Source organism: Cocleimonas flava (genome assembly GCF_004339015.1).
Classification (GTDB): domain Bacteria; phylum Pseudomonadota; class Gammaproteobacteria; order Thiotrichales; family Thiotrichaceae; genus Cocleimonas; species Cocleimonas flava.
In genome coordinates, this window is record NZ_SMFQ01000003.1 from 519,042 (window position 1) to 980,414 (window position 461,373).

Genomic DNA, 461,373 nt, shown 5'->3' on the forward strand with positions numbered 1-461,373 from the left:
ATTCATTGAAAGAACGACATAGTCTATGGACACTGAAAGACAACACTCGACATCGAATAACGTTACAGAACTCGTTAACAGAGCCCGCAAAGCTCAACTTATCTATGAGCAGTATACTCAGGAACAAGTTGACGAAGTTGTTACAGCCTTGGGCTGGAGCATTATGAATCCAGAAAATAATAAGACGCTGGCGATGATGTCAGTTGCTGATACTGGGCTTGGAAATGTCGAAGATAAAATCATTAAAAATCATCGTAAAACACTCGGGCTATTACGTGATTTACAAGGCGTTAAAACAGTCGGTGTCGTCTCTGAAAATATCGAAAAGGGTATTGTTAAAATAGCTCGCCCTGTGGGCGCAGTAGGAGCCATTGTGCCCTCAACAAATCCTGCTGCGACACCTGCCAATAAAACCATTAATGCACTAAAGTGTCGAAATGCGATGATACTTGCGCCTTCTCCCAAAGGTGCCAGTAGCTGTGCCAAATTAGTTGAATTCATGCATGCTGAACTGGAACGTATCGGCGCACCAAAAGATTTGGTTCAGCACTTACCCTTTCCAATCAACAAAGCAGATACTCAACAACTAATGAAAGAAGTTGATCTGGTGGTTGCTACCGGATCACAAAACAATATGCGCGATGCTTATGCCAGTGGTACCCCAGCCTTTGGTGTTGGTGCGGGAAATGTCGTTTCCATAGTCGATGAAACAGCCGACCTGGATTCAGCCGCGCAAAAAATTGTCGCATCGAAAGCATTTGATAATGCCACCAGTTGTTCATCTGAAAATCAACTCGTTATCGTAGATGCTGTTTACGACCAAATGATTGAAGCATTAGCCAAACAACATGCCATCATGCTGAGTGACAGTGAACGAGATAAAGTATGCGAAAAATTATGGCAAAACGGCTATTTGAATCAGGCAGTAATCGCCAAAAAAGCCAACGAAATAGCCCAGATGTGTGAGCTCGATTCACCTAATCAAGAAAATGCAAAAGTACTGTGCGTCGCTGCAACCGGAATTGGAAAAGATCACCCTCTATCAGGGGAAAAACTTTCCCCCGTTCTAACGGTTTACCGTGCCAGTGATTTTAACGACGCCAAAAACATTACCAATCACATTCTGGATTTTCAGGGTAAAGGGCATTCAATTAGCATTCATTCGAACAATGATGAACGTATATTAGACCTTGGTCTAAACATGCCAGCCTGTCGAATTATCGTTAATCAGGCACATTGTTTTGCCACCGGCGGAAGTTTTGACAATGGCATGCCCTTTTCTCTCTCGATGGGTTGCGGCACATGGGGCAATAACAATATGTCAGACAATATGAATTATAAATACTATTTAAATACGACGCGTATTGTCCGGACTATTCCTGTTAATCAACCGTCTCTTGATAGTGTATTCGGTGATTACTGGAAGGCGCATAACATCTCACCTTTGGCTGCAAAGTAGAGGTTTAATTTATGCCAACCAGATTACAGACCGTTAAAAAAATCATTGACCAAGGTGCGAAACAACATCCTGATAGACCTTTTCTTATCGCTACTGAAGGAGTAGATGAATACCTGACCTGGTCACAGTTACAAACTCACGCCCAGGAAATTGATGCCCTTCTGGATGATGAAGGCATCGAATTGGGTGAGACCGTAGCTTTCCTACTTGATAATGGTTACTGGACGACGATTTTATTCCTGGGGGTAATGTATAGCGGCCGCGTCATTCTTGCACTAAATGCACTAAGTGGCCCAGATGCATTGGCCTATGTAACTGAACATTCTGACGCGAAGTTAATTTTCACCAATGAAAAGTTTACGAGCAAGTTTAGTGATGTTTTTTTACAAATACCCGATTCAACCAAAATTATAGATACCGATGAAACCACAGGCCCTGCTGTCGAATTTCCTGAGATAAATACTTCCAAAACTGAAAATAAAATCTGCCCTGATAGCATAGCCATTTTGATGTATACATCAGGCACGACAGGCAAGCCCAAAGGCGTCTTGCTCTCACACAAAAATGTTATTGCAGGTGGGCGTAATACCGCCGTTGCACATCAATTGACGGCTGAAGATATCAGTCTCTGTGTTTTACCCTTGTACCACATCAATGCACAAATGGTTTCTGTGATGGGGACCTTAGTCAGCGACAGCAAATTAGTGATTTCAGATAAATTCAGTACTCGACGATTCTGGCAAGACATTCACCATCATCGGTGTACCTGGTTCAGTATAGTGCCGACCATTATCTCCTATCTTATTGATCATGATGGAGAAGGCACCAGCGATAAAATGATGCTGGATATAAAACGTCAGGTACGCTTTGGGCGATCCGCATCAGCTGCGCTTTCACCGTCCAAACACCAGCAATTCGAAAAGCGTTTTGGCATTCATATCATCGAAACCATGGGACTCACCGAAACAGCCGCACAGATTTTATCAAACCCTATGCCTCCTAAGAGCATTAAATACGGCTCACCGGGCACTGCGTTTGGTAATCAGGCAAAAATAATCAAAGACGATGGTAGTGAAGCACCTACTGGCACCATCGGGGAACTGATGATTAAAGGTGATAATGTGATGCAGGGTTATTACAAAAACCCCGAAGTCACCAAAGAAACAATCACTGAAGATGGATGGCTACACACTGGGGATCTTGCCTATGAAGATGAAGATGGTTTTTTCTTCATCACAGGACGTCTCAAAGAGCTCATCATTAAAGGAGGCGAGAATATAGCGCCTCGGGAAATTGATGATATTTTATATGGTCATCCTGCTGTGCTGGAAGCCGCCGCATTCGGTATCGAAGACGAACACTATGGTCAGGAAGTAATGGCATCTGTGGCGTTATGTCCGGGCATGACAGTGAATCAGGAAGAGCTTTTAGAACTTTGTATAGAAAAACTGGGAAAATACAAATCCCCCAAACAGATCACGATTATGGATGAATTACCCAAGGGGCCTTCTGGAAAAATTCAACGATTAAAGTTAAGTGCATAGCGGTGTCTAATTTCAGGAATTATTCGTATTAAAAAATAAAATGGCACCCCCCTACTTCTAGGCCTTTTTTTTGATTAAAATACTAAAAATAAACCATTCAAAGAACACAAAGCATCTAAACCGGCTAACTAATAAGCGATAAAAATCCCATGAATCCTGACTTTATAGCACTTGCACAACAATCACCTAAACGCATTGTCCTTCCTGAAAGTAGTGACGATCGTATTCTTCAGGCAGCTGTAGCAGCTGACCAAAAAGGTATCGCCAAGATCACTTTACTCGGTGACCCTGCGGTAATAAACACTCAACTAGAAAAATTGAACTTGAGTTTAGGGAATATATCTATCGTTCATCCCGAGACCAGTAACAATAATTACGCTACGAATCTGTTTAAGCTACGTGAAAAGAAAGGCATGACTCAGGCACAAGCCGATAAAATAAGCCTTCAGCCTTTGTATTTTGGAGACTTAATGGTGCAAGCTGGCGATGCCGACGCCTGTGTTGCTGGTGTGATAAATTCAACCGGAAATGTAATTCGTGCAGCACTGCATGTTTTGGGTACTGAAACACCAACCACACGTTTATCCAGCTTTTTTATTATGTTGTTAGAAGCGCCATTAGAAAGCCCGGTATTATTTGCCGATTGCGCGATTAATATAGACCCGGACGCAGAAATACTGGCAGACATCGCCATTCAAAGCGCTAAGAATGCAAAAAAATTACTTGGCATGGACCCTAAAATTGCAATGCTGTCTTTCTCAACAAATGGCAGTGCAAAACATATCTCAGTGGATAAAGTCCGAGAAGCGACCGATCTAGTCAAAGAACAGGCTCCAGAGCTGTATATCATTGGAGAAATTCAGCTAGATGCTGCTATGTCTAAACGAGTATTGGCAACGAAATGGCCCGATTCTGATTTTCAGGCACCTGCCAATATTTTTGTCTTCCCGTCTTTAGAAGCGGGCAATATCGGCTATAAAATTGCAGAACGCTTTGGCAACGCCACAGCGGTTGGACCTATCCTCCAAGGCTTGGCAAAACCAGTGAATGATTTATCTCGTGGAGCCGATGTAGAAGCGATCATTAATACGATTGCGGTAACCTGTTTGCAGTGCGAATAAATAACCTAAACGCACTTAGGCTAAATCAAACACGTAAGTACATTTAATCGTTAACTACTCATAAAAACACATCGAAGATTCCATGCAGAGCCTTCGATGTGTTTTTAGACCTTAGAAAAATGAACAAAGCCACCCCCCTACTTTGGGGCACTTTTTTTATACGTAATAAAAAGAAAGCTATCAAATCACGACTTTTCTCAGCAGAAATAAAAGCAGACTAATTACTCCTGAAACGATGCTACTAATAACACTTAGCAATAATTCAGTTGTTCTTTTTAAAACCTTGACCGTTCTTAACGCCCCTTTTCCAAAGAGTTTCATCATCCCTTTGGTTTGACTGCCATATTTCAGTGTGACTTTTTCCAAATGACGCAGATCATCGGTAGTCTCAACGTATTTAAGTAAATGCAGCGTATCTACTGCGGAACTGGATTTACGAATCGTATTTACCTGTACCGCAACTTTTTTAAGTGGCTGGATCGCATCTGGATGATAAGCGCGTTTGGCAGCGCGTTGTATATTATTTAAATTGTTATCTTGTTTGACTAAACGGGTAAACGCAGGCCAATCGAATATCTTTCTGCCAAGTTTCAGCAGTTGCTTCTGAAAGCCTTTACTAATTCTTTGTGTTTTAACAGCCAGCTTCATCATGGAAGCACCCGTTTTAGCGGGAGCAGCAGTCCCCATAGAACCAATAGTTAAAGCGGTTAAACCAATTCCGGTACCCGACAAAATAACAATCAGCTCATTCACGTCTTTTCCTGCCAGATACTTATTTGTTTCTTTCTTCAAATCCCTGACGTCACCCACGACTGTAAAATCTGCACTGACAGCTCCAGCAATGCCTGCAATATTAGAACCATCACCCTTAAGGAACCCATCAATGAAGTTTGAGGTGTTATTAACGATGCGTTTAACCTGAGTGTCTTGCTCTACTAATTGTTGTTCATACTTAGAAAAAGCTAGTGGATAATTATGTTTTTTAGCAATTTCAAGGTACATGCGTACATCATCAAAGTCTGAACGAATAAATGCCGCGTCAATTTCAGATTCTATTGCTTCCTGACTTACCGATTTTTTTAATTGCTTAGAAATATCGACTAAAACGTCTTGATAATTCCAGTATTGAGTGACTTGATACAAACTAAATGCGAATGCACTGAGAGATAGAATAAATAAACCAAGTCTAAATTTTGTTTTAAAGGTGTGCCACTTAAGCATCTTTTTCTAGCGCTATCCATTTCCCTTTGATTAAACCTTCGATAGGCTGGTAACGCGTTTTATAATTCATTTTACGGCAATCTTTTATCCAGAAACCAGGATAAACATATTCAAGCTGTTGCTGTTTAGCATATTCAATTTGCCATAACACGGCGTAAACACCTAAACCGCGCTTATTCCCTTCTTCAGGATCGAAAAACGTATACACCGCAGATAAACCCGATTTAACGACATCTGTAACGGCCACACCAATAAGATTTTTATTGCCCGACTCATCTTCAGAGTAAAACTCATAAAAATCGATATCACACCAATCAGCCAACAGGAATTTTTCAACCCCTTCGTAATCCTGACTTTCGTGACGACTTTCCAGATAGCGTTGGTATAGCGCTAAGTATTCCTCGCGAAATCCAGCCGTGTTTATTTCAACACTAAGATCGCTGTTTAACTTCCAGTTACGTCTCTGACTTTTACTTCTAGTAAAGTCAGCGACTGGTATTCTGGTTGTTACACACTCTTCGCAAGTATGACAATACGGACGGTAGACTTGTTCGCCACTGCGTCTAAAGCCATTTTGAATTAAGTAATCGTAGACATGCGGTGTCATTTCGTAATCGGGGTCGACTACTGCGTTTCTTGCAATAAGACCTGGTAGATATGAACAAGGGTGCATACCTGTAGGAAATATTTTGAGTGGTTGATCAAGTTTCATTGTGAAAGATTATTAACCCATCTAAAGAAAAACATTATAAATGACTTTAATTGCAAGCCCCCTGAGTACATGCTGCATTCTTCAATGCTGTCGCATCAAGTATCTGAATACTACCCTTTTCCTCCTTAATGAAACCTTTACGTTTCCAGTCGGAAAAGAATCGACTCACCGTTTCGATAGTTAATCCTAACAGAGAACCAATTTCACTTCGAGACAAGTGTAGCTTAGACCATTCAGAAGCGGGTGCGCTATCTAAAGCATCAACAGAAAAGGACAAATTTTGATCAGAAAGACTCAAGCGCATAATAAAACTGGCTAATTTTTCAGAAGCTTTTTTAGCGCCAAGCTCTAACAACATATCTTCGGACTGACGAATATTTTTGATTAAACGCGCAACCATGGATTGATCAATTTCAGGCGTAGATTTTCGCAACACAGCTAATTCAGCCATGGGCAAGCGACATACTTCGCAATCTGTGAGCGCTATCGCAGTATTGTTATAACTTTCATTGGCAAAACCATCAAAGCCAAACAAATCACCGGCAACAAGAATACGCACGATTTGTGTACGTCCATCCGGCAAACTCTTAGTGACTTTGATCAAGCCTTTTCTCAACGTGTATGCGCTCTCCGAGCTATCATCAAATTGGCGAAACAATGTTTCTCCAGATTCGAACGTCAAAACAGAAGTATGAAAGTCCTGAATGGTGGCTTCTAAAGACTCTTCCGGTAACTCAGAGAAGATACTTTGGTGACGAACTGGACACGTATAACAATGACCTTTGCATTTAACATGTGACACTAATTATTACCTTATTTATATCACCACAGACAAACTTAAATCTGTTAGACAGTGAGTTGATTTTTTGATTATTGGTTTCATTTTACTGAAAAAAATATAATTTCGATATATTATTGCTATTCTCAAACGATGGGGCTCGTTTGACAAATATCCAGACAATATAATTATAAGGGCTAAGCCGATGAAATTAGGGGCAAAATTTTTAGCATTAGTTGCGTGCTATTTCCTTACAACCAGTAATGGTTTTTCTCAAGGTAGTTCGACTGTACACGATATTAAGCGTGTCGCATTCTCTTTAAATTTAGTCGATGCCGCACTTGAACGTCTAAAACACAGAGTTAGATACGACGGACGTTATGTTGCAATACCTTTTCCCTGGGGTGATGTGCCTAAAAATATTGGCGTGTGTACCGATGTCGTGGTTCGTGCATATAGAAAGTTAGGTATCGATTTACAAGAACGCGTTTTTCACGATATGCGTCAAAGCTTCTCTCAATATCCTAACTTACCAAAATGGAATCGAGTACAAGCCGATCCGAATATCGATCACCGCAGAGTGCTTAACTTACGTGTTTTCTTTGCGCGTAACGGCTCGGCATTACCGATTACAAATAGAGCTAACGATTACTTACCCGGCGATTTAGTCACATGGGACATTATGCCTGGTATGCCGCATATCGGTATCGTCACCAATAAAGTGAGCTACGATAAAAAAAGACCCTTAATTGTTCACAACATAGGTAAAGGTCCAAAACTCGAAGATGTGCTGTTTACTATGAAGATTACCGGTCACTATCGCTACCAGCCTGATTTATAAGTTTTTTTCCCTCTTATCAATTTAACTGAACATCTGTTCAGCTTTGGTTAATTGATTAAATGATATATAGACTCTATACCAATAAATAACTAAATTCCGGGGTCATTATGAGGATAACGTTGCGTAAGCATCCTCTTATAAAATCATTACTTTTCATTTTTATAATGGGAATGTGTAGCCTTACATCAATTTCGGCTCAGGCTGAAGTTATTAGTATTCCGATCAAAAGGACTATTCCTACTCAACCCATCACAAAGCTAGAGGTTATAGCGATGGTTAAAACTATTTTAAATGGTCGTGTGCTTTCTATTAAGAAGCAATCCAGTTACACCAACCCTGATTGTCATCATGTGAAATTTCTTGAAGATCAGGGTGAATTCCAGATGATTAAACTCGGTTGTTACGTAGAAACCATTGCACAGACAGAAAAATAAATATTAAGCCTATAAAAATAATTATGTGCTGTAATTTACTGTGTATAATGACCCTCAAAGTTATTTTTTTTCGTTGCTAATTACTTGATAATTAGACAAAAGAATAACTATCAGAAGATCATAAAATACAGAAACAAATGGGGTTATTATGAGAGTACTGGTTGTCGAAGATGATGCAGATATTCGTGAACAACTCATCGACACATTGCAAGGGGAAGGCTATGTGGTTGATGCAGCAGCGGAAGGTTCTCAAGGTTTATATTACGCACTAGAATACCCAATTGATATCGCGATCGTAGACTTGGGTCTTCCTGAAGTTAGTGGATTGGATATCATCAAACAATTACGTGATGCCGGAAAAGATTATCCGGTAATTATTCTTACCGCACGTACACGCTGGCAAAACCGCGTTGAAGGCTTAGAGGCCGGCGCCGATGATTATGTCGATAAGCCATTTCATCACGAAGAATTATTAGCACGCATGCGCGCCCTACTTCGCCGCACTGGCAGATGGTCTCAGGCTGAATTTTCTTGCGGTCCAATTCGTTTAAATACTTCTGAGCAACGCGTTTTAGTTCATGATGAAGAAATTTCTCTGACTGCTTATGAATACAAAGTCATAGAGCACCTGATGATGCATGCAGGTGAAGTCATCTCAAAAACTGATTTAACAGAAAGCATGTATGATGACGAATCAGACAGAGACAGTAATGTTATTGAAGTATTTATTCGTCGCTTAAGAATGAAACTTGACCCTGATGGATCAATCAATCCAATCGAGACATTACGTGGTCGCGGCTACCGCTTCACACTCACTCGCAACAATAACTAATACACAACAAGACAGACTTACATGAGTTCTCTTCGTAGCCGGCAATTCCTAAGTGCCCTAGCCATTATATTCCTGGGCATTCTGCTTTTAGGAAGTGTTTTATATTATGTCACACAACATAAGATGCTTAAGGACGAAGAGTCTTCATTAAGTGAAGCTGGCCTTGAATTAATGGGCTTCATGGATTTCCATGACGGTAAATTCGTTATTGATAACAGCTCTAAAAACGATTTCCTTGCTTTCTTGACTAGAAATAATTTCAGCAAATTAAGCTCGGAAAAGTTTGCCTATATACAACACACTGAGACCGGAAATATTGTCTGGCACAGCCAATACCCTTTCAATGACATCAGCGCAGGCCGTTTCGCCAAAGATAAACGAAAAGTTTTCACCACTTTCTTATTGAATATGCCTGCAGAAGTTGAAGGGGTTGATATTCTCAACCCAGAAGATACGCAAGGCAGAAACGTCTCCAAGCTTGACGGCGCAGAAAACTACATTGTTTATGCACGTGGATTCAATTACAAACCAAACGGGGCCTATCAGCTTATTTTAGCCAAATCTGCTGAAACCTTACAAAAAGGTCACGATGAGATTATTCGTAATATTTTATTGCTCTTCCTTATAACTACTATTCTGGTTTTAATCTCGCAGCTTGTCAGTAGCTATCTGGTAATCACACCAATTAGAAAGTTTGAACAAGAGATCAACAAGATTGAGTCTGGTGAACAGCAACTTATCAGCAAAGAATACCCTACTGAGCTTTCGGCAGTAAAAAGTGCGGTAAACGCATTAATAAACGCAGAAAAAGGCCAGAAACAACGCTACCGCGACGCACTTGATGATCTTGCCCACAGCCTTAAAACACCACTCTCAGTTCTTCAAAGCTCCGCAGAGAAAAGTCACAATGACACTATTCGTACCCAGGTTGAACGCATGGATGACATTATTGCCTATCAACTTAGGCGTGCAGTTGTTAATGAGCACGGTGGTACCATCATCAAACAACAAGCTGTCAGACCAGTGCTCTACCGATTAAAAGAGTCTTTAATCAAGGTATACCGAGACAAACCTTTTGAATTTGTTATCAATGTAGATGATTTCTCAAAATGCCGCATGGAAGAAGACGACATGATGGAGGTTTTTGGCAACCTCGCGAATAACGCCTGCCGCTTCTGTGAAAAAATTGTTGAGATAACGGGCACACAGAACGGTGACACATTGATTATTGATATCGATGATGATGGCCTTGGCTTTCCCGACAAAAACCCTTCTGAGCTATTACAGCGCGGAATTCGAGCAGATAGCCAATCAGAAGGACAAGGCATTGGCTTAGCTGTAAGTACTGAAATAGTCGAAGCCATTGGCGGTAAGATAGAATTACTGATATCGCCCTATGTAGGCGCCAGAGTCAGATTACATTTACCCATGTAAAGCAAATGCAGTATATTCAATGCTGCATCAGATCAGTCCTGAATCTATCATTCCTTCAACTTTATTATCACTCTAATCTAATCGTGATTAGAGTTTCATAAGTCCACCTTAAAGCTATTACTAACGATATTGAGTAGGTCTGTTATTGTCAGACTTTAATTCATAACCCTTACTCATAGTCTTTAATTTATAGTTCTTAATTCATAGTTCTTAATTCATAGTTCTTAATTCATAGTTCTTAATTGCTATATCTAAATTTCAGCTGTAGCCGACTTCTATATAAGTACAATGCCTTAAAATCAGAGCATATTTATATTAGAAGATGAAACACTAGAACGCAAAGACATGCGCACAGCATCAAAAAATACATGAGGAAAGTAAAAAAAGTGCCCGTAAGTGGGGAGGTGTGTTTTTGCTAATAGATGTAAAACATTGATAACTGCCAGAATGACAGTTAGTAAATAAAGCCTTGAATGGCGTCCCCACGGGGACTCGAACCCCGGTTACCGCCGTGAAAGGGCGGTGTCCTAGGCCACTAGACGATGGGGACCTTGGATCTATTCAATTTGTAATTCTGTAACATTCCTAAAAAGAACCCTACAAAATAGTGTAAAAAATGGCGTCCCCACGGGGACTCGAACCCCGGTTACCGCCGTGAAAGGGCGGTGTCCTAACCACTAGACGATGGGGACACATATTTTCATGTGCTTAATCTAAAATAGACAAGAGCTAATTCAGATTAAAGACGCTACTTTTTTACATTTGGATCTAACACATCTTCGTGTAAATCCTGCAATGACCTTTTCTTATTAAGTTCAGAATCATCACGGGGCGAGAACATAACAGAAGTTGCCAGACCAGTAAATAAAAAAACGAAACCAGTTGGTACAGCCATCAAAAATCTCATTGCCCATTTATCATTCCCCTGAAACATAAAGGTAAAACCTACTATGAGTCCGACGACGGCTAATACTAAACCGATGATAAATACTACTTGGCCAATGCGTGCAAGTGTTTTCATGATCTAAGTTACTCTCATCTCAATCGACTCTTACTATACATCGAAACTATTACTCTTATGAGCGACCATTACAAATAAATATAATGGTGGAGCTAGGCGGGATCGAACCGCCGACCTCTGCAATGCCATTGCAGCGCTCTCCCAGCTGAGCTATAGCCCCACTGCCAAAAGAGCGCGAATTGTGAGGCAAATATTAAAAGCTGTCAAGCATATTATGTTGATTATTTTCGACAATTTTAGAGTTTTTATTACTATTGTTTTTTATACCTTTAGTCAGCGTGTATTAAGCCAATGCCATGTACTCTTGAGAACAATAAAAATCGTAATCTCAGATATTTGTCTCTTGGGCATGAGAACTTACTGCTAGAATGCTAATCATTATTATTCACTAAAGGGGATTTAAGTGAATAGAAAAATAATGAAGCATAGTTTGCTAATTAACATGGATTGCTAAAACAATAATAATGAATTACCTATCAAAGAAACTGAAACCTAAAAAACTTCAGAGAGCAGGAATAATCGGGCTATTATTTATTCTACAATGCACTATTTTTACGCATTATAGTTACGCTGGTCCCAATACACGTTCACCTTTAGGGGTGAATAGTAATGAGGTCATGGATGATGACGCCAGTATTCCGTTTATAGACGTCTTTAAAACATCCATTCCCTTTGAAGAAGCACGCCCCTGGCTCACAAAAGGAAAAGTAGAATACGACGAACATGGCTGGCCAAAAAATCTAAATGGCGGTAAGGCAGGCACTCGCTTCTTATATAAACTACCTAAAGAAACCGTACCAGAAGGAAATTATACCGTCCTATATGATGGAGAAGGCATTCTTAGTTACAGTGACGATGCCAAACTCGTTAGCCGTGAACCCGGAAAAGACATTATTTCTATTCATGCGGGTAAAGACAAAGAATTCCGCGTTAAGTTAATCATCGAAAATAGTAACGCAAAAAACTATCTACGAAATATTCGTGTACTTATGCCGGGCGGCGTATGTTCGAACAATCCATTCAAACACGTGAAAGATAAACGCTACTGTAAAGGCTCTCGTTACCTTGCATTCGAAAACTATCATGAAAGCTTAATCTTTAACCCTGCATACCTTGATTATATGAAGGACTTTAAAGTTGTGCGCTTTATGAATATGTCTGGTATTACACGTAATCCAATTAGCTCATGGGATGAACGTCCTAAGTTAAAAGATGCGACCTGGGCTGGTAAACAAGGTGTGCGTGGTGCTCCTTTAGAAATCATGGTGGCACTGGCAAATCGACTTAATGCAGATCCATGGTTTACACTGCCACACAAGGCCGATAATAATTTCGTTAGACAATATGCGAAATACGTAAAAGATAACTTAAAACCAGGCCTCAAAGCCTATGTTGAATATACCAACGAAGCCTGGAACTCTATTTTCACCCAAGCACATTACGTAAAAGATATGGGTGAACGCATGCAACTTGATGAAGATAGAGATAAAGCGGGTTATAAATACTTCTCGTTACGCTCAGTACAGATTTTCGATATGTGGGAACAAACCTTCGGTGGAACAGATCGTATTGTTCGCGTTATGGGTAGCTGGACTGGTTGGACTCGACTTTCTGAAATGCTGTTATCTTACAGAAATGCCTATAAAAAGACGGATGCTATAGCAATAGCGCCCTATTTCTTCCCTAGCTTTAAAAGTGCTCAAAAAGCGCGATCGGTCAGTCAATTATTCAAGTTAATGTATGACCCAAAAGAAAAGTACTCCATTCCAAAAGTACTAGGATACATTCATAAAAATGCAGAGACAGCCAAGAAATTTGGCGTCGATCTAATCGCCTATGAAGGTGGTCAACATCTTGTGGACTGGAAGAGCCGTAATGTAACGTCGCACCCAACCAAATTGATGATTGAAGCCAATAAAGACTGGCGTATGGCAAAGGCATACAGTGTCTTTATGCAGGGCTGGAGAGATAACGGTGGAAAATTATTCGTCAATTTCTCTGCACCTAGAACTTATCAGTGGTTTGGCAGCTGGGGAACAAAAGAATACATTACACAACCGATTAATAAAGCACCTAAGCATCGCGCACTCATGCAATACGCCCGCAAGAACCCTTGTTGGTGGAGAGGTTGTACAAGCCAAACGGTTGCAAGGCTGGATAAACCCGCTAATAACCCAGTTGGCGATGTGTATGCACTAGTACCATCCAAGAAAAAGAAAAACGTACCGGGGAAAACACTGGCTAACCCAGCGATGGTAGCAAAAGCTAAAGCACAAGCGAAACCAGCAGCAAAACCAAAAGTGGTTGCTAAAGCAACTCCGCCTAAAGCAAATACAAATACACCAGCTATTGCCAAAGCTGCAGTAAAAACAGTTACCACTGCAGCTAAAACAGCCGCATCTGTCAGTAACCCAGCAACAAAAACAACTGCGACCGCTGCGGTGGCTGCCAGTGTAGCAAAACCGATTTGGGAGACAGCTACAGCTGCTGCCAAACCAGCGCAAAAAATAGTTACGCCTAAAGCACAAAAGCCAACACCAAAGCTGGCAACAGCAAAACAAGATCATGATGCTGTTGTGCATCGTGTAAAGGGACGTGGGCGTTTTTGGAGCAATAAAGCCGCCCTGCACTTAAGAAACATAGTCGATGGACGTATTAATGGCGGAAGCGATCTCTCCGGCGTATGGCAGACTCATTGGGATAATCAATATCTACATGTTCGTGTAGATGCGCTTGATGATAAATTCATGCGTGATTCACAAGCACCCTGGGGAGATGATTCCATTGAAATATTCGTCGATGCCGATGGCAGCCGCAATAATAAATTTGATGGAAAAAATGATTTCCACTTTATCTATCGCTGGAAAGACAGAAACGTAAACCTAAGCAAGAGTTCGCCCAGAAAAAGAACGCTAGGCATCAAGCAAACCATGACTAGAACAGACAAAGGTTACACGCTAGAAACGTCTATTCCCTGGACAACCTTGGGTGTACGCCCTGTAGCAGGTAGAAACATCGGTATTGATGTACAAATCAATGATGATGACAGTGGCAATGGTCGTGATGGTAAGCTCGCATGGCACGCTACAAACGATCAGGCATGGAAAAACCCACAAACATTTGGCAAGTTGGTATTAGGCATATAAAATGCCTAATACTTAAAAAGTACCAATCACTTTAACTTCCACTCAAGGCTAAATGCAGAAACTCATCAAGGGCGTATTCCTCCTTGCAATTGTTCTATTAACACTTGCAGCCGGAGCTTATCTTAATCAGCGCTACCAAAATTATAAGAACTTCAATATGCCCGCCGCAAAACCACCTTCTGCGGAGCAATTAAAATCAGTTCTTAATGCAAAACGCACTGCAAACGATCTGGATAACAAAACCCAGAAACAACAAGATGTATTTTTGGGAATCAATACAGCAGATGTTAGAGAAGATACTTCCAGCGTTCAGTTTTTAAATTTATTTAAACCCGCAATCCCTTTTGCAGAAACGGTGCCTTGGGGCAGCAGCAAAGACGTAGAGTATGATAAAAATGGTTACCCGACTGACTTAAAAGGCGGTAAAGCTGGTACTAAATTTTTAAATAGATTACCTGCCGATACTATTGAAGATGGCTTTTATACCGTCTTATATGACGGAGAAGGAGAAATATTTTACGGCAATGATGCGCGTTTAGTCGTACACCGCCCCGGCAAAGACGTCATAGAAATCAAAGCTGGCGCTGATAAAACACTCAATGCATCGCTATTCATTAAAAAAACAACCAAAGACAACTATATTAAAAAAATACGCATTCTACCCGAAGGTGGCATTTGTGATGGCTATCCACATATAAAAGTAAAAATAGAGTCTGATTGCAAAAAAGGCGAATTCCTCTCTTTTGAAGAAAATCACGATAAAATATTATTTAACCCTGATTACTTAAACTTCATGAAAGACTTTCAAGTAGTCCGCTTCATGAATATGTCAGGAATGACACGTAATCCCGTTGAAAAATGGAGTACCAGAAACACATTAGAAAAGGCTACATGGGGTGGTCGTGCTGGACTTTATTCTCGCGGTGCGCCTGTTGAAATCATGGTTGCTTTAGCCAATCAAATCAATGCTCATCCCTGGTTTTCAATGCCTTATAAAGCTGATGATGACTACGTTCGTAAGTTTGGCGAATATGTAAAAGCCAACCTAAATCCAAATTTAAAAGCTTATATCGAATATAGCAATGAAGTATGGAACCCAATCTTCATCCATCACGATTATGCTATTGAGAAAGGACTTGAAGAAAAACTGGATACCAGCAAATCACCCGCCGGTTACAAATGGTACTCCAAGAGAAGCGTTGAAGTATTTAAAATATGGGAAGATGCTTTTGGTGGTTCACAACAATTGGTACGTGTTTTAGGAAGCTGGGCAAGTAATCAAAACATGTCGAGCCAGATTCTTGCTTATAAAGACGCCTATAAACACACTGACGCGATTGCAATCGGCCCTTATGTCTCTGCTCACCCAAAAGTATTGCGCAAAGCCAATAACGTGGATGACGTATTTAAAGCAATGATGAACAAAACCTCTAAATGGGGTATGAAAACCATTGTTTCCTATATACAGAAACAACAAAAAGTAGCCTCTTCTTTTGGCGTGGATTTGATCGCTTATGAGGGCGGACAGCACCTGGTTGATTGGGACACACGCAAAGTAGATCAGCACCCTAACCCATTACTTTATGCCGCCAATCGCGACCCACGTATGGGCATTGTTTACGATGAATTAATGAGAGAATGGAAGCAGGCAGGAGGAAAGCTATTTGTTGCCTTTAGTGCGCCTAGAATATACAGCTGGTATGGTAGCTGGGGAGTGAAAGAACACATCAGACAAGCACGTGCTGATGCCCCTAAGTATGATTCTTTATTACGTTATCTGGATAGCAACCTTCATCCAGAAGAAAACCAAAATACCACTATTCAAAATGTGATTGACGCAGAACAAACCGAACTGCCTGTTCCGTATGCAAAAAAGCCAGAGTTAATCTGGAATATGCAACAGAGTATGACCATTCCATCAAAATTATCAGGTGTATCTGCCAGCAACCTGAGCGCTAAATGGCAATCAAACTGGGATACAAAACACTTGTATTTTAGCTTCTCAGTCACTGACAATGATATTCAAAAAGGCGACGAAATAATATTAACGCTTGATAACAATGTTGCTAATGAAGAGGTTCAGGCTCCTTCCAAACAGTCTAAATCAAACAAGAAAACTGCCGAAGGTGATAAATCTGACGCCGTTTCAAAGTCAGAGTCAAACTCTGAGTCAGAGCCTGTTCCAGAGGAAGAAAAAGCAAAAACATTTACATTCACACCATTTGATTCATTAGGTTCTCAAACGCACCTCATACGAACGGATACTGGCTATCAATTAAATGCGGCAATACCCTGGAGTGAAGTCTTTGGCAAGTCATCAAAAAAACATGCAAGCAATGGCACCAAAATAGGCGTTAATATTAAAATAGTCGATGTTGACGAGGATATTAAAGGCAGTAAGTCATTACACTGGGCTGATACCAGCAAAGCATTGCCAAATTTAGTATTAAAAAACACTCCTGTTTCTCAATAGAATATATTTAAGTTTTTTAATTGTGCATTTTTACACAGAATATAAGCCACATTTTAGTATCAATATTACTCATATTAAATCTTGCAAATATAAGATAATTTGATAGGTATCTCCCTTTCAAGTCGTTTCTCTATATGAAAACAATCAAAATGCTCGATATTATCCGTCATCCATATAAACAGTACTTATCAAGCTGCTAAAGTTTTACTTGTCACTATTCATGAGATGAATAGTAAAAATTTAAATAAGTTACTTGTTTAATAATGCAGTTCTAATACTCTTACCCACCACGTTGCTGCACAGCAACATATAGCGGAAAGTCATTACTTACGCCTTCCCGGGCCAATATGACTTAATTTATTTTTTTTAACTCTGTATAAACATACAGTTAAAAGGAGGAGAACACATGTCACAGTATCAAGATGATATACAGGCTGCATCAGCACTAAAAGAAACCAACGGATCTTCATGGGATGCCATAAATCCAGAATCAGTAGCGCGTATGCGTGCTCAAAACAGATTCAAGAATGGTCTAGACATCGCTCAATACACAGCAGATATTATGCGCGCTGATATGGAAGCGTACGACAAAGATTCATCTTTATACACTCAGTCATTGGGTTGTTGGCATGGATTTATTGGTCAGCAAAAAATGATTTCTATTAAGAAGCATTTTGAAGGCAAAACTGACCGTCGTTACCTATACCTTTCTGGTTGGATGGTAGCTGCACTACGTTCTGAGTTTGGTCCATTACCTGATCAGTCAATGCACGAAAAAACGTCTGTTGCCGCTTTAATCAAAGAATTATATACATTCCTACGTCAAGCAGACGCTCGTGAATTAGGTGGCCTTTTCCGTGAACTAGACGCTGCACGTGATGCAGACGACATGGCAAAAGCTTCTGAAATACAAGACCAGATTGATAACCACGTAACACACGTAGTGCCAATAATTGCAGATATCGATGCTGGTTTCGGTAACGCTGAAGCAACTTACCTAATGGCTAAGCAGATGATCGAAGCAGGTGCATGTTGTATCCAGATCGAAAATCAGGTTTCTGATGAGAAGCAATGTGGTCACCAGGACGGTAAAGTAACTGTTCCACACGAAGACTTCCTAGCGAAGATCCGTGCTGTACGTTACGCATTCCTTGAGCTTGGTATCGACAACGGTGTTATCGTTGCACGTACTGACTCACTAGGTGCTGGCCTAACTAAGCAAATCGCTGTATCTAACGAGCCAGGCGATCTAGGCGACCAATACAATGCATTCCTTGATTGTGAAGAAATATCTCCAGAAGATATGAAAAACGGCGATGTTGTAATCAACCAGGGTGGCAAGCTTGTACGTCCTAAGCGTTTACCATCTAACCTATTCCAGTTTAAAGCTGGCACAGGTGAAGCACGTTGTGTACTTGACTGTATTACTTCATTAAACAACGGCGCAGACATGATCTGGATCGAAACTGAGAAGCCACACGTTGCTCAAATCGGCGGCATGGTTAATGCAGTACGTGAAGTTATCCCGAATGCGAAGCTTGTTTACAACAACAGCCCATCATTCAACTGGACATTAAACTTCCGTCAGCAAGTATTCGATGCGATGGCTGAAGCTGGACAAGATGTATCTGCATACAACCGCGACGAACTAATGGATGTTAAATACGATGGAACTGAGTTAGCAAATACTGCTGATGAAAAGATCCGCACATTCCAGGCTGACGGCGCACGTGAAGCAGGTATCTTCCATCACCTAATCACACTACCGACTTACCACACTGCAGCATTGTCTACTGACAATCTTGCGAAAGAGTACTTCGGCGAGCAAGGTATGCTTGGATACGTACTAGGTGTTCAGCGTAAAGAAATCCGTGAAGGTATCGCATGTGTTAAGCATCAGAACATGTCTGGTTCAGATATGGGTGATGATCACAAAGAATACTTCTCTGGCGATGCAGCACTGAAAGCTGCTGGTGAAGATAACACCATGAACCAGTTCTCATAATTGAGAATTGCTAATTATCTATTTATAGATGATTAAATTGTTTAACAACACGGCACACCATTTGGTGTGCCGTGTTGTTTCCGGGATTTAACTATTGAAAGTAATAGATTGTAAACCTTACAATCGAACCATTAATTAAAAAGGAGTAATACCCATGCCATTTTTGACCGCTGATTTATGTGATGAGTTTTGTGGAGATAATTGTGATGACGTTCAAGTTGTAGGCTCTTGCTTAAACAACTATGGCGGACGTCCACGTATCCATGGTGAAGTTGTTACTTTGAAACTGTTTGAAGATAACCAGCTCGTTCGTGATCAGGTTAATTCAAGCGGAGTAGATGCAAATGGTAACGGCAAAGTATTAGTGATCGATGCAGGCGCATCGATGCGACGTGCAGTATTAGGCGACATGCTCGCAGCTAAAGCAGCTGAAAATGGCTGGAACGGTGTAATTATTAATGGTTGTGTCCGTGATTCAGTTGAAATGTCGACGATGGAATTAGGCGTTAAAGCACTAGGAACTCATCCTTTAAAAACCGTTAAAAATGGCGTTGGACAAACCAATGTTAAAGTGAGTTTTTTAGGACTACACATCAATGCGGGTGATTTTATCTACGCCGATGAAGATGGCATCATTGTTTCACCAAAAGCATTAGTTTAGATAGCTTTGTAAATAAGCTGGCAAGATTAATATTTTGACAATTAATTCGTAAAAAAGGGTGTCATTTAATAATTATAATGACACCCCCCTACTTTGAGGCCTTTTTTCTGTAGCTTTATTTCTGTGGCTTTATTTCTGTGACCTTTTTTACAGTCGCCTTTTACAAAAGAAGCGGGTATTAAGTAACAACCTTTTCAAAAGTCGCTTGCCTGGCATTACGTTTACTCAGCATCACAGTCAGAACGACAAATATCGCACCAGCAATATTCGCTGCCCAATTTAATGGCCAGAACGCACCAATAATACCAATCACCAACAAAGGCACATGCCATAATTGAAGCGGCCCTTCGGCGTAATACTGCATCAAGGCATTCAACGCATATATTCCGAACAGCGCGAAGAAACCTAATTGCAACACCTCTTGCAGATTCCCACTAATCAACGGCGTATAGGCAAACATCAACGGAACGATGTACAGACCTTTGGCAATTTTCCACGCTTGAAACCCTGTAGCCATGGGCGGTGATTTAGCTATTCCTGCTGCAGTAAATGCGGCCAAACACACAGGCGGTGTCACATTACTGTCTTGACTTAACCAAAAGATAATCAAATGGGCAATCAACAAATAAGTGGTCAATTGCTCTGTATCGATTAATGCTGGTCGAAGCGTCACAGCAATTTCGAAAGGAATCGATGACATCAAAGCCTGAGCATTTTCTAAGCTCATCCCTTCGGTTATTTTGGCGACATGCGGACTATCCACCAGCAAGAATAACGCGCTATGTGCAGGATTCGTTATCCCCTCCACTAACTGCGCCACAATCAATTTGTCCGCCATAATACCCGCCAGCGCAGGCGCACATAAAATCGCCAGAATGATATAAGCGGCAGTAACAGGCAAGCCCATTCCCAAAAACAGTGACGCTAAGCCAATCAGTACAATCGCTAAAACCACAGAACCTTGTGACCATTGAGCAATCATCAATGAGAAACCATTGCCTATCCCACTGGTGACTATTGCATTATTCATAATGCCGATAGCGACAAGCAACACACCTGTTAAAATCGATGCACGAATACCCATCATGAATGCTTCCGCAACTCTTTTTGGATTCATCACCTGCGGCTTGAAATCATCTCGATTAAGTACTTTTGCAGCAAGAAAATTTAACCAGGATACGATCACCAATGACGCAATTGCCCATGATGCGGCGTAACTTGGCGTAACACCACTCATCAATAACCAGATCATGACGCCTAATGGAATGACAAACGTAGAACCACCTGAAATGATCTTTCCCTTATCGATGCTTAAATCCTGATCACTACCCACATCGTATTTCATGGCTTCGATACGAACGATAAAAGCAACCGACAAAAAATACAGTATCGCAGGGACTACAGAAACAGCCACAATGGTCGAATATGGAATTGACGTATAACTTGCCATTACAAATGCACCTGCACCCATAATTGGCGGCATCAACTGCCCTCCTGTTGAAGCGGCAGCCTCAACACCACCGGCAAAGCGTCCGCGAAATCCATTTGATTTCATTAGTGGGATAGTAATAACTCCGGTAGAGGCCGTATTAGCAATTGCCGAACCACTGATCGTACCGGTGAGCGCAGAAGATAAAACTGCGACAAAAGCAGCGCCACCTTTAATTCGACCGGCGACCATTTTCGACATTTCAATAACAAAATCACTAGCGCCTGATACCACCAGAAATCCACCAAAAATCATGAATAACGTGATATTAGTTGATGAGATGCTCGCCAGTATTCCAAACATACCCTCATCGTTATAGAGCGTACGAAACATAACATCATTCAAAGGCAAACTGGCTGTTCTGAAGACACCTGGCAGGTGTTCACCTAAAGCCAGAATATACGCCAGCGATGTAATAATCAGAATCGGAATGACCCAACCAGATACACGTCTGGATAAATCCACCGCGGCAAACAGCAAAACACCACCGGCAAACCAGTCAACAGCATTGAATTGCCATGACTGCCCCGTAACAGCTAAGGTGTCTTCATAAATTCTGGATTCAGAACCAGCTACCCATAAAGCAGCAAATGCCACCAGTAAGCCGTAACACACATCAAGATGAATTGCCCAACGCTTGCCAGAGTGAGTACCAAATGCGCTATAAACCGTAGCTGCGAGAAACGCAAAACCAGCAAAATGAATCGCGTTTTGCCATAAGCCAGGCTCATTAAGCACCAGATTAGTCAATATATGCCAAACACCGAAAACGACTGAAAACGCCGCAATAATCCATTGCAGAGAAGATTTCTTTTCAGCATTCAATAAGAGCCATGAATCACGAAGATGAGACTCACTAGTTTGTTCAGACATTGCGGTACCTCTACCAATAATGTTTACATTTAGATCAAAACCTAACGTTCTTAACAAAGACCAACTGATCTTAGTTAACATCTTCTACGGGACTGAATCGTGACGTACTTGTGCTAAGCAGAAAGCTTCATGCACAGAAATACAAATACTTACAACGAAGTAGTCATAGATAGAGAGAAAGGATTTATTTAGAAAAAACACCCCCAAAGTCGGGGGGTGTCTATTTTATAGCGGTGTTATAACGGTGTTATAGCGGTTATTTTGCTATAAGACGATCCGGAACAGTCAAACCGATTTCTTTGTAGTACTTAACTGCACCCGGGTGAAGTGGTACAGGTAAACCTGCCATTGCCGCGTCTTTATTCATCGCTTTAGTCGCTTTATGAATCGCTTGTAAGAATGGCAGGTTTTCATACAGTGCTTTGGTTAGCAAGTAAACGTGATTCTCATCAACGCTTGCATTAACCGCCAGGAAGTTAGGCTGTGCGATCGTGGTTACATCAGCATCTTGTCCTGGGTAAGTACCTGCTTTGATTGTGAACGGAGTCCATAATTCACGTCCGCCATCCATCTTTTTCATTTCTTCAGGGGTTGTATTTAGCAGTGTGAATTTGCCCGTATTTGCTGCCATCAGCTTAGTGATTGCACCCGTTGGTGTTCCAGAAGGGATACCAACACCAGATACTTGACCATTCGCTAATGCATCTGCTGTTGGGCCGTAACCTGAATAAACCAGCGTGTAGTCTTTCTCGATATCAACACCAAGACCCTGCATCAATACTTTGTTAGAACCAAGTGTTCCTGAATTTTGCTTACCAAAACCCATCGACTTGCCTTTTAATGCAACCATATCAGCCATAGTGCCGGTTTTTGCATCATCTTTACTTACGATGAACTGCTCAACATTTTGCCAAAGCATGGTAACCGAACGCATATTGGTTTGTTTTGCCGTTACCGGACCTGTGCCCGTTGCTGCATAAGAACCGTAAAGTCCCTGAAGGATTGCGAAATCTGCAGTGCCAGCACCTAATGCCTGTACGTTAGCACCAGAACCTGCCGAGTTAACTGCTGTAAGGCTGAAACCTTCTTTAGGTAATAATTTAACTTTAGATAATGTAGAAATAGCCGTTCCAACCGGGTGATATGTTCCACCTGTTGACGCTGTATTTAGAACGTAATCTTTAGTGTCTGCAGTTGCTGAACTCACACTTATTGTAAGCAACGAGGTAACCGCGATTGATAATAATCGTTTTTTCATGCTTTCCTCCTAAGGAATATAATATCCACCGGTGTGTTGTAAACTTTGTGTTCACCGATTTGCCATAGGCTATCAAAATACATCGATAGACCGTTAGGCGGATTTCCGCTTAACAAAACGGTTACAAAATCCGTATACTGTTTTAATGAGGAAATTCGTCTAAATGAAACAAAAGAACATTCTAATATTGATAGGATTTTTCGTTCTATCAGCATTAACTGCTTCCCTTCATTACTGGTTGAAAAACGCCTATCAAGATCAACTCATCAACAATCAACAGATTGGCGTAGACACTTATCGTAACGCGCTTGAAGCTGCACTAGCCCGCTTCGATTACTTACCACATGTACTCAGTCAAAATAACGATCTGTTTGAGCTCGCATTCAACCAACCAGAACTCGCGAATAAATCTTTGTTGGCATTTAAAGAGTCCTCCAAAGTAGATGCGATTTATATTATGCAACGTGATGGCGAAACCATTGCGTCGAGCAACTGGGATCAGAAAGATAGCTTTGTAGGAAAAAATTATGGCTACCGTCCCTATTTCAAACAGGCATTAAATCAACAAAAAGGTCAATTTTTTGGTGTTGGCGCCACAACCAATATTCCAGGCTATTTTGTATCCGCCCCTTATCGAGAAAAAGGCAATGTAAAGGCAGTTATTGTTGCCAAAGTTTTACTTTCATCGATTGTAGATAACTGGAACACCCGTACGCAAGACGGTGAAACTGTATTTGTCGCCGATGAGAACAACGTCATTATTCTCACGAGTAAAGAGGACTGGCTATATAACACCTTAAGCCCGTTAAACAGCGAGCAAAACATCGCCATAAAAGAACAGAAACAATTTGGTAATAACCCACTCCCCTTACTCGACATTACAAGTAATCCCCAGAAACCTCATTTCATCAGGATTCGACAACAGCAATATATTCAGTCAATTGCCTCACCCAATGTGATGAACTGGAAAATTCATTATTTAATACCCAGTAGCCAGATTTCTGAAAAGCTCTTTGCTTTCTGGTCTCGCGTAATAATTCTACTGCTTCTTGGTTTGGCAGCTATTTTGATCATTAGAGGGATTAACAATAGAACGGCATTGCGTAGATCACAGGGCGAATCATCTGCGTTACGCAAACTCAATCTGACACTAGAACGGGAAATCGAAGAACGTAAACAGATAGAACAAAAGCTTAGAAAAGCCCAAGTAGAACTCCGAAGAACCAGTAAGCTCGCCGCTATGGGCCAATTATCGGCATCCATCACGCACGAAATAGGACAGCCATTGGCGGCCATGCGCACCTATATTGCTAATTTGACCATGGACCAACAACAAGCCACGGAGAGTAATTTTGATCCTTCTCGATCCATATCTACCCTTAGCAAGCTCGATCAATTAGTCAATCGGCTCACTACGATTACCCAACAGTTACGCTATTTCGCACGCAGTGGCGACAAAGAAACCTTGTCGGTGGATTTGCGTAAAGCCATTAATGGCGCCATCACCACGACACAACCTTCCATTGAAGAAGCCGGTATTCGTCTTGACGTGCTAAAAGGCAAAGACCCTGTAATGGTTCAGGCAGGCAGAGTGAGATTAGAGCAAGTCATCGTCAATCTTTTGAAAAACTCCATGGAAGCGATTCTGGAGACTTCAACAACTGGCGACGCTAAAAATGATCAAGAATGGATCACACTCTCACTAGAAAGTACTGAAAAAAATGCGATTATAAAAATTCAAGATTCTGGCCCGGGAGTGAGCGAAGAAATTCGCAAGGAACTGTTCGAACCGTTTTTCACAACAAAGCCTTCAGGAGTTGGCATGGGATTAGGACTGGCAATCTCTTTGAATATCATTCACGAATTGAACGGCACTTTACATGTTGAAAACAGGACGACAGGAGGCGCTTGTTTTATAATTACACTACCCATACAGAATAGTAATGATAATGAAGCAATCGAGAGCCTGAGAGACGATAGGGACAACAATGACAATGAGTAATGACACGCCATCCCCAAAGAAAGAATCGGTAAATGATTCTACTAAAGAGGTAAAAAACCAGTTATTCATTATCGAAGATGACTATGCCTTACGTGATGCCTTAGAAGATTATTATTCCCGCGTAGGTTATCAGGTATCCGTTTTCGATAATGGCGTCTCCTTTCTTGAAAACTACCCAACGCCATTCTCCGGGGTCATTATCTGTGACTTACGCATGCCCAAAATGACTGGTTTGGAAGTGCTCAAATCGCTTCGAGACAATAGGCTATTACCACCATTTATTCTGATGACGGCGTACGGTGATATTCCCTCAGCGGTTGAAGCGATGAATTTAGGCGCTTATGACTTTGTTGAAAAACCTTTCGACCCGAAGATGCTCGAACTGAAAATACTGGAGGCTTTCAACCATAAAAAAATGGTTTCAGAAACCGTCACTTTAGATGAAAAGAAACGCCTCAGAGAATACGTAGCGAACTTTGAAAAATCACTGTTGATTCAGGCGTTGCAAGAAAGTAATGGCAATATTGGTAAGGTCTGCGAGTTATTAAATGTGCCTCGCAGAACCTTAAATGAAAAACTGGTTAAATATGATCTGAACCGGAATGAATTTATTAATTAGGCGTTTTAACCAAACACGCTTTGTTCATTCTGATCAGTGATTGATATTTTTAGAGAAAACATGAATCACAACAACCCCTGAAATTATCAAGCCCATACCCAGAATACTCGGTAAGTCAGGAATTTCTTTGTATTTCCACGCGCCAACAATCGTTACCAACACAATACCCACACCCGACCAGATTGCGTAAGTAATCCCTAATGGGATGAATTTTAGTACCAGCGTCATAAAATAGAATGACACCAGATAAGCCACGATCATCACAATGGTCGGTACAATTTTAGTAAATTCTTCAGTAGCTTTTAAACTTGATGTTGCAATGACTTCAGCAATGACTGCCAACGCCAGAAATAAATAGGTAAATTCTTTCATGTAGTTTCTCTTTTAGTTATACATATTTTTTTAGTTATACACATTCTTTTAGTTATAAACATTCTTGTATGAATCAGTAGGTTTTACAAATAACACAAAGCCACCCCCCTACTTTGGGGCCTTTTTTTATTGGGTTCGAAAGTCGTAAGTCGCCGGATTGTAAATTGATGGATTAAACTTAATTAAGCTTAATTAACCCTAAATAACTTCAGTGCATTTTCACGTTTAATTTTAATCGCCACATCATCAGGAAGTTGCGCCAACCAACTGCGATGAAATCCCCAGAACCTTCCCAATTGTTCCCAGCCGGTATCAGGCTCGCTCCAACCATCTAGTTGATCTACTGGCCAGACGGTATCTGATCCGACCAGAAAGCGATCGGCGTATTTAATCATAAGTGCCTTCCACGCGGGTAATAGTTTTCCAGTTTCATCGGTATGCTGATTGCTCACATACCGCCACGGATCACGGGCCCCCATACCGCTCCATACATTGGGACATTTATTCATAACCTGATCAACGTGTTCTGGCGTTAATACAGCACCTGCATGCGCCCAGATGATTTTGCTCTTTGGGTGCTTTTCGCAAATCGCCAACATGTAATTTGGTTTCGAAAATTCCGTATGAATCATAATCGGCACATCGTATTCAACCACAAGTTTAAGCAAACCACTTAACACATTAGATGAATCCAGTTTTCGTGCAAAACCGCCACCCAAAATATGAAGCTCTCCTATGCCATGATAATCACCAGAAGCGAGTGCTTTTCGTGCCTCAACCAATACTTTCTCATTACGTTGCCAGCGATACCAGTCTTGCGAATCTCGATAAGGACTATAAATAGCGATGACTTTTTCAGGCGCTAGCTTTTGTAACAATAGTGCATTTTTAGCGGGTTTACCGATGACCACAGCATGAGAAATATTATGCTGATTTAAAGACTGTACGGCCTGTTCCGGTGACGTGACTTCTTTTTGGCTCCATTTGTAATGCATGTGCATATCAAAAACAGAATCTTTATATTGGCTCTTATCCGTATCCTGTTGCGCAGCGTTAACAGCAGCTACCATCAGTAAGTTGCTAATAAAAAATACAATAAGAAACTGACTTAATTTCATGGCTAACTCGCGTGACTTTCACATTCAGCCGTAATTTTAGCACTAATCAAACCCGCATCACCCTCCATCCCTGGTATTTCAATGCGGTCGATGTTTACCGTAATATCTTCTTTATTCTGGACTTCACCACCTTTGGTGATCAAATCATGAGAGACCGCAGTGATAGCCATTTCTTTGGCAATATCCAAAGCCCTGGTGGCAGATTCGACATGAATCACTTCATCTGGTGCATGAATCTGAAACCCCTGCTTCTCGTGCAAAGTGACTTCTATGATGCAGCTGGATTTCACATGGCCAACAGCCGCACCAATCGCATTAGCCACTGCACTATATCTGGGGATTAATACTGGCTGACCTAGACGCTCGCCCACGTTTGGATAGAAGATTTCAGCAGGTCCCCCAACAGCAACCAGAGGAATGCGAGATTCAAATGTAATGTTTAAATCTTTGATCAGTGGATTGCCAGAAGCGACTGCATTGACCAACAAATCATTCTCAGAAAATGACAGAGCAGCCAGTTGATCGATCATCAAACGCGTACTCTTTGTTACCACGGCGTCATGTATTTTTTGTGCCAGAGCCTGAATTTTTTCTGCGGTATTGTTATTGCTCACATACCCCGTAGCACGACCTAATAATTCACACGCTGAAAAAGCGGCTTTGGTATTCCATTGTGATTGCATTCCCAATACGTGCGCAGCATCACTGGGAGTAAAGCCAGACATTCTTACCACCCCCCTACTTATAAGCCTTTTTAAGGTACTGCGATCTTTAGCCGAAACAATCGCTTCACGAAATAGAATCGGTTTCTCGGTATTTAATACGCTTAATAGCTCTTGTTCACGCTCGCTAAAATCAGATGACTCAATGGATGATTGCAACAACAAGTACTGTAGTGCCGAATGCATACCGCTATTCGCAGTGAGTGCAGTGGCCAATTCTTCTTCGATATGTGGAAAACGCATCGCCAACATCGATAACGGCAATGCACGATTAGGTAATAATTGAATATGTTGTAATCCATCGATTTCAACTTCACTGTCTCCACCCAGACCTAAAGTTTTCATATCGATCGCCTTTACCAATGTGCGGTAACCACCAACGTCTGCACCCGCTTCATTCAATGCTGGCCAACCATCAACAACCGTTGCTACGTCAGTTGTGGTTCCCCCCATATCAGAAATCAGGAAATCCTTTTCACCAGTTAAGTATCGTGCGCCAATAACACTCGCAGCAGGACCTGACAAGATCGTTTCTATCGGCGTATACATCACTGAATCTGCGCGGGCAATTGAACCATCACCCTTCACAATCATAATCGGCGCATCAATACCCAGTGTGTGCAAAGCCTCACGAACGGCAGATTCTAGCTGTACGATTAACGATACAATCTGCGCATTAAACCCAGCCGTCAAGGCACGCTTTGGACCATTCAAAGAATCAGATAGATCACAAGATGCTGTCACTGGCGCACTGGTGATTGATTTGATTAATTCTGCAGCTTCACGTTCGTGAGCTTGATTACGCACCGAATAATGACCTGCGACAGCGTAGGCATCTGCTTTTCCTTTATCACTGGCTAAAACTTCGCGGATGGCATCAGTATCGAGTGCTTGTTGTTCTTTACCGGTATACACATGGCCACCATCAATGCGGATTATTTTCGCATCAGGAATCGCCTTGGCAATTTCAGTACGTTCTACCATTGCGTCGTTAAAGCCCAACAAGAACACAACAAGCGATGAGCCTTGCCCTTCCACTAATGCATTCGTCGCCAAGGTCGTAGAAAGTGACACTAGCGCGATTTCAGAAACATCAAATTTTCTATTTTTTTCTTTTTGAGTCCTAATATCTGACGCGCCGAGTGCTTGTTGTAAGGCATCGATCACACCCAAAGATAAATTGCCATGTGTGGTGAGTGATTTCGCACTGGCTAAAATCTCACGTTTTGCTGCATCAACGACTACCGCATCGGTGTAGGTTCCGCCGGTATCAATTCCTATTGTAAAGTGTTCTTTCATAAACTAATTATTGCCTGATATTTCAATTGTCACTGTTCTCTACTGACCGCTATTTAATCTTATCCCGACATCTTATAAATGCTTTAGGACTATTTTTTATAGATGCTTAAAAGATGATTACAGGTACAAATTTTCATTTTTCATCATTAAAATGAAATTTCTCTGGTTTTTTTCATTTGTTGTTCTACAATCGCTTTAACGTTAGCTATTAAACCGATTTAAACTCTTTAACGAAGGACACAGCCATGCACACTTATCGACTCACATTCGATTGCCCAGATTCAATTGGTATCGTCAATCAAGTTAGTACTTTGATTACCGAACACAAAGGCTGGATATCAGACGCATCTCAACATTCTGATGATGAAACAAAATGGTTTTTCTCGCGTATCGAAATCCTCGCCGATTCAATCGATGTAGATCTGGAAGGACTTCGGGAATTACTCACGCCCCTCGCTGAATCACTAAACTTTAACTGGAAACTAGAAGATAGCACTGTTCCAAAAAAAGTCATTATGATGGCGAGTAAAGCCACTCATTGTTTATCAGATTTACTAGATCGTTGGCATAGCGGCGAACTTAACTGTGAGATTCCTTGTGTTATTTCAAATCATGATGATATGCGCGGTTTGGTCGAGCACTATGGTATTCCCTATCACAAAGTAGTGATCGAAAAAGACAATAAGCAACCGGGTTTTGATGAAGTAGAAAGACTCATTAAAGAGTATCAGGGCGATACAATCGTACTCGCACGCTATATGCAAATTCTACCGCCGACCTTATGTGCTTTATATCCTCACAAAGTGATCAACATTCATCACAGTTTCCTACCATCATTTATTGGTGCTAAGCCTTATCATCAGGCATCGATTCGTGGCGTGAAATTGATTGGAGCAACCTGTCATTACGTCACTGAAGATCTGGACCAAGGTCCAATTATCGAACAGGATGTATCGCGTGTTAATCACCGTAATAAAGTCGAAGATTTAGTCCGTTTAGGTAAAGACACGGAAAAATTGGTTCTAGCCCGTGGCCTGAGAGCGCATCTTGAAGATCGTATTCTGGTTCATGGAAATAAGACCATCGTATTCTAAAAAAATATACGCATAGATTAATAAGTTAACATCACATCAACCCCTTTTGGGAGCAACACCATGAGTAAAGCATTACCTTCTTCAGCACAAGTCGTCATTGTCGGCGGCGGCGTTATCGGTTGTAGTCTTGCCTATCACCTAACAAAATTAGGTATCACCGATGTGATGTTACTCGAACGCAAAACACTAACCTGTGGCACAACCTGGCACGCAGCTGGTCTTGTACCTACACTGCGCGCTAATTACAGCATGTCGATGCTGGCGAAATATAGTGCAGAACTTTACGGCAAGCTGGAAGAAGAAACCGGACAGGCAACAGGCTATGTTCGCAATGGTTCATTAACCATTGCAACCAATAAGGAACGCCTTGCCGAGCTCAAGCGTGGTGCTTCGATGGCGAAAGTTGCAGGTTTTCCATGCGATGTTATCGACCCTGATCAAGCTAAAGAAATCTGGCCATTATTAAATATCGAAGACGTTGTCGGCGCGATTCATTTACCCGATGATGGCATGGCGAGTCCGGTTGACCTGACCAATGCATTAGCACGTGGTGCGAAGAATGGTGGCGCTCAAATTTTTGAGAATACAAAAGTCATCGACATGATTGTTAAAGATGGTAAAGCCGCAGGTGTTGTAACCGAACACGGCGATATTGAAGCTGAAATCGTGGTCAACTGTGCCGGCATGTGGGCGCGTGAATTCGGTAAAAAAGCTGGCGTGAACGTTCCGTTACACGCGGCAGAACATTTCTATGTCGTTACTGAAAAAATGCCTAATCTGCAAGACCATTTGCCAACAATGCGCGATATGGATGGCTACTGTTACTACAAACCTGAAGGTGGTCAATTACTAGTAGGCATGTTTGAGCCTGGCGCTAAACCATGGGGCATGAACGGCATCTCGGAAGATTTTAGTTTTGACCAGATTCCGGATGACTTTGATCATTTAGAGCCTTATCTCGAAGCAGCGATGCACCGTATTCCAGAACTACAGGAAACCGGTTTACAACTCTTCTTCAATGGTCCTGAATCATTCACGCCAGATGACCGTTACCAGTTAGGTGAATCACCAGAATGTCGCAATTACTTTGTCGCTGCAGGTTTCAACTCCGTTGGTATTCAATCTGCTGGCGGTGCGGGTAAAGTGTTGGCAGAGTGGATTCAGAAAGACCACCCACCCCAAGATTTATGGCCAGTGGATATCCGCCGAAACAATCCATTTCAGGGGACTCAGCGCTACCTGTTTGAGCGCACTACCGAAACGCTTGGGTTGTTGTATGAAACACACTTCCCATTTAAACAATTCAGAACAGCGCGTGGTGTAAGACGCTCAGTCCTACACGCTCAATTAGAAAAACTAGGTGCTGTATTTGGTTGTGAAAACGGTTGGGAACGCCCTAACTGGTTTGCTGACGAAGGTCAGGAACGCAAGTACGAATACTCTTTTGGCAGACAAAACTGGTTCGATAACAATAAACGTGAACACGAAAACGTACGTAATGGCGTAGGTGTGATTGATCAAAGTTCATTCTCTAAATATCAGGTTGAAGGACCGGATGTGGTCAAGTTTATGAATCGTATCTGTTCGAATAATATCGATGTAGCCGTGGGCAAAATGGTTTACACCCAATGGTTGAATGATCGTGGTGGTATCGAAGCAGATGTGACACTTACCCGTACCAGTGAAGATGCCTATCTGATAGTTTCGGGCGTTGCGTGTCAAACACGTGATATGGCTTGGTTACACCGTAATAAACAAGACGATGAATATGTTGTGATCAACGACATGACATCTGCTTATGCCGTAATAACCGTGATGGGGCCAAAGTCGCGCGACACACTCAGCAAACTTACAGAAGCTGATATGTCACACGAAGCTTTCCCTTTCGCAAACTCTAAAGAAATTGATATGCAATACGCGCTGGTTCGTGCCTCACGTATTACCTATGTCGGCGAATTAGGTTGGGAGCTTTACGTACCAACAGAATTCGCGCCAAGTGTGTTTGATGCAATCATGGATGCAGGTGAAGAGTTTGCCATCAAACCTTATGGTTATCACACCATGAACTCACTGCGTATGGAAAAATGCTACCGTCACTGGGGTCATGACATCACTGACGAAGACACGGCATTAGAAGCAGGCTTGAGTTTTGCTTCTGACTTCAACAAAGAAGGTGGATTCATTGGTAAGGAAGCCCTACTCGCGCAAAAAGAGAAAGGTTTACTCACCAAACGCTTTGTTGCCTTCCTGTTTGAAGACGACCAACCCATGTGTTATCACGAAGAACCTATTTACGCGAATGGCAAAATTGCCGGCCGTGTGACATCCGGTATGTTTGGTCATACAATGGGGGCGACAATCGCAATGGGTTATGTAGAATATGACGGTGGTATTGATAAAGCATGGCTAGAAGCGAGTGAGTTTGAAATTGAAGTAGAATGTGTTCGTTACAAAGTAAAACCTTCATTTTCTTCATTCTACGACCCAAAAATGGAAAAGATTAAGTGTTAATCATTAGCAAAAAGGCACCCCCCACCTTTGGGGCCTTTTTTAGCTCACTTTTTTGATAAAAGCACAATAAACTATTTCGCAGTCATTGATAGAGAGAGCACCAACTGAATGTCTAAAACCTTTACAGACAGATTAAACGAGACAGAAGCTGCTAATGCTGAAGCTAACCAGGGCAATTTACGCCTTGGTCAGCAAATCCGTGACCTGCGTAAATCCAAAGGCATGACGATTAGTTATCTCGCCCACCAGATTAATAAATCGGTGGGTTATCTCAGCCAAGTTGAACGCGGCGTTTCATCATTACCGATTCCTGTATTACAGGCGATTAGCGATACACTGGAAGTTCAGATCACCTGGTTTTTCCACACCGACACACCGCAAAAAGAAGATGAAGTCGACTATATTGTGCGACGTAACACGCGCCGTCATCTTGAGTTTTCAGGTACAGGCGTTAGCGAAGAATTACTCTCACCACGACTCAGTGGTGAAATCATGATGTTACAAACCACTCTGGAACCAGGCACTGTAAGCGACCCAGAGCCACGCCAACGCAAAGGTGGTGAAGATGCCGGCGTGGTACTTTCCGGCACCTTAGAACTCACCATAGACAGCAAGCAATTCACTCTGGAAGAAGGTGATAGCTTTTCCATCTACGATGACAAACAACATTTCTACAAAAACCCGTCAAAGACAGAAAAAACCGTCATCATCTGGGTGCTCACTTCACAGAACTACTAAATCATCTAGTCATAAACACGCATAAGCTTGCTATCTAATCCGTAGATAATTACCACTATAGTGAGTTTGATGATTTCGTTAACTATGCTATTTTCTTTGAAGGTTCTGCATTCTGCAATTCTCTCACACTAAAGATAAATACTATGACGTCACTCAATCATTTCTCTTTACTCAAACTCTCAGTAAAAGCACTGTTAGTTCTGACTTTATCTAGTATCGCAATAAGCCCTTCAGTATTTGCTGATAACACTGCTACAACAACGAACAAGACAACGGATACAACTGCTGACAATAATGCGGACCAAACCTTAGTCGGGCAGATTATCGGCGCATCTGATGTTGAATTTCCGGATTGGTTTAAAGAGAGCTTTTTAGATTTCAGGGAAGATGCTGAAGAAGCGGCAGAAGAAGGCAAACACATGCTGGTTTTTGCCGATTTAAAAGGCTGCCCTTACTGTGCAAAAATGCTGGAAGATAATTTTAAGACCGCAGAAAAAGATGGCGGCAATCTGGAATTCATCAAAGAAAACTTCGATAGCATCCACATCAATATCAAAGGCAGTCGAGAGATAGCCTTCAATGAGCAAATGGAAGTGACTGAAAGCGAACTCGCTAAAGCCCTTAAAGTCCTCTATACACCTACCTTGTTATTCATGAATGCCGATAATAAAGTCGTAGCAAGATTGAACGGCTACCGCACGCCACGCGAATTTAAAACTGTTTTGAATTACGTCAAAGATAAAGCGTATGAAACAACCGATCTTGCCAGTTACCGTAGCGAAAACCTCAACGATGTGGTGTATGAATTGCTCCCTAACAAACACTTTACTGACATCACCGACTTTCAAAAAGCCAGCGAAAAAGACAAGCCCATTGCTATTCTCTTTGAGGATAACACCTGTGGCGAATGTGAAGCTTTCCATAAAGATATTCTCACTAACCCAGATATAGATAACTTAATGAAAGCCTATAATTTTGCGCGTTTAGACGCCCTATCAGATAAAGAAATTATCGATATAGACGGCAATAAAACCACCGCCAAAGACTGGATTAAGAAGCTTGGTATCAGCTATCGTCCTGCTTTGGTGTTATATGCCGAAGGTGAAGAAAAAGCCCGCGTTACAGGCTTATTAAAAACATTCCATATGACTGAATTACTCACCTATGTTGCCGACAAAGAATATGAGACCTATGCCACCTGGCTAGAATTTGGCAAAGTCTACCAGGAGAACATACTCAAATCCGGTAAAGACATCGATATCTGGAAGTAACGCTCAGCCGTTTTAAAACTATGCATTAGACAAATATGTAACAATCTATCTTCATTTTATAGATACATTCATTGACACGTATTCAATGCGCTTTAATCAATAATAACAATCACTTCCATTACGCTTCTATAGCGTTTTTATTACTCTCTTTATCGCACTTTTATTCTGCAAACCACTCATCCGAAAAAGTAGTATTTAATGGCCATAAAACTTAGTATGGCGTTAATGCGGCAAAATGTTTGCTAGCAAATATATATATTAATAATTATAAAAGCAGATAAACCATAAACTAACGTGATACTGACCTCTAAACCAACCAAAGAAGAAACCGCATCTTTCAATCAAAGTGTATTAGAAGAAAAAGTTAATTCGACCCGGGTTATCGTGATACTTGGGGCATTGCTGTTTATTGTTTATACAATAATGGACAAATTCGGCTTGCCCGAAGAAACGTTAGAAACGATTTTTCTTGCGCGTGGAACACTTCTGGTGGTTCTTGCTTATATCTATTACCTGACTTACCAAAACATATTCCAAAAATATTACATACCCATTGTGATGGCTGGTTATTTTGCCTGTGGCATCGCCATCTCAATTGGTGTCTATGTTTCTCAAGCAGGTGAATATTCATACGATTTGTACTTTGCAGCGCTGATAATTCTGGTGGCTACCTCTTTTTCTTGGAGTTATCTACCTATAAAAGTTTCAATATTCATCAGTGCGCTTTTTATCATCACATACATCTGTATGAGAGTGTTTGCCCACAAAGACATAGAAGGTGCGCGCTTATTAACATTAATGTCTCAAGTATTTTATCTATTATCAATCGGGGTAGTCGCAGCGACCGCACAATACATTAGAGATACCTTAATCTATAAAAATATCCGATTACAAAAAAACTTAATCAAAGAAGCCGAAGAACAAACAAAAGAAGCCGAAAAACAAGAAATGCTGGCAAACCTCGATGCACTGACAGGTATACCGAATAGACGCTATATCACAGAGTGTTTAGAACTGGCGTTAAAAGATGCGCAACACACAAACACACTATTGGTTCTGATATTTTTGGACCTCAACGGATTTAAAGAAATCAATGATACCTATGGGCATGACTCGGGAGATCGAGTGCTGGAAGTCACCGCCAAACGCCTCAAACATACGATTCGAGAAGACGATTATCTGGCACGTATCGGCGGAGATGAATTTCTCATTGGATTTAAAACCGATCAATTCTCAGCCAAGTTTATCGACAGCCTCTGTGCAAAACTAAAAAAGAATATTTCAGATCCTATTGCATTTAACAAACACAAATTAAAGGTAGGCGTGAGTATAGGCTGCGCCTCATACCCGGGAGATGGGGATACCATTGATGAATTAATAAAAATTTCAGACAAACACATGTATCTGGATAAACAGGAAGGAAGACGAAGCAAAACAATGTGAACTGATGCATCGGAAAATTTAAACATCGGAAATTTTAAACATCGGAAATTTTAAACAAAGACAATTACAGAACGACTAAATAACTACGAATAAGCAAATACTCAAAATAAAAGGATAATTCTGAGAATGGCTGTTTATATGACTTTTTAATAAATATAAGAAACCACTAAAAACTAAAAAACGTGAACATAAACACTTTCAAATCAAAATACAAATCCATATCTTTTGGAGATAATCTGGCGGATGAAAAGGTCAATTCTACCCGAGTGATCGTGATACTCGGGAGTCTCCTTTATATATTGTATTCAGTAATGGATTATTTTGGGTTTACGAAAGATGTCTTAATGCAGCTCTATATCCCACGCGTAGCCAACCTTGCCTTATACGCCTTTATCTATTACCTGACCTACAAACGAGAATTCTTCCTCAAGCATTACAACAATATCCTCATGTCCGGTTATGTCGTATCCGGCATAGCGATCTGTTTTGCCATCTTCATAGCCAGAGATGGAGATTACTCACATGGTATGTATTTCGCGGCACTCATGGTTCTTGTCTATAATTCCTTTACCTGGAGTTATCTACCCATGCACTATTCAGTTATTCTGGGTGCATTGCTTCTCGTCAGTTACGCAATGATAAAAATATACATCCACCAGGATGCATCGGGTACACACTTTTTGTTATTCATTGGTCAGGTTTTTTATCTGATATCTCTCATCACCGTCGCTGCAACATCAAAAATAATCAGAGATAACCTGATCAAGAAAAACCTGTTACTTCAGAAAAAACTGACAAAAATTGCCAAGGCAAAAACTCAGGAAGCAGAAAGACACGCAAAGCTCGCAAACCTAGATGTACTCACAGGATTACCTAATCGTCGCTCCATGAGAAGCCGTATGCGCCAGGCATTGGCAGAAGCAAAACAATCGAATACCAAGCTCACCCTGATCTTCATAGACTTGAATGGATTTAAAATAATTAACGATAACTTCGGACACGACTCTGGAGATAGAGTCCTGGAAATCACCGCAAAACGTTTATTGCAAACCACACGAAAAGAAGACTATGTCGCACGCTTAGGTGGCGATGAGTTTTTAATCGGGCTTAAAACCAATTGTTTTAGCGATCAATTCGTCAAAACACTCTGCGAAAAAGTAAAAAATAGCGTATCAGCACCGATTGCATTCAAAGGTCAAAAACTACAAGTAGACGCCAGCATCGGCATCGCACAATACCCTGAAGATGGCGATAGCATCGAACAACTCATTAAAGTTGCCGACCAACGCATGTACATCAATAAGCAAAACTGCAAGATAAAAAGAACAAGTGCGATAAGTGAATTACTCAGCTAAACATAAGCTGATATCACTTTCACGACTAATTAAAAGCCACCCCCTACCTTTAAGGCACTTTTTTAAATGCTTAGCTTAAGTCGTAATCAACCAGATACCTACGCCAATCATCAAAGTACCCGCAATACGATTCATAATGCGCACATTACTGCGCTCTCGTAATAGATGCGCCAGCGATTGTCCACCGATTGCATACAAGGTCAGCGAGAAAAATTCGATAGTTAAAATGATCAATAACAACACCGACAACTGTGGCAACAACGGCAAAGACTGATCAATAAAAGGCGGCAACAACGCCACGAAAAACGCCCACCCCTTAGGGTTAGCAATAGCCGTTACAAAGCCCTGAGTCGCCAGTGACAAACGCGAAACCTGTACGCCTTCCTCAGACACTTCCTGAATCGCCAAACGCCCACGAGAACGCCACATCTGAATCCCGATATAACCCAAATACAAACCACCCGCCCACTTAAAAACGGTAAAGAAATCCGGGTACTTCAGCATAATCGCAGCCACTCCGATCATGGATAACACCACCACCGAACCAACCCCAATCAACTCGCCCGCCATCATCCAGAATGTCTTGCGCACACCAATCGTCATGCCCAATGTCATCGACAACGTCATACACATACCCGGCGTCGTAGAAACAAACAAAAACGTGGGAATAAACACTGCCAACATCGCGGCATTAATAATTAGAAAAGTCATGGAGCGGAGATTAGGATAGAAATGCAGAGGATTCAATTTATTGTTGTAAGGAAAAGTAAAATAAAGGCACCCCCCTACTTATGGGCAGTTTTTCTGGTTTTAAAAATAGCTGGCAGTCTATAATAATTGAGTTAGATGGAATCTGTACTAACAGGTAAAATACAGAATCTGTTTAATAAACTGTTAGGTATCTGTTACGCAAAGTCAGTAATATCTTAGTTTCAAAATTATATTTATGAATCAACATAGTGTTCAAAAAGCTTACCTAAAAAACTTTGAAGTAAACGGAAGAATATGTGTTTATGATAAAGACCTAGGTAAATATTTTAAAAGATCAGCTAATCATTGTGCCTCTGAAACAGATTATCAATCAGAGGAATTTGAGAGTTTTCAAAATAAAAAAATAGAAAGCCCCGGAATATTAAAACTAAGAGCATTAGCTGAAGACATTCCTCTTAAAGAAGGTGATTTAGAGGTGATACTAAAGTGGACAGCTCTTCATGGCTTAAGAAGTAAGCTCTTCCGAAAAAGCTCAGGTGTTGACTATCAAGCTGAGTTTAAGGAAAGACTTGAAATTGATTCATTATTTGCAAATTATTTTCAGTACGCTTTTGTCTACAAGAGTCCTAAAGATAAATACTTCATTACTTCGGATCATCCTGTCATAGACTTTACAGTCCAAAATAAAATTAGCAGAATTTTAGTTTGGTCACCAACTCTTGCCTTTGGTTTCTCTTCCATTGATGATTTTCCTATACACGAAGTAGAAACTACAGAAATAATAAACTCTATGATTTACAGTTCATGCAATAATGAAATTTTTACTAATCAAAGTACTTTACCCATTGAAACATATGAAGCTCATATTAAAAAGTGGGAACTGGAATATGAATTTAAAGATAGAAAGTTTAGTGTGAAATATTAGATATATACCAAACAAATTGCTTCATCGGAAAAACTACTCGCTGAGTAAGGCGTTAGACTAATTCAGAGATTTAACAATGGGATATAATTTATACATCACTAGGAAAGAGAATCATTGGGATGAATCAGGCAGCAAGATTTCAAAGAAAGAATGGTTAGAATATGTCTCGAAAGATTCAGAACTTATTATCGATAGTAAATCTAAAGACTATGTAATATTAAAGAATTCAGGCGACTCAGCACCTTGGTTGTTTTGGAGTGAAACTGGTGTCATTGACAGTAAAAACCCACCGCATTTCTTTATTGAAAAAATGATTTCCATAGCAACTGATATGGATGCAAAGGTTCAGGGAGATGATCTAGAAATTTATACCTCTATTCCAAATGGTTACAAGTTAATCACAGATGCGCAGCCACCAGTTATGATTGAATATCATAGAAAGGCTATGAACGGCAAAGTTGAATATACTGAGATACTAACTTCAAATAATAAACCTACAGCAACCCTGCAAAATAAAGAAAAGGCTTCAGTAAATACATTTTCACTACTGTTATTATTACTTGTTGTATTGGCTGTGGGTTATTTTGTTATAAGTCGATTAATTAAATGAGTCAAAAGTCTAACGAGTACATGCATTCAACCAACAAAAGCAAGGTTACTGCGTCACCCTACTATTTCATTCATCTGATGTAGGCGTCACGAATCAAACCGAGGTTAAACAGTTGTTTTCATTAAATAGATCCATGATGTATTCCTTTGTTGACTCAATCTGGTTTGCTTTTATGGTTTTTAATCCGATTATGTCTCTGGTTATACTTTTTAATACTGTAAAAATCACAACAACATTTAATAAACTGATGCTGTTATCTACCCAGGTGGGTTCTGGTTAATCGTTATAGCCGTATTAGTGATGTCATTATTATCTGTTTATTTTGTTTATCTGAGTAAAACTATAACGACTAAACTTGGTATATTGTTTTTTTCAACGATTGCGCCATTATTTATGCTGTGCTTTGGCTTATATCAAATGTATGAAAATATAGGTTGGGGTTTTGTTACTTAAACTGTCTGCTGCAAAAAACATTAAATTTTTCATCTAATATAAATATGTATAACAATTTTTTGCAACGGTAAACCACTAACTAGAATCGTATACATTATGAATATCGAGATATGGATAACATTCGTCGCCTCATCCGTTATATTACTAATCATACCTGGGCCTACGATTCTCACAGTAATAAGTTATTCTATTTCTCACGGGTATAAGGCCAAGATACCATTAATTTTAGCGGTAGCACTTGGCGATTCCACAGCACTTGCTCTTTCTTTACTCGGTTTGGGGGCTCTGTTAACTGAATCTGCTTTTTGGTTTCAGACCGTAAAATGGGCTGGTGGACTGTATTTAATATATTTAGGGTTTAAACTCTTTATGTCTGGAGTTAGCCCACTAACTATAAGTAAAGGCAAAAAAGAAATCACAAGCTCGCAATTGTTTGTAAATACTTATTTGGTTACAGCTTTAAACCCTAAGGGCATTATTTTCTTCGTCGCATTTTTACCCCAGTTTATAAATACGAATACTGAGGTGACCACCCAACTTTGGATACTTGCAATTACATTTGTTGCATTGGCCATACTCAATGCCACTTTATACGCAGTATTTGCTGGTAAAGCTCAAAAGCTTTTGTCGTCGCCAAAAACACAACGTATATTTAATATCTGTGGTGGGTCTCTGCTTACTACCGCTGGTTTATGGGCATTATCAGTCAAACAGTCACAATAAAGCTTACACGCATTTAAGGCTTTATCTTTTTGGAATTGCAAGCTTTGCGCTACACTTCTCACTTAAGCATAATTGATAGTCAAATTTCTCAAATAGAATATCAACATTAAGCACTTAGGCTGTTTTTATTCACCCCATACTTTTTTTAGCAAAGTTAGCCAATTCTCGCCCATGATCTTTCGAACCTGTCTCTCTGAGAAGCCTTTTGTTAATAATGCCTCTGTGAGGTTTGGAAATTCGCCAACTGTGCGTATTCCTTTAGGGTTTATAATTTCTCCGAAACGTGTAAGGCGTCGTGCATAGCCTTTATCATGAGTCAGATATTCGAAGAAACTCTGATCCTGATCCTGTGTAAAATCAGTACCGATACCGATATTATCTTCACCTACAATATTGTATATATAATCTATTGCTTCTACATAGTCCTCAATAGTCGAGGAAATACCATTCTTGAGGAAAGGAGTAAACATGGTTACGCCAACAAATCCTCCATGATCTGCAATAAACTTTAGTTCTTGATCAGATTTATTACGTGGATGTTCTTTTAAACCATTTGGTAAACAATGCGAATATGCGACAGGTTGCTTTGATTCAAGAATAACTTCTTCTGAAGTCTTTGAGCCAACATGTGATAAATCACATAGCACACCAACACGATTCATTTCGGCAACGATTTCTCGACCGAAATCAGACAAGCCTCCATCTCTCTCATAACAGCCTGTTCCAACCAAATTTTGAGTGTTGTAACACATCTGCACAATACCAACTCCAAGGTCTTTGAATATTTGCACATAACCTATTTGATCTTCATAAGCATAGGTATTCTGGAATCCCATGATGACACCAGTTTTTCCCTCACGCTTTGCACGATGAATATCTTCAGTGGTGTGTACTTTTATCATCAAATCACTGTTTGTTTCTATTAATTGATTCATTTCAACAACATTATTAATCGTATTTTGAAAATTTTCCCAAAACGAAACTGTACAGTTAGCTGCCGTTAACCCCCCTTTTGCCATATCTTCAAAAAGTTTTCGGCTCCATTTTGCACATAGCAGGCCATCTATTACAATTGAGTCTTTGTGTAAATCCACTGGTTTCATACATCTTTTCCTTTTGGTTCTTAATCCGTTCATGAGAAGGATCTTTGTTCTGTAATAACTTGATACAATTAACAATTGCAGCACGATATAAAATATAAATATTCTTTTCTTAGTAACTCACTCCTGTCTCAATATCTAAGGGAGTTATCTATCAGTCAGTTAAATAATTTGATATTAGGATTGGCTCATGGCTTATATTGGATAACAAAATAGACGGTTTGCTATGAAAATAGAGCATTAGGTAACCAAAGAACTATGGAGGGAAATACTGTTAATAATGCTACTGCCATCAATAGAATCAACCAGTAAGGTAAAGACGCTTTAGCAGCTTGTGCAACATTAACTTCATCTTTAGTAATAGCACTTAGTACGAATAGATTAAGACCTACTGGTGGAGTAATCATCCCTACTTCCATTAATAACGTAACGATTATTCCAAACCAAACTGGGTCAAACCCCAAGCTTGTAACCATTGGGAATGTTATGGGAAGTGTCATTAGTAATAGTGAGATTCCATCAAAGAAGCAACCTAGAATGAGGTAAACAAGAACCACCATCACTAATACGCCATAACGATTAAATCCTAGTTCATTGATAATTTCGACAGCTTCTCGTGGTAATCCTAATAGGCTTACGGCTTGCGAAAGAATAGAGGTTCCGACTAAAATGAGAGCAATTGTCCCAAACATAAAAGATGCACGGTTAAATGCTTGCCACAACTTTTTTGTAGTTAGGTCTCCCCAAAAAAAACCAATCACGATTGCAGCAGCTACACCTAATGCCGCTGCTTCTGTCGGTGTTGCGATACCCATATAAATGGTACCCAGCACGAAAAATATTAATATTGGAAGTGGCCATACTTGCATAAGACCTAATCCAACCTCTTTCCAACTAAATGGTTCTGTTGCTGGAGGGGCAATCTGGTTTCCTAAACGCGCCCTGATAAATATCCAGGTAGAAAAACCAATAGCTATAATTACCCCAGGAATCAAACCTGCCATAAATAATTTGCCGATAGAGACACTTTGCGTTGCTCCATAAATTAGAAGAGCAAGGCTTGGGGGAATTAATAATCCAAGAGTACCTCCTGCAGCCAATGTTCCCACCACCATACTAGGTGAATAGCCACGTTCTTTAAGCTCGGGGTAACTAACAGAACCAATTGCGGCTGCTGTCGCAGTACTTGAACCACTAACTGCTCCAAAGAGAGTACAGACAGCAATATTAGTATGTAATAACTGACCTGGAACCCGGCGAAACAAAGGTGTTAAACCATTATAGACTCTGGCTGATACACCACTAGCTAGTAAAATATCACCGAGGATTATAAATAGAGGAACTGCACTTAAAGTGAACTCTGTGAGTAGATTCCATGAAGAATTAATCGCTAAGGATGACGCTCCATTGGCCTGAAAGTGAAGTAGTATAAAACCAGTTAGACCTAAAGCTGCTGCTAGAATAGCGCCACTGCTTAGGAGAACTGCTAAACTTGAACTTAAAATAAACCAACTCATTGTTTTATTTCCTTCATAGTGTTGTTAAATAAATGTTTGAAGAGTTTATTTATTTCAACAATGACACAGAGAATCATCGATAAAGGCATTAAAGCCATCCAAGGCCAAAGTAATATGCCGCTAACATCAGTTCTAGAGTTTATTTGTTTCGAAAACCCCATATATTTCCAAGCTTGGTAAGTAAACACGACTGCAAATGTTATAAAGACCAGCATTCCAAAATAGGCACATATTTTTTGAAGAAAAGAGGGCATTCTTTTTATGAGTAGATCAAGACTGATATGCCCTGATTCATTTAATATATGTGGAAATGTTGTAAAGGCCATTGTTAAAAAGAGAAGGCCTGCAAGTTCATCCGAAAATGAAATGGGTTGTCCTAAAACATATCGTAACAAAGTACTTACAAGTACTAATAAGGCCATAACAGCACCTGAAAATACTCCAATCTTAAAGAAGCTCTTCGCGGTGAAATCTATAGCTCTGGAAAGTTTTAACATTAAACTTCTCCTTTAATAATTTTTATTACAGGACGTATTAATCATTATCGTCATGACATAAATAAAATAATCGTAATTATTGGCTCTGATATAAAATATCAAAGCCAATAAAGCCCTCATCTATTTCGTCAAACTAGACACTGTTTTGTAATACCCCAATCCTTCTTGGCCAGACTTTTCAGCCATTTCCTTCCATGCCTTACTGGATGCTTCAACAAAACTTTTTATATCGTTTTCACCAAACTTTGGAAGTATTGTTATGCCAAGAGTAATACGTTCTTCTCGCGCTTTATTTTCTCGTTCATCATCAACAGCTAATTTTTGAGTCTCATTCCACACTTGGTTTCCCGCTTCAGAAAGAGCATTTTGTTGTTTTTCATTTAGAGAATCCCAAGTTTTTTTACTTACACCGAACATCCAAGGAGATGCAGCCCATGGATGAAGATAAGCTTCATACTTTGTGACTTCTTGAAGTGATACCGTTTTAGCAACTGTTGATAGATAATATGCACAATCTACAACACCAGTTTGAAGAGCTAGATACATATCGTTTTGAGGGATTACTTGGGCTGATATACCTAAATTTTTGAATGTATCAACTAGATGTCCGGACCATACTCTTACCTTTTTGTTCTTGAGGTCTTTAAGAGTATTTATTGGTTCTTTGCAATGCATTCCCACATCAAATACAGGTGCGACAACTCCACCTACTGTTTTGATATCCCATTTTGCATAAGCTTTTTGATAGATATCACGTAACGTCGGAAGCACTTTTAAATGCTGACTACTCTCTGTGATTGCACCTTGCGCATAAACAGAAGCTAGGGCTGGAGCATCACGTTTATAATATTCTCCATACATTAAACCTATATCCACAATACCGGCTTGAAGCGTACGAAGCATATCGGCCTCTTTAAGACCTAGTGAACCTGCATGATAGACATCTACTTTAAGAGTGCCTCCTGACTTTTCTTTAACCAGTTCAGAGAAATGCTCTATATGTGCTGCTTCAGGACGCGACTGAGCTAATCCACTATGAAACTTTAAAGTTTTTATTTCTTCTGCTTTGGCACTAAATAAGCTCCCTAAACTACATGCGGTTATTATTGCTACTACGATTGATTTTTTAAACATATTCGTTCTCCAGTATCATTGACTTAAGGATTTCTAATGGTTTTTAAAAAACTGTCACTCTCATTTATGGTTTGAGTGCAGATGTTCTCCTCGATACGTGCCTTTTATATTGGCATATACATAGTGCTCATGACCTTCCTTTAGAGTGCTCATGAGGTCATTTTTTATAGCTGGTTTTTCATGATTTTTTAAACATAGAAACTTAACAATTGTTAAGTAATACCCTCCTTCCTGATTAGGAATGATGAAAGAATTTGTTTCCAGGTATCTAAAAGTTCTGCGTAATATTCGGGGTCATCACGTAATACTGACTGCAAGGCCATTCCACGTAATAAGCATAAAGTCATATTTAGCAAAGTTTCTACACGAGCTGGGGAGGTTTCAGTAACCTCATATAAACGATTCCAAATATCATCAAGTCTTTGATGAAGTGTTTTAATCAAAGGGATCAATCTATCTGTAAGGTCTGGGTCAGTACGTGAAGCAGTGATTAACTCTAATGACGCGAAGAAGAAACGACCATGAAAAAATTTATCTAATGTGGCATGTAGAAAGTTGTTTACATCGCCTCCTGACTTTTTAAGTTCTATCGATAAAACTTCAATCTCATCTATAAATTCCAAGAAAAGATATTCTGTAGCAGCCGTGATTAAACCCATTTTGTTGCGATAATGATGAACTTGTGCTCCTCGTGAAACGCCAGCTCTTTTGACTACTTCAACTGTTGTGGTATGCATATAACCGCATTCAATGAGGCAGTCTATAGTTGCCTCTAATAATAGAGTCTGGGTTTCAGAGCTACGTTGAACTTGTGTTCTTTTAATATCATTCATCTTTTTATCCATGGTTACTTAATTATGATTATTAAAAATAAAACATACAGTCCAGTATGTTTGTTTTATTTTTAATGTCAAGTCAGAATATAATTAAAAAAAAATAATTACATCAATGATGTTTTTCAGAGAGTTTTTTTGGTTGTATAGAGAATTTCGTAAAAGATATTTTCTCTTGAGATAAAATAAATAGCATGAGCACACCAAAAATCAGTAGCCAAATTACGTGGGTTTACACAGACAACCTAGAATAGACTTGCAAATTATACGCCGTAGATATCGGACTTGAACTCGAAATAGATGAAGGTTTAGCACGAATATTTACAGTGACATCCTCCGCTAGAATTGGCGTTTGTACCGCCTTCGACGACAATCGAGTGGCGAACCTAAGAGCAGTCTTATTACATTTGTCAGCGTTGATATTGCTGACTGGTACGAACGTCTATTAGATCGTGGCGTGACAATTATTGATGCTCCGCATGTACTCGAAGCTTTCAATATTTACACGCTATTTGTTGCTGATCCAAATGGTTATATGATTGAATTCCAGAAGTTTTTAGATTGACGAATACCTTGGTTTATAAACAACTATTTTTATCGAACAACCAAACTTTTTAAGCCAGAAAGTACTACTAGTACAATGACATATTGAAAGGAGAAAAATTATTAACTTTAAACGGGTTTTAACGCTTTTAATTATATTAAGTTGTTATCACACTCAAGCATTTGCCGAGCAGATGATAAAAATACGAGTGTCTGAATTCCCTCCTAATTATTATAAAGACGCTAACGGAGACTGGACTGGCTTAGGCGTCGAATTGGCCTCGGCTATCGTAAAAAAAGCGGGATATGAGCCTGCATTCATTAACGAGCCTTGGGCACGCGCGCTTGAATCCATGAAAGAAGGTAGTCTTCAATATATGACTAACTTGAAAAAAGCGGATGAACGATCAGTATTTATCAACTGGATTGGTCCTGTTCGAAATGGTGAAGTGAGACTTATTGTAAAGAAGTCTAATGAGCATCTTCCGATAAAGTCATTGAACGATTTCATTACTATTTCTAACAATAAAAAAAGCAAGTTCGGCTATCTGGGAAATATGGAATATACAGAAGAATTTAAAAAACGTTTTGCGAGTGACCATGAATTTAAAGATTCATTTGAACCTATACAATCAGCCGAATTGAATTTTAAAAAAGTCATGGCGGGAAGAATAATCGGTTTCTTTGAGACCACCATCTCAGCCGAATACCGCATTAAGAATGATCCTGATTATAAAGAACTCGCAACACATCCGTTTGTACTGAGAAGAACGCCGGTATATCACGGAGTGAGTAAAAAAGGTGTTGATAAAGAAACTCTGGGTAAACTCCAAGAAGCTTTTGATACATTACAAAAAGACGGAAGCATTGAGAAAATAGTACAGAAATATCAGTGATCCAATAAATAATCGTCCAGAATAAAGGTTGTTTGAGCGAAGCGACCTGCCTTCATACCCATTATTTTTCCCTTAGGTTTAGAAACTATGATGTTGTGAAGTAAACGGTATTTATTTGCTTACATTTCTTGATGCTGTATCTATATGTATGAATATGGACAAGACAGTAACTCGTAGCTTTGAATATGAAACAATAATCCAATATCACTCTCTATTTACCTCCTCTATTTACAACCGCAATTTACAGCTCTTTATCATCGCTATCCCACCCATCTCATTTCTACCTTTCATATTCATTCCCCCCTTCAGTAATAAATAGTAAAAACAGTATCAACTAAAAAGAAAACACCCCATAACGTTCAGACTTAAAAATTGACCACTTATCATTATCAATGAACCAATACAGCCCCACCTATCACGTACTTTTAAATCTTAATGCTTTATATAAATTATTCAGATTGAGTTAATACGTCAAATGTTAATATAAGAATAAAAAAAGAAGAAAAACCTAGGAGAAGAAAATGACTGATCTTGCAATGTCACCCGCAGAACAAAAGTCTCATGGTAAAAAAGTAGGAGAAATCCTGGTTCGTGATTACGGTAAAAAGAAATACTATTCATGTGCGCACATCAAGAAAGCTTCGTTAGAAGTTAAACAAGGTTTTGATTGGCATAGTTGGGCAATGAGTTTATTTGCGTCGCCTTCCGGCTTTAGTAGTTATCATGACTCGATTGGTGAAGATTTTGATTATTCTGAGATGAAATCTGAAATGACGGCTGCGATGACGAATGGAGCATCTAAAAAGTGGTTTGATGCGAGTATGTCTTGGTTGGATTGGCCGAATGTTGATTTGCAGACAGTTTTTGATTTTTACGATTAATTAAAATACCAAACGCACCCCCCTACTTATGGGCGTTTTTTTATTACGCGTTTTTATCACTCCTTTGGGTATCGTTTATATCGTTAGGAATTTGCTGAACTAATTCGGCCCTTAACTATTTAGTTGCTAAGGACTAATCCGATTAATTTTATCGCTGCTTAGCTTTATGCTTATTGTCAGCGCTGCTATTCAAAGTGGATGACGCTTAATCTATCTAATGCGCCAACTGATTGATCTCCAATTATGCCTTCAGTTATTTCTTACTAATATGAGATCGCTATAGCTGTTGTATCTAATTTTTAACTAATGCTTTTCTGAGGTCATATTTAAGACCACATTTATAGCACCAATGTCACCTTCACTATTAGCCGCATTGCTTTGTACCAACGCTGTACTTTTTGCTGGCGAAAATGCAAAACAACTAATGATAAGGGCTATATAAAATACTCCGCGAACGCCGCGACTGCTGGCTAGTGTAGTGAATTGATTAACGAGCTTCATTGTCTTCTCCCAGTTTACCAGGCTCAAATATAATCGAGGCTACCTTCACGTTCTGTGAAATCCATCACGTTTCATTGAATCTCTTTGTATTTATTGCCTTGTATTTCGGTGCGATTCAATAAACTCGCTAATATTTACTATTCGTAAAACATAAAGCCACCCCCCACCTTTGGGGCCCTTTTTTCACCGCATTGTTCCGCATTGTGTATTTCTGTAATTATTTATCACTTTAGATATCTCTCTAACTGCCGTTAAAACGCCATCTGGCACATCTATTCAGTTTGTTTTTACTTATTTATTCAGTTTTTTTAGCTCTTTTTTAAACATCTAAGTTACAGCTAAGTTACAGCTAAGTTTCATTCTTTATTCTTCTACTCACGTTAAAACTAAAAATAGCGTTTTGCTAATTATTTAACGGTTTTTTAATAGTGAAACTTATTCTTAATAGTGAGAAATAGAGGGATAAACACAATGAAACATTTTAGTAAAACCATAATCTCAACGCTTATTGGTACGGGTCTTCTTGGTTCTGCAATTATTGCTCAAGCGGGCAGTAATGATAAAAAAGAAACGGAAGTCATCTCGTTTACTGAGTCATCAATCACCATTGATAAAGCGCTGGAAATAGCACTCACAACGGTTCCAGGAAAAGCGAAAGCAGTCGAGTTTGATAATGAACACGGCAAATCAGTCTGGGAAGTTGAAGTGGTTGATTCGAACAAACTAATACACGAATTAGAAATAGATGCGGCTTCTGGCAAGGTGCTGAAGCAGAAACTTGATTACAAAGATTAAGTCTTAAATCTACAGTCTAATCAAAAATAAAGAACAGTCACCAGCATTTTGCTGGTGGCTATTTATAAGGAGTATACAATGCAAACTCAAACATTTTATCAACAGATGTCACAGCGAAAACCTTCGTTTGCCAAGATTGCCATGTTGTCTGTTATCGCTAGTGTGGTTCTTTTGAGCGGCTTTATGTTTAGCCTAATTTTAATGGCTGTTTCAGCTATCATCTTTCCTTTTGTGGCATTTAAACTGTGGCGCTTACAACGACAACATCAGAAGGATATAAGCTTAGGTCAGGCGGCTGTGATTAAAAATGGCGAGATCATTGATGCCGAATACACGGTTGTGGATGAGCCTTTGAAATAACGCGATTGATAAAACCGTTTTTGTTAATATGCTATGACTATTCCTTAGCGATTTTCATTAGAGATCTTCGTTAGAGATTTTCAATAGATATACTCATTACAGATTAGAGTTTTTATAACAATGACAAATACGGCAAATCAAATATGCGCATTCTACTGGTAGAAGATGACGAATCTATCGGCAATGCGATTAAGCAGGCACTTAATGATGCATCCTACGCGGTCAACTGGGTAAAGGATGGCATTACTGCCTTGTCTAGCCTTAACACCGAAGAATATTCGCTGGTATTGCTGGATTTGGGTTTACCCGGTAAAAATGGTTTAGAGGTCTTGCATGAGTTACGCAAAACGAAAAGCCTGCCTGTGATCGTGATAACGGCGAGAGATGCCGTTGAAGACCGTATTCAGGGACTGGATTTAGGCGCAGATGATTATCTGGTCAAACCTTTCTCGATTGATGAATTACACGCCCGTATGCGTGCCGTGGTCCGACGCAATCATGGTGTTGCCACCCCTATTCTTTCTAATTCTCTGTTAGAACTTGATCCTGCCACACGCGAAGTCAGCCGAGATGGCGAATCGTTTCCCTTATCTGCACGCGAGTATGCCTTGCTACAAACGCTGATGCTTAGACCTGGCACTATTTTCTCACGCGATAATCTGGAAGAAAGCATTTACGGCTGGAATGAAGAAGTCGCGAGTAATGCGATCGAGTTTATCATTCACGCATTGCGTAAAAAACTGGGCAAAGATGCAATTAAAAATATCAGGGGCATGGGCTGGATGGTCAGCAAATGATGCAACAAAAATCACTGCAACGAGAGTTGTATCGCTGGATCATTCTCAGCGCGTTGGTTTTAGTAGTGTTCGGTGGTGCAATCGCTGGGGCATTGGCTTTTCAGCAAGCCAGAGAATTACAAGACAATACACTGATTGAAATTTCATTATTGGTACGTAACGGTCAATTAGATTTTTCTGATTTCAATGAAGATGAACAACACGCCAGAAGAAAAAAGAAACTCAGCGAGAAGATTCATGATCGCAATGAAGATTTCCGAGACGAACATAATATCGAAGATGAAACCACCATCATCATCCACGAATTAGGCATCAGCGATAATTTAAAAGGCATCCCGCCAGATATAAGCGACGGTTTAAAAACCATCACCTTGGGCGATGACAAATGGCGCGTACTGGTGATGAGCCAGTTTTACAGCGATCGCCGCTTTATCATCGCGCAACCTACCGAGTTAAGAAACAATATTGCATGGAGCAGTAGCATCAGCACTTTTTTGCCGATTCTGTTACTGGTAAGTATTCTATTATTGATGATTCATATCATCATTCGTCGTCAGTTTAAATCACTGAATCTATTGGTGAAAAACATCGATCGGCAAGATGGTACACAGCTAAAGGAACTCTCTGAAAAGAATATTCCTCTAGAAATTATCCCCTTTGTGAGCTCTATTAATGCGCTGATCTCCAGAGTAAAACAGGTGATGCACAAGCAACACCGATTCATCGCCGATGCTGCGCATGAATTACGCACCCCAATTACAGCATTGTCATTACAGGCAGAAAACGTCACGCATGCCAACGATGATGCCGAGCGAAATGAACGACAAAAACAACTGAAACAAGGCTTTGATCGTTTGGGCAATCTGGTGGCGCAATTACTCGATCTGGCACGTTTGCAAAGCAGTGACGAGGTTGAGGCACAAACCGTTAGTTTTAATGATGTGGTGAAAAGTGCGATTGCCGATCTCTTTCCATTAGCGGAATCTGCCGAGATTGATTTGGGCATGTTACATCAGGATAAGGCGATCAACGTCAAAGACCAAAACGGTCGATTAGGCCAATTAGTGCATAATGCGATTGGCAATGCGATTCACTACACACCCGCATCAGGAAAAGTGGATATCAGCCTGTTTAAACAGGGAAATAAAGCGATATTACTGGTGGAAGATACCGGCATCGGCATCCCTGAAGATGAACTGCAGCAAGTGATGGAACCGTTCTATCGTGTATTAGAAAGTGGTAAACCTGGTAATGGTCTGGGCTTGGCAATCAGCCACGAAATTGCAGAACACTTAAACGGTAAGATTCACCTATCGAACCAAAAAGAAGGCGGCTTATGCTTTCGTTATGAGCAAGACCTGGTTAGTGACTAAATGTATGCTTGAGTGCATTAATAAGTGCATATTTAAGTAAACAATAAAGTAAATAGTTAAGTACATGATAGATAAGATCATTTCTACAATCGTGATAACACAAAATCATAGATCGTTTCAAAACCGAAGCCACCCCCCTACTTAGGGGGCTTTTTTTTGCCTTTAAAAAACACAACGCAGGGTAATTTTTTAAAGATTATCCGAACTAATATGCCCATTAAACCTACATACCATCAAGCTATTGATGCACGTTGTAGGATCTTAAGACGCTAACCATTAACGAATAAATGTCGCTTCCTATCTAACGTACTGAGAAACAAACAAAAAACGTATCGTAACTAACGTATCTTAATGTATAGGTAAAAAATGCGAATATTTTCTAGTGTATTGTTTTCAGCGCTCGTACCGACTTTTTTGATTCTGCTATTACCCTCACTGGTAAATAGTCAAGGGATAAATCTTAGGCAGTCATTAGCACTTTTTCTACCGATTTACGTGGCTTCATTTGCTGGATTATTAATTATAGGTTTACCTATTTATTACGCTTTAAAACAATACAAATTGCTATCGACGTTTAATCTCGCGCTTTCTGGTGCGTTGGCTGGAGTTATCTACTTTTTGTTTTTAACCTGGTTATTACTCACTGTGCTAACAGAAGGTCATTTTGTATTAGAACCCCTCACGATGCTTTGGGGTTGTGTACTAGGTTTAATAACCGCAGCTGCTTTTGGTAATTTTTTAGGGCTTAACAACAGGGATTATTAGTTCAAATGAGTATTTTAGAATCACAGATAGCAGCAACGCTTCTACCGGGCATGTCCATTCCAAAAGAACTGTCCCAATTATTTAGCTGGATTGAAGAGAATACATTTTATTTTGACAGAGATGCTGACACAGCACGCATAGGCTTGCTCTGCCCGAAAGAAATGCTAAATCAATACATCAGCGACTTCGATGAAGATGGCGATGAAATTGAAGCACGAAACGGTGGAACGGACATAAGCTTTCATGCCGAAGGTAATGTTAATCTGCATCATTGGTTTGGTCATGACAAACCCGAAGTATTAGATAGGCTTTGTGTGTTTGCCAGAACGGGTGGCGATGGTTCGATGGCTGCATTCTGGTTAGATGATGAAGGCAATCAGAAAATTGTACATTTAGGTTCAGGGTCTGGTTCGGTCTTGGTTTGTCAGCTAGCAGATAAAGCGATCGATTTTATGCGCTTACTTGCAATTGGTTATGATGAGATATGCTGGAACGAGAATTTCAATTTAACCCCTGAGCAATCGTTCGAGCTTAATATGACCTGGGTAAAACCTAATCGCAACTATCAAAACTGGTTAACGCAAACGTTTGATGTATCTATTCCTGAGCGCGCGAATGAAATCGTAAAACACCCAGCAGAAATGGGCGATACTGAAACCAAAGATCCTTTTTGCTTATGGGTTGAGAAACACTCAGCATAAAATTTAAGTCATCGAATAACACCTCAAAACAAATCTAGATTCCAGATACAGCTTCGTTAAGCTGTATCTTAAAACGGCTACGACCTATACTCGAGCTTCATTCTTACTCGTGAAGCTCCGTCTACGCTATGATCACCCCAACACTTTTAGGTACTGCTGTTATTCCCAATAACGGCGGCGAACTGCGATTAACCCAGCGCGGCAATGATTTTTCAATTCATTTGAAAGGACTCCGTGGCGAATTGATGAATAGTCGTGTGCACTCTTCTGAATTAGCCTTGGCCGAATTAGGTTGTGCCCATCTTCAAGGCGTACAAAACACGACCGTATTAGTTGGTGGTTTAGGCATGGGGTTTACGCTGGCAGCCGCCCTTAAAGCTACCACCAAGAGTTCTACAATAGAGGTTGCAGAATTGGTGCCAGAGGTTGCGGAATGGAATAAAGGCCCGTTAGGAGAATGTGCTGGCAGACCCATAGATGATAAACGCACAGTGGTGCGATTAGGCGATGTCGCAGCGCTATTCAAAACCAACAAACCTAGCTATGACGCTATTTTACTCGATGTTGATAATGGCCCAGAAGGTTTTACACATGCCGATAACAATAATTTGTATTCGTTAAATAGCTTACTCGCGATCAAACAAACACTTCGCCCTAAAGGTGTGTTAGCTATATGGTCGGCATGGCATGACCCTACATTCACCCAGCAATTGAAGAAAGCCCGTTTTAAAGAGGATGTCAAAACGGTCAGGGTTTGGCAATCAGCCACGAAATTGCAGAACACTTAAACGGCAAGATTCACCTATCGAATCGAAAAGAAGGTGGCTTATGCGTTCGTTATGAACAATTATTATTAGCAGACTAATTAGAAAGATAAACCTAATTATTTAAAGGCTTAAAGAGAACCTTTGCGCTTTTAATAAAAGATTAATAACGGATCATATAACTTCCAAAGTGATTGAAGAGCTTAGGTAAACCAATCTTTTTCTACAGTTCATGCAGTAATTCTGCGTTACTTGAGATTACAATGATATATTGGAACTCGACAATGCGTTTGGATCTTTCTGAAAAGGAATTAAACTTTTAGTTCTGTCTGTATTTTTACTATCCCAATGTGTTACAAAATCTTCAAAGTCACTCGCTATCAAAGGTTTAGAATAATAAAAACCTTGACCGTAATCACATCCTGCTCCAAAAAGTATATCGCTTTGTTCTTTAGTTTCAATTCCTTCTGCAATCACTTTGCACCTGAGTTTGTGCGCCATAATTATAATTGCCTTAACCAGTGCCATATCATCCGAATCAACTGTCAGGTTCCGTACAAATGATTGGTCTATTTTCAAGAAATTAAAATCATAACTTTTTAAATAGGATAGAGAGGAATAACCCGTACCAAAATCATCGATCGCGACGTCTATACCACTATTCTTTAATTGATTAAGATTATTTATTACGGTAGAACTTGGCTTCATTAATATGCCTTCGGTTATTTCCATCACCAAATTTTTTCCTGATAGTCCGTATGAGTCTAAATAGCTATTCCAGATATCGATTTTCATACCATTTTTATGATATTGCAAAGGCGATGTATTTATACTCATTTGGAATTCATTATCGAGAATTTTCATGACTCTGGCTGTTTGTGAAACTGCCTCTTTAAACGTCCATTCTCCTATTTCATTGATTAAACCTGCTTCCTCTGCAAGAGGTATAAATTCTTCAGGTGAAATGAAACCTCTGCTTGGATGATTCCAACGAATTAGTGCTTCTGCTTTGCAAATTTTGTTTTTTGATAAATCAATAATTGGCTGATACAAAAGAATGAATTGCTCTTTTTTCACAGTTAAACGAAGATCTCTAATGGTGTCGTTTTTAAGAGCGGTATTGTGCTTCATAGAAGAGTCGTAAAAAGTGATAGACTTACTGCCATTATTCTTTGAGAAATCCATGGTCTGATCGGCATTATTGATAAGTTCGGTACTAGTTGTTGCATCTTCTGGATAACATGTAATTCCGATACTTGTGCTAGTAACAATTTCATGTTCATTAATATGAAAGGGTAAACTTAAACAGTTGTTGATGCATTTAGTTGTAACAGAAATTTTCTTTTTATCAGATACCCCCGGGAGAATAATCATAAACTCATCTCCTGCAACTCGTGTAATTTCGTTTGTACTTTCTAAGCAGCTTTTAAGTCGTTTTGAAACCTCAATTATAAGCAGATCACCGATAGAGTGCCCCATGGAGATATTTACTTGTTTAATGTTATCCAGGTCCAGATAAATTAGTGTGAATGGTTCATCTATTGATTTGGATTGTTCTATTTGTTGTTCGAGTAATTTGTTAAATTTTCGTCTATTACCCAACCCTGTTAAGTGATCTACTTCTATTTCTCTTGTTAGAAGTCGTCGACTTGTTTTTAGGAGTTCTTCGCTTGTTTTTAGCTGACGTTGTGTTTTTCTGAGACTATAAGTCCATGCCAGTACTAATAATAAAAGACCAGCAAGCACTGTACCAATTATAACTACCTTGTTCATAGCAATATGAGGTTGCATTCCCATTCTGAACCAATAGTTTGAAATAATCTCCCTATCCACCTCCGATATCGAAGCAAGCACTTTTTTTATAATACCTACCAGCATCATATTGCTCTTTACGATGCCAATGCTATAGGTGCTCGAATACTCTGTTTGACCTGAGAAGGATAAATCATGAAAGTGATATTTATTTATCAAGTAACCTGCAGCTACCGCATTACCCACATAAGCATCTACAAGCCCTGAATGAGCCATACTGAGTGCATCATGTGAATTTTTAACATCAATTATTTCTATCTCGGGATATTTTCGGCTTAATTCATTTGATACAAATGATCCCTTTGTAGCAGCTATTTTTTTACCTTTCAGGTTATCTAATGTCCTTAGATAACCTTTAGCCACACTATCGTTTATTATTACTGTTGGATTGCTGACATAAGGTTCTGTAAATTCTAAAAAACTTCGCCGTGTTTCTGTATTAACTATTGATGCAATCATATCCAGCTGACCCGCCTTAGCCATCTCCATGGTTTCCCCCCAGGAGGCATCTTTAGCCATATCAAATTTAATTTTCAGCCTATATTCAATCATCCGCATAAAATCTGCAGAAAAACCAATGAATTCGTTATCTGAATTAACCGAACCAAAAGGAGGAAAATGTCTAGAAATACCTAATCTGATAGCAGAATGCTGAGATAACCATTGCTTTTCGTGATCCGTTAGTTCTAATTCATAATTATCACTATAAAGTATGTCATCAATACTATTTTTTGATTGATCTGCATCTAATGAGAAATAATGCGGAAGCTTATCTGTAAAGACCATTGCTATAAATATACAAGATAAGGAAAAAATAGCAGGGATAATTACTTTGTTTATTTTTAAATTCATTAAATCATATCGTTATATCAATATAACTATTATATTGCTAGCAAACCTTATAGAAGCTTAATGACTTTCCAAATATGCATATGAGCAATTGGCGTAGTAACTGTAAAATTAATTATTCGTTCCTGACTATCATCTGTCATCCTTCATATTGATTGAATTGCGCATCACTTAAAATCAACAAGTAATATAGAGATTGTTAAGACTACGACCTATACTCGTGCTTCATTCTTACTCGTGAAGCTCCGTCGACGCTATGATCACCCCAACACTTTTAGGTACTGCTGTTATTCCCAATAACGGCGGCGAACTGCGATTAACCCAGCGCGGCAATGATTTTTCAATTCATTTGAAAGGACTCCGTGGCGAATTGATGAATAGTCGTGTGCACTCTTCTGAATTAGCCTTGGCCGAATTAGGTTGTGCCCATCTTCAAGGCGTACAAAACACGACCGTATTAGTTGGTGGTTTAGGCATGGGATTTACGCTGGCGGCCGCCCTTAAAGCTACCACCAAGAGTTCTACAATAGAGGTTGCAGAATTGGTACCAGAAGTTGTGAAATGGAATAAAGGCCCGTTAGGAGAATGTGCTGGCAGACCCTTAGATGATAAACGCACAGTGGTGCGATTAGGCGATGTCGCAACGCTATTCAAAACCAACAAACCTAGCTATGACGCTATTTTACTCGATGTGGATAATGGCCCAGAAGGTTTTACACATGCCGATAACAATAGCTTGTATTCGTTAAATAGCTTACTCGCGATCAAACAAACACTTCGCCCTAAAGGTGTGTTAGCTATATGGTCGGCATGGCATGACCCTAAATTCACTCAGCAATTGAAGAAAGCCCGTTTTAAAGTGGAAGTCAAAACGGTTAGGGCCCATAAAGGTAAAGGCAGTCGCCATACTATTTACCTCGCCCGTTAGATCACAAGCAAATTAGTCAGCTACAACTACTACCACGAAACAGGAACACTTAGATTGTTTAAAAATAGGAAAAGATCTATTTAGAATTTATGTTCGCTTTTTGTATTCTTATGTTTTATAGTAGAACACATAACAAACAAAAAGCATAAGGAGCTAACAATGAATCAACTCATAAACAAAGTAATATCTGTATTAACAAAGAAACCTTCAAATGCATTTCTATTATTTTTAAGTGGCTTTCTTTTCGCTCAGGTAATGATTGTAAATGTACTTTATAGCCGACACCCACAAGGTGGTTGGGCAACTGATTTAGGTATGTTTTCAACACCGTCTATTCTGATGACATTCTTAGCGGCTTTATCGTTATGTCTGTTTGTTTTATGGCGCTCAGTTTCATCTGAAGATTAATCTTACTTCCCCCGGTAAGTCCCCCAGAATCTTCTACGAATAAAACACTAAAGTAGCACCAAGCCTTGGGTGACCTGCTTTTTTATTGTTAACTAGCCCTTCAGTAAAATGTCAGGTCACCCCCCTACTTTTAGGGGGTTTTCATATTTTATTGCTCATTTCCAATAGTTAAAGCAGCTATAGTTTTTCTTCTTCAATCAGCTGTACTTCAACACGCTGTGTTTCTAAAGTCACCGAAGGTCCAAACTGATTGAAAATTGCTACGTCAGCCGCATCACGACCATAACCGATTGCAATATAGCCTCCTGTGATTTCTGACTGTGTCGCATCGAAGGTGTACCAACGACCGCCGACATAGGCTTCAAACCAGGCATGTAGATCCATCGGTTCTAATTCGTATAAATAACCCACTACCAATCGTGTCGGGATACTCAAACTCCTACACAGTGCAATACCCAGATGAGAAAGATCACGACAAACACCTGATTGTCTCTCATTAACTTCTATAGCAGATATCGCTATATCACTGGTTCCCGGTAGATAACTAATATTATTACGTAACCATGTTTCAATGGCTTTTACTTGATCGTAACCCATTGCATGACCTTCAGTGATCGAAGCAGCCATGTCGTTAAATCGATCCGACTCGCAATAGCGACTGGGTAAAAGATAGCTAAGTACAGATTCGGGGAGTTTGTCTATTTCGACAAAAGGTGCGCCGGGTGCTTGATCGACCAAATCATTAATCAAAACATCAGAGGAGGTAAAGATTTCAAAGGGTCCTACAGGTGCAACCAATCGCTGACAAAGATTGCCATAGTTATCAGTAAATTCATAAACTGGGACTTGAGGACGAATTCTGTACTCTTCTCTCGCTACCCATTGATTAGCGCCACTGCGTTGTCGCAGCATTAAAATGAACGTTGTTGGTATTTCGACTTCGAATGACATGTCACAAATAGTGCGTAACCACATAGGGTTTATCCTTATTTAAGGTTTAGGGTATAGAACTTGGAACTTGGAATTTGGAATTTGGAACTTGGAACTTACATACTATAACACTGATGCATAGACAGTCAGATTACCTAATTGTTTCAGATAGAAGCCTAGTTATTTGATGCGCATAAATTTGACACCCCCCTACTTACAGGGCTTTTTTATCTGCCTTTGATCGATACATTATTTGTTAAAGTATCACTCAATAGCTTGTTTCAGACTCATGAATCCATATAAGGCAAAAACAGTTGATGCATATTCACACGTGCTTTTAACTTCGCCGCGAGCAAATAAAGTCCCGCCAGTTTACGATGCAAGAATAATGCATCCGCTGGTGGTGTGTGCCAATAATCCTGTTGCGTACTCAATGCCATGCCCGACTCACGAATACGCTTTGCCAGATTAGAAGTACCAAAGTCGTATTCACCATTAAATGTTAAGGGTTCGCAAGCCGTTTCAAATAAATCCAGAACGGCTTCGCGTTGTGGTTGTTGAATAAATTCCTGAAAGAAACCAATATCTGTGGCTGCTTGTTCCATAGCATCACGGTTTTCTTCGATCGCTCCTTGCATTAAGGAACGGTAAGCTGAAGAAATCTTGCTGGAGTATTCACGTGTTGCACCAAAATCCAGCAGAATGAGTTTTTCACTCTCAATATCGTATTGGTAGTTAGCAAAGTTAGGATCTGTCTGAACCAGTTTAAATTCGAAAATTTCTTTAAACAACAAGGACATCAACAAACTAACAACACGATTGCGTTGTTCCTGATTAATTTTCTGCCCCAACGTTTCTACCTGATCACCGCCGACAAACGACATCGCGAGTATATTTTCTGTGCTGTAATCGGGATAATATTCGGGAAGCTCATAGTCTGGCTCATTGGCTAATAATTCAGTATACGTCTGTATCCACTTACCCTCGAGCGCGTAATCAGCTTCCAGCTGTAACTGAATTTTTGCTTCATCTAATAACGGTTTGAAATCAACCTCTTTAGGGATCAAGCCAGAGACTCGCAATAAGGTGGCGACATTATCAACATCACTGGAAATACTTTCACGTACACCGGGGTACTGGATTTTTAATGCCAGATGACGGCCATCTTTGGTATAGGCAGAATGCACCTGTCCGATTGATGCAGCGGCAATCGGTTCAAAAGAGAATTGTTTAAACGATTTATTCCAGCCTTCTCCCCAATTATCGTGCAGAATTTTGGTAAGCTGACTAAACGGCATCGGCTTCGCATCTGAACGCAATCGAGATAAAATCTGGGTGAGTTCTTCAGGCAGTAAATCACCGGTATCCATCGACAATAACTGACCCACTTTCATTGCGGCACCACGTAATTGTGCTAATTGATCGGCAACCCGCTTTGCATTGGCAGGCGTCAATAACATATCACGCGTATTGGGGCGATTCCCCTTGGCAAGTTGTCGGGCGCCTTCAGCCAACATTCCACCAGCTACTCCCGTTGCTAAAGACCCTAGTCTGGCAAAGCGTGACAACCTATGTGTAGGAACACTTGCTGATTTGTTTTTACCTGAATCTGCCATGAGTATATTTATTGCCCTGTTTTTGTTTACTAGGAGTTAGAAAACTTTTGATTAAAAACTGTTAATTAGAAACTGTTAACGAAAATACGATAAGAGAAATATCGAAATCCTTGATTAATTTAATTATACAATATTTGTACAATATACCTACATAAGTTATATTTCACAAGAAAGACTTATCGAATGAGATGACCCATTATGACGAAAACTTCAAAAACAATGTATCTACTCGGTTACGCTGGCGTGATCCCTTTCTTGTTATTAGCGGTGTTAGTTGCACGAGATCAACCATCTTTTTTTGACTCCACCATAGCGCTGGCTGTATGGCTGGGTATTTATGCGGCGGTTATACTCAGTTTTTTAGGTGCAATCAGTTGGGGTGTCGCGCTAGCAAATCAGGCACAATTGAACACGAAGCAATCTAATCAACTTTTGTACTATGGTGTTGTGCCATCGCTATTGGCATGGCTCTCATTACTCTTGCCGATTAATCTGGCATTGGCAGTGATGGCCGGTTTAATCGTTTTAGCTTACCTGGTTGATTTATTGTTATTAGCGCCGTGTTTACCTGCAACGATTTCTTCGCAATACATACGCCTACGATTTCATTTGAGCATCACTGTGGCAACGTTGTTATTACTGTCTTCGATATTTGCCTGATAGACTCATGCTTTACCCAGCGATACCTTGACATGCCCAGACATGCCCAGACATGCCTAGACATACTCTGATAAAAACTGAGTAAAAACAGACTAAAAGCTTTGTAAGCTCTATAATCCCCCGACTTATTTTTCGAAACTCTTTATCAATCAATATGCGAACATTTTTAGCCCCAATGGAAGGTGTGGTAGACCATGAAATACGCGATTTATTAACGCGTATCGGTGGCTATGATCGTTGTGTGACAGAATTTATTCGGGTGACGCGACAAACACTGAAGGAAAGTCTTTTCCTACGCAGTGCTCCTGAGTTAAAAAATGGTGGAAAAACACCAGCCGGCACTCCTGTCTACTTGCAATTACTCGGTGGAGATCCTGATGCAATGGCGCGCAATGCTGTTCGTGCTCAAAATCTTGATCCACTCGGGATCGATATCAACTTTGGTTGCCCTTCTAAAACCGTGAATAAACGCGACGGCGGTTCAGCGCTATTACGCGAGCCAGATCGTATCTATCATATTGTGGCTGCGGTGCGTGATGCGGTTGATCCTAAAATACCGGTCACCGCTAAAATCCGTTTAGGTTTTAGTGATCATGATTCACTGCATACCATTTCTGAAAACATCATCAAAGCCGGCGCTAACGAACTGTGCATTCATGCGCGTACCCGTCAGGATCGTTATGTCCCGCCCGCCTATTGGTCTGCGGTTAAAGGTGTTTCTGCGATGAGTCCAATACCGGTTATCATTAATGGCGAGATATGGACCATTGATGATGCAAAAAAAGCACGTGAAGAAAGCGGTTGCGAAGACATTATGCTGGGGCGCAGTGCGCTAACTCGCCCTGATCTTGCACTGAGTATCAAAGCCGAGAATGATGGCGTACCTCATCAATTAATGACGTGGCCGGAAGTATTGGAAATGATGCTGATCTATTTACAAGCATCCACTAAAAACCAACACCCTAAATTTATCGCAAACCGAACCAAGCAATGGTTGGTGTTTTTACAAAGACAATACAGTGGTGCTGCTGAGTTATTCCATGCGGTTAAACGTTTGCAAACCGAAGATGAGATTTATGCCGCGATAGCAGCCCATCAAAAACAACTAGCATCACATTCACACATGGAAGAAAAAACAGAGCAAACAACTGCATTGGTCTAATTTACCTTACAGAGTACAATTCACGTATGTCATTATCTCTTAAAAATTTACTCATTCTGTTCGTGGTTATTACTGTTAGCGCATGCTCCCAGCAATCTACGCATTCAAGTAGATACACCGCGACTAATGCTTCCTCTCCATCATATCCCTCAGTTAGCTATCACGCCAAAGGTAAAGCCTCGTATTATGCGGACAAATATCATGGCAGGAAAACAGCCAATGGTGAGAGATTCAATCAAAGAGCAAAAACCGCTGCACATAAAAAGTTACCATTTGGAACATGGCTTAGAGTCACTAACGTAAACAATGGGAAAACAGTCATCGTTAGAGTTAACGACCGTGGTCCATTTGTGAAAGGACGGATTATCGACCTATCGAAATCGGCTTTTTCAGCAATAGCAAATCCAAGAGAGGGAGTTGTTGATGTGGTCGTGGATGTTATTGATCATTGATTAAGTGAGAGATTAAGTGAGAGATAGAGAGTGAGTCAGAGATTGAGTTTTTTATCAGTCTCAATGAGTTATAACAGCCAAAAGATAACAACTATCATCGATTGAAATAACTAAAACCCACCCCCCACCTTTGGGGCACTTTTTTAATTAGTTAAAATAAATCCAATTCAACGGTTTATTATTTCAATGAAAACGACTATAAACATTAAATAAGCAAATACCCCTTTTAAAAGTTTCCGAGGAACACTTATGACAGTCCATGTCGCGACCCATCCTTTAATCCAACATAAACTCGGCTTACTCAGAGCTGTAGATATCAGTACAAAATCTTTTCGCGAACTTTCAAGCGAAATCAGCATGTTACTCACTTACGAAGCCACTGCAAATTTGAAGCTGGAACCAACCACGATTGAATGTTGGGACGGTGAAGTTGAGATTCAGCAAATCAAAGGCAAGAAAATTACCATCGTACCTATTTTACGTGCAGGACTCGGCATGTTAGATGGCGTCATCGAATTACTACCAAACGCGCGTATCAGCGTCGTTGGGTTATATCGCGATGAAGAAACTTTAGAGCCTGTGACTTACTTTGAAAAAATGGCACCTAAGATCGAAGACCGTATCTCACTGATTGTTGATCCGATGCTGGCAACCGGCGGCTCTTTTAACGCTGCGGTTGATATGGTTAAAAAATCAGGTTGTACCCATATCATGGGACTCTTCCTTGTTGCATCTCCTGAAGGAATTGAAGCGGTTAAAGAGCAACACCCGGATGTCGATATCTATGTGGCTGCGGTTGATGATCATTTAAATGAAAATGGTTACATCATTCCTGGCCTGGGCGATGCGGGCGACAAATTGTTTGGAACCAAATAGCACAGATGTAGCAATAGTTGGAAGGAAAGCCGACTGAATGAATCTTTAGGAGAAATAATATATGCAACACAGCTCAGATTTAGAAAAACAATCGATGCTACATACCGCCATCCTCGGCGCACAAATGTTATTTGTGGCGTTTGGTGCGTTAGTTTTAGTCCCCATATTAACCGGCTTAGACCCAAATGTAGCCTTGTTCACAGCGGGTATCGGTACGCTGGTTTTTCAGGTAGTAACGAAGCGTCAAGTACCGGTTTTTCTCGCATCTTCATTTGCCTTTATCGCACCCATTATTTACGGCGTTCAAACCTGGGGAATACCTGCAACCATGTCAGGCTTATTTGCGGCTGGTATGCTGTATATGGTTTTAAGTGCAATGATCAAGTGGCGAGGTCGTGGCATTGTTGATCGTTACTTACCACCGATTGTAGTAGGACCTGTGATCATCGTAATTGGTCTAACATTAGCGCCTGTGGGCATTAATATGGCGCTGGGTAAAACCGGCGATGGTTCTGCCGTTTTAGTGGCGCACAATACTGCGTTAATTATCTCGATGGTGACGCTATTAGCGACAATGTTAACCACCGTTTTCGCCAAAGGCTTGTTCAAGCTGATCCCTATTTTAATGGGTATCGTTGTTGGCTATATCATATCGATGTTCTACGGTTTGGTTAATTTTGACGGCGTAGCTAATGCCGCGTGGTTTGCACTACCCAAATTTACAACGCCTGAATTCAACCTTGAAGCGATATTGTTTATCTTGCCGATTGCGATAGCCCCGGCGATTGAACATATCGGAGATATCTCTGCTATAAGTGGTGTCACAGGCAAAGACTTTATGAAAAAGCCTGGTTTACATCGCACTTTGTTAGGTGATGGTTTGGCGACATCAACCGCAGCATTATTTGGTGGTCCACCAAATACAACTTACTCAGAAGTAACAGGTGCGGTTGCGCTCACAAAATCATTTAACCCAGTGATTATGACGTGGGCAGCGGTATTCGCGATTTTCTTATCGTTCTCTGGCAAAACAGGCGCGCTATTAGCAACCATTCCAACACCGGTAATGGGCGGCATCATGACGCTTATGTTTGGTGCTATCGCAGCAGTTGGTATGAATACTTTAGTGCGCGCACGTTTAGATTTATCTCAATCACGCAATATGATCATTATCGCGCTGGTTTTGGTATTCGGACTAGGCGGCATGCAGTTTGGTCTAGGTGAATTCACACTGAAAGGTATTGGGCTTTCTGCGGTATTAGCGATTGTGTTGAATATCATTTTACCTAAAGAAAAAGGTGAAGCGGTTTAATACTTAATTAATACCTAATTCATCGTAAAAAAGGCCGGATTTTTCCGGCCTTTTTTGTGTCTGCTTTTTCATTTTATTCTAAGGCAGTTATCAGAAGGTCTGGTTTCTTTGGGGACTTTAAAACATACGCTATTATCATTTTCCAAATAAACTGCTGAAGTTTCATTATCATAAAATGGGTTATTTATAACGCTTGGACTTACCGGGAGATTCTTAGTATTCGCCGTTGCATTAAACAATTGTATTTTAGCATCCAGATAGAAAAGCGAGGCGGCATACTTACTATAATCAGGAAAAGCGACATTATTTAAAATATCCCCAATATAGTTTTTGAGGAAAGACTTTTTAACGTTTACAGGCTTATCATTTTCTACAAAACTAGTGAATTTTTTTGCGCTTCCTTTAGATAACTCGATGATTTTTTTGTATCTTAGGTAAGCTACATTGATTTGCATATTAGGCTTATACAAAAATTTCCTGCTTAATATTCCACCGAGTTCACTGTTTGTCTGACTGTTATCAGTAGAGCTATTTCTTTGGAAAACTTTTGAGAATTTATAGGCCATAGCAAATTCATAATTGAGAGGTTTTTCCAAACTTTTTTCTTCTTCATTCAACACAGGAATTGTCTGATGAAAATCAAGCTTTTGTTTGTGAATGATTACTGACAATAAATCTAAACTATTACTAATAGATCGAGCCCCTATTGCTTTTAAAACGATGCTATCTGCTTGTTGTAGTAAATGACGCAACTGTTTTATCTCATGTAACAAAGCAGTTATTGCCTCTTCTTCCCTGTTTTTTTCTGCATATTCCAACGCTATTAGATGGCTTAAATTACTCCCAGCGAAAAGGTATGAGTAGGATGGGAAAGGTGTCAACATATTGGGTACAGCCAGTGTATGAAAATCATCTTTAGCAAGAAATTCTCTGTAACGCTCTAACAAAATTGATTCAGATGTTTTTATCTGTTCTGCATTATAGTTTTGCGCCAATAACCTATCCACATAACCGCAGTTGTCTTGTATTTTAAAGTCTTTACAAGACTTCAACTTAAACTCTTTTAATCGTTTTGCTTTGGGATATTCACGAATTTTGTATGTTTGTTCTTCAAAACTTTTATCAGCAATTCTCTCTTCTTCAGCTCTAAGAGATTCTAATTGTTGTTTTCCCACTATCATTGGATCGTCATCAACACCCGCGTAGATACCTAACAAATAAACATAAGCATCACTTTCAGTGTTTTCACCCACACTTTGATACATCTGAGAGGCTTCTGGGGCTATCTTGTCATCTACTGTAAAATAATAAACGACTAGTACTACAGGTATTGTGATCAAGGTAACGAGCTTAAGTACTAGTTTCATATTATTTTTAGTTAGTTTTATATAGTGTTAATTTTAAGAGTAATGAATACGAATAACAAACCGATTAGATTAGCGGGTAATCGATCAAGTATTTAAGTACAAAGTCACCCCCCTACTTACAGGCACTTTTTTTAATTTGATCTATGTCATAGCAACTTAAAGCCTGCATTGGTACAGATATTGTTCGATGCTAGACTCCCGCTTTTTAGCGCTTCCAATGTTATCCAATGAAAAAACCTGAATTACTCGCGCCTGCTGGCACTTTAAAAAGTATGCATTATGCATTTGCGTATGGCGCTGATGCGATCTATGCGGGGCAACCGCGTTACAGTCTTCGCGTTCGCAATAATGAATTCTTAAATGAAAAACTCGCTCAGGGAATCAACGAAGCGCATGCGCTGGATAAGAAGTTTTATCTAACGGTTAATTCATCACCACATAACAGCAAAATCAAAACCTTCATCAAAGACCTTGATCCAGTAGCAGCAATGAAACCCGATGCGTTTATTATGGCGGATCCTGGCTTGATTATGATGGCACGTGAAGCGTGGCCAGATATGCCGATTCATTTATCGGTACAGGCGAATACCGTCAATTATGCCACGGTTAAATTCTGGAAAACCATGGGTGTTGAGCGTGTGATTTTATCACGTGAACTATCACTGGATGAAATCGCAGAAATCCGTCAGGAATGTCCTGATATGGAATTGGAAGTGTTTGTGCATGGCGCATTGTGTATTGCGTATTCGGGGCGCTGTTTACTATCGGGCTACTTCAACCATCGCGACCCGAATCAGGGAACCTGCACCAACTCCTGTCGCTGGAAATACGATACCAAACCCGCTGTTGAAACGGAGGAAGGTATTTTCAGTCCTGAAGATGTAAATACTGATTTGGCTAAGCCTGTAATCCTGTCAGAAGATATTCTGAATAATCCCGGTATCGGCGATCAACAACGTCACCCACTGGCTGATGAGGTTTACTTCCTCGAAGAGAAAGAACGGCCCGGTGAATTGTTGCCGATTATGGAAGACGAGCACGGCACCTATATCATGAATTCCAAAGACTTACGTGCGGTAGAACACGTGCAGCGCTTGTGTGAAATTGGCGTCGATTGTTTGAAAATCGAAGGCCGTACCAAGTCTCATTATTACGCCGCGCGCACTGCACAGACCTATCGTAAAGCGATTGACGATGCGGTCGCAGGACGAGAATTTGATACCGATTTACTCGGCACTTTAGAAAACTTATCCAACCGTGGCTATACCGATGGTTTCTACCAGCGTCATCACACGCACGAGTACCAAAGCTACATGGCTAATGCGTCTCAAAGCAATCGCGCACAATTTGTCGGTGAAGCGATTCAGGTCGATCACGAAAATGGCTTTATGGATGTGGAAGTAAAAAACCGCTTTGGCATTAATGACCGCTTGGAGTTCGTGATGCCAAACGGTAAGAATATTGAAGTCACTCTGGATCACATGGAAACACTCAAAGGTGAAACGATTGATGTCGCACCAGGCAGTGGCCATACCGTAAGGATACCTATTAAAGAGCTTGGCATCGAAGGTGACCGTGTATTGATATCACGCTATTTGAAATAGATACTTTTTAAGTCACCCCCCTACTTTTAAGTAGTTTTTTAAGTGTAGAAACGAATGGAACACCATGCTTTTTTAAGGTTTCTACATTAAATGTATAGATTTTTGTAATATTAAAATCATTAATTTATTTATATAAGGACACTCTAATGGACGTAAAACAACTTTTTGATGCCGAACCAAAATCACCACTTTATGTTGCGATAAATAAAGTACTGGTGAAAAACGATCCGAATCTTATGCGCATGATGAAACAAGCGAGCGCGAAAATGTGCTTGGCAACATCGTTGACACCAGGTTTCAGTGGCTTTGATTTAATGAAACAAGTGGGTAGTTGTCCGATGGGAATGCGCTGGGGAGCTAGTTCAGACATGAGCGATGAGCTTTCTCATATCTGGATTGATCAAATCACTTACTGGGATTCCTGGCAAGCTCATGAAGACTTCCACGAAACGTTTGAAGATGTAGTCGTTGATACCTGCGCACGATGTGGTGATGTATTGCTTGAGGGGCCTGAAGAGCCTGTTTATCGCGTGGTGAAAAGTGATCTACCTTCATTAATTTCAATGACCCAGTGGTTGCGAAAAAGTGCAGAAGGCAAAGCAGATGGTTACGCGGTTGATTCGGGTAACTCAGTTACAGTAATGGCGACGCATAAGATTAAACCCGGTGCTGAAGCAGAATTTGAAGAAGGTGAAATTGCCACCATGGAAGGGTTGAAAGCAACTAGCGGTATGGTTGGTTATCAAATACTTAAGCGTATTGGCATATCAACATTAGGCAGTGGTCATGCGACTGTAGAATCTATTATGGAAGATATGAAAAACAGTTCCGGGAGCAAACTCAAACGTACCGCAGAAGTATGGGAAGGTTATACCATTCCGGCTGAATATCTAGTGATGGTTGAATGGGACTCTTTGGGTGCTGCACAAGCTGGGATGCCACATGTAAATGTTAAGCCAGAATTATTATTCCAGCATGGCCCAAAAGTTTTAAACAACTGTTTGCACATGCCTACGGTAAGAATGTCTGATTCGATGTTCAGAGAACAAAGTAATCGAGAAATTTTAAACGGTAATAAATAAAAGTTTATTTCAATAGCAGTCTGTTTAATATAGTTTGCTATTGATACACCCCCCTACTTTAACGCTGTTTTTCGTTCTCAGTATTATTGAGAGATGTCAGCTTTGAATGCGTCAATTCATGATACTTTCATTCCATGAAATTTAGAAACGCTCAAAGCCTGTTTTTGTTAATGCTATTAACACTCCAATCAGGTTGTTCGCTGATTAAAACAAATCAGGAGATCAAGGAAATTGACAGCGCTGTAACAATTACAGGGAAAATCCAAAACGCTAAAAAACCTGATACGCCAATTGTTATAGGTTTATTTAAAAAAGGGAAAGAAAAAGCGAGAGTAAAAGAGCAAGGCAAGAAAAATAAATATACCCTTTTACAATCTACAGTCGTTTATGGAAATTCTGCTTTTGAATTTTTGACTGAAGAAGATAGTTATTATGTCGCTGCTTTTGCAGATATTAATCAGGACTTCATTTTACAGAAAAATGAATCGGCGGGCTGGTATGGTAAACCGTCTGCCTTGAAAGTGATTAGCGGCAAACAGATACCTCCGATACAAATCACATTAAAACCACCCGCAGAAGTTAGCATCGATATGCCTTCTATTTATGATGCTAACTATCAACAGCTAATAACGCTAAAGAATAATAAGACACTAGGTAGAATCCTTAAAATAACTGACCCATCACTTTCTCATTCCGTTGGTCAATTAGGTTTATGGCATCCACTGGAATTTGTGAAACAACAAAAACACGGGGTATTTTTCCTGCAGGATTACGACCCTAAAAAAATCCCAATCATATTCTTTCATGGCATTGGAGGTTCGGGTGCTGACCTTAAATCACTAATAGCCAGTGTCGATACAAACAAGTTTCAACCGTGGGTGCTGCAATACCCTTCTGGGTTACGTCTGGATTTAATCGCCTCTCACTCTTCAGGAGAGATTAACAAGCTGCGTTCAAAATACCATTTTGATCAATACGTGGTTATTGCACACAGTATGGGTGGTTTGTTGGCTCGTAGTATTATTGAACGCCAATTATCTCAAAAAAGAGAGGTTGATATCCCTTTGTTTATTTCTATCTCTACACCCTGGAATGGTCATAAAGCAGCCACATGGGGCATTGAAGGCGCGCCTGTAGTGATTCCGGTATGGTTTGATATTGCGCCCGGAAGTCCTTACTTAAAACGCTTGCAACAGCAGATTGCGAAAACACCCGTCAAACATCATTTACTCTTTAGTTATAAAGGTAACTTGAGCTTAATCAACAGTGAAAATAACGATGGTACGGTGACACTCAGCAGTGAGTTATTGCCCGTTGTGCAATCTCACGCCGAAGAAGTGTATGGGTTTGATGTTGACCATGTTGGCATTCTTGAGCATCAAGAAATGCTGGATAAGGTAAATCAACGACTATCTGAAATCGTCTTTTAAGAGATACATTAAATGCTCCAGTATTTCGACAACTAATACTGAGATACTGAAGCCAATTTATAACAGTAAACTTTGAAAGTTGTTTTGAAAACAGTGTTTCTCGTTATTATTCACCCACGCAAATACCTTTTTTACGGATCGCATTCAGCGTTGCCGCGATTATTATTCCAACGACAATAGTCACTAATACGAGCAACCCACTCGCTATCCATAGATAGATGTCTTTTTGGGTATTCTCATAAACAACAAAACTGCTGATGGTGATGGCGGCAAGTGGAAAAGAGTAAGCCCACCATGAAAGAAAAAACGGTAAACGAATAAATCGATTCGTTTGCGACAATAGCAGTAACGTTAAAAACAACGCCGCAAAATAAAGAAAATGAGCGAAATTATCCATGCCGCCATTGAGTCGCATATACGCCAAAAAACCCACCGCTGGTGGAGCAATCAATATAAAAAGTGTGGGCAGTAAATGCTTATCCATTGGGTCATGGAACAAAATGCGGTTGAAGAAAATAGTCATCAACACGATCCAGAACATCATTCCAATACTAAAGAAAAACCATGACACATCGGTATAGCCAAGCGTCACACCAGCTATTGGCACTAACACATTACCTACCGCCGGAATAAACCACGCCGGATTTATATGATTCACTTTGAAGTGTTCGTGATGCATCCAGGCGCTCACGATATAAAGGGTAAACCCTAGGTGCAATATGGCTCCGATAATCCACAAGGGACGTGAAATAGCTTCATTGATGTTCAAATACGTTATTGAAAGCAGGATAAAACTAATCGAAATACTGGGGAAAAAACTTAATTTAACAGGATGCTTGAGTTCCTTTTTAACGCTGGAAGTGTATTTGACTATTTTCGTTACATATAGAACAAACAACAAGACAAATACTACTGTAGCAATACCCACTAAAACAGGCGTGATAGCCATTTGAAGATTGTATGCGTGCTGAGCTTTCTCCCATGCTATGGTTAAGCCACAAAGACCCATTACGACAGAGAAAAAAGAAACCGGAAAGTTTTCTAAACGGTTTTTTTCTGCGATGTGGTTTTCAACACTGTTGTTTTCTGCGTTGTTGTTTTCTGCATAGTTGTGCTGTGATTTTTCCATAATCCATATCCTATATAGATTGTTTACATATTAGTTAGGATATTGGGACAGTAAGATGAAGTCGTCATTGATAAAACACAAAACTGACTTCGCCTTAGAATGAATTATGGTAAATATTTACACCAATACTTTCGATATTGCATGTGCAAATTCGAGATGTTTTTTTTTGATTATGATTGAAATTAACTACAGTTAATCAAAATACTTACCTTCAATAAGTACTTTGATGAACGGCAAAGCGCAGGATTTATTATTAACTGCCTACGTGTTCTACTTTGAATTTACCGTCGATATGTTCGTTGAAAAACTTATTGATCGTATCTGACGCGGCAAAAGATTTAAAAACATTTTCAGGAACGTTCACGTAGGGTGTATCAATCTCACTGCCCTGAAAATCTATAAACATCGTATTTACTTCTCTGCTGTAACCTATTCTATTTATTCTTGAGGTTTTAACAGTAACCCATTCAACCATATTTTTTCCTTTATTTCCCTAGCGACACTGAACAAATTGTTATTTATAACAATATATTAGCGCAACATTAAAATACATTATAGTTTTTTATTAAATTGTTTTTTAATGGACTCGTAAAATTAAGTCTTATGGTAAGTAAGCACTACCTAAAGAAAGGTTCATGTTAATTTTACAGAAAATTGGCCTCTCTTCTCCGCAACTTGAAAGCCGTCTACCAAACTACCACCTTTAACCTTTATAAAATGGTAATTTGTCACATTTTTGAAAAATTATTTGTTTCTCGCTTTTACTTAAATAAAATTAGTTACACCATAAAAACACGTATTCATCTATTCGCCTTTTCAATGATAAGTAGTTTTACAATTAGAATTAACGAAAAAACCGGAGGTTGGATTTTCCCAATTTCCATCTTTTAAATAATGTTAGATAAAACTTTACTTACAGATCGGATAATATGAGCCATCACTCGATTATATTCTAGTAATAGATAGACAAAACATGAGGAATGTCATGCCGAGAACAGCCTATAAACAATCAATCCTGATTCATAATGCCCGAGCAACCACTTTATTTGTTTTAATGATGACTTGCGCGTTCCTCATGCATGGTTGTTCATCCAGCGCGCATCAAAAGAATTATCACAACAATGGAAAGCTCATCCAGAACGTCAGTGCTGATTTTCGCGTGGGAGGTTTTTTCGGAACAACGTATGTCGTAAAAATAAAAGACAATGTACTTTCATACCGAACTTATAAACAAGGGGTTACCAGCGAATGGCAAAAACAAACGTTAAGCGCAGAGGATATCGAAAAGCTGGAAAGTAAATTTATTGAGTTAGATGTAGTCAACTGGGACAAGCAATACATTAACCCTAATATAATGGATGGGACAAACTGGTTTATTCAATATAGTTCTAAAAGAATAAAAATAAAATCGAGAGGCAAGAATAAATATCCGGATAGCTACAAAAGCATCATGACTTACCTATCGAAGGAGTTACTAAAAGGAAAGCCTTTTGCTTAAGTGCCCAATCGTTAATCGTCAACGATGGTGATTACAGGATATTGCCCCCCCCCCTACTTTAAGGCCTTTAAAAAAGTCCCTGTAAGTAGGGGGGGTGCCATGAATAGATTTAGTAATGAATAGTGTTGGTTAAAAAGGCACAGGGAATTGCTTAATCACATCATCAATTCCTGCCAACACCTCTTCAGATAGCGTCAGGTTATAAGCGTCGATATCTTCCTTGAGCTGCTCCATCGAGGTCGCGCCAATAATAGAAGATGTCACTCCATTAAACTGATACACCCATGCTAGAGACATTTGCGTTAATGACAGGTTATGACTGCTCGCTACTTTATACAATGCTTCAATTGCCGCGTGTGACTGGCTGGTGTCACGGAAAATGCCGTTACGCTGTTCGATCGTCCAGCGACAATTAGGCGGCAAGGCACCATTGCGGTATTTACCCGACAATGCGCCACCTGCCAACGGTGACCACGGAAGATAAGCCACATCATTCAATACACAGGTTTCAATTAAGTGTGGAGAATCCATTAAATGAAGAATGTTGAATTCATTTTGAATCGATACCATTTTAGGGAGATCATGCTTTTCAGCCAAACGTAAATATTCATTCACTCCCCAAGGCGTATCATCAGATAAACCACAATGACGAATTTTTCCTGCTTTTACGCAGTCACCCAAAGCCGTTAAAATTTCCAGATGCTCCTCGCGCTCCTGAGCTACATCGATCTCTGCATAGTTGACATCTTGTGGCCAGTGGCGATTAAAATGTGGGAATGGGCGATTTGGCCAATGCAACTGATACAGATCGATATAATCAGTTTGTAGACGTTTCAGCGAGCCATCCAATGCTTCTTTTAGCCCTTTGCCTGTGATCTTGCTACCATCACGAATCCACGAGATTCCCGGGCCACAGACTTTAGAAGCCAGTACAATATCTTCACGTTTATCTTTATTTGCGGCCAACCAGTTACCGATGTAAGTCTCGGTCAAACCCTGCGTCTCAGCCTTTGGTGGAACAGCATAAACCTCAGCAGTGTCGATAAAATTAATCCCTTGATCCAGAGCATAATCAATCTGCTCAAAAGCTTCTGCTTCTGTATTCTGACTTCCCCAGGTCATCGATCCGAGACAAACCTCGGAAACCTGTAAATCACTGCTGCCTAATTTTACTTTTTTCATATTATTTCTTTTGCACTCTCGCTTTGGGTGATTATTTATTAATAAATATTTGGATATGTATTTTGTCTACATTGTTTATTAATGTGTTTTATGTTGACGCTTTGTTCCTAGCTAAGTTACTAATTAAGTTACTGAGAAAGCACAGTAGATAGTAGATTCAGTTGTGATTTCAAACCTATATCTGGCATTTTCATATCTTTAATTCTAAGTAACATCAATATCATCTATGTAACATCTATCTAATAGTAGAATAGAATTCTACCCACAACCAAGTAACACATACAAATTGTGTTTTTTTGTCTTATGCAGATTTATTTTGTTTCCACCCCCCTACTTATAGGCACTTTTTTTTACTAAATTTTTAAAAGATGACTTAAGTCAAAATACGGGATGTTGCATTCGCTATTATATGCCTACCAAACATGTCTCTTTTGGTGATTGTGTTGGCTGGCAGCTAGATATTATTTCCTCCTCCTTAAGACCATCTAGTGCGCCAGCCATTTTTTTACGCTTTCATTTCGAATTCTCCACCTTTCTTTGCTAAATCACGGCTGTTCTTCAAAAAAACACTGATTTCTTCCCAATAGTTTCGAATAAATCCAGCAGAACTGATCTAGTTTCGTGTTAGAATCGCTTTTTTTAAAATACCCCCTTTGCACTCATTATGCCTGATTCTAAAACGCCCTTAACTTATCGTGATTCTGGTGTCGACATTGATACCGGTAATGCCTTAATTGATCGTATAAAACCACACACAAAACGCACAACACGCCCTGAAGTAATGGGTGGTCTTGGTGGTTTCGGTGGTTTAATGTCATTACCTACAGGCTATAAAGAACCGATTTTAGTATCGGGAACAGACGGTGTAGGCACAAAATTGAAACTTGCTATCGAAGCAGGTATCTACGACACCATCGGTATTGATCTAGTTGCGATGTGTGTGAATGACATTATCGTCACAGGTGCTGAGCCCTTATTCTTCCTCGACTACTATGCAACCGCAAAGTTAGACAATGACATCGCAGAAGATGTTATTAAAGGTATTGCAGAGGGCTGTGTTCAATCTGGCGCTGCGTTAATCGGAGGCGAAACCGCGGAAATGCCTGGCATGTATGCCAAAGGTGATTTTGACCTTGCCGGATTTAGTGTCGGAGTCGTTGAAAAATCAGAAATTCTAGACCCTGCAAATATCGAAAATGGCAATGTACTGATTGGACTTGCATCTACAGGACCACATTCAAATGGCTACTCACTGATTCGTAAAGTGCTAGAAGTTAGCGGAGCATCTCTATCTGATGCGTTTGATGGCGGAACCTTGGGCGAAGCATTAATTGCGCCAACCAAGATCTACGTTAAACCATTATTAGAGGCACTGAAAAAACACAAAATCAATGCCCTTGCGCATATCACAGGTGGTGGTCTTACTGAGAACCTACCGCGTGTTATGGCAGAAAACAGCAAAGGCGTGATTGATTTGAATAGCTGGGAAAAACCAGCCGTTTTTGACTGGCTGCAACAGCAGGGCAATATCGAAGAGCAGGAAATGCTACGCACCTTTAACTGCGGTATTGGCATGGTTGCAGTGGTTGATAAAGACGATGCTGCAAGTATTCAGCAACACTTTACAGATGCTGGCATCAATAACTGGGTAATCGGTTCTATCGAAAGCTCTACTGAGACTGAGCCACATATCGAATATGTCTAAGCCTGATTCCAACGATTTTAAAATCGTTGTTTTAATTTCCGGAAGTGGCAGTAATCTACAAGCGATTCTCGACAATATCGAATCTGGAAATATCGATGCAAAAATAACAGCGGTTATCAGTAATCGCGCAAATGCGTATGGTCTGGAACGCGCTGAAAAATACGGCATTGATGCCAAAGTGCTCGATCATACACACTACGAGTCAAGAGAAGAATTCGACTTAGAACTGCAAACACTGATTGATTCGTACACGCCAGACTTAATAGTGCTGGCTGGATTCATGCGTATTCTCAGCGATGGTTTTGTTGAGCACTACAACGGTAAACTAATCAACATCCACCCTTCTCTATTACCTTTATACAAAGGTCTTGATACGCATCAACGAGCATTGACAGACAAACAATCTGATCACGGTGCGAGTGTGCATTTTGTCATTCCAGAACTGGATGCTGGCAAAGTAATCATTCAAGGTATCGTCGATATTAAAGAAGATGATGATGCAGAATCTCTGGCTCAACGCGTACATCAAATCGAACATAAGATTTATCCGCATGCCGTGAAAATTTTGGCTGAAGGTCGTTTAGCCTATAACAATGGCGATGTTTTATATGACGGGAAACCGATGCTAGATTCCCTGAAGAAAAGACTGACAGACAGCTAGAGCTGGGTAAATAAACCACTAGGCCTTAGATATACCTTAAGATTTATCGTCTGTATCCTTGTCCATTTTTTGCTCATTGTCTTTGTCGATATCTTTGACGTTATCGTTATCATCTTTATCAATAACAGTATCATTACTCCGCTTTGATTCTTTTTGTTCTTCTTTTAATTGCTTGAGGAGCTTTAAACCTTTTTTTCGATGCGCGTGAATCAAGGCTAGTTCGTTTGATATTTTTTCTTTGTTACCGCGCCCTTCTGCGAATTTTAATTCGAGCTTTTTCTCACGTTTACGTAATTTATCCAGCACGTGCTTTAAGCACTTAATTTTGGATTTACGTTTTCGATTTTCGACGCCAAGGTATTCATCAGCTTTATCAATTAATTCACTAATCTTCATGCTTACCCTCCTTTGCTCCCTGCTCTGTTGTTTTACGTGCGGCAATTGCCTCGGCGGTCTCCTTTTCATCAAGCATCAGACTCTTTTCAATCTCATGCAATGTTGTATTCTGACTCTTAAACAGAATTGTGCCGATCTCTATCAGCTTGTTGGCAATGTTATTAGTATAGCTATGATCGTTCATGAGTGAGGTCGCCATCACTCCAGTGATATGTTTTTCGCGGATTAGTTGATTCATATCAGTAAAAAACTGCTTATCGGCTTCTAATACACCCACTTTCATTGCCTCAAGTGTGGCTAAAGCGGTTCTATGTTCATCAGGATCGTTCTGCAAATCAGACAATCCCCTTAAAATAGAACCCAGCCGAAAACGTATTTGGTTATATTCTGCACGAATATATGGGTTGGGATTGTTAATATAATGTGACAGATTTTTATGCAGATGCTGGATACTTTTGATGCTTTCCAGCATGGCTCTTCCCGCAGAACGTAATTCAAATACTTCATTACTTTGTTCTTGCGTCATATTCTCATTCGCCTTGCCAATAAAGTTAACGATCTCTGCATAGAGACCTTTTATTTTATTGGTATATTCTTCTTTGATATTGACCGGAATCGGTTTTCTGTGTGACTGAATAATCTCTTCTACCGGTATGTATGACTTAATATCCCTCTCTCTAAAACTCAAACCGTGACAGACAATGCCAAAATAGTATTTATAGAGGTTAAAGGTTTCTTTACGCACGGCTTCTAACGCCATCTCAGGCAGCTCCAAAGCCGCATCATTCAAATACAGAGGTTCAGCTATTTCATGTTCTTTTTCTGGTAATAGTTTGGTAATGAACAATCCCAGCTTATTAATAAATGGCAACATCAAGGCGATGCCAAGTAAATTAAATAAGGTATGAAATACCGCTAACTTCAAGGTGTAGTTATCACTGGCTATACCCAATTTAATCGATAACCAATCTACTGCTGTAATCAGTTGAGCGATTAAGGTAATGGCAACCAACCCGGTGACGACATTAAAAACCAGATGCGCTATCGCCAAACGTTTACCATTGATATTCGCACTGATCGAACCGATGATCGCTGTTACAGTCGTCCCGACATTGCTTCCAATAGCAAGCGCCAAGGCGTTTTCATAGGTAATTTGCTGACTAGCCAGCGCAGTGATAATCAACACCAAAGTCGCATGGCTTGATTGCATGATTACGGTGGCGATGATTCCGATTAGGGTATAGATTAATAAGCCTTTTAATCCTGATAAGGCATAAGCGGTCAAATCAATATGCTCACGAAAGGTTTCAAACCCTTCCTTCATATAATGAATACCGAGGAATAAAAAGCCTAAACCCGCCAGGATATAGCCAATACCTTTTAACTCTTTTGGTTTTTGTAAAACCAGAATAATGCCAAATACCAACATTGGCATCGCATAGGCGGATATATTAACTTTTAAGCCCAAACCAGCAACCAACCAGGCGCCTGTTGTGGTACCCAGATTGGCACCAAAAATAATGCCAATACCCGACGCTAGCGTGATCAAACCTGCAGACAAGAAAGAAATGGTGATGACCGAAACCAATGAGCTAGATTGCATGAGCGTGGTCGTCACCACACCAAAACTCATACTCTTCCATAAACCATTGGTGGTTTTATTCAGGATTTTTTCTAATAACCCTCCGGTGAAAGCTTTGAAGCCCTCTTCCAGAGAAAGCATGCCAAACAAAAATATGGCCACGCCCGCAGTAATCTCTTTCAGGTTAGGACTAACCCAAAACCCGTATGACAATATAGCGAAAATACTTAAAAGCAGTATATTCCTAAACATAGAAGTGATTATTCATTACGTTTTCTATTATTTTTCTTACCCTTCTTATTCTTAAATCAAACAACTCTTACTTAAATCACATAACCCTGCATCAAGCCTTTCAAAGGCTTTTCAGCTTACAAGACTCAGATTACAAGACTAGGATTTCAAGACTAGGGAAGCATCGCGCCTCTAATGGTGTAAAAAATCAATGCAGACAGTAATGCTGATGCGGGTACGGTAATCACCCATGCAGCCGCAATTTTCAACAGCGCAGATCTCTTTACGAGTTCTTGGCGATAGACCTTCTTCAAGCTTTTGGTTTCGCGTTTCGTAAACTGAGCATCAGTTTTGTTATTTTTCAGCTCTTTCAACATGATACGTTTGCCCGCAACATTGGCTTTCTGGAAGTCTTCAAGAAACACTTCAACCACATGCTGCTCTGAACCTTCATGATGATCAATGATTTCATCGACCATACGCTCGTATGACTTTTTCAGGTACTCACGTAAAAAACCAACACCAAAAATACCACCGACTGCAATATGCGTAGAACTTACGGGCAATCCTAATTGTGAGGCAATGATGACGGTTATCGAAGCTGCCATGGCAACACTAAATGCACGTAATTTATTCAATTCGGTGATTTCACTGCCTACAGTACGAATTAGTTTTGGCCCAAACAATGCCAAGCCCAGGACGATACCTAATGCACCTACCATCATTACCCAGAATGGAATTGATGCTTTACTATGAATGCCACCCTGTGTGATTGAATCATTGATCGCTGCTAATGGACCCACTGCGTTAGCAACGTCATTCGCACCGTGTGCGAAACTCAGCATGGCTGCGGCAAAAATAAGCGGTATGGTAAACAGGCTATTGATAGAGTCTTTCTCGTTTTCGAGCTTATCAGCCGCCTTAATAATTAGAGGCTTTATAATAAAATAGATCGCTAGTGCGATGAAAAAGCCCATGACAAAAGCCATTAGGAAATCTACTTTCCAGAGTTTTTTCAGACCTTTCATAATTAAATAGGTAGAAAAACTCCACGCCATTAATGACAACAACAACGGAACGATCTTTTTCGCCGCTAGAATTTTGTCATCTTTATAGGTAATGGTATGTTTTATAAAGTACAAAAATCCTGCGGCTATCAAACCTCCCAGCACCGGAGATATGACCCAACTAGAAGCGATAGCAGCCATCTTGTCCCAGTTAACAATTCCCCAACCACCGGCAGCTATACCAGCCCCCATTACCCCACCAACAATGGAGTGAGTTGTCGATACCGGAGCGCCCACCGAGGTCGCAAAGTTTAGCCACACAGCACCAGCCAGTAATGCCGCCATCATCAGCCAGATAAAGACATTGCTGTCCTGAATAATATCGGGGTTTATAATACCTTTTTTGATGGTACTGACCACATCGCCACCGGCTATCAATGCCCCTGCAGCTTCAAATACACCTGCAATCAAAATGGCCCCAACCAGTGTCAAAGCTTTCGAACCAACCGCTGGGCCTACATTATTAGCAACATCATTCGCGCCAATATTTAAAGCCATATAACCACCGATCATCGCTGCCACGATTAACATGATTCGATGCGGAACATCAGGAATATTAAAATGGGTATAGAGCATAATACCAATCATAAATACCAACACGATAGCCATGCGCAGCGATTCACTTTTACTGAAGCCCGTGTTTTCTTCAATTTTATTTATGCTCGACAAATCCATACAGTTATTCCTGTCATTGATGCTTTTGGCATCAACTTCTGATTACCATTAAGGGGAAATAAATCACGCTTTTAGAAAAGCGAAATTCTCATAGACTTAGTAATACACACCCATTCTTCTTCCTTTGACTAAATATGTCGAATGAATGTCTACTGATTACATTTATAGATCATGTTAAGGCTTATGTAAAAGCAATTCTCATCATTTATGACCTATATCAACAGTGATAGTATTTGACATCTAAATAACTATTTTTATAGCAAAATTTGTCTACTTATTTACCGACATATTTTATGTATTTTGTCTGTATAAAAAAGATAGAAAGTTATGAGGTATGGATTTCATAAAGAGACTTTAAATAAGAGACGAGAACGAGTAGATAAAAGCCTTTTACAAAAAAAAAGGAGCCACTAATTGTGACTCCTTTTTTATACAACATAATTAAATGAGGAAATGCGTTATTCAGGAACACCCTGCCATAACATCTCATAACCTAATTCATGAGTGTCATCACAGAAGGTTGCTAACTCGTCAAACTTCTCTTTGAACAGTTTGTCAGCATGTGATTTTTCATGTTGCTCAAACGATTTCCAATAAGTAATGATGGCAACTTCACCAGTCTTCACTTTCTCTGCTTTTTCTTTTTCGGCTGATGACTCAGCACCTACCGAACCTTCTTCTGAGATAAACCCAGCGTATTTAAAAACCTGACCACCGATAAAACCGCCTTTATCATCGCCATAGTTATTTTTAACTACATTGCACATTTCGCCGAGAGTTAACTCAACATCCTCAATACTAACGCCCTCTTTCAGGTCTACGACATTAAATAGCATGACGCAGCCAAAAGGTATTTCAATCGGGTGAAACATAGTTTTCTCCTGTTAATCTAATGAGTTATTGTTACTTATAAGATGGGGTAAAAATGATTAATTTCAATCTACTGCTTAGGGAATTTGTAGAAACTATCGTTCAGGTATTCAGTGATCTCTTCCATGTCTTCGTCAAACAGAGACGTACCTAAATTGGCATCACACATTCTCACCATTGACCCCAGACCTTTAAAATCTTTGATACGACGATCTTTGCGCGTGTAGAATTTTTCGTCGTGATTACCTCGATGACAATTAAGGCAATTCTCATCGTGTAAGGCTTTACCCGACATTTCCTCATCAGCAAATGCAGATACACTGAAAGCTGATGACAATAAGAGGCTACTTAAAGCTAATGATAAAAACTTCATAAATACTCCTTAAGGCAATAAATGGGTCTAATTAGTAGTAATGCTATTTACAGACCATACCAACTATTTATTATTTTTGTATATCCCAAAATAGTCATACTTTATAAGGTAAATGTATGAACTTATTCAGATTGCCTCAGACACGAGTTTTCACGATAAGTGCGACATATTTTTGCGCCCGTGCTCTACCAGTAAATCCACACAATCGTGCAGATAGCTCTTCATAAACTTACTTTTTACATACGCCACTGTGGTCGTGGAATACGGAAAAAACTCGGATAAATCTCGCATAATAAGATCACTATCATTCTGCTCCGAATACGCCATGCGTGAGATAATTCCCGCACCAAAGCCTAACCGCACGTAACTTTTGATCACGTCAGTATCCGTAGCCGCGAATGTCACATCCATCTCCAGCCCTTTTTCTTTAAAAGTCTCATGAATTTTAGTGCGACCTGTAAATCCAAACACATAGGTAAGCAGAGGAAATTCTGCAATACGCTCAAGCGTGAGCTTACCTTTTTCAAGCGGATGACCTGGCGGTACAATCAATGCATGGTTCCAGTCATAACATTTCTTTTTCACCAGATCCGCGTGTTCTGCTAATTCTTCGGTACAAACAGCGATATCGGCTTCACGCTTATGCAGCATATCGACCAATTGTGTTGGCTTCCCCTGAAGAAAGTGAATTTTGACTTTCGGGTATTTTTCACGGAACTGATTCAGCACTTCAGGCAAAAAGTATTTCGCCTGCATGTGGGTTGTTGCCAGACGTAATTCACCGACACGGGCATCACGATGGTCGTCTGCTACCGCTCTTATATTATCCATCGCCAATTCGAGTTGATCGACTTCTTTACAGATATCGAGACACAACGGGGTGGGTTCTACCAACCGTTTTCCTTTACGGATAAACAATGGCATGCCTAATTCATCTTCCAGCAAACTCAGCTGTCGACTAACCGCAGATTGCACCACATAAGTCTGCTTAGCCGCTTCGCTAATATTTAAACCGTTATTTAATAAAATTTTGAGTAATTGTAATTGTGTAATTTTCATATATCTAATTATGACATAAGGATAACGAATTATATCACTTTTATTGTTGTTTATTTTAAGAGATATTAGCTTCCACAAAATGCTGGGCAGTTAACACAGCAATTAAATCATTTATGAAAAAGCGAATTAAAGCGAGCAAATAATCATGACATTACTAAACCAACAACAAATACAGAAAGTGTCTTCAGCAGTCGAAGGCCTTAATGCGAATCAGCTTGCATGGGTGAGTGGTTATTTCTCTGGCTTATCTGCAAATGCCGATACGGGCTTACAGCATCAGATCACCGATTTATCTACTTCACAAACCAGCGCACAAACTAGCCCACAACTGCATACCGCAGAAAAAGTGACGGTATTGTACGGCAGCCAAACAGGTAACAGCAAAAAAATTGCAGAGTCAGTAAGTGCCGAACTTAAAACCAAAGGCGCTGATGTTACTTTAAAGAACCTGCTGGACTACAGACCGCAACAATTAAAGAAAGAACAGAAGGTTGTTCTTGTGATCAGTACTCATGGTAATGGCGAAGCACCTGATGAAGCTTTGGCTTTTTACAACTTCATCTATAGTGACCGCGCACCTAAATTAGACAACCTGGAATTTGCAGTGCTTGGTTTGGGTGATTCTAGCTACGACGACTTCTGCCAGACAGGTGTTGATGTTGATGCTAAATTTGAAGAACTTGGCGCAAAACGCTTTCATGACCGTGTCGATCTAGACCTTGATTTCGAAGTGGGTGCAAAAAGCTGGCAACAGGAAATCGTTTCTAAATTAGATGCGCTTAACGATCAAAAAACAGAATCGAATGACGCTCAGCATGTCGTTATCGACATCAATAGCAAACAAGCGATTAACACTGCTGAAACACAAAGCTGGAGCGAAGCAAATCCGTATCACGCTGAGATTTTAGCAATTACAAATCTGACCACAGATGATTCTGAGCAAGATGCTTACCACATCGAAATCTCAACAGAAGCTGAAGGTCTACGCTACGAACCAGGCGATATCATTGCGATTCTGCCAGAAAACAATACTGAACTGGTTGATGCAATCATCAAACAATTAGATGCAAGTGAAACCGAGTTGGTGACTGTTTCAGGCGATACAAGCTCATTACGCAATGCCCTAACGCATAAATTAGAAATCGCGAATCTTACGGCTAAAGTTGTAAAATCTTATGCTGAGTTAGTAAGCAACGAACCACTAAACGCGCTTACTGCAGATAAAGAACAATTAAAGCAATACCTTCACGGTTCTGACCTGCTCGACTTATTACAAGATTACCCGGGAGAGATTGCGACGGCAGACTTGTTATATATTTTACGTCCGCTGTTCTCTCGTCAGTATTCAATTGCCAGCAGTGAGCAAGTGCATACCGAAGAAGCACATATTTTAATCAAGCCTGTCTACTATGATCACAACGATAGAAAACACCTTGGTGTCTCTTCTAACTGGTTAATCGACAAACAAGCGGGAGATACAATCCCGGTTCACATCAAGCCTAATAGCGGATTTTCATTACCTGAAAGCAATGAAGACAAGATCATCATGATCGGTGCAGGCACCGGTGTTGCACCTTACAGAAGCTTTTTGTACGAACGTGAAGCACGTGAAGCGAAAGGCAATAGCTGGTTGTTCTTTGGTGAGCAACGCTTCCAGAGTGACTTCCTATACCAAACGGATTGGCAGCACTTCCTGAAGAATGGCACATTAGAAAAAATGAATGTTGCCTTCTCACGCGATCAACAAGAGAAAATTTATATTCAGGACAAACTACTAGAAGAATCAGCACAAGTGTTTGAATGGATTGAGCAAGGCGCGACGCTGTATGTCTGTGGTGATATTGACAGACTGGCACAAGGTGTTCATGACACGCTTCACAAAATCATTAGTAAACACTCAGGTTTAGATGACGACGGTGTAAGCAACTATATCGATCAGTTAAAGATCAATAAAAAGTACCAGCGCGACGTTTACTAACAGATAAAAAATGTAATAGGCACCCCCCTACTTACAGGGGGTTTTTTATTAAAAGCTAAAAACAACGAACAAACAGGAACAGGATTAATCATATTGAAAAAATTTTAGCGCCATCATAACCGTTAGCACCATTAACCACTCATTGATTGAGTGATCAGCAAACATAAGCTGAAATGTTAATACTGATATCGCTGAAATACTCCGTATGATTTAACACAAAACAATGAAAAACGTATTAGACCCAAGCAAAGAAATCATCAAACACCAGGGCGTGTTAATCAATGACAGCACCCCAGTGGAAGTTGCGAAAGATAAAGGTAACTACCTTCGTGGAACCTTAGTCGATACCTTTGCCGATCAAATAACAGGATCGATTCCCGCAGAAGACACTTACCTACTCAAGTTTCATGGAACCTATCAACAAGACGATAGAGACCAGCGAATCGTGCGTCAGGAAAAGAAATTAGAACCTGCTTACTCATTCATGATTCGCGTCAGAATTCCTGGTGGCGATTTAACTTCGGATGCATGGCTTGCACTCGATGCGATCAGTGACGAGTACGGCAATAAAGATTTCAAATTGACTACGCGTCAAGCGGTGCAATTTCATGGAATCATCAAGTTTGATTTAAAGCAGACAATCAAAGCGATGGATAAAGCACTACTCGACAGCATTGCTGGCTGTGGTGATGTCAATCGAAACGTCATGTGTGATCCTGACCCTACGCAATCAAAGATTCATGCACAGGTCTTCCCATGGGCGAAAAAAATCAGCGAACATCTGTTGCCTAAATCTCGTGCTTACCATGAAATCTGGTTAGATGAAGGTAATGGCGAAGGCAAAAAACAGGTTAATGCACCTGAACCTGAAGAAACCGTTGAACCGCTTTACGGAAAACTCTATCTGCCGAAAAAATTCAAAATTGGGATTGCGATTCCACCAAATAACGACAGTGATATCTACACCAATGATGTGGGCATCGTCGCTATCGTTAAAGATGAAGTGCTACAAGGTTTCAATATTGCCGTAGGTGGTGGCCTGGCAATGACGTTTGGTCGCACAGAAACTTACCCACGACTTGCGACCGATATTGCCTATGTAAAACCAGAGCAATTACTGGAAGTCGTGACCACAATCGTAGAAATTCAACGTGACTATGGTGATCGAACAGACCGCAGTCAGGCGCGTTTAAAATACACCATCGACCGCATGGGTTTAGACACATTCCAAACCATGTTGATCGAACGTCTTGGTTACGAGCTTGATGCACCTAAGCCGGTTGAATTCAAAACGTCAGCGGATAACTTTGGCTGGCATAAAGCGACCAATGACAAATGGCATCTACTATGTTTTGTTGAACATGGTCGCGTACAAAACGTCGAAGGCTCTCAACAAAAACAAGCCTTAAAAGAGATCGCTGAACTCGGTGTGTGTAAATTCAGACTCACGGGTAATCAACACGTATTGCTCGTCGATGTTGATGAAAACGATAAAGACAAAATTGAAGCGATCTTCAGCAAATATGGTTTATCCGCTGATGCCAGTCACCTTAGTGGACTGCGACGTAATGCGATTGCCTGTGTTGCACTAAACACCTGTCCGTTAGCAATGGCAGAAGCAGAAAGATACTTACCTAGTTTAATCACTAAAATAGAACCCATTCTAGAAAAGAATGGTTTGATTAATGATGAGATAAAATTCCGCATGACAGGCTGCCCGAATGGCTGTGGTCGTTCTGTAATGGGTGAGATCGGATTTATTGGTAAATCATTGGGTCGATATAATGTGTATCTTGGCTCAAGCCATCAGGGTGATCGACTCAGCAAACTGTATAAAGAGAATCTGGATGAGAAACAAATCCTCGAAGAGATGGATCTATTACTCACCGACTATGCTAACAATAGAAATAAGGACGAACACTTTGGTGATTATGTCATCAGAGCAGAATACGTCAAAGCAACGACACAAGGTCTAGATTTCCACGATTAATTCTTCTTCTCCTTGAGGATGATACTTAGTTAAATCTAAGATTGCGCTTATCCGTTATTACACATCATGTAATAACGGATAAGCCTTTATTACTATATTGAAGACCACCCCCCTACTTTTAGGGTGTTTTTTAGTAACATCTCCATCTCTTTTATTTCTAATACCTTGAGAAGACTCTAAAGACATAAGCCATTATCATACTTACCCACTTTTCTAATCATCTCAGCTTTACTCGGTTCTACACGACGACCCGATAACTCCGATGAAATCGTTCTGACCACCAGTTGATCCAATCGTGTCACCACATAACATGCCACATTCGGTTCTTGGTGTTTGTTACCCACACCCGAATCATCCGTTAAGAATTGATAGCGACCGTTACTGATTAAGGCAATATGTCGCATCAGATATTCTGCTTCATCCTTAACGCCACTGGCACCCAGTGGATAAATACGTATCCCTTTTTGATGAGCAATTTTAGCGGCATTAAAGGCTTTGTTTACACCGTTGATATGCGCGGGAGCATCTGCAATCAAGAACATCAATCTCGCGCGATTTCCTTTACCCCAATCTGCTCTTACACCCTTTTCAACGGCCGCATCTAAAGCTTCCGGGTAATCACCACCGCCATTTGCATTTTGCTTCTTAAGTAGTGTTTCCATTGCAGATAATGAGTTCTGGAATTTATAATGACGTACCACATATTGATCACCCACATCACGATAAACAATTAAACCATAGCGAATGCTAGTTTCTGGATGTAACCGTTTAACACGATTAATAATGCTTTTAAGCTCAGATTTAATATAGCTCAACTCATCCTGCATACTGCCTGTGGTATCAATAACAAACATCAGATCAAGTCCTTTAGGCAGTGTATTTTGCTGTCCTGTTAGAGTGATTTTTTGTACACCTGTTTTTCTAGTATTGATGACGGTTGTTTTAAGCGCTCGATTACGTTGTGAATCATTTGATAACAAGGTTACTGTTAATTTTGATGAATCGAGTTGAGGGATTTCATAACCAGGGTATAAATAGAAGTGGCCATCGCTACGCGTATAGTAAGTTTGTCCCGCAATTTTTAAATGCACATTACTCAATCCTCTACCTGTGGTATCCACCACCTGTAAATGAATCACACCCTTATCAATAACCGAAGGGTATTGAGCAAGATTACCATTTCCATTTTGTTTATCTTTAACTCTCTTTGCGTAGCGTTTGAACTCTTTAAAATTTAAATTATCATCAATTTCACCCGCCGTAAGAAGACCTGACTGAGGTATATGCGAGGGACGACTGGGCTTCTTTGTTAAGCCAGACGAACTCGAAGAAGAAGATGGTTTTGCAGCTACCCTGACCGATGGAGCAGATAAAGATTTTGCAGAAGAAGGGGAAGACGCTACAGGAGCGGGAGCCGGCCTAGGTGATGGTGCAGGCTCCAAAACAGGTTTAGAAACGTCACTCCCTTTATTTTTTGTTGCGGAAGATGTAGAAGTTGTAGAAACACTTGTACATGAAGAAAGTAAAACAGAGAAAAACACGAGTAGAAAAAAACGTAACAGCATTACAGCTCCCCTTAATTTGTATAGTTATTCATGAGTATAAAAAAGTTATATTCTGAATATCATTAAAAAACAACCATTCATTGAGTTGTCTATGATGACTGTCAATATCAAGAAACGGCATCAGCTTTTCTCTTCCGGTAATAAAATAAATAATTAGAAATGAATCGATCCAAAGTCACCCCCCTACTTACAGGCCTTTTTTTATTTCGTTCCTTCCTTTTTTTTATTCATTCTTTCCTCCCCAGCACTATTATCAAGGCATATACCCTTATCTAAAAGTTAGATACTTAAATCTAATTATATCGTTTTAACTGATGATAAATATAAATGATAATAGCATTCATACACTGAATACCGTTATTAATAAGCACTTTTCAGTACAAACATAATCATTAATTTTTAGGAGACATCATGTCAATCAACATAGAACAATTGAATGCCGAAGTGACAGGCAAATCACCACAGGAAATTATCAAAGCAGTGTTAGCAGCTGATTCAAACGCGTTTGTGACTACAAATTTCAGCCCGTATGAAACCGTCATTTTACACATGCTCACACAAGTTAAACCTGACATTCCTGTGGTATGGATTGACTCTGGTTTAAACAAGCCAGAAACCTATGAATTTGCAGAAACCGCAATCGAAGAACTAAACCTGAATGTATCTGTATATACACCAACTGTAACGGCAGTACGTTTAGAATCTGTATTCGGCGGCATTCCAACTATTGATGATGAGCGTCACGCAGAATTCACCAAGCAATTCAAGTTAGAGCCCTTCCAGCGCGCGATGAATTCACAAACAGATAAAGTCTGGTTTACCGCAGTACGCCGTGAACAAACAGCAGTCCGCGCAGACATGGAATACGTTGATAATGGCCCATTTGGTTTAACCAAGATAGCGCCTTTACTCGATTGGACTTTAGAGCAGATGGACGCGTACATCGAAAAGTACAACCTACCTAACGAAACAAACTACTTCGACCCGACCAAAGCAGAAGGCGATCGCGAATGTGGTTTACACACTTTAAAGGTAGAAGACCAGCCAATCGAAAACGCGGCGTAGTCAAAAAAACATACGCCACAGTAGAGACAAATCCCCCCTTGGCAATCACTATTTGCCAAGGGATATCAGCAAAATCCGGAAGGGCAATATGCAAGAAATCATCTTTGTAAAAAAGAAACTGGCAACCGGCGAATGGTGCGCTAAATGTATCGATGTATCTAATCGTTTAGAAAAAGATGGAACATTACAATATATAAATCGCATCGTGGTTGCGGACGTGAACGATGCGCAATCAGAAGGCATTCAATTAGCCTTAAAACATAATATGGACCGTGCGCCATTTTTTATCGTGACAGATTCAAATACCACCCAGATATTCGATGTGTATTTCAAATTCAAACGTCACATGCAACGATTTGCCACAGCGGCTTAATTAATCTCAAGCGTTGCTTTGATTGTTAAATAAAACAACCCACAAGCAAGATCAGGATATCTGGTTATTTGCATCGGAATGCTGTCTACTAACTGTTACTTTCTGTTTTGTAATCCAAAGGTGTAACAACAATGGCGACCCATCATGCAAAATCCGGCGAACTCGTAGACCTCAAAACCTGGGCGAATGATTTAAAAAAAGAACAATCCAAAGCCATTACAAAAACCAAAGGACTGGAGCTTGCTCGCATTGTGATTGAAGCGGGCGCAGATATGCATCACTCAGATTATTGTAGTGTAGCAGGTGCAACGGTATTTCAATGTATTGAAGGGCACGTGATATTGAAATTGCCTGATGAAGAAATCTCCATCCAACAAGGTCAATTAGTGTACCTGGATGCGGGTGTAAAACACGCCTTGAGTGGCGTACAGAAATCAGTTGTTTTACTCACTATCGTTTTATAAAGAACAGGCTTATTGCTATTCTCAATACGCTTATCAAGATAGATGAGTATTATACTAACTGGCCCGCCGTTGTTACTGAGGGCATTACTTAAAATTACTACTTAGTTACTTGTTACTATTTTCAGGTGTTTACTTGTCTTAGAACAAACAGTCTAAGACTGCTTAAACAATATTAAGCAGCTTTAGGTGTTCTAGGCATCTGTGGCGCTTCTGTAACAGCTTCTTTAGCTTTTAGTGTAGTTACATTATCAGGGATAAGCTTAGAAATTTCTTCTGCTTTCCAAGGGTATGCGTTTACGCCAATTTCCAATAACGCTCTTGAAATACCTAAATCAGCTAATTGCTTATCAGATAACAAGCGTAATTCCTGTGCTGTACGTGCATAACCAGAAAGTCTCATGCCTTCATTGATGCCACCGACTAAACTACTTAATCCGTTTACTATTTTTCCTACTATCATTGTGTTTACCTCTTAAATTGTTTTCAAATTATTTTAATATTCGAATGCGCAAACCATTTTGCGTTTCGATGTGTCAATTTTAGAGTTTTAAGAGAACTTCACAAGCGAGTTAATATTGCCTGATTGTATAGTTTTAGTAACCAATAGTGATTATTAAAAAGTTGTAATTATTTGTTTTTATTATTTTATTCCAATACGCTTTTTTGAAGTGGCGTATTTTCGAAGTGCGCGTACTTTAGTAAATTTTCGCCTTCACCGCCAGTAAAATTTCACAAAAAAAATCGCAGCATGTAACATCAATTTTCGACATTACACCCTGCGATTATTTCCTCCGTTTTTAACAACAATTAACTACAATTAACTATAATCAACGTTAATTAACTGTAATTGACCGTAAGAACAGAACATCAGTTAATCAACCGACTTCTTAAATCGTGCGAGCACCTCCTCGGCTCTCTTCTTGTTAATCTCTTGTGAACCTGGCTCACCGCGAATATGCGATTCGATATTCTGCATCGCCAGCATTTTGTCATCGAAATTTTCATGCTTCAGCTTAATCCGATCCAGTGACTCCTGCATTCGCGAAAACGTGTGGCTGTGTTTATTCGCATGTACCGAAATCTTGCCGACACTCTTTTGCGTCTCCTCAACCGCTCTCGCCATGTTCAACTCATTCCGGTATTTCGACAACGTAAACGCCGTGCGCTTTAACGCCTGTAGCAGATTCGTCTCATAATCCTGTAGCTGATCATGTTGCTGTTGCTGCGTTTTCACCCAGGTTTCAAGCTGCGCCAATTCCTCAGCCAGTAACAATGCCGAAGTCTCATCACCCTGCTCTAGCGTATCGCGAATCTCCTGTTCCTTATTTGCGACTCGCTGTTTCTGCGCATCGAGTTTGCGTTTAATGCTGAGCTTTTCCGCCACCACATTCGACAAATGTAATTTAGACTCCTTAAGGCTCGCCTCGCATTCGTAAATCTCCTGCGACAAGATTCGAAGTGATTGCGCATCAACCGCATTTTCCAACACTTCCCGAGTACCACCGCGAGCGGCAGTCGATAATTTCTGTATAAATTCAAACATAATCAACCCTCCTATTCCGCGTATTCTTTAAGAATTTTATTGGTCTTCGCTTCACTGATTTTGCGATTAATACTCTGCGCCTCGTGTTCATCACGCATGGTTTTAGACATAATGATTGTCGAACTAATCAAAAATAGTGAGTTCAATGCGAGGTAACCGCGCATTAACAGACTGCCTTCCATAAAGAAGATGAAACCCAGCATCGCTGCGATAGATATGCCGAAGGTCAACCTTACGAAAAGTAACCAGCCTGTAGAATTAGATTGAAGTGATTGTAATGTAGCAGTACTCATGGTCTTTCCTCTTTTGCTTTAAAAAGCATTTCGTTTTGTTTGTTAATAACTGTTTTATACTCTTTGTTTTAAACGTTGTTTTTAACGTTGTTTTGAACTTAGTTTTAACGTTGTTATTAATGCAAAGTTACAAGTCCGAATGTGTATGTCCCTGTAACTGGAAACGAAGATTAGAGAAAGGTATTACAATCAACAATTATTCTAATAAAAAGTGTGATAAGCGCACCTATGAGTATTAATTAGTGATACTTAAACTCGATTTGAGGAAATATGAGTGTGGCAATGAATAGAACTGACTAAGTCTATAAAGATAAAGTCACCCCCCTACTTTAAGGCACTTTTTTCTAATTTATAAAAATTCAGAGCTAGGTTAAAAATCGACATATTTCAGTAAATGAATGAGAATAATTTCTCACAATAGTCTTGAAAGGTACTTGCTTATTCTTAATAGATAATCTTTACGTCCAAAACAAGTCATTCCGTATAGTATGATATTTAATGCCTGACTATTTTAAACATCCAGCTATAGCGTCATTAGCACTCATAAATTGAGCTAATCTGTATAGTAAGATATTATTTGGGTCTGTATAATAAGCTGTTATGTTTCAAAAAACTAAAAAGTACCAAAAAATACAGGCGTGTCATGTAAATGACAATTTAAATTTATGAGTTCTATATCCAAATCACTAAGATTTTCAGAAATAACAACTTATTGGGCTTATATATTTTCAGGCGTCTCTGTAATTAACATTGCATGTTTAGCTAGTATCACCAGTGATGGCTCTTGGGGTCTACCTCTTTCCTTTTGGTTATTGCCTGTTATAGGCTTTTTATATTTTATTTTTTGGTTGCTAAGTATTGCCAATTTTTCAAAGTATCATAGTGAGTTAAGTAAATTTAAAAAGTATTATATTTTATTAATAATTCATATTCCGCTGATACTTTACGGTATATTTATCGTTATAAGTTATATATAAACATAACAAGTTACATCATCGGAAAAAAGACTCGCTCACGCTCGCATTTTTCCGCTGTGTAAGGCGTTATGCAGTAAAGAGAAACCGATCTTATCTACGAAAGAACTGTTTTTCCGGCTAAATTATAGGTCTTGAAACAACTTTATCAAACAGGTGAAATTAAGTGGGTCAACAAGGAATTTGCAAACTTTGTGGTAATGTAGAACATCTCAGAAAGTCACACGCCATACCCAGCTCATTTATTAAAGAAACTCTAAATAGCAGTGGCTGGGCTTATACTTTTCGAATGGAAAATAAAGGGTCACCCGAAAAAACTGGAAATGACATTAAAGACTACCTTCTTTGCGAAAGTTGTGAACAGTTTTTAAGCAAAACATACGAGCATCCATTTATAACACTTTTAAAAAATGACAGTGTAGACAGAGGAAAAGCTTCTCTTAAAAAAACATTACACGGACACACATTTCATTTTGGGAGTAAAAAGCTATCTAGCATTCATGCTATTAACTTTATAATATCTATATTTTGGCGATGTTCATTGCTTGATATAGATCTTTTTAAAAATTTCACACTTCCTGATTCCTGTCTTGAATGGATGAAGGAGATTGTAATAGAAAACAAGAAACCTGAGTCTAGACTTATTGGAATAGAGATTAATACTTTGACTGACTCAACCGAAAGATATTCTAGTGAGGCTTTAAATCAAATAATCGTCGCTCCATTTATGTTTGAAGATCATCCCAGACCGATTATTGGAATAATATTTGGAGGGTATTTATTTAAAATTATAATTCCCAACAATAGAATAAATGATAGGCATTCGTTATTACAACAAAACACAAAAACCTACCTTGCTAAAAATCAAGAATTGTTGGAAATACCTAATATTAACGATACATTAATTATAAATTAAAGCATTACAATATAAGAAAAATCACAGTTATTTCATTGCTTGATGTAAGGCATAACAAGTGACTGTTGTTGGAAAACCATACGCTGCGCTTCTGTTTTCCACAAAGTCAGACGTTATATTTCTTGATGAAAAAATTTGAAGATTATTTTTTCCAACAATCGTCACATGTAAAGGAAGAAATGGATTCATGAAAAAGAAGTGTATGGTCTATAAGTATAGTGATGAAAATATTGGACTTATTGATTATAGAATGTTGCCGCCTAAAATTGTTTCGCCACATGATGAGCCATCTATGGAGCTTATTCAAAGAGACGTTGATGAGATAAAGGTTTCAAAAAATGAAGAGTTATCTTTTTTTACGCCCAGTATCGTTTCTATACAGTTAAATGTTGCAAAACCTGCATTACTTCGCTGTGGAGTATTATCTAAAGAATTGAAAGCTCTTGCAGAGAAACAGAAAAAAAGTCTGGAAACAAAAGAACATGAGCAACTTATAAAAGACTCTTTGGTTTTGTATGAGTATTTAGAATGCGCTCAAACTGCAATAATGTTTAGTTTTACTGCAATTGAAACTTTCTTTAATCTGAGTATTCCTGAAGACTACGAATACAAAAGAACTAGTAAACTTAAAACAGAAATATTTAACAAATCTCAAATTGAACGATCTATCTCCTGGAAAGAGAAGTTAACTAAGATTATCCCAGAAATATATAATATTTCGGATTTTAGTTTGGAGCCATTCTGGGGGCATCTTCATCAGCTAATACAAATTAGAAATGATATTGTTCATCAGAAAAGCTCTGAAGATACAGAAATAGTTCAAAAGCTTATCAAGCTTAAAGTACCAATTGTTTGTTTTTCTGCAATCGAGCTAATAGAACACATTTATATTAAGGCTTCTGAAAACGAATCAATTCCAGAGTGCTGTGAGAGATTCCCTATTGTTAGTGCTGATAATATTTGGTTAATAAAAAAAACTAGCTATTTAAAGCCAGTTAATGATGACTTAACATAACAAGTAACTGTGGTTTCAAGTTATTTCATAGAAAAAATATTTACTCACCCTCACCTTTTCCGCTGAACAAGGCGCTACAGATCATCTTTATATACATGTCCTGTTATGTCTGTAGATAAACAGTCATCTGACTTCTTTCTTATTATCAATAGACAAGAAAGAAAATTTTGAGTCTAAAAATATAAAATGATTAGTATAAAAAACTGCTAGCTGAAATTGAACTTTGTGAATCAAATACTGATACTGTAGTTACTTTCTTAGCTAATCAATGCGGTAAACAACGATAGAAACGAACAACCATTACACCTTGCACTAAACAGTACTTCCCCCATTTAAATAAACGCTTTATTTCCAATAATTAATTTCTGTTAGTAGCATCCAGTTACTATACTCTTATGTTTTTGAATGTGCGTATTTAGTAACCGTCAACACGCGTTTCATAGAGTAAGCACATAAGCTTCAGTTAAACCTTGCGCCAAGCGCAGTATCGGAATTCCATCATGAGCCCCAAAAAACGTCGCGTTCTGCAAGCTATCTTGTATGAAGTCTTTGCTATTGCCTTTGTTGGCCCGATTCTGAGTCTCATTTTCGATAAATCCCCGGCTTCAACCTTTGGTCTCGCCTTTGTTTTATCCAGCGTTGCACTTGCCTGGAACTATGTATTCAATGCATTATTTGAGCGCTGGGAGTCTCGTCAAACGGTTAAAGGGCGATCATTTATGAGACGTTTGATTCATGGTACTGGCTTCGAAGGTGGTCTGGTTATTATGCTGGTTCCGGTTATGGCTTATTGGTTGGATATTTCAGCGCTCAGTGCGTTTGTGGCGAACCTTGGTTTATTCGTGTTCTTCTTTATCTATGCCATTGTTTTCACCTGGGCTTTCGATCGCGTTTTTGGACTGCCTGCATCTGCAGAAAAGCATGGTGACACTAAGCTTTAAATCCATAATTGGGTTTTATTGTTATATTGGCACCCCCCTACCTTGAGGCGTTTTTTTGGTAGACTCAGTTAACCCTGAAATAAAACCAAAGGAGCACCACAATGAGTCATACCACGGTCAACTGCATTACGCCTTTTCTGCCTGCTAAAGACTTTGATTTATCGTTGCGTTTTTATAAAGATCTGGGTTTTATTGAAGTCGCTAAGATTGATAATGCAGTAAGGCTAGAGATGAACGGTAATAGCTTCTGGCTTCAGGATTATTATATTGAAGAATGGGCGAATAACACCATGCTGTGCCTTTATCTGGATGATTTAGCTGCTTGGTGGAAAGACGTGAAAGCGATAAATATTGCGGAAAACTACGAGGGCAAAGCCAAGGTCTTTGCAGAACCACATGGACAGGAAGGCGGTCAAATGATGCAGATTGGCGACCCTGCTGGCGTGTTGTGGCATATCAGGGAAGGCAACTAGGTTTTTAAATCAGGTTTTTAAATCAGGTTTTTACAACGCATTTTCAAACCAAGCCATAGGACATAAAGTCACAGCAAAAACACTTTATGCTGGACTCATAAACGCTCAGCTTTTAGCATTAGCTTCTATCTCACACATTCAATATAAATGAGTTTTCAAATTTAGAAATATTATAAGGACATCGATATGGTTACCTCTATCATTCTATTAAAAGTAAAAAGAAAAAAAGTAAACGAAGTGGCTGAGCAGTTGGCAGATATTCCGGGCGTTTCTGAAGTGTATTCTGTAACCGGTAAGTATGATCTTGTGGTGATGATTCGCGTAAAAACCAATGACGATCTTGCGGAGCTTGTAACAGGCAATCTTGTGAACGTGGATGGAGTTAAAAAGACCGATACCATGCTGTCGTTTAAAGCCTTCTCAAAGCATGATCTGGATTCTATGTTCTCTATGTAAACCAACCCGACTTAGTGAACCTAGTGAAGAACTTAGTGAAGGACTTATTTAAGAGCATGGCGAAGCATATAGCAGTACTCATAGCCTTCTTGTTGTTTAGCCCTGGTCTGTTTGCGACACCCACATCCGCGACAGTAACAGCAGCAGACTTGCTCACCATTGGCTTTAAACATGCTGGAGGCATTGATTATTCTACAAAGTGTCTTCTGGAAAATGTATCAAAAGCATTCCCTGGTTTTATCGTAGAACCCGCTGTTTTTGATGATACCTACAGAAAGGATGCGAAAGGTTTTCATGTGCGCTTAGCGTCGAATCCTGACCCTGTATTTTCACTTAGTTGTGTTGATGTGGATGAAGGCAAAGAATCTGGTTCTACCTACGCTGGGGCAGAGAATAAATCCGGCGAATATGTTTTTTTAGTGCGCACGCGTAATAGTTTGGTTAAAGGGCCTGCTAACGCCATCGTGGGTAAAACAACCTTTGCTGAAATGAGAGATGTCCCCTGGGGTACAGGGGTTGATAGAGGCTGTTCCTTTGGTCAAAATGGAATGAAGAACACCATGGTTTGTTTAGGTGGAAATTTCAGAGCGTTATTCGTGTCACCCGATGATTATAAGAAACCACTAAGACGCGCTCGACCAAAAATCATCGATAAAGCCGTTTTGTCTGAGCTGACGTATTGGCCAGATTTTAAAGATAACTAAATAACGAGCGTTGCCAACACGAAAGGATCTAGAATTCTATGGATTACATTAAAGGAATAGCGCTTGCGATCGTCTTTATCGTATATACAGTAACCCCTACTTTATTATTTATCATCCTATCGGTTCAATTTAAAAAATACTTACCTACACGTAGTTTTGTGTTGTTAGTCATGTCGACATTGCTGATTACTTTTTTATCTGCGCTTAAAGTTGGCAGTTTAATCTTCCCGATGATAAACAGAAACAATATGGGTTTGATTGCAGAATATGTACAGATTTCATCAATTGCCGGGACGGTCAGTAGCTTTTTACTGTTGATTATTATCGCTATTTTGTTGTTTCAACTGAAAGGACTGATTGCCAGTAATCAAAAATCAGGCGACTGAAATGAGCAATAATTTTGATCCATGTGTCATTGAAAAATCTCCCATTAATGGAAATTTCACACTCTGGCTTTCTGAACAAGAAGGCATTGTCGAGTGGCTAGAACAAAAGCACCAACACTCTCAAGGTAATATTTGGCACGGTATAATACGTGCGTTTTATGAAACTCGAGAATTAAGCCTAAGCGATTATTACATCGAACCAGAAGGTGATGTCTTTGTCGCTTATACAAAGACAGAATCAATAGCAAATAGCATGGCTACAGTGATTTTAGAATTACTTGAGAAAAAATCACTAATGCTTGAAATGGCGGATTATGCTGAGAAACACGGTTATTTTTGATTTTTGATAGGGCTAAACCTGATTCATATTGTATTCAAATTGTTAAAGCCACCCCCCTACTTATGAGCACTTTTTTATAGTGTGCTTTTTAGATTAAAACTGATTAATCAGAATTAAGTCATTAATCAGAATTAAGCCTAAGACTCCTCGCTTTCTGCCTTGGCGTTTTGGTTTTCAATCTTCTGATCCAGAATGATTTTGATGCTGACCAGTATTGGCACCGCCATAAAGATCCCCAACACTCCCCAGATCCACCCCCAAAATAGAATAAACAGGAAAACGATCACCGGATTGACGGTTAGCATTTTGCCAACAAAAAACGGTTGAATAAATTGACCTTCCAGCAAGTTCAAACCTAATAAAGCCAAGGGCGGCATGAGAATATTAAACGGCGTATTGAAGGTCGATAAAGACACAACCGCGACGATGCTGATGTTAATCAGCGGGCCAACGTAGGGAATATAATTAAGTAAAGCAGCACTCGCGCCCCACACCAATGGATTTGGCATACCTAGCCACCACATCACAGCAGCGACGATTAAACCGAGGACAATATTGATCGCGGTAATTAAGAATAAATAACGACTGATGGTTTGTTGTGTATCGCTGATGGCTTTGATGATATTGGTTTCATACTCCAGCCGCTTCCAGTAACGTCCCAGTTGCCTGACCAGGGAATGGCCGAACGCCAGTATAAAAAACAGTAACACGATGAAAATCAGGAAGCCCCCAATAAACGATTGGGTGCTATCCAGCATCTTGGCAACAATACCTGGTTTTGTTTGTACCGTTTGCCCTGAACTTGAATCACCCGTTGCCATTTCGGTTAAGTCATCTATTTTTTTCGTGGCTTCTTTGACGTTATCGACAGAGCTTTTAAACACTTTTAAACGTCTATCTATATTGCGTATTTCTTTGGGTAATTTTTCCAGCCATTCACCTGCAGGAGTAGACAGACTATTAAACGAAAGTACGATTAGCGAGGATGATATCAACAACACCAGAAAACTCGCCATAGCGCGCGGAATACGAAGTTTCATTAAAAACAGTACAACGGGTGTCAGCATAAAGGAGATTAAAATCGCCAGAAACACGGGGATTAACAGGCTTTGACCGACGTGCAAGACAAACAAAACACCGATAATAAAAAGCCCCCAGAGAGGGATTTTTATCGATTCTGATAGTGCTTTGAAGTCTTTCGTTTGCATGCGTATTACAACCCGTTATTTTTAATGGCTTACAATTGGATTAAAGACTTAGCGACCAGAGATGTAACTTTAGAGGTTGCCAGTGCAGATGTTTTTTCAGCGCCTGCAAGCAAGCCTGCAAAAAATGAAATACCAACGCTTTGTATTGGATTCTCTTTTACTGGTGCTAAATAATCGATAGTAGCTGCATTATGGCGTAGTTGTTGTTTCGCTTCAGCAACTGAAAGCGGTGTTTTGGTGCTTAATGTTTTTTGTGACGATTCGCCATCTGTTGACGTGTTTGGAGAAGATTTGTAGTGAATTGATGCATTTTGAGTGGCTACATCAATCGTTGAAGAAAGATCAGACTTTGAAATATCTAACTTTGTACTATCTATGCCTGTTGATTTAGACGATACGCTAGCCATACTAATCCTCCTATAAACAATAAACAAACCAGACTGGTAACCAGGTACGCTACAGCAGGAACCGAAACCATCAATGATGCGTGATATACAGACGCAAGCAACAGGCATATAGCGATGAGTGACATAATCGCCACAACCAGTATCATAAAAGCGATACTGGTTGTTTTGATGATTTTTTGTCGAAGCAAACGTCCTTCCGCTTCAGCCAGTTCAAATAGACTTATGGTGGTTTCGGTTAGTGCTTTCATGGAGTTAACCTGCTAGTTACGTTAGTTGCTTGTAATAAAATATTAAGTAAAGATTATTTATTTGAAGACACTTTCGACAATACATAACCCACACCAAATGCAACCAGAATGCTCGCAACCGGATTTTGCTTAATGCGGCCACTCACGGCTTCAACGCCCTCTGTGCCTTTCTCATACACTTCTTTCAAACCTTCTTCAGTCGTGTTTTGCAGACCTTCGAGCTTGCTTGCCATTTCGCTTTTAATATCGTCCTTTTTCTCTGAACCCTTCGCTTTTAACAATTCAACAAGATCGTTGTATTTATCCTGAAGTTCTTTTAACTCTTCGTTGATCTCTTTATTGCTAATTGCTTTTTTAGTCGCAGCCATGACTTACTCCTGTTATTAATGATTGAATGAAATTTTGATTAGGCTGACCGTTTAAGTAATCAGCAGAATCTAATTTACAGAAAACAGGAGCGGAATGAACTCGGACAAATCCACAAATGATGTAAGGCTTGTCTTACATTGAGTGATTCTTAGGTGATTTCGTTATAACATTTAGAATAAGTCACCCCCCTACTTTCAGGCACTTTTTATCTAGATGTTAGCTTTGAAGTATTGCTGATTAAACAATTGGACTATTTATGATCTTAAGAATTTTAATTGCACTGATAATCAGCATTGTCGCTTATGTGACTTATTACAATAACGCGATCAGTACCGATTACAACGAAGACATCGCTTGCTTTGATCTCAATGACAGCCACATCAACACATTAAGAAATAGCGCCGTGACTTTTGATACTACGGAAGGTGGCGCGCCGATGCTGTCGTTTGAACTAAAGGATCTGCTCTTTCCGGGGAAGATCAGCGCGAATGAGTCTCTTGATACCACTAACAGAGCCATCATCAAGGGCATTGCTTTTCAAATTTTCCTTAATGCTGCGACCTTAAAGTCAGGAAACTATTCTTTCACCAATCCTTTATTTGATGATGATAATCACAATAGCAGGATTTCATCGATTCCCAAGCTATTAGAGCTGTATGACAACAAAACAATAGGGTTTTATTTTAACGAGAATCACGCCACGCTTTTAAAGTCGAGTAAGGCGAGCTTCTCCTACGGTGTTATCGGAATAAACGCGAAAAGACCGTTCGGTGATTCGACCGCGTTTGAATACGATATCGCTGATATTGTCGGTGAAAAATACCCTGTGAATAACGACAACACAGGAAATATGTCAGCGGAGATGCTGGATAGAATAATGCGTCTGTATTACGAACTGGTCCCTGCGTTACAGGTATTACTGATCAATGGAGAGATTGAAACGGGTAAGTATTGTAGAGAGAACTCTAACTCTGAATGGATAAAATTCTGATCAAAACAAGAGGTATCATCTTTAAAAATAAAAATGACACCCCCCTACTTATGGGCACTTTTTAGTAGAAGCTAATCATTTAAGAATCTACCAGTAGCCAAGAAGTTTCCACCAAAGGCCGCCAACGACTCCCCATATAATCAAGTTAACAACACTCATAATCAGCCCCATGACCCACCAATTTTCCATTGAGACATAACCTGAACCAAATATGATGGGTGAAGTACCTGTCGCGTAATGCGTCAAAGACATCATTAATGAAGATGCGCCTGCAAGCAATAAGCCCAAGTACAACGGTGGCGCGCCTAGCGCTAAACCAGCCACATAAAACGCAGCGAACATCGCAGTAATATGCGCAGTGGTACTGGCGAAGAAGTAATGAGCATAGAAATAAATCACAACCAGGATAATGGTAGAGGCTATCCAGTCAAAACCAAGTTCTTTGATATTGCTTTCAACCACGGTAGAAAACCATGCAACCAAGCCTAATTTGTTGAGGAATGTCGCCATCATCACTAACGCAGAGAACCAGATTACCGTATCCCACGCTTGTTTTTCTTTCAGCACATCTTCCCAGCTTAAAACACCGGTAATCAATAACACAGATAATCCCAGAAAGGCCACTGCGGTGGTATTCACTTTATAATCTGGGCCTAATATCATCGCGGGAACACCCGCCCACAGAATCAGTAAAAGGGCAAACACGCTGATCATGATTTTCTCACCGTAAGACATGACACCCATTTCGGTTAATTTAGACTTTGCGTAGGTTCTGGCGTCTGGGGTGCTTTTGATTTCTGGCGGATACACCGCATAAACAATCAGCGGGACTAAGGCAATACAGACTAAACCCGGCAACAATGCAGCCAGTGCCCATGTTCCCCAGGTGATACTGATATCCGCACCTGTTGCATCTGCAATCAGTTTCACAATTAACGGATTGGGCGCTGTTGCGGTGATAAACATCGCTGATGTAATCGGGTTTATATGGTAATTCACTAACGCCAGATAGTGACCAATTTTTCGTGAAGTTCCCTCTTCTGGCGAAGACCCGAAACTGGTCGCAATGGATTTCATAATGGGATGAATAATTCCACCACCACGCGCAGTATTACTGGGCGTAACGGGTGCGATAATTAATTCGGACAATGCCAAGGCATAACCGATGCCAATCGTCTTGCGGCCAAATAAGGAGATGAAGTAATAGCCGATGCGATTCCCCAGACCTGTTTTAGCCAAACCACGAGAGATGATAATCGCAATACCGATCAACCAGATCAATGAGTTAGAAAAGCCACTTAATGCATCTTTGATCGCGCCAGATGGATTGTCATTGGTGACGCCGGTTATCGCAACCAGAGTAATGGCTAAAATGGCAATTGCGCCAATCGGCATAACCTTGCCAATAATCGCCACGATAGTGCCGACAAACAATGCGAGTAAATGCCAGGCATTGTCAGAGACATTTTCTGGAGCAGGAACAACAAACCAAAGCAGTAGAATTATTGCGAGAGAAATCAATCCTGGAATAATTCGAAGATCAGTACTTTTCATGTGAGTACCCTTTTTTATAGGAATTTTTGTTCTTCGAAAACCGAAGAATTTCTAAGCGAATCTTACCCCACTTAAATAGGTGATCTCAGTGTCATTAGTTGATGAATATCATGTATTTGCGATTAAAAAGACATTGGCTGATGAAGCGCGGGTTTCAGTGATAATTACGGTTTTAAATTAATGATTAATTCACTCAATACGCTTAAGCCACCCCCCTACTTATAAGCACTTTTTTAAGTCGACTTTTTTTAGGGCGGCTTTATTTTGAGCTACTTTATTTAGAATTTAGAAAGCTACTATTACTTGATGCTGTGCTTTATGAATAATTCTCTTCTACTCGGTAAGAATTGTTCACTACAGATACACTGCAAAAATATTGTACATTCACCCTATCAATCGATGCCTTGTTAAAGTTTACATAGAGAGGCTAGTTCTTTCTTGATAGCTTCTTTCTTGATAGGTTTTTTCTTGATAGGCTGATGCATCATAAAAACATTCGGAGAAGTACATGTCGGCTATTGAAATTCGTGACGCAAGCATTGAGGATTCTGCATTGATACTGAGGTTTGTCACCGAACTCGCTATCTATGAAAAAGCAGAGCATGAAGTGATTGCCACACAGGATGATATTGAGGAATCTTTATTCGGTCCGGAAACAAAAACCAAAGCGGTTATCTGCCAGTTAAATGGCGAAGCTGTTGGTTTTGCCGTCTACTTTTTTAATTATTCTACCTGGCTGGGTAAACACGGTTTGTATCTGGAAGATTTATACGTCTCTCCTGAAGCCAGAGGTTCAGGTGCGGGTAAGGCATTACTGAAGCACCTTGCAAAAATTGCGGTTTCTAAAAACTGCGAACGCGTTGAGTGGAGCGTACTCGACTGGAATGAGCCTGCCATTCAATTCTATCAATCGATTGGCGCACAGCCAAAAGATGAGTGGATTGGTTATCGATTGTCTGGCAAAACGCTGGAAGAGTTTGCTAACGGTTAAGTATGGCGCGTTAAGCCTTTGGTGATAGCGAATAGAGTTACAAACTAACAATAAGGAATCAATCATGACTAAAAAAATAGCTTTCTTCGATACCAAACCCTACGACAAGAAATCGTTCGACGAGGCAAATAAAGACTTCGGATTTGATATTACCTATTTTGATGCGCATCTGAATGCTCACACGGCACCGTTAAGCGCAGAACATGATGCGGTGTGTGCCTTTGTTAATGACGTTATTGATAGTGATGTCATCGAAACTATCGCCAATAATAAAATACAGATACTGGGAATGCGTTGTGCAGGCTATAACAACGTCGATTTTAAAGCGGCATACGAAAAACTGCATGTGGTTCGCGTGCCTGCCTATTCTCCCTATGCGGTGGCTGAACACACTACAGCGCTAATTTTGTCGCTAAACCGCAAAACCTATAAAGCGTATCACCGCACTCGCGATGGTAATTTTTCTATCAACGGCCTACTTGGTTTTGATATGCACGGCAAAACAGCGGGAATTATCGGTTTGGGTCAAATCGGAAAATGTCTGGTATCGATATTAAAAGGCTTCGGCATGCAGGTGCTAGCGTATGATCTGTATCCCGATGAAGCTTACGCAAAAGAAGTGGGCATTGAATATGCCTCTTTAGAAGAAATCTATAAACGCTCCGATATTATCTCGCTGCATTGTCCCTTATCTAAAGAAACGGAACACATGATAGACGCGGATGCGATCGACATCATGAAAGACAATGTGATGATCATCAACACCAGTCGCGGTAAGCTCATCGACACTGAGGCGTTAGTCAGAGGTCTTAAAGCAGGGAAAATTGGTGCCGCGGGTCTTGATGTTTATGAAGAAGAAAACGAATACTTCTTTGAAGACAAATCACTGGATTTGATTAAAGACGACACCCTAGCCCGATTGCTGACTTTTCCTAATGTATTGATCACTTCTCATCAGGCGTTTTTCACCAAAGAAGCGCTGCATAATATTGCCCAAATAACCTTGAACAACTTTAAACAATTCTTTGAAAATGGCGATTTAAACAATGAGGTTTGTTACGACCACGAAACGATCAAAGAAAAATAACCAGAAGCGAATGAATAGCCGACAAATTTTGATAAGCCAAACATCTGGTAATAATCTACATTTAAAATAAAGTAAAATTCTTGATTCTGTTATTCGTAAATTTCAGTATTATCTGCGCCAGTACAGCACATTTTAAACAACACTTTGGGTTGGAATTAAACAATTCGATACCCAATAATTATTAGATCACTGTTAGGAAAGCAACATGCAAACGATAAATATACTCGAAGAAGTTAAACAGGCATGGGGCTGGGTCGGCATTGATCCCATAGAGCTCGTCACCGAAAATGAATTTGGTAATTTAATCATCAAGGACGCGAAAGATCAGTTCTGGAGATTATGCCCTGAAGATGTGTACTGCGAAATCGTGGCAAATTCAATCGCAGCTTATAATGAGCTCATTCAAGACGAAGAGTTTCTGGATGACTGGTTCATGACCACAATGGTCGAAGAAGCCAAAAAATCACTTGGGGAATTAAAACCTGATCGTAAATATCATCTGGTGATTCCTGGAGTACTGGGTGGTGAATACACGGGTAAAAATATCAAAACAGTACCCTTTATTGAATTAATCCGCTTTTCTGGTGACCTGGGAAAGCAAATAAAAGACTTACCCGATGGTGCAGAAATCGAATTGAAAACCACGCCGTAAGTCATTAGAACAAACGTAGCTTTGGATTGTTTAATATGACAATCAACTCAACATAATCAAATATAAAAGCGGACAAATAATAATATGACTAAAAAAGTAGTAAAGTTTGAATACGAGAAAGAAACCAAAAACAGCATTCGTTACAAAGAGGTTCCTGAAGAAGGAACGCCTCCTATAGTGGGTTCTTTATATGTTCAGAAGTGGTTTGCTGGTAGTAGTAAAAATATTGAAATCACCATCGATAAAAAAGACTAAGTCTGGCAATTTGCCTTGAAAGCAATGCTTGAACTCAACCTGCAAGAAACAAACCAGATATTCCTTGGTGAAAGAGTAACGATTACGTTAAAAGAACATGGTTCTGTGGGCATTAAATCTAAAGCGATCACTAATGACGAATCTATCATTAGTTATGTAACGTCTAATTTTGAATATTCTAATGCTACGATTCCCATGCAACCCGGCGGTGACGGCGGGCATAGAACCTATGTATTTAAAGCAAATAAATCAGGGAACACCACGATTACAACACAACGAATTTTTCGTGGCAGATTAGAGCATGAGCACAATATAGACATTATTGTGACTGCCTAAACTGATGTTTCTAGCTCTTTATTGAGCTAATAAAATTTTCTCAACCGCTTTTAAATCGTCTTCGGTATCTACCCCATGTCCTGGCACTTGCTCAGCCACTTCGACATGAATACGAGCACCATGCCACATGGCACGTAACTGTTCTAATTTTTCCAGATTTTCTATCTGACAAGGTTCCATAGAGGCAAAGCTTTTGAGATAGCTGGCGCGATAGGCATAAATGCCGATATGACGTTGCGCAAACTGGCTGATTTCTATGCCAGCATCGCGCTGCATCGGGATGGGCGAACGACTAAAATATAAAGCCAAACCTTGCTTATCTGTGACGACTTTAACGACATTAGGGTCATTGTATTCGGCTTCTGTATGAATCGGCGTAGACAGCGTTGCAATGGCTGATTCAGTATTGTTTGAGAGATTCGTCGCAACCTGCTTGAGACTGGTAATTGGCGTGAGTGGCTCGTCGCCTTGCAGATTTACCACGATAGTATCATCAGCCCATTGTTTCAGCGCAACCACTTCCGCCAAACGATCACTGCCTGTTTCGTGATCTTTTGATGTCATGCACACTTCTGCACCAAAACTTTCGCAAGCGTCTTTGATGCGCTCGTCATCCGTTGCGACGATAATCGCTTCAAATCCAACTTCGGCAGCAGCCTCTTGCGCACGTTCGTAAACGTGTTGAATCATCGGCTTACCAGCTAAATCTCGAAGTGGCTTGCCGGGAAGACGAGTAGACGCATAACGCGCTGGAATTACTAAAACTTTGGCTGTCATTGGCTTTTGCTTCCTTATTTCCTTTCGACTTCTTCAGCGGTTAGCGCACGTGCTTCTTCTTCCAGCATCACGGGAATTCCATCTTTAATCGGATAGGCCAGTCGCGCCGATCGTGAGATTAACTCGTTATTTTTCTTATCGTAAATCAGCGGACCTTTAGTCACTGGGCAAACGAGTATATCGAGTAATTTTTTATCCATTAGATTGTTCCATTTATTTAACTTAAATCAAAAGCCACCTCCCTACTTTGGAGGCTTTTTTTGAGTTTCATATATTTTGTAAACACTTGACCGATAATAAAGCCCTTAGCTATTAACAAAACCTTTAGCCGACAAAAGCCCAAGTAACCTATCATCAAAATCTTGAGGCAATACCGCACTAATCGGTAGGTACCAATAATGCGTTTGATCACCTACTAGATTTTTGCATTTTACCGCATCTTTCTCGGTCATTATAACCTTGGAATCATCAGCAAATAATAGATCATTTTTGGTAAATGCATGATGATCCGGAAAGCTATGCTGATTTACCACTAAACCTGCATTTTCGACTGTAGAGTAAAAACGCTGTGGATTACCAATGCCAGTCACGGCTTCTACTTTTAGCTGCGAAAACTCAGTTAAAGGTCGCTGTTCTGCAGTGGCTAGATTAACCAGTGTATTACCTGATAATGACATCGTATAGGCTTGATTTAAAATTATATTCTGCGTTTTATTTTCGCCGTTTAACACCAGTAAATCACAGTTATCTAAGCGACTGAGCTTCTCCCTTAAAGGACCTGCCGGAATGCAATATTCGTTTCCAAAACCACGTTCACCATCAACCACAGCGATTTGGATATCGCGCGGCATTTTGTAATGTTGCATACCGTCATCAGAAACAATGACATCACAATCTGAGTCTGCCTGTATACGCTGAATAGATTCCAGTCGATTGACACCTGCATAAACAGGAACTGATGTACGCGTTGCCATTAACACCGCCTCATCACCAACTAGTTCTGCATCGCTATCAGCTGTTACCTTTTGTGGCCAGCTCTGTGCTTTGCCGCCATAACCGCGGGTAATGATCGCGGGTTTGTAACCAGCTTCTTTTAATAGCTGGACGATATGCACTGTGACGGGGGTTTTGCCAGTGCCGCCAACGGTGATATTGCCGACGACAATAATCGGCAGTTTGATATCTGATGGATTCTGCTCAAGCGTTTTGAGCTGTTTTTTTCTTTGATAGGCATTGGCGGCGCAATACAAAGCGCTTAATGGCATCAACAAAAACCGACCTTTGCCATTTTTGTACCAAACACGTTCTAACCATTGTTGTAATTTAGTGGTTTGGTTTTGTCTTGTGTCTGGGCTTTGCTGTGACATTGCTATACGTTTGTAAAATTCGTAATGCGTTTATTTCAAAAACTGCAGCTGATGCAAATTCGCGTAAGCACCCTTTTTCGCCAATAATTCATCATGCGTGCCCGTTTCGATGATTCTGCCTGATTCCATCATCATAATTTTATCGGCTTTTTCGATGGTCGATAAACGATGTGCAATCATAAAGGTAGTGCGATTTTCTAACAGCGTTTCTAATGCCGCCTGAATATGACGCTCTGATTTAGTGTCTAAGGCTGAAGTTGCTTCATCGAGAATCAGTATCGGCGCATCGGATAAAATCGCTCTGGCAATCGCTACACGCTGTTTTTGACCGCCTGATAGCAAGGTGCCGTTTTCGCCTACTTCGGTGTCAAATCCAAGTGGCAGTTTTTCGATAAACTCTAATGCAAACGCTGCTTCTGCTGCCGCTCTGATTTGCTCATCGCTAGCGGTTCTCATGTGGCCATAGGCAATGTTATTGCGAATGGTATCGTTGAACATGGTGACGTCCTGCCCCACATACGCAAATTGGCTACGAAGATTTCTTAACTTGAAATCACTCAGCGCATGACCGTCTAAAGTGATCTTGCCTTGTTCTTCTTCAGGGAGGTCATAGAATCGTGGCAGTAAATTAACCAAGGTTGTTTTGCCGCTACCAGATTGGCCCACCAGCGCAATTTTATCACCAGGGTTTACTGAGAACGTAATGTCCTTTAGGACCTGTTCAGAACCTTCGTTATACGAAAAATTTACGTGGCTGAATTCAAAATTACCTTCTGTTTTCTCTACATCCAAAGTACCTGAATCTTTCTCTGTGGTTTCATCAAGCAACGAGAAAATACTTTCGCCCGCTGCAATACCACCCTGTAATATCGCATTTACTTGCGTCAGTCTTTTAACAGGATCAAACAGTGCGATCATTGCTGACAGGAATGCCATAAAGCGTCCCGGTGTAAATGACTCCAATAGATCCCCGTGAGTCGCTGTATAAAGTACAACTGCAAGCGCGATCGCCATAATAAATTGCACGATAGGCATGCTGGTTTTTTCAGTGACGATACGCTTCATGTATGAGCGATGATTACGCTCATTGACGGTTTCAAAACGTTTTGATTCGTATTCCTGCCCATCGTAAATGCGTATTTCACGATTCGCATTAATCACTTCATGACCGATTTGCGTGACTTCACTCACCTGCTCCTGAATTTGACCACTCAATCGTCTAAAACGCTTGGAGATATAAGCGATCAAAGCAGCAATGATTGGGCCAACAAAAAAGATGATTAAGGTTAGCTTCCAACTGTAATAGAGCATTACACCGATGGAGCCAATCACCACGACAGTATCCTGAACCAGTGTTGTTAAACCTTTGGTTGCAGCAATAGAGACTTGCTCAACATGATAGATAAGTCGTGTAACTAATTGACCTGAATTGTTTTTATCGTAAAAAGAAACGGGTAAACGCAGCAATCTTGAAAATAATTCGGATCGGATTTCTTTAACCACCGAACGTCCTATCCACTCCATCGAGTAGCTGGACATGAAACCAGAAATACCACGCAGTAGAAATATCAGGAGCAATGCAAACGGTGCCCATTCGATAATTTCAGGATCTTTATCCATGAAGGTTCCATCTAACAGCGGTTGCATATACACCGCAAATAATGGAATGGTTAAACCACCGATGATCAATCCTACGATGGCTACAATCAAATATTTCCAGTGTTTTACCGCATAAATAGCAAGGCGCTTATAGATGGCATAACCGCTTTCTTCTGGGCTTAGTGGAGTTAATATGGATGTTTTAGACAAAGTACACCTAGAGGCTTAATAACAGCGTGGACTTTAACGCAGAATAGCTACTTGAACAATCTATAGCTGTTGTTAGTTATTGTTAAATGTTGTTTGATTTCAACTAGCCACAAACAATTACACCCCCCTACTTATAAGCACTTTTTTCGGGAAAGTGCCTGTAAGTAGGGGGGTGTATTTGTTTCTATTGAATAATCAGTAAACGGTAAATTATTTTTTTCGAGTTGATTTTGATGTTGCCATCGAGAAGTTAGTCATCCCCAGACGACCTGCAATATCCATTGCAGTCACTACAGCCTGATAATTAGTACTGGCGTCAGCGCTGATAACCAATGGCGGTGTTTGTTCGCCACGTTCATTAAGTGCTTGTGTCATCGCTCTGAAAAGCGTTTCTGGTTTATTGTTTAGCACTTCTCTACCATCAACAAAAAACTTGCCATTGCCATCAATAATGACTTCCATGGGTTGTTTTTTAGGCGACGGAACTGCATTGGTTGTAGTCGGCAGATTGATATTGATTTTTGCATCTTTATCAAAGGTTGTCGTCACCATAAAGAAGATCAGTAACAGGAACACCACATCGATTAATGGCGTTAAGTTTACCTCAACCTCATCACTCATGTTTTTGCGGAAATTCATGCTACCCTACCTGCACTAACAGCTTGTGCTGCTGGTCTTTGTCTTTTCGCTGCCGGTTTAGCTGACATATCCGTTGCACGTCTGTTAGGTATGCTGACAACTTCAAGTAGTTTAATTGCCTGTTGTTCCATTTCGATTGCGTAATCGTTTATCTTTCCGCGGAAATAACGATGAAAAATCAATGCAGGAACCGCAATAGTGATACCAAATGCTGTTGTAACCAACGCTTGTGAGATACCACCCGCCAGGTCCGCAGGATTTCCTACACCACCTTGACGAAGCATTTCGTTGAACACCACAATCATACCAACAACGGTACCAAGTAATCCCAGTAAAGGAGCGATTGCAGCAATAGTGCCCAGTGTTGTCATGTACTTATCCATTTTATGAATAGCGTGACGACCGGCTTCTTCTATATTCTCTTTCATCACATGTCTTGGCTGACCAAGGCTTTGTAAACCTGTTGCCAACACGCGACCCAGTAATGAACCATGTTCGATTTGATCAATATGACCTTGTGTCATCTTTCCTGATTTAGCAAGTTTCTGTGCTTTCTCAGCAAGACCGTCCGGAATCACTTTGTCCTTTTTAAGTGTCATGAATAGAGCGAGTATGACGGCGATAGCCACTAATGAACTCAGAACAAGAGGAATCATTAACCACCCCCCTGCTTGTACAAATGTATCCATGTTAAATATTCCCCTTAACGATTAAATTTTGTTTTTGTTAGTTTTTCTGATTTAAACACACAGGGACAATAACTGACATAACCTAAACTGAAGCTTAACAAAATACGAATTCATGACTTAGGTCATTACTTTAAATAGATAAAATTAATAATATAGTGTCATTCAAAACACACACACATTGAGGAGTGCTTGAAATGAAAGAATTATTATTTAGCCCAATGGGATTTTGGACGGTTTTCACACTTGCGTTTATTATTATTTTAATGAGCTACTTTGTTTATAAAGTGATGCGTTTATCTGAGAAGAAATAGCAGAAATTTAAACTGCCGAGATGAATCGACTCAGTGATAACAACACTGAGTCTGAGGTTTCATAAAAGCTGCTTAAGAAAGATGATCAGAACTACACGTTACATGCGCGATCTTTTCTAATTCAGCGAGATTCTTGATGGTTATCATACGGCGATTGGTTTCTAAAATACCGCTTTCGGACATGCGCGTAATAATTCTGCTAAGCGTTTCTACTGCCATACCAAGGTAGTTAGATAAATCCTGTCGTGGCATCGGCAAGGTAAATTCTTTGCTTGAGAAACCACGTGACTGATAGTGAGCCGCTACTTTTAATAGGAAAACGGCGAAACGTTCATCCGTTTGTTGCTGCCCTAGTGACAATAGCAGGTTCTGGTTGTGAGTAATTTCTTTACCCACTTGATGAAACATCACCTTGCGCATCCCGGGAAGACGATCACACAAGCCATCAAACTCTTCCAGACTGATTCTGCACAGCAATGTATCTTCTAATGCTGTTGCATTACATTTATGTTCGCCAGTATCAAAAGCATCGAAACCAAGCAAATCGCCGGGTAAGTGAAATTCGACAACTTGTTCTAATCCGTCTTTATTCGCAATTGAGGTTTTAACCGCACCCGATTTGACTGCGTAAATGCCATTTGCTTTGTCATTGGATCTAAAAACCAAACTTTTCTTTTTGATTTTTACTGACTTATCAATCGAAGTTTCTAATTCTTCAATTTCCGAGTCGCTTAATCCATTCGGTATACATATTTGACTTAAGCTGCACGCTTCGCACTTAATCGTCTTTTCGGCGATAATATTTATAGGTGGTTTCATAGCAGAAAGATTATGAGTTTTTTGACTTTTTAGCAAGATTTACCTGCTAAAAAGTCTTAAGCATTCTCATTAAAAACGCCTAATTAGCGGCTTCTAACAAGAACTATGGGTAAAAACCGTTAGATAACTTTAGAAAAACGTTGCTGCTTAATTTGTTCTTTCAAGTAAACATCAAACACCATACAAATATTACGGATCAAAAGTCGTCCACGTGGTGTCACATCAACTCTACGGGCATCCATAGTGATTAAATCATCGGCTTCAAACTTGATTAACTCTTCTAATTCTGCGGCAAAGTAATCATTAAAGACAATATCAAATTGTTCTTCTATTTGTTTGAAATCTAATGAAAAATGACAACTTAACTGTTGGATGACACGGTGTCTGATAATGTCGTCGTCATTCATACTCAAGCCACGAATAATAGGTAACTCATTTTTATCGATACGTTGGTAATATTTTTCCAGCGCTTTTTCATTCTGGCTATAACTATAGTAAACGCTACTGATTGCACTTACGCCCATTGCAACTAAATCACATTCAGCATGGGTGGTATAACCCTGAAAGTTTCTGTGTAACTGCCCTTGTTCCTGGGCAATTGATAACTCATCTTCAGGTTTTGCAAAGTGATCCATACCTATATAGTTATAACCATCGTTAACCAATGTTTCGATGCTATGTTGTAGTATTTCCAGTTTATCTTCGGCTTTTGGCAGTTGTGCTTCATTTATACGACGCTGGGGTTTAAACAAATGCGGCATGTGTGCATAGTTAAATAATGAAATCCTGTCTGGAGAAACCTCGATAATATGTTTTAAGGTATTGGCAAATCCTTCAACCGTTTGTAATGGCAAACCGTAAATCAAATCAATACTGATCGATTTGGCGTTATTTGCCCTACATGCATCGATGATTCCTTTGGTTTGATGAAATGGCTGGATTCTATTAACGGCCTTTTGTACTTCATCATCTATGTCTTGAACACCTAAACTAAAACGATTGAAACCAACTTCACGTAATACTTTAATAGTTTCTGCACTGACACTGCGCGGATCTATCTCAATAGAATAATCGCCCGAATCGTCATCCAGTAAATTGAAAGACTTACGGGTATAAGCCATTAAGTCCTTTATTTGTTGATGATTCAAAAATGTAGGCGTACCACCGCCCCAGTGAAGTTGCTCAACAATGCGATCGGTATCATATAGCTTTGCTTGCATATCGATTTCTCGATACAAATACTCAAGATAGGTATCCGCTTTAGAGTAATCTTTCGTGGCTATCTTGTTACAGGCACAATAAAAGCAAATCGTGTCACAGAAAGGGATATGAAAATACAACGACAGCGGCGCATTATCCTGTTTGTTGTTACTCAGATCAGCATGCACTCTAAAATCATCTTCAGTAAATGAAGGTGTAAAGGCTACCGCAGTTGGATATGACGTATAACGTGGACCTGCCGTGTCATAATTTTTAATTTTCTCAATATCAAATTCGATTTTCATAAAGGTTACTCTAAGTGGTCTTTTACAATATGCGCAAAATAATAACGTGAATCATTCTTATTCGAATTGATTTGCATCATGTTTAAGTAAACAACGCATTAGCCGTTAAATTGTCGATAAAGCGACAAAAATAAAACCTAAGAGCTTCACAATGATTAACTTACTTTTAGCTTTTTATCAGCCTGCTTTAAGGTCACAAGACTCATGTAGTTTTTAGCGGTTAATACGATACAAGCACCCACGACAAATAATCCCCCGATCACTAAACTAGCGGATTCATCATTTTGCAATTTAGTAAACAATACTGACCCCAAACCAACCGTTATAAGCATTAAGCCTACTGACATTAAACCTTTTACGATTAATTCTATATCGCACTCTGTGTCGCCTTTTTTTACATCGTGTTTTTCGTTGTGTTTGTCGTTATCTTTGCTGATATTTTTGTTGCTATCTATCTTGCTATCAATGTTGCTATAAATGTTGCGTTGTTTCATTTTAATAGTTTGCTCAAAACCTATTCATCATTAAAGAATGATACTAAGGCTGTGCTATATATCTCTTGATCTAGCTCATGCCACGCAAAATATTAATCTGTAAATAAGCACTAATCTGACAATAGGATTAAAAAAATTAACCTAACGTCACAGTTTTCGATACTTTTATTGCAGAAGTTATTACACTGGTATTAACAACACTTTGTCATGCTAAACTCGTTTGCATAATTATAAATATCACAATAAAAATCTAAAACAGGAAAACAGTATGTCCCTAGGAACTAAAGCATGAAAAATGCCCTGAAAGTTACCGGATTATTTACCTTTTTAGCGGTTGCCTTTTTAAATGCCTTTGTCGATTTAGGGCACAAAATAATTATTCAAAATACCATTTTCAAAAACTATGATGGTTCTGAATTAATTGTTTTAACATCTATTGTTAATGCGCTGATTTTATTGCCATTTATCCTGTTATTTACTCCCACAGGTTACATCTCAGACAAGTACGCGAAAAACAGTGTAATGCGTGTTAGCGCCTGGGTTGCGCTAGGAATAACATTACTTATTACCTTTAGTTATTATCAAGGCTGGTTTTGGGTGGCATTTGCCATGACATTTTTGCTCGCCATGCAAAGTGCGTTTTACTCGCCATCTAAATACGGCTATGTAAAAGGATTAGTCGGCGACCGACGTCTGGCGCAAGCGAATGGACTGCTTCAGGCTGTCACAACCACAGGGATTTTATTAGGAACATTTTTCTTCTCCATTTTATTCGAAAAAATTATCGTCGGTTTCGAAATAACGGATAAAGATTCGCTAATTGCCATGATGGCACCACTGGGCTGGGTATTAGTGGGATTAACTACCATTGAATTAGTCTTAGCTTATCGCTTGCCGCAAACCAATAAAACCAATCATAAAATGAAGTTTCGCTGGGATGATTATATCCGCGGTAGAACTCAGGTAAGGAATATTCGCCTTGTTAGACGTCAACCTTATATCTGGTTATCGATTCTTGGGCTTTCAATTTTCTGGGCAATTTCACAAGTTGTTTTAGCCACTTACCCGGCATACGCGAAAGAATTTTTAGGTATTACCAATACCGCCATGGTGCAAGGACTCATGGCATTTGCTGGTATTGGCGTGATGATTGGTTCATTGATTGCTGGCAGAGTCTCACGTGATCATATAGAAACCGGTTTAGTGCCTGTTGGCGCGATTGGAATCACGATTTCTCTGATACTGGTTAGAGCCTTTGACTCCAGCTTGCTGCAAGCCCTGAATTTTATGTTCCTTGGGGTAATGGGTGGTTTTATCGTTGTACCACTAAACGCACTACTTCAATATCACGCGCAAAATAATCAGTTAGGCAGAGTTTTAGCGACGAATAACCTTATCCAGTTTAGTGTGATGCTGTTATTCCTTGCGATAACAACGGTGCTTAGTTATTACAAGTTTGGCAGTACCGGCATACTTTGGGGATTAGCGCTGATTGCATTTATTGGTACGTTATATGCTGTCTTTAAAATACCTGAATCCCTACTGCGCTTTATTGTTGCCAGAATATTTGCTGCCCGTTACCGTATGAAAGTCTTGGGCTTTGAAAATCTGCCTCACTCTGGTGGTATGTTGCTACTCGGTAATCACATTAGTTTTGTCGATTGGGCATTGGTGCAAATCGCCAGCCCGCGCCAACTGAAATTTGTCATTGAACGCGGATATTATGAACGCTGGTATTTAAATGGCGTGCTTAAGATGTTCGGTGCAATCCCGATTAACAGTGGCGATAGCGCAGAATCGCTGGATATGATCAATAAATTACTTAAAGACGGGAAATCAGTTTGTCTATTCCCTGAAGGAACCATAAGTCGTACTGGACAACTTTCCGAATTCAAACGTGGCTATCAACGCGCTATAGAAGGAACTAACGCAAAAATTGTACCGTTCTATCTGCATGGATTATGGGGCAGCCGCTTTTCACGTTCTAGTGGATTTTTAAAAGACTCACGCCAGTCAGGCTTTAAACGTGATGTGATCGTCGCATTTGGCAAACCATTGCCGGCAGAAACAACACCTGACCAGTTAAAGCGTCGTGTCTTCGATTTATCATTCGCATCTTGGCAAAAGTATTCAAAAACACTCGACCCTATTCCGGTGTCATGGTTGAAAACCGCCAAGCGTATGAGTTTTCAAATGGCTGCAACCGACATCACCGGAGAGCCGGTCAGCCATCATAAATTCATTACTGGTGTGTTTGCCTTCTCTAGTCTTATCAAAAAGAACAGCCCAGAGAAAAACATAGGTATTCTGGTACCAGCCAGCGTCGGCGGAGCCATTACCAATATGGCGGTTATGGCAGCAGGAAAAACAGCGGTTAACCTCAACTTCACTTCGAGCCCTGAAGCGATTCAGGGATCAATAAAAAGTGCGGATATTAAAACCGTTTACACATCGAAGAAATTCATTCTAAAACTAGAGCAACGTGGCATAAAAATCAAAGAGATACTGCCAGAAACGAAACTGATCTATTTAGAAGAATTCAAAGAAAAGCTATCAAAAGCGCGAATGTTATTTACTTTGCTTTCGGTGATGTTATTACCCACTCGAATACTGCAATGGGTGTTTATCAAACCAATCAAGCTTGAAGACACTGCGGCGATCTTGTTTTCTAGCGGCAGTGAAGGCAACCCTAAAGGCGTTGAGCTTAGCCACTTGAATCTAGCCGCTAACTCACGTCAAATCGCCGATACGCTGAATACACGTGAAGACGATGTCGTTATGTCAACGCTGCCCACATTCCACGCCTTTGGCTTGTTAGCCACAACCTTTATGCCCTTATCCGAGGGCATACCGATTATATGTCACCCTGATCCCACGGATGTTGTCACGATTGCGAAAGGTGTCGCCAGACATCAGGCAACCGTGTTGTTTGGTACGTCGACATTTTTACGCTTGTACACGATGAATAAAAAGGTGCATCCGCTGATGCTTAGATCATTACGCTTAGTGATTGCTGGCGCTGAACGTTTGAACCCAGACACCCGCGATGCCTTTACCCTTAAATTCAATAAGCAATTATTGGAAGGTTACGGCACCACTGAAACATCGCCCGTTGCTGCGGTTAATATTCCTGATGAACTGGATACCAATTACTGGAAGCCTCAACTGGGCAACAAACTAGGTACGGTTGGAATGCCATTACCAGGAACAAGTTTGCGCATCGTTGACCCGCATACGCTGGAAGAACTGGCTACCGGCGAGGATGGTTTAATCCTGATTGGTGGTCCGCAAGTGATGAAAGGCTATCTCAACCAACCCGACAAAACCGCTGAAGTTATCGTCGAAATGGACAAGTATCGCTGGTACAAAAGTGGAGATAAGGGCCATTTGGATTCTGATGGCTTCTTGACCATTGTCGATCGTTATTCCAGGTTTGCAAAACTAGGTGGAGAGATGGTCAGCCTTTCTGCCGTAGAAGAAAAAATCAGAGGTGCTCTGGGCGATCCAGAACTTGAATTAGTCGCGGTGAATTTACCCGATGATAAAAAAGGGGAAAAAGTAACGCTATTAATCGTCAATGAAATGTCCGCCAGAGAGATCAAGAAAGCGTTGATTGATGCCGAGATGAATCCGCTGATGATTCCTTCTGCTTTTATCAATGTGAATGCGGTTCCGACTCTGGGTAGCGGCAAAACTGATTTCGCAACCTCCAAAAAAGTGGCTTTGGGAGAGTTATAACAACAAGGAGTGCAATCAAACAAGCAAATAGCATGATTCAATATTGTTTTGATAATTGATTGTCACCCCCCTACTTACAGGCACTTTTTTAGAAAGTGCCTAAATTTTAACCATTTTTAATAACATACAAGAATATGGTGTAAAAGATTGCTAGGCTTAAAGTGAATTTTTCAACAACAAGGATGATGTATGGAAAAAATCAGCACGATGCTAGCAAACATGCGCAACTTAAAATCAGCAACGATGTCCGCTCACGAATCACGAGACATTTACTTTAAAACATTATTTGCTGATCCTTACGGCTTAAAAAATAAAAAATATGATTGGGGCGGTGAAAACACTTTTGTTTACTTTTCCTTACTAGTTTACGGAATTGGTATTGCCACACTTCTGGCACTGGAAGCCAATGGAGTTCTCCCCGAAATAAACCCTAATATTTATTTCGCGTTTATATTTGCAGTATTCATCGAATTATTGGGGAAAGTGGTTTTTTCATGGAGCATCCATCGCTTCAAAATAAAAATTAACTACATTAGAAAGCTGGCGATAAGGCCCTGGCGTAAATTAAAGATATATGTCATTACCCTGTTCTTTGTTATTGAGGGTAAAGACGCTGTCCATATTATTTGTATGTTGTTTTTTATGGACCAACTGAAAACCATCTTTACAGAATGGAATGTCATCAGACGAAGAGTTCCCATATTAGCGTATGCATTTGTAGCATGGGACCGTATTGAAGACAGGCCCTATACACTTCGCTATGACATGCTTGAAGATATTCTGAGATTCATTGTTTACTTACCCTTCATCATTATCTTTGGTAAGGCATCAATCATCATTATGATTCCGAACTTGATTAACGAGTTTGGCGATGGATTGGCAGAACCTGTGGGGATTCGCTTTGGTCGTCATAAATACCGCACGCGATCATTGTGGTACAACGGTAAATTCTGGAATGGCGATTTCCAACGCAGCCTTGAAGGCAGTGCCATGGTGTACATAATTTCAGTGGTGGTATTGCTGATGTATAGCGACCTATTCACCAGCACCCAGTTGATTATTTCGTTGATATTCTTACCGATTATTATGACGGTAGCAGAAGCCTTTAGTCCGCATACCAATGATGGACCAATGCTGGCATTAACCGGATGTTCCTTCCTCTGGGTGACGATGAATTTCACCTAGGTCATATAAAAGTATTGTTTAAGTTTTGCTTAAGCCACCCCCCTACTTTAAGGCATATTTTTTTAAATTAGAGGGGTGACTTACTTAGCTATATAGAAAAAATAGTTAAATAGAAAAATAGCTAATTAGAAAAATTAACCCCTATCGGCTCCAAAAACCTCGGTTAGTGAGTCGATAGGAATTTGTCTTGATCTCACCCTCATTCGCAGGGAAGCTAATTAGAATTGCGCCATGATCGACTGTATTCATTAAAGTCACCCCCCTACTTTGGTAACGTTTTTCTATCTCGGCTTTAGGATGTCCAAAGCGACTTCGATACCCTGCCGTAATCAAAGCAATATCAGGTGATACCGCTTCAATAAAGGCAATCGAAGATGATGTTTTACTACCATGGTGCGGCACTGTCATAACATCTGCATGCAGTTTTTGCGGAGCAGTTTCGAGTAAATTATTTTCAGCTAACTGTTGGATATCACCCGTTATCAGCAATGTATGATAAGCATTCGACACTCTTAATACACAGGATCGGTTATTGTCATTCTCTGGGTACACAGCCGGTGGCGAGAGTATCTCAAAGTCGACATTATCCCATCTCCATTTCTTGCCCATTTCACAGGCATCTATCTTTACCTTATCCAAAACCGTGGGATCACTACTCACGACAGAGCTAACGGGTATATTGTCATAGATGTATTTAGCACCACCTCGGTGATCGATATCCTCATGAGATATCAATAAGGTATCAACCTTTGTAATACCTTTAGCCCGTAAATAAGGAATAACCACCAGCTTGCCTATATCAAAGTTGTTACTCGCACGAGCACCCGTATCGTAAACCAGCGTATGTGATTTTGTTTGAATGACTGAAGCCATGCCTTGCCCCACATCGAGCATTGTATAACTGAACTCACCATCGCTTGTTTTTGCCGGGGAGAATAAAACAGCAGGAATGATTAATACCGCACCCAACCAACGCGCGGGGAAACCTTTGGGTAGAAAGATAAAGAGAAGCCCCATGAATGATAAAGTCAAATAAACAGTGGGAATTTCAGAAGGATGGAAATTTGAGAGGATTGTGCCATCGACTAGCTCCAATCCCTTAAACAGGTAATCGATCGCTACGGCAGCTATTTTGAATAGAGTATCGGACAAGACCCCAGATATTGGCATTAATATCAGAGCAACCAGACTTAAAGGCACAACCACCAAAGACACCCACGGAATAGCAAATAAATTCGCAACCGGAGAGGTTAAAGAAGCGGTACCGAAAAACAAAATGGTTAACGGCAGCATGGCTAACGAAATCAACAACTGTAATTTCACCATCATCCAGCGAGGCTTTTGCTGCTGGCGTTTGATGAAAAACAGAATAATTGCCACCGCCATAAAAGATAGCCAGAAACTAATCGTCATCGCCGCCAGTGGATCCAGCAATAACACCAAAATCAATGCAACCGCTAATACAGTCGAGGAATCGTAATTCTTCCGACTATTTAAACCCCACACACCTATCACGACCATCAATAAGGCACGCTGAGTAGGCAATGTAAAACCAGCTAACATCGCATATATCAACGCAAACACCACACCAACAATTGAGCCAGCTATGCGCACAGGGACCCACTCATTCAAACGTGGAAATAATCTCCACAGCAACATAATCGGTAAAAAGGCAAAGCTCGCGAGTAAAGCGATATGCAAACCTGAGATGGCAATCAAATGACTGGTGCCAGATTGTTGCAATAATTCCCACTGTCTATCATCCAGCTTGGTTCTGACTGCAACTGTGAGAGCACTCAGCACAGCCGCAGAGGTTTTGTTTTCGACATTGCTTTGAATCGTTTCATGGATATTTTGGCGCAAGCGATTAATCGAATACCAGGCAGATGGAGCGATTCGTTTATTGAGTGTTAGTGATTTACGTACATAACCTGTGGCTCTGATCCGTTCGGTGAATAACCACTTCTCATAATCAAAACCACCGGGATTGAGAAAGCCGTTTGGCTGTTTTAAGCGAACAACAAATTGCCACTTTTCACCCGCATTTAGTAATTGATGATGCCTAAACCAGCCTAGTCTGACATTTCCTTTAAAATCTAACGGCGTATTGATATTTTTTTGAACGATAGTCTGCGATGTTGCTTCTGAATCATTGAGCCGTGTTGTGTTATTGATCAGTTCTGCGTTTTCTACCTTGAAAATAAATCGTACACCTTCATCCGTAGAATTCGGAATATCGTGAATTTTACCCTCGAGTAAAATCTCCTGACCTTGCAGTTGGCTGGGTAAACGATTATTGATTTGAGTGTGTGCTGCATAAGCAGCGATGCTGAAACCAAACAGGAAAACGATGACCGATTTCAGGGCAGTTATCAAAGAATGTGTATATTTATTCTGATTAAATGATTTATAACCCTTGAAGTACGGTAATAAAAGTACAATGATTAGAGCTAAGCTCATAGGTAACAATACATATAAAAATGTAGATATAGAAACAAGACTATTTGGTATGGTCTGAAAGAACTGGAGCGTTACCGTGCCCAGTAAAAATAGAATTGAATAAATCCGCATGAAAGTCTTATTTGTATTATTCGTCTGATTATTATGATTTAGATTTCGTATTTAGATAAAATATTAACATATGCCACGTAAGTTCCTGAAACGCTATTCTCCTAGCCCGAAAACAATTCGGGATAATAAGGCATTATCTTATTTAGGTGAGGATATTCATCGCCCTAGTTTGTGGCATATGAACCGAAACTCGGTATCGAAAGCATTTGCCATCGGTTTATTCTGTACCTGGATACCCTTTCCCCTACAAACCATTATCGCTGCATTGCTTGCCATTTTCTATCGTGCGCATTTACCGATATCCGTGGCATTAGTCTTTATAACCAATCCAATTACAATTCCGCCGATGTTCTACTTCGCCTATAAATTAGGTAGCGTCATGCTGGGCGTAGAACTAGAATCAGTCCCCATGGACTTGAGCTGGGAATGGTTTTCATCGACATTACATCAAATCTGGCAACCTTTATTATTTGGCTGTTTGATCTTGGCCATCGTTTCATCGGCAGTGGGATATTTTACAATCAACACTATTTGGCGCAAAAATATTAAACACCGCTGGAAATGTCGTGTAGACGAACGCGAAGCAGCGCGCGCCAAACAATCAATGCTGAGCGAAATCAAAAAAGCGATGAAAGATAGCTAGTGGCTATTAACGCTAGCGAACTATTATCTCAGTAATATCCGCAAGCCTTTTCGGTCGTTTATGACTCTCAACATCCCTGCAAAAGGCATATCAATCAACTGCTGACTGGCTAATGGCATGCCTAGAATAATACCCAAAATGGCACGGGTTACGCCCAAATGCGTCACCAATAAAACATGTTCGCCTTCATAGGCTGTCAGGATTTTCCCGAATGCGTCGTTTACCCGAGGTGTAAAAAACTCCAATAACTCTGCATTTTCTGGGCGGTTATTGACCGGATCGTCGAAGAAATTCCAATAATCCTCTTCTGATTCATGGAATATTTCAGTCGCGGTTCGTCCTTCCCATTTTCCGTAACCAGCTTCTCTAAAATTCTCTACCACTTCAACAGGGATTTTTTTACTTGTACCTAATTGTTGTGCAAATTCATAACAACGTAACATGGGGGAGCTTATTATCGCAGACCAGTCCGCTGGATTAGCCTCGACACTGTGTTGCATCTGTTGCCAACCTGTTTTACTTAAATGATGGTCTGTGCCACCGCCGCGATACATTGTCCCGCCTTCAGGTTCACCATGTCGGAGGATGTCAATTATGGTTGTGGTTTGATTAGTCATTGTACGTTTATCTCTATTTATCTCTGTCCATCGTTATCTATTTCAGTATCTGTCTCAAGTTTTGCATTAGCGGGGAGCTGCACATCAAGCGCGTCACTTAAAGAATCCCATCTAAAATAAGGCCCTGGATCGGTTTTACGACCCGGTGCAATATGTTCGTGACCAGTGATATTTTCTTTGGATAATGACGGATAGCGTTTCAGCAAAGCAGTTAGCGTTTGTTCCAGTGTCTGATATTGAACCTCGGTAAATGGTTCAAAATCCGTACCTTCCATCTCAATACCAATCGAGAAATCATTACACACACTTCGACCTAAATAGCTGGATTCTCCCGCATGCCAGGCACGTTTTTCAAAAGGTACGTATTGAACAACTTCGCCTTCACGTCTAATCAATAGATGACTAGAAACCCGTAAATGGTCGATTTCTTTATAGAAGGGATGCTCATCCCTATCGAGTGTATTGGTGAATAGCTGATCGATTCCGTCACCACCAAATTCATTGGGAGGAAGGCTGATATTGTGAATAACGATTAAAGAAATATCATCAATGTCTGGACGCTCATCGTGATTTGGCGACGGGCATACCCTCGCACTTTCTAAAAAACCTTTATTAATCGTGCTGTTTGGTTCTGGGCGTTTTGTTTCAATTTTTGGCATATTGGTATTATGCCAGAACAAAGCGGATACGGTAAAAGGTCACCCCCCTACTTTAAGGCACTTTTTCTTTATATTTAGGTTAACTGATTCGTACGAAATTAAATCTAAACCTTTTTAACCATAGTTCTATCAATAGACCATTTCAGAACAATCGGTGAGATCAGTGTCGTTATTATCACCATAATGACAACAGCACTAAAAACATCATCACCAATAACACCCAGCCCTTTTCCGATACTGGCAAATATCAAACCTACTTCGCCACGTGGAATCATACCGATACCAATCACAAATCGATTCACACCTTTACCAGCAGCTAGACCAGATAGGAGCTTTCCAATGATTGCTACGACTGTAAACATAACGGCCAGCCAGATTGTTTGCGTTTCGAGAAAGGTTTTTAGATTAACCTGCATTCCCATCAAAACAAAAAACACAGGAGCAAACAGACTTTCAATCGGATTAATCAGTTCCTGAGTGGTCGGCGAATAATCAAAATTTCCATTTTCATCACAATGTTGACTTCTTTTTTTACTATCACCAAAGTGTTCATCATTTACAATTAAGCCAGCTGCAAACGCACCTACAATTGATGCCAAACCAATAAAGCTAGTAAACGCTGCCATTAGAAAAGCAAGGGCTAGTGGGAATAACAGTTTTACCTGAAATTTACTGAATACCTGATAAAACTTACTCACCAGCCACCCAACAGTTTTTTCACCAAAGAGTAATACCAAGGCGATGAAACCAATCGATAATAAGAGAATTTGTGAGACATCGGCTATTTGAACACTACCGGTAGAGACAATTCCGATGACTATTGCGAGGATAATCAGACCTAAAATATCATCGATTACCGCGGCACCTAAAATGACACGAGCTTCTTTGCTTTTAAATCTGTCTAAATCTTTTAAAACACGCGCGGTAATACCGACACTGGTTGCGCTTAATGTAGCCCCGATAAATAAATGGGTGGGTGTTGATACTTCTGGCAGAAACCAGCTACTGGCAATATACCCCAGTGAAAATGGTGCGACCACACCAATAATGGAAACAAACAAAGAGCGTTTGCCGACCTTGATCATATCGGTGACTGAGTTCTCTAAGCCAATCATAAACAGTAGCATAATTACACCAAGGTTGGAGAACAACCAAAGCGTCATGGTCATCAGCAATGTATCCATTGCATGAGGACCTACAATAAAGGAAATTAATTCTTGAGAGATTCCGCCTTCGGCTAATTCATTGGCGTTAAAGACATGCATTGCGGCATCATTGATACTGGAACCCGTTCGCCACACTTCTTCTAGCAATCTCTGCGCATCATCAAGATGCATAATCACAGTCGCTAATGGGTTACCTAACCAATAGGCAATATTACCCAGCAACACCCCGATCAATAATTCACCAAGCACTGAAGCCTGATTGAAACGCAATGCAAGACCACGACCAATAGAAGCCATGCCGATAATAACGGCGAGCTCTAGCAATATAAATGAGAAGGGTTCCATACTCTCATTATCAACTAATACAGATTATTTATAGTTGATATTAATCAGACTCGATATTGATAGTTACATTCAATTTAGCCCTGCTTTTACTCTATTTTAATATTAGCTTTTATATTTAACACCATAAAACAAAGCGTATAACACAGGTACTAAAATCAAAGTCAGCACCGTCGCAAAACTTAAACCGAACATAATGGTTACCGCCATTGGCTGAAAGAACACATCAGAAAGCAACGGTATCATTCCCAATACGGTGGTAATCATCGCCATCGTTACAGGTCGTAAACGACTCACAGATGCATTGGATATGGCATGCAGCATTTCATCGCCTTCTTCTTCATTGAGGCGTTTGATTTCTTCTACCAACACTATCCCGTTTTTAATCAGCATCCCGGTCAAACTCAAAATTGCCAGTAACGCCATAAAGCTGAATGGTGCGCCAGTCACCAGTAAACCCCAGGTCACCCCAATCATCGCCAACGGCACAGTTATCCACACCGCCAATGTTTGCTTAATCGAGTTAAACATAAAGATCGTGATAACCAGCATCACTAAAGCACCCAAGGGAACAAATGCAAATACCGCTTTGTTGGCTTTTTGCTGGGCTTCAAACTCACCCCCCCACTTTAAGCTGTATCCTACCGGCAATTCTATTTCTTCAACCAGAGGGCGTAGTTTTGCCAATAACGGCACAGGCATACTGCCCGTAGCGGGGTTAGGATCTGCCAGTACGGTTAAGGTACGTTTTCTATCACGACGTTTAATTAAGGGGTCTTCCCATACTACATCGATACCGTTGATAGTTTGCTCGATATTGACATAAGCCTGCTTTGCAGGACTGAATATCTCTATATTTTTTAACTCATCAAAACTACTGCGTTCTGATTCTGGCGGACGTAACTTAATCGGCAATATCTCAGAGCCATCCCTAAAAACACCAATCGTAGTGCCAGACACATTCAGCGCAATAGCATCATCGAGGTCTTTTTTACTAATGCCTAAACGCCTTGCTGCATTGTCATTAAATATCGGGCGAACCAGCTTAGTACGTTCTCTCCAGTCCTGCTTTACATTGATCGCATCTTCCTCAGCGAGAAATATTTTCTCTGCCTCAGCTCCCAGTTTTCTTAGGATTTTTGGGTCTGGGCCAATAAAGCGCGCTTCAATTTTTGCTTTGGTACTAGGCCCAATAGCCATACGATCGTATTTAGTGAACGCTTGCGGATAGTTAGCATCGGTGTAGGTTTTAATTTCACTCATTAATGTTCCAACCCGCTCGAAACTGTCCGCACGCACTAATAATTGAGCATAACTTGGGTAATTAAATTCTGGGCTGTATGTCAGCATAAAACGATCTGCACCGCGCCCGATAGTCGCTGTTACTTGCTCAACACCCTGTTGTTTCTTGATATAGTTTTCTAAACCACGGATGTCTTTTTCAGTCGCGCGAATATCACTCCCTTCCGGCAACCAGTAATCCAGTATGAAGACAGGCAAAGAGCTCGCAGGGAAAAATGCCTGCTTCACGTTGCCGAAATTCATCATCGAAAAGACAAACAAGCCGATAATTCCAAACAAAGTTAACCAGCGAAAACGCAAGAAAACATGCAATAACCAGCGATAGGTTCCGTAGAAAACACCTTTATAAGGGTCTGCCGCCATATTATGTTGTTCAACAATCTCTTCTTTGAACATCAAATAACACAGGAAAGGGGTAATCGTGATAGCCATTATCCAACTCAAAAACAGCGAGATAAACAGTACCCAGAATAAACTGCCAGTAAACTCACCACTGGCATCCGGTGACAACCCGATCGGCGCGAAAGCAGCAATCGCTATGATTGTTGCGCCCAATAACGGCCAGACAGTATTTTTAACGATACGATTAGCCGCTTCAATTCGCGTTAATCCACGTTTTAAACCGATCATGATTCCTTCGGTAATGACGATGGCATTATCTACCAACATTCCCAGTGCAATGATCAAAGCTCCTAAAGAAATACGATGCAGCTCTATGCCTTGAATTTTCATGATGATAAAGGTGCCGAGAATCGTCAGTAACAACACAATACTCATCAAAATACCTGGGCGTAGTCCCATTGCCACAAGCAGTACCGCTATTACAATGCCTATTGCTTGTGCCAAACTCACCACAAAATTTTGTACCGAAGCATCAACCTGACCCGGCTGATCGTAAATAACGCCAATCTCTATACCTATCGGCCGTGCAAATTCTAATTCTTTTAGTCGTTCTTTTATCGCCTTGCCCACTTCGACTACGTTAACGCCTGATGCGAATGAAACCGCCAGCGTTAAGGCATTTTCTCCATTGAAGTGATAAATATGACTGGCAGGATCGATAAACTGTTTACTGATGGTGGCGATATCAGACAGATATACCAATTGATCACCATTGCGCCCTACGGTTAGGTTTTTCAATGCCTCTATGGATGAGACCGTACCGGTCGAGCTGATGCGCACATATTCTGTGCCGATTTTTATTTTTCCGGCATTACTCACAAGATTCTGCGTTTGCAACAAACCTTGTAAGGAGCTGACATTTAGCCCTAATGCAGTCATGCGCGAACGATTAATCTCGATAACCAGTTCTTCACTTCTGGTACCACCGACTTGCACTTTACCGACACCATCGACCACCACTAATTCTCGTTTCAGGTAATCGACATAGTCTTTTAAATCACTGTAGTCATAGTCTTTACCGGTGATAGCCATGAAATAGCCAAACACGTCACCGAATTCTGTATTCACTATAGGCGTAGCAGAACCCACGGGTAAGCCTGCCTGCATATCTGAAATTTTACTGCGCATTTCATCCCAGATCTGGGCGAGGTCGTCCTTACGGTAGGTACTTTTCATTTCCACCATAATTTGCGACATGCCATTGCTTGATGTCGATGTCACATTATCCAGATAAGACAAGGTTTGCAGTGTCGTTTCCAGTGGTAAGGTGATTTCTTCTTCAACTTCTGTGGCTGAAGCACCCGGATAATAGGTGACTATCATCGCCTGTTTGATGGTGAAGTTAGGGTCTTCCAGACGCCCTAAACCCTGAAATGAGATAATGCCGCCGGCAACCAGCAACACGATAATCATCCAGCTGACTGTTTTTTGGCGTATAGAACGTTCCGCGATATTCATAACTTTGTATCCTGATAGTCCGTTCTATAAACCGCGTTCTTTAGTTAAAGGACGAATCTTCTGACCCTCTGCAAGATAACTCACACCGGCAGCCACCACTTTATCCCCAGCGCTTAACCCATCTATGATACGGATATTATCTTTAACGATACCCTTCACTGTCACATTGGTTTTAGTAACTCGCATATCTTCAGTGACTTTCCATACCCACTGCTTGTCATTTTCATCGAACACCGCTTCAACAGGAATTAATAGACCTTTGTTATCTGTGGCTAACTCTAGTTCGGCGAAATCCAATTCGATATCAACACTCATTCCGGGAAGTACATTGTAGTTTTCAGGATTTTTTAGACTGAATAAAACGGGATAAGAACGCGTCGCCTGATCTGGGACAGAATCATGTTCTTTGTAGCACGCTTTGATCTCATTATTATTATCAGAGGCTAGTTTTACTTTGCCGCACATAGACTTGTATTTATCAGATTTTCTTAAGCTTTTAATCAAAGTCTCCGGAATATCAAACTGTACATCCAGTTGAGTGGTGTTTTGCAGTTGAACAATCGTTTGCTGTGGCTGAATAAACTGAAAGTTTTCAATATCGACATGAGAGATCGCACCAGTAAACGGGGCGCGTAATTTGGTATAGGTTAAATCCGTCTTGGCTTGCTTAACCGCGACTTCTGCGGCTTTTAGTTCTGCGGTAACGGCATCCACTTCTGCCTGAGAGGCATAACGCTTCTTGAATAATGTGGTGGTCTGTTTGTACTTGGTTTTCGCCAGATTCAATTTGGCAATACGATCATCATAAGCATTCTGATAATCAGTACTGTCTATTTGCGCTAGAAGTTGGCCTTTTTTGACTTGAGAGCCAGACTTCACCATGACTTTCTCTAATTGACCGGGCACTCTAAATGCCAGATCAGATTTTTTATTTGCTTCTATTAACGCCGGGAACGAACGCAGACTTGTGCCCTGCAAACCCATTACTTCGCTGATTATGGCTGGTCGGACAATTTCCTCTTTAGCCATTTTCTCTGAGTTCTCGGTGCTTTCAGTGCCTCCTGAAGCTTCATCAGCCATTGCATTTCCTGCACCTTTGCAGGCAGTTAATGTACTCAATAACAGCAAGATAAAGAGAAGCGCAGAAGACTTCCCTGAATTAGCAGTGATGTTCATTACATAGTTCTCGGATATAGATAGTGGGGACGTATTATATACATACATTCTTGTATGTATAGTTTATTTCTGATAAACTGCGAAAAATTTTTAGGGCTCTGTGATTAATAATCTGTGAATAATAAATAATGGCTAGAAAAACCAAAGAAGACGCGCAAAAAACCTTTCAGGCTTTGCTTGAAGCAGCACAGCGCCTTTTTATAAAACAAGGTATCGCCAACACCACACTGAATCAGATAGCCAAAGAAGCCGGTATGACTCGTGGGGCTTTGTATTGGCATTTTGAAAATAAAGATGCGTTGATAATGGCTTTGTGGGAAGAAGGCGCAGGTAGCTTTAACCATGAAACCACCCATGCTTTAGAAAACCTCAGTGAAAATGAAAACCCTGCCGATACATTCAGGCTGTTAATGCATGGCGTTATCGGTGCTGTGCTGACTGATCCAAAGCTCAGTCAATCGCTAAAAATAATCATGAACTGTGTTGAAATCACTGATGAAGAAACGCCATTGCGCGCCTACTTACAAGAAAAATATACATCGTATTTCACCAGCATGGCGATAGCGATTGACCACCTTAAAAGTCAATCCATGCTAAAAGTAGAATTGTCTGCGAATACCATTGCCGCAGGCTTACTCTCGTATTTATATGGGATGGTCAATTCTCACCTGCAACCTTCCAGACTGATCAATCTTGAAAACGATGGTATTGCCTTGATTGATCTCTATTTAAATAGTTTTATCAAAGACTAGCGCTTCAGGATTTCTAATTAATTATTCTCTTCAAAATTAAGCAATGTTCTAACAACGGCGCTCTAATAACCGCGCTTTAACAACGATGCTTTAACAATAATGCATTAAATAAGCATCAATAACACGATAACAACAAACCCACCCCCCTACTTATAAGCACTTTTTTTATTTAGATAAATTTTTTATTCAATCAAAAAAAATTAACCTCATAGCTATTCAACAAGGTTTATACTTAATCTTTACGTATACGTAAAAGGGACACTCTAAACGGTGACTTATACATTTTATCTGAGCTGATCTTTACCCATCTCTCATATCATTAACAAACCCAAACTAATACTGTGATGAACTTATCTAAATTCGGCAAAAAATTTACCCAACCTACTGGCATTACCCAGTTAATGGAAGACCTTGGCAACGCCAACAATAGCGGCAATCCGGATATTGTTATGCTGGGTGGTGGCAACCCTGCATTGATACCAGAATCCAATGATCTGTTTGTGAAAGAACTGCAGGCACTCATCTCCAGCTCGAAAGTCGATTCAATGCTGGGTTTATACGATGGACCACTGGGTTTTGATGAATTTAGAGAAGCCTTGGCAGATATGCTTAATGACCATTATGGCTGGGGTCTCGATGCGAACAATATTGCCTTGAGCAATGGCAGTCAGAGTAACTTTTTCAGCCTGTTTAATTTACTTGCTGGTGAAATGACTGACGGCAGTAACAATAAGATTCTGTTTCCGTTAGCTCCCGAATATGTAGGCTATGCCGATCAGGGTTTAAGCGATGATATGTTCGTTTCGATAAAGCCTAAAATCAATATTCTTGAAAATGATTCGGCAAGTGATGCCAGCCACAGCAAGCAAAAACAGTTTAAATACGAAATCGATTTTGATGTTCTGGAAGAAACGCTAGCTGAAACGCATCGAAATATTGGTGCTATATGTGTGTCCCGGCCGACAAATCCTACTGGTAATGTGATTACCAATGACGAGCTTTCCAGACTCGACGCACTTGCACAACAATATCAAATTCCATTGATCATTGATAATGCTTACGGGCATCCATTCCCCGGGGCGATATACATCGATGCAAAACTCACCTGGAACCCGAATACGATTCTGTGTATGTCATTATCTAAACTTGGATTACCGGGTTTAAGAACAGGCATAGTGATTGCCAATCATGACATTATCAACGCGCTTAGCCGCATCAACGGCGTTATGATTCTTGCGCCAAACAGCGTTGGCCCAACGTTAATGACCCGCATGATTAAAGACAAAGAGTTGTTAAACCTTTGTCGCAATGTGATCAAGCCTTTTTATGAAGACAAAGCCGCAACAGCGGTTCGTGTATTCGATGAAGTGTTTGCAGATCAGCCTGTATATCTGCATAAACTCGAAGGTGCATTTTTCATGTGGCTTTGGTTTAAAGATATGGATATCACCGGACAGGAACTCTACACACGCTTGAAACGCGAAGACGTTTACATCATTCCCGGGCATAACTTCTTCATCGGCATTGAAGATGACTGGGAGCATAAACATCAATGTATTCGAATCAATTACGCCAAAGATGAAGCAACTTTGAGAAAAGGTCTGGAAGCAATCCATCGCATCATCACCTCGTAATAGCCGGAGGTGATCCTATAAAGAAGGTCTTGGATCACCTCTAAAGTCACCCCCCCACTTATAAGGCATTTTTTGAACAGTATTCATAATGGTGTAATATTGTTCACTTACACTGCTTCGTCTAAATTTGTATCTAGGACGTTTTAAATAACAAAAAAATCAAGGGCACAATAGAATCACCAATCCACTCTAGTTGTAACCTTAGAATAAATCTATTGGAATCATACATACATGTCAGAACAGTTAGTTAGCGCGCGAATTACACCAACACAACATCTTAATATATTATCTCAGCTGGAAGTTTCCCGATTACTGGATGCATCGAATACCGGTATTTACCGCTTGTTTCGCCAATGTGCATTGGCGGTATTAACGCATGGAAATTACACCGACGATGCAAAAGAACTGCTGGAACGCCACAAAGCCTTCGAGATTCGCATCATTCAGCAAGACCGAGGCATCAAGCTTGAAGTAAAGGGAGCGCCCGCCGAAGCCTTTGTTGATGGCAGAATGATTCAGGGCATCAATGAACACCTGTTCGCGGTGATGCGCGATATTCTCTACACGCATGACGAAATACTCGATAATCCGAAATTTGATCTGGAAGACAGTGATGGCATTACCAATGCGGTATTCCATATTATGCGCAACTCAGGCAACCTTCGCCCACGTTCCAGACCGCAACTTGTGGTGTGCTGGGGTGGACATTCGATCTCTCGGATGGAATATGATTACACCAAGGAAATCGGTTACCAGTTAGGTTTACGTGGCATGGACATTTGTACTGGTTGTGGACCCGGTGCAATGAAAGGTCCCATGAAAGGGGCGGCTTACGGTCATGCCAAACAACGTATCAAAGACGGCCAATACCTCGGTATTACTGAGCCCGGTATTATCGCTGCTGAATCACCTAACCCGATTGTTAATGATTTGGTTATTCTGCCTGATATCGAAAAGCGCCTTGAAGCGTTTGTACGCACTGGGCATGCGATTGTGGTATTCCCTGGCGGCGCAGGAACTACCGAAGAAATTCTCTATATTCTTGGTATTTTATTGCATCCCGATAATGAAACCATGCCTTTCCCATTAATCTTTTCAGCGCCCGAAGGCTCTCGTGATTACTTCCAGAAAATAGATGATTTTATTGGTGCCACGCTGGGTAAAAAAGCTCAGGAACAATATGAAATTATTATTGATAACCCTGAAAAAGTCGCAAAGAAAATCAAGAAAGGGACGAAAAGAGTTCGAGATTTCCGTCGTCAACATAGCGATGCGTATTACTATAACTGGCGTTTAAAAATTGACACCGAATTCCAGCAGACGTTTATTCCAACGCATGAAAATATGGCGAATCTTGAATTAAGCAAAGACCTGGAAACTCATGTACTCGCGGCTAATTTACGCCGAGCTTTTTCCGGGATCGTAGCAGGTAATGTAAAAGATGAAGGCATACGTGCCATTGAAAAACACGGTCTATTCCAGTTGAGTGGAGATCCTGAGATCATGCAAAAAATGGATGATTTACTGAAATCATTTATCAAAAATGATCGAATGAAATTACCAAGTGATGTGGCTTATACGCCGTGTTATCAGATTGTAAAGTAAGGCAATATTAATTGATTATAAAGTAGGAGGGTGTAAGCCACCCCCCTACTTTAGTCGACTTTTTTGTCGTGTTTTTCGTTTAATGTCTTCAGCGACTTTCTATATCAATGAACGTCTACTGGTTCACCGTCACCAATCACATCACCAATATTAATAAATGAATACGCAGAAATAGTTGCGTAACCACCCCAACCTACAGTGCCACTGTTACTTGGTGACGTATATGCACCTACATCGTATGAACTATTATTAGCACCATTTACCACTTTTAAAACTAAACGAGCAGTGATACGTCCAGTCTCAGGATCATAAGTCATCTTGGTTCTACCCGTTGCAACTTTCCCTTCAATCACTTCAGTTTGGTCAGCATTAATTGTTGCCGTACCACCAAAAAGTAAACCTTCATATTGATAGACACTAAAATCTACACTAAAACTCCCATCAGTCAGAATATCAGTATCTTCAAATTGTGCTATGGCAATCACTCTAGCTTGGTCATCGGGGAGTCCTATGGTTCTAACTTTTGCAGTAAAGTTGCCTTCCAATGCTGAAGCCGTAAAGCATAACGATAAGGCGATAACAGAACTCATGAGCATGATAAATTTTTTCATTAATTTTCCTTTGATGGTTTGTTTATAAAAATTATAATAATGGCTTACAAAATAAGAGCTTAGTAACTGCTTTTATTAAAACCATCCACAACCCATCACATTAATTAATAAAACACATTACCATTTTTTAGGCTTTCTCTGGTTTTAGCTACATAATGAACAAAACTGACGAAAGACGGCGAGTGCCCCTAAATGAATATGGGTGATGATGAATGATGAATGATGATGACGATGACAATGACGATGAGTAAATATGCGCGACGACGATTGATGACGAGCACAGTATTTTGCGTATGAATCTTCATTTAACCGCTAGCTTCATGGTTAAGATCGGTTTAATTGCTTATAATCATCGCTTGTAGAGTAGCTCACACTTTTGCAATGATAAATCTATGGAAAGGATTATGCGGTTAGCAGTTGTTATATCACTTATATTATTAGCAACGCTATTTACTACGCTACCCCGTTCTGTTCTATCTGCCCCCGAAGCCACCGTAACAAAGCATTCTCATAACGGTCGCGTCCATAGCCATATACTGCCTAAAACCGGGCTAAAACATTTTCACCGCCATTCGCATAATGGACGCAGTCATATTCACCCTTATTCTGCTGAAATTGGTTTTAAACATACGCACAACAGTCCACAAACGAAACCTGACCCTAACAGTGTAAAACATCAACACGGCAATAGATGGCACAGCCACCCTTTGCCAAGTTCTGGGTTAAACCATCCACATCGACACAAACATGGAGGTAGAACGCATTCTCATCCTCTACCTGCCACTGGGATTGATCATTATCATCGCGTAAGTCCTTCTAATATTACCACTGCTTCGTCATCTCCTTTATTTGCGCCTGTGACAACACCTTTTGAACAAGGCGATGATTATTCAGATAGTTCGGCTTTTAAACCCACTCAGAAACCTGAGATCAATATAAAGGAAATAGTTGAACAGCTATCTATAAGCAAAAAAAACAATTCAGTTAAAAAAATCACTAAAGCAAAAGCTAAAACCAGCCCTAAAAGACAAGTAAAGAAAAAAACCAAGAGAAAAGCCAAGAAACAGGCCAAAACCAAGCAACGCATCAAACAATCGACTAAACAGAAAAAGAGCCCCTCTAAAGCTGTATCCAGCTATAAAGCTAAACAAGTAGACGAAGAAGACAAAGAAGAAGTCAAAGAAGAAGCACAGCAGATGATTGAAATACCTGCAATACCTGCTGCAATAGAAGAAGAAAAAATGATTGAAACGCCCACCGAAGATCAACAATTGAGTGCAACAAGACAGTTTGAAATTGGCTTACGCTATGAACATGGAACAGGCATAGAAAAAAACCTGAAACAGGCGGTAAAATGGTATCGCAGAGCCGCTGAACAAGGGCATGCCAAGGCGCAATTTAATTTAGCATCAATGTATGAAAGTGGCGAGGGTGTAGAAAAAGACTTAAAGCTCGCTCTCAAATGGTATAAGAAGGCTGCTGAACAAGGCAAAAATAAGTAACATAAGAAAATCACGATTACGCTTCAAAACAAGACTACTTATCACTACTTTTTAAACGATAAAAACTATCTAACAGGATTCACCATGAAATCATTTTTACTCGCTGTTTGTTTGAGCTGTTCTTCATTACTGCTATTTAGCTCAACGGCTATAGCAAGCACAGAAGAGAATGCCAATACTGAAATCACTAAATTATTAGAACAAGCCATACATGAAAATGTTAAGCAGATGAAAGCTGAAAACATCGAAGGCACAATGGCAACTATTCACACAAAATCCAATCTGTATGCGAGTAGCAAAAGTCTGATTTCTCGCCTATTCGATATCTATGAACTCGATTATGAAATCATTGATATCAAATTCATTGCCCATCAGGATGAACTGGCTTATGTTCGAGTAAAACAACTTACCAAAAAAGTAACAGGACCTGCATTCAAGAATAATGAACTCGACATGGTGCAAATATTCAAACAGGAAGACGGTAAATGGAAAATCTGGTCTCAAGCGAATATGAGTGTCGTGTTTCTAGACCAATAACTGACGAATAAAGAATTATTAAAAGATAAACTAACGTCACCCCCCTACTTTGAGGCGTTTTTTTCGCGCTCAAAGTAGGAAGTTAGATCACACTATCCTTTGGCTTTTTCCAAATACAAAGGGTGCGTCGCGATGAAATGCTTTAACACTTCTTTAAGTTTAGCCGCTTGCTCATCATGGCCTTTACGTTTTGCTTCTTCGATATCATCTTTAATAATTCTTCGAAGCTTAGGAATGCCGTCTTTCCCATGAATAATATAATCAGCAAGCTCAGAGGCGACCGCGTCTGGCACATGTTCGTGCATGGCAACCGCTGCAATTTCTTCCTCAGTACAATCACACATACCGATAATATCTTGTAGATTTAGCATCTTTAACTCTCCCTGGTTATTTCGTTTGCTTATGTATTTACTGAATCATTTATTCATAATAATTAAACAAATCACCTAAATTACGTTCGCTAACATTTCTTCTCCTTATTAAACAATACTCCTTTCTACGGAGTGTTATGTGAGAATTGAAAACAAACAACGAAAAATCAAAGTAACTATTGATACAGATCAATCAAATTTCCGAACACTAAACAATAAAGATGAACCTATACTCAGAATAGTAAAAATAAACCATGGCAATTCAATCAATGAAAACCACTCAATGAAAACAACACAATCCGCTGATCAAATTATCTATTTCTTGAAGCAATGCGCTGATGCAATAAAAATTCAGACGAATAACCCAACCGTACTTAAAGGCGCTGAAATCTTTAGTCAGCGAATAAAATCCCCCACAGAAAAGCAGTTTAACCCTCATTTATTGCCCGTTATAGCTCAGATCGAACACCTATCATCGACACCTTTTACCTTTAACTTTCAGCAAATTGTCACAGACATGGTCTGGAGGCCCTCTCCCCGTACCGATGAAAAAGGGGAACAAATGGCACTGGGTATTTTCAATGAAGTGTTAGATTTAGGTGATATCGTTGTTGGTTTATTAGTGGTGGATAAACATCAGAGTTATCCGCTGCACCAACATCGACCACAGGAATTGTATCTGGTGTTATCAGGAACTGGCGATTGGCGATACGGTGGTTCAGAGGAATTCAACACCTTAGTACCGGGTGATGTGATATATAACCACCCCAATGATCTGCATGGGGTAAACGCTTTAGATGAACCCATTTTGGCTTTATATGTATTATGGAAATAGCCACAAGGTTTTAGCATTCAAACCTTGAAGATAAAGCACGTCGTTTCTTGCATTGTTTCTTGCATTGCTTGTTGTCATACGTCTTATTTGGACTCTACACATTTAACAATATGAACAGTGTGTTAGTTTGTGTTTGGGCTGTATTTCTCTTAGGGTCTTATTTGAAAATAAACATATAAACCTCACCATGCTTAATCAACAATAAATCAACATTTATACAATACAGGGAGTATTAAATAATGAGCGCTAAGCAGCCAAAAGCTGACCTTGCCAAACCCATAGAAAAACAATTTGAAAAACTCACAGAACCGTTTAACCGGTTTGTAAATAACCAGATTTCTGGGGCGCTCTTACTTATTCTAGCGACACTCTCCGCACTGATAGTGGTCAATAGCCCATGGCATGATTACTACTTCGCGCTGGAAAACATTGAATTTGGTGTCGTGTTTAACGACTACGAAATTCGAAAATCATTACACCACTGGGTCAATGACGGTTTGATGGTGTTATTTTTCTTCTTGCTGGGTTTGGAAATCAAACGAGAATTTCTGGCCGGTGAGCTACAATCTTTTACCCAATCAAGCACTGTTATTATGGCGGCATTGGGTGGCATGATTTTTCCCGCGTTAATTTTTGCGGCGTTTAATTATGACACTGAAAGTGCCGCGGGCTGGGGAATCCCGATGGCGACAGACGCGGCCTTTGCACTGGGTGCTTTGGTGTTGCTAGGGTCACGCATTCCTAGTGGCTTGAAGGTGTTTTTAGTCGCTCTAGCGATTGTTGATGATATAGGAGCAATCATTGTGATTGCGGTGTTCTATACCGATCAGCTTAATTTACAGATGCTAATGATCGCTGCGGGTTTGTTTGCTCTATTGCTGGTGATGAACCGCTTAGGGATACGCAAACCTTTGCCTTATTTGCTGATCAGTATTCTACTGTGGTATGTAACCTTGCTATCTGGAGTACATGCAACGGTTGCTGGGGTACTCGCGGCATTTGCCATACCTGCACGTCCACGACGTCATCCGCGTAACTTAGCGAAGAAACTACGAACCGCGGCTAAGCAAATGGATCAGATTGAAGAAAATCCTGAAACAGAGATGCTTGCCGAAGCCAGCAATCACAAAATTGTTGAAGACGTTGAAGAACGAGCCAAAGAAACGAAAACACCCCTAAGAAGCTGGGAAACAACCCTAGAAAGACCGGTAAGCTTGTTCGTGATTCCGATATTCGCATTTCTAAATGCGGGCATCGTTATTTCCTTAGATACCATCAATGCCATTATCCCTGCGACTATCAGCTGGGGCATTATTGCTGGCCTGGTACTCGGTAAACCCATCGGCATCGTTTTAATGAGTTGGATTGTGTTAAAACTGAAATGGGGAGAATTACCCGAAAATGTAACACTTAAACACATTATTGGTGTCGGATTACTTGCCGGCATGGGCTTCACGATGTCGATTTTTATCGCGTCTCTGAGTTTCCCTGGTCACCCTGAAATGCTCACCCAAGCGAAACTGAGCATAATGCTGGCGACGGCTTTAGCTGGCTTACTGGGCGTAATCTGGCTATGGGTTTTGTCATCCAGAGAAAAGTAGCGGCTGATTAGCTACTTATAGGCTAGCATTATTAGATCGAATAAAAAAGCCGGCATTGATTGAAATTTAGATAATCCAATCAATACCGGCTGTTATTTTAGTTAACCATTTTCTATCTTCTAACTAACTTTATTCACGCTACTTCTTTGACAAAGTCATGACGTATTAACCAGGAATCATTAGAAAATAATGATTGCCACCCCCCTACTTTGGGGCAGTTTTTTTGGCTTATCTATTTCACTGCAATCAATTTCACTGCAATCAATTTCAGTGCAATCAATTTAGTGCAATCAACGCACTGTCGTTAACCTTGATCACCCGCACGTACCGCTCGTATTAACTCTTGCGGCAAATCAACAACGTCACAAGGGCCACGGAATTCTTCAGGTACATCACCCGGGCATTCACCACAGGCTTCATTACCCGGCACGGCGAAATCAATTTTGCGCGGATATGGTAAATCAAGATTATTCATAATAGCGACAAATTCATCCTGAGTTTTATTATTACCCAGACGTGGATTACGATTCTTTTCCTGGCCGATGGTGGTTATCTGTCGTCCTTCATAATCATGCGCAGGATAAACAAGGGTCTCGTCTGGCAAAGTAAAAAACTTCTGCGTAATGCTTTCATATAATTTAACGGGGTCACCCGATTGGAAATCCGTTCTACCGCAGGCTTCAATTAACAAAGCATCACCGGTAAACACTACTTTCTGCATACCATTATCTAATAAATAGGCGTGATGCTTTCCCGTGTGACCGGGTGTAAATAAGGGCTCTAATTTAATATTACCCACCATAAATGGTGTGCCTTCAGATACGCCTAAATCGGCACAGGGTAATTGCTCCATAGCGGGAACTACAATCTGACTGCCAGCAAATTCCTTTAATTTTTTCGCACCAGTAAGGTGGTCTGCATGAACATGGGTTTCCAAAGTATAGGTTAGACCTAAACCCAGTTCTTTTAGGGCTAGTAGATCACGTTCCACAGTATCAATCACGGGATCTATTAATACCGATTGCCCCGTTTCTTCACAGGCGATTAGGTAGGTATAAGTACTAGAGTCTTTTTCATAAAGCTGTTTAAAAATCATGGTTCACCTCTTACTGTTTGTTTCATTTGATCAGCATAGCTTTTTATCAGCAAAATTAATTCCACTGCAATCTGATCTAATCACATTTCAGATAAAAATTAGATGACTTATATCTTCTCATTCAAAATTAAATCCAGCTCTTTTTTCCAGTGTTTAATATCTTCAATATCATAGTCAGAAAGCCCCATTGCTTTTTGCTCTGAAACGATGGCTTTAGCCTGTTTATCGATAGCTTCGGTCTGTTCGGATGTTTTAGCGATTAGGGCTAATTTATGCAGTGTTTGTAATAAATGAATGGTTACTGCCAGATCCCTCTTACCGTGATGACGTATCTGGTTAAACGATGCTTCAACAATGCCATTAAAGGTAAATGGTTTTAATTGCATGAGTAGATGCCCACTGTCATCAACATATTGCTCATTGGGAAATTGTCTCCCCATTAACAAGCCAATATTACTGCCCAATCTATCGATACAGCTAATAGCAGTAAAGGGATCATTAATACCCGGCGACAATGCCCTAAGTGCAACTTCAACCAATTGCCTAATAGCAAATTCAGGGTCTTGTTCGGGCGTTGCTTTATCCCCAATAATCAATTGTGCATTAATCTGTTTCGTTATGTCATTCTCATCAGGCTTTTCCTCTTTATGAAGAAAGTAAGCAATTAACGATGCTTCTATAATAAATTCACCCGGCTTTATCAAAAAATGCACAGCCACGTTATTATCGCGACAGCATTCCAGTAACGCATTGACATCAAACGCCTGAAGATAACCCGACTTTTGCGCATACACTGGATTTCCTTGCTGTTCAAAGTGTTGCTGAATATTTGAGGGCTTTTTTAATTTAAGCGGTTGTTGGTCTGGCTCTGTTTCATCAGGAAACAGCGTTTTGAGTTGTGCCACCAGTTCTTTATCAACATCGCCAATGACACTATCCGCCTGAATGGATACCGCTATGTGATGAATAAAGAAAACCAGCAAAAGCAGATTGATGAATATCAGCACCAGCAACACGATCATCGAAATAAATGGGGTGGTTTTTTCCAGATCCATCGAACTAGTAAATTGCAATTGTAAAATACAATATAAAAAAGTTCCGATGAAACAGCCCAACACCAACTGGTTGAACCTATCCAACATAAAGTTGCGGAGTAAACGGGGACCGAATTGCTGTGAAGCGAGCGTTAGCGATGCAATGGTAATGGAGAAAGAAACGCCTGCGACACCTAGGATGGAAGTTGCAGAAACACTCAAAAGTGAACGTATATTTTGTGAGTTGTTGAAGAACAGAAAGAGATCAGGGTATTCAATATGACGCGCTAACAGGGTTTTATCGAGATAAAAATTAAGAAAGGCCAAACCTGCACCTAACAACAGCGAACACAGTGGAATCATCCAAAAATTAGCGCTGATGATTCCCAGAAAATGCAGTATTCGTGTTTTCATAGATTCAGTTATTGTATAACAACCTCAGAATGGTTTTTCTAACTTAATACTACGTTAAATAAACGATATGAGCCTGATTAAAACAGGCCCATATCACAGTATAATTTACATCTTGTTCAATGAATGACTCATCATTGTTTCGCTAACTTTTTTAGCTAACAAGATGTAGATTCACCACTTATTTTAGACGGTATCTAACACCCATTGTAAGGCTCTTATCTAGATCATCATTGCCGTTATCAGCAATTCTGTCGTCCGTATCGGTTAATTTTGCTTCAACACTAAAGTCTAACTTATTGGTCAAACTATAAAGGAAAGTAGAACCGATTGTGTTGGTCGTCAGTTCTGGTCCTATATCAGACTCATTGTGGTCCAGGGTCCATTTGTTTTCCCAATCAATTTTATCAGTTAGCTCATGTGTGAGTGACATCGCGTTATTGAAGTTAAAGCTATCATCGCCATCTTTAAGTGTTGCTGTTGCAATAGCTTCGTTTGAAAACTGAGTGCGATTGCTTAGCGGTTTGTGGTACTCAGCACCTATTTCAAGCGCAGGCTTGCCATCTTCTCCGTCATAATCAGAAAGAACAGCACCGACACCTGCTCGAACTAACCAACCACTCTTACGGGTTGAAATACGCTCGTTCACAAGCACATCATAAGATTTTAAGATAGCTCTGGCGTTTAAACCTGTAGCGCCATTTGTCATCCCACTCGCTTTAAGAGCCGTTTCTATATCCTGTACCCAGTATTGCTCGTAATCTTCAAAGCCGTATTTAGAACGATATTCCGCTTCACGTTCGATAATTTGTGCTACTTGTTGATAGGTTGCATTGGTTGGATCGGCTTTAATAAAGCCATTTTCTTTTAATTCCTGAATGATACGAATTGATCGTGCCATTGGCGTCACATTGATAACGCGTCCGTAACCCACACCAGCTGTCGCTTTAGTAAATGGGTCTTCCTGACCTTTCTTTAAGCCGACCTCACCTTTACCGTACCAGAATGCTTCACTTTTATCGGGGTTGAAGTAATTATCAACGGTTACTGACCCAAGCGCCTGATAGGTACTTTCTCTATCATCACCATCGCTTGATCCGCGAGAAACTGTACCTGTTCCTAAAAAGTCTAGTTTGGTATTTCTGTTTTTTGAACTGAAAACTTTTTCGTAATCGATCGATAAGTCCAGATCGTAACTGGTTTGATCCTGGTTACCACTATCCAGATTTAAATTACCTGAGAAATAAGCATCTTCATACGCTGAGGTTGCTTTTTCGTAATCTGTAATAAGAGGTTCAGCCCACAAAGGTGTCGAACCTATTGATACGATTGCCGTTGAGATAGCGACTTTTAATAGTGATTGCTTTGTCATGTTATTTTCCTTTTATTGATAATGAAAGATGATTAATTAAAACTTACTAATTTGTTGATTCAGTTATGATGGATTTGTCTCTAAGGAAACTTTACCCAGAGGAACAACGCTCAAACTTCATCTTGCAATCTATCTTCTAAAAATTATCAATCGCTGACTGTCAGCAGAATCACATTTGCATGTAGTCTTTGACTGACAGAAAAGTAATAAGCAGCATTTGTAGGATACGTCCTACAGCAAATGTTCAATTGTCCTATTGTGTATAATCACGAAACGGAATATCTTATGATTAGGGAATACACCCCCCTACTTTGGGTCGTTTTTTTAGAACGTTTATATAGCGTAGCTATGTTTAATTACTGAATTAAATCAACGAACTACAATATTATTACTTTTGATTAACCCTGAGGTGTAGGTATACAACGTGGTAAAAATTGCAATCGTAGATGATCATGAAATCGTAAGACGTGGCTTCAATGAAATGTTACAAGATGAAGTAGACTTTAATGTGGTTTACGAAGCTTCTTCTGGCGAAGAAATTATCAATTATCTAAAAGATAATGACTGCGATGTTGTGTTACTGGATATCTCGCTTCCGAATAAAAGTGGTGTAGATGTATTAAGACACCTACGTCAACGCTATGAGAAGTTAGGTGTTCTGATTCTCAGCGGACACCCTGAAGAGCAATACGCTTTACCCATGATCAAAAATGGCGCAAATGGTTATTTATGTAAGGACTGCGAACAGGAAGATTTAATCAAAGCAATAAGAACCGTTTCCCTGGGACGTCGTTATCTCTCTTCCAAAACAGCAGAATTACTTGCTGGAGAAGTCTTTAATGAAAACGACTCTGAACCACATAAAAACTTGTCAGAACGTGAACTACAGGTATTTATGCGGATCAGTGAAGGTGCGAGTGTCTCTGACATTGCTAATATTCTCGATCTGAGCGTTAAAACCGTCAGTACCTATCGTTCGCGTTTATTAGAAAAAATGGGCGTTAACAGTAATGCAGAATTAGCAATATATGCAGTTAACCACGGCTTAATTGAAAAAGAACTAGACCTATAATAATTAAAAAAACTCATGAATAAATTGGCAACACTATGGCTTTAAACACAGAAAAATTATCCATTGTCCTTGTCGAGGACAATCCATTACTCAGAGATATTGTCTTGGAAAACCTGGACAGTATTGAACAGGTAAATGTAGTCGCAACAGCTGACCGGCAAATTCAGGCACTTAATGAGATTGAAGAACATAAACCCAATCTGGTTATTGCTGATCTTGAATTAAACGAAGGTAACGGACTTGGTGTATTAAATGAAATCAATCGTCACCCGGAACTTTATGGCACACCAGAAAAACTAGTTCTCACAAACCATACTTCCAAGCATTTAAAGAAAAAGTGTTTAGAACAGGATATTCAAGGTTTCTACGATAAATCCTATCAGTTATTTGAAATGATGGACTGGATAGAGGAAGCAGCTAAAAAGTAACTTAACTAACTGTTAATTTACTTTTAACGACAGTTCCTTCACCTGGCGATGACTCAATATGCATGGTTCCTTTAAACATCGCAGCACGTGCCCTTATACCAGCTAATCCATGAGTTCCTTTCTTGGTTTCAGCCTGATCAAAACCTTCGCCATTATCCTTGATGGTTAAATGGTAAAAATCACCTTCGACACTGAGTTCTATGAATACCTCGGTCGCTTTCGCGTATTTCCAGATATTATTTAATGATTCCTGACATATCCGATACAGAGCGAGTTCTCTGTCTTTATCGATCTCTGTCAGTGTGTCATCTATATCGACATGGTATTCCGCTGGCGGATGATTAGGATCATTTTCTGTCATCGCTATAATAGCTTCTGTTAAGCCCATTTCCCGAAGCAAAGGAGGCACTAAACTGGTAGTGATATGACGTTTGAGCGCAATACTTTTATCAATCGAATCAATCAATCGTTTAAATCGTGTATCGAATTTTTCTTTTTGATCTTCATTGATAGAACGACTGATCCAGGTACTGTCCATTCTAGCAGCAGTCAACAAAGCACCTAATTCATCATGGAGTTCTCGGGCAAGACGTTGCTTTTCGTTTTCACTGGTTGTGGTCACATGTGATGCAAGATCAACCAGATCTGTAGTCCTCTGGTTAACTGTTTTTTCTAATTCTTTATTGCGCAGTGCGATGTCATCAGCATGACTTTTCAACATTTTCTGTTGCCGTTCGGTTAACGCAAAAGATAAAAACAACAAACCAAATGAAATTAAAATAAGCAGTATTAGTAGCCACTTTATTAGATTCAAGGAGTTCAAATTGTCTTCAGTATTCTTGGCATTACTCTCTTTTATTGTTTGTCTAATTTCAGAAATTCGGTCGCGTAAACTATCCATGAGTTTTTTAGTAACATCGAATTCGGAAAGTCTGGTTTTCTGATCAAGTGCTTTTTGATTGACTAAATCAGATATCTGGATGATGGTTTGTTTAACTTCAGATTCTAAGGCGTCTATCTCTTGCGGACTTAGATAATCTGGCCAATGCTTTTCTACCGAATCAAAAGTATTGGACAGATTCTTGATACCTTCATTATAAGGCTCAAGAAATTCGAGGTCATCAGATAACAAATAGCCTCTTGCACCCGTTTGAATATTCAACATATTAATCAAAAGTCTGTCACTGTAATCCAGATGCAGTGCATTGAGCCGTGTCGAGTTTATTGAGGCTTTTGAGTCATATACAAACTTCAGAAAGAAAACGAATAGAATAATGATAATGGCACTAAAAATACTGAATAAAATATGCAGGCGATTACGACTAAGTTCTTGTAAAAAATTCTTTTTCATCTTATCCATTTATAAAATTATTCTAGGAAATATATCTGTTTGCGGGATAAAGACTACAAACCCTTCTGATATAGCTGACATATTTTATCATTCGCAACCCTCATACTTAATCTCAAGCGTATCAGGAAATACGACTTAGTTTACACGTTGTTCGATTGTCAGTCTTTACGATGCTGTTGAACTTATCAGTTAACAAGATAAAGGAGTTAGTTATGATTAATCTAGCCGTTATATTTTTAATAGTAGCAATTATCGCAGGTCTACTTGGACTTAGTGGAATCGCAGGAACTGCGACAAACATTGCATGGATTCTTTTTGTAGTTGGTTTAATTGTGTCATTGATTATGTTTGTTACCGGTCGAAAACCACATTAATCAACTCAATTAGAATAACCCCGAAAAAGAAAAAGCGACTTTTATAGTCGCTTTTTCTTTTGTTGATTTTTATTTTTTTATTAAAACATTTCAAAATAAACGTTTATTTATCGGAATCATTTTTATCTGAGAAATAATGCTCCATGGCTAAACCGATAACTGCGATTATGGTAAAAATAATTCCCAGAGTTTTAAATATCGATTGCATGCTGCCACCTTCCAGAAAGAAGAATCCAAGCAACCCGAAAGCCACAGCAAGTACGGCGTATGTTATTGAATAATATTTCATAGTATTTGTAATTTGATTATCGTTAAATTCCCAGTCTGTCCTAGCATAGCTAAGTCATTGTTAATAAGGTGTTAAAAGCACTTACATTTTCTATTTAAATGTTTGAATTCATTAACAAACATCTATATTTCCTGATGTAGTTCCTAATGTAATTCCTAATGAAAGTCCTAATGTATCTTCATAATAAAACTTCAATACATCTTCAGTTATCAGCGCATGCGGTAAGAGATGTAAGTCTTGTCTTACACAATATGCCTAAGTGATAGACACACTGCTTGATGTCAGACATCACTTACAAATCCCCCATTAAAAACCCTACAGGGTTAACAGAGTTCACTGAATTCCTTAGTGCGTCTTCGGATGTAATATTTCACTCAACGTTGATTTTGTTATCGATTCACTTATTGATTCAGATGCAAGTACAGAACACTATCAATGTTTTTAAAACATAAAGGACCTACTGAGTAAAGCCAATACATCTACCTCAGTTTTTCTAAATTTGAAATTATTAAACTAAAAGGAGTTTTGATATGGACACCAAACATGCATACATCAAAAAAATGAAAGCTCAACTGGATGAGCTTGAAGCGAATATTGGCAGATACCAAGCCAAGGCAGATCAGGCGTCAGCAGATGCGGAAATCGAATATAAAGCCAAGGTTGAAGAGTTAAAAGAGCAACGTACTGAAGCTAAAGAATGGCTTGATAAAGTCGCTGATGCCTCTGACGATGCATGGGACTCACTCAAAGATGGTTTTACTGATGCTTATGATCGTATGAAGAAAGTATTCTCTTAAACATAACATCAAAAGCATAAAAGTAGTCATCTATACCCTGGCATTCATTCATGTCTGCCAAGGTATATCTAAATAAATAGTAGTGCATATATAACTAGAAGGTAAATACCATGTTAGTAAATTTCAGTTACATCAATGGACAAAAAATATCCATGTTTGAAAAGGACGCTAAAGGCATGCTAGAAGTGATGGAAATGAGCGGGAAAATTCCAGGCGCAATGAACCCTGAAGATATTCCTACAGCTATCAAATTAATTGAAGAAGCTAGTAGCATTTCGCAGCAACAGCCTGAAACGGCCAATGATGCAAAAGCCAAGGATGATTCGGTCTCTTTCAAAAACAGAGCTTTTCCACTGCTTGAACTACTCAATATGGCCGTGGAGAAGAATCAATCAATTATCTGGGAATATGAATAGTTTACGTCCCTAACGTTATTTACCTTTTACTTTTTTTTATAACTTATACGTACCTTTTTAAACGTACTAACAAACTTCTTTTAAGGAGCAATTAAAAATGAATATTTTTGAAGCGTTAAGAAAAGACCATGACGTACAACGAAAAATAGCTGATGCAATCATTGAAACGCACGGCGACACATCAAAAAGAGATGAGATTTTTCCGATTTGAAGACAGAACTTAAAGCTCATGCTGTCGCTGAAGAAAGGCACTTTTATATCCCGCTCATGGAACATGATTTAACACAAGAAAAGTCACGCCACAGCGTCGCAGAGCATCATGAGATTGATGAGATGATTGAGAAACTGGAAGAAACTGATTACAGCTCGTCTGCCTGGCTAGTAGAAGCCAAAAAGCTACAACATAGAATTCATCATCATTTAGATGAGGAAGAACAAGAAGTCTTTCAGATGGGTGGGAGAGTCCTCTCCGACAAAGAAAAAACGGATTTAGCTTCTGAATATGATAAAGAAATGACGAATCAAAAGAAAAAAGACTGGTAACCACTTCTTTCTTCTAAAAAATTTAACGTATTTTAAGGTCAAATCACTCATTTAATTAAATGATAAGGAGTAGAAAATGGGAATCGAAGTAGGAGGAATATTTGGTTTAATCGTATTGATTTTAGATATTCTGGCAATAATAAAAGTGATGAATAGCGGAACCAGCACCGGTGGTAAATTACTATGGACGCTAATTATCGTATTTTTACCAGTGTTAGGACTGATTATCTGGTTCTTTGCAGGACCAAAATCATAGAAAACGGTAATACGATTAATTTAGACGAAAAAAAGATCAATTAATAATAATTGATCTTTTTTTATAATTGGTGGGCCCGGGAGGACTCGAACCTCCGACCAATAGATTATGAGTCTACTGCTCTAACCAACTGAGCTACAGGCCCCAGTGGATTCAGGATTTTACTGATAACTTCTATAAAAATCTATATAAAAAATCAGTTTAAATGAATCCAATGAATAACAGGCTTTCACCTGCAAGATATAGCTTAAGATGCACCTATATCTTTATCCATTTCCAGGAAGCTGCGTAGCATATCTGATCGGCTAGGATGACGCAATTTTCTTAGTGCCTTAGCTTCAATTTGTCTAATACGTTCACGTGTCACATCGAACTGCTTGCCCACTTCTTCTAAGGTGTGGTCAGTATTCATATCGATACCGAAACGCATACGAAGTACTTTAGCTTCACGCGGTGTCAAACTACTGAGAACATCACGTGTACTCTCACCTAAACCAGTCGATGTTGCAGACTCTATTGGAGATTGCACATTGCCATCTTCAATAAAATCACCTAATGATGAATCTTCATCATCACCGATAGGAGTTTCCATTGAAATAGGTTCTTTAGCTATTTTCATAACTTTACGAACTTTATCTTCTGGCATTTCCATCTCAACCGCTAATTCTTCAGGTGTACCTTCTCGGCCTTTTTCCTGTAGAAGTTTACGAGAGATACGGTTTAGTTTGTTGATAGTTTCTATCATGTGCACTGGTATACGGATCGTTCTAGCCTGATCCGCAATCGAACGCGTAATAGCCTGACGTATCCACCATGTTGCATAAGTCGAGAATTTGTAACCGCGACGATATTCAAACTTGTCTACAGCTTTCATCAAACCGATATTTCCTTCCTGAATCAAATCGAGGAATTGTAAACCACGGTTGGTGTATTTTTTTGCGATAGAAATAACCAAACGCAAGTTAGCTTCGACCATTTCTTTCTTTGCACGGCGAGCTTTCGCTTCACCTACTGACACAATGCGATTGATGTCTTTTATTTGTGTCACACTTAAGCGAGTTTCTTTCTCAATCTTTTGTAATTGTATTTGATTGAAAATAATATCTTCTTTAAATGGCTCTAGACTTTCCTGAAACTTAGGTTTGCTTTCAATATATTTATCAAGCCAATTAGTATCAGTTTCATTTTTAGGGAAGCTACTAATAAAGTCTTTCTTCGGCATTGCTGCTTTTTGCACACAAAGCTTCATTATCTGACGTTCATATCCACGAATTCGCTCGATAATCGCATGCAGTTGGCTGCCAATTTCATCAATGACTGGCTGAGTTAATTTAAACTCAAGCATCTTACGCGCTTGTTCCTGACGAACTCTTTCGTACTCTTCGTAGTCATCGTTCTCACTTGCCTGACAAGCTTGTACATAAAGCTCATTTAACTCAGCGAATTTCACTTGAGCAATTTCAGGATCAGGACCTGTATCTTCTAATTCTACTTCTTCTTCATCCTCATCATCGACATCACCATCTTCTGCTGCCTCTGCAGCTTCAGCTGCTTTTTTCTCTGCAGCTTCTTTTGATTCTGGAGTGACAATAGGTGCTGGCTCTGGAATAACGTGACGTTCTGCATCAGGGTCAACAAAATCTGAAATCAAATCAGTAAGACGCTTCTCTTCTGTTTCTACTTTGTTGTAGAAATTTAATAAGTATTCAGTTGAAGCCGGGAATTCAGATAAAGCCGTAAGTACTTCGTACAGACCTTCTTCTATACGAATCGCGATTTCAATTTCGCCTTCACGCGTTAATAGTTCTACGGTTCCCATCTCACGCATATACATACGTACAGGGTCAGTCGTTCTACCAAAGTCATTATCAACGTTTGTTAGTGCTGCAGCGGCTTCTTCAGCGGCATCATCATCAGCTTCAGTCGCTTCTTCGGTTAAAACAAGACTGTCTTCATCAGGAGCTTTTTCATAGACTTTGATACCCATGTCGCCGATTGTCGTTACAATCTCTTCGATTTGCTCTGGGTCTACTATCGAATCTGGAAGGTGATCATTTACTTCTGCATAAGTTAAGTAGCCCTGCTCTTTACCTTTAAGGATAAGCAGTTTCAAACCTGACTGACTTTGCACTGCTACCGACTGGCTTGTACTTGCCTCGTCAGTCTTTGTGCTACTATCAGCCGTCTGTTGTTCTTTATTAAGTTCTTCTTTACTCATATATTTTTTATCGCGCCTTTAACGCTCTTCCTAATGTAACAATAAAAACATCTATGATGTTTATAATGCAGATACTGAACACTTTACATATAAAAAAATCAGTCAAACAGTATACCACAGTCTTACCACTCTACAATGTATCCATATTGAGAGAGTATTGATATTTATGACAACTACTTGATATTCATCCACCAACTGATAATCATCTTAAATGAAATATTGTGACGAAAATCGAAAACTAAAGAGAGGCTTAGCTATTTTTCAGATAAACAAGCAATGATTGCTTCTCTGACTCACTCAAACCCTCTGTGCGTTCTTTATGGAGCAAACTTTCAATTTTTCTCTCTTTGGCCCTTTTCCGAATTTGTAGCAAACAATCCTTAAATTCATCACTGAGTATAGCCATATCATCAGATTCAGGCTGCCATTTCATTAATTGAATTAGCGGGGCTTCAAATTCGGTATTTTTCCATCTATCCAGGAGTGCCACAGGCTTAATATCGGGACTCTCTTGAATTGCTTCAATGAGTGTAGTCAATAAATCTGATCCTGGCAGTTTTGATAATGCAATTTCTTCAATATTTTCAATTAACTTGACTAATGTCGGCTCTGAAAGTAATAAACTAATCGCATATCTTATTGGCGTCTGACTAACGCTTCGGTTATTAAGACGAGAGCGGCCAGACTTTGGTTCACCCATAGACTGATCTTTCGGTGAATTATTTGACGAGATTTCTCGCTGAAACAACACTTTTTTATCAACGTTTGTCATATCGGATAAACGTTGCACTAATTGATCTTTAATTAATGTATCCGGCATTTTCGTTAAGAGTTTAGCCGCTTCTTTTAAAAAACGTGTTTTGCCTTCATCCGAGGTAATATTAAAACGTGAATGCAAATTCTCAACGAAATAAGCGGTAAGTGAATCCGCTTGTTGATAATTTTCTTCAAATGCATCCTTACCAATTTTTCTGATTTGCGTATCAGGGTCTTCACCATCAGGTAAGAACAAAAATTTAATCTCTTTGCCATCTTGCATAACGGGCATCGCGTTTTCTAAGGCTCGCCAGGCTGCTTCTTTACCGGCGCGATCACCATCAAAGCAGAATATGATTTCTGGAACAGCTCTAAACAACTGTTTGATATGTTCTTCCGTAGTTGCTGTCCCTAATGTAGCAACGGCATAAGAAACACCAAATTGTGCTAAGGCAATAACATCCATATAGCCTTCAACAACAATGATCCGATCCAGTTTTTGTGTATTAATTCTGGCTTCGTACAAGCCATATAACTCTCTACCTTTATGGAAAACGGTGGTTTCTGGTGAGTTTATATATTTAGGTAAATCATCACCTAACACTCGTCCACCGAACCCGATCACCTGACCTTTACGATTCCTGATAGGAAACATAATACGATCACGGTATCTATCGTAAATTTTTCCGTCATCTTTTTTGATGACTAAACCAGAGTCTACAAGCTGTTGTTCTGCATACGATCCTTTAAAGTGATTAAGCAGATGATCCCAACCACTTAAAGAGTAACCAATATTAAAACGCTTACTGATTTCACCGCTTAGCTCTCTGCCTTTTAGATATTCAATAGCAGCGGGTGAGCCTTTAAGTTGTAACTGGTAATACTGATTAGCATCATCCAGAAGTGTGTACAGGTCTTTACTTCTCTGACGTTGGGCTTCACTTGGTGCTCCCTTCCCTCCTTTTTCTCGGGGTACTGTAACCCCCATAGAATCTGCTAACGACTCTATGGCTTCAACGAAATCTAAATGCTCATATTCCATCAAGAATGAAATCGCAGAGCCATGCACCCCACAACCAAAGCAGTGATAAAACTGCTTATTAGGGCTTACGGTAAAAGAAGGTGTTTTTTCATTATGAAAAGGACAACACGCAGTGAATTCGCGCCCCTTTTTTTTGAGTGGCACTCTCGCATTGATTACATCAACAATATCTGCCCGCGTCAGAAGATCGTCAATAAATTCACGAGGAATACGTCCAGATGCCATAATCAGGTTTCTTGATAACCTCCCACAACAAATCCGGGAAGTTGAATATTTAAGTCCCCCCCCTACTTATAGGGGGTTTTTTTAGGATACAGAATGAGTTTAGCCAAGTTTCTTATAAAAAAGCTAAAAATAAACAGTTAACAGGTAAAGGTCTTATCTAGATAAACTGGTATAGCCCATCAAGTATTCATCGATAGAGACCGCACACTGACGCCCTTCACGAATTGCCCAAACTACCAAAGACTGACCACGACGCATATCACCAGCAGCAAACACTTTTTCTAGTGACGTATAATAAGCGTTCTCGCCTTCAGTTGTTCCTTTGACATTACCACGTGGGTCAAGCTCTAGCTCGAGCTCTTGCAACATTCCTTCATGCACAGGGTGAACAAAACCCATCGCTAAAGTAGCAACATCAGCTTTCAATTCAAACTCAGAACCAGCTACTTCTGACATTAGCCAAGCACCGTTCTCGTCTTTATCCCACGATACTTTGACACATTTTATTGCTTTAAGATTTCCATCTTCATCACCAACAAATTCTTTTGTGGCAACCGAGAATAATCTTTCACAGCCTTCTTCTTGCGAAGATGATGTGCGCATTTTATTTGGCCAGTCTGGCCATACCAGACCCTTGTCTTCTTTTTCTGGCGGTTTCGGCATAATTTCTAATTGAGTTACAGATGCCGCATGATGGCGAATTGATGTTCCAATACAATCTGATCCTGTATCACCACCGCCAATAACAACAACATGTTTGCCTTTTGAAGAGATTACCTGATCTTCTCCATGAACGCCCTGCACCCACTTAGTGTTTGCTTTAAGATAGTCCATTGCGAAATGAACACCTTTTAAATCACGCCCGGGAATTGGAAGATCACGAGGCTTTTCTGAACCACCAGTGAGTGCTATCGCATCAAACTCAGCCAGTAATTTCTTTGCTGGAATATCTACACCGATATTCGTATCGGTTTTGAATTCAACACCTTCGGCAGCCATCTGCTTCATGCGTCGATCAATGATTTTTTTATCAAGTTTGAAATCAGGTATACCAAAACGCATCAAACCACCAATGCGTGATTCCTTTTCAAACAAAACTACATCATGGCCAGCACGTGCTAATTGTTGCGCCGCAGCCATCCCAGCAGGGCCAGAACCGACGACAGCAACTTTCAGGCCTGTTTTATTTTTGGCAATTTCTGGAACAACCCAACCGTTTTCAAAGCCTTTATCGATAATGGCAGCTTCAATCGTTTTTATCGTAACCGAGTTATCATTGATGTTTAACGTACAGGATTCCTGACAAGGTGCCGGACAGATTTTACCGGTGATTTCCGGGAAGTTATTGGTAGAGTGCAATGTTTCAAGGGCATCTTTCCATTCTCCGTGATAGACCTGATCATTCCAGTCTGGAATCAGATTATTAACCGGGCAACCACCCTCTGGACCATCGTGACAAAATGGTATGCCACAATCCATACAACGTGCACCCTGAGTTTGTAGCTCTTCATCATCTAGCGGAATAACAAACTCGTGAAAGTTAACAATGCGTTCTTCTACGGGTTGATATGCTCTATCTTGACGATCAAACTCTTTAAATCCTGTGACTTTTCCCATTTTTTCAACTACCTATCTAACGTTATTTCTACTATTTATCGAAATGAATTTTAAACAATAAGCAAAAATTCATTTCTCAATACCCACTCACAATAAGCTTTTTACCTTCTTAAGCTGCTACCTTCTTTGATCTTTGACCTACAAGGGCTTTGCGATAATCAACGGGCATTACTTTGATAAATTTGGGTAAGTTTTCTTCCCAATTATCCAAAATACTTTGAGCCAGTTTAGAGCCTGTGTATTTTTGATGGTTTTCAACCATTTGCTTCAAGCGTGTTTCGTCTGCTTGTAATAAGTCTGCGATATCAACATTGCCGCTATCTGGGCTTAAGTTTTCTAGTTCCACCATTTCGGTGTTACATCTTCTAGAGAATTCATTCTTCTCATCAAAAACATAGGCAATACCACCAGACATACCCGCAGCGAAGTTACGCCCTGTTTTGCCTAAACAAACCACAACGCCACCAGTCATGTATTCACAACCATGATCCCCGATACCTTCTACAACGGCCTGGGCACCTGAATTACGTACACAGAAACGCTCTCCACCAGAACCATTAAAATAAGCCTCACCAGAAATAGCACCATAAAGTACGGTGTTACCAACAATGATATTGTCTTGATGATTGTCTATTTTGCAATCTGCCGGAGGGTAAATAATGATCTTTCCACCTGATAATCCCTTGCCAACATAATCATTACCTTCACCAGATAACTTAATGGTAACGCCTTTGGTTACCCAAGCGCCGAATGACTGCCCTGCTGTGCCCGACACATTAATGCTAATTGTGTCTTCAGGTAATCCCTCGTGACCATAATTTTCTGCGACACGGCCTGACAACATTGTTCCGAATGTACGGTTATGGTTATGGATATCAATATCGATAACAACTTTTTCGCCATTTTCTAAAGCAGGTTTAGCTTGAGCAATTAGCTCATTATCCAGTGCTTTTTCGATACCATGATCTTGACCCATCGTATGATGTTCATCTGCATGTGAATCAGCAACTGGCTTAGTGAGGATTTTGCTGTAATCCAGACCTTTAGCTTTCCAGTGATCAATAGCAGATTTCATGCGTAACTTATCAGATTGGCCGACCATTTCTGAGATTGTTCTGAAGCCTAGTTTCGCCATAAGCTGACGCATCTCTTCAGCAACAAAGAAGAAGTAGTTAATGACGTGCTCAGGCTTACCCGTAAACTTCTTACGTAATTCAGGATCTTGTGTTGCAACACCTACTGGACAAGTATTTAGATGACATTTGCGCATCATGATACAACCTTCAGCAATCAATGGAGCCGTTGCAAAACCAAACTCATCGGCACCTAAAAGTGCAGCGATAACAACATCTCGTCCTGTACGTAAACCACCATCAGCCTGCACACACACACGACTACGTAGTTTATTAAGTACCAAAGTTTGATGCGTTTCAGCTAAACCAATTTCCCAAGGTGATCCTGCATGACGCAGTGAAGTCAAAGGCGAAGCCCCTGTACCACCATCATATCCAGAAATTGTCACGTGATCGGCGTGAGACTTGGTAACACCAGCCGCAACCGTACCGACACCTACTTCAGATACTAGCTTTACAGAAATACGAGCTTTCGGATTCACATTTTTCAAATCGTGGATTAACTGAGCCAAATCTTCGATTGAGTAAATATCGTGATGTGGTGGTGGAGAGATCAAACCTACACCGGGTGTAGAGTGACGTACTCGACCTATTTGCTCATTTACTTTATGACCAGGCAGCTGCCCACCTTCACCAGGTTTCGCCCCCTGCGCCATTTTGATTTGCAAATCATCTGCGTTTACCAGATATTCAGTAGTTACACCAAAACGTCCAGATGCAATTTGTTTGATTGCTGAACGCTGAGGGTTCATCGATCCATCTTCTAATGGATTGAATCTCGATGCTTCTTCACCGCCTTCACCCGTATTTGATTTACCACCAATCTGATTCATGGCAACCGCTAAGGTTGAATGTGCCTCGTGAGAGATACTGCCGAAAGACATAGCGCCTGTAGCAAAGCGTTTAACAATCTCTTTAGCTGGCTCTACTTCATCTATTGATATTGGATTTTCCTCAAAATTGAAATCCATTAATCCTCGAAGCGTTAATAAGCCTTCAGATTGCTCATCAATCGTTTTTGAAAATTCCGCAAAACTCTTAGCGTCGTTACCACGCACAGCATGTTGTAACTTAGAGATAGTAACAGGCGTCCAGATATGTTTTTCACCACGCACTCGATAGGCATAGTCGCCACCGACGTCCAGATGTTTTTCATATAATTTCTTGTCGCCATAACCACGCGAATGACAACGTCTGGCTTCTCTTGAAATTTCTTTTAAACCAACACCTTCAACAGTGGTAGATGTACCCGTAAAGTATTCTTCAATAAACTCTGTTGATAATCCAACAGCATCGAATATTTGAGCTCCACAATACGATTGATAAGTACAAATACCCATCTTCGACATAACTTTCTTTAAGCCTTTACCAACGGCTTTTATGTAGTTTTGTTGTGCAGTTACTTTATCCATGTTTGGATCAAACTTTCTGTAATTATCATCAACAGTTTGTAATGCAAGCCATGGATTAATCGCTTCTGCACCATAACCTGCTAGCGTTGCAAAGTGATGTATCTCTAATGCCGCACCGGTTTCAATAACAAGACCCGTATTTGTACGTAAACCATTCTTAATTAAATGATGATGCACGGCTGAGGTAGCTAGCAATGAAGGTATAGCCATTCTTTCAGCAGACATACTTCTGTCTGAAAGGATCAAAATATTGTAATGACCACCTTCAACAGCTTCTTTCGCTTGATCACATAACGATTTAAGTGCTTCTCTCATGCCACCGCCTCTTAGCGCGGAGTCATAAGTCATATCCAGTGTTTTAGTACGGAAATCATCACCAGCATGATCATTGATTTTACGTACAGTCGATAACTGTTCATTAGTCATGATTGGCTGATTAATTTCAAGGCGCATACTGGAGCCACGGTTATTGTGACCCAGTAAGTTTGGACGAGGACCAATCAGGCTCACCAAAGACATCACGATCTCTTCACGAATCGGATCAATCGGTGGATTGGTTACTTGAGCAAAATTCTGTTTGAAGTAATTCGACAAGTGACGAGCGCGATGAGACAACACAGCAACAGGACTATCAACACCCATTGAACCCGTTGCTTCCATGCCGTCCTTCACCATTGGTTCCAAAAGGAATTTAATATATTCCTGCGTATAACCAAAAGCCTGTTGTTGCTTCAGCAACTCCCCAGGATCCAAGTCTTCAGGGATATCGTTATCGCCAAAAATCTCACAAACTTTAATCTGGTTTTCATCCAGCCATTGGCTGTAAGGATGAGAAGTTGCAAGATCTGTCTTTAACTCATCATCAGAAATAACTCTGCCCTGTTCCATATCAATCAGGAACATTTTGCCAGGCTCTAAACGCCACTTCTTAATGATTTTATTTTCAGGAATATCCAACACACCCATTTCAGATGCCATCACAACCAGATCATCATCTGTGATTAAATAACGAGCAGGACGTAATCCGTTACGATCAAGCATGGCGCCAATTTGACGACCATCACTAAATGCAACCGCAGCTGGGCCATCCCATGGTTCCATCAATGCAGCGTTGTATTCATAATAGGCAACGCGATCCTTATCCATGTGATCATTGCCGTTCCAAGCCTCAGGAATAAGCATAGTCATGGCTTCGGTTAATGAATACCCACCGGCAACCATCAGCTCTAACGCATTATCAAGACAGGCTGTATCTGATTGACCTTCTGGAATAACTGGCCAGATTTTTTCTAAATCATCACCCAATAATGTTGATTTCATTGAAGACTGACGTGCTGCCATCCAGTTTACATTACCGCGATTAGTATTGATTTCACCATTATGTGCAATCATTCTAAACGGATGAGCCAGGTTCCAGGTAGGGAATGTATTTGTTGAGAAACGTTGATGCACAAGGGCCATCGCAGATTTTACGCTAGGCTCAACAAGGTCCTTATAATACTCACCGACTTGTTCTGCAAGTAACATACCTTTATATACGATGGTTCTTGATGACATGGAACAGATATAGAAGAATCGACTTCCATCGACTTCGTCTGAATCCACTCTGGCAGTTAAAATTTTGTGGATGACAAACAGCTTACGCTCGAATTCATCCTGATCTTTAATATCGTCACCCCAGGCAACAAACACCTGAAATACTGCTGGCTCAGTTGGCTTTACTGATTCGCCAAGACCACTAGAGTCAACCGGCACCTGACGCCAACCAATAAAACGTTGACCAATTTCTTCTATAACACTTTGTACAAGACCTTTAAGCTCTGCACGTTGACGCCCGTCTTTAGGCATAAACAGCATACCAACACCGTACTTTCCAGACTCGGGTAAATTAAATTCTGTGGCATCGCCCTGAAAAAACTCATCAGGAATTTGCATTAATAACCCAGCACCATCACCTGCTTTTGAATCAGCACCAACAGCACCACGATGAGTAACTCTTTCTAGAATGGTAAGACCTTGCTCGACGATACTATGGCTTTTTTCACCTTTAATATGTGCAACAAAACCTACACCACAAGCATCATGCTCATTGTTTGGGTCATACAAACCTTGTTTTCCGGGAAGGGTATTCATGCTTTCTTTTATTATTGGATTAGATAAAGCATCAGCCTTAAGGTCTGAGTTCGATTTCTTAGCTTTTGAAGCTGGTGTAGCAATAGTGCGCATAAATTTCCTCGGCAGATCCATCTAGAAAAGTCTATTAATTCTGATAGCGTTTAATTAATGACTCACCCAAATAAGCCCTTGAAATTAGGGATTTGGGTTAAAAAGGGGCAAGCAGTATACCAGCTTTTTGTAAGCTTCATATACCTTCAAAGGCATAAAATCCTATTAGACATTTAATAGAGATTATTACGTTGCGGTTTGATTGTACTATTATGAAAGCAAATAATAAAAGTAATTTATTATATCTAACCTCAATAACCATAGGGTAATTGCATGTTTCCTTCTAAACAGATTCAATCACTTTATGGTTCTTTCTTTTTAGTTTTTTGACCAAATCACGACCCACAATCGTTAAAAACTTATTATAGATTTTTATATTTTTTTGCTCGAGTTTATACAAATCCTCATGGGTCCAATAGGCCACTATCACAGCATCTTTGGCAAACACATCTGCAGACGCTGTTTGCTTACTCATAAAACTCATTTCACCGATGAAGTCACCACTCGCAATAGAAGCAATCTCTTTATTAGAAGAAATCACAGAGGTATTGCCACTTAGCAACAAGAATAGCTCATTGGTATCCTGACCTTCAGACATTATTTTATCCCCTGCTTTATAGGCATGATAGGGATTGGTCATAATGATTTTTTTAAATTCGCGCGTAGTTAAGGTAGTAAACGCTTCTTTGTAAATGCCTTTAATCTCATCTGGTAACATCACAGTACTTTTATTGAATAAGATCATTCCAGCATGATATGAATTAATCAGGAAATAAGCCGCATTCCAGCCAGCCATAGAAGTTAGACCCAAACTTACTCCCGCCAGGATATATAGAAGAGCTGCGATGATTAAAAACACCCTTAACCATAAAATATTACTAAACACATAGGCAGCAAAGCTAAATACAGCTGCAATACTGTATAGATACTCACCTGAATCAGGCGCAAAAAACAAATCCATATTTATAAGCCCATCTAATACTTCAAAATGTTATCTATTAATAGTAGAAAACCAATTAATAATCTTAATTATCTATAGCCACCCCCCACCTTTGAGGGCTTTTTTTGTTTGTGTGACCGAGAAATTACTATGTTAAAGTTAGCCCCAATGAATAGACCTCAAACACATTTAGGTAGCTACCAACAAGCCATTAGGCTTTTTTGGAAAGAGCTATACACAACTGGCGGCAAGACATTATATAGCCAACAACACTTTGGACCAACTAAACCAGACTGGATAAACATAGAACATGTTTTTCCCATGGCATGGGTCGTAAAAGCGTTGAAATGCAAAGACCGCAGAGACTGCCGTAGCAATTCTACCAAGTTTAATTACATTGAATCGGACATGCACAACCTGTTCCCCAGTCGACGGGATTTGAATATGCTCCGGGCAAGCCATCGCTTTGGCTCGATCAATCACACAAAACCAGCAAAAGCAGACAATATTGATCGCGCGATTAAAGGCGAAATCAGGCTAATCGGCTCCTATGACTTCAAGATAGACAATAAGAAAAGAATGGTAGAGCCAGCACCCGCAAGCCAGGGGGAAATTGCCCGTGCGATGTTTCACATGTCAGCAACCTACAAACTGAAATTATTTTCCAAACAAGCTCAAACACTCGCTTACTGGAACAAGGTTGACCAACCCAGCAAGGAAGAAAAACGCCGCAATGATATTATTGAAAGCTTGCAGGGTACTCGAAACCATTTCATTGATTACCCAGGCGAAATTGAAGACCTGATATAAAGATGCTTATCCGCGTAATATTGCATTCACACCCCCCTACTTTCAGGCACTTTTTTACTATTTAAAAACACATATCAATTTTTCATCTGACTTATTCGTAGTTTTATCTTCAAAGTTAGAAAAAACTGCAAGAGTTCGGTATTATGCGCAACAAATTTACTGGACCAATCAAGGTCAAATTAGGACCCAAGCAAGGTCGAACCAAGGTTACATTATGAGAAAAGGAATCATCCTAGCCGGAGGCAGCGGCACACGCCTTCACCCACTCACTCAAGTTGTCAGTAAACAGCTCATGCCTGTTTATGATAAGCCTATGATTTATTACCCGCTGACGGTATTAATGTTATCAGGTATCCGTGATATTTTAATAATCACAACGCCACACGACAGCGAACAATTCCAAAAGCAATTGAGTGATGGTTCACAATGGGGTTTGAATATCCAGTATGCCGTTCAACCTGAGCCAGAAGGATTGGCACAAGCATTTATCATTGGTAAAGAGTTTGTTGGCAATGACCCTGTCACCTTAATCCTTGGTGATAATATTTATTACGGCGAAGGATTATCAGAAAGATTACTTACACTGGCAAAAAAAGATCAGGGAGCCACCGTTTTCGGTTATTACGTCCGTGACCCTGAACGTTATGGCGTAGTTGATTTTGATAAAGATGGGCTGGCACTCAGCATTGAAGAAAAACCAGAAAAGCCGAAATCAAATTATGCGGTAACCGGTTTATATTTTTATGATAATGATGTCCTCGACATAGCAGCAAATATAAAGCCATCTCCACGCGGAGAACTTGAGATAACAGACGTTAATCGCGTCTATCTTGAACAAGGCAGATTAACCGTGGAAATGCTTAAACGCGGCACAGCCTGGTTAGACACAGGCACTCATGCTTCTTTGTTAGATGCGGCAAATTACATTCGAGTGATTGAAGAACGTCAGGGGCTAAAAATTGCCTGCCCTGAAGAAGTTTCATGGTTTATGAACTATATCACCACAGAAGAGCTACTCAGCCTCGCTAAACCATTACAGAAAAGTGGATACGGCCAATATTTAATTGATATCGTGAATGCAGGTTTGCACCAGCAGTGATACAAGCAGTGGAAAACAACGAGAAAAGTATGAAAGACAGCAATCTATTGCAGTGCAGAATTTGTGACAATGATGATCACAATACTATCTATAAAGTTCGGGAAATGATGCTGGGTCTTCGAGACACTCACAATTACTTCGAATGCGCTGATTGCGGTTGTCTGCAGATAGTAGAAGTTCCTGAAAATATTCAAGATTACTACCCCAACGAAGACTATTACTCATACGACGAAGTCAAAGCCACTAGCGGCTTTAAAGGTAAACTTATTCGCAGTAGAGATCGATTTGCTGCAACTGGCAAAGGAATCTTGGGCAACATCATGCAGCAGTACCAGCCGCATGACAAACTACCTTCATTAAGACACGCGAATGTCACACTTGATTCAAAGATACTTGATGTAGGCTGTGGTGCTGGACACCTGCTACATTCAATGAAAGAAGCTGGTTTTAAAAACCTACTTGGCATCGACCCATTTAACAAAAAAGACATCCAATACGATAATGGTTTAACAATTGCCAAGAACTCTATTCACGATCTTCCTGCCAGCAACGAAAGTGATAAAAAGTACGGCACTGAAAACGGTTGGGACCTAATCATGTTCAACCATTCCTACGAACATGTTTATGATCAGTTTGAAGTACTAGAAAAAACGTATGACTTACTCAAGCCAGGTGGAATATGCATGCTACGTATTCCTACCGTTACTTCATGGGCATGGCGTCATTACGCGGAAGACTGGGTTCAACTGGACGCACCAAGACACTTATTCCTTCATTCACTTAGAAGCATCCATATCCTTGCAGAGAAAACCGGCTTTGAACTGGATGAAGTCATTTACGACTCATTTGCTTTCCAGAGCTGGGGTAGTGAGCAATATAAAAAAGACATCGCATTGCACGATGAAAATTCCTATGCGATTAATCCCGAAAAATCCATTTTTAGCAAAGAAGATATAAAGGGATTCGAAGAACACAGCAAGGTTCTAAATCAATCAAAAGCGGGCGATCAGGCTGCTTTTTATCTGAAAAAGATATAATTCGTGAGTAAAAACAAAAAGCCAAAAGTACTGGCGATCGCATCCCCCGGTGGGCACTGGATTCAGCTGAATAAAATCTGCAATCCGTTGGAGGATCGATTTGATTTAACCTATGTTACGCCCGGTTCTGAATACGCATCTGCAGTAAAAAACTCACGCAAAGTATTAAACGTGACCGATGCCAGCGCGGACAGTAAAATTAAATTAATCCCGCTTGCCTTCCAATTGCTCTGGATATTCATCAAGGAACGCCCTACTGCGATTATCTCTACAGGTGCAGCGCCCGGCGCGATTGCATTTTTACTCGCTAAATTTTTACCTATCAAAACCATTTGGGTCGATAGTATCGCCAATGTTAGTCAAATTTCGCGTTCTGGTCGTATGGTCATGAAACATGCTGACAAAGTGATTACCCAGTGGGAACCATTGAGTGATGGTGAAAAAGTCGTCTATAAAGGCTCAATACTATGATTTTTGTAGCTGTAGGCACTCAATTCTCATTCAATCGACTCATCGAATACATGGACGATTGGGCCGCAGAGCATGATGAAAGCGTCATTGCACAAATCAGTGACGGAAGCTACACACCCAAAAATATGGAGTGGGAACGCTTTCTCAATGGTGAACAATACAATAAGAACATCAAAGAAGCCTCGGTGTTTGTTTCACACGCCGGAATGGGCAACATTATCAGTGCACGTGAACAACAAACACCCATTATTGTGATGAATCGACAATTTAAATTGGGCGAACATCGAAATGATCACCAGGCCGATGGGCTAAAGTGGATGGGTAAATTAGATGGTGTTTATACCGCGAGTACTCAAGAAGAATTAAACCAACATCTAAGTCACATAGAGAAGCTTCAACTTAAAAATACCATTAGTACAGTAGGCAATCAAAACCTGACCGATTATATCGCTGATTTTATCAACGACGATTTAACAAAGTAGCATTACAGTCATGAGTGCTCTTAAAAAGCTATTCAGCAAAGTATTAAATAACCCGCTGCTCAAACAGAGTTTATGGTCATTGATTGCAAGATTTGTTGGCGTTGCTTTAAATTTTCTAGTCGTAATGATTATCACCAACCAACTACCAAAGTCATCTGCTGGTGATATTTTACTGTTAATGACATTTATTACAGGTATTGCGCTAATCAGCCGGCTTGGCATCGATCAATTATTAATGAAAGAAGTTGCCAGTGCTCACCAGGAAGATCTTGATTTTCATGAAGGGTTCTTTAAAGCCAGTTTGAAAGCAGTTTTGTTTTTATCATTTATTTTCATGGCTTTATGGGCGCTATCTAGTCATTACATTCAGGCTAACTTCTTTTTTGATCATATTGCTAATAGCAACATTAACGAGAAGCTACCAAACGTTAGTATCACTGAATTAGTCGTAGCCAGCCTAGGCATCTTGTTTTTTAATCTTGTCATTTTAAACAGCACTTATTTGAAAGCGATTAAAAAAACGGTGATGGGTGTACTCGGCCAAAATGCACTCACAGCGATCACTTTTTTAGTATTGATTGGATTATTCTGGAATTACTTTTCAAAAGATCAGTATGTGTTTTATATCTATACCGCGTCCCTATTGTTGGCGGGAGTTATTGCAATTATCTATACGTATCGATCATTTGCCAATAAAACCGCAATAACTACATCAACCACAGAAACACCTGACAAGCTGCTGGAAACAGTCTCTAAAACAACTACACCCCCCCACTTATACGCACTTATTTCAAAGTCGCTACCGTTAGCACCCGTATCGATTATTTCTTTTCTGATGATATTTACTGATACCATCATGGTTGGCTGGTTTTTAGCCAACGAACAAGTCGCTGAATACAGTGTTGCTTCGAAAATTTCTTATATTGTTTTATTTTTCTTACAGGCGATGGAAGCAACCATTTACCCCAGATTATTAAATATATTTAGCCATAACAAAGATAAATTACATTCATTTTTCTGGCAATCAACCGCTTTGGTCATTACTGTCGTTCTGTCTGTCACTGTTTTCATGTATTTATTATCAGATTGGATTTTAATAGCCTTCGGTAAAGAATATGATGTGGCGAAATCCGCATTAGGACTTTTATTAATCGCACAGCTTTTCAGAGCAGCAACCATCACCTTTTCGTTTATGTTTATTATCCGTGAAAAAGTAAGATATCTAAATTACATACTTGTCACTGCTTTTGTAGTGAATGTTGTGTGTAATATTATTTTTATCCAGAGCCATGGTATTGAAGGCGCTGCTTTTGCAACACTGGTAGCGAATGCCACATTACTGATTTTGATAATCGCACTATTCGCAGCACATAAACTATTAACACTTCCTAAAGAAGCCACTCAGCCATGATCATTAGACTTCTTGCCATTTTGTTCGTAATTTCCATATTCATTCCTGTAGAATTCCATATTTTAGCTGGCAGCCTGCGATTAGAAGCTTATCGCCTAGTCCTAGCAGTGGTGTTAATTTATGGTTTTATCAATATCAACCAGATATTGAAACAGGCCAATTTGGTCGATATTTTACTGTTTTTCTTTGTGATATTGGCAACCGCCAGCCTTATCTACAACCACGGATTGAAAGATGGCATCGAATCGGCAGGTATTCTCATTATAGAAATACTCGGGTCTTTTTATCTAGCCCGGCTGTTTATCACTACCCCAAAAAGTTATTACGAAATCAATATGTGGTTTGCTACTATTTTGGCGATATTACTCGTATTCTCCTTGTATGAGGCCTTTGCCAAACATCGTATTTTGCACGAGTGGGCCAAGGTAATAACCGGCAATGATTCTTTAGATTACCGTTTGTATACTCATTACTATATCCGAATGGGCATTATGCGAACCACCAACCTGTTCGCTCACCCTATTTTGTATGGCACAATCGGAGCGATATTCTTCCCCTTTATCGTGCTTTTAGTTGCTTATAAATTCAAACTCGGCAATGCCATTAAAGCGGTTGCCATATTTATCGGGATGGTAACCACACTCTCTTCAGCACCTCTTCTTTCAGTGGCATTCCAAGCAATGACTGCAGTACTTACGCGTTTCTGGCATGGCGGCAAACGCTTTTGGTTTGGCTTTGGTTTTCTTGCTATCTCTGGGATGATATTGATCAACGCACTGTCTAATCGTGGTTTCTTTGCGATCCTTATTTCATACCTGACCTTTAACCCGGTTACAGGCTACTATCGCTTACTCCAGTGGCAGTACACGATGGATGATATTAAAGAACATCCATTATTTGGTATTGGCCTGCATGACTGGACTCGTCCAGAATGGATGAATAACAGTATCGATAGCTTCTGGTTATTAATGACACTTCAGCATGGCATTATTGCCAGCTTCATTTTACTGTTCTTGTGTCTATACGCCGTGTTCCACATGCTCAACAGATTACATAAATTCCATCCTGCTACTCGCTGGATGATTCGCTCATGGATATTGGCATTCATGTCACTTATTCTTATCGGTTTTACCGTCGATTATTTTGGTAAGATACAACCATTATTCTTCTTTATTCTAGGCTCAATTGGCTGGGCAAGTAATCATCAGCAAATGAACCAGATCATTAAAAGAATGACACAAAGATTAAGAGCAAAAAAACGAAGCACACAGGGACACTCATGAGAGCCAGATTTATCAACCAGAATATGTTTATGGTACTTGTGAGAATCCGTAACTCACTACTTTATGCAAGAACCTGGTATTACCGAACTGTCTACGGAATGGATATTGCCAAAGATGTGCGACTATCATTCAAGTCACGAATAGATAAAACCAATCCGAAAGGTTTAACCATCGGCGAAAAAACCATGGTTACCTTTGATGCGATTGTGCTTTCTCACGACTATGCCTCGAGAAGACATGCGGCAAGAACAGTAATCGGGACGCATTGTTTTATAGGCTGCGGATCTATTATCCTACCCAACGTCACTGTTGGTAATCACGTCATTGTGGCGGCTGGCAGCGTTGTAACGACCGATGTTCCGGATAATTGTATTGTTGCAGGAAACCCAGCCAAAGTTATAAAAACAGGTATAGATACAATTGCTTACGGAATGTTATCTGAAGAATATTTAGCAACACAAGATGCCATAGCAGAGAAAACAAATGAGCAAGATTGATATAATTTTAGTCTCGTACAATACTGCTGAATACACAAAACGCGCTATAGCATCAGTCTACGAAGAAACCAAAAAGACTTCTTTTCGAATTATCATGGTCGATAACGACTCGAAAGATAATTCGGTAGAATTAATCGCTTCAGAATTTCCTGAAGTTGAAATCATCCAGACCGGCGCCAATCTTGGTTTTGCTGGTGGCGTCAATGTTGGTACAAAAGCGAGTAATAGTGAATATATCCTGTTACTCAATCCCGATACCGTGATTCTGGAAGGCGCAATCGACAAGCTTTTTGAATATGCCCTGAGTACACCAAAAGCTGGCGTTTGGGGTGGCATTACACTGAATAACGATTTAAGCCTTAACCCTAATAACGCACGTGCTAGATTATCTTTTAAAACACTGTTATTCAGCGCCTTGGGATTAAGCAAAGCCTTTAACAAAAGCTGCTTTTTCAACCATGACAATTACGGTTGCTGGGACAGAAAAAGTGAACGCGAAGTCGATGTAGTAACAGGCTGTTTCTTTTTGACACCCCGCCACTTATGGGAAGATTTACAAGGGCTCGATGAAACCTTTTTTATGTACGCAGAAGAAGCAGATTACTGCATAAGAGCAATCAAAAAAGGCTATCAACCACGTGTTACCCCTGATGCTAAAATCATTCATCATGGTGGTGTCAGCGAAACGAATTTATCGGGCAAAATGCTAAAACTGTTAAAAGGCAAAGCTGAACTGATCAACAAGCACGCTAAATCCTGGGAAAAGCCGATTCATAAAGGTTTATTGCAGTTACATGTTCTAAACAAACTACTCTCATTGAAACTTTTATCTCTATTCAAAAAAGATAAATTAGAAACTCTTAAAGAGTGGCAAACCGTTTACAAACAGCGCAATGAATGGCTTAAAGGGTATCGTTAATGGCCACAGTAATTGTACCAGCACACAATGAAGCCAGTGTCATTGAAGACTGTCTGAACAGCATTATCAACCAATCAGGTATCGATAATATAATCGTCGCTTGCAATGGTTGCACAGACAATACGGTTGAGATTGTTACAACTAAATTCCCCAGCGTCACTTGCCTCGACATTGTAAAACCTTCAAAAACCAATGCGCTAAATGTCGCTGAAGAAAAAGCCAAAGCATTAGGTATAAGTTACCCTGTTTTTTATATCGATGCCGATACTCAACTAAGCGAGCATGCCATCCAGCATATTTCACAAGTGATGGATACAGGTGACGTTTTACTCTCGGCACCTACACCTATCATTAACACTGATAAGTCATCATTTTTAGTGAAGACCTACTATAAAGTCTGGACCAACCTGCCCTATATCAAAGAAGGTGTAATCGCGACTTGCAGCTTTATTGTGAGTGAAGAAGGAAGACAACGATTTGATAAATTTGCTGATGTTATTGGTGATGATGGTTATATCCGTTGTCACTTCAAAAACAAGGAAATAGCAAATATCAAAGGTGCTGAAATTTATATTACTGCTCCTAAAGATATTTTCTCTTTAATTAAGATAAAAACCAGAGCCCGATTAGGCAATATGGAATTAATCGCTAAAGACAAATGCCCTGTTCGCGAAGAAAAACATTATGGCAATGTCATGAAAGAAAGATTATTTAGTAAGAACTTTTTCTCCACTTCCATCTACATAGCAATAGCTCTGATTATTCGAGTACGTGCAAATGCTCAATTTAAAAAGCTCAGCACGTATACATGGGAAAAAGACACGTCTTCACGATAAAACACATTTATTCGTTTTTTATCTAGTTAAACAGCTTAGTTTCTATGATAAATAGCAGAAATAAGTAAATAATATCTATATAATTACTAGCTGAATATTTACCAGCTGACTCAATAGCTTGCAACGGAAAGGAAACCTAATCTGTGGATGATAAACATATTAGTTCAGAACTTATCTATCGTACCGTAGATATTCTGATTATTCTTTTCACACTATTTCTCGGTTCACCCTATACAAATTTTTATAATTTAGAAGGCTATATCATCGCAGGATTAAGTGCGATTGTTATATTTGGCCTTGTCGGTCGATTTACCGATATCTACACCTCCTGGAGTGGTAGACCTCTTAAAGACGAAGCCCTGCGAATTACCATGGCGTGGCTGATCACCTTCCTTTCACTAGTCTTTATTGCCTTTGTTACTAAAACGACCGAACAGTTCTCACGCGTTGTACTCGTAGCCTGGTTAATCGCAACCCCGGTTTTATTAATTCTGGCACGATTCTTACTGCGTCAGATTTTTGCTCACTTACGCAGAATGGGAGTCAATAACCGCAGAGTTGTTATTGTAGGCATGACTCAAAATGGTTTGCACTTCGCCAGAGATCTCGAGAACAGACCAGAATTTGGTTATCACGTCGCTGGTTTTTATGACGATAGAAAAGATCGCGTCCATAAAGAAGTACTCAACCATTATGCACACCTTGGTAGCTTCGATGATCTAATCATTGCCGCTAGAAACGGCGAATGGGATCAAATTTATATTGCCCTGCCGGTTGAAGCACGTAAACGTATGTTGAAATTGCTCAATGACCTTTCGGACAGCGCAACACCCATTAGACTACTTCCGGATTATTTCACGACTAATCTGTTACACAGTAAATTTATCGAAATCGCAGACAACCCGGTTCTCTGTATTTATGATTCGCCTTTCTCTGCTGATCACGCATTTATCAAACGAATCGAAGATATCCTATTAGGCAGTATCATTCTAACCATGATATCTCCCATTCTATTGGGTATCGCATTAGCGGTGAAATTAACATCAAAAGGCCCTGTGCTGTTTAAACAATCGCGCTACGGTCAAAATGGCGACAAAATACGAGTATGGAAGTTTAGAACAATGACCGTTTGTGAAGATGGTGATGATGTTAAGCAAGCGACTCGCGGTGATTCGAGATACACCAAGATTGGTGAATTCTTGCGTAAAACCTCTTTAGACGAGCTTCCACAGTTTTTTAACGTCCTCCAGGGAACAATGTCTATTGTCGGCCCACGCCCTCATGCTGTTGCACATAATGAGCAATACAGATCAATTATTCCAGGTTATATGCTTCGCCACATGATCAAACCAGGAATTACCGGCTGGGCTCAAATAAATGGCTGGCGTGGAGAGACCAATACGGTTTATAAAATGCGCAAACGTGTAGAGTTTGATCTTGAATATATGCGCGAATGGAGCCTATGGCTCGATCTTAAGATTATATTCTTAACCATATTCCGCGCTTTCACAGATAAAAACGCGTACTAATCCAACCTCGTTTAAGACTACATTTTGCAATTAGATCAAATCACTTTTACGCGTTTTGTCGCGGCCCTTACCGTTGTTTTCTTCCATTACGGTCAGACTGTATTCCCGGCAAACGTACCTTTCCTGTTTGAGAATGTAACGGCTGGCCCAATTGCAGTGGGTTATTTTTACGTTCTCTCTGGCTTCATTATGTCTATTGCTTATTATCAAGTAGACGTATCTAATCGGGCTGAATTTAAAAAGTTAAAATACTGGGTAGCCCGATTTGCACGTATATACCCTGTCTATTTAATCGCGCTGCTGATCATTGTTGCCGCTAAATATAAAACACTGGGTGAAGACTGGGACGTTTTCCTCGCACATATTTTTCTCGTTCAATCTTGGATTCCGGGATATCCTATTACCCTCAACACACCTGGTTGGTCTTTATCTGTTGAAGCATTCTTTTACCTTTGTTTTCCTTTTTTAATTTTGTGGGTTTATAAAAAAGGGATAAAACAACTGGCTGTGTTCAGCATTGTCTTATGGGTTGTGACTCAATTAATACTAACCCATCAATTGAACTCTGACGCCTATATACCAAAGAATCAGCTTCACGACTTTATATACTACAATCCGGCAATGCACTTAAGCTCTTTCTTACTCGGCATGTTGTGCGGCATATACCTAAAACACACTAAGGATAAACAGACGAGCAACAACGGTTTCCTCCTTTTCGCTTCATTCATGCTTATCTTTATTTTAATTTGGGCAAGACCTCATCTTGAAAACCTATTCGGTTTAAAACTAGCCTTTACCAATGGACTACTTGCACCTGTTTTTCTACTCTTTATTATTACTCTAGCCAGACACAAGGGAGGAATATCGAGAGTCTTCAGCAATCCAAAACTTGTTTTATTAGGTGAAGCGAGTTATTCCTTATACATATTACAAAAACCAGCACATGGGATTTATGATAAAGTCATTGTTCCCCGTGTCCCATTGAATGAAACCATTCACTTTTATATCTTTTTGGTTTTACTCATTATTTTATCCATCTTGTCTTATAAGTATTTTGAAACACCGATGAGACAATTAATACGCAGAAAACTGCAATAAGCCTTTTTCAACCGGTAAACGATTATTTATTGTTCCTAAAATGGCTACTTGCTAGAATGTGCGCCGCCTCGTATCTACTTCATCCAGATTTATATTAACTTCATCTGTGCTTCTTTGAACCAAATGGAAGCATTTAAGATACTAAGCCAAGTACTAACTCCCTACTTAAAAAAAGTAACTGAACACTATGACTTCAAACAACGGCCAGCAACTTCCAATGAATCCACGTTCATCAAGAAGTAATGCATCTGATAGCGACCTAATTCCTTATCCTCGTGACTTCTATCCAGAGGAATTACTGGAAGATTCAGGCGGGCTTGATTTAAAAGAATTCATTAATGTACTTAAGAACCACAAGAAATTAATTCTCTCGATCGCATTTGTAACCATGTTAATTGCACTTTTACTAACATTGTTAATGCAGCCAGTTTACCGTGCTTATTCAACGATCAAAGTTGAAAGATATGCTGCGAATCCAAATGTGCAAATTCTAAATGCAGAAGCATCCAGAAGTGATAGAGACTTCTTTGAAACACAGATTCAATTAATTCAGACAAAAACACTCGCAAGCAGAGTTATTTCTGAACTTGGTTTAGATAAAAAGCCTGAATCAACTGGCTTAGTATCAAGTATTAAAAATCTGTTTTCCGGCGACAAAGCAGCAGATGCTAAAGATACGACAGCTATGGAAGAAATCTTTTTGAAGAACCTGACTGTTACACCCGTTAGTAATTCTCAACTTCTTTCAATTAGCTATGATTCTTCTAACCCACAATTGGCGGCTGATATTAATAATGCAATTGCCAAAACTTTTGTAAGACAAAATCTGGAACGTAGATTTGAAACCGCATCATCCTACAAAACTTATGTTGCGAATAATATTGAAGTTACAAAGAAGAGTCTGGAAGAAGCAGAACAGCGCTTGAATGATTACGCTAGAGAAAACGATATTGTTCAAAACGTCGATGGGGAATCAACCAGTAGCCTCACCCTTAAAAAACAAATTGATGAATTAGTGAATGCCGAGAAAGAGCGTATTGATGCGGAAGCTGCTTATGAGTTATACAAGAGTAATCCAGATTCAGCTCCTTCATTTGCGATCAATGATCCTTACATCCTTTCACTCAAGAAAGCCGCAGCGCGTTTAGAAACGCAATACCAAGGCTTAACAAGAAAGAAAACAAGAAGCGCTAACAGACTTAGAAAACAGATTGATGATTTAAAAGAACAGATTGCCTCTGAAAATAAATCTATACAATCGTCTTTCGAATCTCGTTATATGGAAGCGCAGCAAAAAGAGAAAATGGTGAGAAACCAGCTTGATAAATTAAAAGCGGGTGCACTTAACCTTCAATCAAAAAGCACTAAATACAATAGATTACTCCGTGAAGTTGAAATCAACCAGCTGGCTTACAATAAACAACTAGAACAGTTAATGGCTGTTAATGTCGCAAGCAATGTAGGCACTAACAATATTTCGATCATCGACAGTGCCTCTGTACCCACTAAGAAATTCAAACCGAGCCTAAAAACCAACCTTGGTTTTGGTCTACTTTTAGGCTTATTACTGGGAATGGGCTTTGCATTCTTACGTGAATTTGTAGATGACAGTGTTAAAAACAGTGAGTTACTAGAGCAAGCAACCGGCCTACCAGTTTTATCTCAGCTACCAGAAACCAAAAACCTGGGGCCTAAGAAATTGGCATTACAAACGGCATTGGAACCGCGTTCTGCGCTAGCTGAAGCAATTCGATCATTACGCACCAGCCTTCGCTTTTCAACCAGACACGGCGCACCTCAAAGTACGTTTATTACTAGCTCAAGTGCAGGCGAAGGAAAAAGCACCGTTGCTTTAAACCTTGCTACAGCCTATGCGCAAGCGGGTAGTAGCGTGTTATTAATTGATGCAGATTTAAGAAACCCGAGCATTCATCAGTTGCTTGAATTAAATAATGTAGAAGGCTTAACCAATTACCTAGCAACCACAGAAACTAAAAGTGGTGATGTTACACAGGCATGTATGATCAAGAATCTTAACGTGATTACCTCTGGCCCTATTCCTCCTGATCCAGTAGAACTTTTATCTGGCAGTAAAATGGCTGAGCTGATTGAAAACGCAAGTGACATCTACGACCATATTATTATTGATGGACCACCTGTTTTAGGATTAGCAGATTCTCAGGTATTGGGCAATTTAGCTGAAGCAACTATAGTTACCGTAGAAGCGAGCAAGACACGTAAAACCGCATTGCTAGATAGTATGAAGCGTTTGGATCGTGCTAATGCAAATATGATTGGCACTGTATTAAACAGAAACAGTCGTTCTGCGAACCCTGACTACAATCAGGAATACTATTCGTATACTAGACAGGCACCACAGACAAAGAAAGCATAAAATAGTTAAAGCAGGTAGTGTGCAAATTTTGAAAGCCACCCCCCTACTTTGGGCGATATTTTCAGGTATTTAAGCCAGTTAACCGGCTTAAATACCTGATAGCAAATAAGCACTTTTATAATCAAATTCCCATTTCATTTTTTACTTCGGTAAAAGCAGTTATCGCCTTATCAATATCCGCTCGGCTATGACCCGCTGATATTTGCGTTCTAATTCTAGCCTTACCCTCTGGAACCACCGGAAATGAAAAGGCAATGACATAAACACCCTTATCTAACATCTTTTTAGCGAAGCTAGATGCGATTTTAGCGTCATACAACATGATAGGTACAATCGGATGATCACCCTCTAAAATATCAAACCCCTGCTCCGTTAAAGCATCTCTGTAGTAACGCGTATTCTCCCGTAGGGTCTTACGTAACTCATTAGAGTTCTCAGCAATATCGATCGCTTTTAAAGCTCCCGCAACCACAGAAGGTGCGACAGTATTTGAAAACAAATAAGGACGAGAACGCTGCCTTAATAACTCAACTATTTCAGTGCGTCCACTGGTGTATCCTCCACTAGCACCGCCTAAAGCTTTGCCGAGAGTTCCTGTCAATAAATCGATTCGACCCAAGACTCCGCAATATTCGTGACTGCCTTTTCCGCCTTCTCCAACAAAACCAGTCGCATGACAATCATCCACATGAACCAAGGCCCCATATTTATCGGCAAGATCACAAATCGCTTTTAGATTCGCAACATAACCATCCATTGAAAATACACCATCTGTGGTGATTAACTTTATTCTTGATCCGTCTGCATCAGCCTGCTGTAAACACTTTTCCAACTCTTGCATATTATTATTGCTGTAACGATAACGCTTCGCTTTACATAAACGCACGCCATCAATGATGCTGGCATGATTTAAAGCATCAGAAATAACGGCATCCTGATCATCCAAAATCGTTTCGAATAAACCACCGTTCGCGTCAAAACAGGATGGATAAAGAATCGTATCTTCTGTTTCTAGAAAAGCAGATAACTGATTTTCTAATTGCTTGTGAATGGTTTGAGTACCACAAATAAAGCGCACAGATGCCATACCATAGCCATACTTTTCCAAACCTACCTTAGCTGCCGCATTTACCTCAGGGTGTTGTGCCAAACCCAGATAGTTATTAGCGCATAAGTTTAAGACTTCTCTGCCATCGCTGAGTGAAATTGTGGCGCTTTGCGCGCTGGCGATAATTCGCTCTTCTTTATAAAGACCTGCATCTTTGATCGCATCTAACTTTTGCGTAAAATGTTGTTTTATATCTGTATTCATTAGTGATTTTCCCAATCTAAAATTACTTTACCCGACTCTCCCGAGAGCATTGCATCAAAACCTTGTTGAAAATCTGTATAAGGTAAACGGTGAGTGATAATAGGGTTTAAGTCCAAACCTGTTTCTATCATCATCGACATCTTATACCAGGTGTCATACATCTCACGACCGTATATACCTTTAATGGTCAACATATTGAAGACAACTTTATTCCAGTCGATTTGAGTTTGTTCGGAAGGAATACCCAGCATCGATATTTTTCCGCCATGATTCATATTAGCAATCATGTCGTTTAAGGCTTGAGGATTTCCAGACATCTCCAAACCAACATCAAACCCTTCTTTCATGTTGAGTTCTTTTTGCACATCAGAGAGGTTTTCTTTAGCAGCGTTAACTACACGGGTAGCTCCTAACTTACTGGCCAAGTCCAAACGGTAAGGGTTAACATCTGTAATCACAATGTTTCGCGCGCCTGCATGTTTACAAATCGCTGCCGCCATCGAACCGATTGGCCCCGCACCCGTGATTAACACGTCTTCTCCAAGCAAATCCCACTGCAAAGCTGTGTGAGTTGCATTACCGAAAGGATCAAAGATTGCGGCAATATCTTTATCAATACTGTCATTGTGTACCCAAACGTTCGACATCGGTAACGCAATGTATTCAGCAAAAGCACCAGTTCTATTCACACCAATTCCTGAGGTGTGATTACAATAGTGTCGGTTGCCTGCCATACAGTTTCTACAACGACCACAAACGATATGGCCTTCTCCGGATACGATCTGACCTTTATGGAAATCAATCACGTTAGAGCCGATATCGACAATTTCACCAACGAATTCATGACCCACTACCAGAGGAACAGGAATCGTTTTCTGCGCCCAGTCATCCCAGTTATATATATGGATATCCGTACCACAAATAGCGGTTCGCTGAACTTTCACCAGCACATCGTTTATACCAATTTCAGGCATTGGAACATCTTCCATCCAGATCCCTATCTCTGGCTTTGATTTTACTAACGCTTTCACAACAATATTCCTTATAGTGTATTTATATCCACTATAGTAAACTTAAGAGAATAGAGAAATCTACTTATTTATTTAATATAGTGGATTTATATCTACTATATAATTACTAGAGATACCTGAAAATATACTCTTCCGCATATAAAACATTAGTTTATGGAAATTTAAATTGAGCAACGAAACACTGTCATCACTATCTACACGAATCAAACAGCAGAGAAAGAAACAGCTCTGGACATTAGAGCACCTTGCAAATCTCTCAGGCGTTAGTCGATCCATGCTTAGTCAGATCGAACGCGGTAAAGCGAACCCTACTCTTGCGGTCACCTGTAAGATTGCAGAAGCGTTTAATATATCTATTGCCGAGTTGATAGAAGAGCCATGGACACAGCCGTTAATAGAAGTCGTAAAAGGAGATAATAAAAATTCTATTTTAAGGGATGATCAGTCAGCCTTTATCCAGGTATTGACCCCCATCCATTCGGCCGAGAATATTGAGTTTTATTTGGTAAAACTTCCTGTGAATGGCGAATTAAACAGCCACCCCCATATGCGAGGGACTCGGGAAATGATCACCGTCCAGAGCGGCGATATCACGGTTATTTCAGGTTCTGATTCAAAGCATTTAACCACTGGAGATAGTGCGTATTATCAGGCTGACCAGGACCATAGAATTATTAACAATTGGGATCAGGAAGCGGTCATTTACATGATTACAAGTTTTGACAATGCTTCAAATACGAACTAATCCCAATAGTTATGAAGCCTTATGGGAATAGAGTTTTAGAAGCCGAAGCAGACCGTTGAGATTATTTTTTAGAGGCTTTTAGGTAGCGTGTAATCTCTTCCTTAGCGTCACTCATTACTGAATCTCGATCGAGACTATCGAGTATATTTTGAACGATCAGTTTAGGTCCAGAATCACCCCAGGATTTACCTTTGGCTAGATAATCTTCAGCAACTCTACCGACGACCAGAGTGCTATACCAGGCAACCGCACCTTGCGCCAAACCAGTGACTACGGTTGAAAAACCTACAGTGCCTATCTTCAATGCAGACGAGGCAAAATGAATTGCCCAGAAAGTCGCATATAAAACCAGCATTTGAGCGGCGATGGTTTTAATCAGCTCGCCTGCTTCTGATTTACTCATCGGCAAACCGTATATTCTGGAAAGATGAATCACCATACTTACATCAATCGCAGCCGCCGCTAATAGATCGGCAATAGGTATAGGGTTTAAAGCAACCGCAACACCTTTACCTACGCAATACATGCGAATGGTTTCTTCACCCAACTCTTTTCGGGTTGCGAGAATCTTCTCCCCCAGTTGTTCACTGAGGTTTCCGGCAAACAAGGAAGCGTTTAGCGCAGATAAGGTCTTACCTTCCGCTTCTAAAATTTCCCATAAGCGCGATTTTAGATTAAGGATATCGACAGGTCTTTGTCTAACCGTTTCTTTTTCATTACCTTCATCATCAACGTAGATGACTGTTTGTCTACTCGGCGATGCGGCAGTGAAAACGATATTCGCAGGCGCGATAATACCCTTAACACGTTTGCGAATAATGGTGCGTAATTCGAAGATTTCTTCTTCGTTGTACTGATCTGCTTTGTTCACGACCAGAATAATCGGGCGATTAGTATCAGCAACGGTCTTTAATGCCGCTAATTCAACTTCGGTTAAATCGCTATCGACCACAAACAATAATAAATCAGAACGATTCGCTACTTCATGAGCTAATTGCTCTCTTTCTTCGCCGTCTATTTCATTAATGCCAGGCGTATCAATCAGGTAGATACCGCCAGCATCCACTTCCTGCCATTCTTCACTACTTTCTGTTTTAGTTTCGCCGTGTAAAACACTGACACTAAATGCCTGTTTACCTAAAAGAGCGTTCAATACAGACGATTTACCCACACTCACCCGACCGAAAACAGCTATGTGCAAATGCCCTTTTTCGAGCTTTTCCAGCATTTTACTCAGCTGCTGATACTCATCACTCAGCACATCACGTACAGAGTCAGGCACACGCGTATCTTCAAGTAACTGGCTTAAACTTTCCTTCGCCATATCGACATTGGAGTCACCCGAATCAGAGCCTTTGCCAGGTAATTCTGAAAGTGCGGTTTCTGAGTCGCTATTTTGACTGTTTTTGCTTGTCGAAAACCAGCTTGGCAAATAACTTCGCGCGCGATTCCAGATCTTCACTCAACATCTCCTTAAAGGTAATGGCTGCAGGAGCGGGTTTTAATTGACCTCGCTGTTGCAAAGTTTTATTTACAGCACGCCCTAAGGCATCAAATATCAACCCATAAGCTACTGCATGAGTCAGCCCGCCGGTTACGGTGCCTATTCCAGGGAAGGCCTTCATACCGTTGCCGGCTACAGCCAGTATTAACGGTACGCTTTTTTTCATTTGACCTGTACTAAAGTCCAGTAAATTATCGATATCTAATTGTTTAACGGGCACATCGTATAAAGCACACAAACCTTTAACGAGCTGTGTTCCAAGTACACCCTGTATCACTAAATCCGATCCTGGGCTGACTGAGGCCAATGCTCCCAGTACGGCTTTGCGGGTAGAGCTTTTAATGATTTCTTCTGCTTTTTTCTGGCGGAAATCATCCTTAGCCACATCTAATTTTTGTTTAACCAATACAAACACACTGGCATCACGTAAGGTTTCTAATGCGCCACTCTGTTTGTCGATTTCATCCTGTAGTGCTTGTGCCAATGCAGAGACATCAGCCTTGCGCTCTCTGACGACTTTCTCCTCACGACCATCCGGGTATATTTTGACAACTTCTTCTTCACCACCAGATTGTACAAACACGTGTTGAATTGATGCTTCCGTGCCTGTATTTAAATTGGTATCGAATCGATCGCTAATCAATTGCTTTTCTTCATCGGTGAAACGATCACTTTTATTCAAGGCAACAATCATTGGCTTACCGAAACTCTTGAGTTGCTGGATATCGTCAAATTGACTGCGGGACAAATCAGAATCCGTCACATACACCACAATCTGCGCTCTGATTGCCTCATCTCTAACGGCTGCATCTAATTCGCCACTGGCTTCATTGCGACCAGGAAGGTCAGTTAACACCAATTCATCTCCCGACGTACTTTTCCAGGTGTATTGCTTAATATCCTGAGTTGATCCACCACGCACATTGATATCAATATTCAATGAAGCAGAAGTAGCCTCGGGTAGTAGCGCTTTGACAATGGATGATTTACCCGTGCTGACATCACCAAATAAGGCAACATAGATTCTGCCAGTCTCTTTACGCGCCTGTAATTGCTCAATCTCACGCCGCATTTCAGCGGTTTCCATACCTACCGTATCGGCGTGATCTAATTCTTTTAAGATATTTTCTTCGGTGACTTCTTCAATTTTATAATCAGGGTTTTGCTGACTGGGTTTTAATAATTTATAAATCAACCATAAACTGAATAAAATCACTGCAGCAATAAGTGCTACGTAGGTGTAAAACAGTGGTTCAGGCAAGTCTTGCAAACGCTCCCAAACATCAAGCGCACTGCGAGTCGCAGAAAATAGAAACAACAATAAAAGCAGTGTCACTAAAACAACTGCAACAGCGAGTATTCGCTTGAATTTAAATCCAGATTTTTTCATTGATTATGGCTGTGATTATCCTGATGTTTTAGAAGTCTTTATTAGCTTAGTGCAAGGGTGTAACCGTTCAATTTATTACATAAAGGATTATCACTCAAAAAGTGTGATTCGTCATTGGTATAAAATTGATATAAACAGGATTAACGGTGATTAAACCATTAAATATAAATACCTTAAGCCACCCCCCTACTTTGGGGGCTTTTTTAACTGGTTTCAAGCATGCAAACCACATTGCTAAAATCACATTTAGCCAAATCACTCTTGTGTATTACAAAGGAAATTTCACCCGCATCCCAAAAGCAGAAGCCACAATTATTGTCAGAATAGACCTTTAATAAAATCACCCAGTCTTCCAGTTTGCCTTTTTTTATTAATGCCGCATGTTCTTGAGGTGACTCATTCTGGGTAAACACATAAGTATTAATTGCATGATGACTATCAGCATAATAGCAGTCATTCCAGCTTTGATAGATCCCTTTTACCCCGAGCTTTTTCGATAACTCGTCCTGTATCTTATGATATTCATCGACTTCTTTACTGGCGTAAAAGTTCTCTAATGTGGTTTCTTTGAACAAAGGATCGTTTCGATAAAAATGCGGTAACGAAATCATAGTCGTTTCGGTAGCTTCGAATGGCGCATAAATGCCGCCATCATCACCAATATAATCATCATCAATGTCTAAGTCTTTGGCTGACTGTAGTTTTGTCGTATCCGAATAAATCACCTTACAAACAAAGCTTTCCTGATCTTCCAGAAAGAAATAGAGCATTCCAGTACGTGGCAAATATGCCTGGTAATCGACTAAATCAGCGCAGTTAAGCTGTGCGATAAATTGCCAACCACACATTCTTTCATAATAACTCGATTCAAATTCTGGATATGCCATGCCTTCAGGCAGGTCAGGTTTTCCACCAAAACGTGTATTGCCAAGAATACTGTAATCATCCGCTTCAGTGGTTTGCAGGCAGACCGCTTTTAAAGCCACATCTTGCAGTGCCTGCTGATGTTTCTCGAACACCGTATTGGTTATTGCTGACTGTAGTTGTTGCAATAATTGCTTATCGTTACTGGCTAAAAACAGCGAATCGTTGGTATCAACAGTGCCTTTTCCATCTGCGCCTTTATAATCGTAATCGAGCAGTCGTTGCTTTTCAGGTAATTCTAAAACGATGTTTTCAATACTGTTTAAGCCTTCTGGTAGATGCGTAAAGCAGTTGTATTCAATTTCAATTTTATTAAGTTGTGGTTGAAGCGCTAAGGCTTTGGGTAACGTGGTTAATCGATTCCTGGAAAACGAAATCTGTTTCAAACCAGGTAAACTTATCTCATCAGGTAAATGTGTTAGGTGGTTATGGTTGAGATAAAGATGTTCTAGAGCCGGTAGCTGCATCAATGATTCTGGAATACTTTCGAGTAAATTATTAGTCAATTGCAACCTGTTTAAGTTTGAAAGCTCACCGATACTATCTGGCAATTTCTTTATACAAGTATTTGAAATACTTAAAGACGCTAATTGTTTAAAATTAGCGATAGACTTTGGAATCTCATTTAAAGGACTGTATGAGTTTTCTTGATCAGCGTAATTATAATTACCCAAAATGGTGAGTGTTTTTAGTTGAGTAAACGCCAGAACCTCTTTGGGTAGTTCCACAAAATCTGGTTTTTCAATATACAAATAGCGCACGTCATCAGGATTGGCTTGTAAAGATTCAGCATAGGAAAAAGTATAATTAGTCCAGTCCAGTTGTTCAGCATCGATTTTACAATAGACCCTTACCTGAAAAAGGGGCGTATTCGCATACGGTGGTTTTAAGTAACCATTTAAACCCAACCACCCTTCTTTTAACTCTAGTCTTCCAAAAAAATCCAGACTGTATTCAAACCCTCTACAATAAAGATGCAGAAAGAGGGGCGCGTTAGATTTACCCTCCTCAAACTCAAAAACTCCGGTCGGGATATTATTTTCAAACACCTGTTTCAATTCAATATCAAACCCAAAGTAATCGATATGTTCATTAAGCAATTGGCTTTCTACAGCACGTTGAAAGTGTTTATCATTTTTGCCGGGCAGATGAATTTTGACACCGAAGGTATGTGAGAAATCACTGATTTGAAAAACGCTATTCTCGCTATCCAGTTTGAAAGCAAACTCCCCAACCTCAAACACTTCATTTCCATCGTCGGGAATGCAAAATTCGGGTATATCCATAACATCCAGTACACTCATATTGTTGATATTATCAATATTTAGCGAAGTGGTTTTTTCTTCATAATCAGCAATCTGTTGCTCTAGTTCTGCGCAGTGATCCGAATAATGACCTTTGTAGTGGATATCCTTGAGTATATTTAAAAATAACGGCTCGTAGGTGTCTCTTACCGACAACTCACAATCAGCGGTTAAATCCAGAATGTATTGATCATCAATGCATACAGTGGCAAAAAGGTGGAAAAAACGTAATTCTTCTTCCTGATGTTGAATGCTTGAAATAGCTTTTTGCAGATAACAGGTCTTGCCTTCTACTTCGATTTTTTCGATAGTCGACTCAACAATGTTATAGCGTTTTAGTTTGTAATAAGCCTGAATCAATGCTTCGACTGTATCTGTATCTAAAGAAACATCAGTGCTTTTAAACGCTTCTAAACCCTCTATTTCTGACAACTTCGAAAATTCATCCAGCGTGATAATCATTTGTGGTAGCTGTAATTCAAACGACTCATCCGGGTTAGTCAAAATCACATCGCCAAATGATATTTTATTTTCTGAAAAGAGTTCGTCATAAGACACATCAAATGACAGCGTTTCAATTCTTTTCATGGGATCTCAGCACCTACTATCTAATAACAAAAATATGGAAAAAATATGACAACAAAAACAATCGTGCAGATTGCTTGAATTAATTGCTTTATGCTTGTTTTACTAGCCTACACTAATCGTATTCGATTGAAAATTAATGGAATTGAGGTCACCCCCCTACTTTTAGGCACTTTTTTAAGCGAATCATAGTAGGCGTTTCAACAAAACTTTTCTATACTATTGATTCCACTTGATTCGACTTGATTACATTGCAGTTACCTCTCTGCTCCGTTTAACTTAAAAGGAAATCGTATGACACTTTTTGCAAAGCAAGCTACCAATCTCTTCAAAACAAATCTCTCCATCAAAACAATTGCCATGACCAGTCTGGCTCTCATTTTTACTTCAGCGACAACTATGGCTCAAGCGGATACCACAAAAATCGGTATGATTACGACGCTTTCTGGTGGTGGATCAAGTCTTGGTAAAGATGTCAGAGATGGTTTTCAGTTAGCGCTAAAAATGTCAGACAATAAAGATATTGAGCTTCTCATCGAAGATGATGGCCGTAAACCAGCGAAAGCAGTACAGATCGCAGACAAGTTTATTCAAAAAGATAAAGTCGATATTCTTACCGGTATTATCTTCTCTAATCTGGCGATGGCTGTTATACCTTCAGCGGTTAAGAAAGGCGTTTTTTATGTTAGCCCAAATGCGGGACCTTCGGCATTAGCAGGTAAAGGCTGTCATGAAAACTCATTCAATGTGGCATGGCAGAATGATAATTTACACGAAGCCATGGGTAATTACGCTAACAGCGCAGACCTTAAAAAGACCTTCATTCTGGCGCCAAACTACCCAGCGGGTAAAGACGCATTAACAGGCTACAAACGCTTCTATAAAGGCGAAGTTGCAGGTGAAATCTACACAAAACTCGGTCAAAAAGACTATGCGGTTGAGATTTCTAAAATTAAAGCATCGGGCGCTGATTCTGTATTCTTCTTCCTTCCGGGTGGCATGGGTATCGCATTCATGAAACAGTATTCACAATCTGGTTCAAAAATCCCGGTTATGGGACCTGCGTTCTCATTCGACCAGGGTATTCTGGGTGCAGTTGGCGATGCGGCACTTGGCGTTAAAAACTCATCACAATGGAATAAGGATATCGATAACGAAGCGAATAAAACCTTTGTTGCAGCGTATCAGAAAGAATACAACAAACTTCCATCTCTTTACTCAAGTCAGGGTTACGATGCGGCTAATCTGATTTTATCTGCATTGAAGAAGTCTCCAGTGAGTGATAAAGATGCATTCCGCAAAGCGCTTAAAGCAGCTGACTTTGCATCGCCACGTGGTGATTTCAAATTTGGAAATAACAACTTCCCAATTCAGGACATTTACGTTCGTGAAGTGGTTAAAGAAGGTGATGTTTTGACCAATAAAATCATCAGCAAAGGCCTTGAAAATCATCAGGATGCTTACGCTAAAGATTGTGCGATGTAATTCATTTGATCATTGATTGCTAATCATTGCTCATTCATTGTTCATTAAAATAGTTACATCATATAAGTCACCTCCCTACTTTGGGGCACTTTTTTCTCATTAACGAAATTTGTTACTGAAAAAAGTGCTTATAAGTAGGGGGGTGACTTTTTGTTTCTTTTACTATCCCTAAACGCCCGAATAAATAGATATGACAGCTGCCCTCTTTCTTGAGCAACTCCTTAACGGCTTGCAACTCGGTATGACATTGTTCCTGATGTCAGCTGGTTTGACGCTGGTATTTGGCGTAATGGGTTTGATCAACCTCGCCCACGGCTCACTGTATATGATTGGCGCTTTCTGTTGCGCCACTATCACAAATATGACGGGCTCTTTCTTACTTGGCTTGCTGGCAGGATTTGTCGGTGCAGCGATTGCAGGTTTGATTATCGAGGTTGTTGTGATTCGTAAACTCTACGATCGCGATCATCTCGATCAAGTGCTTGCCACCTTCGCGCTAATTTTGATCATATCTGAAGGCACTAGCTGGATATTTGGCTCATCACCGTTGTATCTCAGCATTCCAAGCTGGTTATCGGGTTCTATACCGCTCTCTTTCGGGGAGGATAGCAATAGTTCCTACCCTATTTACCGCCTGGTTATCATTGCGATTGGCTTGATTATTGCTTACTCACTATATTTATTAATTACCAAAACACGTCTCGGTATGCGTATTCGTGCTGGCGAATCCGATCGTGAGATGATCGCCGCATTAGGCGTAAACATTCGTGTGATTTACTCGCTTATTTTTGCATTAGGTGCAGCACTTGCGGGCTTGGCTGGCTCACTTGTCAGCACACTCTATTCAGTAGAAGTTGGGATGGGCGAACCTGTGTTAATACTTGCCTTGGTGGTGATTGTTATTGGCGGTATCGGTTCGGTCAAAGGTGCTTTGGTCGCTTCTATTCTAGTTGGTTTGGTCGATACATTAGGTCGCGTTTTCTTACCTAATATTCTGGCATTGTTTATCGATAATAGTCAGGTTGCAACGCTGAGTGCATCACTTGCATCGGTGTTGGTTTATATTTTAATGGCTGTGATTCTGGCTATCCGTCCACAAGGATTATTCCCAGCCAATGCTTAATTCTACTCATCAAAAAGGCTTTAAAGAAAAGGCTCTCAACCTGATTATCCTTGGCTTAATTTTTGTTACCGCCTTAGTCACCTATTGGTTAGATCAAGGCTATTACGTCAATTTAGTCTCTCGCGTGGTTATTTTTGCCATTGCCGGTGTTGGTCTTAATCTCGCATTGGGATATGGCGGCATGGTAAGTCTTGGGCATGCCGCATTTTTCGGTATTGGCGGATATATAGCCGGCATTTCAGCCATGCACTTTAGTGAAAGCACCTCATTTATTGCAGGCTTAGACAGCACTAATCAGATGCTTACGATCTGGCTATTTGTCATTATTATTTGTGCCCTTCTCGCCTTGTTTATCGGTTTGATTTCGCTGCGTACTAGCGGTGTCTATTTCATTATGATCACCCTCGCCTTTGCACAAATGGTGTATTACTTTGCGATTTCATGGCCCGATTATGGCGGAGAAGATGGTTTATTAATTTCTAGCAGAAATCAGTTTCTGGGGAACGATACTGATAATGAATTGGTGTTCTTCCTGATCTGTTTTACTGTATTGCTGTTAACTGTATTTCTGAGTTCGCGCATCATACGCTCGCGATTTGGTACGGCATTGCAAGTTGCCAGAATGAATGATGTACGTTTAGCCACAGTTGGCATCAGACCTTATCCAATCAAACTGACAGCTTTTGTGATTTCAGCCGTGATCACTGGCATCGCTGGCGCGTTATTTGCCGATTTAAACCGCTTTGTCAGCCCTGATATGCTCAGTTGGCAGATGTCGGGCGAGATTATTATCTTTATATTACTGGGTGGCGTAGGTCGCTTATCTGGCCCCATTTTAGGTGCTACATTGTTTGTATTGCTCGAAACCTTTATCGGCGGTTATACCGAACACTGGAAGTTATTCCTTGGTCTGGTGTTACTCATTGTGGTGCTATATGCCAATGGCGGTTTGATGAAAATGGTTGTGGGAGAAAAGCAACATGACTAATTCCACCGTTGATACATCAAATAGTACTACATTGGGCAGTACTGTCCTTAAAATAGAAAACCTCACCAAGCGTTATGGGGCTTTAACCGTTAGTGATTCCATTAATTGCGACCTTAAACAAGGCGAAATCCATACTTTAATCGGTCCCAATGGTGCGGGAAAATCTACCCTGGTTGGACAAATCGCAGGATGGATAAAACCAGATTCTGGTTCTATCACGCTTAACGGTACTGATATCACCAATATGAACGTGGCTAAACGCAGCCGCTTAGGTTTAGGCCGCAGTTTTCAGGTATCCTGCCTCGCCATGGAACTAAGCGCGCAACGCAATGTGATGCTCGCGGTTCAGGCACGTCAGGGTTCTAGCTATCGTTTCTGGAAACCGGCAGCCAGTGACCAAAGCCTGATAGACGAAGCCGACAAGATTCTGGATCGATTACACATCAGCGAGTTTAAAGACACGCTGGCTTCACAACTATCCCACGGTAAACGCCGCGAATTAGAAGTTGCCTGCGCCCTCGCCTTACAACCCAAAGTATTATTACTGGATGAGCCAATGGCGGGTTTGGACCCTGCCAGTACACAAGGTTTGATCAACTTTCTGCAAAACCTCAAAGCAGAAATACCTATTTTACTTATCGAACACGATATGGACGCCGTGTTCCAGCTTTCTGATCGCATCTCTGTATTGGTTTATGGCAAACTGATTTTCTCTGGTTCACCCGATCAAATCAAAGCTTCACCAGAAGTAAGAAAAGCCTATCTGGGGGATGACTAATGTCTTTGCTCAGAGTCGAACACATAGCCGTCTTCTATGGCAAATCGCAGGCATTGTTTGATGTCAGTCTTGAGATCAATCCCGGCGAAGTTGTAGCTCTAATGGGGCGTAACGGCGTGGGTAAATCAACCACAATACGCGCTATTTGTAACCTCACCCCCCCACTTACAGGCACTATTTCATTAAACGGTAAAAATCTGGCGAAGTTGCCAACGCATGTCGTTGCACGAAAAGGAATCGGGCTCGTCCCAGAAGGACGCCGTTGTTTTGCGAATTTAACGGTCGAAGAAAACCTGTTAGCGACAGAAAGAAAGGGCCAATGGGATATGCAGAAAATTCATCAGCTGTTCCCTCGATTAGAAGAACGCAGCAAACAATCTGCCGCGACTTTATCGGGCGGCGAACAACAAATGCTAGCGATTGGCCGCGCTTTATTAACCAATCCAAAGTTATTGATTTTAGATGAAGCCACTGAAGGACTTGCCCCTGTAGTCAGGCAAGAAATCTGGGCTGCTATTCATAGACTGAGAGAAAACGGGCAATCGATATTACTCGTCGATAAAACTCTTAAGGAATTACTCCCTGTATGCGATCAATGCTTTATATTGGAGAAAGGCCAATCTGTCTGGAATGGTGCACCACAAGCGTTGACGGATGATATTAGTAGTCGGTATTTGGGAGTTAGTACTTAAGAGTTATTAGTACGTAGAAAGAATCACTTGAAAATTTGAATTTAGAATAATAAAAAGGGTGAATAGATAGTCTCTATTCACCCTTTTTTAATCGTCAAAAGCTTGGTCCTATTTAAAAACCTTCAAGTACCACTTTACCAACCGCTTGATTCGTTTCGATATGAGCATGCGCGCGCTTCAAATTTTCTGCATTTATTGTGCCGTAGTTCTCGCCTAAGGTTGTTTTGATCACACCGTCATCAATCAACTGAGAAATCTGATTCAACAAATCATGCTGTTTTTGCATATCCCATGTATTGAACATTGAACGGGTGTACATCAATTCCCAGTGCAAAGATAAAGATTTAACTTTAAGCAACGTTACATCAAGCCCGTTTTCTGGATCATCGATAAGTGCTAATTTGCCTTGTGGTGCTAACGCTTCTACCAACTGTGGAAAATGCTGTTCTGTATGATTAAGGCTGATAACATGCGTCACATTAACAATACCAAGATCATTTAATTGGGCAACTAAAGGCTGGTGATGATTGATTACATGATCAGCTCCCAGATCACGAACCCATTGCTCGCTTTCTGGACGTGATGCCGTACCGATCACTATTGCATTGGTTAGCTTTTTTGCAAGTTGCGTTAAAATAGAACCCACGCCGCCTGCAGCGCCCATAATCAGGATAGTTGGTTTAGGTGAACCTGCCTCAGCATCTGCATCTGTTTGACCCGGCGTAAAATCTAAACGGGCAAATAACAATTCATACGCCGTAATAGCGGTTAAAGGCATTGCCGCTGCTTCTTCATTCGACAGTGATGATGGTTTTGTACCGACGATGCGCTCATCAACCAATTGAAATTCAGAATTTGAACCCTGGCGCGTAATATCGCCCGCATACCAAACTTGATCACCAACCTTAAATAACTCTGTATCTTCACCGACAGCGACGACTTCTCCTACTGCATCCCAACCGAGAATTTTATGTTGATCACCTTCTGCTTCTGCTCGCATTCTTACTTTAGTATCAACAGGGTTTACTGAAACCGCTGCTACTTTTACTAAAATATCTCGACCAGTTGCTACTGGAGTTTCTATCTCGATATCCATTAATGAGTCTGCTTGATCAATAGGTAACGACTTTAAATATCCGACTGCTTTCATTTTTTATTCCTTTGCTATGCTGTTTCGTTTTGCTTTGCTTTGTTAGTTTAGGTTTGCTCATGTCATTTACCTGTTTTAACGAACACAGGGAAATGACAACTCTGTAATTTATTTGAGAAGTATAGTATTGATATTTTATTGTTTTTCATAAAGAGTGTTAACAGAGAAACATAATCAACATATTTTTGATAATCTATGTTTGATATATGTTTTCTAGGCAGATCATTCATATACTTCTTGCTGTAAGAAATTTTATTGTAATAGATTGTTGCTGTATTAGATTGTGATGATAAAACGGACCAAAGCCATGAAAAAAAAAGATCCAACTGTTAACCCTATTCTGAATCCGGAAAGCAAGAAACACTCAGAAACAGACTTCAATCATTTTGAAGTGCTATTAGCAAATCGTAACTCAGGTATCGCGTTAGAAACCTTACGCCATGATGTTACCCCTATCGGCATGCATTATTTACTCAGTCATTTTGATATCCCTTATGTTCAGGATGAAAAACAATGGTCTTTAGAAATTGGCGGATTGGTCAATAATCCGATGACCCTAGATATGGATTACCTCAAGTCACTCCCACAAATCACTCAGCAAGTAACACTGGAATGCGCAGGTAATGGTCGAGCCTTATTTAAGCCACATTGGCCAAGCATGCCATGGACGTATGAAGCTGTTGGCACAGCAGAGTGGAAAGGCACACGCCTGATTGATGTTTTAAAAACCGCAGATGTTAAAACCGAAGCAATACAATGGGTATTTAGTGGCGCCGATGAAGGCGTTGACTCTGGCGTACAGCATGATTTTTCGCGTGCACTGAGTATCGAAATGGCAAATAACCCAGACATAATGCTGGCATGGGAAATTAACGGCCAATCATTGCCGCCACAACACGGTTTTCCATTACGATTAGTAGTGCCAGGCTGGTACGGAATGGCAAGCGTGAAATGGCTAAACCGCATCGAAGCCATAGACTATGAATTCCAAGGTTATCAGCAAGTTGGAACCTATGTTTATCGTAAAGATAAGGATGATAAAGGCACACCAGTATCAGTAATTCGTGTGAAATCATTGATGGTGCCGCCAGGCAAGCCAGACTGGTATACCCGTAAACGTTTATTAGAAGCTGGTGAAACAATACTGCAAGGACGCGCCTGGTCTGGCTTTGGCACACCAATCACCAAAGTCGAAATTGGAATAAATGATGATTGGTTTGAAGCAGAAGTCTTCCCTGCTAATGAAAAGTACGCCTGGAGCCGCTGGCAATTTAACTGGCAAGCAGAAGCGGGATACCATCAACTCAAGTGCCGAGCCACAGATGCCAATGGCGACACTCAACCACTTGAGCCACCTTGGGATAATTCAGGGTTTGGTAATAATTGTGTTCAGATCACTGAAGTCTGGGTTGAAGATGATTTAAGCAATGTTTAAATCTATTGTTGCTGGGGATTAAAGAACGTCGTTTATTCTGGAATCTACGATGGACTTTTCTGGCTCTTGGTGAAGTTTTGATAGTAGCTTTTGAGTCTTAAGGACAGTAGTTGTTGATCGACCATTGTACATCGACGATTCCTTACGGAATCTACGATGGACTTTCTTGGCTCTTGGTGAGCCTAAGAAAGCCACCTCCCCACTTACGGGCACTTTTTTGCTTGTTTACAAAGTAAACTAACGATTAACCAGAAGTAATTCATAAACTTACATATATTCGTGCAAGCCACTTAAGGAAAGGTTAAAATCGCCTGAACTATTCAAAAGGGGTCTGTCAAAGAAGTAGCAAGCGTATCACGCTTGAGCGCTTTTACAGTTCGAATATAAGGCAAAAAACTCTAGGCAGTTTTGATTTATTTGCCAGAAAATCATAGGAATAAAGAATAAATATGAAGTTATCTATCAAGCTGCTTAGCAGTACACTTTTGGCATCGCTCGTTTTGTCATTATCAACCGCCACACAAGCTGCTCCTGGTAACCGCCTTGGTTATAACACCAGTGGATTACATCATTTAGCTTCATCAAACCCTTTTACCGATATTTTCAAAATATCACGCGGCTGGATAACATCGTGTGAATTTAACTGGCAACAAAATCGCCCTATTGACCCTGGTTGTACAAAGAAGACATCTTTTAATACCAAAGAATCTGACCAGGTTCCTGTTGACAGAAATGGTTGGCCAACGCGTTTGCCTGCACGTGCCGAACGCCCAATTTACACATCGATCAATGCAATCTGGGATATGCCAGACAACTTCCCTGTCGGCAAACATTTCGTGACCTACGAAGGTGATGCAGACATTAAAGTACATGGCGATGTAGAAGTAACACGTCAGATTCCAGGCCGCATCGACTTTAATTTACGTTCGGCTAAACGTAATCTACGTTTACATATTACCCGTATCAACCCGCGCAATTACATTCGCAACATCAAAGTAATTCCGCAGAAGTATGCGAGCATTTATACCCGTCAGACCTTCAACCCGGAATACTTAAAGACTTCACGTAACTTTAATTCTATTCGCTTCATGCCTTGGCAGAATACTAAATTAACCAAGCTGGCAGAGTGGCATCAACGCGCTACTCCACAGTCTGCATTTTACAATCACAATGCTGGTATGCCTGTTGAAACGATGGTCGATCTAGCGAACCAAAGTCAGGCTGATCCATGGTTTTCAATGCCACATTTAGCGTCGGATGATTTCTATCGCAAGTTCGCACAAACCGTTAAAGCTCGCTTAAACGGTAGACACAAAGTGTATGTTGAGAACTCTAATGAAATCTGGAACTCAATGTACCCAGCTACTCACGATGCAACTCGCAAAGCCCTTAAGTTGTGGCCACGCGGTAAACTAGACATCAAAAACGTTGGTACTCGTCGTTTGTTCTTAGCGCTTAACTACAACGCTAAACGTAGCCGTGAAATGTGCCGTATCTTCAAGCAGGTATTAGGCAATCGCGCTGTTTGTGTTGTATCTGCTTATGGATCTGCACCAAAAATGGCTGAAGAATTAATGACCTGCCCATTAGCGGGTGGAGATTGTTACAAATCTTTTGATGCTTATGCAGTAGCACCCTATTTTGGTGATTACATTGCACGTATTGAGAACCGTCCTTTAGTGAAACGTTGGGCAGCTTCTGGCAGCAATGGCGTTAACCAACTGTTTAGAGAGATCATGAATGGCGGACTTGCAAAAGATAATTACCCAGGCGGCGCAATTGAAAATGCTATTCAGGACCGTGTGGTTAAAAATGTGGCAATTACCAAAAAGTACGGTGTGCAATTACTCGCTTATGAAGGCGGACAGCATTTACTTCGTGTTGATGGCCAGCATCGCATTAAAGATCCACGTGTCTTTAGCCTGTTCGCGAATGCGAATAAGAACCCACAAATGGGTAACGCATATACCAAGTACTTAAGAGCCTGGAATCGCGCGGGTGGCGGCATGTTAATGCACTTTAATGGCATTGCTGCAATTGATGATCGTAATTACTTCCCAATGCTAGAAAAAGCGGGAACAACGTCACCGAAATATAACGCCATGATCAATTATATTCGTGGACGTTAAGATCGCCTAACAACGCACAGTATTTCAAAATGTCATTTAGCATGGGTGATTCAGGTGATCCTTGCCCAATCGGTGTTTTTGATTCAGGACTTGGTGGACTTTCCGTACTTCGGGAAATCCACCAACTTCTTCCCCATGAAAATCTCATCTATGTTGGTGATTCAGCGCACGCGCCCTATGGCGACAACAGTGCTGAATACGTCCGCAACCGATCACTCATCGTTTCTGAATTCCTCTTGGACCAAGGTGTAAAAGCCATTGTCGTTGCCTGCAATACAGCAACTGCCGAGGCGATTGATCTTTTAAGAGTGACTCTAGATGTTCCTGTGATTGGCCTGGAACCAGCCATTAAACCCGCTAGCAAATTGAGTAAGAATGGCATTATTGGTGTTCTTGCAACTCAACGGACGATAAACAGTGAGCGACTTCTGGGTTTAACAGAACAATATGCGGCAGATAAACGCGTATTAGCTCAGGCATGTCCCGGATTGGTAGAGCAAGTAGAAGCATGTGAACTTGAATCTGAAAAGACAAAAGACTTATTGAAGCACTACATCACCCCCCTACTTACAGAGGGTGTTGATGCATTAATTCTTGGCTGCACACATTACCCTTTCTTGATCGACGCCATTCGAGATATTACTAACGGCATCGGCGCAGGCATAAATAAAGACAAAAATATTGAAATCTTAGAAACAGGCAAGCCAGTTGCCGTGCAATTACAGCGCGTGTTGGAACAGCATGATCTACAAAGAATCGTGCATGGAAACACTTATTCCGCAGACGAAAAACAAAACCATTTGAGTAACATCAGCTTTTATAACAGCAGTAAAGACCCAGTCACCCTTAATAGTATGAAACAGCTATGGCAACGAAGTTTGCAGAAATCAATCAATCCCATAGCCATAAAAGCCCTTCCTGCGCTAGAATACGGCCATGACTGATAATTCACACCAACTTGACGATATAAACCCACACACGGGCGAGCCTTACAAAATTCGCCCGAATAAGACCCAGCTAAAACGCGAGATGAAGGTCTTGCATGATCTTGGGCGCGAACTTGTAGAGCTTGCACAAAATAAACTGGATGAAGTAACCCTGTCTGAGCGTATGTATGATGCGGTGGTTTCTGCCAAAAAGATGAAAAAAGCGGCTTTACAACGGCAATTTCGTTTCATCTCAAGCATTATGGACGAAGAAGACGTTGATACGATTCAACTAGAGCTAAAGCAATTAGCACTTCCGCAACAAAAAGAGGTTGAGGCATTACATCAGCTTGAAAACTGGCGAGACCAATTAATTGCGGGTGACAATGCTCTGATTGAACAGCTAGTGACTGAAATCGAAGCAGATAGGCAACACATCCGACAATTAGTCAGAAACGCCAATAAAGAAACACAACAGAATAAACCACCGAAATCTTCACGCTTACTATTCCAATACTTAAAAGAACTTCAAGAGAACGCTGAATAGTTTTGTATTAAGGAAAATTGCCCTGAAATTAAAGTAAATCCAAAGTATCAATAAGCTCTTATCCAGCGTAAACACTGTACATCGACGATTCCTTACGGAATCTGCGATGGAGTTTGGCTAACTTAGCGTTTCGTTTGTTGAAACGGATAATTCGATAATTTGGCTTTCCATTTCTGGCTCTTGGTGATCCTTAAAAAGCCACCCCCCTACTTATAAGCCTTTTTTTATTTCTTATCTAAACGCTTAATCGTTAAATAACCCAAATGCCTATTTTCAGGAATCTTCTTCTGCTTATCTGCAAGTGTTAGTAAATTGCATGAAAAGCGTTAAAATGGTTCACTAATATATATTGACCACATTACAATGAAAAATAAGCATTAGGCAATGTATGACTAAACAACTTTAAGTCTCTAATTATCCTAAATAAATCCATTTTTACCATTCAGGTTTTTACTAATAATAGTTATGAAAGAAAAACACACCTTAACGCAGTTTCACAATTTTCATTTTCAAATGCTTGTTTGAATCTATTTCTATAGAACGTTAATAGACAGATATTGAATAGTTGAGACCACCATTGAATTTTAGAGAAGACATAAATGGATTAAGAGCTATCGCTGTAATGGTAGTAATGCTTTTCCATTTCGAACCCGCATGGGCTCCTGGTGGATTTGCGGGTGTCGATATTTTCTTTGTTATTTCAGGCTTTTTGATGACTGGAATAATTTTTAAGGGCATTGCAAACGATAGTTTTTCAATCTTAAGGTTTTATGCTGCCAGAGCCAATAGAATCATACCTCCGTTATTTGCGCTCTGTGCCACACTGTTAATCATAGGCTGGTTTGTATTAACCCCTGCGGATTACAGAAACCTCGGGATTAACTCAGCCGCAAGTTCGGTGTTTATTTCAAATATCATCTACTGGCTTGAATCGAGTTACTTTGCTCCTGGTGTTGAAAATAATCTGTTACTACACACATGGTCTTTATCCGTGGAATGGCAGTTCTATCTCATATATCCGGTTTTTCTGCTCTTTTTAAGTAAATTTCTATCGATTAATAACATCAAAAAATTACTGATAGTAATCACACTACTGGGCTTCAGCTATAATTTATACGCCAGTGTATACAGCCCGAGCGCTGCTTACTACTTATTGGGATCACGATTTTGGGAGATGACCATTGGTGGTCTGGCTTTCTTATACCCCATTGCTTTTACAAGAAAAAAGAGCATCGAAGCAATCGGTTTATTGCTTATTTTGGCGTCGTTCATCTTTGTTACCAAGAATGATTTATGGCCGGGTTATATGTCGTTACTGCCTGTTGTTGGTGCTTACTTAATTATCATCAGTCATACCGAAAATTCACCTTTTACGACAAATCGACTCTCACTTTTTATCGGTAAGATTTCTTATTCAATTTATCTGTGGCACTGGATTGTGCATGTATTCTTATTCAAAAATGAATACGACAATCTTTACAGTAAAGTTTTTGGCATTTTAGTGTCTATTGTACTTGGTTATATTTCGTATTCCTTGTTTGAAAAGAAAAGGTATAAATTAGAAAATATTACTTTCAAAAACTTAATAACCTTCAAACCTCTGATTTTATCATTCGCTATTTTCGGGCTTTCTGCGGGTATTTACCTTTTCAATGGCATGTTGAATTACACCTACTTAAGTCATCCGGAAGCATCCGATTACATTTCCAAATACGAAAACTATATGGAGCGTAAAGACGTTAAAGAAAACTACGGCGTATTGAATATCGATAACAGATATGAGTCTTCGACATCGACATCGACATCTACTTCATCAAATATAGATTCCAACCTTAAACAAAATGATGGTGTGTTTCTGTGGGGAGATTCTCATGCAGATGCCCTCGCCTATGGTCTAGAGAAAATATTTAAAGCGAATAACGTTAAATTTCAGGCAACTACAGCTCAGTCTTGCGGTGCGGGTTTAGGCATTGGTGCAAATATAAAGAAAAAGGGCACGGATGACTATAAGCAATGCGTTGAAAGCAATACCTTTGCAGTCGACTTTATAAAAACACATAAACCTTCTGTAGTGATATTTGCCCAACATAAAGACCATGATCTGAACAACTTTGATCAAATAGTCGATGAAATAGCAAATAAAAATATTAGCTACATCATCGTCGGGCCAGTACCACAATGGAGAGGCACTTTACCCTCCAGAATTGCATACACTTCGTTAGATCCTAAAGATAAGTACCTGGGCAGTATTCGACCCTGGATTCTTCCTCTGGATCAAAAAATGCAACAGAAATACCAACAGAATAAGAATATTCGTTACCTATCTCTGATAGATAGGCTTTGTACGAAAGACGATAAATGTCTGGCTAAAGTAGATGATAAGAATAGCCCTCTGGTGTGGGACTATGGACATCTCAGTCTGGAAGGCTCTTATTATGTGGGGCAAAACATTATTTACCCCGAAATAAGTAATCTTATCAATCAGTCTGCAATGACAAGCCAGATCGAGCAATAACTATAACGTTTAAATAACGCCTGCTGCCTGCTCATCAGCAAAATAAGATGATCGCACCATTGGACCACTGGCAACATGCGAGAATCCCATCTCGTAACCTACCACTTCTAGTTCTTTAAATTCATCTGGGGTTACGAATCTTTCCACCGGCAAATGATCAAGACTGGGTTGTAGGTATTGACCAAGGGTTAACATTTCACAATCGTGATCGCGTAAGTCCTGCATAACTGCCTTGACTTCGTCAATCTCTTCACCAAGTCCTAGCATTAAACCGGATTTAGTCGGAACTCCCGGGTGCATTGCTTTGAATTTCTTAATTAAATCCAGTGACCATTGATAATCAGAACCAGGACGTGATTGCTTATACAAGCGAGGCACTGTTTCTAAATTATGATTGAATACGTTAGGCGGAGATTTAGTCATGATTTCAAGAGCGATATCCATACGGCCTCTAAAATCAGGCGTTAGGATTTCTATTTGAATGTCTGGGTTACTCTCACGAACTGCATTTATGCAATCGACAAAATGTTGTGCTCCACCATCACGTAAGTCATCACGATCTACAGAGGTAATAACAACATATCGCAGTGCCATTGCTTTGATGGTTTCTGCAAGACTTGCTGGTTCATCTACATTTAACGGTTCTGGACGACCATGACCAACATCACAAAACGGACAACGTCGCGTACAGATATCACCCATAATCATGAAAGTAGCAGTACCTTTTGTGAAACACTCACCTAAATTTGGGCATGCAGCTTCTTCACACACAGTCACTAATTTCTGTTCACGCAATACTTCTTTTAATCGCCTGACTTCAGGCGTAGTTGGCGCTTTGGCACGTATCCATGAAGGTTTACGTTTGATTTCTGTACTTGGTATGACTTTTATCGGGATTCGCGCTACTTTTTCTGCACCACGTAGTTTCACACCCTGTTCTGCTTTCTTCACACTCATATTCGTCCTAAACTCTTCTTGGCCTTTAGCTACTTATATCGCCACAAGCTCATTTTAGTCTTACACTTATTACAAATCGTAACTGTGCTATTCATTAAGTAATAGAGGATTATATCGCCATGTCTAAACAATACCAAGACTCCAATCAAGAAACGCTGAATACCCCATCTCAATCCATCAGCAATTTATTTCAAATCAGCTTCTACGTTCCAGTCAAAGATTGCGAAGCGGTCAAACAAGCCATGTTTGATGCTGGTGCGGGTATTGTTGGAAATTATCAGGAATGCGCGTGGCAAACGTTAGGGAAAGGTCAATTTAAACCATTGCCAGGAAGTAAACCCCATATCGGTGAGGTTAATACGCTTGAAAGCCTAGAAGAATTCAAGGTCGAAATGGTTTGTGCCGATGAATACCTGGAACCGGTCGTTCAGGCATTAAAAAGCAGCCACCCCTACGAGGTGCCTGCTTTTTCTGTGATAAAGCTTGAAGCGTTTTAACGAATTCTTCGAACGACTCTAACTGCACTGCTATTTGATGCATTCAAACCATCAACACGAATACAATCCGCATGATTTTTATGATTTGGGTTATGCGCTTTTCTATGAACCTTAGCTGCGCGCTTTACTTTAGTCGTATTCAATACAGCTTGAGCTTGACGGTAAAAGTTAGCGTCGACTGTTTGTAAGCGATTTGCTTGTAAACCGCGAGTCGCTTTTTTGATAAAAATAGCACTATTATTCATGGCATCAACGCGAATACAATCTGCATGGTTCTTGTGATTAGGATTGTGAGCGTGGTGTTTCTTATGCATTCTATGTTTTTTGTGCATGCGCTTTTTGTGCATTTTTGGCTTAACGCGCATCTTTGCACCAGGCGTCCAATTCTTGCCTTTGTAGTTCTTAGTCGCCTTCGACTCAGGGCAATTAGTACGGTAGTAATACCCTTTTCCACGTTGCGCTATATAGTTGTCATGAGCTGCCCAACCTCGAAATTGACCACCGTAAGCACGTACATTTTTAGCAGCGGCTCCGCACATATTCATTTCGTCAGTATCTGGCCATGCGTAAGCTGGCAGTGTCAAAACACTTCCAAAACTGAGGATTAGTAATAAAACCAATCGTTTGATTGATACAATTTTCATTGAGATAGTCTCCATACTATTTTATAACTTGCTTTAAACTTCCAAAAACATCCATTTTAGGAAGTGTTTAAACCTTGATAGTGTTTAGTGGCGAAGTTGCCATTAAATAGTTCATAAACACGCTTCAGTGATTAAAATATCAAGGTACGCCTGTAATATTATTGATATCATAGCTCACAAATTTATTAACTTATTTACTAAAACACTGTTTTGATTAATATTTAAACAGCCTATATCTATTTATAAATTATAGAAATAAGCCCCGTTTTAAGTAATAACCAGGTATCCAATTATGTCTAAACAAGATGTTCAAGAGACTACGCATTTCGGTTACGAACAAGTACCAGTAACCGATAAAGCGAGCAAAGTAGCAGACGTATTCCATTCTGTTGCAGATAAGTACGACATAATGAATGATTTAATGTCGGCTGGCGTACACCGTTTATGGAAGCGATATACGATAGAAACATCAGGCGCTAAAAAAGGCGACACTATTCTTGATTTAGCAGGTGGCACTGGGGATTTAGCGGCAAAATTTGCCCGTATAGTCGGCCCTAATGGTCTAGTCACACTCTCGGATATTAACGGCTCGATGCTTGAAAATGGCCGTCAGCGATTAACCAATATGGGTATTGCAGGCAATATCGAATACGTACAGGCGAATGCCGAATGCCTACCATTTGCAGACAATAAATACGACCTGATTACCATCGCTTTTGGCTTACGAAATGTAACGGATAAAGATGCGGCCTTAAAATCTATGTATCGCGTTTTGAAACCGGGTGGAAAGTTAATGATTCTCGAGTTTTCAAAACCTGTCGTACCTGGTCTGAGTACTATTTACGATCAGTATTCTTTTAAATTATTACCACTCATTGGTAAAGTCGTAGCGAATGATGAAGACAGTTATCGCTACCTTGCAGAATCCATCCGAATGCACCCCGATCAGGAAACATTGAAAGGCATGATGGACGAAGCAGGCTTTGAACGTACCTCGTATCACAATATGACAGGCGGAGTTGTTGCGTTACATACAGGATATAAATTTTAAGTTATCTGTAGTCATCGCTATTACAATTATCTCTTATTAAAGAATACGCTCAATGAAACTTCCCATACCCTTTCTATCAGCCATCGAGACAGCCATAAATACCTGGATGAAACTTGATGGCGAGTCTTTGGAAAAACTGAAGCCCTTAGAAGGAAAAATCATTCGTTTTCACATAACGGGGCTCGAGCTGAATTTATACTTTCTTCCTGCTGTTGCTGGCATAAGCGTTCTTGGTAATTACCCCAAAGAAAATGAAGGCGGAATGGTCGATGCCACGATTCATGGATCACCAATGGCATTGATTCGTTTGAGCACTGCCGAGAACTCTGGGGAAACATTACTCAAGAGCGATGTTGAGATAGACGGAGATATGCGTGTTGCAGAAAAATTCAGCGCTGTTCTCAGAGAGATAGATATCGATTGGGAAGAACACTTATCCAGATTAGTCGGAGATATTGTTGCACATCAGGCAGGACAGTTTATTCGCGGGGCAAGTCGCTGGTTGAATGAAACCAATGATGCAATGAAAATGAATACCGCAGAATATATTAATGAAGAAGCTAAGCTCTCTCCTGCTGATGCAGAAGTAAAATATTATATGGATCAGGTAGATGATTTAAGAATGGGCGTTGATAGACTCGATGCGAGAATTTCAAACCTCACTTCAAATCTTAAAAAATCTGACAACGCTTCAATAAGCAATAACAAAAAAGCATAAAACACCCATGAATCTTTTCTCTCAGCTTTATCGGCTCTTCGTCATTAATCGCGTCCTGATTCGTCACAACCTCGATGAATTGATTTACGCCATTCCTGCTTTCCGTCCTTTGCGATTTATTTATCACATATCTCCGTGGAACTGGAAAAAAGAAGAACGTGCTCCCCGTGGTGAACGCATCAGAAAAGCATTGGAAGATCTTGGACCCGTATTCGTAAAATTTGGACAAGTGCTCTCAACGAGACGGGATATGTTACCCGACGATTTAGCAGATGAACTCGCCAAGTTGCAGGATAACGTGCCGCCTTTCTCAGGCAAATTAGCCCGTGAAATTATTGAAAAGTCTTTAGGCAAGTCAGTTAACGAACTCTTTCAAGACTTCGATGAAACACCCCTCGCGTCGGCATCTATCGCACAGGTGCATACCGCTACCTTACAGGATGGTAAAGAAGCAATCGTCAAAGTCGTTCGACCTGGCATAGAAAAAACCATTCGTCACGATATCGACTTAATGCTTTTCATCGCAAAAATGGTGAATCGTTTTAGCGCTGTCGGTAAACGTTTACGACCTGTAGAAGTGGTACAGGATTATGAAAAAGTTATATTTGATGAGCTAGATTTAGGCCGAGAAGCCGCCAATGCCAGTCAATTAAGACGTAATCATTCTGGCACAAAAGATCTGTATGTACCCGATGTATACTGGGATTACTGCGCTGAAAATGTAATGGTCATGGAGCGCATCTATGGCGTTCCAGCTGGCGACATCAAACAACTACATGCTAACGGTGTAGACATGAAGGTTCTCGGCGAACGCGCTGTTGATATCTTTTTCACCCAGGCATTAACACATAACTTCTTTCACGCTGATATGCACCCCGGGAATATTTTTATCGATATCAGTAACCCTAAAGACCCCACTTTTATCGGTGTGGACTTTGGCATCATGGGTTCTTTAGAGGCTCAAGACCAACGCTATCTCGCGGAAAATTTACACGCCTTTTTTAACCGCGATTATAAACGTGTCGCCGAAGTCCATATAGAATCTGGATGGGTACCGTCTCATACCAAAGCCAGTGAGTTTGAGGCAGCGATACGTACCGTCTGCGAGCCTATCTTTCAGTTACCTATCAAAGATATTTCATACGGCAAACTATTGCTGAGGCTGTTCCAGACTGCGCGACGCTTTAATATGGAAGTGCAACCACAACTGGTGTTACTGCAAAAAACACTGCTAAATATCGAAGGCATGGGTCGTGAACTCTACCCAGATCTGGATTTATGGGTAACCGCCAAACCTTTCATACAGCGTTGGATGGATGAACAATCCGGCATCAGATCATTATTCAATGGTGCTAAGGAAAACTTACCCAAATTCGTCGAACAGTTGCCACACATGCCGGTGATGATTAATGAAGTGATCCGCCAAATTCATGAAAAAAATAGCAATTCAGAATCTGAATCACGACAGATTCAAGCACTGCGTGAAGAGATTAAACAAGCCAATCAAAGAACCACTTATACCGTCACTGGTGGTGTGTTAATTATTAGTGCCGTTCTTTCTAGCTCTCCATTGCTTCTGGTGTCTTCTTACACCTCTCCCATATCCTTAGGCCTTGGTTCATTGGGAATTGCGTTGTTAGCATTTGGATTAATGAAGAAATAAAAGTCCTCTTTTTTCTTAGGCACCCCCCTACTTATAGGGCTTTTTTTTAATTGCTAATGTTGTCTATGTCTATAGGCTTTCTAAACGGCTAAGGACTTTATTTGGCTAATGGTTTCATCATTCGCTATTAGCTTATCTTCATTTAATCATCTTTATCAATAAGCCCAGATTAAACCTGTAATTCATTTTATTTATTAAAAATAAATTACTATTAAAAAATAATTAACACAATTTAGCGCTATATAAAGTAAAGTTACTCAAGGTTTACTTAATCAATATTGAAGTTGTATAGAAATAAAAATAACAAAAAACATACAAGTAATAAGAGGGAAGTCAATGAGTAGCAGTCTTAATGATTCTAACTTATTATTAACTAATCGCGCTAAGCAGTTAGAAAATATAGAGTTTTTCAAAGGAATGAACATGTCAGAGCTAACAGAGCTAGCTGGCATGATGAAAGAAATTAAGTATAAGAAAAATACCATCGTCATTAATCAAGGAGACTTGAGTCGTAGTTTATTCGTCATTGTTTATGGGCGTTTAAAAGTATTTGCGACCGATGAAGAAGGCAATCAAACTATATTTACCTTTTTAAATAATGGTGATTTCTTTGGCGAACTGAGCCTGCTGGATGACGCTCCGCGCTCGGCTACGGTATATACCCTTGAAGACAGCACAGTACTTAATTTAGACCATGTTAGGTTTAAAGACTTTATTGATACGCACCCTACCGCTTGCTGGCCGCTATTTAAATCACTAACAAGCCGCATACGAACAATGGATCAAACCATCTGTTCGCTCACCTCCAGAGATATTTACGGTCGGTTGATTGAAACCTTATACAAACAGGCCGAAGAAAACGCAGACGGGGTGCTTATTACGCAAAAGCTGACCCATCAGGATTTTGCTGAAATGATAGGCTCATCTCGTGAAATGATCAGTAGAATTTTTAAAGACCTCAAGAAAGGCGGCTATATTTCCGTAGAAAGAAAACAAGTGAGTATTCTTAAGCGTTTACCGTCGCAGTGGTGAAAAATACGGCTTTCGATTAAATCAAAAACAGACTTTTACAGCCTTATAAACCGCTCACGACACAACGTAACACGCCATAATTCCATTCGCCGTCAAGCTCTTCAAACAAGGGCTTTAATGCGCCCTCTTCCTTGGTATTCAAGAATTCTGCCGTACGTTCGATAGTCGCGATATCCTCATCATCGAGTTCCAAAACATCCCAGGACTTTAGCATTCCCGCTTCAATCACATCCGCCAAGTGCGAATAAATAGTGGATGAGCTCAAATCACGTTTTTCAGATATTTCTTGAACACTCATGCCATCGTTATGAAGCGTGAGCGTTTCATTGATGGTATCTGAAAAATTATTTCTGAACATTTTTGGCAACGGGTTATCTTTGATCACCTGCATGAACTGCTTGCCGTAACGTTCTAATTTCATTTCGCCCACACCACTAATAAACTTAAACGCATTAGCGTCTTGTGGACGTTGACGAGCCATCTCAATAAGACTGGCATCACTGAAAATCACATAAGGTGGGACCCCTTGCTCATCTGCCAGAGAACTTCTAAGTACTCGCATTGCTTCGAACAAAGGTTCGTCCATGCTACGTAAGTCGGCTTTTGCTTTGCCTTTTTTAGTGGTGACTTTCTCAGCCTTCTTAACTTTACGTGCGAATAACTCTATTTCCCCGCGTAATAATGGTCGTGCGGCCTCGGTGAGTTCGAGCGCACCAAACTTCTCCATATTGATTGTGAGATAACCTTGTGCAATTAATTGACGATATAAGCTGCGCCATTCAATTTGCTTCAGATGCGCACCAATGCCCCAGGTGGTTACTTTATCGTGTTGATTTTGTGCAATACGATCATCAGTTTTACCCATAAGAATATCGGTGACATAGGAAACACCAAAACGTTGTCCCGTTCGGTAAACCGTTGACAGTGCTTTTTGTGCATCTTCCGTCGCATCCCAGGTTTCAGGTGGGTTTAAACAGTTATCGCAATTCCCACAGGGCTCCAGTAATTCTTCATCAAAGTATCCGAGAATGGTTTGCCGACGACAACTTGCTAGCTCACACAGTCCTAACATGGAATCGAGTTTTTGCTGGGTTATTCGCTTATAGTCATCGTTTCCAACGCTATCTTGCATCATTTGGCGCAAGGTAATCACATCTTGCAAACCATAACTCATCCAGGCATTCGCTGGAGCGCCATCACGTCCTGCACGACCGGTTTCCTGATAATACGCTTCGATATTTTTAGGCAAGCTTAGGTGGGCGACAAACCGCACATTAGGTTTATCAATTCCCATACCAAAGGCAATCGTTGCTACGATAATAATGCCTTCTTCCCGTAAAAACCGTTGTTGATTATGCGCGCGAATATTTGCACCTAAGCCGGCATGATAAGGTAAAGCGGTAACGCCTTGTTTAGTTAGCCATTCAGCGGTAGATTCTACTTTTTTACGAGATAAACAATAGACGATTCCAGCATCATTCGGATGATTTTCCTTGATGAACTTCCATAATTTATCGCGCCCGTTTTGCGCTTCTGAAATGTTGTAATTAATATTCGGTCGGTCAAAGCTATTGGTGTAGACCCCTGCTTCACTTAAATTCAGTTGTTGTATGATTTCGTGGCGGGTACGTTTGTCGGCGGTAGCCGTTAATGCAATTCGCGGCACATTAGGAAAGCGTTCTGGCAACACCGAAAGGCGTTGGTATTCAGGGCGAAAATCATGCCCCCATTGCGATACACAGTGCGCTTCATCAATCGCAAATAACGAAATTTTACACCGCTCTAGCATTTGCAAGGTATGTTCACCCAACAACCGCTCAGGTGCTACATAGAGCATATCTAATTCATCATTAAACAACGCTTGCTGTACATCTCGGGCTTCTTCTGAACTCAGGGTAGAATTCAAATAAGCCGCGCGAATACCTAACTGATTCAGGGTATCAACTTGATCCTGCATCAATGCTATTAAAGGCGAAACGATTACACCGACGCCTTCGCGTGTTAACGAAGGGATTTGATAACATAAGGACTTACCGCCACCGGTTGGCATCAAAACAAACGCATCACCACCATCAATCAACTGCTGCACAATCTGTTGCTGATTGTGTCGGAATTCACTGTAACCGAATGTTTTTTGAAGGATAGATTGTGCGTTTTCTAGGGTATTTGTCATTATCAATTGAAGCTTAGTATTTGATTAACATTAAAACACACCCCCCCACTTTGGGGCACTTTTTTATTAGTTTCTGTTGCTCAAATATAGATTATATTTAATTGGCGATAGACACCAAATTATCCTGAAATAAGCTTATTTTACATTAACTTAATGAGCCTGAACTTTGAGTGGCGCTTGAAGCGGCGCATTCGGTACCAGTTGAATTCGTTCTTGTTGACTCACTTCACGCCAAACGGTGTCTTTTGAAATCACCCCTAAAATATCGCCAGTATTGAATGCTGATACGTTATTTAAAATAGGATCTAGTAAATCAGGTCCATATTGATTTTGTAATTCTTCTGAATAACCTAATAAATCAAGTACCGTGGGGAATAATGAGAACTGGTCAGTTCGATTATAATTAGTCGCTGCAGATTCCACAAAATTTGATAACAATGGCTTTTTATCCGTCATCACCATCAATGGAACGAGTCCTTCAGTAGCAGGTGCATTCTCGCCAGAAGTACAGTGCGTAGTACTGGATGGTTCAAAATATTGCCCATGATCTGACGTATAGATAATTGCTGTATCGCTTAAATCAACTTCGTCAAATAGCTTTTCAAAAAACTTATCCACGGTCCAGTAAATGGAGTTTTTATAAGTATTAATAACAGGCTCCATCGAACCATCTGCGTAGAGTTCCATTAGTCCATCCAGACCACTGTTTTCTTCACCTGTAGGCACCGGCAGATAGATTTCTGCTGATTTCGGATAATTATCATCGTAAGGAAAATGCGCCCCATTTTTATTGGCATAGATGAAAGTAGGTTTATCACTTTGTAATTCTTCTTCCATAATTTCTAGCAAGCGATAATCCAGATCCGGACCTTCAACATTTTTAACTTTGTAGAACTTATCGATTAATTTAGCTTCTTCGGAGGTCATATAGTTTTGAAAATCATTAGGTTTAGTCACCGTTTTTTCAGATGCTTGAGAATCTATATAGACGGTTCGAAAACCTGCTTTTTTCGCGTATTGCCAAATAGTAGGACTGGTTCTGACAGATTCAATCAGGTTATCTCTGGTTGCCCCTAAACGTAAAATCGCATTTGATCTGGCAGAACAATTACTCCCCGAAACTGCCGTCCCAAAATTGGCGATTTTATCTTGATTCTGCATAAAGCTATCTAACAACTTACCTTTACTGGTATAGACATAATCGGGATTAATGCTTTCATCAACCAGATAGACAAGGTGTTTAACTTTTGCGGCGTATTTTGGCTTATCTTCAACCATTTTTCTTTTCGGAATTTCCTGCACTGATAATTTATATCCCACCGCAGTAGCAATAGAAATTGGTGATAACTGTTGCGGCAAACCTGCTACTGCCCGATCAGATTTTATGAAAATCAGAGCAACAAACATAAGCAATGGCACAATTGGCAACCAGGCAAATGCGGTTAATAGCGTTCTGGCTCTTCCTGTCAATTTAGGCGGTGGGTAAGCGATTACGACGAACCCAATGAATGCAACTATTCCGGCTTTGATAACCGCATGATGAAAGTGTTCAAACGCCCTGCCTGTTTCATGTCTGGCCTGCCAAAGCTCCAAAACATCAAGCACTTCTAATTCAGAACCGCCTGCAGCGTAAAAACCATAAGAAACAGCCGTTGTAGCAGCAATGACCAGCGCCCAGAATAATCTGATTAGCGTGTTTTGCTGAAAAGTCACCAAAAGGAGAATTAAAAGCGAAAACAACCACAAAAAAGCAAACACAATAATTGTGGTGGTGTTATTCGTTTCAATTAAGTATTCAAGTCTAAAATTGAACCCTTGATTGGTAAAAAGCACAAACACTAGCAACGTGGCTACTTTTAACCAGAAACGTGCACTGTAAAAAATGGAATTAGATAAGCTCATATTCGTTTATAATTTTTAATATTGGGGTTTTATGTATACAACTGAATAATTCTAGTTTGCTATTGTTTTTTAACACTATTAAACACGATAGAGTGAGCATTTCTTCGGTTAAAGCAGAATTTTATCTTAAGTCGAATTTTACAGAATTTATTCAGGATCGAATATAAAGTATTAAACAGCATCCTTTATTCCGTTTTGACATACTTCTTATCTGGCCATTATTTACACAACAAGGCTTTTAAGTCACACTGTATTTTGTAAAATTATAATAAAACCGATATGAATCATATCTCCTATCAGCAACAAGAAAGTCATACAAAAATAGAATCGAGCCTTATTGTAAAATTGGCACTATTTCTATCTCTGTTCTTCATTTTTTCTATCCCATGGGGAAATGCCGTCTGGGATGGACTGACTCGTATTTTTGGTATCATTGCTTTTGGTGCTGCTGGACTCTCTTTGCTGAGCCACGGGACACATACCCGTTACAATATTTTCCACTTTTTTGTCGCACTCTTCGGGGTTTGGCTATTATTCAGCCTTATGTGGACGCCCGACCTGCCACGTGGCGAATTTCTTGTCACAAGTACCGTCCAATTATTGATGATCGCCTTTCTCATGACATTAATTCTTGATACAAAATACAAGATGTTATTGATGTATGAAAGCTATGTTTTTGGTAATTTAGTGGGTTCGGGTATAATCATCTACAATTACCTAAACGGAATAGAATCAATATATTACCAGCGTTATGCAATACCTGTGTTAGATATTGATGGCCAATCAATCATGCTAACGTTGGCTATACCTATGGCAGCATATATCACTACACAATCCAAAAGTAAGATACTAAAAGTTATTAATATTGTGGCGATTCCAACGATTATCTTTGCAGTATTTTTAACAGGTACACGAACCGCTGCCATCATTGCGATAATCGGCGTCGCTTACTGGTTGTTTACTTACCGAAATACGTCCATGAGAATCAAGATCACTTTCTTCATTCTATTCATGGTTTCACTGGTTATGGTGTTTACTTTCGCCCCTGAAAAGTCATTGAATAGAATTTATAGCTCTGGTGAGTCTATTTCCAGCGGTACCTTAAATAATAGAACGGTTATCTGGAGAGCATCGATTGAGCAATGGAAACAAGCGCCAATAATTGGTAATGGTGTTGGAAGCCTTCAATATGTTCTCAGCACCAAACATGTTGAATACGACAGTGCCCACAACAGTTTTATTCACATTCTCACAGAAAATGGAATTATAGGTTTGTCGATATATCTGCTGATCATTATTAGTATCATTTTCTATTCCTTACATGCCCCCCTGCCAGAAAAAGCCTTTATTATTGCCACCCTCATGATGATTTTAGTCAGCCAAATAACCCAGCACACCCATTTCAGTAAGGAAACCTGGTTTGTTTTTACGATGCTGGCAATACATGGCTACCTAGAAAGTAAACGAGCCAAGGAGTAATGTTATTTCGCCATAGCGGTATCTATATACTCGCAAAATTAATCCCCGGCTTAATGGCTTTTGCTGCATTAAGTCTCTATACACATTTGCTCACACCGAGTGAATACGGGGTTTATACGCTGATATTTACTGGCACAGTGTTTATCCATAACGTTGTATTTAACTGGCTTAGCTCAGGGACTTTGCGTTATTGGTCTAATCAAGAATATAGCGACTCACAATTCATCAATACCCTTTCTACCAGTTTATTGAGAATTTCGTCTGTCGTTTTAGTTTTCGCTTTAATTGCTGCTGCCTTCTTCTGGGGTAAAACTGAATCTCTTTGGGTAATAGCCTCGTTTTCATTATTAATAGCACTTGCATTATTTACCATTACGCAAAACCTGTTCAGCGCTAAAATAGAACCCGCTAGTTATGCGTTTTTAACCATCGTCTATTCCATTTGTTCGCTGACCTTGGGCGGTTTATTTTCGTATATGGGTTATGGTGCAACGGGAGTTATTTTTGGCATTGCGTTGGGAACATCAATCCCTGCACTCTTTGTTTTCAAAAGGTTGTGGCTACCCTATAAAAAAGCTGATTTTAACAAAGGCTTATTCAAGCGTTTATTAACCTATGGCATACCTTTAGCAGCCGCTGCTTTAGTAGAAGAAATCACCAAAGTATCTGATCGTTTTATGTTGGCAGGTATTCAAGGTAAAGATCAGGCTGGGCTTTACGCAGTGGGTTATGACTTATCCGGTAATTCCATTTTGATGATTATGTCAGCAATTAATATTGCCGCTTACCCTGTCATTATTAAACTTCTGGATAACGAGGGCGTGAAAGCCGCTACCGATTATTTTAGACATTATGTGATCTTGTTATTAGGGGTATCCATTCCCGCGGTCATTGGGCTTAACCTTGTCGGGCCTAATCTGGTGCATTTATTGATAGATCTCGATTATCAAGAATCTGTAATTTTTCTGTTACCCTGGATAACTAGCGCAATTTTTCTTCTGGGATTGCAGGTTTTCTACTTTGATTTAGCCTTTCAGCTTGGGCATAAAACCATAGCGAGTGTGAAGATAGCTGTCGCTATCGCCATAATCAATATTGGTTTAAATTACTGGCTTATTCCTATTATGGGCATTCATGGGGCGGCGATTGCGACGATCTCATCATTTGCCGTGGGCAGCCTTCTTAGCGCTTACTTTGGTCGAAAGTACTTTTCATTACCCTTCCCTGCTATCGAAACGTTTAAAATCGTTATAGCAACATTAGTTATGTGTTTATGCTTATATTGGCTGAGAGATAAAAATGGCTGGGGATGGCTATTACTTCAATTATCCATTGGAGCAGCCAGTTATTTTGTAATGATGCTGTTATTTAATATCTTAGATATTAGATCAATGATAAAGGACAGATTGGCTCGCTAACTAGCTTGAGAGATTGAATCGTTGATTGAATGATTATGTAGTTGAGTAGTTGAGTAACTGAGAAATAAAAACCAAATAACAGGCATCATGTCTGTTAAGGACTTTTGTGCAATCGGCTCATTAACCACAAATATACCGCACTAGATATTCCTTCAGAACCATAGATCATAGCCATCACCATTATTTGATAACGAACCGCAATCAATGGATCTACTCCTGATAATATCTGCCCTGTCATCATACCAGGCAAGGACACAATACCTACAGCAAACAAAGCATTTGTGGCTGGAATCATCGCATTTGCGTAAGCCAGATTTCTCGCTTCGATTTTACTTGTGCCACGATTAGTCTCTTCATAAAATCGATCCGCAGCCAGACTGATGCTATTGATACAATTAGAGAAAATCATTCCACCTAAAGGAATTAAATACTGTGGTTTATACCAAGGCGTAAATTCCAGAACCACTTGAGTGACTAATGCCAAGGTCGTCGCACCACCCGCCAGTAAAGCGATCAATACATAACCGTACTGTTTAATACGTTGTTCTTTGACTGTCCGTAATGCAATCCACGCCGAAAGACCAATCATTCCCACTAGAATTAACAGTATTACCCAATAACTCTCTGCACTAAATATATACCCGAGAAGATAGCCAACAATAATCAATTGGCCGAGCATTCTTAAGGATGCATAAATTCCTTCTTTATAATTTAATGACCACGAAAACTGGATGAATAGAACAAGAATGACGGGAATTAAGACCAGCAACAAAGAAGCGATTGGAATGGTAGATATTGTCATTGATCATATCCAGAACTAAAAAAACGCCCTATAAGTAGGGGGGTGGGTTACATTTAGCGTCGAGTTAACCTAAACAATACTCAATGGCTTGATGCAAGAATTCTCTACCAGTATATATCAAGTTAGCATTATCGACTCTTTATCACTATTTTTACCCTACTCTTCATCTTTAAGTATAATTCAGGATAACCCTTTGCAATATTACCTTGTCTAAAGATAGCTATTTATAGACTACCTCGAGACCCTATTATTTATTAAAGATAAGTAGATGCCTTTTTTCCCATTTAAATACTTTAGCGAGAACCCACTAGGCAAAGATTATGTCGTGGGCGACCTTCATGGAATGTTCTCTCTTTTAGAGTCGCAGCTAGAAAAACTGAATTTCAATCCAGAAACAGATCGCGTTTTTTCTGTGGGAGACCTAATAGATAGAGGGCCGGAATCTTTTCGTGTAATAGAGTTTTTAGATAAACCATGGTTTTTTTCTATCAAGGGAAACCATGAGATGATGTTATTAGAATCACAACATAAAAAAACCACCTATCGCAGCTGGGTAGAAAACAACGGTGGCGATTGGTGGCAAGATATCGACATTGATACTCAATTTGAAATTCGCGACCGTATTAAAGAACTCCCAATTGCCATCGAAATAGCCACTAACATTGGAAAAATAGGTATCGTACATGCGGATATCCCCGTAGGCGTATCATGGCAAAAACTGGTTCACGATATTCATGTAGATAACGAAATCATAGATTACTTGATGTGGTCACGTAACCGTTATAAATATATCCAACTAACCGGCGAAACAGAACGTGTAGAAGGTATAGATCTTGTCGTGATGGGACATACGCCAATACCAAAACCAATGAAGATAAGTAATTTGTATTATATTGATACCGGTGCTTCATACATAAAAGAACAAGATTTAGGACATTTAACGCTTTTGCAAATACACCCTGAACTCAAGGTCTTCGAATATCCCGAATCACTCGACTGAAATCTACCGCCTAAAACTATTTACACGAGTTAAGTGTTTAATTTTTATCAACACTAACGAAGTAGTAGCAAATAAAACGCATTCAAACGTATAATCGGCTCGTGAAATTTTCTACCTCTCTTAAAACTATTCTCTGCACTGGATTTTTTGCCTTATTTTCGGCATCCAACGCTAAAACAATAAATGCAGAAGAATTTGCGTCTTGTGTAGTGCCGCAACAAACAGCATCAAGTTCTAAAACGTTAAACTCATTACAAAAATTAATTACAGATAAGCCTGTTAAGGATGCAATCTATCTTGAAGCTGATTCAGGCAGCATCAAAAAACAAGGTATTTCGACACTGAATGGCGACATTATCATTCAACAAAATACAACTGTATTTAACGCAGATCAAGCGCAACTCAACCGTGATAACGAACAGATAAATGCGCGAGGAAATGTTGTACTTACTGATACTAATTATGAGCTTAAAAGCCCTGATATCGAGTACAACCTTAAAAGTAAAACAGGCACAATTAAAGATGCAACATACTCGGTTGGCGACAGTGGGCTAAGAGGTAAAAGCACAGAAATCAAGAAAATAGATGATAAACGCCTGCAGTTACAAGACGCTACCTTTACTAGCTGCCCAGCAAATATGGATAGCTGGCATTTGGCATCATCAGACATTATTCTGAATAATGAAACTCAAATTGGTAATGCAAAAAACGTTACATTCAACGTCGGAAAAGTACCTGTTTTTTATTTTCCGTGGCTCAGGTTTCCGATGAATGATCAGAGACTATCCGGTTTTCTTACCCCTAGTGTAAAACTGCAATCGAACGAAGGTATATCACTCCCCTATTACTTAAATTTAGCACCCAATTATGACGCCACATTTAGATTAACAACAATCAACAATACCGGTGTGCAAATTGATAATGAATTTCGTTATCTGACTCAAAAAAGCAAAGGTACACTCGAATACGATTTCATCCCTGAAGACCAGTCGTACGAAGATCAAATGCGCTATTATTTCAAGGTAGATCATCAAACGAAATTCAACAAACAAACACGCTTAAACCTCAAAGCAGAAGGCGTATCCGACGCTGACTTTTTCGATGACTTTTCATCATCACTAGAAACCAGTACACGACCTGCTTTGCAAAGGCGCTTAGAATTTGTAACAAAAGACACGCCATGGAATGCAAGTATTGCCGTTGAAGATTATCAAGTACTGGATAGTGACGATGACCCGTATTCCAAATTACCCGAACTAAAGCTAGGCTATGCCCCTAAAAGTGGGCCAAATGAGCTAAAAGTAGGTTTAGACTCAGAACTAGTCTACTTCGACAAAGCTGATGAAACAAACGGTGCAAGAGCAGATATTAAATTCACCGCATCTAAAAAATGGGGAGATGATGCCTGGTACTTTAAACCTAAGCTAAGTCTCGAACATACAATCTATTCACTAGATATTTCCACCTCAGACGAAGACACTTATACCGATTCAAGTATTGACCGAACATTACCGACCGTTACCCTCGATGCAGGGCTATTCTTCGACCGACAGCTTAAAAACAATAAATATACGCAAACTTTAGAACCTCGCCTTTTTTATACTTATACTCCCTATAAGGATCAGAGCGACATTCCTATTTTTGATACCGCCCTCACTAATTTTTCTGAGAGTAATCAATTATTTCTAGAAAACCGGTTTACCGGTAAAGACCGCATTGCTGATAACAATAAGCTGACGTTTGCCGTTACCTCAAGAATCCAGAACCGGGAATTGGGTAGAGAACTATTTAAAACAAGTATTGGCCAGGTGTTTAACTTTACAGATAGAAAAGTTACCCTTCCCGGGGGAACTATTTCTACTGGCACACGCTCTGATCTAGTATTGGAATTAAGTGGCAGATTAAATGATAATTTCAGGTTATCTACGACTGCCAGTGTGAATAACGAAGATAGCAGCGATTCAAGTTATTATCTTCGTTTAAACTATCAGGATGACAAAAAGCGTATTGCCAACATCAGTTTACGCAAATTAGATACCGAACTGAAACAATTAAGTTTTTCAGGTGCATTACCTATTAACGACAAATGGTCGATGGTTGCTAGTACTGACCAAGACCTGAAAAATAATAGAAATCTGGAATCACTTGTAGGCATTGAATATCAAGATTGCTGCTGGAAAACCAGACTAGTAGTGAAACGTTATCTGACATCAGATAATATAACCTATGACAATCCAGTCTACCTTGAATTCGAACTCAAAGGATTAGGAAATATTGGTAGAAGTGCAACAAGCCAAATTAAGGAAAATATATACGGATATGACGATTATTAACAACTTTTTAAGATCATCAAATAAATTTTTACTAGCTCTTGGCTGTGTTTTATTTGCCAATACTGGTATCGCTGCTGACAAAACGCTGGATAGCATTGCAGCGATCGTTAACAACGACGTTATTATGATCAGCGAAGTTAAAGCGGAAGCTATAAAAGCAAAGCGTTCAAACAAACAAAATGTATCTGAGCAAACATTAATCAAAGAAGCGATGGAAAAGCTTATTTTGGATAAAATTCAGGTACAGAGAGCTAAAGCAGTCGGTATTAAAATTGATGACACAGCTGTTGACCAAGCTATGCAGTCATTAGCAGAACAAAACAAACTAGACCTGCAAAAGTTTAGAATTGCTTTGATTAATGAAGGATATAACTACAAAGATTTCCGTGAAAATATTCGCGATCGTCTTTATATGAATACCTTAAGAAAAAGACAACAAGTTAGTAATAAAAGTATTTCTGAATCTGAAGTAGATGATTTGATACAGGCTGAAAGCTTTTCTTTAAACAAAGGCGTTCAGTATCGCTTCATTGATATCTTCATCCCGAATAAAAATGGCCAAGGTGTTCAGCAATTTAATACTAATTACAATCGCGCCCAGCAATTAAGAAAACTGCTGTTAGGAAAATCCACTATTCCTAAAGCTACTCTAAGTAAAATGGGTGCAACAAGTCAGGAGCTTGGCTGGAAAGAATCAAGTACTTTAAGCCCTGCTTATATGCGTAGCTTAAGCCTTATTGGTGAAGGAGAATTATCGCAAGTGGTTAGAGATGAAAGAGGATTTCATATTCTCAAACTGATTGAACAACGCGGTGGCAAGAGAACAGAGACAAAACAAGCTAGAGTGCGCCATATACTAGTTTCTGCTGACACTCCAAATGGAAGAATCAAAGCCATTCAAATACGTAATCGTATTCTTGCTGGAGAGAACTTTAACAAACTCGCTAAAGAAAACTCTGCTGACAAAGGCAGCGCAGAAAAAGGCGGTGAAATGCCAATATCAAATCCGGCTATATTTGTTCCTCCTTTTGCCAAAGCCGTCAACTCTTTGCCTTTGAATACACTTAGCCAACCCGTTCAAACTAAATTTGGCTGGCATATTATTGAAGTATTAGAGCGTAAAGTCAGTGACCAGACGAGAGATGCGTTGAAGACACAAGCTCAAACGCTTATTAGCGATAAAAAACAGGAAGAAGGCTTTAAGAATTGGTTGAAAAGCTTACGTGATCAGGCATTTGTCGAATATCGTTTAAACCTATAGTTTTTACGAAGTTATAATTTACAGCCATAACTATGCTTTTATTCATAACTTTATAAATACAAATTAACACAGCAAACTAATGTCATGAATATTCCTCGTTTAGCTATCACCTCTGGAGAACCCAGTGGAATTGGTCCAGATCTAATTATTCAGCTCGCTGATACTTTATTTCCTGCAGAATTAATTGTTATTGCAGATAAGAAAATGATGCAGCAACGATCTGACCAGCTAGGTATACCTGTATCTTTTTCAGACTATGACGCTTCTTTGCCAAGAGCAGAAAATAACAAAGGGGTTATCAAGATAATTGACACCCCCTGTACCGAACCCGTTTCTGCTGGCATTCTAAACAAAGAAAATGCTTCGTATGTTCTAGATACCTTAACAATCGCAACGAAAGGATGCCTATCTGGCGAATTTGATGCGATGGTCACTCCCCCTTTACACAAAGGTATCATCAACGAGTCTGGTGTTGCATTTACCGGTCATACGGAATTTTTGGCAGAACTAACACAAGCAGAACTTCCGGTGATGATGCTAGCTGCAGATGATTTACGAGTTGCGTTAGCTACCACGCATTTGCCTTTAAAAGACGTTAGTGCAGCTATCACTAAAGAGTCTTTAACAAAGGTCATTTCCATCTTAAACCATGACCTTATTCATAAGTTTGGCATTAAAAACCCTCATATTTTAATCTGCGGCTTGAATCCACACGCAGGTGAAGACGGTCATTTAGGCATGGAAGAAATTGATACGATTCAACCGGTCATCAAATCATTTAAAGATCAGGGAATGAATCTATCAGGTCCATTACCAGCGGATACGTTATTTACACCAAAGTATCTCGATACAGCAGATGCGGTGTTAGCGATGTTTCATGATCAGGGTTTACCGGTTTTAAAACATGTCGGTTTTGGCCACGCCATCAATATCACCCTGGGTTTACCGATAATAAGAACTTCGGTTGATCACGGTACCGCTTTAGATCTTGCAGGCACGGGAAAAGCATCCTCAGGGAGCATGGTGGCTGCAATTAATTCAGCAATTTTGCTGTCTAATGAAACTTTATCTTAAATCACCCATCAAACAAATCTTACATCTAAAAGTAAATTTCAGAGGCTAATAATAAAAAATGAACACAAGTAACCATTCAATTCGACCACCAATGCTATTCGGCTTAATAATAAGCCTTGGCATGCTTGCTGTAGCATTATTCTTCCAGTACTACATGGAATTAGAACCTTGCCCTTTATGTATCGTATCGCGAGTTATCGTTATCGTTTTAGCTGCAGTATTCTTTTTTGCATTGCTACAAGGCCCAACATCATGGGGTCGAAGAATATATGGCCTATTACTGACTTTAGTTAGCCTTGCTGGCCTTGGTGTATCAGCAAGACATACGTGGTTACAACACCTACCACCCGAAAAAGTACCAGAGTGTGGGCCAGGTTTAGAATTCTGGATGAATAACTTGCCTGCTACAGACGTAATCCAGAAGGTCTTTCATGGTTCCGGTGAATGTGCCGAAGTTTCATGGACAATGTTCGGCTTAAGTATTCCCGAATTAAGTTTAATCGTTTTTGGTTTATTCTTAATCTACAGCCTAAAACTGTTATTTAAAGGCAGATAAATACATTGTTTGTTTTCAAGCAAAACTAAGTATTTTTATAAAAAAGTACTTAAAAATTAAGTCTAGTTTAAATGGTTATTTGAAAAAGCGATTAACTACCCCATAATAACGACATTAACCACACAATCATTAGAGAGAACACAATGGAAGAAATAGATGTAATGGATCGAATCAAAGAGGCTGTTGAAGGAAACGAAGTTATTGTTTTCATGAAAGGCACACCTCAGCTACCTCAATGTGGGTTCTCTAGCAGAACTGCTCAGGCATTAATGGGTTGCGGCGAAGAATTCGCTTATGTAAATGTTTTAACTGATCCAGAAATTTTTCAAAATCTACCACGCTATGCTGATTGGCCAACATTCCCACAAGTTTATATCAAAGGTGAATTAATCGGTGGTTGTGACATCACACTTGAGATGTTTGAAAAGGGTGAATTACAGACCATGATCAAAGAAGCAAAAGCAGGTGCAAAAGAAGCTTAAGCGACTGATCTGTTCAAGATCTACATAAGTAATAAATAAAAAAGGGAACATATCGTTCCCTTTTTTATTGTCTTAAAACTAATTAAGTTTCCAAAATCTTAGATAGTATCTGCGACATCATTGCCTAAGATCTTCATAACCGTTTCATCCTTTATCGAATAATAAACTCGGTTTGCATCCTTTCTGGATGAAACAATACCTTTATCTCTCAATAAGCATAAATGTTGTGATACATTACTTTGGGTAGTACCTACCGTTTTTAAAATATCCTGAACGCTCACTTCCCCTGCACCTAAAACGCATAAGATATTAAGCCGTAATGGATGAGATATGGCTTTTAAAGAACGAGATGCATCTTCTAAATTACTACCAGCAAGTATGCCACGTAGAAACTTGCATGATTCATTTTCAGGACTATGCCCAGTCCCACTATTTTTGTATATTGTCATGATACTAAGTCCGCTATATTAGTATAATCTGATATTTTAATACGCACTAAATCTCTTGTCTACTTATTTCACTATAACTAAAATTTATTCATTTTAATAATTAATGACTTACTGCGTTCTAAGAACTACTCTCAGTTGCCTAAACAGGTCTTTAGAAACACTATCAGGGGTCACTATTACTGTGTAACTTTTCTTTTTGTTATCAGCGAAATTCAAAATAAGTAGATAATTAGAAACAAAGCTCTCTGCCTGTAAATCGACTGTCTTTTCTTCTTCTAAAGCATTTTTTATAAACCAGTTATTTCGAGAATCTTGATACATCATCAACACTGAATATTTAGACTTCAGCCATATATGAAGATGTAAAAAGTATAAACAAGAAATTATTATTGCCAGAAAAAGAAAAAAAGAAAGCAATAAAGACACTTTTACTATGCTTATTACTACAATGATTGCGATTAAATGAGGAAGAATAATCAATAGCCATTTTTGTAAAGAAGCATGTACTAGCAAGGAGATATTCCCATTAGATGTTTTATTAATCATAGATACCCTTATTATTCTAATTTATTAATACTAAGCATTCATCTATAATCCAGTAAACTCTCGCTAGATAGTATATCATCCGCCCCTACTCGAAACATGCCTCTCTTGGAGAAACCAATATGAGTCAATCAGGCCAACGTGCTTCAGAATACTCTTTAACAGAAAAAGATAACATCCTGATGGATGGATACCGGAAGAGTATCAAAGACGGCCAAATCAGAGTAGACCCAGATCAAGAAGAAGTTATCCACGAACTTCAAAATATCTATGATCAATTAATCAAAACACCCGCTCCGATAAAACCCAAAAAAACACTGGCTAGATTTTTCTCAAAATCTAAAAATGATCCAGTGCTCCATAAAATCAAAGGTTTATACCTTTGGGGTGGTGTAGGAAGAGGAAAAACTCATTTAGTGGATTTTTTCTACGACCAGCTTCCTATCGAAAATAAAATGCGCTTACATTTTCATCGCTTTATGCAGATCGTTCATGATGAAATGGGCACCCTAGACAGTATTCCTGATCCACTAGAGCAAGTCGCAAAAAGCTTTGCCAGAAGAACCAGAGTCCTCTGCCTTGATGAACTTCATGTTATTGATATAACTGATGCAATGATTCTAGGACGCTTCTTTCAATATCTATTTGATGAAGGCTTAATTTTAATCACTACCTCTAATTTCCATCCTGATAATCTATACAAAAACGGATTACAAAGAGATCGTTTCTTGCCAGCTATAGAGCTACTCAAAGAAAACACTAAAATGGTAGAAATGGGTGGTGACTATGACTACCGATCCAATGCCTTCAAAGAAATCGGTATCTACTACTTTATTAATGATCAAGGCTCAGAAGAAATTCTTGAAAAGCATTTTCATCAACTCTCGGGCATTGAATTATACGAAGACAAGAAAGACATCATCATCAATGGTCGACTTATTCCTGTGAAGAAATTCAGTCCCGATGTTGTATGGTTCGACTTCAACGACTTATGTAATGCGCCACGCTCAACAGAAGATTACACAGAGATTGCTTCGTACTTCAAAAGCATCCTGATCTCTAATATTCCCGTAATGGGATATGACTTGGATGATGCAGCAAGACGCTTCATCAATATGATCGATACTTTTTACGATATGAGAATTAATATCGTCGTTTCAGCAGAGAAAGAACCAGAAGCGTTGTATACCGCTGATAAATTAAAATTTGAGTTTGTCAGAGCCGTGAGCAGAATCAACGAAATGCAAACCGACAAATATATTACGAGTAGCAAACTTACAGATGATAAGAAGCTATAAGTAAAAAATACTCATATAAAATCATGAGTAATAAGCTATAAATATAAAGCCATAAGTAAAGAACTATAATATGGATTCAATTGCTAAATTCATAAAAGTTAAACATTTGTTCTATACTAGGTCGATTATTTGATACACCCGATTATTTAAACCAAAGGAAAAAAAATGTCTTGGGATGATCCGCGGCCAATGTCGCCACACTTACAGGTATATAAACTACCTATTACAGCTAAGTTATCTATCTTACATCGAGGCACTGGTGGAGCACTATTTTTAGGCTTAATCCTAATGATTGCTGTACTAGTCTCTGCTGCATCTGGGCCTGAAAGCTGGGCTAGCATGCATTCTTTTTTATCTGGCTTCTTTGGTCAATTGATAATCTTTGGATTTACCTTTGCCCTCTATTATCACGCCTGTAACGGTGTTCGCCATTTATTCTGGGATATCGGAAAAGGACTTGATTTAGAAAATGCTCGTAAATCAGGTATTGCCGTTCTTATTGCAAGTGTTGTACTAACCCTTCTCACTTGGCTTATAGCCGCAATTGTATAGAGGATATATAAATGAAAGATTTAAGATCACCTCTAGCAAAAGTTAAAGGCCTTGGCGCTGACGGACATGGTTCTACAGAACACTTTTGGGTACAGCGTCTAACAGCTTTAGGACTTGTGCCTTTAGTAATCTGGCTTTGCATTAGCCTGGCATTTCTACCAGAAGCAACCTATGAAACGGTTATTGCATGGTTACGATCTCCATTTAATGCAATTATGATGATCACTCTAGTCATCGTTTCACTGCAACATGCGCATCTTGGTATACAGGTAATCATCGAAGATTACGTATCAGATCATGCTAAGCGTCTTGCAGGCATCCTGGTTGTTAAATTTTTAAGCTATTTCTTAATGATCGTCGGCGTTTACTCGATCATTAAAATCACCTTGGGGGGTGTATAAGTGTCAACTCCAGATAACAAAGATATCTCAAATTATAAAGTAATTAACCACGAATACGATGTTGTTATCGTAGGCGCTGGTGGTGCAGGTTTGCGTGCAACTTTAGGTATGGCAGCAGCAGGTTTAAGCACCGCATGTATCACAAAAGTATTCCCTACTAGAAGTCACACAACTGCCGCTCAGGGTGGTATGTCAGCGGCACTAGCCAATATGGGCGAAGATAGCTGGCAATGGCACATGTATGACACAGTTAAAGGTTCTGACTGGTTAGGTGACCAGGACGCAATCGAATATATGTGTCGCGAAGCGGTCCCAGCAGTTATTGAGCTTGAGCACTACGGCGTTCCATTCTCACGTACTGCAGAAGGTAAAATCTACCAACGTCCATTCGGTGGTATGACAACTCACTTCGGCGAAGGCGTTGCAGAACGTACTTGTGCTGCAGCTGACCGTACAGGTCACGCTATTCTTCACACCCTTTACCAACAGTCTTTGAAGCACAAAGCTGAATTCTTTATCGAGTACTTTGCAACTGACTTGATTATGGAAGATGGCGTTTGTAAAGGTGTAATGGCATGGGATTTAACTACCGGTGAATTACATTGTTTCCGTGGTCATCAGGTTGTTTTAGCAACCGGTGGCTATGGTCGTGCATTCTTTTCTGCAACATCTGCGCATACTTGTACAGGCGATGGCGGCGGCATGGTATTACGTGCTGGCTTACCACTTCAGGATATGGAATTCGTTCAGTTCCACCCAACAGGCGTTTATGGCGCTGGTGTATTAATTACTGAAGGTGTTCGTGGTGAAGGTGGATACCTAACCAACTCTGAAGATGAACGTTTCATGGAGCGCTACGCGCCAAATGCAAAAGATTTAGCATCTCGTGACGTGGTATCACGTTCAATGACGATGGAAATCAATGCAGGACGAGGCGTAGGCCCTAATAAGGATCATATCTTCCTTAACCTTCAACATTTAGGTCCTGAAGTAATTGATGAGCGTCTTCCAGGTATTGCAGAAAGTGCGCGTATCTTTGCAGGCGTTGATGTGACTAAAGACCCTATTCCAGTACTTCCAACTGTTCACTACAACATGGGCGGAATTCCAACGAATTATCACGGTGAAGTAGTTACCCTAGAAGGCGATGATCCAGATAAGGTTGTTCCTGGTCTAATGGCTATCGGTGAAGCTGCTTGTGTATCTGTTCACGGTGCGAACCGTTTGGGCTCTAACTCACTATTAGATATTATCGTATTTGGTCGTGCAGCAGCTTTACGCGCCAAAGAACTTGTTGAAAAAGATAAGCCTCATCAGCCATTAGCTGAAGGTGTTCTCGAAAACATTCTGGCTCGTTTCGATAAAACGCGTAATGCTTCAGGTTCAACTTCAACAGCAAGCATCCGTGGCGAAATGCAGCGCACTATGCAGCAGTATGCAGCTGTTTTCCGTACTGGCGAGACGATGGAAGAAGGAACCAAGAAGATGAAGCAAATCTTCGATTCTTTCGCTGATGTTGGCATCAACGACCGTGGCTTAAAGTGGAATACTGATTTACTCGAAACACTCGAATTAGAAAACCTCTTAACACAAGCGATGGTCACTATCGAAGGTGCATTAAATCGTAAAGAAAGTCGCGGCGGTCATGCACGTGAAGACTTCCCTGATCGTAATGACGACGAGTGGATGAAGCATACATTGGCCTGGGTAGATGAGGCTGGCAAAGTCAAGTTCGATTACAGACCTGTGCATATGTACACACTTAGCGATGACATCGATGTTATTCCACCAAAGAAACGCGTTTACTAGGATACTTACCCATGGCTGAATTTAAATTACCTGCTAATTCTATTGTTATGACTGGTAAAACAGTTAAAGCGCCTGCAGGTGCAACTAACATAAAGAAATTTATTGTTTATAGATACGATCCAGATACAGGCGAAAATCCACATACAGACACTTATGAAGTCGATATGGACAATTGTGGCCCAATGGTTCTTGATGGTTTATTAAAAATCAAAGACGAAATGGACTCAACCGTTGCACTACGTCGCTCTTGTCGTGAAGGTATCTGTGGTTCTTGTTCAATGAATATCGATGGCAGAAACACCTTAGCGTGTACAAAAGCTATCGACGATATTGAAGGTGATGTGAAGATCTACCCTCTTCCACATCAACCTGTGATCAAAGATCTTGTTTCTGACTTGACTAACTTCTACGCGCAATACGCATCGGTTAAACCTTGGATGAGTACTGACGCAGCGGTTCCACCTGATAGAGAAAGATTACAATCTAAAGAAGACCGTGAAAAGCTAGATGGTCTCTACGAATGTATTCTATGTGCCTGTTGTTCAACCAGTTGCCCAAGTTACTGGTGGAATAGTGACCGTTACCTAGGTCCTGCTGCGCTACTTAACTCTTATCGCTGGATTGCTGATTCACGTGATGAGAACACCGGTGAGCGTCTGGATGAGTTAGAAGACACATTCAAACTCTACCGTTGTCACACAATCATGAGTTGTACTGACTCTTGCCCGAAAGGCTTGAATCCTGCTAAGTCAATTGCAGAAATCAAACGCCTAATGGTTAAGCGTAAGTCTTAGACTTATTAAGTCTAAAGTCGACTGATGAAAGATACACCCGAGTATTCAAAGCTACGCTGGCATTGCCGGCGTGGCGTTAAAGAACTCGATGTGGTTTTCTGTGAATTTCTCGAAAACCACTATCCAACCGCGGACGAAGAAACCCAACAGGGATTCAAAGAACTACTGGATATAGAAGACCCTATTCTGTTATCACTCCTGATGAATTATCACACCACAGATAACGAATTGCACAATCGTATAATGGTCAAACTCAGGGATTTATTCTAATTCCGCCTAAGTAGGGTCAAAGTAGCACCACAGCACCATAGAGAACACATCAACAAAAAAGTGCCCGTAAGTAGGGGGGTGGCTTATCTATTTCTCCATGCTGTTAATGTTATCTTTATATATAGTTATATCCCATAATATTCCTTATATTCTCACCCTACCTTTAAAAAACACGTTATAGATCAATACCCATAGTAACGAGTCATGTGACAATGAATGACACAAACTAATGGAAGGATTTCTAATGCGAGTTTCTTACATTGTTATTCCCTTATTGATCGGCGCAGGCATATACGGCTGGTACTGGAAGCAAACCCACCCTGATATTATTCCCGTTTCAGTTGTTTCTGTTGATAAAGGTGACGTCGAAGCAACCGTGGCCAATACTCGTGCAGGTACTATAAAAGCCTGCCGCAGAGCCAAATTATCCCCTTCATCTGGCGGCCAGATTAGCGAATTACCTTACGCCGAAGGTGATTTTGTTAAAAAAGACACAATGCTTTTAAAAATCTGGAGTCTGGATTTACAAGCTGAAGTTGAACACATTAAAAAGAATATCATCGCCAGTGAAGATACAGCTGAAGCCACCTGTTTACAGGCAGACATGGCACAACGCACGGCAGATCGTGAGTTACGCTTATTGCGCTCCAGATCAATCTCGCAGGAAGAATACGACCTAAAATACACTGAATATCTAGTCAATAAAGCTTCTTGTAAGGCAGCTAAAGCCAATATCGATTCTGTTAAAGCCAGCCTGCTTGTCGCTCAGGAACAATTAAAACGCACTGTTTTATATGCGCCCTTTGACGGCGTTATTGCAAAAATTAACGGTGAGCTAAATGAATATGTAACACCCTCCCCGATTGGTATTCAAACACCGCCGGTGATTGATCTCATAGAGCCGGGTTGCTTTCTGGTCAGTGTACCTGTCGATGAGGTAGATGCACCCAAAATCAAAATTGGCATGCCAGCCCGAATTTCCTTAGATGCATGGCGCGGCCAAATATTTAAGGCAAATGTTTCTCGCATTGGCTCTTATGTGACCGATACCGAGAAACAGGCACGAACGGTTGAAATCGAATTAAGCTTTCAAGATAAAACCCAGCTTGATGATTTATTAGTCGGTTATAGCGCTGATGCAGACATCATTCTACAAACCAACAAAGATGTGTTACGCATCCCTAGTGAGACATTAGTTGATGATTCCCACGTATTACTGTTTAACCCAGAGAGCAAGCTTTTAGAAAAAATTACCGTAAAAAAAGGTCTCAGTAACTGGAGCTTTACAGAAATAACAGAAGGCTTAAAAACGGGAGATCAATTAGTCACATCTGTCGGCACAACTGGCGTTAAAGAAGGTGTTCTGGTCAAAGTTGTAAACGAAAAGACAGCGAAAAATAGCAATAAGATAGATAGTAAAAATGATTAAACTCCAGGATATCTGCCGTTTTTTTAAGGTCGGAGATGAAACGGTACATGCGCTAGATAAAGTCACGCTGGATATCTCGCGTGGCGATTATATAAGCATTATGGGCGCATCCGGATCGGGCAAATCAACCCTACTTAATATGCTAGGCCTGTTAGACATGCCAAACTCTGGCAGTTATCAATTTGAAGGTAAGGAACTCACGACCTTATCCGAAGAAAAAAGAGCGACTTTTAGACGTGAAAACGTAGGTTTTATCTTTCAATCTTTTCATCTGATTCCTCGCCTGACTGCAGCAGGTAACCTCGAACTCCCTCTAATGCTGATGGGTATGGCGCCGAAAGAACGCCACACTAAAGTAAAAGATGCATTAGCAAATATTGGACTAGCTGATCGTGCCAATCATTTACCTAAACAGTTATCCGGCGGGCAACAACAACGCGTAGCAATTGCGCGCGCCATGATACTCAAACCCCCTTTATTATTAGCCGATGAACCAACTGGCAATCTTGATACCCACTCCGGCAATGATGTTGTCAAAATACTGGAAGAATTAAACGCCTCTGGCATTACCTTAATCGTAGTCACGCATGACTTGGAATTGGGGGAACGTGCTACCCGCAAAATCAAAATGCTGGATGGAAAGATCATAGAAGATGTGACATCTGAAAAACCAATATGAGAATTCTGGATACATTAGGCTTTGGTAAAATCGCATTAACAGCGAACCCAACGCGAACACTGTTGATATTACTCGCAATGTCTATTGGCGTAGCGTCCGTAATCATTTTGACTTCCTTAGGTGAAGGTGCACGTAAATATGTCTCAGCCCAATTTGAAACCCTAGGCTCAGAGTTACTTTTCATTCTTCCGGGCAAAAGAGAAACAACCGGCGGTCTACCTCCCCTATTAGGAACGTCTCCCAAAGATTTAACTATTGAAGATGCGTTATCACTAAAGCGCAGCCGTGCTATTGCCTATGTCGCTCCGGTGATTTTAGGCGCTGCGCCTGTATCCTTCGCATCCAGAGAACGAGAAGTCGTTATTTTCGGTAGCAGTAGCGATCTCAAAGCTGCGCTTGATTTACCGATGGCTGCAGGACATTTCTTACCCGATGATGATCCAAGAAATGCGGCATCAATCTGTGTTATTGGAAACAAACTTAAAAAGGAGCTATTTGATAATAAAAAAGCCATAGGTGAATGGTTAAGGATTGGAGAACGACGTTTTCGGGTGATTGGCGAACTCAGTGCAAAAGGCCAATCTGTTGGCATGGATTTAAGTGATACTGCCATCATCCCTGTAGCAAGTGCTGAAATTCTTTTTAATAAAGCCTCACTCAGCCGTATGATTGTTAAAGCACGCGGCAAAGAATCACTGGATAAAGCCGAAGCAGATATTTTAAGAACGATCAAACAACGCCACGATGGTGATGAGGACATCACCATTTTACGACAGGATTCCTTATTACAAACGTTTGATGGGGTATTGCAAACACTGACCTGGGCGCTGGCAGGTATTGCAGCTATCAGCCTGATTGTTGCCGGAATACTGATTATGAATGTCATGCTGGTTTCAGTAAGCCAGAGAAAATCCGAGATTGGCTTACTGAAAGCGCTGGGAGCCCCCACGCGTCAAGTGCTTACCCTATTTCTGAGTGAGGCTTTGATGCTATCCATAGCCGGAGGAATTATTGGCGTATTTATTGGCCTTGCCGGCGCAAAAATGATTGCCTACTTTATTCCAAACTTTCCCGTGCAAACACCATTATGGGCAATTGCTGCTTCACTCATTGTTACCATTATTACGGGGCTGATATTTGGCAGCATACCCGCCAGCAAAGCGGCAAAACTGAACCCCGTATTAGCCCTTTCGGATAAATAGTTAATAGAATGCGTATCACAGACTACTCACTACTCGCATTATCTAGTCTCAAATACAGCCGTTTGCGTACGTATTTGACGGCTCTTGGTATTGCCGTTGGTATTGCTGCTGTCGTCCTGTTAACTGCATTAGGTGGCGGCGCACAACATTATATGATGGGTCAATTCAGTCAGTTTGGGGCAAATATAATTTCGGTAGCACCCGGTAAAACCACCACAGCAGGTATTTCCGGCGCCATTTTAAGCAATGTTCGCCCATTAACCATTGAAGATGCAGAAAGCTTGCATCGACTCCCTAATATCATTACTTCAGTTCCAGCAATACAGGGAAACTTACCGATAGAACGAGGCAATCGAACACGCTGGACGAGCGTCTTAGGTATTAATCACGAAGTCCCTGACACATGGGCTATGGAGGTCGGGCAAGGACGCTTTCTACCCAATGAACCCGCCGAACAAGCGCGTAATTTTGTGGTGATTGGCGACACCATAAGAAGAGAACTGTTTCCTTACACCAAACCACTGGGTGAATTTCTCCGCATAGGAGGAGAACGCTACAGAGTTATTGGCGTGATGAAAAAGAAAGGTCAGGTGTTAGGTTTGGATATGGACGATATCGTTTACATACCCGTTTACAGAGCGCTTTCATTGTATAACCGCGATAGCCTAATGGAGATCGACCTACGCTATACCGAAGGATACGATGAAGAACAAATCATCAATAATATAAAACAACGGCTGATTGAAAGACACGGTAGCGAAGATTTCACCATCACCTCGCAAGACGACATTATCGGCACACTCGGCTCTATATTAGGGATTTTAACCGCAGTGGTCGCGGGGCTTGGTAGCATTTCATTGTTTGTGGGTGGTGTCGGCATTTTTACCATAATGAGTATTGCGGTAAACGAACGAATTAAAGAGATTGGTTTACTCCGGGCACTTGGCGCTTCCCGCAGGCAGGTGACTTTACTGTTTCTGTTTGAAGCCGCAGTCCTATCCGGTCTAGGTGGGATTTTCGGTATGCTGTCGGGTTTTGGCATTGCGTGGTTACTGCACTATGTGATTCCCGCCCTACCCGTTAATATTCAATGGGATTATGTCATCATGGCAGAAATAATTGCGATAGTAACGGGAATGATCGCTGGTCTGGTTCCGGCGACACGAGCTGCAAAAATGGAACCCGTTGACGCCTTACGCAGTGAGTAATAGTTTAAAAAACCCCTCATAAGTAGGGGGGTGCCTTTATAAACGTCTATTAACTCTAATTTAAAAAGAACCGAGTAATTTACGATTTTTTCATCGCGACAAATCTGGGCATTGCTTCAATCTTAGCAAGCCATGCTTTAATATTTGCATAAGACTCTAAACTGATATCCCCTTCAGGCGCATGAGCGACATAGGTATAGCAAGCGATATCCGCAATTGTGATTTCATCTCCGATTAAAAAATCATGTTGGCTTAGGGTGTTGTTGATCATTCCCAACAACGCATGGGTCTTTTTCTCTACAGCCTCAAAATCGATTTCAACCTTATACAAATTACTAAATCTTGCGGCAGCCGGGCCAGAAGCTAACTCGCCTGCGGCGATAGATAACCAGCGTTGTGTTCTTGCAGCTTGCTCTGCGGACTCGGGCAACCATGCATGACCATCCTTGTATTTTTTAACCAGATAAACCAGTATCGCGTTCGAATCAGCTAACTTAACACCATTATCATCAATGACTGGAACCTGACCAAATGGACTTGTTTCTAAATAATCATCTGGGCGATTACTACCATCGCGATTTAATTCGATAATCTCATAAGGTAAATCCAGCAGAGACGTCATTAACTGCACTCGATGACAATGCCCTGATGCCTCAAAACGATAGAATTTAATGGGATTATTGCTTTCTGGAAAATGGCTATTCATATTGATTACCTGTCAATTAGATTCTTAACTATAGCTTACGGTAAATAAATTGTCAGACACCCCCCTACTTATAGGCACTTTTTTTAAAAAAAGTGCCTATAAGTAGGGGGGTGTCATTTTAATTAGTCTTTAAGCTGCCTTAGCTTCGTATTAACTATTTTTAGCTAAATAACTATCAACATCAGCATTTAAACGCTGTTTTTCAGCAACAGAAATAAACGCCGCATCAAAACTATTCTTCGCCAATTGCGCCAGGTTTTCTTTATCGTTATTGATCAAATCGCTAATCGCTTCGTAATTCGCATTTAAATAGCCACCAAAATAAGCAGGGTCGTCAGAGTTAATCGTAACTTTTAATCCAGCTGCTAACATATTGGGTAATGGGTGATTTTTCATATCATCCACTACACATAGTTTTGTGTTTGATAATGGGCAAACCGTTAATGGCATTTGCTCATCAGATAAACGTTTGAGTAATGCAGGGTCTCTCATTGAGGTATTTCCGTGATCGATACGCTCAACTTTCAATAGATCTAACGCTTCGTAAATATATTCAGCTGGCCCCTCTTCGCCTGCGTGTGCCACGATATGAAAACCTTCTTCTCTTGCCTTGGCAAACACACCTTGGAACTTAGAAGGCGGATGACCCATTTCAGATGAATCCAGACCGACTCCGATAATTTTATCTTTATGCGCTAATGCAGATTCCAAGGTTTTAAACGCATCATCTTCATCCAGATGACGCAGGAAGCACATAATAATGCCAAAGGTAATGCCAAATTTATCCTGACCTGCTTGCAATGCCGAGTGGATACCATTCAAAGCCGTTTCGAATGCAACACCGCGATCTACATGCCCTTGCGGATCAAAGAAAATTTCTACATGGCGCACATTCTCTGCATTCACTTTCTCAAGGTATGCCCAGGTTAAATCATAGAAATCCTGCTCGGTCTGAAGCACGTTCATCCCCTGATAATAAATATCCAGAAAGTCCTGTAACTGATTAAAATCATAAGCTTTATGTAAAGCTTCAACAGACTCATAAGGCAAAGTAATACCATTTCGCTCAGCAAGCTTAAACATCAACTCTGGCTCGAATGTACCTTCAATATGTAAATGGAGTTCGGCTTTAGGCAAGCCAGCAATAAATGATTTCATAGTTATTAGTTATTTAAGTTGAATAAAAAAGAGCGGTAATAATACCGCTCTTAAAAAAATGTATCGAATAATTGTTTTAGAACGTTTAGATTTTCATTCAAATCAAGGCGCCTTCGCACGCAGAATGTGAGCGTACATTAGTACGTGACCATTCGAGTACGAAAGCAACGCCGAGTTGATTGAAAAGATGAATGTTCTAATTAATTATTTGGGGATTGTGCCGTCTACTCCTTCCACATACCAATCCAGTTTCGACAAATCACCATCAGAAATAGTTTCGCCTTCTTTTACAACGATCTCGCCTTTCTGGTTTTTGATTGGGCCCTGGAATGGGTGGAAGCTACCATCAATAATTGAGGCTTTTACTTTATCAGCCATTTCGCGAACATCCTCTGGCACTGCATCTCCGTAAGGAGCCATGACTACCATCCCTGCTTTAAGACCGTCCCAGGTATCATCTGATTCCCAGCTTCCGTCCATGACTGCTTTTACGCGTTCGATATAATAAGGAGCCCAATCATCAATGATTGCTGTCAGTTGTGCCTTAGGTGCAAATTTCTTCATATCTGAAGCTTGACCGAAACCATAAACACCGCGTTTTTCAGCAACTTGTAGTGGTGCTGGAGAATCGGTGTGCTGCGTGATGATATCTGCGCCTTGGTCGATCAATGCTTTGGCAGCATCACCTTCTTTTCCGGGATCAAACCATGAGTTTACCCAAACAACTTTCACGGTGACATCTGGATTGACTTTACGTGCAGCAATCGTCATTGCATCAATACCACGAATAACTTCTGGAATCGGGAATGAAGCAACATAACCGATGATATTCGACTTTGTCATTTTACCTGCGATCGTGCCTAATATTGCACGTCCTTCGTAAAAGCGTCCTGAATAAGTACCTACGTTTGCTGAGCGCTTATAACCAGTGGCATGTTCAAATTTAACCTTGGGATATTTCTTCGCTACTTTAAGTGTTGGGTTCATATAACCAAACGAGGTAGTGAAGATCACTTCGTTGCCATCTGCTGCCATCTGGCGAATAACACGTTCTGCATCGGCGCCTTCTGGAACACTCTCAACATAGCTGGTTTTTACATCTAATTCCTTTTCAAGCGCTAAACGCCCTTGATCGTGCTGGTATGACCAGCCATGGTCTCCAATGGGACCGACATAAACGAAACCTACTTTAGTCTCTGCGTTAGCAATACCAGCGGCTGATAAGCAGGTGGCAATTGCAACAGATGTAAGAATTTTTTTAATCATTTTAACTCCTTCAGGGTTTGGGTGAATCAAATATTAGCAGATATTTATCGACTTGCATGAAAAGGTTTGCCTAAACTTGCAGGGGCATTTAGTTTAATTTTTGAACGGTCTCGGGAAATAATAACCAGTACTAAAATAGTGGCGAGATACGGTAGCATCGACATCACTTGCGAAGGCACAGCAATACCTAGTGCTTGAGCGTGTAGTTGTAAAATAGAGATTCCACCAAACAGGTAGGCACCCATTAATACGCGCCTGACTTTCCAGCTTGCGAATACCACTAGGGCTAGCGCTATCCAACCGCGACCCGCTGTCATTTGCTCTACCCACAGCGGAGAATAAGCCAAAGATAAGTAGGCTCCACCGACACCTGCCATCGCACCGCCAAATATTACCGCGAGAAAACGAATTTTAAGCACTGAATAGCCCATCGCATGCGCTGCATCGTGGGAGTCTCCTACGGCTCTGAGAATCAATCCTGCACGGGTTTTATTCATAAACCACATGACGGCAAACACCATAAAGATAGACAGATAAACCAGCCCATCCTGACTGAAGAAGATTTCACCGATCACTGGAATATCAGAGATTACCGGGATATGAAGTTGTGGAATGCCATCATAAGCCACACCAATCATGCCTTGTCCAACTAGCGCACTTAGTCCTATGCCGAATATTGTTAGCGCCAATCCTGTAGGTACCTGGCTGGCATGAAACACCAGCACTAGCACACCAAAAATTGCAGCCATCGACGCACCGGCTACCATACTGGCAAAAATAGCCACGGTGGCACTGCCAGAAAAATGCACCGCAGCAAAACCGACAATTGCACCCATGACCATCATGCCTTCGACACCAAGATTCAACACCCCGGATTTCTCTGTCACTAATTCGCCTAACGCGGCAAATAATAACGGCGTTGCTGCGGTGATAATTGTCAGTATTGCTGCAACTAAAATCTCCATTATTTTACCTCGCTTGTAGATTTTATTGATGACTTAACTGCTGGTGCAAACGTCGACTCAGACTTTTTTGAGGTTCGAATCTTATATTGAATCAACACATCACAGGCCAATAAGAAAAAGAGTAATAGGCCTTGAAAAACACCGGTCACCGCTACAGGCAAATTGAGTTTCATCTGTGCGGTTTCTCCACCCAGATAAGAAAGCGCAAGCAACAAAGCCGCGAATAGCACCCCCAGAGGATGTAATCGTCCAACGTAAGCGACGATAATCGCGGCAAAACCATAACCCGGGGAAATATTGGGCAATAACTGCCCTATCGGTCCAGAGACTTCGATAGCGCCCGCCAACCCCGCAGCACCACCACTAATTAATAGGGTCGTCCAGATTATTTTGGAATGACTAAAACCCGCGTGCTCGCCGGCTGCTGGCGCATCACCCATCACCTTTATTTGATAACCGAGCAAGGTTCGAGAAAGTAATATCCAGCCGATGCCTACGAAAAATAATGCGATTACAGCGCCAAGATGTAAACGGGTGCCATCGTACAAAATAGGTAACAACGCGGAGTCACTGAATAAGCGTGATTCGGGGAAATTAAAACCATCCGGATCCTTTAAAGGTCCATGAATCAAAAGGTTTAATAACAAAGCAGCTACATAACTTAGCATCAAACTCGTGAGGATTTCATTCGCATTAAATCGAGTCTTTAGAAAAGCCACGATTCCAGCCCATAACATCCCCCCTATTATGCCCATAATCAATATTAAAGGAATGATGTAAAACCCTGTTTTCTCATAGAAAAACAATGCAGTTGAACCACCGAATATGCCACCGAGTATCAACTGCCCTTCAGCACCGATATTCCACACTCCGGCACGAAACCCCAGTGATAAAGCGACCCCGATAAGTATTAAAGGTGTGGCTTTTACCATCAGCTCGGTTAAACCATATATGCTCGAAATAGGCTCGACGAAAAATGCGTGTAACGCTGCTGAAGGTGACACCCCCATAATCAGAAACAACACAACACTGGCTAATAAAGTTAGCAATAGTGCAAGTATTGGTGACAAAAAAACCATCGCTTTCGATGGCGCTTGTCGTTTAATCAATCTAGGTAGCATTTTGATTACTCTTGTTTGTAATATCGTTATTGGCATTATCTCTAACGTCGTCTGTGACACTGTCATCCAGTGAAACACCTGCCATTAACAAGCCCATTTTCTCAACCGTGATCTCTTCAATAGGGTAAAAGCTGGAAAGCACTCCGCCACAGATTGCCCCCATGCGATCTGATATCTCCATCAATTCATCAAGGTCTTGCGAGATAACCAGAACTGCTGCACCTTTCGAAGCCATTTTACGAATCGCTTCACGTATCGTCTGTGCAGCACCTGCATCAACTCCCCAGGTGGGTTGTGAAACAATCAAAATATTGGGATTTTGGTCGAACTCTCTACCCATAATGAATTTTTGTAAATTACCCCCGGAAAGACTCGCCGCAGGGACTTCGGCATTAGGGGTTTTCACTGAGAAATCTTTAATCACTTTATTGGCATATTGCTCGGTTTTGCCATAATCAATAAAGCCATGATTGATGAAGTCGAGACGTTCATAAGACGTTAAAAAGGCATTGTCGATTAAATTCATATCCGGCATCGCACCGTGACCGAGACGCTTTTCAGGCACACTTGCCATTCCCATTAAACGTCGCTTATTCGGCCCCAGATGTCCAACTTGCTCGCCTTCTATAATGATACTGCCAGATTCAGTTAAATGCTCGCCATTGAGTGCGGTCAATAATTCATCCTGTCCATTACCTGCAACACCTGCAATACCTACTACCTCACCCGAGTGGACTAACAGGTTAATATCCTTTAACGATATACCCAGTGGATCTTTCGCTACCATATTCAGGTTTTTAGCTTTTAAACGGATATCACCAAGGATTGGTTTTTCCGGGTGTTGAAATGCCTGCATCTCTTCGCCCATCATCATTGCAGCAAGTGAGCCGGTACTTTCTTTATCAACCGATACTGTCGCGACTTTTTTACCCAGCCTTAAAATGGTGGCGTCATGACAAAGTGCTTTGATTTCATCGAGCTTATGACTGATATAGAGTATTGCCAGCCCTTCTTCACCCAGACGTCTTAAGGTAACAAATAATTTTTCCACTTCCTGCGGGGTCAATACCGAGGTTGGTTCATCCATTATCAGCAGCTTGGGTTCTTGCAATAAACAACGAATGATTTCAATACGCTGGCGTTCACCTACGGACAAGGTATAAACGTGGCGATCCGGATCAAGAGGCAAACCATAACGCTGAGATACTTCTGTGATCTGCTCTGCCAGTTCTCTCATGCTGCTCGCATGATCCATTCCCAGTGATATATTTTCGACGACGGTTAATGAATCAAATAGTGAAAAATGTTGAAACACCATTGCAATGCCCAATTCTCTGGCATGGGCGGGTGCCTTGATATTGACTGCTTTTCCATTAAATTTAATTTCTCCAGCATCTGGCTTCAAAATACCGTAAATCATTTTTACCAGCGTGGATTTACCTGCACCATTTTCACCGAGTAAAGCGTGCACTTCGCCAGGTCTGATTTTCAGATCGACATTGTCAGTAGCGAGTACACCTGGAAATGCTTTACGCATTCCTGTGAGTTCTAGCAAATACTCAGATGGTTGAGCCATGTGTTTCCCTATCCAGATTAATCTAAAATTGTACCGTTAAAAAACAAATGAATTTCATACATTTGCAATAAATCTAATAATGTTTCCTTAAATGATTAAAAAATGCCCTCAAAGTGGGGAGGTGCCTTTAATCGTTTTAAATATATGTTTCTTTATTACACTTTTAATACACTTTAAATAGACGCGTATTAAACCCTTATCGATTGTACCCACCCCCCTACTTTAGAGGCTTTTTTTCATGAATGAATAAAAGTCATTGTTCTAGTACTTTTCACCCATGATACTTTTCACCCATAATACTTCTTACCCATAATATAGGTTTCTTTAACACAACGATCATCGCCCAACATCAATAATGAAAACAGACGCTCTTCAAACGTAGTGCATTGTTCTATTTTAAATTTCAGCAACGGCGTTGCCTGATAATCCATCACCACAAAATCAGCTTCCTTACCCTGTTCAAAGTTCCCAATGTTATCGTCTAAATCCAGTGTTTTAGCGCCACCGAGTGTTGCCATGTACAAAGACTGGAATGCAGATAAGCTTTGGTCTTGAAGTTGTTGAATTTTATAGGCTTCGTTAATCGTTTGCAGGATTGAGAAACTGTCCCCACCGGCAACATCGGTACCCAAACCTACTTTCACTTTGTGCTGTTGTGCTTTATGCAGATTAAACAAGCCACTACCGATAAAAAGATTAGAACGCGGGCAATACGATATAGACGAGTCCGTTTCAGCAAGTCGTTGCCATTCGCCATCGTCCAGGTGAATACCATGCGCAAAAACAGAGCGTTTACCCAGCAAATCATAATGATCGTAAACATCCAGATAGTTTTTCCTCTCTGGAAATAAGTCATGCACCCATTCGCACTCTTTTTTATTCTCAGAAAGATGTGTTTGAAAATGCACATCCGGAAATTCTTTTAATAAGCGCCCTGCCGCTTCCAACTGTTCTGGGGTGCTGGTCGGTGCAAAACGCGGCGTTACGGCATAACGTAAACGATCTTTATTGTGCCATTTCTCAATAAGTTGTTTGCTTTCGCTATAAGATGTTTCGGGGGTATCCAGTAAATAATCTGGCGCATGTCGGTCCATCATCACTTTGCCGCAAATCATGCGTAAATTTCGTTGCTGTGCTTCTGTAAAAAACGCATCGACGGATTGTGGGTGCACCGTGCCGAAAACTAAGGCGGTAGTGGTTCCATTAGACAGTAATTGATCGAGGAAAAAACGGGCTATTTCTGCGGCATATTCCGGATCAGAGAAATTCGATTCAGCAGGAAAAGTATAGGTTTCGAGCCACTCAAGCAATTGTTCGCCGTAAGATGCGATAATTTCACACTGTGGGAAATGAATGTGTGTATCAATAAAACCGGGAGTGATCAGGCAATTAGGGTGCTTCGTAATCTGAGCATCAGCGGGTAATGCTTTGAGTAGCGCTTCCGCTTCACCACATGACTGAACCTGACCATTACTATCAATGACCAGTAAACCATCTTTAAAATACTGCCAGCTATTCTCTTTTGTTTCGGTTGAAGACTGATATTGAGGATCACTTAAGAAATGCAATATTTCGCCGCGATGAGCAGTTACTGAATCTATAGATGAAGCTATAATTGCCATTAATCCCTGCTCTCTATGCTAACTATCTTGTTTATATCATCTTCAAGTCGAGCATAATCTAACTGCTGCTTTTCTTTTAACAACAGACATTCTGCCATGATCGAAACAGCAATCTCCATTGGTTTTTTAGTCTTTAAGTCGGGCAACCCCATGGGGCACGTCAACTGTTGCAGCTCATCCTGATTAAAGCCTTTCTTTAATAGACGCTGTCTAAATTTTAGCCCTTTGGTACTCGAACCTATGACACCACAATAGACTGCATCACCACGGGTTAGAATTGCTTCGCAGAGTTGCTGGTCAAGCGCATGGTCGTGTGTCATCACCAGAAAGTAACTTTTTTTAGGACAGGATTCGACTGCCAGTTCGGGTTGTTTTAAATGGATTATTTGAACATTTCTCGCATCAATATCACTGAGCAGTTCTGGTCTGGAATCGAACAGGTTTACCTTACAATCTACCTCAGCCAATATCTTGACCAATGCCTGACCGATATGCCCTGCGCCAAAAATATTGAGCACAAAATCACTTGCGGGAAATACCTCAAAAAAGACCGAAACCACGCCACCACAGCATTGCTTTAAATCTTTTCCCAGATTAAAACGTTCGGTATGTTGCTGTAATTTATTGGATTTCAATAACTCACGTGCAATGTCGATAGATTGAAACTCCAGTGCACCGCCACCAATGGTATCGAAAGTGGCATCTTCAGAAACCACCATTTTTGTGCCCGTATCGCGTGGACTGGAACCGCGAACACCCATCACCGTGAGCAACACGAATCCTTGCGCTTCAGATTCTAGCTTCGCCATTGCCTGAACCCAGTTCAAGACTTTGCTCCGCTATTTGTATCAGTATCATCAACAATATCAGTTATGGCGCTAATGGCATTCATAATATTTTCAGGAGTTGCAGGCGCATCCAAGGGTGGATTAATTTTGTAATCAGCGACACTGGCTATCGCATCGCGAATCGCAAAAAACACCGAGAATCCCAACAGCAATGGTGGTTCACCGACAGCTTTTGAACGCAATATGGTGTCCTCATGATTCGGGTTATGAAAAAGTTTTACTCTAAGGTCATCTGGACAATCGTTAACAGCAGGAATTTTATAGGTGGAAGGTGCATGCGTCATTAGCTTGCCCTTCGGGTTCCACCACAAATCTTCTGTCGTAAGCCAACCCATTCCCTGAATAAAAGCGCCTTCTACCTGACCGATATCTATTGCTGTATTAATTGGATTACCGGCATCGTGTAATAAATCTGCTCGGAGTAACTTCATCTCGCCGGTCAAGGTATCAACAATCACTTCTGAAACGGCTGCACCGTAGGCAAAATAGAAAAAAGGTCGACCTTGTAACTTATCCTTGTCCCAATTCAGTTTGGGTGTTTTATAAAAACCGTCTGACCAGAGTTGTATTCGGTTTTCATAAGCTTCTACAACAAGTTCTGTGAAGGGTATCGATTGTTTATCAAGACTGACCGTATCATTTTCAAATAACACATCTTGAATGTCACCCCCCCACTTATGGGCGATATATTCTGCAAAACGTTGTTTAATCTGTGCAGCAGCATTCTCGGCGGCTTTACCATTTAAATCAGTTCCGGAAGATGCCGCAGTTGCGGATGTATTAACGACTTTACTGGTATCTGTGGCTGTCGCTCGTACCCGACTTAGATCAACACCCAGCACTAATGCAACAACCTGCGCAACTTTGGTATTCAGCCCTTGCCCCATTTCAGTGCCGCCATGATTCACCAGAATAGAGCCATCGGTGTAGATATGGACCAATGCACCAGCCTGATTGAAATGCACCACATTGAATGAAATCCCGAATTTTACGGGGGTCAGTGCTAAACCTTTTTTTAGAATTGGGCTCGTTTCGTTGTAAGCCTTAATCTCAGCGCGACGCGCTACGTAATCGCTGGTTTCTTCTAACTCGGCAACCAGCTCATGAATAACATTGTCTTCGACCGTTTGACCATAAGGCGTAACATTGCGCTCAGCGTTGCCGTAAAAATTAGCTTTACGGATTTCCAGAGCGTCTTTACCTAAGTCACGTGCAATATTATCAATAATATTTTCAATCACGATGGCTCCCTGTGGACCACCAAAGCCTCGAAATGCGGTATTTGACTGGGTATTGGTTTTGCCACACATCGCGTGTATTTCAACATCACTCAGATAGTAAGCATTATCAAAATGGCATACCGCACGGGTTGCTACCGGTGGTGATAGGTCAGTTGAAAACCCCGAACGCAAAACCATTTCGACTTTGGCTGCAAGAATTCGTCCATCTTCATCAAAGCCAACATCGTATTCATAGTAGAAACAATGACGTTTTCCCGTAGCCATAAAGTCATCATCACGATCGAGACGAATTTTTACTGAGCATTTCAGGTAATCAGCACATATCGCGGCGACACAGGCAAACAAGCCCGATTGAGACTCTTTACCACCAAAGCCACCGCCCATACGGCGTGTTTCGATAAGCACCTGATTAAAATCACGCTTAGTCGAATGCGCAACCAAATGCTGCATTTCAGTAGGATGCTGAGTGGAACAATACACCAGCATGCCATTATCTTCTTTAGGGATGGCGTAGGAGATCTGGCCTTCCAGATAAAACTGTTCCTGCCCGCCTACATAGAATGTTCCTTTGCTTCGATGTGGGGAATCTTTGAGTTTCTTTTCGGGTTCGCCACGTACTAACTGCATTGGCGGAACCACAAACGAACCCTGGAGCTTAGCTTCCTGTGGCGTCATGATTGCAGGTAAATCTTCGTATTCGACTTTTGCTAATACGCTTGCGCGACGAGCCGCCATATAGTTTTTGGCAACAACCACGAACATTGGCTGACCTACAAACTGTACTAAACCATCGGCAAGAATAGGATCATCCTGAACTATCGGACCACATTCGTTTTCGCCCGAAATATCTTTGGCAGTTAATACTGCGACCACATCCTCGGCGGCTTCAACAGCGGATAAGTCCATGGATTTGATTAATGCATGTGGGCGCTCGCTTAAACCCAGAGCCGCATACAAGGTTCCGTTGACCTCAGCAATATCATCCACATACACCGCTTCACCAGACACATGTAAATGCGCGGATTCGTGAGGATGAGATTTTTTGGGTGACTGCCTCATGAATTCACGCTCGTATTGGCAAACACATTGAGACTTTCGTTGGGCAATGGATTCACCAAACGCGTTTCGAGATAAAAACGGTAGAGTAGATTTGTCGCCGATTGCACCCGGTTTTTATCACTCGCGCGCATATCAGTCATTGGCGCATAGTCTTGCTGCATCAACTTCATCGCAGTGCGAACATTCGATTCATTCCACTCCTGCCCGACCAAACTCTGTTCTGTCTGTTTGGCTCTCTTGGATGTTGCAGCCATGCCACCGTAGGTTATTCGACAACTCTCGACGGTATTGCCTTTCAAGCTAAGCGCAAACGCGGCGAATACTGCGGAGATATCAGAATCATGACGTTTAGAAAGTTTATAGCAGCGGAATTGTTGTCCTGTGACAGGCAAAGGCAGATAAATAGCTTCTACAATTTCATCTCGCTGCATATCTTTTTTCATATAATCGAGATAAAAATCCTCGAGCAACAACTTTCTTGAACCCGAAGTGCTACACAATTCAACTTCAGCGCCCAAGCTGATTAGTGCTGGCATGGAATCACCAATGGGTGAGCCATTGGCGACATTGCCCCCCAGGGTTCCGACATTACGTATCGGCTGTGAAGCAAAACGCTCCCACATCTGATCCATTTCTGGATAATATTCTGACACCGCTTTATACGTATCGGTTAACGACACTCCAGCGCCTATTCTCAACGACTCATCTTTCACTGAAAGTTGTTTTAGTTCAGTAACTTCTCCGATATAGATGATCGGGTTCAGTTCTCTAAATTGTTTATTCACCCAAAGACCGACATCCGTGCCACCAGCGAGAATGGTTGCATCGGGATATTGAGCACGTAGCTCAGTTAATTCATGGATAGTTTTAGGTGCAAAAAATTGAGAATCTTTATAGTTATGGCTGAGTGCGGCGTCACGTTTTAAATTACGTAGCTGATTGCATAAATCATCAGATTTAAATTCAACCAGAGGCAACTCAAACATTTGTTGTGCTGCATCAAGTATGGGACGATAGCCCGTACACCGGCATAAATTTCCAGTTAAGGCGCTTCTGACTTCTGACTGTTCGGGTTTGCTGCCTATGGCTTGATGTTTATTGTAAACATTCCACAATGACATAATAAAACCGGGCGTACAAAAACCGCATTGCGATCCATGTTGATCGACCATTGCTTGCTGAACCGGATGCAAACTCCCATCACTTTGACGCAAATACTCAACGGTGAAAACAGCTTTAGCATCAAGTGTAGGAACAAACTGAATACAGGCATTAACCGTTTTCAACTCAAGTTCATCATTGACAAGTTCGCCAATGACAACCGTACATGCACCACAATCACCCTCTGCACAGCCTTCTTTCGAGCCTGTGAGTCCTTGATCTGTACGTAAAAAATCTAATAGGGTTTTGTCAGCTCGAATATCCTCAAGCTGAGTCAATTTATTATTGAGAACAAACTGAATCACTTAAAACAAAACTCCATCAAATGCATATTGTTTACGTTAAAAATTTATACCATCTCAACTGATAGTATTCATAGTAAAGGATAGCAGAGATTAATTTTTTGTAGACTGAATTATCTATAATAATCATGCATACAAAGCTCAGAAGAAAACGTGAATCTAACGCTTATTTAAAGGTGTACAGATCCAACCGTACTTCATTTTCCCAATAAGTAATTGAGCAAGATTCATGCCAGTTACACCATCCTCATTTTGCCTTAATTTAGCAAGCTTATTGATAACCAGACTCTAGAGAGGTCCAGCTAACAACAATACATTACCCCAGAATAGTGCAAACACATATATGTATACACCCAGAACAGTGCATGAATTAGCAATTAGAATTTATCTCGATTTGAACAAACACCTCAGCCAGAGCCCTACTATAGTCCTACTAAAGCCCTCCTATACAAATATTGTGCACCCGCAGCATTTGGCATAGTACTTGCTGACTTTATTTATTGATTGGTCAACAACTTTTCCAATTTTATTTTTTTACTCAAGTTTTTACTCAATGATTCATATCGTCATCTATCAGGAGAATATGCAATGCCTTTAAATCTCTCATCACAAAAACTATCTACAACACTTAAATCTAGTTTAACTAAAGTAGCCGCCATAGCCAGTATATGTCTGGCCTCTACATTTTCCACTCATGCGGCTGATTGGAGTTCCACCAATGTACAACTGCTAAATGGCAGTGGTTATGAGCTTGGCGATAAAAATCGTACAATTTTTACGTTTGAAAATGCACTCGGCTGGAAATATGGCGATAGCTTTTTATTCATCGACGTGACTGAACCTTTTAGCGAAGGAACGAGTTATTACAGTGAGTTTTCACCTCGATTTTCTCTTGGGAAAATAACGGGTAAAGATATGTCCTTTGGCATTGTCAAAGACGTGATGGTATCTACGACACTGGAAATGGGACAAGGCACGCGTGGTTACTTAGTAGGTGTAGGTTTACCTCTAGATATTTCGGGCTTTGCATTTGCTAATGTGAATTTATATGCACGCCAAAGTGACCGCGATTTTGCTGCTGATGACACTGATCTAGGTGGACAGGTCACACTGACCTGGAATCGTCCGTTTACATTAGGTTCTACAAAGTGGAATTTTGAAGGATTTCTCGATTATGCGTTTGCTGAAAAAGGAGGCAGTGCGCCGAAAGAAGACAATATCGTTGCAGCACCACGCTTAATGCTGAATCTCGGAAAATCTTTACAAGTGGGTATCGAGCAACAAATATGGAGAAATAAATTCGGCGTTAAAAATGTGGACGAAGATGTCACACAAGCAATGGTAAAATTCACGTTCTAAGTCTGTCATATCAAAGTAAACAGTATCTGCTTATTATTTATAACTAGAAACTAATGTCGTTATAAATTCCTCTTTCAAAGGGGAATTTATAACTAAAGCAAATCATAATTAGATCAAAAAGAATGAAAAACAAAGAATGCAGATTATAAGTCACCCCCCACCTTTGGGGCACTTTTTTACTAAAGCTTCAACACAACCTTAGTATCCAGCTCCGTTTCAACACAATTATCATCATCAGCTATATGATCAACGACGATAAAATCACTGTCTTCTTGAAGTGGTATTAAATAATGATGCCATGCGCCTTTACGATAATTCACGCCTTGCCTGCCATTACTGATAAATAATTCGAGCTTATCGATATCCAGTTTTTCAGCGGGCGGAGCAACCAGTATCAGAAACGGAATATTGCCCAAGGGATGAAACAACTGACTACCAAATGGATGATATTCCATCATCGTGGCTTCAAACGGTAATTTAACGGCCTTTGATTTGACCAGACTAATACAAGTGTTACCGCCGTTATCATTAACATCTATATCTGCAAGATCGTAATAACGGGTGGCCATATCATAATTCATGGAAAACGTTTTACTGGCGCTCTCAATATCGACGACATCTCCAAATGCTGAAAATGCTTGTGCGGTTAACGGTTTAGCGGTTAATTCGATCATATTTTTTGACTTCCTATTTCTCGCAGTTACCTATTCATTGCAGTTGCCAATGGTTCCATAAAGCCTAAAGCGACTGACACCACCATCTGGATAGATATTCAGACGTACATGACTAACTGCACCTATATCATTAATCTGATCTATAAAATTATGCTCCATATCCATCTCTAGTTTTTGCTCAGTGAGAATTTCAGGCCAATTCTGGCTTTGCTCAATAAGTTCATCAGTGTTCATTGATGCATCAGTTAAACAAACTGCCTGTATGGAACAACGATCAGGATAGTTACCTTTGAAAAAGGCAGTATCAACAACCACTTTTTTAAGATGACCAGCATGACCTAATGCAATAATAACCCAGTCATGACCAGGTCCACGTCGACGCGACGTTTCCCAACCATCACCCATATTTTTACCTTTCCCAGGAAAGATAATATTATTCATAATGCCGAAGTGTTCGTCGCTACAGGCAATGGCTCTCCCACCATTTAGAGCCGCTGCTAAATCCATAACTTCACTAGGAATTACATCATCCCAGTTGCATTGTGGTCGTCCATACACTCTTAAACGTGCAACACCACCATCTGGATAGATATGTAACTTCACGTGGCTAACCACTTGTTTGCATTCTACTTTACACGCTTTAACGTCATTTTCATTGACTGGCGTTTTAGCAAGCAACGTCGTCCATTCAGTTTTTTCACTTGGGACACCTTCACAGTAACAATAATCTATTGAAACATCTGTCGGCTGATTGCCTCTAAAGTGAGAAGTATCGATAACAACACCATCGATATAACCGGGACGAGCTAGCCTAACGATACAATAGTCATGTCCTGGGGTTCTTTTTCTGCGTGATTCCCAGCCATCCATCCACTTGCCGTGATCATCGAACTTATCTTCAATAAATACAGGCTCTTTATCGTGTAATAAACGTTCTTTGGCAGCAAAAAAGTCATCCGTCGCATAAAGCGCGATCGCACCTAGATTAGCTGATGCAAGATTGATGAAGTCCTGTTTAAATTGTTTAATCATTTTTTTATGAATTCCAGAGATAAAGTAAAGTGTCTTTTGCTTTAAATGTAGCTTGTTTTTACTTAGTCTGTTCTAAAATAGCAGTTAAGCATTAACACTAAAATTTTCTTGCCAATGATTGGCGATATCTATTCGACGGGTTACCCAGACTTGTTCCTTACTTTGAATATAATCCAAAAAGCGAGCTAGCGCTGCAGCACGACCGGGACGTCCAACCAATCGACAATGCAGACCTATTGATAGCATTTTAGGTTGGGTTTCGCCCTCATCGTAAAGAAAATCGAAACTGTCTTTTAGATAACTGTAAAACTGGTCACCACTATTAAACCCTTGAGGCGTAGCAAAACGCATATCGTTAGAATCCAGCGTGTATGGAACGACAAGCTGTTCTTTTGAATATTGCTTATCCCAATAGGGTAAGTCATCGGCATAACTATCTGCGTGATAGACAAAATCAAATTCATCGGCGACCAGCTTGGCTGTATTTGGGCTAGCACGCCCCAGATAAAAGCCTAATGGTTTGGAGCCAGTAACCGCTTCATGAATTTGTATCGCTTTATGTAAATGCTCTCGCTCTAGTTCAATAGGAAGATGCTGGTAATCAATCCAGCGATAGCCATGACTGGCGATTTCCCAATCTGCTTTTAACATCGCTTCTACAGCTTCAGGATTACGTTCCAAAGCCATTGCAACCCCAAAAACGGTAACGGGTAAATCTCGATCGGTAAACATTCGATGTAAACGCCAAAAACCTACACGCGAACCATATTCGTATATAGATTCCATATTGGCATGCCGCATGCCTTGATAGGCCTCAGCACCGACAATTTCAGACAAAAAACGCTCAGAGGCATCATCACCATGCAGTATGCAATTCTCCCCGCCTTCTTCATAATTGATGACAAATTGAACGGCAATACGCGCCTTTTTTGGCCATTGGGGATGTGGTGGATTCGCTCCATAGCCAATCATGTCACGAGGATATTTCATGCTATTTCTCCAAAGACCGATACCAGAGACTAACCTTTTCGCGTTCCTCATCGGTCATTTGAGTGAGATTACCTAAGGGCATGATTTTTTGCATCACCTGAGTATTAACCTTATCCGCATTATTTTCAACATCAATGGGTTTATCGTAAGCCAACCCAGCGGGTGGTGCCGCAAAACCGGGCTGTGTCGGTTTAGCACTATGACAACTTGCACAACGCTGGGTGATTATCGGCATAATTTGCGCAGTTGTTACTTTATTCGCATCTTCAACTGCGGCTTGTTTAGCAGGCATTGTCGCCATCACAATCATAATAAATCCGAATAATGCCGTGGGTAACATCCATACCGCTTTATGCAAATGACGAATATTGTAGTAATGACGAACCAGAACACCCACCGCTGACACAGTAATGAGCACTAGCCAGTTATACTGATTACCATAAGTACTCGGGAAGTGATTGCTGATCATGATGAATAACACTGGCAAAGTTAGGTAATTATTATGTCGTGAACGTAATAAACCATTCGCGCCAAAACTCGGGTCTGGTATACGCCCTTCAGATAGCGCTTTCACCAGTTCTTTTTGAGAAGGAATGATCACAAAAAACACATTGGCTGCCATGATTGTGCCAATGGCTGCACCGACATGAATATAAGATGCTCTCGGGCTTAATATCAGGCTTAAAATAAATGCTAACACTCCAAGAAAAACAAAGATTAACGCACCTAATAATTTCGGGTTTTCTTTTAAAGATGATTTACACAGCTGATCATAAATTACCCAACTCACCACCAGACTTCCAATACCAATCAAAATAGAAAGGAAAGGTGATATATCAAGCACGGAAGGATCAATCATCATCGCTTGCGCATTGTAATAGTAAACAATACACATCAAGGTGATGCCACTGACCCAGGTCATATAGGCTTCCCATTTAAACCAATGCAATACCTCCGGGAGCTTATCAGGTCCATTTTCAAATTTTTTCAGGTGATAAAAACCACCTCCGTGAACGGCCCATAAGTTACCATCAATGCCTTTTTCTTGTAGCGCCTGTCGATTTAAATGATTTTCCAGCCAGTTAAAATAAAACGATGCACCTATCCATGCCACACCGACAATAAAGTGTATCCAGCGTACTAAAAGATTGAGCCATTCTGCGATATGAGCTTCCATGGATTAACTTCCTCTATATGTTGAATAGCCAAAAGGAGAGAGTAATAACGGAATGTGGTAATGCTCTCCGTCACCCGTTATATCGAAAACAATTTCAGCATAGGGATAAAAAGCGTCTATCTTCTGTTTTTGAAAATAGGCTTCTGTCACAAACAAGACTTTGTATCTGCCAGCATCCAGCTTGATTTCATCCGCCAATAAATTAGACACACGTCCATCACTATTCGTTATTCCTGCGCCCAGTAACTGCCATTCATCATTGACTAATTGAGATAAGGTTAAATCAATTCCCTCTGCGGGCTTCCCAACCGCCGTATCTAAAACATGGGTAGTTATTTGGCTCATGCTTTTTCCTCTAGTAATTTAAGTAATCTAATCTGGGTTATTTTGCGTTGTTCTTCAGCTGCATTTTCAAGTTCTTGTTTTCTATTATTGGGTAAGCGTTTTAGTAAAAGTTCCAGCATTTCTTCCGCACTTTTACCGGTGGCACACACTATAAAAATGAAGCCGAATTTTTCTTTGTAATCCTGGTTTCCCTGAGTCAATAACTCCAATGTATTCTCATTGGCTGTATTAACGCCAGACTGCTCATGCCCTGCCAGCTTTTCTGTATTGCGATATTTTTCTCTAAGCGTAGACACATCACCGATTTCAGGATGCCCTTCAAAAGCTTCCAGATAATCTTCTTCAGTAGAGAGTTCCCAATGTTGATCGGCTGTTGCTAACAAGGATTGAGAATCTGAAAAAGGACGACTCTGTTCCATTCGCATGCACCACTTCTGACTGGTATTGCATTGCATAAATAGATCAAGAGCCTGTTCTTTAGAAAGCTGATTAATGAAACTACACCCCCCTACTTTCAGGCCTTTTTTTGTTGATGAACTCATTGTGCCAACACCTTTGCCGCTTTAGTATGTTCTGCCATCAATTCAGCAAGATCAAGATCAACAACCTCACCATCTTTAACTTTCCATTCACCCGCAACCATAACGCGATCTGCTGCGTGAGCGCCACACAATAACAATGCAGCCAGTGGATCACCCGCACCAGAAAAACGGATTTCATCCAATTTAAAGAATGCTAGATCAGCTTGCTTGCCGACGGCTATTTCACCAATATCATCACGTCCCAGACATTGTGCAGAACCTTTCGTAACCCAGCGTAATGCATCAAAATGAGTCACCCCTGCAGAACCATAATGCAGACGTTGTAATAGCATCGCTTGTCGCACTTCTTGAATCAGATTAGAACAATCACTGGATGCTGAACCATCAACACCTAAACCCACCGGACATCCTGCTTTTTCTAAATCCAGGGTACGACATTGTCCCGAGCCCAATACCATATTAGAGCTTGGGCAGTGGGTCACGCCCACCTTTGCTTTTCCTAAACGAGTGATTTCTTCATCGTTAAAATGGATCCCATGTGCTAGCCACACATCATCCGACATCCAGCCAACACGTTCGAGATAATCAACAGGTCGCACGCCAAAAATTTTCATACAGAAATCATTTTCATCATGGGTTTCTGCAAGATGTGTATGTAAACGTACCTTTTTCTCACGCGCTAATATTGCACTTTGTTTCATTAAATCTTCGGTCACACTAAACGGTGAGCACGGTGCTAGTGCAACCTGCATCATCGAGCCTTCACTGGCATCGTGGTATTGGCCAATAACCCGATCGCAGTCAGCAAGAATCGCATCTTCCGTTTGAATAGTATTACGGGGAGGCAAGCCACCCTCATCTTCACCTAGGCTCATAGAGCCTCGTGTCAAGGTTGCTCGAATACCCACCGTGTTAATTGCATCAACTTGAACATCCAGCGCTTCTCTAGCCGCTTCAGGAAAAATGTAATGATGATCCGCCGCTGTGGTACAACCCGATAACAATAATTCAACACTGGCAAGTCGGGTAGATACATGAATCATCTCTTCATTCAAACCAGCCCAAACAGGGTAAAGGCTTTTTAACCAGGGAAATAATTCCTTATTTAGAGCATCTGGAAATGCACGCGTCAGTGTTTGATAGAAATGGTGATGAGTATTGATTAATCCGGGTAAAACAACATGCTCTGATGCATCAAATATTTGTTCAACTTGTACTGAGGGTTTTTCATCCAGAGAGAGTATTTCAAGGATTGCATTGTCTTTTATAACAATGCCTCTAGCATACTCGTTCTTATCGCTATTTTTACCGTGTCCGGAACCACCAACAAAAATTGCAAGCGGGTTCTTTATCCAAATATTCATTAATTGAGTCTGAATTGCCTCGTTTTAATTAACTAGTACGTTTAAGTAAGCATGGCGAAATGCAAATTTTATATGCCTAACGCCAGGCTTTTTCAATCAGAACTTTATGTAAAGAACTCTATTCTAAGAAAATTACTAAAAGTACATTTTTCATAGAGCTAGACCTATCAGTTAGTTGCTAATTGTTCTTTAGTTTCTTTCTCAAGTTCAGGCACAGATAGAGACTTAGACTCAGGTTGAGGCAGAATCAAATTCAAAATAATAGCCGATAAACCACCCATTGTGACTGCACTACCAAAAATATTTTGAGCGACTTTTGGCAATTGGGCGATTGCCTCAGGAACCATCATGACCCCCAAACCAAGACCAAATGAAACCGCTATGACTAACATATTACGACGATTTAATTCCACTTGCTTCAATATCTTTACGCCTGCCGCTGCAACGGTAGCGAACATAATTAATGTCGCACCACCCAGTACGGGTTTTGGCATATTTTGTAGTACTCCACCAATAATGGGGAAGAAGCCTAAAATAATTAAGATAACAGCTATAAAATAAGCCACGTGACGACTAGCCACCCCAGTTAATTGAATCACGCCATTATTCTGACTGAATGTAGTATTAGGGAATGTATTAAATGTTGCTGCAATTAAAGAGTTCACTCCATCTGCTAGTACACCGCCCTTGACACGATCGCGATATTTTTTACCATCTATCTCCTGTCCTGAAATCACACAGTTTGCGGTGATATCACCGGTAGTTTCAATTGCTGTAATAATATAAATAAGTGCTATTGGTAAAAAAGCAGCTAAGTCAAATGAGAATCCGAACTTAAACGGAACGGGAATACTAACTGCTGGCAAAGCAGCAAGGTTACTAAAATCTATTTTTCCCATCATGATTGCTATGATAAAACCGACAACAAGACCTATCGCAATAGATGAAATTCTTAACCACTGATTTTTCATTTGATTCATAACAATCACAACAAGTAATACCGTGATGCCAAGCATCATGTTCTCGATACTGCCCAAATCTTTGGCTTTAAATCCCCCCGCCAAATCAGTCATACCCACTTTAATCAAACTCAAACCAATCACAGTGATTACTATGCCTGTTACCAGTGGTGTAACCACATTCTTTAATTTACCAATAATCTGGCTGAGAAATATTTCAATAAATGCACCAAAAAAACAAACCGTAAAAATCAGTGAAAGAATTTCATCAGGTCCTCCGCCTTTCGCTTTAGCGATAAATCCTGCTGCCAGTATTGAACTGAGAAAAGCAAAACTTGTTCCTTGCACACATAACATACCTGCACCAACTCCGAGCATTCGACGTGCTTGAATAAACGTCGCTGCACCAGAAACGATCAATGCCATACTAATCAAATAAGGTATGTGAGATCCTAAACCTAGCACACCACCAATAACCAGAGTCGGTGTAATAATTCCCACAAAACTCGCTAGCACATGCTGTATCGCAGCAAATGTTGATTCGGTAAAGCCTGGGGTGTCTTCTAATGTGTAAATCAGGTCCGTCTGCGGCTCGCTCTTATACTCTGCCATAATATTCTCCATGAACTTAGATCAATTGAAAAAGTCACTGCAGTAATAAACAAAGCAAATTTAGTGCCAGTATCGGTAAAATAATATGAGAACAGGTTTCTATCATCTAAATTCTGAATAATGATAGATTGTAAATATATGATAGAAATCACATAAGATTTTGTAAAAAAATAAAAATATGTTGTTATAAATATGGAAAGTGAATTTATTTTTACAACAAGAAGGCTTACAACAAATGATACCAATAAAAGAATTCAACAGTAGCACTTTTCACGTAACTCATTAAATTATTTAAAATAAATACATAAGAAAACGCTTATTAACAGGAGATATATCAAGTTACGCAACAAATTCTTACTTATAAATTCAATTATTAACAATTATCAACTTTAAAAATCTAACCTTATTTTATATTGAGCATAAGAGTTATTTGTAAAGGCGAGGAATTTTAAACACAAATCACCATTCCCCCATCACATAAAATTTTAGTCTTAAGCAGATAGCGCACTTTGAAATGACTCCACGAGGAGTGGATCTTTCAGTCTATTTTCAATCAAGGAGAGTTGATATGTCAGTACAAACATTTAGAAAAACCCCGATCGCTTTAGCAATAACGACAGCCGTTACAATGCTTATTGCTACGAATCTACAAGCAGGGCAAATTGTTACCGACGCACCAGAAGGTGAAGCGTTAAAAACCGCTGTTAATACACCAAACCAGCAATTTGGCTTTGGTGGATGGGATTTGAGCAATATTAGTGTAAATATAGTAAGCGTAGAGGATTTCGCTACTGTAACAGGGTCTTATAATCCTGCCGATGGAAGTTATACCAGTATGGTATTAGGTGATTCTTTTGAGTCTGTTATCACCACTGGTGGTGAGGTTAGAGGACTGCTACACGGTAAAGATTGGCCTACTGGTGAACCATCAGGAATCAAAATCATAAATGGTGATTTGGAGACTAAACAAGGTAGACCAGAAAACTGCATAATGACAACATCTTACCTTGATAATGGTGGACCAACTCTTTGTTCTAGCCCTTTTCAAAGCCACAAACGTTTTAAAATTAATTTACAGCCAACTACAGTAGCTGGTGTTGAAGCGGGATTAGGATCACCCGTAGAAATATCATTTAATCTAAAAGAAGGTGATACCAGTACACAACGCTACCAAGTCTTACAAAAAATTAATAACTACACAGGTAAACGTCTTAATGGATATAGCATTGAAGTGTTCGATGCCGAAGGTCTTCCAAATCCAGAATTGACAGTATCCATAGGTTTAGGTGAAAACCCAAGCAATGGTGATGAACCAGCCACAGATATCTGGGATATCGAATCAAGAGCTAACTTCTCTCATGGGTTATGGGGACCAATAGATCAACATTTTGACTCTAATGGCTTTTTTGATAGCACTCGAGTTTATTACACGCCAGCGGTGGGTTCTAACAGCATCTCTTATGCGGGTCCAATGCTAGGCGGTAACTATCAGGAACTCTTTGGTAACTGGTTGCCTTCTATTTGGGAGCCAACAGGGGTATTTCATGATGATGACTTTAACCCACTTACTGATGCAACACTCAAAGCTTTTTGGGGCGATCCTCTAAAAACTGGAACAAATGCATGGCATAAAGGCAATGAAGATAACTGGGAAATTGCGACCGAGGAAGATCTACTTACTTGGTCAGGCGATTGGTATGCACAAGGTCCGGTTGAAGATGTTTTGAATCTGGGCGTAAACTACATCGTTAACGTCGGTGATAACACCGCCATTGGTAATAAATTCACCATTCGTATTACCCCAAGTGTTGATTCAGATCAGGTCGAACCCGCTTATGTGGCGGATGTTGCACCAGAGCCAGGATATGACGAAAGTGAAGGTATCGTGGTTGTTGATATAACACCGATCCCTGAAGACGAGCCAGATTCTGAAGAAGTGACTGATGATGAGACTGTTGTCGAGGATGATACAGCTGCTGAAGATGATGCTGTTGTCGAAGACGATACTATTGTTGAAGATGACGTTGTAGCCGAAGACGATACCGTTGTTGAAGATGACGTTGTAGCCGAAGACGATACCGTTGTTGAAGATGACGTTGTAGCCGAAGACGATACAGTTGTTGAAGATGATACTGTTGTCGAGGAACCTGCTGTTGCAGCTAGACCAGAAGAAGAGCTTGTTCTTGAAGGTTCAGCACTTATCACAGTAGGTGTTGCCGACAATGACCTCAATACTGACCCACTTGCAAGAGAAACGGTTGAAATTGCAGTAACCAGTGATCATGGTGAGACAGAAATGTTGACCCTAACTGAAACCGATATCAATACATCTAGATTTATCGGTTACTTAAATGCTCATGCTTCAAACGAAGCAACTGTAGATAATGATGGTAAGTTGAATCTTAATAAGCACACTAACTTGAAAGCGACTTATGTCGATAATAAATACGGTGAGCAAACAACGCCTGAAACCGTTGAAACGGAGCTAGCGATTGAAGTTGCTGAGTTACCTGCAGAAACAGAAACTAGCAGCAGTGGTGGCGGTAGCTTCAACACTTTCTTAATAATGCTATTAGGTACTCTTGGAATTCGCGGATTATTCGCACGCAGAAAACTTAGAGCTAACAATACCAAGTAATAGTATTTAACTTAAGAAACCGAATAAACCGGAGGGTAAACAGTCAGATCATTTGGTTGTTTGCGCTTCGGTTTTTTCGTTTTGATTTTTGTTCTGTCTTTTCGTTTAGCCGCTTTAGATTAAATGCCACCCCCCACCTTTGGGGCACTTTTTTTAAATGTCTAAATTCGCTATCGGAAATAGTTATCGGGAATTAACTATCAGGAATTAGTTCGGGCTTCAAATAAGGCACTAAAAAGGGTTTGTGTTGCTTGATTTCATCCAGGGTCAACCCAGTCATTTCATACGGGAACACCAACCAGTCTTCAGTCTGGTGCAAAACAAAATCGGGCTTGGTATCAACCGCATTGTATGAAGATCGTTGATACAGCGTAGCTACTTTCACCTGTTTCGGCATATTGCGTCTTAAACGATGCTGGAGTTTCTGGATAACCGCTTCAATGTTTTTACCTGTACTAAACACATCATCCACAATCAACAATGAATCACCCTGATTCAAATTATCAACCAAATACTTGGTGCCATGCACTCGAATATCACTTACAGGCAAATTAGCCATTTCGTGATAATACGGTTGACCGCGGTAAGAGGTCCGCAAGGAAATATGATTGGTTTCAACACCCAGTGTTTGCAAACATTCCTGCACGTAAATACCGACAGAACTTCCGCCGCGCCATAGGCCAACGATAAAGGTTGGTTTAAAACCAGACTCAAAAATCTGCACACCAAGTTTGAAGGAGTCTTGTATTAATTCTTGTTCTTCCAGGAATGTCTTTTTCATAGTTTTAATATACTCTTTAAACTAGCCTTGTTAAAGTTGAATGATCATGGAAAAAGTCTACCTTACAGCACAAGATTTACTAGAAGATTCGTTTAAACTCGCCCATAAAATTCTGGAGTCGGGTTTTAAACCGACATTCATTATTGCAGTATGGCGTGGTGGCGCGCCGATAGGCATCGCTGTGCAGGAATATCTGCATTTTCACGGCATCCATGCTGACAATATTGCGATTCGCACCTCATCCTATTCCGGCATTGATAATCAACAACGCAAAGTGAAAGTGCTCGGTCTCGATTACCTCATAAAAAACATTCAGAACCACGACAAATTATTGATTGTGGATGATGTGTTTGACACGGGCCGATCAGTGCAAGCAATTATCAATCGACTTCAGAAATCAGCGCGTAGAAATACCCCAGAAGATATCCGCATCGCCGTGCCCTATTACAAACCCAGCAGAAACCAAACGGATATCAACCCCGATTTCGTCGTCCATGAAACCGCAGACTGGTTGAAATACCCGCATTCCATGGAGGGACTGACTAATGAAGAAATGGCAGAGAAACGCCCTGAGATTTACGCCATCCTGAAAGATCATTTGCCAAAAAGTTAAGAGATAGCATTCTAGGTCACCCCCCTACTTTTAGCGTGTTTTTTTGTTTCAGAAATCAATCAAGCAAATTTGATTAGCCTTCTCTATCCAAAAAAGAAAGATCACGATCGGTCTTGGCATAACTGAGATGCCCAAGTAATTGCGTACTGTGATAGGTATCCAGACTGCTTACTGCAACCGTATTGGCTTTTTCCAGCGAGATAAACCCATCTTCGCTAACCAATTCGTCCGGAACTTCAATGCTGATAATCTCACCGATTAAGAACTCTGTACCATTGATGGCTAAATGGTGTTTTTCTCGCAGTTTCATGCCTAACTTGATATGACTTTCTTTTACAAACGGCGCAGCAAATCCTTCTTCCCACTGTTCGTTCAAACCCACTTCGTTGAATTCAGAAATATCCTCAGGATAACGTGCCGACGTTTGATGCGCTTGTTGATAGATATCGGTATTTACGTGATTCAAGGTATACACACCAGTGTTGATAATGTTTTCCAAAGTGCCGCGCGGCACACTGTGAGGTCGCATAACCATTCCCAGTAACGCAGGGTTTGCACCCAAGTGAACTACGGATGAAACGATCGCCAGATTGCTCTGTTTCTCATCGTTAGCTGTACCGACCAGATTCGCACTTTTAAACCCTGATAATGAATTGATAAAAAGTACGCGTTCGCTATCATCTTTCGCTTCGATCTGTTCTTTGTTTAATTTCATATTTGGTGGTTTGTAATTCGTTTTAGTAATAGATAGTTTGTTTAACGAAGACGCTGTGTCGGACAAACAAAACGACCAACCGTAAATCCCCGTTGTGTCAGATGTTTGGTTTTGCGACCACTGACCCGTTTGCGCCACATTTTAAAGCTGGATGCTTTCATCTGTTTGCGCATCAACGCTATGACCTGTTTTTCTGCCAAACCATATTCAGTTTCAATCGCTTCGAAAGGCGTTCTATCTTCCCACGCCATTTCTATGATTCGACTCACATCGGCTTCTTCAAAACTTTTGGATTTACTGCTTTTCATAATAAATAAACATTCGTAGATATAGATTCAAAGGCATTGTTAAAACAAAACACAAATACTAACACATTTATTATACAATACTTATATTTTACCGATACAATAATTCTTGGACTCCCAAATATGACGCATAAAAAGATCAATCTGGCTGAGAAGCAATGTCCGGTTTGCGAGAAACCATTTAGCTGGCGCAAGAAGTGGCAGCGTTGTTGGGACGAGGTTAAATACTGTTCTGAACGATGCAGACGAAACCGCAACAGTGTTGTTAATGTTGATAATCAAACAAGGAAAAGTTAATGCGCAGACTCTATGTCATTCTTGGTGATCAACTCGATCATAAGTCCTTAATCTTCGATGATGTCGATAAACAACAGGATTGCTTCTGGATGGCGGAAGTCAAAGAAGAAGCCACGCACGTTTGGTCACATAAACAACGCATCGCCCTATTCTTATCTGCGATGCGGCATTTTGCAGAATCGCTAAAACAACGTGATTTACCGTTGCACTACTTAACGCTCAACGATCATGATTACTCATCACTGGCTGATGCCTTAGGTGCAACGATTAAGGAACATAATCCAGAATCTATATGGCTGGTCAGACCTGGTGATTACCGCGTGTTTAAATCCATCGCCGAAGCCTGTGAAGCACGAGGAGTCGAGCTAAAACAACTGCACGATCAACATTTCCTCTCAACCCCTTCTGAATTTAAACAATGGGCCAATGGCAAGAAACAACTGCGTCTGGAATACTGGTATCGAGAACTTCGCAAGAAATACCACATTCTTATGGAGGACGATAAACACCCTCTGGGTGGAAAATGGAATTACGATCAATCCAATCGCAAATCATTCAACAAGGATGGCCCGCAAAATATCCCGAAAACGATTGACTGGGAAGCGGATGAAATCACCACGGAAGTAATCACACTGGTTAACAACAATTACCCAGATCATCCCGGTGAGTTAGAACAACTAGAATGGCCAGTAACCCCAGAACAGGCACAACAAGCGCTAGATCGCTTTCTCGATGAGTGCCTGCAAAATTTTGGTGATTACCAGGACGCGATGTGGACCGATGAGCCCTTTCTCAATCACTCGTTAATTTCATCTTCGCTGAATTTAAAACTTTTGCACCCATTAGACGTGATTAACGCTGCGGAAACATACCACCGCGAAAAAGGTGCACCTCTCGCTGCGGTAGAAGGTTTTATTCGACAGATTCTAGGTTGGCGTGAATACGTGCGCGGTTTATATTGGTTGAATATGCCCGACTGGCTGGAAATGAACGGACTGCAAGCTAGTAACGATCTGCCCGATTTTTACTGGACGGGCGAAACCGATATGAATTGCCTGCATCAGAGCATAAAGCAAACGCTTAAATATGGTTATGCGCATCACATTCAGCGCTTGATGGTTACGGGATTATTCTCATTGATTTACGGCGTTAAACCCAAACAGATTCACGAATGGTATCTGGCAGTTTATGTCGATGCCGTCGAATGGGTAGAACTACCCAATACCCTTGGCATGAGTCAGTACGTAGACAACGGCATTATGGCATCCAAACCCTATGCGGCCAGCGGAAACTACATCAATAAAATGAGTAACTACTGTAAAGATTGTCGATATAAACCCAACGAGGCTATAGGTGATAATGCCTGCCCTTTTACTACCTTATTCTGGGATTTTCTGGATAAGCACGAATCTGACTTTGCTAATAATCCTCGCATGGGTTTTATGTTGAAAAATCTACGCCGTAAAAGTGATGAGGATCTCGAACAAATAAAAAAACAAGCTGCTGCATTTAGGGAAAACACAAATAAATAAATTATAATGACCCGATGGATACCTTAAAAGAAATTGGCCTGAGTGACTGGTTTCAAAGTCACATTGATCAAAACAAACTAGCTACACATGAACTAGCACGGATTGTTGCAGTTCACAAAGATAGCTTCATGATTAGTAATGGCAAACAGGACGTGTTTGCCGAGCTTTCTGGAAATCTTCATTACAGTGTGGAATCAGCTACCGATCTACCAACCGTTGGTGATTGGGTTTATGCTGATTTTTACGATGATGATACGCATGCAATTATTCATGGCTTTGTCCCCAGAAAAACCTTATTAAAAAGAAAAACAGCCGGAAAGCTGGTTGAGTTTCAATTAATTGCTGCGAATATTGATACTGCATTTATTGTTCAATCTGCCAATGAAAATTTTAATCTGAGTCGTCTAGAACGTTATTTGGTGATGATTAATCAAAGCGGAATTACACCCGTTATTCTATTAAGTAAAAGTGACCTACTCCCTCAATCCGAAATTGAAGAATTAACGACCAGCATATTGACCACCTACCCTGAAATCACGGTAATTGCATTTAGTAATGAGACCAGAGAAAACCTGGATAAAGTCCGGGATTTATTAATCTCAGGTTCTACTTATTGCCTGCTAGGCTCTTCGGGTGTGGGAAAAACTACGCTACTAAATAGCATCCTCGGTAGTACTAAATTAGAAACCCAAACCGTTAGTAAAAAACAAAGTAAAGGCAGACATACAACTACCAGCCGCGAACTGTTGCAACTAGAAAATGGCGCTATGATTATTGATACTCCCGGCATGAGGGAACTCGGCAATATGTCAGTAGATAGCGGTATTGACGAAACATTCTCTGAAATTATTGAGCTAATGCAACACTGTAAATTTAGCAACTGTTCTCACACCAAAGAAAAAGGCTGCGCCATTTTATCTGCGTTAGCCACTGATGAACTGTCTGAACAACGCTATAAAAACTATCAGAAAATGAAAAGCGAATCAGCGTTCAATGACATGTCCTATTCCGATAAAAGAAAGAAGGATAAAGACTTTGGCAAGATGATTAAAACCACCTTGAAGAACAAAAAGCGATGATATTGATGATAATATAATGATGAGTAGATTCAATAATCTATCACCAAAAATAACAAAGCCCGAACAGTAGTTCGGGCTTTGGTTGAATCTAATAACTATTGTTTAAAGTTCTTTCTTACAGAAGTACCAATCCGTACATTCATAACCTTCAGTCATACGTGCTTCGGCAGCTGCTGCATCCTGTGGTGGAGGTACGATAACCTTATCACCTGGTTGCCATCCTTCTGGCGTTGCGATTTGGTTTTCGTCAGACGCTTTAAGCGCTCTAATCACTCGCAAGAACTCAGGAATTGAACGGCCATTTGTCATTGGGTAGTAAACCATCGCACGTAAGATTCCATCAGGATCAATAATGAAAGTTGCTCTTACCGCTGACGTATCCGCAGCACCCGGGTGAATCATTCCGTAAGCTTTCGCCACATTCATTGAAAGATCTTCGATGATAGGGAAGTTGATGTCTACACCAAATTTCTCCTTAATATTACGTACCCATGCAACATGGCTGTAATAGCTATCGATAGACAAACCGAGTAAGTCTGCACCTTCTGCCAAGAACTCTTCGTGGTGATTCGCAAAAGCCATGAATTCAGTGGTACAAACAGGTGTGAAATCAGCTGGGTGAGAGAATAATACTAACCAACGACCTTTGTAGTCAGAAAGCTTTTTAACACCGTGCGTAGTCTTTGCTTCAAAAGCAGGTGCAGGTTTATTCAATTGTGGGAATGTAACTACTTCTTCGTTAATTTTTTCGATTGTATTTTCCATGATATTTACCTTCTATTATTAGGTTTCAATATTTTTCAATTTACGTTTGTTTGAATGAAAATCCGTTTTATTCTGTTTAAACCAGATTTTCTGATTCCAGCTTGGTAGCTGTTAAAACCTATATTAGACTTCATTAATATACTTGTGAAATGTTAAATAACTATCGAAACAATCTATCTAGTAGATGGTTGATTTATATCAAAACCACTCTGTGATTAAACCAAATAAAAAAGGGCGAATAACCCTGCATAGAAGTTGCTAAACTGCGACCTATAAGCAAGCTACTAATAAGCACATAATCACCATTCAAACAAACAGGCTGAGTAAATGCATACCATTCGACAATACATAGAAAGCGATTTATACGATGTTCTCGCAGCATGGGAAAACGCTAACAAACTCGCACACCCTTTTTTAAAAGAAGACTTTGTCGCACAGGTGAGAAAAGATATTCCTGCACTCTACTTACCCAATGCTGATACATGGGTGATAGAAGATGACAATGAAAAGAAGGTGGTTGGATTCATCGCCCTTATTGGTAATGAGGTTGGTGCGATATTTCTACAGCCTGAGCATCATGGCAAGAAACTCGGTAAAATGATGATGGATATCGCACACCAATTACACGGCGATTTAGAATTAGAAGTATTCGAAAAAAACACCATCGGCCGTGAGTTTTATAAACAATATGGATTCACGCAAATCGATGAGATGGAACATGAAGCATCTGGAGAACACGTACTTCGTTTGAAATACACAGCATAGATGAGCACTGTTTATTGTAAATCTACTAAAGCAAAATAGGAGCAGATAAATGTCAATACAACCCTTCATAAGATGCAACGATATAACCGTCTCCCTCCCCTTTTACACGGAAGTTTTAGACTTCAACACTCTACAAGCACCCGACCCTGATCCAACTTCGTTTATGTCGATGTATGCCTTTTTAGAAAGGGATGGTGATCGCGTTCATCTATCACAACACGCGGGCGATGGCGTATTTGGTAATGTGATTTATGTAAACGTCACAAATCTGGATGAGGTTTATAAAGGATTTACAAATAACGGTTTAACGGTCAAAGACAAAGCGGGAATTACCATGCAACCCGTCGAACAGACCTGGGGAATGAAAGAATTTTCAGTCGCTGATCCTGATGGTAATAGACTGACTTTTGGGCAAGACCTATAGAACAAATGTTAATGGGTATATCGAAAAATTACTTAAATAGCTAAAGCCTTAAAAAAAGGCTTATAAGTAGGGGGGGGCCATTTCGTTTTTAGAAATGGTCAACTCATGTATGCCAAAGCTTAGAGCTAGCTCGCCGATAGGCGATACTAGATCTTAGCGTGTATTCATACGTTTTTTCATATATTGGTTTTAATCATTCACAAAATGCACACGATCAAACTCTTTTCTCAGCTTCGCCGTTTCAGCTGCAATTTCTTCAGGGTTATCAGAGCGCAATGCACGCACAATCAAACTGGCAATTTCACCAATACGGTCTACAGTCACACCCCAACGCACTAATTCTGGTGTACCAAATCGCAATCCATTCATATCACCGTCTACAGGATCAATAGGAAGCCCAATACCGCTCGCGAGGAAACCGGCTTTGCGAAGCTTTTTCGCCGCCGCCTGACCTCCACCAAATTCTTTCCCAATAATCGCGAATTGATGAGATTTGGTGAATCCTTTGTCTTTAGCGTAAACAGGAATGCCTTCAGCATCTAATGCTTTTGCAAAAGCTTGTGCGACCGCGATCATCTCTTGTGCATAGACTTCGCCATGTTCGCGCCAATCCAGCATGCTTACAGCGAGTGCCGCGGTTTTTGCGGCATCGAAGTTGGCTGTCATTCCCGGATAGGCAATTGCATCTAATCGTTCTACGATGTCTTTATCATTAGACACGATAATGCCACCAGCTGGGCCGCCCAGACTTTTATAGGTGCTTAGTGTCATGAAATGCGCACCTTCTGTTAACGGATTTTTCCACGCTTTACCTGCGATAATGCCGCATTGATGCGCTGCATCGAACATCAACTTCGCACCCACTTCATCGGCTATCTTTCGCACTTCTCTAACGGGATGTTCGAATAAATTCAAACTGCTACCGATGGTAATTAATTTGGGTTTTACTTCTTTTGCTAGTTCACGCAATGCTTCGATATCAACGGTATAGCCATCTTCGTTAACCGGCGCATAAACCGTATTTAAACCATAAAGGCCTGCGCAACCATCACTGTGATGTGTCACATGACCCGCAATTGATGCCGGTGGTGCAATAATTGTATCGTCTGCTTCACAAGTAGCCATAAAACCATAGAGGTTCGCGATTGCGCCAGAAGGGACACGTACTTCGGCGTAATCTGCGTCAAAGATTTCGCAACACAATTCAGCAGCGATGACTTCGATTTCTTCAATCGCCTCAAGTCCCATTTCGTATTTATCACCGGGGTAACCCAATGATGCACGTGAACCCAAACCCTTCGCATGAAACGCTTCCGCTTTAGGATTCATCACATTAGACGCAGGATTGAGATTGAAACACTCACGCTCGTGAATATCGGCATTCTTTTTCGTCAAAGACTCGATATGATCAAAAACGGTATTTGAATCTTCTTTGCTCGTACGCTTTGCAATAGCTTGTACCAAAGCTTCACTATGCTCTGGCACCCAGTTTCTTTTGTTTAAGGTCATAATATTCTCCGTCTGTTTAATGCGTGTGTCTCATGTATTTATAGATGGTTATTTGTATATCGATTTTGTCATTCAGAACCAGATAGATGATGCGCTACGCCTGCTGATTCGCGCAACTCAGAATTACTAAACTTTGGCATAGAAAAACTAGCCCTAAGTTATTAGATATAATTACTTTACATATCTGCAACATAAGCTACTTTCCATATAGCGATACGCTATAAATATCTCTTGAGGATTTACACCTTGCCAGTTTCACCGCCCCGACCGAAAGGTCCACCGTTGAATGCATTACGCGCGTTTGAAGCAGCCGCACGTTTGGGTGGATTCAATAACGCCGCAGAAGAATTGTGTGTAACGTCGGGCGCCATTTCGCAACATATAAAAACACTGGAAGATTGGGCAGGGGCGAAGTTATTTGAGCGCCGCTCTCAAGGCGTGGTGCTTACTGATGTAGGCGCAGAAGTCATCGCAGATTTCACCAGCGCGTTTGATGCGCTGGGTGATGCGGTTAGATTGTTGCGTACTAAAACGACTGTCGCTACGATTAATATCGCAGCTTTACCGAGCATTGCACAACTGTGGTTATCGCCGCGTTTACCAGCGATTCGTCGTGCATTTCCACATATTAATATCTCGATTACCGCTTTGGAAAACCCACCCAATTTAAACCGGGAAATGTTTGATATCAGTTTGTTTTTTGAAGCGGCTAATACAGACAGCAGCGCTAATAACATCAATGACAACAATAACAACAATAACAACAAGCAAATCATTCTCGAAGAAGATACCATCCTGCCGGTTTGCTCACCTGAAATCGCGAAACGCTTAAAAACACCTGCTGATCTACTCAATGAAACCTGTTTGTATGATGTGCTATGGCCAGATGACTGGACTAACTGGCTTAACAAAGCAGCGCCAGATCTGACAATCCCCAAAAACGGACCAAGTTACTCACTGTTTAGCATTGCGGCAGAAGAAACTAAGAACGGTGCCGGGATATTAATGGGGCATCTATCATTATTGGAGGCACCGTTGAAAAATGGTGATCTGGTAGCACCTTTCAAACAAACAGTGACGACCGACAAACCATTGATTCTGAAATTTGCAGGTGATAAAAACGTATCAAATAATCTTAGGCATGTAATCGATAGTCTTACAGGTTAAAATTGTTACCCACCCCCCTACTTTGAAGCCTTTTTTTATTCCATATTTATGAACGACAATCACCAAACAATCAAACCGATCGGCAAGTACTCAGAAGATATCGATTGGGATATTATCTACCGCACTTTTCACAATCCTAAAGATATTGCAGAACGCATTGCGTTTGAACTTGCAGATCACCAGGCTCCTGTCATTTTCTGTGGGTTTCCGGAAACTGCAGCCTATCTAGCGACCGCGACCGAACTACAATTTGTTGATAAATCTGCGGTCGTGACACAACGTACAGAAGAACGCTACTCTGATATTCACAGCGTCACACAAGGTGATATCAGTGCAATTCTAAAAGACACGCCCACCAGAAATGTCGTTATCAGCTGTCGTCTCTCTGCATTCTGGCAAACCGAGCAAGACTTCGAAGCACTCGCTAACGCGATTCTGGCACATCCAAGAGATCAGATTATTATCGACTTTTTCGATCGTGAAGCGGTGTTTGAAGGTATGCATATCTACTATCATGCAGAAGCGCCTGAAGCTGATTCTGAGGTAGCTGAAAACAACGCACAGAAAGAGAAAATACAACAGTCAGGAGATTGGGATTTCAAACAATTTGATGACATCCAAAGTACCAATCCAGCTATTCAGATAGCCAATATCGATGTGAGTTATTTTATCGAGAATGCTAACAATAGTAAAAACGATATTAATTTTACCTACGAAACGCGTCGCGCATTCTTTACTAAAATGGCTATTTTAAACTGGTGCACCAAAACATTCCCCAATTACGAAACAACACTCGCAACAGGCCTATTGGAAGGAGACCCAAGTTTCCTCGTAAGCCTTAACCATTTTAAAAAACTGAGTTAATAGTAGCAATATTAAGGAAATTACTATGACAGGTATCGTCGAAATCGAAGAACTATTAAAATCCATGTCACCCGAAATCAGAGGCGGTGAATATGCATTTTGCACCGTCGAAGGAGAACTCGCGGACTATGTTCATTTAAACCCTCTGGCTACCTATATCGAAGCAGAAGGTTTAACACTTATCCTTGATGTAGAAGCAGCAGAAAAAGCAAATATTCCTTTCGAAGGGAAATACAAACAGATCACACTCACCGTGCATTCCAGTCTGGAAGCGGTTGGTTTAACGGCAGCGGTATCAGCCAAGCTAACAGCTTATAACATCAGCGCGAATGTCGTGGCGGCTTATTATCACGATCATATCTTTGTGCAATCTGATAAAGCTGATGCGGCTTTGGCAGCGTTACAAGAATTTGCAGAGTAATATAATCAATACTTTGAAAATGGACTTTAGCGAACTATCCGTCTGGTTTTGATGAAACGGATAGTTCGGCTATTTGGGCTGGGCTGGCTTTTGGTAAGCGCTTATTTAAATAGATATTGAGGTAGAAGAATTCCTTCTATTATCAAAAATCGTACATCGACGATTCCTTACGGAATCTACGATGGACTTTCCTTGCTTTTGGTAAGCCTCGAAAAGCCACCCCCCTACTTTGAGGCGTTTTTTTGCTTAGTGATCTACTATTGAACTGTTATTAATCTTCTTCTAGCATCTTAAAGTAATTCACCAAGTTTTCTTTTAGCTCAAACATTTCTTTATTGATCTGATCTTTCTCTGGTCCATCATATTTCAAGCCTTCTATCAAAATACGCGAGAGATTTTTATTCACGCGTTTAATCGGGCTTTTGAGCAATGTGTATTCTTTTGGTAACGGCACAAAGTTTTCATTTTCCTGAATCGCCGCTTCGATGCCACCCTGCTTTACCGCTTTGATTATCTTCTTTGCTTCTTTGACTGTTTTATCCGCGATGAGTGGTAATACTTTTTCTTGCAGTTCTTTATTTAACTGGATAATTTCATTGGTCTGGCTGGCATTCAATTCACCCTGACTACGCGCCTGTTTTACCGAATCTGCCGCCAATTCATCGCGTTTGATGGCACTTTTAATCACTGACTTTGATAGGCCGGTTTTTTCTGAAGTAATCGCTGCAAACGAATCGTTATCGACTTTTTCCTGCTCTTTTTCTTTTAACTTATTCTCAGGGTTTAATGATTCATTGGATACATCGATTTTGATTGCGTTCGGGTTTAGCTGTTCGTAAATTTCACGACCACGATTCAAACACTTCTCTAGCTCTAATCGATTCAATGGCTCACGCACCAGGTTTTCATCGATAGAGATCAATTCCTGCTGTAATAAATCACGATCTACCACATGTACATCGACCTCTTTCCAGCCCAATTCTGTGACCGCCTGAAAGCGTCGAGAACCTGCTAATAACTCATTATCTTTGTTGATCGTGAGTGGGTTAATTAGCCCGATGCTTTCGATGCTCTTTTTTAAGGTATCGACGTCTGTTCCGTGACGCAAGTATTCACTATTTCTTTTAATATCAGATAGTTGACGAGTAGCGAGTTCCATTTTCGACCTTCCTTATTTTTTTGAGATGCGTATTTTATGTAATTAACCGTTGATTAGATAGCATTGCTTTTTAAAAAACAAACAAGTTCAAATGAAACCTTATGCATCAAGCGTTAACACATCCAAATTCTTTTTCCTCGCGTACCTAAACCATTATTAACGCATTACATTGGTCATTCGCATGAACTTTAAAAACACTTTACTCATTGGCGCACTCTCCGGCTTTATCGTTGGCGTATTATTTATCTACGTACAACCTCTGTTTGGCATGTCGCCACTGACAGATAGACACGCGGCGGCTTACACCCAACTGAGTAATATAGGTCCATCTATAGCATTGATAGTTGCCTGGACTGCTCATTTACTGGTATCCATTGGATATGGCATTGCGACGGGACTGGCGTTATTCATCAGCAAAGACCTGCTTTCTTTCGGCATATTTATTGCCGCACTGGGGTGGATCACAACGGTTATCGCTGGTCCTGCGAATCAATTAATCGTTAGAGTGGTGACCAGAGATGGTTTTCCATCGTTGAATGGCTTGCCTCCTCTAAACTTTAACCTTGATGCAAAACTGCTACTACATTTGATTTTCTTTTTAGCTATCGGCGTATTTCTATTAGGCTATAGTTATCTTGGTAAACACAAAGCCGACTCACTCCGTCAGTCGGCTTAAGGGCTAATTATCAATCTAACAATCAGGAATCTAACCATGCAAGAAGCGTATATCATCGGCAATATTACCGTTAAAGATGAGACTAGATGGGCAGAATACAAAAGCAAGGTTCCTGATACATTGATTCCCTGGGGAGGCACTCTCGTCTTCCGCGGGGAAACGTTGAAAGGTTTTACGAACAGCTCCGCGCGCGCAGATTCCTCACATACCGATAACGTTATTATCAAATTTCCAAACCAGCAATCTCTGGATAACTGGATTGAATCCGATGCCTATCAGGCGTTAATACCTAACCGTGATCTGGCGGCCAATATTGATCTGGTGAGTTATCTGTCGATGGCTTAACTGTTTTCGCTTTCACACCATCCATATCTGTTACTTTTAGGCAATTAATGTAAACTGCCGAGCTTGTTAAAACAACGACTCTAGCTTCGCTAACCGATATGAACACTACTGATATTTTTGCCTTTTTTGCCGCTCTATTCTCAATGATGAATCCTATTGGTGGTGTAGGTATTTTCGCCAGCCTCACAGCCGACAGAAGTGAAGAGGAATCTCGTAAAATAGCCAAAACCTGTGCATTCGCATCAGCAATTACCTTATTGGTGGTTATTTGGGCGGGTGGCGGATTCCTTCAATTATTTGGTATAACCGTCAATGAGATCAGAGTAGCCGGTGGTTTAATCGTGCTTTTAATTGGCTTACACATGCTATTTAACAAAGATGACCACAGAACCAGTTCGGCCGAGACCACGGTTCACTCAAGCCATGATTCTATCGCGGTGGTTCCACTGGCTATCCCTTTACTAGCAGGTCCGGGAACAATGGCTACCGTGATTGTCGCTAGCCAAAACCATTCTGGTATCAGCTCTGACTTTATAATGTCGGTGATCGTAATCATCGTTAGCGCCATCACTGGTGTTTTGTTTACCTATTCACGCGTTGTTGCCAATTCTCTGGGTGAAAGTGGCATGGCAATCGTCTCTCGAGTAATGGGGATGATATTGATGGCGATGGCAGTAGGTATGCTTGCTGAAGGGCTGCGCGCGATGTTCCCTATTCTTAGATAGTCGATATCAGATATCTCAGAACACACACTAAGGTGCAAATAGCAGGGCTAAATTAAAGAAGGCCCAAAAGCCTTGGTATGCCTTATTTTTATTTTAACGGAAAAAACCGCGTATAAGTGGGGGGGGGGTGGCTTTTGTTATCTTCATACCCCTTTCCAATTCACTATTAATCCTCTATTTCAATAAAGCCTTCAATTCATCGCTGGCTGTCTTTTTATCCTTGATTCTTTGATACGCGGTTTTGCCGGTTTTATCCTTGAGCGATTTATCAGCGCCCAACACCAGTAATATTTTTGATTTACTCAAGGCATCTTTCATACCGTGACTGGCTTCATGCATCAGTGGCGTTACTCCCCTATCATCCTGCGCATTGACGTCTGCGCCTAATTTAACCAACTCTTTAATGAATGTTTCATCATTTTTCGCAATGGATAAGGACGACATGCCATCGTCACACACGATATTGATATCTGCACCGAGAGCCGCAAGTTTCTGCACACCAACGAGATCACCGTATTTGGCCGCGTAAAATACCGGATTACAACCATCTTTAATGGTTTTGCCATCCAGTGTTTTGAGCGCATCAAGATTTACTTTTAACTTTTTCCCCAGGTCGATACCTGATATCCCTGCATCATTCTTAATTGTGGGGTCAGCCCCATTTTGCATCAGAAGACCAATGAGGTAACTGTTATACATTCTGAAAGCGGCATGCAGTGGCGTATTACCTTTTGCCCCTTTAGCATTCACATCAAAGCCTTTATCCAATAAATAACGAATGATATTCGGATTTTCACCCATAGTTGCAGCCAGTAAAAGGTTACTGCCATCTTTGGCTTTATGTTGCAGATTGCCACCTTTGGTGACGAGTGTTTCAAAGAAGGCTTGATCGCCTTTCGCGACAGCGATGAATAGCGGACTCATACCATCTTTCGCGGTCATATTTACATCAGACCCTTTTTCAACATACTGTTTAATCTTGACCAGATTGCCTTTGAAGATGGCTTTTTTATAATCTTCGTCACCCATCACGATACCGAAATCTTCAGGTTGACCGACGATCTCAAAATTCTTCGCATAACGTTTACAGCTGGCTTGTAGCTTCTTCTTTTTCACATTAGCCTGACACTTTTTCAAAGCTTCGCTATCGGCTAAATCTGGTGAGAATGCCCCTTCTGCTCGACCACATGCCTGCTTACCTGATTTATCATTGGCTAAGTAAAAGGCTTGATGCTGACTTCCGCGTAAATAGTATTTAAATTGAAACAGGCACGGGCCTTCGTTAATGATTTCTCTGCCCTTATTCAGATACTCACTGTATTCACTACTGCTTAAATATTTGTCTGATTTGGGGACAAGATTCAAACCAAAATCATCCGCACTTAGAAGAATCTGTTTGTTTTCCGCATACACTTTACACGCACTTTTAGGTGCATTTTTACCGCGTTTTGATTTGTTGGTATTACAGGCTTTAAGTGCGCTTTGTGTTACCGATTGCAAATTATCACCGAAACTTTTTCCACAGGCGTATTTACCATCAGCATCAAGGCTGTATGTAAATACTCTGTGCTCTTTATCTTTTAAGTGAGTTTCATAAAAAGGTAGACAATTACCCAGAACGAGTTTCTTTGCTTCAGCCATTAGCGCTTCTTTTTGCGAGTCGCTCAGCGGTGTATTGTCGGCTGGGGTAATCTGTGAGAAATCACCCTCTTTCACCAGGTAAGTGCCATCGGCATCAACCACCAAACATTCCGCATTTAATTGGTGTTTGGCACAGGATTTGATCGCTTCCCTTTTTGCAGTTTCAACGTCTTTAGCGCCGTAATGCCATTGGCATCGATCCTTGCCCGTCTTTTCTTCTCTCACATAAACAAAGGCTTTATGTTGTTTCAGGTTTTTATACTGTGTCTGATAAGCATTGAGGCAGCTCTTGTTCAAAATACGCTCAGGAGCCGGAACCGCCCAGCTTAAAGCGGGAAATAATAGGATCAAAACAAGCAGTTTATTAAGCATATTCAAAATCATGTTGGTAGGTTTTGTTAGAACGTAACTTATGGCAGCTACGATTTTCGATCAAGCTTTAATTGAAGCAAAATACCTAATAATCAAGTGGCAGTTAATTAACTACTTATCAAGTATAAAAAAGAATCATTAAAAGCAGCTTAAAGTTTAAAAATGTGACTTATTTAACATTTGCTTAATCTTAACGCTATAGAATCACAGCGAGAAAAAACTCATCAAAAAAAGACAAGAGCGCCATGATTTTTAGTCGCCTTATAATTTTTTTGTTATCAGTACGCCATATTGGTCTATAAAGTAATAGAACAACAAGATGCATGCCTCCATATCCACGACTGATTTGATCAGGTTTTACGATATAAAAGCACTAATGCGCAGAGAATTAAAGCCAGGAAAGAGTTTTAAAGAAGTGTAATTTTTTTATTTAAAAATAGGGAGAAAAAGATGTTCAGTTACAGTTTATTATCTGCAGCAGCAGTGCCTACCTTAAGCGGTATCATGTTATTTATACTTAGCTTATCGCTATTTTTTGTAGCTTTTAAGGTATCAAAACAAAAAAGTGCGAATACCGGAAAATTTTTTATCACACTCATCGGAGTTGGCGCACTAGTGTCAGGTATGGGTGGTGTTAAATTAGTTACTGATGCGGAAGCTATTGTATTTATTGATGAACTTCCTTTAGTTGGATCAAAAGGCCAAGTTCAACTACAAAATCTTGATGGACTAAATACGTTCCAAAACCTAGATAATTCACAAAGAACGTTAGTCGCAGGAGCACTTACTAATCCTGTAGGATCAACGTGCACAGCCATAGCGCGCACTAGGGTTCAAAAAATAACAGCAGCAGCTCCACCGGAAGCAGTCATTAATAGCGATCCTGCCTGTACTGAAGGCACGCATATTACTTTTAAAGCTGTGTGTTATTTTGATTGCGTACTTGATAATCCATTATAAATATAAACATGATCTTTTAAAATAGGGAGAAAAAGATGTTCAATTACAGTTTATTAAATGCAGCAGCAGTACCAACCTTAAGCGGTATGATGTTATTTATACTTAGCTTATTGTTATTTTTTGTAGCTTTTAAAGTATCAAAACAAAAAAGCGCGAATACCGGAAAATTCTTTATAACACTCATCGGAGTTGGCGCACTTGTGTCAGGCATGGGCGGTGTTAAATTAATATCAGATGTATCAGCAGTCGGCTATGCTTCTCTTCCTATAGTTGGATCAAAAGGTTCAGTTACTCTTAACCCCAATGGAACAAGTATATTTCAAAATCAAGACGGGGCACAAAGAACATTAGTCGCAGGCAAAATTGATAAGAGCGTATTTCCTGAAGGTACATTTTGCAAGTCCATATTACAAGGTGTATCGCCTATTACGAATGATTCGTTTAATTATAACCCGTGCAATGAAGGTGACCCAATACCTTATGAGGCAATTTGTAGATTTGAATGCGCATTCTCTGACCCCTCTGACGTCGCTGACATCTCTGACGACTAATAAATTAAAGAATTATCCTGAGATGAGCTCAAATTAGGAACTGTAATTTACTGTGTTTACTCATGCAGTTTAACTATTCCCATCATCTTACATTTACTACATCCTAATCATTCATTGCCAGCTATCCAGTTGGCAATGAATTTTTCTAAAAAACCAAAATATCTTAAAAAAGAACCCCCAAAGAATAGATATCTATTAGCAACAATATCTATTGCTAAAAGTGTCCATTACCAACAAATGTCCATTACCAATAAATACCTATTAATCAGTAAATGCCTATAAACTGACACATGTCTATAAAAGCCAACACCCGATGCGATAGAATAATAAGGTGATAAATATTGATAGATGTATTTTTTTATAACAAATAGCCCACCCTCATAAAATGAACAAAGCAAAAGATGTAAAACACACTAGATACATCTTGGATGGATTACATCCACGGTTATTGCTTGTTCTTTATTTACTAATATCTTCACTGCCTCTGGTTTTAGCGTATCTGCAAAATAAACCATTGCGCGAATTTCCCAATGAATTTGCATCTGCTTTCGGACTGATTGGCTTCACCTGGATGTTGATGAGCTTTTTACTTTCTGGGCGTTTTCGTACCATTTCAGGAAAAATTGGCATCGATAAAACAATGCGCCTGCATCAGGTAATGGCGATTGTGTTGACTGGGTTCATTCTCCTTCACCCATATTTATATACGTTACCGATGAATGAAGACTTGCCGTGGGACCCTACGCATCAGCTTTACCTGACGCTCCCCCTTTCTGCTTTTATCACGGGAATGTTTGCCTGGGTATTGCTCCCTGTATTCGTTGTGCTTGCGTTGTTTAGAGATCAACTACCCTATCGCTACGAATCCTGGCGCGGTTTACATGGCTTGGCTGCACTAGTATTGGTCGCTGCCAGTTTGCATCATGTACTCGTAGCTGGTCGGTATAGTGAAGATTTGATGATGAAGCTTTTCTGGTTTGGTTTAATCGCAATTTCATCACTTACGTTAATCCGTACCTACCTAATCCTCCCGATGCTACAAAAAAAGCGTTTGTACAATGTCGTGAGTGTCATACCAGCAGCGCTCAAAACCTGGCATGTAACGGTTGAAGCCAATAAGAAAAAAAGCAATGATTTTACTTTTAAAGCGGGACAGTTCGCCTGGTTAAAACTACAAAAAGATCCATTCAATCTAATTGAGCATCCATTCTCGATTAGCTCAGCCCCCTCTGATCTGCCACAAATACGATTTACGATTAAAGAATCTGGTGATTTCACCCAAGAAATCGGCACTATCACCGACGGTCAACATGCGTATCTGGATGGCCCACACGGCTATTTCATTATCGATGATCAGACGTTCGACGGAATCGTGATGCTCGCCGGTGGTATCGGAGTTGCACCGATGATGAGTATCATAAGGCAAATGGCTCACGATAAAGATAATCGCCCAGTAAAGCTGTTATATGGCAATCGTATCGAAAGCCAGATTGCCTTTAAAGATGAGCTTAAAGAAGCTGCCAGAAAAATCAATCTGGATGTGGATTATGTACTCTCCGACCCACCGCAGGGCTGGCAAGGTTCTACTGGCTATCTGGATGAAGCCGTCATAAAAGCAGCGCTGGATATGCCCAATCCGGAAAAGTGGCTATACCTACTCTGCGGACCACCCGTGATGTTAGATTCAGCCGTGGAAACACTTCAATCAGCGGGAATTCCCAAACAGCAGATTATCTTTGAGAAGTTTTCATACCTCTAACCAAGCGCATAAAAAAAGTGCTTATAAGTAGGGGGGTGGCTTTTTTGTTTACTTATTTTTAACCTATTACCCTCACATTATTTCACGGCTTTCAATTAAGTACTTCTGCTTAAACTATGAAACAATACCCCGCATGACTACATACAATGACATCTGGTACACCAGCGAAAACGGTTTGCGTTTATATGCGCGAGATTATTCTACTGCACTTGATAAAAACCCAAACGCAAAAACCATACTCTGCATGCATGGGCTGACAAGAAACTCCGCCGATTTTGAAGATATTTGCAATCAACTCGCTGATGATTATCGTTTAATTGTGGTTGATCAAAGAGGACGTGGCTTGTCTGACTATGACCCTGATCCGAACAACTACAATCCCCTGATTTACGTTCAGGACATGTTCCTATTATTGGCAGAGTTAAAGCTTTCATCCGTGATTCTTTTCGGAACATCAATGGGTGGAATCATGTCGATGATGATGGCGGCGATGAAGCCAGACATGGTAGAAGCCTTGATTATCAATGACGTTGGCCCTGAGATTGCAGAAAAAGGACTCGATCGTTTAAAGAAGTATGTCGGCAAACAAACGCCCGTAAATACTTGGGAAGAAGCGGCTAGACAAACAGAAGTAATTAATCGAATTGCATTTCCAGATGCCACTAATGAAGACTGGCTAAAATTCGCAAAGCGTTTATACCGTGAAGATGAAAACGGTCGCCCCGTAATTGCCTGTGATCCTAATATTGCAATACCGCTACAAGACAATAGCGATAACAGCGTGGCGCCAGACCTCTGGCCTGTCTATGAACAGATTCTGGATAAACCCATGCTGCTCATTCGCGGCGAGCTTTCAGACATTATTGATGTTGAATGCGTAGAAAGAATGCAACAGATGAAACCCGATCTTGAGGTGTTGGAAATACCGAATGTAGGACACGCTCCACTCTTAAGTGAAGAAGCTGTGGAACCTGCTATAGCAAAGTTTTTACAAGAATCTATCTAGACATCAGCATTTATCTAAATGCCCCCCCCTACTTTAAGCGACTTTTCTTCTAGTTATTTAAAAACGTGAATGGAATTTATGCAAAGCAAAGGTACTTTTATAAACTGACTCTTAGGTTGAAACCATTTTCAGGGTAATTAGTGAAACGCTTTGTGATTGATATCTAATAATTGATGTTCACGTGCAAATCACGTGAACATCAATTCAGACTTATTTGCTGTTATAAGCTTTAGAAACTGCATAACTATTTTCAAGCCAGTTCCAGCTTTTCACTTTGCCATCTTTAACATGCACCCGAACAGCCCAGGTGAATTTTCCGGTATCGACGCCAGAATTATTCGCGATTGCGCTCATGGTACCCATGAACATCGCCTGATCAGCTTTTGAGAAACTGTAATCGGTACTCCAGCTTGTTACTTTTAAACCTGCGCCGAATGCCGGCATAAATGTCCCCATCACTGTTTCTTTGCCTTCCCAGTTTCCAATCCACGGGATGTTTGGATCACCTTCGTTGTGCCAGACGAAATCATCACTCATTAATTCATTGAGCGTCTTTCCATCACCACTTCCTGCTGCATTCAAAAATGATTGAGCAACCGCAAGTGTTTTATCGGATTGTTCATCGGCGTAAGCCACTCCTGCCACATTCGTTAACATCAACCCTGCTAGTAATACTGAATAAATATATTTCATCGGTGTAACTCCTTCTATCTCTTTAAATTTGGGTTGATCGTTGATGAAAACACCCAACCCTTGTTGCCTTTAATCTGCTGATTACGTGACTTTTTACTTACCTTTCAATTGACCAAGCGCACCAGACCAGTCTTCAACGTGATAAGTCTTAACGATTTTGCCATTTTCAATGGTGTGAATATCAATAGTTAAAATATCGAAGCTTTTGCCTTTGCCATCAACTCCAAATAAAGGCCCCGTTGGCGTACCTGTTGCGCGGCTTCTAACGACAACGCGATTACCTGATTCGATCATCTCCTGAGGTTCCCATTTAAGGTTTGGGATTAATTTAGAGAAAAAGCCTATCTGACCTAAAAATGCTTCTTTAGATTTATTTTTCCCCGAATAGTTTCCAATACTCTCCCAATCATCAGCGATGTGCGTGTTGAAGTTTTTTACGGCTGCGGCTGACCCAGGATTACTTAGAAGATCATAAAACGTTTGTGTCGTTGCTTTATTATCAGCAGCTGAAACATTACTCATTGCCATCATTGGAAGCGCAGCAACCATAAGTAATGCAAAAATCTTTTTGAAAATATTCATCATAAATGTCTCTTTTGTGTGTTTAGAAAATTAAGCAGTTACATGTTGTAGCCACAAAAAACATTCTATCGACTCTCTCATTGTTTGATAATATGCCTTTAATTAATTTCATAATTCGATAAAATGAGATAATGCTCAATCAACTCAGACAAATCGCCGTGTTTGCCAAAACAGTCGAACACGGCTCATTCCGTAAAGCGGCGCATGCTTTGAATCTCTCTCCATCTGTGGTCAGTCATCACATTGCTAAATTGGAAGAAGAACTAGGAGTAGCCTTGCTATACCGGTCTACCCGTAAACTCTCACTCACCTCCGATGGCGAAGCGCTACTGATTTCAGCGCACGCCATGCTAGAAGCTGCAGAAAGTTTTTTAAATGTTGCCACTAAACAGTCGACACAACTTATAGGAAATTTAAGCGTCACACTTCCGGCGGTTTTACAACAATCGGCTTTGGTTAATCACATCGGTTCGTTTGCTAAGTCACATCCCAATGTCATTCTAGATCTCGATTTTTCTGATTTAACCACCAACCTGATCAATGATGGGGTAGATGTCGCAATCAGAATGGGCTGGTTACAAGACAGTGGACTCAAAGCGCGAAAACTCTATGACGTAGATCGATACGTCGTCGCATCAGCCGACTATCTCAAAACCAAGCCCAATGAAATAACCGTTGAAGAAGTCGAAACCTGGGACTGGATGGAGCTTTCCTCGGTTGGCCTTGCGAATCTTTATTCTTTTCCAAATAACCCCAAAAGAGTATTCAGACCCCAATCCAGAATTCGGGTTAACAGTGCCTACGCCATACATAAACTCGTCTCAAATGATAACGGCATAGCTGCATTGCCAAAGTTTCTGATAAAAGAAGAACTTGAAAGTGGTAAATTAGTACATGTATTACCAGAAATAGAAATTAAATCTGTCGGTGTTTATGCGGTGTGGCCGCCGAATGCGCCCAAGGGAGGTTTGACGAGTCGTTTTGTAGAACACTTAAAACAGAATATACAATAGTTACCCCCCTACTTTGAATGATATTAGTTTTTTGTTGTTTGAAAATGTAAATAGAACCGAGCTTGCGAGACAAAAGCTTTAGCTGACCCTTTAGGATGAGGCGTAGCCGAATAATTTATGCTTTGCGAAGGCACTTTTTTTAGTTAATCATGAAAAAAAACAAAGACATTCCATTACATTCTTTTAAAAACACTGTTGATAATGTACAGAGTTCTCAGGGAAAAACACTCGAACCCCTTGATCCAGAATTTCCGTTTGTAATGACCAGTTTTGGGGCCATGAATGAGTCAGCTCAGGCAAAATATCCACATCGTCATGATTGCTATGAAGTGCTGTATATTTGTGAAGGCGAAGGAACTCATATCATTGATTTCGAACCCTATCCCGTTAAGACGAATACATTCTATTTCCTCTCCAAAGACCAGGTCCATTTTTGGCAATTAAGTAAACCATTAAAGGGTTATGCCCTGCTCTTTACTGAAGAGTTTTTAGGCATTCCTTCTTCGAACATTATCAGGACCCATGATTTCTCCTTTTTCCACGATGTGGGACAAGCCCCCTACCTTTCTATCGATAACAAAGCATCTGCAATGGTCAATGGATTGTTTGATGGAATAGAGCAGGAGTTTCGCAATGAGACTGTGCGAAGTCTGTCCGTATTACGTGCTTATTTACACATTCTGCTAACACAACTACATCGTTTGTATGATGTTGATCACCCAGAAAGACACGCCAAGACAACATCGCCTATCGTACGACATTTTTCACAACTGGTATCCGAACACTTTATTTCGGAACATTCTGTAAAAGACTACGCCAACAAAATCGGGATTAGTACCAGCCATCTCACCGATACCATCAAAGCTGTTACAGGACAATCACCGGGAAACATTATTCGACAAAAGCTTGCGGTAGAAGCTAAGCGTTTACTAGTCCAAAGCAACGCTAGCATCGCTGAAATTGGTTATCACCTAAACTTTGAAGACTCATCCTATTTCGGACGATTTTTTAAACGTGAAACCGGTATGAGTCCTGCAGCCTTTCGCCAGGAGATACGAGAAAAATACCAGATTGACTCAGACAAAACCCCTTGATTTAAGTCAAAAGATTGGATGATTCAACTGAAAATCCGCGAAAAGTACCAGAACAGCCGTGTTCAGTCTCTATATAAACTCCTGCATTAATTCATCATATCCCCATAGCATGAATTAACCATTAGCATTCAAGGAGAGAACCAATGAAAACTCAACTAAGTACTTTATCAATACTAACCACACTTCTTATTTCAGGAAGTGCCGTTTATGCAGATACTGACACAAGGCAAGATTCAAAAACGTATAAAATCGCAACACGATTAAGTGACTATACGCGCCCAATAACGTTTACCCCGACAAAAGCCATAGCAGTCAACGGTGCAATTACCGAAAATATTGTTACCACCACTCAAAACATATTTAACAAAGAGGCTCTTTTCCTCAAGAAAGGAATAGTGAAGCCTGTAGGTGAAGACCAATTCAGTGCATGGGAACTTGTCAGTGACGAAGGTGGTACTGATCATGATCAAACGGCACCAAACCCTTTAACCTATTATACGGCAGGTTCAGCCTCAAGTTTATTAACCCAAATTGAAAGAAGCATAAAAATATTAGGTCTGGATGTTGAGGATGTAAAAATAGAATCAAAAATATTTTTTAGATTCGATGATCCCATGACAAAAAAATGGTCTGGCTACACGGATAAAGTCATCTCTAATATTCTCATTAAAAGTAATGAGCCACCCGAAAAAATAACAGCATTAAAAGAAATGGCTCTTAAAGCCTGGGCTGTGGGTGAAGGACTGGCAAACAAAACCACTATCGATGCTGCAATAGTCATCAATTCAGATAATTGGTCAGGAATGACAGTTCATGCAGGAAAAGTAGAATCCCCTATTTCTATCGACAATGGTTTTACCCTCACCAATGTCACACCTGATTTAAAATTTGAAACAATGGACATTGAAGAAGATCTTGCTTTTGGCATGATGAATATGCCGAACCCTATGATATTCCCAGAAATTGCCATTGCCGAATCTGCAAATGATGCAGGCAGACCCTATATGCACAAGATCAGAGCTAAATCATTAACCCAAAATTATCAAACCTGGGAGCTTTATTCTGATGACAGCCGTGGATATTCTGGAATGGATAAAGCCCCTACCTCAAGAGACTATTTCACCGTAGGCACATCCTTTTGCTTAATGAGTCAACTTGCAATAAATAAAATGCTCTTCCAGAAACAAGGCGTCGAGATTAAAAATTACCGGGTAGAACACCAATTTAATTATCAGCAAGATAATTTTATGACACCCACAATGACGGGACATCTGGATGATGTAATTACCAGAGTCATAGTCACCAGCGACGCTCCAGAAGAAGCGGTAAATAATTATGCCAAACAATCTCTTCGTATGTGTTTTGCAGGAGAAGGAATTCAAAATGAAACTGAAATGGAAACCAATATTTACCTCAACGGAAAGATCGTAAAGTAAGACAAAACACCCTGTTGAAAGACCCTTTCAACAGGGGTAATTATCAAATGAGATAAAGGAACATAGAAATGAAACAGCTAAAAAAACTACTGCCCGCTAATGTCAAAAATACATTGAGCGTATGTTTTGCCACAGTTATTTTAACCTTAAGCGGAGTAGCGACAGCCGAAAGTACGTTTGATACACAGGCCGTAAAAGACAAATACAGTGTTAGAGATTATGTTTATGCGCCAATGCCTGAGCGCGGCTACAACTATTATGAAATTGCCAAAGATACCTATTTCGTTCATGACGAATTCGAACACATGGTCTTTTTTGTCACTGACGACGGTGTAGTTGTTTATGACCCCAAGCCTGATGTATCGCCATTTGTGCTCAAGGTGATTCCTCAAGTCACGGACAAACCCATCACACATGTAATTTACTCACACCATCATCGTGATCATTCACAAGGGGCTTATCTTTTTCCGGAGTCAGCTGAGTTGATTGCCAATGAACGAACCACCAAATTTCTGGCAATTGCAAAAGACCCAAAACGTCCTATGCCTGACACAACCTGGTCGGACAGTTATGTACTGGAAACTGGCGGCCTCCGACTTGAATTCAAAGATTTAGGACGGAACTGGCATTCTCAAGACGACACCATCATGTATGCACCGCAGCAAAAGATCTTGTTTGCTACTGATATGTTCCACGCTGATGCGGCTCCCTGGATCCATTTTGGTGAATCTTCCGACCCAATGTTCGCCTTTATGTTGCCCGGCATATTATTAGATACTTATGATTTTGAGTTTGTTATTCCCGGTCATGAACGCATTGTACCCACTCGTGCTCACATGGAGACCTATAAAGCGTTGATAGCGGATATGCAAAAGATTCTATTTGAGGTTGTAAAATCCCCTGCATTCCAGAAAAGCGCTGAAGAAGCAGCCAAACGTTATAAAGATGGTCAAGACCACTGGGAATACAAAGAAAGTATCATGACAGCGTCAAATCTGTGCGCGAGTAAGTTTATCGAAAATTGGGCTGGGCGCGTACGTAATGCCAACTTGAATGCCGTGGAAAACTGCCAAACCATGTTTATGCATCAGATTATTCTTGATCCATAAAACTTAACTACGTTAAAGGCGAATACTAGCTTTTGATTGGGTTAGTATTCGCTTTAATTTTTATTAATTTTCATGAGAAACAAGCTATGAGTGACATACCACTAAATTAGCAAACATCCAATTAATGGACAGGTGACCGAGAAAAAGGCGAGGTTCGAATTGACGACTTACCCTTACTGCCCACTAGTTCACCACATGATGCCGACCGATTTTGTCCAGTTGATATTGAGCCAATTATTAAAACCGCAAAATCATCAATGAACTGCAATAAATATAATTATCGAAGATATTAAACACTGTTACTAACACCTAAAATATGGAAGAGAAAACCATGCCTAGAAAATTTTTTGCAGTAGCCTTGCTTGTCTCATTTATAGCAATGTCTACATCAGGGTTGATGATGTTTTTCATTGAAAAACCATCGTTTACCATTCAAATGCACCCAGTACATAAACTCTTCGGACTGGTTATGATCATCTCGGTGATTGGCCATCTAAGTTTTAACTATCGATCTCTATTAACTTATTTGAAGACGAAAACAATCGCAATATTCGGCAGTGTATTGGTATTTCTACTGGTATTTCTCTACGGTGTAGCGATCAACAATAAAGTACCCGACAATATTGCGATACCGATGGATGAACTGGCAGGTCAGGCTGAGTCACACGAGTAACAACAAGTTTTGAGGGGGGACTTTTTTAATGAGTTTACATTTCAGTGATTTTTTTGTCGCTCAGGAGCGTATTTCTTTTTCACTTATTTTAGAAATCAGTCACGAGTTCACTTCTTTGTTTACTGTGTGAAAAGCCGCATAAAAGTACAGGGGTGTGTTTATAAGTGTTATCTTTAAGAATACTTATTTATTCAGCCTTTAACGCCCAAAACTAACGAATTCTATGACTGACTTTTCAGACAGCTTTTCTATTATCTATCAAGATGATGACATCGTAGCGATACATAAGCCTGCCGGTCTTTTGGTTCATCGATCGTGGATGGATTCCGACGAAACACAATTCGCCGTGCAGATGACCAGAGATGCGATTGGGCAAAAGGTATTCCCCGTACATCGTCTGGATAAGCCCACCTCAGGCGTACTTATCTTTGCTCTTTCATCAGAGGTTGCGCGATTACTTCAAGAACAATTCCAGAATAATAGCATCGAAAAAGAATACCTCGCTCTGGTACGAGGCTGGCCAAGCCATGCAAAAGATCATGGAAAATGGATAGTCGATAAACCCCTTAAATATCATGTCGACAAGTTCTCCGAACCCGATACTGAAGAAGGGAAAATGCAAGAAGCTGAAACACATTTTGATTGTCTACAAACAGCGACCATCCAGCAACCCGTAGGACGCTATGACTCAGCTAGATATGCTCTAGTAAAAGCGATGCCAAAAACTGGCAGAAAACATCAAATACGTCGCCACCTGAATCACTGTAATCACCCCATAGTGGGAGATGTAAATCATGGGGATCGTCATCACAATCACTTCTTTCAAGACCACTTTAAGCAGACTCGCTTATATCTGGCAGCCACACAGATAACACTTACGCATCCGATTAGTTTGGAGTCTTTGGTGATTGAAGCACCGATAGAGGCATCCTTTCAAAGTGTGATTGATCAGATTGATTGGGATTAGAAAATTGTCACCCCCCTACTTTGGGGCACTTTTTTCAAATCTAGCGATGTTGTTTAAACCCCTTTCAAATAAGCCGAGCGACACGGCTAATTGACGATTAAGGTTTTAGCTGTCTGAGTGAGGAACGAGCGAGTTCTAAAACCGCGTCAATTTGCTGTGTTGTGAGGGAACCGCATGCGGCTTGTTTGTGGGCGGCATTTTGTTTGGTTCGTTGGGTATCACAATTAACTAGTATTTATAGTTACAGCGGCTCAGGAATGTTTTATCCACTAGGCGCGACTTGCAGTGAATGGTTATTCCCTTCACAAAAGTTGTAACAACGTGGATGAGGCATTCCTGATTCGCCCGAAGGGAGCAACCCAATGCCCACAATACAGCGTTATGTTTATTGGAAAGGGATTTCCATTACCATCTAAACATGCCTTGCCTTGTGAGCATTGGGTTGCTCTGTAGTTATAAATACTAGATAACTGTGATACTGGGCTGAGCAAAATAAATGAACTCGTAGCCGATAACTAAATATTCGAGGAGAAGAAACAAATTACCAAGCTACGAAAAAATTACTCGGTGATAGACAATAGATTGAAATCAAAAATAGTCACCCCCCTACTTTGAGGCTCTTTTTTAACCCTTCATATCTACAAAAAAATTAAAATTAATTGTACTCTACACAGATAAAACAAATATAAACAACGAGGACCATTCTCATAGATAACTTACTAAGCCGATCAGCTGAATTTGAGAAAGAGATGATTCGCATCTTTATGCAAGATGCTTATGATAATTCAGACAGAATTCGCATAAGTAAAATTATGTGTAGCGTTGCTTTCGAGCATGCTGAAAGTCTCAAAATATTATTAGCATCACATAATTTCACATCAGCAGTGGGAATACTTCGTATTCAATTCGAATCCTATGTTCGAGGAGTATGGGTGCTTTATGCAGCATCAGATACTGAGCTAAGTAAACTAACCGCCGAGCTAAATAATGAGAACGCTAAACGCGCAGAAAGATTGCCAATGCTAAGCGCAATGATTAACAAGTTAGAATCTAAAGCACCTGAGAATGCGATTTCTCCAATACTTGAGTTTAAAAAGTATTCATGGGGGCCATTGAACTCCTATTTGCATGGAGGTCTTCATGCTATTGATCGACATAGTAAAGGTTACCCTGTCGGTATACTTGAGCAAGCACTGAAAGCGTCAAATGGTGTTAATGGAATGGTAGGAATGTTTGCTGCTGTTCTTACTGGAAGACAAGATTTAGTTAAAGAAGTATCAGAAATATACAAATCGTATTCAGACTGTTTTCAGATGAAAGCAGATATGAATTCATAATAAAGCATCGATACAGATAAGCTATTAAACCTAAATCCAAACAATAATCTTAATATAGTCACCCCCCTACTTACAGGCACTTTTTTAAAATCTAGCGATGTTGTTTAACCCCCTTTCAAACAAGCCGAGCGACACGGCTAATTGGCGATTATGGTTTTAGCTGTTTGAGCGACTATAGGAGCGAGTTCTAAAACCGCGTCAATTCGCTGTGTCGTGAGGGAACCGCTTGCGGCTTTTTTGTGGGCAGCCTTTTGTTTGGTTCGTTTATTTTGGCTGAGCAAAATAAATGAACTCGTAGCCGATAACTAAATATTCGAGGAGAAGAAACAAATCACCAAGCTACGAAAAAATTACTCGGTGATAGATAACAGATTTAAATCAGGTAAAGTCACCCCCTACTTATGTAATAAATGAACATATAGAACCAATGATTAGGTAACAAGAATCTGGCATAATAACTAAAACTTATTCGGTTTATTTGAAAAATACAAAAACCGAAAAAAAGTAGGGAAGAGTCCCTATTTTCCTGTATTTAAAACAGATAGAAAGTTAAAAACACCTATTTAACAGTAACTTAAGGATTCGTTTCAAATTGATAAAATAACTAGAAGGATTCCATATATTACTATTAAGAGGGATTTAATCCTTCTTTAAAGACCGTTAGATTCCTCAGAGTAATTGAAGTCAGGAGTAAGTTTTGAAAATCAAGGAAGTACATATTAAAAATTGGAGATCAATTGAATCAGTTAAGCTTGATTATCAGGATCTGATGATATTTATCGGCCAAAATAATCACGGAAAATCCAACATATTAAGCTCACTTTTGTTTTTCTTTGGAGAGATAAAACCTCAAGAGCTAGATTTTCATAATCAATCGGATGAACTATTTGTAGAAGTTGTTTTCTCAAACCTAGATGAAAGCGATCGCTCTACATTCAGCAAATACGTTACATCTGAGGGAGAGATAAAAATCAGGAAGACTGCATATGCCTCCGGTAGTTTTGATTACAAAGGTTATATTCAAAACCCAGTCGAAGAGTGGCTTCAAGAAAGCAATGCTGGCGCTTATACCGCAAGGGCAACAGCTGAATCTCTACCTTTGGCTGAGTTTCTTCCTGAGGTCGGGAGAATTACACAGGCAAATATTAAGTTCGCTCAATCGGAATATATTCAGAGAAACATCGACACGGTTTCATTCAATTATGAAATGGAAGATTCCAACTTTTTAGGCTTGAAGAATGTAGCGAAAGGGATATTTGGACAGGTATTTCATATACCCGCAATTAGAAGCGCCTCAGATGATTATGTTACTAAGGAGACAAGTGCATTTGGCTCTCTATATTCAAAGTTAATTGAACAAATGTCTTCTTCAAACCCTGAATGGATTTCAGCTAAAGATAATATCTCAACTCTTTTTGGTTTGTTAAATAAAACTGATAGTGAAGGAAATCATAACGAAGAACGCCCGCCCGAATTATCTGCTTTTGAAGAAAGACTTAGTTCTCACCTTTCATCTTGGGGGGCTGAGATTGACGTAGAAATAGTTGCACCAAATATTGATGATGTCTTTAAAGCTAACACTCAGGTATGGATAAATGATGGGGTTAAAACTGATATTAATCGCAAAGGGCACGGATTGCAGCGTGCCTTGAGTTTTGCCTTAATAAAAACCATAGCTGAAACTCTTCAAGAAGAGCGCGTAGCGGCTGAAGAAGCAGGCGAGACAGCTGGTGCTCGGCGTGCGTCAAATTCAATGTACTTCATATTGGAAGAGCCCGAACTTTATTTGCACCCACAAGCTCAAAGGGCTTTGTTTCAATCACTAACATCATTGGTCGAGGGAGGTGCGCAAGTATCACTTTGCACTCATTCAAGTGCATTAATAGATTTAGAGTATTACAAATCAATATGTATTGTCAGAAAAGACCAACCAGAGAGCGGGACCACTATATGTCAATGTACCGAGGAAATTTTTACAGGTAATGACAAGAAAGACTTCAATCTTAGCTACTGGGTAAACCCTGACAGGAGCGAATTGTTCTTCGCGCAAAAAGTAATATTAGTTGAAGGAGCCACCGAAAAGACGGTAATTCCTTACATCGCCCAAAGAATAGATTGCTTCAAGCATCAGTATTCAGTTATTGACTGCGGTTCAAAGAATAACATTCCAGCCTATGTTGGTTTGTTAAACAAATTCAATATTCCTTATGTGGCGGTATATGATATTGATCATCAGGCAGGTAAATCACAAGCGGCCATTGATTCCGCAGATATTGCAACCCGAGGAATAGAGGATGTTGTTGATAGAAGTTGTGGTTCTACCATCACGTTAGTAAATGATATAGAGGAAGAACTTGGCATGGCTCAAGGTGCCGGTAGCAAACCTTATGTTGCTTTGGAAGAAATAAGCAGTGATGACTTTGAGGTTTCGGATCAATTTAAAGACAAAGTCCTAACAATGTATGAGTAAGAATCTAACAAATATGTCAATTAGGATATTCACAAGCTCACGCCTATTACGCGGGCGTTATATTAAAGAAGACTAAATGATCACATTTATTGAAAACTGGATTGATGAAACACTTAATAATTATTCCAGCCAAAAACAATCTTGCAGCCAATTTTCTGAAGAATTTAAAGGTTTTTATCCTTTGGAGTTTTTACAAAAGTGTAATTTTGTCGTAGTTAATAAAATTCCAAAACCAGATCATCCCAGTTTAATAGATGCCGGTCTTGGAAGTTTCATTGATGAACCTTCTGATGGAATTACATATAAAAACACATACTTTATTAAGTCTGGTTATGAACAAACACCATCATTACATTTTCATGAGTTAGTCCATGTCTTACAATGGAACATTCTAGGAGTAAGTGGCTTTATTAACCGTTATATTTATGAACTTAAAAAGTACGGTTATGATGATGCACCGTTAGAAGTAATGGCTTATTATCTTGAAGATCTTTATTCAAATAATGAAAAACCAATAGATGTATCTAATTATGTTAATCAAAAAATATAACACGTTGCAGCATCGGAAAAAATTATTCAATGAAAAACAAACGATTTCAATCTAGTAACATCACCCCCCTACTTTGGGACACTTTTTTAATCTAGCAACATCTTACAAACCCCATTCCTAGGTTAATCATTGTACGTCGACGATTCCTCACGGAATCTACAACATACTTTCTTAGGCTTCTGGTAAGCCTAAGAAAGTAAAAACCCAGAATACTCCCCCAACTCCCCTTCCAAATCAGCAATCCCAACCTTCACAAACTCCACCTCCACCCCCGGCTTACTCTGACTCAACTTCGCCACATCCAAATGCGCCACACACCCCAATAACGGATACCCACCAATCGTCTGCCGATCCTTCATCAACACAATCGGCTGCCCATCTTTAGGCAATTGAATAAACCCCGTACTAATCCCCTGCGAGATAATACTTTTACCATCATGCGGCAACGCCTCACCCTTTAAGCGATAGCCCATGCGATTTATTTCATTACTGACGCGATAGCTTTGCTGGGTAAATTTATTCAAGATCGCTTCACCACAGCCATTTTCAGAATAATTCGGGATAAAACGTATGCTGATTTTATCTGGGTATGACGGGATATACGCTTCAGGCACCACGGTTGAAAATGGCCCCGTACCCTTTATGTGTCGCTCGTTGTAATGCGGATAATCCAGTGAATCTCCTGCGACTAATTTCTCGCCGTTTTGATGGATACCCCCCAAATACTCCCGCATTACGGTACTGCAACTGGATAATTGTGGCTTAACATCAAAACCACCGGCAATCGCCAGATAGGCATATAGCCCATGATGTGCGCCACCAAAGCGAAGTACATCACCTGCTTTTATCGCGTAACTGTGCCATGTTTTGAGTGGTTTATGATTGAGTGTTGGGTGTAAGTGCGCGCCGCAAATGGCGATTCTTGTGGGTTTGGTAAAACGTGCTTCAAACCCGCCCAGACAAATTTCTATCTGCGGTGCATTGAAGTTGTTTTGCAATAAACGATTCGCCCATAGATAAGCGTGTTCATCCATCGGGCCACTATTGGTGATGCCATAGTGTTGCATACCGTAGCGCCCATAGTCTTGAAGTAAACTAATGACGCCAGGTTTTACTATTTGCAAGGTAGGCGGTAATAAATCGTCTAGCGACATTTAAAACTCCCCGCCCAAATCAAGGTACGCTTGTTTGCTGATGGGATTAAATTTAATGCTATCCCCTACTTCAAATTCGCACGGTGGGTGTTGATTGTAATCTACAAGATTCATTGGGGTGCGACCGATGATATTCCAGCCACCCGGAGAATCAAATGGATAGATAGCGGTTTGTTCGCCGGCAATGCCTAAACTGCCTTTGGGTACTGAAAGCCTTGGGGTTTCTTTTCTCGGCACTGCAATCGGCTGATCAACAGAGCCTAAGAATGCAAAGCCGGGAGAGAAACCAAGGGCAAACACACGATAGGTTTTCTGGTGATGCATCTGAATGATTTGCTCGATCGATAAGCCGGTTGATTCAGTCATTTCATGCAGATCGAGCCCGACTTCTTCACCATAATAAACGGGGATTTCTATGAGTTTCTGTTGGCCATCATGGGTGTCATCTTCTGCTGCGTTTAATACGATATCGGTTATCGTTTCCAGCTTATCGACAAAGCCTTGATGGTTTATTTTACGTAAGTTAAAGCTTAAATGTATCGACGCGTAGGAAGGCACGATATCAATCACATAGTCTGCAAGTTCAGCATCGATAAGTTGTTTTAACTTAAGTACTTGAGCGGCTACCTGCTGCGATATCTTCTGCTCGAACAGCACAACTACGGTGTTCTCGGATACAGAAACTACTTTCATGGCTTTATGGAAACTATCAACATTGTATTTATCAGAAATATCACAATGGATTAAGACTTCGTAAAATTAGCATCAATAAATTTTCTAATGCTTTTAACCGATTCCAGCGCTTGCACATTATCACCATGCACACACAGGGTATCGGCATGGACGGATAGCGTGTTACCCGAAATACTGATGGCTTGTTTGTCTGTAATCAACGATTTGATTTGATCCTGGATGTCATTTTCATTTTCCAGAACCGAGCCTTCCAGAGCGCGTGAGGTCAGGTTTCCATCATCGGCGTAACGTCTATCGGCAAAGGCTTCAAACAACAGCGATACAGAATGCTTTTCTGCCAGTTGTTTGTTTTCTTCGGCATCGGCATTGGCCAGTATCATCAATGGCACAGGGTCTTTTAAAGACGCGACTGCTTGCATAATCGCGGTTAATTGCGATTTGCTTTTCATCATGGTGTTGTACAACGCGCCATGCGGTTTTACGTAGCCGATCTTGGTGCCATTGGCTTCGCAAATCGCCTGTAATGCCCCTACCTGATAGAGCACCAGTTGTCTTATTTCATCTGCATTAAACGACATGTCACGACGTCCAAAACCGAGCAGATCGGGGTAACCCGGATGCGCACCGATGGTGACGTTGTTTTGTACTGCCAACTTAACCGTTTTATCCATAATGAATGGGTCAGAGGCATGAAAACCACAAGCGATATTTGCCATATCAATATACGGCATGATTTGTTCGTCTGTGCCCATTTTCCAGGCGCCGTAGCTTTCGCCTAAATCACAATTTAGTTTAATCATATTATTTCTGTGTCATCAATTGAGGCAACCATGTCGCTATTCCCGGGAAAACAGTGAGCAACACGATTGCGGTGAGTAATAAGAAGAAAAATGGCAACGCATAGGCTGCTATTTTCAATATATTGATTTTGGTTAATCCCTGCATTACAAACAGATTAAAACCAACTGGCGGGGTAATCTGCGACATCTCAACCACTAATACCACATAGATACCGAACCATAAAAGATTGATGCCGCTGCTTTCTACCATCGGTAACACAATAGACGTGGTTAACACCACCATCGATATACCATCGAGGAAAAAGCCGAGTACCATGAAGAATAAGGTCAATACTATGATGAGTTGTGTGGGCGTTAAGCCCATCACCGAGATACTTTCTGCCAGTGCTCTGGGGATGCCGGTGAAACCCATTGCAAGGCTGAGGAAGGCCGCACCCGCGATGATAAAGGTAATCATGCACGAGGTTCTGGTTGCGCCTAATAAGCTTTCTTTAAAGGTTTGTAATGACAAATTTCCCGTTACCAAAGACAAAATCAGTGCACCAAATACACCCAGTGCTGCGGCTTCAGTTGCAGTAGCAAAACCTGCATAGATAGAACCGAGAACGAATAAAATTAATCCCATTACCGGAAATAATCGACGTGTCGCGTAGAGTTTTTGTCCGAAGGTCATGTTGGTTAACTCTTCGTCATCTTCCTCTGGGAATTTATCTTTATTCAGCATTGACCAAATCATGGTGTAACCCATAAACAGCACCACCAACATGGCTCCGGGTAATACGCCTGCGATAAATAAACGCGAGATAGAAACTTCGGCAGATACCCCATACACAATCAAAATAATGGAAGGTGGAATGAGAAATCCTAAAGTACCCGAGCCAGCTAAGGTACCCAGCATCATCTTCATCGGGTAACCGCGTTTTTCTAATTCGGGTATAGTGATTTTACCTATGGTGGCAGCAGTGGCAGCGGATGAGCCTGACACTGCGGCAAAAATAGTACAGCCCAATATGTTTACGTGTAATAAACGTCCCGGCACTTTGTTTAGCCACGGTGCGAGACCATGGAATAAATCCTGCGAGAGTTTGGTCCGAAACAGTATTTCCCCCATCCAGATAAACAGGGGTAAAGCAGCAAGCGTCCAGGTGGCAGATGCTCCCCAGGTGGTGGTTGCCATCACCAGTCCAATATTACTGTTGTCGTTTAACATCAGGGCAACAAAACCAACCAGAAACAGTGAGGCTGCAACCCAGATACCACTGAGTAATGACACTAATAAAACGGCGCCAAGAATAATAATTAAGTGAGTCATTTCCATGTGATTTCCCCTACTCTTCCAAGCCAACGAAGGTGGGAGTCCCACCAGAAATCAACAACACCAGATCGTCGATTAAAGCAATCAGGAAAACAAGCAGCCCTATTACCATACCCAATTGAGGAATCCACAAAGGCACGGCGATATAACCTTGAGACAACTCATCGAATGACCAGGATTCATAGACAAAAGCGGCGGTGTAATAAACCCCGTAGGCAATCATCAGAATGAAAACACTGAGTGCCGCCGTCAGGGCAAAGCGACTGACCTTTCCCTTGAGTAGATGAACCAGAATGGTAATGCGAATATGTCCACCCATTCTAAAGGTATACGCTAATGCCAAAAATGTGGCAGCGGCGAGAAAAAATCCGGCAAAATCTTCGGTTGATGGAATAATGATATTGAACCAGCGCCCAACAATCTGTGCCAGTATCATGATGGTGATTAAAATGATGAACAAGCCAGCTAACATGCCTGAACCTAGATAAAGCGTATCAAGAAAACGTCTCAAAACTATGACCTCAGATTATCTGTGCTGATTAAAAAAAACGAAAATTGAAAGTGAGTAAGAATGTGTAACTAAGTAAGTCAGAGGGTGTACGGATTAACTGGAAATCATGATTAATTGAAAAACCTGATTAACTAAAAATCCTGAGTACACCCCCCCACTTATAGAGGCTTTTTTATTGATCAAAGCCTCTAATGGCTAAGCATCTAATAACTATGCTTCTAAAAACTATGCATCAAAAAGAAGGCGATTATTGAAGTGCTTTTATAATCGCAGCGCCATCAGCGCCTGCTTCTTTTGCCCATTCTTCACCCATTGTTTTACCAATTGCCTGAAAACCTGTTTTCAACTCCGCAGATGGTGTCGCAACGTTGATACCTTTTTCGGCCAGAATAGCTGTTTTTGCTTTTGTTTCTTCTATCGCCATCTCCCAACCACGAGCTTCTGCAGCGGCTGCAGCTTCTTCAACGGCCTTTTGTACTTTCTTATCCAGACGTTTGAATGATTTAGCATTGACGATAACCATGTTCTTCGGAATCCACGCTTGTGTATCGGTGTAATCAGAAATGTAATCCCATGATTGACTGCTTACACCTGTACTTGGCGAAGTCACCATTGCATCAATGATTCCAGTCGAGAATGCTTGTGGAATTTCAGGCGTCTGAACCGTTGTAGGTGTTGCTTCTAATAACACTGCAAGACGTGACGTTGTTGGACTGTATGCGCGCATTTTTGCGCCTTTTAGATCAGCCACAGAATTGATCGGTTTTTTCGAGTAAATTCCCTGTGGAGGCCAAGGCACTGCATATAATAATTTGATGCCGTCTTTCTTTAGCGACTTTTCAATAGCGGCACGAGACGCTGTCCATAATTTTTTAGCTGAATCAAAATCAGACGCTAAAAACGGAATATTGTCTGCTTTAAATAGCGGGTTATCATTACCGAGTAGTCCCATGAACATCTCACCAATAGGAACTTGACCTGTGCGCACTGCACGGTGAATTTCCGGGTGTTTAATCAAAGATGCACCTGAGTGCACAACAATGTTTAAATCGCCAGCTGTTGCTTCATTCACTTCTTTTGCAAACTGCTTAACATTGATGGTGTGATGTACCCCATCACCGTAAGGTGTAGGCATATCCCACTTATCTGCAAACGCCGAAGATGTAAGGCCGAGTGTCAGTCCTACAGAAATTAAAGTGCCTAAAATCAGTTTTTTATTCATAATTTTTTCTCTTTGGGTCAATGTAAAATAGTTAAAATAAACGTTAGTTGGTTTTTCTGTTGGTAAATCCAGTTTAAGTATAGGTAACAACAACAGTCAGAACCTAAGTAAGACTGGAATTAACAACATAGGTGGAAAAATAAACAGCCATTAGAGACGGCCGACCAGAGTTTCATAATTGTGGTCAGTGATCAGCATTTTTCCTGGTGCATGGGTAATCACTCTGGGTAATTTTGCGCTTCTCAAGATGCTTTGTGTGGTTACACCACAGCCCCAGAAAACAGGGATATCATCTTCTGCCAGTTCAACAGCGGAACCGTAGTCGGGATCATCGAGATTATTAATGCCAATTTGCGCAGGATCGCCAATGTGTACCGGCGCACCGTGTGCTTTATCGAAACCGCGTGTGATTTCTATTACGTCTTCAATTTCATGTTGTTTAAAGGGACGCATGGTAACCACCATATTCCCTTTAAAGTGTTCAGTTTGGTTGGTTGCAATCGACGTCTCATACATCGAAATATTGGTATTCAAATCGATGTTTTTAATTCTGAATCCCTGACGTTGCAAGGCATCTTCGAAAGAGAAGGAGCATCCTAAGACAATAGCTACCGAATCATCTTGCCAGAAGGCTTCGATATTTGTCGGCTTGGCGACTAGCTCACCATGTTCGAAACAATTGTATTGCGGGATATCATGGCGTATATCCAAAGCATTTCCTAAACTAGGGATGCTGTATTCGCCGGGTTCGGATACTCCCAAAATTGGGCATGGTGTGGGATTTAGATCACAGAATTCGACAAATCTATCAGCGTCTTGCTTAGGTAAAATAACAACATTTCCCTGCACCAAATCGGGCATGATGCCACTGGTAGTACGAGTGAATTCACCTGACCTTATTAACTGGCGTATCTGGCTGAGAGTGTGTGTATTAGATTCCATTATTCTGTTTAATAGTAAGCATTGGTTTAATATTAGAAAACAAGGGGTATAAATTCAAATTATATATATTTGTATGATTTGAAAAAAATAAGTTATCAAAATATAAGCGGCGAATAAATTACTCTGCATTAATCCGCTATGTGTTTGTATCTATGATATCTTTTTGCCCATGACGATCGGCGATTACCCTCTTTGCTAAATCAATGACGGTTTGCAATTGGGGTTTATGCGGTGTCATCGGGAAGGATGCGGTAAAATTCAAATTTGAAGGCGTCCAGTTCAGCTCTAATATATCTAACTTACCGGCTTCCACATCGTCTTTAACGATTTCTGTTGGCAGTGCGCCAATCCCTCTTCCATCTAACACTAGCTGTCGGCAAACACCTAAAGATGTAGACGAAAATATCCTCGGGATTTCTTTTGAATTCTTTTTTAATTGACGAGATATTTCGTTATAAGGCAGTGTATTTTTGGCATACGTAATCACCGGTAATTTTGATGATAATTCTTCCAGCGATTGTTGCTTCTCGCCTTTTTTATTGATGTCTAAATCCGGGCTCGCTACCCAAACCAATGGCACCGAAGTTAACTCTTCATTCACCATCATCGAAATAGATAAGGGTCCCAGTAAAAAAGCAATATCGATCAAACCTTCAGTCAGTTGTTGCGATAAGCCAGTAGAGACATCAACCGTTAATTCAATCAATACATCGGGGAGATTTTTTTGAAAGCGCTCCATGAATTCAGATAGCCAGGTATAAGCCACTGTTTCTGAAACACCGATACGTAATACCCCGGAAAAACTGGCTGACTGGTTTGCTTTATCGGTGAACTCTTTGGTGTTATAGATTATTTTCTCGGCGTAAGGCAATAGCTCGTGCCCTTTCGTGGTGAGAATGACTTTATTGTTTCTATCACGCTCAAACAGGGTCACGCCTAGCTCGGCTTCTAAGGCAGCTATTCTTGAGGATATCGCAGGCTGGGTGGTGCATTGCTGTTGCGCCGTTTTACTGAAACTTAGCAGTTTCGATACCCAGAGGAATGTTTCGATTTGTTTAAAATTCACAATATTAGTTTAGTTGAATTTATCAAATATTATGGACCCTATTTAAAAATAAGATGACAGAAAATCTCCAACTACTATATTTTCAGTTGCGCACAAACTTATTGTGCGCAATTAAATACATTAATAGTTATTATGGAGAAAAATCATGGAAGATTTACATTATAAACAAAAGAAAATTCATTCTGTAGGCAAGACAAATTTAGAATGTGGATTAATCAACCTTTCGGGTGAACCACAGCTTCCCTACCCTAATAAAAAAATAAACTTAAAATTTAAAAACCCTCAAGAGGCTGTTGATCATTTTCAGATATCTCTCAACAACGAGCAAAAATCTATATTCGACATTTTAAATGATCTCTCATCCAATCTTGAAGATAAAAATAAATATTATCTTGAAAAATACACAAACTTAATTGAAGAGGTCTATGAGTGTTTACGTTCGAAAATTTTTCCTAAAAAGCGATATCGTTCACTGGCTGAATTCCTGGATTCGGCAGCAACCAAACCCTCATCTAACAGTATTAGTATAAGGGCCGTGTTAGCAAGCCCTACAGCACTTAAAGAGCTTCCTTACTTTATCAACTATGCCAATATCTATAAAAAGTATGGATTCAATATTGACTTGAAATTCTTCATGGTTCGCTGGGAATACCTCAACGAAGCTCAAAGTCTGGATCAACCAACGTTAGATTCAATTTACCAAGAACAAAGCTTAGATGTAAAAAAAGCGTTGATCAATAAAGGCTGGGAAGATGCTGAATTAATACCAGTAAATACCGAAATAGATTTTCCTACTGGAAAAGTGACTTCACCTTCTGATTTTCATGATTGCAATCATGAAGTCATGTCTGCCAAAAGCACACTGCCTCCCAATACCAGATTAAGCAGTGACATCAATTGGGTCGAGAATTTTTATAACAAGCAGGATTCTCTGCAAACTCTGGGTAAGGAACAAGCTTTTTGTGATCTGGTTATTCGAAGAGCCATTGGCAAGCGTATCTCGGAAGAATACTCTGCATTTGCTACCAATAAAAATCATTACTACATGATGTTAACTTCCGAATTAAATGGTCGTTTTTTACGTTGTTACGACACCCTTGCAACCATTCACAACTTATCGATGAGGTAATCAATCATGTCTGAATTTTATGAAATAATTAGTAAAGTAGCCGGAGTTATCGCCCTTGCAGGTTTTATTCCTTACATCATTTCAATTCTACAAGGTAAGACTAAACCTAATCGAGTGACCTGGTGGATATGGACAGTCATTGGCGCCTTGTTATGCGCAAGTTACTGGTCTTCTGGTGGAGTTGAAGCTATCTGGGTGCCTATTTCGTATGTGATAGGTCCATTGAGCATAGCCTTATTATCTTTGAAATATGGTTATGGAACTCTGGATAAGTTTGATCGAAGCTGTCTGTTAGCCGCCGTTATCAGTCTACTATTTTGGTGGATATCAGGTTCGGCACTGATCGCTTTGTTGATGAATATTACGATTGATATGTTTGGTGCAATGCCAACCATCAAGAAGACATACCATGAGCCAGAGTCCGAAAGTCAAATGGCATGGGGATTCTTTCTGGTTGGGAATACACTCAATTTAATAGCATTGTCTAACTGGGAAATTTCTCAATCCTTATACCCCATCTACTTATTCTCTATATCCATAATTGTTTATGCATTAACTATGAGGAAAAAGCGGCCTGTAGCCCAGAGGCGAACTAACTATGAATAAATCAAAACAGTTTACAACTGCCTCTTGGTTTTTCTAAGAAGTGAGACTGGACTGATATAATTCCTGCATCGATCAATGCATTTGCGTTGATCGATGTTGGTTTTTTTATTTCAACAATTGTTTTAGTCACCCCCCTACTTTAAGGCACTTTTTCCCAACTATAATTATTCAGCTTTTGCTCTATCAATGATAGATGACAAAATTGCCGTTGTGCGATTCATAATAAAAATGAAATTGCAGAAACTGTCAGTTATAGTCCCTACCTTTTCATCATACTCACGCTATGTTTCATTCAATCTCATGATTCTTTATATCGCTGAAAAACCTAGTCTTGGGCGCGCTGTTGCCGATGCGCTACCCAGACCGCATAAAAAAGGTGATGGCTATATTGAGGTGGGCAATGGCGATATCGTGAGTTGGTGTATTGGTCATTTACTCGAACAGGCACAACCCGAAGCCTACGACCCTGAGTATAAAAAATGGGTGATTGCTCATTTGCCGATTGTGCCGGATGTTTGGAAACTTCAGGTAAAACCCAATACCAGAAAGCAATTTACTGTTCTCAAAAAGCTGATTAAAAAAGCCGATACGCTGGTCAATGTGGGTGACCCTGATCGCGAAGGTCAGATTCTGATTGATGAGGTGATTAATCACTGTGGTGTGTCAAAAGCTAAAAAGTTAGCGACGCAACGCTGTCTGATTAATGATCTCAACGCTAACGCCGTGAAAAAATCATTAAACAATCTGAAGAAAAATACCGACTTTATTCCCTTGGCGACTTCTGCATTGGCCAGAGCCCGTGCAGATTGGTTGTACGGAATAAACATGACACGTTTATGTACTATCAAAGGCCAAAAATCTGGCTACCAGGGCGTACTTTCTGTGGGTAGAGTACAAACGCCGCTACTTGGTTTGGTGGTACATCGTGATTTAGAGATCATGAATTTCGTTTCAAAACCCTTTTATGAAGTGATGGTAACGCTTGAAACGTCAAAACAGGAAAGCTTTCAAGCAAAGTGGAAGCCCAGTGCCTCTTGCGATGACTATAGGGATGACGAAGGTCGCGTACTGTCGAAGAAACTCGCAGAAACAGTAGTGGCTAAAGTCACTAACCAACCCGGAAAAATCACCAAAGTAACCGAACAAAAAAAGAAACAGGCGCCACCACTGCCGTATAACCTTTCGGCCTTACAAATCGATGCGGCAAAGCGATTCAGCATGAGTGCCAAACAGGTGTTAGATACCTGTCAAAACCTTTATGAGAGACACAATCTGATCACCTATCCTCGTTCTGACAGTCGCTACCTGCCGACGGAGCATTTACGCGAAGTTGATCGCGTGACAGATGCTATCGCCAAGACTTGCAACAAACTCAGTGATGCGGTTGCACAGGCTAACCTTAAACTTAAAAGCAAAGCCTGGAATGACAGTAAAGTCAGCGCTCACCATGCGATTATTCCTACGATGAAGTCCATGGATGGCGGTCGATTATCCCGTGATGAATCGAACCTGTACGAACTCATCGCTCGGCAATATTTAATCCAGTTTTATCCGCCTTTTGAATACGCAGATAAAAGTATTGAAAGCGAAGTGAGTGGTGGCCTGTTTATCGCCAAGCAGAAAGATGTACTCGCACAGGGCTGGAAAGCATTATTCCCACAAAGCAAAAAAACAAATACCAACAATGAGAGTGAAGCGTTTTCGGCAAAACAATTACCGCTGGTAAAAAAAGATGACCCCGTTACATGCACCGATGCCAATGTGGTTGAAAAACAGACCACGCCACCCAAGCATTTCACCGATGCAACCTTACTAAGCGCGATGACGGGTATCGCACGCTATGTGACTGATCCTGAAATCAAAAAGGTCTTACGAGAAACAGACGGGATCGGCACAGAAGCAACGCGAGCCGGGATTATCGAATTATTATTTACGCGAGAATATCTACAGCGCAAAGGTAAGGAAATTCGTGCGACAAAGGTTGGCCTCCAACTCATTACCAGCTTGCCTGAGAGTATGGGCTACCCTGATATGACAGCGCATTGGGAATCGCAACTAGAAGCGATTTGCCAGCGCGAGATGAGTTATGGGAATTTCATGCAACCCATGACACAAAACTTACAACAACTGATCAATGATGTGGGAGCCGTTGAGTTTTCAGGGTTACAAGGTTTAGGTAAAGCACCTAAAAAATGGGGCAAGAAAAGAAAGTTTACTAAAAACAAGAGTACTGCGAAGAAAACCACGGCAACGAAAACTATGAGTAAAAAAGGCACTGCAAAAAAACCTGGCTGACTGCCGCATTAAATCTCAACTAACTCATGCAAAAAAGCACATAAATTTTTATTGGCACCCCCCTACTTTAAGGCCGTTTTTCTACCCAACATTAACTTTTGTTAATCTTTGTAAATTCTGTATCTAAATAAAAAGGTCACTCGTATAGAGGCAAGAAGTGATGGTTTAAGCTGTCACTTTACTTTACAACATTAAAAATCAATTCCCCTAATTCAACTATTAATAGTTATAACTCATAAGGAAATAGAAAGTGACCACCGATAACAAATTTAAGTATTCAATGTTTTTTCTTCGCGCGAGTGTTTTTCTCGTCATACTCATGTGGACGGTAGATAAATTTGTCAACCCAGGTCACACCGCCGCGATCTTTAATAAATTCTATTCGATCTCTGGCTTAGCCAGTTCTATTTTCACAATCATAGGCGTTTTAGAGCTTATTCTATTAGCCCTGTTTTTTATTGGCTTCAAGAAAACTATTACCTATGGCGCAGTATTGCTATTACATGCGGCATCAACCTTGTCTTCTTTCGGTCAATACCTATCACCTTTTGAAGGGAATCACTTATTGTTCTTTGCTGCGTGGCCGATGTTAGCAGCCTGTGTGATGTTATTTTTATTCCGCAAAGAAGACACATTTTTGCAGATAGACCCCAAGTTTTCTTAAAACAAAACGATTTACATTTACCACCCACAAAAAAGCCCGAATGTATTCGGGCTTTTTTGTGGGTGGTATTTTTAGTTATAGTTTTTTCGTCAATTTCCTAAAACTCATTATGTCTATAGTATATTTGGGTAATACACCGAAAAAACCTTTCATGATAGTTTCAATCATTCAAATAGTAAATTTTAGAATCGGTTTACTATTGGCATTTAACACAACCAAAAAGTACAGAGACTTTTCATTAATGTTATCAATTTCACTAAGGGGAATCGGCATGTCATTTAACAAAAAGCTAGTTATAAAACTAGGTATCTTTATCAGCTTTTGCAGTTCATTTTCTACAGCGTTCGCTGGATCAACTGGGGGTGGATCTATGACGTATTCTATAGGCGGTGCAACCAGTATCCCAACCTTAAGTGGCACCATGTTAATTGTACTCAGTTTACTTCTATTTGCCGTTGCAGTTCGTGTAGCCAAACAGAAAAACTCAGGTGTTAATAAATTGTTCGTCACATTATTGGGCGTTGGATCTATCTCACTTATAACTGGTGGAGCACAAATAGTGTCCGAAGCAGACGCAGGTTGGTATCCAAGCTTACCGCTAAACACCAATAGTACATCAGGTGAAGTGGAGTTATTTTCTTCGTACAATGCTTTCACCAACGAAAATGTAGCGATTACGACAATAAATTCGATTACCCCCCCACCCGGATATACTTGTGGTCCAGTTCCCGCTATAACTAAACCCGCAGAAAAGCTCACAACAGCGGCTGCACCGCCTCCTGTTAGCTCTGAAACTTGTTCTGTTGGTTTACAAATAAACAATTTAGATGGTTGTGACCTTTATTGCTTTGCTGAGTTTTCATCAGAATGAATAATTAATATCATCAGCTATAGCAACAAAAATATTTTATAGTGATTAACTTTATTAAAAATAACTATTTTGAACTACAATTTGCCGCCTTATTTGGCGGCATTTTTCTTGTATATATTTTAGAAGGTTATTTCCCAAGACGCAGAAGTGATACCAACCAAACCAATCGCTGGGTGAGTAATATTAGCCTTGCTATTTTTAATCATTTTTTAATACTTTTTTATACCTTCAATCTGGCACTTATTCTTAATCAATTTCAACCAGACTCCCCTTTACTGAGGCACTTTGGTTTTTCAGATATTGCCTCACTTTTCGTTTTATTGTTTGCGTTTGAATTCACTTCCTATTGGTCTCATCGTGCTTTTCATAAATTTCCAATACTCTGGCGGATTCATTCAGTACATCATTCAGATACCGAAATTGATGTGACCACAGGCGTAAGACATCATCCTTTTGAGCCTTTAATTATTAATACCATTATCGTTACTCCCATGGTTATGTTGTTAGGCGCACCTGTCATTTCAATTATTCTCTTTAATTTTGTACGCACCATTATCGTCTTAACCAGTCATAGCAACCTGATTATTCCTAAAAGACTTGATAAAGTAGTGCGTCTCTTCGTCACCACACCCGATTATCATCGCATGCATCACTCCAGTGATAGACGCTATACCGATAGTAATTTTTGTATCGTATTCCCAATCTTTGATTATGTGTTCGGTACAGCGACAAAAAAACCTTATGAAGAAATACCCAATATGCAAATTGGCTTAGAACAATTACGGAGTAACGAAGATCAGCGCATTGATCAATTAATCATGCGCCCTTTTACCTATAACAGAAATCCGATAAAACGATCTTTATAAACATATTAGTTAAAAACAATAACTAACTTCCTTATTTTTTCCTCATTCTCTTCACGATTGCTTTTTATTATTCCATATCACATCAAGTGACTCACAAAACGAATACATAATTTAAGGTATGGAAATTAATGAAATCTAAAACAATCGCATCAACTTTATTCGTTGTAATGGCAGCGTTATCTATCTCGGCTTGTAGTTCAGATAATCAACGAGGTGGAAAAAGAGGTGGATCAGGAGGCAAACCACCTGCTGAAGCGTTTGAAGCGTGTGCGAGTAAAAGCGAAGGTCAAAGTTGTACTGTGTCATCTTCACGCGGTGAAATGTCAGGTACATGTAAAGCGCCACCTAAAGGTGAAGGCGAATTAGCCTGTGTACCTGCAGGTAAACGCCCGAAATAAAGTATGTAGATGTCTCAACATAGGGGCTATGTCAGGACATTTAGACTTTATACACCTCAGGAGAGTTAATCTTCTGAGGTGTTTTGCATTATGGGACATGGAAAATAGATAACAGTGTCTTTAAATTATTAGAGACTGACTTTTTACTTTCTTATGACTCACCTATTTAGAGCAGCGCTTTTCTTGGTTTAATACATTTAATACGTTTACTTCATCACTGAATACACTGATCATTCAGCTAATATTCCGTAAGACACGAAAAATCAAAACGTACAAACAATGAAAAGAAATCAAAAGAAGATTGAATCTTCAATCGTAATAGCATTAACCGACGTTTGTGAAACCTTGAAAGAGAAATACACCGGATTTCTCTGGCTCACTCATTTTGTAGATTACGCAAACTTTCCCCAAAGTTTAAAACTGGTTTTCGTTTTTGATACAAAAATATCGTTAGAAAACGCAATGAATGATGATTTGTTTAAAACGATCTTTGTGTTAACTGAATCTCGTCTTAAAAGAGAGAGTGTTACGGTTAAACGTATTGATAAAGCGGTATATTTTGATACCGAAGAAATGGGTGCCGACGTTGATAATATGAAATGGTGCAGAAAATATTCGTAACCGCTAAGTCATTTAAAAATATACCCACCCCCCTACTTTAAAGGACTTTTTTACGACTTAAGCATTTTATGAGCTCGCTTGCCAAAGCTCAGTCTATACACATAAAATATCAAAGCGGCTAATAAACTCCCTATAAACGCCACAAACATGTCTTCTTGCGAATCCCACACATCGCCTTGCGTACCAAGGTAAGAAATACCCTGCTCTACAAAGAATTTATCAGCAACCAGCCATTCTATCATTTCATAGATGGCACTGGCAGACAGCACGATTAACACCGGTATGATCAACGCTTCGCGCTTTCTGAGTTTTAAGCCGTTTAAAAGAATCTCGTAAAATGGATAATACAAGAGCAAACCAAAACTCGTATGTACAAGTCGGTCATAAGGGTTTCTTGAGGTTTGTAGAATATCTTGTAGCCAATAACCAAAGGGGTTTTCGGCATAGGTATATTTAGATCCGTAAACATGCAAACACAGAAATGCACAGATTAAGAAATAACTCGAAGTACTAAACCGATACCACTTAAACGTAAAAATTAAGCAAAGTACCGTTATCGCCGTTAGAGTATTTTCAATACGCCAATTGGCAATATCTGTTGTTCCTATGAATGAGTCTGCCCACACGGCAAAAAAGAAAACACTAAAAATGACCAGCCAGCGCATGTGTATACCTAGATATCGTTATGTCGAATAAAACATCAGAATATACAAAACTATATCGCTTAAGCTGGCTGTATTTCATGGCTTAGATCACGAATTTTGGTGAAATGTCATATTTCAGGTAACCAAATAAAAAAGGGAGATGGTTTTCTGGTTGTTGATAAACCGAAAAGCCACCTCCCCACTTACGGGCAGTTTTTTTAAGCGGCTTAGAACAAGCCTTTCACCTCAGCGTCATCTCTTGCATATATGCTTTCTGCTGATAATCGAACTTCAGATATCACTACAATATTTTCGCTAGAATCACCTACGGAAAATACTAAGGCGTATAAATACCATAGCAATGGTAAATATCCATATCTTCAGGGATATCTATGCCATGATCACCCTTTCCTGCGTCATTAACATGTGCACCATGATCAGGCGTAAATGCGATAACGTGACGTTTTTGAGCCCAGTGCTGATTTGCCGCTTTTGTCATTTCTGTGAAGTCTTTAATATGCTGTCTAAGAGACGCAATACAAATCGGCGAGTAAGGCTCGGTTTTATGCAGGTTATCATCGTAATCGGCTTGATAGGTGATGATAACGTCGTATTCATCGCCTTCAATAACTTCCAGAACTTTCTCTTTGACAGATTTATCATCCTTTTCTGAGAAATATGTTACGTCACGGTTTCTAAAAATCAAATCAATACAGCTATCTACGACAGCGACGATAGCAACTTTCTTATTTGCACGCGCAAGTGCATCGAAAAGTGTGTCGCAGGTTAATACAGGTTTTATAAAGCTTTGAATACCGTGGACTTCGGGCTGTGCTCCGCTAAAAATAGAGGCAAAACAAACCGGCGTTACCGGAGGAAAAGCAGCACGTAGAGGAACACGTAACGGAACCAAGGGTAATATTTTATTGAGATCACTCTCGTGCGACTTCCATAAATGCGCGCCAATAGCATCCTGAGCAATAATCAGGCATTTTTCGAAAGGAAGGCTGTTATCTTCAAGTGTAGAGATAACCATATCTAACGCGGGTTCCGCTGAGACCTCTGGAGGGCTGATGCCCAGAAGATGGCATATCGTTGGAGTTAATGAAGCTATAGAACCGTGATGAGGAGGAAATTTCATTTGATACACCTAATATTTTTTCTAAAAAGAATGTTGCTCAAGCTCTGGGAATTTGTGTTGCCTGTCAGAGCCATTTTGATGAATTTTTTGTGTCAGCTAATTGAGATTAAAAACATCAAAGTATCTGACTAAGAAACAACTTGGTTCTATCGTGTTGGGGGTTGTTAAAAAACTGAAGAGGCTCGTTTTCCTCGACAATATCCCCCTCGTCCATAAAGATGACACGATCGGCAATGGTTTTTGCAAAATTCATTTCGTGAGTGACCACGATCATAGTCATACCTGTTTCAGCCAACTCGACCATGACATCCAAAACTTCTTTTATCATCTCTGGATCAAGTGCAGAGGTCGGCTCGTCAAACAGCATGATCTTGGGGTTCATACATAGTGATCGCGCTATTGCTACACGCTGTTGCTGCCCACCTGAAAGTTGCCCTGGGAATTTATCGGCCTGTTCCGGTATTTTGACGCGTTCTAGATATTCAAGTGCAGTAGCCCGGGCTTCGGCCTTGGGCATTTTACGGACCCAGATCGGGCCCAACATGAGGTTATCGAGTATCGACAGATGAGGAAATAGATTGAAATTCTGAAATACCATGCCCACTTCAGTGCGGATATGATCAATATTTTTGAGGTTTTTGTTTAGCGTTATTCCATCAACGACGATACTGCCTTCCTGATGTTCTTCCAGATTATTGATACAGCGAATAAGTGTTGATTTCCCTGATCCAGAAGGGCCACAGACAACGATTCTTTCCCCTTTTTTTACTACCAGATCGATATCCTTCAAAACATGAAAATCATCGTACCACTTGTTTACTTTTTCAATATTAATGATGACTTCAGAGGACGCTGCTGATACCAATTTTTCTTCTGCAGCATTGTTGTCCATAGGCGTATTCGATTTCATTTTATTCCTTGATGTTTTCTTTTTTAGTGTCTATTTCTTAGTATCTACTTCTTAGTTTTCTAAGAACTACGTTTTACGATTAGTGGACAACTTAGCTTCTAGATGACGACTGTATTTTGACATCAGCGCGCAAAGTATAAAAAATATCATCGCGCCAAATAATAGTGGTTCCTTGTGTAAACCGATCCATGACAAATCTCGACTAACGCTACTTAACATCCCTAAAATATCGAATAAACCGATAATTGAGACCAATGTAGTGCCTTTTAAGATGCTAATAAAATTACCTACAATATTTGGAATCATATTTTTTAAGGCTTGCGGCATCACAATTAAACCCATGGTTCCCCAGTAACCCAAGCCAATGGTATGTGCCCCTTCATACTGCCCTTTGGGAATAGTTTGCAGTCCACCACGAACCGTTTCAGCCATATAAGCCGCATTAAATAGGCACACCGCAATGATTACCTGAGCTAGTTTATTCAGCACGAAGCCTTCGGGTAAAAACAACGGAAACATGGTCGTCGCCATAAACAGCACGGTAATGAGTGGCACCGAGCGAAACACCTCGATAAAAGTGGTACTAAGTACCTTGATGACAGGTAATTTTGAACGACGACCCAGTGCCAGAATAATTCCGCCAGGTAAAGCGGTGGCAATACCAATCCCTGAAATGACTAAGGTTAGGAATAGTCCTCCCCATTTAGTCCAGGGTACTTCGCCTAGTACCCAGCTTTGTTGCCATAAAAATGCAATGATAAAAGTAATGATTAGAAGCGCTAAGTTTAGATTCCGTTGGCTCTTTTCAGATTTCAGTGAACTGCCTAAACGGGTAGCAATAAATGTTGAAATGCTTTGACCCTGAATTACACCGATAATCGCATTCAACATGATAACGACGAAAGAAACGATCGCAGCTGAAACCATAAACTGGCTAAAAAAACTACTTTCACCACCAAGGAATATATAATTTGCTAAAAAAGGGTAAAAACTAATCAAGGTAATGGCTATAAATATTTTGCCTTTAACACGCGGTAACCACAGCGGCAGCATCCAGACGATTAATAGTAAAATACCAACGTTAACTCGCCACAGCTCGTCTTTCGGATAACGACCGTAAAAAATATTGTCCATCCACGCAATCACACCTGCCCAACATGCGCCATCAATACTGATATCAAAACACTCACGTCTACTCTCAGCGATCCAGACAGCATCGGCTATGCCCCAGACCCATAAACCTTTAGTTGTTATGTAAATAATATACAGCGTCACTATGGTGAGAATACTATTGTAGAAAGAGCTAAATAGATGTTTATGCATCCAGCCAATTACTGATCGTTCAGATAACGGTGCAGGTCTAGCGTGGGTTATTTCTTTTTTTACAAAGGCCATCTCAACGCTCCACCAGCTGTACTTTCTTATTATAGATATTGAGCAGCCCTGAAATAATCAGACTCACGAACATATAAAACCCCATGGTCATGGCGACGATTTCTATGGCATACCCTGCTTGATTTAACGACGTCTGCATAAACAGTGAAACAATATCTGAATAACCAATCGCCACTGCGAGTGATGAGTTTTTAACCGTACTCAGCCACAAACTAATCATCGGCGGGATAATGGCAGGCATTGCCTGAGGGATTATGATGAGGCGCAAGGCCTTGTTCTGCCGTAAACCTATGGCAAGAGCAGCATCATTCTGCCCTTTATTAATCGACTGTATGCCGGCTCGAACAATTTCAGCCATGTGTGCAGCACCATAAACAACCAATGCCACTAATAAGGCGATAAAAGCGGGCGGGAGACTGGCGCCTCCTACAAAATTAAAACCTTCAATTTTCGGGATATCCCAGCTAAGTGGAGACCCTGTCAGTAAAAAAACGAGACCAGGTAAGATTAAAAGTATCGCCAGTGATGGCAACAAAACAGCTACTCTTTTTCCCGTTTTGTCTTGATGTTTATTGGCCCATTTCTTGAGTAAATAGACACAGATAAGTGCAGCCATAAATGCCACACCCGTTATCCAGAATTGCTCTCCTGGTACTGGCCAAGCAGTATATAAGCCTCGGTTATTGAGCAATACCACTTCTGCACCTGCAGAAAGATCCAAACTATTTTTTATTTGAGGCAGTATGCTAAATACACCTACATACCAGAAAATTAATTGAATCAATAAAGGTGTATTACGAAAAATCTCGATGAATGTTAAGGCAACTTTTGAAATCAACCAGTTGTTTGAAAGTCTTAATATACCTATAAAAAACCCTAAGACGGTACACGCAATAATCGCCAAAAAAGAGACATACAGCGTATTAAGTATTCCGATTAAAAAGATACGACCATACGTTCCAATCCCCGGCGTATAAGAGATCAGCTTAAAACCAGGGTCAAATCCTGCCGCTACATTTAAAAAGCCAAAACCAGAGTTCATCCCCCTTAATTCAAGATTGTGTGCAGTATTACTGATCAAATACCAAAAAAAACAACCAATAATTACTACTGTCAATAGTTGATAGAAGATGCCGCGAACGCGCTCATCATGGAAAAAGTTAAACTTTTCTTTAGGTTTTATGCGTTGCGATTTGGTATTACTATCATTGGCCACAACAATAATTTCTCTTTGGTATTCGTTTATTGAGAAAAACATACACCGGCATCAATCCCCTACGACCAGTAAACAAATGGTCGTGCGCCAGTGCATGTTGAAACATGATTTATCGCATTCTTTATCGCGTCATTTATCGCGTCATTTATCTCATAGGAGGTGAATACAGTAATCCGCCATTTGTCCAAAGTGCGTTGAGTGTACCTGCACGAGTGATTCCTAGAGCCTTTTCACCATTTCCAAGATAGCGCTCATAGTTCTCGCCATAGTTACCAATTTGTTTAATGATGTTATATGCCCAGTCTTTGTCTAAGCCTATGCCATCATGAAGATTCCCTTCAACACCTAAGAGTCGACGTATTGATGGATTATCTGACTTACGCATTTCATCAACATTTTGACTGTTGACACCTAGCTCTTCAGCATTAACCATGGCATTCAAAGACCATCTGACAAGATTTGCCCAGTCGCTGTCACCCTGTCGTACTACAAGTCCAAGAGGTTCTTTAGATAGCGTTTCAGGCAGAATCAAATGATCCTTAGGCTTTGGGAAAGCAGCACTATTTGCAGCTAATGATGATTTGTCATTCGTGAGTGCGTCACAACCACCCTTTACATAGGTCTCATCTCGAACATTGAAGTCTTCAAAAGTAACCGCACTAATTTTTAGATTATGCTTACGGCTAAAATCGGCTAAATTAAGTTCAGAAGTGGAACCAGTCTTTACACACACCTTGGCACCTTTTAGTTGAAGCGCACTTGTTATACCGCTGTCCTTTCGAACCATAAAACCCTGACCGTCATAAAAATTGGTTTGTAGAAAATCCAAACCTAATTGAGAGTCACGTGACATAGTCATGGTAGCTGATTGTGATAAAAGATCTGACTCGCCATTTGCAAGTGCCGTGAATCTCACCTGACTACCGACCGATTGATATTTTACTTTTGACTTGTCACCGAAAATTGCGGCGGCAATTGCCTGGCAATTAGCAACGTAAAAGCCATCCCAATCACCCTTGGCATCAATGGTATAGAAGCCCGGGGAAGGCTTACCTATCTGACAGCGCAGATGATCGCGTTTTTTTACTATTTCCAAGGTACTTTCTGCTGAAGCGGTTGTCATACCACCAACTAATATTCCAGTAACTGCGGCAACTGATGTGAAAAATGTAGTGAGTTTCATTAATTCATTTCCTGATTTATAGTTAAATACTTATATTGAAATGATGACCGAAATGATAATTTTCATTCAGCAACCAGACCTATTCAATATTCCTTTTATATATTCGAAAAAAGTAAATAGTGTTAAACGATATTAGTGGACTTGTATGACTCTTTGATGAATTTAAAAATAAACTGATACTTATAAAATTTAATTCATTTTTTGTTTTGTTAATAAATAAGTACGTATATCGAGATAGTGTTCTAATACATAAATCGTAATCGAGTAACTAGCCTCATCAATAACGTTCTCTTGCTCTTAAAGAATGTAAAATGAAAGGTTACTTCTGTCTAATGCCTTTAATGGTGCCACTCATGCAAAAAACGCATCACTTGGCGTTGAGTGCCTATTAAATCTTGATTATTGATGACGTTACGCTAGTGATTTAGAGTAAAGGGCAGAATCTCGAACTTGATTTGAAAAGCCTGACCGACAGTCAGCATGTTTTGAGAGTGTTGTTAGTATCAAGAGTGTTAGAATCGGGAGTCTTTGTGCAGTAACATCTGCCATATTTTTTCTGCCTGGGGTGGGATGATATTAGCGTTTCTATAAATTTTTATAACCAGTTTGATTTCGTCGTTTTCATCACCTGCACGAACTAACAATCCTTTGTCTAAATCATTAATTGCAATTGATAATGGGACCCATGCTACGCCATATCCTTCACGAGCCATCGCACACAATGAAGCTGCAATAGTCGATTGATAAACAGATAAGAACTTGAGATTACGGTAGCGACTATCAAGATGATGCTTTACCGGCAAAAGAGATGAAGTGTATTGAGTCTGAAGATAAGGGATAACCTTTTGAGGGTTTGATGGCAACCACCACCTCGGTTCTCCGTTACTATCTGGGCTTACCACCGGTACCAACACTTCAACGCCTAATTGTAATGATGAATACTTTTTCATGTCATTCAGCAGTAATTCTGTTGGATCTTCATAGCAAATAAAAAAGTCTGCCTCCCCTTCATCCAACGCACCTAAGTAATCTTCTACATTCGCAAAATCCGTTCTTACACTGAATAATTCTGATTCGATATTTTCCTGAATGCTCTTTAACCAGGAAGGTATAAAGTATTGAGCCAGCGTACTTAAGGTAGCAAAACGAATTTTTTCTTCTTTCTCTCTCTTTTTTACCTGAATATCATTTCTTGAGAGATATGCCAGACGCACTATCTCTTGCGCAACTGGCTTAAAAAGTTCGCCAGCTTCAGTTAAATACACAGGTTGTCTACTACGGTCTATCAGTGTGGCGCCTACCCAGGTTTCGAGTGAGAGAATACGTCGGCTAAATGCAGGCTGAGAGACAAACCTCTGCTCAGAAGCTATGCGAAAATTTCCACAATTAGAAAGGGTAAGAAAATCTTCTATCCAGTTAAGATTCATTATAATTATTACTTCTTACCTTAAAGCACTAAACCATAACAGGTTGAGACTCAACTTAGTGTAATAATAAATAATTAGGAGAATGATTTAGAAATTGTGTGGGCTCAGGTAATGGAAAACACGACCCTAAAATCTATTTAAGGTCGTGCTTAGTATCGTTTTTAGAATAGACCTTCAATTTCTCCGTCTTCTCTAACGTAAATACTTTCTGCTGCAGGTTTTCTTGGTAAACCTGGCATTGTCATGATATCACCACAGACAACCACGACGAAACCCGCGCCAGCCGATAATCGCACTTCACGTATCGGTACAACATGCCCACTTGGGGCGCCTTTCAATAATGGATCGGTACTGAATGACAACGGTGTTTTTGCGATACAAATGGGTAAATCGCCGTGTTTCGCTTCCAATGCTTCGAACTGGTTACGCACTTTTTTATCGGCGATGATGTCCTCTGCTCCGTAAAGTTCTTGAGCGATAGTGCGTGTTTTACCCCAAAGTGATAGTTGTGCGTTATACAAAAACTCGAAATTAGCTGGCTCATTATCGATCATATCGACCACCGCCTGACTCAATGCCTCAGCACCTTCGCCACCGCGTGCCCAGTGATCTGATTCCACCGCGCTGATGCCTGCTTGCTCGCATAAACCCAAGAGTAAGTCTCGTTCCGCTTGTGTATCCGCACTAAAGCTATTTAACGCAACCATCACAGGAACACCAAATTTGCGCGTATTGCTAACATGTCGTTTAAGATTGACAAAACCATCTTCGAGCGCTTTGAGATTTTCCTCACCAAGCTTATCTTGCTCTGCACCACCATGAATTTTCAAAGCACGAATGGTTGCGACGATAACGGCGGCATCTGGCTTCAAACCTGATTTACGCATTTTAATGTCGAAGAATTTCTCTGCGCCCAAATCTGCCCCGAAACCGGCTTCAGTAATCACATAATCTGCGTGTTTAAGCGCTGTTTTAGTCGCGATTACTGAGTTACAACCGTGTGCGATATTGGCGAATGGCCCGCCGTGGATAAAGCACGGTGTGCCTTCCATGGTCTGAACCAGATTCGGTTGAATCGCATCTTTTAATAAGGCTGTCATTGCCCCGACTGCTTTGATATCTCGCGCATAAATGTCTTTACCATCACGCGTTGTACCGACAATGATATTGCCCAGTCGTTCTTGTAAATCTTTGAGGTCATTCGCCAGACAGAAAATCGCCATTACTTCCGAGGCAACCGTAATATCGAAATGATCAGTACGTGGGTAGCCATTAAACACCCCACCTAAACCAACGGTTAGCTGACGCAGTGAACGGTCGTTCATATCCATCACTCTGCCCCAGGTGACTTTTCGACAATCTAATTCGAGTTCATTGCCCCAGTAAATATGATTATCAATCATCGCTGATAATAAATTATGTGCCGCGCCAATCGCATGGAAGTCGCCATTAAAATGCAGATTGATTTCTTCCATCGGCACGACTTGAGAATAACCACCACCTGCTGCGCCACCTTTCATGCCGAAACATGGCCCTAGAGAAGGCTCACGTAGACAGATTGCGACCTTTTTTCCTATACGACTCAAACCATCGCCCATGCCTACTGAGGTTGTTGTCTTACCTTCGCCGGCTGCGGTCGGCGTGATACCTGCCACAAGAATCAGTTTTCCATTAGGGCGATCAGATTGGGCTTCGACGTATTCGCGGCTGATTTTTGCGCGATGCTTACCGTAATTTAAAATGTGATCACTGGGAATTTCAAGCTTATCAGCGATATCCTGAATCGGTTGCATGGTTGCATTACGAGCAATTTCTATGTCTGATAAGGGTTGTGTATTTTTTGACATGTTAACGGTATCCACCTTGTTAATTTTTTAGCTTTTGATTTATTAATATTTTCGAGTAAAACCAGTTATTTTCTTAATTTATACATTGATCAACAGGACTCAAATTTCTTATGTACGAATAATAACTATGAATCAACAATAACCTTTGAAATGGATTTTCAATGCACAGAATGCGCCATGGAAAGTCTTTAAAACGTCAATTAAGAATGCTTTCTTAACCAATCCGCGATAGCGGGGAAAATAGCTTTAACAGATTTAGGGCTGACAAAAATACCGATGTGTCCGCCGTTAACAGACATCTCTTGATATTGATTAGCGGGGATTAAGTTTTCCAGTGCTTTGGATGAAGCAGGTGGTACCAGGTGATCCTGATCTGCATAGATATTCAGAACAGGAATGTTTAACGTAGAAAGATCAATTTGGCACCCCCCTACTTTGAGCGTGTTTTTTATTAATCGGTTTTGTTGATAACACCCCTGCACAAACTCTCGAAAGGCTTCTCCGGCTTGGTCTGGGCTATCGAATATCCAGCGTTCCATCAAAATAAAATTTGCGATACGTTCTTTGGTTTTCTCGTCAAGCTGTGCTGTCGATTCAACCAGATTCAAATATTTCTTCAGCTGTAGATAATACGGGCGCAATGAAAGAAAGGTACTACTGAGCATATCACCCGGGATATTTCCCATGGTTTTGACCATTAGATCGATATCGACATGTCTCACAAGATTACTCAAGGTATCCGGCTCGGTATGAAAATCAACGGGGGTCACCAATGTCACCAAGCTCTTAACACGCTGAGGATGCAAACTGCTGTAACACAAGCCAAGCACCCCGCCCTGACAGATCCCCATCAGGCTTACTTGTTTAATATTAGTTGTGTCACAGATGAGATCGACACAGGCATCGATCTGAGTATTGATGTAGTAATCCAGATCCAAGTGTTTATCAGAAGCATCGGGATACCCCCAATCAATGAGATAAACGTCGAGTCCAGATTTGAGCATTTGTGCAATCGCAGAATGGCCTTGTTGCAAATCTAATATGCTGGGACGATTAACCAATGCATAAACGATTAAAACCGGTGTTTGTACTTGATCAGTTTGTGCTGTGTCTGCTTCCGTTTTTTGTATGTGTTGGTCAGGCACATAGTGATACAGTTTTAATTTATCGTGTTCCAGCACAAGTTCACGTTCTGAATACTGTTCTTGCAGAAGGCCATCGTGTTGCTTTAAGCCTTGCAGCAGCTGGCCGAACTTTTCGCCATAGTCCTTTAATTCATCGAATGACTTTTGATTATTCATTCAGTTATTGATGAGGGTTGTTAGCCGAAGATGACGATGACACAGGTGATGACGGCACAGTATCTTGCATAAACTCAGCGAAAGTTTTATCTGATTTATCGATGACGAGTAACCAGCTATTAATCACTTTGGCATAGATGAGGGAATAACTTTCTGTAGCAATCATATCCAAATACTGAGTATCGAAATACTCCAACCAAAGTGACAAGATCTGTTTTGCCGTTAACGCTTGCTGGGTATTTTTCTGCAACGCTTCAACAGTTAGTTTGGCGACATTGATCATTAGCTTAAAGAATAGCTGCTGGAGTTCTTGCAGAGCAACTAAATACGCTTCCAATGCAGCCGAAAATTCTGGATTTTTTGCGGTATCTCCGACGTAATCAGCCAACGCTTTTAAAGACTGATTTTGTGATGTGAAAAAAGTGGCTTGTTGCTGCCAGTTAGCCATCGGCAGTTGCCAGAGCTGATGCATTGCGGAAAAATTGGCCTGCTTCGATTCTTGCTGAGTATATTGATTCGTTTTGGCTTTACTCTCTTCTGAAACGGAATCAGAGGCGTTAACTAAAGAACTATCCAAAGAACCATCTAAAGAACTATCTAAAGAACTATCTAAAGAACTATCTAAAGTGCTCTCGGAGTTGCCATCAATATTATTTTTTGTAGAAGTATCCACAGCTGTAGCGAAATCAGTAGCACTAACAGAAGCTTTATCAGTAAATTCTTTCAGGTAGTTAACCATCAGAATATCTGCGGTTTCACCTTTTGGGTTCTTGTGTAAAGTTTCGCTAAAGTTAATAAAAAATCGACTGGAGGAGTAAACTTTATTATACAACGCATCGATATCACCCGAGCTCACTTCGGCATGATCCTGCCAACATTTATCGACAGTGTTTAACCATTGATTAAATAATGAATGTTGCGGTGACGGAGTAATATCGTCACCATTAGTAGCAGAAGGTGTAAAACTTGAGCCTACATTATCCCAAAACCTTTTTTGTAGCTTATTCCATTCGTCGTTAAATGAGGTATTTTCCACCATGGTGTTAATATTTCTATAAAGATATGAGGATGAGAATCAGGTGATAATGTATAGTTAAGAACTTTGTGATTTTGATATTGTAATAGAACAAAACTATGAAGAATAGCAGTCTCTGATAATAGACTGCATTTTATACCACTTAGAAGCTTTCTAAGTGACAGTTATTTTAAATTAGGTAAAGAGATTGAAGTATGGAATCTGACGTTAGAATTATAAAAAAATATCCCAATAGAAGACTTTATGACACCGAAGACAGTTGTTACATCAAGTTACTAGAAATTAAAGATATGATTGAACGCGGTATTCCGATCAAAGTCATCGACAGTAATACCGAGGAAGAAATTACACGTAGCATTCTATTGCAGATAATTCTCGAACAAGAATCTAATAAAGAACCGTTATTTTCTACCGATAACCTAATCAACTTTATCCGGTATAACGGTGAAACCTCTCGAGAAGGGTTTATGCATTTCATGGATAAAAACCTGAACTTCTTTCAAGAGCAACAAAACACCATGAAAGAACGCTTTAAAGAATTTGCAGATTATAATCCGATGGATTTCTGGACCACCAGTACTAAAAAGAATATGGATATCTGGAAAAAGATGCAGGAGAACTTTATGACTCCTGGTAGTGAAACGAGTCCAGATAGCGATAAAAAAGAAAAATAAAACGACAAATTCTAGTAACAAAAATAACTGTAATCGTAGCACCATTCTACATCGACGATTCCTTGCGGAATCCATGATGGACTTTAGTGAACTTACCGTTTCGATGCTTGAAACGGATAATTCACTCATTTGACTTATCATTCTTGATTTTTGATAAGTCAAAGAAAGGCACCCCCCTACTTTGGGGCTGTTTTTATAGCTTATTAATTTCATTATAAAAATAGCCTCAAGGCCAAGTTAAAAAGATCCCAATCCTTTATATACCCTCATTTGCAGCGTTTTATTTTCAATTATTTATAAAATAATACTTGACATGATTATGGCGTTCTCCTATATTTGTTGCAACGCAGCAATGCTGCACCGCACAATTTAATTTACTGACCTTAATGAGGATATAACCATGCAACAATGGATCGATTTAAACACTAAAATTGCTAATGACAGCCTAGCTACTCTTAAGCAATTCGGCGAGCTAAACGTTAAAACAACTGAAGCTTTTTTCGCACAACAGAAAGAAATGACTGAAGGTTTAACTTCAACTACAGAGCAGAACATTGAAAAACTTTCTGCTGCTAAAGACCCTAAAGATTTCTTCGAGATGCAGAACGAAATGTTCCAAAACTCAATTAACTTTGCAATGGGTAACTGGAAGAAAGCAATGTCAACTGTTGAAACTAACCGTGACGCATACAAGAAGCTTTCTGAAAAGTCTCTAAAGACCGCTAAAGGCAACATGGATAAAGTTGTTGAATCTGCAAAGAAGACTACAACTGAAGCTACTGAAGCTGCAAAAAAAGCAGTTAAAGCTGCAAAATAGTATTGAAAAAAATAGAGGCGGCTGGTTTTGACTATTGTCATAATTAGTCGCACTATATAGATACACTGGGCCTCACCACCTTTTCTTGAAAAATAGAATAAGTGGTGCGGCCTTTTTGTTATAACCGCTAGAAGATGGAGAGTAAAAAAGATGGGAAAAAACAATGTTGCCCTAGTAACGGGTGGTACAGGTGGAATTGGTGAAGAGATTTGTAGACAACTTGCAGCAACAGGCTGCAAAGTAGTAGCAAACTACTTCCCTGCTGATAAAGAAAATGCAGAAAGCTGGCAAGCAGCTCAAAAAGAAGCAGGGTTTGATATCGAACTTGCTCCATGTGATGTAACAGATTTTGACGCGACTGGCGCAATGATTGCAGATATTCAAAGCAATGTTGGTCCAATCGACGTATTAGTTAACTGTGCGGGTATCACTCGCGATGCAACGATCAAAAACATGGACATCGATGCATGGAAAGCAGTTATCGACACTAACCTTACCAGCGCATTCAACGTTACTAAGCCAGTTCTTCTTGGAATGACTGAGCGTGGTTACGGCCGCATCATCAACATCTCTTCTGTAAACGGCCAACGTGGTCAATTCGGTCAACCTAACTATTCTGCTGCTAAAGCAGGTATTCATGGTTTCACGATGTCTGCAGCTTATGAAGGCGCACGCAAAGGCGTTACAGTTAACACTGTTGCTCCAGGCTACGTATCTACAGCAATGACAGAAGCAATGCCAGAAAACGTACTAGCTTCAATCATCGGTGGCATCCCTATGGGTCGTATGGCTCAGCCAGCTGAGATTGCATCTGCAGTACTTTGGTTATCAAGTGAAGACAATAGCTACACAACAGGTGCTTGTATTCCTGTAAACGGCGGACTATTCGTTAGTCACTAAATTGTTTTCAGCTTTAACAGCAGTGAATAATAAGTAATAAATACCCTCTTTAATCGATGATTATTGAGGGTATTTTTGTATATGGGTTCTATACTCTATTTGACGTTGTTTAATATTGCTTAAGATTGAGTAGTTTTAAATTATTTTAAATAACTTATCCTTTGTTTGACTTTAATTTACTTTAATTGACTTTAATTAAGTCTAACAAGCGCTAACAATGTTAAAACATACCAAATATCAGATTTCTAATTATTGATCTCTAATTAAGAGTCTCTAAATAGGAGTCTCTGGATATAGATCTCCAGATATGGATCTCTTAGTAAACATAAAAGGATATAAAAAATGAGCGAAGACATAGTAATTGTTGCGGCGGGTCGTACAGCAGTCGGTAATTTCAGTGGAAGCCTGGCTTCTGTTCCGGCATCAACATTAGGTGCAAACGTCATCAAAGGACTCGTTGCGCAAACAGGTATTGATCCTGCGAGTGTGGACGAAGTCATCATGGGTGACGTATTAACAGCTGGTTTAGGCCAGAACCCTGCGCGTCAGGCAGTAATCGAAGCTGGACTTCCAGAATCAGTGCCTGCTATGACAATCAACAAAGTATGTGGCAGTGGTTTAAAATCAGTGGTGCTTGCGTATCAGGCGATCGCTTGTGGCGATGCTGATATCGTAATTGCAGGTGGTCAGGAAAACATGACTGCAGCGCCTCACGTTCTACCGCATTCAAGAAACGGTCAGAAGATGATGGACTGGACAATGAAAGATTCCATGATCACAGATGGTCTATGGTGTGCATTTAATGATTACCACATGGGTATGACAGCAGAGAATATCGCTAATCAATACGGCTTTACACGTGAAGAGCAAGATGCTTTTGCCGCTGGTTCACAGCAAAAAGCAGAAGCTGCGCAAAAAGCGGGTAAGTTTAAAGATGAAATCATTCCTGTTGAAATTCCACAACGTCGTGGTGACCCAGTTGTTTTTGCTGAAGACGAATTCATCCGTCCTGGCACAACCGCAGAAAGCCTAGGTAAATTACGTCCTGCTTTCACTAAAGAAGGAACCGTTACAGCGGGTAATGCTTCTGGTATCAACGATGGTGCAGCAGCGGTTGTTGTAATGACACGTTCAAACGCAGAGAAGCTTGGTCTTGAGCCACTCGCTAAAATCGTAGCAAGCGCATCAACAGGTGTTGACCCTAAAATCATGGGTACCGGTCCTATTTCGGCAAGTCAGAAATGTTTGAAAAAAGCAGGTTGGACTGTTGACGATCTTGACCTTGTTGAAGCTAACGAAGCATTCGCTGCACAAGCAATGTCAGTTAACAAAGACATGGAGTGGGATTTAAGCAAGATCAATGTAAACGGCGGCGCAATTGCAATCGGACACCCAATCGGTGCTTCTGGAGCGCGCGTACTGGTTTCATTACTCCACGAAATGAAACGCGAAGATGCAAAGAAAGGTCTAGCGACTTTATGTATCGGTGGCGGAATGGGAATCGCACTTGCTGTAGAGCGTGCATAGTTCCTGACTGATATGTTTTAAATCAATATTTAAAAGATTTAAAACCTGTCTCTTAATAAAAGCCGTTCTTATGAACGGCTTTTTATTTGATCTGTTTCAGCACAGGGCTACTCAAGGGCTATTTAAACAACCACTAAAAAAGCACTAAAACCTTATTGGGATAACAACACCTTAGATAAGCTAAAATAAGTATTCATTAGGTCACCCCCCTACTTTGAGGCACTTTTTTAGAATCAATGAAATTCATCTGTTACAACAACTGGAATCAGCTTTCCAGCAGTAGCGCTGCGCTTTTTACACAAGCAGAGAACCACAGCCTTTTCTTCTCACGTCACTGGTTTGAAAATATTGTTGTAACCGCACTCGATGATGAGCAAAAACTACTGCTAGCCTGTGTAATTGATGAGAACCCGGATAATGAAACTAGCGTTCTAGCAATCTTACCTTTGATTACTCGTGAAAATAAGGAATGGACTTCACTCTGCCATTCATACAGTGCTCTCTACTCCCTGTTACTGGCAGAAAATCAGCAACAAGAAATTCTTAACTGTCTCTGTCTGGGATTAAAGACACTCTCGTTTGACTATCTAACCATTCAACCTGTTGCTGAAGATGATGACAATATACAAAAGTTACAACTCACGATGGAATCTTGCGGGTTCTCTTGCCATCGGCGCTTTCGTTTTTATAACTGGTTTCATCGAACACAAGGACAAAGCTTTGCCGATTACTTGGCAGAGCGACCTTCTAAAGTGCGCAATACCATCGTTCGCAAGCAACGCAAACTTGAACGGGAGCATGGTTATCAGATACGACTCCATATAAGCGATGATATCGACAAAGCCTTAACTGAGTATCACGACATCTATAAAGTGAGCTGGAAGGCAAATGAGCAATACGAACAGATTGTTCAAGGCTTTACTGGCAGAGCCTCCAAATCAGGCTGGACAAGACTTGCCATCTTATACCTTGACGACCAACCGGTTGCGGCTCACCTTTGGTATGTAGTGAACCGGAAAGCGAGTATTTTCAGGCTGGTTTATGATCAATCATGGCAACAGTATTCTCCCGGGTCTATTCTAATGGCGCACTTAATGGAATATGTGATTGATACTGATAAGGTTGAGGAGATTGATTTTTTGACGGGAAATGAACGTTATAAACAAGACTGGATGACTGAACGAAGAGAACGTTGGGAGCTTACCTTTGTTAAAAAACCAGAAGACGATTCAAAAACAATGGCAAACACAAATGTGAAAACAAGGGTGAAGACAAAGGCGAAAACTAAAACAAAGTCTGAGATTAAAGCCAAATTGCTATCAACAATCAGCAGAACAATAAAGAAACTAAGCCAATAAACAAACAAATAAAAACCTAATATCATTCAAAGGTGTGGGGTGGCTTAAATAAATAGGATTAATTAGGCTAAACCCAAAAAGCAAAAAGGCCATTCAATGAATGGCCTTAAGTACGTTTTCAGGGTTAATTGAAGCGTTACTTTTTCTTTGCGTTTTTGCTTTCTAACTCCTTAGCCTGTGCGGGCCAAGTGCTAGTATCAAAACGTCGGTTTTTAACATCTAACGTATCCATTTTTTCCAGGATTTGCTTCGGTGTCATCGCCGCTATCTCTGAGTACGCATTGATACCCAAAGAGTTCAACATTTCTGCAACTTTAGGACCAACGCCACTAATTGCCGTTAAGTCGTCTTTCGCTGATGAAGCTGCCGTAGCTGCTTTTTTAGCTTCAGCGACAGGTGCTGCTTTAGGAGCCGCTGGCTTCTTAGGCGCTTCTGCTTTTAAATCCAACTGAGCCTGACTCGCCTGAGGTTTCGCGTTTTTAGCCGCAGGTTTTGACTGAGTAGCAGGTTTAGCTTTCGCCGCCGGTGCTGCTTTTGGGGCAGCTGGCTTTTTAACTTCTGCAGTCTTTACTTCCGCTTTTTTTGCTACTGGTTTTGTAGTTTCGGCTTTCTTAACTTCTGGCTTTTTGGTAGCAGGCTTCTTCGCTACTGGCTTTTTAGCTTCCGGTTTTTTAGCTTCAACTTTCTTAGCTGCTGGTTTTTTTGCTTCGGCTTTCGTAGCAGCAGGTTTATTCGCGGCTGGTTTTTTTGCTTCGGCTTTCTTGGCTTCAGCTTTCTTAGCAGTTGGTTTTTTAGCAGCTGTTTTTTTAGCTGTTGCGGGCTTTGGCTTTTTAGCAGGGTCAAGTTTGGTGTATTCAACAACCGGTGAAGGATCATCGACTTTACACTTAACGTATGTACCTGGTGCATCTTCGATAGCTTTTAAACCACCTTTGCCTACCGCACGTGCTTTAACAGTTTCGTTATCTAAAGGACGAACCCAAGAGTCCCAGTTTGGCCACCATGATCCTTCGTTAACTTCAGCTGCATCAGCCCAAGCCTGTGGGTCATCAGGTAGTGTATCTGTCACTCTGTAACCGTATTTTTTCGCTTCTGGCGGATTGATAATACCAGCGATATGACCTGATCCACCAAGGATGAAACGGGTATCGCCTGAGAATAATTTCGCACCTGAGTAAGTTGATAACCAAGGAGCAATATGATCTTCTACCGCAGAAATAAAACACACAGGAATATCGACACTAGAAATATCGATTGGCGTACCTTTAACACTCAATTTATTAGGCTTACAAAGATTGTTATCTTTATACATATTACGTAGATACCATGAATGCATGGTTGGCGTCATACGTGTTGAATCCGAGTTCCAGTACAATAAGTCAAATGGACGTGGATCATTACCCAGTAAATAGTTATTTACATAGAATGACCAGATCAAGTCGTTAGCACGTAACATATTGAACGCGCCTGACATCTTGGAACCTTTCAGACAGCCCTCTTCTTCCATGGATTTTTCAAGGCTAGCAATTTGGCCTTCATCGATAAATACACCTAACTCACCCGGATCGGCAAAATCAATCATGGTGGTGAAGAAGGTCGCAGATTTAACGCGGTTATCGCCATTCGCTTTCATATAAGCGAGAGAAGTCGATAATAAAGTACCACCAATACAATACCCGATTGCATTGATTTCACTTTCGCCGGTAGCTTGCTCTACTGCATCGACAGCTGTCACCACACCTTCTGTGACATAATCTTCAAAACCAACCTCTTTGTAGGTTTCATCAGGGTTAATCCATGAAACGACAAATACGGTGTGACCTTGATCGACCATCCATTTCAGCATTGAGTTTTTAGGCTGTAAGTCCATGATGTAGAACTTGTTGATCCATGGTGGAACAATCAATAAAGGACGCTTCAATACAGTATCCGTTGAAGGTGTGTATTGAATGAGCTGGAACATTTTGTTCTGGAAAACAACTTTACCCGGCGTTGTCGCAACATTCTCACCCAGCGTAAATGCTGAGGTATCTGTCATGCGGATTTTAAGTTGGCCTTCGCCTTCTTCTAAATCTTCGAGCATGTTCTTTAAACCATGAACAAGATTTGCGCCTTTTGTTTCAATCACTTTTTCTAAAACTGCAGGGTTCGTAGCCGCGAAGTTTGTAGGTGACATCGAATCAAGGTAACGCTCGGTGAAGAATTTTACTTTTTCAGCGGTTTTATCATCCAAACCTTCAACATCGGATACTGAATTACGCATGTATTCTGAAGTAAGAAGATAAGACTGCTTGATTAAATTGAAGGCAGATTTTTCTGTCCAATCATCATGCTTGAAACGGCGATCACCTTTTTCTTCAGTGATCACAGGATCAGCTTTAGCTTCATCACTGTCGGAGAACGCACCAGTCAAAGCCTGTTGACCTAGTTGCATGGATTTAGTCCAGAAATTCATGCTGTCTTGCATGACTTTTCCTGGGTTTTTAACCGCTTCGGTAAACCATTTTGAATAAGCTTCACTGAGCTTAAACGGGTCCATATCTTTAGTTTCGTGAGCTTCGGCAAATACTTTCATGAGATCTTCTACATGCTTGAAGTTATTTCTCATTTCTTCAGCTGCAGACCCAAACCCCAGCGCGTTTAAATCTTCTTGTTTAGAATCGGACATATCATCCTCCAGAATTCAATGATGTGTAATTGAAATACGTAAATAGTAACTAATGTAACTTAACAGATCTTATTCAGGCTATTAAGCAATGTCAGATAATGTTTTCTTGAACTCTTCCATGCTTTCTTCAAGACGCTTGCTTACTTTTTCAGCAATTTCTTCTTGAGTCTTTTTAGCCATTTCGCTGATTTCAGTAGAGTTAGCTAAAGCTTTTTCGTAAGCGTGCTGGATTAATTCAACTTGCTTGCTTGCCGCTTCTTGTGGTGAACCAGAACTTGCAAGTGCTTGTATCGCATCTGTAGCTTCTGTCATCGCCTGCTTTAACATTTCAGCCTGGCGTTCTAGCAATACTTTAGAGCTATCTGCAAACGTTTGGTTAGTCGCCATTAATAATGCCATGTTTTTTTCTTGTGATGCTTTGATTGCATCAAAATCAAACTTACCTTTAAGCGTATCGTTAAATGCATCCATACTGAAAGCATCCATGTTAAAGGTACTTTGTAGTTGCTCTGCTAATTTGCTTGGGTCAAATTGCTCAAATGCTTTTGTGAAATCAAATGGGTTGTTAGTAGACATAATAGAATCCTTAATAAATAGTGTAAATAATTTTTAGTACAGCAAACCATCTCGATGAATTGCTGCACTGCACAAACTCTAATAATAGAGACTTTAAACAGAAAGTCAACACTTAAAAAACAGGCGTTGAGCTAGCTATATCAGGCTTAATTCATACAATATTCAAAAAACAAATTAGTCGCGTGTTAACCACGGTACAAATACAACAGCTTCTCCTTCAACGAGGATATTTCCGTCAACATCTATGCACGTTGTTTTCAAAGTCACTATCGGTTTAGTTTCATGTATTTTGATCACTTCAACACTCGCCACTATCTCGGTATCAAAATAGACCGGTGCTTTAAATTGCAGGTTCTGACCCATGTAGATAGTGCCTTCACCCGGTAAGTGCGCACCTAATAACGCAGAGAACAAGCTTCCGACAAGCATTCCATGAACGATTCTGTGTTTGAATTGTGTAGCCGCTGCATAAGCTGCATCGAGATGTGCGGGATTTTTATCACCCGATAATTCTGCATAATCGATCACGTCCTGTTCTGTGAATGAACGTGTAATTGATGCGCTATCTCCAATCTTTAACGTAGTTGCCATTACTCTCCCTCTTCTGGTTAACAATCATTTTCTTATAAGTCTTTAACTTATACTTTAGTAGCATTTTATTCTTTAGGTAAAAATAACTGAGACTTGTTTGATAAAGGTCGTATTTATTAGCCTTTCCTTTGAAAAATAATGGTCGAAAAAAGAATAGCGAAAAATAATGGTCGGATAGTGAAGTTTGGTTGGTGATGAGCACAGAAGTCGATTATTCAAATAGACTATTTTTAATAGCCTTAAATAAGCAACTCTTTAAAAAAACGCCCATAAGTAGGGGGGTGCCTTAAAGTGATTGTTAAAGAAAAATGATTTGCTAGAAAGATAATGCGCGCATTTATGAACAAAAAATAAGCATAAAGCCCCCTAGTAATACGGAAAACTTGCATTAACTCATCTTAAGCGTATAAATATTGCGCTTGCTGCAGCGCAAAATTGAATAACTAATAATTCACATTCTAATAACACATAATAATCGGGGCTACCAATCACCATGTTATATCACTTACAACACAAGTTTAATAAGTCGTTAAAACCTTTGAATTTTTGGGCACAGGCGTGGAAAACACAACTGTCGTTAACATCAGCACTGCCCTATAACTTTGACTTTTTTATGCGACCGACGATAGCCCAATTAGAATTAATAGAACGCATAACGAATACCTACGAAGAACCTGAGTTTGATTTGCCGATAACTCACGTTGATGGAAAAGAAACCAAAGTAACAGAAGAAGTGGTTCATGCACTTCCCTTCTGTGACTTGTTACATTTTAAACGCGAAGGTGAACATAACCATCCCAAGATTTTACTGGTGGCACCAATGTCAGGTCATTACGCCACTTTGCTAAGAGGCACGGTAGAACAGTTTATTCCTGACCACGAGGTTTATATTACAGACTGGAAAAATGCCCGTGATGTTCCTGTCGAAAAAGGTGGATTCACCTTTGATGACTATGTCCGTTACCTGATTGAATTTCAGGATCATCTTGGCCCAAATACGCACCTGATTGCCGTCTGCCAACCGAGTGTTCCTGCTATTGTTGCAACTACCGTAATGACTGAGCGCAATAACCCGAATGTACCTAAATCATTAACCTTAATGGGTGGACCGATCGATACCCGTTTAAGCCCCACAGAGATTAATGATTTTGCCACTGGAAAAGACCTAGAATGGTTTGAAACTAAAGTCATCAACACCGTACCACGCGATTTCCCTGGTGCAGGACAAAAAGTCTACCCAGGCTTTATTCAGCTTTCTGGTTTTATGAGCATGAATCTGGATAGCCATGTGCAAAAGCATTACAAATTCTTCGGCGATTTAGTCAAAGGAGATGGTGATAGCGCAGAAGCTCATCGTAAGTTCTACAATGAATATTTGGCTGTTATGGATTTACCGGCGGATTTCTATCTTGAAACAATCCGCAAAGTGTTCATCGAACATCGTTTACCTAAAGGTGAAATGCATTTTGAAGAAAAGAAGATCGACACCAGTGTCGTTGCTAACACTTCGTTATTAACCATCGAAGGTGAAAATGACGATATTACAGGAAAAGGTCAGACAAAAGCTGCGCATGAAATCTTAAGCAGTATTCCTAAAAACAAAAAACACCATTACGAACAACCAGGTGTGGGTCATTATGGAATCTTTAATGGTCGTCGTTTCCGTGAAATGATTGCACCTAAGATTAAGGCGTTTATTCAAGAAAATAATAAATAGCTAAAAAAAAGCCCTCAAAGTACGGGGGTGCCTTACTGATTCAAAGCGGTTTTAACCAATAACACCGTGACGTTATCAGTGGCACCTCTGGCTAAGGCTAAATCCATGAGTTCTTGTGCCGCATATTTAAGGCTATTTTGCTGTAAAATTTCTTCTATATCCTTATCACTGAGTTCTTTAAACAGTCCATCACTACAAAGCAGGTAGATGTCCCCTTCTACCACTTCATAGCTTTGAGTTTCTGTAAACAGTGGAGATGTCACACCGACCGCTGCGGTTAGGTGTTGGGCTAATGGGTACTTTTCAGCATCTTCAGGGCTAAACCCCGCATCAATGAATTCATTAACCCGATTATGGTCTCTGGTGAGTTGTGATAATTGATTATTTCTTAATTGATAGATACGGCTGTCACCTGACCACAAACAAACAACACTATTTCTCTGTGCGATTAAGACACACACCGTACTCGCAATAAGTGTTCTGGTTTCTTCTCCACCACTTTTCTCGATAAGTTCGTCGTTTGTTTCTTGTAAGCTATCGCTGATTTTATTAACAAAACTTCCAAAAAAGCGGCCTTTCTTAATTTTTGAGAGCTTTTCTACGATTAACTGACTAGCAACATCTCCCGACTGATGCCCACCAGCACCATCGGCAACGACCCAGAATCCTTTGTCACTCGATTCTAAAAACGCATCTTCATTATGATCTCTTACGCATCCCTGATTGGTTATGCCTATAGACTGAAACGTGAATTTACTATCTAATAATCTGTTCATCGCTCCACCCTCTTTTATCCCACTCTCCATCCATGAATGTCGCGACACTTTTATGTGGAGGTAGGCCTTCAGTTATGACAAAACTCGGCGGTATTTTTTCTGAACCGAATGTCCTCCAGACGCTGTATGAAGGATAAAAAGTGTTCAACATACTGTTGACTAATTCTGGGTAAACAACTCTTAAACTTTCATTTTCATGTACAGGGAAATTCCAGGCCGAATCTTCATAGCGATTCATCGTGGATTTCTTTAAGGTAATGGTACTGTCATCACCATTCTGGTTGCCTAAGGCTGATAGTTTTTCATCAAACTGCTCTATCGAAAAATCATCTTCTAAACAATAAAGCAGGATATCCTCAGCTGACTTTAACCAGTCTCTACTGGTTTCGATGAGTTGCAGTGGATTTGTATTCATGGGAAATGACTTGCATATCGTCATTGGAAAATACCGACCGACGCTATCGACACTTGGCATCATTACACCCAACCAGGTCTGGTTTCCACATATTCCCGGAGCTAACACATATTGATACAGGGGCGTTGTTAGGTAGGACTCCATCCAGCTTTCACCTAATTCTGACTTGCTGTGGGCGAGTACTTCCCGTAGCCAGGCATCCCAGGGATCTGTGAAATTTCTGGGTAATGATTTTGTTATAAAATCCCCTTTTGAAGGGACTTTACCGTAATAACCAATGATCGATGTTTCTTCTGTCACTTTGGGCACCTGCATGATTTAAGGGCTTTCATTTTGCTAAAAAACTTAAATGGATTCTCTTTGAGTGTGGGAGTTTTAACTTCGAAAACTGCATTGCCAAATGCAGGGATTCTTATCTGATCATTTCTGACTAATTTAAATAAACCCCACTGATCAGTTGCGTCGGCTAAGGTAATAAACTTCGGAGCAATGGCAGGATTTCTAAAATTTGCCACTGCTGTAATGGGTGATGCAGGCCACGAATAGACTTCTTGTGGCCTAATTGCAGAACCTGGAAAAAAATTGTTCTTGGTGCTACCTATTGATAGCTGTATCTTTTCAACATCAGGGCTAGCGCTAATTAATTTCAAGGTTAAATTGATATTAAGATTTCCTGCTGAAAAAAAAACAGATCTCAAGCGTTCTGATTCAGCTAGCATGTTATCTAAAGTTTTGACCACACTCGGGTCGAAGTCATCCGTTTCTTTTAAGTTGGATTTTTTAAACGTATCTGCCACGCCGCCTATGGCAAAAAAGTTATTAAATTCCGAAATATCAACGCCTTTTTTAGAACGTTGATTGAATGGAAATTTATTTTTAAAGGCTTTTTCACAAGGCTCGCATAAGTCAGCACCCGCTGCTTGTATTAGTTCCTTAGTTGCCCCTTTGGTTACTTCTATTCCTATGATTTGCTTTGCCTCAAGAATCGGTTTATTCAACCAGATACGCATTATTTCAGGGAGCTTATCTACAGCTGCATTTAATTCTGCCAGGGTTGTTTTTACTTTATCTGAGGTGCCCTTCCCCCCTGATATATCCTGATACAGGCCTTTATACAAATCGTCTATGAGTTGCATGGTTTCTTTTAGTTGATCTTCTGCGACTAATTTATGCAGGGGCTTAAAATGACTATCGACGACTTTCAAGGTCTTTTTCAATTCAATCGCATCGCCTATTAAAGGTAATTTATTGTCGTCACTAAAGTCGGTTTCGCTTTGCAGTGCTTTTAAAATATGAGTAAACAAGTTGCCGCTATCAGCAGTTAATGGCCGAAGAATTTCTGATGCCTGTTTGGTATTTTCGAGAGGGCGAATCTGTAAATCTAACAACAAATTACTCCATGTTTGAATGTAATCATCTTGATAGAGTTGCTGAATCGTTGATTTTATCGTGCCTGTATCACTCAAAATCTGCTGAGAATCGCCAAGTACCCAACGGTCTTCTTTTAGGTTTTTAACAATATCGTTGTATTTAGGTAGGAAGAGTTTTGAAAAGCCTTCTTTGGTAAACAAGCTAGGTATTCCAACAAGAAATGGATTGCCGCTTTTTCTTTCAAAACTACTGCTTATCGAACTTAAACCTTCAAACTCTGCAATTTTAAAATCAGGTACTATCGGGCTATTTAGTGCTCCATTTTTCAACTGAATATATGCTAGCTTAGCTGGGTCATTTGATAATAACTCTCGCGCTTGTGATACAAGGCCTTCATCTACAGTGATAGGATCACTAGGAGGCTCTTTTAACAAGGCATTAAAATGACCACTTAAAGTCACATCCTGATCATCATTGCTGTTGCCGTCACCATCCCAATCTACATTCCCTATTGAAGGCGAAGTTGCACCTGCTGGCGCTTCTCCTGCTAAGTATAAGTAGGTTTTTAATAAGCCAAATAATGCGGTTGGATTATCGATATTTTTACTGATTAATTCTTCCAGATTTGCCTTCGCATGAGGCCTTAAAATTTTACGTAGTAACTCACGATATCTTTCATCCATGATCAACCTTAAAGAATCGCCTTGATATAAGCCAAGACGGGCAAAGATACTTGGGTTTTCTGTAATATCAGAGTAGCTCTGCGTTAATCTTTTTAGTTGATTTAATAAAGGTAGTTGATCTTCCAAGGTGCCTTTATAGGGCACGGCTTCAATTTGGTTTTCAATGACTTTTACCTGCTGCTCATACTCATCAATCAATTTTTGATTTTGTTGATAACTGTTAAACCATAAGCCTGCTACAGCAATAGTCGCCAGGCCAATAACGATCGTCAAGCCGTTACGAACCCATTGCATCTTTTTAACAAACTTACGATTAACACCAGCAAGACCAGATTCTTTAAAAATCACATCTTTTAATAAGCCATTTATAAAAAAGCTTTTACCCTGACCTGAGAAGTTAGAGAGTTGTTGTCTGGCAATTCCAAAACCACTGGCGAGCGATCCCATTATTCTGTCAATCGACGTGCCTTCCTGCGTTGCACTGGTAAAATAGTACCCTCTGAACATGATAGGTTTATGAAATTGTGAATCTTGAAAAACCTTACCCAGGAAATCATTCATCTTTAGTTTTAATGAGCTGAATTGTTGCGGAAACAAATAGATCGCCTGACGCCTTTCCAGATCTCTTTCTTTTTCAAGTTTACTTAATACCTGTCCATGAATTCTATCTTCCAGTAATTCAAACTCTTTAATAAAGAGTTCGGTGTTATTCACACTGGAGGATTCATTTAATGGAAAAGTCGTGCCCCAAACCTGCTTTCGATCTTCTCTATTTATATCATCAAAATAATCACTAAAACCGGCAAGAAGATCACTTTTGGTGAACATCATATAGACTGGGATTGTGATATTTAACTGCTCATACAATTCCGTAATTCTATCTTTAATAGAATTCGCGTGGCTTTCCAAAGCATCTTCAGAGAGTTTCATCATATCGACCAGACTGATTGCTACAATCACGCCATTTATGGGTTGTCTGCCTCGATACTTTTTTAATAAATCCAGAAATCCTAACCAGGATCCTTTATCTACATTTTTATTGCTGTCTTGCGTGGTATATCGTCCAGCGGTATCCAATAAAACCGCATCGTTAGTAAACCACCAATCACAATTTCGAGTACCGCCAACGCCATGCAGGGCTTCTTTTCCATATTTCTCGGATAAGGGAAACTCTAATTCGGAGTTTGCTAGTAAGGTTGTTTTTCCTGCCCCTGGTGGACCAATGATAATGTACCAGGGTAGTTGATACAGGTATTGCTTATCTGATGACTGCTTGTCACCTAAACGTACTCCTTTGAGTGCCTCCACCGCTTCTTTTAAGCGGCTGTCCAGATGGCCTATTTCGTTATCGGTGGCTTCATCTTCTGGAGACAGTGATGGCTTTGAATCATCTGATATCTGATCGAGCATTTGCTTGTTTTTTTGTCTTGCTCTGAATGCCTTCCACAAGTAATACAATGCCCAGATTACAGCAATAGCAAGAATCAGAATCATCCGGTTTTGTCTGGATTCAAACGGTAACCTTCCACCAAAACCTAAAAGCGGCCCCAGAAACCAGATAAGTGCGGATATAGCAATTACACCTTGAAGTGATTGAAACCAGGACTGTTTAAGTATTCCAAATATTTTTTTCATCAAGTATTCCCGTCTCTCAATCGAGTATGATTTCTACGCGTCGATTTTTAGCTCTTGCGTCTTTAGTTGATCGGGCATCAAGTGGTTCGATATCTCCCTTACCTTGAACCGTTATTCTATTTCTCAGGTTAGGCGCAAAGTCTTGTAGCATTTCTTTTACGGTCGTTGCTCTCGCTTTTGATAACGCAAAATTATCGGCAAATCGAATAGAGTTTCTTATCGGGACATTATCCGTATGGCCAATGACTCTTATGCTATGCGCATTGTATTCAGGAGCAGCTATTATCGTTGCTATTCGTTTAATAAGTGGCTCACGTTGCTGAGTAATCCGATCACTTCCTGAAGCAAACAAACCACGATCACCTCTTAATTCAATGAGTGTTCTACCGTCATTTTCTCTTGGTCTAACATCTACGTACTCTTTACCTATTTCTATCGGTAATTGCGCTCTTATGGCTTCTATTTCTGATATTTTGGGTGGAATCGGTACCTCGGGAACATCCAGCTTAACGATCTCCCTCTTCACGGGTTCTGCTTTTGAATTGAGCAGAGAATATAACCCTAAAAACAACGCTAAAAGTAATGCGCACGCAACTGCAATGGATACCCACAAGGGTATCGTTTTCGATAAACCTTTTGCTTCTGTCTCAACACCTTGCCAATGAGGCGATAACAGTGGTTCTATAGAACCGCGCTGCTTGCGAATTAATTCACTTAACCAATTCCGAATTTGAAATAGTTTTTCTTTTCCGGCATTGACGATTCTATATCTGCCTTGAAACCCTAACGCCAGACAGACGTATTTGAGTTCTAGTAAATCGATATTTTTAGAGGGGTTTTGTCCAATGTCTTTCAAGCTATGAAAAAATTGATCACCACCAGAAACCTCTTGATGAAAAATACTGAGTAAACTGTTTTCGCCCCACCCACTTTCATGTCCCCAAGGCGTATTAAATATCGCTTCATCTATTGTTGTGCATAGCGCATATCGTGCGTTTTCTATTGTTTGTTGGTCATAACCTTCTTTTTCTGCACTTAAGTTAAAAGCTTTAATTTCATCCACCAACTTCCGTTTCAGTTGCTCTGGATTGTTATGCGAAGGACTATTGTATAAACGTGAAATGATAGCGAGTAACGCCGAAGCCGCACTTTCAAGAGGATTAATTTTGCCCAGGTTATGTAATGGTATTTCACTACCTTCTGAACTCGTATTGAACTCGACCTGTCTTTCAATATCCTGTCTTCTACCACCAGGCACTGGTCTGATGATAGTATGATCTGAACCACCTGAAGAGAAGAATGGGTCATCTGAATTAGACATATCAATACCTCATTAAAAAATTACTTTTTAACTACCTGTTCACTACAAACTACAACTACCAATCAATATCAGTCTCTAATTGCCCAAAGCTCTAATTCCAGGTTTTCTAGCTTCGTACCAACATGCACGGCTAGACCTCCTGAAGTTGAAAGTGGCGCCCAAAATTCGTGAGCAGAATTCATTTCAAAATATGAAAATCCTGAGTGATACGGAATTTGTCGAGGAGCAACAGCTAATGCAGTTAAGTCGATACCAGGGATGTGTGAGTTAACTAATTCGCGTATTTTTTCTACACTCGAAATCGTACTTTGTCTTGGAAATTTGCTTCTTATTTTTTCAGTGGCTACATCAGCTTTAACCGCTAACACAAATGTACAGCTATCCAGTAAGCTCTTGTCATTAATAACGGCAACCCAAATGCCATACTTATGCTCTTCAATATCCAGACCTATGGCTTTTTGCTCTATAACTGAACTTAGTGCTTTTCTAATTTCATTCATGACAAATTCAAATGAGAACTGCTGTTGATCATGAATGTATTCTTTAAACTCGATTGGACGCCTTGTCTCACTGGTAAATGTGGCTAATTCTCCCGCTAAAACAATTAAAATTCGGTAGAGCTCTTCAGGGAAGATATCTTTGTTAATCTGTAGGTGTCTGAACAAGGGTTCGTATTTATTGACGAGTTGCAACATCAGAAAATCTGTAATTTCTGATACTCCGGCAGAACCAGGAGCTGCTAATCTGCTGGCCAAAGCCTCCCCACGATGTTTTAAAAGCGCTTGAACTTCTTTGATAAAACCTATTATTTGCTCAGATGTATTGCAATGCATTACTGCTGGAATATAGGATTCATCTAATTTCACTAATTTATCTTTAGTACTTTCAACAATTCGGGCTATAGGGATGACACTGTATGCGTTCAACTTGTCATTTTCAGAGAGAATGCTTATATTTAAGCAACCTACTTGTAAGTCTGCTTCTCCTTGAATTTTTCCTGTATGCAAATCCCCAACTTGTATGTCTTTGATTTGATATCGGGTTAATTTGTTTTTCCCTTCTGACTCTTCGGTCATCAAAAGAGCATTTGGTTGAATTAATGGCACAGCGAGATAAATCAAACAGTTTTTATCATCCTTAGGCACCTCAAAGGGAGCTGGTGCAGGTGTATCATTCGGGATATCAAACGGTGTTCCGTCTGCAAAAATTCCCTGAGCACGAACAATCGCTATCTTTCCCAGTTTTAATAACTGAGGGTCAATTTCAAGATTCGTTACACCCCAGTTAAAAGGTCTTATTCCCTGACAGCGACCTTCTACCCAATTTTGAATAAAACGTTCTTGTTGCTGTAGATGCTGAGGTCTTAGGAATAAACCTTCATGCCAGACAACTCTATCTTTATTCATCCATAAACCTCGTTAGACATTATTTATCACCTCTGGCATTTTTTAATTTTTCGACTTGATCATCGTAAGCTTTTGCAAATTCCTGACCGAATAAACGATTGAAGTCATCTTCAGCTTCACCCTCTATCGTTTGATAAAGGAACTCAAATGCCTCCCATAATTTTGCTTTTCTGTGTATCGGAATGCTGGCACTTATGGGGCTTTGGCGCTCCAGCCGTTCGATGAGATTTTCCGGTTCAAACCTTTTCAACACTGAAGTTAAAGACGCTTGAATACCTGATATCACGGCTACTTGATGTGACTTAATATCATCATAGGCTTCGTCTATCGCTTTCGCTGAATCCATTTGAGATTTACTTTTTTCTAACAATAATTTAGTAATTGCTTCTTCAGCAGTGATAGAAAACTTAATCGGATTATTTTCAATGGGACGAATAGTTGTCATATCCATTCGCATCTCATTTTTAATTTCAGCACGCGATTGAAGTACTTCCATAGTGCCTTCTATCGATTTTCGGAATAAACTCCCTGCCAGGTACGCATCTTCTTTTGTGAACTCACCAGTTTGGGGTTTAAGTTCAACCCCCATCCCTTCAAAGAAGTAATTAAGAAAATCAGTATTGCTATCTTCAACATTATTGAATGTTGCGGCTTTAGATATATCTGTTTTATCTTTTTTTTCAACCTCATCCTCGATCACCCCAACGTCCGCTTTCAGAGCAATATCTGCTACTTCTTTCTCAGATATTTCTGGGATATCTTCTATCTCAGTTTCAGGTAGTTCTTCATCGATATCTTCACTTTTTGAAAATGGGTCTACTATTCCTGTCAGCAAATCATCAATGGAGCTTTTATCATCATCAGTAGCAATCCAATCATCTGGTATAACTGCTGAAGAATCGTTGCTTTCAGCATCAATATCTTCTGACTCTATTTCGATGTCTTGTTTAATGTCATTAAAGAAATCTTGATCTTTGTCTTTGTCCTGTTTGGTGACATTAGGCGGTTTGAAGAAACTATCTAGATCAGGGATATCATCATGATTTTCCTTAGTATTGCCTTTAGTACTTATCGGTATGTCATGGTCATCATCTAAGGTAAATTCACCAGATTGAAAAAAAGGATCATCTGAACCAATACTATTCTCCATGTATTGACTGTCTTTATCGATAGCCTCAGAAGTCGCTGATATTTTTTCTTCCACATTACTTTGTATTTCAATGGGATCATCTAAAAGATCAGCAAATAAGTCATCAGTAGGTATCCCAGCTGATGATGTTAATGCTGGAATCTCTTTATCCACGGATTCATCATCAATAATTGAAACTTCAATACTGTATGTTCCCATTACCAGCTGATCCCCGTGACCAACTTTCTGACGATTTCCCTTGCCCAGCGGAGATTTATTACCATTAATAAATACACCGTTCGTGCTGGTATCTATGATGTAGAAACTACCTTTGTCATACTCTATTTTTGAATGACTTCCGGAAAGGTGTCTATGCTCATCCGGTAATACCCATGAATTTGATATCTTGCGCCCAATAGTTCCCCCACTTTCTTTAAACTCATATTGCATAGAGGCTGTTGGAGTTTGATTTTTCGTTTGTATTACCTTAAGCATTAGCTGCATAAAAATACCGTAAACTACTTAGTAAAACGTTATAAACAGATTTTTGGTGATGATGTTCTTCTATCACGATCATTCCTCTGTTCTTCCTACAATCATCTGAACTTGATGCAAACTGTCGGGCGCCAAATCTTCCATTAGCGCCAGGAAGTCTTTATCTACCAAGCTTTTAGCTCTTTGCAAAATAAGTGGAATCGGGCTACCTGGTTCGTTTTTATGATAATAATCTTCTATCTTTTCTATCGCTGAAATAACATCTGATCTTGTGTTAATACCGACCGGTTTTACACTTGCAGTGATGTTTTCGCTAGCGTTAGCATGATCTGTTTCTGTAGCTAAATTTTCTTCTTCGGTACTATCGCTAACATTATCAAGATGTTTCGCAATTGCAGATTTTGACTCTTTCAAAATTTTAAGAAGTTCTGCAAAATTAGGGGCTCTACCATCACCAACATGCTCTTCTTGTTTTAATAATGAAGAGATTTTTTGAAAGTTTTCTATACTCTTTTCTAAATCAGAATGGACGGCTTCTCTGCGTTCTAAATCGCTACTTTTAAAAATAGCATCAGCCAATAAGGCATCAACGCCTGTTTCATTCTCATCATCGCCCGAAGATTTAGGGTTACGCAGATCGTAGAGGCTGACTTTTCCAACACCTTTTGCACTTAATAATTCAATTTTTTGAAGTGACAATAGAAAGTTAAAATCTTCAAATAACGCGAGCATATTTAATCGCTCTGTAGGATCATTATCATCAGGATCTATTTCTGGGTGTACGCATCCCCAGTATTTCTCGACCATTCCAGATAGCAATTTTGATCCATCAGCAAGCCCAGCATAACCTTCAAGATTTATTAGTGCTTGCGTCAAACTGATAACAACTTCCAGGCTGTGCGTTTGTTTACAAAGTTCCAGGCAGTTCTTCTTAACCAGTTTCCAGTCTGGCTCTTCGCCTTCGATTACATCTTCGCCTATACGCTGTTCTGGCTTGCCTTCAAGTGCACTTCTAACTTCTAAAAAAAGCGGATCGTACTCAAGGTTTTCACCGCATGCGGTATCTCCTTCGTGATCAACTAATATCGCTTCTACATCCAGCATGGATTACTCCAACTTATTATTTAGATATCAAAAAATTAAAAATCATTACCACACAAAAAATTAAAGACACTCTTAATCTCGTTTTTATGGCAGGGGTAACAATTTTCTTAAGCCAATATTCTCTGGCACTCATGATGAGTAAAACCACAATCACGATAGCGAAGATGATTTCAATCGAGATATTCATTGTTCAATCCTTCAACATGCATACTCAACTACCTGTTTCAGAACTATCAGCATTTGGGTCTTCATCAAGCCAGGATCTTTTTTTAGGCTTAGGGGCTTGTTTGACAGGTGCTTGTCGTTGAGGAGCATTATGGGTATGCGTCCAATCTTTTTGTGCTTGTGGTGCTTTTTGTTGAACGGGTCTTGGTGCACTCCCTCTAAACGCAAAACGTTGTTCAGCAATATCGTAAGCTGCAAGATTGACATTCGCGCGACTTACTCGACCACCAAACTGAGTGGTAATCACATAATTACCGGGGGGGAGAACAAAATTGGCTGACGATCTCCCACTTACCGCTTTTACACGTTTACCATTTTTGGTGACAACAAAAGAGGTATTTAAAGGACGACCATTGAGTGTTGCATAAGCTCTAATTTGACCATTGACTGTTTTGGCTGGTGCCGCTTTTTTGAAAAATTCAAAGGTTCTTGTAATATTTTTATTGCTTATATTGATGTTGCTGCTTTTCCATTTACCCGCATAACTCGTCGCTATCTGATAACGACCAGGTTTGAGATTAACGTTCGCAGTTGACTTTCCATTGACCCGTCTAACCTCTTTACCATTTTGCTTAATAATAAATGATGTTTTTAAAGGTCTCTTATTAAGGGTCGCGATCAGCCTGACTCGTCTTGTTTTATTTTGTTCTGCTTTGCGCTTTTCTTTTCTTATTTCTTCTTGACGTTTTTTTTCTGCTGCTATTCTGGCATCTTCGGCTCTTTTGTTTTCTGCCGCTATTCTTTCCTCTTCGGCTCTTTTATTTTCTGCTGCTATTCTTTCCTCTTCTGCTTTTTTATTTTCCGCGGCTATTCTGGCCTCTTCCGCTTTTTTATTTTCTGCTGCTATCCTTTCATCTTCAGCTTTTTTATTTTCCGCGGCTATTCTGGCCTCTTCCGCTTTTTTAGTTTCCGCTGCTATTCTGGCTTCTTCGGCTTTTTTAGTTTCTGCCGCTATTCTGGCTTCTTCGGCTTTTTTATTTTCTGCCGCTATTCTGGCTTCTTCGGCTTTTTTAGCTTCTGCCGCTATTCTGGCTTCTTCGGCTTTTTTAGCTTCTGCCGCTATTCTGTCCTCTTCAATCTGTCTTTCAATTTCAGCTGCGCGGTCTTTTTCTTGTAACTGTTGAAGTTTAGCCAGACGTTCTTTTTTGAGCTTTTCTTTTTCCTCTAGCTCAAGTCGTTCTTGCTCAAGTTTCGCTTGTTCTAGTTGTGCTTTCTCTTCTTTTGCTTTTTCCTGTTTTGAAGCTTCATCAGCTGCGGAGCTATCTTCTTGAGCTTTTTTGTCAATAGCAGCCAGTCTATTTGCCTCAAGTTGAGGGTCAACCTCAAGCTGATGTAGCTGTTTTTTATCAGTTTCTTCAACCCCCATCCAACTGGAAACTTTCTCGTAATTAGTAAAACCAAATGCTAAACCGGCGACAAGAACTAGCGTAGCCGCTATTCCCCCATACAAACCTTTTTTGCTTTTTGGCTCTTTGGCTGAAACAGGATAATGACCCGTTTGAAGTATCTGGGTTCTATCATCATCAATCTGTGGTGGTATTTTATGAATAACGGTTTGATCAACGTTTACTGCGTTTTTAACAGCTTCTACAAATTCCCCCACTGTCTGATAGCGGTCGTTAGGTTCTTTCGCTAAAACCTTATCGATAGTCGGCTGTAAAAAACTATATTCTGCGGGCAACTCAGGGGGAGCAACCGTTGTATGCTGATGAATAGCTTGAATCGTAGACTCAGCTTTAAACGCTTTTTTGCCAGTTAACATCTCGTAAAAAACGAGACCTAAACTGTAAATATCAGATCGGCTGTCTAAATCAGTGGTAACTGCCTGTTCGGGGCTCATATATTGAACTGTCCCCATGGTATAACCCATACGAGTTAGTTCACCCGATGTATCCTGTAGTTTGGCAATACCAAAGTCAGTGATAACGGCTGTATCATCCTCTCGAAATAGAATATTTCCTGGTTTTATATCTCGATGGATATAACCTTTGACGTGTGCGTAATCTAGTCCACTTGATGTTTGTTCCAGAATTCTAAGTGATTCTGCGTAACTGAGTTTGCCCTTCTCTAATTTAGTCTTGAGCGTGCCATTAGCCAAGTGCTCCATTGCCATATAAAGAATAGAATCATCAATCACGCCAACATCGTAAATCCGAACAATATTTCGATGCTCAAGACTAGCTATGATCTTGCCTTCACTTAAAAAGCTCTTACGAAAGTTTTCATCTCTGGCCATGTCAGGGAGCATGACTTTTAAGGCTACGTTACGACTCAGCATATCTTGAACCGCTAAGTACACTGTAGCCATACCGCCTCTACCCAGCTCGCTATCAACGGTATAATTTGGAATTTCTATCATTGTTAGATATTAGTTTCCGTGTTTGATGGTTTATCTTGAGGGGGACTTGGGGTTATTACTTGTCACCCCCCTACTTATAAGCACTTTCCTTAACTAGTTCTTATTACTGATGAATTGCGTTTAGATTCAGTATCCATGACTAGGCCTGATTAAGTATATAAGCGAAGATTCTTAAGAAATGTGACAAATTCCACAATTTGAAAAAGTTAGTAAAAAGAATGTAAATTCTTGTTTTTAGATATTATTTGAGATCTTTGAGTTTTTAGGACAAAACTCGTCATGAAAATGGTTAATTTTATATAACTAAGGGATGTATTTAACTATATTTCACACCCCCCTACTTTGAGGCTGTTTTTTATATACCGCTTAATAACATCTGCTGACGTTTACCCACTGCACTGGTCTCGAACAAAACTGCATTATCAGACATTAAAGCCAACTCTAATGACGCAGAGATGCGTTGCCTTTGCATGCCATTTTTTAAAGTGTATAAGCAATTTTCATGAGAAATTTCTTTACCATTTAAGTATCGAACACCTGACTCAAACTGACTCCGGTTCGTCTCCCACCAAGCTTTAATTAGCTCAGGATCTGGCCAGGGCAAGTCTTCATCCTCATCTAAATCGGTATTTTCATCTTCCGGATTTTCCGTTGGACCAGCCTCAAAACCTTCGGGCTGGTCCATTTCCAAATCATCGTATGCAAGATCAACACCTGTAATGAAAGTGAAAGATTCTCCTGCTAAACGCGATAACTCAGGCGTGTTCATTTGATCGATTAGCCATGGAATGTAATCAGCTTCACCACGGATACCCATGCCTTGAATGACGAGCCTCATCTTATTTTGGTCTTTCAACAGGGCCAGTAGTTCTTTGGATTTTTGAGAGTTATAAACACGTAAAAGAATCATAGTAGCTTGCAACATATAACAAGAGTCCTGTTTTACGAAAGCTAACATGACACTCAATGATTCTGATCGGTCGCCACAGAGAATAGCTGACCAGGCTGACCAAAATTTGACGCTTTCATCTTTACTTGCCAGTCGTTTTTTTATTAGATCGAGCAAGTCATTGCGGCCTAATTTCCCAGCAGCACGTAATGATTGACTGCATAAAGCGAGATTCTTACTTTCAATGCCTTGTTTTAAATGATCACCAGGATCTACACGCTGTACCGTACATGCAGCTATACCAATCTGTTGCCAGAAAGGTGTTTTAGAAGCCAAAAAGCCACTAACCTTCCCTTCCAAGAACTTGGGATCAACCCAACCTAAGGCTGAAACGAAACCATTTTGTAACTCAGCATTTTCTGTAAGAAACTCATATACTATTTTAAGTTTTTCAGCATCATCACTCTCTAAGGCCAATACTGTTGTAATGAACAACTCACCGGATTCCTTAAATTCAAGAGTAGCTTTACAAATTTCCCAACCATAATCACCCGATACTCTAAGCCCATCAATGTGAGCTTCTACACGATCATCTAACTCTGATAAATCTTCTAAATCGAAATGGGAAGCTGATACGGCATTACTGCGTAATAGCCATAAGAAAGCCGCCTCTTCAGCGTGTTGGTCTATGATATGTGGGATTGGTTTTATCATTAAACTTTCCTTGGGATGCCCCATTTAATGGATATATTTAAAGTATGTGTAGAACATAATTTAAAGTTTTAATTATTCTATTCTTGTCCATATATTTCCATTAAATGAAAAAACATCAGAAGTGCCGATAGACCACAATGTATCTTCTGCTTGAGTAAGTTGATAACAAGTCAATGGAAAATCATCTTCAAAATCTACTGCTGATACTCCACTTTCATCTAAAATATAAAGGGCATTCATTGTAGAGAAATAAACTTTTCCCTCAAAAAAAGTAAAATCCCATATATCTTTAGTAAAATCCTCTATATTAATTAGGTCCCATTGATTGCCTTTTCCCTTAATAATTGTCCCTTGACGTCCACCTATATATACATTTCCATCAGGAGCACATAAAACACAAGTTAAAATTAAATTTGTCGGACTATCGGCTTGAATCCATTTACTACCATTATAGTTCCATATCTCCCCCCCCCAGCCAACTGCATAAATGTCAAACTGAGAAAAACCATCAATATCTTCAAATCCTTTATTGCTCTCGTTATCAGATAAGGTTGCATGCATAATATCCCATTGATCTTCTCCAACGCGTTTAAAAACTTGTCGATTCATACCACATGCATACGCATAGCCTTCAATAGTACAAATATTTCTAATAGACTTTGGTTCTGGTAATATATTTTCCGTAGTTTTCTTACCTCCAACATATGTCCAGATGTCTCCTTCTTCAGAAATAGAGATTAATTTATCTAATGGTTTTTGTACAACGCACATACCTATACAATTCCAGTTAACATGTTCTTCTTGAAACCATTCACCTCTATCCCATGCGATAAAGATAGAATGCTGTATATCTATCGCTTCCAGATCTTTTTGATTAACTGCAAAATATACTAAGTCATTAAACCTAGCAGCGCCTTTTATAAACAAATGTGTGTTAGTCCAATAGGGTCTCATAACATTTATTCTCACTTTTAATTGATATTAGGTTATCTAGCTCCGCTTGGAGCCATAGTCTGAATTTGAGTTGTCAATTCGCTTGGATCCATTGTTGTACCACATGGTGAATGCTTTATTTCTGCATCTTTATTTTTTCCAGAGGTCATTTTCTTATGCCCTTGAATTAACTGATTTTTTATACATTCCTCATTACAATTAGACTCAGGGAAAACTTCCGTAACTCCTTTTGCTCCCAGACTAGCCTGTGACTCTAAAGACACCATAGTCCCTTTTGCAGGGCCATTTATTTTATGATGGGTATGCCTTAATCCATGAGTACCTTGTGTATTTGTCCCCCCTTCGGCACAAATACAAGGTGCTCCACTCGCGGTATAATTTTTCCACCCTGTCAGCTTTGTACCTTTTTTGACAGTAGTTTTATAAAAAGAGCTCTTAGGAATGAGGTGATCGGCTGTTTGAGCTGGGCAACAACCATTTATACCATCTTTCTTTTTACTATAAGGGGCCAAACGGCACCTTCTAGCTTTTATACAAGCGTTGGATTTAGCACTAATTGATTTACTTTTTGCCCATGATTTGCTTTTCGTTATACCCTCATCTAAACCCGCATCCACGCATACATCATTATCACCTTTGGGTTTATAATCAGCACAACTTGTTTTTTCTTTTGCTATGTCAGCCGCACATGCTTTTTGCATATCAATAGACATACTATCAACATGAGGCCAAGGAATACTCTCATTACCAATCTCACTCTTATGATTATGGGTAGTCATATCCAAGTGCCTTACAACATTTTTACCTTCGACTTTGACATCCATTGACCATGACTTAAAATAAACCTTTCCTTTTATCGTTCCAGTGATAATTCCTTTTTTTGCAGGTGTTGCACATCCTGCTTCATCCCCATAACTTGTTTTGTAGTGAGAGACATTTTTTTTAATTATCTCTTTGCCTGTTATCTTTACAGATTTACTTCCTTTGGTTGTATCTTTCGCCATTCCAGTATTAGGATATGGAACAGGAACCCCCATTGGAGTTGCGGGGGATGTTGGTGGTGTCATACACACATCTGGAAACGCACAGATAGTTTTACCATCTGCTTTTTTACAGGATATTTCTCTACCATTGGCAAATACATCATTAGACATAAGGGGGTTCTTTTTTTAACTCCATTTTAAAATACAGGCTGAACGTTTCCCATCATCATTTCCTACATGGGCTACGACAGCTCTGCCATCTGAGTAGTTTTTTTCATTAGCTGTTTTAAATACAATTAACATAACCAACCCGATTACACTGCCTACTTCTCCAATACAATCTGCCGGATGCCAAATATCAAATGTTGGCTTTCTTTTTCTCAATGTGCGACCTAAAGCTAAAGTTGCTTCTTTAAAATGATATTGCTCTCCGGCCACATCACTAATTCTAAAATCCAAATCACCCATTTCACATTGTGCATCTTGCAAAGACTCTTTAATCGCTATTGTCAAACCATCTGCTCTTAAGGGTATTTCAGAGTCAATATGAGCTTCTTCAACACCAAATCCGATTCCAAAACATTTCAACGTAGCTTGCTTTTTGCTGGCCTCAACAATTATTGATGCTCCTGCTTCACCTGGAATAAAACCATTAGAATTATTACTGGTTAATAATCGATCTTTTTCTTGATAGTCCATTAGTGTAGAAGCTACTAATAGGCTATCTGAAGCAGCAATAAGAACCTGAGTAACATCATATTTTTCTATAATTTCTCTAGCCCTTTGAAGAGCAATACCAATCGATACATGCCCCATTGCAATAATGCGTGACTTCTGATGAAACTCTATTTTTAATTCTTCCTGTAATGTGACGAAAAACTGATTATCATCAGTAATTACTCGACCTACCCTACCTGGCTCAGAAAGGCACAAAAGTAAGGGAGTGGCTTCTGGTTTTATTTTTGGGTTTTGATCTAAACATTCTTTAATAGATGCCGCGGCCATTTTTATTAGCTTGGTTTCACCACGCCATGATTGCTCTAACTCAACAGATGACCCAATAATCCACTCGCCCCCATCATCCATAAACCGTGTTTCTTGAAAATTATCAATAGCACAACGAATCGCTGCGCAAGTTGCTGGCGCTGAAAGCCCTACTCCAGTAACCATACCTACACCTGTTATTGCTAAAGGTATACTCACGCTGCTTGTTCCTCGTTACCATTTTTTTCATCGACAGGTCGATTAGCTCTGACCCAATGCGCCAAAGAGGGATAATAAGTTTTACCCATAGTTCTTGCGCGCCACCAAGCTTTAGTTTGCCTTCCAACAAGAATTTGTGGAATCTCAAAAATGTTTTTTCTTAATTCTATATTCGTACGCCAGGTAATTGTGAATAGATTAAAATCTGGCTCAAAAATTATGGTATCGATAACAGCCTGTTTTATTATGTCGTCTCCTTTCTTCTGAAAAAAAATAATAGGAATATCAAGTGTTGGCAGTTTAAATTCTAAGCGACTTTTCCTAGGGCTTACGTTTATTAATAACACCTCCTCTCCCCCTATAGGAAAAGGCATTTGTTGATCTTTGGGTGCAGATTGGAAATATTCTTCATTAAAATCCTTTGGTAAAAAAGGAAATTGATTTTCTAGCCACGCATCATCATAGGTACCTCCATATTTATATCGGGGTTCCCAGCCTCTTGCAATTGGGCCAAAAGACATGGGCTTGTAATCTTGATTCGGAAGTTTAATTGGGTTTCCTACTTCCTCTGTATTTGGCATTGGTGTTCCATCGACTAAATCAGTTGCTGTATGTGCGTGATAACCCTTTCCTACTGGATTTAACATATAAGCTTTGTGTTTTTTTTCATTCTTCAGGTAATTATCTACACCACCAAAAGCAGTATCATAGGTAATAGGCATCTTTTGAAATATCTCAGGGTAACCCGGACTTATTCCTACCCCTGCAGCCCATTTTCTATTTCCAATGACATTGAATGTTTTTGTGAGGTCTCCAACTTTCATTCCTACTTGAACTTTAGTAACAGACTTACCTTTTGGAGCATACGCACTTCCATTAAGTAAAACATCGCAATGTAATTTATTAGGGGAGTAATCAACTTCATACGCTGGCGCTGAAAAACCTGGTTCTCCAGTAAATGTATCAGCGTCTATTAAAGGAAGTTGAACTTCTGCTAGTTGTGGTTCTTCATCTGGATATTTTGGAAATTCAAATGTGCCTTTTATTGCAACCACAATCATTTCTCTACCGCTTGGCTTCATGCCCATCGTGTAGCCTGCTTGCATTCCTGTTACGTTAATTAGATCCATATTAATTAATCTGGACAGACCCACCTTTTATTCTATTTACACCGGAAGATCTATTAAGAATATAACTTCCTCTGACAAGAATTTTTCCTGACTTCGTTAAGGTGATACTTGCCCTACCACATTTGAGAGTAATACTTTCTTTACCCATTAAATTTATATGTTCACCATCTAAGTTAGCGATATTTTCAGAAAAATTTTCAGCCTCTATTACTGGATTGTCTGGTACTTTATCAACGACTTGAGGGTTCTGTATTCTTCCTATTATTATTGGATATTGCGGGTCACCACCTTGAAATAATAAAGCTACTTCTTTACCAATGTCATCACTGCATAATGAACTAGTGGTATTTGCCTTAATTGCAATATCTGAAGTATTCGCAGGATGTATAACCAAAGGCTCTCCCTTGTCATTTATCCCTACCAATATTCCAATAACTACGCCATCAAGACGATTCAATTCTTGCTGATCAGTATTTTTCTTTTGCTGTTTAGTTATTGTCATTTCACTTCCTCTCATCTTTTAATTTTGTAAAATTTTCTTACCTTTCATGATTATGTTCTTTGAGGCTTTAGCATTAATTTTCCCAGAACCTTTGACTGTAATATCCTTTCCTACAATATTTATAGTTCCATCTTTTTTCATCGTTATACTGGCTTTACCTGTCGTTAAGGTGATTGAATCCTCAGCTGTCATGCTGATTGTTTTAGCAGTTAAAGAATAATCTTTTGCAACCGCTTCAGAGTGTGAGTCCCCTATTGTTTCATCTAAATTCTCACCAATAGATATTGATTTATTTGCGCCAACTTCTTCTGATTGGTCAGAACCTATTGAGACAGTTTTTGAGGTTCCTATGGACTCTGATTTACTTGTTCCTAGTGTTACCGTTTTACTCAATCCGACTGATTGTACATACGTCGCTCCAATGGTTAATTCCATCGCAACACCAACTGTTTCAGCGTAGTTAATTCCTACAGTTTCGGTGAGATTGCTGCCAACATTGATAGTCATATTTGAACCAATCTGTTCGCTATGATTGACGCCGACTGAAAGCTGTTTGTTGTTACCAATAGCTTCAGAATGATTAACGCCAACGGTTATAGATTTATCATTATCAACGGCTTCGCTTTTATCATGACCCACATGAAGTGATCTGTCGTGACCGACGTCTTCATTACGGTCATTCTCTGTGATATTCGTATGGTTTTTTTCAGCATGAATATAGAGTTCTTCACTGCCTTTTTTATCTTCCATGCGAATTTCATTAAAGTTCGCGGGAGTGCCATTTTTAGAGCTACGGCTTTTAATACCACTTTGTGTTTTATTAGCAGGTAAATCGTAGGGGGGCATTTGGTCGGCATTGTAAACTCTGCCTGTAATAATCGGTCGATCTGGATCACCCTCCATGAAATCAACGATAACTTCCTGACCTATTCTTGGGATATGAATTCCACCCCATTTTTTCCCGGCCCAAATTTGAGCCACACGCACCCAACATGATGAGTTTTCATTACTTTCACCGTATCTATCCCAATGAAATTGAACCTTAACTCTTCCATATTCATCCGTATAAATTTCTTCTCCACTAGGACCAACAACAATTGCTGTCTGCGATCCTTGAACTATTGGCTTGGGTGTTATGCGTGCTGCTCTAAAAGGGGTTTGACTTTCAATTACTGAAAAATAATTACTATATGGATCCTCATTGTCACCACCACCACTAATATGAGCATGAGAATGTATATTATGCGTCACACTCGTAATAAGGTACTCGCGATTTTGGTCTTCTCGCGTATATCCTTTAAACGTAAATTTATAACCAGATGTGAACTCACGAATGGTGCCCTGTCCCTCCGTTTGTTCATATTGACAATGCAATTCTTCTATTCTTGCTTGTACGTATTCATCGCCATCATCTGTTTTAGTATATTCACCAGGGTAGTCGTAAATTTCATAATCTGCGGTTTTGTGCGACTGGATTATCTCTGATTTTGTTTCCAGTTTTGCCTTTGGTTTTTCAAAATCAAACTCATTAAGTTGGTATTTTCCGGGCTGTACTTGCTTAGTAAAATTCCATTGAGAAATAAAATCTTTTTTACCAACGGCTCTACGATCAGGGGGAAAATAATCAACAACCGCGTTACTTGGTAAAGAAGAGTGAGCGGCATCTCCATCTGACAAGACCAGACTATGAAGCCCATCATCATGGGTAAAGTAATAATAGATACCCTCTTGCTCTAACAATCGGCTAACAAAATTAAAATCGGTTTCACGATATTGAACGCAATAGTCCCAGGTTCGATAGCTGCTTGTTAATTTATCCTCAAAATCGGTATAACCTAAATCACGAAAAACACTTTTTACAATATCTGGAACTGACATCTCCTGAAAAATTCGACAATCAGCAGTACGTGTTAAAAACCATAGCCAGGGTTTAACGGTTGCCTTATACGAAGAATAATGATCCAGACCTTTGGTTTGAGAGAAACTGGTAACATTTCCGTTAAAATAACGCTTAGCTCCACTGGTTAACGTTAATTCTATGGTTACATTTTCACCAAGGATTTTTTCAAAGTTAATATCTTCTTGTTCGCTTAAAAAAGTAAGATCAATCGTAAATAATCGACCCAATTCCTCTGTCATCGACATATTTCGAAACAACAGTACGTCTGGCCCAAGCGGGGTCTTTATTTTTACTTCGCTATTGCTTTGCGTTGCAGCCATATACGTTTATTTACACTTTTATTAAAAGTCGTTACAAAAAAAGGCCCTAAAGTACGGGGGTGGCTATCGTTTTAAAGAGCAATTACATGCCTTCAATTTTTAAAAAATTAAGTAAAGGTGTAGGCAATTTCACTATCTTTTACAGATATTGCGACGGTATTGATTTTTTCACCTTCCATCATTCTCTCTAGAAATTCCTGACTCACTTGAGGTAATACAGTGTTGGTCAAAATCGCATCTACCACTCGAGCGCCACTGTCTAAATCATTACAACGCTCTGATATCAATTTGATCACATCATCACCGTATGTCATTTCTGCTTCGTGATTTTGTTTAATGCGTTTTACTATTTTATCCAGCTTAAGTTTGATGATCGTACCGAGTATTTCATCGCTCAATGGATAATACGGAATCGTTACTAAACGCCCGAGCAATGCTGGTGGAAAAACCTTTAGAAGCGGATCACGTAATGCTTTGGCCAAGCCTTCTACATCTGGCATTAAATCAGGATCGGCACACATATCCATGACCATATCCGTGCCCACATTCGAGGTTAAAAGAATCAATGTATTTCTGAAATCTATCAAACGTCCTTCTGCATCTTCCATGCGCCCCTTATCGAAGACCTGAAAGAAAATCTCATGCACATCAGGATGCGCTTTTTCAACTTCATCGAGTAAAACCACGCTATAAGGTCTTCTGCGTACGGCTTCGGTTAATATTCCACCTTCTCCGTAACCGATATACCCTGGAGGTGATCCTTTGAGCGTTGATACAGAGTGAGCTTCCTGGAATTCACTCATATTGATGGTGATGATATTTTCTTCACCGCCGTATAAAGATTCGGCAAGTGCCAATCCTGTTTCAGTTTTACCCACACCCGATGGACCACAAAGCATAAAGACACCGATCGGCTTATCAGGACTATCCAATTCTGCTCGTGATGTTTGTACTCTTTTAGCAATCGTATCTAGTGCATGTTTTTGACCGACAACGCGCTCATTCAACGTGTCACTCAGTTTTAGAACTGCACCCATTTCGTCCCTAACCATTTTGCCAACAGGGATTCCTGTCCAATCGGCGATTACCGAAGCTATGGCTTGCCCATCTACAGATGGCAATATCAGAGGTGTCTCGCCTTGCAGTTCTGCTAATTTAGTTTGTAAGCCTTTTAACTTTTTGAGACTTTCTTCTCTTTGCTCTGGCGTTAATGCATCAACTGATTCTGAGCTTTCTTGAGTTACTTGAGGTGATGTGGCGTTCTCTGCTACCTCTTCTAGATTTGCACCAGTTGATTCACTAGTTTGTTCTGTTTCTTCAATTGTTTCTTCAATAGATTTCTCAAGTTTTGAGCCAGTCCCTTCGACTTTACTGCTAACCCCCCTTAATTCACTTCTTAATTGAAGAATCTCAGTAACCAATTTCATTTCTTGTTGCCAGCGTTTATCTAGCTCCGCAAGTTCTGCCTCTACTTCTACTTTTTGCGTATCGACGTTTTCTTTACGTTCTCCCACATCTATTCCGACAGCTGCTTCACGAGCAATGATTCTACTTTCGACTTCTAATGATTGGAGTTTGCGTTGACGATCTTCAACTTCTGCAGGAGTCGCATGTTGGCTAACCGCCACACGTGCACACGCAGTGTCTAATACGCTTATCGCTTTATCGGGTAATTGTCTGGCAGGAATATATCGATGTGACAGTTTGACGGCATCTTCAAGGGCTTGATCAAGTAATAAAACCTTATGATGTTTTTCCATCACTGACGCCATACTTCTTAGCATTAATGTGGCTTTTTCTTCCGTAGGCTCTTCTACATTTACCACCTGAAAACGACGTGTAAGCGCGGGGTCTTTTTCAAAATATTTTTTGTATTCTGCCCAAGTCGTTGCTGCGACTGTTCTCAAAGTACCTCTTGCCAATGCAGGTTTTAACAGATTAGCCGCATCCCCAGTTCCTTCCGCACCACCTGCGCCAATCAGAGTATGTGCTTCATCGATGAATAAAATAATAGGTTTTTCTGAAGATTGTACTTCTTCGATAATCATTTTAAGACGATTTTCAAACTCACCTTTCATACTAGCCCCTGCCTGGAGCAAGCCCATATCAAGTGTTCTGATAGATACGTCTTTTAAACTCGGAGGAATATCTCCAGAAGCGATTCTTTGTGCTAAACCTTCCACAACTGCTGTCTTACCAACACCTGCTTCACCCGTCAAAATAGGATTGTTTTGTCGACGCCTCATTAAGATATCGACCATCTGACGTATTTCATCATCACGCCCAACAATTGGATCTAATTCGCCTGTTCTCGCTCTTTCTGTCAGATCGACAGTATATTGCTGCAATGCTTCTTGTTTACCCATTTGCGCGGGTGAAAGTGCGCCACTCGCCTCACCCGGCTCTGCACCATCTAAACTTGTACCATCGGTCGCTGCTAGATTTTCTTCTGGTGAATTAGCCACTACATCATGAAAATGTTCAGTAAGGTTTTCCAGACTTATTTTATTAAACTGATCAGAGATTGAAATAAGGCTATTTTTCAGGCTCGGAGTTTTCAATATACCTACGATTAAATGCCCCGAACGAACCTTGCTATCGTTAAACATCAAAGTGCTGTACACCCAACCACGTTCTACCGCTTCTTCAACGTGAGATGACAAGTCTGATATTGATGAAGCTCCTCTAGGTAGTCTATCAAGGGCATCTGTCATGTCTCGACTTAAGTGGGAAGGGTTTAGACCATAGGTTTGAATGATTTTATGAAGGTCAGAATCCTGTAATTGCAATATTTGATGTAACCAATGAATAAGCTCAACATAAGGATTACCGCGTAATTTACAAAACACAGTCGCGCTTTCAATAGCTTTGTAAGTAATTGGATTCAGTTTTCTAAATAATGATGTTCTGCTTATATCTGACATTGGTTTTTCCTTATTAATTCTTACTTAGTTACTATTAGCGATTAAGTAAACGTCCTCTTACTCTTCGTCGCTCTGCCTCTCCTTCTCCATCTTTTTTAAACTGTCAAAAAATCGTCTGCATCTTTTTGTATGGGCGAGTTATGTAACCATGTAGACCACCCAAGCTGTCCAAAACTTCCTAACTCAGTTTTCGGTATGGCTTCTTTTTTCAAAATAAGATTAATGTCCCAGATCATTTCCAACCCTACATAATTTTTAAGAATGGCGGACACTTGTTGAATTTTTTCTTTACCTGGTAATAATCCCTCGTATTCGTCTAACTCCATTGGACCAATTAAAACGCGAAACTTATACTGACGTTGCCAACTTCTGCCGCCAAGAACGGCGTCTTCTCCGAGCTTCCCTCCATCCAGACTCATACCTAAATAACATCGACTCTGTTCCGGAATTTCCAGCCATTCACCAATATATTCTTTGATTTTTACAGGCACCTTAAAAAAGGCCTGAAGCACTGAAGATAGACCTTCTGCATGATGAGTTTGTGTACTCATATGGCCGGCATAATGCATTTTGCTATTGTCTGGCATCAGGTCTCTGTCTTGTACCGCAGGTGTACCAATGCCTAACAAAGAACCCGTGTATAGATGAAATCGATCTTGATCTGGACGATCGTAATGAACTGTTGGCTCTTTATTAGCCCATGCTCGGTAAAACAAGCACAATAGACGGTGATGAAACATGTCCATAAAATGGATAAAAGACGCATCTCTTGCTGACCTAACTCTTTCATTCGCGTATTCAGTTAAATGCAAAGGTAATGCCCCATTCGGACCAAACATACCGAAGAAGAAGACATTTAAATGTAATAAAGCATCCTTTTCTGTAGTGGCTGAAGATAAAGTCGATGGTGCGAATGCAGACGTGGGTGTTTGACCCAGACGAATCATGTCATCAGCAGACTTGAGTGTTTCACCGAGACGCGAACGATCTTTGTAATAGCACTCGATTAATCTTAATGCTTCGTAAAAACCGTATTGATGCGGATTATCAGTAATATCCTGAATCAGGTCTGTAGAATGTGTTTCATTGGTCATAGGGTTGCCCTTGTCCCAGTCCTAACTGACCACTGTTTTATTGCTCCCCTTTCTACGGTATTCAAATTTGTTTGGGTGAAACTATTCAAGGAAACATATTTTGCAAAGAAGTGTTCTAAAATACTTCCTAACAAATACACACCCATTCCATCAAAAGCACTTTCTTTACAATTCACTGAAATTTCAACACCGCGACCAAAAGTGATTGGACCTGCCCCAGGAATTCTTCTAACAGCAGGGTTACTCGTCACAGAAAGCACCCCATTGATTTGTTTCATCGTTTCCGATCTATGCATATCGCCATAGAGGGTGAGCAGTTCTCGTAGTGCCACCGCACCTTCTTTTTCATCCTTATCCATCAAAGACAAGTAATTAAGGGATAAATGACTGATTAACCTCCAGGCATTTTCACCTTCAACATTGGGAGGCTTAGGCTTGGTTGGACCAGCTAAACTCCTTATCTGTAATACTGGTGCGCTGTCCTCCATGGTAAATAGAGTTTTACCTCCTCTTGATGTGATATGCAGAGGTAAATCACGATTGGTGCATAATGCTGATACACCTAATTGCTTTAAATCTTCATCGTATGGAGTTTCTGAGCTATCCACTAAAGATAAGAATATTTCAGTGCCAACATAATCTTTATCAGAACGATTCGTAGTTGATTGTAATCGTGGCTTACGACTTATTGTGTAGTAAGCCTGCCCTCTTTTGGAGTCATAATTATTACTGGCATAAAACGGGCTAAATGTTTGTTTATCCTGCAAGCTTGAATCAAAACCATTCACTCCGGTTATAGAAAAAACCTCATAATCGAGTGGGTTAGTTCGATCAATAATGACTTGATGCTCACTAGACCGATGGGATAAATGAATGCGATCAGCTCGTTTTGGGAAAAGATTAATTGCCGGCGTACAATTCAACGATAAATTATCTTTGCCCAAAGCTCCTTTTAATAAGTCATTCTTTTCTTTGAATAAAAATATTATTTCTAAAGACTCCGATTCACATCGCGGTATCACGTTTTTCAGTCCACTTAATTGAACGAATAGAAAACGTTGTGGAAAGGCGAAGTACTCTTGAAGGTAACGATAACCCTGAAAAGATACATCCGTATAAGGCAATAAGGCCTGATCCTGATCAAAACCCATCTCACTTAAACTGTTAGCGGGTAATTCCATTTGCCAAGATGGTTTCTTCCCATTTTTTTCGACTGGTTGAATGACGATAGATGCACAATGCGCTAATAATAATTCATATATACGATGAGGCGTTTCACCACCACCATCTAAATAGAATTCTAAATTATTCAGAGATAGTGATTTAAATTCTATTCCGGGAGATACTTTCAATTGAACTTGTATCCCAGACTTCACAGGAGTTGAAGAACGATTGTAAATTTCCGCTTCGCCTGCACGAAGATACTTTACGTCCTCAATACTCAATGGCCAAAGGTTAACATCTTGAGAAGTTCTGTAATCACAGCGGGTTCTCATTCCTTCACTTAAAGAACTACGTAAACGTGTACCTCTTGGGATAGAAAATCCATCTTCAGTAACACCACCATCAAGATCAGGCTCAAAACTCATGATAGCCATTGAAGGAGTGGGTGCCAGATAATGTGGATACACCATATCCAACAGGTTTTGAGTAAATTTAGGAAACTCTGCATCTAACTTCAGTTGAATCCGCGCCGATAGAAAAGCAAAACCTTCAAGCAATCGCTCCACATAAGGGTCAGCACATTCAAATCCACCGAGATCCAAACGCTCAGCAACACCTGGATAACGCTCAGCAAACTCCTTACCCATACCACGGACAAACTGGAGTTCTTTTTCGTAATATTTGAGCATTTCTGGATGCATCTACTTCCCTCTTAAGTTTGTATATTTATATAGAAAAACTAAAAATCTATAACATCGACATTGCCACTTTCCAGATCAATCTGAGTCCTTAGATGTAAATGAACAGGAACCGGATCTGTCCAGACATCACCTTTTATTTCAATGATGAGCGAATTATGATTCATACTTTCTTCATCTTCGTGCAACTGCAGTTCCAGGGTTTTAGGTAGAATTCGAGGTTCAAAACGAAGTATGGTCTGCTTTATCAACCTTTCTAATTCTATTGCGTTAATACTGGAAGCCGTTTTACCGGTGAGATCAGGTAAACCATAATTCAACACCGATGTTTCTATTTCAGGATAACTCTCTTTTAGTAACTCATCCTCACACATATTATTGCAATTGAATAACCACGTGAGATCGCGCTTAACACAGTCGGTTATTTTGTCTAATGTACCTATTGAACTTTGCAGATAATGAAGTTGGCCTCGTTGAATTTTTAATTCATCTAACCATTCTTTTTTTTGCTGATTAGTTATATCTTTGTTTTTACTTGATAGTTTTTTCTCAAGCGCATTAACTCTTTGTCTACTTAGCTCTTCTGTCGAGTTAATATATTCATTATCGGTGACTCTATCTAACAATGAAGGCAGAAACTGTGTTTTATTGGGTTTATAAGTGCTTTTAGACATAACTATGATAGTTTAACTAGCAACCGTATCTTGCTTGAAAAAAATATCTCTAATATCTAGCAATGAATAATCATTCACATCCGTAGCAAATAGTCTTTGACCAAAACCAATAAAATCACCATCACCTTTTTCAACCCATTCTGTTTGTCGAGAAAGTGCTAATTGATGATTTTTTTCTGCAGAAAAAGGATAACGCGTCGGTATTAAAACAAAAGATTCTCCTTCTGTTTCCCATTGAATATGCGCGGGCATCCATACAAAATCTCTTAAATTTTCAGGAGCTTCAATGGCAAGTCGTTTAATGTTAGTAAAAGGCACCCACCGATATTGCCCATCAACAAACACTTCCAGTAAAGGTCCGAGCCTTGTATCTGCATCTGCAATCCATTCAAACGTATCGCCATTGATTGTTCCTGCAGTTGTGGGCGCCAATTCCATGGCTTGTTTACGCAAAACGTCTGAATCTTTATCATTATCCGTAGCAGAAAGCTTTAATGCTTGTAATAACAGAGCTTGCCACTCATCTGGCTGCCCCATAAACACCGGATCTTTGTTGCCAGAGAAAACATCTTCCCTGTACCTCTCACATTCAATAGCTGCACGACACTCATAAACCATACCCAATGCGCCATCATCCATTTTAGAAATAACATCAAGTTGCTTAGCGGCACGATCCCATTGACCTAATACGGCAAGTAATTGGAATAAAAAAATCCGTAGCTTCGAATCAGCAGGGTTTCCACGAATCTCCTCCTGCAAAAGGTGTAATGCCTCATCAAGGCTACCATCTCGAATAAATTGCTCGGCATTCATGTGTAAATCTTCTCAGTTTTGAAAATTGGATTTTCATTAATAGATAAGAATAAAAGAAAAATCACAATAGTCTCCATCTTTATACAAGCTGAAAATAGCTATTGCCTTTTTGGCAATAGCTTCTTTCTATCCAATTAACGTTATAAATTTTACAAACAAACCTTATTAAAAAAGCACTGTCTGGTTATACCGTTGTTTTATTCTCTGCGATATCCCAACCAGCTTTTTTATCAGCATCAGCGCTACCGTCTTCTTTTTGCGGTTTATACGTATAATCAACTTTTGAGAAATTCAGAGTTACATTTTCAGTCAACCGATCTTCCCCCCCCGAACCACCAGTAGAGACATTGGTAACCATTATGTCTGTCATTTTGATGGTTAAATATTCCAAGGGTGTACCTCCCGCTTTACGAACAACCAAAGTGCCCTCTGAAATATGCTTACCATCAAAGACACGTTGCAATAAATTATGAGAAGCCGAATCTATATAATGGGTGAAACTAACATCCTCCACATTGGCTTTACCTCCACCGCCACCTGCACCCATATGGGTAGTACCAGATTGAGACGCCCCCCAACTCCAGGCCAAAACATCAATCTCCTTTTTATGTTCGGCATCCTGCGCTTCACCATCTATACCATCAAGCTTTAGAAACATATCAACAGCCATAACCTTACTCCTTTAAATTATATTAATAACACTTACTTTAAAAATCCCATCATGCTCCTTTAGCGGATGGTAATTTCGAAACAAGGCTCAGAGACACGGAGAGCCCCTCTAATTGGTAATGTGGGCGCAAAAAGAATTTCGACGTATAGTAACCAGGATTACCTTCTACCTCCTCAACAACCACTTCTGCTGATGCCAAAGGCTTTTTTGCTTTGGTTAGTTCACCTGAGTTCTTTGGATCACCATCTACATACTGGGTAATCCAATCATTTAGCCATATTTGCATATCTTCTCGTTCCTTAAATGAGCCGACTTTGTCTCTGACAATACACTTCAAATAATGGGCAAAACGACAGGTTGCGAAAAGGTATGGTAGTCTCGCGGCAAGATTCGCATTAGCAGTTGCATCAGGATCATCATACTCAAAAGGTTTTTGTAACGACTGAGCACCTATAAATGCAGCAAAATCACTATTTTTCTTATGAATGAGTGGCATGAATCCATTTTTAGCCAGTTCGGCTTCACGTCGGTCACTAATGGCTATTTCGGTCGGGCATTTCATATCTACGCCGCCATCATCAGTAGGAAAAGTATGTGTCGGCAATCCTTCTACAGCACCACCTGATTCAACACCGCGAATTCGCGAGCACCAGCCGTAATGTTTGAATGACGAATTAATATTGGTAGCCATTGCATAACACGCATTCGCCCATGCATATTTACTGTGATCCGTACCTTCAATTTCCTCTTCAAACGCAAACTCTTCCACTGGATTGGTATTTGCACCATAGGGTTGTCGCGCAAGAAAACGCGGCATTGCCATCGCTAGATATCTTGAATCTTCTGATTCGCGTAACGATCTCCAGCCCGCATACTCCGGTGTACCGAATATCTTAGTTAGATCTCTTGGGTTACTCAATTCCTGCCAACTTTCCATATTCAATAATTTCGGCGCAGGAGCAGTAATGAATGGTGCATGTGATGCTGCTGAAATCTGAGCTATTTGACCAAGCAACTCAACATCAGGTGGAGAATGATCGAAGTAGTAATCACCTACCAAAGTTCCGTATGGCTCTCCACCTAGCTGACCGTATTCCTGTTCGTATATCTGTTTGAATATTGGACTCTGATCCCAAGAAACACCTTTATATTTTTTGAGTGATTTATGCAGATCTTTTTTCGATATGTTCATTACTCGAATTTTAAGCATTTCATCGGTTTCAGTATTATTAACTAAATAATCCAGACCTCTCCAACTACTCTCTAAACGCTGATAATCTTCATGATGAAGAATCAAATTAATCTGCTCAGACATTTTACGATCTAATTCAGCGATCATGGATTCAATAGAACGTATCGAATCATCTGAGATTAAGGCGGTCTGCCCTAAAGCTTGTTCAGCCAAAGTTTTAACTGCATTTTCTACAGCTTCTTTTGCTCTTTCTGATTTTGGCTTGAACTCTTTATCCAGTAGACTTGAAAAATCACTCGACTCAAGCGTTTCTGCTTCTCCTTGTGCGCTACTTTGTGTTTCTTTTGATGTGGCCATGATTAAGACTCCTCTTCTGTAGATTCTTCAGAAGCCGCTTGTTTAGCCTCAGCACTTAACGCTTGAAGTAAAGCAGGATCATTTAATGCTTTTGCGATCAGTTCCTCTGCACCTGATTTACCATCCATATAAGTCAGCAAGTTAGACAACTGTGTTCTTGCCTGGAGTAATTTGTCGATCGAATCCACTTTCTTGGCAATCGCAGCTGGAGAAAAATCATCCATACTTTCGAAGCTCAAATCCACACTCATATTGCCTTCGCCTGTTAATGTATTCGGCACCTGAAAAGCAACTCTCGGCTTCATCGCTTTTAATCGATCATCAAAATTATCAACATCTATTTCCAAAAATTTTCTATCTGCTACCGGCTCTAGAGGTTCAGCTGGTTTACCCGATAAATCAGACATTACGCCCATGACAAAAGGCAACTGTACTTTCTTTTCAGCGCCATATAATTCTACGTCGTACTCTATTTGAACGCGGGGAGCTCTATTCCTCGCAATAAATTTTTGACTGCTTTGTTTTGCCATGATCTTCCTCTCTATTACAGACGTTCTATTGATGGGGGACTTCTAATAGTGATTACAGTGTGGATTTGCTCATGAAATGCATTTAGATATCCATATGTGCGATTAATACTAAGTTAATACGTTTTAGCGTTCTGTGACTTTTTTCACAAAAACAAAAACAAGCAATTTCTGTGGCTCTAAAATGATTTTGTTATTGGTTATATTGCTTAGTGGTTATATTTTCATCGGCTAAAAAGGTGTCTAATTAGATATGTCACCCCCCCACTTTGGACGTGTTTTTTTATAAAGCCTTCAAATAAGGTGAAAATTATTGATGCAATGAAAAGACTAAAAAGATACCTTTTAAAAAATGAGGCGTTATGACAAAAACACACGAATACATAAAATGTGTCGATGTAACTAGGGAAGGAATCGCTGATTGCCAGCATTGCGCGATTCGCAAGTATGACTTTTTGGCTAACATTGAAGTCGGTAAATATGAGCAATTACTAAAACGAATTGTGCAATTTTGCTACCCTAAGAAATCTGTTTTGTTTCTCGAAAACTCACCTGCAGATGCCATGTATGTGGTACGTAAAGGCATGATCAAACTAGAAGAAACATTAAGTGATGGTAACCCGCGAATTGTTAGAATCATTAAACGCGGTGGAGTGGCAGGTTTAGAAACCTTTCTGGATAGTGGTCAACGTTTTGATCAAACCGCAATAACATTGCAAGATACTGAAATCTGCCGTATCCCCTATGACGTGGTGGAAACACTTCTAAAATCAGAGCCTGATTTCTATAAATCTGTTTTAAAAGAATGGCACCAGCAAATAGAAGCAAGTAATCGAGTCATTGTAGAATTCTCAACGGGATCACTCAAACAACGACTTGCTTGTGTATTATTAATGCTAATTGAAGAAGCTAACCATAACCTTAATGTAGAACTAGATATGGTTCATATTGATGATATGGCTGCTTTAACAGGTGTAACGAGAGAATCTGTCAGTCGGATACTTTCAGAGTTTAAACGAAAAAAAATACTGATCAAAAGTGGACCTGGCAAAATGCGTTTTGATGAGAAATCAATACAGGAATTTGCCAAGCCCATTTCATAAGTGTCGTTGTAAATTATCTATTTATTTTTAAAATCTGGTTTTCTCTTTTCAATAAACGCATTCATTCCCTCTTTTTGATCGTGCAATGCAAAGGTTGAATAGAATAAATTTCTCTCTGTTTTAACGCCCTGAGTTAAGGTCGTTTCATAAGCTACATCCACGGCTTCTTTTGCAAGACAAACAACGGGTTGAGAATATGAGGCAATAGTCTCAGCTATTTCTAGCACTTCTTCCAAAAAGTTTTCGAGTGGCACTATACGAGAAACCAGTCCTGAACGTTCTGCTTCTTCGGCGCCCATCATGCGTCCTGTTAAACACATATCCATTGCTTTTGATTTACCCACAAGGCGCGTTAAGCGTTGTGTTCCACCTGCTCCCGGAATCGTGCCTATTTTAATTTCAGGTTGTCCGAATTGTGCATTATCAGCGGCGATAATAAAATCACACATCATCGAAATCTCACAACCACCCCCTAATGCATAACCTGCCACTGCTGCGATGACAGGCTTTCGGCAAGTGGTAATACGTTCCCAACCATCTGTAATGAATTGTTCTCTATAGATAGCTTCAAAGTCTTTATTTTTAATTTCAGTAAGGTCTGCACCGGCAGAAAACGCTTTATCACTGCCAGTAATCACAATCGCACCAATTTCAGGATTATTTTCAAAATCATCCAACGCAATGCTTAACTCATCAGCCAACTCCTGACACAAAGCATTGTAATGAGAAGGACGATCTAGTGTGATTAGACCGACGTTATTCTTTTGTTCACTCTTGATATTATTAAAACTCATTTTGACTCCCTCTAAAATTATTGTATTTTCACTATCTATATTTATGGATTTATAACCATCATCGAAGCTTGCATTAAGGAAACCAGTTTAGCTTCGTTGTCGACATTTTTGTGCGCATGTACATCGCCACTCGCAATCATGATTGTTCGCCCGGGCTTGATGACTTTTCCCTTGGCAATAAAAAAATCGCCAATCGCAGGAGAGGCAAAATTACTCTTAAATTCTATCGTCAACACTCTCGCATCTTCTGGCATTAGCGTCATCGCCGCATAACCACACGCGCTATCTACTATGGTTGTGATTACGCCCGCATGAATAAATCCATCTTGCTGACTTAAACCTTCTTTGAAAGGCAATTTAATCGTGACCTCTCCAGGCTCAATCGTTTCGATGGTTGCACCAATCGTAGACATGATTGTTTGTTTGAGAAAGCTTTCAGTGACTTTCTGTCTCACTAGATCAAATTCTGCACTCATCTTCTCTCCTTTTTTCTCATTCCTGAACTGGCTCAAACTTCTCTTTTACATCGATTTATAATGTTTAGTCGTTACATTACGATGTCACGATGCCGCATTTAAAAGGTCACCCCCCCACTTATAGGCACTTTTTTCTAATTTTCATAAATATTTAAATAGGTATAAATAGAAAGCACGATCGTTTAAAACCACTAATTATTGACTGTGTACTTGACTAATAGACATCCTAACCTAGAATTACGTTTACGTAAACGTTAACCATATAGATAAATCATTCTGGAAATGACGAACTATAATTATCCAAAATATGTGTTTTTAATATAAATAGATGTCGTTTTAATCAGCGGTTAACCATGCTAATTTGAACACAATACCTGATCCCTTAGAGTAATTTTTAATGAGTAAATCTTCTTTCTTCGATCCACAAACCATTGCACTTCATACGGGTTATCAACCTGATTCAGAACATGGTAGCCGTGCGGTTCCCATATACCAAACAACCAGTTATGCGTTTCAGGATGTATCGCATGGCGCAGCCCTTTTTAATGTAGAACGCGGCGGCCACATTTATAGTCGTATGACTAATCCAACCGTTGCCGTTTTGGAACAACGTATGGCGGCTCTTGAAGGTGGTGTTGGGTGTGTTTGTACAGCCTCTGGTATGAGCGCCCTCTTCACCACATTTGCCAGCTTGTGTTCGGCAGGTGATCATATTGTATCCGCGGCGCAAATTTATGGTTCTACTGCCACCTTACTCGGTCACACTCTCAGACGTTTTGGAATCGAAACAACTTTTGTTGATGTTAATGACCACCAAGGTATTAAGGATGCCATTCAAGAAAACACCAAATTACTCTTTTGTGAAACAATTGGTAATCCAAGCTTAGACGTAGCTGATATACCAGCACTAGCCAAAATAGGTGAAGAAGCCCATTTACCCCTTGTCGTCGACGCTACCTTTTCAACTCCTGTATTACAAAACCCTATTTCTCAAGGCGCAAACGTCGTTATACATTCACTAACCAAGTGGATTGGAGGAAGCGGTAACTCAATCGGTGGCGCTATTGTTGATGGCGGAAATTTTGAATGGGGAGATCCGGATAAAGACAGACAATTCCCAACGGTATGCGAACCCTATACCCCATTCCATGGCATTAATTTTTACGAAGAGTTTGGTCCTAGTGCCCTATCAATGCGAATTCGTGCTGAATCAATGCGTGACTTCGGATCCACCTTAAGTCCTCAAAATGCTTTCTATTTACTTCAAGGGTTAGAAAGCCTGTCGCTACGCATGCCCAAGCATGTTGAAAATGCCGAAAGCCTTGCGCAATGGTTATTGAAGAATGAAGCGGTTGATTGGGTCAATCACCCAAGTCTGGATAGCCACCCGAATAAAGACTTAGCCAAAGAGCTACTTCCAAATGGTGCTGGTTCAATCCTTAGTTTTGGTGTTAAAGGTGGTCGACAAGCAGGAGCCGCGTTTATGGATGCACTGCAACTCGCGACCAATTTAGCCAATGTAGGAGATTCGCGTACCTTAGTTCTACATCCTGGATCTACCACGCACTCAAGAATGGATGCAGAGGCTATGAAAGCTGCTGGTATCAGCGAAGATCTCATTAGAGTTTCTGTCGGCATTGAATCACTGCGTGATATTAAAGGTGACTTCTCACGGGGCTTAAAAGCTGCTCAGAAAGTTGCGGCTGTGGCGCAGGGAGAATAAGAGATGAAGCTAACACTTAACAATGAAAATATTTATGTCGCTACTGGCGGCCAAGAATTCGATAACAGCTTACCTACCGTTGTGTTCCTGCACGGAAGTGGACTAGACCATAGGAGTTGGGCTCTGCAAACTCGTTGGTTCGCTTTTCACGGCTACAGTGTGATTGCGCCTGATTTTCCGGGGCATAGCCTGTCTAAAGGTAAAGCCTTAGATAGTATCGAAGATATGGCTGATTGGTTATGGCAGTTACTGGATAAAATGGATGTAAAAGTATGTAGCTTAGTAGGGCATTCTCAAGGTGGCTTAGTGGCACTCGAAGCGGCAGCAACTCATCCAGACAGAGTTCGATCAATCAGTTTGATCGGCTGTGCAGCGGCAATCCCAGTCAATGAGCATTTACTGGCAATAGCAGAAAGCGATCAACCAGCGGCAGTCGATGCCATGCTAACCTGGGGATTTGGTGAAGCCTATCAATTCGGGCGTTCTCATGTTCCCGGACAGGCTCCAATGGGAATCGGCTGGCAGATCATGTGCAACAATCCCTTACATGCTGATTTATCAGCCTGTCAAAAATACAGCAATGGTGAAAATGCGGCACAAAAAATCACTTCACCCGCTCAACTGATTTTAGCTGAGAACGATCGGATGACACCGATCAAAATGGGCCGGGGACTAACAGCCCAATTACAGAATGTAAGCTCGCACATTGAGTTAGACAAAGTCGGTCACATGATACCCATAGAAGCACCCGAGAAATGTTTATCTGAGCTTCAAGCGTTCATTACAAATATTTAGCCAAATAAAATAGAAAAATAGATAGGAAATAATCAATACATGAGTACTTTCAAAAAAGTAGCCGTTATAGGCGCAGGTACAATGGGTGCAGGAATTGCTGGTCAAGTTGCAAACGCAGGCGTTGAAGTATTACTTTTAGACCTACCGAGCGATGGTGATGATGTGAATGCGGTAGCCAGAAAAGGATTGGATCGTATTAGTGATCCTGAACAACCTGGCCTCATTGATGACACCGTAGCTGAACGTATCGAGCTGGGCAATATTCGTGATGATTTACATCGTGTGTCTGAGTGCGACTGGATTGCAGAAGCCGTGGTAGAAAGGCTCAATATCAAACACGATTTATACCGCGACCTCACAGAACACATGCAAGACGACGCAATACTGACATCGAATACATCAACGATTCCTATTAAGTTATTAACCGAAGGCATGACGGATGATTTAAAACAACGTTTTGCCATTACCCACTTTTTTAACCCAGTACGTTTTATGCGCTTACTGGAGTTAGTGAGTGGCGAAGAAACAAATCCTGAGATCATGAAACGGTTTGAGGATTTCTCTGAAGAAAAATTGGGCAAAGGTGTGGTTAATTGCTCAGACACACCAGGTTTTCTCGCTAATCGTGTGGGCTGTTACGCCATTCAGTTTGCCCTGCATGAAGCATTCAACCGCGGCATAAAACCACAAATTGCTGATGCCCTATTCGGCCGTCCAATGGGTATTCCAAAAACAGGCGTTTTCGGACTATACGATTTAATCGGTATCGACTTGATGTCGGATGTTGCTAAAAGCCTGGAAAGTATTCTCCCTGAGAATGATGCTTTTCACGCGGTAGCACAACCAATTCCCTTAATGACCCAAATGATCGCTAATAGTCAAACTGGTAACAAAGGTGGAAAAGGCTTCTATTTACAGCCAGAAAAAGGCGGCAAACAGGTTTTAGATTTTGACACGAATGAATATGTAGATTTTGACAGACCCAATATCGACATCGCCTTACAAGCTGAACAACAAGGTGTTAAATGCCTTATCGATGATGACAGCGAATACGGTCAATATGCCTGGTCAGTGTTATCCAGTACTTTGGTTTATGCAGCATCGTTAATTCCGGAAGTTGGCAATGACCCTGCTGCTATCGATGATGCAATGAAACTGGGATATAACTGGATATCAGGACCTTTTGAATTAATTGATGAAATTGGTGTGGATTATTTGATACAACGATTACAAGACGAAGGTCGCGAGGTTCCGCCATTCCTTACTCAGACTGCAGAATCTAGTTTTTATAGAGTAAAAGGCGATAGATACCAACGTCGCTTCTGGCAAGGTGATTCTACTGATGCCACTGCGGATACATGGCACACCATTGATCACGGTGAAGGCGTTAATCGCTTCATGGAAACCCGCAATACCTTAACCCCTGTTAATAGCAATGATTCTGCGAGCTGGTTTGACTATCAAGATGTCGCTTTGGTTGAGTTTCATACCAAAGCGAACGCGCTTGATGGCGATTCTATGTCGATACTCAGCGATGCACTGGATAACGTTAAAGCTAAAAACTTAAAAGGGTTGATTGTGCACAACGATGCACAACATTTTTCCTGCGGCGTTAATCTCGAAAAAGTCCGTGAATATTTTAATGAAGAAGACTACGAAGGTCTGGATGAATTTTTAAACCACTTCCAGCAAACCGTACACAAAATGGCAGTTGCTGATTTTCCAGTCGTTGTAGCGACGCCAGGTATGTCGATTGGCGGAGGCTTTGAAGTGGTGTTGCACGCGCAACACGTTATCGCTCACTCAAACTCGGTAATGGGTTTAGTCGAAAGCATGGTCGGCGTCATCCCTAGCGGCGGCGGCTGTAAAGAATTATTGTATCGTTGGATGAATAAACTCAATCTAACCCCCGACAATATTGATGAAGCGGCGTGGAAAACCTTCATGACGATTGGTTATGGTCGTACAGCTAGCTCTCCTGTGATTGCGAAAGAGCTCGCCATGTTAAGAGACAGCGATACTTTCTTAATGAATCGTGACCGCTTGCTTTCCTCAGCATTGGACTATATTCATAGTGGAGCAAAGGCTCAGCATTACGAACGACCAGCACTATCGATGCCAGGCAAAGAGGTTTATCAAGCAATGGCTGAATGGCTGGATAAAGGTCATGCCAAAGGAATGTTCACCCCTCATGATACGGTTGTAGGTCGAGCAGTGGCCAGTATCGTAACCGGTGGTGAAAATGTCGAAGCGGGAACAGTCTGGTCAGAACAAGACCTGTATGATGCCGAAAGACGAGCATTTTTGACCTTAGTCAAAACTGAAGCCACTCAAGCACGCATCAATAGCATGCTAGATCTTGGGCAAACACTCAGAAATTAAAGGTATCAAATGAAGACTGACTTACAATTACCTTCAATGTACGACTCATTGAAGGAAAACATCGGAAATGAGGCGAATTATGTGCCGCTGACGCCGATGTCTTTCCTATCACGTACAGCCGATGTTTATCCTGATCATCCCAGTTTAATTTATGGCGATCAACAATATACCTGGTCACAAACTGAATACCGCTGTCAGCAAATGGCTCACGCCCTTAAGAAACTTGGCTTGCAAGCTCATGAGACTGTCTCTGTATTAGCGTTTAATACACCCGAAACCTTCGAAGCACACTACTATGTAGCGATGGCTGGTGGCGTATTGAATACCATTAATACACGACTTGATGAAGCCACCATTAGCTACATTCTTGATTTTGCTGAAACCAAAGTGTTGATAGTTGATAGGGAATTACTCGCAGCTGCTGTTCCCGGAATTAGAGCATTAAAAGAACAAGGTAAGTCGATTTCAATCATTCTAATCGATGACCCATTAGCGTTGACTCAACCAGAGTTACCCAATGATATTGAGATACATCTATATGATGAGCTACTTTCGAACACTCAAATCACAAAACAAGATTATCTGAAAACACAAGTTGATAATGAGCTACAACCGCTAGCTATTAACTTCACATCAGGAACATCTGGTCACCCTAAAGGCGTTGTCTATCATCATCGTGGTTCCTATCTGATGGCTCTCGGCACAATCGCAGGTTGGGCTGTTCCAAAGCACCCTGTTTATTTGTATACCGTGCCCCTATTCCATTGTAACGGCTGGGGACACGCATGGACCATGACAGCCATGGCTGGGACCATTATCTGTACTCGTAGCATCGTCCCAAAACAAATCTTTGCGCTAATGAAACAACACCGCGTGACGCATTTTGGTGGCGCACCCATTGTTTTAAATATGTTGGCGAATTCTGAAGATTGCCCAGATAAAATTGCTGATGATAGAACGATATATTGCATGACTGCTGGCGCACCACCACCTGCTGCGGTATTAGGCAAAATGGAAAACATGGGCTTCGAAGTCATGCACGTTTATGGCTTAACAGAAACGTATGGCCATATTTTACAAGGCACACCACAACCCGATTGGGTTGAAGCCGATGCTGCAACCATTGCAGAGTTAAAAGCGCGTCAAGGTGTTCGTTTCCCCATGTCTGAGTCTGTTCAAGTAGTAAACCCTAAAACAGGAGTTCCGGTTAACAGTGACGGTGAAGAAATGGGGGAAATAATAACCCGCGGAAATACCGTAATGACAGGCTACCTAAAAAACCCTGAAGAATCCGAAGAGGCATTTCGTGATGGATGGTTCTGGAGTGGCGATTTGGCTGTTGTAAATCCAGATGGTTATATTCAGGTCAAAGATCGTGCCAAAGACATTATCATATCTGGTGGCGAGAATATTTCATCGGTTGAAATTGAAAACGCCCTATATAAGCATGAAGCCGTAGGAGATGCTGCTGTGGTTGCCATGGCTGATGAAAAATGGGGAGAAACACCCTGTGCTTTCATTGAACTCAAAAAAGGATTTAAGGCCAATGAAGCAGAGATAATCGAGCACTGTAAAGAACACATCGCCAGCTTTAAAAAACCGAGCAAAGTAGTCTTTGGAGATATCCCCAAAACCGCTACCGGTAAAATTCAAAAATACGAGCTGCGCCATAAAGCAAAAAAATTAACCGATTAATTTACAGATAAATCGACGCTTTCATCATGAGGTATCTATGACACCCGCTATTTCAATCTCTCGTAGATTACGTTCCACCCCGTTTACCAGTCGTGTCACTGAAGCGGGGGTAAAATCCTATACCGTATATAACCACATGTTACTGCCTACGTCTTTTCGTTCATTAGAAGAAGATTACTGGCACCTTTGTAACCATGTACAAGTCTGGGATGTATCCTGCGAACGTCAGGTAGAAATCAAAGGACCAGATGCGTTTCGCCTGATTCAATTAATGACACCTCGCGACTTAGGTAACGCTAAATTCGGCATGTGTTTCTATGTACCTGTATGCGACGAAGACGGCAAAATTTTGAACGATCCGATCGCCATAAAGCATGACGATAACCACTGGTGGCTTTCAATTGCCGATAGTGATGTGATCTTATGGGCAAAAGGACTAGCAACCGGTTATGGCTTAGATGTAAAAATCACCGAACCTGATGTTTGGCCACTGGCAGTCCAGGGTCCTAAAGCCGAAGAATTAGTCGCACGCGTTTTTGGTGATGAGACCAAAGACATCAGGTTCTTCCGCTACCAGAATATCAACTATCGTGGAAAAGAAATGCTCGTCGCCCGTTCCGGCTGGAGCAAGCGTGGCGGATTTGAAATTTACGTGAATGATGCTGAACTCGGACAGCAACTCTGGGATGACTTATTCAGTCAGGGCGAAGATTTAAACGTAGGGCCGGGATGTCCTAATCAAATCGAAAGAATGGAAAGTAGCTTACTCTCTTATGGCAACGAAGTGGATAGCAGCAATACCCCTCTGGAATGTGGGCTCGATAAATACGTCAATCTGGATGCTGATATAGAAAGTTTGAGTATTGAAGCGTTAAGAAAACAAAAAAATGAAACTGGCGTTAAACAACAATTAATGGGAGTAATCGTCCACGCCGATCCCAAAACCAGTTTGGGAGGTTCCTTATATGAAGGAGCGAATGAAGACAATGAAGATAATGAAAGCGATAAAAAACTCGTTGGAGAAATACGCTCTCAGGTTTGGTCTCCACGTTATCAAGTCCATTTAGCATTTGCCATGTGCCAGCTTTCTGGCATTGAAGGAAAAACAGAATTCACGGTAGATACCAACTCAGACAAAGGTAAAGGCACAGCGAAAGCAACATTAGCAACCTTACCCTTTAACTTTACTGAGCTGGCGCTAGAACTCGAGTTGGAGCTTGAGTCTGAGTTAAACCTTTAAAGTCAGGAAACAAAAGTAATAAAAATCTGAAACCTTACAACAAGATAAGGAAGCCCTGACAGCTTCATCATCAACAACAACAGCAATAGTAACAGTAACATTGGAAATATTGGCAACTTTGGGAGAAAGCGTTATGTCAAAACAACCATCAAAAATCACACTAGACGACTTTAATAGTTTACTGGCTGAAGGATTACCCTGGGCTGCTGAGACAGGAATCATTTTAGAAAGCGTCTACGATGGTTTCGCAACCATGCGACTGCCTTATCACGACAAATCGACAAGACCCGGTGGTACAATCTCCGGCCCACACATGATGATGCTATCCGATGCCTGCATGTATGCCGTGGTGCTAAGCATGATTGGTGAAGTGCAATTAGCAGTGACTACCAATTTCAATATCAACTTTCTCAGAAAGCCGTCGGAAAGCGACTTAATCGCAGAAGGTGAAATAATCAAACTGGGGAAACGTTTGGCGATTATGGAAGTCAGCATATACAGTAGTTCAGATAACGAAATCGTTGCACATTCGACCGGGACTTATTCTATTCCACCAACTACTCGTTAAACGAATAGCCCCCCTCTACTTTAAAAAAACGCCTGTAAGTAGGGGGGGTGCCAGCAGAAAGATAGCTTTTAACTTTCCAGATATTCCTTGGTTGATACTATCTGCGCAAATGGCACGCTTAACGCCGCCATAAAGGCATTTTGTACATCTTTAGCTTTGACTAACTCGCCATTGAATTCCAAATCTTTGGTGGCGCACGCATCGTGAATCACCTGACATTTAAAACCAAGATCAAACGCAGCACGCGTCGTGGTATCGATACACATGTGTGTCATCGCACCACAAATAATCACCTCAGTCACCCCCCTACTTTTAAGCACTTTTTCTAGATCGGTGCCTCTGAATGCACTCGGAAAGTGTTTTACGAATACAGGCTCATCATCGGTTGGCGTAACGTCAGAATGAATTTCACACCCCTCTGTTTCAGGGATGAAGAAAGTAGCTCCTTCGCGGGCAGCAAGATGTTGAATATGAAACAGTGGTGCATTCTTATTTCGAAAATTCTCTAGCAATGCTTTACAGTTTTCAGACGCAGCAGACATATTAACAAGCTCCATCGTGCCACCCGTAAAATAGTCATTTTGTACATCTACAATAATTAAACCCTGCGTCATACTTACTCCTCATCAATTTTTGTTAAATGTTATTTTCAAAATATTTTATTTTTATTACTTAACTAAACATCTTAATTAGATACTTAGTTAAATTGTCATTCACTCTATTGTAGAAGATTTAAAGTCACCCCCCTACTTTAAAGCACATTTTTGAGTAAATTAATCTATCATCAAAGCATACAAATCACTGTGAATAAAATATGACCGATTTAAATGTAAATGAAGCCGCCAAAGAACTGTTAAGCCTGCGCGTAGCTGGAATAAAATCAGCCCGATTAGGCGAGCATCTACGTCCACGCAATATGGAAGAAGCTTTGCAGATTCAATCTTCCATGATGGAACTACACAGCGACAAAGTCGGTGGTTGGAAGTGTTTATTACCGCTTTCTGATGATGAGTTTGTAGTTGCACCTATATTTTCAGAAACCATACAGCGCGGAGATACCTGCACTTTATTTAAAGACAATGGCGTTGCACGTATCGAACCGGAAATCACATTTGTACTTGGCAAAGATTTACCAGCCAATGCAGATGGTTACAGTGAAGATCAAATTAACGAAGCAATTGGCTCATGTCACATGGCATTAGAATTAATGCAGGATCGTTTTGCGGATGATAGTGGCATAGAATTCTACGAGAAACTCGCCGATGGCTTAGTCAACCAAGGACTGTTCATTGGCCCAGAAATAGAACGAGAAAAAGCGTTCAATACGGTCAAAATCGACATTACCGTCACACAGGAAAATAACGCGCAAACCTTTGCGGGGGTTCACCCAAATGCGGCGGCGCATAGTCCAGTCTATTGGTTAATTAATTACATGACGCGCCGTGGTATTGATTTCCACGCTGGTGAAGCCATCATTACCGGTTCATTTTGCGGCATCGTGGAGGTCGAATTCGATACACCAACGACAGTCACTTACGATGGGCTTGGTGAATATCAGCTTCGTTTTATCGAGAAATAAACGAAAAATTAGTCATTTGATATTGAATACTTGGCAAGGAGTAACGCTTCTAGTTGCACTAAAGCGTCGTAAATCAATACCGCAAACAAGCCAACGATTAAACCACCTTGCAAAACATAAGCCGTATTGTTCGTCAGCAAACCCGCAATAATAACTTCACCTAAGGTTTTTGCGGCAACGGTCGAACCGATGGTAGCAGTACCTAAAGCAATGACTACGGATAATCTAACCCCGGTAAGAATAACAGGTAACGCCAGTGGGATTTCGACACGAATCAGTCTTTGCCAGCGACTTAAACCTAGTCCTCGTGCGGCTTCCATGGTGGCGGGGGGTAAGGTTGAAAACCCTGTAATTGCATTTTCAAAAATCGGCAATAACCCATAAAGAAAAAGTGCAACCAGTGTTGGCCCAGTACCAAACCCCAAAGCAGGCACCGCTAATGCTAATACGGCAACAGGTGGAAACGTTTGCCCCATATTGGTAATGGTTCGTGACAAGGGCAAAAAAGCAGAACCCGATGGTCGCGTCACAAGAATGGCTAATGATACGGCTACCAGCGTTGCTGCAATAGAAGCCAAAGCAACAAGCCCTAGATGACTTAAGGAAAGCGATAACAGTGAGGCTCTCTCATAAATGATGGGACCATTCTCTGGCGCAAAAGGCTTGAATGCCCAGCTAAACCACGTTGGCATTACCACTAAGCTTATTAACAAGACGACAAGTAATACGCGTACTATCGTCGACCATTTTATTACGTTTTTTTTCATCAAGAAATTGCAGCGCGTTTACGAATAGCATCCAATGTTACTCGACCCAGTAATGAGCCGTCTTGTACCACTGGCAATGCATCCCGACCTGTCCATAGACAGATTGAAAGCGCATCTCTCAGACTTGTGTTTGCTTCGACAGATTCACCTTCAGCTGAACCTTCTTCAACAAAATCTGAAACAGGAAACAGGGATAAAAGTCGTAACGATCGATCCACGCCACCCACCATATTTACCACAAATTCTGTCGCTGGTTTCTGGATGATTTCTGCAGGTGTTCCGTATTGCACCAAGCGTCCTTGATCCATCACAGCTACCCGATCACCCAGTTGCATCGCCTCTTCCATATCATGTGTCACCAACATAATGGTGGAGCCCAGCGCTTGCTGAATACGGCGCAGATCTATTTGCGCCTGGGCGCGAATAATCGGATCAAGTGCACCAAAGGGTTCGTCCATCAATAACAAATCTGGTCGTGAAGCCAGCGCTCTTGCCACTCCGACTCGTTGTAACTGACCACCCGATAACTCGGCAGGAAAACGGTCGCGATATTGATCCGGCTCCAGTGCAAACAAACTCAAAAGTTCATCTACACGGTCAGCGATTTTTTCTGATGACCAACCTAACAGTGTCGGGACTATCGCGATATTACGTGCAACCGTGTAATGCGGAAATAAGCCATGACCTTGAATGGCGTAGCCAATGCGTCGTCGTAAATCTGTTTTAGAAACTGAATGGGTCGATTTACCGTTAATCCTTACCTCACCCGAAGTTGGTTCAACCAGGCGATTGATCATGCGTAGCAATGTTGTTTTACCAGAACCCGAAGTACCCACGATTACCGTAATCGTTGCGGTATCGACTGTCATAGATACTTCATCTACAGCAGCCACGCCATCATAGAGTTTGCTAATCTTGTCTATCTCGATCATGAGGGTTTCCTTGGCATCCCTTGTGTGTGTTGTGCAGATTGTGAGGGTTTAGTCACCTCGACCAACACATCCATAACAATAGCGGCGGTTAGCGCCAACGCCACGGTGGGTAATGCACCTAACAGTATCAAGTCAGTGGCCGTTTGATTGAGTCCCTGAAAAACAAATGTGCCAAAGCCGCCGCCGCCAATTAATCCTGCGATAACAGCCAAGCCAATATTTTGTACCAAGGCAATTCGAAGACCTGCGAGAATAACGGGTAAACCAAGCGGTAACTCAACACGGAACAAACGTTGCATTAGTGTCATCCCCATTCCTCTGGCGGCATCGCGAACAGATTCTGGCGCACTTTGTAATCCGCTAACCATATTCGCGACAACGGGTAACAGTGAATAGAGCAATAAGGCCAAAAAAGCTGGAGCAAAACCTACTCCGGCAATACCAATTGCTTTAGCGGCTGGGACTGTACTTGCAATCCAACCTAACAATGGAATCATAATACCGAACATCGCCAATGATGGAATGGTTTGCAGAAAGCTCAGAACCGGAAGTGCAATTCGGCGTAAACCTGCATGGTGGTAACACAGTATCCCGAGCGGAATACCTATGACCGTAGCCGCCGCTAATGAACCAAAGGCAAGACCAAGATGCCGCAGCGCTGCATTGTAAAAAGCGCCCTGTCGACTGGCATACTCTTTCATTATCGATAAATCAGACAATGCGCCAGAACCCAACAATATAAAGAGTACAGTGACTATGGTGAGTAACAGCCCTAAGCGCGTCATAGGTCCGGGAGAAAGCTGGGTTAAAGCATCAGCCATTAACAGGATTAAAACCGCGAGCAGACACCAAAAACCTAATCCGGGAGAAACCCGGGCGTATTCTCCTGCACCTTGCAGTAATTGCGGCGCACTTTGAGAAAGTAACCAGAACAGCCCCGCAAGACCAAGCACTGCACCCGCTAAACGCACGCGAGGCCATGATGCAAACAGACCGAGAATTAAACCCGTGATGATAGATAGCAATCCGGGATATATGACTTCCGGCCCTGCCAACTGCCATGCAGTTAACCCCTTGCCTGCGACAATACGATTGGCGGCTAGCGTCATAAATGGCGCTAGCAGTGAAGCAAAGCCGAAAATAGCGAGCAATACGCCTGGTGCAGAGAGGCCAAACGTTCCTGCTCGCGCTGGAATCACAGCTGAGATTAGTCTAGTACGCCTGCTTTAGTCAGGTATTCACGCGCCACAGCTTCCGCAGGTTCGCCACCCACTTGAATGCGACCGTTCAATTTTTGCAACGTTGTCATCGTGAGTTCAGCGAAGATTGGGTTAAGTACGGTCGCAATTGATGGATACTTTTTTAACACCGCATCACGAACCACAGGTGAAGGTTCGTAGACTGGCTGAACACCTTTATCATCGCTCATCACTACTAAGCCGGCAGCACCCACACCACCATCAGTGCCATAAGCCATTGCCGCATTTACGCCTGAAGTACCACGCGCAGCTGCTTGAATCGTTGCAGCTGTGTCACCACCTGAAAGCACCACGGTTTGATCAGGTGTCATTTTAAATTTATAGGCTTCCTGCATCGCAGGTAATACCGCGGGAGATGAAACAAACTCCGTTGAGGCTGCCAGCTTTACTTCGCCACCGCCTGCTACCCATGCACCAAATTCAGACATTGTGCTTAACTTGTTTTTTTCAGCCACTGCTGCTGTTACGGCAATCGCCCAGGTGTTATTAGCAGGTGCAGATTGTAACCAGGTCAGTTTGTTTTTTTCTGCATCTAATTCAGCGGCACGTGCATAAGCCGCCTTTGCATCTTTCCAGACTGGGCTATCGGCCTCATTGAAAAAATATGCAGCATTACCCGTGTATTCAGGGTAAATATCAATTTGATCAGCCAGCAACGCTTCGCGCACGACTTGTGTTCCGCCGAGTTGTAATCGACGTTCAACAGGTAAACCAGCATCTTCTAAAGCCAATGCGATAACATTGCCAAGTAAACCACCTTCTGTATCGATTTTAGATGAGACTACGATGTCAGCTTGTGCAACACTGGTAAAAGCAAGACTTATACTGGCTGCAAAAAAAGCAAGTTTGATGTTCATGTTAAGGTACTCTCTGAATAAAATTAAGTTAAAAGTGGAACACGTGATCCGATAGTTAATGCCTTTTTACTAGAGAAAAATCTCCGTCTGAACATTAGGATGTAGATGCACATATACAGCGTACAACATAATAACAGTGATCACCAAAGTAGCCAAATTCACGCTTTCATAATCCCAAAAGAAGCTTACTAACTATCTAAAATTATCTATGTTTACAGCAATCTAACGCATCAGACATACAGATCAAGAAAAGCAAAGCGTCAAATATTAAATTCTATAAATATGTCTTCTAACAGTTAGAGAATAGTTAGTATTTGTGTGGTTATAGCGACGGTTTCTCTGCTTTTATTTTTAGGATATTTTACTTTTACCCAGTGCCTTGTGTACCCCAGTTGATAACTCAATCAAGGCTTGTTCAATGGTTCGTTTAGAATCATGCATCTCGGAAAGCCCCCATCCTAAATTAAGCCTAAAATAATCGTGATAGAGTTTTCTTGTGGTGAATTGAGAACCCAAACGAATCTCAATGTTTGCTTCATCCGCAAATGCTTTCAGTTTTACATCCTGCAAATCAGGAACCTGAATCCACAGGGCAAGCCCCCCACTCGGGGCGCTAACGGCTGAACCTTTGGGTAAATGGTGTAACAGTAAATCACGAAAGGCGCAGGCATTAGCAAAAATGATTTTACGAATATTTTGCAGATGTTTTCGGTATTGACCAGAATTCATAAAGTCCGCCAAACTCGCCTGCAGCAAGCCATTTTGACAGAACCGTTCGGTCGCATTCATTTCCACGCACGACTCAAGGTATCGGCCTGCCGAACACCACCCGATGCGTAAACCATTGGCTAATGATTTCGAGACAGACGAACACCAAAGCACATAGCCATCGGTATCCCAATACTTTATGGGTAACGGAAAGGTATGCTCGTAGCCTAATTCACTGTACACATCATCTTCAATGATTGGGATTCGATATTTATTCGCCATCTGCGCCAGACTCTGCTTCTGTTCAATAGACAGGCTGATGCCATGAGGGTTCATATAAGAACTACTAAACAAGGCGGCTTGAATCTCTTTATTCTTAAATTTCTGTTCAAGCTGCTGCAAATCCACACCATCAGAATGGCTCGGAATTTCAACCACCAAACGCGACATGCTAGATAATAATTTGAGTAAACCATTAAAACAGGGAGAACTGATTGCGACGGCATCTCCGGGTTTGGTGGTGGCTAATAACGCCACGCGTATTGCATCCATACAGCCGCCACTGATGAAAATATCCTCAGGCGTCATGGTAAATCCATTGACCCCAAAATGATCTACCAGTGCCTGACGTAATTCATAAATGCCCTGTGGGTCTGAATAAGCGTGTAACAACGAATCATTTCGTTGAACACTGCGTTTGATACTTCGCTGTAAAGAAAGTAGCGGAACATTAGAAGGGCATAAATGTGTAATTCCGAATGGCCCTGATGTCGAATTACTTCTGTGGTATTCGCCTGGCTCCAGATTTTTTGATACTTGCCGAGAACTGCTTTTGAATTGCGGTTGTGTGGGAATATCCCCCTGACTCACCGGTTTTGATACAAAAAATCCTGACTTGGGATGCGCTACAACCCAGCCCCTTTGTTCAAGATTGTGGTAACTATTCAGCGCGGTGGTCATGCTCACACCCATCTGTTTCGTTAGCTGGCGTAATGATGGCAAACGTTGTCCAGGCGTTAATTTATGACGTTGAATATCTACAATAATCTGCTCTGCAATGTCTTTATATTTCATGACGTCATTCAATCTCCTGTTACATCTGTATCTTTTTTATTTAAAAATATTGTATCTGTTATTTGTTTTAGATGAAACGATAATAGATAAGCAACAGACAAGGTCTTTCGACAGGAAACTAATGCCATGACAAAAAGAGATATATTCATCAGCTTGGCGCTGATGTGCTTATGGGGATTTAACTTCTCCGCAATCAAACTCGGCGCCATGCAAACAGACCCTATTTTGCTTACGGCATTACGTTTTACCTTTGCCGTATTCCCTGCAATTTTCTTTGTACGCAGACCACCCGAAGCGATTCGTTACCTCATCGCTTATGGCATCGTATTTGGACTGGGTGTATGGGGCATGATGGTTTGGTCGATCAACCTTGGCGTATCTGCTGGCATGGCAGGTTTATTGATGAATATGAGCATCATACCCAGCTTGGCGATTGGCTATTTTTTACTAAAAGAACACTTAACGCCCTACAAAATTCTTGGTGCGGCACTGGCGATTGCAGGTCTGTTAGCCAGTATTACAATCACAGACGGTTCTGTGCCATTAAAAGCGCTACCACTGACACTTATCGCCGCATTAAGCTGGAGTTTAATGTCATTCGTGGTCAAACAATCGAAAACAAAACACGTGTTTGCCTTTAGCGTATGGGGAATGTTCTTTGCCCTATTTCCACTTGTTCTTTTTGTGTTTATATTCAACGGAACACAACCGTTTATAGACCTTCCCTCACAGCTTAATTCTGAAGTCTGGTTTTCAATATTATTTCAAGCCTATCCGACCACCTTACTGGGTTACTGGGTGTGGAATAGACTGACGATAAAATACCCTCTTTCCACCATGGCACCCTTCACGCTATTAACGCCAATCTTCGGTTTGATAGGAAGTATCATCTTTTTCCATGAAGATGTGAGCGTATTGAAACTACTCGCTTTTGCTTTGATATTGAGCGGTCTAGCTATTAGCCAATGGCGACCAAAGAAAGTGGAAATCACATCCGCGAAATTAAAAAGCGAATGCAAATAAGGATAATGCTACCTTACCTAAAAAAGCCGTAATCGGTGGTTTAAAAGTGATTTTTAACAACCTTTTAAAATCCTTTATACACCCCCCGGCTTTGGGGTACTTTTTTTAGTTTATCGTTTATTGATTAATCGCTAAATTACTGTATTTAACGAAATCATTTAACAACTGCTTTTTTACAACGGCGTCAGTTAATATAAATTTGAATCAATACGCCTGCATACTTTTGCAGTAAGATGAAAAGCAGATAAGCGACAGAACAAGAGAAAGGGTAAAGCTATGAAAGTGTTATTTTTAATCAGTTGCCTCGTATTATGTTTAGGGGCTTATGCAACCAAGCCATGCCCTCCTTCCCCCTGTTTTGTTGAAGGAAAATTTAATCAAAACGTCTGTTTGGAAAAGTCAGAATGGGTGGCGATTGGTCGCATCAATCAAATAGTTGATGACCAAGTTGGTAACCCTATCAATAAGAATTTATCCCGTTTTGTTTTAAACATCGAGACATGGAAAAAGAACCCGCATGATTATCCCGACGCCCTCGATTTTAAAGTGGGCTGGTGCAATAACTCGAAAGAACTGCCAAAGGATAGTAAGGGTTTGTTTATTTTCTATGGCAAAAAAGGTTTCGACGCAAAGCCTGAGTATTATTGGTTTAGTAAAGTATAAAATTATGAGGTCTATATGTACTTTCAAAATTTTATACTCATCACTATCTCCACTTGTCCTTAGTAGTATCAAGAAGACTAATCCCCCATCTTTATCACAGGAATCATCCATGAGTACGCACGTCGAGATTGACCAATCACTGACTCTGCCCTGCGGAGCAATCATCCGTAATCGACTAATGAAATCAGCCATGAGTGAACAACTTGGCGATAAACACCACAATCCCAAACCCGGTCTGGAAACACTCTACCGCACCTGGGCCGAAGGTGGTTTAGGCATTGCAGTCACTGGTAACATCATGATCGACCGTTCTGCGCTTGGAGAGCCCGCCAATGTGGTGCTCGACGAACAGAGTGATCTAGAAGCCTTTCGTCGCTGGAGTTCAGCGGGAAAAATGGGTGGTTGCGCGATCTGGGCGCAGCTCAATCATCCCGGCAAACAAATTCCAAACTTTCTGGTTAAAACCCCTGTTGCCCCTTCGGCAATCCCATTGGGCGGAGGACTAGCAAAAGGGTTCAACGAACCTCGGGCACTGCAAGACGCCGAGGTGCGTGACATTGTGCAACGCTTTGCACAGGCAGCATCACTAGCTAAACAAACAGGTTTTGATGGTGTGCAGATTCACGGCGCGCATGGTTATTTAGTTAGTCAATTTTTATCTCCCCGCCACAATCAACGCGATGATTATTGGGGCGGTGACGCCGATCGCCGTATGAATTTTGTACGTGAGGTCTACACCGCGATGCGTGCCGCCGTGGGCGCTGATTACCCCGTTGGCATCAAGCTCAATTCCGCAGATTTCATGAAAGATGGTTTTAGTGAAGAAGAATCCTCTGCTGTAGTTAAAGAGTTGGAACAACTAGGTATAGATTTGATAGAAGTATCAGGTGGTACCTATGAAAGCCCCTCGATGATGGGACACAAACTTACCGAAAGCACGATCAAACGTGAGGCGTATTTTTTAAGCTATGCAGAGAGTTTACGCGAAGTAGTAAAAACGCCATTAGTGGTAACAGGCGGCTTTCGTAGTAGCGCAGCCATGCGCGATGCTATTTCGAGCGGTACCACAGATATGGTGGGACTAGCGCGGCCTCTCGCCGTGGTACCGGATATGCCAAACAGAGTACTTGCTGACCCCAACTACCGTATGACACTGCCTGAACCCACCACAGGCAAACCTAAAATAGACCGCATGGTCATGCTAGGTCTTACATGGTTTGAAACACAAATTCACCGCATCGCCAAAGGCAAATCCCCAGATGAAAATCTCTCAGCATGGAGAACGGTTTTTGATACATTACTGGCATCGGGGTGGTCGGCATTTAAGCAGAGAAGAGCTTAGGCACACTGTTACTAATACAGAGCGCTGTTTTATTTATCTATCTATTTATTTAATTATGTAGATAAATTGAAAGTGCCCAATTATTTCTCAAAAGAAAAACAAGAAGAGAGTCAAGAAGAGAGATAAAAATAGAAGAAGAATTCTACCATTTTAAATTCTTAAGTAAGTCTTGGTTATTGAGCAATCTCAAGCAATAAATTTAACGGCTGTTAGATAATGGCTGAAGGATTTACCGTGAAAAGACCGAGAAAACAACCCAATAAAGAATTGATAAAATGGACACAAAAACTCAAGTGACAGATTCTCTTATCAACGAATACCATGTTCAAAGCAGAGCTAATAAAGGCCCTGAACCAACCGCATTACAACCCACAAAAGCAGAATCCCCAGAGGGATCTGTTAATGAAAATATCGCTGTAGTCGTTGAAAGGGTTTTAAATAAAGACTCTTCGATGCTGAAGAAAGGAACGGTGCAACCCGTTGGTTCAGATAAATTCAGCGCTTGGCAGATGACCTGTGATGAAGGCGGAATCAATTATGAACAATCCTCCCCTAATCCCTTAAGTTATCTAACAACCGGAATCACATCCAATCTACTCACTCAGTTGCAACGGGGCATAGAGATCCTCAATCTGGATGTTGATAGCCTAAAGGTTGAGGCAAAAGTTTTCTTTAGGTTTCACGCCCCAATGTCAACACAATGGGCTGGGTTTACGGATAAGGTGGTTGCTAATATTTTAATCGTAAGCAAAGAACCTGCAAAAAAAATAACTGAACTCAAAGAACTAGCGCTGCGTTCCTGGGCTGCTGGTGATGGCTTGGCGAATAACACGGACATAGAACCGGAGCTTGTGATCAATGGACAACATTGGGACAACAAACATTCAATGGCTGGAAGTGTCCCTGACGACGTTTCAGTCGATAATGATCTGACACTTACCACCAAAACGTCTATGCTAAAACCTGAAACTCTGGAAGTTGAGGAAGCTGTCGGCATAAGCCCAACGTCATTGCTAAAGAAAGATATTAAATTCGCAGTAGTGGCAATCGCAGAATCGGCTAACGATACACAAAGACCTTATCTACAAAAAATAAAAGTCAGAGCTATTCAGAAAAACTATGCATCTTGGGAGCTCTATGCAGATGACAGCTATGGCTATGACGGATTAGATAAAGCACCTACATCCCTGGATTACCTAACCGCCGGAACTGCTTTTTGCCTGACCTCTCAGCTAGATTTAAACTTCAATTTTTTTCAGATAATAAACAAAAGCTTTTCTAAACATCATATTGAAGACTATCGCGTAGAACAGCAGATTAACTACAGAACAGAGAATTTCATGACGCCAAAAATGGCGGGTTATGCCGACAAAGTGATTACAAAAATTGTAATCAAAGGACAAGTCTCCGAAGAAAACGCCAATAAGTTTTTTAATCAATCACTACAGATGTGTTTTGCAGGCGAAGCCTTTAAAGATGAAACAGAAATCGTATCAACAATTTATCTGAATGGAGAGATTCAATAATACTGAAACACTTCCTGTCTAAGATAAGCGTAAAAGATACTTATAAGTCACCCCCCCACTTATAGAGGCTTTTTTCAGTTTTTTGTTTAGGCAAAAATAAGAGTATTTTCAGCTACGTTTCAATATATTATTTTAACTAAGATACTTATAAATATTGACTAATGTTACTTTAATAAATCAGTTATAGAGAATTCTTGCATACACCCCACTGTTAAAAACAGGTGATGCCTTAATAATATAAAATGTCCACATTACCTCTCAATAGACTGCTCTGCTTTTAAAACTATTAGCTTCTGTATAGTAAGATAATTAATGCCGAACTATTTAAAACATCCATTTGTAGCGCCGCAAACTCGCATAAATTGAGCTAATCCGTATAGTAAGATATTATTTGCGTCTGTATAATAAGCTGTTAGAGTAAAAAGGAGAAACATTTGTCTACAACACTAGATGTATTTGGTATTTTAAAAGAAGTTCTTCCGACAATTTTACCATCAGTTGCTATTGCGGGTGCTGCTGCCGTTCTTGTAAACGTACTTACCTCAAGAATAATAAAACCAGAAAAACAAGCAGACAAAGCGAAGGAAAAGCTTTTTAATTTATTAAATAAACACCTTTCAGATGGTGGTGAACTAGATCTTGATTTCTTGAACTATTTAAAATCATCTATAGAGCGCGAGTTTAATATTGTAATAACAATTTCTCATGTTTTAGAAGATTTTTTAGTGCATCGCTTACAATCATCAAAAAACGAAAAGGATGGTTTAGACACGCTTCAAGAATTGAAAGAACTATTAGAATCCGAAAATAAAATTAAACCTTTTGATAGTTTGCCGTCAGAGGAAAGAAGACTTTTAAAAGGCCTTAGAGATTCTATAAATAATGATGTATCACCAGAAAGTACATATTATTTTATAGATGAACTAAGTACTGTAATGTCTGTAAGGCATCAAGAATACTCTAGAGCTCATCAGACAAATAAGTGGTCAGTTCCTTTAGCTATAATAGGTTTAATATTTACAATTATTTTTGGTTTAATTAGTCTCTTCAGTGCTCCAAACGAAGAAAAAATAGCGGCTAACCTATCTAAAGAGCTTACAAATCAAAAAGAAAATTCTTTAGTAAAGTAATACTATCGCTATGTCGTCTATGATGAAAACTCTAACAAGGTGCTTCATCGGAAAAACTACTCGCTCGCGCTCGCATTTTTCCGCTGAGCAAGGCGTTAGGTGTAACTAGCGTTACGGCTAGAACTCCAGATGATAATTATAATAGCTAATTTTGACACCCCCCTACTTTTCGGCACTTTTTATAAGTAATAAAACATGGGAATATTTAAGCTAGAAAAACTTTAGATATAAAGGAAAAGAATGGACACAATATTCGCATTACTAGTAATAGCGCTAGTATATTTATGGCCAATGCTTTTGTCTGAGTATTCTTTATTTAATTATGGCAATCAAAAGACAATTCAGCTTCGCATTAAGTTCTATTTAATCAGTTATGGTATATGGTTCATATTTCTTTACGGAAATTTATATTTAGCACTCTATCTACAGCCAAAAGCATTTCAACATTCTCAAGAATGTAACTTAAATCTTAATGAGTGTAATGAGTTTTTTATTAGAGTAACTGATTTTATTTATTCATCTGGAAACCTATATTGTCATTTATTAGCATTACCATTTGCTTGGTTTGTGTTACGTTGGCAGTCAAACATACCTAACAAGGTGCTCAAAAAGGAACGCCAAAAGCGGGCGTCCTCTTAGCAAGGCGTTATGTGTCTGCGACGCTAAATAGAAAAAGTGGCTAAAAGTACGGGGGTGTCAAAAATATGAAAGCAATATTCATTTCTACTGAAGGTGAATATCTTCAAGCTAAAATTGAAGTAAATGGACAGCCTTACTATGTAATGGATGAGTTTAGTTCTGAAAATTCAAAAAATGGAGAAATTGTAAACTTAGACATATTCTCAGGGCTAGAAGATGAATCGGAGGAATGGGAAAGCATATTCAACGGTAACCCTGACGAACTAAAAAAACTTCAACATCAGTCAGGTTGGAAGTATCGAGCATACGGAAAAATCATTTCAATAAAGCCTGTCATTGTAGACATTGGTTTATTTGAAACTGAAGCACCTTTTCAAATCCAATCTAATGATATTAAGGTTATTGGTAGTTATATAGCATTTACTATTCAACGTTTAGGCGCTTCAATTGTATAATCACATAACAAGTTACAGCATTGGAAAAACTACTCGCTGACGCTCGTATTTTTCCACTGTGTAAGGCGTTAAGTGTCAATGGGAATTCTGGCACATCATGGAGGATTTATGTCGCATAAAATTTCTAATGTAGTAATAAAAAACTACAAGTCATCTATTACTACTGAATTAAAACTCTCTAGTTTTACGCCTCTCGTTGGATACAATAATGCTGGAAAATCTAACTGTCTGTCAGCAATTCAATGGCTTTTAAAAAAGTCGAGTTTAGCTGAAAAAGACTTTTTTGATGCTTCGCAGCCAATTGAAGTGATTGCGACTATTGAAGGAATAACACAAACACTCCTTGATGTAATGCCCGCAAGACAAAAAAGCTCAATTGAAAATTACATTCAAAATGAAACCTTGAAAATAAGGAGAGTGCAAGAAACACCAAGCGCGAAAACTGCTGAGATTAAAATCTCGGTTTGGAATGATTCAGATAATGATTGGGCTGTAAACCCAACAGGTTTAGATGCTGCAATTAGCGTACTCCTTCCAGAACCAATTAGAATAGGTGCGATGGAAAATGCAGCTGAAGATGCTTCAAAAGCTAAAACCTCAACGACAATTGGGAAATTACTCGGTGAGTTTTTAGCTCCTGTGAAAGCGGCTCATGAAACAGAGTTAAACCAACATCTTGATGAAGTTGGTAGAAGAATATCATCAGACGGTGATATGAGATTTTCTGAATTATCTACAATTGATCAAAATGTTAATTCAAAAGTTAATGATTTATTCCCTGGTATGAGTGTTAAATTGCATTTTGATACACCAACAATAGACGAACTTATTAAAGCTGGTACATTAAAAGTTTTTGAAGGGGTTGGGAGCGGAAGAGACTTTTCTTCATATGGGCATGGTGCACAGCGTTCAATTCAAATGGCGTTAGTACAATACTTAGCGGAAGTAAAAAGAAGTAATAACAATTCCAATTCAACTACCTTACTTTTAATTGATGAACCTGAGTTGTATTTACACCCCTTTGCTATTGAGCAGATTAGAGAAGCATTAGTTGATTTGTCATTAATTGGATATCAAGTTTTAATTACAACTCACTCTGCTCAAATGATAACCCCTGAATTAGCAGAGAAGACACTGCTAATAAGAAAGAGTGATACTTCAGGCACACATTCAAGACTCAGATTAACAGACGCTATCCAATCTGTTGTTCCAAATTCAACCCATCAAATGGAGCAAATCTTTAACTTAGCACACTCTAATCAAGTGTTGTTTGCAGAAAATGTAATATTAACAGAGGGTAAAACTGAGTTAAGACTACTTCCATTTATATTTAAATCTGTCTCTAATTTAACTATGGGCCAAGAAAAGCATGCGCTTATTGCCCAAAGTGGTGTACACGATACTAAAAAGTCATTAGAGATATTAGCTGCAATGGATTTACCTTCTAAAGCAATATGTGATTTAGATTATTGCTTTGTTGGAGCTGTAAGAGATAATTTCCTTCAAGCAACAGACCAAGATTTATTGGATCTGAAATCATTGTTACCAAATCTAGTGCAATCACACGGTGTTACATTAAATGGTAACGGTTTACCTCAGAAAAACAGTACCATAAATGCAGCAGGTGCCTTTGAAGTTTTAGCCAGCCAAGCCGCTGCTATACCTTTAATAGAATCTTTACATGAAAAGATGAAAGCTCAGAATATTTGGATCTGGAAAAAAGGTGCTATTGAAGCGCATATCGGTATAACTAGCAAAAATGAGATCGCTTGGGCTAAATTCAAGAATGATGTAATAACTGACGGGTTATCTCAAACATGTAATGATCACCAAGGCTTATTAGACTTGGTAGATTGGTTACGAAATTGACACTTAACAAGCTATTAAAAAAGGACAAAAAACAGTTGATTTTTGCTCCTTCGTCGCTAATTTTAGCCAACTATTTTATTGCCTGTTAACAGGGCGTTAAACCTAGGAGAAGAAATAGTGAATATGAAGGAGTTTTCGAGTCTAGTTGGTTTGTCTTCTTACACTCTGAGATACTATGAAAAAATAGGTTTACTTAAAAATGTTCAGAGGAACAGTAGTGGGCATCGAGTTTACACATCGAAAGATCTTAGATGGATTGAGTTTGTAAAGCGCTTAAAGGACACAGCCATGCCACTTGAAGAAATTCAAGAATATGCACGGTTAAGAGAAGCAGGTTCCAGCTCTGTACTTCAACGTCAAGCTTTACTAGAAAAGCACAAAAGAAATTTAATAGATCATATTACTCAGCAGCAATCTCACCTTGCAGATCTAGAAGATAAAATTGACTTATATAAAAAGGGAAAAGTCCGTTGACTTAGAGTTAACTCTAACTTGTATGCTGCGCTTGTACATAAAAACAGGAGCATGCAAATGGAACAATCACGTTTTGAAACTGGATTAGAGTTACTGAAAAAGATTGATGGTGAGGCTGGTCAAAAGGTTATCGAGAGTCTGAAAGATATTTGTCCGGATTTAGCTAAGTATACAATCGAGTATCCTTTTGGCGATATTTATGCTCGTGGCGGGTTAGATTTGAAATCACGAGAGATTGCCACGATAGCAGCACTCACTGCATTAGGTCATTGTGCCCCTCAACTTAAAGTGCACCTAAATGCTGCTCTAAATATTGGCTACACAGAGGAAGAAATAAAAGAAGTGATACTTCAAATGTCCGTTTATGCAGGTTTCCCAGCAGCTTTAAATGGCATGTTTTCTTTTCAAGAAGTACTTGCTGAACGAAAGGAATAACAAAAAATTAAGAGTTACTCGCTACGCTTGGCGCCCTCACTTCAAGTCAGTTTAGTGTTTATGGCACAATGCTTTAGGTAAGGTATTAGCGTTTTTCACACCTTAATTTTGCGTTATACGTAGAAAATAATAAATTATGATAGAAGCTCAAAAAATCATCTGTAAAAATCAAGGCGTAGATACAGTATTTCCAGAAGCATATGAAACATTAGGTATAGCATTATCTACACTTGGGGAAAAACTATAAACGGTTTACGCCATCCTTTTGAAAATGGGACTTGCGGTTGGTATATATGGTGCGGTGAAGATCTACCTGAAGACCCTGAATTCTTTGACTCAATGCATGTAAGTCACATTAGCGAATATCTACCAAGCATTGAAAAGTATTTGGCGTTACCTGTGGGTTATAGATTTTTAGTTACAGAGACTTATGAAGATATTTGGTACGATGAAACACTTAAAAACGTATAACAAGTTTCCTCCTAGGAAAAATTACTCGTTCGCGTTCGGATTTTTCTGCTGAGCAAGCCGTTATACAATCAAACCAATAATAGAGAGACTTTTACTTGTTTGAACTAAAAACAATAACCTTATTCCTAATTACTGCTGTTGCAGAAATAGTTGGTTGCTATCTTCCATACTTATGGCTTAAGCAAGGTAAAAGTGTTTGGTTACTTATTCCAGCCGCTTTGAGCTTGGCTCTTTTCGCATGGTTACTATCACTTCATCCAACGGCAGCGGGTAGAGTTTATGCCGCTTACGGTGGCGTTTATGTATTTGTCGCCATATTATGGCTCTGGGGTGTAGATGGAATTAAACCCACCTCTTGGGATATTTTGGGGGGCATAGTTGTGTTAATCGGTATGGCAATAATTATGTTCGCACCAAAAAACCTATAAGCAGTTACTACAGAGGAAAAACAACTCGCTGTTTTCAGCTGAGTAAGGCGTTAGAAGCGGTCAAATAAACATTTAGTTTAGAATGGAGATTTAAATGCTAGAACTATCTCAAATATTTACTTACATTGCCGCACTTGCAATAGCCGCCGCAATCCCGGGTCCAGGTATGACAGCTCTTGTTGCTCGCAGTGTAAGCTCTGGAGCATTAACTGGATTTGCTATGTTAGCTGGACTAATTTTAGGTGACCTAACATATCTCTCTTTCGCAGTATTTGGGCTGGCCGTCTTAGCTAAGAGTTTCAGTGTTTTATTTATTATCGTTAAATGGGGTGCTGTTATTTATCTCTTGTATCTTGCTTGGCAGTTTTGGACAGCTGATCACCAATCGTTAAACGAAACAAACATTCCTAAGCGTAAAGATCTTTTTTCAGCAGGTTTATCTGGTTACACAATTACACTAGGTAACCCTAAAACAATCGCTTTCTATCTTGCTTTGTTGCCTGTGATTATCAATCTAGAAATGATAACAATTCAAAGCTGGGCATTTATATTAGTTCCTTTAACAGCTACGGTTTTACTATCTGTTGGAGCCGTTTTTATTCTTGGAGCAATTGCAGTTCGCCATATATTATCAAGTAAAAAGGCCCAAAAATTGCTGCATCGTGGCGCCGCTACAACAATGGTTGTTGCGGCTGGAACAATGGTTGCCAGAGAATCATAATAATTTATAAATTAGATATTAAATTCTCTAACAAGTTTACCCGTTATTTAGCTTTAGTAACCGTACACGTTGCTTCAACGGAAAACTACTCGCTCGCGATCGCATTTTTCCGCTTAGCAAGGCGCTAGGTGACAAAGGAGAAATAGATGAAATGTTGCAATAAAGAGTACCCTGATCCAAATATTATTAATGGTACTGCTTATTTTGTATGTTCAGAATGTGGTGAGGTTCGAGAGATACAAGACTATAAAATTTATTCAAAGCAAGACAGAATAGATCAATTTGAAAAGGAATATGGAGTTAAGCTTCCAAGTGATTATGTCAATTTTGCAAATAACAAAGATTCTTGGGTAGTAAAACTTTCCGCTGCAAATACGGAATCAACAAAGTACTATTTTGGCGAGGGATACTATCAAATTATCAGGTTTTATAGCCTTGACCCAAATGAAGCCGGTTCTGTTTTTGACAGTGCTTATTTGATAGAAACATGGGATTTACCAAAAGAGTTAGTACTAATCGATGGTGATGGTCATACTTGGTTGGCGTTGGATTATAGAGACTCAAAAAAAATTCCAAGGGTTATAGTTATTGAATCAGATGAAGGTAATAGCCTCGTAGTCGCAGATAATTTTAAAGAGTTTATATCAACACTATTACCATACGACAGTGTCTATGATGTTAACGGTGCAATTATCTACAATGGAAAAAGCACCTAACAATTGCTGCATCTGAAAAACAACTCGCTCACACTCGCATTTTTCCGCTGAGCAAAGCGTTATACGAACAATGAGAAATGAATAACATAGAAAAATACATTATTAGTGGATTGATCTAAGTTGTCATTGAAGCACTTAGATGGCCGATAAAGTATGAAATACAATAAAGTAACCTTAGGTTTTATCGCTGCTGCGATGATGAATATCGGTGGCGTACTGATTTTCTCTCGTGCGTTTACTAATTCGGCGATCAATCAATTCGACCCTGTAGTTATGTCTAACTTTGGCTTGTTGATGATCGTTGTATGGGGCTTGGCTTATTTGAGTGCCGCTACGATTACATCTGGCGTCAAATGGTTAGCAGGTGCATTTGCTATCGAGAAACTCGTGTATGTGGTTGTCTGGTTACTTTGGTTTAAGGATAACAGTCTTGGTGTTGTCTATGAGCAAGATCTATTTGCAGGCATGTTTTACAGCATCTATGGGTTAAATGACTTCGTGTTTATGTTGTTCTTCGTCTGGGTTTTCCTGACCGAAGGCAAGTCTTCAAAATCAGTAGCATCACAAAGCATTCAATAGCAGCTTCAAAAGCTTGGTATTTTCAGTTCAAGGTTGGTTTTCCTGTTTACGGTGCACTGGTTTAGTTTAGGTGGCAGCATTGCTCACACCTTAATGCGGCGTTATGTAAGTCTGCTGTTTAACTCATTCTATTAGGCACCCCCCTACTTTCAGGCACTTTTTTAGTAAAACCACATTAAAGCTTATTGTGCGAAATGACAGTCCAAGAACGAATAGACAAGGCATTAGCCTTTCGTAATCAAAATCACGAAAGGCTGTCTAATCCCAAAAAACTAATCAGTTAAAATTTCCAGTTTATCCCGGCAGAAATCTGACGACCCGGTAAGGGAGCGGTTGTTTTGAGTACAGACAAATGATTTTCAGCGTACTCATCGGTCAGATTCGTTCCTTTAAGCCAGAGCTCGACATCCTGATTGGCAACCTTCCAATCCTTTTTAATCTGGATGTTCAACGAATTATATCCAGAGGTTTCTTCTTCATTGGGCGCAAGCTTATCAGCGTTGAAAACATGTTTAAGACTCAGTGAGGCCGACCAGTCTGCCGGTTCGTAACGAACGCCCACTTCCATGCTCGCCGGAGCAGTACGAGGGAGAGTTTCACCATTCGTTTTTGATGCATCCAGTACATCTGCCTGCCCCCATAGTGTCAGCGGTTTGTCATTAAAACGTAGTTGTGAATTTTCGTAGCGCAGCGAGCCGCCATAAAAAATAGCATCGGTCTGCCCCGTCAGCCACACCTGACTTAGATGGAATGGATCAATCAACGCATTGCCATTGTCATCATAGCTCCTGTCCTGATAAATATAATCTTTGAAGCGATAATAGAAAGTGGAAAATTGAATCAGGTGTTCATTATGTTGGTACCCAATATCAAAATCGAGATTCACACTACGTTCTTTATCCAGATTTGAATCGCCGAAAATATAACTGTCTGTTGCATGATGAAAACCGTTCCAGTACAGCTCATCAACACTGGGAAAACGTTCGAGGTAACCGATGCTTGCTTCCCAAGTAAGCTTTTTTTCTTCGGCTTTGTTATTCAGCCCTAAAGAAAAGCTGAGCGCATGGTCGTCCCGCTTATCATAATAATCAGGATCAAGTCCGCTAGGATGCACCCACTGCTCCTGAATATTGTCAGGGTTAGGCGTAAGTTGCCTTGACTGCAAATGAGTACCCAGACTCAATTCAAGAGAGTCATTCAACATTTTTTGTGCCGTAGTCGATGCTTGAAATATACGGCTTTGGGTATCAGGCATTGGATGACCGTGACTATATGGTAAACCTGTGTTCTCCCAATACTGTGTGACTGAATCACCCAGTGTTGCGCCTGTTCGGGTTGCATCGCTAAACGCATCACAGGCACCATGTTCATGACACACTTTCAATTCGCTGTGTGCTAGGCCGATACGTGTTTCACCCATCCAGTCTCCGACGCCCCAGGCTGCATTCAAGGAGCCTCGTTGTTGTTGCTGACCGAATAGACCATCTTTTCTACTGCCTTCGGTTTCATCATGCAGGTAATCGCTATCGAGAAAATCCAGTGTGATTTCATCTAACCACTCAAGATCTGGTTGATAGCGATACTTGATTCCCAAATCTTCACGGCTCATATCTATACGGGTTGCTTCGGGCGTATTGTTTGGAATGCCGTAGTCTTTATCTAATTTCGTTGCATTAATTTGCAATTCGCTTTGTGCGTTGGGTTTCCAGCTTAAGCCAACTTGAGCTTGAGTTGTGTTTACGTCGGAATCAGCGATGATGTCTCCATTGCCTGATTGATAGGAATCCGATTCTTGCTTTAACCCACCCAGGCGTAACGCCCACTTGTCATTCGCGACTGATACTCGAGCGTCCAAAGCATGACTGTCCGCGTCTATACGATGATCTGTCGATACAGTGCCATGAAATCCCTTCTCCGGAAATCGTGAATTCAGTGAATCGCTGACTTTTACAACGCCACCGGCTTGCGCAGCATATAACAGCGAGGCGGGACCTTTGAGTAGTTCAATACGCTCGGAAGCCCGCGGGGCAACGGCGACCGCGTGGTCTTGACTCATCGCAGAGAGATCATTCAGGTCATTATCGTTGTGCAAAACTTTGACGCGATATCCGCTCATGCCGCGCACTACTGGCCGACCTACGGCTTCGCCATAACTTGCTGAATCTACATTGGGTAAAGCATCCAGATAAGCCCCAAGGGTGGTATTGCTGGCGCCTTCTTTTAATATTTCGGTTTTTTCAGGTACTGAGGTTTTCTCCTCCGTTGTGCCAATAACAGTGACTTCTTCAAGCTCTGTTTCTGCGAGTACGACACTACTCATTAATAGACCTGAAATCACAGTAAATACTTTCATTTTAAAATCCTCATGCTCCAATTGCAGCTATGTACAATTGGAGCATTTGTTAGTTTTTACTCGTGATCGTGGTCGTGTTCTTCACCTGTGCCGATGATTGCAACAAGATCTGTTGTTTCATTCTCTGGCAACAATGCAGAAACAGGCCATGTCGAATGCTGATGGAAATCACCACCATGAGAATCCACAAGGTAGAGTCGCTGGGTATCAGGAATAAACACTAGAACACCATCTTCACTGACGCGCGCTACTGTTGTGCGAGAGCAGTCACTGATGTTGCTAACTTCATCAAGTTGAACAAATCCTTGCATCTGCTCAAGACCATTTTCCCCTTCTGCAAAGAAATACATGCGACCTGTCGTATCCAGTGCATAGTGAACGAGATCATGGTGCTCATGTTCTTCTTCGGCTTCTTCAGTTGTTTCCCCAGCTTCTTCAGCGGCGTGCTCTTCTTCCTCTTCAAATTTCAGATAATGGTCGATATAAGCTCGACAGAGTTGTGTACCTGCTGGCATCACTTCAGTCACTTCGGTTTCCAATTCGTTCTGTTCAGCAACAAAGCTATTTAAACGTAACAGCGATTGTTCCTGACTACTGCCGGGCTCTGGGTCTCGGAATTCCTCGGATGAATGCGCCGCGAGCGTATCTCCGTGTAAATGGGCAAGTTGCACCATTTGGTCAGCATCAATTGTTGTGCCATGCTGATACGTTGGGCGCATCAATAGATACTTCATATCGAACTGCTCTTCGCCATCAACTTCCCTAAAATCTGGCCAATGCAAGAAATAGCCAACGCTTGAAGTATCCGTAATCGCGAGATTTTGAATAGAGCTATCCTGACTACCCGTCGCTAGCTCATTCAGATCAGTCCGGGCTTCAGTTTCGCTATCGAAACTATAATAAGCTCCAGTTCCAGCATTCAGTAGACTTAGACTTAATCCATCTGAGAGATCGACAGAGGTCTCTTCATCAGCTGAGCTACTTCCGCCGCCGCCACAGCCGCTGAGGATTAATATGCTGACGTAAAAGATAGAGGCAACCGTCAATTTGTTGTTAATAAGGTGTTTCATTTTTATTTCCATAAATAGGTATCAGTTTCCCGCAAGAAAGCCTTATTCATCGCTTTAACCCAAGCGAATTAACAAAGTGTTTCTTTACAGAAAAGACAATAATTTTGTTCAGACAAGATCAAGCCTGTCTTACGTAATGTATTAATTTAAGGAGATTAGATGGGTGGAGCGCGTGAGTCGTAAGCAGAAATTGAAACCTGCACAAGATGACAGGGAAAGATTACAAGGTAATCACCCAAAGGTGGAATGACTTCTATTTGCGTGGATGACGTATCGACAATGACAGACTGTTTTTCCAGATTGTCAAACGTCTGACAAAGCTCCTCATGCTCATGAAAACTGTGTATTTCTGCATGCCAAAGCGTAACCGTCTGCGCCAATAGGAAAAAAGCTAAAACCCAAAAAGACATTAGGTATCGAAATCTAAAATTATTTGATTTGATGTTATTCAGCATGACACAAAAAGCTGTTTATCTCGGTTTGGGTAACAAAAAAGTCCTGTGACACGCATCACGACAAATATCATTAATCGCATTTGATTGCAGTCGTAAAAAATTAAAAAATCCTGAGTTCCTTTTTAATGGAGAAGGTCCATTAACTCTCATGATGTTATAATATAACATATCAAAAATACAGTTAAATACTTATTAATAAACTGGAGAGTATTTTGGGCAAAAGCTGAACAGCTATATGAAAGCGAAAGTTTGACCAAACATTAGAAAGCTCAACCTTTCTTAAGTAATTAACACAATTACGTTTTGAATCTAATAATCACTTATAAAGAATCTTTGTCCCCCCCCCTACTTATAGGCGGTTTTTTTGAATGTTTAGCTCTGTTGTTTCGAAGCATATTTATTCGGTGGGTTTAGTGTAGTTCGACCTGCTATTTTGTTTATTCACATAACAAAATAATCCACTTTTACCACCTTAATTTAGGTTTCTAGTTGGCGTTTGCAGTATCGGTTTAGTTTGCCTTATTATTGAGTACAAATTAATTAATCAGCGCTAAGTTATTACTGCGTTAGGCGTATTTCATCCACTGTTCATAGAGGTGATTCTGATGACTGAATATTTCGGCTCTTGTCTGTGTGGCACCGTTAGCTTTGAGGTAAAAGGTAACTTCGATAGCTTTTACCTTTGCCACTGTCAGCATTGCCAAAAAGATACAGGTTCGGCTCATGCGGCAAATCTATTTTCAAAATCAGCTAAATTGGTCTGGCAGTCAGGCGCAGATGCTGTGACTTCCTTTACGCTTCCAGGCACTCGTCATAATAAAAGCTTTTGTAGGTTGTGTGGCTCAGCATTGCCAAGCACTCAGACCTCAGATTTACTCGTCGTTCCTGCAGGATGCCTGGACACTAAAGTTTCCATGTCGCCAACTGCACACATCTTTTTATCTAGTAAAGCTGTTTGGGATAAGAATTTAGAGGAGGTTCCAAAGTTCGAGAGACTTCCAGATTGAACTATAATCAAATAGCAGTGGCTGTTTCGGACTCACCTTCGATGATCTACTCCACGCCGTAAAACTGTGCGTTATGATTCAAAATCCTATGTATAGAATATCTAATCAGAAAAATTTACTAGAAGAATTTACAGAAGCAAAGGAGCCAGCGCTCTTGAAAGAACTGTTCCTCTTAAAGAGGATATGTCGTCAAGCATAGATGAATCAGCTTGAGGAATTGTTCAGCGTGACCGAAGATCACACAGAAAAAATATAACAAAATATTTAGGCTTTATTATAACTAAAAACTGCTCGTTCATACTCACATTTTTCTACCCCGAAAGGCGTGAAAAACATAAACCCACCCCCCACCTTTGAGGCACTTTTTTAAAAATGTAAGCTTCTATCAGACAACCTTACAACCCAGATTTGTGATTGGTACAAATCTGGATTGCGGTTCTATTTAAATAGCCTAACCTGTATGAACCTTAAAAAGGTGCATAGTCGTCTTGCGGATCTGTCGGTATTGTCCAACGCTCTTGAGCACTGATAGCAACACGTTCACCACCCTGCTGCGGCAGTCGACCATGATCTCCGAATAACCAAAGGACCATATTGGTACGCTCGCCACTGGTTATCGGCTGAGCTGCGTGTGCAACGTTGCCGCGATGGAGCATTGCGATACCGGGCTTGAATGATAATCTCTTTGTTTGGTGCGTCGTCGGATTGAAAAAATCGAGTTCAGATCCGCTAAACGCTTCATCAGGTAGATTCATATTTATATTCATTGTCACTGCAGACGCATCTGTATGTGGTCGAATCGAATTATCTGTATTTGGCTGGTAATGAATGGAAAAGCCAAACGTCTGCGTGTCATAGCCCATTACTTCCGGGAACAGTAGGCGTGAAATCGGACGCATATAGGTATCAAGTATCTCGCGGTAAAACGCTTGAAAGCTCGGTGCGCCCAGATATCCTTCTGAGCGTTTGTCCAGCATAGCGCCTCGACGATTCAGTACTATTCCATAAGGTGGACGCAACGGTATTTGTGCATCCCAGACGCTTTCTAGATAGCCGCGCAAATCAGCGAGTCGTTCCGGATCGAAGAATTGGAATTGAAAAACATCTGGTGCGACCTCCTTCAATAAATCTTTCACTGCTAATTCTTTGCTTGGATTTTCCCACGCCTGCATTACGGCTTCACGTAGATTCTTATCAATCAATGAACTGTCGAGGGTGAAAAGATTGTCTGTATTGTTATCTTCCCACTCTTTCCATGCATTGCTGAGTACGTCTGTATTGTTATCCCAAAACTGTTGTACGGATGGGGCGCGTTGGAGCATTGCTTCACGCGAAGGTAAATCTAAGTCGCGGGCATACTGTAATTGATTAAGTGACATAGTCTGTATTAACTCCTAAATGTATTACTTGGTGATCGCTCTAACCTTGGCGAAAACCGTAATTTATTACATCTAATTTAGTTAATAAATAGCGCATATAAACAAACACTTTTAAGATTTTGTATATAATCGACAATCAGCTGAAAAGGAATGTTCGGATTATAAGAAGAAACCACATGCTTGAGGATTCACGCACGACAGATAGTAAAATGCGGTTTAACTGTACAGCGTTCAAATTTGGATAAACCTGAATAGCGTTTAGCGTCATTCTCTTAGCTATTCACTTGGCTATTCACTTAGCTATTCACTTAGCTGCTCAAAAGATACTTTTCTTCAAAATCATTTTTACTCACCGGCTTGCCTAAATGATAGCCCTGGAACAGATTACATTTTTGTTTTTTCAGGTATTCAAGTTGCTGATTATTTTCAACGCCTTCAACCAGTGCGTCTATGTCTAGACTGTGAGCAAGTGAAAGGATAGAACCAACAATCTTTTGGTCTTTTTCATTATCAAGAACATGCGTTATGAAGGTTCGATCAATCTTCAATTCGGAGAAAGGTAAACGGTGCAGATAAGATAACGATGAGTAGCCAGAACCGTAATCATCAATTGAAAAGCGCAGCCCAAGCTTACTCAAAGAGTTCATAATGGCGGATGATAATTTGAAATTAGAGATCATATTGTGTTCTGTAATCTCGATCATAATCATGTTGCCGTTAACCCCTTCTTGCATCAGTGTTTTTCTCACAAATTCAACAAAGGTCGGGTGCATGAAATGAAGCGGGCTTATGTTAATTGATAGACGCTCAAAGCCATCGAGCATTTTTCTATCTTCCCATTCTTTAAGTGTTTTAAAGGCTGCTTTTAAGACAATCTCACCCAGAGCGATAATCAAACGTGAGTCTTCTGCCTGTTTGATAAAGTTATCGGCAGCCAGTAATCCTTTTTTAGGATGATTCCAGCGCACTAAGGCTTCGCAAGAAACTAATTGATTATCGCCATTGAAAATGGGCTGAAAGTGCAAAATAAATTGTTCTTTTTGAATAGCGACCTTTAGCTCACTGCTTAGGGTGTGCTTTTGATCAACAATCAGCTGCATTTTTCTAGAGAAGAATGAATACTGATCACGCCCATCTAATTTAGATTGGTATAAAGCGTTATCTGCGTGTTTAAGGTGTTCTTCTGCTTGCAAGTCGCTATCTGTCATCAAACAGATGCCAACACTGTAGGTTAAGAAGTGTTCAACGCCGCCTAAAATACATGCCTGTTTTGATTGATCGAGAATCTTCTCGGCAATCTGGGTCGCGTATTGTCTTGCTTCGTCTTTATCTGATCCTAATCTTGGTAACAAGATCACAAACTCATCTCCGCCCAGTCTTGCCAGTATTGCGTCTTCTTTTTGAGCAATGGTAGATTGCAGTTTCTCTGCAACAAAAATAAGCGCTTTGTCTCCCTCGTTATGGCCAAGTGAATCATTAATCGCTTTGAAATAGTCGAGATCAATCAGTAATAATGCACAGATATTTTGCTTAGGGTTCACACCAGAGGAGGCTTCCTCGAGTTTTTCATAAAAATAGCGTCTGTTAAATACGCCGGTTAAAGCATCGTAATAAACCAGTTTAGCGACAGCTAGTTCTGCCCGCTCTCTAGAGGTAATCTCGTTTTTCAGTCGTTTGATAACGACTGCCATATTGTCGCAGGTTTCTTTGTCCGATTTTACGAGTCGTGCAAGTTCTGATTCTATGGATAGAGCCGTAGGCGCGATAATAAATTCATCATAATCATCACCCTTGGCTAAAAATTTTGTTTGCTCGGGCCAGCAATGTACATTGAATACTTTTTCACACCAGCTGGTCAGTTTTCCCGCGAGGAAGTAACTGCCAATACACACATTATCTTCTTTTTGGTTTAGCGCTTCGGTACTGTTATAAACCCTGAAACAGGCTGTTTTAGTGTCGTAATCTATATTGATTAATTTACTATTGCCCCATTCACCCAAGGTGGTAATTTTAGCGTGTTCAATTACCCCTTCTTCGAAACTTGTATATTGGGAAATAATCGCCCAGTCTTCCTCAATACTGTTGCGACCTTCTTTTTGCAATACCAACTGAATACGTTCATCAGACATCATCTGTCGCATGGCTTTTAGCATGCTTTTATAGGCAGTAGAACTAACCGATTGACCCAATAGATTGTTGCTTGTTGGACCTGGCTTGTTCTGACTTAGTTTTGTATTCGTAGCGGTTTTTATAGTCGTGTGGGCTTTAGTTTTCATCTATTTTATTATCTTTATTTGTGAAATAAATTAGTGAGATCAATTGCACTTAAAATTATTATTTTTATTATTCTGATCACAATCTCATCTTGTGAGGATATACCAAGGAAGCTTTATCTAGGATGAAAACAAGCTTAGAACACCCATAAATATTTGTCTTATTTTCCTGATTAGTGGTCTTTAATAATTCTAAATACCAAATTCCAATCAGTATTTCAAAATTGCCCTTCCAGATTTACCAAAAGCAAGAATGGTATGCAGGGTCATGCGCAAGGATGCCGCAGTGCTGGTTGAAACAGGGGAATATATGCTTTTAGATAGATTTATGGGCTTCCGATGTCAGATGTAGCCTAGATAAGCGATAGCGTCATCTGGGTTTCGAAAGATAGACTACAACAGATAAGTGAAGAATTAAGTATGTGGCAAAATCATGCGTTAGATGGCGCAAGCTTATCTAAGCTACGAATGCGGGTTACCGCGTTTTTTTATTCTATTTACATTCGAGTGGTCTTTTTCGTAGCTTAGAGACTTTATTCTTATCCTCGAATTTTAGTTACAGGCTACGAGTTCATTTATTTTGCTCAGCCAAAATAAACGAACCAAACAAAAAGCTGCCCTAAAAGCACCCTGCGGGTTCATTGCGTTTCTCAGAAAGAATGGGGATAAAGGGAACTCGCTTCGCTCAAACAACCTTCATCCTAATCCACTCTTTCCTGCGATACTCATTGCTTTTAAAGGGGAAATTATCACCCCCCACCTTTCAGGCACTTTTTTAATTCTAGCGGTGTTTATCAAATCCCATTCAAACAAGCCGAGCCACGCAGAAAATTGATGATTAAGATTTTAGTTGTTTGAGTGACGTCAGGAGCGAGTTCTAAAATCTCGTCAATTTTTGAGTAGCGAGGGAACCGCTTGAGGCTTGTTTGTCGGGCGGCATTTTTTATTCGACTTCGTCTCACCCTAAAGGGCCAGCTAAAGCTGTTGTCTCGCAATTTGTATAGGTCAAGTACATAGGTAACACTTTAGTCCAGATACATAGGTTACACTTTTATTGATAAATAACAGCCTGATCCTACAGCCTTATCTCTGATATCCAATTTTCCTAGCTGATAAAAGTAAAAATAAATTGCATATATTCCATCATCTACTTCTTCTAAACCAACCTGTTCACCTTCAAGTAAATGAGTGACATATAGCCGATTATTTTTCCAATGAATAGTCCCATTTTTCTGGACAGTTCTAACTTCATAATAAGGTGGATACTCTGGCGCACTTATTGTTTCTGGAAACGGTTGTCTTGAGCTCTGATAACACTCTTTAGGTGTTTTAAAGTCTAGCGATTCATGGGGACGCTCTTCATTAAAAGCTTGTTTAAATATATCAAATCGTTCTTGCTGCAACTTAAATGAATGCTCTGGTGGATGGGTTGCATAGCGTTTTAATGTTCGATGCATACGCTCATGTTTACCATTTTGCTGAGGCTTTCCTGGCTCTATTCGTTCAGGATGTATTCCAAGTTTTATCCACCAAGCTGATAACCTAGAAATACCTCCCACAGCTTTTGATGAAAATGGCACGCCATTATCGCTTCGGATACGTTCAGGCAATCCATATTTTCTGAATAAATACTCAAAAGACTTTATCGTAGTGCGCGTTCCAACGGTGTTTTGAGATTCACACCCCAGTAAGTAACGACTAAAATCATCCATTAGCGTTAGTGGATAGCACCACTGCCCATCGAGTAATTTAAACTGACCTTTAAAATCTACCGACCATAATTCATTGGGGCTCGTAGAGCGTTTAAGCGGTTTTGTATAACGATCGTACCGTCTTCGACGCCTTTGTGGGTGTACTAAACCTTCTGTATGTAGAATATTATAAATGCTTGATTTTGATGGCGGTTGTTCATTCGGATAGAGCGTTTTAAGTCTTGCCTGAATTTTTTTAGCACCTGGAGTAATAACTGACTGCATACGTAACTCTATGATTTTTTTGCGAATTGCCAATGGAATACTAGCGGGATGACTTATTGGTTTACGGCTTTTCTCATAGAGTCCGTTTACTCCTTGTTCCTGATAGCGTTTTATCCACTTGTACCCTGTTTTTCGGCTAATTGAATATCGCTGACAGAGTTGAGTAATTGATAGTGATTTTTCTCGAAGCCAGTCACTAATAAAAAGCACTTTTTGATCCATAGGTAACAACTCTTTCCAAGGCATAGGCACCTCCAGTTTTGATGCCTATAGTTTAAGAAACTGTTACCTATGTACTTGGACTAATGTGTTACCTATGTTTATAACTCATACAGGCGGCATTTTTTGGGATACGTTTTTGTTGCTGTAGACAAAAAGGTATCTCGCAGCTTTAGCTGTGAAACATATTAAAATTGTCACCCCCTACTTATAGAGGTTTTTTCATTTTTTTGATTAGGCAAAAAATGAATGTGTTTACAATTATAAATAAGGTTACAAAATTTTTTGGGAGAGACCGTTGTGCCACTAAAATCAAAACCCTTTTTCTGTATAGTAAGATATTAAATGCCCAACTATTCTAATCATCCAGCTACAGCGCCACAAATACGCATAAATTGAGCTAATCCGTATAGTAAGATATTATTTGCGTCTGTATAATAAGCTGTTATGCATATGAATAAATTGACATTATTTAAACAAATAATATTTTGGTTAGAATCTATTGCAACATTGATGATTCTTTGTTTTGGAATATTCCTTACAATTATGTTGTTAGCAGGTGGGAGCAATTTTCTTGAATCAATCACGGCTTTGTTTAGCTTTACATGGTATTTAATTAAAGTGGCAATCCAGTCTTTTTCAAAAGTTCCAATTGTAGCAATCAGTTCATTATCAGGTTATTTATTATATTTAGGTTCTTTATTTTACTTTGCCCAATCTGAGAAAGAGCGGAAAATGTTAAAATTCATAATTCCGTCTTCATTTGTTGCGATTTTATTATGTGCAATAGGTATTGCTGGTGCTGTTATGTCTGGCTTGGCTAATCAAGGTGCTGGGCATTGAAAATATTGCATAACAAGGCAATTAAAATCGCACAACAAAAAGACGTTGTGCTGGACTCGCAAGCTCGCCTTTTATTGCGGCGTTAGGTGTGCTAGCCGCACCGCTTAAAACAAATTCTGTAACTACTACCAGACTGAAGTAATCCGAAGTTATAATTTCATTTGCAGTTTTAATGAAATAAATCCAGAAAAAATACCTATGCTTGCTGCACTAACTAGCAATGTGAAAGTATCAATAGAAGGTGTTAAGTGTGAGGCAAAAAAAGAAATCAACCCTAAGAAATAACACATTAAATTGTTAAAAATAGGTAAGCTTCTTAGTGATATGACTACCATACCAACTGTAAACACCATAACCGGTAACGCGAAACTTCCTAGTGTTGGGGTAATGGCGTAAATACCTAAGCCAGCCAACATTCCAAATACTATACCTAGAATAATACACCCCAGATTAATTAGCGCGGTATTCAAGTTTCCGATTTTTGTGAAAAATGCTACCCAACCTATGAACATTGCCCATACGGGTAAATTTAGCAACAAACATGATCCAGCTGCAATAGCCGCTGTTAATGCCGCTATTGCAGTAAAAGCAAGTTGTCCTTTAATTGATGATTTTTGAATTAATGCGTTTTTTTCAGTCATGGAAAATGTCTCTTTTTATAAATGTCATAGTTTCAGCTTTTATAATCATTAAAATTATAAAAAATGCTTAAATCATGCCGCCATTGGCTCGAATAGTTTGACCATTTATCCAAGCACCTTTTTGACCTGCTAAAAATGACACTGTATTCGCAATATCATTTGGTGTTGCAAGACGTTCAAGTGGATTCATTTTAGATAACTGTTCTATCAGTTCATCAGATTTTCCATTAAGAAAAAGATCTGTCGCAGTGGGTCCTGGCGCTACAGCATTTACCGTAATTGATCTGCCGCGCATTTCTTTTGATAGAATTGCGGTCATAGTTTCAACAGCCGATTTTGTAGCTGCATATATCGCATAGTTTGGAAGATTTAAGCTAGTTACGGAAGTTGATAAGTTGATGATTCGTCCACCATTTTCAAATCGTTTTGAAGCTTCACGCATAGTGTTGAAAGTGCCTTTTAAGTTGACCGCTATAGTTCTATCAAATAACTCATCGTCAGAGTCACCTAAAGGTGCGAGCATCATAATACCAGCAGAATTTACCAGTACATTAGGAATACCAACGACATTGATCGTTTTATCGAATAGCTTTGTAACCTCTGTCGGGTTTGAAACATCAGCTTTAATGGCATGGGCTCTACCGCCAGAAGTTTCTATATCGAAGACGACTTGATCTGCGGCCTCTCTATCTCCAATGTAATTAATTATTACCGCAAATCCATCTTGAGATAGTTGTTTAGCAATAGCAGCCCCGATACCTCTTGATGCTCCAGTGACTATGGCGATTGATTCAGCTTGTTTAGACATGATGTACTCCAACGTTAAATAGTGTATTAATTTGTATGACCATGTAATTCTATGGTGCTTCTACAAATCATTGAATACACATTACTGCTAGATTTTTGCCTATTCCTGCAAAAAAATAGTATGTTATTTTATGATAATGAATTTTACCTGTAATATTTAAGTCCAATTCTATTAGGTTTATAGAGGTATTAGATGAATTCTAAGTTGGAAACAATTGCTATTATTATTAACGAATACTCTAAGGACGAAGGTCTTAATCACACTGCCATTCAGGGCGTTCACTGCTTTAAAATGTCTCAAGAAAATAATAAATTACCTGTTATTTATAGGCCTTCAATTTATGTCGTTGCTCAGGGAATAAAGAAAGTAATGTTAAGAGATGAAGTCTTTCAATACTCTAAAGGGAATTTTTTAGCTGTATCGGTTGACTTACCAATCATAGGTGAAGTTATAGAAGCAACTATTGATAATCCTTACCTATGCGTTCAAATCGATATTGACGCTAAAAAAATTAGTGAACTAGCTATCAAATTGAAGTTATGTAAATCATCAAGTACCGTGGCTCATACAGGTCTATTTGTTGGTGATACGAACGATAATTTATTAGATGCAATTGCTAGATTATTAAAGTTATTAGAAAACCCAAAAAATATTCCTCATTTAGCACCTTTGGTTATGGAGGAATTTTACTACTATCTTTTGACTAGCCCTCATGGTTCTCAAATAATTGATGCATCAATGGTAACTAACAATGTTCAACGGATTTCTAAGGTTATCGACACGATCAAGTCTGATTTATCAAAGACAATTTTGGTAGATGATTTGGCCGCTATTGCGAATATGAGTCCTTCAAGTTTTCATAACCAATTTAAAAAAGTAACCACGTTAAGTCCGATCCAATATGTAAAACGCCTCCGTTTAACACAAGCTCGTCAGATTATGTTATCTGACAATATGGATGCTAATACTACCGCTAGAATAGTTGGTTATGAAAGCGCTTCTCATTTCAGTAGAGACTATTCAAAACTGTTTGGGGCGCCGCCTAAAAGAGATATTGCGAAACTAAAACTAAATGAAGACCAATTACATTTTCTTTAAAAATATACCTGAAACAGAATAGCCAATAGTGGTGCAAACAACGCAAATCACAAGTATTTTGGTGCATTCGCTTTTCTGAATATCTCAATACTACACATTTATATGTTTCGCCAGAATCTCACTTTATGCGGCACTCCACGTTTATTGTTAAATTCGTTAAATTTTTAAAACAGCGCCACGTTTAAATTTTCTCTATTCTGGAAAGAGTTTATTAGTTTCACATTTAAAATACATTCGGTTACAAATGGTGTTGTTTCAAACTGTCGTTAGGTTAATTAATTCTTTGCTTAGTAACTTCTGTTAATATTTATTTTTAATGAAAATTAACTTATCACCTAACAAGTTACATCAGCGGAAAAAAGACTAGCTACCGCTCGCATTTTTCCACTGTACAAGGTGTTATGACAACATAAAGAGGGAAACATGGATACAAAAAAACATATGAAGGAAGTTCACGATACATATATGAATTACTATGTACCAGGCTTCTCAAATAACGATATGGCGATGATAGACAGAATAGTTAAATATCCAATTGCTCATATACAAAACGGTTCTGTATCTATGCATGATAGATATCCAATTGACCCGCAACAGCTGAAGGTAAAGAAGGGTTGGGATCACACAAGTGATTGGGAATTCAAGGTTACAGCAGCTAACGAAAAACAAGCACATGCAGTTGCATCATCTATTCGTCGAAAAAAAGATGGCTCGATCATCGAATACGTCGATGCATTTTATGCCTTCACAAAAACAAACGAAGGATGGAAAATGTTTGCTATATCAGATGTTACATTTTAACCATACAAGTTGCTTAATCGGAAAAACTACTCGCTCGCGCTTGTATTTTTCCGCTGAGCAAGGCATTAAATTACCTAATCGAGAATGGAGTCTGGACGTAATATGAATGGAAAAATTAGTCAGTGGAAAGACGATAAAGGTTTTGGTTTTATTACATCAGAAGATGGTCAAAAAGTTTTTTTCCATATTTCTAGTCTTACTACGAAAGGTAGAAGACCAGAAATTGGAGACACAGTTGTATTTACTTCAAAAACTGATAACCAAAATAGATTAAAGGCATCTAGCGTTGCAATTAATAGCTTAACGAAAGCAAATAAATATCAAGAGCATAATCAAGTTGAACCTAAAACCAAAAACAGTTTTGATTACATATTAATTTTAACGCTAATAACTTCATTGTTATTTACTGCGTATACATATTTCAAATCAAATAGCGTTGAAAGTTCTATCATATTTGGTATTCCAGCTGTTATTGCTCTTATTCTGCTAGGTCGCGAAAAGAAGCCTAAGAACAGTTCATTTAACTGTACTAAATGTAAAAAAATTGAACGCTACGATACGAGAACGATTAGTGCTTGGAATAGAGGTTTTACGCATTTGTATTGTAATGCTTGCCACGTACAATGGTTAAGAAATAACCCTAGACAAGAAAAAAATCATTCTTCAAATAAAAGTGGAGGTTGCTTGGGGGCATTTACTTTGATTGTTGGCACTTCTTTATTTGGTGGCTACTCAGTCTTGAATTGGATCGTGCAAACGCTCATTTAACAAGGCCATTAATAAACGCACAACAAAAACACGTTGTGCTGGACTCGCAAGCTCGCCTTTTATCGAGGCGTACAACAACTTAAATATACGTAAACCCAATTATCGTTAGAGGACATTTCCTAAGCATGAAGAAACTAAAGAATGAGAAGGAATTAGTAAAAAAAGCAATCGCTGAAGGAATGAAATATGCGGAAAAAAGAGACATTGTTGAATTTAAACCCACAGATTCGGCGGCATTAAAAATCGAATTTATCTATCACCTGTTGGTATTTGACAAAGTAATACAACCTCTCCCTCAAGATCAGATATCTCAGGTAACAATGAAGCACAGATTAGCCATATGGGCATCAAAGCTAAAGTAGAAAAATTGCTTCATCGTAAACGATACGTTCGCGCTCGCACTTTGTTACTGAGCAGACGCTACGTATATGACGATAGTTAAATAAATGTCACTAGATTTTCACATAGGAAATAACCGAAAAGAAGCCACTTATCAAAGAGCAGATGCATCTTTTGATTTGCAGTCTCATATTTTACTTTTCGAGCACTTTGGTTTACCCGAAGGAAAATTTACTCTATTCAAAAGACTAGAAGATTATTACAAGGATACTAAGTTTAGTGCTGAAGAACTAGAGACTCTGATCGGTGAAACACACCAAATAAAAACGCTAATTTCTAAAAATACAGAATTAACTCAGCAACTAAAGCAGTTGTTAGTTGTTTTCGAAAAGGCATTTAACGAACAAAAAAGCATCTGGGTGTTTTGTGACTAACAGATAAAACGGGCGTTTTAAAAGCATAAAAAAGTGCCTGTAAGTACGGGGGTGCCTTTTTTATTTTTTAATGAGGAATAGAGCTATTGCGTGGTTACAGTTACCGTCACAATATCTTGATAGACACCTGCTTGAGGGTTTGGATTAAAATACGCAACAGCCTGAAAGTTGATTGTTGATAAACTGCTATTACATGGCAAGGTTAATTTATTGGTACGAAGAGGATTGCCACTCATGCCCTCACCTTTCCACAATAAGCGAAAATGCGTTAAACGTTCATTGCTTACGGTATGGCGTAATCTAAAATTATTTTTTGCAGAAAACGCTATATCACAATCTCCGGGGTGATTAGATTCTAGACCCAGGGTTCCTAAAGAGAGTCTTGGTCCTGACGTTGAGCTTCCTGTCGGCTGAATTTCATCGGCAGTAAAATATTTTGATGCACCCGCAGCTGATCCTATGAAATTCAAATATTCATCTACGCTGGTACTAATATTGATTTCGGCCGAATCCTGTGCCGCTTTTAATGAAAAGGCAGAGGATAATAATAGTAATGAGACTGATAATATAAGGGATCGTTTTTTCATTGTTTTTGGTTATCATAAACTTTGGCTAGGGTTTATTTTTATACGTTTAGCTAACCGTTATGACTAATTTTACAGGGGTTTTGGTTACTCTATATGAATGTATGCTGTAACACGAATTGGGCTGATTAAAGGTAGTTAGCGTGTGTAAAACTGAAGATACGCTTTAAGCAAGCTTTGGGAGAGTAGTAAGAAGAGTAGTAAGATATGCATCTCTGTGTTTATCAGTATCTGTATGGATCTTTTATGATATTGGAACACTGTGTGAGATTATGAAAAGCTATGTGAAATTATGGAAAGCTTTAAAATATTATTATTAATAGCGGGGAGTATTTCTATACTCTTCGGCTACTTACGTTTTCTACCTGATGAAGAAGGTAACATCGATTTAAATAATTATAGATTCACTGGTGGATTAGGTCTTGTAATTAGAGGTACTTACAAAGGTACTCATGATTTATTGTTAGGAAAAATATCTTCAAATGCGATTTCTGCATTGGCTTTATATGTCGGTATCATACTTTTTATTATTGGTTTTAAAATTTAAGAGTGCCATCTTTTATTCGCATATAATGACCAAAAAAATCTTGAACAAAGAGAGGTTAAGCTAACTACCTTTGTTGCAAGTCTTTACGTAACTAAGTGAATAATATTTATGCTAGAACAAAGATGGAAAGCCTGTATTACCGCAATCTTATTAATTTGCCCCTATGCTATTTTGATTATGATTGTTTATGGCGTGGAAACCGGTTTTTCTTCGGATGCAGATAACCCTTTTCTTAATTTTATCTTTGTCGTGTTTAAATGGATCGTGGCCATTCTTATCGGTCTAACCATCTATCTATTCATATCCTTATTAGGTTGGCTTTTTATCGGCATGCCAATAAGTAAAATAATAGAAAAAAGTCAAAAACCCAACATTCTAATGTACTTAGGCGTTTCAATATTTGTGTGCCTAATTGTTGGGTTATTCGTTGCTATGCCTAATGCTTCGTTCTCTAATGATGTACGTAATACCGCATTTTTCGGTTTACCTATCATTTTGCAATCAGTCGCTTACAAGTTTTATTTAAATAAAATAATGTCACATGAACAATAAAAACATCCCCTTTCAAAACATTGACTGGAAAAGCCTTCCCCGGACAGAACACGCTGGAACGACAGGAGTTGCATATTGGCAGACTATGCAATTTGACGGTTTAAGAGTTAGATATGTAGAGTACTCAGAAAACTATGTTGCTGACCATTGGTGTGAAAAAGGACATATCGTTTATTGCTTAAAAGGTGAAGTCATTAACGAATTAAAAGATGGTACTAAATCGGTGCTAACAGAGGGTATGTCTTATATTGTTTCTGATGGACTAAGTTCGCATCGGTCAATCACGAAAAAAGGCGTTCATCTTTTAATTATTGATGGTGACTTTCTAAAATTAAAAGAATAACAGGTGTTAATATACCCTTTTAAAATCAGTACACAGCAGTTATGGATGACCTACACCGTTCTTTGTTAAACACCTATACGGCTCAACCGTTAGACCGTTCCGCACATGGGCGCAAAGACCCCGAGTGGCTGGCGGCTCAATTAGCCGACACCCGATCTGAATACCTGATTTTAAATGGTCATAGCATTGTGACCGTTAACCGCGTTCCGCTGATTCTTTCTTATGATCAGTTTTATGCTTTAAATTCCGCGATGACTCCTTTGCTACTAGGCATTAAAAAGACGGATGGCACACCTGTGTATTTAGTGAATACCAATGTCGCCGAAGAGGATTTAAGCACCCTCTTCCACGCTATTATTGATCGCCTTGATAACGTCAAAACGATTACTCCTGAGAGTTTTGAGAGACTCTCTCTTAGAACGATTACTAGAGAGATTGATCCTGAACTGGCATCGGTTTACTCCTATGCAACTCTGTTAAACCATTGGCACATTACGACCCGTTTTTGTACGCGTTGTGGCTCTGCCCTTGAGATTAAAGAAGGTGGAAGCGTGCAGCAATGCACCAATGAGGAATGTTCGCATATCGAATACCCTCGCATTAATCCTGCGGTGATTATGCGCGTGACCAAGGACGATAAAATATTATTGTCGCGTCAGGAAAACTGGCCGGAAAATATGTATTCTGTTTTAGCAGGGTTCGTCGAGGTGGGCGAAACGCTGGAACAAGCGGTCGAACGTGAGGTGTTGGAGGAAGTGAATATTCCCGTTGAAAACATCAATTATCATTCTTCACAACCCTGGCCCTTCCCTAACTCCATGATGCTGGGTTATACCGCCGAAGCGTGTTCATTCGAATTTGAATTGGAACAGGATGATATTGAACATGCGATGTGGTTAACCGCAGATGAAATGAAACAAAAAATGATTGAAGGTTCGTTATACCCATCCACCGAATTTTCGATATCTCACAGCCTGATCAATGATTGGTTTCAGGCGCAAACGGGTATAACGATTAAAGCATTTAGATCAACGATAGCAGTATAATATCTAACTGCAATCAGTCTGCACTTGTGATAACAAAGTAACGATAAAAAGTGCCTATAAGTGGGGGGGTGGCTTATTGTAAATACGGCTTTTTCTTATTTGCTTCTTTGAGTTAAATTCACACCCCCCTACTTTGAGGCATTTTTTACAAAAGAGCTGGACGCGTTAATCAATTAGAACTTTTGAATATGGAAATACTACTATCAAAATCCGCATAGCCACACTTGATGACCTTGTCGATATACAAGATTGCGCTCGTCAGGCATACACAAAATACATTGAAAGAATCGGTAAAGAACCTGCACCTATGATAGCTGATTTCGCCCGTCAAATTGAGCTTGGGCATGTCAGTGTTGCATATAACGAATCATCTTTTTCTGGGTACGTAGTGTTTTATAAAAAAGAAAACCACCTGCACCTGGAAAATGTAGCAGTCCTACCTTCTCAATCAGGAAAAGGTATAGGAAAAAGACTGATCAAACACGTCGAGCTTACCGCTCTTAACCATAATATAAAAGCCGTTGAACTCTACACAAACGAAGCAATGACGGAAAACTTATCGATGTATCCTAAGCTCGGCTATATAGAGTTCGAACGAAAATTTGAAGATGGCTTTTACAGGGCCTTTTTTCGTAAAGATATCAAATAATATTTCACCAGCTGATTGAATCAGATAACTTTAAACCAGCCCTGCTTTCACCATTCGACCTAAATCACAACCTGCAAGAATATGTAAGTGATAATGCAAGACTTCCTGATGGGCGTTTGCACCGATATTAGATAGCACTCTGTAACCGTCTTCTTGTAACTTCATTTGAGTGGCGACTGTTTGCACGGCCTGATAGAAACCTGAAATTTCTTCAGCTGGTGCGGTTGATGAAAAATCGTCAAACGAGATATATTCACCTTTTGGGATTACCAACACATGCACCGGTGCTTGCGGTGAAATATCATTAAACGCGAGTGCGTAATCGTCTTCGTATACCTTGTCGCAAGGTATTTCACCACGAAGGATTTTTGCGAATATATTTTCTGTGTCGTAACTCATTTTGATCTCCAATTTACATCTTTAAAGACGGGGTTTAAATGTTGCTTTCAATACTGTTTTCAATAAAAGCACTTCGTGGATTCTAGTCTGTTGGCTCGCTCTGTGTCTCGTCATTTTTTTCATAAAATTGTGGCCAACGCTTCATAACCACGTCGCCATCTGCTGCCATTGCCAAACACGTGCCGATAATTGCAGGCTTGCCACGATTAGGTTTCTTCCTGGCTTTCTCTTCTATCTCTGCGTACATCGTTTGATACGCGGTGGTCGCAATGGGTCGTAACAGGTCCATTAAATGGGTGCAGCTGATGTCTGTTCCGATGCGTTGTTTTGCTTCTCTTACCCAACCCGAGCCAATTCTTAAACCGACCAACGCTTTCATCGCAGAGGTTGCTTTGGGGCATACATTAAAAGGGGTCGCATCAGAAGCGGCATAGACGTCTTGAATTTCAAACCTTAAATCTAATGTGACTCGTAAATAGATATCATGAACGGGTTCACCTGCTTTGATTAAACCGCCTCGGTGTTCTTCATCATAACTGCAATCGAATGTACGAATATCCACAAGCCGAGCTTCGATATCGTATAAGCCATCCGCACGTTTAAAGCCTTCACAATGGATATTTCGATCGTGTAATTTTTTACGTTCTACGGGATTAGGTAATGGCATGTTCTCCCTCGATGCTTATCAGATTATTTGTTTGTTATTAGGTTATGTTTTTTAAAGATATATTCATTAAAGATTTGTTTTTAATACGTTTTTATGATTTATATGTTCTGGCATTCAACGGTTTAAGACCTTAAACGTACCGAGCTAAACCAACATTTGAATTCGGTTTACGCCCTAATTGATCGGAGATAAAGCGCCCTGCTTCGAGTAATTTATCCAGATCAACACCGGTTTCAATCCCCATACCGTTGAGCATATAGATCACGTCTTCGGTGGCGACATTGCCAGTAGCACCTTTTGCATACGGACAACCACCCAAACCTGATACCGAGCTATCGATGGTCGAGACGCCAAGCTGAAGCACCGCAAACAGGTTTGCCAAAGCCTGACCATAAGTATCGTGAAAATGTGCTGCCAGTTGTGGCATCGGTATATGCTTAGCGACCGTTTCAATCATCTGCTTAGCTTTTATCGGTGTGCCTGTGCCAATAGTGTCGCCCAGTGAAATTTCATAACAACCCAGATCACTTAAACGTTTGGATACTTCCGCAACCTTTTCTGATGCGATTTCACCTTCATAAGGACAACCTAAAGTACAAGAAACATAGCCACGTACTTTGAGGTCATTTTCTAGTGCTTTTTCAATGACTTCGGTATAACGGTTAATGCTTTCTTCAATGCTACAGTTGATATTTTTCTGCGTGAAAGATTCAGATGCAGCAGCGAATACGGCAATTTCTTTAACGCCAGATTCAAGTGCGCTTTCTAAACCTCTGATATTAGGAACAAGTCCCGGATAATTTACATTGGCTTTTTGTTTGATGCCTTTGAAGACGTCAACACTGCCAGCCATTTGCGGCACCCATTTCGGCGAAACAAAACTCGCAGCTTCAACCACGGGTAAACCGGCATCGGCTAATTTTTCGATGAGGCTGATTTTAACGTCGACAGAAACGGGCGTTGATTCGTTTTGCAAACCATCACGCGCACCGACTTCGACAATTTTTACTTTGCTAGGTAGTGACATTATTTTTACCTTATCGATACCTTGTTAATCTGCGGCCTTATCATCAAGGCTCAATAGCTCATCGCCGTCTTCGACCTGATCACCCACACCGAAGTAGATCTCTTTTACTGTTCCGTCTTTGGGTGCAAGAATGCTGTGTTCCATCTTCATCGCTTCAACGACTACCAGAGAATCACCTTCTTTGACTTCATCACCAACTTTTACTTCAACGGCGACAACAGCACCTGGCATTGGTGCGACTAAACCACCTGCCTGACCTTCATTCTCCATCGCATCCATACGCGGATCATGCACAGTAATAATCCATACACGACCTTCAAATAATATGCTAATTTGTTGATTTTTCTTGACAAATACAGCACTCAGTTTACGGCCATCGATTTCAGCGGTTAACAGATTGTCATTTTGCATCGTACCTGAAATCATTACATGTTGACCGCCCTGATCTTGGTCAGCATTTAATTCGAGCTCGTAACCCTGCCCACGATAATGCGCGATAATTCGAGATGGGTTTCCATTAAACTCTAAATCGACTGAATTAAAGTTATCTTGATTAAGTTGCCAGCCATCACCGATCCCCCAAGGAGAAAAAGGATCAGCAGTGGCTGACTGAACAACTTTGGCTTTAGCCTTGGTTTGCAATAATTCATACAAACAGGTTAGCGCCATTACCTCGCTTGGAGGTGAATTCTTTTTAGCGTCTTTATCGTTAAATAAATCCGCTTCGTTCTTTTCTATAAAGCCTGTATCCAGATCTGCCTTGGCAAAAGCAGGCGCTGAAAACAGTTTTGAAAGAAACTCTAAATTGGTACTTAAACCGAGTATTTGATAATCCAGTAATGCGGATTTCATTTGGCGTAAGGCACTGTCTCGGTCTTTGTCCCAAACGATTAGCTTGGCAATCATCGGATCATAGTAAACGCTGACTTCATCACCTTGTTGTACACCCGTGTCTACGCGTATATGTGCGTTAGCATCGGGTGTTTTTAAGTATTCCAATGTGCCTGTCGCAGGTAAGAAATCATTCTCTGGTGATTCTGCATAGATACGTGCTTCGAACGCATGGCCATTAATTTTCAATTCTGCCTGAGTTAACGGAAGCGGCTCGCCGGATGCGACCAGGAACTGCCATTCAACTAAATCCTGACCTGAAATCATTTCGCTGATTGGGTGTTCTACTTGCAGACGGGTATTCATTTCCATGAAGAAGAAACTGCCGTCCGTATCGAGCAAGAACTCAACCGTCCCTGCACCGACATAGTTTATTGCTTTGGCAGAATCAATTGCAGCTTTACCCATCGCTGCACGTAACTCTTCTGTCATTCCCGGTGCGGGTGCTTCTTCGATGACTTTTTGATGGCGTCGTTGAATCGAGCAATCACGTTCGAACACATGCACTGCATTACCGTGGGTATCGGCGAATATCTGTAATTCCACATGACGTGGTGCAGTTAGATAGCGTTCGATTAATACCTTGTCATCACCAAAAGACGCTTTCGATTCGCGCTTACAGGAAGTCAAAGCCGCTTCAAACTCATCACTGCTTGTAACGACACGCATGCCTTTACCACCGCCACCTGCGGTTGCTTTGATGAGCTGTGGAAAACCTACACCATCTGATTCTTTTTTCAGTGTTTCCAGACTTTGATCATCGCCATGGTAACCGGGTACTAATGGCACACCCGCTTCTGTCATGACTATTTTGGCTTCACTTTTGGAACCCATAGAAATAATCGCAGATTCAGGTGGGCCGATAAATACGATTCCCGCATCTTTGCAGGCTTTGGAGAAGCTTGCATTTTCAGACATAAAGCCATAACCGGGATGCACAGCCTGAGCACCTGATTTTTTTGCAACTTCAAGAATCTTATCTGCCTGTAAATAACTATCAACTGCTGGTGCTGGACCAATTAGATAGGCTTCATCACACGCTTTAACGTGCATCGCATTAGCATCAGCCTCGGAGTATACGGCGACTGTAGCGATTCCCATTCTTCGTGCAGTACGGGCAATTCGACAAGCGATCTCACCACGATTGGCTATTAATATTTTATCAAACATAAGTTTCTAGTCTTTTATCCAGTTAGGCGATCTTTTCTCAAGAAATGCGTTTAGTCCTTCCTTACCCTCTTCCGAAGCTCGTGCCTTGGTAATTCGTTCTGCAGTGTCTTCTATTAGCTCATCGGTTGTTGGTCGTGAAGTAACGGCAAATATTAAGTCTTTTGCTGCAGTTAAAGCACACCCCCCACCTTTGAGCAGGTTTTTTGTGATGTCTTCGATTGCAGTATCGAGTTCACTCTCTTCTACTACGTCATGTAAAAGATTCACGCGTAGTGCTTCTTCTGCATTAAAGCGTTCTGCGGTTAAAAAATATCTGCGTGATGGGCGCTCACCCATGGCTCTAACTACATAGGGTGAAATTACCGCAGGCATTAAACCCAGACGAACCTCAGATAAACAAAATAGCGCTTTAGTCGAGCCTATCGCGATATCACAACACGCGACTAATCCAACACCGCCACCAAAAGCAGCACCTTGTACTCTGGCAATGGTTGGGATATTTAATGTATTCAGTTTTTTCATTAAAGCGGCTAATTCCATCGCATCCGCTTTATTCTCAGCTTCGGTGTAATCCGCCATACGGCGCATCCAACGTAAATCTGCCCCTGCTGAGAAACTCTTTCCTTCAGATTGTAAAATCAGTACACGCGCTTCAGAATCATTTTCGACGCTGTCTAGCGCTTCGATGAGTTCTGCAATCAACACATCATCAAACGCATTGTGAATTTCAGAACGATTGATGCTTAAGGTAACAACACCTCGAGCATCTTTATTTAGTGTAAGTGAGCTATTAGACATTTTTCCATTACATCCTGAAAGGTGATTACATTCGGAAAATACCGAACTCGGTCTTTTCTATAGGCTTGTTTAAAGAAGCTGATATTGCCAAGCCAAGCACTTTTCGGGTGTCGACCGGATCGATAATACCGTCGTCCCAAAGTCTGGCGCTGGCGTAATATGGATGACCTTGCGTTTCATACTGCTCACGCACTGGCTTCATAAATGCCTCTTCCTCTTCTTCTGACCATTGTTTCCCTCGTTTTTCTAATGAATCTCTAGTCACTTGTCCCAGAACACTCGCCGCTTGTTCGCCACCCATGACTGAGATACGTGCATTTGGCCACATCCAGAGGAATCTACCGCCGTAAGCACGACCACACATCGCATAGTTACCGGCACCAAAACTACCGCCCACAACCACTGTGAACTTGGGTACTTTGGCACAGGCAACGGCAGTTACCATTTTTGCGCCGTCTTTGGCGATGCCACCCTCTTCGTATTTTTTACCTACCATGAATCCAGTGATATTTTGAAGGAAAACAAGAGGTATTCCGCGTTTGGAACATAATTCAATAAAGTGAGCACCTTTGAGTGCAGACTCAGAAAATAGAATGCCGTTATTCGCCACAATACCCACTGGGTAGCCATGAATATGTGCAAAACCACAAATCAATGTTGTTCCATAGAGACGTTTGAATTCATCAAACTCACTGCCATCCACCAGCCTCGCAATGACTTCACGAATATCGTAAGGCTTGCGCAAATCGTTGGGGACAATTCCATATAGTTCATCAATCGGATACAAAGGATCGACTGATTTTTTGATCACAACATCTGGATCTTTCTTCCGATTCAGGGTGCTGACCACTTCGCGAGCCATTCCCAGTGCATGGGAATCGTTCATTGCGTAGTGGTCTGTAACACCCGAAGTTCTCGAATGCACATCAGCACCGCCTAAATCTTCCGCGCTTACAACCTCTCCCGTCGCAGCTTTGACCAGGGGTGGGCCACCTAAAAAGATGGTTCCCTGATTTTTTACAATAATACTTTGATCAGACATCGCTGGTACATAAGCACCACCTGCTGTACACGATCCCATTACCACAGCAATTTGTGGAATTCCCTGAGCTGACATATTGCTCTGATTGAAAAAGATGCGACCGAAGTGTTCCCTGTCAGCAAATACATCATCCTGACTGGGTAAATGCGCACCACCAGAATCGACAAGGTAGATACAGGGTAAATTATTTTCCAGAGCGATAGCTTGTGCACGAAGATGCTTTTTAACCGTAATCGGATAATAGGTTCCACCTTTTACCGTTGCATCATTTGCGACGATCATACATTCCTGACCACTTACGCGACCGATGCCTGCAACAACGCCGCCTGCTGAAATGGTATCTTTCCCGTACATACCATAGCCTGCGAATTGTGAAATTTCGAGGAATGGTGATCCAACATCGAGCAGTACACGAATGCGTTCACGAGGAAGTAATTTGCCGCGGCTCAAGTGCTTTTCACGCGCACTCTCACTGCCACCCAAAGAAATCTGGGCGACTTTCTCACGCAAGTCTGCAACGACTTCTTGCATCAACTTATGATTGTGTTGAAAGCCTTCAGATCGTGAATTTATTTTACTTTTAATAACACCCATGTAATTTATGGAACTCCTGTTACTTTCTATTATTCTGCTGTTATCTGTCGTGCAATAACAATGCGCTGAATGTCGCTAGTACCTTCGTAGATTTGAGCAACACGAACATCTCTGAAGATACGCTCCACCGGAAAATCTTTGAGGTAGCCGTATCCACCATGAATTTGAATGGCATCAGAACATATTTTTTCTGCCACTTCTGAGGCAAAAAGCTTCGCCATACAGGCTTCTTTCAAACAAGGTAGATTGGCATCTCTCAGTTCAGCAGCATTCATCACCATTAAGTGTGCCGCTTCTAATTGAGTTGCCATGTCAGCCAAGCGGAAACTAATAGCTTGATGTTCCTGAATAAGTTTTCCAAAACTTTCTCGTTCTTTTGCATACTGTAATGAAGCCTCGTAAGCTGCTCGAGCCATACCAACACATTGTGCGGCAATACCGATTCGACCACTTTCCAGATTACTTAATGCAATTTTGTAGCCTTCACCTTCTTGACCAATTAAGTGGTCAGCAGGAATACGGCAATCATCAAAAAAGATTTGTGCGGTGTCAGAAGCATGCTGTCCCATTTTTTCTTCCAGGGATGCTACTTTGTATCCAGGATTATCAGTAGGTACTGCAAAAGCACTGATTCCGCGTTTGCCTGCTTCAGGATCTGTTACCGCAAAGACAATAGCCACATCAGCATATTTACCCGATGTGATGAATTGTTTGGTTCCAGAAATCACGTAGCTGTCACCATCCTTTACTGCTTTGGTTTTTAAAGCTGAAGCATCAGAACCTGCTTGAGGTTCAGTCAAACAAAAACAGCCTAACTTCTCACCTGACGCCAATGGTTTTAGATAGGTTTCTTTTAGGAAATCACTACCAAACTTAAGTAAAGGACCACAGACTACCGAGTTGTTAACACTCAATATGGTTGAGCATGCACCGTCACCCGCTGCAATCTCTTCAATAGCTAAAGCGAACGAGACGTAATCAATATCTGAACCGCCCCACTCTTCGGGCATTGTCATACCATAAAGGCCTAACTCACCCATTTCTTTAAGTTCTTGTGCCGGAAAATGACTGGTTTTATCCCACTCTTCAGCATTCGGCAGAAGTCGTGACTGAGCATAGTCTCTAGCCATGTCACGAATCATTTTTTGTTCTTGAGACAGAATCATGACTTAAATTAACTCCACTGCCATTGCCGTCGCTTCTCCACCACCGATACACAGAGACGCCATGCCTTTTTTAAGACCTTCTCTCTGTAACGCTGAAATTAAAGTAACCAGAATGCGGGCACCAGAAGCTCCAATAGGATGACCTAACGCGCAAGCACCACCGTGTATATTTACTTTTTCTGGAGACAGATCAAGGTCATGCATTGCCGCCATAGTAACTACGGCAAAGGCTTCATTCACCTCATAGAGGTCAACATCAGTTGATGACCAACCGACTTTTTCTAATAATATTTTCATCGCATCAACAGGGGCTGTTGAGAACCAGGCTGGCTCCTGTGCGAAAGTACTGTGACCGCGAATAATTGCAAGAGGCTTGAGACCTCGCTTTTCAGCCTCGCTTTGCTTCATCATGGTTAACGCTGCTGCACCATCAGAAATAGAGCTTGAGTTAGCGGCGGTTACTGTTCCATCTTTTCTGAAAGCTGGACGTAATGTTGGAATTTTTTCGAAATTGGCATTGAATGGTTGTTCATCAGAATCAACAACCGTCTCACCTTTTCTGGATTTGATAGTGACTGGTGCAATTTCAGCCTTAAAAGCACCAGAGGTAGTTGCCTCCTGAGCGCGCTTCAAAGAAGTGATTGCAAAGTCGTCTTGAGACTCTCTGGTGAATTCGTACTTGTCTGCACAATCTTCGGCAAAGGTTCCCATCAAACGACCTTTATCGTAAGCATCTTCCAATCCATCGAGGAACATGTGGTCTATAGCCTGGGCATGTCCCATACGCATTCCGCTGCGCGCTTTTGGTAATAAGTATGGCGCATTTGACATGCTTTCCATGCCGCCTGCGACCATTATGTCGTTGGTACCTGCTGCTATTAAATCATGCGCTAACATCGACGCTTTCATTCCAGAGCCACACATTTTATTGACGGTGGTACAACCTGCAGCTAATGGTAGACCTGCGCCTAAACTTGCCTGGCGAGCTGGTGCTTGACCTAGCCCTGCGGGGAGTACACAACCCATAACTACTTCTTGTACGTCTTCTGCGCTGATTCCTGCTCTTTCAACTGCTGCTTTTATTGCAGTTGCGCCAAGCTCAGTTGCTGGCACATCAGATAATGAACCTTGAAAACCGCCCATTGGGGTGCGGGCTATACCTACGATGACTACTGGGTCATTCATCGCTAATCTCCAAATAATTTATGAGTAAAGTTAAACAAGCTTACTAAATCTGTTTAACGTAAATCGAATAAAATTGTTACTTACAATTAAACTTAATGTATAAAATAATAATTACAAAACAGACACTTAAGCTGTTTCGTTAAATAATTCTCTACCTATTAACATACGGCGAATCTCAGACGTGCCTGCACCTATTTCATAGAGCTTTGCATCACGCAACAAACGACCTGTTGGGTATTCATTGGTATATCCGTTTCCACCGAGTGTTTGAATCGCTTCAAGCGCCATCCAGGTCGCCTTTTCCGCCGCATATAGAATTGCGCCTGCTGCATCTTTTCTAGAGGTTTCACCACGGTCACAGGCTTTACCGACCGCATATACATACGCTTTGGTTGCATTCATGGTGGTGTACATATCGGCCATTTTGCCTTGCATCAGTTCGAATTCACCGATGGCACGACCAAATTGTTTACGCTCGTGTATATAAGGAACAACCACATCCATACAGGCCTGCATGATTCCAGTTGGTCCAGCTGACAACACAGCGCGCTCATAATCTAAACCACTCATGAGAACATTAACGCCTTTACCAAGTTCGCCAAGGATATTTTCTTCAGGGACTTCTACATCCTCAAACACTAATTCTCCCGTGTTTGAACCACGCATGCCTAATTTATCCAGCTTTTGCGCAGTCTTCACGCCAAATTCTTTTTCTACTAGAAAGGCAGTAATTCCTTTGGGACCACCTTTCGGATCTGTTTTTGCATAGACCACGATCACATCCGCATCGGGACCATTTGTAATCCACATTTTTGTGCCATTCAGCAGGTATCGGTCGCCTTTCTTTTCAGCTTTTAACTGCATGCTGACAACATCTGATCCGGCATTTGGCTCTGACATAGCCAACGCACCAATATATTCGCCACTGATCAACTTGGGTAGATACTTCTTCTTTTGCTCTTCTGAACCATTTCGGTTGATTTGATTCACGCAAAGATTGGAATGTGCGCCGTAACTCAAGCCAATTGAGGCTGATGCCCTGCTGATTTCTTCCATCGCGATGATATGCGCCAAATAACCCATATCACTTCCACCGTATTCTTCAGGAACAGTGATGCCTAATAGGCCCATCTCACCAAAAACTGGCCATAGCTGGTTGGGAAATTCATTAGAGACATCAATCTCTGCCGCCAGTGGAGCAACCTCTTTTGCCGCAAAATCACGCACAACATCACGTAACATATCTGCAGTATCACCAAGGTCAAAATTAAGTGTTGGGTAATGAATCATCTCGCATCCTTAAAAATAGAATAAAGTTTGGTCTTGTTATTTATATGTGAAAGGCAAGATATATTACGTTTACGTAAACGTCAACTAGAAAAGCACAGACATTCACGATAAATTTTAATGGTAAACCGTCTAAATCATTTGATAAAAACGGCTGTAAGTAGGGGGGTGTGTTAATTTAAGAACAATTAACAACTAGATAGAGCTGAAATTTAAAGACAGGAAGATTACTCTAAATTTTCTCTTTTTCAGAAGCTTCGATCTCATCTAGAGACTTACGCACCTTTTGGTACACTCTTTCGATCTCTTCTAACGCTAAATCCACATCCTGTCTTTGAACTTGTAGTTTCTTTCTTCTTGCATCCATCTTTTCCAGAAGCAGCAATATCTGCCCTTTTTCACCAGACTTAGTTTCATACAAATCAAAAATATCTTTAATTTCAGACAAGGTGCAGCCTAATCTTTTACCACGCAGCAGCAGTCTTAATCTAACTCTGTCACGCTCTAGATAGATGCGTTTATTGCCTTCCCTTTTGGGGCTTAATAAATCAGACTCTTCATAAAGCCGCAAAGCTCGTGGTGTTACATCAAATTCTTTGGACAAATCAGATATGGTATAAGTCTTGAAATCGGGCTCCTTACTCATCTATCTTCCTATTTAGTTTTATAGTTGGCTTGTGCGATTAACCGCACTATTTTTACGCTGCGTATACTGCTCTATTGCCTGCAATATTCACAACCCTTTGTTCGCATCAATTTCGCATCAATGTTTTCAGTTAATTATTCTATACTTTATCTATGCACGTTATCTATGCACGTTATCTATGCAACAATTAAATAAAGAAAAGCCAAAGCCATCATCTTTATTGCTGGATAAAATTATTAGCAATCATACTGTTATATGAGAATCTTTCAAACTACTCCTACTACAATTAGTAGAACATAAAAATTAGATTGAAATATGTTGACGTTTACGTAAACGTAATATAACTTAAGTCACCTATTTGAGCAAATCCATTACAAAACAGATTTAAGGCTCACCTTAAGACCCGCAATTTTTTCAGGATGAATTCATGACTAAAACCAACAAAAGCAATACGTTAGCTAAAACTATGCCAGCAGACAAAGTGCGTTTTGTTACAGCCGCTAGTTTATTTGATGGTCATGATGCTGCGATAAATATTATGCGTCGCATCCTTCAATCTACCGGCGCAGAAGTTATTCATTTAGGTCACAATCGCTCTGTTGCCGAGATTGTTGATGCTGCGATCCAAGAAGATGTCCAGGGTATTGCAATCAGTTCTTATCAAGGTGGTCACGTTGAATACCTTAAATACATGGTCGACATGCTTAAGGAAAAAGATGCTGCTGATATACGTATCTTTGCAGGTGGCGGTGGCGTTATTGTTCCGGAAGAAATCAAAGAACTGGAGAAACACGGTGTAACTAAAATCTATTCTCCTGAAGATGGTCAGAAAATGGGACTACAAGGAATGATTAGCGACATGATAGAGCGCAGTTCATTCGACCCGGGAGAATTATCACCGAAAAAAATCGGACCATTATTAGAGGGAGATTGGCGCGCCCTTTCCCGAGTGATTACGACACTTGAAAACAACACCATAGAAGATAGTTTTAAAGCTGAAATACTTGAAACAGCAGAGAATTTAGATAAACCTGTTCCTGCACTGGGTATTACCGGAACAGGTGGTTCAGGTAAGTCATCACTCACCGATGAAATCATCAGACGTTTCCGCCTTGGTCAGAAAGACAATTTGAAAATTGCGATTATCGCAGTTGATCCTACCCGCCGTAAGACGGGGGGTGCCTTATTGGGCGACCGTATCCGTATGAATGCGATTGAACACCCAAACATCTTTATGCGTTCTATTGCGACCAGAGACTCTATCGGTGAAATACCTGATGTGGTTGGCGACATTGTTGCCGCATGCAAAATTTCCGGTTTCGATCTGGTTATAGTAGAAACACCCGGCATTGGCCAGGGTGATGCTGCAATCGTACCGCTTGTAGATGCCTCTTTATATGTTATGACGCCTGAATTTGGCGCGCAAAGTCAGTTAGAAAAAATCGACATGCTGGATTTTGCAGACCTCGTTGCAATTAACAAGTTTGACCGTAAAGGCGCAGAAGATGCCTACCGTGATGTGTGCAAACAGGTTCAGCGTAACCAAGAAGCATTCATGCAACCACCAGAAGAAATGCCAGTGTTTGGCACGATCGCCGCACGTTTTAATGATGATGGTGTTACTGCGCTTTATCATGGATTACTGGATAAATTACAAGAGCTTGGGCTCCCTGTTGAAGAAGATGTCTTACCTAAATCAGACATAAGAAAATCCTCTGGAAACTCAGTCATCGTTCCACCTGAAAGAACAAGATACCTCGCAGAAATCGCAGAAACCGTTAGAGACTACAAAAAGACAGTGCGCATACAAGCGAGAATTGCGCGTGAGCGACAACAGCTGATTGAATCTAAGAGAATGCTGAGAGAAGCAAAAGCGGATTCTAAAAATCTAGATAGTTTAATTACAAAACGCGAAGAAGCTTTAGACCCTAAAGCAAAGAAACTATTAGAGCTCTGGCCGGAAACTAAAGAGAAATATGCAGCTGAAGAATATGTCGTAAAAATTAGAGACCGTGAAATTCGCACCGCCCTAACCTACACGACACTCTCGGGAACTGTAATACCCAAAGTCTCACTCCCACAGTATGAAGACCATGGTGAGATTCTAAAATGGCTATTGCTGGATAATCTTCCAGGTGAGTTTCCTTATACCGCTGGCGTTTTTCCTTTTAAACGCGAAGGCGAAGATCCAACAAGAATGTTTGCGGGTGAAGGCGACGCCTTTAGAACTAACAATCGCTTTAAGAGGCTTTCGGAACACTCTGATGCAAAAAGACTTTCTACTGCATTCGATTCCGTTACCTTATATGGTCAAGATCCGGATGAGCGTCCTGATATTTACGGAAAAGTAGGTAACTCAGGCGTATCGATTGCCACACTTGATGACATGAAAGCGTTGTATGATGGATTTGATTTATGTAATCCAACAACCTCAGTTTCAATGACCATCAATGGCCCTGCCCCAATGATATTGGCCATGTTTTTGAATACTGCAATAGATCAACAAATTGCAAAATTTGAAAAAGAAAATAAACGCCAACCGACAGAAGAAGAGTTTCAGGAAATTCGCTCCTGGGCACTAGAAAATGTTCGAGGAACGGTTCAGGCAGATATCCTTAAAGAAGATCAAGGTCAAAACACCTGTATATTCTCTACTGAATTTGCACTGAAAATGATGGGAGATATTCAAGAATACTTCGTTCATAACCGTGTTCGTAATTTCTACTCTGTTTCAATTTCTGGCTACCATATCGCAGAAGCCGGAGCTAACCCGATATCACAATTAGCGTTCACGCTTTCTAATGGCTTCACTTATGTAGAAACCTATTTAGCTAGAGGCATGGAAATAGATGATTTCGCTGGAAATCTATCCTTCTTCTTCAGTAATGGTATGGACCCGGAATATACCGTAATGGGACGCGTAGCCCGTCGTATCTGGTCTACAGCTATGCGTTTCAAATATGGCGCAAATGAGAAGAGCCAAAAACTCAAATACCATATTCAAACTTCTGGACGTTCTCTGCATGCGCAAGAAATGGACTTCAATGATATCCGTACTACTTTGCAGGCATTGATCGCTATTTACGATAACTGTAACAGCTTACACACCAATGCCTACGATGAAGCGATTACGACACCTACAGAAGAATCAGTAAGACGTGCATTAGCGATCCAACTCATTATCAATAACGAATGGGGACTGGCCAAGAATGAAAATCCTAACCAAGGGGCATTTATTCTAGAAGAGCTAACTGAACTTGTTGAAGAGGCCGTGCTTTCTGAATTTGAAAGAATCTCAGAACGTGGTGGCGTATTAGGTGCAATGGAAACAGGCTATCAACGTGGAAAGATTCAGGACGAGTCACTGTCTTATGAACATAAGAAACACGATGGCAGTCTCCCTATTATTGGCGTGAATACTTTCTTGAACCCTAAAGGTAATAAAGAATTCACGATTGAATTGGCACGTTCTACTGACGATGAGAAAGACAGCCAAATCAAACGATTACGCAGCTTTAATAAGTTACACAGCGAACATTCCAAAGAAGCACTTGAAAGAGTCAAAAATGCGGCAATCAACGACGGCAATATTTTTGCTGAACTTGTGGAAGCTGCAAGACATTGTTCTCTGGGCGAACTATCCAATGCCTTATTTGAAGTTGGCGGACAATATCGAAGAAACATGTAACTACAACTGATTTAGTTTTTTTACTTATTTTATAAACACTTTCCAAAGGATCAAAAAATTAAGATGCAAATAAAAACAGTTGGCGTTGTTGGCGCTGGAACAATGGGAAATGGAATTGCACAGGTATTTGCTGCTTCAGGTTTTGATGTCATCCTACAAGATATCAGTGAAGAACAATTAGAAAAAGGTGTTGCAACGATTGCTAATAGCCTTGATCGTCTTATCAAAAAAGAAAAAATTACCGATGAAGACAAGCAAACTACCCTAAGTAAAATAACTACAACTGTTTCATTAGAGAGTTTTTCTGATACCGATTTAATCGTTGAAGCTGCAAGTGAAAACCTTGCAATCAAATCAGAGATTTTTCAAAAGCTTGATGCGATCTGTAAAGCTGATGCGATCCTGGCAACCAATACGTCATCAATCTCGCTGACTCGAATCGCCAGAGAAACAAAACGCCCTGAGAAAGTAATTGGCATGCATTTCATGAACCCAGTGCCTGTGATGAAACTGGTAGAAATTATTCGTGCCCTACAAACCGATGATGCTACCTATGCATCTATTGAAGAACTGTCTAAGCAAATCGGCAAAGTACCCGTTGAATGTAACGACAGCCCTGGTTTTGTTTCAAATAGAATTCTGATGCCAATGATCAATGAGGCAATCTACACATACTACGAAGGTGTCGCCAAGCCAGAAGCAATCGATGAAATCATGATGTTAGGCATGGCTCACCCAATGGGACCTCTCGCCTTAGCAGACTTAATTGGGCTTGATACCTGCCTTTCAATCATGAAAGTTTTACACGAAGGTTTGGGTGATTCCAAGTATCGTCCCTGCCCGTTATTAACCAGAATGGTTGATGCAGGCTATCTTGGAAGAAAAACCGGCCAAGGCTTTTACGAATATTAATACTGTTTCAAATCAGTATTAATAAAATACTGATTACAGACGATTTATTCACTGGACATTACCTTTACGTAAACGTAATGTAGCACCAGTTGTAAAGCGCAGAAAAATCTAACAATTAGAAAGACCAATACCCGCTAAAAAGGTCTCGCAAATATCAAACCCATCATTTGGACATTGAGAAGGAGCTCTGGGAATGGCAGACACCCCCATAGAAACAAATAAGATTAATAACGATTTAGATACCTTCCCAAAACTATTATTGGATCATGCCAAAAAGCGTCCTAACAAAGACGCCATCCGTGAAAAAGATTTAGGCATCTGGCAATCATGGACATGGTCAAAAGCCGCAGAAGAAATAGCAGCATTAGCTAATGGCTTAGCGTCTCTGGGATTCAAACGAGGAGACAAACTAGCGATAGTGGGAAATAACCGCCCTCGCCTCTATTGGGGTATGTGTTCGGCACAAAGCCTAGGCGGAATACCTGTTCCGGTTTATCAAGATTCAGTCGCTGATGAAATTCAATATGTATTAGATCATTCAGAAGTGCGTTTTGCGTTGGTAGAAGATCAGGAACAAGTAGATAAGATGCTTGAGATCTATGACAGCTGCCCAGCCATGGAAACCATCATTTATGATGATCCCCGTGGTTTAAGAGATTATGACAAAACTCATTTATATGACTTTGAAAAACTTCAAGATATTGGAAGAGAATTCGCCAAAGAAAACCCTGATTATTTTTTACAGGAAGTCAATAAAGGTTCTGGCGAAGACATAGGCATATTCCTTTATACCTCAGGAACCACGGGCAAGCCGAAAGGCGTTGTCATGACCAATAACAACATTCTGATTACTGCTAGAAACAGTGTTAAGTTTGACAATTTAACCGAAAACGAAGAAATCGTTTCTTACCTACCAATGGCTTGGGTTGGTGATCACATCTTTTCTTACGCACAAGCGTATGTCACCGGATTCTGTGTTAACTGTCCAGAAAGTACCGAAACAGTAGCTACCGATTTAAGAGAAATTGGCCCTACTTATTACTTTGCTCCTCCACGAGTATTCGAAAACATTTTAACCACTGTAACCATCAGAATGCATGATGCCAGTAAGCTTAAGCAGAAAATGTTTAATTACTTCATGGGCGTTGCCAAAAAAACCGGTGTTGACATGCTTGATGGTAAGCAAGTCACAGCCAAAGAACGCTTCTTGTATTGGTTAGGAAATATTCTGGTTTACGGTCCACTAAAAAACACCATGGGTTTCAGCCGAATACGCTTAGCTTATACAGCTGGTGAAGCTATCGGGCCTGAAATCTTTGACTTCTTCCGTTCATTAGGAATTAACGTCAAACAACTTTATGGTCAAACAGAAGCTGCTGTATTTATCACCATGCAACCCGATGGCGAAATATTCGCTGATACTGTTGGTATCCCTGCCCCCGGCGTTGAAGTAAAAGTGAATGACGATGGTGAAGTAATTTACCGTGGACCTGGCGTCTTCCACAGCTATTACAAAAATGAAGAATCAACAAAAGAAACCAAAAATGAAGAAGGCTGGGTTCTTACAGGTGATGCTGGTTACTTCGCTGATAATGGCCACCTAAAAATTATCGACCGTGCCAAGGATGTAGGTAAGTTTGTTGACGGCACTATGTTTGCGCCGAAGTATATTGAAAATAAACTGAAATTCTTCCCGCACATTAAAGAAGTCGTAGCTATTGGCGATGGTAAAGATCATTGCACCGCGTTTATCAATATAGATTTAGAAGCGGTTGGTAACTGGGCTGAACGAAATAATGTGGGCTACGCGAGTTATCAAGAATTGGCAGGTCATGAAGAAGTTTACAAAATGATGTTAGAAAGCATCGAGCAAGTAAACAAAGATCTATCGACCGATAGTTTGATGTCCAAATCTCAAATACACCGTTTCCTCATACTGCATAAAGAACTCGATCCTGATGATGGCGAGCTCACTCGTACAGGTAAAGTCCGAAGGCGTATTGTTGCTGAAAAGTACAGTGTATTGATAGACGCTTTATATAACGGCTCAAAGGATTGCTACATCAATACCGAAGTTGCATTTGAAGACGGCCGTAAAGGATCTATCGAGGCAACACTCAGAATACAAGAGGCAGAAACATATACCCCTGCCCCAGCAACCAAGGGGGCAAACTAATGGATCAAGATAATAGAATTGGTGACACATTACTTGAAGTTAAAAACATATCGTTATCATTTGGTGGTGTAAAAGCCCTTACTGATATCAGTTTTGACATCAAAGAAGGTGAAATACGCGCGATTATTGGTCCGAATGGTGCCGGTAAAAGCTCGATGCTGAATGTTATTAACGGCTTCTACCATCCTCAAGAAGGTGAAGTCTGGTTCCGTGGCAAAAAACGCGAATCGATGAAGCCTTATCAAGTAGCAAGACAAGGTGTAGCTCGTACCTTCCAGAACATCGCTTTGTTTAAAGGAATGTCGACACTGGACAACTTGATGACGGGCTGTATCACACACATGAAAACCAATATCTTTTTGCAGGCAATCTGGAAAGGCCCTGCTGAAAGAGAAGAATTAGAATTCCGTGAACGCGTTGAACACATCATAGATTTTCTTGGTATTCAAGCCATTCGTAAAACACCTGTAGGCAGACTGCCTTACGGTATGCAGAAACGAGTTGAGTTAGGTAGAGCATTAGCTGCTCAGCCCAAGCTATTGTTATTAGACGAGCCAATGGCCGGCATGAACCTCGAAGAAAAAGAGGATATGAGTCGCTTCATTCTGGATGTTAATGATGAATTCGGAACAACCATTACCTTAATCGAACATGATATCGGCGTGGTGATGGACTTATCAGACAGAATCGTAGTGCTTGATTACGGTTGCAAACTCGCAGATGGAACGCCGGATGTGGTGCGTAATGACCAAGCCGTAATTGATGCATATTTGGGGGTGAGTCATGATGACTAATATAACTTTAACTCAAGTTTTAAATACACACGCAAGGAGCCAACAATGAGTCCATTATTTCTCAATGCACTTGAGGTTATCTTGAATGGTCTAATGGCCGGAATCATGTACTCTCTCGTCGCTTTAGGATTTGTTTTAATCTTTAAAGCATCAGGTATATTCAACTACGCTCAAGGCGTTATGGCATTATTTGCCGCACTTACACTGGTTGGCTTTCAAACGGGACAAGTTCCCTTTGCCCATCTGATTAATGCCATGTTCGGTACCGAAATTCATCACTGGGGAAGCGGCATGAACACCTTCCTCGCGATCATCCTGACGATGATTGTGATGATTATCTTTGCCTGGCTATTAGAAAAAATAGTCCTCAAACACATGGTCAATCAGGCGCCTATTATCCTGTTTATGACAACCATAGGATTAGCGTACTTCATGGAAGGTTTTGGCGATCTTATGTGGGGCGCTGATATCAAAACCATGGATGTAGGTTTACCTTCTGGTGGTTCTCTCTGGCTAGAAGATTTCACCAAAGGCTGGGCGGCAGAAGGCACAGAATATTACGGTATGTATATTGATGTATTAGATGTATGGGCCGCAGGTATCGCCATATTACTGGTTATTGCACTTACCCTATTCTCGCAATACACAAAAACCGGACGTGCTTTACGTGCCGTAGCAGACGATCACCAGGCAGCATTAACCGTAGGTATATCTCTTCGAACTATCTGGATAATCGTTTGGTCACTCGCAGGCTTCGTTGCATTGGTTGCAGGCATCATGTGGGGCTCTAAATCCGGTGTTCAATTCTCCTTATCTTTAATCGCACTGAAAGCGCTTCCCGTATTAATACTTGGTGGGTTTACATCTATCCCCGGAGCAATCATCGGCGGCTTAATTATCGGTGTGGGTGAGAAATTATTTGAATTTTCAATTGGCGGCATGATTGGTGGAGCAACCGAAAACTGGTTTGCTTATGTTCTGGCTTTAGCCTTCCTAATGTTCAGACCACAAGGTCTGTTCGGCGAAAAAATCATAGAGAGGGTTTAATCAATGTTTTATAGAGAATCTGGGGATTTCAAAACCAATTACGCTGATGATCAGCAGTCCTTTCCAATAAAGTTAGATCGCTATGCGGTATGGGTACTGCTTGCCTTTGCTTTTTTTGTAGTACCTTTTTTCATCAACGACTATTGGGAAAAATCTGTATTAGTACCCTTCCTTGTTTGGTCAATGGCTGCGTTGGGTTTAAACATTCTAACCGGATATTGTGGTCAGGTAAGTTTAGGAACTGGCGGTTTCATGGCAGTAGGTGCCTACTCTTGTTATAAATTGATGATCGCCTTTCCGGGTTTGAATATCTTTTTTGTCGTTATTCTTGCAGGCATTATCACCGCCATCGTCGGAATCGCCTTTGGACTGCCCAGTTTAAGGATTAAAGGTTTCTACCTGGCTGTTGCCACATTGGCCTCGCAATTCTTCTTGATCTGGATGTTCAATAAAATCCCGTGGTTTTACAACTACTCATCATCAGGAATGATCACGGCCCCAGAGCGTACGATGTTTGGTATAGCTATATCAGGGCCATCAGCACCCTCCTGGGCAACCTATCTATTCTGTTTAACCCTGGTAACCATATTTGCCTTTATTGCGCGAAACCTGACCAGGGGCCGAATAGGTCGCGCATGGAAGTCTATTCATGACATGGATATCGCGGCAGAAATTATAGGAATCCCACCACTACAGGCAAAATTATCTGCATTTGCGGTGAGTTCGTTCTATATAGGTATGTCAGGGGCGATGTTATTTGGTGTATACCTTGGTTCAGCAGAACCGGGCGAAGCCTTTGGTATCGACAAATCATTCTTAGTGTTATTCATGGTTATCATCGGCGGGCTTGGCAGTATTTTAGGATCTTTCCTGGGTGCAGCATTCCTGATACTGGTACCTGTTTTAATGAAGAATATCATGGTTGGTGCGTTTGGTTGGCCAGCCGATTTAGCAGCACATCTTGAACTATTGTTTATAGGTGCGTTGATAATGTTTTTCCTAGTCGTTGAACCTCATGGGCTTGCACAGCTATGGCGTATGACGAAAGAGAAATTACGACTCTGGCCGTTCCCCCATTAGGTCAGGAAGTGAAAAAGGCGTCAGTGCAGTGTAATAGTTATTTAAATAAATACATTGACGATTAGTATGTTTATAAGAGGAGTAAATATGAAAATAAAACAATTTGGTGCAGCTCTTGTGGCAGCAACGATACTGGCGACATCTGTCCCTGTAGCGGCTGACCTTACATTCCCAATGCTTAGTTATCGTACTGGACCTTACGGGCCTAACGGAGCTGAGTTTGCAGATGGATACGCAGATTACTTCACATTATTGAATGAACGTGATGGTGGAATTGGCGGCGCAAAGATCCTGACACCTGAATGTGAAACTGCCTATAACACCGCTAAGGGTGTTGAGTGTTATGAATCTACCAAAGAAGGCGCTTTGATTTATCAGCCACTTTCGACCGGTATTACATATCAGTTAATTCCTAAAGTAACGGCTGACGATATTCCAATGCACACAATGGGTTATGGTCGTACATCAGCTGCTAACGGTAAAGTGTTCAGTCACGTATTTAACTACCCTGCTAATTACTGGGATGGCGCGTCAGTTATTATCAAACACATTTCTGATGAAGAAAAAGGTGATTTGAAAGGTAAGAAAATTTCTCTTGTTTACCATAACTCTGCCTACGGTAAAGAGCCAATTCGTACACTGGAAGAACTGGCTAAAAAACACGGTTATAAGTTAACGCTCATTCCTGTAGACCATCCTGGTCAAGAGCAAAAATCACAATGGCTTCAACTTCGTCGTGACCGTCCTGATTACATCATCATGTATGGTTGGGGTGTAATGAATCAGGTAGCAATCAAAGAAGCGACTAACATTCGCTTTGATATGAGCAAGTTCATCGGTATTTGGTGGTCAGGTTCTGAAAATGATGTATTACCAGCTGGCGATAAAGCAAACGGCTATAAAGCGGTTACGTTCCATGGTGTTGGTGATGACTATCCAATATTTGAAGAACTTAAAAAGTATGTGAAAGATACAGGTAAAGCAGCCGGTGACGGTTCTAACCTTGGTACAGCTTTATACAATCGTGGCATGTACGCAGCAATGCTTGCAGCAGAAGCGGCCGCTAACGCGCAAAAAATCCACAACACCAAAGATCTTACAGGTGCACAGATGCGTGACGGTATGGAATCTCTCAAGATTGACCAGGATCGTATGAAAGCACTTGGTTTAGAAGGATTTGGTCCTGAAATCAGTGTGACTTGTGCGAATCATGGTGGACCTGGTTTAGGTGCTATCCAGCAATGGGATGCTAAAGCGAAGAAATGGTCATTAATTACTGACTTCGTAGAATCAGATCGTTCAGTGATTGATCCATTAATCGCAGAAGACTCTGCAGCTTACGCTAAAGAAAATAGTATGAAAGAACGTGATTGTAAGTAAATCATAGTAACAAGCTAAATTAAGCTACTGCAATAACAAGTAGTCTTTAATCTGGGAGAGCCTCCTTTTTAACGGCGGCTCTCTCTTAAAAAAATTCATTTTATAACCCTAACCTGGTGATAGTTAATTATGTCGACAGAAAACAATATCCTCAGCATTAAGAATATCGAAGTGATTTATGATCACGTCATTCTTGTACTTAAAGGGGTATCCCTAGATGTGCCTAAAGGTGGAATCGTAGCTCTACTAGGTGCTAACGGAGCTGGCAAAACAACTACCATCAAATCCATATCAAACATTCTTAAAACAGAACGTGGTGAAGTTACCAAAGGCTCTATCACTTTTGAAGGCGAACAAATCCAGGACCTCTCCCCTACCGAGTTAGTTAAAAAAGGTGTGGTACAAGTCATGGAAGGCCGTCACTGTTTTGAACATTTAACGGTAGAAGAAAACCTGTTAACCGGTGCTTACATCCGTAAAGATGGTCGCAAAGCCATCGCCGAAGATCTGGAAAAAGTATATACATACTTTCCACGCCTAAAAGAACGCCGCAAAAGCCAGGCAGGTTATACCTCTGGTGGAGAGCAACAAATGGTTGCTGTTGGTCGCGCGCTCATGGCAAAACCCAAATTAATCCTACTGGATGAACCATCGATGGGATTAGCCCCTCAGTTGGTTGAAGAAATTTTTGAAATCGTAAAGTCTTTGAATGAAAAAGAAGGCGTTACGTTTTTACTCGCCGAGCAAAATGTCTCGGTCGCATTACGCTACGCAACCTATGGTTATATTTTAGAAAATGGCCGTGTGGTTATGGATGGCGAAGCCAAAGCACTTTCTGAAAACGAAGACGTTAAAGAATTCTATCTCGGACTCAGTGATGGTGATAAGAAAAGCTTCCGCGATGTTAAACACTACCGTCGTCGTAAACGTTGGTTAGCGTGATAAACCATTAAATAGCCTAATAAAAAAGTGCCTCAAAGGTGGGGGGTGTCTTTTTTACTTAACATTAAGCGAATATTATCAACACCTGCTATTTTATTTTATATTTAAACCGTATTTGTATTTAAACCGTTGAGACTAAAGCACTATGTCAGATTTTTACGATGCACTTGAAACCCGAGACCCAGCTGATCGTGAACAAGCCCTAATACAAGCCGTTGCAGATCAAGTCGCGCACGCCAAAGAGAATACTGCGGCTTACGCAACCGTATTAAAAGATGTAGACCCAACGAGCATTACTTCTGCGGAAGATATTGCAAAGTTGCCAATCACACGCAAATCTGAACTCATCGAACAACAAAAGACAAATCGTCCTTTTGGTGGATTAGACGCGAAAGGCATTACGCTCGCCAATATCTTTGCCTCACCCGGCCCTATCTACGAACCCGGTACAAAAAAAGAAGATTTTGCTCGATTTGCACGCTCGCTTTACGCAGCAGGATTTCGTTCGGGCGGGATCTCTCACAACTGTTTTTCCTATCACTTTACACCCGCTGGCTTGATGCTCGAAAACAGTGCGCAAGCTCTGGGTTGTGCTGTTATACCAGCAGGAACGGGACAAACTGAATTACAAGTACAAACCATTGCAGACTTAAAACCTGATAGCTATATCGGCACCCCCTCTTTTCTAAAAATCATTTTAGAAAAAGCAGAAGCACTAGGTTCTGATGTCACATCAATCGACAAAGCATTAGTCACAGGTGAAGCACTTCCACCTTCTATTCGCGCAGGTTTCGCCGAGAAAGGTATCGCGGTATATCAATGCTATTCTTCTGCTGATTTAGGTTTAATCGCCTATGAATCAGAAGCTCAGGAAGGTTTAATTGTGGATGAAGGTATCTATCTGGAAATCGTCAGACCCGGTACTGGCGACCCAGTCGCAAAGGGAGAAGTCGGTGAAGTCATCGTTACTAGCCTCAATCCAGATTACCCATTAATCCGTTTTGCGACAGGTGATTTATCCGCCATTATGGAAGGACAAAGCCCATGTGGACGCACCAACAAACGCATTAAAGGCTGGATGGGAAGAGCCGATCAAACCGCCAAAGTACGCGGCATGTTCATCCACCCGGAACAGGTTGATAAAGTTTTCAAACGCCACCCAGAATTAACAAAGGTTCGTTTGGTTGTTAGCTGGGAAAATGAAAGCGATCAACTCACCTTAAAGTGTGAAACAGATAACGCGTCTGACGAACTCAATAGCAATATAAGCAACAGTATCAGAGAAATCTGCAAGCTGCGTGGTGAAGTTGAATTTGTCGATATTGGTAGCCTTCCTAACGATGGCACGGTTATCGAAGATGCACGAGACTACGACTAGTTAATCATGATTAGGGCAACGTTGAGAATATGAACACTTTTCTTTCTCAATATAAAATACTCGATCTCTCACAATATATACCTGGTCCCTACGCGACCAGGCAACTCGCCGATCTTGGTGCTAATGTCATCAAAGTGGAACCACCAGCGGGTGATCCGATGCGACACTTCATGTCAGATTCCAATAATAAATCTGACTACTCTCCCATCTACCAACATCTCAATCGTGGCAAACGCATTGTTAATATAGACCTGAAACAAGCATCCGGAAAAGAATCGCTGAGGAAACTGATTAAAGATGCCGATGTACTCCTCGAATCTTTTCGACCCGGAGTCATGGCTCGTTTAGGGTTTGATCGGGCATCCTTAGATAAGATCAACCCGACACTGATTCATTGTGCCCTTTCAGGCTTCGGACAAAACGGTCCATACGAACAGAGAGCCGGACATGACCTGACCTACTGCGCAGTCAGTGGCGCATTGAGCAATTCAGGGACTCGCGAACGACCCGTTATGTCATTCCCACCCATTGCAGACCATGCAGGGGCAATGCAAGCCGCTAATACGATACTGGCAGCGCTATTGAGTCGCACGCATACTCATCAAGGCGCTTTCATTGATATCAGCTTGTATGAATCGGCACTGGCCTGGCAATACTTAAACTTTTATGAAAGTGCGAATAACGATAACCCACAACGCGAAACGCTGTTATTAAATGGCGGCGCGGCTTATTACAATATCTATCAAACGGCTGATGGACGCTTTATCGCCTTAGGGCCGATAGAAGCAAAGTTCTGGGTGGCGTTTTGTGAGGCTGTCTCCAAACCAGAATGGATTGATCAACAAACCGATGCTTTACCGCAAACATCACTGATTCAATCCCTAAGCGATATGTTTAAAAGCGAAACACTGTCTCACTGGAATGTTCTTTTTGAAAATGTGGATTGCTGTTACGAACCTATTTTATTGGCTGATGAAGTGGCTAAGCATCCGCAGGTTATTTCGCGGAATAATTTGAAAGATGCTAATCCACAATTTGCAGCGTGGGTAGATGGTCAGGCAGTAGAAACAGCAGATGCCCTCACCCTAATAGACAATGTGGATGATATTAACTGGGTTTACTAACGTTAAAATTATTAACAATTAGCCAAACAGAAAATAGCTCTTTATCCACCCCCCTACTTTTAAGTGACTTTTCATTTTGTTGTTTAAAAATGACCAAAGGAATCTCTGCTTTGCGGAATCATATTTATGCGGTTTCGCCTTCCCTACGGGTAAGCATTAAAAACAATGCTTTTGTCTCGTTAAATCTCGGCTCATTTTGTTTTTTTAAAAACGTAAATAGAATTTATACAAAGCTAGGCTCTTTTATAATTACTATTTAAATCTATAAAAAACAGCAAAAATCTTGTATGCTACACAACCTAAAAAATCACCAGAATTGAAGCATCGCAAGGCTTTACAAAAACGAATGATCCTTAAACCATAGAAATGACATTGTTGATCAAAGAAATTCACAGAAAACAATCGTGAATTTTCCAAACATCCCGCTAAAAAATAGTCAATTTCTCTACTTAATAATTCATTACCTTCAATCATCTTCCCATCCAAAAGAATCTATCAATAAATAGCACCTATGAACATAAGCCAAAAAGTTAGATTCAAAATGATAAGCTCTTTAGCAATGATCATGTGTAGTGGTTTTATTTCACTTCACACGGCTTATGCCCAACCGCTTAAGTTTGGATTTGGTGATACTGAAACCTACCCCCGCAAATGGAAAGAAAATGGGGAATATGTGGGCGTATATATTGATATCATCAAAGAAGTAATTTTACGTAGCGGTATCGACATAGACCTCGAACCATATCCCCATGAACGACTCCTACAATATCTGGAAGATGGTAAGTTAGATGGAGCTATCGGTTTATACAAAAATAAAGAACGCGAACAATATGCGGTTTATGTTGATATCCCGATAGCATGGTCATCAATGAGGATATTTGTCAAAAAGGAAGACCTATCCTCGATCACAGGACTCAACGACCTTAGTGGAAAAGTAATAGGAAAAATTCGAGGTGTATCTTTCAATAAGGACTTAGAAAAAGCGATTGAAGAAGGTCAATTTACCATCGAAGAAACGGCCACCTATGAACAATCTATCAAGAAGCTTCTTGCTGGAAGAATTGACGTTTTGATAGCTCCAAATTTCTCCACGCAATACCTTCTGAGAGAAATGGGTGTATCAGAAGAAATATCATTATTGCCTCTGTACTTTGAGCCCGTCAGACCCGTGTATATTCTCTTCTCCAAACCTTCGATTATCACTGATAAAATGGGCATGTTCGAGAAGATGATAGATGTACTTACCGATATGGAATATGAAAAAACATTTGAAGAAATTCAGCGAAATTTTGACTTCCATTAAATCCATCAACTTTCATTTACGCTGTTCAAAACAATAACTAAAAGCTCAAAAATAAATAAAGCCACCCCCACCTTTGAATTGATATTAGGTTTTTGTTGTTTGAAAACGTAAATAAAATTTATGCTTTGCGGGGGCACATTTTTAATCTATTACTCTAATAAACACTGAATGGCACTAGCACATTCGTTCGACCAAATTGTTTATTTCGAGCTATCTGAATCTCATCGCTTCAACCACTTTCATCAATATGTACTACAATCAAAAACCCAATAAAACATATATTCTATAAAGGTAAATTAACAATGGAAGTAAAAGGCAAAAAAGCGCTCGTATTCGGCGGCACATCGGGTATCGGTTTAGCCACAGTACAACAGCTATCTGACTTGGGCGCTGAGGTTATTGCTGTTGGTCGTAACCCGGATAAAGTCACAGAACTACCTGCAAACACCAGCGTAAAGAAATGTGATGTACTCGACAAAGAAGCCGTTCAAGCATTATTTGCAGAATGCGGCCCTATCGATATTTTAGTCAGTGCAGCCACCGGTGGCGGACGTGCAATTGGCCCATTCGCCGAAATGGATATGGATGGTTACCAAGCGTCATTCGCGAAACTCTGGGGTTATACCAATGTGGTTCGTTATGGTTTAGAACAACTCTCTGATTCCGGTGCAATCGTATTAGTCAGTGGCACACCTGCACGTTATTGCAATCCGGGACAAATCGCCATTTCATCGGTCGGTGGCGCGGTTGAAGCCTTTGTTCGTGGCGTTGCAAAAGAAATTAAGCCAAAGCGTATTAATACCGTATCGCCTGGTTTAATCGACACGCCAATGGTGGCACTTGAAGGTGAAGCGCGTGAAGCACATTACAATAAACTCACCGCAAAAAATCTAATCCCAAGGGCCGGTAAACCAGAAGAAGTGGCTCAAGGTATAATCTTCGCGATTCAGAATGATTTTGTTACCGGTACGACGATTGATGTTGACGGTGGCTTGCTACTTTCTTAATCCAATTCTGTAGATGCAATCAATACAGGGGGATGATTTATCTTAAGTCACCCCCCTACTTTGGGGCATTTTTTAAATATACTTTGATCTGAAAATAAAATATAAAATATAAAAAGTATTCGTCCTCTTTCCCAGGTAAAGAAAATCATGGCTAAAGAAATAGAAAGAAAGTTTTTGATAGATCTTAAGCTCATCGGCGATCTGCCTGATGGAAAGCTAATATCACAAGGCTTTATCGGCACCAATGATAAAACCGTGGTAAGAGCAAGAATCAAAGGTGATGAAGCCTTTCTTACATTAAAAGGAGAGGTTACTGGTTTCACGCGCTCAGAATTTGAATATCAAATCCCGGTAGATGATGCGACGAATATTATCAAGGAGCTATGTAGTGGAGGCGTTGTCGAGAAAACCAGATATGAAATTATTTATGAAAACCACACGTGGGAAATCGATATCTTTCACGGCCAGAATGAGGGCTTAGTGGTTGCTGAGGTTGAGGTTCAGTCTGAATCTGAAAGTGTATCTCTACCTAAATGGATTGTTGAAGAGGTTACAGGTGACCCGAAATATTTTAATGTTTCGTTATTGAGTAATCCTTATAGCCAATGGTAATAATTTTATGAGGCTGTAAGAGATCCAAATTATTGGATTGATGTTCAATTTAATTACTTATTCTTAGGTCACCCCCCTACTTTCGAGCACTTTTTTATTTAGATTTGAGTGGGCTTTTTCGTAGCTTGTGAACTTTGTTCTTTCCCTCGTACTTTTGGTTAACGGCTACGAGTCACTTTCTTGTCTACAGCTACAAGAAAGTAACCAAAGAATAGCCGTCCCGATAAAGCACCCTGCGGGTTCACTGCGCTTCTACTAAATAATGGGGATGAAGGGAACTCGCTCCTAACGTCGCTCAAACAACCTTCATCCTGATCCATTATTTACTGCGATGCTCGTTGCTTTCTAAGGGAATTAGGTCGTTAGATTGGACTTTGGGTTGTTTTAGTTATTTTTAGGTCACCCCCCCCCCCACTTTGAATGATATTACGTTTTTGTTTTTTGAAAACGTAAATAGAATTTATGCAGAGCTAGGCACTTTTTTTTGATTAATATTTGAGTGGGCTTTTTCGTAGCTTATGAACTTTGTTCTTTCCCTCGTGTTTTGGGTTATCGGCTACGAGTCACTTTTTTAAATCTGGCGATGTCGTTTGATCCCATTCAAACAAGCCGAGCCACGCAGATAATTAACGTTAAAGATTTTAGCTGTTTGAGTGACGTCAGGAACGAGTTCTAAAATCTAGTTAATTATCGAGTAGTGAGGGAACCGCTTGCGGCTTGTTTGTGGGCAGCCTTTTGTTTGGTTCGTTTATTTTGGCTGAGCAAAATAAATGAACTCGTAGCCGATAACTAATTATTCGAGGAAAAGAAACAAGTCACCAAGCTACGAAAAAATTACTCGGTGATAGATAACAGATTTCAATCTGGAAAAGTCACCCCCTACTTATGTAATAAATGAACACATAGAACCAATGAGTAGGTAACAAAAATCTGGCATAATAACTAAAACTTATTTGGTTAATTTAGTTTACATACAATAATCGAACAAAAACAGGGACGAGTCCCTGCTTCTCAGTACTATAAACCAGACGGAAATCAGAAAGCTCTTTTTTATTAAGAACTTATATGATCAGTAAAAAAACGAAAAAAGAATTAGAAGGATTCCCTATAATATTATTAAGAGGGACTTAGTCCTTCTTAATAGACTGTTATGCAACAATACAAAGGTATGTTAATGAAAGAAGAATGGATTTTACCTTTTAAAGGAAGAAACGTTTCAACTGCCTTTAATCAAAACTTTCTTTGGAAAAAAGATAATATTTATATAATGGACAATCATCGAGCAGCTTTATGGTGTTGGCTAGAAGAGATTTCTGTTGAAAATAAGTACAACCTATTTCACATAGATGCGCATTACGATACAAGAACTATAGAAAACCAAGAATGGGTTAAAAATTTACCCGACTTAACTAAGATTGACCTACAACAATATCTAGATATTAAAGGTGATGATACAGGCCTAGGAAAACACCCAGCAATCACATGGGATAATTATTTATCGCTTTTTTACTATTTATATCCAGATACATTAGATGAATTATTTACAGCAACACATCTTCAAGGGACCAAACCTGATATTCTATTTGAAGAAGTTAAACCATATTTTTTTATAGAAAACACCAAAGAATATTTATCAACTTACTCAAACAATAAATGGATTATAAACTTAGATTTAGATTATTTTTTTAGTAAGCAAAACGACCAATACGAACTTATGTATTCGGATACTTTTATTGAGGGAGCATTTCAAATAATAAAAGATTCACTAGATAAAGGTATTATTTCGGTTCTTACAATCTGCCTTAGCCCAGAGTGTTGCGGAGGGTGGGAAAAAGCCGAAAGCCTATGTTCTTTACTAACTAAAAAACTAGAAATTGATTTTACCCTACCACCAAATTCTGCTTTGTTAGAAAATAGCTAAATAAAATGCATAACAATTTGCTGCATCGGAAAAACTACTCGCTCTCGCTCGCATTTTTCCGCTGAGCAAGGCGTTAGTGAGTGAAGCACCTTAGATAGAGATACCATGTTAGATTCAATAAAACTGAGAAAGTCTACTTTTGAGTTATATAAAAAAGCAATTATAGAGATTAGCGAATCTGTAAACTTGCTAACATCAAAAAATCTAAATTTATGTATTATCACTTTTACTAGACAATTATTTGAAGTAGCTCGAACTTTAGAAATCCTTGCGGAAAATCACAAACTTACATCTGCATATTACTTGGAAGTTAGAAAAACAGAATTTAATAAAATGCAAAAATCTGAATTAGATGTAGAAGGAAAAGATGAATACATATCAAATTCAATAGAACCAAATATTAAAGAGTTAAACGATTTAATGTCTGCTGACAATGTCGAACTAAACGATTTTGTAAAAGCCAAAAAACTATGGGATGAACAAAACAAAGACGTTAGCTTCTATAACAAGATATCTGAGGGTTTGCACTTAGATATAAATTTTTTAATAGTTCATTACTTGCAAAACAAAGATGTTGCTGAAAAATACAATTTGCAAACAGATTGGGATGAAAATAAAAGGTTACAATTAAGCAAAGAACTTTTCGATCATTGGTTAAGAAGGTGTGACAATGCAATTACAAGCATTACAAATCACTAACAAGTTGCTTAATCAGGGAAAACCTACGCCTTGCTTCGGTTTCCCCTTAGCAAGGCGTTAGACAAATGATAATAATTAGTTTGGAAATAGAATATAATGGAATCCAATGAAAATAAAGATACAACATTAGCAGATGTTATTTCTGAAACTTTATCAGATATAGAAAAGAATGCTCCTAAGTTACAAAATTCCATCCAACAGTTTCATAAATTACTAGACAATTGCCAGAATGAATCTGAAATGCAAAAGTTCCTGGAAGGTTCTTTATACTACTTACCAGGTTTACGAGATTTACATAATGGTGTCATGGAAGACACTATAGTTACAAAAATGCCTCTTGGTTCTGATCACATTACCGATTTTGCATTCGTTTCTAGGAATTCTATGAACATGCAATACACATTAATTGAGATAGAAGATCCTAATAAAAATATATTTACGAAAGGAGATCAGTTTTCATCATACTTTAACCATGCTTTACAACAAATTAAAGACTGGCAACTATGGTTCAATAAAAACGGCACATACTTGGATAAATCATTTAATGACATAGTGAATTACAGGGTTGATACCTCCGATGATTATAAATCTTTTAAGGCTTATTTAGTTTATGGGAGAAGGTCAGAAATAAACAATAGGGTTAGGAAAGATAGATGGCAAAACCTTGAAAAGTCTCTTGGCGAAGAATTAAAAGTAATGAGTTATGATAGACTTGCAAGCAATATAGAGTGTGCATCTAGCAACACCATTGATATTTTAACTGTCTTTCGACACTTTGAATCTTTAAAGTTACGTTCGTACAGAAAAAAAACTTTTTACCCTAAAAATATCTAACAAATTGCCGGATAGGAAAACCAACTCGCTCGCGCTCGTCGTTTTCAGCTGAGCAAGGCGTTATGTGCCCGTGTTCCCCACGAAAAGTACTAGAAAATATATCGCATGAATGACTTTGAATTAATTACAGGTTATACCCCAGGTGTAATTGGACGTGTCTCTGAGTTGCACTCCTTATATTATTTTGAAAATTGGGGATTTGAAGAGTATTTTGAAATCAAAGTAGCAACTGAAATGTCTGAATTTATTTCAAAGTACAATGAAGCTGATGATCGAATTTTTTCTATTGCAGTTAATGGAAATATTGAAGGTTCTATTTCTATTGATGCTTCATCTGAAAAGAATAAAACAGCTCACCTACGTTGGTTTATAGTATCTGATAAGCTCAGAGGTAAAGGAGCTGGAAATTATTTAATGAAACAGGCAATGGGGTTCTGCGAACAAAAAAAATATAGTAATGTTTATCTTTGGACATTTCAGGGGCTAGGGTCGGCTAGACATCTCTATGAAAAATATGGGTTTTCCTTAACCAAAGAAAGCACTGGTAAACAATGGGGTAAAAAAGTAACTGAACAACGATTCGATGCAAACATTTGAATATATAATGTATAACAAGTAACCATACAAGTTGCTTCATCGGAAAACTACTCGCTTTCACTAAGCAAGACGTTATATTAAAAAAGTGCCTATAAGTATGGGGGTGGCCTTAATTTTTTAAATACATTAAGAATACTGAATTAATCTACGATGTACTTCCTTGGCTTTTTGGTAAGCATTACGAACCCCTTAACATACTTCGTATTTAATCCATCCCTAGTTCGACCACTGCGCATCGACAATTCCTTACGGAATCTACGATGTACTTCCTTGGCTTTTGGTAAGCCTCAGAAGGCAACACCAATTTTCCTCAAATGTTGCCTCACATTCTGATGCGCTAACGGCAGTAATCTCTCATCCAAACCACCATACAATTTATCGACAATTGCATTTTCGTCTAAACCACCATTCACCAAATTGATAATTTGCTGTTCGCGTTCTATCCGATGTTGCAAGGTTTGCTCTAGCAAATGAATCCCTCCCATGGGAATTCCGTGTGAGGGAATAATCACTTTGGGATTCATATCAATCACCCGTTGCAGGGTATCGAAATACACCTGCATATCCCCTTCTGGCTCAGGGATTACGACTGTGGTAAATGGCTCGACTAAATCACTGACATAAAACCATGACATATCATCGGTGGCTAAACCGACCATGCCGTCATCGTGTCCGGGGAGTTCGTGGCAAATCACGTCTTTGCCTAACCATGTTGTTATTTTGTCATTTTGTGAAATCGTTTTAATTTCGATGCCGTCTAAATAGTCTTTTCCATATCTGTTTAATAAGCGTTGCTGGGTGATTTTCGAACACAAAATGGGAAGTTTTAAATGACGCGCGAGTTGTGGTGCTCTTTCGTGATGATCGGGGTGGTGATGTGTTAGCAGAATGGCTTCCACGTTGAGATCTTGCAGGGTATTGATGAGCTTGGTTAGAACCTCATCGGATTCAGGAGAAGGATCGGTAATCAACGTTAGACTGCTTTCTTCACCTAATAATAAACTATTGGTGGTATGCGCCGGAGGCAAGGTATTTGATGGTACGGGTATATAGCCCACGCCTTTTAATAATTCGACATAGGGTAATTCTTGTTCTACATCGTATTCCAGATTTAGCTTTGGAATTTCCTGAGTGGTGATATCTTCACACAGGTGTTCGATGGTTCTTACCGTGGGCACGACCATCAGGCTTTCACCCGAGTGGTATTTTTCATTCAGTTCGGAATGCGGCAGCCAACCTGCCCAGGCGATTTCACCATCATCAGCGGCTAACTCGGGTTTTTCTGTTAACACGACTTTGTAGTAGTGCGCGTTGAAACGAAACTTTTCAAAAGGTGGCGTGACTGCGGTGCCCAGTTTTGAGACTTCGGTGACGTTATTCTGACTCATCGCTGTTTCGATGGAGTAACCCAGCTCTTCATCTATTTCGCGGAATAATGCGCCCATTTCATGCGCGGGATACTCTTCAATCAAAGGATGTTGAAAATCGAATTCGTAATCTTCCGGATCGACCTTGCCACCAGGAAAGGCTATGTATCCGGGGAATGCTTTGAGGTAATTTTGACGTCTGATACTGTAAATATCATTCTCGTGGACAAATATCGCTACAACGGCTTCTAACATGCCACCCCCCTACTTAGCATGAGATTGTCATTTCGTTTTTCAGAAATGGACAACTCAGCCGAGGCAAAGCCGAGACAACGTTGGAATGCAATGACGACGACCCGAAGGGTGAGGCGCAGCCGAATATCTATGCCAAAGCTTAGACATAGCTCGCTTGCTAAAGCGACACTATGACTTAGCGTGTATACGGGAGCTTTTTCAGAATTGTTAAAACGCTGTTCCAACTCTTTTATTACGTTAATTATGGTAAAATTCAAAATCAAATATTCCTCTTTATTACTCAAGCAAAGCCAAGGTTTTACGTATGTCCGCACTCGCCAAAACAATCGATTCTACTCTCACTTTAAAAGACCGTATTGCCACGCTCACCTTTGAACGTGACGATGTCCGTAATGCGCTAACGGGCACCACGCTGGTAGATGACATTGTGAATACCGTTGCCTGGGCAAATGCGAATAGTGATGTGTCTGTACTCATTATTACGGGTTCTGGTAAGTCATTTAGTGCCGGTGGAAACATTAAAGAAATGCAGGATAAAACCGGCATGTTTGGTGGTTCTGTTGATGATATCCAAAAGCAATACCGACAAAATATTCAACGCATTCCTTTAGCTATTCATAAAGCTGAAATTCCTATTATTGCTGCGGTTAATGGGGCTGCCATTGGCGCAGGTATGGATCTTAGCTGTATGTGCGATTTCCGTATTGGTTCTACGAATGCGCTATTTGGTGAAACCTTTATCAACCTGGGTATTATTCCCGGCGATGGTGGTGCCTGGTTTTTACAGCGACTCATCGGTTATCAAAAAGCCGCTGAATTAACCTTTACGGGTCGTCTGGTTGAGGCACAAGAAGCTAAAGAGCTTGGCTTATTACTCGATGTTGTCGAGGCCGATAATCTGTTAGATAGAACAATGGAACTGGCTGGCTCCATTGCCTCTAAACCTCCCTTAACGATTCGACACACCAAACGTTTACTGAAACACGCGCAACAACAAGAGTTGCCCGAATTTCTGGAAAACTGCGCTAATGTTCAGGCAATGTGCCATCACACTAATGACCACCATGAAGCGGTTGATGCATTTCTGGCGAAACGAAAGCCTAAATTTAGCGGTTCTTAAGCGGGTGTAATTCGCTCGAAATCGATAATCATTTTTCGGTTTTCTTCTGGAATGGGTTTATTCACATTGGCTTTGTAATCAAACCAGACCAGAATTGCTCTTGAGGTACTAATCAAGGTGTCGCTACCCTTAAGAAAAATAGCGGCATCTAAATCCAGACTGCTATTTCCCATGCGACTAATTCGACAGCCAACGTCTATATCGGAGGGATAATGTAACTGTTTGATATACGCGATCTTCATGTCTGCGTGTATTACACCCGAAGATAGTTCAGGGTCAAAACGCATATCCATTAATGATTCAAAATAACCGAGTCTGGCTGACTCGTAATAACGCGCATACAGGGTATTATTAACATGCCCAAACGCGTCTAAATCTCCCCAACGGGTTGGCATTTCAAAGAAGTAATTAAAGTCAGATCGTTCCATCTGACGATAATCTTCAAGGTGTTTGGTTTCTTCTCCCATGTTAAATCGGCCTCTTTTTTATTGTATGAAACTTAGAACTTTTTGGCTTTATGTGGTGCGGTGGCTCGCCCACATGATTTCATCGGTATTGCTGCGGCTATTCAAAACACGTCCCATGGTAAACAATAAATCCGAGAGTCGATTGATATAACGAATAGCACCGATGATTTGAAATTCACTGGCATTTTCAAAGTCGACATCATTCTTTGCATAAAAGTGCATTAAGGTAACCAGACCGCGCTCAACTCTGCGGCAAACTGCGCGTGCTTTTAAGGCGAGAGCTGCTTCTTTATTTCCACCTGGCAAAATAAACTCTTTGAGTGGTTGTAATTCACCGTTGTATTTATCGATAGACGCTTCCAGATCATCAACGCGGGATACCGTAAAACCATCGAATTCTGGATAGGCAAACATGCCACCAATATTGAATAAATCGTGCTGGATGCCTTGTAGCTCAGCGTTGATTTCAGAATCAAAAGAAAAAGCCACGATTACCCCAATTTCAGAATTGAGTTCGTCAACCTCTCCTATCGCTTGTATTAGCAAATCGTCTTTATCCAGACGAATATTTCCGGCAATGCCCGTTCTACCTTTGTCACCCGTGCGGGTATAAACTTTTGATATTCTATTTCCCATATTTATTTACTCGTTTGTCTCTTCCTGTTTTTTTTGCCTGTTCTTTTACCTGTATAGACAGGCTACTTGTTACAGCTTTTTACATCTTCTTGTAGTTATTCTAGCTTGTTTTTCAGAGAACGCAGGTAATCTGCTGTTCCTAATAATCGACTACCGTACCAAGAGAAGTACATTGCATCGACTAAAATCACTTTTGAATCGGGTAATATTTTCTGCAGCGCTTCAACATGAGATTCTTTAAACGGATAAGGCTCGGTGGATAGCATCACCACATCAGGCTTTTGTTGTTGCAGAATATCTATTTCCGTTTCTGGATATCGGTCTTGATTGGCGAAGATATTTTGCAAGCCACAACACTTCATCATTTCATCAATAAAGGTATCGCTACCCGCAACCATATAGGGCTTTTGCCAGATAAAGTAAGCGGCTGTTTTGTTTAAACCTTTCCCTAGATGACTCATGTCATTATGGATAGTATCAGCCATATTCTTGGCTTTGGTTTCGGCACCTACTAACACCCCGATTTGCCGAATCATGTCTAAGGCGTCATCCAGCGTGACGATATCGCTCATCCAGACAGGGTAATCCTGTTTCAGCTGATTGATTCCGTCTTCGTAGTTTTCTTCTTTATTACCGATAATAAAGTCGGGTTTAAGTTCGGCAATGACATCAAAATTAAACTTTTTGGTACCTCCTACCTTTTTCACATTTTTTACTTTATCTTCAGGATCAGTGCAGAATTTGGTGATTCCGACGACTTCCGCATATAGCCCCAAATCAAACAGTAATTCAGTTTGTGAAGGCACTAAAGAAACGATACGAATCGGCCTGGCAGCCAAGGTGCATGTCTCTCCCATTTGGTCTATCACCGAAATGGGAAAGCTCTGCTGTCGATTTTCTGGCGAATTTAACACTGTTTATTCGGCAGCTTCCCGACGTTTTTTAGCAAGTTCGAGAACGTCCCGTTTTTCAACGTTATCCAACATACCCCATCCTGCAATTTCCTCAATAGCGCGATAGCAACCAACGCAGATGCTATCGTCATCTAAATCACAAATATTAATACAAGGAGACTGTACCGCAGTCTGAAAAGCGCCTTTTTCAGCGCTAGCCTGTTGATTTGATTCGCTCATCTATCAGAAGTTTTCGATGGATAAATCCATGATCGCACCTACGCCCGATTGCACGGTAGTGGCGTAAGCCTCACTGCGTGGCAGGATATGTTCTGCATAGAAACGTGCCGTCAGAATCTTCGTTTTGAAGAATTCATCCGTTGAGCCCGCATCGATTTCACGTTGCGCCGCCAATGCACTTTTCGCCATCAACCAACCACCTAATACAGTACCCATTAGCATCAAGTAATTAACCGAAGCAGCACCAGCGCTATGTGGTGTTTCCATACCTTTTTCTAATACCCATTTCGTTGACTCTGTAACAGCTTTCAATGCCGCAGAAAACTGTGTCGACATAATGGCAAAGTCATCACCCGATTGTGCTTTAAGCGTCGTCTCGAACTCATTCAATTCTGCAATCAATTCTGACACTGTAGCGCCTTTGTCTCTGAGCACTTTACGACCGATTAAGTCACCCGCCTGAATACCGGTTGTGCCTTCATAAATGGTAATGATTCGCGCATCACGCATATATTGTGCAGCGCCAGTTTCTTCGATGAAGCCCATACCACCGTGAACTTGAACTCCTAATGAAGTGACTTCCTGAGCAACTTCAGTACACCATGCTTTAACGATAGGTGTGAGTAAATCCATACGACGACGTTGGAAATCAGCTACTTTCTCATCTGTCGATTGGTAAGCGTGGTCATGTGCACCAGCTGCAACGTAAGCCAAGGCGCGCCCTGCTTCTGTGAATGCCTTCATTTGCATTAGCATACGACGTACATCAGCATGGTGAATAATTGATACTCGACCTTCTGAACCCGGGCTATAACCTTGAGTTCTATCTTTTGCATACGCGAGTGCGTGTTGGTATGCGCCTTCAGATAAGCCAACGCCTTCCATTCCCACTTCTAATCTTGCGTGATTCATCATCGTGAACATGCAAGATAGACCATTGTTTTCTTCGCCGATTAAATAACCAACTGCACCTGTTTCATCGCCAAAGCTCATGACACAGGTCGGGCTCGCGTGAATACCTAGCTTGTGCTCCAGTGATACTGCTTTTGCATCATTACGTTCGCCCAGGCTTCCGTCTTCATTGATCAGGTATTTAGGTACGATAAACAATGAGATACCTTTTACACCTTCTGGTGCATCTGGCAGACGTGCTAACACAAGGTGCGCGATATTGTCTGTCATCTCATGGTCGCCCCATGTGATGAATATTTTAGAGCCTTTGATTAAATAATGGTCCCCTTCTTTGGTCGCTTGTGTACGAACCGCAGAAAGATCAGAACCTGCCTGAGGTTCCGTCAGATTCATTGTGCCTGTCCATTCTCCACTCACCATTTTTGGTAAGTAGGTTTTTTTGATCTCGTCAGAACCGTGAGCATTAATCGCTTCGATAGCTCCTGCCGTTAGCATCGGGCACAACGCAAATGCCATGTTTGATGCATTCCACATTTCAGAAACCGCAGACTGCATTAAGAAAGGTAAACCCTGACCATCAAATTCGGTCGGCTGATGAAGCCCCGGCCAGCCATTTTCTACAAATTGTTGATACGCTTCTTTAAACCCATCAGGATTCACTACCACGCCATTCTCTAATCGAGAACCTTGCTGATCCCCAATATTATTTAATGGTTCGATGACAAGTGAAGCCAGCTTACCTGCTTCTTTCAGGATCGCTTCCACCATATCTGGTGTAGCATCTTCAAACCCCGGGTGTTGTGCTATAGCGTTAATATCTGCCAGTTCTTTTAATACGAACTGCATCTCTTTTAATGGTGCTTCATAAGACATCTAGATTTTCTCTCCTCTGAATTTAATTCAGATTATTATTGGATTCTTTTTCATGACGTTACCATTTCGATAACCTTTCAATAACATCATGGTGTTTGAAATATAGCTTAGCAAGTAATCAAAAAAAATCCCAGATAAATAATTTACGTTTACGTAAACGTAAGATGAAAATGTAACATAAAAACATAGAAAGAATATGTAGTTATGTCAACAATAGGAGCGAGTAAAGCAAACCCAGTCAGTCAAAATAATACGACACATTCAGAGAACCGAAGTTAGCGTATTTATCTTGTGATTCGAATTCCTTTGAGCGCAATACATGGCTATAGGAAAAACGCATATTATCGTGCTGATACGAAAATCCTAACTGAGCATCCAGCACTAGATTCTCTTTATCCACGCTATGGCTATCTTTAAAGGTATTTCCATCAAGAAATATATTTTGCGCAACCGCACGCCCTTCTACTCCACCAAAGAAATACCAGTTATGGTTTTTTGTCGGACTAAAGAATGCACTGCCCGGAAAGCCCGGTTTGATATTAGGAGGGCCAAAATCTGTTTTTAAGTTATCGCCAAAACGAAACATGACTCCGCCGCCCGCATAGGTATAAACATTGCCTAAAGCAAGTACCTGATGGGGTGACCATGAGTATTCCAGACCGTTGTTCAAGCTTCTGAAGTGCTCACTTTTACGTACATAAGTCGCCATTAAACCGAGTTCATCATGCAACTGATTATCCCAACCTTCTGCTGTTTCAGAGCCAGTAATCCGGTGTATTTCTTCCTGTAGATTTCCAGCTTGAGATGATGGCCCAACAATACCTACGGTAAATTCATAAGCATTCATGGCACGGTAGTTAGCCTTATCCTCGTAGACTGCTCCTAAGGAAGCACTTCCATATAACCAGCCAGCATAAGGGCGATCATCTTCGATGACTTCACTCACGGATATATCTTCGGGGGTAAATATTTTTTGTCCGAATGAATATCCGCCACCTTTATTTTCACTGTCTATAAAAAAGGGAAGCTTGTGACTAATATTATCCAGCCACTGCGGAGGAGAATGTCGCTTAGTCCGGTTTACCTGAAGTCCGCTGGTATAAAAACGGTCGTCTCCACCAGACAATAAATCATTCTCTAACTGGACACTCCAATAAACAGGTTCTTTGGTTTTATTGGTGTTTGTGTCGTTGTTGTTTGTATCTGCCTGTGACTGACTAGCGGTTATCAGACAAATAACAAGGGCGGCAATTTTTGGGGATATTCTATTTTTCATGAGTTTACTTTTTTATCGGGTCAAAACAGCAAAAATGGGAGGTTTAAGGCACCCCCATACTTTCAGGCAGTTTTTTCATCACTTAATGCCCGTTATATGTTTATAGAGATAAACATATAACGGCCTGATACTTTAAAACGTTTCTATTTTTTAAATAGATGCAACTAGCCTTAGCTGTCTATTTCTCTGCGGCTTTATGCTTCTGCTTCTGCTTCTGCTTGGCGCGGTTACTTAGCGCTATCTTCTGACAATTCTTTCGCATCGAGAAGTTCTTCAGTTTCACCACCTCGGTGATACCAATCACCCTCACGCATACGCTGAAATACCACGTAAAGCATCGGAATCAGGAAGATACCCACTGTTGAAGCCGCAAGCATTCCCGAAAGAACCGGCAGACCTACCGCGAACATACTGTCAGCACCAGGACCCGTAGAGGTAACCAATGGAATAAGACTCACAATAAACGCAAAAGACGTCATCATAACTGCACGGAAACGTTGATGTGCACCTGTCACCGCAGATTGAAGAATGCTTTGACCTTCGGCGCGCCGTTCTAATGAGAATTCAATCATCAGAATGGCGTTCTTCGCCGCCAGTGCTATGAGCACGACGATACCTATCTGTGCATACAGAACAAAGGTTGAGCTCGTTAGCATTAACGCCAACATGGCTCCCAACATCGCCACTAATACCGACAATAGTACCGGTATTGGAACACTCCAGCTTTCATACAGTGCAACCAGGAATAAATAAGCGAAAAGTAACGCCAAACCTAAAACGATTAAAGTCTGTCCTGATGACTTTTGTTGTTCAAGCGCTTGACCGGTCCATTCAAAACCATATCCATTCGGTAGCGTTTTTGCAGATAAGTCTGCCATCGCCTGCTGTGCTTCACCGTCACCAGCTCCCGCAGCAGCACTACCATTAATGCTAATCGCACGATAGTTATTGTAACGAACCACTGTTCTTGGGCCGACGCCCAAAGTAGCGCGTGCAACCGTCGAAAGTGGAATCATTTCACCCGCACTATTTCTAATCTGTATCGCATAGATAGACTCAGGGCTGGTTCTGAATTCCTTTTCAGCCTGCATACGTACTGTCCAGGTACGACCAAACATATTAAAATCATTGATGTAATATCCACCCAGTGTTGCCTGGAGTGCAGTAAATACATCCGCGAGATTCACACCCAGAGTCTGTACCTTGTCACGATCAATCTCTAGATTAATCTGTGGGGTAGACGCTTCATACGTTGAAAATACACGTGATAATTGTGGCGCCTGATTAGCGGCAACAACGATGCCGCGCATGGTCGCAGCCATTTCCGAAGGTTCCTGACCCTGTAGACCTTCCAGTATAAATTCGAAACCACCCGCCTGACCCACACCTTGAATAGCTGGTGGATTCAGTGCAATGAAGAAACCATCGGGAATGGTAGACAACGATCCGAACAAGCGTCTTACCACTGCTGTAGAATGCATATCAGCTGATTCACGTTCCTCGTAATCTTTAAGACGCACGAATAACACTCCGGCATTTGATGCCGCTCCACCACCGAGCAAATCAATACCAACAACCGCTGTAACACTAGAAACGGCAGATTCCTTTTTGATGACTGCTTCTGCTTTCTGCGCTGCTAGCGTACTTCGATTAAGCGATGCACCCGGAGGCAGATTGAAGATTACCATGATGTAACCTTTATCCTCTGAAGGTAAAAAGCCACTAGGAGTAGACTGGAAAATACTAAAGTTTGCGTAACCAACACCAAAAATGATAACCACGCCTAAAATAGCAACACGAACCAGACGCTTAACGATCGCCGCATAGCCATTTCCGACTTTATTGATACCATTTGTGATACTACGCATGATTCCGCGCGGCTGACCCGGCTTCAAAAATACTGCACACAATGCAGGCGATAAACTCAATGCATTGATTGCAGAGATAACCATTGCCGCAGAAATCGTAATCGAGAACTGACGGAATAAAACACCACTACTTCCAGAGAGGAATGCGACAGGAATAAACACCGATAACAACACCAGCGTTATCGCGATTATCGGTCCGGCAATTTCTCCCATGGCCTTACTCGTCGCCTCCGCGGAGGTCAATTCGGGGTTTTCTTCCATCACCCTTTCGACGTTCTCGACCACCAGTATGGCATCATCAACAACGATACCTATGGCTAACACCAGCGCAAGTAATGAGATGGTATTGACCGAGTATCCAAACGCTAACAGAACCGCGAAGGTTCCTATGACAGCAACAGGAACGGCAATTAAAGGAATCAATGTTGCTTTAAAACGACCAAGGAAAATAAACACAACCAAGGCAACCAAAGCAAATGCTTCAAGCAATGTACCTATAACTCTTTCCATCATCGCAGAGACAAATTCTGCGGTGCTGTAGATAAAGGCGTAACTCACACCATCAGGGAAACGTACCTGAAGTTCTTCCAGACGTTTAGATACAGCCGATGCCACTTCAACCGCATTTGCACCCGGAGAAAGGTAAATACCTACTGGCGCTGCTGGTCGTCCATCGTTGGTAGCGACGGTGTCAAAATTAGCCGCAGAAAGCTCTATTTTTGCCACGTCTTTTAAACGTACTTGAGAACCATCGGTTTGGCTACGAAGGATGACATTGCCAAACTCTTCCGTTGATTTCAGACGACCTTTGGTCGTAATGGTTAACTGCAAACGTTGATCTGAACTCAGCGGCGCTGCACCAATTCTACCAGCCGCAGCCTGCAAGTTTTGCGATTCAATCGCTGCAATCACGTCACTGGATGTCATTGAGAAATCAGCAAGCTTTTGTGGATCAATCCAGATACGCATGGAGTAATCACGCACACCAAATACAGAGGCATCACCTACGCCCGGCACACGTTTCAACTCATCGAGTACATTCAGAGAGACAAAATTACTTAAGAATAATTGATCGTGACTGTCATCTGTTGAACGGAACATAAAGACTTGCAACATATCTGTTGAAACCTTAGATACCGTAACTCCAGTCGAGCGCACTTCCTGAGGTAAACGAGATTCCGCCTGATTCACCCGGTTTTGCACGTTAACCGTATCGATATCCGGATCAGTATCCAAATCAAAGGTTACGTTCAAGGAATATGAACCATCATTAGCGGATGTAGACTTCATGTAAGTCATACCCGTCACACCATTAATGGCATTTTCCAGCGGTTGAGCGACAGACTCTTCCACCGTAAGGGCATCAGCACCAGAATAATTCGCCGTCACTTTAACCGTAGGTGGAGCGATATTCGGGTATTGAGATACTGGAATGACCAGAATTGAAATCAAACCCGCTAGCGTAATTATCAGCGAAATAACGATCGCAAGACGAGGCCTGCGTATAAAGAGATCGAAAATCATGACCGCTTATTCCTTTGTGCTTTTAATGTTGCCAGTAGTGGGCACTGCGCCACTTTGGTCTTCAGCCATTTGCGGGGAGACTTTTCCACCTGGCTTGGCCTTCTGATGACCACTGATAATGACCTTGTCACCCTCTTCAAGCCCAGAATCAATGACAATCAAAGACCCTTGTTGCTCACCCGTGGTGATGCGTTTAATCACAACTTTATCTTCAGCGTCTACCGCTAAAACATAAGTGCCTTGCTGGTCGAGTAAAAGCGCTGCCTGTGATACTACAAGTTTCCTTTCTGGCTGTTTTCTAATCACAGAAACCTGCACTAATTGCTGGTCAATTAACAGACGTTCCGGGTTAGGAATACTGGCACGTACCGTCACCGAATCTGTGGTTGAATTACCTTGTACATTTGTAAATTTGATGGTGCCTTTATGCGCGTAAGTCGAACCATCAGGCAGTTCTAAACTGACATATACGCCGTCTGTTTTTCGTCCCGTTTTACGAATTTCAGTCATTAGCCACTGTGGCACAGGAAAAGAAACATACATCGGGTCTTGAGCAACTAGCGTAACAAGAGCATTGCTGTCTGGTCCTACCAGATTACCTACTGAGTAGGTGGTACGACCGACCAAGCCATTCATTGGGGCGGTAATTCTGGTGTAACCCAGATTAAGTTTAGCGCTGCTTAGTTCGGCTTCGCGGACTTGAACGTTTGCTTGCGCTTGTAATAGCGCAGATTGCGCATCATCCAGAGATGCTTGAGCCAGCGTTCTTTGTTTTACCAGTTTGTTATTCCGATTAAACGTTTGCTGTGCCAAGGTCAATGCGGCTTTGGCACTGGCAAGACTTGCCTCTGCCTGGCGTACTGTAATTTCAAAAGAGTCTCGCTCTATTTCAAACAGTACCTGCCCTTTTTTGACTTCACCACCTTCAACAAATGATTTCTTTTTCAGGTAGCCTTGCACACGTGCACGAATCTGAACCGTATCTACCGCTTCAACGCGTCCGGTAAATGTTCTCTCTTCCGTGACGTCTTTAAATTTTGCCGCTTCAACAATAACCGTAGCGGGTGGAGGAGCCGCAGCCGGAGCCTTGGTTTCTGCACTGGTACTACTGCCACATCCAGAAAGCAAAAGTGAACCAAAAAGGAAAAGCACGAGAAAGTGCATACGAGTCTTAGCTGAATAGCCGTGTTTAACTGTAGTAGACATTGGAATCATTGTTTATTTGCAAAAAGGGAGCAATCGTACAATACAACGTAAGTTGACACACCCAGAAAAGTATTATGTTTCATTAAATATCTGTAATAAAACTATGCACTGACTGTGCAAAAAAATCGCTTAAAGATCATTCATTCATTTAAAATATAAGGTTGGCACCTCCCTACTTATAAGCCGTTTTTTTTAAAACACTTTAAAGCTCTTTAGAAACAAAGACCTAAGAAAATTACTGTAACGAAGCTGCCATCAGAGCAGGTTCATTAACTTATCGTAAGGTTTGGGCATGTGTTAACACACATTATGCATCTCATTATCTGCGACCCAGTATCAGCGACTAATTCACGTGCATTAAAATATTAAAGTCCCTGAGATACCTCCAATAATTTTCAGCGCATCTTTTAACGATCCAATACCCGCTTTCGCACTGATGCTTGAGCTTGCAAAGTCACACGCTGCCAACACCTTGGGCTGCATCGATCCCTTTGCTAACGACATCAGTCTTATTTCAGCTGCTGACGCCTGTTTTATGGGACTTTGATCTGCTGTTCCAAAGTTTTCATAGACCGCATCGACGTCGGTTAACATTAACAACATATCTGCACCGATTTTTTTTGCAAGTAACGCACTGGCTTTGTCTTTATCGATAACCGCTTCAATACCGGTGCTTTTACCTTCTTTGTCACGAACGATGGGAATTCCCCCGCCGCCCGCGCAAATCACAACCACATTATTCTTTAGCAACAACTCAATAATTGGGATATCAGGTATTGAAACAGGGTTTGGTGATGGCACTACTCGACGATAACTGTCACCATCTGCGGCGATACTCCAGCCTCTTTTTGCCGCTATTTTTTCTGCTTCCTCTTTAGTGTAGATTGGGCCAACAGGTTTGCTAGGGTCCTCAAAAGCCGGATCATCCGGATTCACTTCGATCTGTGTCAAAAGCATCGCTACTTGCCGATCGGAAGGTAAGGCATTCTCAAGTTCTTGTTCAATCAAATAACCAATCATACCTTCCGTTTCTGCGCCCAAAACATCCAGCGGATAAGCTTCATCTGGCTTGTATGCAGCACCTTGCAGCGCCAGTAATCCAACTTGAGGCCCATTACCATGAGTGACCACGACCTGATGTCCTGCCGAGATCACTTCTGCTATGGCTTTAGCAGCAACCTTGGTATTTATGCGCTGGTTTTCCATGGTCAGAGGTTCGCCACGTTTCAATAGTGCGTTCCCTCCAAGTGCGATCACAATTAACATAACTAATCTCCCATCATCGATACTAGAACGGCTTTTATAGTATGCATGCGGTTTTCAGCCTGATCAAAAACAATGGATGCTTCAGACTCAAACACCTCGTCTGTCACTTCCATACTATCAAGACCGAATTTTTCTTTCATTTCCATACCGACTGTTGTGTCGGTGTTATGAAATGAGGGTAAACAATGCATAAATTTGGTATTGGGGTTACCCGTTTTTTGCATGAGTTCAGTGTTTACCTGATAAGGACTTAACAAATCAATTCTTTGCTGCCATTTTTCAGCGGGCTCTCCCATTGACACCCAAACGTCCGTGTAAATAAAATCACAGTCTTTCACCGCCTCATCGGGGTTATCGGTGACCAGCAATTTAGCGCCCGTTTGATTAGCGACAGATTGCGCATAGTCGATGATTTCTGCTTGTGGCCAACAGGCTTTGGGTGCACACAAACGCACATCCATACCCAGCTTAGCGCCACCAATAAGTAAGGAATCACCCATATTGTTTTCGGCATCACCGATAAAACAGTAACTGATTTGGCTCATCGGCTTTTCACTGTGTTCGCGCATCGTTAAAGCATCAGCCAAAAACTGTGTAGGGTGATATTCATTGGTGAGTCCATTAAAAACCGGCACCCCAGAAAATTCAGCGAGTTGTTCAACAATGTCCTGACCGAAGCCACGATACTCAATACCGTCGTAAATTCTGCCTAACACTCGCGCGGTATCTTTAATCGTTTCTTTATGACCTATATGGGAACCTGTTGGACCCAGAAAAGTCACATTAGCGCCTTGATCATAAGCCGCAACTTCAAACCCTACACGTGTTCGTGTCGAGTTCTTTTCGAAGATAAGCGCAATATTCTTGCCTTTTAAGCGCTGTTGTTCGGTCCCTGTATATTTCGCAGTTTTTAAATCTGCAGCAAGCTTGAGTAAAAATTTGAGTTCAGTAGGACTGAAATCTCTTACGGTTAGTAAACTTCTATTGCGTAAATTAAATGGCATTTCTATTTCCTTGTTCGAGCATTCGAACATCTATCACCTTCACACACTTCACTCCTTTAATAAAAAATTGGAATAAAGTGTGCGAATTCAGCCTGTAAGTTAATCTTTGAGAATCACTTAAAAAATCGGATCGCGTTGAATCGGACAAGTCATACAATGCGCGCCACCACGGGCACGACCCAGCTCTGAACCTTTAACGGTAATCACCTCAATACCAGCCTGACGTAATTTATCGTTGGTAAATGTATTGCGTTCATACCCAATGACTACACCCGGTTCTAGTGCAAATACATTATTGCCGTCATCCCATTGCTCGCGTTCTCGTTCATAGCTATCACCACCGGTTGCTACTATCTGAAGTTCTTTAACATCCAGACATTCTGCGGCTACTTCAAACAAGGATTTTGACTCTTCACGAATATCGATCGTGCCTTTTGCCTCACCTGGACGTAAGGAATAGCATTTAATGGTTGATGCCACTTCGATGTAGCTGGTTGCAATATCGTGATCACATAAACTAAATACAGTATCCAGATGCATTGCTGAACGCGCTTTAGGCATTTCACATGCAACTACGCGCTGTGCCGCACCTGATTTAAACAAGGATTTAGCAACCTGCCCCACAGCTTGTGGCGTTGAGCGTTCACCCATTCCAATCAATACTGCACCGTTACCGATTGGCATAACATCGCCGCCTTCCAAAGTCGCAGGACCGTGATCGATATCCGGATCACCCCACCAGATGTTCGTTTTTTGTAACTTGAACAGAGGATGAAAATGATAGATGGCTGCCATCAACAAGGTTTCTTGTCGACGTGCCTGCCAATGCATTGGGTTGAGGGTTAGACCGTTGTAAATCCAGCAACTGTTGTCACGAGTAAAAATCATATTGGGAACGGGTGGAATCACAAACCCTTCTGAACCCAGATAATTTCCGAACATGCCATGTTGCTTAAAAGGAAGGTCATGAACCGCAATACCACCGATGAGAAATTGAGCCAGATCAGCATCACTCATCTCATTTAGCCAACCCCGTAATTCATCAATCATGCCGACTCCGACATGGTCTTCGGTGATACGTCGATCTAATACCCAGGCTCGTCCCTGCGGTAATGAAAGAACTTCAGCAAGTAACTCATGAACATCGAGCACTTCTACACCGCGTTCTGTCATTCGGTCACAGAATTCAGCGTGGTCTTTTTTTGCCTGATCTACCCAAAAGACATCATCGAAAAGGAGATCGTTACAATTCATCGGTGTTACACGGGTGTGTGCCAAACCAGGTCGACAAACAATCACTTTATGTAACTTTCCAACTTCGGAATGTACGCCTAGCGTTTCTGTTATGTTATTAGACATTTTGTTTACCTTTTATTTACCTTTGTTTGTTTGAATACTTGTTAGAAAATATTTTGTTTGAATATTCGTTTAAGTATTTAATTAAATAGTCATTAGATTGTTAAGGATCAGGCCATCGCGCCAAAGCTCAGTACAGCCATAATCAAAATGGAAAGAATGAGCAATAAAGGCCAAACAAACTTCAACCACTTTTCATAAGACACCCGACCTATTGCAAGACCACCAACCACAACCGCTGATGTTGGAGTCACCAAATTGACAAGACCACAAGCAGACTGGAATGCAGTCACAACGAGATCACGACCTACACCGGAAAAGTCCCCAAGTGGCGCCATGATGGGCATACTTAATACTGCTAGACCTGAAGTTGAAGGAACAAAGAATGAAAGTAATACTTCAATCCAGTACATGATGTTGATGAAGAGAATATTGGAAAAGCCTTTAATCGCCTCTGCTGAGGTATTCAAAATGGTATCGGTCATGTGACCTGCATCCATTATCACGACGATGCCGCGCGCAACTCCGATAATTAAAGCAACCCGAAGAAGGTCACGAGCGCCATCAACAAATGAGTCTGTGAAACCTTTTTCACCTACCCTGCCGATCACACCAATAATGAGTGAAGAGGCGAGAAATAGAACGGCCATTTTAGCCATCCACCAGCCTTGTGTTGCCACACCCCAAACCATGATTCCGAAGGTCGCGATAAACACCACTAAAATCAGTTTATGCGTGGTGGTTAGAACCGCATCAGGTGCTGCTGCAAATTTCAGGAAATGGTCTTTATTACTTTCTTGCTGTTCTGCAACCAGTGATTTTGAAGGGTCTTTACGAACGCGTTCCGCATACCACATTACATAAGCGGTACAAATCAACCAGCCGACACCCAGAATGATTAATCGCAAGTCCATGCCTTCGGTAAAGGGAATTCCCGCAGCATTTGCCGCAATAGTGGTAGAAAATGGATTGATCGTAGAGCCTAAAACACCGATGCCCGCTCCCAGCAAAATGACTGCGACACCGGTTAAAGCATCATAGCCAGCGACGATCATAATTGGGACAATCAGGATATAGAACGCCATTGTTTCTTCTGCCATGCCGTAGGTAGTACCCCCAGCGGCGAACAGCGCCATCATGATCGGTATCATCCATTTCTCATGGCCTTTCAGAGCAGCCATGGCGCGTGCAATCCCAGTGTTTACAGAACCTGTTGAATTGACAACACCCAAAAAACCACCCAGAACTAATACGAACATAACCACATCAATCGCATTGGCTGTGCCAGAGTCTGGATCGTAGAAACCCTTTATCGGTGCCATCAAAACATCAAAGATACCTTGAGGGTTGGCATCTACCGCGTGATAGGTTCCAGGTACTGGAAGATCTTTACCGACTGACTCACTCGCAACACGATCGAATTCACCTGACGGCACTATCCACGTCAGCGCTGCCATAACGATAATCAAACCAAATAGAATCGTGAGTGCACTCGGGAATTTGGATTGAATGGCACTGACTAAGCCAGCTTTATCATTGGCTGTGGAGGGAGTACTTTCTGTTGAAGTAGTCATTTGAATTTCCTCTAAAGTTTTGTAAACACAAATAAAAATAATTTTTAACAACTTGTGATGACAAACTTTATTCTCCGGGGAGAGGCTTTACTATTCGTAAATGTGCGTATTAAAGTACGTACTTTGCACAGATATAGTGCATTTGAATTACGTACTAGACGGCAGAATGCGCCAAGCCTTTTTTCAAGATTGTTTCAAAGACGTATTCCAACAAGATTGCAAAGAGTTATGCAGTAGAACACTTATAGTTTGCTAGAAAAAACCCGTATAAGTGGGGGGGTGCCTTTTGTTTTAAACTAGATCTGGACTAGATTTAAACCTGATGGAAACCAGGTTTTAGACGGAGCTTTCGACGAGGTTTCCGGCAAAGCTATCAATAAAAAAAACAAATAGAACGCACAAATAAATGTACATCAAATATTGTCAAAACCATGAGGGACTAACTATTCAGGATACGCGCTAACAACTTCTCTTTTTAAGCTCGTTTTCTGAGTTAGCTAGGTCTGACAATATTTGATGCACTGACTGCCTAATTCAATGACTAAGTTACTAAATCTCTAAGCTATCAAATCACTGTGCGTTTAACTTACGTTGCATCCAGCCCATGTATAACAAAGCCCAGCCATCAAAAAACAGACTGATAGATATATACAAACCAACAATCAACAGTGTTGATTCAGGCCAACCGACCAGAAATAAGATGGCGAGAGCTAATGAAGTGACGCCGTTAAATATCATCCAACCCCAACCTACTAATGGCCGTAACATATAAGCAAAGGTGAAGCTACCGATGGCATCGATAATGAGATAAATCACTAGCAATACGCCAATTGCCGCAACCCCATCCAAAGGGTAAAACAACATAACGCCACCTGTGATGAGTAGCATCAATGGTTTCACCCATTGAGTCCAACCGTATAACTTGTATTTAAAGGTATGCACCAGCCAGAAAATACTGCCTACCATTAATAAACCGGCAATAAATATTGTCGCCTGCAATGCCATGATTTCCGGGAGTAAAACGCCAATACACCCAAGCGCTATCAGTAATATCCCTGTAATAACGGAGAAGCTACCAAATTTTGGCAGTGTTGCCATAACCTCCAGTTGTTGCTGATGAATATCTCCATCGTGTGTTTCGTGACTGTTTATTGATATATGTTTCATGATCTTGTCCTTAAAAATGCACCTAAAAATACTTCTTAAAATATTCCTAAAATGTTAGAAAAATACACTTAAGACATGTTTATATAATGATACTTATTCACATATTGAAACAGTCGATGTTGTACGTAATTATGCTGTGGAAAATACGTACAAAGTCACCCCCCTACTTTGGGGCACTTTTTTTGCAGTACTTTTTTCTGCAGTACTTCTTTTTTTACAGAACTTATTTGAAAGAAAACGAAAGCCCCACATAAACAATAAAATATATAAATCACGTTAACGTATTCCATCAGACGTAACTTCTTTGAAAAAAACTGAATTCCTTTGACTTATATCCACAAGTCGTCACTGACTTCGTTGTTATTATTGGGAACTTCTGTTTTAGAAGTACAAATCTAAAATACAAAAACACACTGAGAAAAATGCCTAGAAATAAACTCATACAAACAGAGAATAATCAAACACGTGATAATGTCTTTGAAAATATAGCCGACCATCTGCCTGGAATGGTTATTCGCTGTATGAATAATAAGCAGTGGGATATGTTATTTATCAGTCGTGGGGCTTACGAACTGACAGGTTATACTGCAGAAGAGTTGATGTCTGAAAATGGTCAAAAATTCTCTTTATTAATTTTTGAAGAAGATCAGGCGCGTATCTGGCAAGAAGTACAAACAGCGGTCAAACAGGAAAAGCCTTTCGAAATTATTTATCGTTTTAACAGCAAAAATGGCAAGCAGAAATGGGTCATGGCGAGAGGTCAGGCTATCTGCACGGATAAGTACTACGAGAATCCCAAAGCCGCTACTTCTGAACTCATTCTAGAAGCCATCCTGCTTGATATTACCCAGCAAAAACAGACCGAACTTGAACTGCGACAAAACAAAAAATTACAACGCAGTATTCTGGATTATTCGATTGAAGGCATTCTGATCCATCGCGACTTGAAGCCTCTGTTTATCAATCAATCATTTTTAAAAATGCTGGGCTACGATAGTTATCAGGAATTATTGAAGTTAGATTCCATCACTTCACTGATTTCACCACCATTTCGTGAAAGCATGAAGACCTTTGCAGAGGCTCGAATGAAAGGCGAGGATGCCCCGGAAGAATATGAATTCGAAGCTTTGCACAAAGATGGCACGAAACGCTACTTGGAAATCAAGTCAAATGTCATTGACTGGCATGGAACACCCGCCATATTAAGTACCATTTTTAACATTACACAACGCAAAATTGCTATGGAACAGGCAAAACAACAACGTGAGCAATTAGCCCACACCAATAGAATAAATATGATGGGTGAAATGACGGCAGGAATTGCACACGAACTTAATCAACCACTTACTGCCATTGTTAACCGTTGTTCTGCGGCAAAAAACAGAATCGAACGCGATAATCCAGACCTGGAAAAAATTAAAGAAGCTTTGATAAGTATCGAAGAACAGGCAATGCGCAGTGGCAAAATTATTAAACAGCTACGATCGATGGTGAAATCAAATAATTCCCAACTAGAAAAAATCAACATCAACGAGCTACTCAATACCTGCCTTAAATTCTTTCAAATGGAAGGTCTGTTTCATAGCGTCGATATCATCACCAATATTGCTCCTAACCTGCCAGAGGTAAAGGGTGACCCGATTCAGATACAACAAGTGGTATTAAACCTGATTCACAATGCCAACGATGCGATGCAACACATCCCCAAGGATGAGCGCTGTTTAACACTAACCGCCTTACAACACGATGACAGCGCTGTTCAAATTTCTGTAAGTGATTGCGGAGAAGGTATCGAAAAAGAACAGGAGACCAAGCTATTTGACTCTTTCTTTACCACCAAAAGCACCGGTATGGGCATGGGTTTATCCATTTGTCGTACGATTATCGATTCGCATAATGGACAACTCTGGTTTAGCCAAAACCCCGAACAAGGCATAACGTTTCGTTTTACTCTGCCTATTCATACCGCTAAAGAAGAGTCTAAAAATCAAACAGATAACATTGAGTCGAGGGAATGATAATGACTAATCAAACACAGACTGTATTTATTGTCGACGACGATCAAGCCGTTCGAGATTCATTGGCAGATTTAATGGATTCAGTCGGTATCAATGTAGAAACCTATGCCACTGCCAATGATTTTCTGGGTCAATATACTTCTGATCGTTTGGGTTGCCTGATACTGGATATACGTATGCCGGGTATGAGCGGTTTGGAGCTACAACAGGAATTGATTCGACGTGATACTGTGTTACCTATCATCTTCATCACGGGTCATGGTGATGTGCCTATGGCGGTTCAGGCAATACAGGCTGGCGCATTAGATTTCATTCAAAAACCGTTTCGGGATCAGGATTTACTTGACCGTGTTAACTACGCATTGAAAAGCTGTGACTCTCAACAAAATAATCAGCAACAAACGCAATCTGTGAAAAAACATATTCATAACCTAACGCCACGAGAGCATCAGGTCATGGAAATGATTGTTGAAGGTAAAGCCAATAAAGTGATTGCGATTGACCTTGGATTGAGTCAACGCACTATTGAGGTTCACCGTAAGAACGTGATGCAAAAACTAGAAGCACGCTCATTGGCTGAATTGGTTAGAATTGTGACTCAAACCGGACTGGCTTAAGCCACCCCCCTACTTTAAGGGCATTTTTTTATGAGTTTATTTAGCGCGTACTAAAAACCAGGTCGAATACAAAATGTGCTATCCGATCTGATTATCCTGGTTAAGGCTATCCTCGTTATGATTGTCTTAATCTAATCTGCTACTTTCTCAAATTGATCCATTGCTTCGATCACATGTGTGGCATACATAACGCTGGGGCCACCACCCATAAGAACAGCAACGCCTAGCGCATCGGTTATCTCTGCGCGCGTAGCACCGGCTTTCATCGCATCATGAGTGTGAAACGCAATACAACCATCACAACGAGCTGTCACTGCTATGGCTAATGAGATAAGTTCTTTAGTTTTAGTATCTAAAGCACCATTTGCAGAACCTGCCGCATGAAGCGCACCAAAGGCTTTCATGACATCTGGTTGGTCTTGAGATAAAACACCCATATTGCCTTGAATTTTTTCCAACTGTTGTGGGTAGGTTAATGTGCTGGGTAGTTCACTAGTCATTTTAATCTCCTTAATTTCACTAATTTCTGTATTC

The 461,373-nt window shown here is 40.5% G+C and carries 414 protein-coding genes and 4 tRNA genes; 223 read left to right on the plus strand and 195 right to left on the minus strand.

All coding sequences use genetic code 11. The annotated features are described in order from the left end of the window. Positions 1-25: 25 nt before the first annotated feature. The 3 genes from sauS to pta all read left to right on the plus strand — a co-directional run bounded on the left by sauS (position 26) and on the right by pta (position 4,124). Positions 26-1,459: an acylating sulfoacetaldehyde dehydrogenase gene (sauS, locus tag EV695_RS20145; protein WP_165874656.1), complete on the plus strand. Its 1,434-nt coding sequence runs from the start codon at positions 26-28 to the stop codon at positions 1,457-1,459. 11 nt (positions 1,460-1,470) lie between these two features. After that, positions 1,471-3,003 (plus strand): AMP-binding protein, encoded by a 1,533-nt coding sequence (locus tag EV695_RS20150; RefSeq protein ID WP_165874657.1) that lies wholly within the window; start codon positions 1,471-1,473, stop codon positions 3,001-3,003. A 149-nt stretch (positions 3,004-3,152) separates the two neighbouring features. Beyond that, positions 3,153-4,124, plus strand: coding sequence for a phosphate acetyltransferase (pta, locus tag EV695_RS08360; protein WP_131905480.1), 972 nt, complete (start codon positions 3,153-3,155; stop codon positions 4,122-4,124). Between the two features lie 180 nt (positions 4,125-4,304). On the opposite strand, the gene EV695_RS08365 is transcribed toward pta, so the two are convergent. Genes EV695_RS08365 through EV695_RS08375 form a run of 3 tightly spaced genes read right to left on the minus strand, consistent with a single transcriptional unit; the run spans position 4,305 to position 6,859 of the window. Next, positions 4,305-5,345: a hypothetical protein gene (locus EV695_RS08365; RefSeq protein WP_131905481.1), complete on the minus strand. Its 1,041-nt coding sequence runs from the start codon at positions 5,343-5,345 to the stop codon at positions 4,305-4,307. Next, positions 5,338-6,057: an arginyltransferase gene (locus EV695_RS08370; protein ID WP_131905482.1), complete on the minus strand. Its 720-nt coding sequence runs from the start codon at positions 6,055-6,057 to the stop codon at positions 5,338-5,340. Before EV695_RS08370 ends, EV695_RS08365 begins: the two co-directional genes overlap by 8 nt. 46 nt (positions 6,058-6,103) lie before the next feature. Next, a complete protein-coding gene (locus EV695_RS08375) occupies positions 6,104-6,859 on the minus strand; it encodes a Crp/Fnr family transcriptional regulator (protein ID WP_131905483.1) in 756 nt (251 codons plus the stop codon). 181 nt (positions 6,860-7,040) lie between these two features. Between EV695_RS08375 and EV695_RS08380 the strand changes: the two genes are divergently transcribed. The 4 genes from EV695_RS08380 to EV695_RS08395 all read left to right on the plus strand — a co-directional run bounded on the left by EV695_RS08380 (position 7,041) and on the right by EV695_RS08395 (position 10,376). Next, entirely contained in the window at positions 7,041-7,676 is a 636-nt protein-coding gene (locus tag EV695_RS08380; protein ID WP_131905484.1) for a DUF1287 domain-containing protein, read from the plus strand. Between the two features lie 170 nt (positions 7,677-7,846). Then, positions 7,847-8,110, plus strand: a complete 264-nt coding sequence (locus EV695_RS08385) for a hypothetical protein (RefSeq protein WP_131905485.1) — start codon at positions 7,847-7,849, stop codon at positions 8,108-8,110. A 148-nt stretch (positions 8,111-8,258) separates the two neighbouring features. After that, positions 8,259-8,942 carry a response regulator transcription factor gene (locus EV695_RS08390; protein ID WP_131905486.1) on the plus strand — a complete coding sequence of 228 codons (684 nt, stop codon included), beginning with the start codon at positions 8,259-8,261 and terminating at the stop codon, positions 8,940-8,942. A gap of 21 nt (positions 8,943-8,963) precedes the next feature. Then, positions 8,964-10,376 carry an ATP-binding protein gene (locus tag EV695_RS08395; RefSeq protein WP_131905487.1) on the plus strand — a complete coding sequence of 471 codons (1,413 nt, stop codon included), beginning with the start codon at positions 8,964-8,966 and terminating at the stop codon, positions 10,374-10,376. 474 nt (positions 10,377-10,850) lie between these two features. Here EV695_RS08395 and EV695_RS08400 read toward each other — a convergent pair. The 4 genes from EV695_RS08400 to EV695_RS08415 form a co-directional block, all read right to left on the minus strand. Continuing rightward, positions 10,851-10,926: transfer RNA gene (locus tag EV695_RS08400), tRNA-Glu, on the minus strand. 67 nt (positions 10,927-10,993) lie between these two features. Further along, positions 10,994-11,068: transfer RNA gene (locus EV695_RS08405), tRNA-Glu, on the minus strand. 56 nt (positions 11,069-11,124) lie between these two features. Next, positions 11,125-11,397: an SUR7/PalI family protein gene (locus tag EV695_RS08410; RefSeq protein ID WP_207907020.1), complete on the minus strand. Its 273-nt coding sequence runs from the start codon at positions 11,395-11,397 to the stop codon at positions 11,125-11,127. Positions 11,398-11,481: 84 nt separating this feature from the next. Then, positions 11,482-11,557, minus strand: a tRNA-Ala gene (locus EV695_RS08415). Positions 11,558-11,861: 304 nt separating this feature from the next. Between EV695_RS08415 and EV695_RS20480 the strand changes: the two genes are divergently transcribed. The 4 genes from EV695_RS20480 to rraA all read left to right on the plus strand — a co-directional run bounded on the left by EV695_RS20480 (position 11,862) and on the right by rraA (position 19,682). Beyond that, positions 11,862-14,543, plus strand: a complete 2,682-nt coding sequence (locus EV695_RS20480) for a sugar-binding protein (RefSeq protein ID WP_131905488.1) — start codon at positions 11,862-11,864, stop codon at positions 14,541-14,543. Between the two features lie 52 nt (positions 14,544-14,595). Next, complete coding sequence (locus EV695_RS08425; RefSeq protein ID WP_131905489.1) at positions 14,596-17,016, plus strand: sugar-binding protein; 2,421 nt, start codon at positions 14,596-14,598, stop codon at positions 17,014-17,016. 406 nt (positions 17,017-17,422) lie between these two features. After that, a complete protein-coding gene (locus tag EV695_RS08430; RefSeq protein ID WP_131905490.1) occupies positions 17,423-19,021 on the plus strand; it encodes an isocitrate lyase in 1,599 nt (532 codons plus the stop codon). A 154-nt stretch (positions 19,022-19,175) separates the two neighbouring features. Then, positions 19,176-19,682 carry a ribonuclease E activity regulator RraA gene (rraA, locus tag EV695_RS08435; RefSeq protein WP_131905491.1) on the plus strand — a complete coding sequence of 169 codons (507 nt, stop codon included), beginning with the start codon at positions 19,176-19,178 and terminating at the stop codon, positions 19,680-19,682. 178 nt (positions 19,683-19,860) lie between these two features. Here rraA and EV695_RS08440 read toward each other — a convergent pair whose 3' ends face one another. Both EV695_RS08440 and EV695_RS08445 read right to left on the minus strand, forming a co-directional pair. Then, positions 19,861-22,044 carry a TRAP transporter permease gene (locus EV695_RS08440; protein ID WP_131905492.1) on the minus strand — a complete coding sequence of 728 codons (2,184 nt, stop codon included), beginning with the start codon at positions 22,042-22,044 and terminating at the stop codon, positions 19,861-19,863. 256 nt (positions 22,045-22,300) lie between these two features. Beyond that, complete coding sequence (locus EV695_RS08445; RefSeq protein ID WP_131905493.1) at positions 22,301-23,302, minus strand: TAXI family TRAP transporter solute-binding subunit; 1,002 nt, start codon at positions 23,300-23,302, stop codon at positions 22,301-22,303. Positions 23,303-23,465: 163 nt separating this feature from the next. Between EV695_RS08445 and EV695_RS08450 the strand changes: the two genes are divergently transcribed. Both EV695_RS08450 and EV695_RS08455 read left to right on the plus strand, forming a co-directional pair. Next, the gene (locus tag EV695_RS08450) at positions 23,466-25,304 is read left to right on the plus strand and encodes a sensor histidine kinase (RefSeq protein ID WP_131905494.1); all 1,839 of its coding nucleotides are present in this window, start codon (positions 23,466-23,468) and stop codon (positions 25,302-25,304) included. Next, the gene (locus tag EV695_RS08455) at positions 25,291-25,923 is read left to right on the plus strand and encodes a response regulator (RefSeq protein ID WP_131905495.1); all 633 of its coding nucleotides are present in this window, start codon (positions 25,291-25,293) and stop codon (positions 25,921-25,923) included. Before EV695_RS08450 ends, EV695_RS08455 begins: the two co-directional genes overlap by 14 nt. 33 nt (positions 25,924-25,956) lie before the next feature. Here the strand turns inward: EV695_RS08455 and EV695_RS08460 are convergent, their stop codons facing one another. From EV695_RS08460 to EV695_RS08470, 3 genes are all read right to left on the minus strand, one after another. After that, positions 25,957-26,295, minus strand: a complete 339-nt coding sequence (locus EV695_RS08460; protein ID WP_131905496.1) for a DMT family transporter — start codon at positions 26,293-26,295, stop codon at positions 25,957-25,959. A gap of 188 nt (positions 26,296-26,483) precedes the next feature. Beyond that, complete coding sequence (locus EV695_RS08465; protein ID WP_131905497.1) at positions 26,484-27,413, minus strand: amidohydrolase family protein; 930 nt, start codon at positions 27,411-27,413, stop codon at positions 26,484-26,486. A gap of 2 nt (positions 27,414-27,415) precedes the next feature. Next, positions 27,416-29,434 (minus strand): hydantoinase/oxoprolinase family protein, encoded by a 2,019-nt coding sequence (locus EV695_RS08470; protein WP_131905498.1) that lies wholly within the window; start codon positions 29,432-29,434, stop codon positions 27,416-27,418. 245 nt (positions 29,435-29,679) lie between these two features. Between EV695_RS08470 and purU the strand changes: the two genes are divergently transcribed. The 6 genes from purU to EV695_RS08500 all read left to right on the plus strand — a co-directional run bounded on the left by purU (position 29,680) and on the right by EV695_RS08500 (position 37,846). Beyond that, positions 29,680-30,528: a formyltetrahydrofolate deformylase gene (gene purU, locus EV695_RS08475; protein WP_131905499.1), complete on the plus strand. Its 849-nt coding sequence runs from the start codon at positions 29,680-29,682 to the stop codon at positions 30,526-30,528. A 60-nt stretch (positions 30,529-30,588) separates the two neighbouring features. Next, on the plus strand, positions 30,589-33,039 hold the full coding sequence (locus tag EV695_RS08480; RefSeq protein WP_131905500.1) for a GcvT family protein: 2,451 nt from the start codon (positions 30,589-30,591) through the stop codon (positions 33,037-33,039). Positions 33,040-33,147: 108 nt separating this feature from the next. Next, on the plus strand, positions 33,148-33,777 hold the full coding sequence (locus EV695_RS08485) for a helix-turn-helix domain-containing protein (RefSeq protein WP_131905501.1): 630 nt from the start codon (positions 33,148-33,150) through the stop codon (positions 33,775-33,777). Positions 33,778-33,920: 143 nt separating this feature from the next. Next, positions 33,921-35,048: a thioredoxin family protein gene (locus EV695_RS08490; protein WP_131905502.1), complete on the plus strand. Its 1,128-nt coding sequence runs from the start codon at positions 33,921-33,923 to the stop codon at positions 35,046-35,048. A 294-nt stretch (positions 35,049-35,342) separates the two neighbouring features. Beyond that, on the plus strand, positions 35,343-36,491 hold the full coding sequence (locus EV695_RS08495) for a GGDEF domain-containing protein (RefSeq protein WP_131905503.1): 1,149 nt from the start codon (positions 35,343-35,345) through the stop codon (positions 36,489-36,491). Between the two features lie 344 nt (positions 36,492-36,835). Continuing rightward, entirely contained in the window at positions 36,836-37,846 is a 1,011-nt protein-coding gene (locus tag EV695_RS08500; RefSeq protein ID WP_165874659.1) for a GGDEF domain-containing protein, read from the plus strand. A gap of 75 nt (positions 37,847-37,921) precedes the next feature. Here the strand turns inward: EV695_RS08500 and EV695_RS08505 are convergent, their stop codons facing one another. Beyond that, entirely contained in the window at positions 37,922-38,557 is a 636-nt protein-coding gene (locus tag EV695_RS08505) for a LysE family translocator (protein WP_207907021.1), read from the minus strand. A gap of 235 nt (positions 38,558-38,792) precedes the next feature. On the opposite strand from EV695_RS08505, the gene EV695_RS08510 reads away from it, so the two are divergent. The 3 genes from EV695_RS08510 (at position 38,793) to EV695_RS08520 (ending at position 41,268) form a co-directional block, all read left to right on the plus strand. Then, positions 38,793-39,482 carry a DUF4238 domain-containing protein gene (locus EV695_RS08510; RefSeq protein ID WP_131905505.1) on the plus strand — a complete coding sequence of 230 codons (690 nt, stop codon included), beginning with the start codon at positions 38,793-38,795 and terminating at the stop codon, positions 39,480-39,482. A 76-nt stretch (positions 39,483-39,558) separates the two neighbouring features. Further along, positions 39,559-40,092 (plus strand): hypothetical protein, encoded by a 534-nt coding sequence (locus EV695_RS08515; protein ID WP_131905506.1) that lies wholly within the window; start codon positions 39,559-39,561, stop codon positions 40,090-40,092. 549 nt (positions 40,093-40,641) lie between these two features. Then, positions 40,642-41,268 (plus strand): LysE family translocator, encoded by a 627-nt coding sequence (locus EV695_RS08520; protein WP_131905507.1) that lies wholly within the window; start codon positions 40,642-40,644, stop codon positions 41,266-41,268. Positions 41,269-41,393: 125 nt separating this feature from the next. Here the strand turns inward: EV695_RS08520 and EV695_RS08525 are convergent, their stop codons facing one another. From EV695_RS08525 to EV695_RS08545, 5 genes are all read right to left on the minus strand, one after another. Continuing rightward, entirely contained in the window at positions 41,394-42,371 is a 978-nt protein-coding gene (locus EV695_RS08525) for a dipeptidase (RefSeq protein WP_131905508.1), read from the minus strand. Positions 42,372-42,592: 221 nt separating this feature from the next. Continuing rightward, positions 42,593-43,885, minus strand: coding sequence for a TRAP transporter large permease (locus tag EV695_RS08530; RefSeq protein WP_131905509.1), 1,293 nt, complete (start codon positions 43,883-43,885; stop codon positions 42,593-42,595). Beyond that, on the minus strand, positions 43,882-44,382 hold the full coding sequence (locus EV695_RS08535) for a TRAP transporter small permease (RefSeq protein ID WP_131905510.1): 501 nt from the start codon (positions 44,380-44,382) through the stop codon (positions 43,882-43,884). The genes EV695_RS08530 and EV695_RS08535 overlap by 4 nt, the downstream gene beginning before the upstream one ends. A gap of 120 nt (positions 44,383-44,502) precedes the next feature. After that, positions 44,503-45,516 (minus strand): TRAP transporter substrate-binding protein, encoded by a 1,014-nt coding sequence (locus EV695_RS08540; protein WP_131905511.1) that lies wholly within the window; start codon positions 45,514-45,516, stop codon positions 44,503-44,505. A gap of 212 nt (positions 45,517-45,728) precedes the next feature. Beyond that, the gene (locus tag EV695_RS08545) at positions 45,729-46,361 is read right to left on the minus strand and encodes a TetR family transcriptional regulator (RefSeq protein WP_131905512.1); all 633 of its coding nucleotides are present in this window, start codon (positions 46,359-46,361) and stop codon (positions 45,729-45,731) included. A 340-nt stretch (positions 46,362-46,701) separates the two neighbouring features. Between EV695_RS08545 and EV695_RS08550 the strand changes: the two genes are divergently transcribed. The 3 genes from EV695_RS08550 (at position 46,702) to EV695_RS08560 (ending at position 48,669) form a co-directional block, all read left to right on the plus strand. Beyond that, positions 46,702-46,914 (plus strand): VOC family protein, encoded by a 213-nt coding sequence (locus EV695_RS08550; protein WP_131905513.1) that lies wholly within the window; start codon positions 46,702-46,704, stop codon positions 46,912-46,914. A gap of 172 nt (positions 46,915-47,086) precedes the next feature. Further along, positions 47,087-47,788 (plus strand): substrate-binding periplasmic protein, encoded by a 702-nt coding sequence (locus EV695_RS08555; protein WP_131905514.1) that lies wholly within the window; start codon positions 47,087-47,089, stop codon positions 47,786-47,788. Positions 47,789-48,309: 521 nt separating this feature from the next. Next, positions 48,310-48,669, plus strand: a complete 360-nt coding sequence (locus tag EV695_RS08560; protein WP_131905515.1) for a hypothetical protein — start codon at positions 48,310-48,312, stop codon at positions 48,667-48,669. A 303-nt stretch (positions 48,670-48,972) separates the two neighbouring features. Here EV695_RS08560 and EV695_RS08565 read toward each other — a convergent pair whose 3' ends face one another. After that, positions 48,973-49,170: a hypothetical protein gene (locus tag EV695_RS08565; RefSeq protein WP_131905516.1), complete on the minus strand. Its 198-nt coding sequence runs from the start codon at positions 49,168-49,170 to the stop codon at positions 48,973-48,975. A gap of 471 nt (positions 49,171-49,641) precedes the next feature. Here EV695_RS08565 and EV695_RS08570 point away from each other — a divergent pair, with 471 nt between their 5' ends. The 7 genes from EV695_RS08570 (at position 49,642) to EV695_RS08600 (ending at position 54,749) form a co-directional block, all read left to right on the plus strand. Next, on the plus strand, positions 49,642-49,965 hold the full coding sequence (locus EV695_RS08570; protein ID WP_131905517.1) for a PepSY domain-containing protein: 324 nt from the start codon (positions 49,642-49,644) through the stop codon (positions 49,963-49,965). A 78-nt stretch (positions 49,966-50,043) separates the two neighbouring features. Next, entirely contained in the window at positions 50,044-50,325 is a 282-nt protein-coding gene (locus EV695_RS08575; RefSeq protein ID WP_131905518.1) for a hypothetical protein, read from the plus strand. Between the two features lie 143 nt (positions 50,326-50,468). Then, positions 50,469-51,122, plus strand: coding sequence for a response regulator (locus tag EV695_RS08580; RefSeq protein WP_131905519.1), 654 nt, complete (start codon positions 50,469-50,471; stop codon positions 51,120-51,122). Beyond that, positions 51,119-52,495 carry a sensor histidine kinase gene (locus EV695_RS08585; RefSeq protein WP_131905520.1) on the plus strand — a complete coding sequence of 459 codons (1,377 nt, stop codon included), beginning with the start codon at positions 51,119-51,121 and terminating at the stop codon, positions 52,493-52,495. Before EV695_RS08580 ends, EV695_RS08585 begins: the two co-directional genes overlap by 4 nt. Positions 52,496-52,861: 366 nt before the next feature. Beyond that, entirely contained in the window at positions 52,862-53,260 is a 399-nt protein-coding gene (locus EV695_RS08590) for a hypothetical protein (RefSeq protein WP_131905521.1), read from the plus strand. 5 nt (positions 53,261-53,265) lie between these two features. Further along, complete coding sequence (locus EV695_RS08595) at positions 53,266-53,961, plus strand: SMI1/KNR4 family protein (RefSeq protein WP_131905522.1); 696 nt, start codon at positions 53,266-53,268, stop codon at positions 53,959-53,961. Positions 53,962-54,089: 128 nt separating this feature from the next. Further along, positions 54,090-54,749: a spermine/spermidine synthase domain-containing protein gene (locus tag EV695_RS08600; RefSeq protein WP_131905523.1), complete on the plus strand. Its 660-nt coding sequence runs from the start codon at positions 54,090-54,092 to the stop codon at positions 54,747-54,749. 234 nt (positions 54,750-54,983) lie between these two features. On the opposite strand, the gene EV695_RS08605 is transcribed toward EV695_RS08600, so the two are convergent. Continuing rightward, positions 54,984-57,389, minus strand: a complete 2,406-nt coding sequence (locus EV695_RS08605; RefSeq protein ID WP_131905524.1) for an EAL domain-containing protein — start codon at positions 57,387-57,389, stop codon at positions 54,984-54,986. Between the two features lie 253 nt (positions 57,390-57,642). Between EV695_RS08605 and EV695_RS08610 the strand changes: the two genes are divergently transcribed. Further along, complete coding sequence (locus EV695_RS08610; protein WP_131905525.1) at positions 57,643-58,314, plus strand: spermine/spermidine synthase domain-containing protein; 672 nt, start codon at positions 57,643-57,645, stop codon at positions 58,312-58,314. A 159-nt stretch (positions 58,315-58,473) separates the two neighbouring features. After that, complete coding sequence (locus EV695_RS08615; RefSeq protein ID WP_131905526.1) at positions 58,474-58,722, plus strand: hypothetical protein; 249 nt, start codon at positions 58,474-58,476, stop codon at positions 58,720-58,722. Positions 58,723-58,899: 177 nt separating this feature from the next. On the opposite strand, the gene EV695_RS08620 is transcribed toward EV695_RS08615, so the two are convergent. Together EV695_RS08620 and EV695_RS08625 are read right to left on the minus strand one after the other, a co-directional pair. After that, positions 58,900-59,697: a transglutaminase-like domain-containing protein gene (locus tag EV695_RS08620; protein WP_131905527.1), complete on the minus strand. Its 798-nt coding sequence runs from the start codon at positions 59,695-59,697 to the stop codon at positions 58,900-58,902. Positions 59,698-59,939: 242 nt separating this feature from the next. After that, a complete protein-coding gene (locus EV695_RS08625; RefSeq protein ID WP_131905528.1) occupies positions 59,940-61,268 on the minus strand; it encodes an ABC1 kinase family protein in 1,329 nt (442 codons plus the stop codon). Positions 61,269-61,466: 198 nt separating this feature from the next. Between EV695_RS08625 and EV695_RS08630 the strand changes: the two genes are divergently transcribed. From EV695_RS08630 to EV695_RS08650, 5 genes are all read left to right on the plus strand, one after another. Next, on the plus strand, positions 61,467-61,928 hold the full coding sequence (locus tag EV695_RS08630; RefSeq protein ID WP_131905529.1) for a DUF3429 domain-containing protein: 462 nt from the start codon (positions 61,467-61,469) through the stop codon (positions 61,926-61,928). 154 nt (positions 61,929-62,082) lie between these two features. Beyond that, the gene (locus tag EV695_RS08635; protein WP_131905530.1) at positions 62,083-63,090 is read left to right on the plus strand and encodes a tRNA dihydrouridine synthase; all 1,008 of its coding nucleotides are present in this window, start codon (positions 62,083-62,085) and stop codon (positions 63,088-63,090) included. Between the two features lie 26 nt (positions 63,091-63,116). Next, positions 63,117-63,542, plus strand: a complete 426-nt coding sequence (locus EV695_RS08640) for a septal ring lytic transglycosylase RlpA family protein (protein WP_131905531.1) — start codon at positions 63,117-63,119, stop codon at positions 63,540-63,542. A 249-nt stretch (positions 63,543-63,791) separates the two neighbouring features. Further along, positions 63,792-64,418 (plus strand): uracil phosphoribosyltransferase, encoded by a 627-nt coding sequence (upp, locus tag EV695_RS08645; RefSeq protein WP_131905532.1) that lies wholly within the window; start codon positions 63,792-63,794, stop codon positions 64,416-64,418. 61 nt (positions 64,419-64,479) lie between these two features. Beyond that, on the plus strand, positions 64,480-65,730 hold the full coding sequence (locus tag EV695_RS08650; RefSeq protein WP_131905533.1) for a uracil-xanthine permease family protein: 1,251 nt from the start codon (positions 64,480-64,482) through the stop codon (positions 65,728-65,730). A gap of 68 nt (positions 65,731-65,798) precedes the next feature. Here EV695_RS08650 and EV695_RS08655 read toward each other — a convergent pair whose 3' ends face one another. After that, positions 65,799-67,097 carry a hypothetical protein gene (locus EV695_RS08655; RefSeq protein ID WP_131905534.1) on the minus strand — a complete coding sequence of 433 codons (1,299 nt, stop codon included), beginning with the start codon at positions 67,095-67,097 and terminating at the stop codon, positions 65,799-65,801. Between the two features lie 227 nt (positions 67,098-67,324). Here EV695_RS08655 and trhP point away from each other — a divergent pair, with 227 nt between their 5' ends. The 3 genes from trhP to EV695_RS08670 all read left to right on the plus strand — a co-directional run bounded on the left by trhP (position 67,325) and on the right by EV695_RS08670 (position 71,213). Further along, a complete protein-coding gene (trhP, locus tag EV695_RS08660; RefSeq protein ID WP_131905535.1) occupies positions 67,325-68,701 on the plus strand; it encodes a prephenate-dependent tRNA uridine(34) hydroxylase TrhP in 1,377 nt (458 codons plus the stop codon). A 146-nt stretch (positions 68,702-68,847) separates the two neighbouring features. Continuing rightward, positions 68,848-69,783, plus strand: coding sequence for a sulfur oxygenase reductase family protein (locus tag EV695_RS08665; RefSeq protein WP_131905536.1), 936 nt, complete (start codon positions 68,848-68,850; stop codon positions 69,781-69,783). Between the two features lie 134 nt (positions 69,784-69,917). Further along, a complete protein-coding gene (locus tag EV695_RS08670; protein WP_131905537.1) occupies positions 69,918-71,213 on the plus strand; it encodes an esterase/lipase family protein in 1,296 nt (431 codons plus the stop codon). A 106-nt stretch (positions 71,214-71,319) separates the two neighbouring features. On the opposite strand, the gene EV695_RS08675 is transcribed toward EV695_RS08670, so the two are convergent. Next, positions 71,320-72,342: an SLAC1 anion channel family protein gene (locus tag EV695_RS08675; RefSeq protein WP_131905538.1), complete on the minus strand. Its 1,023-nt coding sequence runs from the start codon at positions 72,340-72,342 to the stop codon at positions 71,320-71,322. A 253-nt stretch (positions 72,343-72,595) separates the two neighbouring features. Beyond that, positions 72,596-72,817 carry a KTSC domain-containing protein gene (locus EV695_RS08680; protein ID WP_131905539.1) on the minus strand — a complete coding sequence of 74 codons (222 nt, stop codon included), beginning with the start codon at positions 72,815-72,817 and terminating at the stop codon, positions 72,596-72,598. Positions 72,818-73,327: 510 nt separating this feature from the next. Here EV695_RS08680 and EV695_RS08685 point away from each other — a divergent pair. Continuing rightward, complete coding sequence (locus EV695_RS08685; protein WP_131905540.1) at positions 73,328-73,840, plus strand: hypothetical protein; 513 nt, start codon at positions 73,328-73,330, stop codon at positions 73,838-73,840. A 129-nt stretch (positions 73,841-73,969) separates the two neighbouring features. On the opposite strand, the gene EV695_RS08690 is transcribed toward EV695_RS08685, so the two are convergent. Next, on the minus strand, positions 73,970-75,022 hold the full coding sequence (locus EV695_RS08690; protein WP_131905541.1) for an aldo/keto reductase: 1,053 nt from the start codon (positions 75,020-75,022) through the stop codon (positions 73,970-73,972). Positions 75,023-75,686: 664 nt separating this feature from the next. On the opposite strand from EV695_RS08690, the gene purM reads away from it, so the two are divergent. Beyond that, entirely contained in the window at positions 75,687-76,727 is a 1,041-nt protein-coding gene (gene purM / locus EV695_RS08695; protein WP_131905542.1) for a phosphoribosylformylglycinamidine cyclo-ligase, read from the plus strand. Next, the gene (gene purN, locus EV695_RS08700) at positions 76,720-77,388 is read left to right on the plus strand and encodes a phosphoribosylglycinamide formyltransferase (RefSeq protein ID WP_131905543.1); all 669 of its coding nucleotides are present in this window, start codon (positions 76,720-76,722) and stop codon (positions 77,386-77,388) included. The genes purM and purN overlap by 8 nt, the downstream gene beginning before the upstream one ends. A gap of 36 nt (positions 77,389-77,424) precedes the next feature. Here the strand turns inward: purN and EV695_RS08705 are convergent, their stop codons facing one another. The 6 genes from EV695_RS08705 to EV695_RS08730 all read right to left on the minus strand — a co-directional run bounded on the left by EV695_RS08705 (position 77,425) and on the right by EV695_RS08730 (position 83,641). Beyond that, positions 77,425-77,784 (minus strand): hypothetical protein, encoded by a 360-nt coding sequence (locus EV695_RS08705; protein ID WP_131905544.1) that lies wholly within the window; start codon positions 77,782-77,784, stop codon positions 77,425-77,427. Next, complete coding sequence (locus EV695_RS08710; protein ID WP_207907022.1) at positions 77,774-79,528, minus strand: Na/Pi cotransporter family protein; 1,755 nt, start codon at positions 79,526-79,528, stop codon at positions 77,774-77,776. The genes EV695_RS08705 and EV695_RS08710 overlap by 11 nt, the downstream gene beginning before the upstream one ends. A 242-nt stretch (positions 79,529-79,770) precedes the next feature. Continuing rightward, positions 79,771-81,339, minus strand: coding sequence for an inorganic phosphate transporter (locus tag EV695_RS08715; RefSeq protein ID WP_131905546.1), 1,569 nt, complete (start codon positions 81,337-81,339; stop codon positions 79,771-79,773). Between the two features lie 458 nt (positions 81,340-81,797). Continuing rightward, positions 81,798-82,211 (minus strand): hypothetical protein, encoded by a 414-nt coding sequence (locus tag EV695_RS08720; RefSeq protein WP_131905547.1) that lies wholly within the window; start codon positions 82,209-82,211, stop codon positions 81,798-81,800. Positions 82,212-82,279: 68 nt separating this feature from the next. After that, positions 82,280-82,582, minus strand: a complete 303-nt coding sequence (locus EV695_RS08725) for a c-type cytochrome (RefSeq protein WP_131905548.1) — start codon at positions 82,580-82,582, stop codon at positions 82,280-82,282. A gap of 150 nt (positions 82,583-82,732) precedes the next feature. Then, complete coding sequence (locus EV695_RS08730) at positions 82,733-83,641, minus strand: LysR substrate-binding domain-containing protein (RefSeq protein ID WP_131905549.1); 909 nt, start codon at positions 83,639-83,641, stop codon at positions 82,733-82,735. A gap of 145 nt (positions 83,642-83,786) precedes the next feature. Here EV695_RS08730 and EV695_RS08735 point away from each other — a divergent pair, with 145 nt between their 5' ends. Further along, positions 83,787-85,619: an assimilatory sulfite reductase (NADPH) flavoprotein subunit gene (locus tag EV695_RS08735; protein ID WP_131905550.1), complete on the plus strand. Its 1,833-nt coding sequence runs from the start codon at positions 83,787-83,789 to the stop codon at positions 85,617-85,619. 223 nt (positions 85,620-85,842) lie between these two features. After that, positions 85,843-87,609: an NADPH-dependent assimilatory sulfite reductase hemoprotein subunit gene (locus EV695_RS08740; protein ID WP_131905551.1), complete on the plus strand. Its 1,767-nt coding sequence runs from the start codon at positions 85,843-85,845 to the stop codon at positions 87,607-87,609. Between the two features lie 176 nt (positions 87,610-87,785). Here the strand turns inward: EV695_RS08740 and EV695_RS08745 are convergent, their stop codons facing one another. Next, positions 87,786-89,174, minus strand: a complete 1,389-nt coding sequence (locus tag EV695_RS08745) for a vWA domain-containing protein (protein ID WP_131905552.1) — start codon at positions 89,172-89,174, stop codon at positions 87,786-87,788. Positions 89,175-89,585: 411 nt separating this feature from the next. Here EV695_RS08745 and EV695_RS08750 point away from each other — a divergent pair, with 411 nt between their 5' ends. The 3 genes from EV695_RS08750 to EV695_RS08760 all read left to right on the plus strand — a co-directional run bounded on the left by EV695_RS08750 (position 89,586) and on the right by EV695_RS08760 (position 91,076). Continuing rightward, positions 89,586-90,239, plus strand: coding sequence for a phosphoadenosine phosphosulfate reductase domain-containing protein (locus EV695_RS08750; protein WP_131905553.1), 654 nt, complete (start codon positions 89,586-89,588; stop codon positions 90,237-90,239). Between the two features lie 88 nt (positions 90,240-90,327). Further along, positions 90,328-90,612: a hypothetical protein gene (locus EV695_RS08755; protein WP_131905554.1), complete on the plus strand. Its 285-nt coding sequence runs from the start codon at positions 90,328-90,330 to the stop codon at positions 90,610-90,612. 131 nt (positions 90,613-90,743) lie between these two features. Further along, the gene (locus EV695_RS08760; RefSeq protein WP_131905555.1) at positions 90,744-91,076 is read left to right on the plus strand and encodes a cupin domain-containing protein; all 333 of its coding nucleotides are present in this window, start codon (positions 90,744-90,746) and stop codon (positions 91,074-91,076) included. A 172-nt stretch (positions 91,077-91,248) separates the two neighbouring features. Here EV695_RS08760 and EV695_RS08765 read toward each other — a convergent pair whose 3' ends face one another. The 3 genes from EV695_RS08765 to EV695_RS08775 form a co-directional block, all read right to left on the minus strand. Then, positions 91,249-91,536: a DUF1127 domain-containing protein gene (locus EV695_RS08765; protein WP_131905556.1), complete on the minus strand. Its 288-nt coding sequence runs from the start codon at positions 91,534-91,536 to the stop codon at positions 91,249-91,251. Positions 91,537-91,947: 411 nt separating this feature from the next. Further along, positions 91,948-92,619, minus strand: coding sequence for a PspA/IM30 family protein (locus tag EV695_RS08770; protein WP_131905557.1), 672 nt, complete (start codon positions 92,617-92,619; stop codon positions 91,948-91,950). 11 nt (positions 92,620-92,630) lie between these two features. After that, positions 92,631-92,912, minus strand: a complete 282-nt coding sequence (locus EV695_RS08775) for a YiaA/YiaB family inner membrane protein (RefSeq protein ID WP_131905558.1) — start codon at positions 92,910-92,912, stop codon at positions 92,631-92,633. 1,140 nt (positions 92,913-94,052) lie between these two features. Between EV695_RS08775 and EV695_RS08780 the strand changes: the two genes are divergently transcribed. The 8 genes from EV695_RS08780 to EV695_RS08815 all read left to right on the plus strand — a co-directional run bounded on the left by EV695_RS08780 (position 94,053) and on the right by EV695_RS08815 (position 99,117). After that, the gene (locus tag EV695_RS08780; protein ID WP_131905559.1) at positions 94,053-94,802 is read left to right on the plus strand and encodes a hypothetical protein; all 750 of its coding nucleotides are present in this window, start codon (positions 94,053-94,055) and stop codon (positions 94,800-94,802) included. Between the two features lie 187 nt (positions 94,803-94,989). Beyond that, entirely contained in the window at positions 94,990-95,817 is an 828-nt protein-coding gene (locus EV695_RS08785; RefSeq protein WP_131905560.1) for a hypothetical protein, read from the plus strand. A gap of 500 nt (positions 95,818-96,317) precedes the next feature. Then, positions 96,318-96,758 (plus strand): PACE efflux transporter, encoded by a 441-nt coding sequence (locus tag EV695_RS08790; protein ID WP_131905561.1) that lies wholly within the window; start codon positions 96,318-96,320, stop codon positions 96,756-96,758. A 101-nt stretch (positions 96,759-96,859) separates the two neighbouring features. Next, positions 96,860-97,231: a VOC family protein gene (locus tag EV695_RS08795; RefSeq protein ID WP_131905562.1), complete on the plus strand. Its 372-nt coding sequence runs from the start codon at positions 96,860-96,862 to the stop codon at positions 97,229-97,231. A 186-nt stretch (positions 97,232-97,417) separates the two neighbouring features. Further along, complete coding sequence (locus EV695_RS08800; protein ID WP_131905563.1) at positions 97,418-97,687, plus strand: Lrp/AsnC family transcriptional regulator; 270 nt, start codon at positions 97,418-97,420, stop codon at positions 97,685-97,687. Positions 97,688-97,743: 56 nt separating this feature from the next. Then, entirely contained in the window at positions 97,744-98,391 is a 648-nt protein-coding gene (locus EV695_RS08805) for a hypothetical protein (protein ID WP_131905564.1), read from the plus strand. A 38-nt stretch (positions 98,392-98,429) separates the two neighbouring features. After that, positions 98,430-98,777, plus strand: coding sequence for a hypothetical protein (locus EV695_RS08810; RefSeq protein WP_131905565.1), 348 nt, complete (start codon positions 98,430-98,432; stop codon positions 98,775-98,777). A gap of 1 nt (position 98,778) precedes the next feature. Continuing rightward, the gene (locus EV695_RS08815) at positions 98,779-99,117 is read left to right on the plus strand and encodes an Imm51 family immunity protein (protein ID WP_131905566.1); all 339 of its coding nucleotides are present in this window, start codon (positions 98,779-98,781) and stop codon (positions 99,115-99,117) included. A 137-nt stretch (positions 99,118-99,254) separates the two neighbouring features. Here the strand turns inward: EV695_RS08815 and EV695_RS08820 are convergent, their stop codons facing one another. Genes EV695_RS08820 through EV695_RS08835 form a run of 4 tightly spaced genes read right to left on the minus strand, consistent with a single transcriptional unit; the run spans position 99,255 to position 101,348 of the window. Continuing rightward, positions 99,255-100,325: an AI-2E family transporter gene (locus tag EV695_RS08820; RefSeq protein WP_131905567.1), complete on the minus strand. Its 1,071-nt coding sequence runs from the start codon at positions 100,323-100,325 to the stop codon at positions 99,255-99,257. A gap of 29 nt (positions 100,326-100,354) precedes the next feature. After that, positions 100,355-100,732 carry a hypothetical protein gene (locus EV695_RS08825; RefSeq protein WP_131905568.1) on the minus strand — a complete coding sequence of 126 codons (378 nt, stop codon included), beginning with the start codon at positions 100,730-100,732 and terminating at the stop codon, positions 100,355-100,357. Beyond that, positions 100,699-100,980 (minus strand): hypothetical protein, encoded by a 282-nt coding sequence (locus EV695_RS08830; RefSeq protein ID WP_131905569.1) that lies wholly within the window; start codon positions 100,978-100,980, stop codon positions 100,699-100,701. The genes EV695_RS08825 and EV695_RS08830 overlap by 34 nt, the downstream gene beginning before the upstream one ends. A gap of 53 nt (positions 100,981-101,033) precedes the next feature. Then, positions 101,034-101,348 carry an ElaB/YgaM/YqjD family protein gene (locus tag EV695_RS08835; protein ID WP_131905570.1) on the minus strand — a complete coding sequence of 105 codons (315 nt, stop codon included), beginning with the start codon at positions 101,346-101,348 and terminating at the stop codon, positions 101,034-101,036. A 257-nt stretch (positions 101,349-101,605) separates the two neighbouring features. On the opposite strand from EV695_RS08835, the gene EV695_RS08840 reads away from it, so the two are divergent. Then, positions 101,606-102,340 carry a hypothetical protein gene (locus tag EV695_RS08840; RefSeq protein WP_131905571.1) on the plus strand — a complete coding sequence of 245 codons (735 nt, stop codon included), beginning with the start codon at positions 101,606-101,608 and terminating at the stop codon, positions 102,338-102,340. A gap of 87 nt (positions 102,341-102,427) precedes the next feature. Here the strand turns inward: EV695_RS08840 and EV695_RS08845 are convergent, their stop codons facing one another. Beyond that, entirely contained in the window at positions 102,428-103,894 is a 1,467-nt protein-coding gene (locus EV695_RS08845) for a DASS family sodium-coupled anion symporter (protein ID WP_131905572.1), read from the minus strand. A gap of 508 nt (positions 103,895-104,402) precedes the next feature. Between EV695_RS08845 and EV695_RS08850 the strand changes: the two genes are divergently transcribed. From EV695_RS08850 to EV695_RS08865, 5 genes are all read left to right on the plus strand, one after another. Continuing rightward, positions 104,403-104,885 (plus strand): GNAT family N-acetyltransferase, encoded by a 483-nt coding sequence (locus EV695_RS08850; RefSeq protein WP_131905573.1) that lies wholly within the window; start codon positions 104,403-104,405, stop codon positions 104,883-104,885. A 64-nt stretch (positions 104,886-104,949) separates the two neighbouring features. Further along, positions 104,950-105,972 carry a 2-hydroxyacid dehydrogenase gene (locus EV695_RS08855; RefSeq protein WP_131905574.1) on the plus strand — a complete coding sequence of 341 codons (1,023 nt, stop codon included), beginning with the start codon at positions 104,950-104,952 and terminating at the stop codon, positions 105,970-105,972. Positions 105,973-106,177: 205 nt separating this feature from the next. After that, positions 106,178-106,624 (plus strand): T6SS immunity protein Tdi1 domain-containing protein, encoded by a 447-nt coding sequence (locus tag EV695_RS08860; RefSeq protein WP_207907023.1) that lies wholly within the window; start codon positions 106,178-106,180, stop codon positions 106,622-106,624. 84 nt (positions 106,625-106,708) lie between these two features. Next, positions 106,709-106,879: a hypothetical protein gene (locus EV695_RS20155; RefSeq protein ID WP_165874661.1), complete on the plus strand. Its 171-nt coding sequence runs from the start codon at positions 106,709-106,711 to the stop codon at positions 106,877-106,879. Positions 106,880-106,903: 24 nt separating this feature from the next. Continuing rightward, positions 106,904-107,215: a protease inhibitor I42 family protein gene (locus tag EV695_RS08865; RefSeq protein ID WP_341539031.1), complete on the plus strand. Its 312-nt coding sequence runs from the start codon at positions 106,904-106,906 to the stop codon at positions 107,213-107,215. A gap of 18 nt (positions 107,216-107,233) precedes the next feature. Here EV695_RS08865 and kdsB read toward each other — a convergent pair whose 3' ends face one another. The 9 genes from kdsB to EV695_RS08910 all read right to left on the minus strand — a co-directional run bounded on the left by kdsB (position 107,234) and on the right by EV695_RS08910 (position 115,625). Continuing rightward, on the minus strand, positions 107,234-107,992 hold the full coding sequence (gene kdsB, locus EV695_RS08870) for a 3-deoxy-manno-octulosonate cytidylyltransferase (RefSeq protein WP_131905576.1): 759 nt from the start codon (positions 107,990-107,992) through the stop codon (positions 107,234-107,236). 14 nt (positions 107,993-108,006) lie between these two features. Continuing rightward, positions 108,007-108,192, minus strand: a complete 186-nt coding sequence (locus EV695_RS08875; RefSeq protein ID WP_131905577.1) for a Trm112 family protein — start codon at positions 108,190-108,192, stop codon at positions 108,007-108,009. 105 nt (positions 108,193-108,297) lie between these two features. Further along, complete coding sequence (gene lpxK, locus EV695_RS08880; protein ID WP_131905578.1) at positions 108,298-109,359, minus strand: tetraacyldisaccharide 4'-kinase; 1,062 nt, start codon at positions 109,357-109,359, stop codon at positions 108,298-108,300. A gap of 30 nt (positions 109,360-109,389) precedes the next feature. Beyond that, the gene (gene msbA, locus EV695_RS08885; protein ID WP_243651540.1) at positions 109,390-111,168 is read right to left on the minus strand and encodes a lipid A export permease/ATP-binding protein MsbA; all 1,779 of its coding nucleotides are present in this window, start codon (positions 111,166-111,168) and stop codon (positions 109,390-109,392) included. A gap of 210 nt (positions 111,169-111,378) precedes the next feature. Next, on the minus strand, positions 111,379-111,807 hold the full coding sequence (locus EV695_RS08890) for an ExbD/TolR family protein (protein WP_131905579.1): 429 nt from the start codon (positions 111,805-111,807) through the stop codon (positions 111,379-111,381). After that, entirely contained in the window at positions 111,804-112,496 is a 693-nt protein-coding gene (locus tag EV695_RS08895) for a MotA/TolQ/ExbB proton channel family protein (RefSeq protein ID WP_131905580.1), read from the minus strand. Before EV695_RS08895 ends, EV695_RS08890 begins: the two co-directional genes overlap by 4 nt. Positions 112,497-112,879: 383 nt before the next feature. Further along, entirely contained in the window at positions 112,880-113,626 is a 747-nt protein-coding gene (locus tag EV695_RS08900) for a cyclic nucleotide-binding domain-containing protein (RefSeq protein ID WP_131905581.1), read from the minus strand. 119 nt (positions 113,627-113,745) lie between these two features. After that, on the minus strand, positions 113,746-115,131 hold the full coding sequence (gene hemN / locus EV695_RS08905) for an oxygen-independent coproporphyrinogen III oxidase (RefSeq protein ID WP_131905582.1): 1,386 nt from the start codon (positions 115,129-115,131) through the stop codon (positions 113,746-113,748). A gap of 155 nt (positions 115,132-115,286) precedes the next feature. Continuing rightward, the gene (locus tag EV695_RS08910; protein WP_131905583.1) at positions 115,287-115,625 is read right to left on the minus strand and encodes a hypothetical protein; all 339 of its coding nucleotides are present in this window, start codon (positions 115,623-115,625) and stop codon (positions 115,287-115,289) included. Between the two features lie 288 nt (positions 115,626-115,913). On the opposite strand from EV695_RS08910, the gene EV695_RS08915 reads away from it, so the two are divergent. Continuing rightward, the gene (locus EV695_RS08915; protein WP_131905584.1) at positions 115,914-119,363 is read left to right on the plus strand and encodes an acyl-[ACP]--phospholipid O-acyltransferase; all 3,450 of its coding nucleotides are present in this window, start codon (positions 115,914-115,916) and stop codon (positions 119,361-119,363) included. Between the two features lie 189 nt (positions 119,364-119,552). Beyond that, complete coding sequence (locus EV695_RS08920; protein ID WP_165874662.1) at positions 119,553-120,548, plus strand: hypothetical protein; 996 nt, start codon at positions 119,553-119,555, stop codon at positions 120,546-120,548. Between the two features lie 141 nt (positions 120,549-120,689). On the opposite strand, the gene EV695_RS08925 is transcribed toward EV695_RS08920, so the two are convergent. Then, on the minus strand, positions 120,690-123,119 hold the full coding sequence (locus tag EV695_RS08925; protein ID WP_131905586.1) for a DNA internalization-related competence protein ComEC/Rec2: 2,430 nt from the start codon (positions 123,117-123,119) through the stop codon (positions 120,690-120,692). A gap of 70 nt (positions 123,120-123,189) precedes the next feature. Here EV695_RS08925 and EV695_RS08930 point away from each other — a divergent pair, with 70 nt between their 5' ends. Beyond that, positions 123,190-123,762 (plus strand): DUF2062 domain-containing protein, encoded by a 573-nt coding sequence (locus tag EV695_RS08930; RefSeq protein ID WP_131905587.1) that lies wholly within the window; start codon positions 123,190-123,192, stop codon positions 123,760-123,762. A gap of 23 nt (positions 123,763-123,785) precedes the next feature. Here EV695_RS08930 and EV695_RS08935 read toward each other — a convergent pair whose 3' ends face one another. From EV695_RS08935 to EV695_RS08955, 5 genes are all read right to left on the minus strand, one after another. Continuing rightward, positions 123,786-124,379, minus strand: a complete 594-nt coding sequence (locus EV695_RS08935; RefSeq protein ID WP_131905588.1) for a histidine phosphatase family protein — start codon at positions 124,377-124,379, stop codon at positions 123,786-123,788. A gap of 17 nt (positions 124,380-124,396) precedes the next feature. After that, positions 124,397-125,038 (minus strand): 1,6-anhydro-N-acetylmuramyl-L-alanine amidase AmpD, encoded by a 642-nt coding sequence (ampD, locus tag EV695_RS08940; protein WP_131905589.1) that lies wholly within the window; start codon positions 125,036-125,038, stop codon positions 124,397-124,399. A 104-nt stretch (positions 125,039-125,142) separates the two neighbouring features. Next, the gene (locus EV695_RS08945) at positions 125,143-126,549 is read right to left on the minus strand and encodes a cation:proton antiporter (RefSeq protein ID WP_131905590.1); all 1,407 of its coding nucleotides are present in this window, start codon (positions 126,547-126,549) and stop codon (positions 125,143-125,145) included. 102 nt (positions 126,550-126,651) lie between these two features. Next, on the minus strand, positions 126,652-129,708 hold the full coding sequence (locus tag EV695_RS08950; RefSeq protein WP_131905591.1) for an efflux RND transporter permease subunit: 3,057 nt from the start codon (positions 129,706-129,708) through the stop codon (positions 126,652-126,654). Positions 129,709-129,732: 24 nt separating this feature from the next. Continuing rightward, positions 129,733-130,884 (minus strand): efflux RND transporter periplasmic adaptor subunit, encoded by a 1,152-nt coding sequence (locus EV695_RS08955; protein ID WP_165874664.1) that lies wholly within the window; start codon positions 130,882-130,884, stop codon positions 129,733-129,735. Positions 130,885-131,012: 128 nt separating this feature from the next. Between EV695_RS08955 and EV695_RS08960 the strand changes: the two genes are divergently transcribed. From EV695_RS08960 to ppnN, 3 genes are all read left to right on the plus strand, one after another. Then, positions 131,013-131,636 (plus strand): TetR family transcriptional regulator, encoded by a 624-nt coding sequence (locus tag EV695_RS08960; protein WP_131905593.1) that lies wholly within the window; start codon positions 131,013-131,015, stop codon positions 131,634-131,636. 344 nt (positions 131,637-131,980) lie between these two features. Beyond that, complete coding sequence (locus tag EV695_RS08965) at positions 131,981-133,270, plus strand: valine--pyruvate transaminase (protein WP_131905594.1); 1,290 nt, start codon at positions 131,981-131,983, stop codon at positions 133,268-133,270. Between the two features lie 231 nt (positions 133,271-133,501). Beyond that, the gene (gene ppnN, locus EV695_RS08970) at positions 133,502-134,875 is read left to right on the plus strand and encodes a nucleotide 5'-monophosphate nucleosidase PpnN (RefSeq protein ID WP_131905595.1); all 1,374 of its coding nucleotides are present in this window, start codon (positions 133,502-133,504) and stop codon (positions 134,873-134,875) included. 104 nt (positions 134,876-134,979) lie between these two features. Here ppnN and EV695_RS08975 read toward each other — a convergent pair whose 3' ends face one another. Next, the gene (locus EV695_RS08975) at positions 134,980-135,471 is read right to left on the minus strand and encodes a hypothetical protein (protein WP_207907024.1); all 492 of its coding nucleotides are present in this window, start codon (positions 135,469-135,471) and stop codon (positions 134,980-134,982) included. A 419-nt stretch (positions 135,472-135,890) separates the two neighbouring features. Between EV695_RS08975 and EV695_RS20260 the strand changes: the two genes are divergently transcribed. After that, entirely contained in the window at positions 135,891-136,988 is a 1,098-nt protein-coding gene (locus EV695_RS20260; protein ID WP_207907025.1) for a tetratricopeptide repeat protein, read from the plus strand. Positions 136,989-137,072: 84 nt separating this feature from the next. Further along, positions 137,073-137,525 carry a hypothetical protein gene (locus EV695_RS08985; protein ID WP_131905597.1) on the plus strand — a complete coding sequence of 151 codons (453 nt, stop codon included), beginning with the start codon at positions 137,073-137,075 and terminating at the stop codon, positions 137,523-137,525. Positions 137,526-137,617: 92 nt separating this feature from the next. Here EV695_RS08985 and EV695_RS08990 read toward each other — a convergent pair whose 3' ends face one another. Then, complete coding sequence (locus EV695_RS08990) at positions 137,618-137,896, minus strand: hypothetical protein (protein WP_131905598.1); 279 nt, start codon at positions 137,894-137,896, stop codon at positions 137,618-137,620. A 139-nt stretch (positions 137,897-138,035) separates the two neighbouring features. On the opposite strand from EV695_RS08990, the gene EV695_RS08995 reads away from it, so the two are divergent. Both EV695_RS08995 and nhaA read left to right on the plus strand, forming a co-directional pair. Then, positions 138,036-138,731 carry a dimethylsulfonioproprionate lyase family protein gene (locus EV695_RS08995; RefSeq protein WP_131905599.1) on the plus strand — a complete coding sequence of 232 codons (696 nt, stop codon included), beginning with the start codon at positions 138,036-138,038 and terminating at the stop codon, positions 138,729-138,731. A gap of 239 nt (positions 138,732-138,970) precedes the next feature. After that, a complete protein-coding gene (gene nhaA / locus EV695_RS09000) occupies positions 138,971-140,332 on the plus strand; it encodes a Na+/H+ antiporter NhaA (protein ID WP_131905600.1) in 1,362 nt (453 codons plus the stop codon). A 304-nt stretch (positions 140,333-140,636) separates the two neighbouring features. Here the strand turns inward: nhaA and EV695_RS09005 are convergent, their stop codons facing one another. The 3 genes from EV695_RS09005 to EV695_RS09015 all read right to left on the minus strand — a co-directional run bounded on the left by EV695_RS09005 (position 140,637) and on the right by EV695_RS09015 (position 144,245). Further along, a complete protein-coding gene (locus tag EV695_RS09005; protein ID WP_131905601.1) occupies positions 140,637-141,428 on the minus strand; it encodes an MBL fold metallo-hydrolase in 792 nt (263 codons plus the stop codon). 107 nt (positions 141,429-141,535) lie between these two features. Continuing rightward, positions 141,536-142,876 carry a DUF2254 domain-containing protein gene (locus tag EV695_RS09010; protein ID WP_131905602.1) on the minus strand — a complete coding sequence of 447 codons (1,341 nt, stop codon included), beginning with the start codon at positions 142,874-142,876 and terminating at the stop codon, positions 141,536-141,538. 178 nt (positions 142,877-143,054) lie between these two features. Continuing rightward, complete coding sequence (locus tag EV695_RS09015; protein WP_131905603.1) at positions 143,055-144,245, minus strand: DUF481 domain-containing protein; 1,191 nt, start codon at positions 144,243-144,245, stop codon at positions 143,055-143,057. Positions 144,246-144,669: 424 nt separating this feature from the next. On the opposite strand from EV695_RS09015, the gene EV695_RS09020 reads away from it, so the two are divergent. Both EV695_RS09020 and EV695_RS09025 read left to right on the plus strand, forming a co-directional pair. Then, on the plus strand, positions 144,670-145,317 hold the full coding sequence (locus EV695_RS09020) for a response regulator (protein WP_131905604.1): 648 nt from the start codon (positions 144,670-144,672) through the stop codon (positions 145,315-145,317). Positions 145,318-145,352: 35 nt separating this feature from the next. Next, complete coding sequence (locus EV695_RS09025; protein WP_131905605.1) at positions 145,353-145,745, plus strand: response regulator; 393 nt, start codon at positions 145,353-145,355, stop codon at positions 145,743-145,745. Between the two features lies 1 nt (position 145,746). Here EV695_RS09025 and EV695_RS09030 read toward each other — a convergent pair whose 3' ends face one another. Further along, on the minus strand, positions 145,747-147,096 hold the full coding sequence (locus EV695_RS09030) for a sensor histidine kinase (protein ID WP_165874666.1): 1,350 nt from the start codon (positions 147,094-147,096) through the stop codon (positions 145,747-145,749). 212 nt (positions 147,097-147,308) lie between these two features. On the opposite strand from EV695_RS09030, the gene EV695_RS09035 reads away from it, so the two are divergent. Beyond that, positions 147,309-147,470: a DUF1328 domain-containing protein gene (locus EV695_RS09035; protein WP_131905607.1), complete on the plus strand. Its 162-nt coding sequence runs from the start codon at positions 147,309-147,311 to the stop codon at positions 147,468-147,470. Between the two features lie 103 nt (positions 147,471-147,573). Here EV695_RS09035 and EV695_RS09040 read toward each other — a convergent pair whose 3' ends face one another. After that, positions 147,574-147,759, minus strand: coding sequence for a DUF1328 domain-containing protein (locus EV695_RS09040; protein WP_131905608.1), 186 nt, complete (start codon positions 147,757-147,759; stop codon positions 147,574-147,576). Positions 147,760-148,289: 530 nt separating this feature from the next. Here EV695_RS09040 and EV695_RS09045 point away from each other — a divergent pair. The 4 genes from EV695_RS09045 (at position 148,290) to EV695_RS09060 (ending at position 149,771) form a co-directional block, all read left to right on the plus strand. Then, on the plus strand, positions 148,290-148,556 hold the full coding sequence (locus EV695_RS09045; RefSeq protein WP_131905609.1) for a sll1863 family stress response protein: 267 nt from the start codon (positions 148,290-148,292) through the stop codon (positions 148,554-148,556). 110 nt (positions 148,557-148,666) lie between these two features. Continuing rightward, positions 148,667-148,972, plus strand: a complete 306-nt coding sequence (locus EV695_RS09050) for a DUF1840 family protein (protein ID WP_131905610.1) — start codon at positions 148,667-148,669, stop codon at positions 148,970-148,972. A 207-nt stretch (positions 148,973-149,179) separates the two neighbouring features. Continuing rightward, the gene (locus tag EV695_RS09055) at positions 149,180-149,515 is read left to right on the plus strand and encodes a hemerythrin domain-containing protein (RefSeq protein ID WP_207907026.1); all 336 of its coding nucleotides are present in this window, start codon (positions 149,180-149,182) and stop codon (positions 149,513-149,515) included. A gap of 76 nt (positions 149,516-149,591) precedes the next feature. Beyond that, entirely contained in the window at positions 149,592-149,771 is a 180-nt protein-coding gene (locus EV695_RS09060; protein ID WP_131905611.1) for a PLDc N-terminal domain-containing protein, read from the plus strand. Between the two features lie 68 nt (positions 149,772-149,839). Here EV695_RS09060 and EV695_RS09065 read toward each other — a convergent pair. The 6 genes from EV695_RS09065 to EV695_RS09090 form a co-directional block, all read right to left on the minus strand. Continuing rightward, positions 149,840-149,916: transfer RNA gene (locus EV695_RS09065), tRNA-Ile, on the minus strand. 102 nt (positions 149,917-150,018) lie between these two features. Beyond that, complete coding sequence (gene rpoD, locus EV695_RS09070) at positions 150,019-151,989, minus strand: RNA polymerase sigma factor RpoD (RefSeq protein ID WP_131905612.1); 1,971 nt, start codon at positions 151,987-151,989, stop codon at positions 150,019-150,021. Between the two features lie 250 nt (positions 151,990-152,239). Then, positions 152,240-154,012 carry a DNA primase gene (gene dnaG, locus EV695_RS09075; RefSeq protein WP_131905613.1) on the minus strand — a complete coding sequence of 591 codons (1,773 nt, stop codon included), beginning with the start codon at positions 154,010-154,012 and terminating at the stop codon, positions 152,240-152,242. A 153-nt stretch (positions 154,013-154,165) separates the two neighbouring features. After that, complete coding sequence (locus EV695_RS09080) at positions 154,166-155,629, minus strand: glutamate synthase subunit beta (protein WP_131905614.1); 1,464 nt, start codon at positions 155,627-155,629, stop codon at positions 154,166-154,168. Positions 155,630-155,738: 109 nt separating this feature from the next. Continuing rightward, the gene (gene gltB / locus EV695_RS09085) at positions 155,739-160,400 is read right to left on the minus strand and encodes a glutamate synthase large subunit (RefSeq protein ID WP_131905615.1); all 4,662 of its coding nucleotides are present in this window, start codon (positions 160,398-160,400) and stop codon (positions 155,739-155,741) included. 283 nt (positions 160,401-160,683) lie between these two features. Beyond that, positions 160,684-161,361, minus strand: a complete 678-nt coding sequence (locus EV695_RS09090) for a cyclic nucleotide-binding domain-containing protein (protein ID WP_131905616.1) — start codon at positions 161,359-161,361, stop codon at positions 160,684-160,686. A gap of 129 nt (positions 161,362-161,490) precedes the next feature. Between EV695_RS09090 and EV695_RS09095 the strand changes: the two genes are divergently transcribed. From EV695_RS09095 to EV695_RS09155, 13 genes are all read left to right on the plus strand, one after another. After that, positions 161,491-162,150, plus strand: coding sequence for an endonuclease (locus EV695_RS09095; RefSeq protein WP_131905617.1), 660 nt, complete (start codon positions 161,491-161,493; stop codon positions 162,148-162,150). A 214-nt stretch (positions 162,151-162,364) separates the two neighbouring features. Next, positions 162,365-163,249 (plus strand): glucose-1-phosphate thymidylyltransferase RfbA, encoded by an 885-nt coding sequence (gene rfbA, locus EV695_RS09100; RefSeq protein ID WP_131905618.1) that lies wholly within the window; start codon positions 162,365-162,367, stop codon positions 163,247-163,249. 29 nt (positions 163,250-163,278) lie between these two features. Further along, on the plus strand, positions 163,279-164,286 hold the full coding sequence (locus EV695_RS09105; protein WP_243651542.1) for a class I SAM-dependent methyltransferase: 1,008 nt from the start codon (positions 163,279-163,281) through the stop codon (positions 164,284-164,286). A gap of 3 nt (positions 164,287-164,289) precedes the next feature. Further along, positions 164,290-164,757, plus strand: coding sequence for a glycosyltransferase family protein (locus EV695_RS09110; RefSeq protein WP_131905619.1), 468 nt, complete (start codon positions 164,290-164,292; stop codon positions 164,755-164,757). Further along, positions 164,754-165,239: a glycosyltransferase gene (locus tag EV695_RS09115; RefSeq protein WP_131905620.1), complete on the plus strand. Its 486-nt coding sequence runs from the start codon at positions 164,754-164,756 to the stop codon at positions 165,237-165,239. The genes EV695_RS09110 and EV695_RS09115 overlap by 4 nt, the downstream gene beginning before the upstream one ends. 10 nt (positions 165,240-165,249) lie before the next feature. Beyond that, the gene (locus EV695_RS09120) at positions 165,250-166,650 is read left to right on the plus strand and encodes an oligosaccharide flippase family protein (protein ID WP_131905621.1); all 1,401 of its coding nucleotides are present in this window, start codon (positions 165,250-165,252) and stop codon (positions 166,648-166,650) included. After that, on the plus strand, positions 166,647-167,933 hold the full coding sequence (locus EV695_RS09125; RefSeq protein WP_131905622.1) for an O-antigen ligase family protein: 1,287 nt from the start codon (positions 166,647-166,649) through the stop codon (positions 167,931-167,933). Before EV695_RS09120 ends, EV695_RS09125 begins: the two co-directional genes overlap by 4 nt. After that, complete coding sequence (locus EV695_RS20485) at positions 167,930-168,430, plus strand: acyltransferase (protein WP_131905623.1); 501 nt, start codon at positions 167,930-167,932, stop codon at positions 168,428-168,430. Before EV695_RS09125 ends, EV695_RS20485 begins: the two co-directional genes overlap by 4 nt. Beyond that, positions 168,417-169,349: a glycosyltransferase family 2 protein gene (locus EV695_RS09135; protein WP_131905624.1), complete on the plus strand. Its 933-nt coding sequence runs from the start codon at positions 168,417-168,419 to the stop codon at positions 169,347-169,349. The genes EV695_RS20485 and EV695_RS09135 overlap by 14 nt, the downstream gene beginning before the upstream one ends. After that, on the plus strand, positions 169,349-170,185 hold the full coding sequence (locus EV695_RS09140; RefSeq protein ID WP_131905625.1) for a glycosyltransferase family 2 protein: 837 nt from the start codon (positions 169,349-169,351) through the stop codon (positions 170,183-170,185). The genes EV695_RS09135 and EV695_RS09140 overlap by 1 nt, the downstream gene beginning before the upstream one ends. A gap of 143 nt (positions 170,186-170,328) precedes the next feature. After that, positions 170,329-171,714, plus strand: a complete 1,386-nt coding sequence (locus tag EV695_RS09145) for an undecaprenyl-phosphate glucose phosphotransferase (RefSeq protein WP_131905626.1) — start codon at positions 170,329-170,331, stop codon at positions 171,712-171,714. Positions 171,715-171,738: 24 nt separating this feature from the next. Then, positions 171,739-172,812 (plus strand): acyltransferase family protein, encoded by a 1,074-nt coding sequence (locus EV695_RS09150; protein WP_165874667.1) that lies wholly within the window; start codon positions 171,739-171,741, stop codon positions 172,810-172,812. Between the two features lie 187 nt (positions 172,813-172,999). Next, positions 173,000-175,207 carry a GumC family protein gene (locus tag EV695_RS09155; protein ID WP_131905628.1) on the plus strand — a complete coding sequence of 736 codons (2,208 nt, stop codon included), beginning with the start codon at positions 173,000-173,002 and terminating at the stop codon, positions 175,205-175,207. A 121-nt stretch (positions 175,208-175,328) separates the two neighbouring features. Here the strand turns inward: EV695_RS09155 and EV695_RS09160 are convergent, their stop codons facing one another. Both EV695_RS09160 and tdh read right to left on the minus strand, forming a co-directional pair. After that, positions 175,329-176,519: a glycine C-acetyltransferase gene (locus tag EV695_RS09160; RefSeq protein ID WP_131905629.1), complete on the minus strand. Its 1,191-nt coding sequence runs from the start codon at positions 176,517-176,519 to the stop codon at positions 175,329-175,331. After that, entirely contained in the window at positions 176,519-177,550 is a 1,032-nt protein-coding gene (tdh, locus tag EV695_RS09165) for an L-threonine 3-dehydrogenase (protein WP_131905630.1), read from the minus strand. Before tdh ends, EV695_RS09160 begins: the two co-directional genes overlap by 1 nt. Positions 177,551-177,716: 166 nt before the next feature. On the opposite strand from tdh, the gene EV695_RS20395 reads away from it, so the two are divergent. Beyond that, positions 177,717-178,295 carry a helix-turn-helix domain-containing protein gene (locus EV695_RS20395; protein WP_131905631.1) on the plus strand — a complete coding sequence of 193 codons (579 nt, stop codon included), beginning with the start codon at positions 177,717-177,719 and terminating at the stop codon, positions 178,293-178,295. A gap of 61 nt (positions 178,296-178,356) precedes the next feature. On the opposite strand, the gene EV695_RS09175 is transcribed toward EV695_RS20395, so the two are convergent. The 3 genes from EV695_RS09175 to EV695_RS09185 form a co-directional block, all read right to left on the minus strand. Continuing rightward, entirely contained in the window at positions 178,357-179,757 is a 1,401-nt protein-coding gene (locus tag EV695_RS09175) for a GTP-binding protein (RefSeq protein ID WP_243651544.1), read from the minus strand. Then, entirely contained in the window at positions 179,687-181,189 is a 1,503-nt protein-coding gene (locus tag EV695_RS09180) for a GTPase (protein WP_131905632.1), read from the minus strand. The genes EV695_RS09175 and EV695_RS09180 overlap by 71 nt, the downstream gene beginning before the upstream one ends. 203 nt (positions 181,190-181,392) lie before the next feature. Further along, positions 181,393-184,005: a DUF1963 domain-containing protein gene (locus EV695_RS09185; protein ID WP_131905633.1), complete on the minus strand. Its 2,613-nt coding sequence runs from the start codon at positions 184,003-184,005 to the stop codon at positions 181,393-181,395. A 291-nt stretch (positions 184,006-184,296) separates the two neighbouring features. Here EV695_RS09185 and EV695_RS09190 point away from each other — a divergent pair, with 291 nt between their 5' ends. The 5 genes from EV695_RS09190 to EV695_RS09210 all read left to right on the plus strand — a co-directional run bounded on the left by EV695_RS09190 (position 184,297) and on the right by EV695_RS09210 (position 189,068). After that, positions 184,297-185,487, plus strand: a complete 1,191-nt coding sequence (locus EV695_RS09190; RefSeq protein ID WP_207907027.1) for an ABC transporter substrate-binding protein — start codon at positions 184,297-184,299, stop codon at positions 185,485-185,487. A gap of 190 nt (positions 185,488-185,677) precedes the next feature. Beyond that, positions 185,678-186,610: a branched-chain amino acid ABC transporter permease gene (locus tag EV695_RS09195; RefSeq protein WP_131905634.1), complete on the plus strand. Its 933-nt coding sequence runs from the start codon at positions 185,678-185,680 to the stop codon at positions 186,608-186,610. Next, positions 186,603-187,598 carry a branched-chain amino acid ABC transporter permease gene (locus EV695_RS09200; protein WP_131905635.1) on the plus strand — a complete coding sequence of 332 codons (996 nt, stop codon included), beginning with the start codon at positions 186,603-186,605 and terminating at the stop codon, positions 187,596-187,598. The genes EV695_RS09195 and EV695_RS09200 overlap by 8 nt, the downstream gene beginning before the upstream one ends. Beyond that, a complete protein-coding gene (locus EV695_RS09205) occupies positions 187,591-188,376 on the plus strand; it encodes an ABC transporter ATP-binding protein (RefSeq protein ID WP_207907065.1) in 786 nt (261 codons plus the stop codon). Before EV695_RS09200 ends, EV695_RS09205 begins: the two co-directional genes overlap by 8 nt. After that, positions 188,376-189,068, plus strand: a complete 693-nt coding sequence (locus EV695_RS09210) for an ABC transporter ATP-binding protein (protein ID WP_131905636.1) — start codon at positions 188,376-188,378, stop codon at positions 189,066-189,068. The genes EV695_RS09205 and EV695_RS09210 overlap by 1 nt, the downstream gene beginning before the upstream one ends. Positions 189,069-189,180: 112 nt before the next feature. On the opposite strand, the gene EV695_RS09215 is transcribed toward EV695_RS09210, so the two are convergent. After that, positions 189,181-190,218, minus strand: coding sequence for a zinc-binding alcohol dehydrogenase family protein (locus tag EV695_RS09215; protein ID WP_131905637.1), 1,038 nt, complete (start codon positions 190,216-190,218; stop codon positions 189,181-189,183). 307 nt (positions 190,219-190,525) lie between these two features. Between EV695_RS09215 and EV695_RS09220 the strand changes: the two genes are divergently transcribed. The 5 genes from EV695_RS09220 (at position 190,526) to EV695_RS09240 (ending at position 197,770) form a co-directional block, all read left to right on the plus strand. Then, on the plus strand, positions 190,526-191,653 hold the full coding sequence (locus EV695_RS09220; RefSeq protein ID WP_131905638.1) for a sulfite oxidase: 1,128 nt from the start codon (positions 190,526-190,528) through the stop codon (positions 191,651-191,653). A gap of 449 nt (positions 191,654-192,102) precedes the next feature. Then, a complete protein-coding gene (locus EV695_RS09225; protein ID WP_131905639.1) occupies positions 192,103-193,782 on the plus strand; it encodes a hypothetical protein in 1,680 nt (559 codons plus the stop codon). A 29-nt stretch (positions 193,783-193,811) separates the two neighbouring features. After that, complete coding sequence (murI, locus tag EV695_RS09230; protein WP_243651546.1) at positions 193,812-194,726, plus strand: glutamate racemase; 915 nt, start codon at positions 193,812-193,814, stop codon at positions 194,724-194,726. Next, positions 194,719-195,255, plus strand: coding sequence for a ribosome biogenesis factor YjgA (yjgA, locus tag EV695_RS09235; RefSeq protein ID WP_131905640.1), 537 nt, complete (start codon positions 194,719-194,721; stop codon positions 195,253-195,255). Before murI ends, yjgA begins: the two co-directional genes overlap by 8 nt. Before the next feature lie 577 nt (positions 195,256-195,832). After that, complete coding sequence (locus EV695_RS09240; RefSeq protein WP_131905641.1) at positions 195,833-197,770, plus strand: acyltransferase family protein; 1,938 nt, start codon at positions 195,833-195,835, stop codon at positions 197,768-197,770. 9 nt (positions 197,771-197,779) lie between these two features. On the opposite strand, the gene lipA is transcribed toward EV695_RS09240, so the two are convergent. Further along, on the minus strand, positions 197,780-198,727 hold the full coding sequence (lipA, locus tag EV695_RS09245) for a lipoyl synthase (RefSeq protein ID WP_131905642.1): 948 nt from the start codon (positions 198,725-198,727) through the stop codon (positions 197,780-197,782). Between the two features lie 119 nt (positions 198,728-198,846). Here lipA and EV695_RS09250 point away from each other — a divergent pair, with 119 nt between their 5' ends. Continuing rightward, positions 198,847-199,224 carry a YqfO family protein gene (locus EV695_RS09250; protein ID WP_243651547.1) on the plus strand — a complete coding sequence of 126 codons (378 nt, stop codon included), beginning with the start codon at positions 198,847-198,849 and terminating at the stop codon, positions 199,222-199,224. Here the strand turns inward: EV695_RS09250 and EV695_RS09255 are convergent. Further along, positions 199,221-199,868 (minus strand): hypothetical protein, encoded by a 648-nt coding sequence (locus EV695_RS09255; RefSeq protein ID WP_131905643.1) that lies wholly within the window; start codon positions 199,866-199,868, stop codon positions 199,221-199,223. The genes EV695_RS09250 and EV695_RS09255 overlap by 4 nt on opposite strands. A 292-nt stretch (positions 199,869-200,160) precedes the next feature. Here EV695_RS09255 and ubiE point away from each other — a divergent pair, with 292 nt between their 5' ends. From ubiE to EV695_RS09275, 4 genes are all read left to right on the plus strand, one after another. Next, positions 200,161-200,919, plus strand: a complete 759-nt coding sequence (ubiE, locus tag EV695_RS09260; protein WP_131905644.1) for a bifunctional demethylmenaquinone methyltransferase/2-methoxy-6-polyprenyl-1,4-benzoquinol methylase UbiE — start codon at positions 200,161-200,163, stop codon at positions 200,917-200,919. A gap of 52 nt (positions 200,920-200,971) precedes the next feature. Next, entirely contained in the window at positions 200,972-201,637 is a 666-nt protein-coding gene (locus EV695_RS09265; RefSeq protein WP_131905645.1) for a ubiquinone biosynthesis accessory factor UbiJ, read from the plus strand. 7 nt (positions 201,638-201,644) lie between these two features. Further along, a complete protein-coding gene (gene ubiB, locus EV695_RS09270; protein WP_131905646.1) occupies positions 201,645-203,300 on the plus strand; it encodes a ubiquinone biosynthesis regulatory protein kinase UbiB in 1,656 nt (551 codons plus the stop codon). A gap of 336 nt (positions 203,301-203,636) precedes the next feature. Next, positions 203,637-204,332 carry a Crp/Fnr family transcriptional regulator gene (locus EV695_RS09275; RefSeq protein WP_131905647.1) on the plus strand — a complete coding sequence of 232 codons (696 nt, stop codon included), beginning with the start codon at positions 203,637-203,639 and terminating at the stop codon, positions 204,330-204,332. A 43-nt stretch (positions 204,333-204,375) separates the two neighbouring features. Here the strand turns inward: EV695_RS09275 and recQ are convergent, their stop codons facing one another. Next, positions 204,376-206,505 (minus strand): DNA helicase RecQ, encoded by a 2,130-nt coding sequence (gene recQ, locus EV695_RS09280; RefSeq protein WP_131905648.1) that lies wholly within the window; start codon positions 206,503-206,505, stop codon positions 204,376-204,378. 150 nt (positions 206,506-206,655) lie between these two features. Beyond that, positions 206,656-208,407: a sulfatase-like hydrolase/transferase gene (locus tag EV695_RS09285; protein ID WP_131905649.1), complete on the minus strand. Its 1,752-nt coding sequence runs from the start codon at positions 208,405-208,407 to the stop codon at positions 206,656-206,658. A 279-nt stretch (positions 208,408-208,686) separates the two neighbouring features. Here EV695_RS09285 and EV695_RS09290 point away from each other — a divergent pair, with 279 nt between their 5' ends. Both EV695_RS09290 and EV695_RS09295 read left to right on the plus strand, forming a co-directional pair. Beyond that, a complete protein-coding gene (locus EV695_RS09290) occupies positions 208,687-209,886 on the plus strand; it encodes an O-antigen ligase family protein (RefSeq protein ID WP_131905650.1) in 1,200 nt (399 codons plus the stop codon). After that, a complete protein-coding gene (locus EV695_RS09295; protein WP_131905651.1) occupies positions 209,886-211,304 on the plus strand; it encodes an oligosaccharide flippase family protein in 1,419 nt (472 codons plus the stop codon). Before EV695_RS09290 ends, EV695_RS09295 begins: the two co-directional genes overlap by 1 nt. A gap of 94 nt (positions 211,305-211,398) precedes the next feature. Here the strand turns inward: EV695_RS09295 and EV695_RS09300 are convergent, their stop codons facing one another. After that, positions 211,399-212,106: an ABC transporter permease gene (locus EV695_RS09300; protein ID WP_131905652.1), complete on the minus strand. Its 708-nt coding sequence runs from the start codon at positions 212,104-212,106 to the stop codon at positions 211,399-211,401. Between the two features lie 268 nt (positions 212,107-212,374). On the opposite strand from EV695_RS09300, the gene EV695_RS09305 reads away from it, so the two are divergent. The 6 genes from EV695_RS09305 to grxD all read left to right on the plus strand — a co-directional run bounded on the left by EV695_RS09305 (position 212,375) and on the right by grxD (position 218,812). Further along, a complete protein-coding gene (locus EV695_RS09305) occupies positions 212,375-213,106 on the plus strand; it encodes a metallophosphoesterase (RefSeq protein WP_131905653.1) in 732 nt (243 codons plus the stop codon). Between the two features lie 101 nt (positions 213,107-213,207). Then, a complete protein-coding gene (locus EV695_RS09310; RefSeq protein ID WP_131905654.1) occupies positions 213,208-215,439 on the plus strand; it encodes an LPS-assembly protein LptD in 2,232 nt (743 codons plus the stop codon). Next, complete coding sequence (locus EV695_RS09315) at positions 215,426-216,700, plus strand: peptidylprolyl isomerase (protein WP_131905655.1); 1,275 nt, start codon at positions 215,426-215,428, stop codon at positions 216,698-216,700. Before EV695_RS09310 ends, EV695_RS09315 begins: the two co-directional genes overlap by 14 nt. A gap of 84 nt (positions 216,701-216,784) precedes the next feature. Then, positions 216,785-217,774, plus strand: a complete 990-nt coding sequence (pdxA, locus tag EV695_RS09320; RefSeq protein WP_207907028.1) for a 4-hydroxythreonine-4-phosphate dehydrogenase PdxA — start codon at positions 216,785-216,787, stop codon at positions 217,772-217,774. 58 nt (positions 217,775-217,832) lie between these two features. After that, positions 217,833-218,330, plus strand: a complete 498-nt coding sequence (locus tag EV695_RS09325) for a disulfide bond formation protein B (RefSeq protein WP_207907029.1) — start codon at positions 217,833-217,835, stop codon at positions 218,328-218,330. 152 nt (positions 218,331-218,482) lie between these two features. Further along, complete coding sequence (gene grxD, locus EV695_RS09330) at positions 218,483-218,812, plus strand: Grx4 family monothiol glutaredoxin (RefSeq protein ID WP_131906165.1); 330 nt, start codon at positions 218,483-218,485, stop codon at positions 218,810-218,812. A gap of 98 nt (positions 218,813-218,910) precedes the next feature. On the opposite strand, the gene EV695_RS09335 is transcribed toward grxD, so the two are convergent. Then, positions 218,911-219,261 (minus strand): ArsR/SmtB family transcription factor, encoded by a 351-nt coding sequence (locus EV695_RS09335; RefSeq protein WP_131905656.1) that lies wholly within the window; start codon positions 219,259-219,261, stop codon positions 218,911-218,913. Positions 219,262-219,369: 108 nt separating this feature from the next. Then, entirely contained in the window at positions 219,370-219,807 is a 438-nt protein-coding gene (locus EV695_RS09340) for a protein YgfX (protein WP_131905657.1), read from the minus strand. A gap of 119 nt (positions 219,808-219,926) precedes the next feature. Between EV695_RS09340 and zapE the strand changes: the two genes are divergently transcribed. From zapE to EV695_RS09390, 10 genes are all read left to right on the plus strand, one after another. Next, on the plus strand, positions 219,927-221,102 hold the full coding sequence (gene zapE, locus EV695_RS09345; RefSeq protein ID WP_131905658.1) for a cell division protein ZapE: 1,176 nt from the start codon (positions 219,927-219,929) through the stop codon (positions 221,100-221,102). Positions 221,103-221,267: 165 nt separating this feature from the next. After that, a complete protein-coding gene (gene sdhC, locus EV695_RS09350) occupies positions 221,268-221,654 on the plus strand; it encodes a succinate dehydrogenase, cytochrome b556 subunit (protein WP_131905659.1) in 387 nt (128 codons plus the stop codon). A gap of 11 nt (positions 221,655-221,665) precedes the next feature. Further along, positions 221,666-222,055, plus strand: a complete 390-nt coding sequence (gene sdhD / locus EV695_RS09355) for a succinate dehydrogenase, hydrophobic membrane anchor protein (protein ID WP_131905660.1) — start codon at positions 221,666-221,668, stop codon at positions 222,053-222,055. Positions 222,056-222,079: 24 nt separating this feature from the next. Beyond that, positions 222,080-223,864 (plus strand): succinate dehydrogenase flavoprotein subunit, encoded by a 1,785-nt coding sequence (sdhA, locus tag EV695_RS09360; RefSeq protein WP_131906166.1) that lies wholly within the window; start codon positions 222,080-222,082, stop codon positions 223,862-223,864. A gap of 47 nt (positions 223,865-223,911) precedes the next feature. Continuing rightward, positions 223,912-224,658 (plus strand): succinate dehydrogenase iron-sulfur subunit, encoded by a 747-nt coding sequence (locus tag EV695_RS09365; RefSeq protein WP_279388042.1) that lies wholly within the window; start codon positions 223,912-223,914, stop codon positions 224,656-224,658. Between the two features lie 24 nt (positions 224,659-224,682). Beyond that, a complete protein-coding gene (locus EV695_RS09370) occupies positions 224,683-224,928 on the plus strand; it encodes an FAD assembly factor SdhE (RefSeq protein WP_131905662.1) in 246 nt (81 codons plus the stop codon). 244 nt (positions 224,929-225,172) lie between these two features. Further along, entirely contained in the window at positions 225,173-226,357 is a 1,185-nt protein-coding gene (locus EV695_RS09375) for an efflux RND transporter periplasmic adaptor subunit (RefSeq protein WP_131905663.1), read from the plus strand. Next, positions 226,350-227,036, plus strand: a complete 687-nt coding sequence (locus tag EV695_RS09380) for an ABC transporter ATP-binding protein (protein ID WP_131905664.1) — start codon at positions 226,350-226,352, stop codon at positions 227,034-227,036. Before EV695_RS09375 ends, EV695_RS09380 begins: the two co-directional genes overlap by 8 nt. Continuing rightward, positions 227,033-228,238 carry an ABC transporter permease gene (locus EV695_RS09385; protein WP_131905665.1) on the plus strand — a complete coding sequence of 402 codons (1,206 nt, stop codon included), beginning with the start codon at positions 227,033-227,035 and terminating at the stop codon, positions 228,236-228,238. Before EV695_RS09380 ends, EV695_RS09385 begins: the two co-directional genes overlap by 4 nt. Positions 228,239-228,246: 8 nt before the next feature. Then, positions 228,247-229,446 carry an ABC transporter permease gene (locus EV695_RS09390; protein WP_131905666.1) on the plus strand — a complete coding sequence of 400 codons (1,200 nt, stop codon included), beginning with the start codon at positions 228,247-228,249 and terminating at the stop codon, positions 229,444-229,446. Between the two features lie 79 nt (positions 229,447-229,525). Here EV695_RS09390 and EV695_RS09395 read toward each other — a convergent pair whose 3' ends face one another. From EV695_RS09395 to xdhA, 10 genes are all read right to left on the minus strand, one after another. Beyond that, positions 229,526-230,152 carry a glutathione S-transferase family protein gene (locus tag EV695_RS09395; protein ID WP_131905667.1) on the minus strand — a complete coding sequence of 209 codons (627 nt, stop codon included), beginning with the start codon at positions 230,150-230,152 and terminating at the stop codon, positions 229,526-229,528. Positions 230,153-230,302: 150 nt separating this feature from the next. Further along, positions 230,303-231,310, minus strand: a complete 1,008-nt coding sequence (locus EV695_RS09400; protein WP_131905668.1) for an adenosine deaminase — start codon at positions 231,308-231,310, stop codon at positions 230,303-230,305. Positions 231,311-231,514: 204 nt separating this feature from the next. Next, positions 231,515-232,576, minus strand: coding sequence for a BMP family ABC transporter substrate-binding protein (locus EV695_RS09405; protein WP_131905669.1), 1,062 nt, complete (start codon positions 232,574-232,576; stop codon positions 231,515-231,517). Positions 232,577-232,620: 44 nt separating this feature from the next. Beyond that, on the minus strand, positions 232,621-233,541 hold the full coding sequence (locus EV695_RS09410; protein ID WP_207907031.1) for an ABC transporter permease: 921 nt from the start codon (positions 233,539-233,541) through the stop codon (positions 232,621-232,623). Next, on the minus strand, positions 233,541-234,662 hold the full coding sequence (locus EV695_RS09415) for an ABC transporter permease (RefSeq protein WP_207907032.1): 1,122 nt from the start codon (positions 234,660-234,662) through the stop codon (positions 233,541-233,543). Before EV695_RS09415 ends, EV695_RS09410 begins: the two co-directional genes overlap by 1 nt. Next, on the minus strand, positions 234,652-236,238 hold the full coding sequence (locus EV695_RS09420; protein WP_131905670.1) for an ABC transporter ATP-binding protein: 1,587 nt from the start codon (positions 236,236-236,238) through the stop codon (positions 234,652-234,654). The genes EV695_RS09415 and EV695_RS09420 overlap by 11 nt, the downstream gene beginning before the upstream one ends. A 287-nt stretch (positions 236,239-236,525) precedes the next feature. Continuing rightward, entirely contained in the window at positions 236,526-237,860 is a 1,335-nt protein-coding gene (gene guaD / locus EV695_RS09425; RefSeq protein ID WP_131905671.1) for a guanine deaminase, read from the minus strand. Next, positions 237,860-238,687, minus strand: a complete 828-nt coding sequence (gene xdhC, locus EV695_RS09430) for a xanthine dehydrogenase accessory protein XdhC (RefSeq protein WP_207907033.1) — start codon at positions 238,685-238,687, stop codon at positions 237,860-237,862. Before xdhC ends, guaD begins: the two co-directional genes overlap by 1 nt. Then, positions 238,684-241,008: a xanthine dehydrogenase molybdopterin binding subunit gene (xdhB, locus tag EV695_RS09435; RefSeq protein WP_131905672.1), complete on the minus strand. Its 2,325-nt coding sequence runs from the start codon at positions 241,006-241,008 to the stop codon at positions 238,684-238,686. The genes xdhC and xdhB overlap by 4 nt, the downstream gene beginning before the upstream one ends. After that, positions 241,005-242,474: a xanthine dehydrogenase small subunit gene (gene xdhA / locus EV695_RS09440; RefSeq protein ID WP_131905673.1), complete on the minus strand. Its 1,470-nt coding sequence runs from the start codon at positions 242,472-242,474 to the stop codon at positions 241,005-241,007. The genes xdhB and xdhA overlap by 4 nt, the downstream gene beginning before the upstream one ends. A gap of 585 nt (positions 242,475-243,059) precedes the next feature. Between xdhA and EV695_RS09445 the strand changes: the two genes are divergently transcribed. After that, complete coding sequence (locus tag EV695_RS09445; protein WP_131905674.1) at positions 243,060-243,830, plus strand: outer membrane protein OmpK; 771 nt, start codon at positions 243,060-243,062, stop codon at positions 243,828-243,830. A 179-nt stretch (positions 243,831-244,009) separates the two neighbouring features. On the opposite strand, the gene EV695_RS09450 is transcribed toward EV695_RS09445, so the two are convergent. The 8 genes from EV695_RS09450 to EV695_RS09485 all read right to left on the minus strand — a co-directional run bounded on the left by EV695_RS09450 (position 244,010) and on the right by EV695_RS09485 (position 251,525). Then, the gene (locus tag EV695_RS09450; RefSeq protein ID WP_131905675.1) at positions 244,010-244,504 is read right to left on the minus strand and encodes an ureidoglycolate lyase; all 495 of its coding nucleotides are present in this window, start codon (positions 244,502-244,504) and stop codon (positions 244,010-244,012) included. A gap of 30 nt (positions 244,505-244,534) precedes the next feature. Next, complete coding sequence (gene alc / locus EV695_RS09455) at positions 244,535-245,536, minus strand: allantoicase (protein WP_131905676.1); 1,002 nt, start codon at positions 245,534-245,536, stop codon at positions 244,535-244,537. 84 nt (positions 245,537-245,620) lie between these two features. Next, entirely contained in the window at positions 245,621-246,526 is a 906-nt protein-coding gene (gene puuE / locus EV695_RS09460) for an allantoinase PuuE (RefSeq protein WP_131905677.1), read from the minus strand. Between the two features lies 1 nt (position 246,527). Then, positions 246,528-247,703, minus strand: coding sequence for a urate hydroxylase PuuD (locus EV695_RS09465; protein ID WP_131905678.1), 1,176 nt, complete (start codon positions 247,701-247,703; stop codon positions 246,528-246,530). Between the two features lie 3 nt (positions 247,704-247,706). Continuing rightward, positions 247,707-248,048 carry a hydroxyisourate hydrolase gene (gene uraH / locus EV695_RS09470; RefSeq protein WP_131905679.1) on the minus strand — a complete coding sequence of 114 codons (342 nt, stop codon included), beginning with the start codon at positions 248,046-248,048 and terminating at the stop codon, positions 247,707-247,709. Beyond that, positions 248,045-248,590 carry a 2-oxo-4-hydroxy-4-carboxy-5-ureidoimidazoline decarboxylase gene (gene uraD, locus EV695_RS09475; RefSeq protein ID WP_131905680.1) on the minus strand — a complete coding sequence of 182 codons (546 nt, stop codon included), beginning with the start codon at positions 248,588-248,590 and terminating at the stop codon, positions 248,045-248,047. Before uraD ends, uraH begins: the two co-directional genes overlap by 4 nt. Beyond that, positions 248,587-249,954 carry an 8-oxoguanine deaminase gene (locus tag EV695_RS09480; protein ID WP_131905681.1) on the minus strand — a complete coding sequence of 456 codons (1,368 nt, stop codon included), beginning with the start codon at positions 249,952-249,954 and terminating at the stop codon, positions 248,587-248,589. The genes uraD and EV695_RS09480 overlap by 4 nt, the downstream gene beginning before the upstream one ends. 167 nt (positions 249,955-250,121) lie before the next feature. Next, positions 250,122-251,525 carry a uracil-xanthine permease family protein gene (locus EV695_RS09485; protein WP_131905682.1) on the minus strand — a complete coding sequence of 468 codons (1,404 nt, stop codon included), beginning with the start codon at positions 251,523-251,525 and terminating at the stop codon, positions 250,122-250,124. Between the two features lie 568 nt (positions 251,526-252,093). Between EV695_RS09485 and EV695_RS09490 the strand changes: the two genes are divergently transcribed. After that, the gene (locus tag EV695_RS09490; protein ID WP_165874668.1) at positions 252,094-254,163 is read left to right on the plus strand and encodes a choice-of-anchor F family protein; all 2,070 of its coding nucleotides are present in this window, start codon (positions 252,094-252,096) and stop codon (positions 254,161-254,163) included. A 193-nt stretch (positions 254,164-254,356) separates the two neighbouring features. On the opposite strand, the gene EV695_RS09495 is transcribed toward EV695_RS09490, so the two are convergent. Next, positions 254,357-254,944 carry a phosphoribosyltransferase gene (locus tag EV695_RS09495; protein ID WP_131905684.1) on the minus strand — a complete coding sequence of 196 codons (588 nt, stop codon included), beginning with the start codon at positions 254,942-254,944 and terminating at the stop codon, positions 254,357-254,359. Between the two features lie 46 nt (positions 254,945-254,990). On the opposite strand from EV695_RS09495, the gene EV695_RS09500 reads away from it, so the two are divergent. Then, positions 254,991-255,557: a phosphoribosyltransferase gene (locus EV695_RS09500; protein ID WP_243651549.1), complete on the plus strand. Its 567-nt coding sequence runs from the start codon at positions 254,991-254,993 to the stop codon at positions 255,555-255,557. A 73-nt stretch (positions 255,558-255,630) separates the two neighbouring features. Here EV695_RS09500 and EV695_RS09505 read toward each other — a convergent pair whose 3' ends face one another. Beyond that, entirely contained in the window at positions 255,631-256,272 is a 642-nt protein-coding gene (locus EV695_RS09505) for a flavin reductase family protein (protein ID WP_131905685.1), read from the minus strand. Between the two features lie 41 nt (positions 256,273-256,313). Beyond that, positions 256,314-256,580 carry a TIGR03643 family protein gene (locus EV695_RS09510; RefSeq protein ID WP_131905686.1) on the minus strand — a complete coding sequence of 89 codons (267 nt, stop codon included), beginning with the start codon at positions 256,578-256,580 and terminating at the stop codon, positions 256,314-256,316. Positions 256,581-256,700: 120 nt separating this feature from the next. Here EV695_RS09510 and EV695_RS09515 point away from each other — a divergent pair, with 120 nt between their 5' ends. Genes EV695_RS09515 through rsgA form a run of 3 tightly spaced genes read left to right on the plus strand, consistent with a single transcriptional unit; the run spans position 256,701 to position 259,485 of the window. Beyond that, a complete protein-coding gene (locus tag EV695_RS09515; RefSeq protein ID WP_131905687.1) occupies positions 256,701-256,874 on the plus strand; it encodes a DUF2256 domain-containing protein in 174 nt (57 codons plus the stop codon). Further along, a complete protein-coding gene (locus EV695_RS09520; RefSeq protein ID WP_131905688.1) occupies positions 256,874-258,406 on the plus strand; it encodes a cryptochrome/photolyase family protein in 1,533 nt (510 codons plus the stop codon). Before EV695_RS09515 ends, EV695_RS09520 begins: the two co-directional genes overlap by 1 nt. A gap of 14 nt (positions 258,407-258,420) precedes the next feature. Next, the gene (gene rsgA / locus EV695_RS09525; RefSeq protein ID WP_131905689.1) at positions 258,421-259,485 is read left to right on the plus strand and encodes a ribosome small subunit-dependent GTPase A; all 1,065 of its coding nucleotides are present in this window, start codon (positions 258,421-258,423) and stop codon (positions 259,483-259,485) included. Positions 259,486-259,587: 102 nt separating this feature from the next. Here rsgA and EV695_RS09530 read toward each other — a convergent pair whose 3' ends face one another. Next, entirely contained in the window at positions 259,588-260,250 is a 663-nt protein-coding gene (locus tag EV695_RS09530; protein WP_131905690.1) for a peroxiredoxin, read from the minus strand. Positions 260,251-260,577: 327 nt separating this feature from the next. Between EV695_RS09530 and EV695_RS09535 the strand changes: the two genes are divergently transcribed. After that, positions 260,578-261,015, plus strand: coding sequence for a GNAT family N-acetyltransferase (locus tag EV695_RS09535; RefSeq protein WP_131905691.1), 438 nt, complete (start codon positions 260,578-260,580; stop codon positions 261,013-261,015). 49 nt (positions 261,016-261,064) lie between these two features. Further along, positions 261,065-261,439 (plus strand): bleomycin resistance protein, encoded by a 375-nt coding sequence (locus EV695_RS09540; protein ID WP_131905692.1) that lies wholly within the window; start codon positions 261,065-261,067, stop codon positions 261,437-261,439. A 189-nt stretch (positions 261,440-261,628) separates the two neighbouring features. On the opposite strand, the gene EV695_RS09545 is transcribed toward EV695_RS09540, so the two are convergent. Next, positions 261,629-262,948 (minus strand): serine hydroxymethyltransferase, encoded by a 1,320-nt coding sequence (locus EV695_RS09545; protein ID WP_131905693.1) that lies wholly within the window; start codon positions 262,946-262,948, stop codon positions 261,629-261,631. 246 nt (positions 262,949-263,194) lie between these two features. On the opposite strand from EV695_RS09545, the gene EV695_RS09550 reads away from it, so the two are divergent. From EV695_RS09550 to EV695_RS09560, 3 genes are read left to right on the plus strand one after another with little or no spacing between them, the layout of a single operon-like run. After that, the gene (locus tag EV695_RS09550; RefSeq protein ID WP_131905694.1) at positions 263,195-264,115 is read left to right on the plus strand and encodes a LysR family transcriptional regulator; all 921 of its coding nucleotides are present in this window, start codon (positions 263,195-263,197) and stop codon (positions 264,113-264,115) included. 48 nt (positions 264,116-264,163) lie between these two features. Beyond that, entirely contained in the window at positions 264,164-264,979 is an 816-nt protein-coding gene (locus tag EV695_RS09555) for a hypothetical protein (RefSeq protein ID WP_131905695.1), read from the plus strand. A 25-nt stretch (positions 264,980-265,004) separates the two neighbouring features. Further along, positions 265,005-265,400, plus strand: a complete 396-nt coding sequence (locus EV695_RS09560; RefSeq protein WP_131905696.1) for an ACT domain-containing protein — start codon at positions 265,005-265,007, stop codon at positions 265,398-265,400. Positions 265,401-265,671: 271 nt separating this feature from the next. Here EV695_RS09560 and EV695_RS09565 read toward each other — a convergent pair whose 3' ends face one another. Further along, positions 265,672-266,559 (minus strand): ParB/RepB/Spo0J family partition protein, encoded by an 888-nt coding sequence (locus EV695_RS09565; RefSeq protein ID WP_131905697.1) that lies wholly within the window; start codon positions 266,557-266,559, stop codon positions 265,672-265,674. A 181-nt stretch (positions 266,560-266,740) separates the two neighbouring features. On the opposite strand from EV695_RS09565, the gene EV695_RS09570 reads away from it, so the two are divergent. The 3 genes from EV695_RS09570 to EV695_RS09580 all read left to right on the plus strand — a co-directional run bounded on the left by EV695_RS09570 (position 266,741) and on the right by EV695_RS09580 (position 268,305). After that, the gene (locus tag EV695_RS09570; RefSeq protein ID WP_131905698.1) at positions 266,741-267,235 is read left to right on the plus strand and encodes a hypothetical protein; all 495 of its coding nucleotides are present in this window, start codon (positions 266,741-266,743) and stop codon (positions 267,233-267,235) included. Between the two features lie 36 nt (positions 267,236-267,271). Beyond that, positions 267,272-267,580, plus strand: a complete 309-nt coding sequence (locus EV695_RS09575; RefSeq protein WP_131905699.1) for a DUF1330 domain-containing protein — start codon at positions 267,272-267,274, stop codon at positions 267,578-267,580. Between the two features lie 98 nt (positions 267,581-267,678). Beyond that, complete coding sequence (locus EV695_RS09580; protein WP_131905700.1) at positions 267,679-268,305, plus strand: MarC family protein; 627 nt, start codon at positions 267,679-267,681, stop codon at positions 268,303-268,305. A 174-nt stretch (positions 268,306-268,479) separates the two neighbouring features. Here EV695_RS09580 and EV695_RS09585 read toward each other — a convergent pair whose 3' ends face one another. Next, entirely contained in the window at positions 268,480-270,318 is a 1,839-nt protein-coding gene (locus EV695_RS09585) for an ankyrin repeat domain-containing protein (protein WP_165874669.1), read from the minus strand. Positions 270,319-270,768: 450 nt separating this feature from the next. Here EV695_RS09585 and EV695_RS09590 point away from each other — a divergent pair, with 450 nt between their 5' ends. From EV695_RS09590 to EV695_RS09605, 4 genes are all read left to right on the plus strand, one after another. Next, the gene (locus tag EV695_RS09590) at positions 270,769-271,278 is read left to right on the plus strand and encodes a hypothetical protein (RefSeq protein ID WP_131905702.1); all 510 of its coding nucleotides are present in this window, start codon (positions 270,769-270,771) and stop codon (positions 271,276-271,278) included. A 35-nt stretch (positions 271,279-271,313) separates the two neighbouring features. Further along, positions 271,314-271,829 (plus strand): hypothetical protein, encoded by a 516-nt coding sequence (locus EV695_RS09595; RefSeq protein WP_131905703.1) that lies wholly within the window; start codon positions 271,314-271,316, stop codon positions 271,827-271,829. Positions 271,830-272,214: 385 nt separating this feature from the next. Continuing rightward, the gene (locus tag EV695_RS09600) at positions 272,215-273,588 is read left to right on the plus strand and encodes a ferredoxin reductase family protein (RefSeq protein ID WP_131905704.1); all 1,374 of its coding nucleotides are present in this window, start codon (positions 272,215-272,217) and stop codon (positions 273,586-273,588) included. Between the two features lie 133 nt (positions 273,589-273,721). Next, positions 273,722-274,594, plus strand: a complete 873-nt coding sequence (locus EV695_RS09605; RefSeq protein WP_131905705.1) for an alpha/beta fold hydrolase — start codon at positions 273,722-273,724, stop codon at positions 274,592-274,594. A 210-nt stretch (positions 274,595-274,804) separates the two neighbouring features. Here the strand turns inward: EV695_RS09605 and EV695_RS09610 are convergent, their stop codons facing one another. Then, the gene (locus tag EV695_RS09610) at positions 274,805-275,287 is read right to left on the minus strand and encodes a nuclear transport factor 2 family protein (protein ID WP_131905706.1); all 483 of its coding nucleotides are present in this window, start codon (positions 275,285-275,287) and stop codon (positions 274,805-274,807) included. A gap of 93 nt (positions 275,288-275,380) precedes the next feature. Further along, positions 275,381-275,872, minus strand: coding sequence for an ester cyclase (locus EV695_RS09615; RefSeq protein WP_207907034.1), 492 nt, complete (start codon positions 275,870-275,872; stop codon positions 275,381-275,383). Between the two features lie 128 nt (positions 275,873-276,000). Here EV695_RS09615 and EV695_RS09620 point away from each other — a divergent pair, with 128 nt between their 5' ends. From EV695_RS09620 to EV695_RS09660, 9 genes are all read left to right on the plus strand, one after another. Beyond that, positions 276,001-276,882, plus strand: a complete 882-nt coding sequence (locus tag EV695_RS09620) for a LysR family transcriptional regulator (protein ID WP_131905707.1) — start codon at positions 276,001-276,003, stop codon at positions 276,880-276,882. Positions 276,883-277,031: 149 nt separating this feature from the next. Then, positions 277,032-277,976 carry an AraC family transcriptional regulator gene (locus EV695_RS09625; protein WP_131905708.1) on the plus strand — a complete coding sequence of 315 codons (945 nt, stop codon included), beginning with the start codon at positions 277,032-277,034 and terminating at the stop codon, positions 277,974-277,976. 143 nt (positions 277,977-278,119) lie between these two features. After that, a complete protein-coding gene (locus EV695_RS09630) occupies positions 278,120-279,412 on the plus strand; it encodes an OsmC family protein (RefSeq protein ID WP_131905709.1) in 1,293 nt (430 codons plus the stop codon). A gap of 68 nt (positions 279,413-279,480) precedes the next feature. After that, entirely contained in the window at positions 279,481-280,521 is a 1,041-nt protein-coding gene (locus EV695_RS09635) for an MBL fold metallo-hydrolase (protein WP_131905710.1), read from the plus strand. 331 nt (positions 280,522-280,852) lie between these two features. Beyond that, on the plus strand, positions 280,853-281,194 hold the full coding sequence (locus tag EV695_RS09640; protein ID WP_131905711.1) for a DUF4405 domain-containing protein: 342 nt from the start codon (positions 280,853-280,855) through the stop codon (positions 281,192-281,194). 223 nt (positions 281,195-281,417) lie between these two features. Further along, positions 281,418-282,161 carry a pseudouridine synthase gene (locus EV695_RS09645; protein ID WP_131905712.1) on the plus strand — a complete coding sequence of 248 codons (744 nt, stop codon included), beginning with the start codon at positions 281,418-281,420 and terminating at the stop codon, positions 282,159-282,161. A 749-nt stretch (positions 282,162-282,910) separates the two neighbouring features. After that, the gene (locus EV695_RS09650; protein ID WP_207907035.1) at positions 282,911-283,498 is read left to right on the plus strand and encodes a DUF6988 family protein; all 588 of its coding nucleotides are present in this window, start codon (positions 282,911-282,913) and stop codon (positions 283,496-283,498) included. A gap of 697 nt (positions 283,499-284,195) precedes the next feature. After that, the gene (locus EV695_RS09655; protein WP_131905713.1) at positions 284,196-285,968 is read left to right on the plus strand and encodes an ATP-dependent nuclease; all 1,773 of its coding nucleotides are present in this window, start codon (positions 284,196-284,198) and stop codon (positions 285,966-285,968) included. A 76-nt stretch (positions 285,969-286,044) separates the two neighbouring features. After that, complete coding sequence (locus tag EV695_RS09660; RefSeq protein ID WP_131905714.1) at positions 286,045-286,518, plus strand: hypothetical protein; 474 nt, start codon at positions 286,045-286,047, stop codon at positions 286,516-286,518. A gap of 188 nt (positions 286,519-286,706) precedes the next feature. Here the strand turns inward: EV695_RS09660 and EV695_RS09665 are convergent, their stop codons facing one another. The 8 genes from EV695_RS09665 to EV695_RS09700 form a co-directional block, all read right to left on the minus strand. After that, positions 286,707-287,672 (minus strand): 5-oxoprolinase subunit C family protein, encoded by a 966-nt coding sequence (locus EV695_RS09665; RefSeq protein WP_131905715.1) that lies wholly within the window; start codon positions 287,670-287,672, stop codon positions 286,707-286,709. Then, the gene (pxpB, locus tag EV695_RS09670; protein ID WP_131905716.1) at positions 287,673-288,365 is read right to left on the minus strand and encodes a 5-oxoprolinase subunit PxpB; all 693 of its coding nucleotides are present in this window, start codon (positions 288,363-288,365) and stop codon (positions 287,673-287,675) included. A gap of 50 nt (positions 288,366-288,415) precedes the next feature. Continuing rightward, positions 288,416-289,165, minus strand: a complete 750-nt coding sequence (locus EV695_RS09675; protein ID WP_131905717.1) for a 5-oxoprolinase subunit PxpA — start codon at positions 289,163-289,165, stop codon at positions 288,416-288,418. Position 289,166: 1 nt separating this feature from the next. Next, positions 289,167-290,483 (minus strand): TRAP transporter large permease, encoded by a 1,317-nt coding sequence (locus tag EV695_RS09680; RefSeq protein WP_131905718.1) that lies wholly within the window; start codon positions 290,481-290,483, stop codon positions 289,167-289,169. Between the two features lie 10 nt (positions 290,484-290,493). Further along, positions 290,494-290,991, minus strand: a complete 498-nt coding sequence (locus EV695_RS09685) for a TRAP transporter small permease (RefSeq protein WP_131905719.1) — start codon at positions 290,989-290,991, stop codon at positions 290,494-290,496. A gap of 247 nt (positions 290,992-291,238) precedes the next feature. Further along, on the minus strand, positions 291,239-292,213 hold the full coding sequence (locus EV695_RS09690) for a TRAP transporter substrate-binding protein (RefSeq protein WP_131905720.1): 975 nt from the start codon (positions 292,211-292,213) through the stop codon (positions 291,239-291,241). 150 nt (positions 292,214-292,363) lie between these two features. Beyond that, positions 292,364-293,155 (minus strand): putative hydro-lyase, encoded by a 792-nt coding sequence (locus tag EV695_RS09695; RefSeq protein WP_131905721.1) that lies wholly within the window; start codon positions 293,153-293,155, stop codon positions 292,364-292,366. Positions 293,156-293,291: 136 nt separating this feature from the next. After that, on the minus strand, positions 293,292-294,221 hold the full coding sequence (locus EV695_RS09700; RefSeq protein ID WP_131905722.1) for a LysR family transcriptional regulator: 930 nt from the start codon (positions 294,219-294,221) through the stop codon (positions 293,292-293,294). Between the two features lie 145 nt (positions 294,222-294,366). Between EV695_RS09700 and EV695_RS09705 the strand changes: the two genes are divergently transcribed. From EV695_RS09705 to EV695_RS09740, 8 genes are all read left to right on the plus strand, one after another. After that, positions 294,367-295,350: a hypothetical protein gene (locus EV695_RS09705; protein ID WP_131905723.1), complete on the plus strand. Its 984-nt coding sequence runs from the start codon at positions 294,367-294,369 to the stop codon at positions 295,348-295,350. A 6-nt stretch (positions 295,351-295,356) separates the two neighbouring features. Beyond that, positions 295,357-295,956, plus strand: a complete 600-nt coding sequence (locus EV695_RS09710) for a hypothetical protein (RefSeq protein WP_131905724.1) — start codon at positions 295,357-295,359, stop codon at positions 295,954-295,956. 228 nt (positions 295,957-296,184) lie between these two features. After that, a complete protein-coding gene (locus EV695_RS09715) occupies positions 296,185-298,251 on the plus strand; it encodes a DNA topoisomerase III (RefSeq protein ID WP_207907036.1) in 2,067 nt (688 codons plus the stop codon). A gap of 250 nt (positions 298,252-298,501) precedes the next feature. Further along, positions 298,502-298,915, plus strand: a complete 414-nt coding sequence (locus EV695_RS09720) for a hypothetical protein (protein WP_207907037.1) — start codon at positions 298,502-298,504, stop codon at positions 298,913-298,915. A 271-nt stretch (positions 298,916-299,186) separates the two neighbouring features. After that, positions 299,187-299,786 carry a midcut-by-XrtH protein gene (locus tag EV695_RS09725; RefSeq protein WP_165874670.1) on the plus strand — a complete coding sequence of 200 codons (600 nt, stop codon included), beginning with the start codon at positions 299,187-299,189 and terminating at the stop codon, positions 299,784-299,786. A 41-nt stretch (positions 299,787-299,827) separates the two neighbouring features. Beyond that, positions 299,828-300,652, plus strand: coding sequence for a sterol desaturase family protein (locus tag EV695_RS09730; protein ID WP_165874671.1), 825 nt, complete (start codon positions 299,828-299,830; stop codon positions 300,650-300,652). Positions 300,653-300,780: 128 nt separating this feature from the next. After that, entirely contained in the window at positions 300,781-301,050 is a 270-nt protein-coding gene (locus EV695_RS09735) for a hypothetical protein (protein ID WP_131905727.1), read from the plus strand. A gap of 279 nt (positions 301,051-301,329) precedes the next feature. Further along, the gene (locus EV695_RS09740; protein WP_131905728.1) at positions 301,330-301,671 is read left to right on the plus strand and encodes a Fis family transcriptional regulator; all 342 of its coding nucleotides are present in this window, start codon (positions 301,330-301,332) and stop codon (positions 301,669-301,671) included. Between the two features lie 50 nt (positions 301,672-301,721). On the opposite strand, the gene EV695_RS09745 is transcribed toward EV695_RS09740, so the two are convergent. From EV695_RS09745 to EV695_RS09790, 10 genes are all read right to left on the minus strand, one after another. After that, on the minus strand, positions 301,722-302,336 hold the full coding sequence (locus EV695_RS09745) for a DUF2238 domain-containing protein (RefSeq protein WP_131905729.1): 615 nt from the start codon (positions 302,334-302,336) through the stop codon (positions 301,722-301,724). Positions 302,337-302,652: 316 nt separating this feature from the next. Then, positions 302,653-303,456, minus strand: coding sequence for an alkaline phosphatase family protein (locus EV695_RS09750; RefSeq protein WP_131905730.1), 804 nt, complete (start codon positions 303,454-303,456; stop codon positions 302,653-302,655). A 115-nt stretch (positions 303,457-303,571) separates the two neighbouring features. Continuing rightward, positions 303,572-304,366, minus strand: a complete 795-nt coding sequence (locus EV695_RS09755) for an amino acid ABC transporter ATP-binding protein (RefSeq protein WP_425545139.1) — start codon at positions 304,364-304,366, stop codon at positions 303,572-303,574. Positions 304,367-304,432: 66 nt separating this feature from the next. Beyond that, complete coding sequence (locus EV695_RS09760; protein WP_131905731.1) at positions 304,433-305,761, minus strand: amino acid ABC transporter permease; 1,329 nt, start codon at positions 305,759-305,761, stop codon at positions 304,433-304,435. 1 nt (position 305,762) lies between these two features. Further along, positions 305,763-307,019 (minus strand): amino acid ABC transporter permease, encoded by a 1,257-nt coding sequence (locus EV695_RS09765; protein ID WP_131905732.1) that lies wholly within the window; start codon positions 307,017-307,019, stop codon positions 305,763-305,765. 103 nt (positions 307,020-307,122) lie between these two features. Further along, positions 307,123-308,160, minus strand: a complete 1,038-nt coding sequence (locus EV695_RS09770; RefSeq protein WP_131905733.1) for an amino acid ABC transporter substrate-binding protein — start codon at positions 308,158-308,160, stop codon at positions 307,123-307,125. A 512-nt stretch (positions 308,161-308,672) separates the two neighbouring features. After that, positions 308,673-309,587 carry a LysR family transcriptional regulator gene (locus tag EV695_RS09775; protein ID WP_131905734.1) on the minus strand — a complete coding sequence of 305 codons (915 nt, stop codon included), beginning with the start codon at positions 309,585-309,587 and terminating at the stop codon, positions 308,673-308,675. A gap of 161 nt (positions 309,588-309,748) precedes the next feature. Next, the gene (locus EV695_RS09780) at positions 309,749-311,434 is read right to left on the minus strand and encodes a formate--tetrahydrofolate ligase (RefSeq protein WP_131905735.1); all 1,686 of its coding nucleotides are present in this window, start codon (positions 311,432-311,434) and stop codon (positions 309,749-309,751) included. Between the two features lie 200 nt (positions 311,435-311,634). Further along, positions 311,635-312,735: a class III poly(R)-hydroxyalkanoic acid synthase subunit PhaC gene (gene phaC, locus EV695_RS09785; protein ID WP_131905736.1), complete on the minus strand. Its 1,101-nt coding sequence runs from the start codon at positions 312,733-312,735 to the stop codon at positions 311,635-311,637. 4 nt (positions 312,736-312,739) lie between these two features. Continuing rightward, complete coding sequence (locus EV695_RS09790; RefSeq protein WP_131905737.1) at positions 312,740-313,774, minus strand: hypothetical protein; 1,035 nt, start codon at positions 313,772-313,774, stop codon at positions 312,740-312,742. Positions 313,775-313,965: 191 nt separating this feature from the next. On the opposite strand from EV695_RS09790, the gene phaR reads away from it, so the two are divergent. From phaR to EV695_RS09815, 5 genes are all read left to right on the plus strand, one after another. Beyond that, entirely contained in the window at positions 313,966-314,445 is a 480-nt protein-coding gene (gene phaR / locus EV695_RS09795; RefSeq protein WP_131905738.1) for a polyhydroxyalkanoate synthesis repressor PhaR, read from the plus strand. A gap of 400 nt (positions 314,446-314,845) precedes the next feature. Further along, complete coding sequence (locus tag EV695_RS09800; RefSeq protein ID WP_131905739.1) at positions 314,846-315,262, plus strand: phasin family protein; 417 nt, start codon at positions 314,846-314,848, stop codon at positions 315,260-315,262. A 150-nt stretch (positions 315,263-315,412) separates the two neighbouring features. After that, positions 315,413-316,162, plus strand: coding sequence for an acetoacetyl-CoA reductase (gene phbB / locus EV695_RS09805; protein ID WP_131905740.1), 750 nt, complete (start codon positions 315,413-315,415; stop codon positions 316,160-316,162). A gap of 342 nt (positions 316,163-316,504) precedes the next feature. Continuing rightward, positions 316,505-317,689, plus strand: coding sequence for an acetyl-CoA C-acetyltransferase (locus EV695_RS09810; protein ID WP_131905741.1), 1,185 nt, complete (start codon positions 316,505-316,507; stop codon positions 317,687-317,689). A gap of 236 nt (positions 317,690-317,925) precedes the next feature. Beyond that, positions 317,926-319,047, plus strand: coding sequence for a GNAT family N-acetyltransferase (locus EV695_RS09815; protein ID WP_131905742.1), 1,122 nt, complete (start codon positions 317,926-317,928; stop codon positions 319,045-319,047). A 136-nt stretch (positions 319,048-319,183) separates the two neighbouring features. Here EV695_RS09815 and phaC (EV695_RS09820) read toward each other — a convergent pair whose 3' ends face one another. The 3 genes from phaC (EV695_RS09820) to EV695_RS09830 form a co-directional block, all read right to left on the minus strand. Next, entirely contained in the window at positions 319,184-321,715 is a 2,532-nt protein-coding gene (gene phaC / locus EV695_RS09820; protein WP_131905743.1) for a class I poly(R)-hydroxyalkanoic acid synthase, read from the minus strand. Between the two features lie 81 nt (positions 321,716-321,796). Next, entirely contained in the window at positions 321,797-322,291 is a 495-nt protein-coding gene (locus EV695_RS09825; protein WP_131905744.1) for a phasin family protein, read from the minus strand. A gap of 174 nt (positions 322,292-322,465) precedes the next feature. Next, positions 322,466-322,882 (minus strand): MaoC family dehydratase, encoded by a 417-nt coding sequence (locus EV695_RS09830; RefSeq protein ID WP_131905745.1) that lies wholly within the window; start codon positions 322,880-322,882, stop codon positions 322,466-322,468. A 493-nt stretch (positions 322,883-323,375) separates the two neighbouring features. On the opposite strand from EV695_RS09830, the gene EV695_RS09835 reads away from it, so the two are divergent. After that, complete coding sequence (locus EV695_RS09835; protein ID WP_131905746.1) at positions 323,376-324,599, plus strand: polyhydroxyalkanoate depolymerase; 1,224 nt, start codon at positions 323,376-323,378, stop codon at positions 324,597-324,599. A 32-nt stretch (positions 324,600-324,631) separates the two neighbouring features. Here EV695_RS09835 and EV695_RS09840 read toward each other — a convergent pair whose 3' ends face one another. The 23 genes from EV695_RS09840 to tssB form a co-directional block, all read right to left on the minus strand. Beyond that, positions 324,632-325,375 carry a PP2C family protein-serine/threonine phosphatase gene (locus tag EV695_RS09840; protein WP_165874672.1) on the minus strand — a complete coding sequence of 248 codons (744 nt, stop codon included), beginning with the start codon at positions 325,373-325,375 and terminating at the stop codon, positions 324,632-324,634. Further along, positions 325,356-326,090, minus strand: coding sequence for a type VI secretion system-associated protein TagF (gene tagF / locus EV695_RS09845; RefSeq protein ID WP_165874673.1), 735 nt, complete (start codon positions 326,088-326,090; stop codon positions 325,356-325,358). Before tagF ends, EV695_RS09840 begins: the two co-directional genes overlap by 20 nt. Continuing rightward, a complete protein-coding gene (gene tssM / locus EV695_RS09850; protein ID WP_131905749.1) occupies positions 326,087-329,479 on the minus strand; it encodes a type VI secretion system membrane subunit TssM in 3,393 nt (1,130 codons plus the stop codon). The genes tagF and tssM overlap by 4 nt, the downstream gene beginning before the upstream one ends. A 16-nt stretch (positions 329,480-329,495) precedes the next feature. After that, complete coding sequence (gene icmH / locus EV695_RS09855) at positions 329,496-330,800, minus strand: type IVB secretion system protein IcmH/DotU (protein WP_131905750.1); 1,305 nt, start codon at positions 330,798-330,800, stop codon at positions 329,496-329,498. A gap of 68 nt (positions 330,801-330,868) precedes the next feature. Further along, a complete protein-coding gene (gene tssK / locus EV695_RS09860; RefSeq protein WP_131905751.1) occupies positions 330,869-332,206 on the minus strand; it encodes a type VI secretion system baseplate subunit TssK in 1,338 nt (445 codons plus the stop codon). A 19-nt stretch (positions 332,207-332,225) separates the two neighbouring features. Beyond that, on the minus strand, positions 332,226-333,839 hold the full coding sequence (gene tagH / locus EV695_RS09865) for a type VI secretion system-associated FHA domain protein TagH (RefSeq protein ID WP_131905752.1): 1,614 nt from the start codon (positions 333,837-333,839) through the stop codon (positions 332,226-332,228). A 69-nt stretch (positions 333,840-333,908) separates the two neighbouring features. After that, entirely contained in the window at positions 333,909-334,934 is a 1,026-nt protein-coding gene (gene tssA, locus EV695_RS09870) for a type VI secretion system protein TssA (RefSeq protein WP_131905753.1), read from the minus strand. 211 nt (positions 334,935-335,145) lie between these two features. Next, a complete protein-coding gene (locus EV695_RS09875) occupies positions 335,146-337,518 on the minus strand; it encodes a serine/threonine-protein kinase (protein ID WP_131905754.1) in 2,373 nt (790 codons plus the stop codon). 355 nt (positions 337,519-337,873) lie between these two features. Then, positions 337,874-339,121 carry a TIGR02270 family protein gene (locus EV695_RS09880; RefSeq protein WP_165874674.1) on the minus strand — a complete coding sequence of 416 codons (1,248 nt, stop codon included), beginning with the start codon at positions 339,119-339,121 and terminating at the stop codon, positions 337,874-337,876. A 72-nt stretch (positions 339,122-339,193) separates the two neighbouring features. Further along, positions 339,194-340,048 carry a beta propeller repeat protein gene (locus EV695_RS09885; protein WP_165874675.1) on the minus strand — a complete coding sequence of 285 codons (855 nt, stop codon included), beginning with the start codon at positions 340,046-340,048 and terminating at the stop codon, positions 339,194-339,196. Positions 340,049-340,107: 59 nt separating this feature from the next. Then, complete coding sequence (locus tag EV695_RS09890; protein WP_131905757.1) at positions 340,108-341,229, minus strand: PAAR-like domain-containing protein; 1,122 nt, start codon at positions 341,227-341,229, stop codon at positions 340,108-340,110. 15 nt (positions 341,230-341,244) lie between these two features. After that, positions 341,245-342,261, minus strand: a complete 1,017-nt coding sequence (locus tag EV695_RS09895) for a hypothetical protein (protein ID WP_131905758.1) — start codon at positions 342,259-342,261, stop codon at positions 341,245-341,247. After that, entirely contained in the window at positions 342,258-343,367 is a 1,110-nt protein-coding gene (locus EV695_RS09900) for a DUF2169 family type VI secretion system accessory protein (protein WP_207907038.1), read from the minus strand. The genes EV695_RS09895 and EV695_RS09900 overlap by 4 nt, the downstream gene beginning before the upstream one ends. A gap of 25 nt (positions 343,368-343,392) precedes the next feature. Continuing rightward, the gene (locus EV695_RS09905) at positions 343,393-343,893 is read right to left on the minus strand and encodes a DUF6484 domain-containing protein (RefSeq protein ID WP_131905760.1); all 501 of its coding nucleotides are present in this window, start codon (positions 343,891-343,893) and stop codon (positions 343,393-343,395) included. A gap of 18 nt (positions 343,894-343,911) precedes the next feature. Continuing rightward, a complete protein-coding gene (locus tag EV695_RS09910) occupies positions 343,912-346,113 on the minus strand; it encodes a type VI secretion system Vgr family protein (protein WP_131905761.1) in 2,202 nt (733 codons plus the stop codon). Positions 346,114-346,220: 107 nt separating this feature from the next. Next, entirely contained in the window at positions 346,221-349,037 is a 2,817-nt protein-coding gene (gene tssH / locus EV695_RS09915) for a type VI secretion system ATPase TssH (RefSeq protein WP_131905762.1), read from the minus strand. Positions 349,038-349,132: 95 nt separating this feature from the next. Next, positions 349,133-350,131, minus strand: a complete 999-nt coding sequence (gene tssG / locus EV695_RS09920) for a type VI secretion system baseplate subunit TssG (RefSeq protein ID WP_131905763.1) — start codon at positions 350,129-350,131, stop codon at positions 349,133-349,135. Continuing rightward, positions 350,128-351,996: a type VI secretion system baseplate subunit TssF gene (tssF, locus tag EV695_RS09925; protein ID WP_131905764.1), complete on the minus strand. Its 1,869-nt coding sequence runs from the start codon at positions 351,994-351,996 to the stop codon at positions 350,128-350,130. Before tssF ends, tssG begins: the two co-directional genes overlap by 4 nt. 38 nt (positions 351,997-352,034) lie before the next feature. Beyond that, a complete protein-coding gene (gene tssE / locus EV695_RS09930) occupies positions 352,035-352,667 on the minus strand; it encodes a type VI secretion system baseplate subunit TssE (protein ID WP_131905765.1) in 633 nt (210 codons plus the stop codon). A 12-nt stretch (positions 352,668-352,679) separates the two neighbouring features. After that, a complete protein-coding gene (locus EV695_RS09935; protein ID WP_131905766.1) occupies positions 352,680-353,480 on the minus strand; it encodes a type VI secretion system accessory protein TagJ in 801 nt (266 codons plus the stop codon). 184 nt (positions 353,481-353,664) lie between these two features. Next, positions 353,665-354,150, minus strand: coding sequence for an Hcp family type VI secretion system effector (locus EV695_RS09940; RefSeq protein ID WP_131905767.1), 486 nt, complete (start codon positions 354,148-354,150; stop codon positions 353,665-353,667). Positions 354,151-354,199: 49 nt separating this feature from the next. Then, the gene (gene tssC / locus EV695_RS09945) at positions 354,200-355,699 is read right to left on the minus strand and encodes a type VI secretion system contractile sheath large subunit (protein WP_131905768.1); all 1,500 of its coding nucleotides are present in this window, start codon (positions 355,697-355,699) and stop codon (positions 354,200-354,202) included. 2 nt (positions 355,700-355,701) lie between these two features. Next, complete coding sequence (gene tssB, locus EV695_RS09950) at positions 355,702-356,229, minus strand: type VI secretion system contractile sheath small subunit (RefSeq protein WP_131905769.1); 528 nt, start codon at positions 356,227-356,229, stop codon at positions 355,702-355,704. 359 nt (positions 356,230-356,588) lie between these two features. Between tssB and EV695_RS09955 the strand changes: the two genes are divergently transcribed. Then, the gene (locus EV695_RS09955; RefSeq protein WP_131905770.1) at positions 356,589-357,329 is read left to right on the plus strand and encodes a Crp/Fnr family transcriptional regulator; all 741 of its coding nucleotides are present in this window, start codon (positions 356,589-356,591) and stop codon (positions 357,327-357,329) included. 17 nt (positions 357,330-357,346) lie between these two features. On the opposite strand, the gene EV695_RS09960 is transcribed toward EV695_RS09955, so the two are convergent. Together EV695_RS09960 and EV695_RS09965 are read right to left on the minus strand one after the other, a co-directional pair. After that, entirely contained in the window at positions 357,347-358,123 is a 777-nt protein-coding gene (locus tag EV695_RS09960; protein ID WP_131905771.1) for an enoyl-CoA hydratase, read from the minus strand. Between the two features lie 41 nt (positions 358,124-358,164). Next, the gene (locus EV695_RS09965; RefSeq protein ID WP_131905772.1) at positions 358,165-358,599 is read right to left on the minus strand and encodes a PaaI family thioesterase; all 435 of its coding nucleotides are present in this window, start codon (positions 358,597-358,599) and stop codon (positions 358,165-358,167) included. Positions 358,600-358,996: 397 nt separating this feature from the next. On the opposite strand from EV695_RS09965, the gene EV695_RS09970 reads away from it, so the two are divergent. The 6 genes from EV695_RS09970 (at position 358,997) to EV695_RS09995 (ending at position 367,002) form a co-directional block, all read left to right on the plus strand. After that, complete coding sequence (locus EV695_RS09970; RefSeq protein WP_131905773.1) at positions 358,997-360,322, plus strand: O-acetylhomoserine aminocarboxypropyltransferase/cysteine synthase family protein; 1,326 nt, start codon at positions 358,997-358,999, stop codon at positions 360,320-360,322. Positions 360,323-360,325: 3 nt separating this feature from the next. Further along, positions 360,326-361,117 (plus strand): alpha/beta fold hydrolase, encoded by a 792-nt coding sequence (locus EV695_RS09975; RefSeq protein WP_131905774.1) that lies wholly within the window; start codon positions 360,326-360,328, stop codon positions 361,115-361,117. Positions 361,118-361,156: 39 nt separating this feature from the next. Beyond that, the gene (locus EV695_RS09980; protein ID WP_131905775.1) at positions 361,157-363,499 is read left to right on the plus strand and encodes a 3-hydroxyacyl-CoA dehydrogenase/enoyl-CoA hydratase family protein; all 2,343 of its coding nucleotides are present in this window, start codon (positions 361,157-361,159) and stop codon (positions 363,497-363,499) included. Between the two features lie 9 nt (positions 363,500-363,508). Then, positions 363,509-365,194, plus strand: a complete 1,686-nt coding sequence (locus EV695_RS09985; RefSeq protein WP_131905776.1) for an AMP-binding protein — start codon at positions 363,509-363,511, stop codon at positions 365,192-365,194. A gap of 37 nt (positions 365,195-365,231) precedes the next feature. Continuing rightward, positions 365,232-366,434: a dimethylsulfoniopropionate demethylase gene (locus EV695_RS09990; RefSeq protein ID WP_131905777.1), complete on the plus strand. Its 1,203-nt coding sequence runs from the start codon at positions 365,232-365,234 to the stop codon at positions 366,432-366,434. Between the two features lie 133 nt (positions 366,435-366,567). Beyond that, a complete protein-coding gene (locus tag EV695_RS09995) occupies positions 366,568-367,002 on the plus strand; it encodes a PaaI family thioesterase (protein WP_131905778.1) in 435 nt (144 codons plus the stop codon). A 68-nt stretch (positions 367,003-367,070) separates the two neighbouring features. Here the strand turns inward: EV695_RS09995 and EV695_RS10000 are convergent, their stop codons facing one another. Beyond that, positions 367,071-367,616 (minus strand): cysteine hydrolase family protein, encoded by a 546-nt coding sequence (locus tag EV695_RS10000; RefSeq protein WP_131905779.1) that lies wholly within the window; start codon positions 367,614-367,616, stop codon positions 367,071-367,073. 200 nt (positions 367,617-367,816) lie between these two features. Here EV695_RS10000 and EV695_RS10005 point away from each other — a divergent pair, with 200 nt between their 5' ends. After that, entirely contained in the window at positions 367,817-368,581 is a 765-nt protein-coding gene (locus EV695_RS10005; RefSeq protein ID WP_131905780.1) for a hydratase, read from the plus strand. An 8-nt stretch (positions 368,582-368,589) separates the two neighbouring features. On the opposite strand, the gene EV695_RS10010 is transcribed toward EV695_RS10005, so the two are convergent. The 5 genes from EV695_RS10010 to EV695_RS10030 all read right to left on the minus strand — a co-directional run bounded on the left by EV695_RS10010 (position 368,590) and on the right by EV695_RS10030 (position 374,178). After that, the gene (locus tag EV695_RS10010; protein ID WP_131905781.1) at positions 368,590-369,348 is read right to left on the minus strand and encodes an ABC transporter permease; all 759 of its coding nucleotides are present in this window, start codon (positions 369,346-369,348) and stop codon (positions 368,590-368,592) included. Then, the gene (locus EV695_RS10015; RefSeq protein WP_131905782.1) at positions 369,348-370,280 is read right to left on the minus strand and encodes an ABC transporter ATP-binding protein; all 933 of its coding nucleotides are present in this window, start codon (positions 370,278-370,280) and stop codon (positions 369,348-369,350) included. The genes EV695_RS10010 and EV695_RS10015 overlap by 1 nt, the downstream gene beginning before the upstream one ends. Further along, positions 370,277-371,479, minus strand: coding sequence for an ABC transporter permease (locus tag EV695_RS10020; RefSeq protein ID WP_207907039.1), 1,203 nt, complete (start codon positions 371,477-371,479; stop codon positions 370,277-370,279). The genes EV695_RS10015 and EV695_RS10020 overlap by 4 nt, the downstream gene beginning before the upstream one ends. Before the next feature lie 8 nt (positions 371,480-371,487). Continuing rightward, the gene (gene osmF, locus EV695_RS10025) at positions 371,488-372,396 is read right to left on the minus strand and encodes a glycine betaine ABC transporter substrate-binding protein OsmF (RefSeq protein WP_131905783.1); all 909 of its coding nucleotides are present in this window, start codon (positions 372,394-372,396) and stop codon (positions 371,488-371,490) included. 351 nt (positions 372,397-372,747) lie between these two features. Continuing rightward, on the minus strand, positions 372,748-374,178 hold the full coding sequence (locus EV695_RS10030; protein WP_131905784.1) for an aminotransferase-like domain-containing protein: 1,431 nt from the start codon (positions 374,176-374,178) through the stop codon (positions 372,748-372,750). A gap of 126 nt (positions 374,179-374,304) precedes the next feature. Here EV695_RS10030 and EV695_RS10035 point away from each other — a divergent pair, with 126 nt between their 5' ends. The 14 genes from EV695_RS10035 (at position 374,305) to EV695_RS10100 (ending at position 386,649) form a co-directional block, all read left to right on the plus strand. After that, positions 374,305-375,201 carry an EamA family transporter gene (locus tag EV695_RS10035; RefSeq protein WP_131905785.1) on the plus strand — a complete coding sequence of 299 codons (897 nt, stop codon included), beginning with the start codon at positions 374,305-374,307 and terminating at the stop codon, positions 375,199-375,201. A 276-nt stretch (positions 375,202-375,477) separates the two neighbouring features. Beyond that, the gene (locus EV695_RS10040; protein ID WP_131905786.1) at positions 375,478-375,864 is read left to right on the plus strand and encodes a hypothetical protein; all 387 of its coding nucleotides are present in this window, start codon (positions 375,478-375,480) and stop codon (positions 375,862-375,864) included. 109 nt (positions 375,865-375,973) lie between these two features. Beyond that, a complete protein-coding gene (locus EV695_RS10045; protein ID WP_131905787.1) occupies positions 375,974-377,206 on the plus strand; it encodes an NADH:flavin oxidoreductase/NADH oxidase family protein in 1,233 nt (410 codons plus the stop codon). A 275-nt stretch (positions 377,207-377,481) separates the two neighbouring features. After that, positions 377,482-378,732 (plus strand): OsmC family protein, encoded by a 1,251-nt coding sequence (locus tag EV695_RS10050; RefSeq protein WP_131905788.1) that lies wholly within the window; start codon positions 377,482-377,484, stop codon positions 378,730-378,732. A 434-nt stretch (positions 378,733-379,166) separates the two neighbouring features. Next, complete coding sequence (locus EV695_RS10055; protein WP_131905789.1) at positions 379,167-379,862, plus strand: hypothetical protein; 696 nt, start codon at positions 379,167-379,169, stop codon at positions 379,860-379,862. A 704-nt stretch (positions 379,863-380,566) separates the two neighbouring features. After that, positions 380,567-380,956, plus strand: coding sequence for a hypothetical protein (locus EV695_RS10060; RefSeq protein WP_131905790.1), 390 nt, complete (start codon positions 380,567-380,569; stop codon positions 380,954-380,956). A gap of 78 nt (positions 380,957-381,034) precedes the next feature. Beyond that, entirely contained in the window at positions 381,035-382,825 is a 1,791-nt protein-coding gene (locus tag EV695_RS10065) for an ATP-dependent nuclease (RefSeq protein ID WP_207907040.1), read from the plus strand. A gap of 123 nt (positions 382,826-382,948) precedes the next feature. Continuing rightward, positions 382,949-383,299 (plus strand): MerR family transcriptional regulator, encoded by a 351-nt coding sequence (locus EV695_RS20490; protein ID WP_279388043.1) that lies wholly within the window; start codon positions 382,949-382,951, stop codon positions 383,297-383,299. 57 nt (positions 383,300-383,356) lie between these two features. Then, a complete protein-coding gene (locus EV695_RS10075) occupies positions 383,357-383,734 on the plus strand; it encodes a carboxymuconolactone decarboxylase family protein (RefSeq protein ID WP_131905792.1) in 378 nt (125 codons plus the stop codon). A gap of 243 nt (positions 383,735-383,977) precedes the next feature. Continuing rightward, entirely contained in the window at positions 383,978-384,205 is a 228-nt protein-coding gene (locus tag EV695_RS20555; RefSeq protein WP_424273800.1) for an immunity protein Imm33 domain-containing protein, read from the plus strand. Between the two features lie 95 nt (positions 384,206-384,300). After that, on the plus strand, positions 384,301-384,633 hold the full coding sequence (locus tag EV695_RS10085) for a YnfA family protein (RefSeq protein WP_131905793.1): 333 nt from the start codon (positions 384,301-384,303) through the stop codon (positions 384,631-384,633). A 94-nt stretch (positions 384,634-384,727) separates the two neighbouring features. Then, a complete protein-coding gene (locus EV695_RS10090; RefSeq protein ID WP_131905794.1) occupies positions 384,728-385,354 on the plus strand; it encodes a LysE family translocator in 627 nt (208 codons plus the stop codon). Between the two features lie 146 nt (positions 385,355-385,500). Continuing rightward, positions 385,501-386,070, plus strand: a complete 570-nt coding sequence (locus EV695_RS10095; RefSeq protein WP_131905795.1) for an SMI1/KNR4 family protein — start codon at positions 385,501-385,503, stop codon at positions 386,068-386,070. A 153-nt stretch (positions 386,071-386,223) separates the two neighbouring features. After that, positions 386,224-386,649: a hypothetical protein gene (locus tag EV695_RS10100; protein WP_131905796.1), complete on the plus strand. Its 426-nt coding sequence runs from the start codon at positions 386,224-386,226 to the stop codon at positions 386,647-386,649. Positions 386,650-386,929: 280 nt separating this feature from the next. On the opposite strand, the gene EV695_RS10105 is transcribed toward EV695_RS10100, so the two are convergent. The 3 genes from EV695_RS10105 to EV695_RS10115 form a co-directional block, all read right to left on the minus strand. After that, entirely contained in the window at positions 386,930-389,002 is a 2,073-nt protein-coding gene (locus EV695_RS10105) for a TonB-dependent receptor (RefSeq protein ID WP_131905797.1), read from the minus strand. A gap of 56 nt (positions 389,003-389,058) precedes the next feature. Then, entirely contained in the window at positions 389,059-390,072 is a 1,014-nt protein-coding gene (locus EV695_RS10110) for a hypothetical protein (protein ID WP_131905798.1), read from the minus strand. Between the two features lie 155 nt (positions 390,073-390,227). Then, positions 390,228-390,482, minus strand: a complete 255-nt coding sequence (locus tag EV695_RS10115) for a hypothetical protein (protein ID WP_131905799.1) — start codon at positions 390,480-390,482, stop codon at positions 390,228-390,230. A 650-nt stretch (positions 390,483-391,132) separates the two neighbouring features. Here EV695_RS10115 and EV695_RS10120 point away from each other — a divergent pair. Then, the gene (locus EV695_RS10120; protein ID WP_131905800.1) at positions 391,133-391,534 is read left to right on the plus strand and encodes a GFA family protein; all 402 of its coding nucleotides are present in this window, start codon (positions 391,133-391,135) and stop codon (positions 391,532-391,534) included. Between the two features lie 467 nt (positions 391,535-392,001). Here EV695_RS10120 and EV695_RS10125 read toward each other — a convergent pair whose 3' ends face one another. From EV695_RS10125 to EV695_RS10135, 3 genes are all read right to left on the minus strand, one after another. Then, positions 392,002-392,913, minus strand: coding sequence for a 2OG-Fe(II) oxygenase family protein (locus EV695_RS10125; RefSeq protein WP_131905801.1), 912 nt, complete (start codon positions 392,911-392,913; stop codon positions 392,002-392,004). A 308-nt stretch (positions 392,914-393,221) separates the two neighbouring features. Then, positions 393,222-395,189, minus strand: coding sequence for a bifunctional diguanylate cyclase/phosphodiesterase (locus tag EV695_RS10130; RefSeq protein WP_131905802.1), 1,968 nt, complete (start codon positions 395,187-395,189; stop codon positions 393,222-393,224). Positions 395,190-396,229: 1,040 nt separating this feature from the next. After that, positions 396,230-397,408, minus strand: coding sequence for a DDE-type integrase/transposase/recombinase (locus EV695_RS10135; protein ID WP_131905803.1), 1,179 nt, complete (start codon positions 397,406-397,408; stop codon positions 396,230-396,232). Positions 397,409-397,834: 426 nt separating this feature from the next. Between EV695_RS10135 and EV695_RS10140 the strand changes: the two genes are divergently transcribed. Beyond that, on the plus strand, positions 397,835-398,224 hold the full coding sequence (locus EV695_RS10140; RefSeq protein ID WP_131905804.1) for a hypothetical protein: 390 nt from the start codon (positions 397,835-397,837) through the stop codon (positions 398,222-398,224). A 149-nt stretch (positions 398,225-398,373) separates the two neighbouring features. Here the strand turns inward: EV695_RS10140 and EV695_RS10145 are convergent, their stop codons facing one another. Together EV695_RS10145 and EV695_RS10150 are read right to left on the minus strand one after the other, a co-directional pair. Next, positions 398,374-398,865, minus strand: a complete 492-nt coding sequence (locus EV695_RS10145; RefSeq protein WP_131905805.1) for a DUF1097 domain-containing protein — start codon at positions 398,863-398,865, stop codon at positions 398,374-398,376. Between the two features lie 67 nt (positions 398,866-398,932). Next, positions 398,933-399,673 carry an SDR family oxidoreductase gene (locus EV695_RS10150; protein ID WP_131905806.1) on the minus strand — a complete coding sequence of 247 codons (741 nt, stop codon included), beginning with the start codon at positions 399,671-399,673 and terminating at the stop codon, positions 398,933-398,935. A 192-nt stretch (positions 399,674-399,865) separates the two neighbouring features. On the opposite strand from EV695_RS10150, the gene EV695_RS10155 reads away from it, so the two are divergent. The 5 genes from EV695_RS10155 (at position 399,866) to EV695_RS10175 (ending at position 403,113) form a co-directional block, all read left to right on the plus strand. Then, entirely contained in the window at positions 399,866-400,771 is a 906-nt protein-coding gene (locus EV695_RS10155) for an AraC family transcriptional regulator (RefSeq protein ID WP_131905807.1), read from the plus strand. Positions 400,772-401,236: 465 nt separating this feature from the next. Then, positions 401,237-401,572, plus strand: a complete 336-nt coding sequence (locus EV695_RS10160) for a hypothetical protein (protein WP_131905808.1) — start codon at positions 401,237-401,239, stop codon at positions 401,570-401,572. Between the two features lie 102 nt (positions 401,573-401,674). After that, positions 401,675-402,340: a cold shock domain-containing protein gene (locus EV695_RS10165; protein WP_165874677.1), complete on the plus strand. Its 666-nt coding sequence runs from the start codon at positions 401,675-401,677 to the stop codon at positions 402,338-402,340. A 125-nt stretch (positions 402,341-402,465) separates the two neighbouring features. After that, on the plus strand, positions 402,466-402,702 hold the full coding sequence (locus tag EV695_RS10170) for a DUF5062 family protein (protein WP_131905810.1): 237 nt from the start codon (positions 402,466-402,468) through the stop codon (positions 402,700-402,702). Between the two features lie 84 nt (positions 402,703-402,786). Continuing rightward, positions 402,787-403,113, plus strand: coding sequence for a hypothetical protein (locus tag EV695_RS10175; RefSeq protein WP_131905811.1), 327 nt, complete (start codon positions 402,787-402,789; stop codon positions 403,111-403,113). An 83-nt stretch (positions 403,114-403,196) separates the two neighbouring features. Here the strand turns inward: EV695_RS10175 and EV695_RS10180 are convergent, their stop codons facing one another. Continuing rightward, entirely contained in the window at positions 403,197-403,700 is a 504-nt protein-coding gene (locus EV695_RS10180; RefSeq protein WP_131905812.1) for a hypothetical protein, read from the minus strand. Positions 403,701-403,989: 289 nt separating this feature from the next. Here EV695_RS10180 and EV695_RS10185 point away from each other — a divergent pair, with 289 nt between their 5' ends. The 5 genes from EV695_RS10185 to EV695_RS10205 all read left to right on the plus strand — a co-directional run bounded on the left by EV695_RS10185 (position 403,990) and on the right by EV695_RS10205 (position 406,834). Further along, positions 403,990-404,244 (plus strand): MetJ regulator of methionine regulon, encoded by a 255-nt coding sequence (locus EV695_RS10185; RefSeq protein WP_131905813.1) that lies wholly within the window; start codon positions 403,990-403,992, stop codon positions 404,242-404,244. A 108-nt stretch (positions 404,245-404,352) separates the two neighbouring features. After that, the gene (locus EV695_RS10190; RefSeq protein ID WP_131905814.1) at positions 404,353-404,796 is read left to right on the plus strand and encodes a hypothetical protein; all 444 of its coding nucleotides are present in this window, start codon (positions 404,353-404,355) and stop codon (positions 404,794-404,796) included. Beyond that, positions 404,786-405,139: a DHCW motif cupin fold protein gene (locus EV695_RS10195; protein WP_131905815.1), complete on the plus strand. Its 354-nt coding sequence runs from the start codon at positions 404,786-404,788 to the stop codon at positions 405,137-405,139. The genes EV695_RS10190 and EV695_RS10195 overlap by 11 nt, the downstream gene beginning before the upstream one ends. A 41-nt stretch (positions 405,140-405,180) precedes the next feature. Beyond that, positions 405,181-406,185: an NAD(+) diphosphatase gene (nudC, locus tag EV695_RS10200; RefSeq protein WP_131905816.1), complete on the plus strand. Its 1,005-nt coding sequence runs from the start codon at positions 405,181-405,183 to the stop codon at positions 406,183-406,185. Between the two features lie 307 nt (positions 406,186-406,492). After that, complete coding sequence (locus EV695_RS10205; protein ID WP_207907041.1) at positions 406,493-406,834, plus strand: GNAT family N-acetyltransferase; 342 nt, start codon at positions 406,493-406,495, stop codon at positions 406,832-406,834. Positions 406,835-406,864: 30 nt separating this feature from the next. Here the strand turns inward: EV695_RS10205 and EV695_RS10210 are convergent, their stop codons facing one another. The 10 genes from EV695_RS10210 to EV695_RS10255 form a co-directional block, all read right to left on the minus strand. Next, entirely contained in the window at positions 406,865-407,233 is a 369-nt protein-coding gene (locus tag EV695_RS10210) for a histidine triad nucleotide-binding protein (protein ID WP_131905818.1), read from the minus strand. A gap of 82 nt (positions 407,234-407,315) precedes the next feature. Further along, positions 407,316-407,900, minus strand: coding sequence for a DUF2889 domain-containing protein (locus EV695_RS10215; RefSeq protein ID WP_131905819.1), 585 nt, complete (start codon positions 407,898-407,900; stop codon positions 407,316-407,318). A gap of 130 nt (positions 407,901-408,030) precedes the next feature. Continuing rightward, positions 408,031-408,927, minus strand: coding sequence for a hydroxymethylglutaryl-CoA lyase (locus EV695_RS10220; RefSeq protein ID WP_131905820.1), 897 nt, complete (start codon positions 408,925-408,927; stop codon positions 408,031-408,033). Between the two features lie 24 nt (positions 408,928-408,951). Next, positions 408,952-410,988, minus strand: coding sequence for an acetyl/propionyl/methylcrotonyl-CoA carboxylase subunit alpha (locus EV695_RS10225; protein ID WP_131905821.1), 2,037 nt, complete (start codon positions 410,986-410,988; stop codon positions 408,952-408,954). Between the two features lie 6 nt (positions 410,989-410,994). Then, positions 410,995-411,786, minus strand: a complete 792-nt coding sequence (locus tag EV695_RS10230; protein WP_131905822.1) for an enoyl-CoA hydratase/isomerase family protein — start codon at positions 411,784-411,786, stop codon at positions 410,995-410,997. A 25-nt stretch (positions 411,787-411,811) separates the two neighbouring features. Then, a complete protein-coding gene (locus tag EV695_RS10235; RefSeq protein WP_131905823.1) occupies positions 411,812-413,422 on the minus strand; it encodes a carboxyl transferase domain-containing protein in 1,611 nt (536 codons plus the stop codon). Between the two features lie 29 nt (positions 413,423-413,451). Beyond that, positions 413,452-414,588 carry an acyl-CoA dehydrogenase family protein gene (locus EV695_RS10240; protein WP_131905824.1) on the minus strand — a complete coding sequence of 379 codons (1,137 nt, stop codon included), beginning with the start codon at positions 414,586-414,588 and terminating at the stop codon, positions 413,452-413,454. Positions 414,589-414,591: 3 nt separating this feature from the next. Further along, positions 414,592-415,773 (minus strand): acetyl-CoA C-acetyltransferase, encoded by a 1,182-nt coding sequence (locus tag EV695_RS10245; protein WP_131905825.1) that lies wholly within the window; start codon positions 415,771-415,773, stop codon positions 414,592-414,594. Positions 415,774-415,899: 126 nt separating this feature from the next. Continuing rightward, positions 415,900-417,063, minus strand: coding sequence for an isovaleryl-CoA dehydrogenase (locus tag EV695_RS10250; protein ID WP_131905826.1), 1,164 nt, complete (start codon positions 417,061-417,063; stop codon positions 415,900-415,902). 229 nt (positions 417,064-417,292) lie between these two features. Continuing rightward, positions 417,293-417,706: a MerR family transcriptional regulator gene (locus EV695_RS10255; RefSeq protein ID WP_131905827.1), complete on the minus strand. Its 414-nt coding sequence runs from the start codon at positions 417,704-417,706 to the stop codon at positions 417,293-417,295. Between the two features lie 427 nt (positions 417,707-418,133). On the opposite strand from EV695_RS10255, the gene icmF reads away from it, so the two are divergent. The 17 genes from icmF to EV695_RS10340 all read left to right on the plus strand — a co-directional run bounded on the left by icmF (position 418,134) and on the right by EV695_RS10340 (position 439,200). Beyond that, on the plus strand, positions 418,134-421,394 hold the full coding sequence (gene icmF / locus EV695_RS10260; RefSeq protein WP_131905828.1) for a fused isobutyryl-CoA mutase/GTPase IcmF: 3,261 nt from the start codon (positions 418,134-418,136) through the stop codon (positions 421,392-421,394). A 63-nt stretch (positions 421,395-421,457) separates the two neighbouring features. Next, positions 421,458-422,306 (plus strand): 3-hydroxybutyryl-CoA dehydrogenase, encoded by an 849-nt coding sequence (locus EV695_RS10265; RefSeq protein ID WP_131905829.1) that lies wholly within the window; start codon positions 421,458-421,460, stop codon positions 422,304-422,306. A gap of 193 nt (positions 422,307-422,499) precedes the next feature. Continuing rightward, complete coding sequence (locus EV695_RS10270; RefSeq protein ID WP_131905830.1) at positions 422,500-424,482, plus strand: AMP-binding protein; 1,983 nt, start codon at positions 422,500-422,502, stop codon at positions 424,480-424,482. Then, entirely contained in the window at positions 424,482-425,276 is a 795-nt protein-coding gene (locus EV695_RS10275; protein WP_131905831.1) for an ABC transporter ATP-binding protein, read from the plus strand. Before EV695_RS10270 ends, EV695_RS10275 begins: the two co-directional genes overlap by 1 nt. Positions 425,277-425,321: 45 nt before the next feature. Then, the gene (locus EV695_RS10280; protein ID WP_131905832.1) at positions 425,322-426,323 is read left to right on the plus strand and encodes a branched-chain amino acid ABC transporter permease; all 1,002 of its coding nucleotides are present in this window, start codon (positions 425,322-425,324) and stop codon (positions 426,321-426,323) included. A gap of 3 nt (positions 426,324-426,326) precedes the next feature. Beyond that, positions 426,327-427,403, plus strand: a complete 1,077-nt coding sequence (locus EV695_RS10285; RefSeq protein ID WP_131905833.1) for a branched-chain amino acid ABC transporter permease — start codon at positions 426,327-426,329, stop codon at positions 427,401-427,403. Positions 427,404-427,490: 87 nt separating this feature from the next. Continuing rightward, positions 427,491-428,783, plus strand: coding sequence for an ABC transporter substrate-binding protein (locus EV695_RS10290; RefSeq protein ID WP_131905834.1), 1,293 nt, complete (start codon positions 427,491-427,493; stop codon positions 428,781-428,783). A gap of 129 nt (positions 428,784-428,912) precedes the next feature. Beyond that, on the plus strand, positions 428,913-429,725 hold the full coding sequence (locus tag EV695_RS10295) for an ABC transporter ATP-binding protein (protein ID WP_131905835.1): 813 nt from the start codon (positions 428,913-428,915) through the stop codon (positions 429,723-429,725). 145 nt (positions 429,726-429,870) lie between these two features. Beyond that, on the plus strand, positions 429,871-431,103 hold the full coding sequence (locus tag EV695_RS10300) for a phenylacetate--CoA ligase family protein (RefSeq protein ID WP_131905836.1): 1,233 nt from the start codon (positions 429,871-429,873) through the stop codon (positions 431,101-431,103). A 29-nt stretch (positions 431,104-431,132) separates the two neighbouring features. Beyond that, a complete protein-coding gene (locus EV695_RS10305) occupies positions 431,133-432,227 on the plus strand; it encodes a CaiB/BaiF CoA transferase family protein (RefSeq protein WP_131905837.1) in 1,095 nt (364 codons plus the stop codon). Positions 432,228-432,738: 511 nt separating this feature from the next. Beyond that, a complete protein-coding gene (locus EV695_RS10310; RefSeq protein ID WP_131905838.1) occupies positions 432,739-433,530 on the plus strand; it encodes a substrate-binding periplasmic protein in 792 nt (263 codons plus the stop codon). 302 nt (positions 433,531-433,832) lie between these two features. After that, on the plus strand, positions 433,833-434,537 hold the full coding sequence (locus tag EV695_RS10315) for an SDR family oxidoreductase (protein WP_131905839.1): 705 nt from the start codon (positions 433,833-433,835) through the stop codon (positions 434,535-434,537). A 147-nt stretch (positions 434,538-434,684) separates the two neighbouring features. Continuing rightward, positions 434,685-435,149 (plus strand): CYTH domain-containing protein, encoded by a 465-nt coding sequence (locus tag EV695_RS10320; protein WP_131905840.1) that lies wholly within the window; start codon positions 434,685-434,687, stop codon positions 435,147-435,149. Between the two features lie 1,174 nt (positions 435,150-436,323). Next, positions 436,324-437,070 carry a peptide arginase family protein gene (locus EV695_RS10325; RefSeq protein WP_165874678.1) on the plus strand — a complete coding sequence of 249 codons (747 nt, stop codon included), beginning with the start codon at positions 436,324-436,326 and terminating at the stop codon, positions 437,068-437,070. Positions 437,071-437,175: 105 nt separating this feature from the next. After that, a complete protein-coding gene (locus EV695_RS10330) occupies positions 437,176-437,769 on the plus strand; it encodes a hypothetical protein (protein ID WP_131905842.1) in 594 nt (197 codons plus the stop codon). A gap of 96 nt (positions 437,770-437,865) precedes the next feature. Further along, entirely contained in the window at positions 437,866-438,603 is a 738-nt protein-coding gene (locus EV695_RS10335) for a Shedu anti-phage system protein SduA domain-containing protein (RefSeq protein ID WP_131905843.1), read from the plus strand. Positions 438,604-438,708: 105 nt separating this feature from the next. Further along, a complete protein-coding gene (locus EV695_RS10340; protein ID WP_131905844.1) occupies positions 438,709-439,200 on the plus strand; it encodes a GNAT family N-acetyltransferase in 492 nt (163 codons plus the stop codon). A 287-nt stretch (positions 439,201-439,487) separates the two neighbouring features. Here EV695_RS10340 and EV695_RS10345 read toward each other — a convergent pair whose 3' ends face one another. After that, positions 439,488-440,822: an MBL fold metallo-hydrolase gene (locus tag EV695_RS10345; protein ID WP_131905845.1), complete on the minus strand. Its 1,335-nt coding sequence runs from the start codon at positions 440,820-440,822 to the stop codon at positions 439,488-439,490. Between the two features lie 304 nt (positions 440,823-441,126). Between EV695_RS10345 and EV695_RS10350 the strand changes: the two genes are divergently transcribed. After that, positions 441,127-441,942, plus strand: a complete 816-nt coding sequence (locus tag EV695_RS10350) for an enoyl-CoA hydratase-related protein (RefSeq protein WP_131905846.1) — start codon at positions 441,127-441,129, stop codon at positions 441,940-441,942. On the opposite strand, the gene EV695_RS10355 is transcribed toward EV695_RS10350, so the two are convergent. The 13 genes from EV695_RS10355 to EV695_RS10415 all read right to left on the minus strand — a co-directional run bounded on the left by EV695_RS10355 (position 441,939) and on the right by EV695_RS10415 (position 458,204). After that, complete coding sequence (locus EV695_RS10355; protein ID WP_131905847.1) at positions 441,939-442,409, minus strand: acyl-CoA thioesterase; 471 nt, start codon at positions 442,407-442,409, stop codon at positions 441,939-441,941. The genes EV695_RS10350 and EV695_RS10355 overlap by 4 nt on opposite strands. A gap of 48 nt (positions 442,410-442,457) precedes the next feature. Continuing rightward, positions 442,458-443,045, minus strand: coding sequence for a cob(I)yrinic acid a,c-diamide adenosyltransferase (locus EV695_RS10360; protein ID WP_131905848.1), 588 nt, complete (start codon positions 443,043-443,045; stop codon positions 442,458-442,460). A 95-nt stretch (positions 443,046-443,140) separates the two neighbouring features. After that, positions 443,141-443,902, minus strand: coding sequence for an ABC transporter substrate-binding protein (locus EV695_RS10365; RefSeq protein WP_131905849.1), 762 nt, complete (start codon positions 443,900-443,902; stop codon positions 443,141-443,143). 60 nt (positions 443,903-443,962) lie between these two features. Beyond that, a complete protein-coding gene (locus EV695_RS10370; RefSeq protein ID WP_131905850.1) occupies positions 443,963-444,178 on the minus strand; it encodes a DUF1289 domain-containing protein in 216 nt (71 codons plus the stop codon). 3 nt (positions 444,179-444,181) lie between these two features. After that, complete coding sequence (locus EV695_RS10375) at positions 444,182-445,963, minus strand: acyl-CoA dehydrogenase C-terminal domain-containing protein (RefSeq protein WP_131905851.1); 1,782 nt, start codon at positions 445,961-445,963, stop codon at positions 444,182-444,184. 238 nt (positions 445,964-446,201) lie between these two features. After that, a complete protein-coding gene (locus tag EV695_RS10380) occupies positions 446,202-447,239 on the minus strand; it encodes a lipid A deacylase LpxR family protein (RefSeq protein ID WP_131905852.1) in 1,038 nt (345 codons plus the stop codon). Positions 447,240-447,466: 227 nt separating this feature from the next. Continuing rightward, on the minus strand, positions 447,467-450,631 hold the full coding sequence (locus EV695_RS10385) for an efflux RND transporter permease subunit (RefSeq protein WP_131905853.1): 3,165 nt from the start codon (positions 450,629-450,631) through the stop codon (positions 447,467-447,469). 6 nt (positions 450,632-450,637) lie between these two features. Then, a complete protein-coding gene (locus tag EV695_RS10390) occupies positions 450,638-451,837 on the minus strand; it encodes an efflux RND transporter periplasmic adaptor subunit (protein ID WP_165874679.1) in 1,200 nt (399 codons plus the stop codon). 357 nt (positions 451,838-452,194) lie between these two features. Beyond that, positions 452,195-453,103 carry a carbamate kinase gene (gene arcC, locus EV695_RS10395; RefSeq protein WP_131905855.1) on the minus strand — a complete coding sequence of 303 codons (909 nt, stop codon included), beginning with the start codon at positions 453,101-453,103 and terminating at the stop codon, positions 452,195-452,197. A 2-nt stretch (positions 453,104-453,105) separates the two neighbouring features. Further along, positions 453,106-454,107 (minus strand): ornithine carbamoyltransferase, encoded by a 1,002-nt coding sequence (gene argF, locus EV695_RS10400; protein WP_131905856.1) that lies wholly within the window; start codon positions 454,105-454,107, stop codon positions 453,106-453,108. Between the two features lie 117 nt (positions 454,108-454,224). Next, complete coding sequence (locus EV695_RS10405) at positions 454,225-455,466, minus strand: arginine deiminase (RefSeq protein WP_131905857.1); 1,242 nt, start codon at positions 455,464-455,466, stop codon at positions 454,225-454,227. 107 nt (positions 455,467-455,573) lie between these two features. Continuing rightward, positions 455,574-457,037 (minus strand): YfcC family protein, encoded by a 1,464-nt coding sequence (locus tag EV695_RS10410; RefSeq protein WP_131905858.1) that lies wholly within the window; start codon positions 457,035-457,037, stop codon positions 455,574-455,576. A gap of 570 nt (positions 457,038-457,607) precedes the next feature. Then, on the minus strand, positions 457,608-458,204 hold the full coding sequence (locus tag EV695_RS10415) for an HdeD family acid-resistance protein (RefSeq protein ID WP_207907042.1): 597 nt from the start codon (positions 458,202-458,204) through the stop codon (positions 457,608-457,610). A gap of 422 nt (positions 458,205-458,626) precedes the next feature. On the opposite strand from EV695_RS10415, the gene EV695_RS10420 reads away from it, so the two are divergent. Continuing rightward, entirely contained in the window at positions 458,627-460,222 is a 1,596-nt protein-coding gene (locus EV695_RS10420) for a PAS domain-containing sensor histidine kinase (protein WP_131905859.1), read from the plus strand. Between the two features lie 2 nt (positions 460,223-460,224). Continuing rightward, positions 460,225-460,839 (plus strand): response regulator transcription factor, encoded by a 615-nt coding sequence (locus EV695_RS10425; protein ID WP_131905860.1) that lies wholly within the window; start codon positions 460,225-460,227, stop codon positions 460,837-460,839. 131 nt (positions 460,840-460,970) lie between these two features. On the opposite strand, the gene EV695_RS10430 is transcribed toward EV695_RS10425, so the two are convergent. Further along, the gene (locus tag EV695_RS10430; protein ID WP_131905861.1) at positions 460,971-461,339 is read right to left on the minus strand and encodes a carboxymuconolactone decarboxylase family protein; all 369 of its coding nucleotides are present in this window, start codon (positions 461,337-461,339) and stop codon (positions 460,971-460,973) included. Positions 461,340-461,373: the final 34 nt, after the last annotated feature.

Bases quoted from the DNA above. Each gene is read 5' to 3' on its own strand.
- EV695_RS08545 (WP_131905512.1), bottom strand. From the start codon at position 46,361: ATGGATAAAAAGATGAATGATATTAAAAGAACACAAGTTCAACGTAGC.
- EV695_RS09775 (WP_131905734.1), bottom strand. From the start codon at position 309,587: ATGAATCTTAACTGGATAGAAGATTTTCTTACCCTTTCTAATTGTGGA.
- EV695_RS08895 (WP_131905580.1), bottom strand. From the start codon at position 112,496: ATGGATACATTTGTACAAGCAGGGGGGTGGTTAATGATTCCTCTTGTT.
- EV695_RS10115 (WP_131905799.1), bottom strand. From the start codon at position 390,482: ATGTCTTTTTGGGTTTTAGCTTTTTTCCTATTGGCGCAGACGGTTACG.
- EV695_RS10315 (WP_131905839.1), top strand. From the start codon at position 433,833: ATGGAAGTAAAAGGCAAAAAAGCGCTCGTATTCGGCGGCACATCGGGT.
- EV695_RS09285 (WP_131905649.1), bottom strand. From the start codon at position 208,407: ATGAGCTTATCTAATTCCATTTTTTACAGTGCACGTTTCTGGTTAAAA.
- EV695_RS10195 (WP_131905815.1), top strand. From the start codon at position 404,786: ATGAACAATAAAAACATCCCCTTTCAAAACATTGACTGGAAAAGCCTT.
- EV695_RS08945 (WP_131905590.1), bottom strand. From the start codon at position 126,549: ATGGAACCCTTCTCATTTATATTGCTAGAGCTCGCCGTTATTATCGGC.
- EV695_RS09195 (WP_131905634.1), top strand. From the start codon at position 185,678: ATGACAGCTGCCCTCTTTCTTGAGCAACTCCTTAACGGCTTGCAACTC.
- uraH (WP_131905679.1), bottom strand. From the start codon at position 248,048: ATGAGCCAAATAACTACCCATGTTTTAGATACGGCGGTTGGGAAGCCC.
- EV695_RS10135 (WP_131905803.1), bottom strand. From the start codon at position 397,408: ATGCCTTGGAAAGAGTTGTTACCTATGGATCAAAAAGTGCTTTTTATT.
- EV695_RS09215 (WP_131905637.1), bottom strand. From the start codon at position 190,218: ATGAAAGCAGTCGGATATTTAAAGTCGTTACCTATTGATCAAGCAGAC.
- EV695_RS09995 (WP_131905778.1), top strand. From the start codon at position 366,568: ATGTCAAAACAACCATCAAAAATCACACTAGACGACTTTAATAGTTTA.
- EV695_RS09575 (WP_131905699.1), top strand. From the start codon at position 267,272: ATGCAAGAAGCGTATATCATCGGCAATATTACCGTTAAAGATGAGACT.
- EV695_RS09580 (WP_131905700.1), top strand. From the start codon at position 267,679: ATGAACACTACTGATATTTTTGCCTTTTTTGCCGCTCTATTCTCAATG.
- EV695_RS08850 (WP_131905573.1), top strand. From the start codon at position 104,403: ATGTCGGCTATTGAAATTCGTGACGCAAGCATTGAGGATTCTGCATTG.
- EV695_RS08795 (WP_131905562.1), top strand. From the start codon at position 96,860: ATGAGTCATACCACGGTCAACTGCATTACGCCTTTTCTGCCTGCTAAA.
- tssH (WP_131905762.1), bottom strand. From the start codon at position 349,037: ATGTCAGATATAAGCAGAACATCATTATTTAGAAAACTGAATCCAATT.
- EV695_RS10240 (WP_131905824.1), bottom strand. From the start codon at position 414,588: ATGATTCTGTCTCAAGAACAAAAAATGATTCGTGACATGGCTAGAGAC.
- EV695_RS09040 (WP_131905608.1), bottom strand. From the start codon at position 147,759: ATGAAATATTATTCAATAACATACGCCGTACTTGCTGTGGCTTTCGGG.
- EV695_RS09380 (WP_131905664.1), top strand. From the start codon at position 226,350: ATGATTAAACTCCAGGATATCTGCCGTTTTTTTAAGGTCGGAGATGAA.
- EV695_RS09025 (WP_131905605.1), top strand. From the start codon at position 145,353: ATGGCTTTAAACACAGAAAAATTATCCATTGTCCTTGTCGAGGACAAT.
- EV695_RS08785 (WP_131905560.1), top strand. From the start codon at position 94,990: ATGAAAAAGAAGTGTATGGTCTATAAGTATAGTGATGAAAATATTGGA.
- EV695_RS09975 (WP_131905774.1), top strand. From the start codon at position 360,326: ATGAAGCTAACACTTAACAATGAAAATATTTATGTCGCTACTGGCGGC.
- EV695_RS09140 (WP_131905625.1), top strand. From the start codon at position 169,349: ATGGCCACAGTAATTGTACCAGCACACAATGAAGCCAGTGTCATTGAA.
- tssM (WP_131905749.1), bottom strand. From the start codon at position 329,479: ATGAAAAAAATATTTGGAATACTTAAACAGTCCTGGTTTCAATCACTT.
- EV695_RS09560 (WP_131905696.1), top strand. From the start codon at position 265,005: ATGACAGGTATCGTCGAAATCGAAGAACTATTAAAATCCATGTCACCC.
- EV695_RS10125 (WP_131905801.1), bottom strand. From the start codon at position 392,913: ATGTCACTTAATCAATTACAGTATGCCCGCGACTTAGATTTACCTTCG.
- EV695_RS09825 (WP_131905744.1), bottom strand. From the start codon at position 322,291: ATGTCTACTAACAACCCATTTGATTTCACAAAAGCATTTGAGCAATTT.
- uraD (WP_131905680.1), bottom strand. From the start codon at position 248,590: ATGAGTTCATCAACAAAAAAAGGCCTGAAAGTAGGGGGGTGTAGTTTC.
- EV695_RS09985 (WP_131905776.1), top strand. From the start codon at position 363,509: ATGAAGACTGACTTACAATTACCTTCAATGTACGACTCATTGAAGGAA.
- EV695_RS10130 (WP_131905802.1), bottom strand. From the start codon at position 395,189: ATGAAAACTAAAGCCCACACGACTATAAAAACCGCTACGAATACAAAA.
- EV695_RS10150 (WP_131905806.1), bottom strand. From the start codon at position 399,673: ATGTCTAAACAAGCTGAATCAATCGCCATAGTCACTGGAGCATCAAGA.
- phaR (WP_131905738.1), top strand. From the start codon at position 313,966: ATGGAATCTGACGTTAGAATTATAAAAAAATATCCCAATAGAAGACTT.
- EV695_RS10065 (WP_207907040.1), top strand. From the start codon at position 381,035: ATGGGAATTCTGGCACATCATGGAGGATTTATGTCGCATAAAATTTCT.
- EV695_RS10350 (WP_131905846.1), top strand. From the start codon at position 441,127: ATGTCCGCACTCGCCAAAACAATCGATTCTACTCTCACTTTAAAAGAC.
- EV695_RS08580 (WP_131905519.1), top strand. From the start codon at position 50,469: ATGCGCATTCTACTGGTAGAAGATGACGAATCTATCGGCAATGCGATT.
- EV695_RS09605 (WP_131905705.1), top strand. From the start codon at position 273,722: ATGACTACATACAATGACATCTGGTACACCAGCGAAAACGGTTTGCGT.
- EV695_RS09340 (WP_131905657.1), bottom strand. From the start codon at position 219,807: ATGATTAATAAAACATCTAATGGGAATATCTCCTTGCTAGTACATGCT.
- EV695_RS08950 (WP_131905591.1), bottom strand. From the start codon at position 129,708: ATGAATATCGCGGAACGTTCTATACGCCAAAAAACAGTCAGCTGGATG.
- EV695_RS10345 (WP_131905845.1), bottom strand. From the start codon at position 440,822: ATGTTAGAAGCCGTTGTAGCGATATTTGTCCACGAGAATGATATTTAC.
- EV695_RS10265 (WP_131905829.1), top strand. From the start codon at position 421,458: ATGCAAATAAAAACAGTTGGCGTTGTTGGCGCTGGAACAATGGGAAAT.
- EV695_RS10145 (WP_131905805.1), bottom strand. From the start codon at position 398,865: ATGACTGAAAAAAACGCATTAATTCAAAAATCATCAATTAAAGGACAA.
- EV695_RS10180 (WP_131905812.1), bottom strand. From the start codon at position 403,700: ATGAAAAAACGATCCCTTATATTATCAGTCTCATTACTATTATTATCC.
- EV695_RS08520 (WP_131905507.1), top strand. From the start codon at position 40,642: ATGAATATCGAGATATGGATAACATTCGTCGCCTCATCCGTTATATTA.
- EV695_RS10385 (WP_131905853.1), bottom strand. From the start codon at position 450,631: ATGATTTTCGATCTCTTTATACGCAGGCCTCGTCTTGCGATCGTTATT.
- EV695_RS08505 (WP_207907021.1), bottom strand. From the start codon at position 38,557: ATGACTTTTCTAATTATTAATGCCGCGATGTTGGCAGTGTTTATTCCC.
- nhaA (WP_131905600.1), top strand. From the start codon at position 138,971: ATGAGCGCTAAGCAGCCAAAAGCTGACCTTGCCAAACCCATAGAAAAA.
- EV695_RS10380 (WP_131905852.1), bottom strand. From the start codon at position 447,239: ATGAAAAATAGAATATCCCCAAAAATTGCCGCCCTTGTTATTTGTCTG.
- EV695_RS08480 (WP_131905500.1), top strand. From the start codon at position 30,589: ATGAGTAAAGCATTACCTTCTTCAGCACAAGTCGTCATTGTCGGCGGC.
- gltB (WP_131905615.1), bottom strand. From the start codon at position 160,400: ATGCGCACTATTGCTACACCAGCTTCAAAAGCTAAGAAATCGAACTCA.
- EV695_RS08935 (WP_131905588.1), bottom strand. From the start codon at position 124,379: ATGACTAATCAAACCACAACCATAATTGACATCCTCCGACATGGTGAA.
- EV695_RS10410 (WP_131905858.1), bottom strand. From the start codon at position 457,037: ATGACTACTTCAACAGAAAGTACTCCCTCCACAGCCAATGATAAAGCT.
- trhP (WP_131905535.1), top strand. From the start codon at position 67,325: ATGAAAAAACCTGAATTACTCGCGCCTGCTGGCACTTTAAAAAGTATG.
- EV695_RS09095 (WP_131905617.1), top strand. From the start codon at position 161,491: ATGTTAAAGTTAGCCCCAATGAATAGACCTCAAACACATTTAGGTAGC.
- EV695_RS10245 (WP_131905825.1), bottom strand. From the start codon at position 415,773: ATGAATGACCCAGTAGTCATCGTAGGTATAGCCCGCACCCCAATGGGC.
- xdhB (WP_131905672.1), bottom strand. From the start codon at position 241,008: ATGAGGCAGTCACCCAAAAAATCTCATCCTCACGAATCCGCGCATTTA.
- EV695_RS08455 (WP_131905495.1), top strand. From the start codon at position 25,291: ATGACAATGAGTAATGACACGCCATCCCCAAAGAAAGAATCGGTAAAT.
- EV695_RS10390 (WP_165874679.1), bottom strand. From the start codon at position 451,837: ATGTCTACTACAGTTAAACACGGCTATTCAGCTAAGACTCGTATGCAC.
- EV695_RS09770 (WP_131905733.1), bottom strand. From the start codon at position 308,160: ATGAAACTCACTACATTTTTCACATCAGTTGCCGCAGTTACTGGAATA.
- puuE (WP_131905677.1), bottom strand. From the start codon at position 246,526: ATGAAATATCCTCGTGACATGATTGGCTATGGAGCGAATCCACCACAT.
- EV695_RS10280 (WP_131905832.1), top strand. From the start codon at position 425,322: ATGAGTCCATTATTTCTCAATGCACTTGAGGTTATCTTGAATGGTCTA.
- EV695_RS09250 (WP_243651547.1), top strand. From the start codon at position 198,847: ATGTCTAAACAATACCAAGACTCCAATCAAGAAACGCTGAATACCCCA.
- EV695_RS09905 (WP_131905760.1), bottom strand. From the start codon at position 343,893: ATGACAATAACTAAACAGCAAAAGAAAAATACTGATCAGCAAGAATTG.
- EV695_RS09160 (WP_131905629.1), bottom strand. From the start codon at position 176,519: ATGAATACAGATATAAAACAACATTTTACGCAAAAGTTAGATGCGATC.
- EV695_RS08975 (WP_207907024.1), bottom strand. From the start codon at position 135,471: ATGCTCATGAGTTCTGTTATCGCCTTATCGTTATGCTTTACGGCTTCA.
- EV695_RS10100 (WP_131905796.1), top strand. From the start codon at position 386,224: ATGAAATACAATAAAGTAACCTTAGGTTTTATCGCTGCTGCGATGATG.
- EV695_RS08705 (WP_131905544.1), bottom strand. From the start codon at position 77,784: ATGAAGATTAGTGAATTAATTGATAAAGCTGATGAATACCTTGGCGTC.
- EV695_RS08855 (WP_131905574.1), top strand. From the start codon at position 104,950: ATGACTAAAAAAATAGCTTTCTTCGATACCAAACCCTACGACAAGAAA.
- EV695_RS09675 (WP_131905717.1), bottom strand. From the start codon at position 289,165: ATGATTAAACTAAATTGTGATTTAGGCGAAAGCTACGGCGCCTGGAAA.
- EV695_RS08805 (WP_131905564.1), top strand. From the start codon at position 97,744: ATGGCGAAGCATATAGCAGTACTCATAGCCTTCTTGTTGTTTAGCCCT.
- EV695_RS09650 (WP_207907035.1), top strand. From the start codon at position 282,911: ATGATTCGCATCTTTATGCAAGATGCTTATGATAATTCAGACAGAATT.
- EV695_RS09385 (WP_131905665.1), top strand. From the start codon at position 227,033: ATGAGAATTCTGGATACATTAGGCTTTGGTAAAATCGCATTAACAGCG.
- EV695_RS09565 (WP_131905697.1), bottom strand. From the start codon at position 266,559: ATGGAACTCGCTACTCGTCAACTATCTGATATTAAAAGAAATAGTGAA.
- EV695_RS10340 (WP_131905844.1), top strand. From the start codon at position 438,709: ATGAATGACTTTGAATTAATTACAGGTTATACCCCAGGTGTAATTGGA.
- EV695_RS08840 (WP_131905571.1), top strand. From the start codon at position 101,606: ATGATCTTAAGAATTTTAATTGCACTGATAATCAGCATTGTCGCTTAT.
- EV695_RS10015 (WP_131905782.1), bottom strand. From the start codon at position 370,280: ATGATCGAGATAGACAAGATTAGCAAACTCTATGATGGCGTGGCTGCT.
- EV695_RS10305 (WP_131905837.1), top strand. From the start codon at position 431,133: ATGAACACTTTTCTTTCTCAATATAAAATACTCGATCTCTCACAATAT.
- EV695_RS10045 (WP_131905787.1), top strand. From the start codon at position 375,974: ATGAGTACGCACGTCGAGATTGACCAATCACTGACTCTGCCCTGCGGA.
- EV695_RS10160 (WP_131905808.1), top strand. From the start codon at position 401,237: ATGAATTACTATGTACCAGGCTTCTCAAATAACGATATGGCGATGATA.
- EV695_RS09765 (WP_131905732.1), bottom strand. From the start codon at position 307,019: ATGTTTTTCTCAATAAACGAATACCAAAGAGAAATTATTGTTGTGGCC.
- EV695_RS09090 (WP_131905616.1), bottom strand. From the start codon at position 161,361: ATGGATTTGTTTTTTGCGCCTGATTCAGGTGAGTATCTATACAGTATT.
- EV695_RS10030 (WP_131905784.1), bottom strand. From the start codon at position 374,178: ATGAAATATAAAGACATTGCAGAGCAGATTATTGTAGATATTCAACGT.
- EV695_RS10420 (WP_131905859.1), top strand. From the start codon at position 458,627: ATGCCTAGAAATAAACTCATACAAACAGAGAATAATCAAACACGTGAT.
- EV695_RS20260 (WP_207907025.1), top strand. From the start codon at position 135,891: ATGCGGTTAGCAGTTGTTATATCACTTATATTATTAGCAACGCTATTT.
- EV695_RS09155 (WP_131905628.1), top strand. From the start codon at position 173,000: ATGACTTCAAACAACGGCCAGCAACTTCCAATGAATCCACGTTCATCA.
- EV695_RS08390 (WP_131905486.1), top strand. From the start codon at position 8,259: ATGAGAGTACTGGTTGTCGAAGATGATGCAGATATTCGTGAACAACTC.
- EV695_RS08385 (WP_131905485.1), top strand. From the start codon at position 7,847: ATGTGTAGCCTTACATCAATTTCGGCTCAGGCTGAAGTTATTAGTATT.
- murI (WP_243651546.1), top strand. From the start codon at position 193,812: ATGTCATTTAGCATGGGTGATTCAGGTGATCCTTGCCCAATCGGTGTT.
- EV695_RS10370 (WP_131905850.1), bottom strand. From the start codon at position 444,178: ATGAGCGAATCAAATCAACAGGCTAGCGCTGAAAAAGGCGCTTTTCAG.
- EV695_RS10210 (WP_131905818.1), bottom strand. From the start codon at position 407,233: ATGAGTTACGACACAGAAAATATATTCGCAAAAATCCTTCGTGGTGAA.
- EV695_RS09225 (WP_131905639.1), top strand. From the start codon at position 192,103: ATGAAGTTATCTATCAAGCTGCTTAGCAGTACACTTTTGGCATCGCTC.
- EV695_RS10035 (WP_131905785.1), top strand. From the start codon at position 374,305: ATGACAAAAAGAGATATATTCATCAGCTTGGCGCTGATGTGCTTATGG.
- EV695_RS08735 (WP_131905550.1), top strand. From the start codon at position 83,787: ATGACATTACTAAACCAACAACAAATACAGAAAGTGTCTTCAGCAGTC.
- EV695_RS09810 (WP_131905741.1), top strand. From the start codon at position 316,505: ATGAGCGAAGACATAGTAATTGTTGCGGCGGGTCGTACAGCAGTCGGT.
- EV695_RS10255 (WP_131905827.1), bottom strand. From the start codon at position 417,706: ATGAGTAAGGAGCCCGATTTCAAGACTTATACCATATCTGATTTGTCC.
- purN (WP_131905543.1), top strand. From the start codon at position 76,720: ATGTCTAAGCCTGATTCCAACGATTTTAAAATCGTTGTTTTAATTTCC.
- EV695_RS10365 (WP_131905849.1), bottom strand. From the start codon at position 443,902: ATGGGAGAGACATGCACCTTGGCTGCCAGGCCGATTCGTATCGTTTCT.
- EV695_RS08625 (WP_131905528.1), bottom strand. From the start codon at position 61,268: ATGGCAGATTCAGGTAAAAACAAATCAGCAAGTGTTCCTACACATAGG.
- EV695_RS09080 (WP_131905614.1), bottom strand. From the start codon at position 155,629: ATGGGAAAAGTCACAGGATTTAAAGAGTTTGATCGTCAAGATAGAGCA.
- EV695_RS08740 (WP_131905551.1), top strand. From the start codon at position 85,843: ATGAAAAACGTATTAGACCCAAGCAAAGAAATCATCAAACACCAGGGC.
- rraA (WP_131905491.1), top strand. From the start codon at position 19,176: ATGCCATTTTTGACCGCTGATTTATGTGATGAGTTTTGTGGAGATAAT.
- EV695_RS10330 (WP_131905842.1), top strand. From the start codon at position 437,176: ATGTTAGATTCAATAAAACTGAGAAAGTCTACTTTTGAGTTATATAAA.
- EV695_RS09505 (WP_131905685.1), bottom strand. From the start codon at position 256,272: ATGAAATTAAACAAAGAACAGATCGAAGCGAAAGATGATAGCGAACGC.
- EV695_RS10250 (WP_131905826.1), bottom strand. From the start codon at position 417,063: ATGATTCATTACCCAACACTTAATTTTGACCTTGGTGATACTGCAGAT.
- EV695_RS09615 (WP_207907034.1), bottom strand. From the start codon at position 275,872: ATGATGAATATTTTCAAAAAGATTTTTGCATTACTTATGGTTGCTGCG.
- EV695_RS09515 (WP_131905687.1), top strand. From the start codon at position 256,701: ATGACGCATAAAAAGATCAATCTGGCTGAGAAGCAATGTCCGGTTTGC.
- EV695_RS08500 (WP_165874659.1), top strand. From the start codon at position 36,836: ATGCAGCTCTATATCCCACGCGTAGCCAACCTTGCCTTATACGCCTTT.
- EV695_RS09780 (WP_131905735.1), bottom strand. From the start codon at position 311,434: ATGTCAAAAAATACACAACCCTTATCAGACATAGAAATTGCTCGTAAT.
- EV695_RS08860 (WP_207907023.1), top strand. From the start codon at position 106,178: ATGCAAACGATAAATATACTCGAAGAAGTTAAACAGGCATGGGGCTGG.
- EV695_RS09255 (WP_131905643.1), bottom strand. From the start codon at position 199,868: ATGAAAATTGTATCAATCAAACGATTGGTTTTATTACTAATCCTCAGT.
- EV695_RS10300 (WP_131905836.1), top strand. From the start codon at position 429,871: ATGTCAGATTTTTACGATGCACTTGAAACCCGAGACCCAGCTGATCGT.
- EV695_RS08810 (WP_131905565.1), top strand. From the start codon at position 98,430: ATGGATTACATTAAAGGAATAGCGCTTGCGATCGTCTTTATCGTATAT.
- EV695_RS08515 (WP_131905506.1), top strand. From the start codon at position 39,559: ATGGGATATAATTTATACATCACTAGGAAAGAGAATCATTGGGATGAA.
- EV695_RS08930 (WP_131905587.1), top strand. From the start codon at position 123,190: ATGCCACGTAAGTTCCTGAAACGCTATTCTCCTAGCCCGAAAACAATT.
- EV695_RS09890 (WP_131905757.1), bottom strand. From the start codon at position 341,229: ATGTCTAATGATGTATTTGCCAATGGTAGAGAAATATCCTGTAAAAAA.
- EV695_RS08875 (WP_131905577.1), bottom strand. From the start codon at position 108,192: ATGGATAAAAAATTACTCGATATACTCGTTTGCCCAGTGACTAAAGGT.
- EV695_RS09395 (WP_131905667.1), bottom strand. From the start codon at position 230,152: ATGAATAGCCATTTTCCAGAAAGCAATAATCCCATTAAATTCTATCGT.
- EV695_RS09555 (WP_131905695.1), top strand. From the start codon at position 264,164: ATGAACGACAATCACCAAACAATCAAACCGATCGGCAAGTACTCAGAA.
- ubiB (WP_131905646.1), top strand. From the start codon at position 201,645: ATGAATCTTTTCTCTCAGCTTTATCGGCTCTTCGTCATTAATCGCGTC.
- zapE (WP_131905658.1), top strand. From the start codon at position 219,927: ATGAGTCAATCAGGCCAACGTGCTTCAGAATACTCTTTAACAGAAAAA.
- EV695_RS08425 (WP_131905489.1), top strand. From the start codon at position 14,596: ATGCAGAAACTCATCAAGGGCGTATTCCTCCTTGCAATTGTTCTATTA.
- EV695_RS09635 (WP_131905710.1), top strand. From the start codon at position 279,481: ATGAAACAGCTAAAAAAACTACTGCCCGCTAATGTCAAAAATACATTG.
- EV695_RS09980 (WP_131905775.1), top strand. From the start codon at position 361,157: ATGAGTACTTTCAAAAAAGTAGCCGTTATAGGCGCAGGTACAATGGGT.
- EV695_RS08990 (WP_131905598.1), bottom strand. From the start codon at position 137,896: ATGCTAAATCTACAAGATATTATCGGTATGTGTGATTGTACTGAGGAA.
- EV695_RS09315 (WP_131905655.1), top strand. From the start codon at position 215,426: ATGACGATTATTAACAACTTTTTAAGATCATCAAATAAATTTTTACTA.
- EV695_RS09990 (WP_131905777.1), top strand. From the start codon at position 365,232: ATGACACCCGCTATTTCAATCTCTCGTAGATTACGTTCCACCCCGTTT.
- EV695_RS09120 (WP_131905621.1), top strand. From the start codon at position 165,250: ATGAGTGCTCTTAAAAAGCTATTCAGCAAAGTATTAAATAACCCGCTG.
- EV695_RS08680 (WP_131905539.1), bottom strand. From the start codon at position 72,817: ATGGTTGAATGGGTTACTGTTAAAACCTCAAGAATAAATAGAATAGGT.
- EV695_RS09190 (WP_207907027.1), top strand. From the start codon at position 184,297: ATGACACTTTTTGCAAAGCAAGCTACCAATCTCTTCAAAACAAATCTC.
- EV695_RS08730 (WP_131905549.1), bottom strand. From the start codon at position 83,641: ATGAAAATTACACAATTACAATTACTCAAAATTTTATTAAATAACGGT.
- EV695_RS09645 (WP_131905712.1), top strand. From the start codon at position 281,418: ATGACTGACTTTTCAGACAGCTTTTCTATTATCTATCAAGATGATGAC.
- EV695_RS10140 (WP_131905804.1), top strand. From the start codon at position 397,835: ATGAATAAATTGACATTATTTAAACAAATAATATTTTGGTTAGAATCT.
- ubiE (WP_131905644.1), top strand. From the start codon at position 200,161: ATGTCTAAACAAGATGTTCAAGAGACTACGCATTTCGGTTACGAACAA.
- EV695_RS09400 (WP_131905668.1), bottom strand. From the start codon at position 231,310: ATGAAATCATTTATTGCTGGCTTGCCTAAAGCCGAACTCCATTTACAT.
- EV695_RS09180 (WP_131905632.1), bottom strand. From the start codon at position 181,189: ATGAAAAAATCTGGATTTAAATTCAAGCGAATACTCGCTGTTGCAGTT.
- EV695_RS10335 (WP_131905843.1), top strand. From the start codon at position 437,866: ATGGAATCCAATGAAAATAAAGATACAACATTAGCAGATGTTATTTCT.
- EV695_RS08790 (WP_131905561.1), top strand. From the start codon at position 96,318: ATGAGCCCCAAAAAACGTCGCGTTCTGCAAGCTATCTTGTATGAAGTC.
- EV695_RS10375 (WP_131905851.1), bottom strand. From the start codon at position 445,963: ATGTCTTATGAAGCACCATTAAAAGAGATGCAGTTCGTATTAAAAGAA.
- EV695_RS08765 (WP_131905556.1), bottom strand. From the start codon at position 91,536: ATGATAGTAGGAAAAATAGTAAACGGATTAAGTAGTTTAGTCGGTGGC.
- EV695_RS09060 (WP_131905611.1), top strand. From the start codon at position 149,592: ATGGGAATCGAAGTAGGAGGAATATTTGGTTTAATCGTATTGATTTTA.
- alc (WP_131905676.1), bottom strand. From the start codon at position 245,536: ATGATTAAACAATTTAAACAGGACTTCATCAATCTTGCATCAGCTAAT.
- EV695_RS09335 (WP_131905656.1), bottom strand. From the start codon at position 219,261: ATGACAATATACAAAAATAGTGGGACTGGGCATAGTCCTGAAAATGAA.
- EV695_RS09205 (WP_207907065.1), top strand. From the start codon at position 187,591: ATGACTAATTCCACCGTTGATACATCAAATAGTACTACATTGGGCAGT.
- EV695_RS08565 (WP_131905516.1), bottom strand. From the start codon at position 49,170: ATGAAGCTCGTTAATCAATTCACTACACTAGCCAGCAGTCGCGGCGTT.
- EV695_RS10185 (WP_131905813.1), top strand. From the start codon at position 403,990: ATGGAAAGCTTTAAAATATTATTATTAATAGCGGGGAGTATTTCTATA.
- EV695_RS08585 (WP_131905520.1), top strand. From the start codon at position 51,119: ATGATGCAACAAAAATCACTGCAACGAGAGTTGTATCGCTGGATCATT.
- EV695_RS09200 (WP_131905635.1), top strand. From the start codon at position 186,603: ATGCTTAATTCTACTCATCAAAAAGGCTTTAAAGAAAAGGCTCTCAAC.
- EV695_RS10220 (WP_131905820.1), bottom strand. From the start codon at position 408,927: ATGTCACTACCTAGCAAAGTAAAAATTGTCGAAGTCGGTGCGCGTGAT.
- EV695_RS09490 (WP_165874668.1), top strand. From the start codon at position 252,094: ATGTCAGTACAAACATTTAGAAAAACCCCGATCGCTTTAGCAATAACG.
- EV695_RS08600 (WP_131905523.1), top strand. From the start codon at position 54,090: ATGATCACCCCAACACTTTTAGGTACTGCTGTTATTCCCAATAACGGC.
- EV695_RS10170 (WP_131905810.1), top strand. From the start codon at position 402,466: ATGAAGAAACTAAAGAATGAGAAGGAATTAGTAAAAAAAGCAATCGCT.
- EV695_RS08900 (WP_131905581.1), bottom strand. From the start codon at position 113,626: ATGAAACCACCTATAAATATTATCGCCGAAAAGACGATTAAGTGCGAA.
- EV695_RS08610 (WP_131905525.1), top strand. From the start codon at position 57,643: ATGATCACCCCAACACTTTTAGGTACTGCTGTTATTCCCAATAACGGC.
- EV695_RS08690 (WP_131905541.1), bottom strand. From the start codon at position 75,022: ATGAAAAAAGTAAAATTAGGCAGCAGTGATTTACAGGTTTCCGAGGTT.
- EV695_RS09880 (WP_165874674.1), bottom strand. From the start codon at position 339,121: ATGATAAAACCAATCCCACATATCATAGACCAACACGCTGAAGAGGCG.
- EV695_RS08615 (WP_131905526.1), top strand. From the start codon at position 58,474: ATGAATCAACTCATAAACAAAGTAATATCTGTATTAACAAAGAAACCT.
- EV695_RS09485 (WP_131905682.1), bottom strand. From the start codon at position 251,525: ATGGCAGAGTATAAGAGCGAGCCGCAGACGGACCTGATTTACACATTA.
- EV695_RS09500 (WP_243651549.1), top strand. From the start codon at position 254,991: ATGGAAAAAGTCTACCTTACAGCACAAGATTTACTAGAAGATTCGTTT.
- lipA (WP_131905642.1), bottom strand. From the start codon at position 198,727: ATGAGTGTGAAGAAAGCAGAACAGGGTGTGAAACTACGTGGTGCAGAA.
- tssK (WP_131905751.1), bottom strand. From the start codon at position 332,206: ATGAATAAAGATAGAGTTGTCTGGCATGAAGGTTTATTCCTAAGACCT.
- EV695_RS10090 (WP_131905794.1), top strand. From the start codon at position 384,728: ATGCTAGAACTATCTCAAATATTTACTTACATTGCCGCACTTGCAATA.
- EV695_RS10120 (WP_131905800.1), top strand. From the start codon at position 391,133: ATGACTGAATATTTCGGCTCTTGTCTGTGTGGCACCGTTAGCTTTGAG.
- EV695_RS09600 (WP_131905704.1), top strand. From the start codon at position 272,215: ATGAACAAAGCAAAAGATGTAAAACACACTAGATACATCTTGGATGGA.
- EV695_RS09900 (WP_207907038.1), bottom strand. From the start codon at position 343,367: ATGCAAGCAGGCTACACGATGGGCATGAAGCCAAGCGGTAGAGAAATG.
- EV695_RS10275 (WP_131905831.1), top strand. From the start codon at position 424,482: ATGGATCAAGATAATAGAATTGGTGACACATTACTTGAAGTTAAAAAC.
- EV695_RS09665 (WP_131905715.1), bottom strand. From the start codon at position 287,672: ATGTCGCTAGACGATTTATTACCGCCTACCTTGCAAATAGTAAAACCT.
- EV695_RS08650 (WP_131905533.1), top strand. From the start codon at position 64,480: ATGCAACACAGCTCAGATTTAGAAAAACAATCGATGCTACATACCGCC.
- EV695_RS09135 (WP_131905624.1), top strand. From the start codon at position 168,417: ATGAGCAAGATTGATATAATTTTAGTCTCGTACAATACTGCTGAATAC.
- EV695_RS08800 (WP_131905563.1), top strand. From the start codon at position 97,418: ATGGTTACCTCTATCATTCTATTAAAAGTAAAAAGAAAAAAAGTAAAC.
- EV695_RS10230 (WP_131905822.1), bottom strand. From the start codon at position 411,786: ATGTCTAATAGCTCACTTACACTAAATAAAGATGCTCGAGGTGTTGTT.
- EV695_RS09740 (WP_131905728.1), top strand. From the start codon at position 301,330: ATGAAAAGAAATCAAAAGAAGATTGAATCTTCAATCGTAATAGCATTA.
- EV695_RS09405 (WP_131905669.1), bottom strand. From the start codon at position 232,576: ATGATTAAAAAAATTCTTACATCTGTTGCAATTGCCACCTGCTTATCA.
- EV695_RS09050 (WP_131905610.1), top strand. From the start codon at position 148,667: ATGTTAGTAAATTTCAGTTACATCAATGGACAAAAAATATCCATGTTT.
- EV695_RS09695 (WP_131905721.1), bottom strand. From the start codon at position 293,155: ATGGAATCTAATACACACACTCTCAGCCAGATACGCCAGTTAATAAGG.
- EV695_RS08590 (WP_131905521.1), top strand. From the start codon at position 52,862: ATGCGAATATTTTCTAGTGTATTGTTTTCAGCGCTCGTACCGACTTTT.
- EV695_RS09705 (WP_131905723.1), top strand. From the start codon at position 294,367: ATGGAAGATTTACATTATAAACAAAAGAAAATTCATTCTGTAGGCAAG.
- icmH (WP_131905750.1), bottom strand. From the start codon at position 330,800: ATGTCTAATTCAGATGACCCATTCTTCTCTTCAGGTGGTTCAGATCAT.
- EV695_RS09800 (WP_131905739.1), top strand. From the start codon at position 314,846: ATGCAACAATGGATCGATTTAAACACTAAAATTGCTAATGACAGCCTA.
- argF (WP_131905856.1), bottom strand. From the start codon at position 454,107: ATGCCATTTAATTTACGCAATAGAAGTTTACTAACCGTAAGAGATTTC.
- EV695_RS09510 (WP_131905686.1), bottom strand. From the start codon at position 256,580: ATGAAAAGCAGTAAATCCAAAAGTTTTGAAGAAGCCGATGTGAGTCGA.
- EV695_RS08865 (WP_341539031.1), top strand. From the start codon at position 106,904: ATGCTTGAACTCAACCTGCAAGAAACAAACCAGATATTCCTTGGTGAA.
- EV695_RS08595 (WP_131905522.1), top strand. From the start codon at position 53,266: ATGAGTATTTTAGAATCACAGATAGCAGCAACGCTTCTACCGGGCATG.
- EV695_RS08365 (WP_131905481.1), bottom strand. From the start codon at position 5,345: ATGCTTAAGTGGCACACCTTTAAAACAAAATTTAGACTTGGTTTATTT.
- EV695_RS08755 (WP_131905554.1), top strand. From the start codon at position 90,328: ATGCAAGAAATCATCTTTGTAAAAAAGAAACTGGCAACCGGCGAATGG.
- EV695_RS09045 (WP_131905609.1), top strand. From the start codon at position 148,290: ATGGACACCAAACATGCATACATCAAAAAAATGAAAGCTCAACTGGAT.
- EV695_RS09325 (WP_207907029.1), top strand. From the start codon at position 217,833: ATGAACACAAGTAACCATTCAATTCGACCACCAATGCTATTCGGCTTA.
- EV695_RS09450 (WP_131905675.1), bottom strand. From the start codon at position 244,504: ATGATCGAATTAACCGCTAAACCGTTAACCGCACAAGCATTTTCAGCA.
- EV695_RS09535 (WP_131905691.1), top strand. From the start codon at position 260,578: ATGCATACCATTCGACAATACATAGAAAGCGATTTATACGATGTTCTC.
- EV695_RS08925 (WP_131905586.1), bottom strand. From the start codon at position 123,119: ATGCGGATTTATTCAATTCTATTTTTACTGGGCACGGTAACGCTCCAG.
- EV695_RS10295 (WP_131905835.1), top strand. From the start codon at position 428,913: ATGTCGACAGAAAACAATATCCTCAGCATTAAGAATATCGAAGTGATT.
- EV695_RS09955 (WP_131905770.1), top strand. From the start codon at position 356,589: ATGACAAAAACACACGAATACATAAAATGTGTCGATGTAACTAGGGAA.
- EV695_RS08465 (WP_131905497.1), bottom strand. From the start codon at position 27,413: ATGAAATTAAGTCAGTTTCTTATTGTATTTTTTATTAGCAACTTACTG.
- EV695_RS08890 (WP_131905579.1), bottom strand. From the start codon at position 111,807: ATGAATTTCCGCAAAAACATGAGTGATGAGGTTGAGGTAAACTTAACG.
- tssC (WP_131905768.1), bottom strand. From the start codon at position 355,699: ATGGCCACATCAAAAGAAACACAAAGTAGCGCACAAGGAGAAGCAGAA.
- EV695_RS09590 (WP_131905702.1), top strand. From the start codon at position 270,769: ATGTTCAGTTACAGTTTATTATCTGCAGCAGCAGTGCCTACCTTAAGC.
- EV695_RS08655 (WP_131905534.1), bottom strand. From the start codon at position 67,097: ATGAAACTAGTACTTAAGCTCGTTACCTTGATCACAATACCTGTAGTA.
- EV695_RS08725 (WP_131905548.1), bottom strand. From the start codon at position 82,582: ATGAAGTTTTTATCATTAGCTTTAAGTAGCCTCTTATTGTCATCAGCT.
- EV695_RS08620 (WP_131905527.1), bottom strand. From the start codon at position 59,697: ATGTGGTTACGCACTATTTGTGACATGTCATTCGAAGTCGAAATACCA.
- EV695_RS10285 (WP_131905833.1), top strand. From the start codon at position 426,327: ATGTTTTATAGAGAATCTGGGGATTTCAAAACCAATTACGCTGATGAT.
- EV695_RS09755 (WP_425545139.1), bottom strand. From the start codon at position 304,366: ATGAAATCGAATACGCCTATGGACAACAATGCTGCAGAAGAAAAATTG.
- EV695_RS20490 (WP_279388043.1), top strand. From the start codon at position 382,949: ATGAAGGAGTTTTCGAGTCTAGTTGGTTTGTCTTCTTACACTCTGAGA.
- EV695_RS08485 (WP_131905501.1), top strand. From the start codon at position 33,148: ATGTCTAAAACCTTTACAGACAGATTAAACGAGACAGAAGCTGCTAAT.
- EV695_RS10075 (WP_131905792.1), top strand. From the start codon at position 383,357: ATGGAACAATCACGTTTTGAAACTGGATTAGAGTTACTGAAAAAGATT.
- EV695_RS10000 (WP_131905779.1), bottom strand. From the start codon at position 367,616: ATGACGCAGGGTTTAATTATTGTAGATGTACAAAATGACTATTTTACG.
- EV695_RS20150 (WP_165874657.1), top strand. From the start codon at position 1,471: ATGCCAACCAGATTACAGACCGTTAAAAAAATCATTGACCAAGGTGCG.
- EV695_RS08955 (WP_165874664.1), bottom strand. From the start codon at position 130,884: ATGAACATCACTGCTAATTCAGGGAAGTCTTCTGCGCTTCTCTTTATC.
- EV695_RS08675 (WP_131905538.1), bottom strand. From the start codon at position 72,342: ATGGAAAAATCACAGCACAACTATGCAGAAAACAACAACGCAGAAAAC.
- EV695_RS10360 (WP_131905848.1), bottom strand. From the start codon at position 443,045: ATGGGAAATAGAATATCAAAAGTTTATACCCGCACGGGTGACAAAGGT.
- EV695_RS09840 (WP_165874672.1), bottom strand. From the start codon at position 325,375: ATGAACAGATTATTAGATAGTAAATTCACGTTTCAGTCTATAGGCATA.
- EV695_RS10325 (WP_165874678.1), top strand. From the start codon at position 436,324: ATGAAAGAAGAATGGATTTTACCTTTTAAAGGAAGAAACGTTTCAACT.
- EV695_RS09585 (WP_165874669.1), bottom strand. From the start codon at position 270,318: ATGCTTAATAAACTGCTTGTTTTGATCCTATTATTTCCCGCTTTAAGC.
- EV695_RS10270 (WP_131905830.1), top strand. From the start codon at position 422,500: ATGGCAGACACCCCCATAGAAACAAATAAGATTAATAACGATTTAGAT.
- hemN (WP_131905582.1), bottom strand. From the start codon at position 115,131: ATGAAAATCGAATTTGATATTGAGAAAATTAAAAATTATGACACGGCA.
- EV695_RS09935 (WP_131905766.1), bottom strand. From the start codon at position 353,480: ATGAATGCCGAGCAATTTATTCGAGATGGTAGCCTTGATGAGGCATTA.
- EV695_RS08920 (WP_165874662.1), top strand. From the start codon at position 119,553: ATGGAAAAAATCAGCACGATGCTAGCAAACATGCGCAACTTAAAATCA.
- EV695_RS09295 (WP_131905651.1), top strand. From the start codon at position 209,886: ATGTTATTTCGCCATAGCGGTATCTATATACTCGCAAAATTAATCCCC.
- EV695_RS09530 (WP_131905690.1), bottom strand. From the start codon at position 260,250: ATGGAAAATACAATCGAAAAAATTAACGAAGAAGTAGTTACATTCCCA.
- phaC (WP_131905743.1), bottom strand. From the start codon at position 321,715: ATGTCCGATTCTAAACAAGAAGATTTAAACGCGCTGGGGTTTGGGTCT.
- EV695_RS08555 (WP_131905514.1), top strand. From the start codon at position 47,087: ATGATAAAAATACGAGTGTCTGAATTCCCTCCTAATTATTATAAAGAC.
- EV695_RS20480 (WP_131905488.1), top strand. From the start codon at position 11,862: ATGAATTACCTATCAAAGAAACTGAAACCTAAAAAACTTCAGAGAGCA.
- ppnN (WP_131905595.1), top strand. From the start codon at position 133,502: ATGTCAGAACAGTTAGTTAGCGCGCGAATTACACCAACACAACATCTT.
- EV695_RS09570 (WP_131905698.1), top strand. From the start codon at position 266,741: ATGAACTTTAAAAACACTTTACTCATTGGCGCACTCTCCGGCTTTATC.
- EV695_RS10320 (WP_131905840.1), top strand. From the start codon at position 434,685: ATGGCTAAAGAAATAGAAAGAAAGTTTTTGATAGATCTTAAGCTCATC.
- EV695_RS09370 (WP_131905662.1), top strand. From the start codon at position 224,683: ATGAAAGATACACCCGAGTATTCAAAGCTACGCTGGCATTGCCGGCGT.
- EV695_RS10010 (WP_131905781.1), bottom strand. From the start codon at position 369,348: ATGAAAAAAAACGTAATAAAATGGTCGACGATAGTACGCGTATTACTT.
- EV695_RS08535 (WP_131905510.1), bottom strand. From the start codon at position 44,382: ATGTTAAAACTTTCCAGAGCTATAGATTTCACCGCGAAGAGCTTCTTT.
- EV695_RS10050 (WP_131905788.1), top strand. From the start codon at position 377,482: ATGGACACAAAAACTCAAGTGACAGATTCTCTTATCAACGAATACCAT.
- purM (WP_131905542.1), top strand. From the start codon at position 75,687: ATGCCTGATTCTAAAACGCCCTTAACTTATCGTGATTCTGGTGTCGAC.
- EV695_RS08665 (WP_131905536.1), top strand. From the start codon at position 68,848: ATGGACGTAAAACAACTTTTTGATGCCGAACCAAAATCACCACTTTAT.
- EV695_RS08560 (WP_131905515.1), top strand. From the start codon at position 48,310: ATGACTGATCTTGCAATGTCACCCGCAGAACAAAAGTCTCATGGTAAA.
- EV695_RS09030 (WP_165874666.1), bottom strand. From the start codon at position 147,096: ATGAAAAAGAATTTTTTACAAGAACTTAGTCGTAATCGCCTGCATATT.
- EV695_RS10205 (WP_207907041.1), top strand. From the start codon at position 406,493: ATGATAGCTGATTTCGCCCGTCAAATTGAGCTTGGGCATGTCAGTGTT.
- EV695_RS09910 (WP_131905761.1), bottom strand. From the start codon at position 346,113: ATGGCTGCAACGCAAAGCAATAGCGAAGTAAAAATAAAGACCCCGCTT.
- EV695_RS09390 (WP_131905666.1), top strand. From the start codon at position 228,247: ATGCGTATCACAGACTACTCACTACTCGCATTATCTAGTCTCAAATAC.
- EV695_RS09660 (WP_131905714.1), top strand. From the start codon at position 286,045: ATGATCACATTTATTGAAAACTGGATTGATGAAACACTTAATAATTAT.
- EV695_RS09940 (WP_131905767.1), bottom strand. From the start codon at position 354,150: ATGGCTGTTGATATGTTTCTAAAGCTTGATGGTATAGATGGTGAAGCG.
- recQ (WP_131905648.1), bottom strand. From the start codon at position 206,505: ATGACAAATACCCTAGAAAACGCACAATCTATCCTTCAAAAAACATTC.
- EV695_RS09750 (WP_131905730.1), bottom strand. From the start codon at position 303,456: ATGAAATTTCCTCCTCATCACGGTTCTATAGCTTCATTAACTCCAACG.
- EV695_RS08605 (WP_131905524.1), bottom strand. From the start codon at position 57,389: ATGAATTTAAAAATAAACAAAGTAATTATCCCTGCTATTTTTTCCTTA.
- osmF (WP_131905783.1), bottom strand. From the start codon at position 372,396: ATGAACATCAAACTTGCTTTTTTTGCAGCCAGTATAAGTCTTGCTTTT.
- EV695_RS09710 (WP_131905724.1), top strand. From the start codon at position 295,357: ATGTCTGAATTTTATGAAATAATTAGTAAAGTAGCCGGAGTTATCGCC.
- EV695_RS09015 (WP_131905603.1), bottom strand. From the start codon at position 144,245: ATGACAAAGCAATCACTATTAAAAGTCGCTATCTCAACGGCAATCGTA.
- EV695_RS08825 (WP_131905568.1), bottom strand. From the start codon at position 100,732: ATGGCTAGCGTATCGTCTAAATCAACAGGCATAGATAGTACAAAGTTA.
- EV695_RS09760 (WP_131905731.1), bottom strand. From the start codon at position 305,761: ATGGCCTTTGTAAAAAAAGAAATAACCCACGCTAGACCTGCACCGTTA.
- EV695_RS10425 (WP_131905860.1), top strand. From the start codon at position 460,225: ATGACTAATCAAACACAGACTGTATTTATTGTCGACGACGATCAAGCC.
- EV695_RS08525 (WP_131905508.1), bottom strand. From the start codon at position 42,371: ATGAAACCAGTGGATTTACACAAAGACTCAATTGTAATAGATGGCCTG.
- lpxK (WP_131905578.1), bottom strand. From the start codon at position 109,359: ATGTCACAGCAAAGCCCAGACACAAGACAAAACCAAACCACTAAATTA.
- EV695_RS09725 (WP_165874670.1), top strand. From the start codon at position 299,187: ATGTCATTTAACAAAAAGCTAGTTATAAAACTAGGTATCTTTATCAGC.
- EV695_RS09875 (WP_131905754.1), bottom strand. From the start codon at position 337,518: ATGATAGAAATTCCAAATTATACCGTTGATAGCGAGCTGGGTAGAGGC.
- EV695_RS09375 (WP_131905663.1), top strand. From the start codon at position 225,173: ATGCGAGTTTCTTACATTGTTATTCCCTTATTGATCGGCGCAGGCATA.
- EV695_RS09735 (WP_131905727.1), top strand. From the start codon at position 300,781: ATGAAATCTAAAACAATCGCATCAACTTTATTCGTTGTAATGGCAGCG.
- EV695_RS09210 (WP_131905636.1), top strand. From the start codon at position 188,376: ATGTCTTTGCTCAGAGTCGAACACATAGCCGTCTTCTATGGCAAATCG.
- EV695_RS09640 (WP_131905711.1), top strand. From the start codon at position 280,853: ATGCCTAGAAAATTTTTTGCAGTAGCCTTGCTTGTCTCATTTATAGCA.
- EV695_RS08685 (WP_131905540.1), top strand. From the start codon at position 73,328: ATGCCGAGAACAGCCTATAAACAATCAATCCTGATTCATAATGCCCGA.
- rfbA (WP_131905618.1), top strand. From the start codon at position 162,365: ATGAGAAAAGGAATCATCCTAGCCGGAGGCAGCGGCACACGCCTTCAC.
- EV695_RS08770 (WP_131905557.1), bottom strand. From the start codon at position 92,619: ATGTTTGAATTTATACAGAAATTATCGACTGCCGCTCGCGGTGGTACT.
- EV695_RS08985 (WP_131905597.1), top strand. From the start codon at position 137,073: ATGAAATCATTTTTACTCGCTGTTTGTTTGAGCTGTTCTTCATTACTG.
- EV695_RS10355 (WP_131905847.1), bottom strand. From the start codon at position 442,409: ATGGGAGAAGAAACCAAACACCTTGAAGATTATCGTCAGATGGAACGA.
- EV695_RS10060 (WP_131905790.1), top strand. From the start codon at position 380,567: ATGAAAGCAATATTCATTTCTACTGAAGGTGAATATCTTCAAGCTAAA.
- EV695_RS08715 (WP_131905546.1), bottom strand. From the start codon at position 81,339: ATGGATTTGTCGAGCATAAATAAAATTGAAGAAAACACGGGCTTCAGT.
- pxpB (WP_131905716.1), bottom strand. From the start codon at position 288,365: ATGAAAGTAGTTTCTGTATCCGAGAACACCGTAGTTGTGCTGTTCGAG.
- tssE (WP_131905765.1), bottom strand. From the start codon at position 352,667: ATGTCTAAAAGCACTTATAAACCCAATAAAACACAGTTTCTGCCTTCA.
- EV695_RS08430 (WP_131905490.1), top strand. From the start codon at position 17,423: ATGTCACAGTATCAAGATGATATACAGGCTGCATCAGCACTAAAAGAA.
- EV695_RS08410 (WP_207907020.1), bottom strand. From the start codon at position 11,397: ATGAAAACACTTGCACGCATTGGCCAAGTAGTATTTATCATCGGTTTA.
- EV695_RS09220 (WP_131905638.1), top strand. From the start codon at position 190,526: ATGAAAAAAAAAGATCCAACTGTTAACCCTATTCTGAATCCGGAAAGC.
- EV695_RS09790 (WP_131905737.1), bottom strand. From the start codon at position 313,774: ATGGTGGAAAATACCTCATTTAACGACGAATGGAATAAGCTACAAAAA.
- EV695_RS10040 (WP_131905786.1), top strand. From the start codon at position 375,478: ATGAAAGTGTTATTTTTAATCAGTTGCCTCGTATTATGTTTAGGGGCT.
- arcC (WP_131905855.1), bottom strand. From the start codon at position 453,103: ATGTTAATTGTGATCGCACTTGGAGGGAACGCACTATTGAAACGTGGC.
- EV695_RS08570 (WP_131905517.1), top strand. From the start codon at position 49,642: ATGAAACATTTTAGTAAAACCATAATCTCAACGCTTATTGGTACGGGT.
- EV695_RS09305 (WP_131905653.1), top strand. From the start codon at position 212,375: ATGCCTTTTTTCCCATTTAAATACTTTAGCGAGAACCCACTAGGCAAA.
- EV695_RS09010 (WP_131905602.1), bottom strand. From the start codon at position 142,876: ATGAAAACACGAATACTGCATTTTCTGGGAATCATCAGCGCTAATTTT.
- EV695_RS08815 (WP_131905566.1), top strand. From the start codon at position 98,779: ATGAGCAATAATTTTGATCCATGTGTCATTGAAAAATCTCCCATTAAT.
- EV695_RS09415 (WP_207907032.1), bottom strand. From the start codon at position 234,662: ATGCTACCTAGATTGATTAAACGACAAGCGCCATCGAAAGCGATGGTT.
- EV695_RS08775 (WP_131905558.1), bottom strand. From the start codon at position 92,912: ATGAGTACTGCTACATTACAATCACTTCAATCTAATTCTACAGGCTGG.
- tagH (WP_131905752.1), bottom strand. From the start codon at position 333,839: ATGCAGCTAATGCTTAAGGTAATACAAACGAAAAATCAAACTCCAACA.
- EV695_RS08530 (WP_131905509.1), bottom strand. From the start codon at position 43,885: ATGAGTTGGTTTATTTTAAGTTCAAGTTTAGCAGTTCTCCTAAGCAGT.
- EV695_RS08370 (WP_131905482.1), bottom strand. From the start codon at position 6,057: ATGAAACTTGATCAACCACTCAAAATATTTCCTACAGGTATGCACCCT.
- EV695_RS09595 (WP_131905703.1), top strand. From the start codon at position 271,314: ATGTTCAATTACAGTTTATTAAATGCAGCAGCAGTACCAACCTTAAGC.
- EV695_RS10430 (WP_131905861.1), bottom strand. From the start codon at position 461,339: ATGACTAGTGAACTACCCAGCACATTAACCTACCCACAACAGTTGGAA.
- EV695_RS08490 (WP_131905502.1), top strand. From the start codon at position 33,921: ATGACGTCACTCAATCATTTCTCTTTACTCAAACTCTCAGTAAAAGCA.
- EV695_RS09835 (WP_131905746.1), top strand. From the start codon at position 323,376: ATGTTATATCACTTACAACACAAGTTTAATAAGTCGTTAAAACCTTTG.
- EV695_RS08835 (WP_131905570.1), bottom strand. From the start codon at position 101,348: ATGGCTGCGACTAAAAAAGCAATTAGCAATAAAGAGATCAACGAAGAG.
- upp (WP_131905532.1), top strand. From the start codon at position 63,792: ATGACAGTCCATGTCGCGACCCATCCTTTAATCCAACATAAACTCGGC.
- EV695_RS20485 (WP_131905623.1), top strand. From the start codon at position 167,930: ATGAGAGCCAGATTTATCAACCAGAATATGTTTATGGTACTTGTGAGA.
- EV695_RS10215 (WP_131905819.1), bottom strand. From the start codon at position 407,900: ATGCCATTACCTAATCCCGTAGAACGTAAAAAATTACACGATCGAAAT.
- EV695_RS08820 (WP_131905567.1), bottom strand. From the start codon at position 100,325: ATGCAAACGAAAGACTTCAAAGCACTATCAGAATCGATAAAAATCCCT.
- EV695_RS09480 (WP_131905681.1), bottom strand. From the start codon at position 249,954: ATGAATATTTGGATAAAGAACCCGCTTGCAATTTTTGTTGGTGGTTCC.
- EV695_RS08510 (WP_131905505.1), top strand. From the start codon at position 38,793: ATGAATCAACATAGTGTTCAAAAAGCTTACCTAAAAAACTTTGAAGTA.
- EV695_RS10405 (WP_131905857.1), bottom strand. From the start codon at position 455,466: ATGTCTAATAACATAACAGAAACGCTAGGCGTACATTCCGAAGTTGGA.
- EV695_RS08760 (WP_131905555.1), top strand. From the start codon at position 90,744: ATGGCGACCCATCATGCAAAATCCGGCGAACTCGTAGACCTCAAAACC.
- sauS (WP_165874656.1), top strand. From the start codon at position 26: ATGGACACTGAAAGACAACACTCGACATCGAATAACGTTACAGAACTC.
- EV695_RS08960 (WP_131905593.1), top strand. From the start codon at position 131,013: ATGGCTAGAAAAACCAAAGAAGACGCGCAAAAAACCTTTCAGGCTTTG.
- EV695_RS08915 (WP_131905584.1), top strand. From the start codon at position 115,914: ATGAAAAATGCCCTGAAAGTTACCGGATTATTTACCTTTTTAGCGGTT.
- tssF (WP_131905764.1), bottom strand. From the start codon at position 351,996: ATGCATCCAGAAATGCTCAAATATTACGAAAAAGAACTCCAGTTTGTC.
- EV695_RS09630 (WP_131905709.1), top strand. From the start codon at position 278,120: ATGAAAACTCAACTAAGTACTTTATCAATACTAACCACACTTCTTATT.
- EV695_RS09610 (WP_131905706.1), bottom strand. From the start codon at position 275,287: ATGAAATATATTTATTCAGTATTACTAGCAGGGTTGATGTTAACGAAT.
- EV695_RS08640 (WP_131905531.1), top strand. From the start codon at position 63,117: ATGTCATTATCTCTTAAAAATTTACTCATTCTGTTCGTGGTTATTACT.
- nudC (WP_131905816.1), top strand. From the start codon at position 405,181: ATGGATGACCTACACCGTTCTTTGTTAAACACCTATACGGCTCAACCG.
- EV695_RS08460 (WP_131905496.1), bottom strand. From the start codon at position 26,295: ATGAAAGAATTTACCTATTTATTTCTGGCGTTGGCAGTCATTGCTGAA.
- EV695_RS08540 (WP_131905511.1), bottom strand. From the start codon at position 45,516: ATGTTTAAAAAATCAATCGTAGTAGCAATAATAACCGCATGTAGTTTA.
- purU (WP_131905499.1), top strand. From the start codon at position 29,680: ATGCACACTTATCGACTCACATTCGATTGCCCAGATTCAATTGGTATC.
- EV695_RS10235 (WP_131905823.1), bottom strand. From the start codon at position 413,422: ATGGGTGTTATTAAAAGTAAAATAAATTCACGATCTGAAGGCTTTCAA.
- sdhD (WP_131905660.1), top strand. From the start codon at position 221,666: ATGAAAGATTTAAGATCACCTCTAGCAAAAGTTAAAGGCCTTGGCGCT.
- EV695_RS09745 (WP_131905729.1), bottom strand. From the start codon at position 302,336: ATGCGCTGGCTGGTCATTTTTAGTGTTTTCTTTTTTGCCGTGTGGGCA.
- EV695_RS20155 (WP_165874661.1), top strand. From the start codon at position 106,709: ATGACTAAAAAAGTAGTAAAGTTTGAATACGAGAAAGAAACCAAAAAC.
- EV695_RS10095 (WP_131905795.1), top strand. From the start codon at position 385,501: ATGAAATGTTGCAATAAAGAGTACCCTGATCCAAATATTATTAATGGT.
- EV695_RS08845 (WP_131905572.1), bottom strand. From the start codon at position 103,894: ATGAAAAGTACTGATCTTCGAATTATTCCAGGATTGATTTCTCTCGCA.
- icmF (WP_131905828.1), top strand. From the start codon at position 418,134: ATGACTAAAACCAACAAAAGCAATACGTTAGCTAAAACTATGCCAGCA.
- EV695_RS08575 (WP_131905518.1), top strand. From the start codon at position 50,044: ATGCAAACTCAAACATTTTATCAACAGATGTCACAGCGAAAACCTTCG.
- ampD (WP_131905589.1), bottom strand. From the start codon at position 125,038: ATGCCAAAAATTGAAACAAAACGCCCAGAACCAAACAGCACGATTAAT.
- EV695_RS09620 (WP_131905707.1), top strand. From the start codon at position 276,001: ATGCTCAATCAACTCAGACAAATCGCCGTGTTTGCCAAAACAGTCGAA.
- EV695_RS10005 (WP_131905780.1), top strand. From the start codon at position 367,817: ATGACCGATTTAAATGTAAATGAAGCCGCCAAAGAACTGTTAAGCCTG.
- EV695_RS09495 (WP_131905684.1), bottom strand. From the start codon at position 254,944: ATGAAAAAGACATTCCTGGAAGAACAAGAATTAATACAAGACTCCTTC.
- EV695_RS08395 (WP_131905487.1), top strand. From the start codon at position 8,964: ATGAGTTCTCTTCGTAGCCGGCAATTCCTAAGTGCCCTAGCCATTATA.
- EV695_RS09715 (WP_207907036.1), top strand. From the start codon at position 296,185: ATGAAATTGCAGAAACTGTCAGTTATAGTCCCTACCTTTTCATCATAC.
- EV695_RS10290 (WP_131905834.1), top strand. From the start codon at position 427,491: ATGAAAATAAAACAATTTGGTGCAGCTCTTGTGGCAGCAACGATACTG.
- EV695_RS08670 (WP_131905537.1), top strand. From the start codon at position 69,918: ATGAAATTTAGAAACGCTCAAAGCCTGTTTTTGTTAATGCTATTAACA.
- EV695_RS10165 (WP_165874677.1), top strand. From the start codon at position 401,675: ATGAATGGAAAAATTAGTCAGTGGAAAGACGATAAAGGTTTTGGTTTT.
- EV695_RS08830 (WP_131905569.1), bottom strand. From the start codon at position 100,980: ATGAAAGCACTAACCGAAACCACCATAAGTCTATTTGAACTGGCTGAA.
- rsgA (WP_131905689.1), top strand. From the start codon at position 258,421: ATGGATACCTTAAAAGAAATTGGCCTGAGTGACTGGTTTCAAAGTCAC.
- EV695_RS09960 (WP_131905771.1), bottom strand. From the start codon at position 358,123: ATGAGTTTTAATAATATCAAGAGTGAACAAAAGAATAACGTCGGTCTA.
- EV695_RS08450 (WP_131905494.1), top strand. From the start codon at position 23,466: ATGAAACAAAAGAACATTCTAATATTGATAGGATTTTTCGTTCTATCA.
- EV695_RS09035 (WP_131905607.1), top strand. From the start codon at position 147,309: ATGATTAATCTAGCCGTTATATTTTTAATAGTAGCAATTATCGCAGGT.
- EV695_RS08745 (WP_131905552.1), bottom strand. From the start codon at position 89,174: ATGCTGTTACGTTTTTTTCTACTCGTGTTTTTCTCTGTTTTACTTTCT.
- EV695_RS10190 (WP_131905814.1), top strand. From the start codon at position 404,353: ATGCTAGAACAAAGATGGAAAGCCTGTATTACCGCAATCTTATTAATT.
- EV695_RS08635 (WP_131905530.1), top strand. From the start codon at position 62,083: ATGCGAACATTTTTAGCCCCAATGGAAGGTGTGGTAGACCATGAAATA.
- EV695_RS08630 (WP_131905529.1), top strand. From the start codon at position 61,467: ATGACGAAAACTTCAAAAACAATGTATCTACTCGGTTACGCTGGCGTG.
- EV695_RS09540 (WP_131905692.1), top strand. From the start codon at position 261,065: ATGTCAATACAACCCTTCATAAGATGCAACGATATAACCGTCTCCCTC.
- rpoD (WP_131905612.1), bottom strand. From the start codon at position 151,989: ATGAGTAAAGAAGAACTTAATAAAGAACAACAGACGGCTGATAGTAGC.
- EV695_RS10105 (WP_131905797.1), bottom strand. From the start codon at position 389,002: ATGAAAGTATTTACTGTGATTTCAGGTCTATTAATGAGTAGTGTCGTA.
- EV695_RS08445 (WP_131905493.1), bottom strand. From the start codon at position 23,302: ATGAAAAAACGATTATTATCAATCGCGGTTACCTCGTTGCTTACAATA.
- pdxA (WP_207907028.1), top strand. From the start codon at position 216,785: ATGAATATTCCTCGTTTAGCTATCACCTCTGGAGAACCCAGTGGAATT.
- EV695_RS09545 (WP_131905693.1), bottom strand. From the start codon at position 262,948: ATGACCTTAAACAAAAGAAACTGGGTGCCAGAGCATAGTGAAGCTTTG.
- EV695_RS09830 (WP_131905745.1), bottom strand. From the start codon at position 322,882: ATGGCAACTACGTTAAAGATTGGAGATAGCGCATCAATTACACGTTCA.
- EV695_RS08965 (WP_131905594.1), top strand. From the start codon at position 131,981: ATGAACTTATCTAAATTCGGCAAAAAATTTACCCAACCTACTGGCATT.
- pta (WP_131905480.1), top strand. From the start codon at position 3,153: ATGAATCCTGACTTTATAGCACTTGCACAACAATCACCTAAACGCATT.
- EV695_RS10310 (WP_131905838.1), top strand. From the start codon at position 432,739: ATGAACATAAGCCAAAAAGTTAGATTCAAAATGATAAGCTCTTTAGCA.
- phaC (WP_131905736.1), bottom strand. From the start codon at position 312,735: ATGAATAATCAAAAGTCATTCGATGAATTAAAGGACTATGGCGAAAAG.
- EV695_RS09290 (WP_131905650.1), top strand. From the start codon at position 208,687: ATGAATCATATCTCCTATCAGCAACAAGAAAGTCATACAAAAATAGAA.
- EV695_RS09520 (WP_131905688.1), top strand. From the start codon at position 256,874: ATGCGCAGACTCTATGTCATTCTTGGTGATCAACTCGATCATAAGTCC.
- EV695_RS09365 (WP_279388042.1), top strand. From the start codon at position 223,912: ATGACTGGTAAAACAGTTAAAGCGCCTGCAGGTGCAACTAACATAAAG.
- EV695_RS10225 (WP_131905821.1), bottom strand. From the start codon at position 410,988: ATGTTTGATAAAATATTAATAGCCAATCGTGGTGAGATCGCTTGTCGA.
- EV695_RS08440 (WP_131905492.1), bottom strand. From the start codon at position 22,044: ATGTCTGAACAAACTAGTGAGTCTCATCTTCGTGATTCATGGCTCTTA.
- phbB (WP_131905740.1), top strand. From the start codon at position 315,413: ATGGGAAAAAACAATGTTGCCCTAGTAACGGGTGGTACAGGTGGAATT.
- kdsB (WP_131905576.1), bottom strand. From the start codon at position 107,992: ATGACAGCCAAAGTTTTAGTAATTCCAGCGCGTTATGCGTCTACTCGT.
- tssG (WP_131905763.1), bottom strand. From the start codon at position 350,131: ATGACCAATGAAACACATTCTACAGACCTGATTCAGGATATTACTGAT.
- EV695_RS09445 (WP_131905674.1), top strand. From the start codon at position 243,060: ATGCCTTTAAATCTCTCATCACAAAAACTATCTACAACACTTAAATCT.
- EV695_RS09265 (WP_131905645.1), top strand. From the start codon at position 200,972: ATGAAACTTCCCATACCCTTTCTATCAGCCATCGAGACAGCCATAAAT.
- tssB (WP_131905769.1), bottom strand. From the start codon at position 356,229: ATGGCAAAACAAAGCAGTCAAAAATTTATTGCGAGGAATAGAGCTCCC.
- EV695_RS08910 (WP_131905583.1), bottom strand. From the start codon at position 115,625: ATGAAACAACGCAACATTTATAGCAACATTGATAGCAAGATAGATAGC.
- EV695_RS09275 (WP_131905647.1), top strand. From the start codon at position 203,637: ATGAGTAGCAGTCTTAATGATTCTAACTTATTATTAACTAATCGCGCT.
- EV695_RS08720 (WP_131905547.1), bottom strand. From the start codon at position 82,211: ATGTTTCACCCGATTGAAATACCTTTTGGCTGCGTCATGCTATTTAAT.
- sdhC (WP_131905659.1), top strand. From the start codon at position 221,268: ATGTCTTGGGATGATCCGCGGCCAATGTCGCCACACTTACAGGTATAT.
- EV695_RS09125 (WP_131905622.1), top strand. From the start codon at position 166,647: ATGATCATTAGACTTCTTGCCATTTTGTTCGTAATTTCCATATTCATT.
- EV695_RS09185 (WP_131905633.1), bottom strand. From the start codon at position 184,005: ATGAAAAGAATTGAAACGCTGTCATTTGATGTGTCTTATGACGAACTC.
- EV695_RS09970 (WP_131905773.1), top strand. From the start codon at position 358,997: ATGAGTAAATCTTCTTTCTTCGATCCACAAACCATTGCACTTCATACG.
- dnaG (WP_131905613.1), bottom strand. From the start codon at position 154,012: ATGGCATCTGGACGTATTCCTCGTGAATTTATTGACGATCTTCTGACG.
- EV695_RS08470 (WP_131905498.1), bottom strand. From the start codon at position 29,434: ATGAAAGAACACTTTACAATAGGAATTGATACCGGCGGAACCTACACC.
- yjgA (WP_131905640.1), top strand. From the start codon at position 194,719: ATGACTGATAATTCACACCAACTTGACGATATAAACCCACACACGGGC.
- EV695_RS09005 (WP_131905601.1), bottom strand. From the start codon at position 141,428: ATGATTTTTAAACAGCTTTATGAAAAAGACTCTAGTACTTATACCTAC.
- EV695_RS09300 (WP_131905652.1), bottom strand. From the start codon at position 212,106: ATGACAATATCTACCATTCCAATCGCTTCTTTGTTGCTGGTCTTAATT.
- EV695_RS10415 (WP_207907042.1), bottom strand. From the start codon at position 458,204: ATGAAACATATATCAATAAACAGTCACGAAACACACGATGGAGATATT.
- guaD (WP_131905671.1), bottom strand. From the start codon at position 237,860: ATGGCAATTATAGCTTCATCTATAGATTCAGTAACTGCTCATCGCGGC.
- EV695_RS08750 (WP_131905553.1), top strand. From the start codon at position 89,586: ATGTCAATCAACATAGAACAATTGAATGCCGAAGTGACAGGCAAATCA.
- EV695_RS09690 (WP_131905720.1), bottom strand. From the start codon at position 292,213: ATGAATAAAAAACTGATTTTAGGCACTTTAATTTCTGTAGGACTGACA.
- tssA (WP_131905753.1), bottom strand. From the start codon at position 334,934: ATGCTGGATGTAGAAGCGATATTAGTTGATCACGAAGGAGATACCGCA.
- EV695_RS09680 (WP_131905718.1), bottom strand. From the start codon at position 290,483: ATGGAAATGACTCACTTAATTATTATTCTTGGCGCCGTTTTATTAGTG.
- EV695_RS09625 (WP_131905708.1), top strand. From the start codon at position 277,032: ATGAAAAAAAACAAAGACATTCCATTACATTCTTTTAAAAACACTGTT.
- EV695_RS08380 (WP_131905484.1), top strand. From the start codon at position 7,041: ATGAAATTAGGGGCAAAATTTTTAGCATTAGTTGCGTGCTATTTCCTT.
- EV695_RS09465 (WP_131905678.1), bottom strand. From the start codon at position 247,703: ATGGAAGCTCATATCGCAGAATGGCTCAATCTTTTAGTACGCTGGATA.
- EV695_RS10110 (WP_131905798.1), bottom strand. From the start codon at position 390,072: ATGAAACACCTTATTAACAACAAATTGACGGTTGCCTCTATCTTTTAC.
- EV695_RS09965 (WP_131905772.1), bottom strand. From the start codon at position 358,599: ATGAGTGCAGAATTTGATCTAGTGAGACAGAAAGTCACTGAAAGCTTT.
- EV695_RS09815 (WP_131905742.1), top strand. From the start codon at position 317,926: ATGAAATTCATCTGTTACAACAACTGGAATCAGCTTTCCAGCAGTAGC.
- EV695_RS10155 (WP_131905807.1), top strand. From the start codon at position 399,866: ATGAATTCTAAGTTGGAAACAATTGCTATTATTATTAACGAATACTCT.
- EV695_RS09420 (WP_131905670.1), bottom strand. From the start codon at position 236,238: ATGGCTCAACCATCTGAGTATTTGCTAGAACTCACAGGAATGCGTAAA.
- EV695_RS09115 (WP_131905620.1), top strand. From the start codon at position 164,754: ATGATTTTTGTAGCTGTAGGCACTCAATTCTCATTCAATCGACTCATC.
- EV695_RS09410 (WP_207907031.1), bottom strand. From the start codon at position 233,541: ATGGAGATTTTAGTTGCAGCAATACTGACAATTATCACCGCAGCAACG.
- EV695_RS10175 (WP_131905811.1), top strand. From the start codon at position 402,787: ATGTCACTAGATTTTCACATAGGAAATAACCGAAAAGAAGCCACTTAT.
- EV695_RS09105 (WP_243651542.1), top strand. From the start codon at position 163,279: ATGAAAGACAGCAATCTATTGCAGTGCAGAATTTGTGACAATGATGAT.